This is a genomic window from Constrictibacter sp. MBR-5 (assembly GCF_040549485.1).
Lineage (GTDB): Bacteria > Pseudomonadota > Alphaproteobacteria > JAJUGE01 > JAJUGE01 > Constrictibacter.
Genome location: NZ_JBEPTK010000002.1, coordinates 56186 through 508821 on the forward strand (window position 1 = coordinate 56186; position 452636 = coordinate 508821).

Annotated in this window: 425 protein-coding genes, 3 tRNA genes, 7 pseudogenes, 1 riboswitch and 1 other annotated feature (2 of these 437 running past the window's edge); of the genes and pseudogenes, 254 read left to right on the forward strand and 181 right to left on the reverse strand. The window is 68.7% G+C overall.

Going from position 1 to position 452636, the window contains the following annotated elements; translation table 11 throughout:
* The 4 genes from putA to ABIE65_RS04265 all read left to right on the forward strand — a co-directional run.
* Positions 1-189, forward strand: the 3' portion of a protein-coding gene (gene putA / locus ABIE65_RS04250; RefSeq protein ID WP_354075801.1) for a bifunctional proline dehydrogenase/L-glutamate gamma-semialdehyde dehydrogenase PutA. The gene continues 2970 nt to the left of window position 1, outside the view; only the last 189 of its 3159 coding nucleotides appear in the window; the start codon falls outside the window, past its left edge; the stop codon is at positions 187-189.
* Between the two features lie 149 nt (positions 190-338).
* The gene (locus tag ABIE65_RS04255) at positions 339-1325 is read left to right on the forward strand and encodes a TRAP transporter substrate-binding protein (protein ID WP_354075802.1); all 987 of its coding nucleotides are present in this window, start codon (positions 339-341) and stop codon (positions 1323-1325) included.
* A 39-nt stretch (positions 1326-1364) separates the two neighbouring features.
* The gene (locus tag ABIE65_RS04260) at positions 1365-1880 is read left to right on the forward strand and encodes a TRAP transporter small permease (RefSeq protein ID WP_354075804.1); all 516 of its coding nucleotides are present in this window, start codon (positions 1365-1367) and stop codon (positions 1878-1880) included.
* Positions 1873-3195, forward strand: a complete 1323-nt coding sequence (locus ABIE65_RS04265) for a TRAP transporter large permease (protein ID WP_354075806.1) — start codon at positions 1873-1875, stop codon at positions 3193-3195. Before ABIE65_RS04260 ends, ABIE65_RS04265 begins: the two co-directional genes overlap by 8 nt.
* A 21-nt stretch (positions 3196-3216) precedes the next feature.
* Here ABIE65_RS04265 and ABIE65_RS04270 read toward each other — a convergent pair whose 3' ends face one another.
* The 3 genes from ABIE65_RS04270 to ABIE65_RS04280 all read right to left on the reverse strand — a co-directional run bounded on the left by ABIE65_RS04270 (position 3217) and on the right by ABIE65_RS04280 (position 4998).
* Entirely contained in the window at positions 3217-3576 is a 360-nt protein-coding gene (locus ABIE65_RS04270; protein ID WP_354075807.1) for a response regulator, read from the reverse strand.
* A 169-nt stretch (positions 3577-3745) separates the two neighbouring features.
* Complete coding sequence (locus ABIE65_RS04275) at positions 3746-4156, reverse strand: VOC family protein (protein WP_354075808.1); 411 nt, start codon at positions 4154-4156, stop codon at positions 3746-3748.
* A 17-nt stretch (positions 4157-4173) separates the two neighbouring features.
* The gene (locus ABIE65_RS04280) at positions 4174-4998 is read right to left on the reverse strand and encodes a sigma-70 family RNA polymerase sigma factor (RefSeq protein ID WP_354075810.1); all 825 of its coding nucleotides are present in this window, start codon (positions 4996-4998) and stop codon (positions 4174-4176) included.
* A 165-nt stretch (positions 4999-5163) separates the two neighbouring features.
* Between ABIE65_RS04280 and ABIE65_RS04285 the strand changes: the two genes are divergently transcribed.
* The 3 genes from ABIE65_RS04285 (at position 5164) to ABIE65_RS04295 (ending at position 6903) form a co-directional block, all read left to right on the forward strand.
* Positions 5164-5769: a TetR family transcriptional regulator gene (locus tag ABIE65_RS04285; RefSeq protein ID WP_354075811.1), complete on the forward strand. Its 606-nt coding sequence runs from the start codon at positions 5164-5166 to the stop codon at positions 5767-5769.
* A 115-nt stretch (positions 5770-5884) separates the two neighbouring features.
* Entirely contained in the window at positions 5885-6394 is a 510-nt protein-coding gene (locus ABIE65_RS04290) for a phasin family protein (RefSeq protein WP_354075813.1), read from the forward strand.
* 158 nt (positions 6395-6552) lie between these two features.
* Entirely contained in the window at positions 6553-6903 is a 351-nt protein-coding gene (locus ABIE65_RS04295) for a tRNA-binding protein (protein WP_354075814.1), read from the forward strand.
* A gap of 28 nt (positions 6904-6931) precedes the next feature.
* Here the strand turns inward: ABIE65_RS04295 and ABIE65_RS04300 are convergent, their stop codons facing one another.
* From ABIE65_RS04300 to ABIE65_RS04315, 4 genes are all read right to left on the reverse strand, one after another.
* Positions 6932-7336 (reverse strand): GcrA family cell cycle regulator, encoded by a 405-nt coding sequence (locus tag ABIE65_RS04300; protein WP_354075816.1) that lies wholly within the window; start codon positions 7334-7336, stop codon positions 6932-6934.
* An 87-nt stretch (positions 7337-7423) separates the two neighbouring features.
* A complete protein-coding gene (locus ABIE65_RS04305; protein ID WP_354075817.1) occupies positions 7424-8905 on the reverse strand; it encodes an ATP-binding protein in 1482 nt (493 codons plus the stop codon).
* A complete protein-coding gene (locus ABIE65_RS04310; protein ID WP_354075818.1) occupies positions 8906-9652 on the reverse strand; it encodes a response regulator in 747 nt (248 codons plus the stop codon). It abuts the gene before it with no gap.
* Positions 9649-10170: a MarR family winged helix-turn-helix transcriptional regulator gene (locus tag ABIE65_RS04315; protein ID WP_354075819.1), complete on the reverse strand. Its 522-nt coding sequence runs from the start codon at positions 10168-10170 to the stop codon at positions 9649-9651. Before ABIE65_RS04315 ends, ABIE65_RS04310 begins: the two co-directional genes overlap by 4 nt.
* 113 nt (positions 10171-10283) lie before the next feature.
* Here ABIE65_RS04315 and ABIE65_RS04320 point away from each other — a divergent pair, with 113 nt between their 5' ends.
* On the forward strand, positions 10284-11180 hold the full coding sequence (locus ABIE65_RS04320) for a branched-chain amino acid aminotransferase (RefSeq protein ID WP_354075821.1): 897 nt from the start codon (positions 10284-10286) through the stop codon (positions 11178-11180).
* A gap of 34 nt (positions 11181-11214) precedes the next feature.
* Here the strand turns inward: ABIE65_RS04320 and ABIE65_RS04325 are convergent, their stop codons facing one another.
* On the reverse strand, positions 11215-11631 hold the full coding sequence (locus ABIE65_RS04325) for a cupin domain-containing protein (RefSeq protein ID WP_354075823.1): 417 nt from the start codon (positions 11629-11631) through the stop codon (positions 11215-11217).
* A gap of 99 nt (positions 11632-11730) precedes the next feature.
* Here ABIE65_RS04325 and ABIE65_RS04330 point away from each other — a divergent pair, with 99 nt between their 5' ends.
* Complete coding sequence (locus tag ABIE65_RS04330; protein ID WP_354075825.1) at positions 11731-12264, forward strand: phosphonopyruvate decarboxylase; 534 nt, start codon at positions 11731-11733, stop codon at positions 12262-12264.
* Positions 12265-12274: 10 nt separating this feature from the next.
* On the forward strand, positions 12275-12904 hold the full coding sequence (locus ABIE65_RS04335) for a thiamine pyrophosphate-dependent enzyme (RefSeq protein ID WP_354075826.1): 630 nt from the start codon (positions 12275-12277) through the stop codon (positions 12902-12904).
* A 90-nt stretch (positions 12905-12994) separates the two neighbouring features.
* Here ABIE65_RS04335 and ABIE65_RS04340 read toward each other — a convergent pair whose 3' ends face one another.
* The 5 genes from ABIE65_RS04340 to ABIE65_RS04360 form a co-directional block, all read right to left on the reverse strand.
* The gene (locus tag ABIE65_RS04340; RefSeq protein ID WP_354075828.1) at positions 12995-14962 is read right to left on the reverse strand and encodes a lytic transglycosylase domain-containing protein; all 1968 of its coding nucleotides are present in this window, start codon (positions 14960-14962) and stop codon (positions 12995-12997) included.
* 147 nt (positions 14963-15109) lie between these two features.
* Positions 15110-15535: a PAS domain-containing protein gene (locus tag ABIE65_RS04345; RefSeq protein ID WP_354075829.1), complete on the reverse strand. Its 426-nt coding sequence runs from the start codon at positions 15533-15535 to the stop codon at positions 15110-15112.
* A 133-nt stretch (positions 15536-15668) separates the two neighbouring features.
* Complete coding sequence (gene rsmD / locus ABIE65_RS04350; RefSeq protein WP_354075831.1) at positions 15669-16235, reverse strand: 16S rRNA (guanine(966)-N(2))-methyltransferase RsmD; 567 nt, start codon at positions 16233-16235, stop codon at positions 15669-15671.
* On the reverse strand, positions 16232-17044 hold the full coding sequence (locus ABIE65_RS04355) for a pseudouridine synthase (protein ID WP_354075833.1): 813 nt from the start codon (positions 17042-17044) through the stop codon (positions 16232-16234). The genes rsmD and ABIE65_RS04355 overlap by 4 nt, the downstream gene beginning before the upstream one ends.
* Positions 17041-17754 (reverse strand): gamma-glutamyl-gamma-aminobutyrate hydrolase family protein, encoded by a 714-nt coding sequence (locus ABIE65_RS04360; RefSeq protein ID WP_354075835.1) that lies wholly within the window; start codon positions 17752-17754, stop codon positions 17041-17043. Before ABIE65_RS04360 ends, ABIE65_RS04355 begins: the two co-directional genes overlap by 4 nt.
* Positions 17755-17915: 161 nt before the next feature.
* On the opposite strand from ABIE65_RS04360, the gene ABIE65_RS04365 reads away from it, so the two are divergent.
* Both ABIE65_RS04365 and ABIE65_RS04370 read left to right on the forward strand, forming a co-directional pair.
* Positions 17916-18215 carry a type II toxin-antitoxin system RelB/DinJ family antitoxin gene (locus ABIE65_RS04365; protein WP_354075837.1) on the forward strand — a complete coding sequence of 100 codons (300 nt, stop codon included), beginning with the start codon at positions 17916-17918 and terminating at the stop codon, positions 18213-18215.
* Positions 18202-18324, forward strand: a pseudogene (locus ABIE65_RS04370) (type II toxin-antitoxin system RelE/ParE family toxin); the annotation flags it as partial. The gene ABIE65_RS04365 and the pseudogene ABIE65_RS04370, both read left to right, overlap by 14 nt.
* A 128-nt stretch (positions 18325-18452) precedes the next feature.
* Here ABIE65_RS04370 and ABIE65_RS04375 read toward each other — a convergent pair.
* A complete protein-coding gene (locus ABIE65_RS04375) occupies positions 18453-19298 on the reverse strand; it encodes a VOC family protein (RefSeq protein WP_354075839.1) in 846 nt (281 codons plus the stop codon).
* A complete protein-coding gene (locus tag ABIE65_RS04380) occupies positions 19295-19846 on the reverse strand; it encodes a carboxymuconolactone decarboxylase family protein (protein ID WP_354075841.1) in 552 nt (183 codons plus the stop codon). The genes ABIE65_RS04375 and ABIE65_RS04380 overlap by 4 nt, the downstream gene beginning before the upstream one ends.
* Before the next feature lie 149 nt (positions 19847-19995).
* Here ABIE65_RS04380 and apbC point away from each other — a divergent pair, with 149 nt between their 5' ends.
* The 4 genes from apbC (at position 19996) to mobA (ending at position 22770) form a co-directional block, all read left to right on the forward strand.
* A complete protein-coding gene (apbC, locus tag ABIE65_RS04385) occupies positions 19996-21219 on the forward strand; it encodes an iron-sulfur cluster carrier protein ApbC (protein ID WP_502918502.1) in 1224 nt (407 codons plus the stop codon).
* A gap of 3 nt (positions 21220-21222) precedes the next feature.
* Complete coding sequence (locus tag ABIE65_RS04390; RefSeq protein WP_354075843.1) at positions 21223-21492, forward strand: sulfurtransferase TusA family protein; 270 nt, start codon at positions 21223-21225, stop codon at positions 21490-21492.
* The gene (gene mobB, locus ABIE65_RS04395) at positions 21489-21986 is read left to right on the forward strand and encodes a molybdopterin-guanine dinucleotide biosynthesis protein B (protein ID WP_354075844.1); all 498 of its coding nucleotides are present in this window, start codon (positions 21489-21491) and stop codon (positions 21984-21986) included. Before ABIE65_RS04390 ends, mobB begins: the two co-directional genes overlap by 4 nt.
* Positions 21987-22158: 172 nt before the next feature.
* A complete protein-coding gene (gene mobA, locus ABIE65_RS04400; protein ID WP_354075845.1) occupies positions 22159-22770 on the forward strand; it encodes a molybdenum cofactor guanylyltransferase MobA in 612 nt (203 codons plus the stop codon).
* On the opposite strand, the gene ABIE65_RS04405 is transcribed toward mobA, so the two are convergent.
* Together ABIE65_RS04405 and ABIE65_RS04410 are read right to left on the reverse strand one after the other, a co-directional pair.
* On the reverse strand, positions 22759-23931 hold the full coding sequence (locus ABIE65_RS04405; RefSeq protein WP_354075847.1) for a GNAT family N-acetyltransferase: 1173 nt from the start codon (positions 23929-23931) through the stop codon (positions 22759-22761). The genes mobA and ABIE65_RS04405 overlap by 12 nt on opposite strands.
* 116 nt (positions 23932-24047) lie before the next feature.
* Positions 24048-24512: a RidA family protein gene (locus ABIE65_RS04410; protein ID WP_354075849.1), complete on the reverse strand. Its 465-nt coding sequence runs from the start codon at positions 24510-24512 to the stop codon at positions 24048-24050.
* 137 nt (positions 24513-24649) lie between these two features.
* Here ABIE65_RS04410 and ABIE65_RS04415 point away from each other — a divergent pair, with 137 nt between their 5' ends.
* Entirely contained in the window at positions 24650-25852 is a 1203-nt protein-coding gene (locus ABIE65_RS04415; RefSeq protein WP_354075850.1) for an aminotransferase class I/II-fold pyridoxal phosphate-dependent enzyme, read from the forward strand.
* 48 nt (positions 25853-25900) lie between these two features.
* On the opposite strand, the gene ABIE65_RS04420 is transcribed toward ABIE65_RS04415, so the two are convergent.
* Entirely contained in the window at positions 25901-26761 is an 861-nt protein-coding gene (locus ABIE65_RS04420) for an LLM class F420-dependent oxidoreductase (protein WP_354075852.1), read from the reverse strand.
* Positions 26762-27183: 422 nt separating this feature from the next.
* Here ABIE65_RS04420 and ABIE65_RS04425 point away from each other — a divergent pair, with 422 nt between their 5' ends.
* The 8 genes from ABIE65_RS04425 (at position 27184) to ABIE65_RS04460 (ending at position 42578) form a co-directional block, all read left to right on the forward strand.
* Complete coding sequence (locus ABIE65_RS04425) at positions 27184-28008, forward strand: WecB/TagA/CpsF family glycosyltransferase (RefSeq protein WP_354075853.1); 825 nt, start codon at positions 27184-27186, stop codon at positions 28006-28008.
* A gap of 171 nt (positions 28009-28179) precedes the next feature.
* The gene (locus tag ABIE65_RS04430; protein WP_354075855.1) at positions 28180-30315 is read left to right on the forward strand and encodes an acetate--CoA ligase family protein; all 2136 of its coding nucleotides are present in this window, start codon (positions 28180-28182) and stop codon (positions 30313-30315) included.
* A 265-nt stretch (positions 30316-30580) separates the two neighbouring features.
* Positions 30581-32335, forward strand: coding sequence for a class I SAM-dependent DNA methyltransferase (locus ABIE65_RS04435; RefSeq protein WP_354075857.1), 1755 nt, complete (start codon positions 30581-30583; stop codon positions 32333-32335).
* Positions 32332-33804, forward strand: a complete 1473-nt coding sequence (locus ABIE65_RS04440) for a restriction endonuclease subunit S (RefSeq protein ID WP_354075859.1) — start codon at positions 32332-32334, stop codon at positions 33802-33804. Before ABIE65_RS04435 ends, ABIE65_RS04440 begins: the two co-directional genes overlap by 4 nt.
* 528 nt (positions 33805-34332) lie before the next feature.
* Complete coding sequence (gene hsdR / locus ABIE65_RS04445) at positions 34333-36699, forward strand: EcoAI/FtnUII family type I restriction enzme subunit R (RefSeq protein ID WP_354075861.1); 2367 nt, start codon at positions 34333-34335, stop codon at positions 36697-36699.
* A gap of 623 nt (positions 36700-37322) precedes the next feature.
* Positions 37323-39641 carry a hybrid sensor histidine kinase/response regulator gene (locus ABIE65_RS04450; RefSeq protein WP_354075862.1) on the forward strand — a complete coding sequence of 773 codons (2319 nt, stop codon included), beginning with the start codon at positions 37323-37325 and terminating at the stop codon, positions 39639-39641.
* 97 nt (positions 39642-39738) lie between these two features.
* On the forward strand, positions 39739-41310 hold the full coding sequence (locus ABIE65_RS04455; protein WP_354075864.1) for a carboxylesterase/lipase family protein: 1572 nt from the start codon (positions 39739-39741) through the stop codon (positions 41308-41310).
* Positions 41311-41411: 101 nt separating this feature from the next.
* On the forward strand, positions 41412-42578 hold the full coding sequence (locus tag ABIE65_RS04460; protein ID WP_354075866.1) for a peptidoglycan-binding domain-containing protein: 1167 nt from the start codon (positions 41412-41414) through the stop codon (positions 42576-42578).
* Between the two features lie 7 nt (positions 42579-42585).
* On the opposite strand, the gene ABIE65_RS04465 is transcribed toward ABIE65_RS04460, so the two are convergent.
* The gene (locus tag ABIE65_RS04465) at positions 42586-42894 is read right to left on the reverse strand and encodes a MoaD/ThiS family protein (RefSeq protein ID WP_354075868.1); all 309 of its coding nucleotides are present in this window, start codon (positions 42892-42894) and stop codon (positions 42586-42588) included.
* Between the two features lie 4 nt (positions 42895-42898).
* Positions 42899-43978 (reverse strand): WD40/YVTN/BNR-like repeat-containing protein, encoded by a 1080-nt coding sequence (locus ABIE65_RS04470; RefSeq protein ID WP_354075869.1) that lies wholly within the window; start codon positions 43976-43978, stop codon positions 42899-42901.
* Between the two features lie 95 nt (positions 43979-44073).
* Here ABIE65_RS04470 and ABIE65_RS04475 point away from each other — a divergent pair, with 95 nt between their 5' ends.
* A complete protein-coding gene (locus tag ABIE65_RS04475; protein ID WP_354075871.1) occupies positions 44074-44517 on the forward strand; it encodes a MarR family winged helix-turn-helix transcriptional regulator in 444 nt (147 codons plus the stop codon).
* Positions 44518-44524: 7 nt separating this feature from the next.
* Here the strand turns inward: ABIE65_RS04475 and ABIE65_RS04480 are convergent, their stop codons facing one another.
* From ABIE65_RS04480 to ABIE65_RS04520, 9 genes are all read right to left on the reverse strand, one after another.
* Positions 44525-45442, reverse strand: coding sequence for an enoyl-CoA hydratase/isomerase family protein (locus tag ABIE65_RS04480; RefSeq protein WP_354075872.1), 918 nt, complete (start codon positions 45440-45442; stop codon positions 44525-44527).
* A 40-nt stretch (positions 45443-45482) separates the two neighbouring features.
* Positions 45483-46766 carry a phosphoribosylamine--glycine ligase gene (purD, locus tag ABIE65_RS04485; RefSeq protein ID WP_354075874.1) on the reverse strand — a complete coding sequence of 428 codons (1284 nt, stop codon included), beginning with the start codon at positions 46764-46766 and terminating at the stop codon, positions 45483-45485.
* Positions 46763-47800, reverse strand: a complete 1038-nt coding sequence (locus ABIE65_RS04490; protein WP_354076592.1) for an ABC transporter permease — start codon at positions 47798-47800, stop codon at positions 46763-46765. Before ABIE65_RS04490 ends, purD begins: the two co-directional genes overlap by 4 nt.
* A 62-nt stretch (positions 47801-47862) precedes the next feature.
* A complete protein-coding gene (locus ABIE65_RS04495; RefSeq protein ID WP_354075875.1) occupies positions 47863-48948 on the reverse strand; it encodes a microcin C ABC transporter permease YejB in 1086 nt (361 codons plus the stop codon).
* 18 nt (positions 48949-48966) lie between these two features.
* Entirely contained in the window at positions 48967-50970 is a 2004-nt protein-coding gene (locus tag ABIE65_RS04500; RefSeq protein ID WP_354075877.1) for an extracellular solute-binding protein, read from the reverse strand.
* Positions 50971-51036: 66 nt separating this feature from the next.
* Positions 51037-52005 carry an ABC transporter substrate-binding protein gene (locus tag ABIE65_RS04505; RefSeq protein ID WP_354075879.1) on the reverse strand — a complete coding sequence of 323 codons (969 nt, stop codon included), beginning with the start codon at positions 52003-52005 and terminating at the stop codon, positions 51037-51039.
* Between the two features lie 4 nt (positions 52006-52009).
* Positions 52010-52780: an ABC transporter permease gene (locus tag ABIE65_RS04510; RefSeq protein WP_354075880.1), complete on the reverse strand. Its 771-nt coding sequence runs from the start codon at positions 52778-52780 to the stop codon at positions 52010-52012.
* Positions 52777-53478, reverse strand: coding sequence for an ABC transporter ATP-binding protein (locus ABIE65_RS04515; protein WP_354075882.1), 702 nt, complete (start codon positions 53476-53478; stop codon positions 52777-52779). Before ABIE65_RS04515 ends, ABIE65_RS04510 begins: the two co-directional genes overlap by 4 nt.
* Positions 53479-53528: 50 nt before the next feature.
* A riboswitch (TPP riboswitch) is annotated at positions 53529-53635 on the reverse strand.
* 79 nt (positions 53636-53714) lie between these two features.
* Positions 53715-54482 (reverse strand): HpcH/HpaI aldolase family protein, encoded by a 768-nt coding sequence (locus ABIE65_RS04520; protein WP_354075884.1) that lies wholly within the window; start codon positions 54480-54482, stop codon positions 53715-53717.
* Positions 54483-54767: 285 nt separating this feature from the next.
* On the opposite strand from ABIE65_RS04520, the gene ABIE65_RS04525 reads away from it, so the two are divergent.
* The 3 genes from ABIE65_RS04525 to ABIE65_RS04535 all read left to right on the forward strand — a co-directional run bounded on the left by ABIE65_RS04525 (position 54768) and on the right by ABIE65_RS04535 (position 57445).
* Positions 54768-55256, forward strand: a complete 489-nt coding sequence (locus tag ABIE65_RS04525) for a DUF192 domain-containing protein (RefSeq protein ID WP_354075885.1) — start codon at positions 54768-54770, stop codon at positions 55254-55256.
* A 75-nt stretch (positions 55257-55331) separates the two neighbouring features.
* Positions 55332-56390 carry a hydroxyacid dehydrogenase gene (locus ABIE65_RS04530; protein ID WP_354075887.1) on the forward strand — a complete coding sequence of 353 codons (1059 nt, stop codon included), beginning with the start codon at positions 55332-55334 and terminating at the stop codon, positions 56388-56390.
* Positions 56387-57445 (forward strand): hydroxyacid dehydrogenase, encoded by a 1059-nt coding sequence (locus ABIE65_RS04535; RefSeq protein WP_354075889.1) that lies wholly within the window; start codon positions 56387-56389, stop codon positions 57443-57445. Before ABIE65_RS04530 ends, ABIE65_RS04535 begins: the two co-directional genes overlap by 4 nt.
* Positions 57446-57477: 32 nt before the next feature.
* Here the strand turns inward: ABIE65_RS04535 and ABIE65_RS04540 are convergent, their stop codons facing one another.
* The 4 genes from ABIE65_RS04540 to ABIE65_RS04555 all read right to left on the reverse strand — a co-directional run bounded on the left by ABIE65_RS04540 (position 57478) and on the right by ABIE65_RS04555 (position 64143).
* Positions 57478-58347, reverse strand: coding sequence for an LLM class F420-dependent oxidoreductase (locus ABIE65_RS04540; RefSeq protein WP_354075890.1), 870 nt, complete (start codon positions 58345-58347; stop codon positions 57478-57480).
* 74 nt (positions 58348-58421) lie between these two features.
* On the reverse strand, positions 58422-61394 hold the full coding sequence (locus tag ABIE65_RS04545; RefSeq protein ID WP_354075892.1) for an ATP-binding protein: 2973 nt from the start codon (positions 61392-61394) through the stop codon (positions 58422-58424).
* A gap of 217 nt (positions 61395-61611) precedes the next feature.
* Positions 61612-62760 carry a TAXI family TRAP transporter solute-binding subunit gene (locus ABIE65_RS04550; protein WP_354075893.1) on the reverse strand — a complete coding sequence of 383 codons (1149 nt, stop codon included), beginning with the start codon at positions 62758-62760 and terminating at the stop codon, positions 61612-61614.
* A 228-nt stretch (positions 62761-62988) separates the two neighbouring features.
* Positions 62989-64143 carry a TAXI family TRAP transporter solute-binding subunit gene (locus tag ABIE65_RS04555; RefSeq protein WP_354075894.1) on the reverse strand — a complete coding sequence of 385 codons (1155 nt, stop codon included), beginning with the start codon at positions 64141-64143 and terminating at the stop codon, positions 62989-62991.
* A gap of 163 nt (positions 64144-64306) precedes the next feature.
* Between ABIE65_RS04555 and ABIE65_RS04560 the strand changes: the two genes are divergently transcribed.
* Positions 64307-65239, forward strand: coding sequence for a 2-hydroxyacid dehydrogenase (locus tag ABIE65_RS04560; protein ID WP_354075895.1), 933 nt, complete (start codon positions 64307-64309; stop codon positions 65237-65239).
* Here the strand turns inward: ABIE65_RS04560 and ABIE65_RS04565 are convergent.
* A complete protein-coding gene (locus tag ABIE65_RS04565; RefSeq protein WP_354076593.1) occupies positions 65208-65894 on the reverse strand; it encodes a TetR/AcrR family transcriptional regulator in 687 nt (228 codons plus the stop codon). The two genes, ABIE65_RS04560 and ABIE65_RS04565, sit on opposite strands and share 32 nt — an antisense overlap.
* Before the next feature lie 95 nt (positions 65895-65989).
* Here ABIE65_RS04565 and ABIE65_RS04570 point away from each other — a divergent pair, with 95 nt between their 5' ends.
* Both ABIE65_RS04570 and ABIE65_RS04575 read left to right on the forward strand, forming a co-directional pair.
* Entirely contained in the window at positions 65990-67084 is a 1095-nt protein-coding gene (locus tag ABIE65_RS04570) for an efflux RND transporter periplasmic adaptor subunit (protein ID WP_354075896.1), read from the forward strand.
* 3 nt (positions 67085-67087) lie between these two features.
* Complete coding sequence (locus tag ABIE65_RS04575) at positions 67088-70204, forward strand: efflux RND transporter permease subunit (RefSeq protein WP_354075898.1); 3117 nt, start codon at positions 67088-67090, stop codon at positions 70202-70204.
* Positions 70205-70209: 5 nt separating this feature from the next.
* On the opposite strand, the gene ABIE65_RS04580 is transcribed toward ABIE65_RS04575, so the two are convergent.
* The gene (locus ABIE65_RS04580; protein WP_354075899.1) at positions 70210-70689 is read right to left on the reverse strand and encodes a CreA family protein; all 480 of its coding nucleotides are present in this window, start codon (positions 70687-70689) and stop codon (positions 70210-70212) included.
* A gap of 78 nt (positions 70690-70767) precedes the next feature.
* Positions 70768-71484, reverse strand: coding sequence for a Bax inhibitor-1/YccA family protein (locus ABIE65_RS04585; protein ID WP_354075900.1), 717 nt, complete (start codon positions 71482-71484; stop codon positions 70768-70770).
* A 189-nt stretch (positions 71485-71673) separates the two neighbouring features.
* On the opposite strand from ABIE65_RS04585, the gene ABIE65_RS04590 reads away from it, so the two are divergent.
* The 5 genes from ABIE65_RS04590 (at position 71674) to ABIE65_RS04610 (ending at position 78893) form a co-directional block, all read left to right on the forward strand.
* Positions 71674-72330, forward strand: a complete 657-nt coding sequence (locus tag ABIE65_RS04590) for a protein-L-isoaspartate O-methyltransferase family protein (RefSeq protein WP_354075901.1) — start codon at positions 71674-71676, stop codon at positions 72328-72330.
* 33 nt (positions 72331-72363) lie between these two features.
* Positions 72364-73767, forward strand: a complete 1404-nt coding sequence (locus ABIE65_RS04595) for a TolC family outer membrane protein (protein WP_354075902.1) — start codon at positions 72364-72366, stop codon at positions 73765-73767.
* Positions 73768-73815: 48 nt separating this feature from the next.
* The gene (locus ABIE65_RS04600) at positions 73816-74526 is read left to right on the forward strand and encodes a DUF2497 domain-containing protein (RefSeq protein WP_354075903.1); all 711 of its coding nucleotides are present in this window, start codon (positions 73816-73818) and stop codon (positions 74524-74526) included.
* Positions 74527-74689: 163 nt separating this feature from the next.
* Entirely contained in the window at positions 74690-77368 is a 2679-nt protein-coding gene (locus ABIE65_RS04605) for a valine--tRNA ligase (protein WP_354075904.1), read from the forward strand.
* Between the two features lie 283 nt (positions 77369-77651).
* A complete protein-coding gene (locus tag ABIE65_RS04610) occupies positions 77652-78893 on the forward strand; it encodes an MFS transporter (RefSeq protein ID WP_354075905.1) in 1242 nt (413 codons plus the stop codon).
* Between the two features lie 99 nt (positions 78894-78992).
* Here the strand turns inward: ABIE65_RS04610 and ABIE65_RS04615 are convergent, their stop codons facing one another.
* From ABIE65_RS04615 to ABIE65_RS04630, 4 genes are all read right to left on the reverse strand, one after another.
* Positions 78993-79283, reverse strand: a complete 291-nt coding sequence (locus ABIE65_RS04615; protein WP_354075906.1) for a PIN domain-containing protein — start codon at positions 79281-79283, stop codon at positions 78993-78995.
* Positions 79280-79594: an AbrB/MazE/SpoVT family DNA-binding domain-containing protein gene (locus ABIE65_RS04620; protein ID WP_354075908.1), complete on the reverse strand. Its 315-nt coding sequence runs from the start codon at positions 79592-79594 to the stop codon at positions 79280-79282. Before ABIE65_RS04620 ends, ABIE65_RS04615 begins: the two co-directional genes overlap by 4 nt.
* Positions 79595-79692: 98 nt before the next feature.
* The gene (gene pbpC, locus ABIE65_RS04625; RefSeq protein ID WP_354075909.1) at positions 79693-81837 is read right to left on the reverse strand and encodes a penicillin-binding protein 1C; all 2145 of its coding nucleotides are present in this window, start codon (positions 81835-81837) and stop codon (positions 79693-79695) included.
* Positions 81834-87146: an alpha-2-macroglobulin family protein gene (locus ABIE65_RS04630; protein WP_354075910.1), complete on the reverse strand. Its 5313-nt coding sequence runs from the start codon at positions 87144-87146 to the stop codon at positions 81834-81836. Before ABIE65_RS04630 ends, pbpC begins: the two co-directional genes overlap by 4 nt.
* 228 nt (positions 87147-87374) lie before the next feature.
* Between ABIE65_RS04630 and ABIE65_RS04635 the strand changes: the two genes are divergently transcribed.
* The gene (locus ABIE65_RS04635; protein WP_354075911.1) at positions 87375-88478 is read left to right on the forward strand and encodes a sensor histidine kinase; all 1104 of its coding nucleotides are present in this window, start codon (positions 87375-87377) and stop codon (positions 88476-88478) included.
* Between the two features lie 1139 nt (positions 88479-89617).
* Here ABIE65_RS04635 and ABIE65_RS04640 read toward each other — a convergent pair.
* Positions 89618-90229: a hypothetical protein gene (locus ABIE65_RS04640; RefSeq protein ID WP_354075913.1), complete on the reverse strand. Its 612-nt coding sequence runs from the start codon at positions 90227-90229 to the stop codon at positions 89618-89620.
* 237 nt (positions 90230-90466) lie between these two features.
* On the opposite strand from ABIE65_RS04640, the gene ABIE65_RS04645 reads away from it, so the two are divergent.
* A complete protein-coding gene (locus ABIE65_RS04645; protein WP_354075914.1) occupies positions 90467-91279 on the forward strand; it encodes a lytic transglycosylase domain-containing protein in 813 nt (270 codons plus the stop codon).
* A 2-nt stretch (positions 91280-91281) separates the two neighbouring features.
* Here ABIE65_RS04645 and ABIE65_RS04650 read toward each other — a convergent pair whose 3' ends face one another.
* A complete protein-coding gene (locus tag ABIE65_RS04650; protein WP_354075915.1) occupies positions 91282-92316 on the reverse strand; it encodes an HlyD family secretion protein in 1035 nt (344 codons plus the stop codon).
* A gap of 34 nt (positions 92317-92350) precedes the next feature.
* A complete protein-coding gene (locus ABIE65_RS04655; RefSeq protein ID WP_354075916.1) occupies positions 92351-93964 on the reverse strand; it encodes a DHA2 family efflux MFS transporter permease subunit in 1614 nt (537 codons plus the stop codon).
* A gap of 91 nt (positions 93965-94055) precedes the next feature.
* On the opposite strand from ABIE65_RS04655, the gene ABIE65_RS04660 reads away from it, so the two are divergent.
* The 4 genes from ABIE65_RS04660 (at position 94056) to ABIE65_RS04675 (ending at position 96650) form a co-directional block, all read left to right on the forward strand.
* Positions 94056-94955: an alpha/beta fold hydrolase gene (locus ABIE65_RS04660; RefSeq protein ID WP_354075918.1), complete on the forward strand. Its 900-nt coding sequence runs from the start codon at positions 94056-94058 to the stop codon at positions 94953-94955.
* Between the two features lie 135 nt (positions 94956-95090).
* On the forward strand, positions 95091-95477 hold the full coding sequence (locus ABIE65_RS04665) for a tetratricopeptide repeat protein (RefSeq protein ID WP_354075920.1): 387 nt from the start codon (positions 95091-95093) through the stop codon (positions 95475-95477).
* A 69-nt stretch (positions 95478-95546) separates the two neighbouring features.
* Complete coding sequence (locus tag ABIE65_RS04670) at positions 95547-96158, forward strand: pyridoxamine 5'-phosphate oxidase family protein (RefSeq protein WP_354075922.1); 612 nt, start codon at positions 95547-95549, stop codon at positions 96156-96158.
* A gap of 9 nt (positions 96159-96167) precedes the next feature.
* Positions 96168-96650, forward strand: coding sequence for a MaoC family dehydratase (locus ABIE65_RS04675; RefSeq protein ID WP_354075924.1), 483 nt, complete (start codon positions 96168-96170; stop codon positions 96648-96650).
* On the opposite strand, the gene ABIE65_RS04680 is transcribed toward ABIE65_RS04675, so the two are convergent.
* On the reverse strand, positions 96647-97390 hold the full coding sequence (locus tag ABIE65_RS04680; RefSeq protein WP_354075926.1) for an HD-GYP domain-containing protein: 744 nt from the start codon (positions 97388-97390) through the stop codon (positions 96647-96649). The genes ABIE65_RS04675 and ABIE65_RS04680 overlap by 4 nt on opposite strands.
* A 269-nt stretch (positions 97391-97659) precedes the next feature.
* Here ABIE65_RS04680 and ABIE65_RS04685 point away from each other — a divergent pair, with 269 nt between their 5' ends.
* Positions 97660-99177, forward strand: a complete 1518-nt coding sequence (locus ABIE65_RS04685; protein WP_354075927.1) for a UbiD family decarboxylase — start codon at positions 97660-97662, stop codon at positions 99175-99177.
* A complete protein-coding gene (locus tag ABIE65_RS04690) occupies positions 99167-99919 on the forward strand; it encodes a hypothetical protein (RefSeq protein WP_354075928.1) in 753 nt (250 codons plus the stop codon). The genes ABIE65_RS04685 and ABIE65_RS04690 overlap by 11 nt, the downstream gene beginning before the upstream one ends.
* On the opposite strand, the gene ABIE65_RS04695 is transcribed toward ABIE65_RS04690, so the two are convergent.
* Complete coding sequence (locus ABIE65_RS04695) at positions 99876-100508, reverse strand: Rossmann-fold NAD(P)-binding domain-containing protein (protein ID WP_354075929.1); 633 nt, start codon at positions 100506-100508, stop codon at positions 99876-99878. The genes ABIE65_RS04690 and ABIE65_RS04695 overlap by 44 nt on opposite strands.
* A gap of 130 nt (positions 100509-100638) precedes the next feature.
* Here ABIE65_RS04695 and ABIE65_RS04700 point away from each other — a divergent pair, with 130 nt between their 5' ends.
* From ABIE65_RS04700 to lpxK, 6 genes are all read left to right on the forward strand, one after another.
* The gene (locus ABIE65_RS04700; protein ID WP_354075930.1) at positions 100639-101985 is read left to right on the forward strand and encodes a TldD/PmbA family protein; all 1347 of its coding nucleotides are present in this window, start codon (positions 100639-100641) and stop codon (positions 101983-101985) included.
* Positions 101986-102170: 185 nt separating this feature from the next.
* A complete protein-coding gene (locus tag ABIE65_RS04705) occupies positions 102171-102959 on the forward strand; it encodes a UDP-2,3-diacylglucosamine diphosphatase (protein ID WP_354075931.1) in 789 nt (262 codons plus the stop codon).
* Positions 102956-103987: a glycosyltransferase family 4 protein gene (locus ABIE65_RS04710; protein ID WP_354075932.1), complete on the forward strand. Its 1032-nt coding sequence runs from the start codon at positions 102956-102958 to the stop codon at positions 103985-103987. Before ABIE65_RS04705 ends, ABIE65_RS04710 begins: the two co-directional genes overlap by 4 nt.
* An 81-nt stretch (positions 103988-104068) precedes the next feature.
* Positions 104069-105859 carry an ABC transporter ATP-binding protein gene (locus ABIE65_RS04715; protein WP_354075933.1) on the forward strand — a complete coding sequence of 597 codons (1791 nt, stop codon included), beginning with the start codon at positions 104069-104071 and terminating at the stop codon, positions 105857-105859.
* Complete coding sequence (locus tag ABIE65_RS04720) at positions 105856-107145, forward strand: 3-deoxy-D-manno-octulosonic acid transferase (protein ID WP_354075935.1); 1290 nt, start codon at positions 105856-105858, stop codon at positions 107143-107145. The genes ABIE65_RS04715 and ABIE65_RS04720 overlap by 4 nt, the downstream gene beginning before the upstream one ends.
* Position 107146: 1 nt before the next feature.
* Positions 107147-108121: a tetraacyldisaccharide 4'-kinase gene (gene lpxK / locus ABIE65_RS04725; protein ID WP_354075936.1), complete on the forward strand. Its 975-nt coding sequence runs from the start codon at positions 107147-107149 to the stop codon at positions 108119-108121.
* On the opposite strand, the gene xseA is transcribed toward lpxK, so the two are convergent.
* Positions 108103-109635, reverse strand: a complete 1533-nt coding sequence (gene xseA, locus ABIE65_RS04730; RefSeq protein WP_354075937.1) for an exodeoxyribonuclease VII large subunit — start codon at positions 109633-109635, stop codon at positions 108103-108105. The genes lpxK and xseA overlap by 19 nt on opposite strands.
* Before the next feature lie 107 nt (positions 109636-109742).
* Between xseA and ABIE65_RS04735 the strand changes: the two genes are divergently transcribed.
* Complete coding sequence (locus ABIE65_RS04735; protein ID WP_354075938.1) at positions 109743-110627, forward strand: MBL fold metallo-hydrolase; 885 nt, start codon at positions 109743-109745, stop codon at positions 110625-110627.
* Between the two features lie 29 nt (positions 110628-110656).
* Here the strand turns inward: ABIE65_RS04735 and ABIE65_RS04740 are convergent, their stop codons facing one another.
* The 3 genes from ABIE65_RS04740 to ABIE65_RS04750 form a co-directional block, all read right to left on the reverse strand.
* The gene (locus tag ABIE65_RS04740) at positions 110657-111193 is read right to left on the reverse strand and encodes a hypothetical protein (protein WP_354075939.1); all 537 of its coding nucleotides are present in this window, start codon (positions 111191-111193) and stop codon (positions 110657-110659) included.
* 92 nt (positions 111194-111285) lie between these two features.
* Positions 111286-112191: a terminase small subunit gene (locus ABIE65_RS04745; protein WP_354075940.1), complete on the reverse strand. Its 906-nt coding sequence runs from the start codon at positions 112189-112191 to the stop codon at positions 111286-111288.
* 96 nt (positions 112192-112287) lie between these two features.
* Positions 112288-112563, reverse strand: coding sequence for a GNAT family N-acetyltransferase (locus ABIE65_RS04750; RefSeq protein ID WP_354075941.1), 276 nt, complete (start codon positions 112561-112563; stop codon positions 112288-112290).
* Positions 112564-112689: 126 nt separating this feature from the next.
* Here ABIE65_RS04750 and ABIE65_RS04755 point away from each other — a divergent pair, with 126 nt between their 5' ends.
* On the forward strand, positions 112690-112941 hold the full coding sequence (locus tag ABIE65_RS04755; RefSeq protein WP_354075942.1) for a hypothetical protein: 252 nt from the start codon (positions 112690-112692) through the stop codon (positions 112939-112941).
* A 93-nt stretch (positions 112942-113034) separates the two neighbouring features.
* Here ABIE65_RS04755 and ABIE65_RS04760 read toward each other — a convergent pair whose 3' ends face one another.
* The 8 genes from ABIE65_RS04760 to ABIE65_RS04795 form a co-directional block, all read right to left on the reverse strand.
* The gene (locus ABIE65_RS04760; protein ID WP_354075943.1) at positions 113035-116076 is read right to left on the reverse strand and encodes a hypothetical protein; all 3042 of its coding nucleotides are present in this window, start codon (positions 116074-116076) and stop codon (positions 113035-113037) included.
* Between the two features lie 142 nt (positions 116077-116218).
* A complete protein-coding gene (gene tgt / locus ABIE65_RS04765; protein ID WP_354075945.1) occupies positions 116219-117331 on the reverse strand; it encodes a tRNA guanosine(34) transglycosylase Tgt in 1113 nt (370 codons plus the stop codon).
* Positions 117328-118383, reverse strand: coding sequence for a tRNA preQ1(34) S-adenosylmethionine ribosyltransferase-isomerase QueA (queA, locus tag ABIE65_RS04770; RefSeq protein WP_354075946.1), 1056 nt, complete (start codon positions 118381-118383; stop codon positions 117328-117330). The genes tgt and queA overlap by 4 nt, the downstream gene beginning before the upstream one ends.
* A 284-nt stretch (positions 118384-118667) precedes the next feature.
* Complete coding sequence (locus ABIE65_RS04775) at positions 118668-119555, reverse strand: hypothetical protein (RefSeq protein ID WP_354075947.1); 888 nt, start codon at positions 119553-119555, stop codon at positions 118668-118670.
* 301 nt (positions 119556-119856) lie between these two features.
* Positions 119857-120576 (reverse strand): haloacid dehalogenase type II, encoded by a 720-nt coding sequence (locus tag ABIE65_RS04780; protein ID WP_354075948.1) that lies wholly within the window; start codon positions 120574-120576, stop codon positions 119857-119859.
* Between the two features lie 91 nt (positions 120577-120667).
* On the reverse strand, positions 120668-121756 hold the full coding sequence (rutA, locus tag ABIE65_RS04785; RefSeq protein WP_354075949.1) for a pyrimidine utilization protein A: 1089 nt from the start codon (positions 121754-121756) through the stop codon (positions 120668-120670).
* Between the two features lie 90 nt (positions 121757-121846).
* Positions 121847-122095, reverse strand: coding sequence for a ParB N-terminal domain-containing protein (locus ABIE65_RS04790; RefSeq protein WP_354075951.1), 249 nt, complete (start codon positions 122093-122095; stop codon positions 121847-121849).
* 165 nt (positions 122096-122260) lie between these two features.
* A complete protein-coding gene (locus tag ABIE65_RS04795; RefSeq protein WP_354075952.1) occupies positions 122261-122428 on the reverse strand; it encodes a hypothetical protein in 168 nt (55 codons plus the stop codon).
* Between the two features lie 270 nt (positions 122429-122698).
* Between ABIE65_RS04795 and ABIE65_RS04800 the strand changes: the two genes are divergently transcribed.
* The 5 genes from ABIE65_RS04800 to ABIE65_RS04820 all read left to right on the forward strand — a co-directional run bounded on the left by ABIE65_RS04800 (position 122699) and on the right by ABIE65_RS04820 (position 127897).
* Positions 122699-123565, forward strand: coding sequence for a hypothetical protein (locus ABIE65_RS04800; protein ID WP_354075954.1), 867 nt, complete (start codon positions 122699-122701; stop codon positions 123563-123565).
* A gap of 10 nt (positions 123566-123575) precedes the next feature.
* Positions 123576-124412, forward strand: coding sequence for a sulfotransferase domain-containing protein (locus tag ABIE65_RS04805; RefSeq protein ID WP_354075955.1), 837 nt, complete (start codon positions 123576-123578; stop codon positions 124410-124412).
* A 63-nt stretch (positions 124413-124475) separates the two neighbouring features.
* Positions 124476-124742, forward strand: coding sequence for an HPr-rel-A system PqqD family peptide chaperone (locus ABIE65_RS04810; RefSeq protein ID WP_354075956.1), 267 nt, complete (start codon positions 124476-124478; stop codon positions 124740-124742).
* A 4-nt stretch (positions 124743-124746) separates the two neighbouring features.
* Positions 124747-126639 carry an asparagine synthase-related protein gene (locus ABIE65_RS04815; RefSeq protein ID WP_354075957.1) on the forward strand — a complete coding sequence of 631 codons (1893 nt, stop codon included), beginning with the start codon at positions 124747-124749 and terminating at the stop codon, positions 126637-126639.
* Positions 126640-126688: 49 nt separating this feature from the next.
* Positions 126689-127897, forward strand: coding sequence for a sugar-transfer associated ATP-grasp domain-containing protein (locus ABIE65_RS04820; protein WP_354075958.1), 1209 nt, complete (start codon positions 126689-126691; stop codon positions 127895-127897).
* A gap of 48 nt (positions 127898-127945) precedes the next feature.
* Here the strand turns inward: ABIE65_RS04820 and rutA (ABIE65_RS04825) are convergent, their stop codons facing one another.
* From rutA (ABIE65_RS04825) to ABIE65_RS04840, 4 genes are all read right to left on the reverse strand, one after another.
* Positions 127946-129031: a pyrimidine utilization protein A gene (gene rutA, locus ABIE65_RS04825; RefSeq protein WP_354075959.1), complete on the reverse strand. Its 1086-nt coding sequence runs from the start codon at positions 129029-129031 to the stop codon at positions 127946-127948.
* 100 nt (positions 129032-129131) lie between these two features.
* Positions 129132-129689, reverse strand: a complete 558-nt coding sequence (locus ABIE65_RS04830; protein WP_354075960.1) for a phage tail protein — start codon at positions 129687-129689, stop codon at positions 129132-129134.
* Between the two features lie 12 nt (positions 129690-129701).
* Positions 129702-130253: a phage tail protein gene (locus ABIE65_RS04835; RefSeq protein WP_354075961.1), complete on the reverse strand. Its 552-nt coding sequence runs from the start codon at positions 130251-130253 to the stop codon at positions 129702-129704.
* Between the two features lie 88 nt (positions 130254-130341).
* The gene (locus ABIE65_RS04840; RefSeq protein WP_354075962.1) at positions 130342-130899 is read right to left on the reverse strand and encodes a phage tail protein; all 558 of its coding nucleotides are present in this window, start codon (positions 130897-130899) and stop codon (positions 130342-130344) included.
* A 430-nt stretch (positions 130900-131329) separates the two neighbouring features.
* On the opposite strand from ABIE65_RS04840, the gene ABIE65_RS04845 reads away from it, so the two are divergent.
* Entirely contained in the window at positions 131330-131656 is a 327-nt protein-coding gene (locus ABIE65_RS04845; protein ID WP_354075963.1) for a DUF6916 family protein, read from the forward strand.
* Here ABIE65_RS04845 and ABIE65_RS04850 read toward each other — a convergent pair.
* Entirely contained in the window at positions 131649-132206 is a 558-nt protein-coding gene (locus ABIE65_RS04850; protein WP_354075964.1) for a GNAT family N-acetyltransferase, read from the reverse strand. The genes ABIE65_RS04845 and ABIE65_RS04850 overlap by 8 nt on opposite strands.
* 134 nt (positions 132207-132340) lie before the next feature.
* Here ABIE65_RS04850 and ABIE65_RS04855 point away from each other — a divergent pair, with 134 nt between their 5' ends.
* The gene (locus tag ABIE65_RS04855; RefSeq protein WP_354075965.1) at positions 132341-133126 is read left to right on the forward strand and encodes an enoyl-CoA hydratase/isomerase family protein; all 786 of its coding nucleotides are present in this window, start codon (positions 132341-132343) and stop codon (positions 133124-133126) included.
* Here the strand turns inward: ABIE65_RS04855 and ABIE65_RS04860 are convergent.
* Positions 133123-133620, reverse strand: coding sequence for an isoprenylcysteine carboxyl methyltransferase family protein (locus tag ABIE65_RS04860; RefSeq protein WP_354075966.1), 498 nt, complete (start codon positions 133618-133620; stop codon positions 133123-133125). The genes ABIE65_RS04855 and ABIE65_RS04860 overlap by 4 nt on opposite strands.
* A 2-nt stretch (positions 133621-133622) precedes the next feature.
* Complete coding sequence (locus tag ABIE65_RS04865; RefSeq protein ID WP_354075968.1) at positions 133623-134717, reverse strand: type III polyketide synthase; 1095 nt, start codon at positions 134715-134717, stop codon at positions 133623-133625.
* Positions 134718-134816: 99 nt separating this feature from the next.
* Between ABIE65_RS04865 and ABIE65_RS04870 the strand changes: the two genes are divergently transcribed.
* Together ABIE65_RS04870 and ABIE65_RS04875 are read left to right on the forward strand one after the other, a co-directional pair.
* Positions 134817-136541 (forward strand): glycoside hydrolase family 9 protein, encoded by a 1725-nt coding sequence (locus tag ABIE65_RS04870; RefSeq protein ID WP_354075969.1) that lies wholly within the window; start codon positions 134817-134819, stop codon positions 136539-136541.
* Between the two features lie 64 nt (positions 136542-136605).
* The gene (locus ABIE65_RS04875; RefSeq protein WP_354075970.1) at positions 136606-137448 is read left to right on the forward strand and encodes a DUF502 domain-containing protein; all 843 of its coding nucleotides are present in this window, start codon (positions 136606-136608) and stop codon (positions 137446-137448) included.
* A 3-nt stretch (positions 137449-137451) separates the two neighbouring features.
* On the opposite strand, the gene ABIE65_RS04880 is transcribed toward ABIE65_RS04875, so the two are convergent.
* Both ABIE65_RS04880 and ABIE65_RS04885 read right to left on the reverse strand, forming a co-directional pair.
* Positions 137452-138432, reverse strand: coding sequence for a phosphoribosylaminoimidazolesuccinocarboxamide synthase (locus ABIE65_RS04880; RefSeq protein WP_354075971.1), 981 nt, complete (start codon positions 138430-138432; stop codon positions 137452-137454).
* A gap of 108 nt (positions 138433-138540) precedes the next feature.
* Complete coding sequence (locus tag ABIE65_RS04885; RefSeq protein ID WP_354075972.1) at positions 138541-139314, reverse strand: SDR family NAD(P)-dependent oxidoreductase; 774 nt, start codon at positions 139312-139314, stop codon at positions 138541-138543.
* Positions 139315-139472: 158 nt separating this feature from the next.
* On the opposite strand from ABIE65_RS04885, the gene ABIE65_RS04890 reads away from it, so the two are divergent.
* From ABIE65_RS04890 to ABIE65_RS04935, 10 genes are all read left to right on the forward strand, one after another.
* Positions 139473-140510 carry a TIGR03617 family F420-dependent LLM class oxidoreductase gene (locus tag ABIE65_RS04890; protein WP_354075973.1) on the forward strand — a complete coding sequence of 346 codons (1038 nt, stop codon included), beginning with the start codon at positions 139473-139475 and terminating at the stop codon, positions 140508-140510.
* Between the two features lie 197 nt (positions 140511-140707).
* On the forward strand, positions 140708-141862 hold the full coding sequence (locus ABIE65_RS04895; RefSeq protein WP_354075975.1) for an ABC transporter ATP-binding protein: 1155 nt from the start codon (positions 140708-140710) through the stop codon (positions 141860-141862).
* Positions 141859-143157, forward strand: a complete 1299-nt coding sequence (locus ABIE65_RS04900; protein ID WP_354075976.1) for an ABC transporter substrate-binding protein — start codon at positions 141859-141861, stop codon at positions 143155-143157. The genes ABIE65_RS04895 and ABIE65_RS04900 overlap by 4 nt, the downstream gene beginning before the upstream one ends.
* 126 nt (positions 143158-143283) lie before the next feature.
* The gene (locus ABIE65_RS04905; RefSeq protein WP_354075977.1) at positions 143284-144135 is read left to right on the forward strand and encodes an ABC transporter permease; all 852 of its coding nucleotides are present in this window, start codon (positions 143284-143286) and stop codon (positions 144133-144135) included.
* Between the two features lies 1 nt (position 144136).
* Positions 144137-144973 (forward strand): ABC transporter permease, encoded by an 837-nt coding sequence (locus ABIE65_RS04910; RefSeq protein ID WP_354075979.1) that lies wholly within the window; start codon positions 144137-144139, stop codon positions 144971-144973.
* A 1-nt stretch (position 144974) separates the two neighbouring features.
* The gene (locus ABIE65_RS04915) at positions 144975-145709 is read left to right on the forward strand and encodes an aspartate/glutamate racemase family protein (protein WP_354075980.1); all 735 of its coding nucleotides are present in this window, start codon (positions 144975-144977) and stop codon (positions 145707-145709) included.
* 4 nt (positions 145710-145713) lie between these two features.
* Entirely contained in the window at positions 145714-146634 is a 921-nt protein-coding gene (gene puuE / locus ABIE65_RS04920; protein ID WP_354075981.1) for an allantoinase PuuE, read from the forward strand.
* A gap of 2 nt (positions 146635-146636) precedes the next feature.
* On the forward strand, positions 146637-147491 hold the full coding sequence (locus ABIE65_RS04925) for a GNAT family N-acetyltransferase (RefSeq protein WP_354075982.1): 855 nt from the start codon (positions 146637-146639) through the stop codon (positions 147489-147491).
* 14 nt (positions 147492-147505) lie between these two features.
* Entirely contained in the window at positions 147506-149593 is a 2088-nt protein-coding gene (locus ABIE65_RS04930; protein ID WP_354075984.1) for a hydantoinase/oxoprolinase family protein, read from the forward strand.
* Positions 149593-151380 carry a hydantoinase B/oxoprolinase family protein gene (locus ABIE65_RS04935; protein WP_354075985.1) on the forward strand — a complete coding sequence of 596 codons (1788 nt, stop codon included), beginning with the start codon at positions 149593-149595 and terminating at the stop codon, positions 151378-151380. Before ABIE65_RS04930 ends, ABIE65_RS04935 begins: the two co-directional genes overlap by 1 nt.
* Positions 151381-151413: 33 nt before the next feature.
* On the opposite strand, the gene ABIE65_RS04940 is transcribed toward ABIE65_RS04935, so the two are convergent.
* Positions 151414-152340: a hypothetical protein gene (locus ABIE65_RS04940; protein WP_354075986.1), complete on the reverse strand. Its 927-nt coding sequence runs from the start codon at positions 152338-152340 to the stop codon at positions 151414-151416.
* Between the two features lie 259 nt (positions 152341-152599).
* Between ABIE65_RS04940 and ABIE65_RS04945 the strand changes: the two genes are divergently transcribed.
* Positions 152600-153640 carry a hypothetical protein gene (locus tag ABIE65_RS04945; RefSeq protein WP_354075988.1) on the forward strand — a complete coding sequence of 347 codons (1041 nt, stop codon included), beginning with the start codon at positions 152600-152602 and terminating at the stop codon, positions 153638-153640.
* A 15-nt stretch (positions 153641-153655) separates the two neighbouring features.
* Here the strand turns inward: ABIE65_RS04945 and ABIE65_RS04950 are convergent, their stop codons facing one another.
* Positions 153656-155596: an AsmA family protein gene (locus ABIE65_RS04950; RefSeq protein WP_354075990.1), complete on the reverse strand. Its 1941-nt coding sequence runs from the start codon at positions 155594-155596 to the stop codon at positions 153656-153658.
* Between the two features lie 187 nt (positions 155597-155783).
* Here ABIE65_RS04950 and ABIE65_RS04955 point away from each other — a divergent pair, with 187 nt between their 5' ends.
* From ABIE65_RS04955 to ABIE65_RS04975, 5 genes are all read left to right on the forward strand, one after another.
* The gene (locus ABIE65_RS04955; RefSeq protein WP_354075992.1) at positions 155784-156893 is read left to right on the forward strand and encodes a DUF2336 domain-containing protein; all 1110 of its coding nucleotides are present in this window, start codon (positions 155784-155786) and stop codon (positions 156891-156893) included.
* Positions 156894-157021: 128 nt separating this feature from the next.
* Positions 157022-158461 (forward strand): PAS domain-containing sensor histidine kinase, encoded by a 1440-nt coding sequence (locus tag ABIE65_RS04960; RefSeq protein ID WP_354075993.1) that lies wholly within the window; start codon positions 157022-157024, stop codon positions 158459-158461.
* A 20-nt stretch (positions 158462-158481) separates the two neighbouring features.
* Entirely contained in the window at positions 158482-159144 is a 663-nt protein-coding gene (locus tag ABIE65_RS04965) for an HAD-IA family hydrolase (protein WP_354075994.1), read from the forward strand.
* Positions 159145-159208: 64 nt separating this feature from the next.
* Complete coding sequence (locus tag ABIE65_RS04970; protein WP_354075996.1) at positions 159209-160069, forward strand: SDR family oxidoreductase; 861 nt, start codon at positions 159209-159211, stop codon at positions 160067-160069.
* 236 nt (positions 160070-160305) lie between these two features.
* A complete protein-coding gene (locus ABIE65_RS04975) occupies positions 160306-160980 on the forward strand; it encodes a hypothetical protein (protein WP_354075998.1) in 675 nt (224 codons plus the stop codon).
* Positions 160981-161001: 21 nt separating this feature from the next.
* Here the strand turns inward: ABIE65_RS04975 and ABIE65_RS04980 are convergent, their stop codons facing one another.
* Complete coding sequence (locus ABIE65_RS04980) at positions 161002-162180, reverse strand: hypothetical protein (protein ID WP_354076000.1); 1179 nt, start codon at positions 162178-162180, stop codon at positions 161002-161004.
* Between the two features lie 168 nt (positions 162181-162348).
* On the opposite strand from ABIE65_RS04980, the gene ABIE65_RS04985 reads away from it, so the two are divergent.
* Genes ABIE65_RS04985 through cimA form a run of 3 tightly spaced genes read left to right on the forward strand, consistent with a single transcriptional unit; the run spans position 162349 to position 166967 of the window.
* Positions 162349-164394: a bifunctional aldolase/short-chain dehydrogenase gene (locus ABIE65_RS04985; RefSeq protein ID WP_354076002.1), complete on the forward strand. Its 2046-nt coding sequence runs from the start codon at positions 162349-162351 to the stop codon at positions 164392-164394.
* Between the two features lie 45 nt (positions 164395-164439).
* Positions 164440-165378, forward strand: a complete 939-nt coding sequence (locus ABIE65_RS04990) for a DMT family transporter (RefSeq protein ID WP_354076003.1) — start codon at positions 164440-164442, stop codon at positions 165376-165378.
* Positions 165375-166967 carry a citramalate synthase gene (gene cimA / locus ABIE65_RS04995; RefSeq protein WP_354076005.1) on the forward strand — a complete coding sequence of 531 codons (1593 nt, stop codon included), beginning with the start codon at positions 165375-165377 and terminating at the stop codon, positions 166965-166967. The genes ABIE65_RS04990 and cimA overlap by 4 nt, the downstream gene beginning before the upstream one ends.
* Positions 166968-166977: 10 nt before the next feature.
* Here the strand turns inward: cimA and lipP1 are convergent, their stop codons facing one another.
* Entirely contained in the window at positions 166978-167913 is a 936-nt protein-coding gene (lipP1, locus tag ABIE65_RS05000; protein WP_354076007.1) for a LipP1 family hormone-sensitive lipase, read from the reverse strand.
* Positions 167914-168039: 126 nt separating this feature from the next.
* Here lipP1 and ABIE65_RS05005 point away from each other — a divergent pair, with 126 nt between their 5' ends.
* Complete coding sequence (locus ABIE65_RS05005) at positions 168040-168726, forward strand: ABC transporter substrate-binding protein (protein WP_354076009.1); 687 nt, start codon at positions 168040-168042, stop codon at positions 168724-168726.
* Positions 168727-168753: 27 nt separating this feature from the next.
* On the opposite strand, the gene ABIE65_RS05010 is transcribed toward ABIE65_RS05005, so the two are convergent.
* The 3 genes from ABIE65_RS05010 to ABIE65_RS05020 all read right to left on the reverse strand — a co-directional run bounded on the left by ABIE65_RS05010 (position 168754) and on the right by ABIE65_RS05020 (position 171433).
* Positions 168754-168984, reverse strand: a complete 231-nt coding sequence (locus ABIE65_RS05010; protein WP_354076011.1) for a DUF4170 domain-containing protein — start codon at positions 168982-168984, stop codon at positions 168754-168756.
* A gap of 86 nt (positions 168985-169070) precedes the next feature.
* Positions 169071-169928, reverse strand: a complete 858-nt coding sequence (locus tag ABIE65_RS05015) for a universal stress protein (RefSeq protein WP_354076012.1) — start codon at positions 169926-169928, stop codon at positions 169071-169073.
* A 14-nt stretch (positions 169929-169942) separates the two neighbouring features.
* Entirely contained in the window at positions 169943-171433 is a 1491-nt protein-coding gene (locus tag ABIE65_RS05020) for a SulP family inorganic anion transporter (RefSeq protein ID WP_354076014.1), read from the reverse strand.
* A gap of 371 nt (positions 171434-171804) precedes the next feature.
* Between ABIE65_RS05020 and ABIE65_RS05025 the strand changes: the two genes are divergently transcribed.
* Entirely contained in the window at positions 171805-172179 is a 375-nt protein-coding gene (locus tag ABIE65_RS05025; RefSeq protein ID WP_354076015.1) for a TraR/DksA family transcriptional regulator, read from the forward strand.
* Positions 172149-173411, forward strand: a complete 1263-nt coding sequence (locus ABIE65_RS05030) for an MFS transporter (RefSeq protein ID WP_354076016.1) — start codon at positions 172149-172151, stop codon at positions 173409-173411. Before ABIE65_RS05025 ends, ABIE65_RS05030 begins: the two co-directional genes overlap by 31 nt.
* A gap of 69 nt (positions 173412-173480) precedes the next feature.
* Here the strand turns inward: ABIE65_RS05030 and ABIE65_RS05035 are convergent, their stop codons facing one another.
* The 3 genes from ABIE65_RS05035 to ABIE65_RS05045 all read right to left on the reverse strand — a co-directional run bounded on the left by ABIE65_RS05035 (position 173481) and on the right by ABIE65_RS05045 (position 174315).
* The gene (locus tag ABIE65_RS05035; RefSeq protein ID WP_354076018.1) at positions 173481-173807 is read right to left on the reverse strand and encodes a hypothetical protein; all 327 of its coding nucleotides are present in this window, start codon (positions 173805-173807) and stop codon (positions 173481-173483) included.
* 119 nt (positions 173808-173926) lie between these two features.
* On the reverse strand, positions 173927-174082 hold the full coding sequence (locus ABIE65_RS05040) for a hypothetical protein (RefSeq protein WP_354076019.1): 156 nt from the start codon (positions 174080-174082) through the stop codon (positions 173927-173929).
* A gap of 86 nt (positions 174083-174168) precedes the next feature.
* Positions 174169-174315, reverse strand: coding sequence for a hypothetical protein (locus ABIE65_RS05045; RefSeq protein ID WP_354076021.1), 147 nt, complete (start codon positions 174313-174315; stop codon positions 174169-174171).
* Positions 174316-174611: 296 nt separating this feature from the next.
* On the opposite strand from ABIE65_RS05045, the gene ABIE65_RS05050 reads away from it, so the two are divergent.
* The 11 genes and pseudogenes from ABIE65_RS05050 to ABIE65_RS05100 all read left to right on the forward strand — a co-directional run bounded on the left by ABIE65_RS05050 (position 174612) and on the right by ABIE65_RS05100 (position 183143).
* Positions 174612-176195 carry a tyrosine-type recombinase/integrase gene (locus ABIE65_RS05050; protein WP_354076022.1) on the forward strand — a complete coding sequence of 528 codons (1584 nt, stop codon included), beginning with the start codon at positions 174612-174614 and terminating at the stop codon, positions 176193-176195.
* 183 nt (positions 176196-176378) lie between these two features.
* Positions 176379-176621, forward strand: a complete 243-nt coding sequence (locus ABIE65_RS05055) for a helix-turn-helix transcriptional regulator (protein ID WP_354076023.1) — start codon at positions 176379-176381, stop codon at positions 176619-176621.
* A 7-nt stretch (positions 176622-176628) separates the two neighbouring features.
* Positions 176629-178233 (forward strand): DEAD/DEAH box helicase, encoded by a 1605-nt coding sequence (locus ABIE65_RS05060; RefSeq protein WP_354076594.1) that lies wholly within the window; start codon positions 176629-176631, stop codon positions 178231-178233.
* Positions 178230-178412 (forward strand): annotated as a pseudogene (locus ABIE65_RS05065) (primase-helicase zinc-binding domain-containing protein); the annotation flags it as partial. The gene ABIE65_RS05060 and the pseudogene ABIE65_RS05065, both read left to right, overlap by 4 nt.
* Positions 178413-178578: 166 nt before the next feature.
* Positions 178579-179157, forward strand: coding sequence for a toprim domain-containing protein (locus tag ABIE65_RS05070; RefSeq protein ID WP_354076024.1), 579 nt, complete (start codon positions 178579-178581; stop codon positions 179155-179157).
* Positions 179154-179495: a hypothetical protein gene (locus ABIE65_RS05075; RefSeq protein ID WP_354076025.1), complete on the forward strand. Its 342-nt coding sequence runs from the start codon at positions 179154-179156 to the stop codon at positions 179493-179495. The genes ABIE65_RS05070 and ABIE65_RS05075 overlap by 4 nt, the downstream gene beginning before the upstream one ends.
* A 449-nt stretch (positions 179496-179944) precedes the next feature.
* Complete coding sequence (locus tag ABIE65_RS05080; RefSeq protein WP_354076026.1) at positions 179945-180529, forward strand: hypothetical protein; 585 nt, start codon at positions 179945-179947, stop codon at positions 180527-180529.
* 4 nt (positions 180530-180533) lie between these two features.
* Positions 180534-181085 (forward strand): hypothetical protein, encoded by a 552-nt coding sequence (locus ABIE65_RS05085; RefSeq protein ID WP_354076027.1) that lies wholly within the window; start codon positions 180534-180536, stop codon positions 181083-181085.
* Between the two features lie 109 nt (positions 181086-181194).
* Positions 181195-181482, forward strand: a pseudogene (locus ABIE65_RS05090) (transposase); the annotation flags it as partial.
* Between the two features lie 114 nt (positions 181483-181596).
* Positions 181597-181777, forward strand: a pseudogene (locus tag ABIE65_RS05095) (transposase); the annotation flags it as partial.
* A gap of 232 nt (positions 181778-182009) precedes the next feature.
* Positions 182010-183143: an ISAs1 family transposase gene (locus ABIE65_RS05100; protein WP_354076029.1), complete on the forward strand. Its 1134-nt coding sequence runs from the start codon at positions 182010-182012 to the stop codon at positions 183141-183143.
* 84 nt (positions 183144-183227) lie between these two features.
* Here the strand turns inward: ABIE65_RS05100 and ABIE65_RS05105 are convergent, their stop codons facing one another.
* Complete coding sequence (locus ABIE65_RS05105; protein WP_354076031.1) at positions 183228-186635, reverse strand: pectate lyase; 3408 nt, start codon at positions 186633-186635, stop codon at positions 183228-183230.
* A 385-nt stretch (positions 186636-187020) separates the two neighbouring features.
* Here ABIE65_RS05105 and ABIE65_RS27845 point away from each other — a divergent pair, with 385 nt between their 5' ends.
* The 3 genes from ABIE65_RS27845 to ABIE65_RS27855 all read left to right on the forward strand — a co-directional run bounded on the left by ABIE65_RS27845 (position 187021) and on the right by ABIE65_RS27855 (position 188089).
* Positions 187021-187299 carry a hypothetical protein gene (locus ABIE65_RS27845; RefSeq protein WP_502918503.1) on the forward strand — a complete coding sequence of 93 codons (279 nt, stop codon included), beginning with the start codon at positions 187021-187023 and terminating at the stop codon, positions 187297-187299.
* Positions 187254-187370: a sequence feature (AL1L pseudoknot), on the forward strand. It overlaps the preceding gene by 46 nt.
* Complete coding sequence (locus tag ABIE65_RS27850) at positions 187296-187589, forward strand: hypothetical protein (protein WP_502918504.1); 294 nt, start codon at positions 187296-187298, stop codon at positions 187587-187589. Its footprint overlaps the feature before it by 75 nt. Before ABIE65_RS27845 ends, ABIE65_RS27850 begins: the two co-directional genes overlap by 4 nt.
* Before the next feature lie 257 nt (positions 187590-187846).
* Positions 187847-188089 (forward strand): DDE-type integrase/transposase/recombinase, encoded by a 243-nt coding sequence (locus tag ABIE65_RS27855; protein WP_502918511.1) that lies wholly within the window; start codon positions 187847-187849, stop codon positions 188087-188089.
* Positions 188090-188104: 15 nt separating this feature from the next.
* Here the strand turns inward: ABIE65_RS27855 and ABIE65_RS27860 are convergent, their stop codons facing one another.
* Entirely contained in the window at positions 188105-188416 is a 312-nt protein-coding gene (locus tag ABIE65_RS27860; protein WP_502918512.1) for a transposase, read from the reverse strand.
* A 74-nt stretch (positions 188417-188490) separates the two neighbouring features.
* Here ABIE65_RS27860 and ABIE65_RS27865 point away from each other — a divergent pair.
* The 7 genes and pseudogenes from ABIE65_RS27865 to ABIE65_RS05150 form a co-directional block, all read left to right on the forward strand.
* Positions 188491-188778 (forward strand): annotated as a pseudogene (locus ABIE65_RS27865) (transposase family protein); the annotation flags it as partial.
* A 110-nt stretch (positions 188779-188888) separates the two neighbouring features.
* Positions 188889-189788, forward strand: a complete 900-nt coding sequence (locus ABIE65_RS05125) for a transposase (RefSeq protein WP_354076032.1) — start codon at positions 188889-188891, stop codon at positions 189786-189788.
* Between the two features lie 42 nt (positions 189789-189830).
* Entirely contained in the window at positions 189831-190313 is a 483-nt protein-coding gene (locus tag ABIE65_RS05130; RefSeq protein WP_354076033.1) for a hypothetical protein, read from the forward strand.
* On the forward strand, positions 190310-190930 hold the full coding sequence (locus ABIE65_RS05135) for a hypothetical protein (protein ID WP_354076034.1): 621 nt from the start codon (positions 190310-190312) through the stop codon (positions 190928-190930). Before ABIE65_RS05130 ends, ABIE65_RS05135 begins: the two co-directional genes overlap by 4 nt.
* A 224-nt stretch (positions 190931-191154) precedes the next feature.
* Positions 191155-192975 (forward strand): putative phage tail protein, encoded by a 1821-nt coding sequence (locus ABIE65_RS05140; RefSeq protein ID WP_354076036.1) that lies wholly within the window; start codon positions 191155-191157, stop codon positions 192973-192975.
* 15 nt (positions 192976-192990) lie between these two features.
* On the forward strand, positions 192991-193188 hold the full coding sequence (locus ABIE65_RS05145; protein ID WP_354076037.1) for a hypothetical protein: 198 nt from the start codon (positions 192991-192993) through the stop codon (positions 193186-193188).
* A gap of 213 nt (positions 193189-193401) precedes the next feature.
* Entirely contained in the window at positions 193402-193575 is a 174-nt protein-coding gene (locus tag ABIE65_RS05150) for a hypothetical protein (protein WP_354076038.1), read from the forward strand.
* A gap of 144 nt (positions 193576-193719) precedes the next feature.
* Here ABIE65_RS05150 and ABIE65_RS05155 read toward each other — a convergent pair.
* The 4 genes from ABIE65_RS05155 to ssb all read right to left on the reverse strand — a co-directional run bounded on the left by ABIE65_RS05155 (position 193720) and on the right by ssb (position 198064).
* Positions 193720-193795 (reverse strand) — tRNA-Lys (locus ABIE65_RS05155).
* A gap of 76 nt (positions 193796-193871) precedes the next feature.
* Positions 193872-194417: a pantetheine-phosphate adenylyltransferase gene (gene coaD / locus ABIE65_RS05160; RefSeq protein ID WP_354076040.1), complete on the reverse strand. Its 546-nt coding sequence runs from the start codon at positions 194415-194417 to the stop codon at positions 193872-193874.
* Positions 194418-194467: 50 nt separating this feature from the next.
* Positions 194468-197233 carry a DNA gyrase subunit A gene (gene gyrA / locus ABIE65_RS05165; RefSeq protein ID WP_502918513.1) on the reverse strand — a complete coding sequence of 922 codons (2766 nt, stop codon included), beginning with the start codon at positions 197231-197233 and terminating at the stop codon, positions 194468-194470.
* A 294-nt stretch (positions 197234-197527) separates the two neighbouring features.
* On the reverse strand, positions 197528-198064 hold the full coding sequence (gene ssb, locus ABIE65_RS05170; protein ID WP_354076043.1) for a single-stranded DNA-binding protein: 537 nt from the start codon (positions 198062-198064) through the stop codon (positions 197528-197530).
* A 139-nt stretch (positions 198065-198203) separates the two neighbouring features.
* Between ssb and ABIE65_RS05175 the strand changes: the two genes are divergently transcribed.
* The 9 genes from ABIE65_RS05175 (at position 198204) to ABIE65_RS05215 (ending at position 204443) form a co-directional block, all read left to right on the forward strand.
* Positions 198204-198779, forward strand: coding sequence for a helix-turn-helix domain-containing protein (locus ABIE65_RS05175; protein ID WP_354076044.1), 576 nt, complete (start codon positions 198204-198206; stop codon positions 198777-198779).
* The gene (locus tag ABIE65_RS05180) at positions 198776-199321 is read left to right on the forward strand and encodes a GNAT family N-acetyltransferase (RefSeq protein ID WP_354076045.1); all 546 of its coding nucleotides are present in this window, start codon (positions 198776-198778) and stop codon (positions 199319-199321) included. Before ABIE65_RS05175 ends, ABIE65_RS05180 begins: the two co-directional genes overlap by 4 nt.
* 201 nt (positions 199322-199522) lie before the next feature.
* A complete protein-coding gene (locus tag ABIE65_RS05185) occupies positions 199523-199723 on the forward strand; it encodes a hypothetical protein (RefSeq protein ID WP_354076046.1) in 201 nt (66 codons plus the stop codon).
* Between the two features lie 125 nt (positions 199724-199848).
* On the forward strand, positions 199849-200121 hold the full coding sequence (gene rpsT, locus ABIE65_RS05190; RefSeq protein WP_354076047.1) for a 30S ribosomal protein S20: 273 nt from the start codon (positions 199849-199851) through the stop codon (positions 200119-200121).
* 403 nt (positions 200122-200524) lie between these two features.
* Entirely contained in the window at positions 200525-200944 is a 420-nt protein-coding gene (locus tag ABIE65_RS05195) for a rhodanese-like domain-containing protein (protein ID WP_354076049.1), read from the forward strand.
* A 4-nt stretch (positions 200945-200948) separates the two neighbouring features.
* Positions 200949-202400, forward strand: a complete 1452-nt coding sequence (dnaA, locus tag ABIE65_RS05200; RefSeq protein ID WP_354076050.1) for a chromosomal replication initiator protein DnaA — start codon at positions 200949-200951, stop codon at positions 202398-202400.
* A 23-nt stretch (positions 202401-202423) separates the two neighbouring features.
* Entirely contained in the window at positions 202424-203170 is a 747-nt protein-coding gene (gene queC, locus ABIE65_RS05205) for a 7-cyano-7-deazaguanine synthase QueC (RefSeq protein WP_354076051.1), read from the forward strand.
* Positions 203171-203230: 60 nt separating this feature from the next.
* Positions 203231-204073, forward strand: a complete 843-nt coding sequence (locus ABIE65_RS05210; protein WP_354076053.1) for an SDR family NAD(P)-dependent oxidoreductase — start codon at positions 203231-203233, stop codon at positions 204071-204073.
* Between the two features lie 16 nt (positions 204074-204089).
* The gene (locus ABIE65_RS05215; protein ID WP_354076054.1) at positions 204090-204443 is read left to right on the forward strand and encodes a VOC family protein; all 354 of its coding nucleotides are present in this window, start codon (positions 204090-204092) and stop codon (positions 204441-204443) included.
* An 18-nt stretch (positions 204444-204461) separates the two neighbouring features.
* On the opposite strand, the gene ABIE65_RS05220 is transcribed toward ABIE65_RS05215, so the two are convergent.
* The 3 genes from ABIE65_RS05220 to ABIE65_RS05230 form a co-directional block, all read right to left on the reverse strand.
* Positions 204462-205514 carry a serine hydrolase domain-containing protein gene (locus tag ABIE65_RS05220; RefSeq protein WP_354076055.1) on the reverse strand — a complete coding sequence of 351 codons (1053 nt, stop codon included), beginning with the start codon at positions 205512-205514 and terminating at the stop codon, positions 204462-204464.
* A gap of 49 nt (positions 205515-205563) precedes the next feature.
* Complete coding sequence (locus ABIE65_RS05225) at positions 205564-206262, reverse strand: NUDIX hydrolase (protein ID WP_354076056.1); 699 nt, start codon at positions 206260-206262, stop codon at positions 205564-205566.
* 60 nt (positions 206263-206322) lie between these two features.
* Positions 206323-206399, reverse strand: a tRNA-His gene (locus ABIE65_RS05230).
* Positions 206400-206517: 118 nt separating this feature from the next.
* On the opposite strand from ABIE65_RS05230, the gene ABIE65_RS05235 reads away from it, so the two are divergent.
* The 6 genes from ABIE65_RS05235 to dnaE all read left to right on the forward strand — a co-directional run bounded on the left by ABIE65_RS05235 (position 206518) and on the right by dnaE (position 215531).
* Entirely contained in the window at positions 206518-207687 is a 1170-nt protein-coding gene (locus ABIE65_RS05235) for a pyridoxal phosphate-dependent aminotransferase (RefSeq protein WP_354076057.1), read from the forward strand.
* Positions 207688-207861: 174 nt separating this feature from the next.
* The gene (locus ABIE65_RS05240) at positions 207862-208200 is read left to right on the forward strand and encodes a P-II family nitrogen regulator (RefSeq protein ID WP_354076059.1); all 339 of its coding nucleotides are present in this window, start codon (positions 207862-207864) and stop codon (positions 208198-208200) included.
* An 84-nt stretch (positions 208201-208284) separates the two neighbouring features.
* Entirely contained in the window at positions 208285-209673 is a 1389-nt protein-coding gene (gene glnA / locus ABIE65_RS05245; protein WP_502918514.1) for a type I glutamate--ammonia ligase, read from the forward strand.
* 201 nt (positions 209674-209874) lie between these two features.
* Complete coding sequence (locus ABIE65_RS05250) at positions 209875-211071, forward strand: nucleotidyltransferase domain-containing protein (RefSeq protein WP_354076061.1); 1197 nt, start codon at positions 209875-209877, stop codon at positions 211069-211071.
* 83 nt (positions 211072-211154) lie between these two features.
* Entirely contained in the window at positions 211155-211913 is a 759-nt protein-coding gene (locus ABIE65_RS05255) for a cysteine hydrolase family protein (protein WP_354076063.1), read from the forward strand.
* A gap of 144 nt (positions 211914-212057) precedes the next feature.
* Positions 212058-215531: a DNA polymerase III subunit alpha gene (gene dnaE, locus ABIE65_RS05260; RefSeq protein WP_354076064.1), complete on the forward strand. Its 3474-nt coding sequence runs from the start codon at positions 212058-212060 to the stop codon at positions 215529-215531.
* A 24-nt stretch (positions 215532-215555) separates the two neighbouring features.
* Here the strand turns inward: dnaE and ABIE65_RS05265 are convergent, their stop codons facing one another.
* Positions 215556-216740 (reverse strand): divergent polysaccharide deacetylase family protein, encoded by a 1185-nt coding sequence (locus ABIE65_RS05265; protein ID WP_354076066.1) that lies wholly within the window; start codon positions 216738-216740, stop codon positions 215556-215558.
* A 235-nt stretch (positions 216741-216975) separates the two neighbouring features.
* Here ABIE65_RS05265 and ABIE65_RS05270 point away from each other — a divergent pair, with 235 nt between their 5' ends.
* The 9 genes from ABIE65_RS05270 (at position 216976) to gyrB (ending at position 226430) form a co-directional block, all read left to right on the forward strand.
* Entirely contained in the window at positions 216976-217602 is a 627-nt protein-coding gene (locus ABIE65_RS05270; protein WP_354076067.1) for an anthranilate synthase component II, read from the forward strand.
* Positions 217599-218669 (forward strand): anthranilate phosphoribosyltransferase, encoded by a 1071-nt coding sequence (trpD, locus tag ABIE65_RS05275; protein WP_354076069.1) that lies wholly within the window; start codon positions 217599-217601, stop codon positions 218667-218669. The genes ABIE65_RS05270 and trpD overlap by 4 nt, the downstream gene beginning before the upstream one ends.
* Positions 218666-219472, forward strand: coding sequence for an indole-3-glycerol phosphate synthase TrpC (trpC, locus tag ABIE65_RS05280; protein ID WP_354076070.1), 807 nt, complete (start codon positions 218666-218668; stop codon positions 219470-219472). The genes trpD and trpC overlap by 4 nt, the downstream gene beginning before the upstream one ends.
* 4 nt (positions 219473-219476) lie before the next feature.
* Positions 219477-219950 carry a cyclic pyranopterin monophosphate synthase MoaC gene (gene moaC, locus ABIE65_RS05285; protein ID WP_354076072.1) on the forward strand — a complete coding sequence of 158 codons (474 nt, stop codon included), beginning with the start codon at positions 219477-219479 and terminating at the stop codon, positions 219948-219950.
* Positions 219947-221146 carry a molybdopterin molybdotransferase MoeA gene (locus ABIE65_RS05290; protein WP_354076073.1) on the forward strand — a complete coding sequence of 400 codons (1200 nt, stop codon included), beginning with the start codon at positions 219947-219949 and terminating at the stop codon, positions 221144-221146. Before moaC ends, ABIE65_RS05290 begins: the two co-directional genes overlap by 4 nt.
* Before the next feature lie 3 nt (positions 221147-221149).
* Positions 221150-221545 carry a hypothetical protein gene (locus tag ABIE65_RS05295; RefSeq protein WP_354076075.1) on the forward strand — a complete coding sequence of 132 codons (396 nt, stop codon included), beginning with the start codon at positions 221150-221152 and terminating at the stop codon, positions 221543-221545.
* Positions 221546-221645: 100 nt separating this feature from the next.
* Complete coding sequence (gene dnaN / locus ABIE65_RS05300; protein ID WP_354076077.1) at positions 221646-222764, forward strand: DNA polymerase III subunit beta; 1119 nt, start codon at positions 221646-221648, stop codon at positions 222762-222764.
* Complete coding sequence (gene recF, locus ABIE65_RS05305) at positions 222761-223945, forward strand: DNA replication/repair protein RecF (protein ID WP_354076079.1); 1185 nt, start codon at positions 222761-222763, stop codon at positions 223943-223945. The genes dnaN and recF overlap by 4 nt, the downstream gene beginning before the upstream one ends.
* 49 nt (positions 223946-223994) lie before the next feature.
* Positions 223995-226430, forward strand: coding sequence for a DNA topoisomerase (ATP-hydrolyzing) subunit B (gene gyrB, locus ABIE65_RS05310; protein ID WP_354076081.1), 2436 nt, complete (start codon positions 223995-223997; stop codon positions 226428-226430).
* Positions 226431-226463: 33 nt separating this feature from the next.
* On the opposite strand, the gene ABIE65_RS05315 is transcribed toward gyrB, so the two are convergent.
* On the reverse strand, positions 226464-227303 hold the full coding sequence (locus ABIE65_RS05315; protein WP_354076083.1) for a YihY/virulence factor BrkB family protein: 840 nt from the start codon (positions 227301-227303) through the stop codon (positions 226464-226466).
* A 3-nt stretch (positions 227304-227306) separates the two neighbouring features.
* Positions 227307-227558: a GlsB/YeaQ/YmgE family stress response membrane protein gene (locus ABIE65_RS05320; protein ID WP_354076084.1), complete on the reverse strand. Its 252-nt coding sequence runs from the start codon at positions 227556-227558 to the stop codon at positions 227307-227309.
* 93 nt (positions 227559-227651) lie between these two features.
* Between ABIE65_RS05320 and ABIE65_RS05325 the strand changes: the two genes are divergently transcribed.
* From ABIE65_RS05325 to ABIE65_RS05390, 14 genes are all read left to right on the forward strand, one after another.
* Complete coding sequence (locus tag ABIE65_RS05325; RefSeq protein WP_354076086.1) at positions 227652-228551, forward strand: arginase; 900 nt, start codon at positions 227652-227654, stop codon at positions 228549-228551.
* A 128-nt stretch (positions 228552-228679) separates the two neighbouring features.
* Positions 228680-229117 carry a GNAT family N-acetyltransferase gene (locus ABIE65_RS05330; RefSeq protein WP_354076087.1) on the forward strand — a complete coding sequence of 146 codons (438 nt, stop codon included), beginning with the start codon at positions 228680-228682 and terminating at the stop codon, positions 229115-229117.
* 82 nt (positions 229118-229199) lie between these two features.
* Positions 229200-230915, forward strand: coding sequence for an N-acyl-D-amino-acid deacylase family protein (locus ABIE65_RS05335; protein WP_354076088.1), 1716 nt, complete (start codon positions 229200-229202; stop codon positions 230913-230915).
* A gap of 137 nt (positions 230916-231052) precedes the next feature.
* Positions 231053-232180 carry a hypothetical protein gene (locus tag ABIE65_RS05340; RefSeq protein WP_354076089.1) on the forward strand — a complete coding sequence of 376 codons (1128 nt, stop codon included), beginning with the start codon at positions 231053-231055 and terminating at the stop codon, positions 232178-232180.
* Complete coding sequence (locus ABIE65_RS05345) at positions 232177-233181, forward strand: rhodanese-like domain-containing protein (protein WP_354076090.1); 1005 nt, start codon at positions 232177-232179, stop codon at positions 233179-233181. The genes ABIE65_RS05340 and ABIE65_RS05345 overlap by 4 nt, the downstream gene beginning before the upstream one ends.
* Positions 233182-233253: 72 nt before the next feature.
* Positions 233254-233793 carry a gamma carbonic anhydrase family protein gene (locus ABIE65_RS05350; RefSeq protein ID WP_502918505.1) on the forward strand — a complete coding sequence of 180 codons (540 nt, stop codon included), beginning with the start codon at positions 233254-233256 and terminating at the stop codon, positions 233791-233793.
* A 106-nt stretch (positions 233794-233899) separates the two neighbouring features.
* A complete protein-coding gene (locus ABIE65_RS05355; protein WP_354076091.1) occupies positions 233900-235039 on the forward strand; it encodes an alpha-D-ribose 1-methylphosphonate 5-triphosphate diphosphatase in 1140 nt (379 codons plus the stop codon).
* Between the two features lie 157 nt (positions 235040-235196).
* Entirely contained in the window at positions 235197-237875 is a 2679-nt protein-coding gene (locus tag ABIE65_RS05360) for a tetratricopeptide repeat protein (RefSeq protein WP_354076092.1), read from the forward strand.
* A 7-nt stretch (positions 237876-237882) separates the two neighbouring features.
* Positions 237883-238875 (forward strand): pyridoxal-phosphate dependent enzyme, encoded by a 993-nt coding sequence (locus ABIE65_RS05365; protein ID WP_354076094.1) that lies wholly within the window; start codon positions 237883-237885, stop codon positions 238873-238875.
* A gap of 104 nt (positions 238876-238979) precedes the next feature.
* The gene (locus ABIE65_RS05370; RefSeq protein ID WP_354076095.1) at positions 238980-239162 is read left to right on the forward strand and encodes a Flp family type IVb pilin; all 183 of its coding nucleotides are present in this window, start codon (positions 238980-238982) and stop codon (positions 239160-239162) included.
* 221 nt (positions 239163-239383) lie between these two features.
* Entirely contained in the window at positions 239384-239953 is a 570-nt protein-coding gene (locus ABIE65_RS05375) for a peptidoglycan-binding domain-containing protein (RefSeq protein ID WP_354076096.1), read from the forward strand.
* Between the two features lie 95 nt (positions 239954-240048).
* Entirely contained in the window at positions 240049-241014 is a 966-nt protein-coding gene (gene pip, locus ABIE65_RS05380) for a prolyl aminopeptidase (RefSeq protein WP_354076097.1), read from the forward strand.
* Between the two features lie 42 nt (positions 241015-241056).
* Positions 241057-241947 carry a hotdog family protein gene (locus ABIE65_RS05385; RefSeq protein WP_354076099.1) on the forward strand — a complete coding sequence of 297 codons (891 nt, stop codon included), beginning with the start codon at positions 241057-241059 and terminating at the stop codon, positions 241945-241947.
* A 330-nt stretch (positions 241948-242277) separates the two neighbouring features.
* The gene (locus ABIE65_RS05390; protein WP_354076599.1) at positions 242278-242895 is read left to right on the forward strand and encodes a phosphatase PAP2 family protein; all 618 of its coding nucleotides are present in this window, start codon (positions 242278-242280) and stop codon (positions 242893-242895) included.
* Between the two features lie 174 nt (positions 242896-243069).
* Here the strand turns inward: ABIE65_RS05390 and ABIE65_RS05395 are convergent.
* The 5 genes and pseudogenes from ABIE65_RS05395 to ABIE65_RS05415 all read right to left on the reverse strand — a co-directional run.
* Positions 243070-243549: pseudogene (locus ABIE65_RS05395) on the reverse strand (aldo/keto reductase); the annotation flags it as partial.
* Positions 243550-243625: 76 nt separating this feature from the next.
* A pseudogene (locus ABIE65_RS05400) lies at positions 243626-243994 on the reverse strand (aldo/keto reductase); the annotation flags it as partial.
* Complete coding sequence (locus ABIE65_RS05405; RefSeq protein ID WP_354076103.1) at positions 243966-244862, reverse strand: 23S rRNA (adenine(2030)-N(6))-methyltransferase RlmJ; 897 nt, start codon at positions 244860-244862, stop codon at positions 243966-243968. The gene ABIE65_RS05405 and the pseudogene ABIE65_RS05400, both read right to left, overlap by 29 nt.
* A gap of 99 nt (positions 244863-244961) precedes the next feature.
* Complete coding sequence (locus tag ABIE65_RS05410; protein ID WP_354076105.1) at positions 244962-245693, reverse strand: TorF family putative porin; 732 nt, start codon at positions 245691-245693, stop codon at positions 244962-244964.
* 111 nt (positions 245694-245804) lie between these two features.
* Entirely contained in the window at positions 245805-247631 is a 1827-nt protein-coding gene (locus ABIE65_RS05415; protein WP_354076106.1) for a cation:proton antiporter, read from the reverse strand.
* A gap of 136 nt (positions 247632-247767) precedes the next feature.
* Here ABIE65_RS05415 and ABIE65_RS05420 point away from each other — a divergent pair, with 136 nt between their 5' ends.
* The 4 genes from ABIE65_RS05420 to ABIE65_RS05435 all read left to right on the forward strand — a co-directional run bounded on the left by ABIE65_RS05420 (position 247768) and on the right by ABIE65_RS05435 (position 250250).
* A complete protein-coding gene (locus ABIE65_RS05420; RefSeq protein WP_354076108.1) occupies positions 247768-248136 on the forward strand; it encodes a hypothetical protein in 369 nt (122 codons plus the stop codon).
* A complete protein-coding gene (locus ABIE65_RS05425) occupies positions 248133-248987 on the forward strand; it encodes an alpha/beta fold hydrolase (protein WP_354076109.1) in 855 nt (284 codons plus the stop codon). Before ABIE65_RS05420 ends, ABIE65_RS05425 begins: the two co-directional genes overlap by 4 nt.
* A 38-nt stretch (positions 248988-249025) precedes the next feature.
* Positions 249026-249964, forward strand: coding sequence for a CAP domain-containing protein (locus ABIE65_RS05430; RefSeq protein ID WP_354076110.1), 939 nt, complete (start codon positions 249026-249028; stop codon positions 249962-249964).
* A 73-nt stretch (positions 249965-250037) separates the two neighbouring features.
* Entirely contained in the window at positions 250038-250250 is a 213-nt protein-coding gene (locus ABIE65_RS05435; protein ID WP_354076111.1) for a hypothetical protein, read from the forward strand.
* Between the two features lie 6 nt (positions 250251-250256).
* On the opposite strand, the gene ABIE65_RS05440 is transcribed toward ABIE65_RS05435, so the two are convergent.
* The gene (locus ABIE65_RS05440) at positions 250257-251867 is read right to left on the reverse strand and encodes a GMC family oxidoreductase (RefSeq protein ID WP_354076113.1); all 1611 of its coding nucleotides are present in this window, start codon (positions 251865-251867) and stop codon (positions 250257-250259) included.
* A 219-nt stretch (positions 251868-252086) separates the two neighbouring features.
* Between ABIE65_RS05440 and ABIE65_RS05445 the strand changes: the two genes are divergently transcribed.
* Positions 252087-253610: a capsule assembly Wzi family protein gene (locus tag ABIE65_RS05445; protein ID WP_354076115.1), complete on the forward strand. Its 1524-nt coding sequence runs from the start codon at positions 252087-252089 to the stop codon at positions 253608-253610.
* A 139-nt stretch (positions 253611-253749) separates the two neighbouring features.
* Positions 253750-254571, forward strand: a complete 822-nt coding sequence (gene dapB / locus ABIE65_RS05450) for a 4-hydroxy-tetrahydrodipicolinate reductase (RefSeq protein ID WP_354076117.1) — start codon at positions 253750-253752, stop codon at positions 254569-254571.
* Positions 254572-254586: 15 nt separating this feature from the next.
* Here the strand turns inward: dapB and panC are convergent, their stop codons facing one another.
* From panC to ABIE65_RS05470, 4 genes are all read right to left on the reverse strand, one after another.
* Positions 254587-255417 (reverse strand): pantoate--beta-alanine ligase, encoded by an 831-nt coding sequence (gene panC / locus ABIE65_RS05455; protein ID WP_354076119.1) that lies wholly within the window; start codon positions 255415-255417, stop codon positions 254587-254589.
* The gene (gene panB / locus ABIE65_RS05460; protein ID WP_502918506.1) at positions 255414-256244 is read right to left on the reverse strand and encodes a 3-methyl-2-oxobutanoate hydroxymethyltransferase; all 831 of its coding nucleotides are present in this window, start codon (positions 256242-256244) and stop codon (positions 255414-255416) included. The genes panC and panB overlap by 4 nt, the downstream gene beginning before the upstream one ends.
* Before the next feature lie 180 nt (positions 256245-256424).
* Positions 256425-256976: an alkylhydroperoxidase, AhpD family gene (gene ahpD / locus ABIE65_RS05465; RefSeq protein ID WP_354076121.1), complete on the reverse strand. Its 552-nt coding sequence runs from the start codon at positions 256974-256976 to the stop codon at positions 256425-256427.
* A gap of 73 nt (positions 256977-257049) precedes the next feature.
* A complete protein-coding gene (locus ABIE65_RS05470) occupies positions 257050-257589 on the reverse strand; it encodes a peroxiredoxin (RefSeq protein WP_354076123.1) in 540 nt (179 codons plus the stop codon).
* A gap of 112 nt (positions 257590-257701) precedes the next feature.
* Here ABIE65_RS05470 and ABIE65_RS05475 point away from each other — a divergent pair, with 112 nt between their 5' ends.
* Entirely contained in the window at positions 257702-258688 is a 987-nt protein-coding gene (locus tag ABIE65_RS05475) for a hydrogen peroxide-inducible genes activator (RefSeq protein WP_354076125.1), read from the forward strand.
* Here the strand turns inward: ABIE65_RS05475 and mepA are convergent.
* On the reverse strand, positions 258634-259437 hold the full coding sequence (gene mepA / locus ABIE65_RS05480) for a penicillin-insensitive murein endopeptidase (protein ID WP_354076127.1): 804 nt from the start codon (positions 259435-259437) through the stop codon (positions 258634-258636). The genes ABIE65_RS05475 and mepA overlap by 55 nt on opposite strands.
* Before the next feature lie 93 nt (positions 259438-259530).
* Between mepA and ABIE65_RS05485 the strand changes: the two genes are divergently transcribed.
* On the forward strand, positions 259531-260928 hold the full coding sequence (locus ABIE65_RS05485) for a M20 family metallopeptidase (protein ID WP_354076129.1): 1398 nt from the start codon (positions 259531-259533) through the stop codon (positions 260926-260928).
* 71 nt (positions 260929-260999) lie between these two features.
* On the opposite strand, the gene ABIE65_RS05490 is transcribed toward ABIE65_RS05485, so the two are convergent.
* Entirely contained in the window at positions 261000-261977 is a 978-nt protein-coding gene (locus tag ABIE65_RS05490) for an N-carbamoyl-D-amino-acid hydrolase (protein ID WP_354076131.1), read from the reverse strand.
* A 214-nt stretch (positions 261978-262191) separates the two neighbouring features.
* Between ABIE65_RS05490 and ABIE65_RS05495 the strand changes: the two genes are divergently transcribed.
* The 7 genes from ABIE65_RS05495 to ABIE65_RS05525 all read left to right on the forward strand — a co-directional run bounded on the left by ABIE65_RS05495 (position 262192) and on the right by ABIE65_RS05525 (position 269937).
* Positions 262192-262617 carry a hypothetical protein gene (locus tag ABIE65_RS05495; protein WP_354076133.1) on the forward strand — a complete coding sequence of 142 codons (426 nt, stop codon included), beginning with the start codon at positions 262192-262194 and terminating at the stop codon, positions 262615-262617.
* 37 nt (positions 262618-262654) lie between these two features.
* Entirely contained in the window at positions 262655-262915 is a 261-nt protein-coding gene (locus ABIE65_RS05500) for an ABC transporter permease family protein (protein ID WP_354076601.1), read from the forward strand.
* 231 nt (positions 262916-263146) lie between these two features.
* Positions 263147-264739 (forward strand): ABC transporter substrate-binding protein, encoded by a 1593-nt coding sequence (locus ABIE65_RS05505; RefSeq protein ID WP_354076134.1) that lies wholly within the window; start codon positions 263147-263149, stop codon positions 264737-264739.
* A gap of 87 nt (positions 264740-264826) precedes the next feature.
* Positions 264827-266395, forward strand: a complete 1569-nt coding sequence (locus ABIE65_RS05510) for an ABC transporter substrate-binding protein (RefSeq protein WP_354076136.1) — start codon at positions 264827-264829, stop codon at positions 266393-266395.
* Positions 266396-266457: 62 nt separating this feature from the next.
* Entirely contained in the window at positions 266458-267399 is a 942-nt protein-coding gene (locus ABIE65_RS05515; RefSeq protein ID WP_354076138.1) for an ABC transporter permease, read from the forward strand.
* A complete protein-coding gene (locus tag ABIE65_RS05520; protein ID WP_502918507.1) occupies positions 267396-268277 on the forward strand; it encodes an ABC transporter permease in 882 nt (293 codons plus the stop codon). Before ABIE65_RS05515 ends, ABIE65_RS05520 begins: the two co-directional genes overlap by 4 nt.
* A gap of 13 nt (positions 268278-268290) precedes the next feature.
* Positions 268291-269937 carry an ABC transporter ATP-binding protein gene (locus tag ABIE65_RS05525; RefSeq protein WP_354076139.1) on the forward strand — a complete coding sequence of 549 codons (1647 nt, stop codon included), beginning with the start codon at positions 268291-268293 and terminating at the stop codon, positions 269935-269937.
* 13 nt (positions 269938-269950) lie between these two features.
* On the opposite strand, the gene ABIE65_RS05530 is transcribed toward ABIE65_RS05525, so the two are convergent.
* Together ABIE65_RS05530 and ABIE65_RS05535 are read right to left on the reverse strand one after the other, a co-directional pair.
* Positions 269951-270505, reverse strand: coding sequence for a type 1 glutamine amidotransferase domain-containing protein (locus ABIE65_RS05530; protein WP_354076141.1), 555 nt, complete (start codon positions 270503-270505; stop codon positions 269951-269953).
* A gap of 110 nt (positions 270506-270615) precedes the next feature.
* Entirely contained in the window at positions 270616-271878 is a 1263-nt protein-coding gene (locus ABIE65_RS05535; protein ID WP_354076143.1) for a penicillin-binding protein activator, read from the reverse strand.
* 71 nt (positions 271879-271949) lie between these two features.
* On the opposite strand from ABIE65_RS05535, the gene rsmI reads away from it, so the two are divergent.
* The 4 genes from rsmI (at position 271950) to gshB (ending at position 275137) form a co-directional block, all read left to right on the forward strand.
* Positions 271950-272819, forward strand: a complete 870-nt coding sequence (gene rsmI / locus ABIE65_RS05540) for a 16S rRNA (cytidine(1402)-2'-O)-methyltransferase (RefSeq protein ID WP_354076145.1) — start codon at positions 271950-271952, stop codon at positions 272817-272819.
* Between the two features lie 2 nt (positions 272820-272821).
* Positions 272822-273211 (forward strand): YraN family protein, encoded by a 390-nt coding sequence (locus ABIE65_RS05545; RefSeq protein WP_354076146.1) that lies wholly within the window; start codon positions 272822-272824, stop codon positions 273209-273211.
* Positions 273099-274088, forward strand: a complete 990-nt coding sequence (locus ABIE65_RS05550) for a SirB1 family protein (protein WP_354076148.1) — start codon at positions 273099-273101, stop codon at positions 274086-274088. The genes ABIE65_RS05545 and ABIE65_RS05550 overlap by 113 nt, the downstream gene beginning before the upstream one ends.
* Positions 274089-274171: 83 nt before the next feature.
* Complete coding sequence (gene gshB, locus ABIE65_RS05555; protein WP_354076150.1) at positions 274172-275137, forward strand: glutathione synthase; 966 nt, start codon at positions 274172-274174, stop codon at positions 275135-275137.
* A gap of 15 nt (positions 275138-275152) precedes the next feature.
* Here the strand turns inward: gshB and ABIE65_RS05560 are convergent, their stop codons facing one another.
* Positions 275153-275803 (reverse strand): OmpW/AlkL family protein, encoded by a 651-nt coding sequence (locus tag ABIE65_RS05560; protein ID WP_354076152.1) that lies wholly within the window; start codon positions 275801-275803, stop codon positions 275153-275155.
* A gap of 208 nt (positions 275804-276011) precedes the next feature.
* On the opposite strand from ABIE65_RS05560, the gene ABIE65_RS05565 reads away from it, so the two are divergent.
* Positions 276012-277418, forward strand: a complete 1407-nt coding sequence (locus ABIE65_RS05565; protein ID WP_354076154.1) for an amidase family protein — start codon at positions 276012-276014, stop codon at positions 277416-277418.
* Between the two features lie 60 nt (positions 277419-277478).
* Here the strand turns inward: ABIE65_RS05565 and ABIE65_RS05570 are convergent, their stop codons facing one another.
* The 4 genes from ABIE65_RS05570 to ABIE65_RS05585 form a co-directional block, all read right to left on the reverse strand.
* The gene (locus ABIE65_RS05570) at positions 277479-277736 is read right to left on the reverse strand and encodes a GlsB/YeaQ/YmgE family stress response membrane protein (protein ID WP_354076155.1); all 258 of its coding nucleotides are present in this window, start codon (positions 277734-277736) and stop codon (positions 277479-277481) included.
* Positions 277737-277750: 14 nt separating this feature from the next.
* Positions 277751-278014 carry a hypothetical protein gene (locus ABIE65_RS05575; RefSeq protein ID WP_354076156.1) on the reverse strand — a complete coding sequence of 88 codons (264 nt, stop codon included), beginning with the start codon at positions 278012-278014 and terminating at the stop codon, positions 277751-277753.
* 90 nt (positions 278015-278104) lie between these two features.
* Positions 278105-278965, reverse strand: coding sequence for a crotonase/enoyl-CoA hydratase family protein (locus ABIE65_RS05580; protein ID WP_354076158.1), 861 nt, complete (start codon positions 278963-278965; stop codon positions 278105-278107).
* A 183-nt stretch (positions 278966-279148) separates the two neighbouring features.
* Complete coding sequence (locus ABIE65_RS05585; RefSeq protein ID WP_354076159.1) at positions 279149-280660, reverse strand: class I adenylate-forming enzyme family protein; 1512 nt, start codon at positions 280658-280660, stop codon at positions 279149-279151.
* Between the two features lie 645 nt (positions 280661-281305).
* On the opposite strand from ABIE65_RS05585, the gene ABIE65_RS05590 reads away from it, so the two are divergent.
* The 4 genes from ABIE65_RS05590 to ABIE65_RS05605 are packed head-to-tail and all read left to right on the forward strand — an operon-like array spanning position 281306 to position 283418.
* Entirely contained in the window at positions 281306-281572 is a 267-nt protein-coding gene (locus ABIE65_RS05590) for a metal-sensing transcriptional repressor (RefSeq protein ID WP_354076161.1), read from the forward strand.
* Positions 281573-281580: 8 nt separating this feature from the next.
* Positions 281581-281970, forward strand: coding sequence for a sulfite exporter TauE/SafE family protein (locus tag ABIE65_RS05595; RefSeq protein ID WP_354076162.1), 390 nt, complete (start codon positions 281581-281583; stop codon positions 281968-281970).
* A 34-nt stretch (positions 281971-282004) separates the two neighbouring features.
* Positions 282005-282703, forward strand: a complete 699-nt coding sequence (locus ABIE65_RS05600) for a HupE/UreJ family protein (protein WP_354076164.1) — start codon at positions 282005-282007, stop codon at positions 282701-282703.
* Positions 282704-282722: 19 nt separating this feature from the next.
* Complete coding sequence (locus ABIE65_RS05605) at positions 282723-283418, forward strand: transmembrane anchor protein (protein WP_354076166.1); 696 nt, start codon at positions 282723-282725, stop codon at positions 283416-283418.
* Between the two features lie 34 nt (positions 283419-283452).
* On the opposite strand, the gene chrA is transcribed toward ABIE65_RS05605, so the two are convergent.
* Together chrA and ABIE65_RS05615 are read right to left on the reverse strand one after the other, a co-directional pair.
* Positions 283453-284853, reverse strand: a complete 1401-nt coding sequence (chrA, locus tag ABIE65_RS05610; protein WP_354076168.1) for a chromate efflux transporter — start codon at positions 284851-284853, stop codon at positions 283453-283455.
* Positions 284850-285686, reverse strand: a complete 837-nt coding sequence (locus ABIE65_RS05615) for a chromate resistance protein ChrB domain-containing protein (RefSeq protein ID WP_354076169.1) — start codon at positions 285684-285686, stop codon at positions 284850-284852. The genes chrA and ABIE65_RS05615 overlap by 4 nt, the downstream gene beginning before the upstream one ends.
* Before the next feature lie 755 nt (positions 285687-286441).
* On the opposite strand from ABIE65_RS05615, the gene ABIE65_RS05620 reads away from it, so the two are divergent.
* The 3 genes from ABIE65_RS05620 to ABIE65_RS05630 all read left to right on the forward strand — a co-directional run bounded on the left by ABIE65_RS05620 (position 286442) and on the right by ABIE65_RS05630 (position 288854).
* The gene (locus ABIE65_RS05620) at positions 286442-287440 is read left to right on the forward strand and encodes a zinc-binding dehydrogenase (RefSeq protein ID WP_354076171.1); all 999 of its coding nucleotides are present in this window, start codon (positions 286442-286444) and stop codon (positions 287438-287440) included.
* A gap of 61 nt (positions 287441-287501) precedes the next feature.
* Positions 287502-288527: an LLM class flavin-dependent oxidoreductase gene (locus ABIE65_RS05625; RefSeq protein ID WP_354076173.1), complete on the forward strand. Its 1026-nt coding sequence runs from the start codon at positions 287502-287504 to the stop codon at positions 288525-288527.
* A 60-nt stretch (positions 288528-288587) separates the two neighbouring features.
* Positions 288588-288854 (forward strand): hypothetical protein, encoded by a 267-nt coding sequence (locus tag ABIE65_RS05630; protein WP_354076175.1) that lies wholly within the window; start codon positions 288588-288590, stop codon positions 288852-288854.
* 31 nt (positions 288855-288885) lie between these two features.
* On the opposite strand, the gene ABIE65_RS05635 is transcribed toward ABIE65_RS05630, so the two are convergent.
* Positions 288886-290271: a BON domain-containing protein gene (locus ABIE65_RS05635; RefSeq protein WP_354076177.1), complete on the reverse strand. Its 1386-nt coding sequence runs from the start codon at positions 290269-290271 to the stop codon at positions 288886-288888.
* Positions 290272-290348: 77 nt separating this feature from the next.
* Positions 290349-291596: an MFS transporter gene (locus tag ABIE65_RS05640; RefSeq protein ID WP_354076178.1), complete on the reverse strand. Its 1248-nt coding sequence runs from the start codon at positions 291594-291596 to the stop codon at positions 290349-290351.
* A gap of 128 nt (positions 291597-291724) precedes the next feature.
* On the opposite strand from ABIE65_RS05640, the gene ABIE65_RS05645 reads away from it, so the two are divergent.
* The 7 genes from ABIE65_RS05645 (at position 291725) to aqpZ (ending at position 299100) form a co-directional block, all read left to right on the forward strand.
* A complete protein-coding gene (locus ABIE65_RS05645) occupies positions 291725-292327 on the forward strand; it encodes a flavodoxin family protein (protein ID WP_354076180.1) in 603 nt (200 codons plus the stop codon).
* Positions 292328-292473: 146 nt separating this feature from the next.
* Entirely contained in the window at positions 292474-293706 is a 1233-nt protein-coding gene (locus ABIE65_RS05650) for a 3-methyl-2-oxobutanoate dehydrogenase (2-methylpropanoyl-transferring) subunit alpha (RefSeq protein ID WP_354076182.1), read from the forward strand.
* A 1-nt stretch (position 293707) separates the two neighbouring features.
* On the forward strand, positions 293708-294718 hold the full coding sequence (locus ABIE65_RS05655) for an alpha-ketoacid dehydrogenase subunit beta (protein ID WP_354076184.1): 1011 nt from the start codon (positions 293708-293710) through the stop codon (positions 294716-294718).
* 1 nt (position 294719) lies between these two features.
* On the forward strand, positions 294720-296048 hold the full coding sequence (locus ABIE65_RS05660; protein ID WP_354076186.1) for a dihydrolipoamide acetyltransferase family protein: 1329 nt from the start codon (positions 294720-294722) through the stop codon (positions 296046-296048).
* A 7-nt stretch (positions 296049-296055) separates the two neighbouring features.
* Positions 296056-297462, forward strand: coding sequence for a dihydrolipoyl dehydrogenase (gene lpdA / locus ABIE65_RS05665; RefSeq protein ID WP_354076188.1), 1407 nt, complete (start codon positions 296056-296058; stop codon positions 297460-297462).
* Positions 297463-297486: 24 nt separating this feature from the next.
* Positions 297487-298263: an exodeoxyribonuclease III gene (locus ABIE65_RS05670; RefSeq protein ID WP_354076189.1), complete on the forward strand. Its 777-nt coding sequence runs from the start codon at positions 297487-297489 to the stop codon at positions 298261-298263.
* A 90-nt stretch (positions 298264-298353) separates the two neighbouring features.
* Complete coding sequence (gene aqpZ / locus ABIE65_RS05675; protein WP_354076191.1) at positions 298354-299100, forward strand: aquaporin Z; 747 nt, start codon at positions 298354-298356, stop codon at positions 299098-299100.
* A 30-nt stretch (positions 299101-299130) separates the two neighbouring features.
* Here the strand turns inward: aqpZ and ABIE65_RS05680 are convergent, their stop codons facing one another.
* Positions 299131-300060 (reverse strand): LysR family transcriptional regulator, encoded by a 930-nt coding sequence (locus ABIE65_RS05680; RefSeq protein WP_354076193.1) that lies wholly within the window; start codon positions 300058-300060, stop codon positions 299131-299133.
* A 36-nt stretch (positions 300061-300096) separates the two neighbouring features.
* On the opposite strand from ABIE65_RS05680, the gene ABIE65_RS05685 reads away from it, so the two are divergent.
* From ABIE65_RS05685 to ABIE65_RS05705, 5 genes are all read left to right on the forward strand, one after another.
* Positions 300097-300726, forward strand: coding sequence for a phosphonopyruvate decarboxylase (locus ABIE65_RS05685; RefSeq protein ID WP_354076195.1), 630 nt, complete (start codon positions 300097-300099; stop codon positions 300724-300726).
* Positions 300726-301310, forward strand: a complete 585-nt coding sequence (locus tag ABIE65_RS05690; protein ID WP_354076197.1) for a thiamine pyrophosphate-dependent enzyme — start codon at positions 300726-300728, stop codon at positions 301308-301310. The genes ABIE65_RS05685 and ABIE65_RS05690 overlap by 1 nt, the downstream gene beginning before the upstream one ends.
* Positions 301311-301460: 150 nt before the next feature.
* On the forward strand, positions 301461-302222 hold the full coding sequence (locus ABIE65_RS05695; RefSeq protein ID WP_354076199.1) for a CPBP family intramembrane glutamic endopeptidase: 762 nt from the start codon (positions 301461-301463) through the stop codon (positions 302220-302222).
* Positions 302223-302329: 107 nt separating this feature from the next.
* Positions 302330-302623 carry a PqqD family protein gene (locus ABIE65_RS05700; RefSeq protein ID WP_354076201.1) on the forward strand — a complete coding sequence of 98 codons (294 nt, stop codon included), beginning with the start codon at positions 302330-302332 and terminating at the stop codon, positions 302621-302623.
* A complete protein-coding gene (locus ABIE65_RS05705; RefSeq protein ID WP_354076203.1) occupies positions 302620-303042 on the forward strand; it encodes a lasso peptide biosynthesis B2 protein in 423 nt (140 codons plus the stop codon). The genes ABIE65_RS05700 and ABIE65_RS05705 overlap by 4 nt, the downstream gene beginning before the upstream one ends.
* A 5-nt stretch (positions 303043-303047) precedes the next feature.
* Here ABIE65_RS05705 and ABIE65_RS05710 read toward each other — a convergent pair whose 3' ends face one another.
* From ABIE65_RS05710 to ABIE65_RS05730, 5 genes are all read right to left on the reverse strand, one after another.
* Positions 303048-303710 carry a DsbA family protein gene (locus ABIE65_RS05710; RefSeq protein ID WP_354076205.1) on the reverse strand — a complete coding sequence of 221 codons (663 nt, stop codon included), beginning with the start codon at positions 303708-303710 and terminating at the stop codon, positions 303048-303050.
* Entirely contained in the window at positions 303707-305515 is a 1809-nt protein-coding gene (locus ABIE65_RS05715; RefSeq protein WP_354076206.1) for an asparagine synthetase B family protein, read from the reverse strand. Before ABIE65_RS05715 ends, ABIE65_RS05710 begins: the two co-directional genes overlap by 4 nt.
* A gap of 274 nt (positions 305516-305789) precedes the next feature.
* The gene (locus tag ABIE65_RS05720) at positions 305790-305951 is read right to left on the reverse strand and encodes a hypothetical protein (RefSeq protein WP_354076207.1); all 162 of its coding nucleotides are present in this window, start codon (positions 305949-305951) and stop codon (positions 305790-305792) included.
* A 23-nt stretch (positions 305952-305974) separates the two neighbouring features.
* Positions 305975-306862 (reverse strand): sulfotransferase domain-containing protein, encoded by an 888-nt coding sequence (locus tag ABIE65_RS05725; protein ID WP_354076209.1) that lies wholly within the window; start codon positions 306860-306862, stop codon positions 305975-305977.
* Positions 306859-307836: a serine kinase gene (locus tag ABIE65_RS05730; protein WP_354076210.1), complete on the reverse strand. Its 978-nt coding sequence runs from the start codon at positions 307834-307836 to the stop codon at positions 306859-306861. Before ABIE65_RS05730 ends, ABIE65_RS05725 begins: the two co-directional genes overlap by 4 nt.
* 129 nt (positions 307837-307965) lie before the next feature.
* Between ABIE65_RS05730 and ABIE65_RS05735 the strand changes: the two genes are divergently transcribed.
* Positions 307966-309057, forward strand: coding sequence for an LLM class flavin-dependent oxidoreductase (locus ABIE65_RS05735; protein ID WP_354076212.1), 1092 nt, complete (start codon positions 307966-307968; stop codon positions 309055-309057).
* Positions 309058-309100: 43 nt separating this feature from the next.
* On the opposite strand, the gene ABIE65_RS05740 is transcribed toward ABIE65_RS05735, so the two are convergent.
* Both ABIE65_RS05740 and ABIE65_RS05745 read right to left on the reverse strand, forming a co-directional pair.
* Positions 309101-310996: a PAS domain S-box protein gene (locus ABIE65_RS05740; RefSeq protein ID WP_354076213.1), complete on the reverse strand. Its 1896-nt coding sequence runs from the start codon at positions 310994-310996 to the stop codon at positions 309101-309103.
* A 266-nt stretch (positions 310997-311262) separates the two neighbouring features.
* Entirely contained in the window at positions 311263-311910 is a 648-nt protein-coding gene (locus ABIE65_RS05745; protein ID WP_354076215.1) for a hydrolase, read from the reverse strand.
* 213 nt (positions 311911-312123) lie between these two features.
* On the opposite strand from ABIE65_RS05745, the gene ABIE65_RS05750 reads away from it, so the two are divergent.
* A complete protein-coding gene (locus tag ABIE65_RS05750) occupies positions 312124-313020 on the forward strand; it encodes a LysR family transcriptional regulator (protein ID WP_354076217.1) in 897 nt (298 codons plus the stop codon).
* Between the two features lie 1194 nt (positions 313021-314214).
* Here the strand turns inward: ABIE65_RS05750 and ABIE65_RS05755 are convergent.
* Positions 314215-315081: a caspase family protein gene (locus ABIE65_RS05755; RefSeq protein ID WP_354076218.1), complete on the reverse strand. Its 867-nt coding sequence runs from the start codon at positions 315079-315081 to the stop codon at positions 314215-314217.
* A 67-nt stretch (positions 315082-315148) separates the two neighbouring features.
* Positions 315149-315673, reverse strand: coding sequence for a hypothetical protein (locus ABIE65_RS05760; protein ID WP_354076219.1), 525 nt, complete (start codon positions 315671-315673; stop codon positions 315149-315151).
* 972 nt (positions 315674-316645) lie between these two features.
* On the opposite strand from ABIE65_RS05760, the gene ABIE65_RS05765 reads away from it, so the two are divergent.
* Positions 316646-318169 (forward strand): 3-hydroxyacyl-CoA dehydrogenase, encoded by a 1524-nt coding sequence (locus ABIE65_RS05765; RefSeq protein WP_354076220.1) that lies wholly within the window; start codon positions 316646-316648, stop codon positions 318167-318169.
* 237 nt (positions 318170-318406) lie between these two features.
* Entirely contained in the window at positions 318407-318778 is a 372-nt protein-coding gene (locus tag ABIE65_RS05770; RefSeq protein ID WP_354076221.1) for a VOC family protein, read from the forward strand.
* Between the two features lie 45 nt (positions 318779-318823).
* Here ABIE65_RS05770 and mlaD read toward each other — a convergent pair whose 3' ends face one another.
* Both mlaD and ABIE65_RS05780 read right to left on the reverse strand, forming a co-directional pair.
* Positions 318824-319303, reverse strand: a complete 480-nt coding sequence (gene mlaD / locus ABIE65_RS05775; RefSeq protein ID WP_354076223.1) for an outer membrane lipid asymmetry maintenance protein MlaD — start codon at positions 319301-319303, stop codon at positions 318824-318826.
* A 57-nt stretch (positions 319304-319360) separates the two neighbouring features.
* A complete protein-coding gene (locus tag ABIE65_RS05780; protein WP_354076225.1) occupies positions 319361-319720 on the reverse strand; it encodes an NADH:ubiquinone oxidoreductase subunit NDUFA12 in 360 nt (119 codons plus the stop codon).
* 376 nt (positions 319721-320096) lie between these two features.
* Between ABIE65_RS05780 and ABIE65_RS05785 the strand changes: the two genes are divergently transcribed.
* The 3 genes from ABIE65_RS05785 to ABIE65_RS05795 all read left to right on the forward strand — a co-directional run bounded on the left by ABIE65_RS05785 (position 320097) and on the right by ABIE65_RS05795 (position 326063).
* Positions 320097-323801, forward strand: coding sequence for a vitamin B12-dependent ribonucleotide reductase (locus ABIE65_RS05785; RefSeq protein WP_354076227.1), 3705 nt, complete (start codon positions 320097-320099; stop codon positions 323799-323801).
* Between the two features lie 405 nt (positions 323802-324206).
* Positions 324207-324500: a GIY-YIG nuclease family protein gene (locus ABIE65_RS05790; RefSeq protein ID WP_354076229.1), complete on the forward strand. Its 294-nt coding sequence runs from the start codon at positions 324207-324209 to the stop codon at positions 324498-324500.
* Between the two features lie 126 nt (positions 324501-324626).
* Entirely contained in the window at positions 324627-326063 is a 1437-nt protein-coding gene (locus ABIE65_RS05795; RefSeq protein WP_354076231.1) for a DUF6880 family protein, read from the forward strand.
* Between the two features lie 86 nt (positions 326064-326149).
* On the opposite strand, the gene ABIE65_RS05800 is transcribed toward ABIE65_RS05795, so the two are convergent.
* Both ABIE65_RS05800 and ABIE65_RS05805 read right to left on the reverse strand, forming a co-directional pair.
* Positions 326150-326623, reverse strand: coding sequence for a hypothetical protein (locus tag ABIE65_RS05800; protein WP_354076232.1), 474 nt, complete (start codon positions 326621-326623; stop codon positions 326150-326152).
* Positions 326624-326876: 253 nt separating this feature from the next.
* Positions 326877-328361 (reverse strand): lytic transglycosylase domain-containing protein, encoded by a 1485-nt coding sequence (locus ABIE65_RS05805; protein ID WP_354076234.1) that lies wholly within the window; start codon positions 328359-328361, stop codon positions 326877-326879.
* Positions 328362-328667: 306 nt separating this feature from the next.
* Here ABIE65_RS05805 and ABIE65_RS05810 point away from each other — a divergent pair, with 306 nt between their 5' ends.
* From ABIE65_RS05810 to ABIE65_RS05835, 6 genes are all read left to right on the forward strand, one after another.
* Positions 328668-329069, forward strand: coding sequence for a DUF2177 family protein (locus tag ABIE65_RS05810; RefSeq protein WP_354076235.1), 402 nt, complete (start codon positions 328668-328670; stop codon positions 329067-329069).
* A gap of 90 nt (positions 329070-329159) precedes the next feature.
* Positions 329160-330281, forward strand: coding sequence for an NAD(P)/FAD-dependent oxidoreductase (locus tag ABIE65_RS05815; RefSeq protein WP_354076237.1), 1122 nt, complete (start codon positions 329160-329162; stop codon positions 330279-330281).
* Positions 330262-330582, forward strand: coding sequence for a (2Fe-2S)-binding protein (locus ABIE65_RS05820; protein WP_354076239.1), 321 nt, complete (start codon positions 330262-330264; stop codon positions 330580-330582). Before ABIE65_RS05815 ends, ABIE65_RS05820 begins: the two co-directional genes overlap by 20 nt.
* 25 nt (positions 330583-330607) lie before the next feature.
* The gene (locus tag ABIE65_RS05825; protein ID WP_354076241.1) at positions 330608-331996 is read left to right on the forward strand and encodes an FAD-dependent oxidoreductase; all 1389 of its coding nucleotides are present in this window, start codon (positions 330608-330610) and stop codon (positions 331994-331996) included.
* Positions 331997-332120: 124 nt separating this feature from the next.
* Positions 332121-332336: a dodecin gene (locus tag ABIE65_RS05830; protein ID WP_354076243.1), complete on the forward strand. Its 216-nt coding sequence runs from the start codon at positions 332121-332123 to the stop codon at positions 332334-332336.
* 10 nt (positions 332337-332346) lie between these two features.
* Entirely contained in the window at positions 332347-332508 is a 162-nt protein-coding gene (locus tag ABIE65_RS05835; RefSeq protein WP_354076245.1) for a hypothetical protein, read from the forward strand.
* Between the two features lie 163 nt (positions 332509-332671).
* On the opposite strand, the gene ABIE65_RS05840 is transcribed toward ABIE65_RS05835, so the two are convergent.
* From ABIE65_RS05840 to ABIE65_RS05850, 3 genes are all read right to left on the reverse strand, one after another.
* Positions 332672-332746: transfer RNA gene (locus ABIE65_RS05840), tRNA-Val, on the reverse strand.
* A 98-nt stretch (positions 332747-332844) separates the two neighbouring features.
* Positions 332845-333201, reverse strand: coding sequence for a response regulator transcription factor (locus ABIE65_RS05845; RefSeq protein ID WP_354076247.1), 357 nt, complete (start codon positions 333199-333201; stop codon positions 332845-332847).
* A 127-nt stretch (positions 333202-333328) separates the two neighbouring features.
* Positions 333329-334528 carry an acyl-CoA dehydrogenase family protein gene (locus ABIE65_RS05850; protein WP_354076249.1) on the reverse strand — a complete coding sequence of 400 codons (1200 nt, stop codon included), beginning with the start codon at positions 334526-334528 and terminating at the stop codon, positions 333329-333331.
* Between the two features lie 207 nt (positions 334529-334735).
* Here ABIE65_RS05850 and purC point away from each other — a divergent pair, with 207 nt between their 5' ends.
* The 6 genes from purC to grxD all read left to right on the forward strand — a co-directional run bounded on the left by purC (position 334736) and on the right by grxD (position 339413).
* Positions 334736-335500, forward strand: a complete 765-nt coding sequence (purC, locus tag ABIE65_RS05855; protein WP_354076251.1) for a phosphoribosylaminoimidazolesuccinocarboxamide synthase — start codon at positions 334736-334738, stop codon at positions 335498-335500.
* A 30-nt stretch (positions 335501-335530) separates the two neighbouring features.
* A complete protein-coding gene (gene purS / locus ABIE65_RS05860; protein WP_354076252.1) occupies positions 335531-335773 on the forward strand; it encodes a phosphoribosylformylglycinamidine synthase subunit PurS in 243 nt (80 codons plus the stop codon).
* Positions 335770-336459 (forward strand): phosphoribosylformylglycinamidine synthase subunit PurQ, encoded by a 690-nt coding sequence (gene purQ, locus ABIE65_RS05865; RefSeq protein WP_354076253.1) that lies wholly within the window; start codon positions 335770-335772, stop codon positions 336457-336459. The genes purS and purQ overlap by 4 nt, the downstream gene beginning before the upstream one ends.
* 78 nt (positions 336460-336537) lie before the next feature.
* Positions 336538-338748, forward strand: coding sequence for a phosphoribosylformylglycinamidine synthase subunit PurL (purL, locus tag ABIE65_RS05870; RefSeq protein ID WP_502918508.1), 2211 nt, complete (start codon positions 336538-336540; stop codon positions 338746-338748).
* Positions 338749-338802: 54 nt separating this feature from the next.
* Positions 338803-339039: a BolA family protein gene (locus ABIE65_RS05875; protein WP_354076255.1), complete on the forward strand. Its 237-nt coding sequence runs from the start codon at positions 338803-338805 to the stop codon at positions 339037-339039.
* Between the two features lie 20 nt (positions 339040-339059).
* A complete protein-coding gene (gene grxD, locus ABIE65_RS05880; protein WP_354076257.1) occupies positions 339060-339413 on the forward strand; it encodes a Grx4 family monothiol glutaredoxin in 354 nt (117 codons plus the stop codon).
* Between the two features lie 352 nt (positions 339414-339765).
* Here grxD and ABIE65_RS05885 read toward each other — a convergent pair whose 3' ends face one another.
* The gene (locus tag ABIE65_RS05885; RefSeq protein WP_354076259.1) at positions 339766-340899 is read right to left on the reverse strand and encodes a zinc-dependent alcohol dehydrogenase family protein; all 1134 of its coding nucleotides are present in this window, start codon (positions 340897-340899) and stop codon (positions 339766-339768) included.
* Positions 340900-341057: 158 nt separating this feature from the next.
* Here ABIE65_RS05885 and ABIE65_RS05890 point away from each other — a divergent pair, with 158 nt between their 5' ends.
* The 5 genes from ABIE65_RS05890 to ABIE65_RS05910 all read left to right on the forward strand — a co-directional run bounded on the left by ABIE65_RS05890 (position 341058) and on the right by ABIE65_RS05910 (position 349870).
* Complete coding sequence (locus ABIE65_RS05890; RefSeq protein WP_354076260.1) at positions 341058-342572, forward strand: M81 family metallopeptidase; 1515 nt, start codon at positions 341058-341060, stop codon at positions 342570-342572.
* A gap of 329 nt (positions 342573-342901) precedes the next feature.
* Positions 342902-346081 (forward strand): PAS domain-containing sensor histidine kinase, encoded by a 3180-nt coding sequence (locus tag ABIE65_RS05895; protein ID WP_354076261.1) that lies wholly within the window; start codon positions 342902-342904, stop codon positions 346079-346081.
* 59 nt (positions 346082-346140) lie between these two features.
* On the forward strand, positions 346141-347148 hold the full coding sequence (locus ABIE65_RS05900; protein ID WP_354076263.1) for an LLM class flavin-dependent oxidoreductase: 1008 nt from the start codon (positions 346141-346143) through the stop codon (positions 347146-347148).
* A gap of 49 nt (positions 347149-347197) precedes the next feature.
* Complete coding sequence (locus ABIE65_RS05905; protein WP_354076264.1) at positions 347198-348493, forward strand: Zn-dependent hydrolase; 1296 nt, start codon at positions 347198-347200, stop codon at positions 348491-348493.
* Between the two features lie 246 nt (positions 348494-348739).
* Complete coding sequence (locus tag ABIE65_RS05910) at positions 348740-349870, forward strand: type III PLP-dependent enzyme (RefSeq protein WP_354076266.1); 1131 nt, start codon at positions 348740-348742, stop codon at positions 349868-349870.
* A gap of 75 nt (positions 349871-349945) precedes the next feature.
* Here the strand turns inward: ABIE65_RS05910 and ABIE65_RS05915 are convergent, their stop codons facing one another.
* The 3 genes from ABIE65_RS05915 to ABIE65_RS05925 are packed head-to-tail and all read right to left on the reverse strand — an operon-like array spanning position 349946 to position 352918.
* Positions 349946-351121 (reverse strand): CaiB/BaiF CoA transferase family protein, encoded by a 1176-nt coding sequence (locus ABIE65_RS05915; RefSeq protein ID WP_354076268.1) that lies wholly within the window; start codon positions 351119-351121, stop codon positions 349946-349948.
* Positions 351118-352137: an NADPH:quinone oxidoreductase family protein gene (locus tag ABIE65_RS05920; RefSeq protein ID WP_354076270.1), complete on the reverse strand. Its 1020-nt coding sequence runs from the start codon at positions 352135-352137 to the stop codon at positions 351118-351120. The genes ABIE65_RS05915 and ABIE65_RS05920 overlap by 4 nt, the downstream gene beginning before the upstream one ends.
* Position 352138: 1 nt before the next feature.
* Positions 352139-352918 carry a crotonase/enoyl-CoA hydratase family protein gene (locus ABIE65_RS05925; protein WP_354076271.1) on the reverse strand — a complete coding sequence of 260 codons (780 nt, stop codon included), beginning with the start codon at positions 352916-352918 and terminating at the stop codon, positions 352139-352141.
* A gap of 106 nt (positions 352919-353024) precedes the next feature.
* Here ABIE65_RS05925 and ABIE65_RS05930 point away from each other — a divergent pair, with 106 nt between their 5' ends.
* On the forward strand, positions 353025-353666 hold the full coding sequence (locus ABIE65_RS05930; protein ID WP_354076273.1) for a TetR-type transcription factor C-terminal domain-containing protein: 642 nt from the start codon (positions 353025-353027) through the stop codon (positions 353664-353666).
* A 60-nt stretch (positions 353667-353726) separates the two neighbouring features.
* On the opposite strand, the gene ABIE65_RS05935 is transcribed toward ABIE65_RS05930, so the two are convergent.
* The 3 genes from ABIE65_RS05935 to ABIE65_RS05945 all read right to left on the reverse strand — a co-directional run bounded on the left by ABIE65_RS05935 (position 353727) and on the right by ABIE65_RS05945 (position 356064).
* Positions 353727-354221 (reverse strand): cupin domain-containing protein, encoded by a 495-nt coding sequence (locus tag ABIE65_RS05935; RefSeq protein WP_354076275.1) that lies wholly within the window; start codon positions 354219-354221, stop codon positions 353727-353729.
* A 142-nt stretch (positions 354222-354363) separates the two neighbouring features.
* Complete coding sequence (locus tag ABIE65_RS05940) at positions 354364-355212, reverse strand: TauD/TfdA dioxygenase family protein (RefSeq protein WP_354076277.1); 849 nt, start codon at positions 355210-355212, stop codon at positions 354364-354366.
* A gap of 93 nt (positions 355213-355305) precedes the next feature.
* The gene (locus tag ABIE65_RS05945; RefSeq protein ID WP_354076279.1) at positions 355306-356064 is read right to left on the reverse strand and encodes a 2-keto-4-pentenoate hydratase; all 759 of its coding nucleotides are present in this window, start codon (positions 356062-356064) and stop codon (positions 355306-355308) included.
* A 171-nt stretch (positions 356065-356235) separates the two neighbouring features.
* On the opposite strand from ABIE65_RS05945, the gene ABIE65_RS05950 reads away from it, so the two are divergent.
* The 7 genes from ABIE65_RS05950 to ABIE65_RS05980 all read left to right on the forward strand — a co-directional run bounded on the left by ABIE65_RS05950 (position 356236) and on the right by ABIE65_RS05980 (position 363884).
* On the forward strand, positions 356236-357216 hold the full coding sequence (locus ABIE65_RS05950) for a D-2-hydroxyacid dehydrogenase (protein ID WP_354076280.1): 981 nt from the start codon (positions 356236-356238) through the stop codon (positions 357214-357216).
* A 1-nt stretch (position 357217) separates the two neighbouring features.
* Complete coding sequence (locus ABIE65_RS05955; protein WP_354076282.1) at positions 357218-358258, forward strand: phosphotransferase; 1041 nt, start codon at positions 357218-357220, stop codon at positions 358256-358258.
* Entirely contained in the window at positions 358255-359538 is a 1284-nt protein-coding gene (gene eno / locus ABIE65_RS05960) for a phosphopyruvate hydratase (RefSeq protein ID WP_502918509.1), read from the forward strand. Before ABIE65_RS05955 ends, eno begins: the two co-directional genes overlap by 4 nt.
* Positions 359539-359815: 277 nt before the next feature.
* Entirely contained in the window at positions 359816-360838 is a 1023-nt protein-coding gene (locus tag ABIE65_RS05965; RefSeq protein ID WP_354076284.1) for a C45 family peptidase, read from the forward strand.
* Between the two features lie 11 nt (positions 360839-360849).
* Positions 360850-361335: a GNAT family N-acetyltransferase gene (locus ABIE65_RS05970; protein ID WP_354076286.1), complete on the forward strand. Its 486-nt coding sequence runs from the start codon at positions 360850-360852 to the stop codon at positions 361333-361335.
* An 82-nt stretch (positions 361336-361417) separates the two neighbouring features.
* Positions 361418-363160, forward strand: a complete 1743-nt coding sequence (locus ABIE65_RS05975) for an IlvD/Edd family dehydratase (RefSeq protein ID WP_354076287.1) — start codon at positions 361418-361420, stop codon at positions 363158-363160.
* A 235-nt stretch (positions 363161-363395) separates the two neighbouring features.
* The gene (locus ABIE65_RS05980; protein ID WP_354076289.1) at positions 363396-363884 is read left to right on the forward strand and encodes a hypothetical protein; all 489 of its coding nucleotides are present in this window, start codon (positions 363396-363398) and stop codon (positions 363882-363884) included.
* Between the two features lie 63 nt (positions 363885-363947).
* On the opposite strand, the gene ABIE65_RS05985 is transcribed toward ABIE65_RS05980, so the two are convergent.
* The 5 genes from ABIE65_RS05985 to ABIE65_RS06005 all read right to left on the reverse strand — a co-directional run bounded on the left by ABIE65_RS05985 (position 363948) and on the right by ABIE65_RS06005 (position 369899).
* On the reverse strand, positions 363948-365474 hold the full coding sequence (locus ABIE65_RS05985; protein ID WP_354076290.1) for an ABC transporter substrate-binding protein: 1527 nt from the start codon (positions 365472-365474) through the stop codon (positions 363948-363950).
* A 379-nt stretch (positions 365475-365853) separates the two neighbouring features.
* On the reverse strand, positions 365854-367872 hold the full coding sequence (locus ABIE65_RS05990) for an alpha/beta hydrolase domain-containing protein (RefSeq protein WP_354076291.1): 2019 nt from the start codon (positions 367870-367872) through the stop codon (positions 365854-365856).
* Between the two features lie 16 nt (positions 367873-367888).
* Positions 367889-368650, reverse strand: coding sequence for an SDR family NAD(P)-dependent oxidoreductase (locus ABIE65_RS05995; RefSeq protein WP_354076292.1), 762 nt, complete (start codon positions 368648-368650; stop codon positions 367889-367891).
* A gap of 41 nt (positions 368651-368691) precedes the next feature.
* A complete protein-coding gene (locus ABIE65_RS06000; RefSeq protein ID WP_354076294.1) occupies positions 368692-369495 on the reverse strand; it encodes an SDR family NAD(P)-dependent oxidoreductase in 804 nt (267 codons plus the stop codon).
* Positions 369496-369566: 71 nt separating this feature from the next.
* Positions 369567-369899 (reverse strand): ArsR/SmtB family transcription factor, encoded by a 333-nt coding sequence (locus ABIE65_RS06005; RefSeq protein WP_354076295.1) that lies wholly within the window; start codon positions 369897-369899, stop codon positions 369567-369569.
* 158 nt (positions 369900-370057) lie between these two features.
* Between ABIE65_RS06005 and ABIE65_RS06010 the strand changes: the two genes are divergently transcribed.
* Positions 370058-371080, forward strand: coding sequence for an aldo/keto reductase (locus ABIE65_RS06010; RefSeq protein WP_354076297.1), 1023 nt, complete (start codon positions 370058-370060; stop codon positions 371078-371080).
* Positions 371081-371104: 24 nt separating this feature from the next.
* Here ABIE65_RS06010 and ABIE65_RS06015 read toward each other — a convergent pair whose 3' ends face one another.
* On the reverse strand, positions 371105-371653 hold the full coding sequence (locus ABIE65_RS06015) for a carboxymuconolactone decarboxylase family protein (RefSeq protein ID WP_354076298.1): 549 nt from the start codon (positions 371651-371653) through the stop codon (positions 371105-371107).
* Positions 371654-371791: 138 nt separating this feature from the next.
* On the opposite strand from ABIE65_RS06015, the gene ABIE65_RS06020 reads away from it, so the two are divergent.
* The 7 genes from ABIE65_RS06020 to ABIE65_RS06050 all read left to right on the forward strand — a co-directional run bounded on the left by ABIE65_RS06020 (position 371792) and on the right by ABIE65_RS06050 (position 377381).
* Positions 371792-372985: an acyl-CoA dehydrogenase family protein gene (locus tag ABIE65_RS06020; RefSeq protein WP_502918510.1), complete on the forward strand. Its 1194-nt coding sequence runs from the start codon at positions 371792-371794 to the stop codon at positions 372983-372985.
* A gap of 285 nt (positions 372986-373270) precedes the next feature.
* Positions 373271-374881, forward strand: a complete 1611-nt coding sequence (locus ABIE65_RS06025) for a class I SAM-dependent methyltransferase (RefSeq protein WP_354076300.1) — start codon at positions 373271-373273, stop codon at positions 374879-374881.
* A 151-nt stretch (positions 374882-375032) separates the two neighbouring features.
* A complete protein-coding gene (gene dapA / locus ABIE65_RS06030; RefSeq protein WP_354076604.1) occupies positions 375033-375905 on the forward strand; it encodes a 4-hydroxy-tetrahydrodipicolinate synthase in 873 nt (290 codons plus the stop codon).
* Positions 375906-375940: 35 nt separating this feature from the next.
* A complete protein-coding gene (smpB, locus tag ABIE65_RS06035; protein ID WP_354076302.1) occupies positions 375941-376417 on the forward strand; it encodes an SsrA-binding protein SmpB in 477 nt (158 codons plus the stop codon).
* Between the two features lie 188 nt (positions 376418-376605).
* Positions 376606-376815 carry a cold-shock protein gene (locus tag ABIE65_RS06040; RefSeq protein WP_354076304.1) on the forward strand — a complete coding sequence of 70 codons (210 nt, stop codon included), beginning with the start codon at positions 376606-376608 and terminating at the stop codon, positions 376813-376815.
* Between the two features lie 125 nt (positions 376816-376940).
* On the forward strand, positions 376941-377135 hold the full coding sequence (locus ABIE65_RS06045; protein ID WP_354076306.1) for a hypothetical protein: 195 nt from the start codon (positions 376941-376943) through the stop codon (positions 377133-377135).
* Positions 377136-377156: 21 nt separating this feature from the next.
* Positions 377157-377381 carry a hypothetical protein gene (locus ABIE65_RS06050; protein WP_354076308.1) on the forward strand — a complete coding sequence of 75 codons (225 nt, stop codon included), beginning with the start codon at positions 377157-377159 and terminating at the stop codon, positions 377379-377381.
* 19 nt (positions 377382-377400) lie between these two features.
* Here the strand turns inward: ABIE65_RS06050 and ABIE65_RS06055 are convergent, their stop codons facing one another.
* Positions 377401-377832, reverse strand: a complete 432-nt coding sequence (locus ABIE65_RS06055) for a cupin domain-containing protein (RefSeq protein WP_354076309.1) — start codon at positions 377830-377832, stop codon at positions 377401-377403.
* A 219-nt stretch (positions 377833-378051) separates the two neighbouring features.
* On the opposite strand from ABIE65_RS06055, the gene dctP (ABIE65_RS06060) reads away from it, so the two are divergent.
* Entirely contained in the window at positions 378052-379095 is a 1044-nt protein-coding gene (gene dctP, locus ABIE65_RS06060; protein WP_354076310.1) for a TRAP transporter substrate-binding protein DctP, read from the forward strand.
* Positions 379096-379136: 41 nt separating this feature from the next.
* Here dctP (ABIE65_RS06060) and ABIE65_RS06065 read toward each other — a convergent pair whose 3' ends face one another.
* From ABIE65_RS06065 to ABIE65_RS06085, 5 genes are all read right to left on the reverse strand, one after another.
* Positions 379137-380222, reverse strand: a complete 1086-nt coding sequence (locus tag ABIE65_RS06065; RefSeq protein ID WP_354076311.1) for a site-specific DNA-methyltransferase — start codon at positions 380220-380222, stop codon at positions 379137-379139.
* A complete protein-coding gene (gene rnhB, locus ABIE65_RS06070) occupies positions 380180-380899 on the reverse strand; it encodes a ribonuclease HII (RefSeq protein WP_354076313.1) in 720 nt (239 codons plus the stop codon). Before rnhB ends, ABIE65_RS06065 begins: the two co-directional genes overlap by 43 nt.
* A 17-nt stretch (positions 380900-380916) precedes the next feature.
* Positions 380917-382014, reverse strand: coding sequence for a PA0069 family radical SAM protein (locus tag ABIE65_RS06075; RefSeq protein ID WP_354076315.1), 1098 nt, complete (start codon positions 382012-382014; stop codon positions 380917-380919).
* A gap of 64 nt (positions 382015-382078) precedes the next feature.
* On the reverse strand, positions 382079-382570 hold the full coding sequence (locus ABIE65_RS06080; RefSeq protein WP_354076316.1) for a hypothetical protein: 492 nt from the start codon (positions 382568-382570) through the stop codon (positions 382079-382081).
* A 25-nt stretch (positions 382571-382595) separates the two neighbouring features.
* Positions 382596-382964 carry a DUF6152 family protein gene (locus tag ABIE65_RS06085; RefSeq protein ID WP_354076317.1) on the reverse strand — a complete coding sequence of 123 codons (369 nt, stop codon included), beginning with the start codon at positions 382962-382964 and terminating at the stop codon, positions 382596-382598.
* 175 nt (positions 382965-383139) lie between these two features.
* Here ABIE65_RS06085 and ABIE65_RS06090 point away from each other — a divergent pair, with 175 nt between their 5' ends.
* The gene (locus ABIE65_RS06090; protein WP_354076319.1) at positions 383140-384447 is read left to right on the forward strand and encodes a M16 family metallopeptidase; all 1308 of its coding nucleotides are present in this window, start codon (positions 383140-383142) and stop codon (positions 384445-384447) included.
* Between the two features lie 34 nt (positions 384448-384481).
* On the opposite strand, the gene ABIE65_RS06095 is transcribed toward ABIE65_RS06090, so the two are convergent.
* Complete coding sequence (locus ABIE65_RS06095) at positions 384482-385057, reverse strand: YqgE/AlgH family protein (RefSeq protein ID WP_354076320.1); 576 nt, start codon at positions 385055-385057, stop codon at positions 384482-384484.
* Between the two features lie 156 nt (positions 385058-385213).
* On the opposite strand from ABIE65_RS06095, the gene ABIE65_RS06100 reads away from it, so the two are divergent.
* Together ABIE65_RS06100 and ABIE65_RS06105 are read left to right on the forward strand one after the other, a co-directional pair.
* Positions 385214-385696: a peroxiredoxin gene (locus ABIE65_RS06100; RefSeq protein WP_354076322.1), complete on the forward strand. Its 483-nt coding sequence runs from the start codon at positions 385214-385216 to the stop codon at positions 385694-385696.
* Positions 385697-385895: 199 nt separating this feature from the next.
* Positions 385896-386777: a DMT family transporter gene (locus ABIE65_RS06105; protein WP_354076606.1), complete on the forward strand. Its 882-nt coding sequence runs from the start codon at positions 385896-385898 to the stop codon at positions 386775-386777.
* Between the two features lie 27 nt (positions 386778-386804).
* Here the strand turns inward: ABIE65_RS06105 and ABIE65_RS06110 are convergent, their stop codons facing one another.
* The gene (locus tag ABIE65_RS06110) at positions 386805-388667 is read right to left on the reverse strand and encodes an FG-GAP-like repeat-containing protein (protein WP_354076323.1); all 1863 of its coding nucleotides are present in this window, start codon (positions 388665-388667) and stop codon (positions 386805-386807) included.
* Between the two features lie 128 nt (positions 388668-388795).
* Between ABIE65_RS06110 and ABIE65_RS06115 the strand changes: the two genes are divergently transcribed.
* The 3 genes from ABIE65_RS06115 (at position 388796) to ABIE65_RS06125 (ending at position 392156) form a co-directional block, all read left to right on the forward strand.
* On the forward strand, positions 388796-390082 hold the full coding sequence (locus tag ABIE65_RS06115) for an NAD(P)/FAD-dependent oxidoreductase (protein WP_354076325.1): 1287 nt from the start codon (positions 388796-388798) through the stop codon (positions 390080-390082).
* A 19-nt stretch (positions 390083-390101) separates the two neighbouring features.
* Positions 390102-391109: an endonuclease/exonuclease/phosphatase family protein gene (locus tag ABIE65_RS06120; RefSeq protein ID WP_354076326.1), complete on the forward strand. Its 1008-nt coding sequence runs from the start codon at positions 390102-390104 to the stop codon at positions 391107-391109.
* Between the two features lie 69 nt (positions 391110-391178).
* Complete coding sequence (locus ABIE65_RS06125) at positions 391179-392156, forward strand: response regulator transcription factor (protein ID WP_354076327.1); 978 nt, start codon at positions 391179-391181, stop codon at positions 392154-392156.
* Here the strand turns inward: ABIE65_RS06125 and ABIE65_RS06130 are convergent.
* Together ABIE65_RS06130 and wrbA are read right to left on the reverse strand one after the other, a co-directional pair.
* Positions 392144-393130, reverse strand: coding sequence for a glutathione S-transferase family protein (locus ABIE65_RS06130; protein ID WP_354076329.1), 987 nt, complete (start codon positions 393128-393130; stop codon positions 392144-392146). The two genes, ABIE65_RS06125 and ABIE65_RS06130, sit on opposite strands and share 13 nt — an antisense overlap.
* Positions 393131-393242: 112 nt before the next feature.
* Positions 393243-393845 carry an NAD(P)H:quinone oxidoreductase gene (wrbA, locus tag ABIE65_RS06135; protein WP_354076330.1) on the reverse strand — a complete coding sequence of 201 codons (603 nt, stop codon included), beginning with the start codon at positions 393843-393845 and terminating at the stop codon, positions 393243-393245.
* A 135-nt stretch (positions 393846-393980) separates the two neighbouring features.
* Here wrbA and ABIE65_RS06140 point away from each other — a divergent pair, with 135 nt between their 5' ends.
* A complete protein-coding gene (locus tag ABIE65_RS06140) occupies positions 393981-394895 on the forward strand; it encodes a LysR family transcriptional regulator (RefSeq protein WP_354076332.1) in 915 nt (304 codons plus the stop codon).
* 42 nt (positions 394896-394937) lie between these two features.
* Here ABIE65_RS06140 and dctP (ABIE65_RS06145) read toward each other — a convergent pair whose 3' ends face one another.
* The 8 genes from dctP (ABIE65_RS06145) to ABIE65_RS06180 form a co-directional block, all read right to left on the reverse strand.
* Complete coding sequence (gene dctP / locus ABIE65_RS06145) at positions 394938-395969, reverse strand: TRAP transporter substrate-binding protein DctP (protein ID WP_354076334.1); 1032 nt, start codon at positions 395967-395969, stop codon at positions 394938-394940.
* Between the two features lie 75 nt (positions 395970-396044).
* Positions 396045-396641 (reverse strand): CatB-related O-acetyltransferase, encoded by a 597-nt coding sequence (locus ABIE65_RS06150; protein ID WP_354076336.1) that lies wholly within the window; start codon positions 396639-396641, stop codon positions 396045-396047.
* Between the two features lie 29 nt (positions 396642-396670).
* A complete protein-coding gene (locus tag ABIE65_RS06155; protein ID WP_354076338.1) occupies positions 396671-397465 on the reverse strand; it encodes an enoyl-CoA hydratase/isomerase family protein in 795 nt (264 codons plus the stop codon).
* A 39-nt stretch (positions 397466-397504) separates the two neighbouring features.
* Entirely contained in the window at positions 397505-398188 is a 684-nt protein-coding gene (locus ABIE65_RS06160; RefSeq protein ID WP_354076340.1) for an SDR family oxidoreductase, read from the reverse strand.
* Positions 398189-398256: 68 nt separating this feature from the next.
* Positions 398257-399222, reverse strand: coding sequence for an adenosylcobinamide-phosphate synthase CbiB (cbiB, locus tag ABIE65_RS06165; protein WP_354076341.1), 966 nt, complete (start codon positions 399220-399222; stop codon positions 398257-398259).
* Between the two features lie 2 nt (positions 399223-399224).
* The gene (locus ABIE65_RS06170; protein WP_354076343.1) at positions 399225-400046 is read right to left on the reverse strand and encodes an ABC transporter substrate-binding protein; all 822 of its coding nucleotides are present in this window, start codon (positions 400044-400046) and stop codon (positions 399225-399227) included.
* Between the two features lie 73 nt (positions 400047-400119).
* The gene (locus tag ABIE65_RS06175) at positions 400120-401781 is read right to left on the reverse strand and encodes an MFS transporter (RefSeq protein ID WP_354076345.1); all 1662 of its coding nucleotides are present in this window, start codon (positions 401779-401781) and stop codon (positions 400120-400122) included.
* 81 nt (positions 401782-401862) lie between these two features.
* A complete protein-coding gene (locus tag ABIE65_RS06180; protein ID WP_354076347.1) occupies positions 401863-403029 on the reverse strand; it encodes an MFS transporter in 1167 nt (388 codons plus the stop codon).
* Between the two features lie 190 nt (positions 403030-403219).
* On the opposite strand from ABIE65_RS06180, the gene ABIE65_RS06185 reads away from it, so the two are divergent.
* A complete protein-coding gene (locus ABIE65_RS06185) occupies positions 403220-403870 on the forward strand; it encodes a polysaccharide deacetylase family protein (protein ID WP_354076348.1) in 651 nt (216 codons plus the stop codon).
* A 33-nt stretch (positions 403871-403903) separates the two neighbouring features.
* Here ABIE65_RS06185 and ABIE65_RS06190 read toward each other — a convergent pair whose 3' ends face one another.
* From ABIE65_RS06190 to ABIE65_RS06205, 4 genes are all read right to left on the reverse strand, one after another.
* Entirely contained in the window at positions 403904-404224 is a 321-nt protein-coding gene (locus ABIE65_RS06190; RefSeq protein ID WP_354076350.1) for a hypothetical protein, read from the reverse strand.
* 129 nt (positions 404225-404353) lie between these two features.
* Complete coding sequence (locus ABIE65_RS06195; protein ID WP_354076351.1) at positions 404354-404941, reverse strand: DUF6692 family protein; 588 nt, start codon at positions 404939-404941, stop codon at positions 404354-404356.
* Positions 404941-405390 carry a DUF305 domain-containing protein gene (locus tag ABIE65_RS06200; protein WP_354076352.1) on the reverse strand — a complete coding sequence of 150 codons (450 nt, stop codon included), beginning with the start codon at positions 405388-405390 and terminating at the stop codon, positions 404941-404943. The genes ABIE65_RS06195 and ABIE65_RS06200 overlap by 1 nt, the downstream gene beginning before the upstream one ends.
* Before the next feature lie 24 nt (positions 405391-405414).
* A complete protein-coding gene (locus tag ABIE65_RS06205) occupies positions 405415-406044 on the reverse strand; it encodes a c-type cytochrome (RefSeq protein WP_354076353.1) in 630 nt (209 codons plus the stop codon).
* Positions 406045-406213: 169 nt separating this feature from the next.
* Here ABIE65_RS06205 and ABIE65_RS06210 point away from each other — a divergent pair, with 169 nt between their 5' ends.
* Entirely contained in the window at positions 406214-406732 is a 519-nt protein-coding gene (locus ABIE65_RS06210) for a MaoC family dehydratase (RefSeq protein WP_354076354.1), read from the forward strand.
* 195 nt (positions 406733-406927) lie between these two features.
* On the opposite strand, the gene ABIE65_RS06215 is transcribed toward ABIE65_RS06210, so the two are convergent.
* Entirely contained in the window at positions 406928-407758 is an 831-nt protein-coding gene (locus tag ABIE65_RS06215; protein WP_354076355.1) for an isocitrate lyase/PEP mutase family protein, read from the reverse strand.
* Positions 407759-407904: 146 nt separating this feature from the next.
* Between ABIE65_RS06215 and ABIE65_RS06220 the strand changes: the two genes are divergently transcribed.
* The 5 genes from ABIE65_RS06220 (at position 407905) to ABIE65_RS06240 (ending at position 411906) form a co-directional block, all read left to right on the forward strand.
* The gene (locus tag ABIE65_RS06220) at positions 407905-408561 is read left to right on the forward strand and encodes a glutathione S-transferase family protein (RefSeq protein WP_354076356.1); all 657 of its coding nucleotides are present in this window, start codon (positions 407905-407907) and stop codon (positions 408559-408561) included.
* Positions 408562-408598: 37 nt separating this feature from the next.
* Positions 408599-409498: an HNH endonuclease gene (locus tag ABIE65_RS06225; RefSeq protein ID WP_354076358.1), complete on the forward strand. Its 900-nt coding sequence runs from the start codon at positions 408599-408601 to the stop codon at positions 409496-409498.
* A 131-nt stretch (positions 409499-409629) separates the two neighbouring features.
* Complete coding sequence (locus ABIE65_RS06230) at positions 409630-410604, forward strand: fatty acid desaturase (RefSeq protein WP_354076359.1); 975 nt, start codon at positions 409630-409632, stop codon at positions 410602-410604.
* The gene (locus ABIE65_RS06235) at positions 410601-411614 is read left to right on the forward strand and encodes an alpha/beta fold hydrolase (RefSeq protein WP_354076360.1); all 1014 of its coding nucleotides are present in this window, start codon (positions 410601-410603) and stop codon (positions 411612-411614) included. The genes ABIE65_RS06230 and ABIE65_RS06235 overlap by 4 nt, the downstream gene beginning before the upstream one ends.
* Before the next feature lie 37 nt (positions 411615-411651).
* Positions 411652-411906 (forward strand): hypothetical protein, encoded by a 255-nt coding sequence (locus tag ABIE65_RS06240; RefSeq protein WP_354076361.1) that lies wholly within the window; start codon positions 411652-411654, stop codon positions 411904-411906.
* A 51-nt stretch (positions 411907-411957) separates the two neighbouring features.
* Here the strand turns inward: ABIE65_RS06240 and ABIE65_RS06245 are convergent, their stop codons facing one another.
* Both ABIE65_RS06245 and ABIE65_RS06250 read right to left on the reverse strand, forming a co-directional pair.
* Positions 411958-412731, reverse strand: a complete 774-nt coding sequence (locus ABIE65_RS06245; protein ID WP_354076362.1) for an SDR family oxidoreductase — start codon at positions 412729-412731, stop codon at positions 411958-411960.
* An 11-nt stretch (positions 412732-412742) separates the two neighbouring features.
* Positions 412743-413528, reverse strand: a complete 786-nt coding sequence (locus ABIE65_RS06250) for an SDR family NAD(P)-dependent oxidoreductase (RefSeq protein ID WP_354076363.1) — start codon at positions 413526-413528, stop codon at positions 412743-412745.
* 181 nt (positions 413529-413709) lie between these two features.
* On the opposite strand from ABIE65_RS06250, the gene ypfJ reads away from it, so the two are divergent.
* The 3 genes from ypfJ to ABIE65_RS06265 all read left to right on the forward strand — a co-directional run bounded on the left by ypfJ (position 413710) and on the right by ABIE65_RS06265 (position 416377).
* Entirely contained in the window at positions 413710-414615 is a 906-nt protein-coding gene (gene ypfJ / locus ABIE65_RS06255) for a KPN_02809 family neutral zinc metallopeptidase (RefSeq protein WP_354076365.1), read from the forward strand.
* A 90-nt stretch (positions 414616-414705) separates the two neighbouring features.
* Positions 414706-415197 carry a CinA family protein gene (locus tag ABIE65_RS06260; protein ID WP_354076366.1) on the forward strand — a complete coding sequence of 164 codons (492 nt, stop codon included), beginning with the start codon at positions 414706-414708 and terminating at the stop codon, positions 415195-415197.
* 91 nt (positions 415198-415288) lie between these two features.
* A complete protein-coding gene (locus ABIE65_RS06265; RefSeq protein WP_354076367.1) occupies positions 415289-416377 on the forward strand; it encodes an LLM class flavin-dependent oxidoreductase in 1089 nt (362 codons plus the stop codon).
* 62 nt (positions 416378-416439) lie between these two features.
* Here ABIE65_RS06265 and ABIE65_RS06270 read toward each other — a convergent pair whose 3' ends face one another.
* On the reverse strand, positions 416440-417165 hold the full coding sequence (locus tag ABIE65_RS06270; RefSeq protein WP_354076368.1) for a transporter substrate-binding domain-containing protein: 726 nt from the start codon (positions 417163-417165) through the stop codon (positions 416440-416442).
* Between the two features lie 188 nt (positions 417166-417353).
* On the opposite strand from ABIE65_RS06270, the gene ABIE65_RS06275 reads away from it, so the two are divergent.
* Positions 417354-418985 carry a GMC family oxidoreductase gene (locus ABIE65_RS06275; RefSeq protein WP_354076369.1) on the forward strand — a complete coding sequence of 544 codons (1632 nt, stop codon included), beginning with the start codon at positions 417354-417356 and terminating at the stop codon, positions 418983-418985.
* On the opposite strand, the gene ABIE65_RS06280 is transcribed toward ABIE65_RS06275, so the two are convergent.
* Entirely contained in the window at positions 418982-420181 is a 1200-nt protein-coding gene (locus ABIE65_RS06280; protein ID WP_354076370.1) for a CaiB/BaiF CoA transferase family protein, read from the reverse strand. The two genes, ABIE65_RS06275 and ABIE65_RS06280, sit on opposite strands and share 4 nt — an antisense overlap.
* 16 nt (positions 420182-420197) lie before the next feature.
* The gene (locus ABIE65_RS06285; protein ID WP_354076371.1) at positions 420198-421001 is read right to left on the reverse strand and encodes an enoyl-CoA hydratase/isomerase family protein; all 804 of its coding nucleotides are present in this window, start codon (positions 420999-421001) and stop codon (positions 420198-420200) included.
* A gap of 371 nt (positions 421002-421372) precedes the next feature.
* Between ABIE65_RS06285 and ABIE65_RS06290 the strand changes: the two genes are divergently transcribed.
* Positions 421373-423187, forward strand: coding sequence for a sensor histidine kinase (locus ABIE65_RS06290; RefSeq protein ID WP_354076372.1), 1815 nt, complete (start codon positions 421373-421375; stop codon positions 423185-423187).
* 130 nt (positions 423188-423317) lie between these two features.
* A complete protein-coding gene (locus ABIE65_RS06295; RefSeq protein ID WP_354076373.1) occupies positions 423318-424700 on the forward strand; it encodes a methyl-accepting chemotaxis protein in 1383 nt (460 codons plus the stop codon).
* A 15-nt stretch (positions 424701-424715) separates the two neighbouring features.
* On the opposite strand, the gene ABIE65_RS06300 is transcribed toward ABIE65_RS06295, so the two are convergent.
* From ABIE65_RS06300 to ABIE65_RS06310, 3 genes are all read right to left on the reverse strand, one after another.
* On the reverse strand, positions 424716-426245 hold the full coding sequence (locus ABIE65_RS06300) for a tetratricopeptide repeat protein (RefSeq protein ID WP_354076374.1): 1530 nt from the start codon (positions 426243-426245) through the stop codon (positions 424716-424718).
* Positions 426246-426350: 105 nt separating this feature from the next.
* Complete coding sequence (locus ABIE65_RS06305; protein WP_354076375.1) at positions 426351-426704, reverse strand: DUF5368 family protein; 354 nt, start codon at positions 426702-426704, stop codon at positions 426351-426353.
* A 28-nt stretch (positions 426705-426732) separates the two neighbouring features.
* A complete protein-coding gene (locus ABIE65_RS06310) occupies positions 426733-428049 on the reverse strand; it encodes an NAD(P)/FAD-dependent oxidoreductase (RefSeq protein WP_354076376.1) in 1317 nt (438 codons plus the stop codon).
* A gap of 213 nt (positions 428050-428262) precedes the next feature.
* Here ABIE65_RS06310 and ABIE65_RS06315 point away from each other — a divergent pair, with 213 nt between their 5' ends.
* Positions 428263-428445, forward strand: a complete 183-nt coding sequence (locus ABIE65_RS06315) for a YgaP family membrane protein (RefSeq protein ID WP_354076378.1) — start codon at positions 428263-428265, stop codon at positions 428443-428445.
* Positions 428446-428516: 71 nt separating this feature from the next.
* On the opposite strand, the gene ABIE65_RS06320 is transcribed toward ABIE65_RS06315, so the two are convergent.
* From ABIE65_RS06320 to ABIE65_RS06340, 5 genes are all read right to left on the reverse strand, one after another.
* Entirely contained in the window at positions 428517-429440 is a 924-nt protein-coding gene (locus tag ABIE65_RS06320) for a manganese catalase family protein (protein ID WP_354076379.1), read from the reverse strand.
* Between the two features lie 158 nt (positions 429441-429598).
* Positions 429599-430573, reverse strand: coding sequence for a signal recognition particle-docking protein FtsY (gene ftsY, locus ABIE65_RS06325; protein ID WP_354076381.1), 975 nt, complete (start codon positions 430571-430573; stop codon positions 429599-429601).
* The gene (gene mtaB / locus ABIE65_RS06330; protein ID WP_354076383.1) at positions 430570-431811 is read right to left on the reverse strand and encodes a tRNA (N(6)-L-threonylcarbamoyladenosine(37)-C(2))-methylthiotransferase MtaB; all 1242 of its coding nucleotides are present in this window, start codon (positions 431809-431811) and stop codon (positions 430570-430572) included. The genes ftsY and mtaB overlap by 4 nt, the downstream gene beginning before the upstream one ends.
* Positions 431812-431819: 8 nt before the next feature.
* The gene (gene dapF / locus ABIE65_RS06335) at positions 431820-432653 is read right to left on the reverse strand and encodes a diaminopimelate epimerase (RefSeq protein WP_354076384.1); all 834 of its coding nucleotides are present in this window, start codon (positions 432651-432653) and stop codon (positions 431820-431822) included.
* Positions 432654-432758: 105 nt separating this feature from the next.
* On the reverse strand, positions 432759-433655 hold the full coding sequence (locus ABIE65_RS06340) for a TauD/TfdA dioxygenase family protein (protein ID WP_354076386.1): 897 nt from the start codon (positions 433653-433655) through the stop codon (positions 432759-432761).
* 380 nt (positions 433656-434035) lie between these two features.
* Here ABIE65_RS06340 and ABIE65_RS06345 point away from each other — a divergent pair, with 380 nt between their 5' ends.
* Complete coding sequence (locus ABIE65_RS06345; protein WP_354076388.1) at positions 434036-436024, forward strand: autotransporter domain-containing protein; 1989 nt, start codon at positions 434036-434038, stop codon at positions 436022-436024.
* Between the two features lie 78 nt (positions 436025-436102).
* On the opposite strand, the gene ABIE65_RS06350 is transcribed toward ABIE65_RS06345, so the two are convergent.
* Together ABIE65_RS06350 and ABIE65_RS06355 are read right to left on the reverse strand one after the other, a co-directional pair.
* On the reverse strand, positions 436103-437092 hold the full coding sequence (locus ABIE65_RS06350; protein WP_354076389.1) for a D-2-hydroxyacid dehydrogenase family protein: 990 nt from the start codon (positions 437090-437092) through the stop codon (positions 436103-436105).
* A gap of 226 nt (positions 437093-437318) precedes the next feature.
* Positions 437319-439643 carry a molybdopterin guanine dinucleotide-containing S/N-oxide reductase gene (locus tag ABIE65_RS06355; protein ID WP_354076391.1) on the reverse strand — a complete coding sequence of 775 codons (2325 nt, stop codon included), beginning with the start codon at positions 439641-439643 and terminating at the stop codon, positions 437319-437321.
* 241 nt (positions 439644-439884) lie between these two features.
* On the opposite strand from ABIE65_RS06355, the gene dctP (ABIE65_RS06360) reads away from it, so the two are divergent.
* The 4 genes from dctP (ABIE65_RS06360) (at position 439885) to ABIE65_RS06375 (ending at position 443871) form a co-directional block, all read left to right on the forward strand.
* A complete protein-coding gene (gene dctP / locus ABIE65_RS06360) occupies positions 439885-441051 on the forward strand; it encodes a TRAP transporter substrate-binding protein DctP (protein WP_354076393.1) in 1167 nt (388 codons plus the stop codon).
* 200 nt (positions 441052-441251) lie between these two features.
* Positions 441252-441785, forward strand: a complete 534-nt coding sequence (locus ABIE65_RS06365; RefSeq protein ID WP_354076395.1) for a TRAP transporter small permease subunit — start codon at positions 441252-441254, stop codon at positions 441783-441785.
* A 140-nt stretch (positions 441786-441925) separates the two neighbouring features.
* The gene (locus tag ABIE65_RS06370; protein ID WP_354076397.1) at positions 441926-443245 is read left to right on the forward strand and encodes a TRAP transporter large permease; all 1320 of its coding nucleotides are present in this window, start codon (positions 441926-441928) and stop codon (positions 443243-443245) included.
* Positions 443246-443634: 389 nt separating this feature from the next.
* Entirely contained in the window at positions 443635-443871 is a 237-nt protein-coding gene (locus tag ABIE65_RS06375) for a hypothetical protein (protein WP_354076399.1), read from the forward strand.
* Between the two features lie 111 nt (positions 443872-443982).
* Here the strand turns inward: ABIE65_RS06375 and ABIE65_RS06380 are convergent, their stop codons facing one another.
* The gene (locus ABIE65_RS06380) at positions 443983-444684 is read right to left on the reverse strand and encodes a DUF2290 domain-containing protein (protein WP_354076401.1); all 702 of its coding nucleotides are present in this window, start codon (positions 444682-444684) and stop codon (positions 443983-443985) included.
* Positions 444681-446825 (reverse strand): DEAD/DEAH box helicase, encoded by a 2145-nt coding sequence (locus ABIE65_RS06385; protein ID WP_354076608.1) that lies wholly within the window; start codon positions 446823-446825, stop codon positions 444681-444683. The genes ABIE65_RS06380 and ABIE65_RS06385 overlap by 4 nt, the downstream gene beginning before the upstream one ends.
* Before the next feature lie 590 nt (positions 446826-447415).
* Between ABIE65_RS06385 and ABIE65_RS06390 the strand changes: the two genes are divergently transcribed.
* The 5 genes from ABIE65_RS06390 to ABIE65_RS06410 all read left to right on the forward strand — a co-directional run.
* The gene (locus ABIE65_RS06390) at positions 447416-448252 is read left to right on the forward strand and encodes a helix-turn-helix domain-containing protein (protein WP_354076403.1); all 837 of its coding nucleotides are present in this window, start codon (positions 447416-447418) and stop codon (positions 448250-448252) included.
* Positions 448253-448699: 447 nt separating this feature from the next.
* Positions 448700-449161, forward strand: a complete 462-nt coding sequence (locus ABIE65_RS06395; protein WP_354076404.1) for a glycine/sarcosine/betaine reductase selenoprotein B family protein — start codon at positions 448700-448702, stop codon at positions 449159-449161.
* Positions 449162-449179: 18 nt separating this feature from the next.
* Positions 449180-449968, forward strand: coding sequence for a hypothetical protein (locus ABIE65_RS06400; protein WP_354076406.1), 789 nt, complete (start codon positions 449180-449182; stop codon positions 449966-449968).
* A 131-nt stretch (positions 449969-450099) separates the two neighbouring features.
* A complete protein-coding gene (locus tag ABIE65_RS06405; RefSeq protein WP_354076407.1) occupies positions 450100-450804 on the forward strand; it encodes a chemotaxis protein CheB in 705 nt (234 codons plus the stop codon).
* Positions 450805-450807: 3 nt separating this feature from the next.
* Positions 450808-452636, forward strand: the 5' portion of a protein-coding gene (locus ABIE65_RS06410; protein WP_354076409.1) for a CheR family methyltransferase. Its footprint extends 127 nt past the window's final position; only the first 1829 of its 1956 coding nucleotides appear in the window; it begins with the start codon at positions 450808-450810; the stop codon falls past the right edge of the window.

The window sequence follows — 452636 nt, forward strand, 5'->3', positions numbered from 1 at the left end:
TACGTCAATCGCAACATGATCGGCGCCGTGGTCGGCGTTCAGCCCTTCGGCGGCGAGGGCCTCTCCGGCACCGGTCCGAAGGCCGGCGGCCCGCACTACCTGCCCCGCTTCGCGACCGAGCGGGTCGTGTCGGTCGACACGACGGCGGCCGGCGGCAACGCCTCGTTGATCGGCCTCAGTGACGTCTAAATAGACGTCTGATTTCGTCTCGCATCGTGGAAATAGAGGCCGAGTCTCCGCCGCGTCCGCAGGCTGGTTTACTGCTCCTCGAATCCCGTTAACATGCTCGAAGCCCGCCGCGAAGACGGTGGGGTCGAATAAGTCACGGGGAGGACATCATGCGGATCTCGGGAAGCGTCGCCGGCTGGGCGATTGCGGCGGCGATGACGGTCGGTCTGGCGGCGATGCCCGCCGCGGCGAAGGTCGTCATCAAGGCCGGAACGGAAGTGAACGAGAAGCACCCGGTCGGTGCCGGCATGCAGTGGTTCGCCAAGCGCGTCGACGAACTCTCCAAGGGCGACATCGAGGTGAAGCTGTTCCTCGGCGAGTCCCTCGGCAAGGCGCGCGAGATGGTCGAAGGGCTGCAGCTCGGCACCATCGACTATGTGACGGTGACGGCCGGCATCGTCGCGAACTTCGCGCCCTCGCACGACTTCTTCTCGCTGCCCTTCCTGTGGGACGACGGCGCGCACCTGCAGCGCGTGATGGACGGCCCCCTCTCCGAGGACCTCGCGAAGAGCCTGGACGAGGTCGACATCGTCGCCCTGGGCTACGGCACCAGCGGCGCGCGCCAGCTCTACAGCTCCAAGACCATTGGCGGCCTGGACGACATCAAGGGCATGAAGGTGCGCACCATGGAGGTGCCGCAGATCGTCGAGACCTGGAAGGCGCTCGGCGCCATTCCCGTCCCGGTCGCCTTCGCCGAGGTCTATCAGGCGCTGCAGACGGGCGTCGTCGACGGCGCGGAATCGAGCTTCCTCGGCTGGATCTCGATGAAGCACTACGAGCCGGCGCCCAAGGGTTACCGCATCAACTACATCGACTCCGGCCGTGCCTACATGCTCTCGAAGTCGAAGGCCCAGCAGATCGGTCCGGAGCGTGTCGCCATCCTGCGTCAGGCGACCCAGGAACTGATCAAGCGCGTCGCCGACGAGTATGAGCGCCAGGACAACGAGGCGGCCGAGAAGGTGAAGAGCCTCAACGCCGAGGTCATCGTTCTCGACACCAAGCCCTTCCGCGAAGCGGTGAAGCCCGTCTACGAGAAGTTCAAGCCCAGCCTCGGGCCGAAGGTCTTCGAACGCGTGGAAGCCGCGCGCCAGCCGTGACAGTGAGCCGGGTCGGCGTTCGGCGCCGAGGCTGAAGCGATGCCCTCGGGACTCCGCCGGGTCGTCGATCTGCTGCTCGACGCGATGTGTGCGCTGGTCATGGCGGCGATCGTCGCCATGACCGCCTTCCAGGTCGCGAACCGCTTCCTGATCCAGTATCCGATCACCTGGACCGAGGAGATCGCGCGGTTCATGGCGGTCTGGATCTGCCTGCTCGGCGCCGCGCGCTGCGTGCGCGAACGCTCGCACATCGAGATCGACCTCCTGGTGAACTTCCTGCCGGCGCGGGCGCAGTGGCTGCTGGCGCTGGTCGTGCACGCGCTGTTCCTGCTGCTGTGCGCCATACTGATCCAGCAGACGGTTTCGATCCTGCCGATCGTCGGGCGGCAGACCTCGCCGGCGGCGATGCTGCCGATGTCGTGGGTCTACCTCGCGACGCCGGTCAGTGCGGCGATCATGATCTTCTACCTGCTCGACAGCCTGATGGAGCTGCTGCGCGGCTGGCGGCGGCCGCGCTCCAAGCTCCGCCGCGGCGAGGATGCCGACATTGTTTGAGCCCATCCTCGACACGCTCGCCGGCCAGCCGCTGTTCATGATGGTCGGCCTGCTGCTCCTCATGATGGCCATCAAGGTGCCGATCGCGGTCGCGATGGGCATGGCCAGCATCGCCTATCTGCTCGTCACCGGCGCCAACCTGCGCCTCGTCGCGCAGACGACGATCAGCAACCTCAACTCGTTCACGCTGCTGGCGATCCCCTTCTTCGTGCTGGCCGGGGAGCTGATGAACGCCTCGGGCGTCAGCGAGCGCCTGATCGGTCTCGCCCAGGTGTTCGTCGGCCACGTCCGGGGCGGGCTCGCCCACGTCAACGTCGTCACCAGCACGCTCATGGCCGGCATGTCCGGTTCCGCCGCGGCGGACGCCGCCATGACGTCGCGCGTGCTCAACCCGGTCATGGTGAAGCGCGGCTACTCGCCCGAATATGCGGCAGCCGTCACCGCCGCCTCGGCGACGATCGGGCCGATCATCCCGCCCAGCATCCCGATGGTGCTCGTCGGCGTCGTGAACGAGCTGTCGGTCGGCCGCCTGTTCTTCGGCGGCGTCGTGCCCGGCCTGCTGATGACCGGCGGCATGATGGTGCTGATCTGGCTCCAGGCGAAGCGCCACGGCTTCGAGGCCAGTCCCCGCGCCACCTTCGCGCAGATCGTGACGGCGACGCGGCGCGCCATCCTGCCGATGTTCGCGCCGGTCATCATCCTCGGTGGCATGATGGGCGGCCTGTTCACGCCGACCGAGGCGGCCGTCGTGGCGGTCGTCTACATGGGCGGGCTCGGTGCCTTCGCCTACCGCACCATCGGCTGGGCGGCGCTCAACGCGGCGCTGCTGAACACGGTTAGCATCACCGCGCGCATCATGTTCATCGTCGCCATGGCCGGCCTGTTCGGCTGGGTGCTGACCGCCGAGCAGGTGGTCAACCGGATGGGCGACTTCCTCGGCGCCAACATCGGCAGCGGCGCCATGCTGCTGCTGTGGCTCAACGTCCTGTTCCTGCTGCTCGGCTGCCTGCTGAACCTCGTGACGCTGGTGATCCTGCTGTCGCCGGTGGTGTTCCCGCTCGTCTACAGCTTCGGGATCGACCCGATCCATTTCGGCGTGGTGATGGTGCTCAACCTGATGATCGGTCAGCTGACGCCGCCGGTCGGGCTGATGTCGTTCGTCGTGCTCGGCGTGACCGGCGTCGACCTCGCCGCCTTCATCCGTCAGGTCTGGCCGTTCATGGTGGTGCTGGTCGCGGTGCTGATGCTGATCACCTACGTCCCCGGCCTGGTGCTCTTCGTCCCCGATCTCCTGATGGGCCCGCGGCTCGACTAGGAAGCCGCGTGACCTGGCGCGTCAGTTGATCGGCCCGAACGCCTTCTCCAGGAGGGCGGCGAGCAGGTGCGGCTCGCACGGCTTCGTCAGGAATCCGACCGGATCGGCGTCCTTCATGCGCGAGACCGTCGCCGGGTCGGTGTGCGCGCTGATGAAGATCGAGCGGATGCCGAACCGCGCCAGGATCGTCTTCGCCGCCTCCACACCGTCGCTGCCCTGGGCGAGGCGCACGTCCATCAGCACGATGTCCGGCTGATGACGCGACGCGGCCGTGATTGCGGCGGGGCCGGTGGCCACGCAGTCGCACACGGCGAAGCCGAATTGCTGGACCATCTCCTCGATGCCCAGCGCCAGGATGAACTCGTCCTCGACTATCAGCACGCGCCTTACCGTCGGCGTCGAACCGGGCATGTCCGATGCGTCGCCGGGAACCGGCCGTTTGCGCGGCACGTCGTCGGAAAAGAGTCGACCGCTCGAAAACCGTGACAAACCGTTCTCCATGAGATGGTGGAGCAGTCGTTGTGACCCCAATTCACGCCGCTTCCCCCTGTCAAGAAGACCGCTGCTCCGCGGTCGCCGGCCGGGGCGGCCCCTTCAATTCGACCACGTTTCCTTCGGGGTCCTCGATATAGAGGGATGGGCCTTCGCCCTCGGCGCCGTAGCGGCTGCCGCTCTCGCCGACCTTAACGCCCGAATCCGCCAGATAGGTCCGCAAGGCCGTTTCGTCGTAAGGCTCGATCGTCAGCGCGAAATGATCGAGGTTCCGGTCGTCTCCGCTGCGGCCCGGCACCAGGTCGATCAGTGCCGTGCCGGCGCGAAGCTGCACCAGCCCGATCCGCTCGACCTCGCGTTCCTTACGGCAGCCGAGGACGCCGGTGTAGAAGCCGATCATCCGCTGCATGTCGCGCGTCCGCAGGACCACATGGTCGAGCGTCCGCAGCCGGAAGGGCGGGTTCTGCATAGCGGGTTCTCCCCTCATTATTCTTCTGCGGGCATGGCGGCGCCCCCCTGTTGAAGGAGGGCGGCCGACATCAGGCGGCGAAGCTCGTCCAGCGCGCGCGCTTCAAGCTGCCTGACGCGCTCCTTCGACAGGCCGACGTCGCGCGCCACGGCTTCCAGCGGGATCTTGCGGCCGTCCAGGTAGCGGCGGCTGATGATCCGCCGCTCGCGCTCCGGCAAGGCCGCGAGCGCGCGGTGCAGCTTATCGCTCCAGAAGCGGCCGTCGCGCAGCGCCGCCGTCTGGGCCTCGGGGTCGGGCCGGCTGTCCGGCACGCGGCCCAGCCAGTCGTCGCCGGCGCCGCTGCGGGCGATCGGCTGGTTCAGCGACTGGTCGCGGCCGGCGATGCGGCGTGCCAGGGTCTGGAGCTCCTCGGGCCGGATCCGCAGGCGCGTCGCCAGCCGCCGAAGGGCCTCCTCCATCGGGCCGTCGTCGCGGGACAGGTCGCTCGCCAGCTGGCGCAGGCGGAAGAAGAGGCGCTTCTGGGCCGACGTCGTCCCGATGCGGACCAGCGACCAGGACGACACCACATGCTCCTGGATGGCGACCCGCACCCACCAGCCGGCATAGGTCGACAGGCGGACGCCCGATTCCGGATTGAACTTGCGCACTGCGTGGATCAACCCGATCACGCCCTCCTGGACGAGATCGTTGACCGGGGCGCCATAGCGGCTGTAGCGCCGCGCCACCGCGCGCACGAAGGGCAGGTGGCTGCTGATGAGGCGGTCGGCCGCGGCGGCGTCGCCCTTGGCGGCGCGGGCTGCCAAGTCCGCCTCCTCGTCGCGGCTCAGAAAGGTCTCTGCCATCGGTCATACCTCCGGCGCGGCAGGCAGCGGTGGCATGCGACTGATGCACCCACCGATCTTCCGACAAGCTGCCGGTTGCGGCGAACCCCTGGAGACCGTCCGCTTCACCTCTAAGATAGAGCGGTGACGGCCGCAAGATTTTGCCAGATTATCGGGAGACAGACCATGGCGAAGACCGCCAGACCAGCACGCAAGCCGGCCGCGGCGTCCGTCGACATCGGCGCCCGGCGCGACGCCGTGGTCGATGCGGCGATGGCGCTCGCGGCGACGCGCGGCTGGCGGGGCATCGCCCTGGCCGACATCGCGGCCGAAGCGGGCCTCTCACTCTCCGAACTCTACGAGGCGTTTCACGGCAAGGGCGCCATCCTCGCTTACTTCGGGTCGCGCGTGGACGCGAAGGTTCTGGCGGGAACTGGAACCGACATGGCTGAGGAGAGCCGGCGCGACCGCCTGTTCGATGTCCTGATGCGCCGCTTCGACGCCGCTGCGCCCTACCGTGCCGGGGTGCGGGCGCTGCTCGCCGACGCCCGGCGCGATCCGTCGATGGCCCTGTGCGCCGCGCCGCGCCTGCTGCGCTCGATGACCTGGTCGCTCGAGGCGGCAGGAATCCGCACCGGTGGGATCGTCGGCACGGTGCGGGTCAAGGCGCTGGCGGCGGTCTACCTGTCGGTCATGCGGGTGTGGGTCGACGACGAGAGCCCCGACATGGCGGCGACCATGGCCGCGCTCGACGGACGCTTGCGGCGGGCGGAGCGATTCCTCGGCGCCTAGGCGTTTTGTGCAGTGCACAAGAAATTCTTGACTCTGCACCTCGCAGGTGCAATATGCCTCCTGCGTCCACGGCATGTACAGAAAACCGCCCCGGCGCAACAGGAGGGAAAGCAATATGAACAAGGGCACATACCCGTACTTCGATCTCGACATGTCCAAGTATCTTGGCCAGTTCAAGATGCCGACTCCGGACGTCGACGCGCTGTTTGCAGCGCACCGCAAGAATCTCGAGGTCCTGAGCGCCGCGAACCAGCGCGCGTTCGAGGGCTATGGCGCGGTCGTCCGTCGCCAGGGCGAAATCGCCCGCGAGGCAATCGAATCCTACACGGGCATCCTGTCGGACATGATGGCCGAGGGCTCGATCGAGGATAAGGCCGGCAAGCAGGCCGACGTGGCGAAGCAGGCCTACGAGAAGGCCATCGCCAACTCCCGCGAGCTGGGCGACATGGTCGCCAAGACCAACGAGGAGGCTTTCGGCCTCATCAACGACCGGATCCGCGAGGGTTTCGGTGAGGTGAAGGAGCTGGTCGTGACGAACGTCGCACGTGCCGGCGCCGCCGCCGATCAGGCCACCAACGGCATGGCGACGGCCGCGAAGGCGCCGAAGGCCGCCGCGAGCAAGTAAGCCCTTCCCTCCGAAGGTATCGGGCGCCGTAGGGCCGCTCCCGTCAGGGAGCGGCCCTTTGCGCGTCCGCAGCCCGAGTCGTGCCGATCTCCAGGGACCGTTTTCAGCGTGACGGCCAACCGCTAGGGTGCCGGACCGCCAAACCAGACGAACCGGCCATGACCAGCGAAACCCCGAAGATCGAATTTGCCGACTTCATGAAAGTCGACATCCGCGTCGGCACCATCGTCGACGCCCAGGCGTTCCCCGAGGCGCGCCGCCCGGCCTTCAAGCTCTGGGTCGACATGGGCCCCGAACTGGGCATCCGGAAGACGTCGGCGCAGATCACCCAGCGCTACCGGCTGGAGGAACTGGTCGGGCGGCAGGTCGCCGCGGTGGTGAATTTTCCGCCGAAGCAGATCGGGCCGTTCATGTCGGAGATGCTCGTCCTGGGCTTCCCGGACGCGGACGGCAACGTTGTGCTCGTCACGCCCAGCCTCGCCGTGCCGAACGGCGGCAGGCTCTACTGAGCCGCCGCCCGATCGGAGAGGGGCGCGGCTACGCGGCCTTCTCGGCGTTGCTGCCCGCGTTGGCGCCTGCATTCGCACCGGAATTGTTGCCGGCATTGCTGCTGCCGCCGCTGCTGCGGGTATAGGCGCTGGCGCAGTGGCTGCCGCAGTAGGGCTTGCCCGGAAGGGCGGCCTCGCCGCAGAAATGGAAGCCCGGCAGGCGGGGGTCTCCGATCGGCCACTGGCACACGGGGCCGGTGACGATCCGCCGGGCCGGACGGGCCTGGCGTGTTTCGCGCCGGATGGGCGAGGGACGGCCGCTGAGTCCCAGGCGGTGCGCCTTGCCGATCACCGCGTTCTTGGACATGCCCAGGCGCCGGCCGATCTCTGTCGTGGTCAACCCGTCGTTCCAGAGATTTTCCAGCGACGCGATCAGTTCGGGTGTCCAGCTCATGGTCCGCTCCCGCACGAGGTCTAGTATGTGACTGGGGGGGAACCCTACAAGATGCAGCGCACTCGCTGCAAGCTGAGTCGCATCGGGTTATTCACAGGGCAGCAGGACGCGCGCCCTCAATCCGCCGCGCGGCGAATCCTCCAGGCGGACGTCGCCGCCGTGTCCGCGCACGATGTCCCGGGCGATGCTCAGGCCCAGGCCGGTCCCGCCGGTGCCGGGATTGCGCGACGCTTCCAGCCTGTAGAAGGGCCTGAAGACATTCTCTCTTTCGCCGGCGGGAATGCCGGGACCGTCGTCGTCGACCCAGATCTCGATCTGCCGCCGCGCGCGCCGGGTGCCGAGCCAGACGCGGCCGCCGTGGCGCTGGCCGTTGCCGACCAGGTTGTCGAGGGCGCGGCGCATGGCGTTCGGCCGCAGCGGCACGGCCGTTTCCGCCGAGATCGTGTCGAGGGTCACGGTCCCGCCGGCACGCCGGGCCGACTCGGCGACTTCCGTCAGCAGCGCCGCGATGTCGACCGGCACCGTCGCCTCCTCGCCGTCGCCGCGGGCGAAGGCGAGGTAGCCGTTCAGCATCGTCTCCATCTCCTTCAGGTCGGCCTCCAGGTCGACCACCGCGGGAGACCGCCGCAGCAGGGCCAGCTGCAGCTTCATGCGGGTGATCGGCGTGCGCAGGTCGTGCGACACGCCGGCCAGCAGTTCCGTGCGCTGCTGGATCTGGCGGCGGATCCGCTCGCGCATGATCAGGAAGGCCGACGCCGCCTGCTTCACCTCGACCGCGCCGGTCACGCGGAAGCCGGTGACGTCGCGGCCCTTGCCGAAGGCGTCCGCCGCCGCGGCGAGTCGGATGATCGGGCGGATCTGCTTGCGCATGAAGATGCCGGCGACGGCGACGAGCACCAGCGACGATCCGACCATCCACAGGATGAAGATGTAGGTGGTCGTCGTGAACAGGCGCGAGCGCGGCACGATGACGTGCAGCACGCCGTGCGGCAGCTGCACGTCGATCATCACGAAGGTCTCGCTGGTCTCCGTGTCCAGGCGGAAGGGCCGCCGGACCTGGTCGTTCATCGCCCGGGTCAGCTTCTTGCCCAGATTGTGGTCCGGCCAGGGCTGCTCGCCGCCCGGCAGGATCGCGTCCTGCTCGATGGTCGCGTACAGGTTCGCCGACCGCGACAGGGTTTCCAGGATGGCCGCGACGGTCGGCTCGTCGGCGGCCCGGTCGATCATGTCGATCGCCACGGAGATGTCGCCCGCGACCGCCTGCGCCAGCCGTTTGCTGACGATGTCCCAATGCCGGTCGAAGAAGATCCAGGTCGCGATGACCTGCAGCAGCACCAGCGGCGTCACGATGATCAGCAGCGACCGGCCGAAGAGGGTGCGCGGCAGCGCGCGATTCATGGGGTGGAGCAGCTTGCGCCGGGGGGGCGGCCCCGCCGCGCCGTCGGCCTCGACCGGGAACGGCGGCTGCGGCGGAGGGGCGGCGTCCGGCGGCGGCAGCGTGGCGTCGGGATCGAGCGGGATCAGCTCGTCCTCGTCCTCCGGCGCGTCCGGTTGCTGCCGGGTGGCCATCTAGCCGCCCTCGATCGTGTCGGGCCTCAGCACGTAGCCGCGGCCCCAGACGGTCTGCAGCCAGCGCGGCTGCCCCGGGTCCGCCTCGATCTTGCGGCGCAGCCGCGTCACCTGGACGTCGACCGTGCGCGCGTTGCCCTCGATCCGGCTCGACTCGATCAGCTCCTCGCGCGACAGCGTGCGGCCCGCCTGGACGGCCAGGGCCTTCAGCAGACTCGCCTCGGCGGTCGTCAGGTGCACCGCTTCGTCGCGCTCCGTCAGCTGTTCGCGCTCCACGTCGAACGCGAAGGGGCCGAAGGTGACGCGGCGGACGCCGCCCGTCGCCTCCTCCTCGGCCGGCCGCCGGCGCAGGATGGTCCGCATCCGCAGCACCAGCTCGCGCGGCTCGAACGGCTTGACCACATAGTCCTCGGCGCCGGTCTCCAGGCCGCGGATGCGGTCTTCCGCCTCCGCCATGGCGGTGAGCAGCAGCACGGGCGTGCCCTCTGCGTTGCGCTGCAGGTGTCGGGCGAGGTCGAGGCCGCTCTCGCCCGGCATCATCACGTCCAGCAGGACGAGGTCGAAATGCATGGCGGCCAGCCGCGCCCTGGCCTCCGCCGCGTTCGGCGCCGTGGTGACGCGGAAGCCGTTCGCCGACAGGAACCGGCGCAGCAGGTCCAGCAGGCGCGGATCGTCGTCGACGATCAGCACGTGCGCCAGTGCCGCCTCGGGGTGTCCCGGCCGCTCGTCGAGGATGGCGCCGCTCATCCGCGCCGCACCCGCGGCAGCGGATCGGGCGCGGGCACGGCGGTCGCGACGCGGGCGCGGTCGCTCTCGCGGATCATCCCGACCAGCACCGTGCGGAAGCCTTCGACCGCCTCGGCGCCGGCGGCGCGATAGGCGCGCGCCAGGAAGGCCCGTTGCCGCGTGCCGATCTCTCCCTCCAGCGTCTCGCCCAGGGCGGTCAGCCGCAGCAGCCGCTGGCGGCGGTCGCGCGTGCCCGGGCGCTGGGTGATCAGCTTGCCCTCCTGGAGCCGCCCCAGCACGCGGCCCAGGCTCTGCTTGGTGACCCGCAGGATCGACAGCATCTCGCCGACGGTGATGTCCGGATGGCGCGCCACGAAATACAGGGCGCGATAGTCGGCCCGGCCCAGCCCGTGCTTCTCCAGCAGGACGTCCGTCTCCGCCATCAGGTCGCGGTTGGCGTAGAACAGCAGCTCGATCCCCTGGCGAAGATATTCTTCGCGCAGGAACAACGGGTTCACGCGCGTGCCGAGATCAGCCATGGCGCCACAATCGCGAAGGATATTGCGTGCCGCAAGTCGCGGACGACATACTGCGACCCCATATGGCGCCGCAACGCCGAAAGCTACAACCGAATCACCGAGAAAGCCGCCCAATGGAAACGATCCTGCCTTTCGACGACCGCGATGGTTCCATCTGGATGGACGGCCGCCTCGTGCCCTGGCGCGACGCCAAGCTGCACGTGCTGACGCACGGCCTCCACTATGCGAGCGCGGTGTTCGAGGGCGAGCGCGTCTATGCGGGCACGATCTTCCGGTCGCTCGACCACACCAGGCGCCTGTTCGCCTCCGCCAACGCCCTCGGCTTCGAGATCCCCTTCACGATCGAGGAGATCGAGCAGGCGAAGCGCGACACCGTTGCCGCGATGGGCTTCAACGAGGGCTATGTTCGGCCCATCGCGTGGCGCGGCTCGGAGATGATGGGCGTTTCGGCGCAGGCGAGCAAAATCCACGTCGCCATCGCCGCCTGGGAGTGGCCTGCCTACTTCTCGCCCGAGGCGAAGCTGCAGGGCATCCGCATGAAGACCGGCCGCTGGCGCCGCCCGGCGCCCGACACCGCGCCGGTGCATGCGAAGGCGACGGGCCTCTACATGATCTGCACCATGAACAAGCACGAGGTCGAGGCGCAGGGCTATCACGACGCCCTGATGCTGGACTATCGCGGCTTCGCCGTCGAAGGCACCGGCGCCAACCTGTTCATGGTGAAGGAGGGCAAGCTCTACACGCCGAAGCCCGACTGCTTCCTGAACGGCATCACGCGCCAGACCGTCATGGCGCTCGCCGACAAGCGCCAGATCCCGATCGTCGAGCAGCACATCACGCCGGAAGAGCTGATGAAGGGCGAGGAAGTCTTCGTCACGGGCACCGCCGCCGAGGTGACGCCGGTCGGCTCCATCGACGACCACGCCTTCACCGTCGGCCGCATCACCCAGACGCTGATGGAAGACTATTCGACCCTGGTGCGGAACCCGGCCGCCCAGAAGGCGGCCTGAGGCAGGCCGCTTCCCGAGTCCCGCGCGGCGGCGGCTACTTCGCCGCCGGCGTCGCGAGCGGTTTGTCCGCATCGACGATGTAGATCGCGATGACGCGTGCCGGCTTGTCGCCGACGGCGCGCGCATCGTGGATCGTACCGGCCGGGATGACGTAGCTCTCGCCGGCCTTGATCTCCTTCGGCGGTTCGCCGTCGAACTGCATGATCGAGGTGCCCTCGAGCATGTAGCCCATCTCGTATCCCGGATGGCTGTGCCGGCCGGCCGCGGTGCCGGGCTGGATCTCGGCGATGCCCATCACCGCCGTCTTGCCGGGCACGTCCGACAGTGCGACCCGCTGCAGCGGAATGCGCTTGATGCCCTGCTGCGCGTGCAGCGCCTCGCTCGCCGCCATACCGGCCGCGGCACCGACGACCAGTGCCGCGGCGGCGATCGCCGCGGTCCGCAATTCCATCCTCTTCATCCGATCCTCCGTGCGGCGTGCCCGTGCGGACTTCCGCGCGGCCGTCGCTCCTCCTAGTATCGCCGCGGAAACGAAGTCAGGGGAGCGAATATGCCAGCCGAAGCCGCGACCGCCGACGGTCCCGCCTGGACCCATCAGATCTACGACCTGCTGCGCAAGAAGGGCGTGACGCAGTTCGCCTACGTGCCCGATGCCGGGCACAAGGCCATCATCAACCTGTCGCTCGCCGATCCCGACGTGCACTCCATCCCGCTCACGACCGAGGAGGAGGGGGTCGGCATCATGGTCGGCGCCCATCTCGGCGGCGAGAAGGCCGTGCTGTGCATGCAGTCCAGCGGTGCCGGCAACTGCATCAACTTCCTCTCGTTCGTGAAGAACGGCCCGTTCCCGATGCTGATGCTGCTGTCGATGCGCGGCGAGTTCGGCGAGGGCAATCCCTGGCAGATGCCGATGGGCCAGGCGACGCAGCCGGTTCTGGAAGCCATGGGCGTCATCTGCCTGCGCGCCGAGCGCGCGGACGAGGTGCTCGACGTGGTCAACGCCGCCGCCGACATGGTCTGGAAGTCGGGGCAGGCGGTCGCCGTCCTGCTGACGCAGCGCCTGATCGGCGCCAAGGCATTCTGAGGAGACCCCGATGGCCGTACAGCAATCCCTCGACGAGCGCGCCAAGGCGATGAGCCCCGCCTTCGTCCTCGACCGCATCACCGCCGTGCCGAAGCTCATCGGCGACCCGAAGGACATCCTGTTCGTCGCCGGCCTCGCCGGCACGGCGAAGGACATCGCCGCGATCTGCGGCGACATGCCGAACTACTACGCCATGGCCGGCACGATGGGTGCCGCCGTCTCGGTCGGCATCGGCCTGGCCCTGGCGCAGCCGAAGAAGCGCGTCATCGTCGCGACGGGCGACGGCGAACTGCTGATGAACGTCGGCGCCCTGGCGACGGCGGCGATCATGAACCCGCCGAACCTCAGCATCCTCTGCGTCGACAACGGGCACTACGGCGAGACCGGCTACCAGAAGAGCCACACCAGCCTGGGCGTCGACCTGGAGAAGATGGCGATCGGCGCCGGCATCATGTCGACCCGCACCGTCTCGGAAGAGGGAGAGATCGAGAGCGCCGGCAAGCTCCTGCGCGAATCGAACGGCGTCTCCTTCGTGCTGCTGCGCGTCGCACCGACCGACGGCCCGAAGTTCAAGCGCTCCCTTGACGGCGGCCTCGCCATGCGCCGCTTCATCGACGGCCTGCAGGGCGCCTCGGCCTAGTCGCCGCCGCCCATCACAGCCGCCCCGTCGCGCGACGGGACCGGCGCAGGGAAGGGCGGGGCATGGCCTCGCCCTTTTCGCATCCGGCGGCTACTGCCGCATCGCGAACAGCTCCTGGCTGAGCGGGATCTTGCCGAGGCTCGGATCGAGCCGCCAGTTGTAGACGTGCATCGCCTCGAAGACGCGGTGGACGTAGTTCTGCGTCTCCTCGAACGGGATGCTCTCGATCCAGTCGATGACGTCGATCCCGCCGGTGCGCGGGTCGCCGTAGCGGTCGAGCCACTTGTCGACGTTGCCCGGCCCGGCATTGTAGGCGGCGACCGCGAGGATGGTGGAACCGTAGCGGTCCTGCATCTGCGCCAAATAGCTCTGGCCCAGCAGCATGTTGTAGGTGGGATCGGCGTTCAGCGATCCTGGCGCGTAGTCGACGCCGATGCGCCTCGAGACGTATTGCGCCGTGCCCGGCATCAGCTGCATCAGGCCGCGCGCTCCGGCGCGGCTGACGGCGCCCGTGTCGAAGCCGCTCTCCTGGCGGATGATCGCCAGCACCAGCGCCGGATCGATCATGTAGCTTCCCGGCACGTCCAGCACCGGGAACAGCCGGTCGGGCAGGACGATGTCGCGCGTGCGCAGCCGCCGCGCCGCCCACAGCGACAGGCTGGGATGGCCGATCTCGATCGCGAGGTCGGCGATCATCTGCCCGCGCGCCGGCGTTGCGGCGTCGGTGGCCAGCTGCGTGATGAACGGCGCCGCCCGCCGACGCTCGCCGATCGCTGCCAGCAGCCGCACCAGACGCACCTGCTCGTCCGCATCGAAGGCCGCCCGCTCCGCGGCGGTCGGCGGTGGCGGCGGGTTCAGGTTCGGCAGCAGTGCAGCGCCCGTGCGGCCCGCCGCCAATTGGCCGTAGAAGGTGGTGGCGTCGCTGGCGGCGATGGCGAACCACCGTTCCGCCGCGGCGGGGTCGCCGGCCCGCTCGGCGGCGCGGCCCGCCCAGTAGGCGCCGCGCGACTTGCTGACCGGGGTCTCCACGCCCTCGAAGAACCGTTCGAAATGCGCGCGCGCCCGGGCCGGATCAGCGAGCTGGCGCAGCGCGATCCAGCCGGCGAACCACTCGCCCTCGCGGAATCCGCGGCCCGACGTCCGGCCATGATTGGCGGCGAGACGATAGGCCAGCTGCTCGTTGCGGTCCGAGAGAGCCTGCTGCAGCGCCCATCGCCGCAACATCCACCAGGCGTCGGGGTCGCCGACCGGCGGTGTCGTCTCCAGGAGTTCGACCACGCCGCTGAACTGCCCGGCGACGCGGCGCCACAGGGCACGGTCGTAGAGCAGGCCCGGATCGTTCTGCAGCCGTCCCGGGACGGCCAGGACAGCGGTGTCGACGCCGGCTTCGCGCTGGAAGAGCTTGATGCGCGCCTCGGCCAGGAGCTGCCACGACCGGTCGAGCCGCGCCGCCTGGCGCCGGGCGGCGGCGGCCTGCCGGTCCCAGAGCAGCCGGTCCAGGCGGGCGACCTGATCGTCCTGCGTCAGGTGGCGGCCGTAGCGCGCCAGGATGTCCGCCTCCAGCACGCCGTCCAGCCGATCCGTGCGCCATGCGTCGCGCACCAGTGCCACCGCCCGATCGGCCTCGCCGGACGCCGCCAGGGCATCGGCGAAGCGCAGCTTGCCGTAGCCGCTCAGCGGCGGCAGGCTCGCGAAATAGGCGCGGACATAATCCGGCGGCAGGTCGGCCGGCATCGCGGCCTCGGCGTTGCGCCGGATCGCCGTCTGGCGCGGCCAGTCCGGCGCCTGGCGCATCAGGTCGATGGCGTCCTCGAACAAGACGGTCGCGTCGGGGCGTCCCGCCTCGACCCAGCGCACATACCGCTCCAGCAGCGGGTCGCCCAGGTTCCGCGCCATCAGGCGCGCGTTGACGTAGTCGTCGATCTCGACCAGCGAGATCACCGCGCGGTAGTTCGCCTCCGGCGCCACCAGCTGCTGCGCGGTGGCCGGCATCGTCGCAGCGGCACTGCCGGTGGCCAGCAGTCCTGCCATGGCCAGGGCGGCCAGTGAAGCTCGCACGTGAAGCACCCGTCGGTTGCGGTCGCGACGCAGGCGAGCGGCCGGGCCCTCTTCAAGGCGGGACCTGTCGTGCCCTCGCTCGGTGCCGCAACCATAGCAGAAGGCGGGGTGGGCGCGCACGCGGCGCGCGGCCCGTCGTCGTCGCGGCTATGCCGGATAGCAGCAGGTGAGCAGCATGTCGGTGCCGCGCCCGTCGCGGGACAGCGGCAGCACCAGTTCCGACAGCCGGATCGTGCGCCACGCCTCGTGCAGCGCCGGGGTGAAGGTGGCGGGCGCCCCGGACCGCGCGACTTCCACATAGCCGGGGCGCAGTCCGTCGCGCAGCCCGCCGTCGATCTCGGACAGGCGCCGACCTGTCAGTTCGCACCCGATCAGGCTGGCGATCCGGGTGCCGAAGATCCGGTAGCGGAAGTCGCGTCCCTGCTCCTCGATGTCGACCAGGCAGAGAAAACCCAGCCAGGGTCGCAGTTCGATGACGTCGAACGCCCGCCGCAACGGCACTGCCCCGCTGCCCCGCTTCGATAGCCACAGCGCGTGCAGGTCGCGCTGAAGCGTGGAGGGGGAGGGGGGCATCTAGGCGGGTTCCGTGACCGACGGTCTGGCGTGACGCGGCTGCATCATCCGTCCGGCGAGCGATCACCGCGAGTGACGGCCGTCACTACGCGCGGTAACATCCTACGAATATCGGAAACTTTTCCGCGGAAGATCAGGGCGCCCGGGCGATGAGCATGCGGGCCGCGCCGTACCGGCGCTCGCGCAGCGCGGTGAACCCCTCGGGCAGTTCGGGCAGCGGCCCCTTCGCGGTGCACTCGATGGCGACGATGGCGCCGGGCGCCAGCCAGCCGTGGCTGACCAGTGCGACCAGGGCCGGTACCGCCGCCCCGCTGTCATAGGGCGGGTCGAGGAAGACGAGGCTGTGTGCCCGCGGCGCCGGTCCCGGCGCCGTCGCGTCCTTCGCGGCGACCGCGACCCGGTCCGATTCGCCCAGCGTCCTGGCCGTGTCGCGCACCGCCTCCAGCGCTGCGGTGTTGAGATCGATCAGCGTCGCCGCCGCGGCGCCGCGCGACAGGGCCTCGAAGGCCAGCGCGCCCGTGCCGCAGAAGGCGTCCAGGACGGTCGCGCCCTCGACGATCGAGGCGCCGCCCGCCCCGAAGCCGCCATGCTCCAGCATGTTGAACAGGCCCTCGCGCGCCCGGTCCGAGGTCGGACGGATGTCGCGCCCGGCCGGCGGCTGCAGCAGCCGTCCGCGGTGCTTGCCGGCGACGATCCTCATCGGCGATCCGCGGCGGTCTTGGCCGTCCCCGCCTGGCGGCCGCGCGGCGGTGCGGGAATGCTCGCCTTCGTCAGGCCTAGCTGGTCGCGCAGCACGCGGCCGCGGACCTCCTCCACCATGCCCCGCTCGAGCTGGTTCAGCTGGAACGGGCCGTACGCCACGCGGATCAGCCGGCTCACCTCATAGCCCAGATGTTCCATGACCACGCGGATCTCGCGGTTGCGGCCCTCCTGCAGGCTGACGGTCAGCCAGGCGTTGTCGCCCTTCTGCTGGTCGAGCACCGCGGTGATCGGGCCGTATTTCTGGTCGCCGACCGTGACGCCGTTCGCCAGCTTGGCCAGCCGCGCCGGGTCGACCTGCCCGTGCACGCGCACGCGATAGCGCCGGATCCAGCCGCGCGCCGGCAATTCCAGGGTACGCGCCAGGCCGCCGTCGTTGGTCAGCAGCAGCAGCCCCTCGGAATTCATGTCGAGCCGTCCCACCGTCACGACCCGCGGCAGGTCCGGCGGCAGCACGTCGAACACGGTCTGTCGCCCCTCGGGATCCCGGTTCGTCGTCACCACGCCGCGCGGCTTGTGATAGCGCCACAGCCGCGTGTGCTCCGGCTCGGCCAGCGGCTTGCCGTCGATGGTGATGCGGCTCGCCTCGGTCACAAGGAACGCCGGCGTCTTCAGCACCGCCCCGTCCACCGCCACCTTGCCGGCCAGGATCAGCTTCTCGGCGTCGCGGCGCGAGCACACGCCGGCGCGCGCGATCCGCTTGGCGATCCGCTCCCCCACGGCCGGGATTTCTGTCGCAGTCTCGCTCATCGGGCGGCCGCCACCAGGGCGGCGAAGATCTTCGGGTCGGCGGCGCTGATCGCGTATTCGGGGTGCCACTGCACGCCCAGGCAGAAGCGGTGCGCCGGCGACTCGATCGCCTCGATCACCCCGTCCGGCGCGCGGCCGCTGACCACGATGCCCGCCGGCTCGTCCTTCGCCGCCTGATGGTGCGCCGAGTTGACCGGCAGTTCGGCCGCGCCCGCGATCTGCGCCAGCAGCGTGCCCGCCTTCACCGCCACCGTGTGGCCCGGCTCGGTGCGCGGGTTCGGCTGCTCGTGCGCCAGGGCGCCCGGCACCTCGTCCGGAATGTGCTGGATCAGCGTGCCGCCCAGTGCGACGTGCAGCAGCTGCTGGCCGCCGCAGATGCCCAGGATCGGCATGTCGCGCGCCAGCGCGCCGCGCGTCACGCCCAGCTCGAAGGCCGTGCGGTTCTCCTTCAGCGTGACCGTCGCATGCCGGCTCGAAGCACCGAACAGGGCAGGGTCGACGTCGAACGCGCCGCCGGTGACGACCAGCGCGTCGATCCGGTCCAGGAACGGCTCGACCAGATCCACCTCGTGCGGCAGCAGCATGGGCAACCCGCCCGCCCGCGCCACCGCCGAGGCGTAGTTCTGCCGCAGGGCATACCAAGGCAGCTTCGACCAGCCGCCGGCGGGTTCGGCGTCGACGGTGATGCCGACGATGGGGGTGCGTGTCATGCGTTGCATATAGGCGATTCGATGTGATCGTGCAGCGCCGTTTCTTCAGTCGCCGCCAACGTGCGACGAGCGCATCGTTGGACCTGTCCGCTTCTCGTGCGTGGGCTTGTGCGTATCTCATTTGAGATGCAGAATGGCCGCGTCGAAACGGGATCGGTGCGATGGCTGCAAAGACCTCGATGCTGCATATCCGCGTGGACGACCGGCTGAAGGCCGAAGCGTCGGAAACGCTCGCCAACCTGGGCCTGACCATCTCGGACGCCGTGCGCATCCTGCTCACCCGCGTGGCGAGGGAGGGGGCACTGCCGCCCGGCCTGACGGCGGACCCGGAAGCCTACGATGCCTGGTTCCGACAGAAGGTCCAGGACGCCCTGGCCGATACCGGCCCCGCGGTGCCGCACCGCGACGTCATGGATGAAGTTCAGGCCGTGATCGACAGGAAGCGCGGTGCCCGTCGTTGAGTGGCGCCAAGCCGCGCGTGCCGATCTGCTGGCGATCGTAGATTTCATCTCGGACCACAATCCCGACGCCGCGCAGCGTCTGAAAGACGAGATCGAGGTAAAGACGTTGAAGCTGCTGGAGCGTCCGAAACTTTACCGGCCGGGGCGTGTGCCGGGGACACGGGAGATGGTCGTCGCGCAGCCACGTCTCGACGGCGGCATCCGGCTCGATCGGTCCCTCGGCACAGCCTCGGCTCATCACGCCCGCTCCACGAAGTGCACCAGCAGCCCGCCCAGCGCGTCCGGGTGGACGAAGCCGATGCGGGCGCGGCGGGAGCCGGGGCGGCCGGTGCGGTCGATGAGCGGGAGACCCGCCTCGGCCAGTCTCGCCAGGGCGCCGTCGATGTCGCGCGTCCGGAAGGCGAGGTGGTGCAGGCCCGGGCCGCGCCGGGCGATGTAGCGGCCGACGGCGCTGCGGTCCTGGCGCGTGTTGCCGGCCTGGCCGCGGTCGAGGGACAGGTCGCCGGCCGGGTTCAGGTCCTGCAGGAACTCCAACTCGCAGTCGCCGACGGTCACGAACAGCACGTGCAGCCCGCCCACCACCTCGGGCGGCCGCGAATGATAGACCAGCCCGTATTTGTCCGACGTGAAGCTCTCGATTGCCGTGCGGATCTCCACGTCGCGCTGCTGGCTCTCCAGCGGAAAGCCGAGCCCGTCCACCAGCGCCGCGACCGCCGCGCCGTTGTCCGCGCTGGCGACCCCGATATGGTCGAAGCCGCTGATCATCCCGTCGCTCGGCCCCGGGGCCGGGGAGTCCGCGTAGACCCGCACGTTCATCCCCGTGCTCTCGTGCAGCATCGCCGCCGCCGCCGCGGTCATCCCGGCCGTCTCCACGAAACCCAGATGATCCACCCCGGCGCGCCCTTCCGCCGCGAGCGGGTCGTCGGCCGCCAGCAGCGCCAGTCCGGTCGCGCCGACCGCGAAGGCCGGTCGGCCGGGCAGGGATGCCACTTCCGTCCGCCGCAGCCCGAAATGTCGCTCCAGCACCGCCGCAACGGCGTCCGGGTCCGCCACCACCGCCGCGATGTATGCGAGCCGGTTCACCGCTCCACCTTGCGGAACGGGTCTTCGAGCAGGCCCGGCTCCTCGATCGGGATCTCGAAATTCTCCAGGAAGGCGCAGGTCATCTGGTAGTAGCCGATGGTCAGCACCAGTTCGGCCATCTCGCGGTTCGACAGATGCTCGTTGAGCGCGCGAAAAGTCTCGTCGCTGGCCTTCACGTTGCGCACCACCTCGTCGGTGAAGCGCAGCACCAGCTTCTCCAGGTCGTCGAAGACCGGCGACTCGGCGCCGTCCTTCAGTGCTTCGATCTTCTCCGCCGGCATGCCGACGCGCGCGCTGATCCGCTCGTGCTGGTAGACCTCGTAGCCGGCGCGGCAGAGATGGCCGACGCGCACGATCGCCATCTCGCGCAGCACCGGGTCCAGCGCCGACTTCTGCAGCAGCGCGTTGCCCAGCCGGTGCCAGTGTTCCGTCGCCGTCTCGGCCCAGGGCAGCATCCGGAACACGTTCACGTTATTGTCCACCCGGCTCATGAAGTCCTTGAGCTTCGGCGGAAGCGCGTCCAGATCGGGGTACGGGATGCGTGGCATGGGCTCGATCCTCGGAAGGCTGATCGGGGGAAGTATCGATGCGGCGCGGTTTGCCCCTCGTGGGCAGTTTGGTTTCCGCCATCAAACGCAGTTTCGGCGGGACGCACAACGCCCCCCATGGGCCGGCGGCGGGGGGCGCCGACGCGTCCGTGGCCCCCGCTCCGGCGGAGCCGGCTGCGCGCACCGCCGGTGCGGACCAGCCGACGTCCGAGCGGATCCTCGACGCCCTGCGCCGGGTGATCGACCCCGATGCCGGCCGCGACGTCGTCGACCTGGGCATGATCTCCGGCATCGTCGTCAAGAACGGCAACGTCCACTTTGTGATCGAGGTCACGCCGGAGGAGGGTGCGCGCAAGGAGCCGCTGCGCCGGGCATGCGAGCAGGCGGTCGAGGCGGTTCCGGGCGTCCTGTCGGTCACCGCCGTCCTGACCGCGGAGCGTGCCGGCTCGGCAGCCTCCGCTGCCCCGCCAGCGCCGCCGCGGACCGGCGGGCATAACCATGCGCACGGCGCCCACGGCCATGCGCACGGCGCCCCCGCCCAGGCCCCCAAGCAGCAGCGCCTCGACCTCCCCGGCGTGCGCGCCATCGTCGCCGTCGCCTCGGGCAAGGGCGGCGTCGGCAAGTCGACCACCGCCGTCAACATCGCCCTCGGTCTGGCCGCACTCGGCCGCAAGGTCGGCATCCTCGACGCCGACGTGTTCGGCCCGTCGATGCCGCGCATGCTCGGCGTCTCCGGCCGTCCCGACATGGCGGCGGACGGCAACCGGCTGAAGCCGATGCAGGCCTGGGGCATCAGCGCCATGTCGATCGGCTTCCTTGTCGCCGAGGAGACGCCGATGATCTGGCGCGGCCCGATGGTGATGGGTGCGCTGGAGCAGATGCTGCGCGACGTCGAATGGGGCGAACTCGACGTGCTGATCGTCGACATGCCGCCCGGCACCGGCGACGCCCAGCTCACCATGGCGCAGCGTGTGCCGCTCGCCGGCGCCGTCATCGTCTCGACGCCCCAGGACATCGCGCTGCTCGACGCGCGCAAGGGTCTCAATATGTTCCGCAAGGTCGAGGTGCCCGTCCTCGGCATCGTCGAGAACATGAGCTACTTCCTCTGCCCGCACTGCGGCGGCCGTTCGGACGTGTTCGGCCACGGCGGCGCCCGCGACGAGGCGGCCAAGCTCGGCTGCGATTTCCTGGGCGAGGTGCCGCTGCACATCGCCATCCGCGAGACCTCCGACGGTGGCCGGCCCATCGTCGCCAGCGCGCCGGACAGCGAGCACGCCAAGGCCTACATGGCGATCGCCCGCAAGGTCGACGCCAAGATCGCCCAGTCGCTCGGCGAGCAGGCGCGGCGGCGCCCGCGCATCGTGGTGGAGTAGGCGATGGGCGGGAGCGTTTCGGGACCTCGCGTCCTCGACATGCGTGGCCTGAAATGCCCGCTGCCGGTGCTGCGCACGCGAAAGGCGATGCGCGAGGTGCCGCCGGGGGAGGTCGTGCTGGTCCTGGCCGACGACCCGGCCTCGGTCATCGACTTCCCGGTCTTCTGCCATCAGGCCGGGCTGGAATTGGTCTCCGAGCGCCGCGACGGCGCCGAACTCACCTTCGAGATCCGCAAGCCCTCCGAGATCGACGCACCGGGCGAGCCGGCATGAAGATCTTCGGCCTCGCCGGCTGGAGCGGCAGCGGCAAGACGACCCTGCTGGTCCGGCTGCTGCCGGCGCTCGCCGCCCGCGGCCTGTCCGTGTCGACGGTGAAGCACGCCCACCACGATTTCGACATCGACCGCCCCGGCAAGGACAGCTTCCGCCACCGCGAGGCCGGTGCGACCGAGGTGATGGTCGCCTCCGGCTATCGCTGGGCCCTGATGCGCGAGCATCGCGGCGCGGAGGAGCCGACGTTGCCGGACCTGCTCGCCCGCATGGCGCCGGTCGACCTCGTCATCGTCGAAGGCTTCAAGTTCGACCCCCACCCGAAGCTCGAGGTCCACCGCCCGTCGCTCGGCAAGCCGCTGATCTGCCTGCAGGACCGCCACATCGTCGCTGTCGCCAGCGACGCCCCCCTGCCGGACGTGACCCTGCCGGTACTCGACCTCGACGACGCGGCCGGCATCGCCGGCTTCGTCGCCGACTGCTGCGGGTTGGGGTGATGGAGCGGCGCCGGGCCTTCGAGACGCCGGCTTCGCCGGCTCCTCAGGCCGAGGGACCTGTTCCGATCGGCGGCGCCCTTCCAGTAGCCCCTCTCCCTGAGGAGCGCCCCCAGGGCGCGTCTCGAAGGGCGAGGGGCGGGCCCAAAATCCGCGCCGCACGACCTTCGCCCCCATGACCACCCCCCTCGTCATCCTCGCCGGCGGCCGTGCCGCCCGCATGGGCGGCGGCGACAAATGCCTGCTCGCCGTCGGCGGCATCCCCATTCTTCGCCGCATCCTCGACCGGCTCGCCAGGCCCCACCGCCCGGTCGTGCTCAACGCCAACGGCGATCCCGGCCGCTTTGCCGCCTATGGCCTGCCGGTGGTACCGGACGGCATCGCGGAACAGCCCGGGCCGCTCGCCGGCATACTCGCCGGCATGCGCTGGGTGGCGGCCAACCTGCCGGATGCCCGCGACATCGTCACCGTCTCCGGCGACACGCCCTTCCTGCCCGCCGACCTGGTGGAGCGCCTCGTCGCCGCCCGCGCGGCGTCCGGTGCCGACATCGCCGTGGCGGCCAGCGCCGGCCGCACCCACCACACCGCGGCCCTCTGGCCCGTCGGTCTAGCCGACGCCCTGGAGCATGCGATCCGGGAAGAGGGGATCCGCCGGGTCGGCGCCTGGGCCGCCCGTCATCGCGTCGCCGTCGCCGACTTCGCCTGCGACCCCGTCGACCCGTTCCTCAACGTGAACGACCCGGCCGGCCTCGCCGAGGCCGAGCGCTTCGCCGCCTCAGCCGGCTGAGCCGTCTTCCCGGCGGAAGGGCGAGAACTCCGTCAGTTCCTCGATCCCCGCGGCGACGGCCGCCCGCTCGCGCTCCAGGAAGTCCGCCACCGCCCGGCGGAACCGCGAATCCTCGATCCAGTGCGCGCTGTAGGTCGGCACGGGCAGATAGCCGCGCTGGATCTTGTGCTGCCCCTGCGCCCCCGCCTCGACCCGCTTCAGCCCGTGCCGAATTGCATAGTCGATCGCCTGGTAGTAGCAGGCCTCGAAATGCAGGAACGGATAATGCGCGCTGCACCCCCAGTTCCGGCCGTAGAGCGTATCCGTGCCGCGCAGGTTCAGGGCACCCGCGACGATCTGGTTGCCCGCCTCGGCCACGACCAGAACGATCTTGTCGGCCATCGTCTCGGCGATGCGGCTGAAGAAGTCGCGGGTCAGGTAGGCCTGCCCCCACTTGCGGTCGCTGGTGTTGCGGTAGAAGCGCCAGAAGGCGTCCCAGTGCCGCTTCTCGATCTCGCCGCCGCTCAGCGCACGCAGGGTCACGCCGGCATCGACGACTTCGCGGCGCTCCTTGCGGATCGCCTTGCGCTTGCGCGAATTCAGGCTCTCCAGGAAGCCGTCGAAGCTCTCATAGCCGCGGTTTTCCCAGTGGAACTGCTGCCCCGTCCGCTGCAGCAGGCCCATCTCGCCCAGCCGCCGCCACTGGTCTTCCGGCAGGAAGTTGATGTGCACGGAGGAGGCGCCGATCTGCCGCCCGACCTCCACCATGGCCGCACCCAGCGCCTGCTCGATGCGTGCCGCGTCCGGTCCCGGCCGCACCAGCAGGCGCGGACCCGGCACCGGGGAGAACGGCACGCCGCACAGCAGCTTCGGATAGTATTCGCCGCCCGCCCGCTCCCACGCGTCGGCCCAGCCGTGGTCGAACACGTATTCGCCGTAGGAGTGGCTCTTCACGTAGAGCGGCGCGCAGCCGACGATGCCGCCGGCCGCGTCGTGCACGATCAGGTGCTGCGGCAGCCAGCCGGCCTCGGCATCGGCCGACCCGCTCTCCTCCAGCGCCGAGAGGAAGGCGTGGCCGACGAACGGATTGTCGGCGCCGGCGCACGCGTCCCAGTCCGCGGCGGACACGTCCGCCATGCGCTGGATCGTCCTGATCGTGATCTGGTCGTCGCTGTCCGGCATCACGAACGCCCATCTGGCCCGGAAATCCGGCCCTGCAAGGGCCGCGCCGCCCGCTCTCGCCGCCCCTGCCTGCCGCGCCTCTACGTGCCCCTCTACGTTCGAGGTGCCGCCGCGGTTCAGGCGATCTCGAACACCGCGTCGATCTCGACCGCGAAGCCCAGGGGCAGGGCGGGCACGCCGACGGCGAAGCGCGCATGCCGGCCGGCATGGCCCAGCACGTCGACCATCACGTCCGACGCGCCGTTGATGACCTTCGGATGATCCTTGAAGTCCGGGCCGCTGGCGACGAAACCGCCCAGCTTCACGCAGCGCTTCACCCGATCCAGGTCGCCGCCGCACGCCGCCTTCGCCTGCGCCAGGATGGTCAGCGCACACAGCTTCGCCGCCGCCTGTCCCTGCTCGACCGTCAGGTCCTTGCCGACCGTGCCCATCACCTTCTCGCTGCCCGCCATCGAGACCTGCCCCGAGACGAAGACGAGGTTGCCCGTGACGACATAGGGCACGTAGTTCGCCACCGGCGCATTCGGCGCCGGCAGTTCCAGTCCGAGTTCCTTCAGGCGCGCGTCGATCTTGCCGGCCATGGGCTCAGCTCCCTGTTCCGAAGTCAGCGCGCAGGATACGGGCATGCGCCGCCGAGGGCAAAGCCGGCGGCATCCCCACCTTGTGCCCCCGCCGCGGCGCTGTAGGATCGCGCGGTCTCACACCCGGAGCCCGCCCGATGATGCGCTACGCCGCCCGCACCCGCCGTTTCGACCGCAGCCCCAGCCAGATCGCCAGCGCCCGGGCGCGCGACCTGCGGGCGCAGGGGCGGGACATCGTCACCCTGACGGCGGGCGAGCCCGACTTCCCGACGCCGGACCACGTCAAGCGCGCCGTCATGGCGGCATTGGAGCGCAACGAGACGAAGTATACCGCGGTCGAAGGCACCCTGGCGCTGCGCGAGGCGGTCAGCGCCAAGTTCAAGCGCGACAACGGCCTGGACTATGCCCCCGACCAGATCCTCTGCGGCGCCGGCGCCAAGCAGGTGCTGTTCGACGCGCTGATGGCGACCGTTGAGGCGGGCGACGAGGTGATCGTGCCGCTGCCCTCCTGGGCCTCATATCCGGACATGGTGAAGTTCGCCGGCGGCACGCCGGTCTTCATCCACTGCTCGCAGAACGCCGGCTTCAAGATGCGGCCGGAGGAGCTCGAGGCGGCGATCACGCCGCAGACCAAGTGGGTGATGTTCTCGTCGCCCAACAACCCGACCGGCGCCACCTACAGCCGCGAGGAGCTGAAGGCGATCTCCGAGGTGCTGCTGCGCCACCCGCACGTCTGGGTGATCAGCGACGACGTCTACGAGCACATCCTGTTCGACGACCGCGAGTTCGCCACGCTCGCCCAGGTCGAGCCGCGCCTCTACGACCGCACGCTCACCGTGAACAGCTCGTCCAAGGCCTATTCGATGACCGGCTTCCGCCTGGGCTTCGCCGGCGGCCCGCGCGAGCTGATCCGCGAGATGGGTAAGATGCAGTCGCAGTCGACCTCCGGCCCGTCCTCGATCTCCCAGGCCGCGGCGCTGGAAGCGCTCAGCGGCCCGCAGGATTTCATCGCCGAGCGCCGCGCGAAGATGCAGGAACGCCGCGACGTCATCTGCGACCTGCTCGCCCAGTGCCCCGGCCTGATGCCGTCGAAGCCCGAGGGCGGCCTCTACGTCTACTGCTCGGTCGCCGGCACCCTCGGCAAGCGCACGCCCCAGGGCAAGGTCATCGAGAACGACCAGGACTTCACCCTCTACCTGCTGGAGCAGGCCGAGGTCGCGGTCGTCCAGGGCTCGGCCTATGGGATGTCGCCCTACATCCGCGTCTCCTTCCCGGTCGCCATCGAAACCCTCCAGGAAGCCGGCCGCCGCATCAAGAAGGCCTGCGAAGCGCTCACCTGAGCCGGCCGCCTCGAAACTCTCTGCCCCGTCATTGGCCGCCGGCGCCGCCTATCCCCCCGCCACCTCCCTGAACCGCTCCAGCAGCGCGATCTGGTCGTCGAACTTCGGTATCCGCCACATCGGATAGAGCGTCACGGTCTCGGCGCCGTGCGCACGCCAGCCGTCGGCGGCCGCGGCCCAGCGCTGCGGGTCGAAGTCGTGCATGCGCAGCCATGCGGCGACGCCGAAGTCGGCCGGGTTGCGCCCGGCCTCCTGCAGGTGGCCGTGCAGCGCGTCGAGCTTCGGACCGGCTTCGTCCGGCGGCATGATCGGGATCCAGCCGTCGCCCAGGCGGGCGGCGCGCTTCACCACGGCGTCCGACGACCCGCCGAACCAGATCGGGATCGGCCGCTGGACGGGCAGGGGGTTCAGGCCGGCCTCCTCGATCCTGTCCCACCGGCCTTCGAACGTGACCAGTTCCTCGGTCCACAGCCGGCGCAGCAGGCCCACCTGCTCGGCCTGGCGGCGCCCGCGCGTGTGCCAGTCGGTGCCGAGCGCCTCGTACTCGACCGGGTTCCAGCCGACGCCGATCGACAGGCGCAGCCGGCCGCCCGACAGCACGTCGACCTCCGCCGCCTGCTTCGCCACCAGAGCCGTCTGGCGCTGCGGCGCGATCAGCACGCCGCTGGCCAGCCCGATCGAGCGGGTGCAGGCGGCGAGGAAGCCCAACGTGACGAAGGTCTCGTGGAACGGGTCGGTATAGGCGTAGGTCGGCTTCCAGTCGGGCCGCGAGGCGGTGCCGGCGCCGAGCACATGGTCCGGCACCTCGATTCGCACGTAGCCCAGCGCCTCGGCCGCCTGCGCCCAGTCGCGGATCTTCGCCGGGTCATTGCCGATGTCGCGGGTCGGAAAAAAGGCCGAGAGCTTCATGACGGATGCTCCTGCGCTGGTGGCGCACCAGTGTCGGCGCGAATCGCGCCGATCGCCAGAGGGCCGGCCGCCAGAGGTCCCGGCCGGGCGGCACCCGAGTGTCGCCGGGGCGCTACACCCCCGCGGTTCGTGCGGCGCGCGCGGCCGGTCCGTGCCGATGCGCGCGAAAATTATCCGATGTTTGCGTAACGTCTGTCACACCGCTGCGAACACACTGCCGACAGCCCGCGTCGCCGGTAGTAAGCGGGCCGTCCCCCGGCGCGCGCCGGAGCGGCTAATCCGCAGTTCACGAGTTCGAAACTGTTGTGCTTTCACAGTGGCGTAGAGCGAAGGGCGCAGCTAGGGTGCCGGCGCGCCGGCCGAGGCCGGCCGGGTGCCGGGCGCTGCGTGTCGCGGAACGACCGGGAAGACGGAGCGCCTAGGTGTCGCAGCAGCGTGTATCGGCCCATCCCATGCTATCGGTGACGCCCGCGCCGGACAGGCACTATCCGCGCACGACGGTCTTCGGCGTCGACATCGACGTGACCACCTCCGCTTCCGCGGTCGAGCGCATCCTCTCCTGGTGCCGGCTCGGCTGGCGCCAGCTGGTCGTCACGCCGAATCTCGACCACGTCGTGGCGCTGCGCTCCAACCCGAAGCTCGCCGCCGCCTACGAGCGCGCCGGGCTGGTGCTCGCGGACGGCATGCCGCTGGTCTGGGCGAGCCGCCTGGGCGGACCGCCGCTGCCCGAGCGCGTCACCGGCGCCGACCTGATCCAGCCCTTGTGCCGCGCCGCGGCGCAGGAGGGCCTGTCGGTCTTCTTCCTCGGCAGCCGCATGCCGGTGCTGGAGGAGGCCGCCCGCCGCCTGTCCGCCATGGCACCCGGCCTGAAGGTCGCCGGCCTGTACGAGCCGCCGCACGGCGCCGACTTCGACGCTGCCGAGGACGACCGCATCGTCGAGCTGATCCGCGCGGCGAAGCCCGACATCCTGTTCCTCGCCCTCGGCATGCCGAAGCAGGAGATCTGGGCGGCGCGCAACATGGACCGCCTCGAGACGCACGCCGTGCTCTGCATCGGTGCCGGCCTCGACTACATCGCCGGCAAGGTGTCGCGCGCGCCGCGCATCCTGCAGCGTACCGGCCTGGAATGGGTCTGGCGCCTGCTCAGCGAGCCGGCCCGCCTCGGCCCACGCTACGGCCGCGACATCGCCTGGGTGCCGCGCCTGTTCCTCGAACAGCTCCTCCACGTCTGGCGCCGCCGCCCCTGACGCCCAGCGTCTCCCGCCGAAATTCATCCGGACAAATCGCGCCGTCGCCCCCCTGTCGCCGTTGACAGGCGGCGGCCCTCGGCTAGGTTGGCGCGGCGCTGCACGGTGCCGCGCCGATGTGCACGAACATGCCGCGCCCCGCACGTTCCGGAGGCAGGCCGAGGAGGATGGATGCCCCGTATCGCGGTCGACCAGCTGAAGCCGTTCTTCAGTCCCGAAGCCGTCGCCATCATCGGCGCTTCCTCCGACCGGACCAAGATCGGCGGCCGTCCCATCCACAACATGAAGATCGCCGGCTACAAGGGCGGCATCTACCCGATCAACCCGAACTATCCCGAGATCCAGGGCATCAAGGCCTACAAGTCCCTGGCCGACGTCGACGCGCCTGTCGACATGGCAATCGTCGTCGTGCCGCAGAAGCTGGTGAAGGGGGCCATTTCCGACTGCATCGCCAAGGGCGTAAAGGCGGCCATCGTCCTCTCCTCCGGCTTCGCCGAGATCGACGAGAAGGGTGCCGTCGAGCAGCGCGAGATCACCGCGATGGCGGCCAAGGCCGGCCTGCGCGTGCTCGGGCCCAACTGCATGGGCACGATGAACGCCTATAACGGCATGATCGCCACCTTCTCGTCGGGCATCATCGACAAGGGTCCCGACATGGGCGGGATCAGCATCGCCAGCCAGAGCGGCGCCTTCGGCGCGCACTGCTTCCTGCTGGCGCGCGAGCGCGGCTACGGCCTGAACCTGTGGGCGACCACCGGCAACCAGTCCGACGTCGAGTTCTCCGACTGCCTCGCCTACATGGCCCAGGACCCGAACACCAAGGTCGTGCTCGGCTACATGGAGGGCATCCAGGACCCGGCCAAGCTGGTCGAGAGCCTGGAGATCGCCCGCGCCCACAAGAAGCCCGTCGTCCTGATGAAGGTCGGCCGGTCGGACGTCGGCTCCGCCGCCGCCGCCTCGCACACCGCCTCGCTCACCGGCTCCGACGCCGTGTTCGACGCCGTGCTGCGCGAATACGACGTGCACCGCGCCCATTCCATCGACGAGCTGTTCGACGTGGCCTATGCCGCCTCCTTCGGCCGCTTCCCGCAGAAGGCCGAGCTCGGCATCATCACCGTGTCGGGCGGCGTCGGCGTCATCATGGCGGACGCCGCGGCCGATGCCGGCCTGGAACTGCCGCCGCTGCCCGAGGCGACGCAGAAGGCGCTGAAGGTGAAGGTGCCCTTCGCCGGCACGCGCAACCCGCTCGACGTGACGGCACAGCTCGTCAACGAACCCGGCCTGATGCAGCCGATGTTCGAGGCGCTGCTCGACGAGGGCGGCTATCCGGCGGCGATCTGCTTCATGGCCGGCGTCGGCCTGAACGACGCGATGATGGACAAGCTGATGCCCAGCTTCGAGAACATCGCGAAGAAATACACCGACCGCGTCATGGTCATGTCGATCATGGTCCGCCCGGAGCGCCGCCATCAGCTGGAGGCGATGGGCTACCTGATCTACGAGGACCCGACGCGCGGCATCAACGCAATGGCCGCCCTCACGCGCTACGGCAAGGCGTTCGCGGCGAAGGACGGCCGCCAGGCGCTGCCGGCCCTGCCGTCCGCCGCGACGCCGCTGGCATCGGGCAAGGCGCTGGACGAGGCCGAGGCCAAGGCGGCCCTCGCCGCCGCCGGCGTACCGGTCGTCGAGGAAGTCACCGTCCAGTCCGCCGCCGACGCCGCCAAGGCGGCCGAGCGGCTGGGCTTCCCCATCGCGATGAAGGTCCTGTCGCCCGACATCCTGCACAAGTCGGAGATCGGCGGCGTCGTCCTCAACGTCGCCGACGCGGCCGGTGCCGCCGAGGCGTTCGACACCATCATGGCCCGCGCGAAAAAGGCCGTGCCCGACGCGAAGATCGAAGGCGTCCTCGTCGCCCCGATGATCAAGGACGGCGTCGAGACCATCATGGGCGTCTCGCGCGATCCGGTCTTCGGCCCGGTCGTCATGTTCGGCCTCGGCGGCATCTTCGTCGAGATCATGAAGGACGTGACCTTCCGCATCGCGCCCTTCGGCGTCGACGTGGCGCGCGAGATGATCCGCGCGGTGAAGGGCTTCCCCCTCCTCGACGGCGCCCGCGGCCGTCCCAAGGCCGACGTCGAGGCCCTGGCCGACGCCCTGTCGCGCCTCTCCGTCTACGCCGCCGCCAACGCGGACACGCTGGAGAGCATCGACGTAAACCCCTTCCTCGTCCGCCCCGCCGGCAAGGGCGCCGTCGCCGTCGACGCCCTGATCGTCCCCCAGGGCGTGGAGACGAAGGGCCACCACTGACGGGGGCGGGGCGCACCCGCCCCAACGCACCAGCCACCACCCCACCTTCCCGGACGAGCGCATAGCGCTCGCGCCGGGACCCAGCGCCGGCGCCGCCCTGCTCGACACCCTCGAACGCGAAGCCCGCGCCCGCGGCCAGGAGCCGCGCTTCAAGGCGAACATCCGCTAGTCCGCTCGGCGAGCGCCCCTTCCGCCTGTCACCGCGCCCTCCCGCCGGGCTACACTCCGCGCGGCTGGGAATCCGGAGAGAGAACGGCGGGCAACGGTGGTACGCGAGGCACTGCGCGAGCGCTTTCTGGCGGCGCTGCGCGAGAAGGGGGGTTCGGCCGGCAACGGCCGGCTTCAGGCGGAACTCGGCTGGCAGGACGGCACCTATGCGGCCGTCCGCGACGAACTGCTCGAAGAGGGCCTGGTCGTCCGCGGCCGTGGCCGCGGCGGTTCCGTGGCGCTGACCGGCGAGGGCGGGGCAAGCCCCGCCCCTACGGCCGCCGGCCCCGAACAGCCACCCGACCCGGCACCTTCCCGTAGGGGCGGGGCTCGCCCCGCCCAGCGACCCAACGGCGGCTCCGGCTTCGAACAGACCTTCCGCGCCATCGACAACGTGCTGTGGAAGGAAGACGGGCCGACGACCGAGCTCGACTACACCGAGCAGACGTCCTGGATGCTCTTCCTCAAATATCTCGACGACGTGGAGGCCGAGCGCGAGGCGGCGGCGATGCTCGACGGCCGCCCCTACCGGCCCGTCCTCGACGCCGACTACCGCTGGGGCGCCTGGGCCGCCCCGCGCAAGGCGGACGGCAGCTTCGACCACGACACGGCGCTGACCGGCGACGACCTGATCGCCTACGTGAACGGCACCCTCTGGCCCTACCTCCAGTCGTTCAAGCGCAGCGCCGCCGGCCCGGACACGATCGAGTACAAGATCGGCGAGGTCTTTTCCGAGATCCGGTCGAAATTCCTGTCCGGCTATTCCCTGCGCGACGCGCTGGAACTGGTCGACGGGCTGCGCTTCCGCTCGCAGGTCGAGAAGCACGAGCTCTCGCACCTGTACGAGGCGAAGCTCCAGAACATGGGCAATGCCGGGCGCAACGGCGGCGAATACTACACGCCGCGCCCGCTCATCCGCGCCATGATCCGGGTGGTGCAGCCGCGCATCGGCGAGCGGATCTATGACGGCGCCTGCGGCTCGGCCGGCTTCCTGTGCGAGGCCTACGAGCACATGAAGCCCCAGGCGCGGAGCACCGCCGACCATGAAGCGCTCCAGCGCCGCACCTTCTTCGCCAAGGAGAAGAAGTCCCTTGCATACATTTTGGCGATCATGAACATGATCCTGCACGGGATCGAGGCGCCGAACGTCATTCGAACCAACACGCTCGCCGAGAACGTGATGGACCTGCAGGAGCGCGACCGCTTCGACGTGGTGTTGGCGAATCCGCCTTTCGGAGGTAATGAGCGCGCCGAGGTCCAGCAGAACTTCCCGATCCGCTCGGGCGAGACGGCCTATCTCTTCCTGCAGCATTTCATGCGCTCGCTGCGCGCCGGCGGCCGGGCGGCGATCGTCATCAAGAACACCTTCCTCTCCAACATGGACGGCGCCTCCACCGCGCTGCGCCGCGAACTGCTGGAGACCTGCGACCTGCACACGATCCTCGACATGCCGCAGGGCACGTTCCAGGGGGCGGGCGTGAAGACCGTCGTGCTGTTCTTCGAGAAGGGCCGGCCGACCCGGCGCATCTGGTACTACCGCCTCGACCCCGGCCGCAGCCTGGGCAAGACGACCGCGCTCGACGACGCCGACATGGCGGCGTTCGTCACGATGCAGGCCGGGTTCGAGGATGGCCCGCAGAGCTGGACCATCGCGGCCGACACGGTCGACCGCACCACCTGGGACCTCTCCGTCCGCAACCCGAACGCCCCCGAAGCCGCCCCGCTGCGGTCGCCGGAGGAGATCCTCGACGAGATCGCGGCGCTGGACGCGGAGAGCGCGCGCCTTCTGGAGCGGGTGAGGGCGCTACTGTGAGGGAGGGGTGGGAGGAACGACCACTGAGCGAGGTGTGTCAGTTCGATCCGCCAAAAGCTGAAGTTAGGGGAATATTGGGCGAGACCGATCTCGTCTCGTTCGTACCGATGGCTGAGTTGGGCATTCTGGAACGACAGACACGCTCTAACGAAGCGAGGCCTCTTCGAGATGTTTATAAGGGCTACACATATTTCGCCGACGGGGACGTCCTCCTCGCGAAGATCACCCCGTGTTTCGAGAACGGGAAGCTCGGCATTGCACGAGGGCTTCGGAATTGTGCCGGCTTCGGCTCGAGCGAATTTATGGTGCTCCGGCCGGGACCAGATATAACGGCTGAGTACCTGTTTTACTTTCTCTCCCGGGACGAGTTCCGAGAGGCCGGGATGCCGGTGATGACTGGCGCGGTGGGTCACAAACGCGTGCCTAAGGAGTGGGTGCAGTCCACGTCGATTCCACTCCCCCCGCTCGCCGAGCAGGAGCGCGTCGTCGCCATCCTGGACGAGGCCTTCGACGCGATCGCCGCCGCAACGGCCAACGCCGAGAAGAACGTCGACAACGCGAGAGAACTATTTGAGCAGGGACTCCGGATCGGCTTCACGAGTCTAACGGACTCAGAGCAGCTAACCCTTCAGGAAGTTGCAACGACTTTCGCCCGTGGAAAATCGAAGCATCGACCGAGAAACGATCCAAGTCTGTACGGCGGTCCCTACCCGTTCATTCAAACTGGCAATGTACGAGAGGCGGAGCGGTACATTGTCAGTTGCGATCAATCATACAACGAAAAAGGACTTTCTCAGAGTCGACTTTGGCCAACGGGAACTGTTTGCATAACGATCGCCGCAAATATCGCCGAAACCGCTATTCTGGGAATTGACGCCTGTTTCCCAGATAGCGTTATAGGCATAATCGTTGACCCGGGCCGAACAACAAGTGAATATGTAGAGTATGTTTTGAGGTTTTTTCGTGAGAGAATCCGGGCTATGGGGAAGGGCAGTGCCCAAGATAATATCAATCTGGGGACATTCGAGACGACAAAGCTACCGTTTCCGAGCTTGGAGGAGCAAGAAAAGCTGGTGAAGAGATTGGATTTGCTGGCGGCGTTTTCTAAAGAGCTAGAGAAGGGATTCGATGCGAAATTGATGGCCCTCGCCGAACTCAAGCAATCCCTCCTCGCCCGCGCCTTCTCGGGCGCGCTGACCGTCGGTCACGGCGACGATGCCCCCCACACCCCGTCATTGCGAGCCGAAGGCGAAGCAACCCAGGGCCGGCGCACCGGCGGTGGATCGCTTCGTCGCTCCGCGCCTCGCGATGACGGCGGGAAGGGGGCTCCTCGCGACGACGGCGGGAAGGGCGCGTCACGCGACGGCGCAGGCGAGGGCACCCCTCCCGAAAACCAGCCCCCAATCCCCACCATCCCGGCCGCAGCGAAGCGGAGCGCCGGGACCCAGGGCCCGCGCACCGATGGCTGATCGCCGCGGCCACCGGCCCGGCGCCGGCCGCATGGGTCCCGGATCTGCGCCGCCTGCGGCGGCTCGTCCGGGAAGGTGGGCGGAGCGGGTGTGGGCGGTGTGCGGTGGCGGTGCCCACCCCCCGATATTGCGACACACCTCTCTCATGCCGTCATTGCGAGCCGAAGGCGAAGCAACCCAGGGCCAGCGCGCCGGCTCTGGGTTGCTTCGTCGCTGCGCTCCTCGCAATGACGGAGAAGTGGGGCTCCTCGCGACGACGGCGGGAAGGGCGCGTCACGCGACGGCGCAGGCGGGGGCCCCTCTCCCGGAAACCAGCCCCCGATCCCAACCTTCCCGGCCCCCGGATCGTAGTCCGGGGCAGGCTCCGCGAAGCGGAGCGCCGGGACCCAGGGCCCGCGCACCGATGGGTGACCGCCGCGGCCACCGCCCCGGCGCCGGCCGCATGGGTCCCGGATCTGCGCCGCCTGCGGCGGCTCGTCCGGGAAGGTGGGTTGAGAGAGCGCGCGACCCGCAGGGAGCGCCCGCCGCATGAACGAGGCCGAGACCCGCGCTGAACTCGTCGATCCGGCGCTGAAGGCGGCCGGGTGGGGCGAGCGTGCCGAGAGCCGGGTCCGGCGCGAACTGATCGCCCCCGGCCGCATCCTGGGCGCCGGCCGGCGTGGTGAGCCGACTACGGCCGACTATGTGCTGGAGGCGCGCGGGCGGCGCCTCGCGGTGATCGAGGCGAAGGCCGCCGGCCGCGCCGTCACCGACGGCCTCGCCCAGGCCAAGATCTATGCGGCGAAGCTGGCGCTGCGCTGGGCCTACGCCACCAACGGGCGCGGCATCTGGCGCGCCGACATTGACACCGGCGCCGAAGGCCCCGTCGACGCGTGGCCGACGCCCGAGGCCCTGTGGGACGAGACCTTCGCCGAGGCGGCGGCCCAGGCCGGCACGCAAGCCGCCGCATGGCGCGAACGCTTCGCCGCCGTGCCGTTCGAGGATCGCAGCGGCAGCCAGGGTGCGCGCTACTATCAGGTCTCGGCGGTGGAGAAGGCGCTCGACGCCGTCGCCGACGGGCGCGACCGCATCCTGCTGACCCTGGCCACCGGCACCGGCAAGACCTTCATCGCCTTCCAGATCGCGTGGAAACTGTTCCACGCCCGATGGAGCCGGGGCGGCCATAAGACAGGTGAGCCGACGCGCCGGCCGCGCATCCTGTTCCTCGCCGACCGCAACATCCTCGCCGATCAGGCCTACAACGCCTTCTCCGCCTTTCCGGACGACGCGCTGGTGCGCATCCGCCCGGACGCGATCCGGAAGAAGGGCCGCGTGCCGAAGAACGGCAGCATCTTCTTCACGATCTTCCAGACCTTCACCAGCGGGAAGACGGACGAAGAAGGCCGGGAAGAGGCGTATTTCGGCGACTATCCGCCCGACTTCTTCGACTTCGTCGTGATCGACGAATGCCACCGCGGCGGCGCCAACGCCGAGAGCGAGTGGCGCGTCATCATGGAGCATTTCGCGCCCGCCGTGCAGCTCGGCCTGACCGCGACGCCGCTGCGCCGCGACGAGAACCGCGACACCTATGCCTGGTTCGGCCGGCCGGTCTACACCTACTCCCTGCGCGAGGGCATCGAGGACGGCTATCTCACGCCGTTCAAGGTGCGCCAGTACAAGACGACGCTCGACGACTATGTCTACACCTCGGACGACACCGTCCTGTCGGGGGCGGTGGAGGAGGGGCATCAGTACACCTCCGCGCAGTTCAACCGGACCATCGAGATCGAGGCGCGCGAGCGCTACCGCGTCGAGACGTGGATGGGCGAGATCGACCCGCGCCAGAAGACGCTCGTCTTCTGCGCTACTCAGAATCATGCCCGCCTGGTCCGCGACATCGTCAACCAGCTGAAGACCAGCACCGACCCGCATTACTGCGAGCGCGTGACGGCCGACGACGGTGCGATCGGCGAGCATTGGCTGCGCCAGTTCCAGGACAACGACCGGACGATCCCGACGATCCTGACCACCTCGCAGAAGCTCTCGACCGGCGTCGACGCGCGCAACGTCCGTCACATCGTGCTGATGCGGCCGGTGAACAGCATCATCGAGTTCAAGCAGATCATCGGCCGCGGCACGCGCCTCTACGACGGCAAGGACTATTTCACGATCCACGATTTCGAGGGCGCCTATCAGCACTTCCTCGATCCCGACTGGGACGGCGAGCCGGTCGACCCGGAGCCCGCCGCACCCGCCGGGCCACGGGAGCCCGCCCCCGGCGAGCCGCCCGGCGTGCGCGAGGAGCGGGAGCCCTACGAGCGGCCCGAGAAGGTCGTCGTCCGCCTCGCCGACGGCAAGGCGCGCGCCATCCGCCACATCGCCGCCACCAGCTTCTGGGGGCCGGACGGCCGCCCGCTTTCGGCCGCCGAGTTCATGCAGGCGCTGTTCGGCAAGCTGCCCGAACTGTTCCGCGACGAGGACGAACTGCGCAGGCTCTGGGGCGATCCGGAGACGCGCGCCGCCCTGCTGCACGAACTGGCAAGCCGCGGCTTCGGGCCGGAGCCGCTGGCCGAGATGGCGCGCATCATCGACGCGCCCGACAGCGACGTGTTCGACGTGCTGGCCTATGTCGCCTTCGCGCTGGCACCCGAGACGCGCGCCGGCCGGGTGGCGGGGCGCAAGGCGGCGGTGCTGGAGCGCTACGAGCCGAAGCTCCAGGCCTTCATCGACTTCGTCCTCGGCCAGTATGTGGCGCAGGGCGTCGAGGAACTCGACCGCGCCCGCCTCTCCAAGCTGCTCCACCTCCGCTACGGCTCGGTCGCCGAGGCGATGGCCGACCTCGGCGGCCCCGCCGCCATCGCCGGCGCCTTCGTCGGCTGCCAGCGCGACCTCTTCGCCCGCGACGAAAACCCGTAGGGGCGGGGCTCGCCCCGCCGGCCCTCGACGACGCTTCATAGGGGCGGGGCTTGCCCCGCCCTCGCGACCCAATTCCCGATCTTCGGTGCGCCGCACAGAGGGCGGGGCGCGCCCCGCCCCTACGAGGGACGTTGCCGTGGACGTTCGGAACAAATTCCTCTATGCTCGATCATCCCGCCCATCCGCCCGCTGTTGAACCCCGTGAACCCCACTCGACCCTGGCAATCGCCCGGGCCCGTACCGCGCGCCGCACCTCCACGAATCGCTATATTCCCCTATCCGCGCCCACCGCGACGGCCGTCGTGCAACATCCCGCGATTCATGTTTCACGACGTTTCACACGGGGCCGCGTACCCCCACGAAAGGGTATGAAAACCCACCGCCCGGCACCCACTCGGCCGTGCGACATCCCGCGAACCATGTTCCAGAACGTTTCACACGCGGCGGCCCGCCCCATGAAAGGGAATGAAACCCCATTCCGCGCCACCGGCCACGCTTGGCGCCGCCGGCCGCCGGTTCGGTAAATCTTTAACCCTCTGCGTCACTATGGCAGCGAAGTACCGCAGGGGAGCAGTGCAGCCGATGAAGTTTTCTGGCGCCGGCGCGGCCGACGGTGGTCGCGCGTGCCGACGGCCGCGCCGATCGGCATGACGCGGCTGCTGCACCTCCTGCCGTTCGGGCGGCGGCGGCGGACGCTGCAGTTCTGGCTGCGCTGGCTGGTCGTCGCCTGCATCGTGCCGGCGGCGCTCGCCGCGGCCTTCCTGATCCACCGGTCCTACCAGCGCGAGCGCACGGCGATCGAGCACCAGATGGTCGACACGGCGCGCGCCATGATGCAGGCGGTCGACGCCGACCTGAAGGGCATCCAGTCGACGCTCCACGTCCTCGCCGTATCGCGCCGGCTGGCGGACGGCGACCTCGCGGCCTTCTACGACGAGGCGCAGGCCGTCCTGCCCAGCCAGATCGGCAGCAACATTGTGCTGTTCGACACGACCGGCCAGCAGCTGTTCAACACGATCCGGCCGTTCGGGACGCCGCTGCCGCGCGGCGCCGACACGACGATGGTCGAGCGTGCCCTGCGGACGGACGGCCCCGTCGTCTCCGACCTGTTCGTCGGGCCGGCCACCGGACGCTGGGTCATCGGCACCGGGCTTCCCGTGCGGATCGACGGCCGCGTCACCTACATGCTCGGCATGGGGCTCTTCGCCGACCGGCTGGGCGAGGTGCTGCGCCAGCAGAAGATCCCGCGCGGCTGGATCGTCTCCATCCTCGACCGCTCGGGCACCATCGGCGCCCGGACCGAGGAGCCCGAGCGGTTCGTCGGCCGCCGCGCGACGGACGCCTTCCTGGAGCATGTCGCCGACGCCGCCGAAGGCACCTACGAGATGACCCGCGAGGACGGCACGGTGGTCTTCGGCGGCTTCAGCCGCTCGCCGCGCACCGGCTGGATGATCGCCTTCGCCGTCCCGACCAGCGTCGTGACCGGCCACCTGCGCCAGGCGCTGCTGGTCAACGTCGGGCTCACCGCGCTGCTGCTGCTGCTCGGCGTGCTGCTGGCGAACGCCGTCGGGCGGCGGGTCGTGCGCTCGCTCTGCGCGCTGGCGGAACCGGCGCTGGCCCTGGGCTCGGGTGCCGCGGTCGAGGTGCCGCGGGTCGAGATCGCCGAGGTCGACCAGCTCGGCCGGGCGCTCGCCAGGGCGTCGCACCTGATCGACGAGCGCGCCCGCGAGCGCGACGCCGCCGAGCGGCGCGAGCGGCGCATGCTGGTCGAGAAGGAGGCGGCCGACGACGCCAACCGTGCCAAGTCCGAGTTCCTGGCCCTGATGAGCCACGAGCTGCGCACGCCGATGAACGGCATCCTCGGCTTCGCCCAGCTGCTGGACGGCCACTATTTCGGGACCCTGACGCCGAAGCAGACGGAGTTCGTCGGCCACATCCTGGGCGCCGGCCATCACCTGCTCGAGCTGATCAACGACGTCCTCGACCTCAGTACGATCGAGGCGGGCCGGCTGCAGGTGACGCCGACGCGGGTCGACCTGGTGCCGCTGATGAAGTCGGTGGCGGCGACGCTGTCGGCGGCGGCGGCGAAGATGTCGGTGTCGATCGATCCCGGCAACATGGGCGTCGGCCTGCCGCCCGTGCTGGCCGACCGTGTCCGGCTGGCCCAGGTGCTCATCAACCTCGGCTCGAACGCGATCAAGTACAACCGGCCGGGCGGCTCCGTCCGCTTCTCGTGCACGCTGGCGTCGGAGCAGGTGGCGCGCATCGCCGTCGCCGACACCGGCCCCGGCATTCCGGTGGAGCGTCAGGCCGAACTGTTCCAGCCGTTCAACCGCCTGGGCGTGGAGCACAAGGGGATCGAGGGTACGGGCATCGGCCTCGCCCTCAGCCGCCGGCTGGTCGGCCTGATGGGCGGCAGCATCGGCTTCACCAGCACGCCGGGCGAGGGCAGCCGCTTCTGGGTCGACGTGCCGCTGCACGCGGGCGCCGACGACGCCGAGGCCGTCTCCGCCGAGCGCGCCGGCACGGCCTGCCCCGGCGGCTTCACGGTGCTCTACGTCGAGGACGACCCGGACAGCCTGGCGCTGATGCGGCACATCCTGGCGACCCTGCCGGACGTGACGCTGTACGAGGCGATCGACGGGGCCACGGGCTTCGCCGCGGCGCAGCAGCGTCGCCCGGACATCGTCGTCCTGGACATCGACCTGCCGGACATGGACGGCTACGCCCTGCTGGAGCGGATCCGCAGTCGGCCCGACCTCGCCGCGACGCCGGTCCTGGCGCTCAGCGCCGGTGCACTGCCCGACGACGTCGGCCGCGGCCGCGAGGCGGGCTTCGCGGCCTACCTGACCAAGCCGGTCGACGTGAACGCCGTCCTCGACGCCATCGCCGCGGCACTGCCGGAGAGACGCAGGTGCGAGCTCGCGGCGGCGCAGGCCTGACGGCGGCCCGCCTGACTGTGGCCCGCATCGGCGGGGGCATCTGGCCGGCCGGCCCGCACGGTGCCATGCTGGGCCGATCAACCGCGGGAGCCTCGCCATGCCGTCAGCCACCGACCATCCCGTCGTCGAGACCGCCGCCGGCCGGATCCGCGGCGCCACCGCCGGCGGCGTCCATGCCTTCAAGGGCGTGCCCTACGGCGCGGACACCGCGGGCGCCAACCGCTTCATGGCGCCGAAGCGGCCCGAGCCGTGGAGCGGCGTCCGCGACGCGTTGGTGCTGGCGGGCCGCTCGCCGCAGAACGGACCGGGACCGCGGCGGCCGGAACTGGCGACGGTCTGGGGGCCGGTCGACACGCTGACGCCGTCCGAGGACTGTCTGAAGCTGCATGTCTGGACCCCCGGCCTGGACGAGGCGAAGCGGCCGGTGATGGTCTGGCTGCACGGCGGCGCCTTCTCCTACGGCTCGGCCAACGTGCCGCGCTTCGACGGCACCAATCTGGCGAAGCGCCAGGACGTCGTCGTGGTGGCGGTCAACCACCGGCTCAACATCTTCGGCCACCTGCACCTGGGCGACATCGGCGGCGAGCGCTTCGCCCATTCCGGCAATGCCGGCGTGCTCGACCTGATCGCGGCGCTCGACTGGGTGCGCGAGCACGCCGCGCGCTTCGGCGGCGATCCCGGCCGGGTGACCGTCTTCGGCCAGTCGGGCGGGGGCGGCAAGATCAGCACGCTGCTCGCCATGCCGGCGGCGAAGGGCCTGTTCCACCGCGGCATCATCCAGAGCGGTGCGACCATCCGCGTCGCCGAGCGCGAGCGTGCCAACATGGTTGCCGAAGCGGTTCTGAAGCATCTCGGCATCGGCAAGGGGGAACTCGACCGGCTGCAGTCGCTCTCCATCGCGCAGCTTCAGGCCGCCATCGCGCCGGCCGAGAAGGCGCTGCCGCCGGCGCAGTATCCGCTGCTCGACCGCTACCCCTTCGGCCCGGTGGTCGACGGCACCGACCTGCCGCAGCAGCCCTTCGCGCCGGCCGCCGCACCCACCGGCGCCGGCGTGCCGATCATGATCGGCGACACGCGCGAGGAGACGGCGATTTTCCTGGCCGGCGACGACGCCGTCTGGTTCCGCACGCTGCCCGAGAGCGCGCTGCCGGGCCGGGTCGCCGCCGTGATGGGACAGGGCGACGACGCGGCCTCCGCCCTCATCGGCCGCTACCGGGCCCTGCACCCGGAGATGACGCCGGCCGACCTGCTGATCGCGATCCTGACCGACAGCAACTTCCGCGCCCGTTCCCTGATGCTGGCCGAGCGCAAGAGTGCGCAGGGCGGGCCCGTCTGGTTCTACTCGCTCGATTGGGGCTCACCCGCCCACGAAGGCCGCCTGAAGGCGTCCCACTCGATCGACACGCCGCTGGTCTTCGACACGGTCGACCGCTGCGGCCCCTCCACTGAAGGGCCGGAAGCGTCCGCGCTCGCCGCCGCCATGTCCGCGACCTGGGCCGCCTTCGCCCGGACGGGCGACCCGAACAGCCCGGCGATCCCGGCCTGGCCGGTCTTCTCGAAGGATGCTCCCGCGGTACTGCATTTCGACACGACGTGCCGCGTCGGATCGGTCGGCACGGACGACCCGCGCCGCACCTGGGCCCGCCTCGCCGAGGGCGCGTCGACCTGAGGCGATCGCTGCGGCGGCCGGGAACCGTGCACGCCGTTCCGCGGTTCCGACTTGGACTCTGGGGGTCAGGCCTTCGCGAAGGCGGAACGCACAGGACGGTCATGAACAGGCATTTGATGTTCGTCGCGATTCTCGCGGCCTCTGCGGCGCCGCTCGTCCCTGCATGGGGGCAGAGCGCGCCGTCCGGAACGCTGCAATATCGGGGCGGCAACGGCGGCACGCCGGCGATCAACCCTCTGCGCGACCGGTCGACGGTGCAGCGAATCCAGCAGGCGCTCGGCGCCCGGGGCTATGACGTCGGGCCGGTCGACGGAGTCTGGGGGCCGCGCACGGAATCGGCGCTCAGGAACTTCCAGCAGACACAGGGCCTGCGCGCCAGCGGTACACCGACGGCCGATACGCTGGCAGCGCTCGGCGTCGGCGGCATCCCTGCCGCCGACGTCGGTGGCACGGGAGCGGCCGCAACAGGATCGGTAGGCGGGGGCTTCGGCGGCGCACCGGGAGGCAGCGCGACGCGCACCGACTCTATCGCGGCCCCGCCCGCGACCAGCGGCGTCGTCTCGACGCCGCCGATCACCTCGCCCATCGCGTCTCCGCCGTCGAGGGCCGGCGCGGCCGCACCCGGAGCGACTGCTGGCGCGCCGTCGGCGGGCGGCGGCGGAACGGGGCAGCCGGGTGCGAAGCCAGCCCGGGGCACTTCCGGCGTCGACGTGATCCGCGGCGGAGACCGCAGCAGCGTGACGCCCGGCGGGATCAGCGCTGGTTCGCCCGGTGGCGCCTCCGGTATCGTCGGCGGCACGAGCGCCGGTGCGGCCGGGGGTGCATCGGGCATGGTCGGAGGGTCGGTGCCCGGCACAATCGGTCGAAGCACGACCCCGGGCGGAACCGCGATCGACCGCGGCACCACCGTCGACCCCCGTACCGGCATCGACACCAACACCGGCATCGCCCCGCCCACAGGAGTCGGTCGGCCCGATGCCGGCGGACCGGCTTTCAACACCGGCGGAACCGCGAACACGATGGGTGATACCGGCGCGCCTGCGACCGGGCCCACCGGCGCCGCAGGAACGACGGGCGGCAGCAGCGGTGTCACCACGGGCGCCGGCGCCAGCGGCACCGGGGGCGGTCCGGGCACCGGTGCACCCGGATCAGGCAACTTCGGCGCGGGATCCATCGGCGGTGCGACCAGCGGCGGCGCTGGCGGGGGTGCTACCGGCGCAGGCGGTGCCGGCGGTGGTGGCTCGGGCGGTGGTGGTTCGGGCGGCTGACGCCGCGTCAGCCGCCGCTGATCGCGGTCATCACCAGCATCTCTTCCCCCTCCGTGAGACGGGTCGCCAAGGCGGCCCGTTCCTCGTTCACGAAGACGTTGATGTGCCGTCGGATCGCCGGGCGCGAATCGCAGAGGCGGTCGCGCATGCCGGGCCAGCGTGCGTCCAGTGCCGCCATTGCCTCGGCCACCGTCCCGGCGCGCAGCCGCACGGTGCGCGAGGCGCCGGGGAACAGGTTCAGCAGGACCGCCGGCAGTCGCACCGTGATCAGCGGGGCATCCGGAAAAGGCTCGCGGAAGACCGGCCCGGCCGCCATCGCGTCAGGCCTCGACGACGAGCGTCTCGACCGACGAGATGGTCGGCAGATGCTGCGCGATGCAGGTCCAGCGGTCGCCTTCGTCGGCGCTGGCGAAGACCGACCCGGTCCCGGTTCCGAAATACACGCCGGCGGGATCGAGCTTGTCCGTGGCCATCGCCTGGCGCAGCACCCCGAAATAAGCGTTCTCCTGCGGCAGACCCTCGCGCAGGTCCTGCCAGGTGCCGCCGCCGTCCCGCGTCCGCCAGACGGCCGCCTTGGCGTCGGGCACGAAGCGTCCCTTCGTGTCGCCGTTCAGCGGCAGCAGGTACAGCGTGTCACGATCGCGCGGATGCGCCGCTGCCGGGAAGCCGAAGCTGGAGGGCAGGCCGCTCTCGATGCTCTCCCACTGCTGGCCGCCGTCGTCGCTGCGGTACATGCCGAAATGGTTCTGCTGGTAGAGCCGGTCCGGTGTGCCGGGTGCCATGACGATGCAGTGCACGCACTGGCCGATCTCGGGATAGGGTTCGCCCGGCACGTGCTCCGCGCGCGTGCCCCGGTTGCGCGGGGTCCAGGTCTCGCCGCCGTCGGCCGTATGGAAGACGCCGGCCGACGATATGCCGATCCACATCTGGCCGGGGTCGCGGTGATGCGGCACGATCGAGTGCAGGATCAGTCCGGCGCCGCCCGGCTCCCATTTCGGCCGGGTCGGGTGGTCGCGCAGCCCCTTCACCTGGCGCCAGGACAGACCGCCGTCGTCGCTGCGGAACAGGCCCGCCGGCTCGACTCCGGCATAGAGGGCGCCGTTCGTCGCGGCGAGGCTCCAGGCCGACTTGATCGGCTCCTCGCCCTCGGGATAGGCGAGCCCGTCGCTCGAATGGGTCCAGGTCGCGCCCAGGTCGGTCGACCGCCAGACGGCGGGTCCGAACCAGGCGTCGCCACCGGCGGCGTAGATCGTGCCGCTCGCGGGATCGGCGAGGCAGTGGTTGATCGGCCACGTTTCGCAGAACGGCCCGCGCAGCGACCAAGCGCCGCGGCCGGCGTCGCTCTCGAGGACGAAAACGCCCTTCTTGGTTCCGACCAGGACGAGGACCTTCTTCGCCATCCTTCCTCCTCGGGGCGAGTGCGCCCACATTGGCGGCTCCGCCCGGGCGAGCCAGTTTCGCTGGACAAATTCGTTGATATCAACATTAATGGGTCATGTCAAAGCGCGCCGTTCCGTTCACCACAACAATTGCAGTTCGCGACAGCTGCCTCTGCCTTCACGTCCAGCGTGCGGCGCGCGCGCTGGCGCGCCGCTACGACGATGCGCTGCGGCCGCTCGGGCTGACCAGCGGGCAGTTCTCGCTGCTCATGTCGCTGAACCGGCCCGAGCCGCCGACCATGAGCAGCGTCGCCAACCTGCTGGCCATGGACCGCACGACGCTGACCGCTGCGCTGAAGCCGCTGGAGCGGCGTGGCCTCGTCCAGGTGACCGTCGGCGAGAAGGACCGGCGCAGCCGCCTGATGACCCTCACGCCGGCCGGCCTCGACCTGCTCGCCGACGCCATGCCGGCCTGGCACGCGACCCAGGCGGAAACCGGCCTCCTGCTGGGCGAGACGGACCCGGCGACGCTAATCGAGGCGCTGCGCGCGCTGTCCTGACGTCGCGTTAGAACTCGCCGCTGCGGTAGACCTCGTCCAGGCGCGCCGCGTCTTCCTCCGACAGTTCCGGCCAGGCCTCGCCGCGGCGGCGGAGCGCGCCGGTGAAGTTCGGCTTCTCCTTGGCGTTGAAGGCGCGGCGACCTTCCTCGCCGTCGGTCGTCGTCTGGATCAGCAGGGCGTTGATCAGGTTCTGCACGTGCCAGGCTTGGTCGGTGGGCAGGTCGCCGAAGCGCACGACGAACTCCTTCATCATGCGCACGGCGACGGGCGGCATTTCGACGATGCGGCGAGCCGTGGCCTCGGCGCGCGCCATGAGGTCGGCATGTGGCACGACCTCGTTGATCAGGCCGATGCGCAGGGCCTCGGCAGCGTCGAACGGTTCGTCGGTCAGCAGGATCTTCATCGCGTCGATGTAGCGGAGCTGCTTGACCAGCAGGCTCGCCCCCGGTCCGTGTCCAAGCCAGCCCTGGGTGGTCAGCGCGAACTTGAAGCGCGCATGTTCGGCACTCGCGATGCGGATGTCGGTCGAGGCCAGCAGCATGTAGAGCCCGGCACCCGCCGCCCAGCCGTTGACCGCGGCGATGACCGGCTTCCAGACGCGCGGATAGTGGTCGCCCATGCGGCCGTCGACGCCGGTCTTCTGCCCGTGCACCGTGCCGGCCAGGGGCCAGTAGATGCGCTGGGTGCGCAGATATTCGCGCTCCTCCTCGGTCACGTCCGGACGCGGCGCCAGATTGTGGCCGCCGCAGAAGTGCCGCTCCCCCGCGCCCGTGACGATGGCGCAGCGGACCGTGCGGTCCTCCCACATGTCGATCCAGGCTTCGCCGATCTCGTCCGACATCCGCTTGTCGAGGATGTTGGCCTTCTCCGGATTGTTCAGCGTGATGTAGGCGACGCCGTCGCGCTTCTCGTAGTCGATGCCCAAGTCCGTTCCTCCCTGGCTCGCGGCCGGTTCGGACGTGAGCTTAGCCCCCGGCGGTCTCGCGCGCGACGGCCCGCCAGCCGATGTCGCGCCGGCAGAAGCCGTCGGGCCAGTCGATCCGGTCGACGGCGGCATAGGCGCGCGCCTGCGCCTCCGCGACGCTGGCGCCCAGCGCCGTCACCCCCAGCACCCGGCCGCCCGTCGCGAGGATGCGCTCGGCCTCGCGCTTGGTGCCGGCGTGGAAGACGGTCACGTCGTCGCTTGCCGCGGCGTCGAGCCCGCGGATCTCGGTGCCCTTGGCGTAGTCGCCGGGATAGCCGTTGGCGGCCATGACGACGCACAGCGCCGTCTCGGGATGCCAGCGCAGGTCGAGATGCGCCAGCGCGCCATCCGCCGACGCCACCAGCGCCGGCAGTAGGTCCGACCTCAGCCGCATCATCAGCGTCTGGCACTCGGGGTCGCCGAAGCGGACGTTGATCTCGATCAGCTTGGGGCCGGACTCGCCGATCATCAGGCCAGCGAAGACCACCCCCTTAAACGGGCAGCCCGCCTCGGTCATCGCGGCGACCAGCGGATGGACGATCTCGTCCAGGACACGCGCCTCCATCTCGGGTGTCATCACCGGGGCAGGGGAATAGGCGCCCATGCCGCCCGTGTTCGGCCCGGTGTCGCCGTCGCCGACCCGCTTGTGGTCCTGGGCCGACGCGAGCGGCAGCACGGTCTTCCCGTCGACCAGCGCGAAATAGCTGGCTTCCTCGCCCTCGAGGAACTCCTCGACCACCAGTTCCGCGCCGGCGTCGCCGAAGCGGTTGGCGACCAGCGCATCGTCGATGGCGGCCTCGGCCTCCGCCACGCTCTCCGCGACCACCACGCCCTTGCCGGCGGCGAGGCCGTCCGCCTTCACCACGATCGGCGCGCCGCGCTCCCGCACGAAGGCCTTTGCGGCCGCGGCGTCGGTGAAGCGTCCGTAGGCGGCGGTCGGAATGCCGTGCGCCGCGCACAGGTCCTTCATGAAGCCCTTCGAGCCCTCCAGGCGCGCGGCAGCGGCACTGGGCCCGAAGGCGCGGATGCCGGCATCGTTCAGCCGGTCGACCAGCCCCAGGACCAGCGGCCCTTCCGGCCCGACGACGACAAGATCGACGGCGTGCTCACGCGCGAAGGCGACGATGCCGTCGAGATCCTCGGCACCGATGGCGACGCATTCGGCGTCCTGTGCGATGCCGGCGTTGCCCGGCGCACACCACAGCTTCTCGCAGAGTGGCGACGCGGCGATCGCCCAGCACAGCGCATGCTCGCGCCCGCCCGATCCGACGACGAGGACCTTCATCGCCCGAATCCTCCCTGATGCTTGCGCGGATCGAAGGCGTCGCGCACCGCCTCGCCGACGAAGACCAGCAGCGTCAGCATGATCGCGATGGCGAAGAAGCCCGTGAGGCCCAGCCAGGGCGCCTGCAGGTTCGCCTTGCCCTGGGCCAGGAGTTCGCCGAGCGAGGCGGAGCCGGGCGGCAGGCCGAAGCCAAGGAAGTCCAGCGCCGTCAGCGTGGTGATCGAGCCGGAAAGCACGAAGGGCAGGAAAGTCAGGGTCGCGACCATGGCGTTGGGGAGCAGATGGCGGAACATGATCGTCCCGTCGCCGACGCCGAGCGCGCGGGCGGCGCGAACATAGTCGAAGTTCCGCGCCCGAAGGAACTCTGCACGTACCACGCCGACCAGGCTCATCCAGCTGAACAGCAGCATGATCCCCAGCAGCCACCAGAAGTTCGGCGTGATGATCGCGGCCAGGATGATCAGCAGGAAGAGCTGCGGCAGGCCCGACCAGATCTCCATGAAGCGCTGGAGCAGCAGGTCGGTCCAGCCGCCGAAATAGCCCTGCAGCGCCCCCGCCGCGACGCCGATGATGGTGGAGAGGATCGTCAGCGTCAGGCCGAACAGCACCGAGATACGGAAGCCGTAGACCAGCCGCGCCGTCACGTCGCGCGCCTGGTCGTCGGTGCCCAGCCAGTGCTGTGCGTCGGGCGGCGAGGGGGCCGGCTGCGGCAGGTCCCAGGCGACGCTCATGTGGTTGTAGCGAACCGGCGGCTTGACCATCCAGCCGCCGTCTTCGATCAGCCGCACGACGTAAGGGTCGTTGTAGTCGGTCTCGGTCGGCAGTTCGCCGCCGAACGTCGTCTCGGGGTACGCCTGGAAGATCGGCCAGTAGAAGGCGCCGTCGTAGGACACGACGATCGGCTTGGAGTTGGCGACGAACTCGGCGAACAGGCTGACGACGAACAGCAGCAGGAAGATCCACAGCGACCACCAGCCGCGCCGGTTGGCGCGGAAGCTGTCCAGCCGGCGCTTGGTCAGCGGTGCCACGGGCATGCCGAGGAAGCGGCTGCGCCGCATCGGCGGTCGCGGCGGGGCGGCGGTCGCGGCATCCATCGTCATGCGCGCCTCGCTTCGAAATCGATGCGCGGGTCGACCACCGTGTACATCAGGTCGCCGACGAGGTTCAGGATCAGGCCCAGCAGCGAGAAGATGAACAGCGTGCCGAACATCACCGGATAGTCCCGCCGCAGCGCCGCCTCGAAGCCCAGAAGTCCCAGCCCGTCGAGCGAGAAGATCACCTCGATCAGCACCGAGCCGGTGAACAGCACGCCGATGAAGGCTGACGGGAAGCCGGCGATGACCAGCAGCATGGCGTTGCGGAACACGTGGCCGTAGAGGATGCGGTTCTCGGTCAGGCCCTTGGCGCGCGCCGTCACGACGTATTGCTGGCGGATCTGGTCGAGAAAGGAGTTCTTCGTCAGCATCGTCAGCGTCGCAAAGCCGCCGACCACCATGGCGAGCACCGGCAGGGTGATGTGCCAGAGATAGTCGAGGATGCGGTCCGGCCAGGCCAGTTCCGCCCAGTTCTCCGATGTCAGCCCGCGCAGCGGAAACCAGGTCAGATAGCTGCCGCCGGCGAACACCACCAGCAGGAAGACGGCGAACAGGAAGCTCGGGATCGCATATCCCACGATGATCGCCGCACTGGTCCAGACGTCGAAGTGCGACCCGTCCCGCACCGCCTTCGCGATGCCGAGCGGGATCGAGATCAGGTAGACGATCAGCGTCGTCCACAGCCCGAGCGATATGGACACCGGCATCTTGTCGGCGATCAGGTCGATGACGCTGCGGTCGCGGAAGAAGCTGTTGCCGAAGTCGAGCGTCAGGTAGCTGCCCATCATCATCAGGAAGCGCTCGTGCAGCGGCCTGTCGAATCCGAAGCGCTTCTCCAGTTCGGCGATGAAGGCCGGGTCGAGCCCCTGGGCGCCGCGATAGGTGCCGCCGGACTCGCTCTGCACGGTCAGTTCGCCGCCGCCCTGGGTGACGCGCTCCGTGGCGCCGCCGCCGACCCCGGTCAGCTGCGCGATCACCTGTTCGACCGGGCCGCCGGGTGCGGCCTGGATGACGGCGAAGTTGATGATCATGATGCCGAGCAGCGTCGGCACGATCAGCAGCAGGCGCCGGATGATGTAGGCCAGCATGTCAGAGCCTCCGCCGCGTCATCGCATCGCCCGCCGCACGACGAACCAGCCCGCCAGCAGCAGGCCGCCGGCCGCGGCGAACCACAGCAGCAGCCCGTCGCGCGCCTCGGTCACCCCCGGATCCGCCGCGACGAGTTCCGGATTGTTGGCGAGGCCCTGGGCGATCCGTGCCGCCTTTGCCGGATCGAACCACCACCAGTCGGTGTTCGTGCCGTTGGCCGGCGGTGGCCTGTCCGGATAGCCGAACTTGTCCCAGAAGACGACCCGGTCGGTGCGGTTGTGCCAGTTCGGCACGACGTAGTGATGCCACAGCAGCACACGGTCCAGGGCCCGCGTCCGTGCCACCAGGCTCTCGCGCGACGGCGCGGCGATGATCAGGTCGACCAGTTCGTCGATCACCGGATCCTTGATGCCGGCGGTGTTGCGGCTGCCGGGCCGGTCGGCGGCGTCGGAGCCCCAGAATTCCGCCTGCTCGTTGCCGGGCGACCGGCTCTGTCCCCAGCCGCCGACGACGATGTCGAAGTCGTAGCTGCGGATCCGGTTGATGTACTGCGACTGGTCCACCAGCCGCACGTTCGCCTCGATCCCCAGCCGCGCCAGGTTGCGCACATAGGGCAGCACGATCCGCTCGAACGCCTGGCTGTACAGCAGGAACTCGAATCGCATCGGCTCGCCGGTCTTCTCGTTCACCAGCTTCATGTCGCGCACGACCCAGCCGGCTTCTTCCAGCAGGGCGAGCGCCGTCTTCAGGTTCTCGCGCGGCCAGCCGCTGCCGTCGGTCTTCGGCGCGAAATATGGCTCGGTGAAGACCTCCTCGGGCACCCGGCCGCGATACCGCTCCAGGATCTCCAACTCCTCGCCCTGCGGCAGGCCGGTCGCCGCCAGTTCCGAGTTGGAGAAATAGCTCTCGGTGCGCGTATAGGCACCGAAGAACAGGTTTCGGTTGGTCCATTCGAAGTCGAAGGCATAGGCCAGCGCACGCCGCACCCGCGGGTCCTGGAACTGGGCGCGCCGCGTGTTCATCACGAAGCCCTGCATGCCCGTGGGCCGCTGGTTCTCGAACGCCACCTTGCGCAGCAGGCCGCGCGCCACCGCCGGCGTGTCGTAGTCGACGGCCCAGGCCTTCGCCTGGTTCTCCAGGCGCCAGTCGACGTTGCCCGCCTTCACCGCCTGCCGGATCACGGCGTCGTCGCGGAAATAGTCGATGCGGATCCGGTCGAAATTGTTCTGCCCGACATTCACCGGTAGATCTTCGCCCCAGTAGTCCTCAACCCGCTGGAGTTCGACGAACCGCCCCGGCTCGAATTCGCCCACCCGGTAGGGGCCGCTGCCGAGCGGCGGCTCCAGGCTGGTTGCCGAGAAGTCGCGCCCCTCCCACCAGTGCTTCGGCAGGATCGGGAACTGGCCGGCGATCAGCGGCAATTCGCGGTTGTCGCCCGGCTTGAAGGTGAAGCGCACCGTCCGCTCCCCCGTCTTCTCCGCCTTGGTGATGCCGGCATAGTAGAATCGGTAGAAGGGCTGGCCTTGCGTGCGCAGCGTCTCCAGCGACCAGATCACGTCTTCGACGGTGACCGGCTTGCCGTCATGCCAGCGCGCCTCCGGTCGCAGGGTGAATTCCACCCAGGATCGGTCCTCCGGCATGGTGACGCTCTCGGCCAGCAGGCCGTATTCAGTGAACGCCTCGTCGGCGCTGGACACCAGCAGCGTCTCGTAGACTCCGCTGATCGCGGCAGGCGACCCCTTGGGGATGTTCGCGTTGAAGCTGTCGTAGGCACCCTCGGCGGCGAGCCGCAGGGTACCGCCCTTCGGCGCGTCCGGGTTCACATAGTCGAAGTGCGGGAAATCCGGCGGATATTTCGGCTCGCCGTGCATGGCGATCGCATGCACCGTCCGGGCGTCCGCGGCAGGCGCCGCTGCGGTTTCGGACTGGTGGCGTTCCGCCTCCGGCGCGGCTGAATCCTGTGCCGACGCGGCCGCCGGCAGCAGCAGGACGAGGAGGACGGCGGTCAGTGCGGCGCGCACGAGGTCTCCCGGATCAACGACGCAGGGATGATGGGAGACCAGGGCGCCCGGGGCAAGGACGCAGGTCTAAGGCAGCTGTACCGCGTAAGTCTCCACCGCCGGCACCGTCTCGATCAGCCCGCGCTCCTTCAGGAAGGCCGCAAACCGGTCATAGCGCCGCTGGTCGAGCGCCGCCGGGCGGAGGGCGAAGCGCGGAATCGTGTCTTTCCAAGCGCGCCGGTTCAATTCGTCGTCCAACTGGCCGCGATTCCGGATGAAAAGTCGCCAGCTCTCGTCCGGATGATTGATCAGATACTGGACCCCCCGCTCGAGTGCGTCGACGAAGGCGCGGTACGCCGGACGGTCGACCTTGGTCTTGTTTGCGATCAGGATTAATTCGTCGTAAGGCGGGATACCCTCCTCCTCGACGAAGAAGGCCCGGCCGGGATGGCCGGCGATGTCCATCTGGTTCATCTCGAAGTTCCGGTAGCCGCCGATCACCGCGTCGACCTGGCCCGCCGCCAGCGACGGCGACAGCGACCAGTTCACGTTGACCAGGGTGACGTCCTTCAGGGTCAGGCCGTGCGTCTTCAGCACGCCGCCCAGCATCGCCTCCTCCAGGCCGCCGACCGAGTAGCCGACCTTCTTGCCCTTCAGGTCGGCGATCGACTTGATCGGTCCGTCGCGGAGCACGATCACGGTGTTCAGCGGCGTCGCCACCAGCGTGCCCACCCGCATCAGCGGCAGGCCCTGCGCCACCTGCAGGTGCAGCTGCGGCTGGTACGAGACGCCCAGGTCGTACTTGCCGGCGGCCACCAGCTTCGGCGGGTCGTTCGGGTCGGCCGGCTCGTCGAACGTCACCTCCAGCCCGGCCTCCTTGAAGTAGCCGCGCTCGGCCGCCACGATCAGCGGCCCGTGGTCCGGGTTGATGAACCAGTCGAGGATCACCGACAGCCGCTCCGGCCCCTGCGCAGCGGCGGGCGTTGCGGACATCGGCCCGAGCGCCAGGGCGGCGAGGGCGAGGGCGGCGAGGGCGAGGCGGCCCGGCTGAATCATGTATTCAGATCCTCTCGTCGGCGGGAAGCGCGTCGGGTTGCCACGGAATCAGCCGCCGCAGCAGCATGTCCACGGTGAAATACAGCGTCACCGCCATGGCGGCGAGGACGAAGAGCGCGGCGAACATCAGGTCGACCTGCATGCGCGCGTTGGCGTGCAGCATCAGGTAGCCGAGCCCGCCGCGCGAGCCGACCCACTCGCCGACCACGGCGCCGATCGGCGCCACCGCCGTGGCGACCCGCATGCCGGAGGCGAGGGCGGGCAGGGCGGCCGGAATGCGGATGTGGCGCAGCACCGCCCACCGTCCGCCGTTCATGACCTGGGCGAGATCGAGCCAGCCCGGCTCCGTCCGGCGCAGCCCGTCGAAGAAGGCGGCGGTGACCGGGAAGTAGATGATCATCGCCGCCATCGCGACCTTCGACTGGATGCCGTAGCCCAGCCACAGCACCAGCAGCGGCGCGATGGCGAATACCGGGATCGCCTGGCTGACCACCAGCACCGGCAGCAGCCAGCGCCGGGCGGGTCGGAAATAGGCCATCGTCAGCGCCGTCCCGACGCCCAGCGCCAGCCCGAACACGAGGCCCAGCAGGATCTCGGCCAGGGTCGTGCCGGCGTGCGGCAGGATCAGGTCCCAGCGCTGGAACAGCGCGCGCCCGACCGAGAGCGGCGGCGGCAGGATGAAGAACTGCACCCCCGTCACCGTGACCAATGCCTGCCAGGCGGCCAGCAGGCCGGCCAGGATCACCAGCGGACGCAGCGGTCCCGGAACGGTCATGCCGCCTCGCGCGCTGCACCGAGCAGGCCGAGCAGCTCCGCCTGTTCGGCGAGCAGGCGTGGGTCGGCCACGTCGCGGGGGGCCTGCCCGGGCGGCACCGGCGCTTCCTGCAGCGTCGCCGGCCGCCCCGACAGCACCAGGATCCGATGGCCGAGGCGCAACGCCTCCAGCGGATCGTGCGTCACCAGCAGCACGGTGCGGCCGGCCAGCAGCCGCCCGGCCAGCGTCTGAAGCTCGTGCCGCGTCACCACGTCGACGGCGGAGAAGGGCTCGTCCATCAGCACGACCGGCCGGTCCTCGATCAGCGTGCGCACCAGCGCCGCGCGCTGGCGCATGCCGCCGGACAGCGATGCGGGGCGGTCTCCCAGGTTCCCGCCGAGGCCGACGACGGACAGCAGTTCGACCGCCCGGTCGCGGGGAGGGGCCTGCCCACGCAGCCGGCTTCCCAGCAACACGTTGTCGAGCACCGACAGCCACGGCAGCAGCAGGTCCTGCTGGCCCATCCAGGCCATCCGGCCGGCCAGCGGCCGGCCGTCGTCGCAGGCGACCGCCACGTCCGGCCCGTGCGCGACGAGCCCGGCGACCATGCGCAGCAGCGTCGTCTTGCCGACGCCGCTCGGTCCCAGCAGCACCGTCCAGCCGCCGGCGGCGAGCGTCACGTCCAGGTTCTCGAACAGCAGCATGTCGCCGAACGCCATGCGCCGGGCGCGCACGGTGACGGAGAAGGCGGCCTCGCCGCCGGGCGGTCTGCTGGAAATCGCACTGCTCCCTACACCGGTGCGAGCCGGATCAGGTTCCAGGGGTCGTCCGACATGGACCTCTCAGCCGGCACCGCCGGCTCCCCCGAGTGACGTTCGGAACGTGTGCGTCGAAGCAGGGCCGGTCAAGGCCGACGGGTAGAAGACGACTCTCCCACCGGCCGTCGCCGCCTCGCTCAGCCCGTTCCCTTCTTCAGCGTGTCGAGTTGCTGCCGCGCGCCGGCGATCATGCAGGCGACATCGGAGGTCAGCATGACCATGTCGAAGCCGCGCTTCACGGCGGCGGCGGCGAACTCGCCGCTCGCGCAGTGCATGGCGGCCTTGATGCCGTGCTTGTGCGCGGCGGCGAGGATCCTGTCGCAGGTCTCGAGGTGGAGCGGATCGGGATTGTCGGCGCGCGGGGCGAGGCCCAGGGCGAAGGACAGGTCGGCCGGCCCGATATACACGGCGTCGAGCCCGGGCGTGGCGCAGATGGCCTCCAGGTTCTCGATGCCCTCCTTGGTCTCGATCATGGCCATCACGACGATCTCGTCGTTGGCCTTGGTGCCGTAGTCGGCGCCGCCATAATGGGCGGCACGGATCGGGCCGGAGGACCGCATGCCGACGGGCGGGTAACGGCAAGCCGCGACCGCCATCGCCGCCTCTTCCGCCGTGTTCACCAGCGGCACGATGATGCCATAGGCGCCGAGGTCCAATGCCCGCATGATCGGCGCCGGGTCGTTCCAGGCGACGCGCACGACCGGGGCCGTGTCCGTCTGGGAGATCGCCTGCAGCATCGGCAGGACGTCGTTCATCTCCGAGGTCCCGTGCTGCAGGTCGACGCAGAGCGCGTCGAAACCCTGGCGCGCCATGACCTCGGCCGTGAACCCGTGCGAAACGGAGAGCCACCCCAGCGTCACGTATTTGCCGTCGCGCCACATCTGCTTGATCTTGTTCGGTCGCATCGGTGGTCCTCTCCTCCCGTGAATTGTGCGGCGATCGCACGATCGTCGCCGCCGGAACGCTTGGCTTCGGTGTGTCTGCTTCAGCCGGTGGGCGGCTGACGCGGGTCGAGTGCCGGAGACTAGCCGCCGTTCGGCTCCGCGCAAAGGCGACCCCGGCGCCGGTCGCCGCGCGCGGTGGCCGCGGCAGGATGTCCGGTGCGCCCGCCCCGGTGCCTTGCGCCACGCGCCCCCGCCGCTAAGATCCGGCTCCCGCCGGAATGGACGGGCCAGGGTGGACGGAGTGACATGCCGGGACGCGACTTTCTGCGAACGATGGGGCTGGCCGCGATGCTCGCGTTTGCTTCCGCGACGGGTGCGCTCGCCTGCGCGAACCCGCCCCAGCCGGAGCTGCCGCGCTCGGCGCTGCTGATCGAAACCGCGACGGGACAGGAGGGCTTCTCGGTCGAGGTGGCGCGCACGCCGGAGCAGAAATCCTGCGGCCTGATGCTGCGTCAGCGGCTGGGCCATGGCGAGGGCATGCTGTTCGTCCACCAGCCGCCGAGCGAGGCGTGGATGTGGATGCAGAACACGCCGATTCCGCTCGACATGATCTTCATCTCGCCCATGGGCCGCATCGTCCACATCATCCGCAACACGCGGCCCTTCTCGATGGAGACGATCGGCACCGCGGAGATCGTGTCCGGCGTGCTGGAGGTGCGCGCCGGCACAGTCGATCGGCTCGGCATCAAGCTCGGCGACAAGGTCCGCCACCAGGCCTTCGGCGTCGGCGGCTAGGGCGCCGCTTTTCGCGCCGGCCCACTTCGGTCACGATGCCGCGACGATCATAAGAGATCACCCGAGGGAATTCCCGTGACGCGCAAGAACAGCAAGCGGCTCGCCTACTTCGAGTCGTGGTTCCACCCGGTCGCCGACGAGATCCTGGCGCGCCGCCCGGACATCCAACCGGTCCGCCTGGAATATGCCGGCGACGCCGAGGCGAACTGGACCGCGATGGCCGAGGCGCACGGCTACCAGGTTTCGGCCCGGACCGAACTGCGCGCCCCCTGGTTCCCCGGGCGCTCGATGCTGGCGCGGTGTCCCAACCTGCTCGCCGTCTCGTCCACGGGGGCCGGCTACGACGTGGTCGACGTCGACGCCTGCACCGAGATGGGCATCATCGTCGTCAACCAGTCGGGCACCAACAAGGAGGCGGTCGCCGAACACGCCCTCGGCATGATGCTCTGCGTCTCCAAGCAGATGATCCAGTCGGACCGGGCGCTGCGCCGCGACCGCGACTGGGACCGCGGCGGCTTCACCGGCCGCGAGATGCGCGGCAAGACCGTCGGCGTCGTGGGTCTCGGCCAGATCGGCACGCGCACCGCCGAACTCTGCGGCGGCCTCTTCCGGATGCGCGTTCTGGCATACGACCCCTATCTCAGTGCCGAGGAGATCCGCGCGCGCGGCGCCGAGAAGGCCGAACTGGCCGACCTGCTGCGCGAGGCCGACTACGTCTCGGTCCATTGTCCGCGCACGGCGGAGACGCTCGGCATGTTCGGCGCCGCAGAGTTCGCGGCGATGAAGCCGACCGCCTATTTCGTCAACACGGCGCGTGGCGGCATCCACGACGAGCCGGCCCTGGCCGATGCGCTGAAGCGCGGGCTGATCGCCGGCGCCGGCATCGACGTCTTCCTCGACGAGCCGCCGCCCATGGACCATCCGCTGCTCGGCCTCGACAACGTGATCGTCTCCATGCACATCGCCGGCATCACCGAGGAGGCGCGCGAGGCGATGGCCGCCGCTGCCGCGGAGCAGTGGATCACGATCTTCGACGGCAAGCGCGCGCCGCGCATCGTCAATCCGGAAGCCTGGCCCGCCTATATCGCCAGGTTCGAAAAGATCCTGGGATTCAAGGTGGAGGACAACGCATGAACCCGAACGCCAAACGCATCTCCTATTTCGAGTACCTGCCGAACAACGAGGCCTTCAAGGAGGTCGTGGCACGCCGCGCCGACGTCGACCTGACGCGCATGGTCTATGCCGGGCCCGAGGCCGACAACTGGAAGCAGCTGGCGCAGACGCACGTCTATCAGGTGACGGCGGCGCGCGACGACCTGCCCCGCCAGTATTTCGCCGAAGCCGACCTTCTGGCGCGCTGCCCGAACCTGCTCGCCGTGTCGAGCAACGGCGCCGGCTACGACACGGTCGACGCCGACGCCTGCACCGCGGCCGGCGTCCTCGTCGTCAACCAGACGGGCGGCAACAAGGAAGCGGTCGCCGAGCATGTGCTCGGGCTGATGCTCTGCCTGTGCAAGCGCATCATGGAGACCGACCGCTACATGCGGCACACCGGCGGCATCAACCGCAACGCCTACATGGGCACCGAGATCCAGGGCAAGACGATCGGCATCGTCGGCCTCGGCAATGTCGGCTCGCGCGTGGCGCAGATCTGCCGCGCCGCCTTCGACATGCGCGTGCTGGCCTACGACCCGTACCTGACGGCCGAGCAGTGCCGCGAGCGCGGCGCCGAAAAGTCGGAGCTGCACGACCTGATGCGCCAGGCCGACTACGTCTCGATCAACTGCCCGCGCAACAAGGAGACGCTGAACCTGATCGACGAGCGCTGCTACGGCCTGATGAAGCCGACGGCGTTCTTCATCACCACGGCGCGCGGCGGCATCCACAACGAGGCGGCGCTCGCCAAGGCGCTGTCGGAGAAGCGCATCGCCGGCGCCGGCCTCGACGTCTGGGACGTCGAGCCGCCGAAGCCCGACGATCCGCTGATGAAGTTCGAGAACGTCGTCGCCAGCCCGCACACAGCCGGCGTGACCTACGAATCCCGCTGGAAGATGGCGACCTTCGCCGCCGAGCAGGCGATCCAGATCCTCGACGGCGAGCGCCCGCCGCGCCTGATCAATCCCGAGGTCTGGCCCGCCTATGCGCGCCGCTTCGAGGCGATCATGGGCCGCTCGGTCAAGGACGCCTGAGGCACGCCGGGCAGGGCTCCGGGGCGGGGGCGTCACACCCCCCGCATCGCCTCCCTAAATCTGCGCATCCGGTCGATGTGGGCGTCGATGCCCTGCAGGCCGGAGTTCATCGTATTGACCGACAGGTGCGTCGCGTCCAGGTCCTTCCAGGCCTTGGCGCGCGCCGCCCACTCGTCCGGCCCGTCCTGCCCGACGACGATCCAGCTCTCGATGCCGATCTCCGCCGGGTCGCGGCCATATTGCCGGGCATAGTTGCGCAGCCGCTCGATCATCGGTGCGGCCTTCTCCGGCGTCACGCGCACCGGGATCCAGCCGTCGCCCATCCGGGCGCAGCGCTGCAGCACCGGCTCGGCATGGCCGCCGAACCAGATCGGGATCGGCCGCTGGACGGGCAGGGGGTTCAGGCCGGCCTCCTCGATCTTGTCCCACCGCCCGTCGAAGGTGACGAGGTCCTCGGTCCAGAGCCGGCGCAGCAGCTCGACCTGCTCCTCGATCCGCTTGCCGCGCGTGTGGAAGTCCTGGCCCAGGCTCTCGAATTCGACCGGGTTCCAGCCGATGCCGACGCCGAGCCGCAGCCGGCCGCCCGACAGCACGTCGACCTCGGCCGCCTGCTTCGCCACCAGCGCCGTCTGGCGCTGCGGCAGGATGATGATGCCGGTCGAGAAGCCGATCCGTTTCGTGAAGCCCGCCATGAAGCCGAACAGCACGAACGGCTCGTGGAACAGATGCGTGTGGTTGTAGGGGCCCGGCCAATTCGGCCGGTTGGAAATGTCGGCGCCCAGCACGTGGTCGTAGGCCAGGACATAGTCGTAGCCGAGATCCTCCGCCGCCTCGGCCCAGGCACGCACCGGCCCCGGGTCCGCACCGATCTCGATCTGGGGAAACACCGCACCGATCTGCATCGTCTGCTCCCGCCGTTCATTGGTCTCGTGGGAGCTTAGCGCGCGCCGGCCGCCGCCGATATGCACCGGCTGGGCTACGCGTCGATCGCCTCGCGCACCTTTTGCGCCAGATCGGCGCGGCGGAACGGCTTGCTCAGCAGCATCACGCCCTCGTCCAGCCGCCCGTGATGGACGATGGCGTTCGCCGTATACCCGGACATAAAGAGGATCTTCAGCCCCGGAAGGCGCTTCCCCGCGGCCTCGGCCACGGCCTTGCCGGACATCGTGTCCGAGAGGACGACGTCGGTCAGAAGCAGGTCGAACGACGCACCGGCATCCAGCAGCGTCAGCGCCTCCGGCCCGTTGGCGCACGCCTCGACCGCGTAGCCCAGCGCGCGGAGGCTGGCGACGGTGTGGTGCCGCACCGGTTCGTCGTCCTCGACCACCAGGATCCGCTCCGTGCCGCGCGGCACGACCGCCGGTGCGGGCGGCGGCTCTTCGGCCACGGCATCCGCGGCGGCGCGCGGGATGTACAGCCGCACCGTCGTGCCCTGGCCCGGTTCGCTGTAGATCTTCACGTGCCCGCCCGTCTGGCGCGCGAAGCCGTAGACCATGGACAGGCCGAGGCCGGATCCCTTGCCCTGCGGCTTCGTGGTGAAGAAGGGGTCGAAGACGCGGCTCAGCGTCTCCGGCGACATGCCCGCTCCGGTGTCGGAGACGGCCAGCACGATGTAGGCGCCGGGATCGATCTGGTTCTCCGCCGCATAGGCCTCGTCGACGACGACGTTGGACGTCTCGATCGTCAGGCGGCCACCCTCCGGCATGGCGTCGCGCGCATTGATCGCGATGTTCAGCAGGGCGTTCTCCAACTCGCCCGGGTCGACCACCGCCTCCCACAGGTCGTCCGTGGCCATGATCTGGATGTTGATGTTCTCGCCCAGCGTCCGCCGCATCAGGCCTTCCATCCCGGCGACCAGTTCGTCGACGGCCGTGGTGCGCGGCCGCAGCGGCTGGCGCCGCGCAAAGGCAAGCAGGCGGTGCGTCAGCTCCGCCGCCCGCTCGCCGGCCGCCAGTATGGCTGCGGCCTCTTCCCGCACCTCCGGCGGGGCGGCGGCGAGATACTCGACCAGGTCCTCGGCGTGGCCCAGGATCACCGTCAAAAGGTTGTTGAAATCGTGCGCCACGCCGCCCGTCAGCTGTCCGATCACGTCCATCTTCTGCGACTGCCGCAGGCGCTCGTCGGTTTCGACGCGCCGGGTGATGTCGTGGAAATAGGCGGTCAGGCCCTGCTCGTGCGGGAAGCCGCGCACGGCGAACCACGCCTTCATCGGAGGATAGAAGAACTCGAAGCTGACCGGCTGTCCTTCGCGCCGTGCCCGGTGATACTCGCCGTAGATCGGGGTGTCCTCGATCCCGGCGAACTGGTCCCACAGCACCCGCCCCATCAACGTCTCGCGGGGCCGCTGCAACTGCCGTTCCGCCTCCTCGTTCATGTAGACGACGCGCCAGTCGTCATCGAGCGCATAGACCGCGTCCGAGATCGAGCTGAAGATCGTGTCGATCTCCGCCTTCCGCGCGCGGGTCTCCGCCAGCGCGGTCTGGAGCGCGGCGAACGCCTGCAGCCGTTCGATGACGGCGCCCGTCGTGGAGGCCAGCTGCAGGATTTCGCTGGCGTCGTCGGCCGTGAAGGCGCCGGCTTCCTTGTCGCACAGCTGGATGATGCCCAGCGTCGCGCCGTCGACGCTCATGATCGGTACGGCCAGGACGTTGTGCCGCGGGGGCGGTGCCTCGTCCCCGGTACCCGCATGGCCTTCCAGTTCGCTCTGCAGGTCTTTGGCCGTCAGGATAACCGGACGGCCGCGCTCCTCGGTCAGCCGCTGGATCGTCGCCTCGTCGCGCTCGTGCCGATAGTCGCGCCAGGCTGCATAGCCGTCGGCGGTTACCGTTGCGCGGACCTGCTCCATGTCGCCGGGCATGCGCGTGAGCCGCGTGACGACCCTGCGGGCCCCGGTAAGCCTGCGCGCCGCGGTCGCCAGCGCGTCGATGGCGGTCGTAGTGTCGCGCGCCTGCGCCAGACGCGCCGCCTCGCTCGCCAGCAGGGAAAGCCGCTCCGACTGACGCTCGCTCCATGCCCGCTGGCGCTGCGTGTGCCGCAGCACCAAGGCGGAGCCGCCGGCGAACAGCGCCATCGCCAGCAGACCGAGGGCGCCGCGGAACAGCAGGCGTGCGCGCCAGGGCGCCAGCACCTCGATCTCGCTGAGGCCGACATAGACCACCGCCCGGTCATTGGCGGCGCGCCGATAGGCAGTCAGGCGGACCCCGCCGTCCGTCGTGTAGGGCGCGGTGAAGCGGCCGCGGTCGCCTCCGGTATGGAGCCGGCCGAACAGGACGCCGCCGGACAGGTCGCGGCCGATGAACTGCTCGTCGAAGGGGCTGCGGGCGATCAGGATGCCGTCGGTGGTAAAGAGGCCGACGGCACCGCCCTTGCCGAGACGGAGCGCGTCGTAGAAGGCGAGCAGGTAGTCGATCGACAGCGCGGCGCCGGCGACGCCCCCGAAGCTGCCGTCGGGATTGTCGATCCGCCGGGTCACGTTCACGTACCAGCGATCGCGTCCGGCGCCGAGGCCCGACTGCCGCGGCGGCCCGATGATCAGCCGATCGCCGTCGCCGGTTTGGTGCTGTTCGAACTCGGGCAGGGCGCTCGGATCCGCGATGGCCGAGAGAAATTGGTCCGGATTGGCGAGGACCCGACCGTTCGGGTCGATGACGAAGATCGCCTTGGTGGTCGGCGACCGCGTCTGTCGGTTCGACAGGATTGCCCGGACGGCCTCGGGATCCGTCAGGTCCAGCCGGGCGAGCGGGACGATCGAGTCCGCAACCGTCCGCGTGGTGAGGTCGAGGGCGACGAGCGTCTGGCGCGTATGCTCGGCCAGTGCGTCGGTCAGGTTCTCGGCATCCGCATAGGCCGCTTCGACGACCTGCCGCCGGTCGGCGACGCTCTGGGCGGCGATGACGCCGGCCAGCAGGATCGCCACCAGCACGTTCGCGAGAATGATGATGCGGCGCAACCTACGGCCTCACTGCACAAGTGCGCCGTCCGCGGGAACGGTCCGGTCAGCCGAAAGAAGCTGGCGGTGACATGACAAGCTTTAAATACCGGCGATTGCGTCGCCGCTGCTTTGCCCCGCGCTGTTGTAAACATATCCCGGCCGCGTGCGCGGGGGCCAAAGGAAACGGGCGCCGACATGGTCGGCGCCCGCATCCTGCTCTACGTCCGGAGAGGCCCTACTTGAACTCTTTCCAGATCGGGTCCAGGCCGGCGGCCTTCATGCCCTCGTACCGGGCGGCGAGCCACGCGTCGTAGAATTCGCCGCTGGGGTTGCTCGCGACGAACTTCTTCCAGATATCCTGGAGGGCCTTCTGGCGCTGGAGCAGTTTCTCCTGGTTGGCCTGCTCGGCCTCGCCCCACTTGCCGGCTTCCTTGTAGTAGCGGATCGCACCTTCGTGGAAGGGCACCACCCACTTCAGCACCTGCCGGTCGAGCGCATAGCCGCTGGCGGCCGGTGCGGCGTCCTTGAAGTTCGGATACTGCTCGAACATCGCCTTGGTCATGGCGTAGCTCGCGTCGGCGGATCCGCTCGGATAGTTCATCACGACCGGATAGGGATAGCTCGCACCCTCCCAGGCCGGCATGTTGCCCGACGACTCCTTGCACATGTGCGGCGTGAAGTAGGGCGCCAGCGCCTGGACGCGCTTCCAGCCTTCCTTGTCGTCGTGCGGGAGCGGCGGGAAGAGCAGTCCGCGCGGCGAGTTCTGGACCTTCAGGATGTTGCCCGAATTCGTCGTCGAGAAGAACGAGTCGGCCTGGTTGTTCAGGACGGCGTCGAACGCGGCGTTGTTGCCGCCGACGTCGACCGGCTCGACGTCGTTCCAGGTCAGGTCGGCGAAGCGCAGATGCGCCAGCGTGTTGGTGTTCAGCGCCGGCGAGCCCTTCACGCGGGCGACCCGCTTGCCCTTCAGGTCCGCCAGCGTCTTCACGCCGACGTCGGCCGCCGCGAACTGGCCGAGGCAGTTGTCGCCCATCGACATCAGGAGGATGCGCGCTTCCTGCGGGCCCCAGTCCTTGGTGCCGAAGACGTCGACGCCTTCCTGCGAGTAGTAGGTGCCGATGCCGTTGAACGAGAAGTCGACCTTGCCTTCGCGCAGCGGAACCATGCGCGACACGTCGTTCTTGCCCGGCAGGACGCGCAGCGTCACGCCGTAGTTGTTCTTGAAGGCGGCGCCGACGGCGACGGCCTGGCTGTAGCCCGACGAGCCGACGTCATAGGCCGTGACCGCGATGCTCTTGGGCAGCTCCGGTCCGGCCGCGAAGGCACTGCCGGCCGCCGCGAGCACCGTGGTGGCCGCGAGCGTGGCGAAACTTTTCGATGTCATATGATGATCTCCCGTCCCTGGTACGACAGCGGTTCATGCCGCTGATATAGCGTTGCCGCGTTTTTGCCGTTTTTCCGCGCCCGTGTCAAATTTCGTGGCCGGATTCGACGGTGTCGTCGTGTCGAGGCGAACGTCGCTGCGCGCGGAAAACGCGCAGAAAAAGGCCGGCGCGGAGGTCGTCTCCGCGCCGGCGATGTCATCGGTCCTGCAGCCGAACGGCCGGCTGACCTACTTGAACTCTTTCCAGATCGGGTTCAGGCCGGCGGCCTTCATGCCCTCGTAGCGGGCGGCCATCCACGCGTCATAGAAATCGCCCTTCGGCTCGCTCTTGCTGAATTCGGCCCAGATTTTCTTCAGGGCGTCCTGGCGGGCCAGGAGCTCGTCCTGGTTGGCCTGCTCGGCCTCGCCCCACTTGCCGGCTTCCTTGTAGAAGCGGATCGCGCCCTCGTGGTACGGCACCACCCACTTCAGCACCTGGTTCTCGAGCGCATAGCCCGCGGCCGCCGGCGCGGCGTCCTTGTAGTTCGGATACTGCTCGAACATCGCCTTGGTGATGGCATAGGCGTCGTCGGCCGACTGCTTCGGATAGGTCATCAGCACCGGATACGGATAGCTGGCGCCCTCCCAGGCCGGCATGTTGCCGGCGGATTCCGTGCAGACGTGCTTGGTGTAGTAGGGCGCGACCTCGTGCACCCGCTTCCAGCCTTCTTCGTCGTTGTGCGGCAGCGGCGGGAAGAACACGCCGCGCGGCGAGTTCTGCGTCTTCAGGATGCTGCCCGAGTTCGTCGTCGACAGGAACGAGTCGGCCTGGTTGTTCAGGATCGCGTCGAAGGCGGCGCTGTTGCCGCCGACGTCGACCGGCGTCACGTCGTCCCAGGTCAGGCCGGCGAACCGCAGATGCGCCAGCGTGTTCGTGTTCAGCGCCGGCGAGCCCTTCACGCGGGCGACGCCCTTGCCCTTCAGGCCGGCCAGCGTCTTCACGCCGACATCCTCGGCCACGAACTGCGTGATGCAGTTGCCGCCCATCGACATCAGCAGGATGCGCGCTTCCTGCGGGCCCCAGCCCTTGGTGCCGAAGACGTCGACGCCTTCCTGGGCGAAATAGGTGCCGATGCCGTTGAATGAGAAGTCGACCTTGCCCTCGCGCAGCGGGACGGTGCGCGACACGTCGTTCTTGCCCGGCAGGACGCGCAGCGTCACGCCGTAGTTGTTCTTGAAGGCGGCGCCGACGGCGACGGCCTGGCTGTAGCCCGACGAGCCGACGTCATAGGCCGTGACCGCGATGCTCTTGGGCAGTTCGGGGGCGGCGAGCGCACCGCCGGCGGAGAGGAGGGCGGCCGTGGCGACGGCCGTGACGGACAGGGAGGAGGGTACGAACTTCATACGGTAGGGGACTCCATCGAGGGTTCCGTCGGGCTGGAGGTCCGAGCGAACCGGGAAAGTGCGAGCTATCTGGCGGGTACCACTTGCGATGTCAAACGACGGTCCGGACATTGCTAGGAACCACCTTAACGGCCGATGAAGGCCCGCCAGCGGAAAGGACGTCATGGCCATCCTGTTCAAGATCGGCGCCGGGGACCCGGAGCTCTGGAAGCGCGAGATCACGGCACGCGTGCCGGGGCAGGAGTTCCGGAGCTGGCCCGAGGTGGGTGATCCCGACGATATCGAGTTCGTTCTCCTGTTCCGCGCCGAGCCCGGCATGTTCGTGCCGCTGCGCAATCTGAAGGCGATCCTCTGCACTGGTGCCGGCGTCGACGGCATCCTCGCCGACCCGGAACTGCCACGCGACGTGCCGCTCGCGCGCATCGTCGATCCGTGGATGACGACCATGATGGCGCAGTGGGTGATCCACGCTGTGCTGCGGCTGGACCGCCGCATGGACGTCTACGCCGAGCAGCAGCGCCGGGGGGAGTGGCGCGAACTGGAGGAGTGGCGTCCCCAGGCGCCGCGCGTCGGCATCCTAGGCTGCGGCGAGATCGGCGGCTTTACCGGCAGGGCTCTGGCGGGTCTCGGCTTCGACGTCGCCGGCTGGACGCGCTCGCCGCGCGACCTGGGCGACGGCATCCAGGGATTCGCCGGCGCGGCAGGGATGGAGCCCTTCCTGCAGCGCACCGACTATCTGGTCTGCCTCCTGCCGCTGACGCCCCAGACCCAGGGCATCCTGAACGCGCGGACGCTGGCGTCGCTGCCGCAGGGCGCTGCGCTGATCAACGCCGGCCGGGGCGGGCACGTCGTGCAGGAGGACCTGTTGGCCGCGCTCGATTCGGGCCGGCTTTCCGCCGCCTTTCTCGACGTGACCGATCCCGAGCCGCTGCCCGCCGACCATCCGCTGTGGCGTCACCCGAAAGTGACCATCACGCCGCACGTCGCCGGCATCACCAATCCGGTGACCGCCGCCGAGCAGGTCGCGGAGAACATCCGCAGGGCCCTCGACGGCGAGCCGCTGCTCAACCGGGTCGATCCCCGCGGCGGCTATTGAGCGGCGGCTCGGAGTCCGATCCGTGTGCCGCGGCATGCGCCCGCAGGAACGTGCCGACGGCGCGATCGACGGCCCGTTCGCGTTCCTCGGGCGCGGGGTCGGCGTCGACGCAGAGCAGGGCGCGGAGCTGCATATGGCCGACCAGCATGCCGTAGAACTGTTCGGCCGCCGTCTCCGGCTCGGCGACCGACAGGGTACCCTTGCGCGTCTCGGTCTCGAGCCATGCCGCGAGCGTCCTCACGGCATGATCCGGTCCGGAGGAATAGAGTTCCCGGGCCAGATCGGGGAACCGCTCGGCGCCGGCGACAAGCATCCGGTGCAGCGCCAGCGAGGTCGGGCGGAGCATCAGGGACAGGAACTGCAGGCCGAGCTTGCGCAGCACGTCGGTGGGCGTGCCGCCGTGCGGCAGCGTCGCCAGCAGCTCGTCCGTCAGGCCCGCGACGATCGCCCGGAACAGGTCGTCCTTGCTGCCGAAATGATTGTAGATCGTCTGTTTGGCCACCCCGGCCTCGGCCGCGATCGTGTCCATCGCGGCTGCCTCGTAGCCGGCCTTCGAGAACACGTCGGCCGCGGCCGACAGGATGGCCGCGCGCTTCTGCTCGGACGGGCTGCTCCGGCACGGCTTGCTTGCGATTTCCCCGACTCCGTCGTAAATAGACTGATCAGTCTAAATACTAAGCCTTCGATCAACGAGGCAAGTGGACTTCGGTCGGGCAAAGCCGAAACGGGAGCATGCGTGGAGTTTCGATCATGAGGGTCGGGCTGGCGCTGGTGGTCGCGCTGCTCGTCGCGGGCGGGGCCTACTGGTATGCGTTCGAGCGTCCGGCCGGTGCCAGTACATCTGACCGTCCGGCTGCCGCTGCGCCTGCGCCGAAGGCGGAGTCGCCGCGTGCCACGGTCGTCGAGGTGGCGCGGGTCGAGCGGGGCGACGTCGTGCGCAGCATCGGCTCCGTCGGCACGCTCCAGTCGAACGAGTCCGTCGTCATCCGGCCGGAGATCGTCGGCCGCATCGCTTCGATCAATTTCAAGGAAGGCGACCGGGTTCAGAAGGGCAAGCTCCTGCTCAGCCTCGATGATTCGGTCTATCAGGCCGAGCTGGCCGAGGCCGAGTCGCGCGTCCAGCTGGCGCGCCGCAACAGCGAGCGCGCCTCCGAGCTGTTCGACCGCCGCGTCGGCACCGCCCGCACCCGGGACGAGGCGCTGGCCGCGCTGAGTTCGGGGCAGGCGGCCGTCGCCCTGGCCAAGGCACGCATCGACAAGACGCGGATCACCGCCCCGTTCGAGGGCGTGCTCGGCCTGCGGCAGGTCAGCGTCGGCGACTATGTGAATCCCGGACAGGACATCGTGAACCTGGAGGACATCGACCCGATAAAGGTCGACTTCCGCGTTCCGGAACCGTCCCTGCGCGACGTTCGCGAAGGGCAGCAGATCGAGGTCGCGCTCGACGCCTATCCGGGGGAGGCGTTTCCCGGCGAGGTGTTCGCCATCGATCCGCGCATCGACGTGGAGGGGCGGGCGGTCGTGCTTCGGGCGCGGCTGAACAATCCCGACGGCAGGCTCCGGCCGGGTCTCTTCGCCCGCGTGAACCTGATGGTCGAGCGCACGGCCGACGCCCTGCTGGTGCCCGAGCAGGCGATCGTGCCGGTCGAGGGCGGCAACGTCGTCTTCCGCGTCGTGGACGGGAAGGCCGTCCGCACCGCGGTCGAACTGGGCCAGCGGCGTATGGGGCAGGTACAAGTCACGAAGGGGCTCGGCCTCGGCGACACCGTCATCGTCGCCGGCCAGATGAAGGTGCGCGACGGCAGTGCGGTGACCGTCCGCCGCCTTGGAGAGGCGGGCTCCTGAGCCATGGTCATCTCCGACATCTCGATTAAGCGGCCGGTCTTCGCGACGGTTCTCAGCCTGATCCTGGTGCTCGTCGGCATCGTCTCCTACAACAGCCTGTCGGTCCGGGAATATCCGAAGATCGATCCGCCCATCGTCAGCGTCACGACGAAGTATCCGGGCGCCAGTCCCGAGATCATCGAGAGCCAAGTCACCCAGATTCTGGAAGAATCGCTCGCCGGCATCGAAGGCATCGAGCTGATGACTTCGATCAGCCGCCAGGAGCAGAGCCAGATCTCGATCCGCTTCCTGCTCGATCGCGATCCCGACGACGCGGCCAGCGACGTGCGCGACCGCACGGGCCGGGTACGCGGGCGGCTGCCGGACGAGATCGACGAGCCGATCATCCAGAAGACCGAGGCCGACGCCCAGCCGACGATCTACATCTCCTTCTTCAGCGACCGCTTCTCCCAGCTCGAGATCAGCGACTTCGCCGACCGCTATGTGAAGGAGGCCCTGCAGACACTGCCGGGCGTCGCCGAGGTCCGCATCTTCGGCGAGCGGCGCTACTCGATGCGCATCTGGCTCGATCCTGAGCGGATGGCGGCCTACCGGCTCACGACCCAGGACGTCGAGGCGGCGCTGCGTGCGCAGAACGTCGAGATCCCCTCCGGCCGCGTCGAGAGCCAGAACCGCGAATTCTCGGTGCTCTCCGAATCCGACCTGCGCACGCCGGCGCAGTTCAACGACATGATCCTGCGTCAGGCGGACGGCTATCTCGTCCGGCTGCAGGATGTCGGCCGGGCCGAACTCGGCGCAGTGGACGAGCGCCGCATCAACCGTTTCAATCGCCGTACCTCGATCACGGTGGGGGTCGTCAAGCAGTCGACGGCGAACCCGCTGGAGATATCGGATCTGGTCCAGCGGGAGCTGCCCAACGTCCTCGCGGCGCTGCCGGAGGGCATGGAGGCGGCGGTCGCCTACGACCGGGCGCTGTTCATCAAGACGTCGATCGAGAACGTCTACCACACGATCGCCGAGGCGGTCGTCCTGGTCATTCTGATCATCTTCCTGTTCCTGCGCTCGTTGCGCGCGACGCTGATTCCGCTGGTCACCATCCCGGTGTCGCTGATCGGCAGCTGCGCGATCATGCTGGCGCTCGGATTCAGCATCAACACGCTCACCCTGCTGGCGCTCGTGCTGGCGATCGGTCTCGTCGTCGACGATGCCATCGTCATGCTGGAGAACATCTACCGCCATGTGGAGGAGGGGATGTCGCCCGTGCGGGCGGCGTTCCAGGGCAGCCGCGAGATCGCCTTCGCGGTGATCGGCATGACGCTGACCCTGGCCGCGGTCTACGCGCCGATCGGCTTCATCACCGGCACCACCGGCAAGCTCTTCACGGAGTTTGCCTGGACCCTGGCGGGCAGCGTGCTGATCTCGGGCTTCGTCGCCCTGACCCTGTCGCCGATGATGTGCTCGGTGCTGCTCCGCCACCAGACGACGCACGGCTGGTTCTACAATGCCGTCGAGAACGTGCTGGAGGGGATGCGCAGGGGCTACCGGCGCCTGCTCTGGTCGGCGCTGCGGGCGCGGTGGCTCGTACTCGGCGTCGGCATCGCCGTGGCCGGGTTCGCGGTGCTGGTCTTCGGCCAGTTGAAGTCCGAGCTCGCGCCGATCGAGGACCAGGGCACCATCGCCGTGCTGGGCACCGCGCCGGAGGGCGCGACGCTGCAGTACACGGACACCTATGCCCGGCAGATCGAGGATATTCTGGGCTCCGTCCCGGAGATCGAGCGTTCCCTGGTGATCTCCGGTTCGCCCACCGTGCAGAACCTCATCAGCTTCAACCGCCTCGCCCTGTGGGACGACCGCGACCGCAAGCAGCAGGAGATCACCGCGTCGCTGGCGCCGAAGATGTCCCAGGTGGCGGGCCTGCGCGCCTTCGCCACCAATCCGGCGCCGCTCGGGCAGAGCATCCGGTCGCGGCCGGTCGAGATGGTCATCCAGACCAGCCAGTCCTATCGCGACCTGGAGACGATGGTCGAGGAGATCCTGCGGCGCGCCTCGCAGAACGCGCGTCTGCTGAACCTCGACACCGACCTGAAGCTGAACAGTCCGCAGATCCGCGTCGCCATCGACCGCGAGAAGGCCGCCGACCTCGGCATCCCCGTCGCGACCGTCGGCCGCACGCTGGAGACCATGCTGGGCAGCCGGCAGGTCACCCGCTTCAAGCGCGAGGGCAAGCAGTACGACGTGATCCTGCAGCTCGCCGACGTCGACCGGCGCAATCCCCAGGACCTGGCGCGCATCCACGTGCGCGCCGCGGGCGGCCAGATGGTGCCGCTGTCCAACCTCGTGCGCATCGAGGAGGGCATCGCGCCGCGCGAGCTGAACCATTTCGACCAGCGGCGTTCGGCGACGATCAGCGCCAACCTGGCCGACGGCTACGCGCTCGGCGAGGCGCTCGGCTTCCTCGAGGGGATCGCCCGCGACGTCCTGCCGGCGACGGCGGCGATCGACTACAACGGCCAGTCGCGCGAGTTCAAGCAGGCGAGTTCGAGCCTGGTCTTCGTGTTCGCGCTGGCGCTCGTCTTCATCTATCTGGTGCTCGCCGCCCAGTTCGAGAGTTTCCGGGACCCGCTCACCATCATGCTGACCGTGCCGCTCTCGATGGCGGGGGCGCTGGCGGCGCTCTGGTGGTTCGGCGGCACCCTCAACATCTACAGCCAGGTCGGGCTCGTCACGCTGATCGGGCTGATCACCAAGCACGGCATCCTGATCGTCGAGTTCGCCAACCAGATCCGCGCCTCGGGCCGCGAGATGTACGAGGCGGTGGTCGAGGCGGCGTCGCTGCGCCTGCGTCCCATCCTGATGACCACGGGTGCGATGGTGCTCGGCGCCCTGCCGCTCGCCATCGCGACCGGCGCCGGCGCCGAATCGCGCAGTCAGATCGGCATCGTCATCGTCGGCGGGCTGCTGGTCGGGACCTTCTTCACGCTCTTCGTCATCCCCGCCGCCTATACGCTGATCGCCAGCCGCACCGTTCGTGCCGACGTGCACGGCGACCATGCGGGCCACGATCATTCGGGGCATGCGGGGCAGGCGCATGACGCGCCGCACCCGCGGCCGGCCGAGTAGGCGGCCTACTCGGGGCGGGGCGCCCCCTGCGTCGGCCACGCGATGACCGGCACCGTCGAGATCGAGTTCTGCGGCGACCCCTCCACCAGCCGGTCGCTGTAGGAGAGGTAGACCAGCGTGTTGCGCGTCTCGTCGTAGAAGCGCACGACCTGCAGCTTCTTGAACAGGATCGAACGGCGCTCGCTGAACACTTGCTCGCCGTCCTCCATCTCGCCCACGAACCTGACCGGACCGGCCTGCCGGCAGGCGATCGAGGCGTCCGAGGTGTCCTCGGCGAGGCCGAGCGCGCCGCTGATGCCGCCGGTCTTCGAGCGCGCGATGTGACAGGCGACCCCTTCCACCTTCGGATCGTCGAAGGCCTCGATGACGATCTTGTGGTTGGGGCCCAGCAGCTTGAACACCGTGCTGACGCTGCCGACCTCCTCGGCCGCCGCCGGGATGCCCGCCGCCAGCAGCGCTGCGGCCGCGATCGTCCATTTGCGCATCGTCTCGCTCCAAAAGAAAAAGGCCCGGGCGAACCCGGGCCTCGAAGTCTGCCTTCGAAGGTTGGCCTCGGCCGCCGCTCAGTTGCGGTTGCCGAAGATCTGCAGCAGGTACATGAACATCGCGATGAAGGAGATGTAGAGCGCCATCGCGCCCATCACCGACTTCTTCGTGCGCACGTCGCTCTCTTCGTCCTCGACGTACATTTCCTTGATCATCTGCGTGTCGTAGGCCGTCAGGCCCGCGAAGATCAGCACGCCGATGACGGAGATCGCGAACTGCATCGCGTCGCTGCCGATGAACATGTTGACCACGGTGGCGATGATCAGTCCGAACATGCCCATGATCAGGAACGAGCCGATCGGCGAGAGGTCGCGCTTCGTGGTGTAGCCGTAGAGGCTGAGTGCCGCGAAGGCGCCGGCGCTGATGAAGAACACCCGCGCGATGCTCTCGCCCGTGAACACCAGGAAGATGCTGGCGAACGACAGGCCGTAGGCGACGCAAAGGCCCCAGAACATCGCCTGGATGGCGGTCGCGCTGAAGCGCTGCAGCCCGAAGTTCATCGCCAGCACGAAGGCGAGCGGCGACAGGATCACGACCCACTTCAGCGGCGTGCCGAAGATCAGCTGCAGCATCGTCGGCGACGACGCGACGAGCATGGCGACGACACCCGTGAGAAAGACGCCCGACGCCATGTAATTGTAGACGCCGAGCATGTACTTGCGGAGGCCGACGTCGACGGCAGCGCGATCTATCGTCCGCGCGCCGCCATAGGCTCCCCTCTGTTCGATTGCCATTCTGTTCCCCTGTCCGACACACGTTTGGGCCCGCGCAGGATATTGGTCATCCGGCCGCGCCGATCAATGCTTTCCGGGCGTTTACAGGGGCTCGGCGACACCCGCGGCGGCGGCCGTAGTTGTGCCGGCGCCGCGCGCTTTGTATAAGTCGGGCGTGCGTCGCACGCGTCCGACGGAGACAGGTTCGGGATGACCGACTACGCCGCGGCACGGCTCAACATGGTCGAGAGCCAGATCCGCGCCAACAATGTGACCGACCCGCCCGTGGTCGATGCCTTCATGTCCGTTCCGCGCGAGATGTTCGTGCCGAAGACGATGCGGGGCGTGGCCTATGTCGACGAGGATCTCTCCCTCGGCGACGGGCGCTACCTGATCGAGCCGATGGTCCTGGCGCGTCTCGTCCAGCTCGGGCAGGTGGGGCCGGAGGATCTGGTCCTCGACGTCGGCTCCGCCACCGGCTACTCGACCGCCGTCCTGGCGCGGCTCGCGGCCGCCGTCGTCGGCGTGGAGGCCGACGAGCAGATGGTCCAGGCAGCGACCGCGAATCTCGGCCAGCTCGGCATCGACAATGCGGTCTTCGTGCGCGGGCCGCTCGAAGCCGGCTACGCCAAGCAGGCGCCGTACAACGTGATCATCTTCCAGGGCGCCATCGACGAGGTGCCGCCGGCGATCGCCGACCAGCTCGCCGAGGGCGGACGCCTCGTCGCCGTGGTGCGCCAGCCGCGCGGCATGGGTCTCGGTACGCTGTTCATGCGCGAGCACGGCACGCTGTCCGGCCGTGCGGCCTTCGATGCGGCGACGCCGCTGCTGCCCGGCTTCGCCCGCAAGCCGGCCTTCGTGTTCTAGGTCATGACGACGCAACGTGCGGAGCGGGAACCCATGCAGCAGGCTCGGAGCGGCAGTCTGAAGCGCCTGCGGAGCATGGGCGTCGCCTCCGCGATCGCCATCGCCGCTTTCGCGGCGATGCCCGCCCACGCCGACAACCTGGTCGAGGCGTGGGTGCGGGCCTACCAGTCGAACCCGACCATCGATGCGCAGCGCGCCGCCCTGCGCGCCGCCGACGAGCGCGTCAGCCAGGCGCTCTCCGGCTGGCGGCCCTTCGTCACGGGCAGCGGCTCGGCCGGGATCGCCGACGTCGACAGCAATCTCGGCACGACCAGTACCGACAGCCAGCTCTACCCGTCGCGCGTGGCGCTCAGCCTTCAGCAGCCGGTCTATCGCGGCGGCCGTACCGTCGCCGGCACCGACCGCGCCGAGAGCGATGTCCAGGCACAGCGCGCCCAGCTGCTCGACACCGAGCAGCAAGTCTTCCTGGACGTCGGCACGGCCTACATGAACGTGCTGCGCGACCAGGCGGTCGTCGAGCTGAACGAGAACAACGTCCGGGTGCTCGACCGCCAGTACGACGCGACGAACGACCGTTTCTCGGTCGGCGAGGTGACCCGCACCGACGTGGCGCTCGCCCAGGCGGCGACCGCGCGCGCCCGTGCCGACCTGACCCGCGCCCAGGGCAACCTGGAGGTTAGCCGCGCGAACTACGAGCGGCTCGTCGGCGATCTGCCGGGCCGGCTGGAGCAGCCGCCGGCGATCCTCGACGTTCCCCGCACGAAGGCCGCCGCACTCGAGGCCGCCCAGGCCGACAATCCGACCGTGCTCGCCGCGACCTTCTCCGAACAGGCGGCGCTGGCGAACGTCCGCCTCGTCGAGGGTGAACTGCTGCCGACGGTGAACCTGACGGCATCCTTGTCCCGCGACTGGGATTCCCAGGCGCGCGACAGCCGTATCGACCAGGGCAGGATCGCCGGCGAGCTGACGGTGCCGCTCTACCAGGGCGGCGGCGTGGCGGCGCGTGTCCGCGAGGCCAAGCAGCTCGCCGGCCAGCAGCGGACCCGTGCCGAGGAGGCGCGCCGCGCGGTCGTCGAGGCCGCGACCCAGGCCTGGGAGAGCCTGGAGAGTGCCCGCGCCCGGATCCGCTCGCTCGAGGCCGAGATCGAGGCCTCGAAGATCGCCCTCGAAGGCACGCAGCAGGAGGCGCTGGTCGGAACCCGCACCGTCCTCGACGTGTTGGACGCCGAGCAGTCGCTGCTCGACGCGCGCGTCAACCTGGTGAGCTCGCAGCGCGATCTGGCGGTGGCCGCTTTCCAGCTGGCGTCGGCGAGCGGCCGGCTGACGGCAGAAAGACTTCGTTTACCAATCGCGTACTACGATCCTACCGAATATCACGAGGCGGCGCGCAACAAGTGGTGGGGAACCACACCGCCACCTGCCACTCCGACGCGCTGACCTCCGAAGGGCGGCCGGCGGTCGCCATAACGGAGCGAGTGTCGACCAATGAGCCAAGCGAAGGCGGCAGCCCAGTCAGAGCCGAGCATGGAGGAGATTCTCGCCTCCATCCGGCGGATCATCTCCGAAGAGGGCACCGATGCCGCCCCGGAGGGTGAGGCTGCCGGCGCCGGTGCCGCTTCGGCCGACGCCGCCGATCCGGCCGACGACGTCCTGGAACTGACCGAGGTCGTAGAGGAGCCGCCGCCCCCACCGGCGCCGAAGAAACCCGCTCCCGCACCGGCGCCCGCCGCGGCGTCGCAGGACGACATCGACGCCATCATGAACGGCATGTTCGACGAGCCGGCGGCGCCAGAAGCCGAGCCCGAAGCCGAGCCCGCCGACGAACCGGAACCCGAAGCCGCCTTCGAGCCGGAACCCGCGCCGGAGCCGGAGCCCGAACCCGTCGCCGCCGCGCCCGAGCCGACGCGTCCCGTGTTGCGCGCCGTCGAGAGCACGCCGGCGATGCCCGACATGGAGCGCATCGTCTCCGACGCCGCCGCCGGTGCCGCCTCCGCGGCCTTCGCCGGTCTCGCCGGCGTGCGCCGCAGCCATCCCGACGGCTGGCCGATCGGCATGGGCCACACGGTCGAAGACCTGGTGCGCGAACTGATGCGTCCCATGCTGAAGGAATGGCTCGACGCCAACCTGCCCGGCATCGTCGACCGCCTGGTCCGCCAGGAGATCGAGCGCATCGCCCGCAACGTCGACGCTGCCTGATTCGCTTTGCCGAACCGCACGGCCGCCCCGCGCTCGCGACGGCCGTCGTCGCTCCCCATATGACGCCGCGCCCGCAGGCTTGACCCGCGGCGCGGCTTCGTGCTTTCAGCCGGGGTTCCGCGCCCGCCGACCAGGCCCGCGGCCGTGGTCCAGGGGAAGCCGGATGTCCGACGCGCCGAACAAGCTAGACAAGACGTACAGCCCGCAGGAGATCGAAGCCCGCCAGTACGACCGGTGGGAGCGCTCCGGCGCCTTCGCGTCGGACGTGGGCTCGAACGCCGTCCCCTACACCGTCATGATGCCGCCGCCGAACGTCACCGGCAGCCTGCACATGGGCCACGCGCTCAACCATACGATCCAGGACATCCTCGTCCGCTGGGAGCGCATGCGCGGCCGCGACGCGCTCTGGCAGCCGGGCACCGACCATGCCGGCATCGCCACCCAGATGGTCGTCGAGCGCCAGCTCGGCGAGCAGGGCAAGTCGCGCAAGGATCTCGGCCGCGAGGCCTTCGTCGCGCGCGTCTGGGAGTGGAAGGCCGAGTCGGGCGGCATGATCACCCGCCAGCTGCGCCGCCTGGGCGATTCGACTGACTGGTCGCGCGAGCGCTTCACCATGGACGAGGGCCTGTCCGCCGCCGTTCTGAAGGTGTTCGTCGAACTCTACCGCCAGGGCCTGATCTACAAGGACAAGCGCCTCGTCAACTGGGACCTGAAGCTGGAGACGGCGATCTCCGACCTGGAGGTCCAGCCGCGCGAGACCAAGGGCAACCTGTGGTACTTCCGCTATCCGGTCGAGGGCGAGGCTGGCCGCTTCATCACCGTGGCGACCACCCGGCCGGAGACGATGCTGGGCGATACCGCCGTCGCCGTGCATCCCGAGGACCCGCGCTACATCGACCTCGTCGGCAGGTTCTGCGTCCTGCCGCTGGTCGGCCGCCGCATCGCCATCGTGGCCGACGAATACGCCGACCCGGCCCAGGGCTCGGGTGCCGTGAAAATCACCCCCGCCCACGACTTCAACGACTTCGAGGTCGGCCGCCGGCACGGGCTGGAGATGATCAGCGTCATCGACCTCCAGGGCCGCATCAACGAGAACGCGCCGGAGAAATATCGCGGCCTCGACCGGTTCGAGGCGCGCAAGCTGGTGGTCGCCGACATGGAAGCGGCCGAACTGCTGGAGAAGGTCGAGCCGCACACGCACATGGTGCCGTTCGGCGACCGCGGCGGCGTGCCGATCGAGCCGCTGCTGACCGAGCAGTGGTACGCCGACGCCGCGACCCTGGCGAAGCCGGCGATCGAGGCGGTGGAGACCGGCCGCACGCGCTTCGTGCCCGAGGCGGCGACCAAGACCTATTACGACTGGATGCGCAACATCCAGCCCTGGTGCATCTCGCGCCAGCTCTGGTGGGGGCATCGCATCCCCGCCTGGTACGGTCCAGACGGCGAGATCTTCGTCGCCTACGACGACGCCGAGGCCGCGGCCCTCGCCGAGAAGCACTACGGCAAGGCCGTGCCGCTGGAGCGCGACCCCGACGTGCTCGACACCTGGTTCTCCTCGGCGCTCTGGCCGTTCTCGACCCTCGGCTGGCCCGAGGATCGTCCCGAGGTCGCGCGCTACTATCCCGGCGACGTGCTCGTCACCGGCTGGGACATCCTGTTCTTCTGGGTCGCCCGCATGATGATGATGGGCATCCACTTCATGGGCGAGGTGCCGTTCCGCACCGTCTATCTGCACGGTCTGGTGCGCGACCAGCACGGCCAGAAGATGTCGAAGTCGAAGGGGAACGTCATGGACCCCCTCGACCTGATCGAGAAGTACGGCGCCGACGCGCTACGCTTCATGTTCGCTTCGGCGTCGGCCGTCGGCGGCCGCGACGTGAAGGTCTCCGACGCCCGCGTCGAAGGCTATCGCAACTTCGCCACCAAGCTCTGGAATGCCGCCCGCTTCTGCGAGATGAACGGCTGCGCGCCAAAGCCGGGCTTCGAGCCGCTGTTCGTCAAGCAGACGGTCAACCGCTGGATCGTCGGCAAGACGGCCGAGACTGGCCGCCAGGTCGATGCCGCCCTCGGCGAGTACCGCTTCAACGAGGCCGCCGCCGCCCTCTACCAGTTCACCTGGGGCACCTTCTGCGACTGGTACATCGAGTTCGCCAAGCCCGTCCTGCTCGGCGACGACGCGGCGGCCAAGGCGGAAACCCAGGCGACCGCGGCCTGGACGCTCGGCCGCATCCTCGTCCTGCTGCACCCCTTCATGCCCTTCGTCACCGAGGAACTGGCCGAGAAGCTCGGCTACGGCCATCCGCATGGCCTGATCCGCGCCGCGTGGCCGGAATGGGACGACGCGCTGGTCGACGCCGGTGCCGCGGCGGAAATGGACTGGGTCATCCGCTTCGTCAGCGAAATCCGCGGCGTGCGCTCGGAAATGAACGTGCCGCCGGGTGCGAAGATCGAGGCGCTGCTCCAGGGCGCCTCCGGCGAAACCCTGCGCCGCCTCGACACCAACCGCGACCTCGTCTCGCGCCTCGCGCGTCTCGAAACCGTGGCGCCGCTCGCCGGCGATCCGCCCAAGGGTGCGGTGCAGGTCGTGGTCGACGAATGCACGATCGTTCTGCCGCTCGCCGGCGTCATCGACATCGCCGCGGAACGTGCCCGCCTGGAGCGCGAGATCGGCAAGATCGACGGGGAGATCCGCAAGATCGACGGCAAACTCGGCAACGAGGCCTTCGTCGCCAAGGCGCCGCGCGAGGTGGTCGAGGAACAGCAGGAGCGCCGCGAAGACTTCACCGCCACCCGCGAACGGCTCCAGGCCGCGCTGGCGCGGTTGCTGACGGGCGACGATTGAGCATCGCGACCATTCCTACGACGGACCCCGTTCGAGGCTCACGCTCCCGAACGGGGCGGCGGCAGTCACCGACTGTCATTGCCGGGCTCGACCCGGCAACCAGGGGCTAGCGCCCAGGCATTGGCCCCCAGTTGACAGGCTGATGCCGCTGGCCAATCGTTCGCCGCGACGGCTCACCCGGCGTACAGGCGTGCGCGGGCAGGCCGCACCCGGTCCGGCGACGCGGCTGGCCGGCAACACCGAAAGCCCGTAAGGGCACACGACACCGGAAGCGCCCGTTTCCATGCGATACAGCGACAAGGCCGGGGCCCTGCACGGGTCGACGCGCCGCGATCTCTTCCTTCTCGCCTGCTGCCAGGCGGTGGGGCAGGCCTGCAACACGATGATGTTCGCGGCGACCGCGCTCTCCGTCGTCACCTTCTACGCCCACAAGGATCTGGCGACTCTGCCGATCACCATGCAGCACATCGGCGTGATGCTGTGGGTGTTTCCGGCCGCCCTGCTGATGCAGCGCAGGGGCCGGCGTTTCGGCTTCCGGGTCGGCTCGGTCTTCGGCATGGTCGGCGGCGCGACGGTCGCCTGGGGCCTGCACATCGCCAGCTTCCCGCTGATGTGCGTCGGCGGCCTGATCCTGGGCTATGCCGTCTCCTGCCTGCAGATGTATCGCTTCGCCGCCGCCGAACTGGTGCCGGTGTCGCAGCGGGCGAAGGGCATCGCCTGGGTGACGGCGGGCGGCGTCGCGGCCGGCTTCATCGGGCCCAGCCTCGTGCGCTGGACACACGACCAGTGGATGCCGCTCTATCAGGCCACCTTCATCGCCATGATCGGCATGCACTTCGTCGTCTTTGTGGTGATGTCCTTCATCCGCTTTCCCGCGCCGCGCGGCGCGGCGGCCATGCCCTATGCCGGCGCTCCGGGCAGCGACGACGAGCCGCCGCGGCCGCTGGCGCAGATCGCCGCCCAGCCGCGCTTCATCGCCGCCGTCGTCGCGGCGATGGTCGCCTTCGGCACCATGTCCTTCCTGATGGGCGCGTCGCCGCTCGCGATCGTCGCCTGCGGCCTGCCGCACACCGAGGCGCACTGGGTGATCTTCCTGCACGTCATGGGGATGTTCGTGCCGTCCTTCTTCTCCGGCAACCTGATCGTGCGCTATGGCATGGCCCAGGTGATGATGTGGGGAATCGTGCTCATGGTCCTCGGCGTCGCCGCCGGCCTGCACGGCCTGACCGACTGGCACTTCCGTATCGCGCTGATGCTCAACGGCGTCGGCTGGAACTTCCTCTTCGTCGGCGCCACCACCCTGGTCACCACCTGCTACCGCCCCAGCGAGCGCGGCAAGACCCAGGCGATGAACGACTTCCTCATCTTCGGCACCACCGCCGCCGCCAGCTTCCTCGCCGGCTATCTCCAGCAACATTTCGGCTGGCACCCGCTCAACTGGTTCTCGCTGGTCCTGCTGTCGGCCGCCGTGGTGTCAGTCGGCTGGCTCTGGATGCAGGGCGACGAGCGGAACGCGGCGGCCTGAGCTAACGGAGCAATGTGACGCGCAGCCCCGCCGAGTCGGCGACCCGCTGCCATGCGCGGTCAGCCGTCAGGACGTCGGCATCATTGATTTGCGCGAGCGCTAGGCACGACCGATCGCCGAGTGACAGACCGGCCTTCGGGTGACGCTGGCGAGCCTGCCTGCCGCTATCGCCTGTGGCTGGTCGAACGGCACGATCTCGATTCCCGTTTCCGCGAAGAAGGCGTCGATCGCCGCCGTCGCCATCTCTCTGATCGTCGCATAGGTATAGACCTCGGCGACGTTCACCGTACTGATCAGAGCGTCGTCCAATCTGTCGAATACGGCATCGCCGCCCGCCTCGCCGAGAATCGCGGCGAGGATGGCGGACGCATCCATCACGACGCTACTCACCGCTTTCGCGCCTTTGTCTCCTCATCTGCCCGTTCGGAGGCCCGCCAATCGACGAAGTCCGCGACGCTCGCTTTCTCGGCGAGGCCGCTGGATCGGGCGAGGGCGCGGATCCGCTCCTTGACCTCGGTCATGGTCCGGATCCGGATGGCGCCGTCGACGACCTCGATCGATACCGGGCCGCCGCGTTCGAGGCCCACCGCCCGCCGCAAGTCGGCTGGCAGGCTCAACCTGCCTGACTCGCTCACCTGCCCTCGGACGCTTCTGGCGGATGTTGTCGCGTCGGACGCGGGGCGCTTACGCAAGGCGGTCATCGGAACATCCCTCGTCGGCCGTTCGATCTGGAGAAGATAGGCATCGTTGGTGCGTATTCGCCAGTGGATCCGCCGTCGCGGTGGCAGCAGCGGTAATGCTACCGGACCGACGCTTCCGAGCCCTGGGGAATGAAAACGCCGTCGGGATCAGGGGCTACCATGATCAGTCCGATTCCGGCCACGCGAGAACCCTCGCGCTTCACCCGCACGTCCAGCGCCTCCGATCTCCCGTCGGCGTCGACCACGACGACCCGGTGGAAGCCCGGTCCGTCCGGGCGCCAGAGCGCGCCGCGGCGGTACGCCGCCGATTCGACCGGCCGTCCGTCCACCAGCCAGCGCAGCGGCCGCCGGCCGCCGGCGGCGCGCAGTGCGACCTCCTGGGCGCCCTCGGCGGACAGCGTCACCGTGGCGCCGTTCGCCGGCGCCAGCACCTGGAGCCGGTCCGGCCGCTCCACGGCACCGGGGGCGCGCAGGGCGTCGCCGACGCTGAAGCGGGCGAGGGCAGGGGGTGCCGCTCCCGTCAGCGCCGCGTTCTCGTGCCGAGCCGGCGGCGCCACTGGCAGCAGGTCGAACACGCGCATCAGGATCGGCGCCGCCGTCTCCAGGCCGTAGGTGCCGGGCATCGGCGTGCCGTCCGGCCGGCCGACCCAGACACCGACGGTGTGGTCCGCCGTGAACCCGACCGCCCAGGAATCGCGGAAGCCGAACGACGTCCCCGTCTTGAAGGCGATGCCGGCGGCGCGCGCGTCGGCGAGGCGCGGCGACCCCGTCGGCAGCGACGTGCCGCGCAGGATCTCCGCCACTTGCGCCGCCGCCGCGGACGACATCAGCCGGTAGGCAACGCCCGGCGCCTGATCCAGCCGCGTGCGCAACGGCCGTACCTCGCCGCCGGTCGCGAGGCCGGCGAACAGCGCCGTCACGTCGCTCAGGCTGATCGCCGCACCGCCCAGCACGATCGGCAGGTGCGCGCGGCCCGCCCCCGCCGGCAGGTGCAGCACCGCCCCGGACCGGCGCAGCGCGTCGGCGAACTTCAGCGTGCCGACCTCGCTCAGCACCGCCACCGCCGGAATGTTCAGCGAGCGCTGCAGTGCCTCGGCGACAGTCAGGTCGCCGCGGTGGCGATGGTCGAAGTTCGCCGGCTCGTAGGCGCCGAAGCGCGTCGGCACGTCGGCGACGATGGTCCGCGGATGCACGATCCGCGCATCGAACGCCATGCCGTAGACGAAGGGTTTCAGCACCGAGCCGGGCGACCGCGCCGCGTCCGCGAGGTTGACGAAGCCCGCCCGGCGCGCGTCGAGCAGGCCGAGCCCGCCGACATGGGCGACGACCGACCGGTCGCGATTGTCGACCACCAGGATCGCCGTCGAAACCGCATCGCCCAGCGGCTCGACCGCACGCTGCGCCAGGGCTTCGACCGCCGCCTGCAGCCGGCCGTCGATGGTGGTGCGGACGGTCCCCGCCGCCCCGCGCGCCAGGCCGGCCGCGACCCGCGGCGCCAGCATCGGCAGGCCACGCTCCGTCAGGCGCACCGGCTCGGCCAGCGCCTCGGCGGCGACCGTCGGCCCCAGCGCATCCGCCACGCGCGCCAGCACCTTGTCGCGTGCCGCCTGCGCCGCCGCGGAGTGCCGGTCGGGGCGCAGCCGCGTCGGCGACTGCGGCAATGCCACCAGCAGCGCCGCCTCGGCCGGGGTCAGCGCGCTCGCCGGCTTGCCGAAATAGACCAGCGCCGCCGCCCGCACCCCCTCCACCGGCCCGCCGAACGGCGCCAGCGTCAGGTACATGCCCAGGATCTCGTCCTTGGAATGGTGCAGTTCGAGCTGCACGGCGCGCAGTGCCTCGACCGCCTTGGCGCCGAGCGTCCGCGGTCGCGGCTCGAGCAGGCGCACCACCTGCTGCGTCAGGGTGGAGGCGCCCGACACGGTCCGCCCGGCCATCAGGTTCTGACCCGCCGCCCGCGCGATGGCGAGCGGGTCGACGCCCAGGTGCCGGTCGAACCGCCCGTCCTCGAAGCCCTTCAGCGCCGCCAGATAGTGCGGCGGCACGTCCGCCACCGTCGCCGGCAGCCGCCAGCGTCCCTCGCCGTTGGTGAACAGGCGCAGCAGCCTGCCCTCCCGGTCCTCCACCGCCACCGACACGTCGGTGAGCGCCGACAGGTCCGGCGGAAACGCCCGGTCGAGCGCGGCGAGCCCGCCTGCCGCGAGGGCGGCGAGGGCCGCGCCGATCGCGGCCGCTCTCGGCCTCACGGCAGCACGGCGATCCGCCCGGCGGCCTGGCGGGCGAAGAAGGTCGGCCGGTACATGTCGGCCATCGCGGCCCCCGGCAGTTCGTAGCGGCCCGGCGTCACCGCCCGCACCATGAAGGCGAGCCGCACCTTCGGGCTGTCGGGCGTCAGGTTCACCGCCGCCACGTACCGGTCGTCGCGCGCCTCCGCCGCCTCGGGCTCGGACAGGTCGCCCAGCCACTCGTAGCCCGTCGCCGGATCGCCGGAGAGGCGGATCGTCTCGATCTCCCACCCGGCCGGCAGGCCGTGCGTCAGCAGGGCGCGGTGCTCGACGCCCGTCTGCGCCTCGGCCTCCAGCAGGACGACGAACTTGTCGTTGCGGTGCACCGCGTCGAGGTTCGTCGGCAGGCCGTCCAGGTTCAGGAACTTGCGCGACACGCGCATGCCGTTGCGCTGGGCCGGTTGCGGCGTCGCGGGCACGCCGGTGAAGGTCGCCCCCTGCCACAGCGGCGTCGCTCCGGCGTTGCGCAGCGTCACCCGGTCCTGGGGCGTCGCTACCGCCGGCACGATCAGCGCCGGGTCGGGCAGGGTGCGCACCGTGCCGTCGACGGCGAGGCTGATCGCCGTTTGCCCGGCCCTTTCGCTCCTGGCCGCGCGCAGCATCCAGGCCTGTTCCTGGGTGCTGGTCTGGTCGGCGACGTTGGTGCCGACCGGCAGCAGGGCGATCAGCTCCGGCAGCCGCTCCGGCAGAACGCCCGCCTCGCGCATCAGCACGACAAGCGCCGCCGCGTCGCGCACCGTCGAGCCGTAGTCGACCGTCCAGTGCTCGCGCGCCGTCTTGTCGAGGGCGGAGGCGAAGGCGCTGCGCGCGCGGTCCATGTCGCCGCCGCGTGCCAGTGCGGCCCCCAGCTGGCCCTTGGCGAGCGGCGTCGGCATCCGCTCCAGCAGCGCGTCGTGATAGTAGCGCAGCGCCGGCATGCGCGCCGATCCGGACAGCGACAGCACGTAGAGCGCATAGGCGCGTACCGCGAGCGCCTCCGCCGGGCCGCCGCCCTCCTCGGTCTGCAGCCGTAGCCACGCCAGCCCGTCGCGCCACGGCGCTTCGGGGACGGGGTGGCCGGCATCGCGCGCCCGCGTCAGGAACTCCATCGCATAGGCGGTCGCCCAGGCGTCCTCGCTGCCGCGCGCGCTCCACAGGCCGAAGGCGCCGTCGTAGCGCTGCATGTCGAGCACCCGCCCGACCGCCTCGTCGACGTCCACATCGATGTCGAAGTCCTGCGACGCCAGCATCGGGAACGCCCGGCTGACCGTCTGCTCCAGGCATCCATAGGCCCAGCGGTCGAGCGCCCGCGACAGGCCCGCCACGTCGATGCGCGGCCCGTTGCCGTAGGTGAGCGACAGGCCGCCGGTGCCGGGGACGTAGCCCGCCAGCATCGATCCTTCCGCGCCGAACGTCTCGCCCGGATGCAGCTGCGACGTCTCCAGGCGCGTCTCCGCCGGCCGTGCCGGCCGCACAGTGATTTGCCAGTCGCGCGTGATGTCGAGCCCGCCCGGCCCCGTCGCGTGCAGCACGATCCGGCCGATCCCGGCACCCGTGCCGTTCAGGCCGAGTTCCACCGTCCGCCGCTCGTCCTTCGCCAGGTCCGCCGTCACCGGCAGCGTGCCCGGAAGCGTACCCGTCAGCGCCACCGGCCCCTCGGTCCGCATCTCGACCTTATACGACCTTGCCTCGCCCTCGACATTGTGCAGCGACAGGGTCAGGCGGCTCTCGTCGCCCGGCGCCAGGAAGCGCGGCATGCTCGCCTCGGCGACCAGCGGGTCGCGCACGATCGTCGCGGCCTCGCCGCCGCCGACCCCGGCCACCGACCACGCCACCGCGATCAGCCTGAGCCGGCCGTTGAAGTCCGGAATGTCGAGCGCCACCGTCGCGTTGCCGCCGGCATCCAGCTGCACCGGTCCGCTGAACAGCGCCACCGTGCGCGTCGGCACGGCGGGCAGCGAACGGCCCAGCCCGGCCTCGTCGCCGCCCTGGCGGATGTCGCCGACGGGCGCCCCGGTCCACTCGATCAGCCGGCCGTAATCGTCGCGGATGTCGAGGCCCAGGCTGCGCTTGCCGAAATAATGCGCCTGCGGCGCCGGCGTCTCGAAGTCGGTCAGCTGCAGGATGCCCTCGTCGACCGCGGCCAGCGTCACGAACGCCCTACCGTCGCCGATATCGCCCTTCACGGCGATCGGCACCTGCATCGGCCGGCGCGGACGCACCTGCTCGGGCGCGTTCACCGCCACCTCCAGCCGCCGCCCGCCGGGATCGACCCCGACCCAGGCGAGGCCGACGGCGCGCACCGGCGCCCGCGGCTGGTCCTTGACCAGCGGCCGGAAGATCGTCGCGGTCACGTAGGCGCCGGGCCCCCAGTCGGCCGACACCGGGATCTCCAGCGTCGCCCCCTCGGCCGGGATCGCCTGCTGCCGCACCAAGTGTACCGTGTCCGTCGCCACCGTGAGCAGCAGCTCGCCGGCGAAGGGCGGCTCGATCCGCACCGACGCCGTCTCGCCCGGCGCGTAGCGCTCGCGCTCGACGAAGACACCGGCGCGGTCCGGGCGCTCGGCGTCGTCGGGGCCGACGGCCCAGCCGGAGGCGAAGCGCACGCTCGTCGCCGCCTTGCCGGCACCGCCGAAGACCTCGACGCGATAGCGCCCCCACGGCAGCGTCCCGACCGCCACCTCCGCCGGCTCGGTGGCATTCACCGCCAGCGTCCCGCCGCGCAGCCGCTCGTCGCGCGTCACCGGCTGATAGCGCGCGGTGCCGTCGGAGGAGACGAGCTGCCATGAGGTCTTTTCCTCGTAGAGCTCCCATGTCAGCTCGGGTGCCGCGATGCGCGTGCCGCCGCCGTCGACGGCGATCACGTCGAACGCCGCTTCGCTGCCCTCGGCGATCCGCCCCTCGCGGAAGCGCGGCGCCACGCCGATTAGCATCGGCTGCAGCCGCACCGGCAGGCTCAGGGTCTGGCGCGTCGGCCGGCCGCCCGGCTCCGACACCTCGACCCGCACCGTGGCCTTCAGCGGCAGCGTCGTGTCCGGCGACCCGCTCAGCAGCACCGGGATCGACGATTTGCCCTCCGCATCGGTCGTCGGGAAGGGGAGGTCCTGCTGGCGTGCCGGGAAGCTCTCCTGCACCAGCCCGAATCGATAGTCCTCATGCTGCGGGAAGGGGGCCGGGTCCGGCTCGATCACCATCTCCGCCGCACCGTCCAGGTCGGCCGCCGGCGGACCGTAGAGGAACGTCGCCGTCGCCGTCACGGTCACCGCGCGGTCCGGCTCGATCGCCGCGGCCGGGGTCGCCAGTTCGACCTTCAGCCGCTCCGGCACGAAATCCTCGACGTGGAAGCCCAGCCGGCCCAGCGGCTCGCCCTCCGGGTCGATGCGCGCCTCGACCATCCACCCGCCCAGCGGCGCGGTGTCGGCCAGTTCGATTGCGGTCACGGCGCCGCCCGCCTGCCGGTCGTTCAGCACGATGCGGCGGAACAGGCTGCCGTTCGGCCGGCGCACGTCCAGCGTGACGGGCAGGTCCTCGACCGCCGCGACCGTCTCGTCGCGCAGCATGGTACCCAGGTGCACCGTCTCGCCGGGGCGGTAGACGCCGCGATCGCTCCACAGGAAGGCGTCCAGCGGCCCCGGTGCCGGCCGGCCCTCGACGCCGCGGTCACTCAGGTCGAAGGCGGCCCGCGTCAGGTCGAGCAGCATGAAGGCGCCGCCCGCGCCATAGGCCATGACGGCCGCCGGCGCGTTGCCGCGTTCGCCGCGCATCAGCGCGCCGGCGAATGCGGCCTTGCCCTCGGCGTCGGTCTTCGCCTCGCCCAGCACCTCGTTGTTGCGCGCGATCAGCCGCACGTCGATGTCGTCCAGCGGCTGCGCCGTCTCCAGCGAGCGCGCGAAGACATGCAGCGCGTCGCGCCCGGCCAGCGTCGTCAGCCCGATGTCGGACACCACGACCCACTGCGTCGCGACGTTCCACTGCTGCGTTCCCGGCACGCCGTCGGCCGGCTCCGCCGTGACGACGTAGATGCCGGGCCGCTTGCGGTCCAGCACCTGGCCCAGCGGGAAGGCGGTGCGTACCTGCCGGTTCCGCTCGGCGGCGGCCACCGCCATGCTGCCCTTCCAGACCAACTCGCCCTTGCCCTCGGCGATCTCCTCCGCCGACCAGCGCGACAGGTTGGTCAGGAAGTCGTTGGCGACGATCGGGTCGACGGCGCTCCGGTCGTTGATGCGATACACGGTCACGTCGACACGCTCGACGTTGACGGTCGCGACCGGGAGGCCGTCGCCGACCGGCGGCAGGATGAAGGTGCTGCCGGTGAACGCGACCGAGGGCGCCCGGTGGCCCATGCGCACCGTCTGCCGCTCGGCCGTCTTCAGTGTCAGGCCGTCGGCGGCGGGCAGGCCCTCGCGCAGTTCGACCCTGTAGGTCCGGCCGTGTTCGAACCCGGCGAGGCAGAGGCTCTCGCCGCTCGCCTCGGCCGACACGCGCGTCTCGGGCTCGATCCGCACGAAGTCCTCGAAGCGCACGTCGCGCGCCGTGCTCAGCGGATCGGCGAAGTCGAAGCAGGCGCGCGGCGGCGTGCTCTCCGGGTCGGTGCGCAACCCGCGCAGCTGCAGCCCGACCTGCCGGCGCAGCGTCAGCACCCGCGACGCCAGGTCCGCATCGCCCGGATCCTGCGCGAACGCCTCCTTGAAGGCGTCCAGCGCCTGCCCGGGCCGGTTCATCCGGTCCTGCAGCAGCGTGCCGATGCGCACCAGCGCGGCCGTGTTCGCCTCGACCGTCTCGGCATAGACATAGGCCAGCCACGAGGCCTGCAGCGCCTGCGCGGCGAGCGCCTCGGCGCCCTGCGCCTGGGTGGGGGCAGGGGCAGAAGGCTTCGCACCCGGCTTCGCCGCCGGCGGCTTGTCTCCGGGCACCGGTGCCGCGGCCTTCGCCAGCGCGTCGGCCAGCGCCGCCCAGGTCTCGCCGTCGCCCGCCCCGGCGCGGATCGCGTCGGCGAAGGCGGCGGCCGCCGCCTGCCAGTTGCCGGCCTTCGCCGCCGTCGCCGCCTTGGCCTTGGCCGCGGTCTGGGCCTGCACGCTCGGCTGCGGCGGTGCCTTCTCCAGGATCTGCCGTTCGTAGCGCTCGGCGTCCGCTGGCAGGCCGGGCAGGTCGAGCGCCGATGCTGACGTCGCCAGCAGCGGCACCAGCATCAGCCCCGCCGCGAGCGTCAGGCCGCGATGCCGCAGGCGATCGCCGGCCCGCAGCAGGAAAGCGTGAACGGCACCGGCGAGACTCGTGGCTGAACGCGGCATGGTCTGCTTCCCCTCGACGATCGCGGCAGTCTATCGCCGCGTCCGGGGCGAGGCACGCACCCCACGCACGCGCCGGCGGGCCGCGCGTGCAATTCCGTCCATTGTGTCCGCATCGCCGCTGGCCCGTTCGGCGGCGGTCGGATGCGGGCGCGATTATTAACATTAGTTGCTATAAATGCGGGCTCATTAACCGGCTGAAAGCGATTGGGCGCGTAAACAAGCAGGGAAATGATCGCGCACGCCACATTCTCGCCGCAGGATACCGTCGCCGACGACGCCAGGACGGCGCTCGCGGCTGAGCGCCCGACGCCGAAGTTCGGCCGGATCAATCGGTTCTTCGGCCGCTTGGGCATGGCGGGCGCGACGGCGCTGTTGACGGTCTCCGCGGTGGTCGCGGCGGAACTCCTGCATGCCGTGCTTGCGGCTGCGCGCGGCGTGACGCTCGACGTCGGTATGTTGCTGGAGGTCGCGTTCGTCGCGACCGGAGTGTCGCTGCCGGTCATCCTCTATGCGCAGTCGATCATCCGTAGGCTCGCCGCCGCTCGCCGCGGTGAGAAGGCGATGGTCCGGCGGCTCGCGCTGGCGCTCGATGCGGCCGAGCAGGCGAATCGCAGCAAGTCCGATTTCCTCGCCAACATGAGCCACGAGTTGCGCACGCCGCTCAACGCGGTCATCGGCTTCTCCGAGGTCATCCGCGACCAGCATCTCGGTGCGGTCGGGAATTCGCGCTACGTCGAGTATGCCGGCGACATCAACGACAGCGCCCAGCACCTGCTCTCGATCATCGACGACGTGCTGGACCTGTCGCGCATCCAGGCGGGGCACGGCCTCGCCCAGGCCGAGAACGAGTTCGCCGTCGCCGACCTCCTGTCGGCCGTCGGCCGGATGATCCGTCCGCTCGCCGCCCGCGAGGGTGTCAAGTTGGTGATCGACCCCTGTCCGCCGGACCTGCGTCTGGTCGCACCGGAGCGCATGGTGCGTCAGTCGCTGCTCAACATCATCGGCAACGCCGTGAAGTTTACCCCGCGTGGCGGCTGCGTGACGGTCGGCCTCGCCCTGCGCGACGGAACGCTGGAACTGTCGGTGTCCGACACGGGCATCGGCATGACGCCCGCGCAGATCGTCACCGCGCTCACGCCGTTCGGCCGGGTCGAGAATCCGCTCAGCGCACGCCACGCCGGCACCGGGCTCGGCTTGCCGCTCGCCAAGGCGATGATCGAGATGCAGGGCGGCACCCTCCGCATCGACAGCATTCCCGACAAGGGCACCACGGTCCTGTTGACCTTCCCGTCCATGCCCCTCGCCGGCGAGGGGCCGTCCGCCCCGCGCTGAGGCGCAGGCATCGTCCGGACCGGCGGCGACGGATCGCGGCGGGTCGGACGGCGACGACCGGCGGACGCGCCGATCGGATTACGCCGAACGGCCGCGATACGACCGTTTCGGCACGGCCAAATGTCCAGACGTGTCGCCGCCCTTCACTTGCACCTCCCTATTTTTGGGGTATCGACCGCCCGATGCCGCTCGGGTCAGATGTCCATGCGTCGTCGGCGCAGGAAGCGTCAGCGGCGCATGAAGCTCCCGTCTCCCACCCCTCCCCTGGCCCCCCGGGGGAGGGGCTCCCTTTTTGGGGCCCCGCCGCTGCCCGCGTCGTGCCACGCCGTCATTGCGAGCGCACCGAAGCAATCCAGGGCCCGCGCACCCACCTTCAAAGTCGCTTGCACTGTCGCCGCGGTCGCATTGGGCGTGATCGGATGCGTACCTTCGCCCCGGTCTGGGCGTTATCGATAGAGGATAGCGGCGTTCAATACTCAGGTGGCCGCAGGCTGCGGAGTTCACACTTCGCATATTCTCCGGCGTCACTCACATACTTCTTCAGCTCGTCCGCATACACGCGGGCGTCCTTGATGTATTCCCTGACCGCCTTCTTGAAGCTCGATATTACCCAAGCTTCGCATGTATGGGTTCGGTTCCGCTCGTCCACACATGACGGTATCGAGGGCTTCGACGGTTTGGACCGCGCAGACGGAGGGGACGGCTCCCTACAGTACGCCGCTGCGGGACCGGACGCCGCTATCGCGAGCGCGCATACAGCTAGTGCGAAGCAACCTTTACGCATGGTGTGTCGCCGCTGTCTTCATCATCGATGCTCCCTTCTCAACCGCACCCTGGGACCACCGCCGTTCTCCACGGTGAACGCGACGCCGGCGGATTCCAGGCGAGCGCCCCCGGCACCCTGACCCACGACGACAAGCGCCATGACACGACCCTGCTCGCCGCCCTGAACAGCCGGCCCTGGACGTGATCCGGGGCCTGGAGGGCATAAACCGTTGGGTTGTGACCACCAGCTCGCCGTCCCCTCCCTGGATATTCGGGACTGGAGCCGAAATCGCGCTTGGTGTGACTGCTACAACATTCCGTCTTTTCCCGCCGTTGGCCTGCGCTCTGACCGCAGGCCGTTCCGACGTATGCGATCAGATTTCCCGGCCGCCCGCAGCGAGGCAGTCGCCGCGGGTGCGCGACATGGCCAGGTCGCCCGTCTGACAGACCACGGCTTCGTCGGGATCGCCCGCGCTCGCTGCCGGTGCTGCCGCCGCAGCGGGCGTTGCCGTCGCAGCGGGCGTGGCCGGTGCCGAGGCGGGGGCGGCCGGATCGACCGGCACGACTGCCAGGGCGGGAGCCGCCGCCGCGGCGTCGGGGGCCGGCGCCGTCGCCTGCATCATCGGCGGTGGTGCGTTGCACTGCTTCACCGTGATGTTCTGCTCGAGTGCGTCGTGCTGCCCCTTCAGCTGGCCGAGTTCTTCCTTGCGGTCCTTGGTGGCCGCCAGGGCGATCAATGCCGGCCAGAAGACGATCGCGCCGATGGCCACCATCGCGGTGTCGGTATTGGCGTTCTCGCGCTGCAGGTCCGATACCCGCGTCACTTCCGAAGAAATGCGGGCCTTCTCGTCGAAGAGCTGCGGGCAGCTCCAGTTTCCATAGGTGTTCGGGCTGACGTACCGGGCCTCGATAGAGTCCGGAGAGGACGCACAGCTCACCTGCGCAAGAGCGAATGCTCCCGCGACGACGCGTGTCACGACTTTCATTGTACCCCCAAAGCAACCTGCACGCTGCAGGCACAACCAAAATTAAAGGGGAGGGGCGTTAAGCGGAAGTGAATGGGAGAGCCTCGACCGGCGCATCTTGGGTTGCGCGGCGGCCGTGGCGCCGCCGCCACACTCCTCTGCCTCTCTCGGATTTAGTGCCGATTATAGGTGAAAAATCCTTTATCTTGAGTCGCGGCATTTATAGGATCTCAGTCCCCTCATCCGAAGGAGATGAAGATGTCCCCGCTCGACGGCGCCGCAGCGCCCGACCCGTTCGTCCAGCACGCCATCGCCGTTTCGCCGCCCCGCCCATCCGGCGACGGCAGCCGGGTCGCCACGCCGGCTGCTTGGACCGAGGCCGCTATCAGGATCGCCCGCGGCGATACGCTTGTCTCCGTCGCCGATCGGCTCGGCTGCTCGCGCAGCACGCTCTGGCGGGTGCTGCAGCGGTCGGAGCGGCTCAGGACGCGCATCGCCGAGGAGCGGCGCTTCCTGGCGGTGGCGGCGGCGTCGCGCTTCAGGGGGCTGCACGCCGCGGCGGTCGACGCGATCGAGACGGCGGTGCGGCGCGGCGACCTGCGCGCCGCCTTCTGGGTGGCGGACCGGCTGGGGATCGCCAGGACCGACATCGGCGACGCGGACGCCGGCCTCGCGCTCGCCGCGGACGCGGCGGCATGGGGCGAGGGGCCGCCGGTGGACGCGGCGCTGTTCGCCCTGGACACACCGCTCGAACTGGAGCCCGGCGTCGAGGCCGAACCACCCGAGATCCCCGCACCGGCGCCGGAAGCCGTTGCCCCTCAAGCGGACGCTGCGGCGAACATCGCACCAGCGGCGGTCCCTGCCACGCCCCCTGCCACGCTCCGTGAAACATCGTCCCGCCGACGTTCCAAAACGTTTCACACGGCGCCGGCATCACCCTTCGAACGCGATCTCCTGCGACGCCTGCCACGCACCGCCGCGGCGTGGCCGGCCGCGACGCTGGCCGGCCCGTTGATGGCGGGTCCCATAATGGCCGAGCTCCTCGTGCCGGAGCGCAGGCGCGCCGGCTGAGGTCACGGCCCCCAGAGGTCGCCCAGGCTGCGTTCGCGTCCGGTGTCGATGCTGACCGTGGCGGTCATGCCGGCACGCAGCGGCGGGTCCCGGACCGGATCGAGGATGCGCAGCCGCACGGGCAGGCGCTGCACCACCTTCACCCAGTTGCCGGTGGCGTTCTGGGCGGGGAGCACGGCGAACTCGGCGCCCGTCGCCGGGCTGATGCTGTCGACCACCGCCTTCCAGGTGCGGCCGGGATAGGCGTCGACGGTGAAGGATGCCTCCTGGCCGATCCGGACGTGGGTCAGCTGCGTCTCCTTCAGGTTCGCCTCGACCCAGGGCCGCTCGCTGGCGATCAGGGTGAAGACGCGGTCGCCGGCTTCCAGATACTCGCCCGGCTGCAGATGCATGTTGCTGACGATGCCGGCGACCGAGGCGACGACCGCCGTGCGTTTCAGGTCGGAGGCGGCCTTGTTCCGCCGCGCGACCGCCTCGCGGTACATCGCCTGCTCGTCCGTCGGCAGGTCGAGACTGCCGCCGAGGCTGGTGAGGATCTGGTGCATGCGGGCGCGGATGACGGCGATGCGCTCGCGTGCCACGTCCAGCTCCAGCCGCGCCTCGTCGAGCTGCACCGTGGAGGCGGCGCCGCGCGACTGCAGGTTGCGGTAGCGGTCGACCTGACGCTGGTTGAAGGCGAGCCGCGCCTGCGCCTCGCCGATCTCGGCGGCGGCCGCGCGGTACTCGGCGCGCAGGCCGGCGATCTTCTCCGCGACGGTGCCCAGTTCGGCCTCGGCGCGGGCGAGCGCGATCTCGTAGGGCTCGGGGTCGATGCGGAACAGCGGCGCGCCCGCCGCGACGGCCTGGTGGTCCTCGACGGAGACCTCGACGACGCGGCCGTCGACCTCGGCGGCGATGTGGACGATGTCGTTCTTCACATAGGCGTTCTCGGTCGCGACGTAGCGGCCGGCCGAGAGCCAGACCGTCACGCCGGCGACGATCAGCACGGCCGGCAGGGCGATCAGCAGGACGAGGCGCAGCAGGCGGCGCCGCATCATGCGAGGCGGCTCCGGAGCCGGTCTGGACGGTGGATCACGTCGCTTCCGCTTCCTGTTCGGGTGGCCGTGCGGCACGCGCGGCGGCCGGGGGTGGTCGTGCAGGGGCTGGTGGTGCAGGGGGCGCCCGGCGAACGCGCACCAGCAGTATAAGCGGCAGTGCCGCGAGGCACGCCAGCGTGAACAGGGCGAAGGCGTTGAGATAGGCGATCATCGCCGCCTGCCGGTGGATCTCGCGGGCGAACCGCGCCAGCCCGTCGATGGTCTCCAGGCTCCAGCGGTCGTCGGCGATCCCGCGGGCGATCGGCTCGTGATAGGGCGAGGCGAATTCGGTCATGCGCTGGTAGTTCGCATTGCCGCTGCGCACGACGGTGGTGACGGAGAGCGAGATGAACAGGCTGCTGCCGAGATTGCGCATGAGGTGGAAGACGGAAGAGGTCTCGGCGAGATGGCGCGGGTCGAGCGTCGCATAGGTGGCGATGACCAGCGGCACCCAGATCAGGCCGATGGCCACGCCCTGGGTGGCGCTGACCACGGCGACGTCGTGCGGGGTGACGTTGGTGTCGAAGTTCATCATCAGCACGCCGGATCCGGCGAGCATCAGGAAGCCGACGCTCATGCCGATCCGCGGATCGAGCTTGCCGACATACATGGCGAGGAAGAAGCCCAGCACGGCGCCGGCGCCGCGCCAAGCGAGCAATTCGCCGATGATGGCGTCCGGGTAGCCCATCAGGTTCTGCAGCATCGGCGGCATCATCACCATCGGCGTGAAGTTCAGCATGCCGTAGACGGTGACGATGACGAGGCCGAGCGCGTAGTTGCGGTCGAGCAGCAGGCGGAGGTTCAGGAACGGCCGGTCGGCCATCAGGCTGTGGACGACGAAGACGTAGATCGAGAGCGCGGCGATGGCGGCCCAGGCGACGATCTCCATGGAGTCGAACCAGTCGGCCCGCTCGCCGCGGTCGAGCATCAGCTGGAAGCCGGCGACGGCGACGATCAGCGACAGGAAGCCGGTCCAGTCGAGCCGCGCCGACTGGCTGCGCCCCGCGTCGCGCAGGATGAAGGCCAGCCCGATCCAGGAGACGACGCCGACCGGGAAGATCATGAAGAAGGCCCAGCGCCAATTGTAGGCCTCGGCCAGGTAGCCGCCCATGATCGGGCCGATCACCGGCCCGACGACGACGCCCATGCCGAAGATCGAGGTGACGGTGCCGTGCTGGCGTTTCGGGAAGGTGTCGAGGATGACGGCCTGGGCCAGCGGGGTGAGGGGGGCGCCGAGCGCGCCCTGCGCCACGCGCCACAGCACCAGCTCCTCGAGCGAGGTCGCCGTGCCGCAGAGCAGCGTCGCGAGAGTAAAGCCGCCCAGGCCCCAGAGCATGACGCTGCGCCGCCCGAAGCGGGCGACCAGCCAGCCGGTCATCGGCGTGACCATGGCCGTGGCGAGGATGTTGAGCGTGACGACCCAGGAGATCTGGTCCTGGGTCGCGGACAGCGAGCCCTGCATCTGCGGCAGGATCACGCTGACGACCAGGACCGTGGTGGCGTAGAGGGTCGAGGCGAGGACGACGATGACGAGGAGCGTGATGCGGTAGGCGGCTGTGGTCTCCGGTGTGGAGTCCGGTGCGGCCGCCCCCGCTTCGGCGCTCGTCATCTGGCGTTGGACCGGCTAGAAAGTCTGGACATGCCCGGCAGCCTAGCGCGGCCGGGCGACAAAGGCCAAGGACGGAGCGGAGGAGAGCGGCATGGCGCAGGTTTCGGTGGACGGGCTCGACCTGGAATACGAGACGCGAGGGCCGGAGACCGGTCAGCCGCTCGTCCTGGTCGGCGGCCTCGGGACCCAGCTGATCTCCTGGCCGGACAGCCTGGTGGACGGCCTCGTCGACCGCGGCTTCCGGGTGATCATGTTCGACAACCGCGACGCGGGCCTCTCGACCGCCTTCGATTCGGCCGGGCCGGCCGACCTGAAGGCGGCCTTCGCCGCGGCCCGGGCGAAACAGAAGGTGGCGGCGCCCTACACGCTGGAGGACATGGCCGACGACGTCGCCCGCCTCCTCGACGGGCTCGGCATCCCGGCGGCCCACATCGTCGGCAGCTCGAACGGCGGCGCCATCGCCCAGCTCGTCGCGATCCGCCATCCGGAGCGGGTGCTCAGCCTCGTCTCGATCATGGCGACCTCGGGCCGCCGCGGCCTGCCGCGCCCGAGCGAGGCGGCGGGCGCCTGGCTCGGCAAGCAGCGCAAGCCGGAGCTGACCCGCGAGGAGTTCATGGACGAGGCCGTCGAGACGGCGCGGACGATCGGCAGCCCCGGTTTCCCACGGGACGAGGCCGCGATCCGCGATAAGGCGGGACGCCTCTACGACCGCTCCTACCGGCCGCTCGGCCACGGCCGGCACCTGCTGGCCAGCATCGCCTCGGGCGACGGCCGGGTCGAGCATCTGAGTTCGATCGGCGCCCCGACGCTCGTCGTCCACGGCGCCGACGACCCGCTGGTGCCGGTCGGCTGCGGCGAGGACGTCGCTAACACCGTCCGCGACGCCCGCATGCTCGTCATCCCCGGCATGGGGCACGACTATCCCGAGCCGGCGGTGCCGGAGATCGTCGACGCGATCGCCGACAACGCGGCGCGCGCCGGCCGCGCGTGAGGGACGGCGGCGGGATCGCTCCGGCCGCCGCCCGTTCATCCCCGGCTAACCTGCGCCGGCTATGTTGGCCGCTTGTCCCCGATGGCCGCACCCGATGGCGGCGCAGGCCCGCCGGGGACGCTGCGGGATGTAGCGATGCACACGATCATCATGCTCGTCGTCCTGGCCGTGATCCTGGTGGTCACCGGCCGGACCGACGATTTCGACAGAGGATACGAGGCCGGGCTGCAGGGCCGTCACGACGCGGCGGCGGCCTACTACACCAAGGCGCTGCGCGAAGGCGAGCTGTCGCGGGAGAACAAGGCGCGGGCCCTGAACAACCGGGCCATTGCCTATCTGCGGATGGGGCAGGTCGAGCGCGCGATGACCGACCTGGACGCTGCGGTGATGGTGGAGCCGACCGACATGGTCATCGCCCGCAACCGAACGACGGCGGTCTCGCGTGCCGACGAGGCGGCGGCCCGTACCGTGGCGAGTACGCTGCAGCCGCAGGAGCGGGTGCGCCTGTTCGGCATGCTCTGAGGCTCGCGCTCGAGGTTGCCCGACCGCCGTTCCGGCTGATAGCGTCTGCTATCGGCAGAGGAGGCTGGCATGGACGGCGGTATCGGCGGGGCTGACGACCTTCGTGCGCTCTACGGCGCGCCGAGCGACAAGGCGGTGCGCAAGCAGCTGGCGCGCATCGACACGCACGCCCGCAACTTCATCGCCCTGTCGCCCTTCCTCGTGCTCGGAACCTCGGGACCGGACGGCGCCGACTGCTCGCCCCGCGGCGACGCGCCGGGCTTCGTCGCGGTCATCGACGAGCACACGCTGCTGATCCCCGACCGGCTCGGCAACAACCGGATCGACTCGCTCACCAACGTGTCGGTCAACCCGAACGTCGGCCTGATCTTCTTCGTGCCGGGCATCAACGAGACGCTCCGGGTCAACGGCAAGGCGACGGTCACCGTCGATCAGGCGCTGCTCGCGCCGCTGGCCGTGCAGGAGCGGGCGCCGCGCTCCGGTCTGCTGGTCAAGGTCGAGCAGATGTACTTCCACTGCGCCAAGGCGCTGATCCGCTCGAAGCTCTGGGACTCCGACACGCGGGTCGAGCGCAAGAGCTTCCCGACCCTCGGCCGCATCCTCGCCGACCAGATCGCCGATTGCGACGCGGCCGAGTCCGAGGCCTTCATCGCCGAGTCGTACAAGACACGCCTTTACTGAGGACGAGCCGTGCGCCGCAGCAAGTTTGCCGAACCGCGCTACTTCGAGGACTTCGAAGTCGGCGAGGTCTTCTACAGTCCCTCCCGCACGCAGACGGATGCCCTGTTCGCCGCCTTCCAACTGGCCAGCGGCGACAATCATCCGATCCACTACGACGTCGAATACTGTCGGGCGCGGGGCTTTCCGAACCTGCTCGCACACGGCATGCAGGTGCTGATCCAGACCGCGCCGGGCGCCGGCGACTTCCCGCACATGGTGGGCGACGCGCTGGTCGCGGTCGTCGGTCTGTCTGCGCGCTTCCACAAGCCGGTCTTCTCGGGCGACACGACCTATCCGCAGCTCGAGGTGAAGGAGTTGCGTCCAGGCCGGACGACCGGCGTCGTCGTGCTGCGCTCGACCGTGCACAATCAGCGCGACGAGCTCTGCATGGAGGGCGAGATCGAAGCGCTGCTGCGCAAGCGCCATCCCGAGGCCGCAGTCAGGAGCGGCTAAGGCAGGTCCGGTCTGGCACCGTCCGCTCGCGCGGGCTTGCGGTCGACGAGATCCGTGTAGATCGCCGCGAACGACTCGTGGTGGGCCAGAAAGCAGGAGCGCACGGCCGGATCGAAATGCCCGTCGGCCGCGGCCAGCCGCTCCCGGACATCCTCGTGAGCCATGCCTTCCTTATAGGGTCGTGGTGAGCGCAGGGCGTCGTAAACATCGCAGAGGGCGACGATCCGTGCGGCGAGGGGGATGTCCTCGCCGGCGAGGCCTCTCGGATAGCCCTGGCCGTCCCAGCGCTCGTGATGGCAGCGTGCGATATCGGCGGCCATGCGCAGACGGTCGGACTGCCGCAGGATCTGCCAGCCATACTCGGTGTGCAGTTCCATCTCGCGCCGCTCGGCGGGCGTGAGGCTGCCACGCTTGCGCAGGAGGGCGGAGTCGATGCTCATCTTGCCGACGTCGTGCAGGGCGGCGCTGTAGCCGATCTCGCGGCAGAAGGCGGCGGGCAGCGCCATCCTCGTCGAGAGGTCGGCGGCATAGCGGTCGACGCGAAGAATGTGGTTGCCGGTCTCTTCGTCATGCAACTCTGCCGCTTTGGCAAGGAGCGTCACCGAGATCATGAACGCGCGTTCCGTCTCGTCGCGAAGGCCGGCGATCGTGGTCTGGGCTTCCCGGAGGCTCGCGAGGTCGCGCCGGAGCGTCGCGTTCTCCAGCCGCAGCCGATACAACTCGGCGTCCTTGGTCGGCATGCAATTCACTCCGGCCGACGTTTCAGCGCCGCTGCGCCGTGTGCACGATCTCGATGCCCGAGTATGCCCCAGCGACCTCCCGGCGAGCGAGCCGCACCCAAGCATTCAGGCGATCCGAGCAAATCATGACGGGCATACTCCCAGCGCCAGGTCCGCCGCCGCACGACCCGAGCAGCCTGCGAGCGGAACCTTGCAATACACACCCCCGGCCTTAAGAATCCCAGAACGCCGCCGACGCCTCCCGTTCCGCCTCAGCCGCAGGACTGCAAATGGCCTACAAGTCTCTGCGCGAGTTCATGCAACGGCTCGAACGCGAAGGCCGCCTCGTCAGGGTGTCGGCGCCGGTATCGACCCACCTGGAGATGACCGAGATCCAGACCCGGTTGCTCGCCGAAGGTGGGCCTGCCGTGCTTTTCGAGCGGCCCGTGGCGGAGGATGGATCCCCTCACCGGATGCCCGTCCTCGTCAACCTGTTCGGCACCGTCGAGCGGGTCGCATGGGGTATGAACCGCGAGCCGGCGCAACTCCGGGAGGTCGGCGAGACGCTGGCCTTTCTAAGGCAACCGGAGCCGCCGGGCGGATGGCGCGAGGCGATCGGCATGCTGCCTCTCCTGAAGACCGTGATGGCGATGAAGCCGCGCACGGTCGGAACAGCGCCATGCCAGGAGGTGGTGTGGACCGGCGATCAGATCGATCTGTCGCTCCTGCCGGTGCAAGGCTGTTGGCCCGGCGAACCCGCTCCCCTCATCACTTGGCCGCTGGTCGTGACGAAGGGACCCGGGAAGCGTCGCGAAGACGACTTCAATCTCGGTATCTACCGCATGCAGGTGACGGGGCGTGATACGACTCTCATGCGCTGGCTAAAGCATCGCGGCGGCGCCCAGCATCACGCACGCTGGAAGTCGGAGAAGCCAGAGCCCCTGCCGGCTGCGGTGGTTATCGGCGCCGATCCCGGAACGATACTCGCGGCTGTGACGCCCGTGCCCGATACCTTGTCGGAGTACCAGTTCGCGGGCTTGCTGCGCGGAGAGAAGGTTGAGCTGGTCGACTGCAAGACGGTGCCCCTGAAGGTACCGGCCCAGGCTGAGATCGTGATCGAGGGGCACGTCTCCCTCGATGAGTACGGCGATGAAGGGCCCTATGGGGACCACACGGGCTACTACAACGCAGTCGAGCCCTTTCCGGTGTTTCGGGTCAGCGCCATCACCATGCGACGCGATCCGATCTATCTCTCGACCTTCACCGGCAGGCCGCCGGACGAGCCGTCCGTCCTCGGCGAAGCTCTCAACGAGGTCTTCATTCCGTTATTGCGCCAGCAGTTTCCGGAGATCGTGGACTTTTGGCTGCCGCCCGAAGGCTGTTCCTATCGGATCGCCGTCGTCTCGATGCGGAAGGCCTATCCCGGGCATGCGAAGCGCGTTATGTTGGGTGTATGGTCCTATTTGCGTCAGTTCATGTACACGAAATGGGTCATTGTAGTTGACGATGATGTCGACGCGCGGAATTGGAAGGACGTGATGTGGGCTGTCTCGACCCGCATGGATCCGGCCCGCGACATCACGGTGGTCGAGAACACGCCCATCGATTACCTGGATTTCGCAAGCCCGGTATCTGGGTTGGGCAGCAAGATCGGCCTCGACGCTACCGACAAGTGGCCACCGGAGACCAATCGTGAATGGGGACGCAAGCTACGGATGAGCGACGATATCGCCGAGCGCGTGACGTCCCGCTGGCGTGATTACGGCCTTCCCGGATCCGGCAGGGCGATATGGAAGAATGAGCGGTAACCGACGCGACTCGACCCTGGACGTCGGGCGCGAAGCACTGTTCGCCGGAGGTTTCATCGGCGTCCTGTGGTTTGCCGCCTACCTCTACGAGTTGGGTTTTCTCGCTCGATTCGGCGTCCCACCCACACTTGCGGACGTGGGTTTTCCGAAGGCGCTGACCCTGGCGTTCCTTCTTGGTTCCGCTGGCGGGTTCCTCGGTTCGCTCTCCCTCATGCTGGCTGGGTTGATCGAGGGTGACCTGCGGACACCTTTTCTGGCAGCGGCGGTCGGTGCGGCTCTGCTGCTGGTGGCCTATGGGCTTGGCCTAGATGGTTGGGCGCTACCGCTCACGCTGTCGGCGGAGCCGCAATTGATGCCGCTTTGGCTTCGCGCGGTGCTCGTCATGTGTGTAATCGTGGTGGCCGCCCGGATCGCGTCCCTATGGTTCTCGCTTATTGGGGAAGGTCAGCCCGTTCAAGTATGCCAAGCCTCGTTCCTGGCTCTCACTCTGATGTTCGTCCCGATCGCGTTGGGCTGGTTCGGGGCTGTGCGGAAGGCAGAGTCGCGAAACACATTCCTCTACCTCGTCGATGACGCGAATTATGTGCTTGTCCGGCTCTACGACGATCTGGCCATATTTGTCCGATACGACGCGTCCAAGCAGGCATTTCAGAAGGACTACAGAGTGCTGCCGCTGGGACCCGGCAAGGAGGCGTTCGTCAGCTTTCGCCCGACCCGCCCCGCATCGCATCTTGAGCGTTAGCGACGGCAGGCCGCTCGTTCCATGGCCGCACAACGCCGACGACGAGGCCGTCGATATCGTTCTCCACCGCGTGGACCACGCCTGCGGCGATCTCGGCGTTGGTATTCCACCGCGAACCCGTCTCTTCTATGCGAAACCCAAGGATGATCTCGCGATACTGAAGACCCTCCATTGCGCGAAACCGGCTGCCATTGCCACTCCGATGCAATGCGGGATCCGCTGCCGCGCTACCGAGAATCCGGAAAAGACGGCATTTAGTCGCAGCGCCTTCACCAGCGCGCTCGTCCGCCATCCGCGCGATCGTGTCCAGGGCGCGCGGTGCACCGGGCCTAAGCCAGAGGATCGCGAGTGCCAGCGGGCCGACGCGATTGATTGCGTCGGCAAGGGATGCCGCAAGACCTTCATCGTCGGAGTAGTCGACGGCAATGGGATTTATGCGCGTCGGAGCGTCCCTTGCAAGGGCAGTCAAGCGCGCTGCATCGCGGGCAATTACGGAAACCACGTCGCCTTTCGCAGCGAGCCGTAGGACGACCTCTCTGAGCATTCCCGTGCCGCCGACGACGAGCGCGTGCGCAGATGTTGTCGACATCGTGCCTCGTCCTTGACCGTGTCAGTGCAATTCTGCGACGGATCCCCGTGCGCCCCGGGATCTTGACCGCCGCAGCCCACGGGCAATGTGTTACGCATGAAGCCCATGCCGCAACGGAAGCATAGCTGACATGACTGCCCCTGACGCCGATCTGCTGAACTTCCTCGCCGATGTCTTGGCGAAGGCAAAATCCGTTGGCGCGGATGCGGCGGATGTGCTGATGGCGGAGGGCCACTCCATCTCTGTCGCGCAGCGCCTCGGGCGCCCGGAGCGGCTGGAGAGAAGCGAGGGGTACGACCTTGGTCTTCGCGTCTTCATAGGCCGTAGGCAGGCGATCGTTTCTGGCAACGACCGCCGGCCTGAAGCAGTGTCCGAACTCGTTGAACGCGCCGTTGCAATGGCTCGCGTAGCGCCGGAGGACGCCTTCTGCGGGATCGCTGATCCAGATCAGATCACGCATCAGGTGCCTGACTTGGACATCTGCGATTGGACCGAGCCGGAGACGGCAACCCTCGTCGACAGGGCGCGCGCCGCCGAGGAGGCGGCCTTGGCCGTCTCGGGCGTGACGAACTCGGAGGGTGCTGAGGCCGGATGGGGCCTGACGCGAATCGCTTTGGCCGCAACGAACGGCTTCGCCGGTGCTTACGCGCGATCGAGCCACTCCGTCAGCGTGAGCGCTCTGGCGGGTTCCGGGACCGGCATGGAGCGCGACTATGACTACAGCAGCACCGTTCACGGAGCGGACCTAGACGATCCCGCAGCCGTCGGTCGCCGTGCCGGAGAACGGGCGGTCCGGCGGCTGAACCCGCGCAAGGCCGCCACCGCTAAAGTGCCCGTCATCATCGACCAGCGGCTGGCGGGGGGGCTATTGCGCAGTTTCGCCGGGGCGATCAACGGAAGCTCGATCGCTCGAGGCACCAGCTTCCTGAAGGACCGCATGGGGGATCGGATTTTTCCGCAAGGTATCAATATTGTGGACGATGCACTGCAGCCGCGCGGGCTAGCATCGAAGCCTTTTGACGCCGAAGGCCTCGCAAGCGGCCGGACCCTGCTGGTCCAGGACGGGGTCCTCAAGAGTTGGGTACTCGATCTCTATGCGGCTCGCAAACTCGGACTCTCGAGCACAGGCCATGCGTCCCGCGGAACCGGCGGCCCGCCGTCTCCGTCGACGACGAATCTCTACCTCGAGCCTGGTAGGCAATCTCCAGCCGAGTTGATCCGCGAAATAGGCCAAGGGCTTCTCGTGACGGAGATGATCGGTACAGGGGTGAACCTTCTGACGGGCGACTACAGCCGCGGTGCCGCAGGCTTCTGGATCGAGCGCGGTGAAATTGCGTATCCGGTGAGCGAGATTACCGTCGCTGGGAACCTAAAGGACATGTTCCTCGCGCTGACCGCCGCCGACGACCTCGTGTTCCGAGCGGCGGTTAACGCGCCGACCTTGATGATCGAGGGCATGACTGTCGCTGGGCGCTGAGTAGAGCCTCGCAGGCTGAAATTACAAAGCCTACCTCTTCGCAGATTGCGATTATGTTTCGGGTGCATGACGTTTCCGTTTGTAGGGATAATATATTTTGTTAGGTCGGCTGTCCGGGAAGTGAAGATGTCACATTAGTCCTGTAGACCGGCATCATTGTTTGGCATCCACAGGGGTGGGTGGTGATGCGGAAGCTTCGGTACAGGACAATCTGGATATCCGACGTTCATCTAGGGACGCGCGGATGCCAAGCAGCAATGCTTCTCGATTTCTTGCGCCGCACGGAATGCGAGAACCTCTATTTGGTCGGCGACATCGTCGATGGCTGGCGGCTTCAGCGCCGTGGCTACTGGGACGCTTTGCACCATGAGGTGATCCAGGCGCTTCTCGGCAAGGCGCTGTCTGGGACCCGGGTCGTCTATATTCCCGGAAACCATGACGAGTTGATGCGCGGCTACTTGGACACGGAACTCGGTGGCATCAGCATCGTCGGCGAGGCGATCCACGAGACTGCGGATGGTCGTCGCCTTCTGGTTGTGCATGGCGACGAGTTCGATGCGGTTGTCTGCTATGCTCGCTGGCTGGCTGTTCTCGGCGACCATGCCTACACGCTCACCCTAATGCTCAACACTTGGTTCAATCGGGGCAGACGTCTATTCGGCAAGCCCTATTGGTCGCTGTCGGCCTACCTGAAGCGGCAGGTAAAGAATGCGGTCCAGGTCGTCAGCAGGTTCGAGACGGAGGTCGCTGCCGCTGCCCGGCGGCGCGGCGTCGATGGCGTGATCTGCGGCCACATCCACACGGCCGCGATCCGCGACTTCGATGGGCTTCTCTACTGCAACGATGGTGACTGGGTAGAGAGCTGCACTGCGCTCGTAGAAGACGATCGCGGTCATCTGCACATCCTTCATTGGGCGGAGATGGCGCAGGTCGTCGATCGCACGGTGCCCGAACTGGTGGCGCAGGCAGCATGAAGATACTCCTCGTGACAGACGCCTGGGCGCCGCAGGTCAATGGTGTCGTCAGAACTTACGCGACGGTCATTCCGTTAATCGAGGCCGAGGGGCATACGGTTAGGGTGATCAGCCCCGAATCCTATCGCAGCGTCGCTTGTCCTACCTATGGGGAGATCCGGCTGGCTTTCCCGCCGGGCGGGCGGTTCGTCTGCGACATCGAGAGCTTCGCGCCAAACGCTATCCATATCGCGACCGAGGGACCGCTCGGCTGGCGCGCGCGTCGTTATTGCCTTGCGCGCGGCGTGCCGTTCACAACAGCGTTCCACACCCGCTTCCCGGAGTATGTTCATGCGCGCACCGGCATGCCGGTCGCACTGGGCTACCGGCTCCTGCGCCGTTTCCACGCCCCCGCCCGTGCGACGCTCGTCGCCACCGCCGGGCTCAAGGCGGATCTCGCAGATCGTGGCTTCGAGCATCTGGCGCTCTGGTCGCGTGGCGTCGATACCACGCTGTTCCGGCCTGATCCTGACGCCTGCCTAGAGGGGGCTGGCCCGATCTCTTTGTATGTCGGCCGCGTGGCCGTCGAAAAGAACGTCGAGGCGTTCCTGTCGCTCGACATCGCGGGCACCAAATACGTCGTCGGCGACGGCCCTCAACTGGCTGAACTGCGGAGCCGCTATCCGTCCGTGCGCTTCGTCGGCCCCAAGCATGGCGAGGAACTAGCCCGGTATTTTGCCGCCGCCGATGTATTCGTGTTTCCGAGCCGGACTGACACATTCGGGCTCGTGCTGCTCGAAGCGCTCGCGTCCGGTGTGCCGGTGGCCGCCTATCCGACGCGAGGGCCACTCGATGTCGTGGGCTCGTCTCCCGTTGGCGTGCTCTCGGAGAATCTCGGCGCGGCGGTGCGGGCGGCTCTCATGCTGGATCCGGCGGCCTGCCGACGACATGCTCTCGGCTTCACGTGGCAGGCATGTGCGCGCGCGTTGCTCGACCACGTTGCGCCGCTCGACCGACCGTTCGAGGTGATGGTGCCGCGCGCCGCCTGATGTCCTGATCGACCGTCGCGGCCGAGCGCCGCGGCGGCGCGACCATCGGGTACGATGTCGACCTGTGATATGACTGCCGCGATGTCGGCAACCTACGCAGCACCCGTCGCGGAGCGGAGCGCGGTCCTCGTGCGGCGGCTTCTGCGCGACCATGTTCGCCGCCATGGACGCCGCATAGCAATCGCCATGGCGGCAATGACCGTCGGGGGAGTGGCAACAGCCGGTCTGGCTTGGCTGATGCAGCCGGCGCTCGACCGGGTCTTCATCCAGCGTGATGTCGAGATGCTGGTCATCGTGCCGGTCGCCGTGGTGCTGCTGACCTGCTTCAAGGGCGGCGCCGCCTACCTTCAGGAAGTGCTTGTCGCCCTCGTCGGACAGCAGGTGGTCGCCGACCTTCAGAAGACGATGTACGCGCACCTCTTGCAGGCCGACCTCGCCTTCTATGCGGCCAACAGTACAGGCGCGCTGGTTTCGCGCTTCACCACCGACCTGCAGCTGTTGCGCGAGGCGCTCGCCCGGGGACTGGTCGGTGTGGCGCGAGACGCGGTGACGCTCGGCTGCCTCGTCGGCGTAATGTTCTGGCAGGATTGGCGGCTGGCCACTGTGGCGTTCTTCGTCTTTCCCGCCGCGGTCGTGCCGATCGTGAGGGTCGGTCGGCGCCTGCGTACGGCTTCTGCCCAAGCCCAGGAGCGGGCGGGCAGTCTGGCCGGCCTGATCGAGCAGGCCTTCCAAGGCGCCCGGCACGTAAAGGCTTACGGTCGGGAGGATCACGAGGCCGCGCGCGCCGGTCTGCGCGTCGATACCTTCACCGATGCACTGGCGAAGACAGCCCGGCTGCGCACGGCGACGCGTCCTGTCATGGAGGCGCTGACGGGCATTGCCGTCGCTTCGGTCGTCGTCTACGGCGGCGGCCGGGTGCTCGCCGGCACGACGACGCCGGGGACCTTCTTCTCCTTCGTCGCGGCCCTCATGATGGCGTATCAGCCGCTCAAGGGTCTCGCCAGCCTCAATGCCGTCCTTCAGGAGGGGCTCGCTGCGGCGCAGCGGGTCTTCGATCTGATCGACCTGCAGCCGCAGATCCAAGACCGCCACGATGCAAGCGATCTTCGCCTCGCCGGCGGCGAAGTCCGGTTCGAGAACGTCTGGTTCGGCTATGAGACGCAGCCGGCAGCGCTCCGCGGGGCCAACTTTGTCGCAGCCGGCGGGCGAACCACGGCCCTGGTCGGGCCGTCCGGTGCGGGCAAATCGACCATTCTCAATCTCGTTCCGCGTTTCTTCGACGTCGACGAGGGCAGGGTCACGATCGACGGTCAGGACGTCCGGGACGTCACACTGACCTCGCTTCGCGAAGCGATCGCTATCGTTACGCAAGAGCCGGCCCTCTTCGACGACACCGTCCGCGCCAACATCGCCTATGGTCGCGCCCACGCAACCGACGCCGACATCACAGCCGCCGCGGTCGCGGCCGGCGCCGACGACTTCATTCGGGCGATGCCGCTCGGCTATGAGACGATGGTCGGCGAACAGGGGCAGCGGCTGTCGGGCGGGCAGCGGCAGCGGATCGCGATCGCGCGTGCCATGCTGAAGGATGCGCCGATCCTGCTGCTCGACGAGGCCACGTCGGCGCTGGACAGCGAGTCTGAGGCTCAGGTGCAGGCCGCGTTGAGGCGCCTGATGGCTGGGCGGACCTGCATCGTGATCGCGCACCGGTTGTCGACCATCGCCGATGCCGACCTGATCCACGTCGTCGAGGATGGCCAGATCGTCGAATCCGGCAGTCACGGCGCCCTCGTGGCGAGCCAGGGCCTCTATGCCCGACTGCATGGTCTGCAGTTCCGCACTCCGGCCGCCCGATGCGAGGGCACGGCATGAGCGCGGGACTGGCCGCCTATCGCGCAGCGGCGGCACTTGCGGCTCCCGCCGTTGGACTCCTGCTGCGCCGCCGTCTCGCTGCCGGGCGGGAAGATGCCGGAAGGCTCGGCGAACGGCTCGGCGTGCCCGGCATGGCGCGGCCCGCCGGCGGGCTGGTCTGGGTCCACGCCGCGAGCATTGGCGAATCGGTGTCGGTACTGCCGCTGGTGCAGGCGATCTGCGACCGTCCGTCGGCACCGACCGTGCTCGTCACCAGCACGACCACCGCGTCGGCGTCGATGCTGTCGCGCCGGCTCCCGCCGGGTGCCATCCACCAGTATGCGCCCGTCGACACGCCTGGGGCGGTGCGCGGGTTCCTGCGGCACTGGCGGCCCGATCTCTCGCTTCTCGTCGAGTCGGAGCTGTGGCCGACCATGCTGACCGAGGTGCGGCGGTCGGGCATCCCGATCGTCCTGCTGAACGGCCGGATGTCGGACCGCTCGTATCGCCGCTGGTCGCGGGCGCCGTCGGCAGCCGCGAGTCTGCTCAGAGGCTTCGCCCTTTGTCTGGCACGCAGCCCGGAGCAGGCGGCGCGCCTGCGCTCGCTGGGAGCGCTGAAGGTTCGCTGCGTCGGCGACCTGAAGGACGCTGCTGATCCGCTGACGGCCGACGGCGAGGCGTTGGACCGGCTTCGGGCCGCTGTGGCGGGACGGCCGGTGTGGCTGGCGGCGAGCACGCATCCCGGAGAGGAAGAACTTGTCGGCGCTGCACATCGCATCGCGGCGCGGCGGCACGAAGCGTTGCTGACGATCATCGCGCCGCGCCATCCCGAACGGGGCGAGGCGGTCGCGGACCAACTGCGACGTGGGGGCCTCTCGGTCGCGCGCCGGTCGGCCGGTGATCGCATCGAGCCGCAGACCGAACTCTACATCGCCGACACGATCGACGAACTCGGCCTGTTCTATCGGCTGGCGCCGGTGGCATTCGTCGGCGGCTCGCTGGTGCCACACGGGGGCCACAACCTGCTGGAGCCGGCTAGGCTCGGCTGCGCGGTGCTTCATGGCCCGCACGTCGCGAACTTCGCCGAGACCGTATCGGGCATGACGAAAGCCGGCGCGGCCGCGCTGGTTGACGATGCGGCCGGCCTGGGTGCGACCGTCGACCGGCTGCTAGCGGACCCGGCGGAGCGACAGCGACTGGCCGATGCGGCGGCGGCGTTCGTCGCGGGGCGCGGCAGGGTGCTCGAAGCGGTTCTCGCGGAACTCGCACCCTTCCTCGACCCGATCCGGAAGCCGGCAGCTGACTGAGATGCGGCCGCCGCGCTTCTGGCAGGACGGGCGCGGCGCCTGGCCGCTGTTGCTCCAGCCGCTGACGCCGGTCGCCCGCTTGTGGGGCGCCGCCCGCTTCGTCGCGCGCCGGCCGCAACGGGTGGGCGTTCCGGTCGTCTGCATCGGCAACCTCGTCGCCGGCGGCGCCGGCAAGACGCCGGTCGTCCTGGCGTTGCTGCCGTTGCTGCGCGAGCGGTACGGCTGCGACGCGCACGTCCTGGCCCGCGGCTATGGTGGGCGCACCGCCGGCCCGTTGCGGATCGACCCCGACCTGCACGACGCTGCCGCCATGGGCGACGAGCCGCTGCTGCTGGCGCGGTCGGCGCCGACCTGGATGGCGCGCGACCGCCGAGCGGGAGCCAGGACCGCGGTCGCGGCAGGTGCGCGGCTCCTGCTGCTCGACGACGGCTTCCAGGACCCGTCGCTCGGCAAGGACTTGTCGCTCGTCGTCGTCGACGGCGGCTATGGCTTCGGCAACGGCCGTCTGATGCCCGCCGGGCCGCTGCGCGAGCCGGTGGCACGGGGCCTCGGCCGCGCGGATGCGGCGGTGCTCGTCGGGGCGGACCGGATCGGGATCGCCGACCGCCTCGCCGCGCGCCTGCCGGTACTGCGCGCCACGGCCGTTCCCGGTCCAGACATCCTGTCCCTGCCGACCGCGCGGGTGTTCGCCTTCGCCGGCATCGGCCGGCCCTCGAAGTTCTTCGACATGCTGACCGAATCGGGCCTCGACGTGGCCGGCAGCCGCAGCTTTCCCGACCATCACCGCTATCGTCCTGACGAGGTGATGCGGCTGTGCGACGCCGCCGCCGCCTTGCGGGCGATCCCGGTGACGACCGAGAAGGACCATGTCCGCCTGCCGCCCGAGGCGCGGGCGATGGTGCGGCCCATCTCGATGTCGCTGCACTGGGCCGACGCCGAGGCCGTGCGGGCGCTGCTCTACAGCAGGCTGCCCTGATCCGGTTCGTCGTCGCGTCGGCGGCGCGGCTTGCGCACCTGCGGCGCTGGTTCGGGCTCCGGTGGCGCTTCGGTGCCTGCGGCGGTCGCCCGGGCGTCGCCGTCGCGGAAGGTGAGCGTCAGCGGCATGCCCGGCCGCACCTCCGCCCGTGACGTGAGGGTGTGGTCGCCGTGCTTCACCAGGGCGAAGCCGCGGTCGAGGACCCGCTGGTAGGAGTAGCTCTCCAGCAGCGCCGACAGGTTGCCGAGACGGACTCGCTCGTCGGCGACCCGGCGCTCCATGCCGCGGACCAACCGTTGCTCGGCCGACAATCGCTCGAAGCCGTGGCGGGCGCGGGTCACCAGCGTCGCCGCCGTCTGGTCGAGGGCCCGGGCATGGCTGCGCAGTTCGCTCGCCTTGGCCTCGATCTGGTCGCGCGGGTGGCGCAGGCGCGCCGCGAGTTCGGACAGCCGGCCGGTGCGGCGCTCCAGCATGTTGGCCGCCGCGTTGGTGAGGCGCTCGCTCCGGTCGTCGAGGCGCTGGACCGCCGTCTGCAGGAGCGAGGCCGCGTCGGGCAGGCCGCGGGCCAGGCCTTCCAGCCGCGCCGCGCGATCTTCGATCGCCCGCCGGCCGCAGGAGACCAGCCGGCGCTCGCGGTCGAGCAGCTGGGCCAGCAGATCGGCCCGCACCGGCACCGCCATCTCCGCCGCGGCGGTCGGCGTCGGCGCGCGCCGGTCGGCGGCGAAGTCGATCAGCGTCGTGTCCGTCTCGTGGCCGATGGCCGAGATCAGCGGGATCGGGCTCTCCGCCGCGGCGCGGACGACGACCTCCTCGTTGAAGGCCCACAGGTCCTCCAGGCTGCCGCCCCCGCGCGCCACGATCAGCACGTCCGGCCGCGGCACCCGACCGTCGGCCGGAATGGCGCCGAAGCCGCGGATCGCCGCCGCCACCTGGGCCGCCGCCGTCTCGCCCTGGACCGCCACCGGCCAGAGCAGCACGTGGCGCGGGAAGCGGTCGCGCAGCCTGTGCATGATGTCGCGGATCACCGCACCGGTCGGCGAGGTGACGATGCCGATCACGTCGGGCAGGAAGGGCAGGGGCCGCTTGCGCGACTCGTCGAACAGGCCCTCGGCCGCGAGCGCCTTCCGCCGCTCCTCCAGCAGCTTGAGCAGGGCGCCTTCGCCGGCGAGCTCGATCGATTCGACGATCAACTGGTACTGCGAGCGGCCGACATAGGCCGAGACGCGGCCCGTGCAGATCACCTCCAGCCCGTCCTCGGGGCGGATGGCGAGGCGTGCGGCACTCTGGCGCCAGCAGCAGGCCTCGATCACCGCCTCGTCGTCCTTGAGCCGGAAGTAGAGGTGGCCCGATCCGTGCCGCTTGAAGTTGCTGATCTCGCCGCGGACGCGCACCCGACCGAACTCGCCCTCCAGGGTCGAGCGAATGGCGCGGCCGAGGTCGCCGACGCTGAACTCCGGAAGGTTGCTCGCAGCCGGCTTGGGCGGCGGAGGCGCATCGAAGGGAAGCTGAACCATATCTCCGTTTACCCCGCGACGCCGCTGCCGACCAAGGCCCGAATGACCGCCCCTACACGCCGGGTGCCGTCGCCGCTAGGCTGGCGCCCAACCAGCGGAGGAACCCCATGGACCAGATGCCGACCGGGCAGATTCCCGGCTTCTACCACCGCCGCATCGGCGACATCGCCGTGACGGCCCTGAGCGACGGCTACCTCGACGGATCGGTCGAGGTGCTGCGCGGCATCGGCGCGGACGACGCGCATGCGATTCTGGCGTCGAACTTCCGGCCGGTGCCGGGGCGGCGCACGTCGGTGAACTGCTTCATCGTGCGCTCCGGCGGCAAGACCGCGCTGATCGACACGGGCTCCGGCGACTATATGGGACCGACCGTCGGGCGGCTGCAGGCGCACCTCGCGGCGGCGGGCGTCGATCCGGCGGCCATCGATGCGGTGCTGCTGACGCACATGCACCCCGATCATTCGGCCGGCCTGACCGACATGAAGACCGGCAAACCCTTCTTTCCGAACGCCGAACTCGTCTTCCACGAGAACGAGGAGCGGCACTGGTTCGACGACGCGGCGATGGCCAAGGCCGACGAGCGGACCCGGCGAATGAACTTCCAGGCGGCGCGCGAGCAGTCCGCGCCCTATCGCGACCGCTGGCGCCTGTTCCGCGAGGGCGAAGTCTTTCCCGGCGTCACCGCGATCCCGGCGCCCGGCCACACGCCCGGCCACACCACCTATCTCCTCGCCTCCGGCGACCAGCAGCTGCTGATCTGGGGCGACACGGTGCACGTGCCGGAGGTCCAGACCGCGCGGCCGGAGGTCACCGTCGCCTACGACATCGACCCCGCTTCCGCCGAGGCGTCGCGGCGCCGCGTCTTCGACCGTGTCGCCACCGACCGCCTGTTGGTCACCGGGATGCATCTCCACTTCCCCGGCTTCAACCACCTCAAGCGCAGCGGCGACGGCTATGCGCTGGTGCCGGAAGCCTGGTCGCAGACCATGTGACGTCAGGAGGCGGTGTCCGCTAAGTGGCGTCAGCGCGCGGCGCAGCCCTTCTCCAGGTCGGAGATCGCGGCGCCCGAGCCCTTCGACGAGTAGGCGAAGACGACCGGCCCCTGGTCGATCAGGAAGGCGTGCGCCTTCTTGATCGCGTTCAGGATGTCGAGACCGCGTCCCTGGACCGAAACCAGATAGACCGTCGTGTGGATGGGGCCGCTGACGCTGGCGTATTTCGGCTGCTCGGTCATGGTGATCGGGATCGTCTGTCCTTCGAAACGCATCTGCGCCGAGAGGGGCTCCTTGCGCCCCGCAGTCGGCAGGGCGCCCTCGCTGTTGACCAGCACGACGATGCTGACCTTCGCCTCCTTGCACTGCACCTGGAAGAAGCCCGAGAGGTCGAGGACCGTCGCCTTGTGCAGGCCGTCCTGGGCGACGTAATTCCAGACACCCGGCGCCGGACGCGGACCGGCCTGCTGCTGGGCGGCGGCTGGCAGGCCGGCCAGTCCCGCACCGGCGGAGAGGATGGCCGCGACCAGGGCGGCGGCGAGGCGTCTCGTGCGGATCAGGGGCATGGTGCGGCTCGCGCATCGGATGGGGCCGGGATTCTATGGGAACCGGCCCGCTCCGGGTCAATGCGCGCGATCCGCGACGACCGCCACGACGCTCACGGCCGCTCCCAGGCGGGGTCCCAGCCGTGGCGCTCGGCTTCGAGGCCGCGCAGGAGCGGGTCGGGGTGGCGGGCCCAGGCCGGTGCGGCGGGATTGACCGCGACGGGCGGCGCCTGGCGGTACAGATGCTCCATCTCGGCGTCGCCGATCTGGCGCTGACGGTCGGCCCGGCCGGTGATGAAGCCCAGGCCGGCAGCGGCGGCTTCGTCCTCACCGTCGTCCTCACCGTCGTCGGCGAGGACCTCGGGCGGGACGTCCTCGTCCAGAGGTTCCTCTTCCGGCATCTCCTCTTCGAGAATCTCCGGCGGCACGTCGGATAGAGGTTCATAGCGTTTTCTGGGGGTGGGGTGGAAATCGGTGAACGGCGTGAACTCGTCGACCGGGCGGGGCTCGAAGCCCTCGTAGACGTGCGGCACCGTCCGCGGCTCGGGCTCCGGTTCCGGGACGTTGATCCCCTGGCGCCACGCGGCGGCCCAGGCCTCGGCGTCGGCCGCGGCCAGGTCCGGGTGGCGCGGGTCGATGCCGTCGAGCAGCGGGTCGGCGCCGGCGAAGCCGGCGGCGAGGCGGTCGGGATAGAGGCCGCAGAGCCGCGCCTCGGTCTCCAGGCAGCGCACGGCGGTGCGCAGGTCGCTCTTCTCGGCGGCGAGGGTGGCGAGGGCGCGCAACCGGTCGACGATCTCGGCGATCCCGGTCTGCCGCGCCGCCTCGCGCCGGACCCGCAGGTCCTCGATCCGATGCCGGATCTGCGGCTTGGTCAGCAGGTCGCCGGCATAGCGCGCGGCACTGTGCGGCGAGTAGCCGGCGGACCTCGCCGCGGCGGCCCCGCTCGCCCCGCGGGCGACGTGGCGGCAGAAAATCTCCTGACGGTCGGTGAGGGGCGTTGTTTTGACACCAAACGGCATGATCGGCCTCCATCCAAGGGAAGCGCGATCATGCGGCAAATGATCCTAGGAACACAAGCGCAATGTTCGCATTATGTTCTTGTCGGCGGCGACTGGTTACGCGACTTGGTCGGCGAACTCCGGGTGGCGGCGGAGCCAAGCGGCGGCGTAGCTGCAGAGAGGGGTGACCTTGGCGCCTTCCGCCCGAACCTGCTCCATCACGGCCTGCATCAGCCGTCCGGCGGCGCCGGTGCCGCGCAACGCGGGGGGCGCCTCGACGTGCGGGATGATGAGGTCGGTGCCGCGGCGGCGGTAGTCGGCGAAGACCACCTGGCCGTCGATCTCGAGTTCGAAGCGCGAGCGGGCGCGGTTGTCGATCAGTGTGTCGGTCATGCCGCCATCAACCTCCGAGGGATTCCCAGGTTCCCGATATTGGGGGGTATGCGCCGAAATTCACTTGCCATTAACCATTCGGCTGATACCCGTTAACTATTACCGGGGGGTAATGAAGGGGCCGACATGCACTACATCGCCATCCTGACTCTCGTCGGGTTCATCACCTTCGCCACTGGCGGGCACTCCCAGACGTTCGGAAAAGCTTACGATGCCGTGATGCGCGGCGACATGGACAACGCGGTGAACCTGTTCACGACGGCACTGCGCAGTACCCTCAAGGATGCCGACACCAGCGCGTCGTCATGCGACTCGGCCGGCAAGATCGTCCTCATTCCGACCGCCGACCTTCAGGCGCCGAGCGCGCGCTGCAACTGAACCGCCGCGACTTTGCGGGAGCGTTCCCGGGCCGGGAGCGTTCCGGGGCAGAGCAGCCGAGGGCGCCCCGTCTTTCCGACGGCTCGCCCGGGGTCAGAACTTGACCTCCGCATCGGCCGATCGGTTCGGCTGGGTCCGCCGCCTCGTATCGAGCAGCAGGGTATCGACGCTGCGCGCTGGCCTGTCCGGGCCCTCGGCACTGATGTCGTTGGTCAGGATGACGCCGCAGTCGATCGAAAACGGCCGAATTCCGTAAAGGGAGATCAGTCTGTCGTTCTGCCGGATGGACTGGACCCGCTTGCCGGTTTCGTCGGTCCATGACGCGTTGCCGCTGAGCACGACGCCGTAGGCGCAGCCGCGCGCATCGGTCGATCCGGGTATCCAGCCCGACTTGCGGTCGCGTCCCAACGTCGGCTCGCCATACTTCTCGTACAGGAGGGTGTTCAGGTCGCCGTAGGTGATCGACTTCCCTGCGAGATCGAGATGGCGGAAGACGCCGGCGACGGCGCCGTCGACGAGGTAAAGGCCGATCTGCTCGCCCGTCTCGGCCTGCACGAACAACCTGCCGTGGTCGAACTGCGTCTTGCTCGGGTCGCTGCCCATTTCGGGGTCGGCCAAGGCGACGACGTCTCCGAGATGCTCCCTGGCGATCTCTTCGGCGCGCTCCGGCGTCATGCCCAGCTTGATGCCGAGGATGTCGTAGCGCGCCCCCGCGGCTTCCGATGCTTCGGCCAGCGCACGCCGCTGCGCTTCCTGCTCCCGCTGACGTTCCTGTTCCTGCCGCACCGCCCGATCGCGCTTCTCCTGTTCCTGTTTCGCGGCGTCGGCCGCGGTGGCCTCTTCGGCCGCCTGCCGCTTCGCCTCGATCGCGGCGATTTCCGCTCTGCCCATCTCGATCGTCGCGAGGGCATCGCCCTCGGCGGTCGCGGCGACTACCCGAACAGGGCGCATTTCCAGCGTGCATTTGCCCTGGTCGAACTGGTAGCCGACGAGGTCGTACTCTCCTGTCAGCCGCAGCGCGGACGATCGCTGGCCGAGCTGCTGCTCCGTCAGATCGACGGTGAACAGACCGGCCTCCTTCGGCAAACGCATGACCGGCTTGCAGGGCGCGATCTGGCGACCCAGGGGCACGAGGATCTCGCCGGAGCGGGCCGCCTGGAAGACGGGGCTCGGCTTGCCGGCTTCGACGAACAGTTCCTGCCGGAGCCGGTAGCGGTCGGGCAGCCCGGCAGCCCTGGCGAGGGACCAGGACCGGAACGCGTCGCGGGTCTGCTGCGTAACCTCGCGTTGGCTGAAGGCGACCGGAAAGAACGGTCCCCACGGATCGTCCGAGGCATCGGCATCCGCACGACCGACGGTCTGCTCGACCTGGAGACGACGATTGAGCCAGGCCGTCCAGCGCTCCTCGTCCAATGCCTGCGGCGCATTCCGCAGTGTTAGCAGATCGAGGGTCTCGGGCGTGAGCGAAAGGGGGCCGTGCGGCTCCAGTCGATCCCCGTGACCGAGCATCGCCGGGCGTACATCATTGAAATCGTCGAACGACGCGACCGGGCGCGTGGTCTCGATATCGGCGAACAACGTCGCCCGCCGGATCCGTCCCGTCAGCAGATCGCCGTGCATGTGCGTCAGCAGGGCGTCGACCCGCAGGTAGACCGCCCGATTTCCGGCCGTGGCGAGCAGGGCCTCGGCCTGTGGGGGAGGCATCGGGAGATCGGCGGGCGGCGATCCCAGCAGCCCGATGCGTAGCTCGTGGTAGCCGAAGTTGCTCAGCCTGATCGTGGTCGTGAAGCCGCGGCCGTTGAACGAGAGCGGGAAACTGTCGCCGTCATAGGTGCCGAGTTGCATCGGCCAGAGAAACGACATCTCGACCGGCAGTTTCGGGGCCTGACCGATGACCGGCTGCACGACGTCCGTCTGGAAGCGCTGGCGCAGGCGTGCCAATTCCAACTCGTTGCGCGTGATCCACCGGCTCGAGGTATCGAAATACTGCTCGTACAGGGGTGCGGGTGCGAAGGCACGGGTGAAGGCGGCCTCGTTGTTGCCGCCCATCCGACCGCTGAAACCATTCTCCCGAATCGCCAGCATGGCCAGCATCTTCTGCGCGTTCGTGCCGTCTCCCGCGACGCCGATCGGCAGGACGAGGTTCCCCGCCGGCGGGATCTTGAAGGTCATGTCGGGCGGCGCCGGGGCGCCGACGGCGGCGACGAACCGGCCGTGCGCCTGATCCCGATAGAACGCCGCGTCGACTACTTCGCCCTTCATGCTCGGCCGGCCGTATCTGTCGGTGCCGATCCCGGTCATGCGGACGGCGGCGGACAGATACAGCCGACGGTTCCTGATCTCGGCGATCAGGGTCCTTGCGGACTGCTGGTCCATCGGGAGGAACTCCGGCATCCTGCCCGGCAGGTCCAGGATGACGGACTTGTTGAGGCCGGGTACGCCGATGCTCGTGTCGTAGTCGTTCTTCCTGGAGGTCGTGGCGGCGACCGGGAACCTGCTCCCGTCATACTCGCCGAGCGTGACCGGGTAGAGAATGGTCACCTCCAGCGGCGGCTTCCGTGCATGCCGGAGGCGCGGCTCGAGCACCTGCGCGAAGAATCGCTGCTGGACCGCGGCGCGGTCGAACTCGTTCTTTGCCGCCCAGCCGCCATAGGCATCGAGGTAGGCGGAGGTGTCTACGCCATGGGCCCGTCCGTAGCTCCGCACGAGGCTCGGTACCCTGATGAACTCCGCCTTCGTCTGTTCGATATCCATGCCAAGGAGCATGTCGGCGATCATGCGGATCGCTTCGCCCTCCTGCGCGTTCCGGCTCAGGTCGATCACCAGACTGCGGGGCGAATAAGCGGCTGCGCGCGGTCCGTCGAGACGGAGCGGTGCGGGAGGAGGGACCAGTGGGGAAGGAGCAAGCGCAGCGGGGGCCCGCGGCGGCTCGTGCCAGCGGATCTGACGCCGTGGCGGCGCAGGGTGCTGCGTCTCCTGTCGCAGCTGCGGTGCGACGTCCGCCCGCCGTTGCTCGCTGATCTGCTGGTATGGGCGCTGGTCGGCCGCGGCTCCCCGATTGTCGCTCGCCGCTGCCGCCGCGCTCCACAGTCCGGCCGTGACGGCGGCGGACATGATGATAGACAACCGTCCCATCGATGCCCCCATCTCTGGATGACGACCAGCGTAGGGGACCGATTTTCTTCGATCAACACTGTGCGATCGGGGAGAGGTATACTTTAGGCGTAAGTCGAATGCCGGATCTTGACTGGAATCATCAGCGTGGACGCGCCGCCGCCTATGCGGATGGCGGGCGCGCGGCGGCGAAATCGGTGGCGAACGTTTCGAGCGTTCCTGCGGCGATCGCATCGCGCAGGCCGCGCATCAGGTCCTGATAGTAGGTCAGGTTGTGCCAGGTCAGCAGCATGACGCCCAGGATCTCGCCCGCCTTGGTCAGGTGGTGGAGGTAGGCGCGGCTGTAGCTGCGGCAGGCGGGGCAGGTGCAGTCGGGATCGAGCGGCGCCTCGTCCTCGGCATGGCGGGCGTTGCGGATGTTCAGCGAGCCGGTGCGCGTCCAGGCCTGGGCGGTGCGGCCGGAGCGGGTCGGGATGACGCAGTCGAACATGTCGACGCCGCGCAGCACCGCACCGACGATGTCCTCGGGCTTGCCCACACCCATCAGATAGCGCGGCCGGTCGGACGGCAGCAGCGGCGTCGTCACGTCGAGGGTGGCGAACATCGCCTCCTGGCCTTCGCCGACCGCGAGGCCGCCGACGGCGTAGCCGTCGAAGCCGATCGCCTTCAGCGCCTCGGCCGACTCGGCCCGCAGGTCGCGGTGCACGCCGCCCTGGACGATGCCGAACAGGCCGTAGCCGTCGCGCGGCCGGAATGCGGCCTTGGAGCGTTCGGCCCAGCGCATCGAGAGGCGCATGGATTCCGCCGCCTGCGCCTCGGTGGCGGGGAAGGGGGTGCACTCGTCGAAGGCCATGGTGACGTTCGCGTCGAGCAGGTGCTGGATCTCGATCGAGCGCTCCGGCGTCAGGCGCTGATAGCTGCCGTCGACATGCGAGCGGAAGGTGACGCCGTCGGCGTCGAGCTTGCGCAGGCCGGCCAGCGACATGACCTGGAAGCCGCCGGAATCGGTCAGGATCGGACCCGGCCAGTTCATGAAGCGGTGCAGGCCGCCGAGTTTCGCCACGCGCTCGGCCCCCGGACGCAGCATCAGGTGGTAGGTGTTGCCGAGGAGGATCTGGGCGCCGGTCTCGGCGACGGATTCGGGCAGCATCGCCTTCACCGTGCCGGCGGTGCCGACCGGCATGAAGGCCGGCGTGTCGATGGCGCCGTGCGCGGTGACGAGGCGGCCGCGGCGCGCGGCGCCGTCGGTGGCGAGGACGTCGAAGCCGAGGGTCATGGGGTCGACGGCTCCACGGGGATGTCGGCGCGATGCAGCAGGCTGGAATCACCGAAGGAATAGAAGCGGTAGCCGGCCGCCACGGCATGGGCATAGGCGGACCGCATGCGCTCCAGCCCGGCGAAGGCGGCGACCAGCATGAACAGGGTCGAGCGCGGCAGGTGGAAGTTCGTCATCAGCAGGTCCACGCAGCGGAAGCGATAGCCGGGCAGGATGAAGATGTCGGTCTGCCCCGCAAAGGCGCCGACGCGGCCGTCCGGCGATGCGGCCGACTCGAGCAGGCGCAGGGCCGTGGTGCCGACCGCGACCAGCCGGCCGCCCGCGGCGCGGGCTGCGTTCAGCCGTTCCGCCGTGGCGGCGTCGATCACGCCGTACTCGGCGTGCATGCGATGTTCCCGCGCGTCCTCGACCTTCACCGGCAGGAAGGTGCCGGCGCCGACATGCAGGGTCAGTGTCTCGCGCTTGACGCCGCGTGCGTCCAGGGCGGCGAGCAGGTCGGGCGTGAAGTGCAGGGCGGCGGTCGGCGCCGCCACGGCACCGGGATGGGCGGCAAAGATCGTCTGATAGGAGTCGGCGTCGCCGGGCTCCGGCCCGTCCGGTCGACGGATGTAGGGCGGCAGCGGCATCTCGCCGTGGCGCTCCAGGGCTGCCAGCAGGTCCGGCCCGCCGCGGTCGAAGTCGAGCACCACCTCGCCGCCGTCGCGGCTGCGCACGGTCGCCGTGAAACCGTCGCCGAAGCGCACCGTCTCGCCCGGCCGGAGCCGCCGCGCCGGCCGCGCGAAGGTGCGCCAAGTCGACGGTCCCTCCTGCAGGTGCAGGGTCACCTCGACCTGCGCCGCGCCGCGCACGCCGCGCAGCCGGGCGGGAATGACCCGCGTGTCGTTGAACACCATCACGTCGCCCGGCCGCAGCAGGTCCGGCAAGTCGCGCACGATGCGGTCGGCGAGACCGTCGGACCGAACGTCGAGCAGACGCGCGGCATCGCGCGGGATCGCGGCGTGCTGCGCGATCAGGTCGGGCGGGAGGTCGAAGTCGAAGAGGTCGGTACGCATGAGCCGCCGGCGGGGAAGGGCGGAGGTTACATAGGCCGGCGGAGCGCGGTTCGCGAGCGGTCGGTTAGCCGGGTTTCAGTCCGCTGCCGGCCGGCCCCGGCTGACTGGGGCAGCCGGGGGCCGGCGCTGGCGATGGGACGGACGGGCCGGCGAACTTCGCGCGGCCCGTCCAGTGGCGCCTACAAGAGGATCGCGACGATGATGATGACGATCAGCGGCGCGCCGAGCAGCCAGGCGAGGAGGGCGGGCACCATGGGTTTTCTCCCGGTTCGGTTCGGATCGGCTCAGCGACGGCGGGTCGCCGCGACGTAGCGGAAGGCGACGTTGTTGTCGCGGTGGTTTCCGCCCATCACGGCGGCGAAATAGGCCGCGCCGGCACTGACCAGCATGGTGGCGGCGAGGACGAAGGCGGCGATGACGCCGGCGACCCGCGCACGCTCGGCGGCTTCGACGGCGGCCTGGCGGGCCTGCTCCAGGTCGGCGAGGACTTCGTCGATGCGGGCCTCGACTTGGGCGGGGTCGGTTCCGGTCTGGGACGCGGCGAGCTGGACCAGATAGGCGCGGTCCTCGGCGGAGACTTCGCCCTCGGCGACGCTGCGGGCGAGGATGGTCGCGACCTCGTCGCGGGTCTCGGGCGGGACGTCGACGCCGCGCAGCATGCGGTCGGTGAAATAGTCGCCGCTTTCGGCCATGACGCTGGCGGCACCGCCGGCGGCCGCACCCGTGGCGGAGGCGGTGATGCCGAGGGCGCTGCCGAGGCCGGCCGTCGCCATGAAGATGGCGAAGAGCGCGCCCGTCGCCCAGACCATGACGCCGTGTGCGCCGTCACGCGTGTCGGACTCGTCCTCCGTCGCGTCGCCGAAGCGGCGGCGCATGCGGCCGGCGAGATAGCCGCCGGCACTGAAGCTGGAGACGGTCACCCAGACGAACCAGATGCCGGCGGCGATGGTCAGCCAGCGCAGCGACACGCCTTCGTCGGCCTCGAGGGAGGTCATCGACAGGCCGATGCCGGAGCCGAAGGTGAACAGGACGAAGGAGATCGTCGAGGCGAGGACCGCGCCGGCGATGATCGCCGGCCAGTCGATGTAGGACCCGTCATGGGACGCGGCGGGCAGTGCGGCAGTGGCATTGCCGGTGGTCGGGCTGCCGGGGGTGGGGCTTACCGTGGCCATCAAGATCCTCCTCGAAAGGGGCAGGCGTTACGGCCGGGGATCAGGCCAGGCCGATGAACGACAGGATGAAGAGGACGACGACGACGACGCCGATGATGTAGAAGATGCTGCTCATATCGTTCCCCCATTCTTTCACGCGCCGGCCGCGGCGGGATGCGGCACCGGCGCGGCGCGGTGGTGCGGAAGCGGATCCTCCGCAGTCGTCCGCGATAAACCGGCGCGCGCACAAAGGTTCCGGAAGCATCCGCGAAGGAGCGCCCGGCGGCGAGGGGAATGGGGATGAGCGGGCGGTGCCGGCGGGCTACGAGACGGCCGCGCCCATCGCTGCGGCCAGCTCCCCGAAATCCTTCACGATCAGGTCGGGCTGGTGCGGGGTCTCGCCGAAGGGTCGACGGCGGCGGTCGATGAAGGCGGTCCGCATGCCGTAGGACTTGGCGCCGACGCAGTCGAAGGCGTGGTTGGCGACGAACAGGCAGGACGAGCGGTCGAGGCCGACGATCTCCTCGGCCTTGGCGTAGGTCTTCCAGTGCGGCTTGAAATAGCCGGCCTCCTGGACAGAGATGACGTGGTCGAAGGGGAAGCCGATATGCGGCCCCGCGGCCTCCAGCATGTCGCGGTCGCCGTTGGACAGGATGACGAGCCGGTAGCCCGCGCCGCGCAGGCGATGAAGCGCGTCGATAACGTCGGGAAAAGGCTTCAGCGTCTCGATCTGCGCCACCAGCCAGCGCACCTCGTCCTGGGTGTAGGCGAGGCCGGCCCGGTCCATGACGTGCGAGACGGCGCGGTGGCCGATCTGCCGGTAGGGCGTGTGGCCGCGGTCGCAGAGCGCGTCGATCATCGAGTTCTCGTAGTGGGTGCGGCGCCACCAGGTGACGAACTGGTGCGGATCGCCGTCCCAGCCCTTGTCTCGCAGGAAGGGCGTCACGGCCTCGGTGAGGCCGCCCTGCATGTCGACGATCGTGCCGTACTGGTCGAAGACGAGCGCCTTCACCTCGCGCTGCAGGACTTCGGGACGTTCCATCCGCCGCTCCTCCCTCGATTGTTCTCGGCCATCTTGGGGCGGCGGCCCGGTGGCGGCAATCGGGCCGCTACCGGCAACCGGAGGGACAGCGTCAGGCGGCCAGTGCCGCCAGCTTCGCCTTGCGCGACTGCATCAGGGGCTGGATGCGGGTGCCGAAGTTCTCGACGCCCGAGACGAACTCGTCGAAGGTCAGCATGACGCCCTGGACGCCGGGGACCGTGGCGACCTCGTCGAGCATGCGCGCGATGCTCTCGTAGGAGCCGACGAGGACACCCTGGTTGGTCGGGACGTTCGGGTTGCCGGTCAGCTTGCGCACGTTGACGGTGGCGAACGGGTCCTTGGTCGGGTCGGCGCCGGCCTGGGCGCTACGCCAGGCGAGGGCCTCCAGGTCGACGCCGGACTTGTAGAGCTCCCACTTGGCCCAGGCGGCCTCGTCGGTCTCATCGGCGATGACCATCATCATGACGAGGGCGCCGACGTTGCGGCCGGTGCGCTCGGTCTCGGCGACCAAGCGGCTGACGCTGGGCGCGAACTTGGTCGGCTCGTTGACGCCGTAGCTGGTCATGAAATTGTAGTCGCCGTATTCGGCGGCGAACCTCGTGCCCTTGTCGCTCTGCGCGGCACAGATGATCTCGACCGGCTTCTCCGGCTGCGGCAGCAGGCGGCAGTCGTCCATCTGGAAGTAGGTGCCCTTGAAGTCCGATTTTCCGGTCGCCCAGAGTTCGCGCATGATGTGCACGTATTCGGTGCAGTAGGCGTAGCGGTCGGCGAAGAAGACCTCGCCCGGCCAGATGCCCATCTGCTCGTACTCCGCCTTCTGCCAGCCGGAGACGATGTTGAGGCCGAAGCGGCCGTGCGAGATGGAGTCGATCGTCACCGCCATGCGCGCCGCGAAGGCTGGCGGCACGGTCAGCACAGCGACCGAGGCGAAGATCTTGATGCGGTTGGTGACGGCGGCGAGGCCGGCCATCAGCGTGAAGGATTCGAGGTTAAAGTCCCAGTAGCGAGACGGCCCGCCATAGCCGCGCAGCTTGATCATCGAGAGGGCGAAGTCGAAGCCGTAGCCCTCGGCCTTCTGGACGATCTCCTTGTTGAGATCGAAGGTCGGCAGGTATTGCGGCGACGTGGTGGAGATCAGCCAGCCGTTGTTGCCGATCGGGATGAAGACGCCGACGTCCATGGGATGAGGCCTCGCAGGGTGCGGGATGCGTGGCCGGTACGGAGCAATCGGCGTGCCAGGGGCGCCGGGGTTGGGGTCGGCGCCGTGCCGTCAGTGCTGGCGGGCGCGGATGAGGAGGCCGGTGATGGTCGTCTCGCCGAGGAGCTTGCAGGCTTCCAGGCGGTGCAGGCCCTCGATCAGGACGAACCGCTCGCCGTCGGCCCGGACCAGGATGGCCGACTGCTGGCCCTCCTCGAGGATGCTCTCGGCGAGCTTCTCGACCTTCGCCGGGTCGAGGGTGCCGCGCAGCTTCGCGGGCACGTAGATGTTCGCGATCGGAAAGGACCGCTCCTTCATCATCGGCGCCGTCTCCATGAAGCCGCGGGTCGACGCAGCGTGACACGAAGGCGGCGTGGCTGTCCATGCGCCGCCTTCGGCGCCGGAGACTTCATGCAGGGGATGAATGGCCGATGGAGTGATCCTCAGAGACCGTTCGACCGGATCATGTCCTGCCGCAACGCCCGGTCAGGACCCAGGCTTCAGAAAATTGGTTCCCTCCATGCCCGAGGTGCCAGCGCCCTCGGTGACGGCGCTGACGTCCGCATCCTCGATGGTCGGCGTCTGCCATGCCTTACGGGTGCTGGGCACCGGACCATCGCCGGAGACCGAGGTCGAAGCGGGAGACCTGTTCACGATTGCACTCCGGTTTCGGTAGAGCCGTACGAGCGCACTATTGCCGATGGTGGACGTCGCCAGCAAGACCCACGCGAGTTGTCTGCAGCCTAGGCTGCATGTAGACAGACCCGATCGCGCAGCTGCTCGCAACTGCCGTGTCTTGATGTCCCGAGGAAGATCCCATCCGGCTTCCCCGACCAGAAGGTATGCATGAGCGAGAGCGTACCCCGTCCGCCCCTTCAATATCGTATGTGCGGGTTGAAAGTGGCATCCGAGGTGGTTCTGCCGATGCGAACCCCCCTGGATCCGCATACGGACCGTTCCCCCGACGTCATCATGGCACTTGGCGAGGTTCCGCAGCGGATCGAGAACGCAAGACACCAGGCGGCGTTGTGGTCGGCGGATGAAACCCGCTTCCTGCTCACCTTGCCGGGGATCGGCGGCTTCATGGCGGAGGAGGGGCGTCGCTTGACGCTGCAGCCCGCCCCCGGCGTCGCCGTGGACGACATTCTGGTCTTCGCCACCGGGACGGCCCTGGCCGCGATCCTCTATCAGCGCGGGGCCCTGCTCCTGCACGCATCGGTCGTCGTCCACGAAGGACGTGCCTTCGCCTTCTGCGGATCCAGCGGCGCCGGAAAATCCACCCTCGCCGGCGCCCTCTGCCGAGCCGGCTGCCGGCTCCTGGCGGACGATCTGTGCTCGGTCGAACAGGCCGAGGGAGGCGCCCCGACGGTCCAGCCCGACGGGCGGGTACTGCGCCTCTATCCGGACAGCATCGAACAGGTGGGGCTGCAGCGAGCGGTCGGGTCCAAGGTGCGCCAGCAGGTCGAAAAGTTCCACGTGACCGCCCCGGCAAGCGACGCCGACGGTGACGCGGGCGTGCCTCTGGCGGCAGTCTATGTGCTCGCCGACGCCAACTCGGCGTACCCGGCCGGAATCACCCGCCTGTCGCCACTCGATGCGGTACACGTCCTCCTGCGCCAATCCTATCGGCGGCGGCTGGCCCTCGCCTACGCCCGGCAGGGTCGGCCGCCGGCGCGCATGGCGGCGCTCCTGTCGCATGCTCCGGTCTATCGCCTGCACCGGCCGCGGGACTTCGCGAAACTCGACGATACGGTGGCGCGGCTGACGGCCCATTGGGACGCTTCGACCTGAGGAGGAACGGGTGGCCTTCTTCCCTCCGGGCCTCGTCTGGCTCGCCTCCTACCCGAAGTCCGGCAATACCTGGATGCGGGTACTCCTCTCCAATCTGCTGGCGGACGCGGCGGAACCGGCCAGCATCAACAACCTCTCGGCAGAAACCACGCTCGGCAGCTGCTGGCGGTTCGGCGACGACATGCTCGTCGATGCCGACCTGTTCGACGGGGAGGAACTGGAGCGGATGCGGGCGCTCCACTGCGACTCCGTCGCGGCCGGCCTGACATCGCCCTTCTTCTGCAAGACGCACGAGCGGTTCGAGGGGCACGCCGGGACGCCTGTCCTGGGCACCGGTGCGCGTGCCGCCGTCTATATCGTCCGCGATCCCCGCGATGTCGCCATATCGCTGTCTCATCACGCCAGCGCGTCGCTGGACGAAGCGATCGCACTGATGGCCGATGAGAAGCGCGTGATCGGCGGCGGGTTGCAGGTCCTTCAACTGCTGGGCGATTGGCCGAGCCATGCCTCGGGATGGACCGAGCAGAGTCGCACGCCGATTAAGGTCGTTCGCTATGAAGACATGCACCGGGACGCATTCGGCACTTTCCAAAGTGTGATCGCCTTTCTGAACGGCCATGCGACGGAAGCGGAGATCCAGCGCGCCGTGGCCAACTCTCGACTGGAAGAACTGCAGCGACAGGAGACCGAGAAGGGCTTCCGCGAGCGCATGCAGGGCCAGGAGCGGTTCTTCCGGTCCGGCCGGACCGGGGAGTGGAAGGACGTGCTGACCCTTGGCCAGATCCGGACCATCGAGGAGCGTTTCGGGCCCGTCATGACGTGCTTCGGCTACCAGACGAACACCTGACGATCACTGCATAGGGTACCGGGGCCGAAAGAGGCTGCGGCAGGTTCCCGTCCAGGAGAAGAGATGCACCAGCTGCTGCGCCGGGCCGATGACGTCTTCGAGGCATCGGTCGATGACGTCACCTTGCTGCTGAACGCCGACACCGGGCGCTATCACAGCCTGAACCCCGTCGCGGCCCGGATCTGGGACCTGCTCGCCGAACCCGTCGACGAGGCGGGGATCGTCGCCGGGCTCCTGGCGGAATTCGACGTTGCGCCGGATGCCTGCCGACAGGCGGTGTCGACCTTTCTCACCGGCTTGCGCGAGCGTGGTCTCGTGACCGAAGCGTGATCCGATGCGCCTGATCTGCGGTCTGCTCCGCTTCGACGGCATCGCGGCGACCGAGACGGTCCTCGACGGCATGGCGGCTGCCATGATCGCGGGCGGGCTCTCCCCGACCGTCTCGAAGCGGCTGGAGGGACCTCTGGGGCTCGCCGTGCTGGACTTCGCGGGGGCCGGCGCGGGTCCAGTCGACCGGCAAGGCTGGGTCGTCGCCGCCGATGCGCGCCTGGACAGGTGCGCATCGAGCGCGGAAGCGGCCATGGTCGAGGCCCTCCAGCGGCACGGGCCAGATTTTCCGGATCACGTCGACGGCGATTTCGCCGTGGCGCTGTGGCGACGCGACACGGAAGAACTCTGGCTGGGCCGCGATTTCATCGGTGCCCGCCCGCTCGCCTGGACGTGGCGGCCGGGGCGATGGCTGGCCTTCGCCAGCCTGCCGAAGGGGCTGCACGGCAGCGGCCTGGCCTCTCCCGCCATCGATCCGGTCGCCCTCGGCGCCCACCTCTTCCAATCCTATTTCACCGGCGCGAACAGCGGGTTCGCCGAGATCTCGTATCTGCAGGCCGGGCACAGTCTGCACGTCAGCCTGCGAGACACGTCGTCGCCGCGACCGCACCGCGCCTACCGCCCCGATCCGTCCAGGGTCGGGCGCTGGCGCGGCACGCGCGAGCAGGCGGCGGCCACGCTGCGCGGCCTGGTGCAGGAGGCCGTGGCGGCCCGTCTGCCGGCGGAAGGACCCGTCGCCTGCGACCTCAGCGGGGGGCTAGACAGTTCCGCCGTCACCGTGCTGGCCGCCCGCGCGGCGCGCCGCCGCGGCGGGCGGGTGCTGGCACTCAGCAAGACGATGCCAACGGCGCTAGGGCCGGCCGAGTTGAACGAGCGTCCCCTGATCGCCGATGTGCTGGAGCAGGAGAAGGATGTGGCCCATCTCCTGGTCCATGACGTTCTGCCCATGCCGGGGCTGGCGGAGGATCCGGACTGGCCCGGAAGCATCATCGACGGTGCGGACGACCGGATGCTGGCCGGCGCCGCGGCCAACGGGGCGGATCGTGTGCTCAGCGGGGTCGGCGGGGACGAGGGGGCGACCTACAATGGCGCCAAGCTGTATGCGACGCTGTTGCGGAACGGGCGCCTGATCGCCCTGACGCGCGAACTCAAGGCGCGGGCGCGCACCGACGGGATGTCTCTGGCCCGCGCGATCCGCAGCCGATTGATCGGCCCGTTGCTGCCCTGGCCCCTGCGGCAGGCTCTTCGCCGGATTCCACGAATGGCCGACAAGCGGGACGGTGTCGCCGCCTACCTCAGCGCCGATATCGTGGATCGGGTGCTCGCGCGGCGCCTGCCGACCGTGCTGCAGACGAACACGCCCGCCGAGCGAACCCTGGCCTTCGCCGACCACCATATCCCGTCGCGCTGCACCTATTATTCCATCATGGCGGCCCGGCATGGGGTGGCAGTCAGCTTCCCCCTGCTGGATCGACGCGTCGTCGATTTCATCCTGTCGCTTCCCGTGCAGATGTTCCTGCACGACGGGCAGAGCCGGCAGCCCTTTCGAGCGGCCATGCACGGCATCCTCCCGGACTCCGTCAGGCTCGCGCGGCACAAGGTCGGGCTCTTCGACGACCGGTTCACGCGGTATGCCGAGTGCCGAGCCGAACTTCTGAAGAAGATCGCGGCGTTGCGTGCCACGCCCTCGCCCGTCGCGACGGAAATGTTCGACCTCGGCGCGATTCAGGCGGGGTTGGAGAAGCTGCCCGGACCGGAGCGGGCGCATCTCTTCGTCCGCGCCAGCCCCAGCACGCTCGCCGGGGGCATGCCGGTCTGGTCGCCCCTCATGGCGGTGCTGTTCCTGAGAGCGGCATGGCGGCTTTCCACCGTGCCGCCAGGGGAAGGGGCGCGAGGTTGACGGCAGTGCGGTCTCCGCGCGGGCGGCCGGTTTCGCGCCGGACGGGCGGATGCTGACGCGGCTCTGGCGGCGCCTTCCCTGGGACGGTCTCGGATGGTCGGACGGGCCGGACCCCGTGTTCGCGGAACTGCGGCAGTGGGCCGCCTCGGAGTGGCGGCATACGGTTCCTCGGCCCCTGCGTGGGCTGGTCGGGCCGGCAGTGCGTGTGGTCTGGCCGGTGGCGGCCCTGGTGCGGAGCCGGGCCTTCGCCGCACGCCTGGGCCTGGATCGCGCGGCGGGACGGCGGCTGTTCCGGGACTGCCTGCTGTCCGGCGGCGATCCGCTCGACGTTCACGTCTGGCGGACCCTGCATGGCGGGCGTCACCCGCTGCCGTCGCGCTCCGCCAGCCTCCTGCTCAGGCGACTGGGCGATCCGGCGGGACATGCGCTGCTGGCCGACAAGCTGGCGGCCGCCGAGCGGCTGGCGCCGGCCGGGGTCGTCTTTCCGTCGCTGCACGGCGTGTACCGCCGGGGTGAGCCGGTCGACCTGTCTGCGGCATCGGCCGCCGGGGGCGACCTGTTCGTGAAGCCGCGCAAGGGGCGGGGTGGCCATGGAGCCTTCGCCCTCAACTGCGCCGGCGGCGTCTGGCGGGTCGGTGGCCGGTCGGTCGATCCGTCGATGCTGTGCCGTCGCCTGGAACGGCTGTCGCGCGGCGACGACCTGCTTTTGCAGGAATGGCAGCATGCGCGATCGGACATGACGGATCTGGTCGCGGACGGTCGCGCGCCCGTCCTGCGCCTGGCGACGGCCCGCCGGCCCGGGCAACCGCCGTTCCTGCACGCGGCCCTGTTGACCATCGCCGTCCCCGGGCGGGATCCGCGCCATTTCCTCAAAGGCGCCGTCCATGTGCCGGTCGATCCGGACGGCGCGCGGCTCGGGCGCGGCCTGTCTCTCGGGGCGCCGAAGGACAGGTTGGCGAGCCTGAAGTGGAACCGCGCACCGCTCGCCGGACGCCCCGTGCCGGACTTCGAGGCGGCTGCCGCCATGGCGTTGCGTGCGATGGCGGCCCTGCCGTCGCTGCCGCTGGTTCATTGGGACGTCATCCTGACCGACGCCGGTCCGGTCGTGCTGGAGGGCAACAGCGGCGGCAACTGGATCATCGCCAGTCTGCCCGGCCTGGACGGGCTCGATGCATGCCCGCTTCACACGTTGCTGGCCGCGTGGTTGCCCCCCACCAAAGGCGCCGGCCGGATCGGGCGGCACACTGTCGGGCGGTAGCTCCGAACGACGTCCGGTCGCCGGTGAAGTCGGCCGTCGGACCTCGGGTCAGGCCGCCGCGAGGGTGTCGCGGCCCTGGCGGCACTTCATCAGCGGCTGGATGCGGCGGCCGAACTGCTCCATGCCGATCACGAAGTCGTCGAAGGTCAGCATGACGCCGCGCACGCCCGGGACGGCCGCCACCTCGTCCAGCATCGCCGCCACCTTGGCGTAGGAGCCGACGAGGACCGCCTGATTCGTGGGCGATCCGGGGCCCTGGAGCTTGTGGCGGTTGGGCGTGGCGTAGGGGTCGGGGTTGGGATCGGCGCCGGCCTGGGCGTCGCGCCAGGCGAGCGCCTCGTGGTCGGCGCCGGCGCGGTAGTGCTCCCACTTGGCCATAGCGGCGTCGTCCGTCTCGTCGGCGACGACCATCATGAGGACGAGCGCGCCGACGTCGCGTCCGGTGCGCTCGGTCTCGGCGACGAGGCGGGTGACGCTGGGCGCGAAGCGCGTCGGCTGGTTCACGCCGGAACTGGTGCAGAAATTATAGTCGCCGTATTCGGCGGCGAACTTCGTGCCCTTGTCGCTCTGTGCGGCGCAGATGATCTCGATCGGGGCGGAGGGCTGCGGCAGCATGCGGCAGTCGTCCATCTGGAAGAAGCGGCCTTTGAAGTCGGACCGGCCGGTCTCCCACAGCTCGCGCATGATCTTCACGTATTCGCCGCAATATTCGTAGCGGTGCTCGTAGAATTCCTGGCCCGGCCAGATGCCCATCTGGTCGTACTCGGCCTTCTGCCAGCCGGAGACGATGTTGAGGCCGAAGCGACCGTGCGAGATGGAGTCGATGGTGGAGACCATGCGCGCGGCGAAGGGCGGCGGCATGGTCAGCACGGCGACCGAGGCGAACAGCTTGATGCGCTTGGTGACGGCGGCGAGGCCGGCCATCAGCGTGAAGGATTCCAGATTGTAGTCCCAGAACTGCGACGGGCCGCCGAAGCCGCGCAGCTTGATCATCGACAGTGCGAAATCGAAGCCGAACGCTTCGGCCTTTTCCACGACCGTGCGGTTGAGGTCGAAGGACGGCCGGTACTGCGGCGAGGTGGTGGAGATCAGCCAGCCGTTGCTGCCGATCGGAATGAAGACGCCGACGTCCATGGGATGAGGCCTCGCGGGTGCGGAACTGCGTGGCCGTATCGCAGCAATCGGCGTGCCAGGGCCGCCGGGAGACCTCTTTTGATGGTTCGGGCGGTCGCCGTCAGGGCCGGACCGGGAACACCTCGCCATAGACACAGATGCAGAAGTTCAGCGTGAGCGCAGGCTGCCGGTTCTCGTGGGCTTGGTTGCCGCCGGTCTGGGTGAGGCTGCGCAAGTCCATCATCACTACCGGCGAGGGAGACGGCAGCGGGTTCGGGTACGGCTGATAGGGGGTGGCGCCCAGCGCCCGACCCAGCATGGCGTCGCTCGACGGCGTCAGTGTCGCATCGGTCACGACCGTCTCGTTGAGCGCCTGTGCCGTGTGCGTGTGCGGCGGGATCTGGGAAATCGACAGCGTCACGGTTTCGCTGCCGAGTTGCTGCGCGACGGTACGGGGCGTGAGACCCGGCCCGGTGCCGGATCCGACCGCGACCTGTCCCTGCAGGTTCGGCAGGTTGAACCTGTATTGAGCGATGTTACCGCCGTACATGGTGCCGATAACGGCGAACAAGGCCTGATTCTGCTGTACGGATACTTCCTGGCCGTTGCAGTAGGCCCAGTTGACGGGCGCGAAGGGGAAGGCGAACGCGCGGATCTCACCGTAGAACGGATCGGCCATGATCGCTTCTCCTCAGGGACGGGTCGGGTAGTTGCCCTTGAGGGCGATGATGAAGCTGATCACCAGCCCCGGCATGACGTTGGCGTGCGCCCCGCCGAGACCGGTCGATCCTATGGCCTGAGACGCCATGGGGCCGACATTGCTCGGTGTGGGGGCCGTGGTCCTGTAGATGCCCGCGAAGGTGGGCGCCGCGGCGCTCGGAACGTTCGTCGCGAGCATGGTTGCGGCAGGCGCTTCGGTCGTCGACGGCTGCGGATACGTCTCCCAGCCGTGGCTGTGCGGCGGAATGGTCTCCTGCGTCAGCGTCGCGGTTTCGGTGCCGAAGGTCTGCCCGAGGGGATGCACGAACGGCATGCCCAGCCCCTGTCCGGCGTGTACCGCCAGTCGGCCGCGCAGGTCCGGCAACGCGAAGTTCGTGATTCCGTCACCGCCGTATTTGACGCCGAGTATCGAATATAGCGCCTCGTTACCCGGGATCGGCAGGAGCGTGCCGTCGCAGATCGCCCAGTCCTCCGGCGCATAGTTGCCGGCGAACATCCTGATCTCGCCCAGAAATCCGTCCATCGTGGCTCACCCTGTCGACAATTTCGCTTTCGCCCGGCGCGGCATCTTCGGGTGGCGGCGGTCCACCCGGCGATGAGACGCGCGCCGTTCAGTCCCGCGGCGGCCAGAGCCCGGTGGTGGCGATGCAGTAGTAGACCGCGAGGCTGGGCTGCTCGTTCGGATGAGCCTGACCGCCACCGGTCGCCGCCACCGCTTCCGGGCGGAGCGGAGTGAGGGTCGTGGTCGGCGGCGGGGCGGCATAGATCTCCGGCCCGTCCGGCTGCACCTTGCTGCCGCCGCTGTCGGCGAGCATCCCGCTGATCCCGGTGGTCGTCGTCGGGACCGTGAGCGTGCCCTCGGTGCTCAGGGCGAGCATCGTATGGGTGTGCTGCGGCAGCTGGGCCGGCGTCAGCGTGACCGTCTGGCTGCCCACGGCGTTGCCCATGGCGTAGCTGTAGCCGTTGTGCTGGCCCTGTCCCATCGGGGACCGGCCGCGCAGATCGGGCAGCTTGAACGTGGTCGGCCAGTTTCCGCCATAGGTGTTGCCGAGCAGCGCCGCCAGCGCCTGGTTTTGGCTGACCTGCAGTTCCTGACCCTCGCAGGGTGCCCAGCCGCTCGGCGCGAAGCCGAACGGGAAGATGCGGATCTCACCAATGAAGGGGTCCATCGTGCGTCATCCTCGCGGGGATCGGACGTTGCGGGCAAAGGGTCGAGCGCAGCCTCAAAGGCGCCCGCTGTCTGGGACTCACCCAGACTGCCGGGGCTGGGCGGTGGTCGACCCGGAACCCTCAAGAACCATCGAGACCGTCGCTTGTGTAGGAATCAGAGCCTAGCGTCACGCCTCCGACCTCTACGATCGTGAGGCTGGGGGTGCGCCAAGTCTTGCGCGCGCTGGCCTTCCCGGAGGCGTCGGGTACAGAGGCGGGGAGATCGAAAAGGCGGTCTTCCATCATTACCCTCATACGTTCGCATCGTCTGCCCGCTGAACGCGCAACGGGGCTGCCGACGCGCTGCTTCTTATGGTGTCGTCTGTCTACCGTTCTACACCTAAAGATGCTAGTCGAACGGCTATCCATTAGGCAACGGGGAATACAGGCATGAAGGGAGTTCCCCTCAGGTCCCTCGCGGATCTCACCGCCGGTGATTTCGAAGCCGTGGTCGGCAGCCCCTTCGACGTGCCTTCGGGCGAGGAGGGGGCTCCGGTCGAACGGCTGACCCTGCGCAAGGTCAGCCGGAAGCCCGCTCTGACGGGATTTGAGGGCGAACGGTTTAGCCTGTTTCTGGACGGCAGCCGCACGGACATTGCCATCGACGGCCAGGAGGTCCTGCTGTCTCACGAGACGATGGGCCAGATGCGCCTGTTCATGGGGCCGCTCGGCAGGAACCCGGACGGTACCGTCCGCTACCAGATCGTCTTCAGCTGAGGGCGTCGGATGCGGCATCGGCGTCGCCGCCGAAGTCGCCCCAGGTCATGTACCGGTAGGGCCCCTCCGGCCGGCGGTCGCGGAAGCCGAGCCGCAGGTAGAGCCGGCGTGCCGGGTTGTCGCTCTCGACATGCAGCCCGACGAAGCGGCCGGTGCGGGCGGCTTCGTCGAGCAGGGCGCGGACGATCGCCGACCCGATGCCCTGGCCGGTCAGCGTCGGGACCAGGATGATGTCCACCAGCCGGATCTCGCGCACCCCGCCCCGGTCGATGTAGAGCCGGCCGACGGGAGCCCCGTCCCGGGTGATGATCAGGAAGGCGGCGGCAGCGGTGTAGTGGTTGGTGTAGTGGTGGTCCTGCAGGTGGAACTGATCGGCGAGGAAGGCGCGCCGCGTCGCCTCGGGCCAGCCCGCCGCCTCCAGTTCCGCCCAGCGGAACGAGATGTAGAGCTCACGCAGGAAGTCGGTGTCCTCGGGTCCGCGCGGACGGACGGCGAAGCCGCGGGCGACGAGGTTCCGCGGCATCGCGAAGCCGACGTCTGTCTCGGTCATGGTTTCGGACACGGCGGCATGACACCGGCATGATGCAGCGTCTGCGACGGCGGTGCCAGCTGCAAAGGCGCCCGCCGCTCCATGACAGACCGCGACCGAACCGCTAGGCTCCGCCCGAAGCAACGGAGGACGAGATGGAAGCGGCTGCGGAAGGTACGGGACCGATCTGTGCGATCGACGGCGGGCGGGCGACGATCCGGCTGAACCGGCCGCGCCAGCACAACCGGATCGAGCCGGCGGACCTGCTGGCGATCCACGATTTCCTGGCGACGGTCGAGGAGGACCCCGCGGTGCGCGTGCTGGTGTTCACCGGCACGGGCAAGACCTTCAGTTCCGGCTATCACCTGGGCGCCCTGTCGGATCGGCAGAAGACCGAGACCGACGACGGCGACAGCCTGTTCTCGCGGGTCGTCGACCAGCTGGAGGCGCTGCGCGTGCCGACCATCGCGGCGCTGAACGGCGGCGTCTACGGCGGGTCGACCGACATGGCGCTGGCCTGCGACTTCCGCATCGGCACGACCGGCATGCGCATGTTCATGCCGGCGGCGCGCCTGGGGCTGCACTATTACGAGAGCGGCCTGCGACGCTATGCGACGCGGCTCGGCCTGTCGACGGCCAAGCGGCTGTTCCTGACGGCGCAGCCGGTCGAGGCGGACGAACTGCTGAAGATCGGCTTCGTCGACGAACTGGTGGCGCCGGAAGAGCTGGCGGCGCGGGTGGATGCGCTGGCCGGCATTCTCGCGGCGAATGCGCCCCTGGCGGTGCAGGGGATGAAGCGGGCGCTGAACGCCATCGCGGCGGGCACGGCCGATTCGGCGACGATCAACGAGAGCCGCAAGGCCTGCGCCGAGTCCGACGACATCAAGGAAGGCCTCGCCTCCTGGGCGGAGAAGCGGACGCCGGTGTTCCAGGGGCGCTAGGGCGGGGTGCCCGCCCCGCTCCACGCCGCCTCCTCGGCGCGGATTCGCCAGAGGGTCAGCGGCAGGTTGAGGAGGGTGAAGACCAGCGCGACCGGCCAGGCGCCGAAGATCAGCGGGACGACGGCGATCTCGGCGGCGACGACCGCGTAGTTCGGGTGGCGCAGGAAGCGGTAGGGGCCGCGGCGGACCGGCGCCTCGCCCGGCACGACGAGGATGCGGGTGGTCCAGCGGCGGCCGAGCGCCAGCATCACCCAGGCGCGGAAGGCGAGAATGAGGACGTAGAGCCCGAGGAACGCACCGTTTACCTCGGCGCCCGCCGCGATCCAGGCGGCTATCGCGGCCAGCCAGCCGCCGTGCACGACGAAGAACAGCGGATAGTGGCCGGCGGCGACCTCGCGGCCTCCCTGTTCGAGGAGGCGGGTCGCGTTTCGGCGGGCGATTACCAGCTCCGATAGGCGCTGGGCCACGACGAAGCCGAGGACGAGCCAAGCCACGGTCAGCAGTCCAGCAGGACGAAGCCGGCGGTGAAACCGGGCCCGAGCGCGGTCGCGAGATGGCGTCCGCGCAGCCCGCGGCGCAGCTTTCGCGCCAGGACATGGAGGATGGTGACCGACGACATGTTGCCGTGGTCGCGCAGGACGGCGCGTTCCTCCGCCAGGGTGCCGGGCGCGAGGTCGAAGGCGCGCTCCAGCGCTGCCACCACCTTGGTGCCGCCGGGGTGGCAGACGAGGCCGTCGAGGTCGGCGCCGCGCAGGCCGCTGCGGGCGAGGAAGGCGTCGGCGACCGGGCGCAGGTCGCGCTCGACCAGCGTCGGAATATCGCGCGAGAAGATCACGCCGAGCCCGTCGTCGGCGACGTCCCAGCCCATCACGTCCAGGGAGGCCGGCCAGGTATGCTCGCCGCTGGCCGCGATCGCCGGCCCGTCGCCGCCGGCGTCCAGCAGGACTGCCGCCGCACCGTCGCCGAAGAGCGCGGTCGCGATGACGTTGCTCTTCGAGGCGTCGTCCGGCCGGAAGGTGAGGGTGCAGAGTTCGACCGCGAGGAACAGCACCTTGCCGCCGGGCAGGGCGCGGGTGAGGTCGGCGGCGCGGGCGAGGCCGAGGACGCCGCCGGCGCAGCCGAGGCCGAAGATCGGCAGGCGCACCACGTCGCGGCGCAGCCCTAGCCGGTCGAGCAGGCGGGCGTCCAGGCTGGGGGTGGCGATACCCGTGGTGCAGACGGTGACGACGGCGTCGACCTCCTCGGGCAGCACGTAGGCCTCGGCGAGACAGCGCCGGGCGGCCTCCTCGAGCAGGGCGAGGGCGCTGTCGACGAAGAGAGCCGACCGTTCGGCCCAGCCGTGCGGCGTGTCGTGCCAGTCCAGCGGCACGCAGCTGTAGCGCGTGTCGATGCCGGCGTTCACATAGGCCGGCCTGTAGCGGTCGAACTCCGGCAGCCGCCCGCCGAACATCCCGGCCGCCATGGCCGCCACGTCCTCCTGGCGGATCATGTGGCGCGGCGATGCGGTCGCCATCGCGGCGATGCGGGCCGGAGGTGCGCCGGTCTTGCCAACCGGCCTGCCGTCCACGACTTGTTCAGCACTGGTCTGCATGCTCTCCGCCATGATCGGAACTGCGACGGAATGGAACGGGACATCCGCCGTGATGGGCGCTCTATGTTGCGCTGCGCCGGTGCCGGGGCGAGCGGCGTGATGACGCGCCGCGGTTTCGCACGCACCGCAGGCCTGCTCGCGGCCGGGGCGACCCTGCTGCCCGGGCTCGGGGGCGGATTCGGACGCGCCGCGGCCGCGGTTCGACCGATGATCGCCGTCAATCAGGCCGGCTATCTGCCGAGGCATCCGAAACAGGCCTTCCTTGCGGGTCCGGCCGCAGCCGGTGACGTATCGGTCGTCGAAGAAGCGAGCGGCAGGACCGTCGCTTCCGTACCGGTCGGGGGGTCGCGCCGCGACCCCGATACCGGGCTTCAGGTGGCGACGGTGGATTTCAGTGCGGTCCGTCGCCCAGGTCGATATTGGCTGCAAGCGGACGGCGTCCAGTCGCATGGGTTCGTCGTCGACGACTTGGCCTTCGACCTCGCCTTTGTGGCTATGCTCCGGACCTATTGGCTGCAGCGCTGCGGGACGGCGGTGCGCGACCCGGCGACGGGCGTCGCGCATGCCGCCTGCCACCAGGACGACGGCGTGATCCTGCACGGCGACCGCTTCAATCCCGCCGGCACGCGGATCGATGCGCGCGGCGGCTGGCACGACGCCGGCGACTTTGGGAAGTACGTGGCGACTGCGACGACGACGATCGGCCGGCTGCTGTCGCTCTACGAGATGCAGCCCGCCCTCTTCGGCGACGGGCAGCTGTCGATCCCGGAAAGCGGCAACGGAGCCGTCGACCTGCTGGACGAGATGGCGTGGGGCCTCGACTGGCTGCTGCGGATGCAGCGGGCCGACGGTGCGGTGTATCGCAAGCTGTCCGGCGCGCAGTGGCCGGGCGACGTCCTGCCCGAATCCGACCGGCAGACCCGCTACGTCTACGGGGTCGCGTCGCCCGAGACGGCCAAGTTCGCGGCGGTGATGGCGATGGCGGCGCGGATCTGGGGACCGGCCGGCGCGGTCTACCTGGATGCGGCGCGGCGGGCCTGGGCGTGGCTCGAGACGGTGCCGGAGCAGCAGGTCGACTGGCGCGCCGGCGACGACGCCGGGTCGGGCATGTATCTCTACAATCCGCCGCTCGACGGTGAGGAGACGCTGCGCCACGACCGCGACGACCGGACCTGGGCGGCGGCCGAGCTATACGTCACAACCGGGGAGGCGCCGTTCCAGCGCGCGTTCGCGGCACTCATGCCCCGCACGGACTTCACCCTGTTCGAGTGGAAGGACCCGTCGTCGCTCGGCCTGACCAGCTACCTGTTCGCGCCGCGGCTCGACGACCGGGCGGGACTGCGCCCGGCGATCCGCCAAAAGCTGCTGGCGCGGGCCGACCAGCTGCTGCGCCGCGCCGCGTCGGCACCCTGGGGGCTCGCCATCGAGCGGCTGAAATGGGGCTCCAACAAGATGGTGGCGGAGGAGGGGATCGCACTCGTCCTGGCGCATCGTCTGACCGGCCGGGCCGACTATCTGGCGGCGGCGGTCGGACAGCTCGACTATCTGCTCGGCCGCAACCCGTTCGAGCGCAGCTTCGTCACCGGTGTCGGCGCCGATCCGGTGCGCCACATCCATCACCGGGTGCTGCAGGCACAGGGCATCTACGTGCCGGGCTATCTCGCCGGGGGGCCGTTTCCCGGCGCGACGGACCCCGTGGCGCCCAAGGGGCGGGGCCTGCTGAGCTGGGTCGACGACGCGCGGTCCTATGCCACGAACGAGAACGCCATCGACTACAATGCCTCGATGATCGGGCTCGTCGGTCTTCTCATGTCGACGCCCTGAGCATCTGCATGGGCGGCAGTTCACGCGGATCGGTTTCACCCATGGGCGGCAGGTTGGGCACGGGATGAGCGACAGCAGCGACGGTGAGGCGGCGGTGCCGAGGCCCAGGCGGGAGTCGCGCATCGGCCGCCGGATACGCGCGATCCGCAATATCTTCCGGGCGCGGCTGCGCGCCTATTTCTTCACCGGCGTCCTGGTCACGGCGCCGGCGGCGATCACGATCTGGCTCGCCTGGGAGGTGATCGGCTTCTTCGACAATCAGGTCCGCGGTCTGATCCCGCCGCATTACGACATCGCCGACTGGGTACCGTTCCGCGTGCCGGGCTTCGGCCTGCTGCTCTTCATCCTCGCGATGATGCTGATCGGCGCCTTCACCGCGAACCTCGCCGGCCGCTACATCGTGTCGCTGGGCGAGCGCATCCTGGCGGCGATGCCGGTGGTGCGCAGCGTCTATGGCGCGATGAAGCAGATCTTCGAGACGGTGCTGGCACAGAAGTCGGACGCGTTCCGCCAGGTCGTCCTGATCGAGTATCCGCGTCGCGGCATGTGGGCGCTGGGCTTCGTCAGCGGCGTCACCGAGGGCGAGATCCAGAATCTGACCGAGGACGAGGTGCTGAACGTCTTCCTGCCGACGACGCCGAACCCGACGTCCGGCTACCTGCTGTTCGTGCCGCGCCGCGACGTGATCGTGCTGGGCATGACGGTCGAGGAGGGGATCAAGATGGTCGTCTCCGGCGGCATCGTGACGCCGCCCGACCGCCGGCCGAAGGATGTCCAGGCGATCCCGCTGACCGGCAGCCGGGACACGCTGGAGCGGAGCCTGGAGGACGAGCAGGCGGCGCGCCATCGCCGGGAGCAGACGGAGCGGATGCTGGAAGAGGATCGGGCGGACAGCGAGGTTCGGTAGGGCTTACCCCGGCATGTAGGGCGCCAGATTGGCGCGGATGCGGTCCAGCACCGGCCTGCGGTCGGCGGGCACTTCGAAGGTGCGGCCGGTGATGCGCTCGAAGGCCTGGATGTAGGCGAGGGCGGCGCCGATGACCACGTCGTCCGGAATCGTCGGGATCGGGTCCTTGTAGGGGTTGCAGCGGGCGGAGACCCAGCTGCGCACATAGTCCTTGTCGAAGCTGTCGGGCCGCTCGCCGGCGGCGAAACGCGCATCGTAGGTTTCCAGGAACCACCAGCGGCTGCTGTCCGGCGTGTGGATCTCGTCGGCGATCATGATGCGGCCGGCCTCGTCGACGCCGAACTCGTATTTCGTATCGACCAGGATGAGACCGCGGTCGCGCGCCATCTCGCGGCCGCGGGCGAAGAGCGCCAGCGCCTTGGTGCAGACCTCGTCCCACTGGGCGGCGGAAAGCAGGCCGCGCGACAGGATCTGGGATGCGGTCAGCGGCTCGTCGTGGCCGCCGTGGAAGGCCTTGGTGGTTGGGGTGATCAGCGTCTCGGGCAGCTTCTGGTTGGGACGGAGGCCGTCGGGGAGGCGCGTGCCGTACATCTCGCGCGCGCCCGCCCTGTACATCGACAGGATCGAGGTCGACGTGGTGCCGGCGAGATAGTCGCGCACGACGATCTCGACCGGCAGGATCGTCAGCCGCTTGCAGACCAGGACGTTCGGGTCCGGATACTCGATGACGTGGTTGGGGCAGATGTCGGCCGTCTGGTCGAACCAGTGGCGCGCCGTCTGCGTCAGCACCTCGCCCTTGAAGGGCAGGGCGGTCAGGTTGATGTCGAAGGCGCTCAGGCGGTCGGTGGCGATAATGATGCGGCGGCCGTCGGGCAGGTCGTAATTCTCGCGCACCTTGCCCTGATAGTGGCCCGGCAGTTCCGGAATGGTCGCGTCGCGAAGTACGTGGTTGAGCCAGGGCCGCAGGGCCGCCGCGTCGATCATGGTCCCACTCGCTTTTCGAGGGCCCCGGCCGGCAGCCGGGACCGATGGCGCGCAAGGTAGGACAGATCGCGGCGGTTGTCCGCCGCGACCGCAATGGATGACGTCCGCTCAGCTCACCGAGGCGCCGCCGCAGACGTTGAGGACCTGACCGGTGACGTAGCCGCCGGCCTGAGTGGAGAGGTAGACGGCCATGCCGGCGATTTCGTCCGGGTCGCCGATACGGCGCAGCGGCAGCGTGTTGTTGATCTTGTCGAGGCGCGCCGGGTCGGTCCACAGCGCCTTGGCGAAGTCTGTCTTGATCAGGCCGGGTGCGATGGCGTTCGCGCGGATGCCGTGCGGCCCGTACTCGACCGCGATGTTGCGGGCGATCTGGTGCTCGGCGACCTTCGATACCGCATAGGCACCGAGCGCCACGTTGCCCTTCAGGCCGGCGATGCTGGCGATGATGGTGATCGTGCCGCCCTTGTTCTCGACCATGTTGGGCAGGACCATCTGGCACAGCCAGAAGGTGCTGCGCACGTTCGTCTCCATGATCTTGTCCCAGGCCTCGTCGGGAATGCCGGCGGAGGGGCCGTGATAGGGATTCACGGCGGCGTTGGGCACGCAGATCGAGACCTTGCCCCACTTCTGCAGCGTCGTGTCGACCAGCTGCCGCAGCTGCTCCTTGTAATAGACGTGGCAGGGGACGGCCATCGCCTCGCCGCCGTTCTTCGCCCACTTCTCGTTGATCTCGGCCGCGACCGCGTCGCAGACGTCGGCCTTGCGGCTGGAGACGACGACCTTGGCGCCGGCCTCGGCCATGCGCGACGCGATCGCCTTGCCGATGCCCTTGGTCGAGCCGGTGACGATGGCGACCTGCCCGGTCAGATCGAAAAAGCCCATTTTCTGTTCGCTCCCTTGGCGTTCCGAAACATGCCGGACACCCTACAGGAGCCGGCGGCGGCGGCAAGATTGCCCCGGATGCGCCGGCACGTTCGGGGCTGGCGGATGGGCGCGGTCCGGACTAATCCGTAGCGCAGACGCGACGAGGAGGGACGGAGATGCGCATCAGCACGGGGCTGCCGCAGGGCGACCTGCGCAAGACGGTGGAAGCGGCGAAGCGGATCGAGGCGGCCGGTTACGACGCCGTCGCGACCCAGGAGAACCGGCACGATCCCTTCCTGCCGCTCGCCGCGGCCGCCGTCTCGACCGAAAGGCTCGGCCTCGCCACCAGCGTCGCCATCGCCTTTCCGCGCAGCCCGATGGTCGTCGCCAACGCCTGCTGGGACCTGCAGGAGACCAGCCGGGGCCGGTTCACGCTCGGCCTCGGCAGCCAGGTGAAAGGCCACAACGAGCGCCGCTTCGGCATCCCCTGGTCGCCCCCTGCGCCGCGCATGAAGGAATATGTCGAGGCGCTGCGCGCGATCTGGACCTGCTGGCGCACCGGCGGCGAGCTGAACTACCAGGGCGAGCATTATCGCTTCTCGCTGATGACGCCGGGCTTCGTGCCGCCGGGCAGCGGCCAGCCGCCGATCCCGGTGACCATCGCGGCGGTCAACCCGGCGATGCTGCGCGTCGCAGGACACGTCTGCGACGGCGTGCGCCTGCACCCCTTCTGCACCCGGCGCTATGCCGAGGAGGTGGTGATGCCGCAGATCGCCGAGGGCATGCGCCGCGGCAGCCGCGAGCGGAAGAACTTCGAGGTGTCGGGCGGCGGCTACATCGTGACCGGGCCGGACGAGGCGAGCCTGCGCGCGGGCATCGAGTTCGTGCGCTACCGCATCGCCTTCTACGGCTCGACGCGGCTCTACTGGCCGGTGCTCGAACTGCACGGCTTCCACGACCTCTGCCGCACGCTCAACCGCATGGTGGCGGCCGGCCAGTGGGACAGGATCGCGGCCGAGGTGCCGGACGAGGCGGTCGAACTGTTCGCCGCGATCGGCACCTACGACGGCATCGTTTCGGCGATCGAGAAGCGCTTCGGCGGGATCTGCGACGTGGTCTCCAGCAACGTGCCCGACGAGACGCCGATGCCGCCGGGCCTGCTCCAGGACGTCCGCAGGATCGCGACCCCGTTCGAGGGGTTTGCGGCGGGGTGAGGGACGCCTCGCGCTCGTTGCACGGTAAATAGACGATCGCGCGATTACTTGGCGATTAAATGGTCTGTTGCGCGTTTCGACGCCGCGACGCTGCCCGTTAACAGTGCCGCCGCCGACCCTCCCCTCCTTGGCACGGCGATTGCTGCCCTGATCGGCAAACGCGGTTTCGCAGCCGCCGCAGCGCCGGTCGGGGGGCGATGGCTACAGGGGCACAGGTCGAGCTGATCTCGGTCGCCAAGCGATACGGTACGACGCTCGCCGTCGACCATATCGATCTGAAGGTGCCCGCGGGCAGCTATTGCTGCCTGCTCGGGCCGTCCGGCTGCGGCAAGACGTCGACGCTGCGGATGATCGCCGGCCACGAGGAGGCCAGCGACGGCGACATCCTGATCGGCAGCCAGCAGGTGAACGACCTGCCGCCGGCCAGGCGCCAGACGGCGATGATGTTCCAGAGCTATGCGCTCTTCCCGCACCTCGACTGCATCGACAACGTCGCCTTCAGCCTGAAGATGCGCGGCGTCTCGAAGGTCGAGCGGCGCGAGAAGGCGGCCGAGCAGCTGAAGCTGGTCCACATGGACGCCTACGGCGCGCGCCTGCCGGCGCAGCTGTCGGGCGGGCAGCAGCAGCGCGTGGCGCTCGCCCGCGCATTGGTCACCAGCCCCGGCGTGCTGCTGCTCGACGAGCCACTGTCGGCGCTCGATCCCTTCCTGCGCGGCCGCATGCGCGAGGAGCTGAAGCGGCTCCAGACCGAACTCGGCATCACCTTCATCCACGTCACCCACAGCCAGGAGGAGGCGATGGCGCTCGCCGACCTCGCCGTGGTGATGAAGGACGGCCGGATCGAGCAGCAGGGCCATCCGCGCCACCTGTTCGACCGCCCGGCGACGGCGTTCGTCGCCCGCTTCATCGGCGGCCACAACGTCATGGCGGGCACGGTCGAGGGCGCGCAGGGCGCGGGACTGGTGGCGCGGTCGCCGGCCGGCCGGTTCGTGCTGCCGCTGACGGCGGCGTCGGGCGCGGGATCGGTGGCGGCCTTCTCGGTGCGACGCGACCGGATCTCCGTAGGCCCGGCGACGCGGCTTCGCCCGGTCGGCGGCACCGCCCAGGAGGGCCGCTCGGAGATCGCCGGGACGGTCGCCTCGGTGCAGTACCAGGGGACCTATGTCGAGGTGCGGCTCGACTGTCCCGGCGTGGACGAGTTCATCGCGGTCGTCCCGGACGGCGCCTTCTACGCCCGGCCGCTGACGCCGGGACAGGAGGCGGTCGCGTCGTGGGCGATCGAGGACGTGTGCGTGCTGGGACAATCCGGCGACGCGGAAACGAGCATGCGGAAAGGGAGCGCAGCACTATGACCGACGATACCAAGAAGACCCCCGGCACCTACAGCCGGCGCAGCCTGCTGAAGACGGCGGCGACGGCCGCCGCCGCGGGTGCCGTGGCGCCCTATGTCGTGACCGGTTTCCCGGCGGTGCATGCGGCCGATCCGGTGACGCTGCGCATCGCCGGCACCGGCGTGAACGCCTTCAACGAGCTGGCGCAGAAGGCCAAGGAGGACCTGGGCTTCAACATCCAGTACATCACGCTGACCTCGGACGACGTGGTGAAGCGCGCGGTCACGCAGCCCAACTCGTTCGACATGCTCGACAGCGAGTACTGGATGCTCGCCAAGATCGTGCCCAGCGGCAACCTGCTCGGCATGGACGTCAAGAAGATCAAGGCCTACGACAAGATCGTGCCGATCTTCACGAAGGGGACGCTGCCGAACGGCAAGGCGATGAGCCGCCAGGGCACGGCACCGATCAAGGTCGCCTACCTGGAGGAGCAGAAGTCGAAGAAGTTCGCGGCCGAGCCGAGCCAGTGGATGACGGTGATTCCGACCGTCTACAACGCCGACACGCTCGGCATCCGGCCCGACCTGATCAAGCGGCCGATCACCACCTGGGCCGACCTGCTGAGCTCCGAGTTCAAGGGCAAGTCGGCGATCCTCAACATCCCGTCGATCGGCATCATGGACGCCGCCATGGTCTGCGAGGCGATGGGCGAGGTGACGTACGGCGACAAGGGCAACATGACGAAGGAGGAGATCGACAAGACGATCGCCGTCCTGACCCAGGCCAAGAAGGACGGCCAGTTCCGCGCCTTCTGGAAGGAGTTCAACGAGAGCGTCAACCTGATGACCTCGGGCGAGGTGGTGATCCAGTCGATGTGGTCGCCGGCCGTCACCGCCGTGCGGCAGCGCGGCGTGCCCTGCGTCTACCAGCCGCTGAAGGAGGGCTATCGCGCCTGGGCGTCCGGTCTCGGCCTGCCGTCGCACCTCTCCGGCAAGCAGCTCGACGCCGCCTACGAGTTCATCAACTGGTACCTGTCCGGCTGGGCCGGCGCCTTCCTGAACCGCCAGGGCTACTACACCGCGGTGCTCGAGACGGCGCAGGCGAACATGTCGGCGAACGAGTGGAACTACTGGATGGAGGGCAAGCCGGCGGCGGAGGCCATCGTCAGCCCGACCGGCCAGAAGATCGAGGATCCGGGCGCGGTCCGCGACGGCGGTTCCTACTGGGACCGGATGGGCAACGTCACGGTCTGGAACGCGGTGATGGACGAGGACCGCTACATGGTCCGCAAGTGGAACGAGTTCATCGCGGCGTAGGGCTGCTCCCTCATCCTCCCTGTCATGCCCGGGCTCGACCCGGGCACCCAGGGCCCCAGCACCAGTGCGACCGCCCTGGGTTGCCGAGTCAAGCCCGGCAATGACAGTCTCAGGTGATCAACCGGCATGACCCGCACCGCGACCTCCTACCTGCAGGCGCTGCCGCTGGCGGCGACGTTCCTGCTGTTCTTCGTCCTGCCGATCGGGCTGGTCGCGGTGGTCAGCTTCTTCGACTACCAGACCTACGACATCCTGATCCCGGACTTTACGTTCCAGAACTATCAGGACGTCTTCTCGTCGGCGGTCACCTACAACACCTATGTCATCACGCTGCGCTTCTGCCTCGTCGTCTGGGCGATAACCCTCTGTCTCGGCTTCACGATCGCCTATTTCCTCGCGTTCCACGTGAGGTCGACGACGTGGCAGATCGTGCTGTTCCTGCTGTGCACGATCCCGTTCTGGACGTCGAACGTGATCCGCATGATCGCGTGGATCCCGCTGCTCGGCCGCAACGGCCTGGTCAATGACGGGCTGCTGGCGCTGGGGCTCGTCGAGGAGCGGCAGGAATGGCTGCTCTACTCCGAGTTCGCCGTCATCCTGGGCTATGTGCACCTCTACACGCTGTTCATGATCGTGCCGATCTTCAATTCGATGATGCGCATCGACCGCCGGCTGCTGGAGGCGGCGCGCGACGCCGGCGCCACCGGGTTCCAGACGCTGGTCAACATCGTCCTGCCGCTGTGCAAGCCGGGCATCGCCATCGGCTCGATCTTCGTTGTGGCCATCGTCATGGGCGACTTCATCACGGTGAACGTGCTGGGCGGCGGCCAGATCGCGTCGGTGGGCAAGGCGATCGCGACCGAACTGTCCTACCTGCAGTTCCCGCCGGCGGCCGCCAGCGCGGTGGTGCTGGTGGCGATCACGATCGTGATGATCATCGGCCTGATGCGGATCGTCGACATCCGCAAGGAGCTCTGAGATGGGCGCGCGTCCGCGATCCTTTTACGTGCTGGCGGCGGTCTTCGGCCTGTTCGTGCTGTTCCTCTACGGGCCGGTGCTGACCATCCTGATCCTGTCGTTCCAGGGACCCGGCGGCGGCCTGACCTTCCCGATGCGCGGCGTGTCGCTGCACTGGTTCCGCGACCTGTTCGGGCCGCAGTCGATCGGCGACATCTGGGGCGCGTTCGACCGGTCGCTCTATCTGGGCCTGATGGTCATGGTGCTGACCGTCGCCTTCGCCTTCCTGGCGGGGCTCGCCTTCCGGCGGCGGTTCAAGGGGGCGACGCTGCTGTTCTACATCGCCGTCGCCAGCCTGATCATGCCGTCGGTGGTGGTCAGCCTGGGCATCGGCGCCGGCTTCGAGCTGCTCGGCATCGAGCGCACCTGGTACACCTCGGCGCTGGGGGCGCACCTGACCTGGACGCTGCCGTTCGGCCTGTTGATCATGTTCGCCGTCTTCAACCGTTTCGATCCCAGCTACGAGGAGGCGGCGCGCGACCTGGGCGCGTCGGACTACCAGACGATCCGCAGCGTGGTGATCCCGATCGTCGCCCCCAGCCTGATCGGCGTGGCGCTGTTCGGCTTCACCCTGTCCTACGACGAGCTGGCGCGGACGTCGCAGGCGTCGGGCAGCCTGAACACGCTGCCGCTGGAACTCCAGGCGCTGCAGACCAACGCGTCGACGCCGAACATCTACGCGCTCGGCACCCTGACCACAGCTCTGTCCTTCTCGGTGATCGCAATCGCGCTTACCGTCTTCCTGATACTGCAGCGGCGCCGGGCGCGGCTCGGCTCCGACGCCGGCAAGGGAGTGTGAGATGCGCCTGCTCGTCATCAATCCGAACACCACCGCCTCGATGACCCGCAAGATCGGCGAGGCGGCGAAGGCCGTCGCGTCGCCGTCGACCGAGGTCACGGCGGTCAACCCGGCGCACGGCCCGGTCAGCATCGAGGGCTTCTACGACGAGGCCTTCTGCGTGCCGGGCCTGCTGGAGGAGGTCCGCAAGGGCGTCGACGAAGGCTATGACGGATTTCTGGTCGCCTGCTTCGGCGATCCCGGCCTGGACGCCTGCCGCGAGATCTCGACAGCGCCGGTGATCGGCATCTGCGAGGCGGCGATGCACGTGGCCTCGCTGGTCGCGCACCGCTTCACCGTGGTGACGACGAACCACCGTTCGGTGCCGCGCATCGGCGAACTGGCGCACCGCTACGGCGTCGAGCGGCGCTGCCATCTCCAGGCCGCCGGCGTGACCGTGCTGTCGCTCGAGGAGCCGGGTTCCGAAGCCCAGACGAAGGTCGAGGCGATGGCCCGCCGGGCGGTGCAGGAGGAGGGGGCCGAGGCGGTGCTGCTGGGCTGTGCCGGCATGGCCGACCTGTCGGCGCGCCTGTCCGAGCGGCTCGGCGTGCCCTGCATCGACGGTGTCGCCGCCGGGACGAAACTGCTGGAGGCGCTGGTCGGCCTCGGCGTGAAGACGAGCAAGGCGCTGGCCTATTCGCCGCCCTTCGCCAAGCCCTATGCCGGCATGTTCGCGCCCTACGCGCCGAAGGGGTGATCCCATGACCGAGAAGACCTATCCGCGCGACATGCGCGGCTACGGCGCCGTACCGCCCGATCCGAAATGGCCGGGCGGCGCGCGCATCGCGGTGCAGTTCGTCATGAACTACGAGGAGGGCGGCGAGAACACGATCCTGCACGGCGATCCGGCCTCCGAGGCGTTCCTGTCGGAGATCGTCGGCGCCGCGGCCCTGCCGGGCGTGCGGCACATGAACATGGAGTCGATCTACGAATATGGCAGCCGCGTCGGCTTCTGGCGGCTGCACCGCATGTTCACCGAGCGCAGGCTGCCGCTGACCGTGTTCGCCGTCGGCATGGCGATGCTGCGCAACCCCGAGGCTGCGGCGGCGATGGTCGCGGCCGGCTGGGAGGTGGCGAGCCACGGCTGGCGCTGGATCGACTATCAGCATGTCGGCGAGGCGGCCGAGCGCGAGCACATGCAGCTCGCCATCGATGCCATCGTGAAGACGACCGGTGCGGCGCCGGTCGGCTGGTACACCGGCCGGAGCAGCCCGAACACGCGGCGCCTCGTCGTGGAGAACGGAAGTTTTCTTTATGAAGCTGACTCTTACGCGGACGAGTTACCATACTGGTCGAGCGAATACGGCAGGCCGCAGCTGATCGTGCCCTACACGCTGGACGCCAACGACATGCGCTTCGCGGTGGCCCAGGGGTTCAACAGCGGCGACCAGTTCTTCGCCTACCTGCAGGACACGTTCGACGTGCTCTACGCCGAGGGAGCGACGGCGCCGAAGATGATGTCGGTCGGACTGCACTGCCGGCTCGTCGGGCGGCCGGGGCGGGCCGCGGCGCTGGCGCGGTTCCTCGACTATATCGCCCAGCACGACCGGGTGTGGGTGGCGACGCGGGCGGACATCGCGCGGCACTGGATCGCCACGCACCCGCACGGCGCGGGGGGCTGATCGTGGCGGCGCTCGACATCGGACCGATGCGGCCGGACGAGGTGGCGCTGGCCGTCGAGTGGGCGGCGGCCGAGGGCTGGAATCCGGGCCTGCACGACGCCGAATGCTTCACGACCGTCGATCCCGCCGGCTTTCTCGCCGCGCGGCTGGACGGCGAGATGGTCGCCGCGATCTCCATCGCGAACTACGACGAGGCCTTCGCCTTCCTGGGATTCTACATCGTGCCGCCGGCGCATCGCGGCCGCGGCTACGGCTATGCACTGTGGCAGGCCGGGATGGCGCATGCGGGCGAGCGGATCGTCGGCCTGGACGGGGTGCCGGCGCAGCAGGACAACTACCGCAGGTCGGGCTTCGATCTCGCTTGGCGCAACATCCGCTACGGCGGGACCGTCGCGGGTGCGCCGCTGCGCCACCACTCCGTCGCCGATGCGGGCGACCTGCCGTTCGCGATGCTGGAGGCCTATGACCGGCCGCTGTTTCCGGCGGCCCGCACGGCGTTTCTGCGCTGCTGGCTGAGCCGGCCTGGACACACGGCACACGTCCTGATGCGCGGCAGCGAGATCGGCGGCTACGGCGTCATCCGCGCCTGCCGCGAGGGCCATAAGGTCGGGCCGCTGTTCGCCGACGACGCGGCGGGTGCCGAGATCCTGTTCGACGGCCTCGTCGGCGCCGCCGACAGTGCAGGGGGCGGCTGCACCGTCTTCCTCGACGTGCCGGAGCCGAACGCCGCCGCGCGTGCGCTGGCCGAGGCCCGCGGCATGGTGCCGTCCTTCGAGACTGCGCGGATGTATGCGCGCGGCAGGCCGGATCTGCCGGTTGGGCGGATGTTCGGCGTCACCAGTTTCGAGCTCGGCTAGCAGGGAACGTCCGTATGTATCTGATCGGCGTCGACGTCGGCGGCACCTTCACCGACATCGTGCTCGCGGACACGGGCGACGGTTCCGGGAGCGGCCGCACCATCATCCACAAGACGCCGACGACGCCCGACGATCCGTCGCGCGGCGTGGTCCGCGGCATCGCCGAACTGTGCGAGCGCTTCGGCGTGCCGCGGGACGCCATCGACCATGTGCTGCACGGCACGACGATCGCGACCAACGCGGCGCTGGAATATGACGGCGCCGTCACGGGGATGATCACGACCGAGGGCTATCGCGACATCCTGCACATCGGCCGCCACCAGCGGCCGCAGCATTATTCGATCCGCCAGGAGATCCCGTGGCAGGACCGGCCGCTGGTCCGGCGCCGCCACCGGCTGACGGTGGAGGAGCGGCTGGTGCCGCCGCGCGGCGAGGTGCGGGTGCCGCTCGACGAAGAGGGCGTGCGCGCCGCGGCGCGGGAACTGAAGGCGGCGGGGGTCGAGGCGATCGCCGTCTGTTTCCTCTTCTCCTACCTGAACCCGGCGCACGAGGAGCGGGCCCGCGCCATCGTGCAGGAGGAGTATCCGGACTGCTTCGTCTGCACCTCGGCCGGCGTGTCGCCGCAGTTCCGCGAGTTCGAGCGCTTCACCACCGCGGCGCTGAACGCCTTCATCGGGCCCAAGGTGCGCACCTACGTGAACCGGCTGGAGCAGACGCTCGCCGAGGAGGGCTTCCGCGCCGACCTTCACGTGATGGGATCGAACGGCGGCGTCGCCACGGCGGCGATGGTGGCGGACCACCCGATCCTGACGCTCCTGTCGGGGCCGGCGGCGGGCGTGCTGGGCGGGGCGTGGTGCGGCGCGCTCGCCGGGCGGACGCGGCTGATCACCTTCGATGTCGGCGGCACGTCCGCCGACATCGGCATCACCATCGACGGCCGCTTCGCCGAGGCGACGGCGCGCGACACCTGGATCGGCGGCTATCCCGTCATGGCGCCGATGATCGACATCCACACGATCGGCGCCGGCGGCGGCTCGATCGCCCTCGTCGACGAGGCCGGCGCCTTCAAGGTCGGACCGCGCAGCGCCGGCGCGCAGCCCGGACCGGCGGCCTATGGCCGGGGCGGCACGCTGCCGACGGTGACCGACGCCAACGTCGTGCTCGGCCGCCTGGACCCCGACAACTTCCTGGGCGGCGAGATGGGGCTCGACGTGGCCGCGGCGCGGCGGGTGATCGACGACCTCGCGGCCCGGCTCGGCATGAGCGCCGAGGCGGCGGCGGAGGGCGTGCTGACGATCATCAACGCCAACATGGCCAACGCCATCCGCTCGCGCACCGTGCAGAAGGGCCTCGATCCGCGCGACTTCGCACTGGTCGCCTTCGGCGGCGCGGGGCCGCTGCACGGCGCCGACGTGGCGCGGGCGCTCGGCATCCCGGAGGTGATCGTGCCGCCCTATCCGGGCATCACGTCGGCGGTCGGCCTGTTGACCACCGACCTGCGCTACGACGCGATCCGCACGGAATTCCAGGTCAGCGGTGCCTTGGACCTGGAGCGCCTGCGGACGGACTTCGCCGCGATGCGCGACGACCTCGCCGCCCGCTTCCGCGCCGACGGCGTCGATCCCGCCGAGGTGACGTTCGAGCGGGCGGGCGACCTGCGCTATGTCGGCCAGGGCTACGAGCTGCGCGTGCCGTTCCCGGAGGGCGACATGACGGAGGCGGCCGCGGCGCAGGTCCTGGCCGACTTCGCCGCCGCGCACCGCAAGGAGTACGGCCACGTCTTCGAGCAGAGCCCGGTCGAGATCGTCAACATCCGCGTCACCGGCGTCGGCCACATGCCGAAGATCGGCGCACCCGAGCCCGAGGGCGGCGCCAGCGTCGCAGAAGCCAGGGTGAAGACAGGACGCTGCGTCTTCCGCACCGCGTCCGGGTTGGAGACGCTCGACACGCCGTTCTACCGGCGCGAGGCGCTGCCGCTGGGCGAGGCGATCCACGGGCCGGCGATCGTCTTGCAGAAGGATTCGACCACCGTCGTGCCGCCCGACGCGACCTTCACTTCCGACCCGTCCGGCAACCTGATCCTCCGCCTGGAGACCCTGTGATGGCCCCCGACACCGCAGCGCTGCCCCCAGTCTACCCCGAGGTCGACAGCGTCACCGCCAGCGTCGTCCAGGGCGCGCTGGAGAACATCGCGGTCGAGATGGGCTGGAAGCTCATGCGCATGTCCTACTCGTCGATCATCCGCGAGTCGGAGGACTTCGGCGCCGGTCTGGTCGACGCCGAGGGCAGGGGGCTGGCGGAATCGGCGCAGTCCACGCCGCTGCAGTCCGGGCCGATCCCGGGCTACATCCGCGGCGTGCTGAAGATCATGAAACAGCGCGGCCAGACCATCCGGCCGGGCGACGTGATCATGCACAACGACGCCTATTCCGGCGCCAGCCACGGGCCCGACGTCGCCTTCATCGTGCCGGTCTTCCATGAGGGCGAACTGGTCGCCTTCGCCGCCAACACGGCGCACCATCTCGACATCGGCGCGCTCAGCCCCGGCAGCTGCGGCATCGTCGACGCCATGGACGCCTATGCCGAGGGGCTGCAGTTCAAGGCGATCAAGGTCTACGACCAGGGCGTGCGCAACGAGGCGGTCTGGCAGATCCTGCGCGACAACATCCGCGTCTCCGACCTCGTCGTCGGCGACATGGAGGCGCAGATCGCCTCGGCGCGGATCGGCGCCGACCGCCTGTCCGACCTGATCGCCCAATACGGCTACCCGACCTTCAAGGCCGCCTGCGCATCGGTCATGGACTATGCCGAGCGCGTGATGCGCGGCGCCATCGCCAAGCTGCCGGATGGCGACTACACGGCGACGACGCATATCGACGGCTTCCTCGACAGTCCCGATCCAAAGAAGAGCCGGCTGCCGCTGGTGGTGACGATCCGCGTGCGCGGCGAAGAGATGGAGGTCGACCTGACCGGCACCGCCGACCAGGTGCCGGACCGGCCGATCAACATGCCGTTCGAGGGCACCGTCGACATCGCGGTCTGGCTGACGGTGCGCTCGGTCCTGCTCGATACGGCAACGCTCGGACACATCCCGGTGAACGAGGGACTGGTGCGGCCGATCAAGATCAAGGCGCCGCTCGGCTGCCTCGCCAACCCGATCTTCCCCGCGCCGACCATCGCGCGCTTCGCGCCCGGCAATCAGCTGGCGGACACGGTGATGAAGGCGCTGGCCCAGGCGGTGCCGGGACAGGTCTCGGCCGGCATCGGCAATCTGAAGGTCATCGCCTTCTCCGGCATTCAGGCCGGGAAGCAGTGGGTCCACATGGAGATCTTCGAGGGCAGCTACGGCGGCCGACAGGGCATGGACGGCATGGACGCCGTCGACACGCTCTACGCCAACACCCGCAACAACCCGATCGAGGACATCGAGAGCCACCTGCCTCTGCGCGTCAGCCGCTACGAACTGCGTGAGGACGTGGCGGGGCCTGGCCGCTGGCGCGGCGGCCTGGGCTCGATCCGCGAGTTCGAATATCTGTCGGACGGCGGCGCCTCGGTCGAGGGCGAGGGGCACGGCTTCCGGCCCTGGGGCCATGACGGCGGTGGCGAGGGGCGGCCGGCGGAGCTGCGGCTGGTTTGCGCCGACGGCGCCGTCCGGGAACTGCCCTCCAAGGCGCCACACATGACGATCCGCGAGGGCGAGCGCTTCGTCTGTGTGGGACCAGCCGGCGGCGGCTACGGTGATCCCTTCGCGCGCGATCCGGCGCGGGTTCTGGACGACGTGCTCGACGGTTTCATCTCGGCCGAGGCGGCGCGCCGCGACTACGGCGTGGCGATCGGACCGGATGGACGCGTGGACGAGGCGGAAACACGGGCGTTGCGCGGGCGCTAGAGCGGAATTGCACGCCGGAGAGCCGGCGCGCCGTCACTTGCTGGAGACGAGCCGCGGCTTGTTGTCGTTGGCCAGGGATTCCCGTTCGGTCGACAGCATGACGACCGTGCTCGTGACGATGATCCCGTCCTGGCCGTGCCGCCAGGGTAGAAGCATCCGCTCGTAGGAGATCCGCCGCTGGCCGCCGCCGGGCTTGGCGACCGTGGCGCCGATCACGTCGAGGCGCGACGTGCCCGCCTGCACCGCCTCGTCGTAGTGCGGTGCAATCCAGTTGGCGAACTCCTTGTCCGGCTGATCGAGGATCGGCCGGCCGACCAGGGTGTTCTTCGTCGGCGCGTCGAACAATTTGACTTCATCGCTGACGAACTGGAAGCAGAGGGGCGACGAGCGCGTCTTCGCCGCCACGATGGTCAGACGCAGCGACAGCCCGTAGCGCATCACGAAGGGCAGCGTCGTGTCGTCGAACTTGCCGCTGGAGATGCGCCATTTCTGGAAGATCGGCTTCATCGGATTGCCGAAATCGCCCGTGGCCGTCTCGATGGCCAGCGGCGTGACCTCGAAACGCTGGCGACTGCGGTTCTGGGTCGCGGGCGGTGCAGCGCAGAGCTGGTAGATGCGCTGCGCGGCTGTGTGATCGTTGGGGTGGATCTCCGATCGCCAGCTGTCCGTGAACACCTCGAGCTCGATCGTCCGCGCGTCGCGGACAGCGATAAAGCGCGTCATCGCTTCGACGGCCTTGCCCGACAGGAGTTCGGGCCGGAAGCGGAGCTTGTAGACGTCGGTGCCGATGCGCGAGACGGCGACGAAGCCCATGTTGCGCACGGCGTAGTCGCCGATGTCGAAATCCGGGTTCTGGTATCCGATGCGTTCGTTGAACGTGGCCGACCCCGGCACCAGCAGATCGCCAGCCGGCGAGATGCAGAGGATCATGGTACTGGCCGGGTGCTGAATCACGTCCATCGGCGACAACACTTCGTATCAGGCATGCAAGAGCGCGGCGACAGCGACCAATCTGGCCCTCTCGGCCTAACACCCGGTTAAGAGCTTCCTGCTTGCAAACGGCCTGGAGACTGGTAAGTCCGTGCCGGGGGCTTCGTTGTACAAGGGCCGCCCCATGCGGAGACGTCGCGGTGCCGAAGCGCCCGCCAGCGATCACGTCGCGCCTCGTATCCTCTTCAATGCCTTGCCGAGAGCCGTCGTCAGGCCTCTCGTCGCCGCGATGGCGGCAGCCGCCGTTTCGGCGTGCACGGCGCTCGGCCCCTCGGTCGTGCAGCGGGACCAGCCGCACTATGCGGATGCGTTGAGCGAGGCGTCGAAGCAGCAGCTGCTGCTGAATATTGTCAAGCTGCGCTACCTCGATGCACCGGCGCTGATCTCGGTCAGCCAGATCGTCGCCGGCTACAGCCGGTCGGGAAGCGTCACCCTGGGCAGCCAGGTGCTGAGCGACAATCTAAATCTGGCCGACGACATCGCCGTCGGCGGAAGCGCCAGCTTCCTGGAGAGTCCGACCGCCACCTATGTCCCGATCAAGGGCGCGGACTATGCGCGCGTGCTGCTGACGCCGGTGTCGCCGAGCGACCTGTTCGCACTGGTCGATGGCGGCGCACCGGCCGAGGTCGCGCTGACGCTGGCGTTGGGAACGATCAACGGGCTGGTCAACCGGCAGGTCGGGGCCAACAACGCGGTGCGCGACGTCGAGCCGGAGTTCAGCGAAGCGATGGGCCTGCTGGCGGGCTTGATCGCCGAACGCGAGATCGGCTTCCGTTTCGATCCCGGCGGGGAAGGCCTGCGCAGCGTGACGCTGCTGATCCGCGACGATCCGACAAGTGCCACGGTACCGCGGATCCAGCGGTTGCTGAAGCTCTTGAGGCTGAAGCCGGAATCGCGCGTCGTGCCGGTGCGCTACGGCTTCGGCCGCGGGGCCGGCGAGGAGATCGTCGTCGACACCCGCTCGTTCCTGCAGATCCTGTCGAACCTCTCGGCCGACGTGCAGCCGCCGGAGGGACATATCGAAGCGGGTCTGACGGTGGCCGTCGATACCGCGCCCACCATCGGATCGATCCGGATCCTCTCCTCGTTCCGGCCGCTCGTGCCGCCGTCGGAGAGCTACGTATCGGCGGCCTATCGCGGCAACTGGTTCTGGATCGCCGAGGACGACCTGCGGTCGAAGCGCGTTTTCTCGGTGCTGCTGATGCTGCTGAGCCTGTTCGAGCGCACCGGGCCGGCCGCTACGCCGGTGATCGCCATTCCGACGCGGTGAGAGCGGCCCTGCCGGTCATTCGCCCTTCCGGCCGGCCCGCGCGAGCAACCCGCCGCAATCGCTGTCTTCCCCGAGGCCGAGTTCGAGGAAAGGGATGATCGCGGCGAGCGGCGTGAGCAGAACCCCCAGGGCGACCGCCGCCGCACCGCGCGCGATGAGGCCGGAGGGGTCGATGCCGACCGACGGATCGGCGAAGGTGCCGCCCACGGTGATGGGCGTGCGTCCGGCGAAGGGGCTGGGGTCCTTCGGGTGCGCCAGCGCCCTCACGTTCAGCGCCTCCGTCTTGAGATCGATGGTGGCGTCCGCCTCGACGAGCGTGTCGCTGGTGTCGATCACGAAGGCCCTGGAGGTCAGCGTGCCGTCCTTCGCCGCGAAGTCCGCAACGATGCAGCGGATCTCGACGGCATTGTCGGAGCCGAACAGCGGCACCGCTTCCGCCACGTCGATGCCTGCGAGTTCCATGAACAGCCGGCTGAACCGTCCGCCGGCCATGGTGGCCACCACCTCGCCGTCCGCGTTGCCGAGGATCTGGGCGACTGACCTGCCGGAGCCGGCGAGGTCGATCCTGCCGGCGAACCGGCCACCGGTGACCGCCGCGCTCTCTCCGGAGAAGAATTGCTTGAGGTCGAGCTTCTTGAGCGTGAGCCTGGTCGCGACGTGCGGCATGTCCTTGCGGCCGTCGAGGACGACGCTGCCGGCGGCGCTGCCCCTGGCGATGCCGAACTGCAGCGGCTCGACCGTCAGGCGGCCGTCCCGCAGCTTGACCTGCATGTCGAGGCTGTCGATCGGCAGGGCGGGATAGCGGATCCGCTTGCCGCGGAAGCGCACGTCCATGTCGGCGGCCCGCAGGCGGGCGAGATCGACGGGGGTGTCGGGCAGCACCCGGCCCGGCTTCGCACGCCGCGCCTGCTTCGCCGGCTTCTTCCTGTCGGCTTCGGGATCGGCACCGACAAAGCCCGCCAGATCCGCGAAGTCGAGTCGTTCGGAGACGACGTTCGCTTCGATGTACGGACGCTTCTCGCGCGGCGTATAGGCGAGCGTCCCCGACAGGTCGCTGTCGCCCATCTTCCCTTTGAAGTCCTCGAAGCGCCAAGTGTCCTCGGGCTTCACGAGGTGACCGGAAATCGCATAGGCCGGCGTCTCGGGCAGGGGGATCCGGAAGATCGGGAAAAGGTCGGCCATGTCGGCTCCCTCCACCGAAAGGCGGAAGTCCGGCCCGGCGAGCGTCAGTGGATCTGCGGCCGTGCCGACGGCCTTGATCGTCGTCCGGCCGATCTTTGCATACAAGTCAATGAGATATGGGCTATTGCTCTCACGCAGCGCGAGGAGGGAGCCGGCGCGGAGGCGGAGCTTGAACGGCGCCTTGGCGAAGGAACCGTCGCCTTCCAGTCGAACCTCCTCGCTGCCTTCGCCACCCTCGCCGATCGCCGTCGCAACCCTCGCTTCCAGCGCGATCTGATCGGCGGGCGCGGCATATCCGAGGGTGCCGTCGTCGATGCGCAGCCGCCCGATGACCGGAAACTCGGTGCGGTCGTCCGGCACGGTCGCCTCCACCGCCGCCGCACCCGTGGACGGGCCCATCTCCCAGTTGGCCGTTCCGTCCTCGGCGCGTTCCAGACGGATCTCAGGCTTCGTCAGCCGGAGGTGCGGCAGGACGACGCGGCCGCGCAGCAATTCGCTGATCTCGATGTCGAAATCCACCGCCGCGATGCGGACCACGTCGGGATCCTTGGCCCAGTCCGCGTTCGACAGGCGGATGCCTTCGACGCGCACGCTGCTGGTCCAGCCGAGGTCCACCGAGATGTCGCCGTCGATGGCGAAGTTTCGGCCCGTCGCCTCGCTTCCGGCCGCTGCGACGCGGTCCTTGAACCAGTTCCAGTCCCAGACCAGAACGACCACGACGATCGCCGCGGCCAGACAGGCGAAGACGATACCGACCCACTTCACGATACGCATACCGCACCTCGCACCTGCCGTGCCTGAATGCCGGCGGGAGCGGCGCAGTTCCAGAAGCGAGGCCGCACCGGAAAGCCGCAAGCTCTCTGTGACTTAGGTCTTGCGGATTAACCAGTAGTTCAAAGATCGGGCGGAGAGTGCATCCACGTTCGAAGACTCTCGTCCCAACGGCAGGAAGCCGGCGGCCATGTCAGAAGAAAGGATCGACCTGCGCGCGCTGATCGCGCTTGCTGCGGACAGTTCCAAGGAGAGTCGGCAATCCCTCGTGGCCGTCATCGCCGATCTGTTCGCCGAAAGGGGTGCAACCCTGTCGGACCGCGAGCGCTCCCTGATGACCGAGATCCTGGCGCGGCTGATCGAGGACTTCGAGCGCGAGATCCGGCGCGACCTCGCCCAGCGCTTCGCGGACAACCCGCACGTGCCGAACGACCTGATCGTCATGCTCGCGAACGACGAGATCATCGTCGCCGAGCCCATTCTCCGGCGTTCCTCCGTGCTGCGCGACGAAGAGCTGATCGGCATCATCCGCCATCGGACGGTCGAGCATCAGATTGCGATCGCACAGCGCGGGACGGTGAGCGCGCGGGTATCCGCGGCGCTCGCCGAGACGGCCAACGAGGACGTCGTCCGGGTGTTGCTGGAAAATGCCGACGCCGAGATCTCGGCGTCGACCCTGCAGTTCCTGGTGGAGGAGTCGCAGCGCGTCGACTCGTTCCAGGAGCCGCTTCTGAAGCGCCAGGAACTGCCGGTCGAACTGGCGAAACGGATGTATTTCTGGGTTTCCGCGGCGCTGCGCGAGCATGTGATCCGCAACTTCGACATCGATCCCGCCGCCCTGGACGACAAGCTCGAGGCCGTCGTGCGCGCCCGCGCCGAGCAGCAGGTGCATCGGCATCGCACCGCCGGGCAGAACCTGGCGTCACGGCTCGCGCAGACCGGCATGGTCGATCCCGAGATGCTGGAACGAACGCTTCGGCAGGGACAGGTGGCGCTTTTCGAGACGCTGCTCGCCCGGTTGGCGGCATTGCCCGAGACACGCATCCGCGCCGTGGTTCTTGACCCGAGTGGGCGCATGCTCGCCATCGTTTGCCGTGCGGTCGACATGGCCAAGGACAAGTTCGCCTCGATCTACCTTTTGATGCGTCAGGCCGGCGGCACAGGTATCCGCAATCCCACCGATCTGAGCCGTATACTCAAATTTTATGATTCAATAGATCATAAGGATGCGCTAAAGGTGATAGTGCTGTGGCGACGCAGCCCGGATTACCTGAACGCCATCGAGCGGCTGGGGGCCTAGTGGTCGACGGTATCGGGAGCGTGGCGCGTGGCCCCGGGGGGGTGCCTCGCAAAGCGTTCCGCTCAAACGCCGGTACGCCGGCGACCGAAGGGCTGTTTGAGCATGACGGCATTCTGCCGCCGCAAGTCGTGAGCGGGCTCTGGCAGGCCGAGACCGATGGAAATGCTCCGGTCTATCTCGCCGACGGTGCCGGTCAACTCATCTACGCCAACGATGCCTACAGCCGCATAGCGCCCTTTCTGGAGCGAGCGGGGCGTCACCCGACGGTAGACGAGGTCGCGACGGCCGTCGAAGCCCTGCGCCGGCCGCTCCGCCAGGACCACATACTCGAGATCGACGGGCGGTTCGAGTGCTACGTCTCCGAACGCATGGTCGTGCAGGATCCGCAGGGCCGTCCGTTCGCCGTGCTCGGTCGCTTCGTCGCGTCCGACGAGATCAAGCGGCTCGAGGGCGCGCTCACCCTCGCCGAGGATCGTCTGGACGACATTACCCGGCTCGTCTCCGACTGGGTGTGGGAGACGGATGCCGATCTCAAGCTGACCTTCGTCTCGCACCGGGTGATCGAGCGCCTCGGCCTGCACCCGCGTGAGTTCGTCGGCCGGCCGCTGTTCGATATCGCGACCGACGCGCCGGCGAACCGGACGAGAGCCGATGCGGTGAGCCGCCGCCGGCCTTTCCGGGATGCGCCGGTCGAGATGCGGCACCGGGACGCCAGCCGCCGCAGCTTCCTGCTCAGCGCCGTCCCGGTCTTCGAAAGCGACACCGGCAAGTTCACCGGCTATCGCGGCACGGCGCACGACGTCACCGAGCGCGAGGCGCGCAAGGCGGCGCTGATCCAGGCGGTCGTGGACGCCGAGGCGGCCAACCGTGCCAAGACCGAGTTCCTAGCCAATATGAGCCACGAGCTCCGGACCCCGCTGAACGCCATCATGGGCTTCTCGGAGGTCATGTCGCTCGAGGTGCTGGGTCCCATCGGCCAGCCGCGCTATCGCGAGTATGCCGAGGACATCCTGACGAGTTCGCGGCATCTGCTGCGGCTGATCAACGACATCCTCGACATCGCGAAGATCGAGGCCGGCAAGCTCGACGTCGACGAAACCGCGATCGATGTCGGCGAACTGCTCGCGGACGCCCATCGCTTCGTGGAGAAGACCGGGGAACGCGCCGGACTGACCGTGGTCGTGACGACCCCGGACGTGCCGAAGGTGCGGGCCGACGAACGCCGGCTGAAGCAGATCCTGCTGAACCTGCTGTCGAACGCGATCAAGTTCACCCCATCGGGCGGCATGGTCGGGCTCGCCGCCAACGAGACGGACGACGGTGGCATCGCCTTCGTCGTGACCGATACCGGTATCGGCATCGCACCCGACGAGATCGAGCGGGCCATGGCGCCGTTCAGCCAGGTGGAGACGGGGTTGGCGCGGCGCTACGACGGTACCGGCCTGGGACTGCCCCTGTCCAAGGCCCTGGCCGAACTGCACGGCGGATCGCTGACGCTCGAGAGCCAGCCCGGCGTCGGCACCACGGTCACGGTGCGCCTGCCGCCGGAGCGCGTTCTGCGCCGTTGAGCGACCTTCCGGGCCGACGCATGCAACCCCTTCGCGGCGACGTGATCGACGCGCGCGGTCTTCTGTTCGACATGGACGGCACGCTGGTCGATTCCGTCGCAGCCGTGGAGCGCACATGGCGTGGCTGGGCGGCCCTGCACTGCCTCGACCCCGCGCCCATCCTGGCGGTGGCGCACGGCCGGCGGGGGATCGATACCGTGCACATGTTCGCACCCGAAGGTGTCGACTTCGAGGTCGAGGCGTCGCGGCTCGCCGAGGTCGAACGGGAGCAGACTGAGGGCATTCGCGCGGTGCCCGGCGCCGGGCCGCTGCTGCGCTCGCTGCCGCCCGGCAGTTGGGCCGTGGTGACCTCGGCCGATCGCGCGCTGGCGGTATCGCGCCTCACGCTGGCGGGCCTGCCGATACCGGACCTCCTGATCACCGCCGAGGATGTGACGGCGGGCAAGCCGGACCCGCAGGGCTATCGCCTCGCCGCGCGGCGGCTCGGTCTGGCCGCAGGAGACTGCATCGTGTTCGAAGACGCGCCGGCGGGGATCGCCGCGGGCCGCGCCAGCGGCGCCAGGCTGGTGGTCGTCGCGACGACGCTGCCGAAGGCGCAACTGGTGGACGCGGCGTGGATCGGCGACTTCTCGGGGGTTTCGGTCTCCCTACACGCCGGGAGGCTGCGCGTCCACTTCACATGAGCGCGCGGTTTGGCCGAGCGCAGCGCCGCCCTATCTTCGTCGGCGACGCAGAGGGAGGTGCGCGGTGCAGGACAAGATCGTGATGGTGACCGGCGGTACCGCCGGCATCGGCCTGGTGACGGCACGCGAGCTGGCCGCCCAGGGAGCGACGGTCATCCTCGTCGGTCGCGACGAGGCCCGGGGCGAGCGCGCCGCCGGCGAGATCCGCCGCGCCACGTCGAACAGCCGGGTCGGCTTCAAGCGGGCGGACCTGTCTCGACAGTCCGAGGTTCGCCGGCTGGCGCGCGACTTCGCCGAGGCGCATCCGCGGCTGGACGTCCTGGTCAACAATGCCGGCGCCATCTTCAACGAGCGCCGCGTTTCCGCCGACGGCATCGAGATGACGCTGGCGCTCAACCACCTGAACTATTTCCTGCTGACGCACCTGATGCTCGACCGGCTGCAGGCGGCGCCGGCCGGACGGATCGTCAACGTCGCGTCGCGGGCGCACCAAGGCGCATCGATCGACTTCGCCGACCTGCAGATGGAAAGCGGCTACAGCGGATGGCGCGCCTATCAGCGCTCCAAGCTGATGAACATCATGTTCACCTACGAGCTGGCGCGCCGGCTCGGCCCTGGGGGCGTGACGGTGAACGCGCTGCATCCCGGGTTCGTGGCCTCGAGCTTTGGCATGAACAACGGCCTGCTTTTCCGGGCGGCTCTGCGCTTGGCGATGACGGTCAGCGCCATCGACGTCGACAAGGGCGCCGAGACCTCGGTCTACCTCGCGCAGTCGCCCGACGTGGCGGGCGTTACCGGGCGATACTTCGTGAAGCGGCGCGAGGCCCATTCGTCGGCAGCGTCGCAGGACCAGGCGGCGCAGGCGAGGCTCTGGGAGGAGAGCCTGCGGCTGTGCGGAATGAGCGAAGGGACTGCCACGCTGTAGAGCAGCCGCCGGATCGGCGTGGAACGTCTGCCAGTCCGACCCTGAAGCGCACGATATTACCGTCTTGTTCGCTTTTTCGGATCAGATCTGGCAATGCGTTCAAGACGGCCCCCATAGACTTCAAGCGGCGGTACGCGGGCCGCTTACGGCGGCGGCAGGAGCGACCCCATTGTCGCGCGCCAGGCCGCTGCGCTCTGGCGCGACCATGGTTCTCCGCCGCTTTCAACCTGCTGGTCGTGATCGCTGCGGCGCTGGTGCTGCACGGAAACGTGGCAGGTCCGGTGCTGTTCGGCTGGCTGGGCGTCGCCGGCGCGGTCTTCCTCGCGCGGGTCACCTCCTGGGTGGTCATGGCGCGTTGCCGCGCGAGCCCGCGCACGCGGCTGCACGTACTCGCGGTGGGCTTCTCCATGGCCGGCGGAGCCTGGGGCCTCTTGCCGGTACTGATGATCGGCGAGGCAGGTCAGGAGCAGTTCATCTTCGTCGGCTTCGTCATCGCGGGCCTCACCGCGGCGGCGTTGGCGTCGCTCTGCTGGCATCTGCCGGCGTTCTTCGGATTTCTGGCGGGTGCGACCCTGCCGCTGGCAGGCGCCCGCCTTCTCGTCGGGGGCAGCGACTTCCTCGCCATGGGCACGACGATCCTGCTCTATTTCATCCTGCTCTGCCTGACGGGCTACCGATACGCGGCGACGATCCTGGAGACGCTGGATCTGCAGTCCGCCGTTCGAGACGCCCTGCACAGGCTCGACGAAACGCGGGCCGAACTGGAGCGGGCCAAGCGGCACAAGTGGAGGGTGACACCGATCCTGCCCTTGGCGGCCGAACCTGCCCGGCCGGCGGAGCCGGACAGCGGAGAAACGGCCGTCGGATTCGAGGCGGCAGGCCGCGCGGCGACCTCGCCGTCGCGGCGATAGGCTGCCGACAGGCGGGGCGGCCTAGGGGTTGATCCGGTAGTCCAGGGCGGTCTGGCTGTTCAGGACGGTGTCCATGTTGGACAGGAGCTGGCCGAACTGGGCGAAGCTGAGCATGCCGTGATTGCTGCGCGACAGCGACCTGTCGAAGATGTTGCGGCAGTGGTTCATGCACATGCAGCAGTAGCCGAGCACCCAGTAGCGGGCGTTCGCCGTGACGAGGAAGTCGCGGAACGGCAGCGGGTCGTTGCCGTCGACCAGGGTGCGGTAGGCGAAGTCGTAATTGTGCAGCACCTGCTTCACCTTGGACACCGCGTTGCGGAGCTTGCGCTCCACGGTGGCCTTGAACATCTCGTGCTGGTCACGGTGGATCATGTGCAGGTGCATGTCGTAGGGCACCGCTTCCCGGGTCCCGAGCCAATGCAGGATGTCGCGGATCTTCTCCAGGCCGCGCTCGAACTGCATCTGGTAGAAGGTGATGCCCTTCCAGGCGATGAAGACCGGACCGGCCTGCCGCCGCTCCAGCCGCAGGGCCTCGGTGAAGAGCGAGGCCTCGGGCAGGCCCGGGTTCCAGATGGCCTGGACGAACTTCTCGCACTTGTCGCGGATCTCGGTGGGGCCGAGGTCGAGGGCGCGGCCGACGACCGGCATGATCCGCTGGGTGATCATGGTCTTGATGATCACCTCCTCCTCGCGCGCCAGGCGCAGGAAGACGGGCGGGATCGCGATCTTGTACTGGTCGAAGGTGGCCTTGAGCAGGAAGGGATCCAGCGACGGGATCTCGTCGATGATCTTCAGCTTCACGATGTCGGCGTTGCTCGGCGAGAGCACGTCGTCGATCTCGATGCCGATATGCTCGCGGATCAGGTCGGGATAATTCCGCTGACGCATGTAGATGGCGTAGCCGCCGCGCTCGGGCGCCTCCAGCATCTGCGGCACGTAGATCGCCGTCTCGATCGGACGGCAGATCGACAGCCACTTGTTCTGGGTCGCGTAGTCGACCTCGCTGTCGTTCTCCAGTTCGTACTCGAAGCGCGGGTACTTGAAGATGACCGACTGGTTGAGCGCGCTGTTGTCGAAGAACTGCGCGCCGTCGTCCCGCGCGCCATGCCGCAGCAGGTTCAATGCGACGCCGCCCCCACCATGCAGGATCTGGTGGAGCAGGGGCGAGCGATAGGTTCGCTTGTCCAGCGCGGCCGGCATCCAGTCCTTACCTCCGGTGGGCGTAAAGCCTGATAGATCGCGCGAAATGGTTGAGATTGCATTGACCCGCGCCGGTATCTGCACGAGCCTGCGCCCGCCCGCTTGCCATGGCCGCCCGGACCCATCATCTGCGGGCGGACTTCCGGGCGGATGGATCGGGAACTTGCGATGAAGAGTCAGTGGTCGGACGATGCGGCGCGTGCCGCGACGGACCGGTGGGTGCAGCAGGGCTGGAACGAGGACGTGGCGCTGCGCGTCTACACGACGCGGCTGCTCGGCGGCGATCCGCGGCTGGTACTGCACGGCGGCGGCAACACCTCGGTGAAGACCCGGGTCGACGACATCACCGGCGAATCGGTCGACGTGCTCTGCGTGAAGGGCTCCGGCTGGGACATGGCGGTGATCGAGCCGCCGGGCCTGCCGGCCGTGAAGCTCGACCCGCTGAAGCGGCTGATCGAACTGCCGGCGCTGCCCGACGAGGAGATGGTGGCGCTGCAGCGCCGCAACCTGCTCGATCCCGGCGCGCCGAACCCGTCGGTCGAGACGCTGCTGCATGCCTTCCTGCCGCACAAGTTCATCGACCACACGCATGCGAATGCCGTGCTGGCCCTGACCGACCAGGCGAACGGCGAGGAGCTGGCGCGCGAGGTCTATGGCGACCGCGTCGCCATCGTGCCCTACGTCATGCCCGGCTTCGACATGGCGAAGCAGGCCTCGGCGATCTTCGCGGAGACGCCGGACGTCGACGGCCTCGTGCTGCTGAAGCACGGCATCTTCTCGTTCGGACCGGATGCGCGGCATGCCTATGAACTGATGATCGAGCTGGTATCGCTCGCCGAGGCGCGGCTGGCGAAGGGTGAGCGGCACAGCGTGCGGGTCGGTGCACTGCCGGCGAATATCGCGTCGCCCGCCGAGGTCGCTCCGATCCTGCGCGGCTTGCTGGCGCGGCCCGTGGACACGCGCGAAGGCCTGTGGAAGCGCTTCGTGCTGGAGCACCGGACGACCGACGCCATTCGCGACTATACGGACGGCCTCGACCTCGACCGCTATTCCCAGGCCGGCACGATCACGCCCGACCACGTCATTCGCACCAAGGCCTGGCCGCTGCTACTGCCGACGCCCGAGGCGGGCAGGCTGGACGAATTCGCCGCCCAGGCGAAGGCCGGGTTCGCCGCGTTCGAGGCGAAGTGCGCCGATTATTTCGAGCGCAACAACCGCCGCTTCGGCGGCGCCAAGACCGAGCTGGACCGGGCGCCGCGCGTCATCCTGATCCCGGGCCTGGGGGCCTTTGTGGCCGGCGAGAGCGCCAAGGCGGCGGCCATCGCCGGCGACCTGACCGAGGCGGCGGCCGAGGTGATCCCGACCGCCGAGGCGATCGGCCGCTTCGAAAGCATTTCCGAGGCCGACCTGTTCGACGTCGAATACTGGTCGCTGGAGCAGGCGAAGCTGGGCAAGGGAGTCGAGAAGCCGCTCGCCCGCCACATCGTGGCGATCACCGGCGGCGCCGGCGGCATCGGCCGCGCCACGGCGGCGGCCTTCAAGGCGCAGGGCGCCGAGGTGGCGCTGCTCGACATCGACCCAGCCGAGGCCGCGCGGGCGCTCGGTGCCTTCGGCGTCGCCTGCGACGTGACCGACCCGGCGGCGGTGCAGACGGCGTTCGACGCGGTCTGCGCACGCTTCGGCGGCGTCGACATCCTGGTGTCGAACGCGGGGGCGGCATGGCAGGGCCGGATGGGCGACGTGTCCGACGCCGACCTGCGCGCCAGCTTCGAGCTGAACTTCTTCGCCCACCAGCACGTCGCCAAGGCGGCGGTTGCGGTCATGCTGAAGCAGGGCACCGGCGGGATGCTGCTGTTCAACGCTTCCAAGCAGGCGCTGAACCCGGGGCCGAACTTCGGCCCCTACGGCCTGCCCAAGGCGGCGACGTTGGCGCTGATGCGGCAGTATGCGCTGGACTACGGTGCCGACGGGATCACGGCCAATGCGGTCAATGCCGACCGCATCCGCAGCGGCCTGCTGACCGACGAGATGATCGCCAGCCGGTCGAAGGCGCGCGGCCTGTCCGAGACGGACTATATGAGCGGCAACCTGCTCGGACGCGAGGTGACGGCCAGGGACGTCGGCGAGGCGTTCGTCGCGCTGGCGCTCGCGCGCAAGACGACCGGTGCGGTGCTGACCGTCGACGGCGGCAACATTGCGGCGGCGGTGAGATAGACCATGTCCGCCTCCGCCGCTCCGGCCGGGGCGGGGAGGGCGGAAATGAACAGAGACGGCAAGAATGCCGCCTGGTTGCTGCTGAGCCTCGCGGCGCTGTGCTGGGCCGGCAATTACGTGGTCGGGCGCGGTTCGCGCGGCGAGATCGGCCCGGTGACCCTGGCCTTCTGGCGCGACGGGCTGGCGTTCCTGTGCGCGCTGCCGTTCGCGTGGCGGGAGCTGGTCCGCCACCGCGGCACGCTGCTGCGTGAATGGCCGCGCATCCTGCTGCTCGGCGCGATCGGGGTCGGCGGCTATCACATCTGCGTCTACAAGGGGCTCGCCGGGACCGAGGCGCTGAACGCCGCGGTGATGCTGTCGGCCATGCCGATCACCATCGCCATCGGCTCGTGGCTCTTCCTGGGCCAGAGGATCGCGGCGCTGCAGGGCTTCGGCATGGCGCTGTCGCTGATCGGCGTCGGCGCCGTCGTGCTGCGCGGCGACCCGATGGCGCTGCTGACGCTGAGCTTCAACGAGGGCGACCTCTGGATGCTGCTCGCGGTGCCGCTCTGGGCGGCCTACACGGTGATCCTGCAGCATCGGCCGATCCGCGTGCCGTCCTTCGCGCTGCTGACGGCGACGCTGGGTGCCGGCGTGCTCGCCATCTCACCGATCTATGCCTGGGCGGCGTGGTCGGGCGAGCCGATGGCCGGCAGCCCGTCGGCCTTCGCGGCGCTCGCCTATGTGGCGATCTTCGCGACGCTGGTGGGCTATTGGTGCTGGAACCTGGGCCTGGAGCGGATGGATGCGGCGCGCGCCGGATCTTTCATCCACCTGACGCCGGTGTTCGCGGCTATCCTGGCGATCCTCCTGCTGGGCGAGCGGCTGGAGGCCTATCATCTGGTTGCGGCCGTCCTCGTTTTCGGGGGCGTGCTGCTGGCGGGGCGTGCGAAACGGGTGCCGAGCGGCACGGCCACCGCCGCGAAACGGGAAGCGGTTTCATGAGTGAACGGATCTGGCTCTTCGATACGACCCTGCGCGACGGCAATCAGACGCAGGGGGTGGACTTCAGCGTCGGCGACAAGACGGCGATCGCCCACGAACTGGACAAGCTCGGCATCGACTATGTCGAGGGCGGCTGGCCGGGCGCCAATCCGACCGACGACGGCTTCTTCGCCGATCCGCCGTCGCTGCCGCGGGCGAAGCTGACGGCGTTCGGCATGACGCGGCGATCGGGCCGCAGCGCCTCGAACGATCCCGGCCTCGCGGTCACGCTGCGTTCCAAGGTCGAGACGATCTGCCTGGTCGGCAAGACGCACGACTATCACGCCGAGGTGGCGCTGGGCGTCAGCCTGGACGAGAACGTCGCGATGATCGCCGACAGCATCGGCGAGGTGGTACGCCGCGGGAAGGAGGCGATCTTCGACTGCGAGCACTTCTTCGACGGCTATCGCGCCAATCCGGACTATGCGCTGCAATGCGCCAAGGCCGCCTTCGACGCCGGCGCGCGCTGGGTGGTGCTGTGCGACACCAACGGCGGCGCCCTGCCGGACGAGGTGGAGCGCGTGGTGTCGACGGTGATCGAGCACATTCCCGGCGACCGGCTCGGCATCCACACGCACAACGATACGGAGAACGCCGTCGCCAACACGCTGGCCGCGGTGCGCGCCGGCGTCCGCCACGTCCAGGGCACCCTGAACGGCCTTGGCGAGCGCTGCGGCAACGCCAATCTCGTGTCGATCATCCCGACGCTGATGCTGAAGATGGGGTTCGAGACCGGCGTGACGCGGGAGGGGCTGAAGCGCCTCGTGCATGTCAGCCGCGCGCTCGACGAGCGGCTCAACCGACCGTCGAACCGCCATGCCGCCTATGTCGGCGCCTCGGCCTTCGCCCACAAGGCGGGCCTGCATGTCTCCGCGGTGGAGAAGGACCCGGCCTGCTACGAGCACATCGAGCCCGGCCTCGTCGGCAACCGGCGCCTGATCCTGGTGTCGGACCAGTCGGGCCGCTCGAACATCCTGGCGCAGTTCCGCGAGATCGGCATCGAGGTCGACGGCGACGACGACAAGGTCCGCCGCCTCGTCGACATCGTGAAGGAGCGCGAGTTCCAGGGCTATGCCTATGACGGCGCCGAGGCGTCGTTCGAACTGCTGGCGCGGCGGACGCTGGGCACGGTGCCGGAGTATTTCCGGCTGAACAGCTTCCGCGTCATCGACGAGCGCCGCTACAACGCGGCTGGCGAACTGGTCACCATGTCCGAGGCGACGGTGAAGGTCGAGGTCGGCGGCGAGCAGGTGATGACGGTGGCCGAGGGCAACGGCCCGGTGAACGCGCTCGACTTCGCGCTACGCAAGGCGCTCGAGCCGGCCTATCCGGCGCTCGTCGGCGTCAAGCTGACGGACTACAAGGTCCGCATTCTGACGCCGGGCGACGGCACGGCGGCGTTGACGCGGGTGATGATCGAGAGCGCCGACCCGGCGGGCGAGCGGTGGGTCACCGTCGGCGTCTCCGGCAACATCATCAACGCCAGCTACGAGGCCCTGCACGACGCGCTGGTGCACCGGCTGCACAGCACGGCGCGCGCCGCGGCCTGATGCTGCGCCGCTAGAGGTTCGTGCGCAGCCACTTCGCGGCGGCGTCCAGGGCCTCGGCCGACTGGGCAATGATGCGGCCCATAGTCAGGAAGCCGTGGATCTGGCCGGTGTAGCGTCGGGTCGTGACCGGCACGCCCGCCTCGACCAAGCGCCTGGCATAGGTCTCGCCCTCGTCGCGCAACGGGTCGAAGCCGGCGGTGATCACGTAGGCCGTCGGCAGGCCGGCGAGATCGTCCGCCCGGAGCGGCGAGGCGCGCCAGTCGGCCTCGTCGCCGGCCGTCAGGTACTGCGCCTGGAACCAGCGCATCGCGGCGTGGGTCAGCAGGTGCCCCTCGCCGAACAGCCGGTGGGACTCGGTGTCCATCGCGAAGTCGGTGGCCGGGTAGAACAGCATCTGCGCGCCGACGGCGACGCCGCCCGCGTCCCGCTCGTGCAGCGTTACCACGGCCGCGAGATTGCCCCCGGCGCTGTCGCCGGCGACGGCGAGACGGGCCGGATCGATGCCGAGTTCGGCGGCGTTGCCGGCGACCCAGCGCGTGGCGGCGACCGCGTCGTCGACGGCGGCCGGAAACTTGTGCTCCGGCCCCATCCGGTAGTCCACCGACACCACGGCACAGCCCGAGCGTGCCGCGAGGTGACGGCAGACGCCGTCATGGCTGTCGATGTCGCCGAGCACCCAGCCGCCGCCGTGGAAATAGATCAGGACGGGCAGGCTTTCTCCCGCCGTGGCGCCGTCGGGACGGTAGAGGCGCAGGGGCACGGTGCCGCCCGGGCGGGGCGCCGAAAGGTCGCGGGTCTCGGCGACGGCCAACGGCTCCGGCTGCAATGCGCGCCGACCCTCGCGGTAGAGCTGTCGGGCGGTGTCGGCGTCCACGGTCTCGTATGGGGGCTTGCCGGCCTTTCGGGCCATTTCCAACAGGCGCGCCGCGTCCGGGTCCAGCGTCATCTCTCGGTCTCCGCATCGTCGATGCCGCCACCATAGGATCGATGGGCGGGGGCGGTCCATGACCCGACGGGGGCACGCTCCAGGGTCGAGACGGCGCTCCGGGGGTGCCTTGACCGGTGCAGCGATATGGCTGGACCATGGCGGCGGCCGCCGACGCGTCCGCGCCGAGGGCTGCCCCCCGACGGCTTCTACCACACGACCCAGGTCGCGCTGGTCGCGATCGCCTACAACACCAAGCTGGTGAAGCCGGAGGATGCGCCGAAGAACTGGTCCGACCTGCTCGACCCGAAATGGAAGAACCAGGTCTCGGTCAGCCATCCGGGCTTCAGCGGTCGCGTCGGCAACTGGGTCGTGGCCATGCGCAAGCTCTACGGCTGGGCGTATTTCGAGAAGCTGGAGAAGAACAAGCCGCAGATCGGCCGCTCGATCGTCGACACGGTCACCATGCTCAACGCGGGCGAGCGCATGGTTTCCGCCAGCTCGGTCAACAGCGTCCGGCCGAGCATCGCGCGCGGCAACCCGCTGGCGATCGTCTACCCGACCGACGGCGCGCTGCTGATGGAGGATCCGTCGGCCATACTGGCGAACACGAAGAACCCGAACGCCGCGAAGCTCTTCATGGAGTTCCTCCTGGGCGTCGAGAAGTCGCGCATCGCGGTCGCGGCGGCCAGCGAGACGATGCGTCCCGAGGTCGAACTGCCGGCCGACCAGCCGCGGATCGGCGAGGTGAAGACGTTCAAGCTGCCCCTGCAGGAGGTCGTGGACGGCATTCCCGAGGTGACGGAGACGTGCCGGGACCTATCCGGGGTTTGATTGCGCACAGGCCCCACCGCAGGCCCGCTACTCCTGCGGTTCGAGCAGCCGGTGCAGGTGGACGATGAAGTAACGCATGTGCGCATTGTCCACCGTCGCCTGCGCCTTGGCACGCCAGGCCGCTTCGGCCGTCGCATAGTTCGGGAAGACCCCGACGATATCGAGGTTCTTCAGGTCCGCGAACTCCACCTTGTCGGCCGACTTCAGCTCGCCACCGAATACCAGGTGGAGAAGCTGTGCCTTGGGCGAACCCTCCATTACGTCCTCCTTCGCAGCCGTTGCACCATGCCGCGGGCGCGCACGATCCGTGCCCGCTCCGCCAATCCTCGGCCCCTGGTGGCCATTTAGCGATAGAGCAGCACAGGCACCAGACAGGAGCGCACCATTTCCGTCGTCGTGCTGCCGATGATGAGGCTGCGGATCCGGGAATGGCCGTAGGCGCCCATGACCAGCAGGTCCGCGGACCCGTTTTCCACGGCCTCCGCGATTACCGCGTCCGGTTGCCCGGGGCGCAACTCCGCATCGACGGAGAAGCCGCCGTCGGTCAGCCGCGCGGCGGCCGCATCCAGTCGCTGGCGCGCGGTCCCGTCGTCGGTCTCGCCCGCCATGAGCAGGCGGCATTCCAGCCCGGCGAACAGGCCGCTGCCGACCACGTGGTCGATGGCGCGGGTGATGCTCGGGCCGCCGTCGAAGGCGATGAGGAACCTGCGGATCGGCTTGAAGGCACGCGACGCGACGAGCACCGGCTTGCGGCAGGCCCTCACGACCCGTTCCAGGTTGGAGCCGAGATGCATCTTCGCGAAGTCGGCGGCTTCGCCGCGCTTGCCGATGACGACGAGATCGGCCTGCATCTCGAACTCGTGGACGGCGTCGAGCAGGTCGCCGTGCCGCAGGCGCGTCGCGACGTCCGCCACCCCGGCGTCGATGAGGCGGCGCTTCGCATCCTCCAGCATCAGCCGTCCGCGCCGCTGTGCCAGCCGCGAACGCTGCGCGTCGAGATCCGCCAGTTCCGCCAGCAGCGTGTCGCGGGCATCGACCCCGATGCTGCCGCTGAAATCCGCCGGTGCTCCCGGCACGTCCCGCCGGCCGAGGACGTGCATCAACTCGATGCTGGCGCCGATGCGGGGGGCCGCCCAGCCCGCGTGGTCGCACACGCTCTGCGCGTAGGTCGATCCGTCGATCAGCGCGATCAGTCGGGTCATGGCCCGCTCCCTCCTCAGTGCCCCATGAGGCGTTCGAGCGCCCCGGGCTTATCGTGCACGCCGAGCCTGTCGACGATGGTTTCGCTCGCCTGGTTCATCCCCACGATAGCGACTTCCGCGCCCTCGCGCCGGAACTTCAGCACGGCCATGTCCAGGGCGGCGACGCTGGAGATGTCCCAGATGTGGGCGCGGCTCACGTCGATGGTGACCCTGTCCAGCGCCTCCTTGAAGTCGAACGCGGCGGTGAAGTCGTCGGCGGATGCGAAGAAGAGCTGGCCTTCGACGATATAGGTCCGTTCGGTGCCGTCTTCGGACAGCGACGACGTGACCCGGAAGATCTGCGAGATCTTCCAGGCGAAGAAGATGCCGGACAGCAGCACGCCGACGAGAACCCCGATGGCGAGGTTGTGGCTGACGACCACGACGACGACGGTGGCCAGCATCACGACGCTGGAACTGCGCGGGTGGGTGCGCAGGTTGGCGAGCGACGCCCAGCTGAACGTGCCGATCGAGACCATGATCATGATGGCGACCAGGGCCGCCATCGGGATCAGCTTCACCCATTCGCCGACGACGACGATCAGGAACAGCAGGAACACGCCGGCGCAGAAGCAGGAGAGCCGCCCGCGGCCGCCCGACTTCACGTTGATGATCGACTGGCCGATCATGGCGCAGCCCGCCATGCCGCCGATGAAGCCGGTGCCGATGTTGGCGAGGCCCTGGCCCACGCACTCGCGGTTCTTGTCGCTCGGCGTGTCCGTGAGGTCGTCGACGATGGAGGCCGTCATCAGCGATTCGAGCAGGCCCACCGCCGCCACCGCGGCGGAATAGGGCAGGACGATCAGGAAGGTTTCCAGGTTCAGAGGGATATCGGGCAGCAGGAAGACCGGCAGGGTCGAGGGCAGCTCGCCCATGTCGCCGACGGTCCGCAGGTCGAAGCCGAAGCCGAGGGACAGCGCCGTGAGCACGACGATGCAGACGAGCGGTGACGGCACCGCGGTCGTCAGCCGGGGGAATAGGTAGATGATCGCGAGTCCGCCCGCGACCATGGCGTAGGTCAGCCAGGGCACGCCGATCAGTTCCGGCAGCTGCGCCATGAAGATCAGGATGGCGAGCGCGTTGACGAAACCCGTCATGACCGAGCGGGAGACGAAGCGCATCACGTAGCCGAGGCGCAGCAGCCCGGCCCCGACCTGGAGCACGCCGGCGAGGACCGTGGCGGCGAGGAGATATTGCAGGCCGTGGTCGCGCACGAGCGTGACCATCAGCACGGCGGTGGCCGCGGTCGCTGCGGAGATCATGCCGGGCCGACCGCCCGCGATGGCGACGATCACCGCGATGGAGAAGGAGGCGTAGAGGCCGACCTTGGGGTCGACGCCGGCGATGATCGAGAAGGCGATCGCCTCGGGAATGAGCGCGAGCGCCACGACGAGCCCGGCGAGGACGTCACCGCGGATGTTGCCCAGCCATTCGGACCGCAGGCGCGAAAGAAAATCGGTGTTCAATCGATGGCTCCAATTCGAGGCACTCGCTGAAAAGGCGAGGAAATGCCGTAATGCTCTTCGGAAACGGCTGTGGCGCGAACCGCAACCGGCCTCGTCCGCACGCTCGGCGTGGGCGCGGCGATCGGGACGAACCGTCTCGCCGCCGCCGATGGCGGTCGGGCCGTGCCGGCAACAAGCGTGCCGTTCCGGCGCACAGCAGGAAAATGCTGCATCGCAGCACCCTCCTTCTAGCCTGTCCTTCCGGGCCGGGGCAACCCCTCCGCCGCCCGCCTTTGCCGGCCCCCTCTGGCGATCGCGGGGGCGCCGCGGGACCGGTGGCGGCAGCCGCGTCGATGGCCTAGCCTCGGCGACGGCGTCGGCCGTGCCGGCCGGTGCCCGATCCCGGAACGGTCGAGGCGATGATGACCCCTGAGGAACTGCTGACCTTCAAGCGGGCGCTGGAGGAGCGGCGCGCGGCGCTCCGGGAGCTCTCGACCGGCTCGGCCGACGCCCGGAAGGAGGTCGAACTCGATCAGCAGCGTGTCGGCCGCCTCTCGCGCATGGACGCCATGCAGCAGCAGGCGATGGCCCAGGAGACGCAGCGCCGGCGCGAGGGCGAACTGTCGCGTATCGACGCGGCACTGGGCCGCCTGGAAAGCGGCGACTACGGCTATTGCGTCTCGTGCGACGAGCCGATCGATCCGAAGCGGCTGAGGCTGGATCCTTCGATCCCGGTGTGCCTGAACTGTGCCGGAGCCGGACGATAGTCTCCGGGCGGAACGGCGCCCTGGCCGGATATGCCGCGTTCGTCGTCCGGAATGCCCGCCTGCTCGGGTTCGGCTTCCTGCTCGCCTTCTGCTCGAGCTTTGGCCAGACCTTCTATATCGGCCTGTTCAGCGGCGAGATCCGCGGCGCGTTCGGCCTGACCAACAGCACCTTCGGCGCCCTGTATTCCGCGGCCACGCTGTGCAGCGCGCTCCTGCTGCCGGTGGCTGGCGGCTGGGTCGACAGAATGCCGCTGCGGCGCTACAGCCTCGCGGTCTGCGGCGGACTGGCGGTCGGAACGCTGCTCATGGCGGGGGCGGGCGGCGGTGCGATGCTGTTTCTCGCGCTGCTCGTCCTGCGGCTCTGCGGCCAGGGGCTGATGAGCAACACGGCACTTACCACGATGGCTCGCGCCTTCCGCTATGGCCGCGGCAAGGCCTTGAGCTTCGCCGCACTCGGCTTCGCGGCGGGCGAGGCGGTCTTCCCTGCGGCGGCGATCGCGGCGCTGGCGTCGGCGGAGTGGCGAACGGTCTGGGGAGCGAGCGGCGCACTCCTGTTCGTCCTCCTTCTCCCGGCGGTGGCCTGGCTGCTCTCCGGCGGTCGTTCCACCGCCGGAGAGACGGAGCAGACGGCGACGCGACCGGCGGGAGGCGGCTGGGATCGCAGGGCGGTGCTGACGGATCCCTTCTTCTATCCCTTGCTCCTGGTCCTGCTGGCGCCGTCCTTCTTCATCACCGGCTTCTTCTTCCATCAGGCAGCGGTGGCGGCCGCGAAAGGGTGGAGTCTGGGGCTGGTCGCGACGGGGTTCATGCTCTACGCCGCGACCAAGGTCGTCGTCGCCTTCGCTGCAGGGGCGGCGGTCGACCGCTTCGGCGCATTGGCCTGTGCCGTTCCGGTGACGCCGCTGCTGGGGTTGGCCTACCTGCTGCTCGCGGCGGGGGACGCCGACGCGGTCGTGCTGGGCTACATGGGGCTCATAGCCGCAGGTCACGGGGTGTCGGTTCCCGTGGCGAGCGCGCTCTGGGTGGAGATCTACGGCACGGCCCACATCGGCGCCGTTCGTGCGATGGTCGCGGCGCTCGGCGTGTTCGCGAGTGCCCTGTCGCCCGTCGCCATGGGCCTGCTGATCGACATCGGCGTCAGCGTGCCGGCGATGGCCTTCGGGAGTGCAGCCTACTGCGCCGCCGCCGGCCTGCTCATGACGCTGCTCGCCCGTCTGTTGCGCCGGCGCTGACGTTGGCCCGCCCCCCGGACGCCGGCGCGGAGATGGACCGTCAGTTGAAGCCCGTCGGTTTCGCCTCGTTCAGTCGATGCATTGATTGACCTGAGGCGAACAGGCCTGGGCACGCAGCAGGTCCGGGGAGGTGCGGTACTCGGCCGTGGCGGGCCGTCCGTCGACTAGCACGACGACCGTCTCGCACCGGTCGTCCGACGCCGCCGCGGCTGCGCCGGCCGGCAGAATGTCTGTGGCGACCGGGGCGCTGTAGTAGAAATACTCGACCGCGCCGCGCCGCTCGGCGTGCTCCGGCGCGCCAGCGCAGGAAAGAAGCTCCGCCCTGGAGTGGACGTCCTGACCGGCCTGGACCGGGAATGCGATCGCCATGACGGCGATGGCCGGCAGTATCAGCATGCGTAGCATTGATGCCTCTGATGGTCGCGTCCGGGAAAGCACTGTCCGCTTAACGTCCGGCGCGGCTGAGGGTTCAATGCGCATCACCGCACGCGGCGAATGACGGTGTTGCGGTGAGATTACCGTCCGGCCGGGGGGGTGCCGGGCTTGCCCGTCTCGAAACCGGGCGGCCGGTCCGGCGCCGCCTGCTGCGGGCCGCCCGCTCGACCGGCAAGATAGGCGAGTCCGAGACAGACGAGGATCGCCGCGACGATGATCGTGGGCTTCAGGTGCATGTTTGCATGGATGCGGGGGCGCGCGACGCCTGTCAACTCAACAGAACGGTGGCCCGAACGGCGTGCGGCGGCAGGGTTCGACGCCGCTACGGCCTCTCGCCCGGGGTCCCGGTCCGATAGCCGGCCGGCCGATCCGGTTCCGCCGGCTGCGGCCCGGGCTCCTGCCAAGCCATGTATCCGAGGAGGATGGCGAGCAGGGCCCCGACGATGATGATCGCGGGAGGTGCCTTCATGCCGCCTATCAGGTGGGAGGCCGGCCGGTTTTCAAGCCGGAGCGTCCTTCACCGCGCCTACGAAACGCGGCGAACGCCCGTGCCGTCGGACTGGACACCGATCATGTGGTGAGCGCGCTGGGACTCGAACCCAGGACCCACGGATTAAAAGTCGCTTTCCATCACCATGCGCCAGCCATCCGGGGCAGGCAAAACCGCAGAAATCCGCCATTCTGCGGCAGCGCGACCATGCGTAACCTTGCATTGACATGCGCCACGGTGGTACCAATGTGGTGCTGGTACCACGGGAGGCGGGCATGCCGAAGCTGACGAAACGACTTGTCGAGAGCATCGAACCGGAGGCGACCGAGGTCGTCGTCTGGGATACCGAGATCAGCGGGTTCGGCGTGCGCGTGAGCCCGGCCGGCCGTCGGTCGTACATCTTGAAGTATCGGGCCGGGCACGGACGCTCCGCCCCGATCCGGAAGCCGACCATCGGCGTGCACGGCAACATCACCCTGGAACAGGCCCGCGCCATCGCCCGCGACATGATGGGGCAGGTGGCCGCCGGACGCGACCCGTCTGCCGAGCGGAAGGCAGAGGCGGAACTACCGACCATGAAGGACCTCGCCGCGGCCTATCTCGATGCGTTCAAGGCGAAGCGCACGATTGACGAGGACAAGGCGAAGTTCGCCCGCCTGGAAAAGCTGGCACCCTCGCTGATGCGGAAGCGGGTGCGGGATGTGACGCATGCCGATGTCGCCGCGGTCAAGGCGAAGCTGGCGGATACCCCCATCCAGGCCAACAGGTTCCTGGCGCTGCTGTCCGCCGCGTTCTCCTACGCCAGCGGCCCTGAAAAGCGGTGGTGCACCGAGAACCCCGCGAAGGGTATCAAGCGCAACCCGGAGGAGCGCCGGGAACGCTACCTGAGCCCCGCCGAACTATTACGACTGTCCGAGGCCCTTAACGCCTATTCCGAGCCCGGCACCGCCAACGCCGTCCGACTGTTGATGCTGACCGGCGCCCGCCGCGGCGAGGTGCTTCAAGCGCGGTGGGAGCAGTTCGACCTGGACGCAGGCGTCTGGACCAAGCCGAGCGCGCACACGAAACAGAAGAAGCTGCACCGCGTGCCCCTGAGCCCGCCGGCCCTGCTGCTGCTACAGGCGCAGCGGAAGCTGGCCGGGACAAGCGAATGGGTGTTCCCCGGCCGCAGGAACGGCGAACGGCTGATGGACGTGAAAAAGGCATGGGCGACCGTCTGCACCGCCGCCGGCATCGAGGATGCCCGGCTTCACGACCTGCGCCACACGTTCGCGTCGATCCTGGCGGGTTCCGGTATGTCGCTGCCGATCATCGGCGCGCTGCTGGGACACACGCAGCCGGCGACGACCGCGAGATATTCGCATTTGGCCGACGACCCGCTCCGCGAGGCCACCGGCCGCGTCGGCGCACTGTTTCAAACTGGCGGCGCTGATGTGATCCCGCTGCGGGGGGCAAAGGATGGCGAAGAAGTACGAGGGCGTCCTGGCGGAGAAGCTGCCGCCGGGGCTGGACGGCCTGCCCATGCTCCCCGAGCGATGGGTGGCGCTGTATCAGCACTACGGGCTGGACCACACGAACCGCGATCACGACGCCCGGCTCATTCTGGCGATGGCCTGCAGCCACGTTCCCGGATTCCAGAGCGAAACGCAGGCGAAGGGCAAACAGTACCAGGGAGGGCAGTGGGGGAATCGCGCGCTGATGGCTCACATGGTCTTGACCATCACAACCGATGTCGCGAACGGCAAGCCGGTGGATGTCAGCCGCGCGGCTCGCCGGGCATCGCGGACCAGATGGGCGGTAGGTCCGGAAGGTCGACGGCTCACCGTCGAAACGTTGCGGTGGCGTTTCTACCAGTATAAGCGGAACCCGGACCCGGCTGTCGGGCGAATGGTGGTCGACTTCATCCGGAAGAACTGTCAACCGTGATGACATAGGGTTGTTTCCTATCCCAACAGCTTTCTTTGTGTTGGGATAGGCAAGGCCAATTCGACCCAACAGGCTGGGGCATTCTCTGTAGACCGTCACCAATCGGAGACGGTCAAATGCACGCAGTCACGACCCCCACCGCTCACACTCCCGACTATCTCGACCAACTACTCGACGCAGACGAGGCGGGCCGCTTCGTCGGCATGACGGGGCCGGCGCTCCAGACGCTGCGCACCCGCGGCGGCGGGCCGGCATATGTCAAGCTGGGCCGGCGCGTCAGGTACCGCCGTGGCGACTTGATTGCCTGGATCCAGGCGCATCGCCGCACGTCGACTTCCGTCGGCGCAGAGGCGGCCTGATCGAATGATGCTCAACGAAAACCCCCGCGGCCGGGCAGGCGACGCGGGGGTCTCGGATAGTGTCGCAGCGGGCAAGCTCGACAGTCCGGAACATAGGGCATCGCGGAACCTCCGGCAATACCAGCGCGACGTGCTGGACCAGTTGCACGCGGCCTTCGCGGAGGGCAAGCGGGCTCCGCTGATTGTCGCCGCGACGGGCAGCGGGAAAACCGTGATGGCCGCCGCAGCAATCGACCATGCCGTCGACCGTGGCCATCGCGTCCTGTTCCTCGCGCACCGCCGTGAACTGATCCACCAAGCGCACCGCAAGCTGTACGACCAGGGTATCGACGCTGGCGTGATCCTTGCCGGACACCCGGCGCGGCAGGGTGCGCCCGTACAGGTGGCCAGCGTGCAGACGCTTCACGCGCGTGCCGTCCGCGGCTCCGCGATGGACCTGCCGCCGGCCGACATGGTTGTGATCGACGAGGCGCACCACGCCACCGCCCGCACCTATCAGGCCATCGTCGCAGCCTATCCCGATGCGGTCGTCGTCGGTCTCACGGCCACCCCATGCCGCGGCGACGGTCGCGGGCTGGGCGGCATCTTCGACTGCATCATCGAGGCGCCGTCGGTTGCCGACCTGATCGCCGGGGGCTTCCTCGTGCCGACCAGGGTCTACGCGCCCGACCAGCCGGACCTGATCGGCGTGCGGACCGAGCGCGGCGACTATGTCGAATCCCAGCTCGCCGAACGGATGGACAAGCCGAAGCTGATCGGCTCCATCATCGAGCACTGGCACCGCCTCGCCGACCAGCGCCGCACCGTCGTATTCGCAACCGGCGTGCTGCACTCCGTCCACCTTCGGGACGAGTTCCGCCGGTCCGGTGTGGCCGCGGAGCATTTGGACGGGTCGACCCCCATCGCGGAGCGGGAGGCCGTCCTGGCGGGTCTTGCGCGCGGTAGCGTCGATGTCGTGTGCAACGCGATGATCTTGACCGAGGGCTGGGATCGTCCCGATGCCGCCGCCCTGATCCTGGCACGGCCGACCAAGTCTCTGGGGCTCTACAGGCAGATGGTGGGCCGTGTCCTGCGGCCGGCGCCGGGCAAGGTCGACGCGCTGATCCTGGACCATGCCGGTGCCGTCTATGAGCATGGTCTTCCCGAGGAGCCCATCGAGTGGACCCTGGCACCGGACAAGCGGGCTGAGACGTCTGCGCAGAAGTCGCGGGCGGCCGGGGCGGCACCGACCCTCACGACGTGCCCCGAGTGCTCCGCGGTCCGGATGGGCGGCTCGGCATGTACGGCATGCGGGTGGCGGCCGACGCCGCGGGGGCAGTCGTTCGAGGTGATCGACGGCACGCTCGGCAGGGTCGACGCGACCGGCGCCACGCAGGGGGACGGCTTCACCGCTGCCGACCGTCTGCGCTGGCATAGCATGCTCGCCGGCATCGCGTCGTCCAAAGGCTATAATTCCGGATGGGCGGCGCACAAGTATAAGGAGAAGTTCGGACAGTGGCCGCCTAATAGAACCGTAGTAACGGAACCGCCGTCACCCGAAGTCCTGGCGTGGGTGCGGTCCCGTCAGATCGCCTACGCCAAGGCGATGGAGAAGAAGGGGGCCGCGCGATGACCTACAGCACGATAGACCGTGCCCGTGGCCGCTGGCGTGAGATCCTGCCGCGGCTCGGTATCGCCGACAGGTTCCTCGTCAACCGGCATGGTCCCTGTCCCCTGTGCGGGGGCAAGGATCGCTTCCGGTTCGATGACCGGGACGGCAGCGGCTCCTACTACTGCGGGCAGTGCGGCCCCGGCCCCGGAATGCTGTTGCTGCGCAAGCTGCATGGCTGGGACCATCGGACCGCCTGCACCGCGGTAGACGAGATCATCGGGACCGGCGCACCGTTGGCGCAGGTGCCGACGCAGGCGAAGGACGACACCGTCGAACGGCTGGCCAAGGTCGAGCGCACCCTGGCCAGTGCCGACGACGCAGGGGTCGTGCACCGCTACCTGCACGGCCGCGGCCTGTCCGTCGTTCCTGGCGTGCTGCGGGGGGCATCGCGCCCTTCCCTACGTCGACGGCGACGGCGTCTATGTGGGGCGGCTACAGGCCGTCCTGGCGCCCATCCTGGCACCCGACGGCACCCTCGTCTCTGCGCAGCGGATCTATGCCGACCGCAGTCTGGCGGAGCGCAAGAAAGTCCTGCCGCCGGCCGGCACGATCAAGGGGGGTGCCATCCGCCTGTTCGACGTGTCCGACGAGATCGGCGTGGGCGAGGGGGTCGAGACGTGCATCGCCGCACATGAACTATTCGGCCTGCCGACATGGGCGACGATCAGCGCAGACAACCTCGTCCTGTTCGACCCGCCGGCCGGTGTGACCCGCGTCACGGTGTTCGGCGACAATGACGAGAACTTCGTCGGGCAGGCGTCCGCCTACGCCCTGGCACGGCGGCTCGCGCTGAAAGGCTACGACGTCGCCGTCGAGATCCCGACGACCCCCGGAACCGATTGGCTGGACGCTCTCGCCGACCGCCGACTGAGAGGTGCGGCATGAGCAAGGGCTTTATCCGGCTGGACAGGGACCTTGCGCAGGGGGAGAGGTGGCGCAGCCTCTCCGCCAACGCCCGCGCCCTGCTGATCGACATCTGGGGCTGGTACAACGGCCACAACAACGGACGCATCCGGTACTCGATACAACAGGCGCAGGACGCCCTGCGATGTTCCCGGATGACCGCTATCCGCACCCTCGCCGAGTTGCGCACGGCGGGCATGATCGAGGAAACCGAACGCGGGGGCTTCCGATACAAGGTCGGCGCCCGCATCGGCGTGTCGTCTTCGTGGCGGATTACCTTGCTCCCGGACGCTCCGGCGCCGGGGTCAAAATCCAAATGACGGGTTTCGTAGTGGTACCTTCGGCCCTTCCGAACGTATCTGATTTGGTACCTTCGCGGGGCCGAACGTATCTCGTTTGGTACCTTCGCTCGGTTTCGTGGTGGTACCCTTCTAAAGAAAGTCTTCGGTACCAGGGAAAGAGAGACCAGCGTCGGCCGGGCGGCACGCAGGACGTCGGACACGCGCCGGAACGACGTGGTCGATACGGGGGATTTGGGCAGGACACACACACGCCCGCTCGCGGCGCCCTGACCGGTTCCTTTCCTGGAATGCGACTAGAAATCGGCTCTCGCACGACCCTGACAGGCCCCGGTGCCTCCCGATTGCGAGCGCCACGGATTATTTATCCCTGGCAAAGCCCGTTCAAAGTGCGGAAAAGATTGAGTTTTGAAACGGCATGCGCTAGGGTTTGTACCACATTGGTACCACGAAACCGGCGGAGGCCGGATTTGAGCACGCCAGCGGCAGCGAAACAGGTGATCGATGGCGAGGTCGTCGTCTCCCTGGAAAAGCGCCGGGGCGGCAGGCCGAAGGGGTTGCCGAAGACCGGCGGCCGGACGAAGGGCACGCCGAACAAGTTCACGGTCGATCAACGCCAGCGCATCGCGAAGATGGCGGACCCGTTCGAGTTCCTGGCGCAGGTGGTCAACGGCCGGGGCAGGCGGGTGCGAGGCATGGTGCTTAGCCCCGAAATGCGCCTCGCCGCCGCCCTGAAATTGGCCGAAAAGCTGCTGCCCAACGCGAAGGAGCCCGACGGCCCGACCGCCCCCGACGTGACGCTCAACACCCTCGCCGCACGCAGCGGATCCGACCCGCGCATCGAGCTAGCGAGGCGCGCCGTATTCATGCTGACGCAGGGTGCGCGGGCGATGGACGAGCAGGCCGACCCCTACCAGTCCCGCGGCGCCCTGCCGCCGGAGCCGGACGAGCCCGACGAGCCGGAGCCCGTGGCCGCACCCGAGCCGGCACCCGCACCGCGGCCATATCGCTACTACCCCGGCTTGAACGGACCGAGCGCGTTCTATGATGACTGACCCCATGCACACCGACCTGATGGACCGTCGCCAGTCTGCGGAGGCCCGTATCGAGGCGGAGAGGCGCGTCCGCGGTGCTGCGGTGCTGGACGGCCGGGACCATGACGACGCGGGTCTGCGTGCGGCGGAGGGCGACCTACAGGCCCTTGAAGACGCCGCTGCGGAGGCATGGCGCCGGAAGCAGGCTGCGGCCCGTGACGAGGCTGCCGCGGCCCGCAAGGTGGCCCGTGCTCCCCTGGAACAGAACGAAGCGGACCGCATCACGGCGCTGGCCAAGGCCGACCGCGCCTTCCGCGATGCGTTCGAGGCCATTGGGGAGGTCCGCCGCTTGATGGCGAGGGTAGTCTCCGATGCGCTGGCCCTGGGCGCGAACGTCACGGAACTGAGCCTCCCCGCGACCGATGCGCGGCTCGTCTCCTACATCGCGAGCCGGATCAAGACATGCGGCCTGCGCAGTCCGAGTTGGGACAGGAGCATGTTCGGCGCTGCCGAAGAATGGGCCGCCGTCGAGGCCCGCATCATCACCCGCCATATCGCCGCCTTAACAGCCCGTTGACGAAGTCGTCGCCGTCGGATTCGCTCTGTTTGCAGGACAGCGGAGGGGCGAGATGGCGCTGGGTCGGGAGCGGGAGCGTCAGGCGGATCTGATGGTAGGGTGGGCGGAGATGCCGCGCTCGCCGGGGCATCCCTTCTACGACCGTCTGCAGGACGTGCTGATCGAGGCGGGGTTCGACGGCTTCGCCGAGTCGGCGTGCGCGCCGTATTACGCGGCGCGGCAGGGTCGGCCGTCGATCCCGCCGGGACGATACTTCCGCATGCATCTGGTCGGGTATTTCGAGGGGATCGGCAGCGAGCGCGGGATCGAGTGGCGCTGCGCCGACAGCCTGTCGCTGCGTGACTTCCTGCGGATCGGCACGACGGCGCGTGTCCCGGATCATTCCTGGCTGAGCAGGACGCGCGCCCGCCTGCCGGTGGAAGTGCACGCGGCGGTTTTCGGCTGGGTTCTGGAGAGTCTGTCGGAGCACGGGCTGGTGCGCGGGGGGCGGATCGGCGTCGACGCCTCGACCATCGACGACACCGGGGTTCCGAAGAAGGGCCGACATTCGGTGGGGTGACGCGACAGTACTGCGGGAAATTCGGCAAGCAGGACAACTGCCAAGTGGCGGTGCCGCTGTCGGTGGCCAACCGGACCGGCAGCCTGCCGGGGCGTATCGGCTGTATCTGCCGCAGGACTGGGCGGCGGATCCGGTTCCACTCGGGCACGGTCCGCGGCACTTACCTCGACGGTGATACCTTCGCGCATCCGCCGAGACTCGCACGGAACGATCCTACAGGAAATCGTCCGTCAGGTTCGAACCACTACCTCATGCTGTCAATGTTTTACGCGTCCGAGCTCAGGGCAATCGGGTGAACGAGTAGGTGACAAGGGAGTGAAGTTCTGAATCGATCTGTGGCCTCCGGTTCGGCAAGGGAGGGGGCGATGGAGCGTTGTGGGGCTTTCGGGGAAGCGGTCGTCTTTCTGGAGCATTTCGAGGGGCTCACGGACCCGCGCCAGCGGGGCAAGGTGCGCTACACCCTGGACGAGGTTCTGCTGCTGTGCCTTCTGGCGGTGCTGGCGGGTGCGGAGACCATCTGCGACATCGCGCGCTTCGGCGACAGGAAGCTCGCCCTGTTGCGCCGGTTCCGGGCCTTCGCCCACGGCACGCCGTCGCACGACCAACTCGGCACCATTCTCGCCAGCCTGGACGGCGAGCGGTTCCAGCAGTGTTTCGTCGCCTGGGTCGCGGCGATCACCGGCGCCTCGGCGGAGGTGATCGCGATCGACGGAAAGAGCCTGCGCCGAAGCGCCCACAGGAAGGGCGGGAAGGCGGCGGTCCACATGGTCTCGGCGTTCGCCGCCCGCCAGCGGCTGGTGCTCGGCCAGGTCGAGGTGGCGGACAAGTCCAACGAGATCGTGGCGATCCCGCGCCTGCTCGACATGCTGGCCATCGAGGGGGCCGTCATCACGACCGATGCCAGCGGCTGCCAGCGCGCCATCGCGGCCAGGATCCGCGACAGGAAGGCCGACTACATCCTCGCCCTCAAGGGCAACCAGACCAGCCTGTACGAGGACGTCACACTGTTCGTCGCCGAGCAGAAGGCCAACGGCTTCCGGCACACCGCCGCCACACGGCACCAGAGCGTCGATGGCGACCATGGCCGCATCGAGACCCGCACCACCACCGTGATCCACGACGTCGAATGGCTTCGCAAGCGCCACGATTGGCCGGGGCTCGACGCCATCGTCATCGTCGAGAGCACCCGCGAGATCGGGGTCAGCACCGAGCACGAGACCCGCCTCTACATCTCCTCCCTCGCCTTACCGGCCGACAGGATCGGCTCCATCGTCCGGTCGCACTGGGCCATCGAGAACAGTCTGCACTGGGTCATGGACATGGTCTTCCGCGACGATGAATGCCGCCTCAGAACCGATCACGCGCCCGCCAACTTCACCACCATCAAGCACATGGCACAGAACCTGCTCCGACGTCCCACCACCAAGGATTCCCTGCGCATGCGACGCAAGGTCGCCGCATGGAACGACGACTTCCTCGCATCACTCATCGCATCTTGAACGTTCACCCCGATTCCCCCAGATCCCGCACCAGCACCTCTGGACCTACGACGGCCCCCCGCCACGCAGTCTGGCGGGAACGGATCAGGATCCGAAATAGAAGTCGTCGGCGTGAAGCTGCGCCGTCGTCACACCGCTCAGCAGCAAACGGTCCCCGACATCCAGATCGATCGCGAGCGTTGTGCCCAATTGCGTGGCGCGGTTGAGCACATCCTGGAACGAGGAGATTCCGGCGTACTGCGCCAGATCGATCACATCCGGAGTGCCCACCCCGGGCGTGAAATCTATCAGTTGGTCTATGCCGGACCCGTTCGCAAACACGAACCGGTCGTTCCCCGCTCCGCCTTCCAGCCGGTCCGCCCCCGCACCGCCGATCAGGATGTCATCCCCTTCCCGGCCATAGAGGCGATCGTCGCCATCTTCTCCTGAGAGGGTATTCGCGGCGCTGTTACCCGTCAGTGTGTTGTTGAGGGCATTTCCTGTTCCGGAGAGGGGGCCGGATCCCTGCAGCGTAACGTTTTCCACGTTGAGGAAAGCAGAAAGCGAGAAGGAGATCGTGGCAAAGACCGAGTCGGTGCCCTCGCTCGGCTTTTCGAGGACGGTGTCGCCCGGGTTGTCGACGTAGTAGAGGTCGTCGCCGAGCCCCCCTTCCATCCGGTCCGCTCCGGCATCTCCGAAGAGCCGGTCGTTACCGGCACTTCCCAGGAGGCGATCGTCTCCGCCTCCTCCGTAGAGCCGGTCGTCGCCTCCGGCGCCGATCAGGGTGTTCTTGCTCGCGTTCCCGGTAATGATGTTGTCGAGGCCGTTCCCCGTGCCCCAGAGATCTCCTGCGCCGTTGATCGTAATGTTTTCGACATTGTCGAAGGGAACGAGCGAAAAGGAGATAGTCGTGAAGACCGAGTCGGTGCCCTCGTTCGGCTTTTCGAGGACGGTGTCGCCCGGGTCGTCGACATAGTAGAGGTCATCGCCGAGCCCCCCTTCCATCCGGTCCGCTCCGGCATCTCCGAAGAGCCGGTCGTTACCGGCACTTCCCAGGAGGCGATCGTCTCCGCCTCCTCCGTAGAGCCGGTCGTCGCCTCCGGCGCCGATCAGGGTGTTCTTGCCCGCGTTGCCGGTAATGATGTTGTCGAGGCCGTTCCCCGTGCCCCAGAGATCTCCTGCGCCGTTGATCGTAATGTTTTCGACATTGTCGAAGGGAACGAGCGAAAAGGAGATAGTCGTGAAGACCGAGTCGGTGCCCTCGTTCGGCTTTTCGAGGACGGTGTCGCCCGGGTCGTCGACGTAGTAGAGGTCGTCGCCGAGCCCCCCTTCCATCCGGTCCGCTCCGGCATCTCCGAAGAGCCGGTCGTTACCGGCACTTCCCAGGAGGCGATCGTCTCCGCCTCCTCCGTAGAGCCGGTCGTCGCCTCCGGCGCCGATCAGGGTGTTCTTGCCCGCGTTGCCGGTAATGATGTTGTCGAGGCCGTTCCCCGTGCCCCAGAGATCTCCTGCGCCGTTGATCGTAATGTTTTCGACACTGTCGAAGGGAATGAGCGAAAAGGAGATAGTCGTGAAGACCGAGTCGGTGCCCTCGTTCGGCTTTTCGAGGGCGGTGTCGCCCGGGTCGTCGACATAGTAGAGATCGTCGCCGAGCCCCCCTTCCATCCGGTCTGCGCCTTCGTCGCCGAAGAGGCGATCAGCACCAAGCCCTCCGACGAGGTGGTCATCTCCGGCCCGGCCGTACAGGCGGTCATCGCCTCCTTCGCCGTTCAGCGTATTGTTTCCGGTGTTCCCGAAGATCAGGTTGGCGAGCCCGTTCCCAGTGACCTGGATCGGGCGCGACCCGAACAGCTGGGCGTTCTCGACGTTGGCCGGAAGCAGCACGTCGAGGGTGCTGCTGAAGATCGTGTCCGTGCCTGCATTGGCGAGCTCGACCACAAGATCGCCCGGATCGTCGACGTTGTAGAAGTCGTCGCCCAGTCCGCCCTCCATCCGGTCGGCGCCGCGGCCTCCGCTCAGCTTGTCGCTACCGCCTCCGCCGATCAGGACGTCCGCCAGTGAACCGCCGAGGAGTGCATCGTCCGCGTCCGTTCCGGTCAGGTTGTACTGCTTCGCTCCGATGCTGGCCGGGTCGGCCGCGGCCGCCGCGGCGACCGCGGCGTTCCATTCCCCCAGCCGGCCCTGTTCGTCCAGCGAGAGCCGCGCTGCCTTTAGGTAGCGCTGCAGGGCGAGGCTGTTGCTGTCGTAATCGGCACTGAGGAGAAATTCGTCTGTCGTGTTTGCCGGGTCCAGATAGCCGGTCGTCTTCCAGCCCTTCAGGTCCCATTGGTCGCCGACGTCGTCGGCCCGGTTCTGCAGGACTTCAAGACTCTCATTCAGCCGGAGCGGGTCGGAGTCGCCAAAGTTCTGAACATAGGCTTCGGGATCGGCAACGAAGATGTCAAAATGCGTAATTGCGCGCTGCACCTCCAGTGAGACAAGCCAGCCGTACTCAACAAGTTCGCCCGCGGCCTTCGCGGCCTCCATCTCGGCCACGGTGTGCAGAATGGTGCCGTCGGTCTTTACGAATATCGGCGTGCCGGTTCCGATCTCGCTCAGACGGTACCATTCGTGGGAGGGTAGCTCGGTCTGCTTCAGCCAGTTCACGGCCGCTTGCGCAGCATCCACGTACCGCTGGTCGGCGTTGTGCTGGTAAGCCGCAATCAGCGTCCGGATGTTGTGTGCCGTCACGAGACTATCGACGGCCTCCGGCTCGAAGAATCGGCCTGACGCGGGCTGCAGGTTAGAATCGTAAAACTGAGCCCAACCCGCCTGCGGCGCTGATAGCTGGGTCTGGAGAATGAACTCCACACCCTTCATGGTGCTCTGCAGATGAACCGGATCGGCGTACTGCGTGTGGGCCTGCCATAGAACATCAATGGCGTTGTTGATGACCGAGTCCGCAAACGTGAAGTGGTCTCGGTAGTCCCCCTTCGCCGGGTAGGAGTGTGCCCAGCCGCCGGAAACGCCCTGGTTCTGAACGAGAAAATCAAGCGCCTCGCCGATACTGTCGGTCAGCCACTGCGCATCGTAGTGGACATCGAGCTTCATCAGGAAGCCGAGGTTACCTTGGGTGACATTGTCGTCCAGGCTTACGCCTGTGGTCCGGTCGCCAAGGAGCCAGTCGGCATCCCGGTCCGTCATCCGGTTGGTGTAACTCCACCCCCCGTTGTCTTTCTGTGCGAAGGCGATGGCCTGGCCGACCTGGATCGCTGCATCGAGGTACTGCTGATCGTTCAGAACAGTGTATGACCGGAGATAGCCTTCCCCGATCCGAGGCGTCCCGGGCGGCTGCAGCCAGACTTCGCCGCTGCCGAGCGGCTGGCTCGGAGCTTCGCCGAACTGCCGCCCATCGGCAAAAGAGTAGGCTCCGGCATAGCCGCCCTCGAACGCGAGGCCGGCGAAGGTCTGCGTCGACTGGTAGAGGCTCCTGAGCGCCTGTTCCACGATCTGCATGTCGAGATCGGCGGCCATCTTTTCCTCCAACAGGAGTGGCGGGCACTGTGCAGTACGAGCGGCTACGCCGCCCAGTGGCGGCTCAAGCGCCGGCTACTGCGCCCGCGCACGTGAACCTATACCACACCGGCGATAGCTACGGCCGGAAACCTTAACTCGGGGTTATGGCCCCGGGGGCAGCACTGGATGGTCCGTCCCGATGGCGCAGAGAGCCCCTCGGCGGCTCGCATGGAGATGCGATCCGGATGTTGCAGTGGGGCTTCCCGCATGAACGTGGTTCCGAGGCCGGCTTCGAAACGGTAGTGAACCGCCCTGGGTTTGCCGGAGGCTCCAACTCCTGAGAAGGTGGAGCCATCATGAGCAAGACGACGAACAGGTTTTCCCGGAGGTGCGCCAGCGAGCCGTGCGGCTGGTGCTGGATCACGAACATGAACATCCCTCGCGCTGGGCGGCGATCGTGTCGATCTCTGCCAAGATCGGCTGCACGGGCCAGACGCTGAACGAGTGGGTGAAGAAGGCTGAGGTCGATGCCGGCCAGCGGGCCGGCGTGCCGACGGACATGGCAGCGAAGCTGAAGGTCCTGGAGCGGGAGAACCGGGAACTTCGGCAGGCCAACGAGATCCTGCGCAAGGCTTCCGCTTATTTTGCCCAGGCGGAGCTCGACCGCCCATTCAAACGATGATCGCGTTCATCGACGATCACCGCGAGGTCCACGGGGTCAAGCCTATCTGCAGGGTGCTGCCGATCGCCCCGTCGACCTACCGTGATCATCTCGCCAAGCGCGTCGATCCCGAGAAGCTCTCGGCGCGGGCGAAGCGTGACTTGACGCTGAAGCCCGAGATCGAAGGTGTCTTCGCCGAGAACTTCGAGGTGTATGGCACGCGCAAGAGCTTGCCCTCGACTGGATCGGGGGTCTGGCGTCAGATGCTGCGCGAAGCTTCGGTGTCGCGCGCGGCACGGTCGAGCGGCTGATGGCCGACCTCGGCCTTCGCGGCGTCATTCGCGGCAAGCCTGTCCGCACCACCGTGCAGGACAAGGCCGCGTCGTTCCGCGCGACCATGTGAACCGGGTCTTCCATTCCACGGCGCCGAACAGGCTCTGGCTCTCGGGCTTCACCTACGTCAGCACCTGGTCGGGCTTCGTCTACGTGGCCTTCGTCATCGATGCCTATGCCCGCCGCATCCCCCGGGTCCGGCTTCGCCGGCCCGAGGACAGGCTCTGGCTGGCGGGTGAGCAGGACCGCCCATGCGAGCTTCGTCCTCGATGCTCTCGAACAGGCCCTGCACGAACGAAGGCCCATCCATCGCGGCGGCCTCGTGCATCACTCCGACAGGGGCTCTCAATGTGTCAGCATCCGCTACACTGAGCGCCTGGCCGAAGCGGGCATCGAGCCCTCTGTCGGCAGCGTCGGAGATCCTTATGACGATGCTCTCGCCGAGACAATCAACGACCTCGACAAAGCAGTGAGGTGATACCAACGGCCGAAATTAATGACCTGTATGAGCCCAGTCTCTCATACCGATCGAAATGATGGTCTGGGGGTGGGTGACGAGCTTGTTCCAAGCGTCGCAGCCTGCGTCGAGAAGGGCGTCGTGGTCTTGGAAGACGCGGTTGGAGAGCCAGTTCTGCCGAAGATACTGCCAGACGTTCTCGACCGGGTTGAGTTCCGGTGAGCGGGGCGGCAGCAGGATGATGGTGAGGTTCTTCGGGACGTCGAGCTTGTCCGTTCCGTGCCAACCGGCCCGGTCCATGACAGCCCGTTGACGAAGTCGTCGCCGTCGGATTCGCTGTGTTTGCAGGACAGCGGAGGGGCGAGATGGCGCTGGGTTGGGAGCGGGAGCGTCAGGCGGATCTGATGGTGGGCTGGTCGGAGATGCCGCGCTCGCCGGGACATGCCTTCTACGACCGTCTGCAGGACGTGCTGATCGCGGCCGGGTTCGACGGCTTCGCCGAGGCGGCGTGCGCGCCGTATTACGCGGCGCGGCAGGGTCGGCCGTCGATCCCGCCGGGACGATACTTCCGCATGCATCTGGTCGGGTATTTCGAGGGGATCGGCAGCGAGCGCGGGATCGAGTGGCGCTGCGCCGACAGCCTGTCGCTGCGCGACTTCCTGCGGATCGGCACGACGGCGCGGGTGCCGGATCATTCCTGGCTGAGCAGGACGCGCGCACGGCTGCCGGTCGAGGTGCACGCGGCCGTGTTCTCCTGGGTTCTGGAGCGCCTGTCGGAACATGGGCTGGTGCGCGGCGGATCGGCGTCGACGCCTCGACCATGGAGGCCAATGCCGCCCTGCGCACGATCGTGCGCCGGGAGAGCGGCGAGACCTACCGCGAGATGCTGGAGCACATGGCGGCGCAGAGCGGCATCGCGACGCCGAGCACCGACGACCTCGTCCGCCTGGACCGCAAGCGCAAGGGCAAGAAGCTCTCCAACGAAGACTGGGAGAGCCCGACCGATCCGGACGCGCGGATCGCGCGCATGAAGGACGGCACGACGCACCTCGCCTACAAGCCGGAACACGCGGTCGATCTGGACACGGGTGCGATCGTCGCGGCGGAGCTTCACCCGGCCGACCGGGGCGACCCGGCGACACTGTCCGACACGCTGAGCGCCGCCGAGACGACCCTGACGGCGCTCGGCGTGCAGCCGACGCCGGACGACCCGGCGGAACTGGTGGCCGACAAGGGGTATCACTCGCGTGGGGGCCTGAAGGCACTCGACGCCAGTCCCTGGAAGACGCGTATCGCCGAGAAGAAGAGGCCGGGCGTCCTGCGCTGGCACGGCGACGAGGCGGCAAGGCGGGCGGTCTACAACAATCGCGCCCGCCTCCTGCTCTCCGGGGTGGCGCGGGCCGCCTTCAAGCTGCGCGCCGAACTGTGCGAGCGCAGCTTCGCGCTCGTGCTCGACCGGGGCGGCATGCGACGGACATGGCTGCGCGGACGCGAGAACGTACACAAGCGCTACCTGCTGCACGTCGCCGGCTACAATCTCGGCCTCCTGATGCGGCTGACGATCGGCTTCGGCACCCCACGCGGGGCGGCGGAACGCCTCTATGCCGTCCTCGTCGCCCTGAGCACGCCGGACGAGGGATTCATCGTCGCCATCGTCGTCACCGACGGTACCCGACCCGTGGCTGCGGTCATCGTCGACAACACATACCGGACAGGCTGAAACGCCACTTCGTCAACGGGCTGTTAACGCAGGAGCCCGACTATGAATAGCGTGACCCCCGACACCTTCCCGGCCGCTTGGGAGATCCAGACCGGTGCCATCGAGGAGGCGCAATTCCCCAGCCGCCGCTGGCACATCGTCGCGCCGGCCGACATGCCGCTGGCGGCCCTTGCGGAGGGTGGTGCGTGGCGGCGGGTGGCGGACAAGTTGACCCTCCATGACCGTGTCGAGGTGGTCGCCCGCGATTCCTCGTGGTGGTGCGAACTGCTGGTGGTCGAGTCCGGTCCGAACCACGCGCTGCTGCGGCCCCTGGCGAAGGTCGAGTTTCCACGCGAGATGCAGGACGCCGACGACCTGCCGCCGAACATCCAGGTTTTCTGGCAAGGCGACCGGCAGCGCGGCGCCTACAAGCTCAAGAACCTGAGCACGGGGCAGGTGTACCCGAGCGCCTACGCGAGCCGGGCCGCTGCGAAGATCGCCGCGTGCGAAATGTTCTCGCACCAGATGAACGGGGCCGCGGCATGACCGAGGAGGCCCCCGCCGCCGCTCCCGCCGTCGCTGCTGCGTCCGAGAGGGTGCAGATCGAGCGGCTGATCGGCGACAGCGGTTCGCCCTACTGGCGTGGCCCGGATGCGCCGGTTCTGCAACAGCGATACCGCGAGATCATCGGCGTCGACGACGGCGGCACGAAGGCGCCGGCCATGAAGGGCAGCGACCGCGAGATTGCGGCCCTTGAAGCCGACATGCGCCGCGATATCCATGCTTGGCACCGTGACGACGCCAAGCGCGCCCGGCTGCTGGCGCTGTATGAGGCCGGCGAGAACGGCGGCACCGCGAACTATGAGGGCGGACCTGCCGACGATGCCGAGCGGCACGCGGCGATCACGTACGACATTCCGCAGTTGTCGTCCGGTCTCCAGGTGGCCGACTTCGCGGAGATCGTCGACATGCCGTTTGCGCCGATCCTGGCAACGGCATGGGGCGACCGTTTCCCGGTGCAGATCGCAGCGGCGCAGCGCGAGGCGGTTTCGATCCTGTCGAACATGCCGCCCGATCAGCAGGCCCAAATGATCGACGTGTTCGACGGACTGCCGGTGCGGGCACAAGCCGCGATCCTGCGGAAGCTGGCGCGTAGCCGATGAACGTGATCCCGCTTTGCCGCGCGGTTCCTACATCATCACGGGCGGCCTCCTCGTCTCTTTAGCGCTGCTGCGAGGCTTCCAGCCGGGTAGCGACCTCGGTCCCAGACGCTCAGCGGTAAACTGGATCATCAGACAGCCGAGCTACGGGAGTTGAAGAGCGCACTTGAGCGGAGGATGCGCGTTCCGGTAATCGACTATCCTCCGTCGAACTGGAGTTTACGCCCGTGATCACCCGCCGCAACATGCTCGCCGGCTTCGGTGCCAGTGGGGCCGCCACCGTTTCCGCCTGCGCGACGCTGGGGGCAGTTGATGGCCTGATATCCGCTGCCTATGCAGCGCAAGCTGGACTCGCCACACCCGCGCTGCTCGCCTCCATAGGGGCCTTGCGGGCGGTTGCTGAGCCGATCGGCTCGGCTGCCAATCTGGCAGGATACGCGGGCGTCAATGATGGCGGCGGCGGACTGTTCGTCGCCGACCTTGCCGACGCCATAAGTTCAGACGATGGCGGCACCGTCATTGTGGATGCGGCGGGCACCCGCTGGAAGCGCGCAGATACGCGGCGGATTACAGCCAAAATGTTCGGCGCTAAGGCTAATGGTCTAGATGACGACACGGCGGCTATCCAAGCTGCCTGCAACACAACCGGTCTGGTCGTCCAGTTGGAGCCGGGCCGTTATCTCATTTCTGACCTAATCGACATTCCGAACGGGGTGCAACTGGTCGGCGTGGGCGAGGCTACGATCATCGAGCAGACGAGCAGCGACAAGACGCGCTGTTTCGAACTCCTCGGGCGGCGCGACAGCAAAATTAAGGGAATGCGTCTTGTGTCGCCAGTGCTGGGCAGCGGCCGTTCTGCGATTAAGCTCACATCCTGCACGAATGTGCATGTCGAGGAAGTGTGGCTCACCGTCACGCAGGGCGACGGTACCTTGTTGCTGCGGATGGAAGACTGCGACGACTGCACAGCGACGCGATTGTACTTCGACGGCGGCCCCAACCGGCGCGGCTACGCTGCCCATCTGAACGGGTGCCGCGGGTGCCGGATCACTAACAGCACCGCGATCAATCCCGACATGGGGTTCGTCATCATCGGCGGCGCGATCGGCGGGAACATCCGGCCGCCGGACGAGAGCTTCGGCAACATCATCGACCACTGCCACGTTCGGGGCCATAACGCGCACGCCTTCGACATTAACGAGGCGTGCGGCAACGTCGTTTCGAACTGCACCGCTGCGGACTATGGCGGATCGCTCACACACTCTGCCTTCCAGGCCAAGCACTCGTCTGTGGGCAATGAGGTACGCGGCAATGTCTTCGTCGGCTGCACTGCCACCAATGTTCCGGGCGCCTTCGGATGCCAGCAGGCAAACAAGACCGCGTTCATCGGCTGCACCGGCATCAATATCGACAGGCTGATCTCCGGCAACGCCATGGATGAGAGCCAGATCATAGGCTGCGTCGGGTACAATGTAACGGTGGCCGGCATCCTTCTGCGGAGCGGCTCGCGGCGGAACAACATTTCTGGCGTTACGATGGAGTCCGGCGATGCGGCGCTGATCGGCATTTCGTTCGACAGCAGCTGCAACGAGAACACCGTCGATCAGGTGCAGATGATCGGCACCATGGCGAAGGCCATAGAGATCCATGCCAGCGCGAGCAACAACCGATTCGGTCCGCTGGTCCGCGTCAACAGCGGCGTGATCGACGACGCTTCCGCTTCAACGATCTGGCCGGTGATCCTGACGACGCCGGTCATCGACCTGAGCGAGACCGAAACCGCCTACGGCCCCTACATGGTCCGCGGCATGACGGTGGCAAAGGCGCGGTTCGTGGTGGTCGAGGCAATCACCGGTACGCCGCAGGTGCGCTGCGGCTGGATTGAGGATGACGACGGCATCTGCGCCGATCAGATCGTTGCAGCGACCACCGTTCTTACGCAGGTAGCCCAGTCCGGCAACGTGCCCATGACGATGATGGGGAAATGCACCACGGCGGGATCGGCCGGCAAGGGCTTCTTTCAGTATGAAGGGCTCGCGCGGTTGTGATGGAAGTTCGGTCGCATGCGCCCGTCGCACACGCCATTCTGTGGCGCCGGCCGGCGGGCATTCCCTCGACGCCTCGACGGCATCCTCATCGCCATGCGCGCCCTCGCCGAGAAGGTGGACGGGTGCGACGAGACGACCTCGCTGATCGTGCTCCTCGACCTCGCGACTGAGGTAGTGCGGGAGGCATATCCGTCGGAGGCGTCTGCCGGCTGATCGTCCCGTCGCTCCGGGAACCTGTTGTCGCCTGACCGGTTCTCGGAAGGACGCGCCTGCCCGTCGGTGCGTCATGCTCCGTTTAAACTGGCCGCCCGGTGCATCCCCTCGCCGGGCGGTCCTTTTTTCCGGCCCCGCTGGCACTGCTGGCGGGGCTTTCATGCGTCCGCGTGTGAGGCATCGTGCGGCCACAACCGCATGGAGGGGTGCGACATGGCCGACGATTTTGACGACGCTGCGAGAAACGACGCCGCGCACGTGAACGCGCTGGCAGCCGTGGAGGCGTTCGGGAGAATGAGCCCGGAGGAACAACGGCAGTTCGAGGCGGAGCTAGTCGCGAGGGCGCGGGCGGAAGGATGGTACCCCGGATCGCGCACAACCCACTGACGCCGGAGCCGATGCGAGCCCCGCTGCCGTGACAGGTGGCGGGGTTTTTTCGTGTCGCACGTCATGTTGCAGGCGAGGGGTACCGCGGTGGTACCTGAGAGGTTTTTGTCTGCTGCCAGATATGCCCTAAGTGCTTGATTTACTTGGTGAGCGCGCTGGGACTCGAACCCAGGACCCACGGATTAAAAGTCCGTTGCTCTACCGACTGAGCTACGCGCTCGCCCTGTGGGCGGGGCGGACAATAGGGGGGGGGGCGGCTCGGGTCAACTTCGGGGTCGCGTGCGGCGTCCCGGCAGTCAGTAAGCCTTGGAGGCGGCGCCGGCGAGGACCTTTTCGCCCTGGGCGTAGCGGGCGAGGAGCCGCTTGGCGACGCCTTCGGATACGAAGTGGGAGATGTCGCCGCCGAGCGCGCCGATCTCCTTCACGAAGCGCGACGAGATGAAGTGGTACTTGTCCGACGCCATCAGGAAGGCGATTTCGATCGACGGGTCGAGCTTGCGATTCATGCTCGCCATCTGGAACTCGTATTCGAAGTCCGACACGGCGCGCAGGCCGCGCACGATGGCCGTGACGCCGTTGCGCTTGGCATAGTCGATCAGCAGGCCGTCGAAGGTGCGGACCACGACGCGCTTGGCCGTCTCGGCGTCGGTCGCCGAGTCGACCTCCTCGCGGACCATCGCCATCCGGTCCTCGATGGGAAAGAGCGGCCCCTTGCCGGCATTGACCGCGACGCCGACGATCAGCGTGTCGACGATGCGGGTGCCGCGCAGGATGATGTCCATGTGGCCGTTGGTGATCGGGTCGAACGTGCCCGGATAGAGGCCTACGCGCTCCTTGCTCATCGACTTCCTTCCCTCGTTTCTTCTCCGCCCGGACCGTTGCCGGCCGGTGCTCAGGTTTCGCCGCTCTCCGGCGCCTCGTCCTCGCCGGCCCCGCCGTCCATCGGCAGCTGGGTCGGGGCGGCGGCTTCGCCCGCCGCCGCGGCCGCCGCGGCATCCTCGGCCGCCGCCTCGGCGTCCTCGGCGAGCCGCGTGACCGACACGACCTTCTCGCCCTCGGCGACATGGAAGATGCGCACGCCGCGCGTGCTGCGCCGGGCGATGCGGATGTCGCCGACGCCGACGCGGATCAACTGGCCGCCGTTGGTGACCAGGACGAGTTCGTCGCGCTCGCCGACCGGGAAGGCGGCGGCGACGCTGTTGTCCTCGGAGCCCAGGTCCATCAGGACGATGCCCTTCCCGCCGCGGCGCGTCACCCGGTAATCGTACGCCGACGTCCGCTTGCCGAGGCCGTTGGCGGCGATGGTGAGGATGATGTCTTCGCTCGCTGCCATCTCGGCATAGCGCTCTTCGGTGAGCAGCAGCGGGGCGCCGCTCTCCTCGCCCGGCTCTTCGCCCGGTGCCTCGACCGCTCCCTCGGCCGTGCCCTCCGGCGCATCGGCGGCGCGGCGGCGGGCCGCCGCCATCCGAATGAAGGCGTCGCGCTCCTCGGGGGCGAATTCGGCCGACTGCAGGATGGTCATCGAGATCACCCGGTCGCCCTCTTCCAGGGCGATGCCCCGGATTCCGCTCGACGTGCGGCCCATGAAGACCCGGACCTCGTCGACGGGGAAGCGGATGCAGCGCGCTTTCGCCGTGGCGAGCAGCACGTGGTCCGCCTCGCTGCAGGTCGCGACGCCGACGAGGCTGTCGCCCTCGTCGAGCTTCATCGCGATCTTGCCGTTCACGTTGATGCTGACGAAGTCGGAGAGCTTGTTGCGGCGAACGTTGCCGTTCGCCGTGGCGAACATGACGTGCCAGTCGCCCCAGCGTTCCTCGTCCTCCGGCATCGGCATGATGGTGGTGATCGTCTCGCCGGGCGAGAGCGGCAGCAGGTTCACCATCGCCTTGCCGCGCGCCGTCGGCGTGCCGATCGGCAGGCGGTAGACCTTCAGCTTGTAGGCGATGCCGTTCGAGGAGAAGAACAGTATCGGCGTATGCGTGTTGGCGACGAAGACCTGGCGGACGAAATCCTCCTCGCGGGTCGCCATGCCGGCGCGGCCCTTGCCGCCGCGGCGCTGGGCCCGGTAGGTCGACAGCGGCACGCGCTTCACATAGCCGGTCTGGCTGACCGTGACGACCATGTCCTCCGAGGCGATAAGGTCCTCGATGTCCTGGTTGAAGTCGCCGTCCTCGATGACCGTGCGGCGGGGATCGGCGAAGCGGTCGCGAACCGCCACGAGTTCCTCGCGCAGGACCTTGTACAGCGTTTCCCGCGAGCGGAGGATCTCGAGCAGGCCCTCGATCGTGTCGACCGTCTCCTTCAGGTCCTGGGCGATCTTCTCGCGCTCGAGGCCGGTGAGGCGGTGCAGGCGCAGGTCGAGGATGGCGCGGGCCTGCTCCTCGGACATGGTGTAGTCGTTGCCGTCGAAGGCGCCGCCAGGCTCGCCGACCAGGGCGATCAGGGGCGCCAGGTCGAGGGCGGGCCAGCTGCGGCCGGTCAGGGCGGCACGCGCCTCCGCGGGGTCGCCGGCGCGCCGGATGGTGGCGATCACCTCGTCCAGGTTGGCGACCGCGACGGCGAGGCCGATCAGGGTATGCGCCCGCGCCCGCGCCTTGCCGAGACGGAAGACGGTGCGTCGGGTGATCACCTCCTCGCGGAAGGCGACGAACGCCGCCAGCATGTCGCGGAGCGGCAGCATCTCGGGGCGGCCGCCGTTGAGGGCGAGGGCGTTGACGCCGAAGCTCGTCTGCAGCGGCGTGAAACGGTAGAGCTGGTTCAGCACCACGTCGGACTGGGCGTCGCGCTTCAGCTCGATCACGACGCGGATGCCGTGCCGGTCGGACTCGTCGCGCAGCTCCGAGATGCCGTCGATCAGCTTCAGCGCCACCACTTCGGCGATGCGCTCGACCATCCGGGCCTTGTTGACCTGATACGGCACCTCCGTGACGATGATCGCCTCGCGGTCGCGCGCCATCGTCTCGATCGCCGTCTTGGCGCGCATCATGATGCTGCCGCGGCCGGTCGCGTAGGCCTGCCGGATGCCGCCGCGGCCGACGATGATGCCGCCCGTCGGGAAGTCCGGGCCGGGCACGATCTCCAGCAGTTCCTCGACCGTGATGCCCGGGTTGTCAATATAGGCCAGCGTGGCGTCGACCACCTCGCCGAGATTGTGCGGCGGGATGTTCGTCGCCATGCCGACGGCGATGCCGCCGGCGCCGTTGACCAGCAGGTTCGGGAACTGCGCCGGAAGAACCGTCGGCTCGCTCTCGGACTCGTCGTAGTTCGGCTGGAAGTCGACGGTGTTCTCGTCGATGCCGGCGAGCAACGCCTCGGCGGACCGCGCGAGGCGCGCCTCGGTGTAGCGCATGGCCGCCGGCCGGTCGCCGTCCATCGAGCCGAAATTGCCCTGGCCGGTGACCAGGGGCAGGCGCATGGAGAAATCCTGCGCCATGCGGACCATGGCGTCGTAGATCGCCGAATCGCCGTGCGGATGATACTTGCCCATCACGTCGCCGACGACGCGGGCCGACTTGCGGAAGGGCTTCGCCCAGTCGTAGCCGCCCTCCAGCATCGCGTAGAGGATGCGGCGATGTACAGGCTTCAGACCGTCGCGGACGTCGGGCAGCGCGCGGGACACGATCACGCTCATCGCGTAATCGAGGTAGGAGCGCTGCATCTCCTCCTCGATCGTGACCGGCTTGATGTCCTGCGGATCGATGGGGGTAGGGGGCGTCTCGCTCAAGCTCTGTGTCCCGGCCCTGCTGCGGTCGCCTCCGTTACGGGCGGCGTGGTCCGCAGTCCGGCCCAATTGTTTCGGTGTCGGTGCCGCGACGGCCCGTCAGATGGCGACCATGGCCGGCCCGGCAGCGCCGGACAATAAGGTGGTGCGTCTAGTAGCAGATATCACGCCTCCGGGAAACGCCGCTCCGGGGCGGCGCGGTACCCGTGCCGGCTCGGAACGCCACCCGGCTCAGAACGGGATGTCGTCGTCCAGGTCGGCCGGCGGGGGCGTGCGGCCGCTGGCGGGACGGCTGCCGCCGCCGAAGGAGGACTCGCCGCCGAAGCCACCACCGCCACCACCGCCGCCGCCACTGTATCCGCCACGGTCGGGCTCGTAGCCGGACCCGCCTTCGCCGGCGCCGCCAGGGCCGCCGGCGCGGCTGTCGAGGATGGTCAGTTCGCCGCGGAAGCGGGAGAGCACCACCTCGGTGGTGAACTTCTCGACGCCCGACTGGTCCTGCCACTTCCGGGTCTGAAGCTGGCCTTCGACATAAACCTTGGAGCCCTTCTTCAGGAAGCGCTCGGCGATGTCGGCGAGGTTCGGGTTGAAGATCACCACCCGGTGCCACTCCGTCCGCTCGCGCCGCTCGCCGGAGGCCTTGTCGCGCCAGTTCTCCGACGTCGCGAGGTTCAGCTGGGCGACCTTCTCGCCGCTCTGCAGGTGCCGGATCTCGGGATCGCGCCCGAGATTGCCGACGAGAATGACCTTGTTGACGCTGCCTGCCATGGGAACCCGCGAGAGGAGATGTGATGGGAGCGAGGCAGGTTACACCGCCGCGGCTGCGCTGGCCATGACGGGTTTCCCACAAGGGGCGCAGGCGCCGGCTTGATTCCATTATAGTGGAATATATGATGCAGATATGAGTATGGATGCCTTGGACATCGACGACCGGCTGGGCGCGCGCATTCGGGCGCTGCGGGCGGAGCGCGGACTGACGCTCGACGCGCTCTCGGCTGCCGCCGAGGTGAGCCGGGCGATGCTCTCCCGGATCGAGCGGGGCGAGTCGAGCCCCACGGCGCAACTGCTCAACAGGATCTGCGGCGGTCTCGGGGTGACGCTGTCGGCCCTGTTCGCGGCGGCGGAGGCGGCCGGCCGGCCGCTCGTCAGGCGGGCGGAGCAGCAGGTGTGGCGGGATCCCGGTTCGGGGTACGTGCGGCGCAACGTCTCGCCGCCTGGTACCGGCTCCGCCGCGGAGCTCGCCGAGATAGAGCTTCCGCCGGGCGCCTGCGTCGGTTTCGAGAACCGACGCGTCGCCGGCACGGACCAGCACGTCTGGGCGCTCGACGGCGCGCTGGAGGTGGAACTCGGTTCCGACGCCTACAGGCTGGAAAGCGGCGATTGTCTTTTCATGCGCTTCGACCGTCCCGTCCTTTTCCGCAATCCGACGCGGCGGCCCGTGCGCTATGCCGTCGTCATCAGCCATGGAGCCGTGCGGCCATGACTCTTTCGTCCGACATCACCATCCGCACCCTCAATGCCGTGGAGGCCGAGGCGCGCCTCGGCGAGCTTGCCGACATCCTGGTGGACGCGGTGGTGCACGGTGCGTCGGTCAACTTCATGGCCGGGTTCGCGCACGACGAAGGCCGCGCCTTCTGGGCGAGGCAGCTGCCGTCGATCGCCGAAGGCATGACGCACCTCCACGTCGGCGAGGCCGAAGGCCGGCTGATCGGCACGGCGCTGCTGATGTATGCGCATCAGCCCAACGCGCCGCACCGGGCCGACGTGGGCAAGATGCTGGTGCATTCGTCGGCGCGCCGCCGCGGCCTCGGCCGCCGGCTCCTCAGCGCGGTGGAGGCCGCCGCCGCGGCGGCCGGCCGGACCCTGCTGCTGCTCGACACCGAGAGCGGCAGTGCCGGCGACAGGCTGTACCGCAGCTGCGGCTGGATCGAGGTGGGCCGCGTGCCCGACCATGCCTTCCGGCCCGACGGCCGGTTGGCGGAGACCACGATGTTCTACAAGCGGGTGGGGGCGGCGGCAGGCTGACGTCGCGGCCGGCGGAGAGCCCCGCGATGCTCGTGCAGTCTGCCAAATACGCAATTTTAGCAATAATCAAAACAGTCTTTATCGAAAATATTCGTAAATGTAAATCTAAGTAATTCGACCTGTTTACTCTCGTTTAAGATTTTTCGATCAATATTCGTCTCGACGCGGCTGATGAACCCGGCCGGAACGAGGAGACGAGACATGCACTACGTCGCGATGATGTTCACCGTCGCCGCCCTGTCCCTGGGCATGAGCGGCAAGTTCGACAGCGCCTACGACGCGGCGTCGCGCGGCGAGTTCGGGACGGCGGCGGTCGAACTCGCGTCCTCGGTTCATCGTGCCTTCGAGGAACAGGACACCACGAAGCAGGAGCGCCTGGCCTACGAACGTTCCTGGCGCTGACCGGCGGGGTGACGCGAGGCCGCGGTGCGGCCGTCGCGGGGCATGCCGGCGCGCTCCATCCTTGACTGCGCGCTCGGGCATACCTATACACCACGCCTCGCTTTTGTGATCGAGGCATCTGACTCATGGCCCATTCAAGGTCGGCGAAAAAGCGCATCCGCCAGACGGAGCGCCGGACCATCGCCAACCGTTCCCGCACCAGCCGTATCCGCACCTATATGAAGAGGGTGGAGACGGCTATCGCCGGCGCCGACAAGGGCGCCGCACAGGAAGCTTTCGCTGCAGTCCAGCCGGAGCTGATGCGCGGCGTGTCGCGCGGCATCGTCCACCGGAACATGGTTGCGCGTAAGCTCTCGCGGCTTTCCAAGCGAATCAAGGAGATGGGCGCCAGCAGCTGAGGCGCTCATCCGGTAGGGCTTACCGAAGCGCCGCGCCCCACCTGGGCGCGGCGCTTTCGTTTCTCTGGTAATGCCTTGATTTCATTGGATGCTTGAAGATTTTGCCGGTGTTCACGAAGTGATCTATTGCCCCTCCCTCGCGACCCGCATTAAAGTCGGGCGTCCGTTGGGGAGACGGAAATGACAAAGAATAAAGTCACGTTGAGACTTCGGGAGCACTAGCCGGGCACACGCTGTCGGCTGGGAATACTTCCTGGATTCAGCCGAATCCACGCTCGTCTCATCGGCATGGCGATCTTTAGTCCATTCGCTTTGGGATAGCCGCCGGCGGAACTTTCGTTTCGCCGCGACGCTCACCCTTTGTCTGCGCGCCGGAACCGGCGCTGCGCGGGAGGTGCAAAACATGGCTGACTACGCGGGAGACGTGTCACCCGAGAAGGCCTGGCAGGGGCTGGGCGCGGAGAGCGGCGCCGTTCTGGTCGACGTGCGAACGCGGCCGGAATGGCAGTTCGTCGGTCTGCCCGACCTGTCTCCGCTCGGCAAGCAGGTGGCCGCGGTCAGCTGGCAGGTCTATCCGACGATGGAGCGCAACCCGCAATTCGAGGAGGCGGTTCGTTCCGTGGCGCCGTCCCCGGACGTGCCGGTGTATTTTCTCTGCCGGTCCGGCGTGCGTTCGCGTGCCGCCGCGATCGCGATGACGGCCGCAGGCTACGGCCGATGCTACAATGTCGCCGGCGGGTTCGAAGGCGGCCTGGATGAAACGCGCCATCGTGGCGCGCGCGAGGGATGGAAGGCCAGCGGCCTCCCCTGGGTCCAGGAATAGACAGATGGAGCGATCGGAAGTTCGAAGCGCGCAGTGGGCGCGCGTGCGCGGGCGTTTGCGCGCCGAGTTCGGCGACGGCGTCTTCCGCAGCTGGATAAAGCCGATGACGTTCGTCGGCTGCGATGCCGGAACGGTCCGGATCGGCGTTCCCACCCGATTCCTCCGCGACCGGGTCAGCGCGCAGTACGGCGACAGGCTGAGATGCCTGTGGACCGAGGAAGACGACGGCGTCCAGGAGATCGACCTCGTCGTCATCAGCGCGATGGCGCAGCGTGCCGCCGAAGAGGAGGCGCGGAAGGCGACCCACGCGGCCGAGGCCAACGGCGAGGCCAGTGCCGCCGGCGAGCCGGCGGCGCCCGCCGGAACGAACGGCCATGCCGCGGCGCGGCCGTCGATCCGTGTCGTCCAGAACGAGGACGACTGGATCGACACGCTGAGCGCGCCGCTCGACCAGCGGCTGACCTTCGACAATTTCGTCTCGGGCAAGCCCAACGAGTTCGCCCATGCGGCGTGCCGCCGGGCCGCGGAGGCGGAGCGCCCGCCGTTCAATCCGCTGTTCCTCTACGGCGGCGTGGGGCTGGGCAAGACGCACCTGATGCACGCCATCGCGTGGCACATCCGCGAGCGCGACCCGCACAGGCGCGTCGTCTACCTGTCCGCCGAAAAATTCATGTACCAGTTCATCCGCGCCGTGCGCTTCCGCGACACGATGGCCTTCAAGGAGCAGTTCCGCTCCGTGCATGTGCTGATGGTGGACGACGTCCAGTTCATCTGCGGGCGGGAGAGCACGCAGGAAGAATTTTTTCACACGTTCAACGCGCTGATCGACCAGAACCGCCAGATCGTCATCTCGGCCGACAAGTCGCCGGCTGACCTGGAGGGGCTGGAGGAGCGCATGCGCTCGCGGCTCGGCTGGGGCCTCGTCGCCGACATCCATCCGACGACCTATGAGCTGCGGCATTCGATCCTGGAGGCGAAGGCCGACCAGATGGGCGCGAAGGTGCCGGTGCAGGTGCTCGAGTTCCTGGCGGCGAAGATCACCTCCAACGTGCGCGAGCTCGAGGGGGCGCTGCTCCGCCTGACCGCTCATGCCGACCTGGTCGGCCGGCCGATTTCGGTCGATACGGCGCAGGAGGTCCTGCGCGACGTGCTGCGGGCGAACGACCGCAAGGTGACGATCGAGGAAATCCAGAAGCGGGTCGCCGAGCACTACAATATCCGCCTCGCCGACATGCACTCGCCGCGCCGCGCCCGCGCCGTCGCCCGGCCGCGGCAGGTGGCGATGTATCTCTCCAAGCAGCTGACCTCGCGGTCGCTGCCGGAGATCGGGCGCAAGTTCGGCGGCCGCGACCACACCACCGTGATGCACGCGGTGCGCAAGATCGAGGAGCTGCGGGCCGGCGACAACGGCCTGTCCGAAGACATCGACCTGCTGCGCCGCATGCTGGAGAATTGATCGCTCAGGCCGGGGAGGTGGCGATGGCGGGTCCGGTTCCGAACGCGGAGAGGGCCCTCGTGCTCTTCTCGGGAGGACAGGATTCGACGGTCTGCCTCGCCTGGGCGCTGCAGCGGTTCGAGCGGGTCGAGACGATCGGCTTCGACTACGGCCAGCGGCACCGCGTCGAACTCGACTGCCGCGCCGCCGTTAGGGCGCGGCTGGTCAGGGCCTTTTCCGGTTGGGCCGGCCGGCTCGGCGACGACCATCTGCTCGACCTGGGGGTGCTCGGCCGGATCAGCGACACCGCGCTTACCGGCGATGCCGAGATCCGTTTCGCCGAGAGCGGCCTGCCGACGACCTTCGTGCCGGCGCGGAACCTGCTGTTCTTCACCTTCGCCGCCGCCGTCGCCTATCGCCGCGGCCTGCGCCACATGGTGGGCGGCATGTGCGAGACCGACTATTCCGGCTATCCCGACTGCCGCGACGACACGCTCAAGGCGCTGCAGGTCGCGATCAACCTGGGCACCGACAGCCGCTTCGTCCTGCACACGCCGCTGATGTGGATCGACAAGGCGGGCACGTGGGACATGGCCGAAGACATCGGCGGAAGCGCGCTCGTCGATCTCGTCGTGCAGGAGACGCATTCCTGCTATCGCGGCGACCGCAGCCAGCTTCACGCCTGGGGCTATGGCTGCGGCAGTTGCCCGGCCTGCGAATTGCGCGCAGCCGGCCATGCGCGTTGGGCGGCCGGACGGAATCTCGCCCCGGAGGGATCCCAGCCCGGCTGACCGTCCGTTTCCCTCCGTCGCGCTTCGGCGTAGCGTCGTGCAAAACGATGGAGGAACACGATGGCCCGGCAGATCGATGGACGTGTGGTGCTGATCTCCGGCGCCGGTGGCGGGTTGGGATCGGCTATGGCCCGCGGTCTGGCCGAAGTCGGGGCGCGTCTCGCCCTCCACGATCTGCGACATCCCGCCGTCGCGGCGTTGGCCGGGTCCATCGGCGCCGACCGTACACTGGCCCTTTCCGGCGACATCGGCGACGAGGCGGAATGCCGCCGGGCGGTCGCGGCGACCTGCGAGCGGTTCGGCCGGATCGATGTCGTGATCAACAATGCCGGCGTCGGCATCGGCACGATCAGGCCGGACTACTACCGCCGACGGATCGACAGCTTTACCGACGTGTCGGCCGACGACTGGCGGCGCTTCTTCCGGGTGAACGTCGACGGCGCCTTCCACCTGACGCGGGCCGCCATGCCGCATCTGCGCCGCCAGGGCTGGGGGCGGGTCATCAACGTGACGACGACGCTCGGCACCATGTTGAGGCCCGGCTATGTCCCCTACGGCTGTTCGAAGGCGGCCCTGGAATCGCTCTCGTCGATCTGGGCGCAGGAGCTGGAGGGCAGCGGGGTCACGGTGAACGTCGTGGTGCCCGGCGGGCCGACCGACACGGGCATGGTGACGGCCGAGAACGGTCTGGACCGATCCGCCCTGCTGCGGCCCGAGGTCATGGTGCCGCCGGTGCGCTGGCTCTGCTCGTCCGCCGCCGACAGGGTGAACGGCCGCCGGTTCACCGGCAGCCTCTGGGACGCGACCGGCGGCGAAGAGGCGGCCGCCGTCGCCGCTGGCATGCCGATCGGCTGGCCGGGCGTCGGCCCGAACTGGTCGACCCCGCCGTCCGCGCCGGCATAAGGAGGGCAGGGAGGCCATGACGGTGAAGCGGATCGTGGCGAACATCGCCGTCGCCGATATCGCGCCGGCACGCGATTTCTACGAAGGGGTCCTCGGGCTTCGGCTGGTCATGGACCATGGCTGGCTGCAGACGTTTGCGACAGACGGCTCGGCCCGACCGCAGGTCAGCATCGCCACCGAGGGTGGCTCCGGAGCGCCCGTTCCGGATCTGTCGATCGAGGTCGACGACGTCGACGGCGTATATGCCGTGGTACGCGCCCGCGGCATCGCGGTCGAATACGGTCCGGCCGACGAACCCTGGGGCGTACGCCGCTTCTTCGTTCGCGATCCCTTCGGTCGCCTGCTCAACATTCTGGAGCACGCCCGATAGCCGGAGCCGCCTGTAGCCTCACGGCCGGTCCAGGTTCGCCAGGACGATCTCGCGCCAGACCCGCGTCGGGGTGACGGCGGCATCCGGCGCATTGTAGCGGCCCGACAGCGTCACCACCGTCAGGTCGGCCCCGGGCATCACCCACAGCCGTTGGCCGCCGTTGCCGAAACCGGCCATCCATGCTTGCGGACCGGCAAAGGCGGGTACGGGCGCGTCGCCGATGTACCAGAGCCGGCTGTAGTGCAGTCCGTCGCCCGTCGGAACCGCCGGCGTTCGCGAGGCCGCGATCCAGTCGGCCGGGACGATGGCGCGGCCGTTCCAGCGCCCGCCGTCCAGAACCATCCGGCCCAGCCGCAGGAGATCGCGCGGCCGCAGCCGCAGGCCCGAGGCGGCCGACGCGATGCCGTCGCGGCCGCGCGCCCACTCGAAGGTTCGGATGCCCATAGGCTCGAACAGCGCCGCGCGGGCGAAGTCGGGCAGGATGGTCCCGGCACCTCTGGCGATAAGCGATCCGAGCAGTGCGACCGCACCGCCAGAATAGATCCAGCGCAGGCCGGGCGCGGCGACGATCGGCCGGTCGAGGGCGAAGCGCGTGCGGTCGGGCGCCGCTTCCATCGCGATCTCGCTGTTCAGCGGGTCGGTGTAGGGGCGCTGCTCGTCCCAGGCGAGGCCCATGGTCATGGTGAGCGCATGCGCCACCGTCAGGCGCGACCGCCGCGGATCGGTGGCGAGATCGGCGAGGTCGGGAAAGGATGCGAGCAGGGGCGCCTCAGGCGGCGGGACCAGGCCGCGATCCAGGGCGATGCCGTAGAGCAGTCCCACGACGCTCTTCGTCACGGAGCGGATGTCGTGCAGGGTCGCGGCGTCGAAGGCGACGCGGCCGAGCGGACGGCCCCAACTCTCGTCCTGCCCGGCGAAATAACGTTCGAGCACGATGCGACCGGAGCGTGCGACGAGAACGGCGTGGAGGTGGCGCAGGAGGCCGGAGCGCACGCCGGCATCGAGCTTATCGCCCAGGTCGGCGGCGAACCCCGCGTCTTGCGGTGGGAGAGATGCCCAGTCGTCCGTCATGTCTCTGAGGGCTACGGCCGCGCCATCGCCATCTCCCCGGAGACGACTTCTACTCGTAGACGACGTTACGCCGTCCCTGACGGACCGTGAAGGCCGGCGCGGGGCGTTCGGGAGCGTGGAGGGAGTCTTCCGCCAGGCGCGCTTCGATCTCCGCCAGCACCAGTTCGGTGATCGGGCGGATCTTGAGCTTGCGCGCCTCGGGCAGGGTGAACCACCGCACCTTCAGCAATTCGCTGGAGTCGGTTTCCTCGCCGGTGATCGCGTCGGCGTCGACGACGAAGAAGCGGGCGTTGAAGCGGCGCGGCCGACCGGTCGGCGTCACGGCACGGGCGACGTAGGTCAGGCCGCCCAGGGCGGGGGCCATACCGGTCGACAGGAAATGCTGCCAGCCCTTCGGGGCGCGTCCGGGCTTCGCGGCGGCTTCGGTCCGGCCGCCGACGATCAGGCCCGTTTCCTCGAACGTCTCGCGGACGGCGGCCATGGCGAGCGCCAGGGCGCGGCGTGGGGTCGCGGTCTTCTGCAGGCGCTCCAGCACCTCCGGGCGCAGCGGCGTAGCCGGCTGGACGAAGGCGTCGGAGCGGTCGACGCGGCCGCCCGGAAACACGAAGTTCTCCGGCACGAAGACGTGGGCGGCACTGCGCTCGCCCATCAGGACCTCGCCGCCGTTCTTGCCCTTGCGCACGATGATCAGGGTCGACGCGTCGCGCGGCCGAAGGAGCTTAGGGGAACCCTCGGAAGCGTCGGACATGGCAGTGACCCTTTCGACGCCCCGGTCGGGGCGGCGCAGCGTTGACCGGAAAGGAAGGGATGGGGTGTCCAGACGGATTTGAACCGACGGCCTCCGGGACCACAACCCGGCGCTCTAACCAACTGAGCTATGGACACCATCGCTCGAAGCGGCGCACTAGGTGCCACCCGGGGCGGGTTTCGTCAAGCATGCCCTTTGCGGCCGAAGGCTCTATCCGGCATATAGGGGCCAGAAAACGATTAGGGAGAAGCCCTCATGGCCGACCTGCGCCTCGCCGAAAACCTGTCCCGCCTGGGCACGGAGACCGCTTTCGAGGTCCTGGCCCGAGCCGCGGCGCTGGCGGCCGAAGGCAAAGACATCATCAATCTCGGCATCGGCCAGCCGGACTTCAAGACGCCCGAGCACATCGTCGAGGCGGCGGTGAAGGCGCTGCGCGACGGCCATCACGGCTACACGCCGGCGAACGGCATCCCGGCCCTGCGCGAGGCGGTGGCGGCGGACATCCTGCTGCGCCGCAAGGTCGCAGTCGATCCCGCGGACATCCTGATCGTGCCCGGCGGCAAGGTGACGATGTTCTTCGCCATCCTGATGTTCGGCGAGCCAGGGGCGGAGATCATCTACCCGAACCCGGGATTCCCGATCTACGAGTCGGTCATCCGCTACTCCGGTGCCAAGGGTGTGCCGATGCGGCTGCGCGAGGAGAACGGGTTCGCGTTCGACGCCGACGAGGTGCTGGCGCAGATCACGCCGGCGACGCGCCTGCTGATCGTGAACAGCCCCGCCAACCCGACCGGCGGCGTCACGCCGAAGGCCGAGATCGACAAGCTGGTCGCCGGCCTGGACCGGCACCCACACGTCGCGGTGATGAGCGACGAGATCTATGGCCGCATGACCTATGGCGGGCGCGAGCATGTCAGCCTGCTCGGTTACGAATCGATCCGCGACCGCCTGATCCTGCTCGACGGCTGGAGCAAGACCTATGCGATGACCGGCTGGCGCCTGGGCTATGGCGTGTGGCCGAAGAGCATCGTGCGCCAGGCCGAGCGGCTGGCGGTGAACTGCCATTCCTGCGTCAGCACGGCCGCCCAGTTCGCAGGCATCGCCGCACTGAACGGCCCTCAAGATGCCGTGGACCGGATGGTGGCGGCCTTCGACGAGCGGCGCAGGCTGATCGTCCCGGCGCTAAATCAGCTGCCGGGCTTCCGCTGCGTCGATCCCGGCGGCGCCTTCTATGCCTTCCCGAACATCGAAGGCACGGGCATGACGGCGCGCGATCTCCAGAAGCGGATGCTGGAGGAGGCGGGCGTCGCCACGGTCGCCGGCACCAGCTTCGGCGCACAGGGCGAAGGCTTCGTCCGCTTCTCCTATGCCGCCTCGGCCGAGCAGATCAGCGAGGCGATCCGCCGGATCGGCGCGGTTCTCTGATTGCCTAAACATCGGGCGCCAAATTTTGTGCAATGTTCTAGAATGTGCGCAATGGGCGCCGCCGCCTGCTCCGTGCGCCGCGGGATACACCGCGCGGTTGGTTGGCACGGGGCGTGCTTCACGCTGGCTGGATGACGTGCACTCTGTGCGACATCCGGGGATCGACGGGCAGTCATGAAAAAGATCGAAGCGATCATCAAGCCGTTCAAACTCGACGACGTTAAGGACGCTCTGCACGAGGTCGGCATCAAGGGCCTGACCGTGACGGAGGCCAAGGGCTTCGGCCGGCAGAAGGGGCACACCGAACTCTACCGCGGCGCGGAGTATGTCGTGGACTTCCTGCCGAAGGTGAAGATCGAGGTCGTCATGGAAGACGGCATGGTCGAACGTGCGATCGAGGCGATCATGCAGGCGGCCCGCACCGGCCGCATCGGCGACGGCAAGATCTTCGTCTCCACGGTCGACGACGTCATCCGCATCCGGACCGGAGAGACCGGCGGCGACGCCGTCTGATTCCGGCCGATCACACAACGCACACCCAATTACCCGCAGAGGAGCGAGGGGATGTCACTGAAGTTCAAGACGCCCGCGGACGTCATGAAGTACCTGAAAGACAACGACGTGAAGCACGTCGACTTCCGCTTCACCGACCCGCGCGGCAAGTGGCAGCACACCACGCAGTGGCACGAGACCGTCGACGAGGACATGCTGACCGACGGCCTGATGTTCGACGGTTCGTCGATCGCCGGCTGGAAGGCGATCAACGAGTCGGACATGATCCTGTCGCCCGACATCTCGACGGCGGTCATGGATCCGTTCTGCGCGGATCCGATGATGATCATCTTCTGCGACATCACCGAGCCGTCCACCGGCCAGTTCTACAGCCGCGACCCGCGTTCCACGGCGAAGAAGGCCGAGGCGTGGGTGAAGTCGTCGGGCATCGGCGACACGGTGTTCTTCGGCCCGGAAGCTGAGTTCTTCGTCTTCGACGACGTCCGCTTCAAGGTCGACATGAACCACTGCTTCTACGAGGTCGACTCGATCGAAGGTCCGTACGTCACCGGCAAGGCCTTCGAGACGGGCAACTACGCGCACCGGCCGGCGATCAAGGGCGGCTACTTCCCGGTTCCGCCGATCGACTCCGCCCACGACATGCGCGCCGAGATGGTGCAGGTCCTGTCGCAGATGGGTCTCGCCATGGAGAAGCATCACCACGAGGTGGCGCCCTCCCAGCACGAGCTCGGCGTGAAGTTCAACACGCTCCTCGGCGCGGCCGACTGGATGCAGATCTACAAGTACGGCATCCACATGGTCGCCCATCAGTACGGCAAGACCGCGACCTTCATGCCCAAGCCGATCTTCGGCGACAACGGCTCCGGGATGCACTGCCACCAGTCGATCTGGAAGGACGGCAAGCCGCTGTTCGCGGGCACCGGCTATGCAGATCTGTCCGAGACGGCGCTGTTCTACATCGGCGGCATCATCAAGCACGCCAAGGCGCTGAACGCCTTCACCAACCCGTCGACGAACAGCTACAAGCGGCTCGTCCCGGGCTACGAGGCGCCGGTGCTGCTGGCCTATTCCAGCCGCAACCGCTCGGCGTCCTGCCGCATCCCCTACGTCTCCAGCCCGAAGGGCAAGCGCGTCGAGGTCCGGTTCCCGGATCCGGCGGCGAATCCCTATCTCGCCTACTCGGCCATGCTGATGGCGGGCCTCGACGGCATCGAGAACAAGATCCATCCGGGCGACCCGATGGACAAGAATCTCTACGACCTGCCGCCCGAGGAGCTGAAGGACATCCCGACCGTCTGCGGCTCGCTCCGCGAGGCGCTGGTCGCACTCGAAGCCGACCACGAGTTCCTGATGAAGGGCGACGTCTTCGGCAAGGATCAGATCGATGCCTATATCGAACTGAAGTACGAGGAAGTCCTCGCCTTCGAGACCTCGCCGCATCCGATCGAGTACAAGATGTACTACAGCGTCTGATCTGCGCACGGCGGGAGCGGCGGCGACGCTCCTCCCGCTATGGTCTGTCTTCGCGAGAAGGGCGTCCCGGACGGGGCGCCCTTTCGTCGTTTCGGCGGTGAGGCTTTGCCCCGTTGAGTGGTGCCGGCGGTTTCTCTACAAGGGCGGCGAGGCCGGCGCGGGCGGGCTGCAACGGTTTCGGGACAGTGGATGAAGTGGCCGGTGCCAAGGGCCGATCTGCCGCCGGCATTGCGGTTCGTCGCGACGTGTCTCGCCTGTGCGGCGGGCGGCCCGGTGGCGCCCGTCCGGCGTGCGCTGCCGCATGTCGCCGAAGACTGGCCGGCCGTCCTGGCCGCGGCCGGCCGGCATCGCGTCGATGTCGCGGTCGCAGTCGCATTGCGGCGGGCCGACTGGACCTTCGTTCCGGCGGCGATCCGCGAGGCGCTGACCCGCACGGAGCGTGCCGCCAGTCTCCGCGCATTGTCGCAGACCGCCGAGACCGAACGCCTGTCGCAGGCGCTCGAGGCTGCCGCCATTCCATTCTTCACGGTGAAGGGGCCGCCGCTCGGCCTGCTACTGTTCGACAGCGCCACCGTGCGCCAGTCGAAGGACATCGACATCGTCGTCGACCCAGACGCGGTCGACGCGGCCACTGCCGTGCTGCGCGCCCTGCGCTACGAGCCTACCGACCAGGAGGCCCATTTCACGCCGCGCCAGCGGCGGGCCTTTCGCAGCATCGAGCGCCACAGCACGTTCCGCTCCCTGAATCGCGGGGCGCCGGTGGAACTGCACTGGCAACTGAACGCCGACAACTTGTTCGACTTCGACGTGAAGGCGGCATGGAAGCTCAGAACCCCGGTGCGCATCGGAAACGGCGCAGTGCCCGTGCTGCCGCCGGAGACGCTGCTGCTCTACCTCGCCTGCCACGGCGCCGGCCATGCCTGGTTCAGGCTGAAATGGCTGATCGACATCGCGGCGATCCTGCGGCGCTGGGACGATGCGGCCATTCGGGCCGGCTGGGATATGGCGGTGGCGGAAGGCCTCCAATCGGTATTGGGATCGGCCTTCCTGCTGGCGCGGGACGTCCTCGATGCTCCGGTCCCGCCGGATATCGAGGCGTACGCCGAAGCCGATCCGGCGGGACGCAGGCTGACCGCGGTCGCCTGCCGGGCCATGGTCGAGGACGACATGCGCCGCCTGTCGCCGCATTTCTGGTGGAGCAGCTTTCATCTCCGGCCGGACTGGAGCTACCGCACGCGCCATGCGCTCAGGTCGCTTTATGCGCCGAACGACTGGACGCGCTTCCCGTTGCCGGATGCCCTCTTCCCGCTCTACTTCCTCATGCGGCCGTTCACTTGGCTCGGGCGCGGAGGGCTGGGCGAGCCGGTGGTCCGTCGCGCCGGCAACGCCGAGGGCTGACGCGCTGCGGGCGCAGGCGCGATTTGACAAGCCGACGCCAGCGGGGATGATCGGCAGCCGTACCGGAGACGGAAGTGCAGCCGATGACGTCCTCGTCCGACCAGCCGGCATCCCGAGAAATCCCAGCCCCGGAGCGCCCATCCTGGAAGACGGGCTGGCGCAGCTTCTATTACGAAGGCGCGCCCGAGGCGCCGGACCCTGTGCTGCTGCCGGGCAAGGTCGCGCTGCTCGTGATCGACGTCCAGAACGCCTATCTCGACAGACCCGACCCGGCGACGTTGGCGCCCGCCGAGCGGGCGCGGCAGGAGGCGTGGCAGCCGTTCCACCGGCGGATGGACGAGGTCGTCGTGCCGACGATCGCCCGACTGATCGAGCGGTTCCGCGCCGACGGCAACCACGTCATGTTCGCGCGAATCGCCGCGCGCCTGCCGGACGGTGCCGACCGGTCGCTCAGCCAGAAGAAGCCGGGGTGGAATAATATCCTGCTGCCACGCGACGCCCATGAATCGCAGGTCGTGCCGGCGCTGGCGCCGCGTGCCGACGAGATTGTCGTGACCAAGACGACCGACTCGGCGCTGACCGGTACCAACCTCCGCCTCCTGCTGACCAACATCGGCATCACCCACGTCGTCGCCGTCGGCGTCTTCACCGACCAGTGCGTGTCGTCGACGGTCCGCAGCCTCGCCGACGAGAGCTTCGAGGTGATCGTGATCGAGGACGCCTGCGCCGCGGGAACGATGGACCTGCACGACCAGGAACTGCGCATCATCAACCGCATCTACTGCGAGGTCATGCGCGCCGACGACCTGATCCGCTATCTGCCGGAGCGGCCGGTCGCGTAGGCTTTCCAGCGCGCTGGGGTACACTGTCCACAAGATGCTGTGAGTAAATCCGCGGCCGACCGCCAGTTCTTGGGCCGGTTCGGCTGACAGAACGCCGCCGTTCGTGCGATCTTCGGCCGGCGCCGCAGTTCCGGAATTTGCCTGATGCCTCACGCCGAGTTCGTCCACCTCCGGCTCCACACGGCTTACTCCCTCTCCCAGGGCGCGGTCCGGATCGGCGAGCTGGTCGAGCTCTGCCGCAAGCACGCCATGCCTGCCGTCGGTATCAGCGACACGGGCAACCTGTTCGGCGCCCTGGAATTCGCACTGGCCGCCTCCAAGGCCGGCGTACAGCCGATCGTGGGCACCATTCTGGGCCTGCGGCGGCCGGTGCAGACCGGGCGCAACGGCCAGCTCCAGCAGGCCGACCCGGACCAGTTGCTGCTGATCGCACAGAGTGAGCGCGGCTACCGCAACCTGATGGCGCTGGTCAGCAAGGCGTTCCTGGAGACCCAGGGCGGCGAGCCGGCGCAGGTCGGCTGGGACGCGCTCGACGGGGCGACCGACGGCGTGATCGCCCTGACCGGCGGTCCCGCCGGTACCGTGGGGCGCCTGTTGCTGGAGAACCAGGGCCCGGCGGCGGAGGAGGCTCTGCTGCGGCTGGCGGCGCTGTTTCCGGGGCGGCTCTACGTCGAACTCATGCGCCACGGGATGCGCGAGCAGGACGCGATCGAGGCCGGCTTGGTCGATCTCGCCTACAGGCACGACCTGCCGCTGGTGGCGACGAACGACGTGCACTTCGCCGATGCCGGAATGTTCGAGGCGCACGACGCGCTGATGTGCATCGCGCAGGGGCGGCGGGTCGAGGAGGAGAACCGCCCACGCCTCACGCCGGATCATCGCTTCAAGTCGGCGGCCGAGATGCGGACGCTGTTCGCCGACCTGCCGGAGGCGGTGGAAAACACGCTGGTGATCGCGCGGCGCTGCGCGTTCATGCCGCTGCCGCACAAGCCGATCCTGCCCAATTTCCCGACCGTCGCCGGCCGTACCGAGGCGGAGGAGCTGATCGCCCAGGCCCAGGCGGGGCTCGATCAGCGGCTCGAAACCCACGTGTTCACGGCGGAGATGAGCGCCCAGGAGCGCGAAGCGGTCGCGAAGCCCTACCGCGAGCGCCTGGCCTACGAGGCCCAGGTCATCGAGAATATGGGCTTCCCTGGCTACTTCCTGATCGTCTCCGACTTCATCAAGTGGGCGAAGGACAGGGACATTCCCGTCGGACCCGGCCGCGGCTCCGGCGCGGGCTCGGTCGTCGCCTGGGCGCTGACCATCACCGACCTGGATCCGCTGCGCTTTGGCCTGCTGTTCGAGCGGTTCCTGAACCCGGAACGCGTGTCGATGCCCGACTTCGACATCGACTTCTGCCAGGACCGGCGCGACGAGGTGATCCGCTACGTCCAGGACAAGTACGGCCACGACAAGGTCGCCCAGATCATCACCTTCGGTAAGCTCCAGGCGCGGGCGGTGCTGCGCGACGTCGGCCGCGTGCTCGGGATGCCCTACGGACAGACCGACCGCATCTGCAAGCTGGTGCCGAACAACCCGGCCAACCCGGTGACGCTGCAGCAGGCGATCGACGGCGAGCCGCAGCTCCAGGAGATGCGGCGCAAGGACGAGGCGGTGAAGCGCCTGATCGACATCGCGCTGAAGCTGGAGGGGCTGTACAGGCACGCCTCGACACACGCCGCCGGCATCGTCATCGGCGACCGGCCGCTCCAGGAACTGGTGCCGCTCTACCGCGATCCGAAGTCGGACATGCCGGTCACCCAGTTCAACATGAAGTATGTCGAGACGGCCGGGCTGGTGAAGTTCGACTTCCTCGGCCTGAAGACGCTGACGGTGCTGCAGCATGCGGTCCGCCTGCTGCACGAGCGCGGCCTGCCTATCGAGCTGGAGACGCTGCCGCTCGACGACGCGGCCAGCTACGAGCTGCTGGGCCGCGGGCACACGGTGGCGGTGTTCCAGCTCGAAGGTGCGGGCATGCGCGACATGCTGAAGCGCCTGCGCCCCAACCGGATCGAGGACATCATCGCGGTCGTGGCGCTTTACCGGCCCGGTCCGATGGAGAACATCCCGAGCTACATCAACCGCAAGCATGGGCTGGAGGAGCCCGACTATCTCTACCCGACGCTCGAGCCGATCCTGAAGGAGACCTACGGGATCATCATCTATCAGGAACAGGTGATGCAGATCGCCCAGGAGCTGTCGGGCTACAGCCTGGGCGCCGCCGACCTGCTCCGCCGGGCGATGGGCAAGAAGATCAAGGCGGAGATGGCCGCGCAGCGCGTCGCCTTCGTCGACGGCGCCAAGGCGCGCGGGGTCGAGGAGAAGAAGGCCTCGGAGATCTTCGACCTCGTCGACAAGTTCGCCGGCTACGGCTTCAACAAGTCGCATGCGGCGGCCTATGCGCTGGTCGCCTATCACACGGCCTACCTGAAGGCGAACCACACGGTCGAGTTCATGGCGGCGACCATGACCTACGACATGCACAATACGGACAAGCTGAACGCCTACCGGCAGGACCTGAAGCGCTTCGGCCTCGACCTGCTGCCGCCGGACATCAACCGCTCCGGCGATCTCTTTACGGTCGAGGATCTGCCGGAGGGCGGCAAGGCGGTGCGCCATGCGCTGGCCGCGATCAAGAATGTCGGTCGCCAGGCGATGGCGGCGATCGTCGCGGAGCGCGGCAGGAACGGGCCGTTCAAGGACCTGTTCGACTTCGCCCGCCGCCTGGACATGAGTTTGCTGAACAAGCGTCAGCTGGAGAATCTGGCGCGCGCCGGCGCCTTCGACTGTTTCGGCATGCATCGCGCCGGCGTGGTCGCGGCGATCGACACGGTGGTTCGCTATGCCGTAGCCGCAGCGGACGAGCGCGCCTCGCAGCAGGTCAGCCTGTTCGGCGGCGCGTCGGGGCCGGAGGTGCCGCGCCTGCCCGAGGTCGACCGCTGGAGCGAGACGGAGAAGCTCCAGTACGAGCTCGATGCCATCGGTTTCTACCTGTCAGCGCACCCGGTCGATGCCTATCGTACGGTTCTGGAACGGGCGGGAGCGGTACCGATTTCCGAGTTGCAGCGCCGGGTCGGCGCCGGCACGGCACGGCTTCTGGTCGGCGGCACCGTCGTCGCCAAGACCGAAAAGATGTCGCAGCGCGGCTCGCGCTACGCCTTCATCCAGCTTTCCGACAGCAGCGGCATCGTCGAGATGTCGATGTTCTCCGAGGTCCTGAGCGCGTCGCGCGAGATTCTCGAGGCCGGGAAGCCGATCCTGTGCACGGTCGAGGCGAAGGTCGACGGCGAAACGCTGCGTGTCGGCGTGCAGAAGGTCGAGGATCTGGATCGGATGGCGGCCAACAGCGCCGCCGGCCTGCGGATCGCCCTGCACGATCCCCGTCCGATCGAGCGGTTGAAGGCACTTCTCGAGCCGTCGCGGCGCGGCCGCGGCAAGGTGGTCGTCGTCGTCGGTATCGACGACGGCCGCGAAGTCGAACTCGAGCTGCCGGGGACCTACTCGGTGTCGCCTTCCGTCTCGGCCACCTTGCGTGCGCTGCCGGGCGTCATCGACGTGACCGAGGCCGCGCTGTAGACGCCTCGGAAAGCCGGAGCGGGATCAGCCGCGCGGCGGCGGGATGGCGGCCTCGTTGCGGCCTGCGGCGGGCTCGTGCAGGCGCTTCACGATCGCGGTGAGCGGGACGAGGGTGTAGCCGCGGGATTGCAGCGTCGGAAGCCATGCCTGGAGCACGTCGATGGTCGCCGGGTGCGGGTGCCCGATGCCGACGGCGTAGCCCTGGGCGCGCGCCTTGCGCTCCAGCTGTTCCAGGCTCTGCCGCACGGCTGCGGCGTCCTGGACGTGATCCAGGAACACGTCGCGTCGGGCGAAAGGCACGCCGTAGCGTGCCGCGACGGCCGATCCGACGGTCCTGCCGGTCGTCACCGAATCGAGAAAGAGCAGGCCGCGCCGCTGCAACTCCGAGAGGACGACCGACATCCCGTCGGCGTCCTGGGTGAAGCGGCTGCCCATATGGTTGTTGATGCCGACGAAGCCGGTGAACCGGCCTAGGCCCCAGTTCAGGCGCCGCTGCAGTTCCGTTTCGTTCGCTGCCACGGTCAGTGCCTCCGGCCCGGGCGAGACCGAGGACTCCATCGGTTCCATCGGGACGTGCAGCATCAGCTCGTGGCCGGCGGCGCGGGCCGATGCGGTCTGCTGGGGCAGGTCCTCGGCGTAGGTCAGGAAGGACAGCGTGATCGGGCCGGGCAGGGCGATCGCGCGCCGGCTCTGCGGCCGGTTGAGGCCGACATCGTCCAGCACGATCGCGATCATCGGCCGGCCGCTCGTCGGCGGTGCGGCGACGGCATAGCGCTGCCATGCCGGTTGTCCCGATGCCGCGGGCGGCGGCGTCGCCGGAGGCGGCACCGTCGGGATCGCGGCGAGAGTGGTGGGCTCGGCGACCGTGGGTTCGGGGTCGGGGTCATAGACCGCCGCCGGCGGCGGTGGAGGCGATTTGGCGGCGGGTGCCGCGACCGGCGCCGTCACGGGCGCTGCGGGCGCCGCGGCCGGTGCGGGCTTCGGCGCGTCCTCGCGCTTCGGCGGCGGAGCGATCCGCGCCGTCTCCCGTGGCACGTCGCGCACGACCGGGGCGCTGCGCGGCGGCGGCGCCGGAGGTGCCGCCGGCGCCTCGGATCGTGCGGCGACGGTCCGCGGCTTCTCGGCGGGCCAGAGGAGCGCCGCGGCGGCACCGGCGATGAACAGTCCCGCGAGGAGACCGAGCAGCAGTGCCGAGGAGCGGCCGGACACCTTCGCTCTCCGCCGGCCGGCCGTCTTCGCCGACGATCTCGGCTTTCGTGTCGCAGCCGAGGGGGCGGCCCGGCGCCGGGAAGTCCTGCGTGCCATATTGCGCCGTCGATCCCAGATATACCGGTAAGGAGAAGCGGCGGGTCGGCTTCCGCCGCCTCGGGCCGCTTGTTATAACGCAGACCTTATAGCATCGGTGCCGCCCTGCGGCAGCCGTCGCGTCCGGAAGGTTCGAACGATGTTCCTGCTGATCGATAACTACGACAGCTTCGTCTACAACCTGATGCACTTTCTAGGCGAGTTGGGCGCCGAGATCGAGGTGCGGCGCAACGATGCGCTGACTGTCGACCAGGCGCTGGCGATGGAGCCCCAGGGCATCATCATCTCGCCCGGCCCGTGCGATCCCGACAAGGCGGGCATCTGCCTCGACCTGATCCGGGAGGGCGCGGGCAAGGTGCCGATCCTCGGCGTCTGCCTCGGCCATCAGGCGATCGGGCAGGCGTTCGGCGGCAAGGTGATCCGCGCCCCGGCGCCGATGCACGGCAAGCTGAGCCGCATCGACCATACCGACCGGGGCCTGTTCGCCGGCCTGCCGGACCGGTTCGAGGCGACGCGCTATCACTCGCTGCTGGTCGACCGCGACGGCCTTCCCGACGAACTCGAGGTGACGGCGCAGACCGACGACGGCCTGATCATGGGGCTCGCCCACCGGGAGCACACGATCCACGGCGTGCAGTTCCACCCCGAGAGCATCGCCTCCGAGCACGGCCACAGGCTGCTCGGCAACTTCCTGTCGATGACGACCCAGGGCCGTCTGCCGAACCGGACGCCGGCGCCGATGCCGGAGCGCCGGGTGCGCGCATGAGCGGGGCCGCCATAAGTGGGACGGCGGGAGCCGCCGACGCGCGGGACTTCAAGGCGATCCTGGCGCAGGTCGCGGCCGGCGGCAGCTTGGCGCGCGCCCAGGCCGAAGCCGCGTTCGAGGTGATGATGTCGGGCGAGGCGACGCCCGCGCAGATCGGCGCCTTCCTGATGGGCCTGCGCGTCCGCGGCGAGACGGTCGAGGAGATCACCGGCGCGGCGACCGTCATGCGCGCCAAGGCCGTGCGTGTCGAGGCGCCGGCCGGTACCATCGATACCTGCGGCACGGGCGGCGACGCGTCGGGAACGTTCAACGTGTCGACGGGCGCGGCGATCGTCGTCGCGGCCTGCGGCGTTCCCGTCGCCAAGCACGGCAACCGTGCGGCGTCCTCCAAGTCCGGCAGCTCGGACGTGCTGGCCGCGCTGGGCGTGAACATCGACGCCGACATGTCCCTGGTGGCCCGTGCCCTCAGCGACGCCGGCATCTGCTTCATGATGGCGCCGCGCCATCACGGCGCCATGCGGCACGTGGCGGGTGCGCGCGTCGAACTCGGAACGCGGACGATCTTCAATATTCTTGGGCCCTTGTCGAACCCGGCGGACGCGAAGCGTCAGCTGCTCGGCGTGTTCTCGCGCCAGTGGCTGGAGCCGATGGCGCGCGTCCTGGGCAATCTCGGCTCGCAGCGGGCCTGGCTGGTGCACGGCTCCGACGGCCTGGACGAACTGACGACGACCGGCCCGTCCTATGTGGCGGAACTGCGGGACGGCGACGTGCGGACCTTCGAGGTGACGCCGGAGCAGGCGGGCCTGGAGACGGCGCGGCCGGACGACCTGAAGGGCGGCGATGCGGCGACTAATGCCGCGGCGATGCGCGCCATGCTGGGCGGCGAGCGCGGTCCGTATCGCGACATCGTGCTGCTCAACAGCGCTGCCGCCCTCATGGTCGCCGATCGCGCGGGCGATCTGCGCGAGGGGGCCGATATGGCGCGGGCGGCCATCGACGGCGGCACGGCCAAGGACGTTCTGGACCGGCTGATCCGGATCACCAACGAGACGGGAACGGCGGCATGAGCGATACGCTGCGCCGGATCATCGACGACAAGCGGACGCTCGTCGCGCAACGGAAGGCGGAGCGTTCGGTCGAGGATCTTCGCCGGGCGTGCGCCGGGATGGAGCCGCCGCGCGGCTTCGCACGCGCGCTGCAGGCGCGGGCCGCCACCGGCTTCGGCCTGATCGCCGAGATCAAGAAGGCGTCGCCGAGCAAGGGCCTGATCCGCGCCGATTTCGATCCGCCGGCGCTGGCGCGGGCCTATCGCGCGGGCGGTGCCAACTGCCTCTCGGTGCTGACCGACGAACCCTATTTCCAGGGCTGCGACGACTTCCTGATCGCGGCGCGGGCTGCGGTCGACCTTCCAGCGCTGCGTAAGGATTTCATGATAGATCCTTGGCAGATAACGGAAAGCCGGTCGATCGGGGCCGATTGCGTCCTGCTGATCATGGCGGCGGTGGACGATATGTTGGCCGCCGAGATCGAAGCGACGGCGGTCGAACTCGGCATGGACGTGCTGATCGAGGTGCACGACGAGGCCGAACTCGACCGTGCGCTGAAGCTGCGCTCGCCGCTGCTCGGCATCAACAACCGCAACCTGCGCACCCTGGCGGTCGACCTCGCGACGACCGAGCGCCTGGCGCCGCGCGTCGGCGGTGATCGGATCCTGGTCTGCGAGAGCGGCATCCGCACCCACGGCGACCTGGAGCGGATGGCGAAGGTGGGTGCGCGCTGCTTCCTGGTCGGCGAGCACCTGATGAGCCAGCAGGACGTGACGGCGGCGACGCGCGCGCTGCTCGGGACCGCCACCGCCGAAGCGAGCTGACGCCATGTCCGACCTGACGCATTTCGATGCCGAGGGGCGCGCCGTGATGGTCGACGTGTCGGCGAAGGACGTGACCGACCGCACCGCGACCGCCTTCGCGCGCATCCGCATGGAGCCGGCGACTCTGGCGCGGGTGCAGGAGGGGTCGATCGGCAAGGGCGACGTGCTCGCCGTGGCGCGCCTCGCCGGCATCATGGCGGCGAAGCGAACCCCCGACCTGATACCGCTCTGCCACCCGCTGCCACTGGCTTCGGTGAAGGTCGACCTCGCCTGCAATGCCGATGAGTCGGCCGTCGACATCACCGCCACCTGCAAGGTGACGGGGCGCACCGGCGTCGAGATGGAGGCGCTGACGGCCGCGACCGTGGCGGCGCTCACGGTCTACGACATGTGCAAGGCCATCGACCGCGGCATGGCGATCACCGAAGCGCGTCTGCTGCACAAGGCCGGGGGCAAGTCCGGGGAGTACCGGGCATGATACCGGTCGCCGAGGCGCTGGATCGCATTCTGCGGGACGTCGAGCCTCTACCGGTGCAGCAGGTGCCGCTGCTCGACGGTCTCGGCCGGGTGCTGGCCGGGGACATTGCGGCGCGGCGGACGCAGCCGCCGATGGCGGTGTCGGCCATGGACGGCTACGCGGTGCGCGCCGCCGACGTCGCCACGGTGCCGGCGACGCTCCGCCTGATCGGCGCGGTGCCGGCGGGTCGCATCTTCGACGGGCAGATAGGGCCGGGCGAGACGGTGCGGATCTTCACCGGTGCGGCACTGCCCGCCGGCGCCGATGCGGTGGTCATCCAGGAAGACACGACGGCCGACCGCGACCGGATTATCGCGACGGAGTCGGTGGTGGCCGGCCGCCACGTGCGCCGGGCCGGTATCGACTTCCGAGAGGGGGAGGTCGGACTGCGCGCCGGGCGGCGGCTGACGGCGCGGGACATCGGCTTCGCCGCGGCGATGAACGTGCCGTGGCTGACGGTCCGCCAGCGGCCGCGCGTCGCCATCCTGGCGACTGGCGACGAGATCGCGCTGCCCGGCGATCCCCTGGCACCCGGACAGATCGTCAGTTCGAACGGCCCTGCGCTGCACGCTTTCGTCCGGGCCTGCGGCGGCGAACCGATCGATCTCGGCATCGCCGCGGACACCGAGGAGGCGATCGTCGAGCGGGCGCTGGGGGCCGTGGGGGCGCAGGTGCTGGTCACGACGGGCGGTGCGTCGGTCGGCGACCACGACCTGGTGCAGCCGGCGCTGACCCGCATGGGGATGACGCTCGACTTCTGGAAGATCGCCATGCGGCCGGGCAAGCCGCTGATGGTCGGGCGGCTGGGCGACATGCGCGTGCTGGGGCTGCCGGGAAATCCGGTCTCCTCCATGGTGTGCGCGATCCTGTTCCTGCGGCCGCTGCTGGCGCGGCTCGCCGGGAGCGAGGATCCCGCGGGCGAGGGGCGAGGGACGGCACGGCTCGGACGCGCTCTGCCGGAGAACGACAGGCGCGAGGACTATCTGCGGGCGACGCTGACGACCGAGGCCGACGGCACGCTGGTCGCCCATCCCTTCGAGGTCCAGGACAGCTCGCTGCTCGGCGCCCTGGCGCGGGCCGACGCGCTGGTGATCCGGCCGCCGCATGCGCCGCCAGCGGCGGCAGGTGCGCAGGTCGAGATCCTGCGCCTGACCTGACGCATGGGACGGGGTCCCGCACAGGGCGAAAGGCGCGACCGCCTGATCGCGCTCTATGCCGAGATGGCCGTGCTGACCGAGCCGGAGTGCCTGGCCTTCTGCCCACGGCCGATGACCTGCTGCGAGGAGCGCTACTGCACCATCGCGATGGAGTTCGCCGCCGAGCATTGGGATGTCGAGCTGGTGCCGACATGGCACAGAGTGCTGCCGATGATGGGCCCCGACGGCTGCACTGTGGCGCCGCATCTGCGCCCCATCTGCACGGCGCACACCTGCGATATCTGCGAGCACGGCGCGAAGCGCGGCGACCCCGTCTGGACCGAGCGCTACTACGCGCTGAAGGACGCCATCGCCGCCCTGGAGGCGGAGATCCTGGGCGACGTGTTCATCTCCGGCTAGCGTCTTCTTTCCCCGTTGGCGCACGCTTTTCTGCTATAGTCTTCGGCCCGGTGCGGTGAGTTTCGTCGCACCGCGAGTCTTTTGGCCAGTCGGGACGGACATGAAGCTCACGATCGAACGCAGCGCTCTCCTCAAGTCGCTCGCTCATGCCCAGAGCGTCGTCGAGCGCCGGAACACGATCCCGATCCTCGCGAACATCATGCTGCAGGTCGACAAGGGGCGGCTCAGCCTCGCGGCGACCGACATGGATATCGGCGTGATCGAGACCCTGGAGGTCGAGGCCAGCGTTTCGGGCGCCACGACGGCGCCGGCGCACACGCTCTACGAGATCGCGCGCAAGCTGCCGGAAGGGTCGCAGGTTCAGATCGACGCCACCGGCGAGCATGGACAGATCAAGCTCCGCTCCGGCCGCTCGACCTTCACGCTGTCGACCCTGCCGACCGAGGACTTCCCGGTGATCTCCGGCGGCGACCTGCCCTACCGCTTCCGGATCGCGGCCAAGGAACTGCGCGGCCTGATCGACCGGACGCGCTTCGCGATCTCGACCGAGGAGACGCGCTACTACCTGAACGGCGTGTACCTGCATCCGGCCGAGACCGACGGGGTGCCGCTGCTGCGTGCCGTGGCGACCGACGGGCACCGGCTGGCGCGCTGCGAGATTCCGCTGCCGGACGGCGCGTCGGGCATGCCGGGCGTCATCGTGCCGCGCAAGGCGGTGACCGAGATCCGCAAGCTGCTGGAGGATGAGGGCGGCGAGGTCGAGGTCGCGCTGTCCGAATCGAAGATCCGCTTCGTCGTCGGCGACCTCGTCCTGATCTCCAAGCTGATCGACGGGACCTTCCCGGACTATGAGCGCGTCATCCCGGTCGGCAACGACAAGACGCTGGACATCGACTGCAAGGCCTTCCGCGAAGCCGTCGACCGCGTGTCGACCATCTCCTCGGAAAAGTCGCGCGCGGTGAAGCTGAGCTTCAAGGACGGCACCCTCGTCCTGTCGGCGACGAGCGCCGACAACGGCATCGCCACCGAGGAGTTGGAGATCCGTTACGACGGTCCGCCGATGGATATCGGCTTCAACTCGCGCTACCTGCTGGACATCGCCGCGCAGATCGACGGCGATACCATCGAACTGGTCCTCGCCGATTCGACGGCACCAACGGTGCTGCGCGATCTCGCCGATACCAGCGCGCTCTACGTCCTCATGCCGATGCGAGTGTGATCGCCGTCGAGAGACAGTATCCGGAGGCACCGGCCCAGGCTTCTCCCCTGGCCGTTTCGCGCCTGACGCTCACCGCCTTCCGCAGCTACCGCGAGGCGCGCATCGAGACCGATGCGCGGCCCGTCGCGCTACTCGGTCCGAACGGCGCCGGCAAGACGAACCTGCTGGAGGCCATATCCTTCCTGGTGCCGGGACGGGGTCTGCGCGGCGCGCGCCTGTCGGAAGTGGCCCGCCACGTGCCCGGCGAGACGGCGGATACCGCCGCCTGGGCCGTCGCTGCGCGCCTGGACACGCCGCTGGGCCGAGTCGAGATCGGCACGGGCCGGGATCCGGCCGGCGATTCCGAAAGCGAGCGCCGGGTGGTGCGAATCGACGGCGTGCCGGCGCGCAGTCAGGCGGCACTGGCCGCTCATGCGGCCGCGGTCTGGCTGACGCCGCAGATGGACCGCCTGTTTACGGAGAGCGCATCGGGGCGCCGCCGCTTTCTCGACCGTCTGGTCTTCGGCTTCGACCAGGGTCATGCGGGGCGGGTCGCCGGCTATGAGAACGCGATGCGCCAGCGCGCCCGCCTGCTGCGCGAAGGCCGCCGCGACGCAGCGTGGCTCGCGGCCCTGGAGGAGGCGATGGCGACGCGCGGCGTGGCCGTCGCCGCCGCCCGATGCGATCTGGTGGGCCGGCTCAACCTGGCGGCATCGGAGGCGCCGGGGCTGTTTCCGCAGGCGCGCTCGGCCGTTGCCGGGGATGTCGAGACCTGGCTGGGCGAGATGCCGGCGCTGGCGGCCGAGGACAGGCTGCGCGACATGCTGGCCGCGTCGCGCGGTCGCGACGCTGAGGCGGGCGGTGCCGGTGTCGGCACGCATCGCAGCGACCTAGTGGTGCACGAGGTCGCGCGGGACATGCCGGCGGCACGCTGCTCCACCGGCGAGCAGAAGGCGCTGCTGGTGTCGATCGTGCTCGCCCATGCGCGCCTCGTCGCGGCCGCGCACGGCGCGCCGCCGCTGCTGCTCCTCGACGAGGTGGCGGCCCATCTGGACAGTGCCAGGCGGACCGCGTTGTTCGATGCCATATGCGCGGTCGGCGCCCAGGCATGGATGACGGGAACCGACCTCGAACCGTTTCGCGCCCTGGGCGATCGTGCCCAGTTTCTGAGCGTGCAGAACTCGACCGTCGGCCCCATATGACGGCCTGCGATTTCTGCGCCGGATCACGAACTTATCGGCAGTCCCGAGCATGAACGAACCGCTCCAGCCCGCGCACGACCAGACCGAGTACGAGGCGGACGCCATTCAGGTCCTCCGGGGGCTCGATGCCGTCCGAAAGCGGCCGGGCATGTATATCGGCGACACGGACGACGGCACCGGCCTGCACCACATGATCTACGAGGTGGTGGACAACGCCGTCGACGAGGCGCTGCAGGGGTTCTGCGACCGCATCGACGTGACGCTGAACGCCGACGGGTCGGTGACGGTACGCGACAACGGGCGCGGCATTCCGGTCGGCATCCACGAGGAGGAAGGTATCTCCGCGGCCGAGGTCATCATGACCAAGCTGCATGCCGGCGGTAAGTTCAACCAAAAGAACTATAAGGTGTCGGGCGGCCTGCACGGCGTCGGCGTATCGGTCGTGAACGCCCTGTCCGAGCGCCTGGACCTGCGCATCTGGCGCAACGGCAACGAATACACGATGCGCTTCCGCCACGGCGACGCCGAGGCGCCCCTGGCGATGGTTGGCGAGGCGCCGGGCCTGTCGGGTACGGAAGTGACGTTCCTGCCGTCGAAGCAGACCTTCACCATGACGGAGTTCGACTTCGCGACGATCGAGCGCCGGCTGCGCGAACTCGCGTTCCTGAATTCCGGCGTGCGCGTCGTGTTCACGGACGCGCGCGGCGTCGACGAGAAGAGCGTCGAGTTCCTCTATGAGGGCGGGCTGGTCGCCTTCGTCGCGTGGGTGGACCGCGCGTCGGTCGCGCTCCACACGCCCGCCGTGACCGGAAGCGCCGAGCGCGACGGCGTCACGGTCGAATTCGCGCTGCAGTGGAACGACAGCTATCACGAGAAGATGCTGTGCTTCACCAACAACATCCCACAGCGCGACGGCGGCACGCACTTGGCGGGTTTCCGTGCGGCGCTCACGCGGCAGGTGATGCGCTACGCCGAATCCTCCGGCATCAGCAAGCGCGAGAAGGTGACCATCAGCGGCGAGGACGCACGCGAGGGACTGAGCTGCGTCCTTTCGGTGAAGGTCCCGGATCCGAAATTCTCGTCGCAGACGAAGGACAAACTCGTCTCCTCCGAGGTGCGGCCGATCGTCGAGGGCATCGTCGGCGACGTGCTGAGCCGGTGGTTCGAGGAGCATCCGAGCGAAGCCAAGAAGATCATTTCCAAGGCGGCTGAAGCGGCCGCTGCGCGTGAGGCGGCGCGGCGCGCCCGCGAACTGACCCGGCGCAAGAGCCCGCTCGACATCGCCAGCCTGCCCGGCAAGCTGGCCGACTGCCAGGAACGCGACCCGGCGAAGTCGGAACTGTTCCTGGTCGAGGGCGACTCGGCCGGCGGCTCGGCGAAGCAGGGCAGGGATCGCGGCTTCCAGGCGATCCTGCCGCTGCGCGGCAAGATCCTGAACGTCGAGCGCGCGCGCTTCGACAAGATGCTGGGTTCGGCGGAGATCGGCACGCTGATCGCCGCGCTCGGCACCGGCATCGGCCACGACGAGTTCGACGCCGGCAAGGTGCGCTACCACAAGATCGTCATCATGACGGACGCCGACGTGGACGGCAGCCACATCCGCGCGCTCCTGCTGACCTTCTTCTATCGCCAGATGCCCGACCTGATCGAGCGCGGCTTCCTCTACATCGCCCAGCCGCCGCTCTATCGCGTTCAGCGCGGCAAGGCCGTCCGCTACCTGAAGGACGACCGCGAGATGGAGGCGTATCTGACCGAGACGGCGCTGGAAGGTGCGGTGCTGACGCTGCAGTCGGGCCAGCAGCGCGCCGGGCAGGATCTGCGCGATCTGGTGGACGACGCGCGCCGGGTGAAGCTTCGCGTGAAGCCGCTGGCGGACAAGGTCGGCAGCGAACGGGTGGTGGAACAGGCGGCGATCGCCGGCGCGCTGAACGCCGACCGGATCCGCGATCCGAACCAGGCGCTCGAGGTCGTGGCCCAGGTCGCCCAGCGCCTCGATGCCCTCGAGGAGGAAAGCGACCGCGGCTGGATCGGCGAAGTAGGCGACGAGGGAAGCTTCGTCTTCACGCATCGCGTCCGGGGCGTCACGCATCGCTACGTGATCGAAGGCCGGCTTCTGCGCAGTCAGGAAGCCCTGCGGCTGGATGCACGCAGCGAGTCGCTGCGCGAAGTCTATCTGCAGCCGGCGACCCTGGAGGCCAAGGACGGCGGGCATCGGATCATTGGGCCGTTGGGCCTGATCGAGGCCATCGGCGAGGTCGGCCGCAAGGGGCTCTCGATGCAGCGCTACAAGGGCCTGGGCGAGATGAACCCCGAGCAGCTCTGGGAGACGACGCTCGATCCGGAGGCGCGCACCCTGTTCCAGGTCCGCGTCAGCCACGCCGAGGAGGCGGGCGAGATCTTCTCCACCCTCATGGGCGATCAGGTCGAGCCGCGCCGCGACTTCATCCAGACGAACGCCTTGAAGGTCGCGAACCTGGACGTCTGACCCGTCGCCGGAAGCGGCGGCTACCGCCCGCCGCTATCGGATGGCGGCGTAGGACCGCGTGATCTCGGCGCCGAACAGGAATATCTGCGCCGAGTAGTATACCCAGAGCAGCACAACGATCAGCGATCCGGCGGCGCCGTAGGTGGAGGCGGCGCCGGTATGGCCGAGATACAGGCTGACCAGCTGTCGTCCGATGACGAACAGCAGCGCCGTGACCGCGCCACCGAACCACACGTCGCGCCACTGGATGTGCGTGTCGGGCAGCAGCCGGTAGACCAGCGCGAACAGCGCCGTGAGAATGCCGAACGAGATCAGGAAGTTCACGATCTGCAGGATCGTGCCCATGAAGGGAATGCGATCGTTCAGCGTGTCGCTGAAGCCCGCCAGCAGGGCATTGATGATCAGCGACGCCAGCAGGAGAAGCCCCAGGCAGAAGATGAGCATGAGGCTCATCAGGCGCGTGTGGAGCAGCGACCATGCCCCGGAACGGCTCGGTTCGGCTTTCCAGATGACGTTGAGCGCGTCCTGGATCTGGCCGAACACGGTGGTCGCGGCCACCATCATCGTCAGCAGGCCGAGGGCGGTGGCGATGAGGCCGGTGCCGAGATTCCCGGCATTCTCGACCATCGCCTGCACCGCCTTGGCGCTGTCGGCGCCGACGATGCCGATCAACTGGTCGTCGACGGCGCCTCGGGCTGCGGCATCGCCGTAGACGAAGCCGGCCACGGCGATGATCAGCACGAGAAGGGGGGCGAGCGAGAACAGCGTGTAGAACGCGATCGCCGCGCCCATGGTGCCGGCCCTGTCGTTGCCGAACGCGACCACTGCCTGCTTCAGCACCCGCCAGTACAGGCGAAGGTACGGAAGAAGCATCCCCTAGGCCCTTCTGCCCACGACGAGCCGGTAGATCAGAAGCAGGATGATGGCGCCCACGACGCCGGCGATGAACGCGCCCCAGCCCGATGCGAGTTCGAGGCCTGCGATGTCGGCGAGCCATGTGCCGACGAAGGATCCGGCTATGCCGAGCAGAATGGTGACGATGATGCCGCCGGGATCGCGGCCGGGCATGAGCAGCTTCGCCACGATGCCGATGATCAGGCCGGTGACGATGGTAACGATGATTCCCATTGAATCCCCCCGAGAAAGCTTGACGCAGGAACGAGGCGGCCACCCGGCCGGTTCCGAAGGTCGGCCCGCGCGCGGCGGAAGGAAGGCACGAGGATGACAATAGTGCAGCGGTCGTCGCCTGCGTCGCTTCGTACGGCGCTCATCGCGGCTGCCTTCGGTCGAGGTGCGAGCGACCCCGGTTGCGCGGCAGGCCCGGCGCGCCTGCGGGATGCCGACCTCGCCGGCCGCCTCGCGGCAGCCGGCGTGGCGGCCGAATGGCTGGCGGACATCGGCGACCCGGTCGGGGAGCCATCTCCCATGGCGGCCGCGGCCGATGTGGCGGCGCAGCTGGCGACTGCGTGCGGTGCCGCGCTTGCGGTCGGCCGCCGGCCGGTGGTGATCGGCGGCGACCATTCCTGCGCGGTCGGCACGTGGAGCGGCGTCGCCCGCGGCCTGCGCGGCGAGGGCCGGCTGGGCCTGATCTGGATCGACGCTCATCTGGACAGCCATACGCCGGCCACGAGCCATACCGGCATGATCCACGGCATGCCGGTGGCGGCGCTGCTCGGGCACGGCGACCCGCGGCTGACCGGCATCGCCGGTGGCATGCCCGCCCTCCGGCCGGAGGATCTGTGCATCGTCGGCGCCCGGGACTACGAGCCGGAGGAGCCGGAATTCCTCGCCGGCCAGGGCGTGCGCGTCTTCTTCGCCGAGGAGGTGCGTGCGCGCGGCCTTCCCGCCGTGATGGACGAGGCGCTGACACGCGTCCGCGCCGGAACCGCGGCGTTCGGCGTCTCTCTGGATCTCGACGCCGTCGATCCCGGGGAAGCGCCAGGCGTCGGCTGCCGGGTCGCCGACGGCCTGACCGCCGCGGATCTCGTCGCAGCCGTGGAGCAGGTGCGCAGCGTCGCCGAGCCGATCGCGTGGGAGTTGGTCGAGTTCAACCCGCGGCGCGACATCGACGGTCGGACGGCGGCGCTCGCGATGCGGCTTCTCGAATCGGCGCTGCGGTAGCGAAGCGGGTCGCGCGGCCGCCGCCATGCGGATTGGCCCCCGTCGATGCCGCGGAAGCGGCCCTTCGGTGCCGCGCCGATGCATCCTAGGGTCCGGCCGGCAATAGAGGACGCTGGGGAGGACGCTGGATGATCGAGATCGGCAAGCTGCAGCCCGACGACCGGGCGGCCTGGGAGACGCTGTTCCGCGGCTATATCGACTTCTACGAGCGGACGCTGCGCCAGGAAGACTATGATCGGGCCTGGGCGCTGTTCCAGGAAGACGAACGCCTGCACGCGCTGGGTGCGCGCGTCGACGGGGCGCTGGTGGGGATCACCCATTTCTTCATCCACGCCAACACGTCGGGCCCGGACGTCTGCTATCTGCAGGACCTGTTCACCGCGCGCGACCTGCGCGGCAAGGGTGTCGGCCGGGCGCTGATCCAGGCGGTCGCCGACTGGGCGCGCGAGCGCGGTTGTTGCCGGCTCTACTGGATGACGCACGAGAGCAACGCCACCGCCCGGCGCCTCTACGACAAGGTCGCCGAGAATCGCGGCTTCATCCGCTATCAGATCGAGCTGGGATAGCGCCGCCCGGTTGCGCCGCCGGGGTCGACGGCCGCGCGCCGATGCGCGTAGAATGTCCGGACACAAACGAGAGGGCGGAAATATGCCGGGCAAGCTGGACCTCGTCATCCGCGGCGGCACGATCGTCGACGGCACCGGAAATGGCACCTTCGAGGGCGATGTCGGCATCGCCGACGGTGCGATCGTCGCGGTCGGCAAGGTCGAGGGCCGCGGTACCGAAGAGATCGACGCCCGCGGGATGCTGGTCACGCCCGGCTTCGTCGACATCCACACGCATTACGACGGCCAGGCCGTGTGGGATTCCCAGATGACGCCGTCCTGCTGGCACGGCGTCACCACAGCCGTGATGGGCAATTGCGGCGTCGGCTTCGCGCCCTGCAAGCCGGCGGACCGCGAGAAGCTCGTCGAGCTGATGGAAGGCGTGGAGGACATTCCGGGCCCCGTCATGCACGAGGGGCTGAAGTGGGAGTGGGAATCCTTCGCCGAGTATCTCGACGCGCTCGACCGGCGTCGCCGCGACATCGACCTTTGCGCGATGCTGCCGCACGCGGCGGTGCGGGTGTACGTCATGGGCGACCGCGCGATCGCTCTGGAGCCGGCCAATCAGGCGGACGTCGCCCAGATGCGCGCCATCGTGGCGGATGCGGTGCGTGCCGGCGCCTTCGGCGTCTCGACGTCGCGGACGACCAGTCACAAGAGCCTGAAGGGCGACTACACGCCGACGCTGCGGGCGCTGGAGGCTGAACTCACCGGCCTCACGCTGGGCATGAAGGATGCCGGGTCGGGCTTCCTGGAGATCGTCTCCGAGTGGACCCAGCCGGACGTGAAGGAAGAGTTCGCCATGCTGCGGCGCGCGGTCGCCGCCTCGGGCCATCCTTGCGTCTTCTCGCTGGCCCAGCGCAACAACGGCCCGGTGATCTGGAAGGACCTGCTGAAGTTCAGCGCCGACGCGGTGAAGGACGGCGTCAACATCCGCCCCGTGGTGCCGCCGCGGGCGATCGGTCTCCTGCTCGGCCTCGAGGGCAGCCAGAACCCGTTCTCGGGCTGCGCGTCCTATCGGAAGATCGCCCACCTGCCGGTCGCCGAGCGCGTGAAGATCATGCGCGATCCCGCGTTCCGCGGGCAGCTGCTGTCCGAGGACCCGAAGGAATTCAGCACCTTCCCGCTGTTCCACCGGATGTCCTATTCGCAGATGTACCGCTTCGGCAATCCGCCGAACTATGAGCCGAAGCGCGAGGATTCGATCGAGTCGATCGCCGCGCGCGAAGGCCGTACGCCGGAGGAAGTCGCCTACGACGTCATGCTCGAGGACGAGGGCATGGGCTTCATCTACGCACCGATCACCAATTACGCGACGCACGACCTCAGCATCGCCGAGGCGATGCTCGACGACCGCAACGCGATTATGGGTCTGGGCGACGGCGGCGCGCATGTCGGCTTCATCCTGGACGCCGGTTATCCGACGTATCTGCTGTCCCACTGGGGCAAGGCGCGCGAGCGCTGGGACGTGGCGGAACTGGTGCGGCGCCTGACGTCGGATACCGCGGATGCCGCCGGACTGTCCGATCGCGGCCGGATCGCCGTCGGCAAGAAGGGTGACATCAACATCATCGACTGGAGCAAGATCGGCTTCGGCTCGCCCTACGTCGCCTACGACCTGCCGGCCGGCGGCAAGCGCCTGCTCCAGAAGGGCAGCGGCTACGTCGCGACGATCGTCTCCGGCGAAGTCACCTATCGCGACGGCGAGGCGACCGGTGCCCTGCCGGGCCGCCTCGTTCGGGGCCAGCGGGCGGCCTGATCGACCCGCCGGGGCGGCCGAGCGGTCGTCCCGGCTTTTCGAAGCCGAACGGTGTGACGCGTGCCGCACGGCACGCGTTTGCCGTTCGTGGCGATCGCACCCTTTGCTACACTTCGTTGGGGTAGGGGGGCGACTGGATGGCACGACGGTCGGTTCGATTGGTCCGGGGCACGGCCGCGATCGTGCTGGCGATCTGCGCTTCGTGCGTCTGGCAAGCCGACCGGGCACGAGCAGCCGGCGCCGGCCAGCGTTTCCAGCAAGTCGAAATCGTCGACTTTACCGGTTTCGAACGGCCCATACCGGCGATGCGAGGTCTCATTCCCGCCGGCTGGGCGGCGAGGGGCGGGGTCTTCTGGAGCCCGCAGGCGCAGTGCGGCGCGGACGGCGTGCAGATCCAGTGGGGCGCCTGGGACCCGGTCAGCGGCGCCGCGGTGGAGACGCTCCCGGCGATCGCCTGGCAGGCGAACAACCTGCCGATCCAGATGCCGCCGAACACCAGCGGCGCCCATTGTCTGCACGCGCCGATCACGACGGTGCGCGCCTATCTCGAGGCGCTGGTGCAGATCGTGCGGCCCGGAGCGCAGGTGCTGGATTTCCGCCCGCAGCCGGAACTCCTGAAGATCGCAGGGATGGAGCCGAGGCGCGACATGCTGCCGGGGGGCGAGATGCGGAACTGGGCCGAAGCCGGCGACCTGCTCATCGGCTACGATGCCCAGGGACGGAACTTCCGCGAGGTAATCCGCGGCATCGCCGTCTTCTTCACGTCGACGATGCAAGGCGTGATGCCTGGGGAGATCCGTCGTTTTCTGACCGGGAACTCGCTGCCGGCTTTCGCCATGCGGGCGCCCGACGGTTCCCTGGATTTCCGGCTGTTCGACTCCGTACACAAGTCGTTTCGCATGGACCCGGAATGGGGGGCGCGCATGGCGAAACACAATGCCGAGATGTCGAGGATCAACACGAAGGGGGCCGCGGACCGTCATGCGATGCGCATGCAGACGAACCGCGAGATCAGCGACGTGATGAACAAGAGCGGGGCCAACCGGCAGGCGAGCCAGGACCGGACGCAGGAGAAGTTCGTCCGCGCCATCCGCGGCGTCGAACTCTATGCCGATCCCGCAGCGGGGCGGCCGGTCGAGCTACCGAACACCTACGACCACGCGTGGCGGCTTCAGGACGGTACATACATGATGACCGACAATCCCAACTTCGATCCGAACGTCGAGTTCGGCGTGAACGGCACGCGCCTGCAGGTGATCCGATGAGCCGTCGCCAGAACGCCGGGTTGGTCGCTCTCGCCGCTTCCGCGGCCGTGGCGCTCGCGGTATCGGCCGCTTCCGCGCAGCAGAGTTTCCCGACCCAGGGACAGGCGCCGAGCTATGGCGGCCAGCCTAGTTACGGCCAGCAGCCGCAGCAGGGTGGCTATGGCCAGCCGCAGCCGGACTATGGCCAGCAACAGCCCGGCTACGGGCAGCAGCCCGGCGGCTATGGCCAGCAACAGCCGGGTTATGGCCAGCCGCCCGGCGGCTACGGCCAGCAGCAGCAGCCGGGCTACGGGCAGGCGCCCGGCGGCTACGGGCAGCAGCAGCCGGGATATGGCCAACAGCCCGGAGGCTATGGCCAACAGCCCGGAGGCTATGGCCGGCAGCAGCCGGGATACGGGCAGCAGCCCGGTGGGCCGGGACAGCAGCCCGGCGGCTACGGCCAACAGCCGCCAGGAGGGCAGCAGCCGCAGTTCGGCGGTGGCCCCGGCGGCATGCCGGGGCAGCCGGGCAGCGGCAACCTCGACGCCATGATGGCGATGGAGCGTCAGGATTTCGGCGTGCCGCCGCAGCGCGAACTGCACGGCGGCGCCATGCACGGCCCGACGCCCACGGAGATTCCCGGCGGCAAGCTCATCACCACAAAGGGGCTGGTCGACCTGCTCCAGAACCAGCAGCAGCTGCGCCCGGTGGTTTTCGACGTGCTCGGCGGGCCGCAGACCCTGCCCCAGGCGCGCCCCGCCGTCCCGGCCTCGCAGCCGGGCAGCTTCGAAGACCCGGTGCAGCGCGAGTTCGGCGCCTATCTGCAGCAGGCGACCGGCGGGAATCGCGAGACCCCGATCGTCTTCTATTGCCTCAATCCGCAATGCTGGATGTCCTACAACGCCGCACTTCGGGCGATCAACCTGGGGTACGGCAACGTCCTCTGGTACCGCGGCGGCATCGAGGCGTGGCAGCAGGCGGGCCTGCCGGTGCAGGGGCAGGGACAGCGGTTCGGTCAATAGCACGGGACCGGCCGCGCCCGCCCGGTCTTCCGTGGCCGCGTCCGGCCATGCTAGGTACGAACGAGGCAAGGCTTGAGCGAGGCTGAGATGAAGTACGCCCTGGGCGACGTGCGGGTGCAGACGCACGGCGACGACTACTGGATCGCGCCGACGGCTTCGGTCATGGGCAACGTGAAGCTCGAGAAGGATGTCAGCATCTGGTGGGGCGCCGTTCTGCGCGGCGACAACGAGCTGATGACCATCGGCGAGGGATCGAACATCCAGGACGGATCCGTCTGCCACTCCGACCCCGGCTCCCCGCTGACCATCGGCAAGCACGTCACGGTCGGGCACATGGTCATGCTGCACGGCTGCACGATCGGCGACAACAGCCTGATCGGCATCGGCTCGGTGGTCCTGAACCGCGCGAAGATCGGCAAGTACTGCATCATCGGGTCGAAGGCGCTGATCACCGAGGGCAAGGAGATCCCCGACTATTCGATGGTGATGGGGGCGCCGGGCAAGGTGGTGCGGACCCTGACCCACGAGGAGGCGGAGAAGTACCTCCGCGGCGCGGCGAACTATGTGCGCAACTACAAGCGCTACAAGGCGGAACTGACGCCGCAGGACTGACGGCGAGTCCGGCCGCCACCGTCATGCCCGTGTCACATGTGAAGGCTAGGGTGCAGCGCCTCGGCCTTGAGCATGGCGGCAACGGGGCGGCAGCAACGGGATGACGATGAGCCACCAGCAGATTTTCACGAATGCCCGCATCGTGACGGCCGATGCGGTGGTCGACGGAACCTTGGTTGCCGCCGATGGCATCATCGTCGCGATCGATGAGGGGCCGTCGGCTGTGGCGTCGGCCATCGACCTGGGCGGGGAATATCTCCTGCCCGGCCTTGTGGAACTGCACACCGACAACCTCGAGAAGCATTTCGTGCCGCGACCCGGCGTCGACTGGCCCGGCCATGTCGCCGCTGCGGCGCACGACGCGCAGATCGCCTCCGCCGGCATCACCACCGTCTTCGATGCGCTGGCACTCGGCGAAATCTACGGCCGCGGCGATCGCGTCAAGCACCTCTACGGCATGGCCGAGGCGCTGCGCTGGGGCAGGGAAGAGGGCCTGTTCCGCGCCGACCACCGCCTGCACCTGCGCTGCGAGATCACCGCGTCCGACGTGATCGGCATGTTCGAGCGACTGGCGGGCGATCCCGCCGTCGGTCTGGTGTCGCTGATGGATCACACGCCGGGCCAGCGGCAGTTCGTCAACATCGACAAGTATCGCGTCTACTATCAGGGCCGCTGGGGCTTCAGCGATGCTGAGATGGAGCGGTTCATCGTCGCGCGCATCGACGAGCAGAAGAAATACGGCGTCGCCCATCGGGCGATCCTGGCGGCGCAGTGCCGCGAGCGCGGCCTCGCCGTCGCCAGCCACGACGACGCCTGCCCGGCGCATGTCGACGAGGCCGTCGCCGACGGTGCCGTCATCGCCGAGTTCCCGACCACCGTCGACGCGGCGCAGGCGGCGCGTGCGGCGGGGCTGTCCATCCTGATGGGCGCTCCGAACATCGTGCTCGGCGGGTCGCATTCCGGCAACGTGTCGGCGGCCGACCTGGCCGACGAGGACCTGCTCGACGTGCTGTCCTCGGACTACGTGCCGACGAGCCTGATGCACGGCATCTTCCTGCTCGCCGACCGCGGCATGCCGCTGAACAAGGCGGCGGCGAAGGCGAGCCTGGAGCCGGCACGCCGCGTCGGGCTCGACGACCGCGGCGAACTCGCGCCGGGCAAGCGCGCCGACATCGTGCGGGTGCGCCAGACGGTCGGCGGACCCGTCGTACGGGCCGTCTGGCGCGAAGGCGATCGCGTCGCCTGAGCCACGCGCCGGCACGATAAATCCCTCACAGTCGTTCGGGTAGAGCCAGAACCGATGCAACCGTGGCCTTTCCTGTTGTATTAAGAACTTGGCGTGCCTGCAGGCGCCAGGCGTCTCGGGAGGGGCGCCCCGAAACGACATTGGGACGGGGCAGATAATGGGCGGTTTCAGAAGGTTCGGCGCGGTCGCTGTGGCGTGCTCGGTCGGGCTGCTGCTGAGCGGGGTTTCCGCGGTCGCGCTGGCGGCGCCGTCCGTGCAGCTCGCGCAGAGCGCGGAGCAGACGGCGCAGAACTATTTCTATGCCGGCTTCGAGGCTTTGCAGCAGAACCGTCTCGATCAGGCCGTCAGCATGTTCGAGGGCGGGCTCCAATACTCGCCGAACAACGCGGTCGCCATCTATTACCTGGCAATGACCTACGACCGCATGGGCGCGTACGAAAAGGCGGCGCCGCTCTATCAGCGCGCGGCGACGCTGGCGCCGGGGACGGAGGAGGGCCGCGCTGCGCAGGAGCGGCTCCGTACCGTCGCCGCGACCGTGCCCGGCATGCGCCCCTATGGGGAGGCGCAGCGGGAGCCCCAGCGGCGGTCCATCCGCGAGGTCTTCGAACAGAGTGCGGCGGGACAGGCGTCTCCATCGGCGGAGTCGCAGCGCAACGTGCCGCTGCCGCCACCGCCCATCGCCCGCGCGGCTCCGGCACCGCTCGCCAGCCGCGCCGGACCGATCGCGACGCCGCCCTACGTTCCCGCCCCCATCGCCGCTCCGGCAGCGCCGGTGCGTGCCCCGGAGCCGCCGCGTGCGACGGCGTACGGGCAGCCGGCGTCGGATCCGGCGACGCGCTTCTCAATGCTCGACACCAGCGGCGGCGGCGCCGGTCGGGTCCCGTCGCGGCTCGGCGTGGACCGTCCGCTGCCGGAGCCCGAGACCTCCTCGGTGCGCAGCGCGCTGCCGGAGCCTTCGGCTGCTGCCGCCCCGCAACCGATGACGGCACCGGGCTACCCGGCGCCACAGGCCATGGGCGAGGGCCCGGGCACGCCCACGCCGGATATCATCTGGTCGACCGGTGGAGAGGCGCCCCCGCCTGCGGCCACGACGTCGGCGTCCGCACCTGAACCCGCGTCGGCGCCCGAGCCGACTTCCGCGGCGCTGCCTGCACCAGCGCCGGCATCCACTGCCGCCCCGGCTCCGCGGCCCCTCGGAACGCTGCTGTCGGAACTCCCGCAGCGCAGCAGCACGGCAGATCTCAATGCCCGCGCGCTGCAGTTCGTCGCGTCGCGCGACGGTATCGTCACGGCACCCGCGGCGGCCGCGCGGCCGGGACCTGCCGCTGCGCCGGACACCTCGGACGCCGCGCGCGCGGCTGCCGCGCCGTCGCCGCGCGGTTCTGCGGCGACGGCGTCCGAGGCGCCGGCCGCTTCGCTCAACCAGCAGGTCCTCGACCGTCTGGCGGAAGGTGCGCCGCCACCGCCACGGCCGGCTGGCATGTCGTCGACGCGGGATACGGCTCCTTCAGCCGAGGCGGTGGCCCCAGCGCGGAATGAAGGCGCTTCGTCGTCGCCATCGCAGACGATCGATCTGCGGTCGCCGACGGCCAGGGATAGCGAGGCCTCGCCATCTCCGCGGCCGGCACCTGCTGCGCCGACGTCGCGGCCTGCAATACCGGAGCCCGCCACCGCGGGAGCACCCGCCTCGAAAACGGCCGCTTCCGAGACGCCCGCGCCCGCGGATTCGGTGCGCGCTTCGACCCAGCGCGGCACTGCCCGTCCAAGCCGGGCGCCGCTTCCCGCGCCGGATCGGTCGAAGCCCGACGCGGCACGAGCGTCGACGGCGGCGCCGGCGCCGGCGGCCGGAGGCGCGGATGCGCTGCCGACCGGAAGCACGACCGCCCGCCTGAATGCCCTGATGCTGAACCGGATGGCCGCTCCCGAGCGGACTGCCGTCCCGACACGGGGCGCTACGGTGCCGGCACCCGCGGAGAAGCCCGCCGCACCGCCCACCGAACCCGTCCAAGCCCAGCCTACGGCAGTCCGTCCTTCGGATACCGTCGTGCAATGGGACGACGCGGCGAAGGCGGCGGCGCCAACCGTTCCGGAGCCGAAGCCCGCGGCCGAAGCGGCTCCCGTCGCCGCAGCGGTGGATCCGGCGCCAGCCGCCACACCGCCGGTACCGGCAGAATCGGCGGCTGCACCGCAGGCCATGCCGACGCCGTCGGCGGAACCTTCGGTGCCCGAGCGGCCGGCCGAGGCCGGTGCGCCCGCCCCGGCAGGCGCGTCGCAGTCGCTGAACGAGCGGTCCCTCGCCGCGTTGTCGCCGAAGCCGGCGGGCGAGGCGGCGCCAGCCGCGCGGATGCCCAACTTCCGCGAGGAGCTCTCGTCGCGCGGCGGCATGATCGCCGCTCTTCCACTGCCGAAGGACCCAAAGAGCCTGACCCTGCCCGATGGGACGGTCTACTACGGCGACTTGCGGGACGACCTGCCGCACGGCACCGGCCGGCTCGTCTACAAGGACGGCAGCATCTACGTCGGCAGCTTCCGCGAGGGAAGGCGCTCCGGCCACGGCGTGCTGGAGATGTCCGGCGGCTGGCGCTATGAGGGCGAGTTCGAGAACAATCGTTACGGCGGCCTCGGCGAGATGACCTGGCCGGACGGCGCGACCTATGTCGGCGAGTTCCGGGACGGCGCCCGCACCGGTCGCGGCGTCTACTGGTGGCCGAACGGTGCCAAGTATGAAGGCAATTTCGTTGCCGGCGAGCCGGACGGCGTCGGCACCTATTTCTACCCGGACGGCCGTGCCGAGACGGGAACCTGGAAGAAGGGAGAGCTCGTTTCTTCGAGCTGATCGGCCCATGCCTCTCGACAAGCCCGCCGCAGATCTGATCACCCTGGACGATATCGAGCGCACCCGCGCCGGATTGCCCGACGTCGTTCGCCGCACGCCGATTCTGCCGCTGGCACGCGATTCGGCCGAAGTCGGCAACGAGGCGCTGTTCCTGAAGTGTGAGAATCTTCAGGTCACCGGCGCCTACAAGGTCCGGGCGGCGTTCGCGGTGATGAACGCACTGACGCCGGAGCAGCGCGCGAAGGGGTTGGTGCTGGCCTCTTCGGGCAACTTCGCCCAGGCCTTCGCCTATGCCGGCGCGCTGACGGGGACGCCCATCGTTATCGTCATGCTCGATCGCGCCAGTCCCTACAAGGTCGAGGCGACGCGCGGCTACGGCGCGGAGGTCGTCTTCTGCGGCAACGATGCGCTGTCGCGGCAGCCGACGGTCGAGAAGATCGGCCGGGAACGCGGTATGACCGCGATCGACACCTGGGAGGAGCGGCCGATCGCCATGGGGCACGGCAGCATCGGCCTGGAAATCGTCGAGGACATGCCTTTGGTCGAGACCGTCCTCGTTCCCGTCAGCAGCGGTGGCGTGGCGGCCGGTATCGCCGCGGCGGTGAAGCTGCGCCGGCCCGATGTGAGGGTCGTCGGTGTGCAGCCGGAGAATGCCAACGCGGCCTATGTCTCGATGCAGCGGGGCGAACCCACCACCATCAACCACTGGGACTCGATCGCCGACGGCCTCTCCGCCGTACGGCCGGGCGCGTTTCCCTTCCGGCACCTGCAGACGTTCATGGACGAGATCGTCCTGGTGTCCGAACGCGACATCGCCGTCGCCTTCCGCACCCTGCTGTTCCGGTCGAAGATCCTCGCCGAACCGGCGGGTGCGGTCGCGGCGGCCGCCTTCCTGAGCGGGCGCGTCCCCCAGGACCGGCGGACTGTGGCTGCGGTTACCGGCGGAAACGTGACCGAGGCAATGGTGGCGCAGATGCTGGAGATGGCCGCCGAAGATTAACCATTCCGTTTAGCGCTTCGTTCACGCCGATAGGTCAGAGTTGTGATGATTTTCCGGCGTATCGGCGCTAGCCCCGTGCCGGCGGCGGAAAGTGGGGAGCAGGCATGAAGTGGAACGTCGTCCAGCGCGTAGCCTCGTCCGAAGATGGGGCGACGGCCATCGAGTACGGGCTGATGGCGGCGATCATCGGGGTCGCACTCGCGCTGTTGCTGCCGGCGCTGTTCGGCGGGGTGGACGGACTTTACTCGCCCGTCATTACCTTCTTCTCTCAGACCTTCACCATCTGAGGGGCGCGTTCCGCAGCGAATCGTCTCTAACGTACCGCATCCCGTCGCCGCGCCTGCAGACCCTCGATAGGACCGATCCGCGACTTTTGCCCATGTATGTGGACAGTCGAATCCGTTATAGAAGGCGCCGTTTAGTCAACGGTCGAGGGTCGCAGGAAGTGTCCAAAGAGAAGTCGCCGACCAAGTCATACCTCGCTACCGCCATACTTGCGGGAACCCTCATGGGCGGTCTGTCCGGGGCACACGCAGCCTCCCCCGGCTTCTTCGATCAGTCGCTGGCGTCGCAGCTGGTTCAGTCGATGACGCAGCGCCGGATCCTGCAGAACGACGATGCCACCGACGCAGCGTGCAAGTCGCGAACCTTCACCCAGGCGATGGTGGTGCAGCAGCCGGTGGTCCAGAACCACGGCGGCTACAGCTCGAAGAGCTGGCAGGAGGACTGGACGCTGAGCCGTTGCGGCAGCGACGTGTTCTACCGCGTCTTCTACAGCGAGGTCGGCGCCGGCGGGATCACCTTCTCCGTCGCGCAGCTCGATTCGGCAGGCATGGCGGTGGTGCAGCCGACGATCGTCCAGCCCGAGGCGCCGCTTCTGCGCCTCACGAAGCCCTATATGCGCGGCGACGACGTGAAGACGGTTCAGGCGGCGCTGAAGAAGGCGGGCGTCAGCGTCTCCGTCGACGGCGTGTTCGGCCCGGGCACGCACAAGGCGGTGATGGCTTTCCAGAAGGAGAAGGGGCTTCAGACCGACGGCGAGGTCGGGAAGACCACCCGCGACGCCCTCGGTCTGTAACCTGAGCAGACTCTGACGCAAACGAGGTCGGCCGACCGGCGGTATTGCCGGTCGGCCGACAGCGGCTAGACTGGGCTCCCACGCGGGGGACCCCGATGCCCGAACGGCAGCTCTTTCCGGCGATCGATCCGAATCGCAGCGGCATGCTGCGACTCGACGCCGTGCATACGATGTACTGGGAGGAGTGCGGCAATCCGCACGGGGTTCCCATCGTCTTCCTGCATGGCGGTCCGGGCGCGGGATGCACGCCGATCTACCGCCGATTCTTCGATCCCGATCATTATCGTATCGTTCTGTTCGATCAGCGCGGCGCCGGCCGCTCGGTCCCTGGCGCGGAGCTGCGCGACAACACCACCGCGCACCTGGTTTCCGATATCGAGCGGTTGCGAGAGCATCTGGCGATCCAGCGCTGGCTAGTGTTCGGCGGTTCATGGGGCTCGACGCTTGCGCTGGCCTACGGGCAGGCGCATCCGCGGCGCTGTCTCGGTTTCGTGCTGCGCGGGGTCTTTCTCGGGAGCAGGCGCGAGGTCGACTGGTTCCTGCACAGCATGGGCGCGATCTTCCCGGAAGCGCTGCGCGATCTGCGCGATGCGCTGCCGGCCGGGGAGAGGGGCGACCTGTTGCGCGCCTATCACCGGCGGCTGACCAGCCCAGATCCTGCCGTCCATCTGCCGGCGGCGCGGGCGTGGAGCCGCTACGAGAGCGCATGCTCGATGCTGCGGCCGGTGCCGCCCGGTGGGACGCGACCCGGCGGCGATGCCAGCGCCCTCGCCATCTCGCGCATAGAGGCGCACTACTTCGTCAATGAGATGTTTCTGCGCGAGGGGCAGCTGATGCAGGGGCTGGAGCGTATCCGCCACCTGCCGGCGACCATCGTGCAGGGCCGCTACGACATGATCTGTCCTATCGCGACGGCCGACGCACTTGCCCGGGCCTGGCCGGAGGCGCGCTATATCATCGTGCCGGATGCCGGCCACTCGGCACTGGAACCCGGCATCCGCTCTGCGCTGATCGAGGCCACGGACGACATGCGAAGCCGCCTCGTCATCGCGGCGCCCTGATCCGCAGAGGTGCCGGCAAATACAAGAAGATGGAGGAATGCAGTGGGTGTATCGGCCGAGGACTCTCATGGATCGACCGCAGCGGAACGGCAGCCGGGCGCTTCGGGGCACGAGGTGCGCGCCGGCTATAGGTTCCCGACCGACAGGCTGATCGTCGATGCTGACGAGCAGGGCAGAATGCACGGCCACTGCGCGATTCCCGCCGAGCGGTGGGGCGACCGCGTGGACCCCACCTTCCTGGCCCGCTATCCGATCCGGGTGATCGGCGATGCGCTGTTCTCGTGCCATCCGGACCGCGGCTATGTCCACATGGTCCATCGGATCCGGCAGTTGCAGCCCGTGGCGCTCGGCGAGCCGATCACGGTCGACGGCATGTTCGTCGCGGTCGACCCCGTTCCGCGGGGGTGGATGATGAAGGGCCGCTTCGAGTACCGCCGTGGCGACGGCACGCTGGTGATGGTGGTGGAGCCTGAGGCCCTGATGGCCGACAGGTCCCGGATGCCGCCGCCGAAAAGCGCCGGCGCCGGCCCTGCGATCTCGACGGCGGTTCCGGCGGATGCCGCCGCGGCACGCGCCGAGGAGGGCTTCGAGACGGTGACCGAGAAGCGCTTCACGCCAGAGAACGTCGTGGGTTACAGCGGCAAGGGCCGCAACCCGATCCATGACGATCCGGATCACGCGCGTATCATGGGTTTCCGCGCACCCATCGTCGCCGGCAATCAACTCATCAATCTCCTGCTGGAGCCGCTGGCGATGGGCGGCCGCCCGGAGCGGTTCGAGGTCGACGTGCGGCTGCGCCGGCCCGTCTTCTGGGACGAAGCGGTGACGGTCGAGGGACGCAAGGGGGCCGATGGGCGGTGGGCCCATACCCGCGTCGTCAAGCCGGACGGACGCGTGGCGAGCGACTGCACGGTGATCGCGATCGAGGGCTGATCGGGCGTTCCTGAAGCGTAACCCGACGGTGCATGGCGTCGTTCACCGCCGTGACCGCCTGGAGTAACGATCCTGCCCGACCTCTCTCTCCCCTGGCTGCTGCTCGCCGTCGGCATTCTCACCTTCGTCGCCCTGGACCTGCTGGCGTGGCACCTCTCGCGCCTCGCGATCGGGTCAGCCACGACAGCCCTGAAAGGCGCGACGGGGCAGGGCCTGCTGCGCCGGGCGCATCCGATCCTGCACGTCGCGAACGAGCGATACCCGCGGCTTTCGGCGGTGGTCCGGGCGCGGACGCGTCCGGACCGTTTCAGCGGACTGCCGTTGACGCTTGTGATCGCGGCGGCGGTCTATGTGGTGGCGCTGCTCGGCGGCGTGGTCGAGGAGGTGATCGAGGCGGAGGAGATCGTCGTCCTCGATACGGCGATCAGCGACTTCCTGGCGCCGGTACGCGAGGTGCCGCTGGTGCCGTTCTTCCTCTGGATCACGCGGTTCGGCAACACCGAGACGCTCGTCGCGGTGACGCTGGTGTCGACCGGCTTCCTCTGGGCGGACCGCCGGCCGGCCTACATTCTGCCGCTTTGGATCGCGGTGCTGGGGTCGCAGGCTACGACATGGTCGGGAAAGTTCGGCTTTGCGCGCCCGCGACCGGAGTTCGTGACCAGCGAGACGGCGTTGTCGCCGGCTTTCCCGAGCGCTCATGCGACCGGTGCTGCGGCGGTCTACGGGTTCGTCGCCTATGCCATCATTCGCGACGCGCTCAGCGCGCGCCAGCGCTTCGAGGTCGCGTACTGGAGCATGGTGCTGATCGCGCTGGTCAGCTTCAGCCGGATCTTTCTGGGCGTGCATTTCGCCAGCGACGTCGCTGCCGGCCTGCTGGTCGGCAGCTTCTGGCTGCTCGTCGCCTTCACGCTGGCGGAGTATCTGCGCCAGCGCGGCACCCCCGGCTGAGACCGCCCGCGCGCCGGCGGCCTCGGCCAGATCGCATCAGGTGCGGGCGATGCGGCCTTCGATCGGGTAGGCGGGATCGTTGTAGCCCGGCGTCGACGGATGGCCGGGGGACACGAGCGAGTCGACGAGTGCCTCGTCCTCGGCGGTGAAGCGATAGGCGAGGGCGCCGAGATAATCCTCGAGATGCGCGTCCGTGCGCGGGCCGGCGATCGTTCCGGTGATCAGTCTGTTGTTCAGCACCCAGGCCGTGGCGAACTGGCTGGAACTGATGCCGCGGCTCTCGGCGTGCGCCTTGATGCGGTCGGCGACGGCCATGGATTCGGGGCGCCACTCCGTCTGCATCATCCGCTTGTCCTGACGGGCCGCACGGCTGCCTTCCGGCGGCGGCGCATCGGCCTTGTACTTGCCGGAGAGGATGCCGCGCGCCACCGGGCTGTAGGGGAAGACGCCCAGGCCGAAATGCGCGCAGGCAGGAATGTGTTCGGTCTCCGGCATGCGGTTGACCGCGTTGTAGTAGGGCTGGCTGACGACCGGGCGGTCGATGCCGAGTTCGTCGCAGATGCGGCAGATCTCGGCGACGCGCCAGGAGCGGTAGTTCGAAACGCCGAAGTAGCGGATTTTGCCCTGGCGCACGAGGTCGCCCAGGGCGTGCACGGTCTCCGCCAGCGGCGTGCACGGTCTCCGCCAGCGGCGTGTCGTGATCTTCCTTGTGCAGGTAGTAGACGTCGATATGGTCGGTCGCGAGGCGGCGCAGGCTGTGCTCGACCGCCTGCATCACCCATTTGCGCGACAGGCCGCCGCCGTTGGGGCCCTTGCCGACCGGGTTGGCGAGCTTGGTCGCAATCACCCACTGGTCGCGCTCGGCCGCGACCACCCGACCGATGATCTCCTCGGACCGGCCGCCATTGTAGGCGTCGGCCGTATCAATGAAGTTGATGCCGGCGTCGCGCGCCTTGCCGATGATCCGGGCCGAATCGGCTTCGTCAGTGGGGCCGCCGAAGTTCATGGCGCCGAGGCAGAGCGGCGACACCTTCAGGCCGCTTCGGCCGAGCTTTCGATAGTCCATGGGCTCACTCCTCGCGGTGGGCGGTCGGGTCATCGTCGGCAGTCTGCCCGCTCGGCCGCTCCCCGACCAGCCATTCGAGCCGATGGCCGGCGCCCGGTCCTCGCGCCAAGACTCGCTGCAGCCAGGGCAGAAGGCGGCGCAGATCCTCGTCGAGCCGCCAGGGCGGATTGACGATCACGAGCCCGCAAGCCGACAGCTTTTCACCCGGAACGACGGCCGCGACGCCGAGTTCGACCAGAAGGGTTTGCGGAATGGCCAACCGCCGTGCGGCCTCGGTGAACGCATCCGCGTCCTCGCGGCTCTTGATTGGATACCAGAACATCAGGATGCCCGTCGCCCAGCGACGGTGCGCCTCCTTCAGCCCGTGAAGCAGCCGGTCGAACTCGCCCGGCCGTTCAAACGGCGGATCGACGAGGACGAGGCCGCGGCGCTCCTTCGGCGGGAGGAAGGACTTGAGCGCCAGCCAGCCGTCGAGCGTGTGTACGGTGGCGCGGCGATCTCCCCCGAACTCGGATGTCAGGATCGCCGCGTCGCGCGGGTGAAGCTCGACCGCGACCAGCCGGTCCGCGGGCCGCAGCAGATCGCGCGCCAGACGGGGCGATCCGGGATACCAGCGCAGGGTGGATGCTTCGGCTCGATTGAGCCCGCGCACGATCTCGAGATAGGGCGCGAGCAATTCGGGAGGCTGGGGTGCGGCCGCGACGGCGACGATGCCCTGCGCCGCTTCTCCGGTCCGCGACGCCTCGTCGGCAGTCAGGTCGTAGGACCCGGGGCCGGCGTGCGTGTCGATGACGACGAACGGCTTGTCCTTGCGCTTCAGATGCGCAATCGCGAGCGCGAGGACAGCGTGTTTGAGAACGTCGGCGAAGTTGCCGGCGTGGAAGGCGTGCCGGTAGTTCATTGCCCCTGTCTAAGGCGCTTTGGACCGGCACGCCACTCCGCTGCTTGAACAGACCCGGTTCGGCGACCCGTTAAGGCTATGCCTCGCAGGTAACTCCGGTCAGAAGGACCGGGAGACTGAGAACACCGCGCGAGCGTCGCAGATGTCGTTGCACTCGGAGTTCTTCAGGTCGGTGTCGGTGTAGGCCAGCTTGAAATCGGCCACGCCGTCCAGCGCGTAGGTCACGCTGATCGCCCAGTCGAGATAATCGGGCGTTCCGAAGCCGGTGTTGTCCGAGATCCATTGGTGGCCGAGATGACCACCCAGCGAGAAGCTGTAGGGCAGCGGGACCGCGACGTCGCCGGAAAGGTAGAAAGCGTCGTCTCCGCCACCGAAGAAGTTCGGCGAATAGAACATCGTGACGCCGGCCTCGGCGACTTCGAAGTCGTAGCTCGCACCGAGCTTCGCTTCGACATAATCGTAGTTGAGGTCGTTGTCGGCGCCCGGATAGGCGTAGTAGATGCCGCCGATGTCGAAGGTGAACCCGCCGAACGTGGGCTTCCAGCCGCCATAGATGTCGGCTTCGATATGGGCTTCGTCGCCGTCGTTGAAGTCGACATTGGACGCCCAGATCCCGAGATAGACCCCGGAATCGTGCGACCAGTCGAGTCCGCCCTGGATGGTCGGGTCTTCGTCGGTCTGCGAGATGCCGCGGAACACGTAGTCGGTACCCAGCGAAACATTAGCCGAGAATTCGCCCGGAATGGGCGATTCCGCCAGGGCCGGTCCGCCGATGCATGCCGCCATTACCGCCGCGGCAAGAGCGGCCCGCCCTGTGAAACTGTTGGTCATGCGCCCCTCGTCATGGGTCTGTCATATGTGCTCAACACTTACGCAAGCCATGTACCAGTTCGGCATGCTGCGACTGCCCTCGCGCTCTCGCAGTCGATGCCCGGCAGATGCTCAGGAACTGGGCGAAGACGAGCGGCGATCGCCCTTACAGTCCTCAATTGATGCGGAATCAGGCGCTTCGAAGATCACCACCTGTGCGTTCGCGGGCTCCGTGGCGGTCGTTTCCTCAGATGCGATCGTCAGGTCGCCATTCGGCAACAGCCTCAGGATCGCGATGGCCCGGTCGGTGTCACCTTGTGGCCACACGTCGTCCGGCGCGCAGACACGGAATCGCCATCCGGCCTTCAGCCGCTGGAGGAGGCTCTCCCGGGTAAACCCAGCGCCGAACGCGACCCGGCCGCGCCACTCCGGGCCGAAGTCCAGATGGTCCGCGTAGGGCAGCTGGAACACGCGCTGCTGCCCGATGCTCGACGCGAACCGCGTGCAGATCAGGGCATTGAAGGCGTCGTCGTCGGTCGCCGCCAGCAGATACTCCAGATCCTTCAGCTCCTCCGGCGCGTCCTCCGTCGGGGCCAGGATGTGGCCGTGGTGGACCGATATGTCGTCCGCCTCCGCCGCCTGCAGGGCTTCGGCCGAATGGTCGGTGATCAATACCGGCGTTCCCAGGCGGCGCAGTGTCTGTGCCAATGCAGCCGTCCAGGGGTTCGAGCCGACGATGACGAGGCTGGGCCTCGTGGTCGAGGCGAGACCCAGGGCGCGCGCCAGAGGCCCGATCAGGAAGCCCTGCAGGGATACCGTCAGGATGATGGCGCCGAAGACCACGGGCAGCACCCGGTCCGCGCCTTCGAGGTCGGCCTGGCTCAGGCGCGAGCCGACCAGCGTCGCGAGGGCGGCTACCACGATCCCGCGCGGGGCGATCAGGCCGACGAAGAGCCGCTCGCGCCAGTCCATGTCGCTGCGCATCGTCGCCACCGTCGTCGCGACGGGCCGGACGACCAGTACCAACGCGGCGAGGAAGAGGACCTCGCGCCAGCCGATCTCGCTGAATGCTTCGGGCTCGAGCGTCGCCGCGATGATGACGAAGAGGCCCGATACAAGGAGCACCGTCAGGCTGTCGTTGAACCGTCGCAGGTCCTCGATTTCCGGAAGGTCGCGGTTGGCGAGGGTGATGCCGAACAGGGCCACGGCGATCAGGCCGGACTCATGCTGGATGAGGTGGGCGCCGGCATAGATGCACACGACGACGGTCACGACGAACGGCGCCTTCAGAAACTCCGGAACCCGATCGGCCCGCATCAGCATGGCGGCGAGGAAGCCGGCGCCGAGGCCGAGGAATGCTGCGATGGCGGTGCCGCGCGCGAGGTCGACGAGCGTATCGATCAACGGGGCGGTCAGGTCCCGCGTTGCTACCGTCGACAGAATGAACTCCAGCACGAGGACCGTCAGCACGGCGCCGATCGCATCGTTCAGCACGCCCTCCCACTTCAGGAAGGCGGCGGCGCGCATGCCGACCTTGGCTTGGCGCAGGAGCGGCTGAATGACGGTCGGTCCGGTGATCAGCAGCATGCTCGCCAGGAGGATTGAGACCTCCCAGGTAAAGCCGCCGATGTAGTAGGCGGCGATGTAGGTCAGTCCTGCGGACAGCGGGATGCCGAGCCCGACCAGCCGCCGGATGCCCTGGCCGGAGCGGCGGAGTTCGGAGAAGTTCAGACCGAGGCCCCCCTCGAACACGATGATGCCGACCGCGAGGCCGATCATCGGGTCGAGCATCGCGCCGAAATCCTGTTCCGGGACCACGAGGCGGCTCAGGGGTCCGATGGCCAAGCCCAGGCACAGAAGGACGAAGATTGCCGGAAGGCCGAGCCGCCACGCGATCCATTGCCCCATCATCCCGGCCGCTGCGACGACGACGAGGACGACCAGCAACTGCTCTTCCATCCGAAACGGCTCCGATCCTCGGCTGCGGCGGCTTTCCCGCGTGTGTCCAACGCGGCAAGATGGCGGCGGTTCACCGGGCGCCGCCGCCTTCGATGTCGCGGCCGGCCGGACGAGAAACTGCAGGGATGCATTCGCCATGATCGAAACATTGCCGGCGCTCGCCGCGGCGGACCCCTGGTTCGCCCGCCGCGGACGTCATGTGGATGCGGACTTCGTCATCGGGGTCGGCGCGCAGGACTGGCTCGTCCGGGTGCGGGAAGGGCGCGTCGAGCGTGTGGAGCGCGGACCGTTCCTCGGGCGGAACTGGGCCTTCGCGATCCGCGGCGGGAGCGACGCCTGGCACGACTTCTGGCAGCCGGTGCCGCCGCCGCGCCGGCAGGACATCCTGGGCCTGGTGCGCCACCGTCTCGTCACGATCGAGGGCGATCTTCGACCCTTCTTCGCCAACCTGCTCTGGTTCAAGGCGCTGCTCGAACTGCCGCGCGGCAAGGGAGATCGGGCATGACCGCCACCGTGTTCGAGCCGATCGTCGGCCGCTACCTGAACTGCGAGATCGGCGGCCGCCCGCACAGGCTCTATGTCGAGGAGGCGGGCAGCGGGATCCCGCTGCTGTGCCTGCATACCGCGGGCGCGGACGGCCGACAGTTCCGCGCCGTGCTCAACGACGCCGCCGTTACCGAGCACTTCCGCGTCATCGCTTTCGACATGCCGTGGCACGGCAAGTCGTCCCCGCCCGCCGGGTGGGAGCGGGAGGAGTACAAGCTGACGACCGATGCGTATGTCGGACTGGTGCGCGACGTCGCCCGCGCCCTCGATCTCGACCGGCCCGTGGTGATGGGCTGCTCGATCGGCGGTCGCATCGTCCTGCATCTGGCACTCGACCATCCAGACGAGTTCCGGGCCCTGATCGGCCTGCAGGCGGGGGCGCATGTCGAGCGCTATCTGGATCTGGACTGGCTGCACCGCGGCGACGTTCACGGCGGCGAGGTCGCGGCCGGCTGGGTGTCCGGCCTGATGGGTCCCGAAAGTCCCTCCGTGGAGCGATGGGAGACGCTCTGGCACTACATGCAGGGCGGGCCCGGCGTGTTCAAAGGCGACCTCTTCTTCTATGCGATCGACGGTGACATTCGGGACCGGCTGCACGGCATCGACACGTCGCGCTGTCCGCTCTACATGCTCAACGGCGAGTACGATTATTCGGCGCGTCCCGAGGACGCCGAGGCCATCGCGGCCGCGGTGCCGGGTACGCATCTGAAGGTGATGCCGGGCCTCGGGCACTTTCCGATGAGTGAGGATCCGGCCAGCTTCCGCCAACATCTGCTGCCGGTACTCGAGCGGATCAGAGAGAGCGGCTGACGGTGATGCCGCTTCGGCGAAGATTCCCCGTCGCCGCCGTGGCCGGAGCGGTCCTGCTCGTCGCCGGTGGGCTCGACACCGCGACAGCGTCGGCCAGGGCGACGACCCTCGCCACGCTGCGCCAGGAGGCGTTGAATTTGGTGAACCGCGATCGGGCAGCGAACGGACTGGCGCCGCTCAGTCTTGACGCCCGTCTCGATGCCGCGGCCCAGCGCCATGCCGAGGACATGCTGCAGCGAAACTATGTCGAGCACGTCTCGCCCGAGGGACGGACGCCGATGGACCGCTACGTCGCGGCCGGAGGCAAGACGACCCAGGCCGTCGCCGAGAACATCGCCGGGTGCGAGCGCTGCCCTCCACCGGATGCGGATCAGCTGGCGCGGCTGCAGACGGGGTGGATGGACAGTCCGGGCCACCGGCACAACCTGCTCGGCGGCGGCTTCGAGCGATTCGGCTTCGGCGCCGTCGCCGATGGCGGAGGGCGCCTCTATGCCGTTCAGATGTTCGCCGGGCCGGGAGAGCCGCGGCGGGCCGAGGGTGCGCCGCAGCCGAGACCGATCGACGCCGAGGCGCAACTCGACCTGCTCGTCGTCCTCGCCAACCAGCGGCGGAGCACGCTGGGTCTGCCGCCGCTGCAGGCGAGCCCGTCGTTGAGCATAGCGGCGGGGACGCTCGTCCTGCGGCGGACCGGCGAGGATCTGGCGGGGGTGGGGGAGATCCCGCCCGACGAGGTGCTCGGTGCCGTTCCGCGTGACGACAGGGGGCGCTGGCGCGCAATGTCGCTGCTCGTCGGCGAATGCGGCGGCTGCGGCCGCCTGCCGACCGATGCGGATCTGCGCTTCTTCGCCGAGCGTTGGCTGGGCGGCGGCCGCCCGGGCGGCCTCGTCGATCCGGAGGCGACTCATCTCGGCTTCGCCCTCAGCAGCGACGGCGACGGCAAGAAGACCGCACTCGCGGTCATCGGGATCGGCCGTTAACCAACCCTTTGCAGCTACCCCGTTAGGCTTAATCCCATCGACCCCGAGTGAGGGTGCCGATGGGAGGCAGGCTATGCACTATGTTTTCATGATGGCGATCGCAGCCGTGATCTCGATCGCCGGCATGCAGAGTTCCGAAGATTTCGGGCGGGCCTATTCCGCAGCGGCGGCCGGCGAGGTCACAGACGCAGCCGCCTACGCGATCCGGGGTGTCCGCCGGACGCTCCGCGAGGCCGACAATCGGCAGGTCCCTGAGCATCTGAAGCCGTTCACCCGGCAGATCTGATCAGGGTCAGGCCACCGCGACACCGGCACGCGCCGCCGCCTTGATCATGTCGGCGGCCTTCTCGGCGATCATGATCGTCGGGGCGTTGGTGTTGCCGGAGACGAGGCGCGGCATGATCGACGCATCGACGACCCGCAGGCCGGCGATGCCGCGCACCCGCAGCTCGTTGTCGACGACCGCCATCGGATCGGTGCCCATCTTACAGGTGCCCACCGGGTGATAGACGGTGGCTCCCGTCGTCCGGGCATAGTGCAGCAGTTCGTTGTCGGTCTGTATGTCCGCACCTGGCCGCACTTCCTCGCCACGATAGGCGTCCAGCGCCGGTGCATGCAGGATCTTGCGTGCCCAGCGCATCCCGGCGACGGTCGTCTGCTGGTCGAGCGGATCGGAAAGGAAGTTCGGCCGGATCGCGGGCGCCGCCAGCGGGTCGGCGATCTTGGCGTGCACGCTGCCGCGGCTCTCCGGGCGCAGCTGGCACGGCGCGCAGGAGATGCCGGGGAAGCTGTCCAGGATCCGCTTCACCGGATCGGCGAAACTCGCGGGCGTGATGTGATACTGCACGTCCGGCGACTCCAGTTCGGGACGCGTGCGCACGAAGGCGACGACGCTGGCCGCCGGCAGGGTGAGGAGCCCCTTCCTGAACAGGGCGTATCGGACGACCTCGCGCATCAGCGGCAGGCCGCGCGACAGTTCGTTGAAGGTGACCCGCTGGGTCGCCTTCCACTGCATGCGGATGATGTAGTGGTCCTGCAGGTTCTCGCCGACGCCGGGCAGGTCGTGCACGACGTCCAGCCCCAGCTGCTTCACGCGCTCGCTCTGACCGATACCCGACAGTTCGAGGATCTGCGGTGAGCCGATGGCGCCGGCGGCCAGGATGACCTCGCGTCCGGCGCGCGCCGTCTTCACCGCGCCCCGCACCTGATACTCGACACCGGTGGCACGCCGGCCTTCGGTCAGCACGCGGCGCGTGTGCGCTCCCAGTTCGACGCGAAGGTTGGGGCGCTTCATGGCAGGCTTCAGGAACGCCCGCGCGGTGCTGGCGCGGCGCCCGTCGCGGAGCGTCACCTGGCTGTGGAAGATGCCCTCCTGGTCCCAGCCGTTATAGTCGTCGTTTCCCGGCAGCCCGATCTGTTGCGCGGCCGCAACGAAGGCGTTGCAGACAGGATTGCGCATCGTCAGTTCGGATACCCGAAGCGGCCCGCCGGTCCCGCGCAGGTCCGAGCCGCCGCGCTCGCAGTCCTCGGACTTCTTGAAATAGGGCAGCACGTCCTCGAACGACCAGCCGCGGCAGCCGAGTTGCGCCCACATGTCGTAGTCCTGACGTTGACCGCGAACGTAGAGCATCCCGTTGATCGAGCTGGAGCCGCCGATCACCTTGCCGCGCGGGATGGGGATCGGGCGGTTGCCGGTCGTTTCCTCGGGTTCGGAATAGAAGCGCCAGTTGACGTTCGGGTTGTCGAGCGTCCGGACATAGCCGACCGGAACGTGGATCCAGGGGTTGCTGTCGCGCCCGCCGGCTTCCAGCAGGAGAACCGTGACCCGCGCATCCTCGGTCAACCGGTTCGCCAGAACGCACCCGGCCGACCCGCCGCCGACGATGATGTAGTCATAGTCCATGAACGCCCGCTCCCCTCGGATGACGCGTGATCTTAGCGATGGTCTTCCGCCACGTCTGCACGCGCACGACCGGCGCAGCATGGCCGCCGACGTTGATTCGGGGTTCTCCGGCAACGACGGCAGCGCGGCTTCGCTCGGCGAGCTGGATGGAGCGGAGATTGCCGGGAGCGCTGCTCCCGTGCTAGTGGCAAGAGAGTGCCGCAGGCTTCCAAGGGATACATGAACATCGCGACTTGGTGGCGTACCGCCCGGACTTCGGTGCAGCGAGCCCTCATCGGTGGATTGGCGCTGAGCGTTATCCCGGTGGCCGTGTCCGCATCTCCCTGGGTCGAGGTCGGCGACGATGTGGTTCGTCGCGACGTCGAGATGCTCGCCGGTTTCGGCTTGATGGATGGGCTGACGACCACTTGGCCGATTCCGTGGAAGCAAGTGTCCAAGGCGTTCGAACGTGCCGAGGGTAAGAAGCTTCCGCAGTCTGTGCGCAACGCTCTGATGAGGCTGCGGAGCCGATATTCCTACGAGGCCAAGATCGGTACCCCGCGCGTCGAAGGACGCGCGCAGATCTCGAACGAGCCACGGCTCGTCCGAGGATTCAGGGACACCGGGCGCGACGAGATCGATCTCGAGTTCGGGCTCGAGTACATGTGGGAGTCGACGGCCATCAGGCTGAACGCCGGAATCCTGAGCGATTTCAAGTTCGACGACGCTTCGGTCAATCTCGATCGAAGCTATATCGCGCAGGAACTCGGAGGCTGGTTGCTGTATGCCGGTACGATCGAGGAATGGTGGGGATCGGGCAACGTCAGCAGTCTGATTCGATCGAACAATGCGCGACCGCATCCGCGCGTCGGCATCATGCGCAACGACACCAGCGCCTTCGATACGCCGTGGCTCAGCTGGATCGGTCCGTGGCAGCTCGGAACTTCCGTCGGCTGGCTTGACGACGACCGGACGGTGGAAAACGCGCTCCTGTGGGACATGCATCTCAGCCTGCAGCCCGTGCAGGGGCTGCAGTTCTCCTTCTACCGGTCGATCATGCTCTGCGGCGAGGATCAGTCCTGTTCGCTCGGTACCTGGAGCGATGCCTTCCGTGGCTTGGCCGTCGGCGAGGACCCGAACCAGCTGGGAGGCGGCAACGGCATCAACCAGCTCGCTGGCGCAGACGTCCGCTTCGCGATGCCCATTGGCGAGAACCTCGCCGCGATCTACGGACAGTATGTCGCCGAGGACAAGATCGATGGCTGGCCCGGCAAGGCGGGTTGGCTCGGCGGAGCGTCGCTCGCCGGCTACAGTCAGACGATGCTGTGGGATTGGCAGATCGCGGGAGAAGCTTCAGATACCCGCGCACGGCTCAACGGCGGCAATCCACCTTACGAAAATACGTTCTACAATCACGGCGTGTATAGAAATGGGTACAGATATCGTGGACGTACCCTGGGCCACTCGCTCGATAACGACGCCATGCTCTACTCCATCGTCGGGCAGATCGTGGACGCTTCGAACTGGCGGTGGCGCGGCGCGCTGCACTTGGCAGACCTCAATCGGGACGGTTCCGTCCGTGCCACTGGGAACACTGTTTCCGGCAGCGACGAGACGATTCACGTCGTCGAGGCCGGCGTCGAGGTGCCGATCGGTCCCTCGCTGGTCTCGCTCGATTTCACGGTCCAGGACGATCGGCCCGATACACCCGGCGACAAAGAGTGGCTCGTCACCGCTTACGGAAGCTGGCGCCTCCGCTTCTGAACCCACATCGACCTGTGGATCGACCGGTCCGACCGCATCCCGCGAGCAGCCGTACCATCCCACCCGGCGCGCCCCATCGCTCGCGCGGTCGGGCGGTCGCGTGTAAGACGATGTTGTGAACAGCGTCAGGGAGGCAGCGATGGGTGAGCTTGGGATCGGCGTGGTCGGGGCTTCCGGCCGGATGGGGCAGATGCTGATCCGGACCGTGACCGAGACGGTGGGCGTGCGTCTGGTCGCGGCGACCGAGCGGCCGGGCAGTGCGGCGCTGGGGCGCGATGCGGGCGAGGTGGCCGGGCTCGGCAGTCTGGGCGTGTCGATCGGCGACAACCCGGCAGCCCTGTTTCACACCGCAGATGCCGTGCTGGAGTTCTCGGCCCCTGCGGCGACGACGGCGCACGCGGCGCTGGCGTCGCAGAACGGCAAGATCCACGTCATCGGGACGACCGGCCTGACCGCGCAGGACGAGGCGGCGCTCGCCGAGTCCGCGAAGCGAACGCAGATCGTCTACGCGCCGAACATGAGCGTGATCGTCACGCTGGCGATGGCGCTTGTCGAGCAGGTGGCGGGAATCCTCGGTCCGGACTACGACATCGAGGTGCTCGAGATGCACCACAAGCACAAGGTCGACGCGCCGTCCGGTACCGCCATCGGCCTGGGCAAGGCGGCGGCGCGCGGCCGCGGCGTCGACCTGGACCAAGTGGCGCAGTGGAGCCGGGAGGGTCACACCGGTCCCCGCAGGGCCGGGGACATCGGCTTCGCCACGCTGCGCGGCGGCGATGTGGTCGGCGACCATACGGTCGTCTTCGCCGGCGAGGCGGAGCGGCTGGAGATCACCCATCGCGCCACCAGCCGGCAGATCTACGCGCGCGGCGCAGTGCGCTCGGCGCTCTGGGCGCGCGACAAGGCGCCCGGCCTGTACGGCATGCGTGACGTGCTGGGGCTCGGGCCGCAGGCCCGCTGAGGCGTCTGGGCTGCGTCAGCCCGGAATGTTGTCGATCAGCCGGACCCCGCCCAGCCATGCGGCAGCGAGGACGCGGCGCGGGCCGGCGCCCGGCGGGCCCAGCGTCGTGCCGTCGCGAACCTCGACATAGTCGATCGGATCGAAGCCGCCGGCCGCGAGTTCGCGCCGGGCACCCTGGACGGCCTCTACGGGATCGGCGCCCGCCCGCACGGCCACCGCGACACGCTGCAGGACGGCGTGGAGAAGCGGCGCCTTGCTGCGATTGGCGGGCATCAGGCGCACATTGCGCGACGACAGCGCCAATCCGTCCGCGTCGCGAACCGTCGGGGCGCCTTCGATCGTTACGGGAATGTTCAGATCGGCGGCGAACCGCTTTATCACCTGGAGCTGCTGCCAATCCTTCTCGCCGAAGATCGCGACGTCGGGAAGTGCCTGCAGCAGCAGCTTGCTGACCACGGTGGCGACGCCGTCGAAATGCCCCGGCCTGGCTGCACCCTCCAATTCGTCGCCGATGCCGCGTACCGACACGTTGGTAGCGAAGCCGGGCGGGTACATCTCTGCCGCGTCCGGTGCGAACAGCAGGTCGCAGCCGATGGACGTCAGCTTCTCGGCATCGGACTCTTCGGTGCGCGGGTAGGCGGCGAGATCGCTCGCCTGATTGAACTGCTTCGGGTTTACGAACAGCGTCGCCACGGTGCGCCGGCAACGATCCCGGCCGAGGCGGACGAGCGACAGGTGGCCCTCGTGCAGGGCGCCCATGGTCGGAATCAGCGCCACCGTCTCGCCGGCGGCGCGCCAGCCGCCGATCGTCTCGCGCAGGTCGGCGACCGTGCGGACGATCCTCACTTGCGGCCTGCCGTCGCGCTGAAGACTTGGTCGGGGCCGGGGAAGCGGCGGGCACGCACGTCGGCGGCGTAGCCGCGCACCGCCTCGGCATAAGCGTCGCCCAGCATGGCGTAGCGCTTGACGAACTTCGGGCGGAAATCGGGGAACATGCCGACAACGTCGTCGGTCACCAGGATCTGCCCGTCGCAGGTAACCGACGCGCCGATGCCGATGGTGGGTATCGGCACGCGCCGCGTTATCTCGCCCGAGAGTTCTTCCATGGTCTTCTCGATGACGATGCCGAAGGCACCGGCCTCCGCCACCGCGACCGCATCCGCCATGATCCCTTCGGCCTCGGCCTCGCTGCGCCCGCGCACGCCGTAGCCGCCGAGGGCGTTGATCGACTGCGGCGTGAGGCCGACATGGCCGAGCACCGGCACGCCGCGGCGGGTGAGGAAGCGGATCGTCTCCGCCATCTCGACCCCACCCTCGAGTTTGACCGCGGCACAGCCCGTCTCCGCCATCACGCGCGCAGCCGACCGGAACGCCTGTGCCGGGGACTCCTCGTAGGCGCCGAAGGGCAGATCGACGACGACGCAGGCACGGGTGCTGCCGCGCATCACGGCCTGCCCGTGGGCGATCATCATGTCGAGGGTGACGCCGACCGTGCTCGACATGCCGTAGATCACCATGCCGAGCGAATCGCCGACCAGGATCAGGTCGACCTCCCCGTCCATCAGTCTGGCGGTCGGTGTCGTGTAGGCGGTCAGGCAGACGATGGGTTCACCACCCTTGCGCGCACGAATGGCGCTGGGGGTGAGGGCGCGGACTGGTGCGGACTTGCTCACGGGAGCGATTCCTCGGCGATCGGCGGAATCCGAGCCGGCACTTCTAGTCCGCCGCGGTTCGGCTTGCAAATGTCCCGACATACGGCTGCCGGCGAATCATGCAGGTGCGGCGTGCATGGGCATAAAACAAGGGCCGGACGCCCGACGGCGACCGGCCCTTCTCTGGAATCGGCGCGCCGATCAGGCGGCGGCGCGGGCCGCGCCGGTGGTCGCCTCCTCGGCATCGAGAACGGTGGCGACAGCATGCACCACGGACGCGATGCGGACGGCGGCCTGGATTGCCTCGGTGGGCATCCCGCCCTTGCGCAGTTCATGCTCGTGCGAATCGACGCACATGCCGCAGCCATTCACGGCGGAGACGGCGAGCGACCAGAGCTCGAAGTCGACCTTCTCGACGCCGGGCTTGCCGATGACGTTCATCCGCAGGCGCGCCGGCAGCTTGCCGTAGTCCTCGTTCGAGGAGAGATGCACGAAGCGGTAGTAGATGTTGTTCATCGCCATGATCGCGGCGGCGGCCTTCGCCGCTTCCAGCGCCTCGGGCGTCAGGCGGGATTCCGTCTCGGCGAGAATCGCAGCCGTGACGGTCGCGTTGCGCGACGCGATGGCCGAAGCCAGGAAGGCGCCGTCGCGCTGCTGCTGGGTCAGGGCCGCCTCGGTGGACAGGCTCGACAGGTTCAGCTTCAGGTCCTTGGCGTAGCCGGGGAGCTTCTGCTTCAGCGACTCGATCGACATTTCGGACTCCGGAGTAGGGCAGGGGGACGGTGACCCCCGCGCGCCCGGACGGGCACGCGGGGTGGAGTCGGAATCAGGCGGCCTGGAGGGTCGCCTCGCCCTTGTTCCAGTTGCAGGGGCACAGCTCGTCCGTCTGCAGGGCATCGAGAACGCGCAGCACCTCAGCCGGGTTGCGGCCGACGCTGAGGTCGTTGACCGACACGAAGCGGATGATGTTGTCCGGGTCGACGATGAAGGTGGCGCGCAGGCAGACGCCTTCGGCCTTGTCGAGGATGCCGAGGGATTCGGACAACTCGCGCTTGATGTCGGCGAGCATCGCGAACGGCAGTTCGCGGAGGTCCTCGTGATCCTTCCGCCAGGCGAGGTGAACGAACTCGCTGTCGGTGCTGACGCCGTAGACGACGGCGTCACGATCGTCGAATTCGCTGTTCATGCGACCGAATGCCGCGATCTCGGTCGGGCAAACAAAGGTGAAATCCTTCGGCCAGAAGAAGACGATCTTCCACTTGCCGGCATCGGACTCCGACGTGATCTGGGAGAACGCCTTTGCCATGTCGGTCGAAACGACGGCTTTGAGGTCGAATGCGGGGAACTTGTCGCCAACGGTCAGCAAGGGGAACCTCCTTGTGCGGGTGCGCTGTGGACGCATATGGACGGCATGCATATGCTGCATCGCAACACTTCGGTCCAACGGGATCTCCCGCTTACGGTAATCGCCTAAGCCGATGAAAGCGCTGCCGAGCCTCCGCCAGCTCCGGTATCTCGACGCGCTCGCGCGCGAGCGGCATTTCGGCCGTGCGGCAGAGCGCTGCGCCGTGACGCAGTCGAGCCTGAGCGGCGGCATCCAGGAGCTGGAGGCGCTGCTCGAGGCACAGCTCGTCGAGCGCACGAAGCGCCGTGTCGCCCTGACGCCGCTGGGCGAGGAGATCGTGCAGCGTGCACGGCGCGTGCTGGTCGAGGCGGAGCATCTGGCGGATCTGGCCGCCGCCGCGCGCGAGCCCCTGACCGGGCGGCTGCGCATGGGCGTCATTCCGACGATTGCGCCTTTCCTGCTGCCGCGCCTGCTGCCGGAATTGCGGCGGGCCTATCCGCGCCTGCAGCTCTTCCTGAAGGAGGACCTGACGGCGCGCCTGGTGGACGATCTTCGGGCCGGCGTTCTGGACGTGCTGCTGATCGCGCTGCCCTACGACTGCGGCGAGGTCGAGACATCCATCCTGTTCGACGACGCGTTCCAACTCGCCTGCCACAAGGACCATCCGCTCGCGCGGTCGGAGCAGGTTCCGCTCGATGCCGTGCCGGCGGATTCCCTCTTTCTCCTGCAGGATGGCCATTGCCTGCGCGAGCATGCGCTGTCCGCGTGCGACATGGGCGGGGACAGGCACCAGCAGTCGTTCGAGGCGACCAGCCTGCACACGCTCGTGCAGATGGTCGACAATCGCCTCGGCATCACGCTGCTCCCGCAACTCGCCATCGACGCCGGCATCCTGGACGGCACCGACACCGTGGTGCGGGCAATCGCGGGCGAGCCTCAGCAGCGCCAGATCGGTCTCGTCTGGCGGTCACAGAGCGGTCGCAACCGCGAGCTTCGGATGCTGGCAGACTTCCTGACCGAGGCGCATGCCGCGCTCGTCGGCGGAGTGAGTGTGGGCGGTACGGCTCAGGGGGCTGCGAGTATCCCGGTGCAGGCTGGCGGCAAAGGCGGCGGCACGTAAGCCGGCTTTGGCTTCGACGGCCCCTCGGCCGGGGGTTCGAACCAGGACGCGAGTTCCGCGCCGCAGCCGTCGCCTTCCGGCGGCGGCTCCTGCGGCTCGCAGGACGGGCTGTCGACCGGGCAGTTGAGCCGAACGTGGAAATGCGCCGCATGCGCGTACCACGGGCGGATGACCCGCAGCCAGTCGCGGTTCGCCCAACTGCGATCGCACAGGGCCTGCTTCACCCCCGGATTGACGAAAATGCGCGCGACGCGCGGGTCGGTTGCGGCGAGGCGCAGCATCTCCGCCTGTCGGTCGGTCCAGACGCGCCGGTCCACGTCGCGGAAGCCGGCCGGCACCATGTACCACTGGTCTGCTTCGGTCGGCCTGGGCGGCGCGTCAAGCCTGTACCAGATGTCGGCGTCCAGCCCCATCTGGTGGCTGCGATGGCCCGACGGCATCGGCCCGCCGCGCGGCTGCGACACGTCCTCGACCGTCATGCGGCCCAACCCGGCTTCCTCCATACGAAGCCCGAGGTCGAGGATGTAGGCCACCATGTCGGGATGCGCGTAGCGCCGGTCCCGGTCAATCTCCGTCAGCTGGAAGCCGGGGCCGGTCTGCGGAATGGTTGAGCCCCCGGCCAGGCACCCGGCATTGTATTTTCCGATCGCCTCGGCCGGATGCTGCGACGGTAGTGCTACGCTCGACCAGCCGGCGCCGGGCTGGCCGGCGGCATTCGACGGAACCGCCAGGGCGGCCACTGCCGCCACGGCCGCGACGCGGATCGAAGGCTGGACGCGGCGGAGCGTGCTGCGCCACCATGCGCCTCTCGATTCCTTTCGCTTTCCAGCACGGAGCAGTTCATGTCGCGCGACGCGGCCATCGATCGGGCCATGCGGCTCTTCGACGACGGTACATTCCTGGAGATCCTCGGGCGCCGCGTGGCGATCCCGACGGAGAGCCAGAATCCCGACCGTCTGCCGGACCTCAAGCGCTATCTCGACGACGAGATCGGGCCATCCTTCGCGGCGATGGGCCACTCCAGCCGGGTGTACGCTAACCCGATCGCGGGCGCCGGCCCGGTCCTGCTGGCGGAGCGGATCGAGAATGAGTCGCTTCCGACGGTGCTGGGCTATGGCCATGGCGATGTCGTCCTGGGTGACGATGCGAACTGGCGTGAGGGCCTATCGCCCTGGAAGATACAGCGCGACGGCGAGAAGCTCTACGGCCGCGGCACGGCCGACAACAAGGGCCAGCATACGATCAACATGCTGGCTCTCGAAACGGTCCTCGCCGAGCGGGGCCATCTCGGCTTCAACTCCAAGTTCATGGTGGAGACGGGCGAGGAGAACGGTTCCGCCGGCGTGCGGGAGGTGATCGAGGCCAACAAGGCCGATTTCAGCGCCAACGTTTTCATCGCGTCCGACGGACCCCGCGTCGCCGCCGACCGGCCGACCATCACGCTCGGCAACCGCGGCGCGCGCAACTTCGACCTAGTGGTCGATATGCGCGAGGGTGGCCATCATTCCGGCAATTGGGGCGGCCTGCTGTCCAACCCCGGAATCATTCTTGCGCATGCGCTGGCGACCATCGTCTCGCCGAAGGGCAGGGTGCTGGTGCCCGGCCTGCTGCCGACACCCATCCCGAATTCGGTGCGCGCCGCACTGCGCGACGTCATCCTCGACGCCGGGCCGGGCGCGCCGGCGATCGATCCGGACTGGGGTGAGCCGGGCTTGACGCCGGTCGAGCGGCTCTATGCCTGGAATACCTTCGAGGTGCTTGCCTTCACCACGGGCACGCCCGGCAAGCCGGTCAACGCGGTGCCGCCGAAGGCGCGCGCCAACTGCCAGATCCGCTTCGTCGTTGGCTCCAAGCCTGACGAGTTCGTGCCCGTGCTGCGTAAGCATCTCGACGAGCACGGCTTCGGCATGGTGAAGATCGAGCCGCCGCCGGCGAGCAATGCCGGCGAGTTCGCCGCGACCAGAACCGATCCCGACAGCCCTTGGGCGAAGTGGGCGGCGGAGACGATCGCGTCGGTCAGCGGCAAGAAGACCGCCGTCGTGCCGAACAGCGCCGGGTCGATCTGCAACGACCTCTTCTCCGACTTGCTCGGCATGCCGACGATCTGGGTGCCCCACTCCTACAGCGCCTGTTCGCAGCACGCACCGAACGAGCACATCCTGCTCGCCGAGGCGCGCGAGGCCCTGGCGATCATGACGGGACTGTACTGGGACCTGGGCGAGAATCCGCCGCGAATGTGAGGGGAAGGCGGAACCGGACCGCGTCCCGGTCCCGCCTCGAAAGCCGAGTGGGCTGAGCGACCCGCGGCCGCTCAGCCCTTCGCCTGGGGGCGGATGATGTCGCGCGCTTCGGCCGGGCTCACGACGCCCTTGGTCTCGACGATCAGGCGGTAGCTCGCCGGCTCGCGGTGCTTCGCGAAGTTGAAGACGTTCGCCTTATAGGAGTTACAGAGGTCGAGGTCGCAGCGGGCAAAGATCAGTTCGTCGCCCTGGGTCGCGGCCTGTGCGACGGTCTGGCCCGAGGGCGCGATGATCTGGGTGCCGGCGATCATCGGCACGCCCTCCTCCGGCCCGGCCTTGGCGACGCCCACCACCCATGTGCCGTTCTGGTAGGCGCCCGACTGCATGACCAGCTGGTTGTGGAAGAGCGACAGGTCGTCGTGCTCGGGGGTGGGCGGGTTGTGCACCGGCGTGTTGTAGCCGAGGAGGATCATCTCCACGCCCTGCAGGCCCATCACGCGATAGGTTTCCGGCCAGCGGCGGTCGTTGCAGATGCACATGCCCAGCCGGCCGCCGAATACCTCCCAAACGCCGAATCCAAGGTCGCCGGGTTCGAAATAGCGCTTCTCCAGGTGCTGGAACGGCCGATAGCTTTCGTGTTCAGCATGACCCGGAAGGTGGATCTTACGGTACTTCGCGACGAGGGCACCTGACTTGTCGACGATGATCGAGGTGTTGAAGTGGTGGCGGACGCCCGCTGCGTCGGGCGGCGTCAGTTCGGCATAGCCGAACGAGAAACCGATGCCGAGGCGCTTCGCCTCGTCGAACAGCGGCTGCGTCTCCGGCCCCGGCATCTCGGTCTCGAAAAAGCGGTCCATCTTGGCCCGATCCTCCGCGAACCAGCGGGGGAAGAAGGTGGTCAGCGCGAGTTCCGGATAGACGACGAGATCGCAGCCGGCATCGCGCGCCTGCCGCATCAGCGCGATCAGGCGAACGACGACGTCGGCGCGGCTCTCCTTCAGCGCGATCGGCCCCAGCTGGGCGGCGCCTACGGTCACGATACGGGGCATTCGACGATCCTCGGGCGGCGTGCGGTGGCGGTGAGCCCACTGTAGGGGCGCGTGCGGCCGGCTGCCAAGCGCGTCCCTGGCGCGGCTCCCCGCCGAGCACGAGTCATGCCGTGACGGACCAAGCCCCTATTTGGCCCTCGTATGGCTGGCATGCAATTCGCAGGGGCTACCGCGAACGGCCTTGGGCCTCGGACGCGATAGGGGGAAGATCGCGATGTCGTTTCTCAGCAGGATGAGCCTCACCCTCGCCGGTACCACGGTATTCGCCGCCGTCGCGTTGACAGGAGCTGCGCCCGCACAGGCGGAGAAGGTGCTTCGTGCGAAGATGCACTCGGACCTGACAGTGCTCGATCCGATCGCCACGACTGCCTACCAAGGCTTCTCCGGCGGTTGCCAGGATAGCGCCTGGTTCGGCTGGCCCTGCGACGAGACCATCGAGAAGCTCCGCAGCGACTTCGCTTCCGAGAGCGATCCGGAGAAGAAGAATGAACTCGCCGCGCGGGTCCAGGAGCGCGCCTACGAGATCGTCACGCACCTGCCGCTCGGCCAGTATTTCTCGCCGATCGCGTACAGCGACAAGTTGAAGGGCGTCTGGCCGTCGGTCGCGCCCGTCTTCTGGGGCCTCGATTTCGAATCCTGATCCTGCGAGCGGGCGGAACGGGCGATGTTCCTTTTTTCTGGTCCGGCGAATACTGTCGACCGTCCCGGTCCTGCTGACGGTCGCGGTATTCGTCTTCCTGATCCTTCGGATCGGGCCCGGCGACCTGGCCGCCGTGCTGGCAGGCGATACGGCTTCCCTCCAGCAGATCGAGGAGATCCGCACCCGGCTGGGGCTCAACGAACCGCTCTACAAGCAGTTCGCGATCTGGATGGGGCAGCTGGCGACCGGCGACCTGGACGAGAGCTTCTTCTTCAAGATGCCGGGGAAGGCAGGCTGACATGACCTTCAGGTCATTGCGGGTCGTTTCGACCGTCCAGTTCGATAAACCGGCTCTACTCGACAAATCGGATTGTTCGATTGCCGGCAGACTTCTAAGCTTTCATCCCACGATAGTATCGCGGCGCAGCCGGAGGGACCTGCGCAAATGCGTGGAAGCCGACCGCAGAGTCGGCTGCCACAGCCGAACTGATGGTTCGGTGGCTTCAAAATCCATAACAAGGAGGCATTCGTGAAGGGTATCAACACCAAGGTGGCAGGACTCCTCGCGGCGACGGCGCTCGCCGTTCCCGCCGCGCTCCTCTCGGGCGCCAGCAGCGCGGAGACGGTTCTTAAGGTCATTCCGCACGCCGACCTGAAGAACACCGACCCGATCTGGACCACCGCCTACATCACGCGCAACCACGGCTACATGGTCTACGACACGCTGTTCGCGCTCGACGAGGACTTGAAGCCGCAGCCGCAGATGGCGGAGGGCTATACCGTCTCCGACGATAAGCTGACCTGGAAGGTCACCTTGCGCGACGGCCTCAAGTTCCACGACGGCGCACCGGTGAAGGCCGAGGACGCGGTGGCCTCGCTGCAGCGCTGGGGCAAGCGCGACGGTATGGGCCAGAAGCTGTTCGAGGCGATCGAGAGCATCGCGCCGGTCGACGACAAGAGCTTCGAGATCAAGCTCAAATACCCCTACGGCCTGGTCATCGATTCGATCGGCAAGATCAGCTCGAACGTGCCGTTCATCATGCCGAAGCGGCTGGCCGAGACCGATCCCTTCACCCAGGTCCCGGAGATCGTCGGCTCGGGACCGTTCAAGTTCGAGAAGGAGCAGTGGGTCCCGGGCAGCAAGGTCGTCTACACGAAGTTCGCCGACTACGTGCCGCGGAAGGAGCCCGTGAGCGCCGCCGCCGGCGGCAAAGTCGCAAAGGTCGACAAGGTCGAGTGGCTGTACATTCCCGACCCGAACACCGCGATGAACGCGCTCATCAGCGGCGAGGTCGACTATTACGAGCAGCCGCCGATCGATCTCCTGCCGATCCTGCAGCAGGCGGATGGCGTGAAGGTCGATCGCCTCGACCCGCTGGGCAGCCAGGGCATGCTGCGGATGAACCACCTGCATCCGCCGTTCGACAAGCTGAAGGCGCGCCAAGCGGTGCTGAAGGCGATGGACCAGCGCGAGTACATGCAGGCGGCGATCGGCAATCCGGATTACTGGAAGGTCTGCCAATCCTACTACTCCTGCGGCACTCCCATGGAGACGACCGTCGGCTCCGAGCCCTATCAGGGGAAGGACATCGAGGGGGCCAAGAAGCTGCTCGCCGAGTCCGGCTACAAGGGCGAAAAGGTGGTCATCCTGCACATGACCGACATTCCGGTGACGAACGCGGCGACGCTCGTGACGGCGCAGAACCTGCGTGAGGTGGGCTTCAATGTCGAGATGCAGGCGATGGACTGGAGCACCGTCACGTCGCGCCGCGCCGTGAAGGAACCGCCGGAAAAGGGCGGCTGGAACATCTTCCACACCTGGTGGATCGGCGGGGACATTGCGAACCCGGTGATCCATTCCGGCATTGGCGCCGGCTGCGAAAAGGCGTGGTTCGGCTGGCCGTGCGACGCCAAGCTGGAGGAGATGCGGACCGCCTTCGCCAAGGAGACAGATCCGGAGAAGCAGAAGGCGATCGCCGAAGCCATTCAGAAGAGGAACTACGAGGAAGTCGTCACCCACGGCAACTTCGGCACCTTCTTCACGCCGGTCGCCTATCGGGAGAACGTCTCTGGCATGATCAGGTCGCCGGTCCAGTTCTTCTGGAACATGGCTAAGAACTAGAAGGACGAGCGTTGGACGGGGGCCGTTCGGCTCCCGTCCGGGGAGGCGCGCCGAAACTTTCGGAGAGGAGTCTGGGGTATGGGGTCGATGTTCAGAACAGTCCTGCGTACGGCGGCGGCATTGTTGCCGCTTGCGCTCCACGTGTCGTCTTCGGCATCCGCGGAGACGACGCTCCGGGTCGTGCCGCATGCGGATTTGAAGAACATCGATCCGATCTGGACGACCGCCTACATCACACGCAACCACGCCTATCTCGTCTGGGACACGCTGTTCTCCCTCGACGAGAACTTCCAGCCGCAGCCGCAGATGGTCGACGGCTGGAAGACCAGCGACGACAAGATGGAGTGGACGTTCACTCTCCGTGAGGGGCTGAAGTTTCACGACGGCACGCCGGTTACGTCGGCGGACGTCATCACCTCGCTGGAGCGCTGGGGCAAGCGCGACGGGATGGGCCAGCAGCTTTTTGCTGCGACGGAGACTCTCGAGGCGGTCGACGACAAGACCTTTCGTCTGAAGCTGAAGTCGCCGTTCGGACTCGTGTTGGAGTCGTTCGCCAAGCTGAGCTCGAACGTGCCGTTCATTATGCCGAAGCGGCTGGCGGAGACGGACCCGTTCAAGCAGGTGCCGGAAGTCGTCGGTTCCGGCCCCTTCCGCTTCATGAAGGAGCAGTGGGTGCCCGGCAGCAAGGTCGTCTACGCCAAGTTCGCCGACTATGTGCCGCGCAAGGAGCCTCCCAGCAACGCATCGGGGGGCAAGGTCGCCAAGGTCGATCGCATCGAATGGCTCTACATCCCCGACCCGAACACCGCGATGAACGCGCTCATCAGCGGCGAGGTCGACTACTATGAGAACGCGCCTGCCGATCTCGTCCCGATCCTGCGCCAGGCCGAGGGCGTGAAGGTCGAAACGCTCGATCCTCTGGGCAACCAGGGCATGCTGCGGTTCAACCATCTCCATCCGCCGTTCGACAAGCCGGAGCTGCGCAAGGCCGTCTCCTATGTCTTCGACCAGGAGCAGTTTCTGCAGGCGGGCGTGGGCGATCCCGCCTTCTGGCAGAAGTGCTATTCCTACTCCGCCTGCAATGCGCCGGTCGGTACCGACGCCGGCGCGGTCAAGCAGCCCGACATGGCTAAGGCGAAGGAACTGATGAAGACCGGTGGCTATGACGGCACGCCGGTGACGATCCTGCAGGCGACCGATATTCCGGTGCTGAACGCTGCGGCGCTGGTGACTGCGCAGGGCCTGCGCGAGGCGGGCTTCACGGTCGACCTACAGGCGATGGACTGGGCGACGGTGACATCGCGGCGCGCAGTCAAGGAGCCGCCGGGGAAGGGCGGCTGGAACATCTTCTTCACCTGGACGCTGGCCGCAGACCTGCTGACGCCGCTGGCCACGAACATGAGCGCGGGATGCGACAAGGCTTGGTTCGGCTGGCCGTGCGACGAGAAGATCGAGACGTGGCGCGCCGCCTACCCGCGGGCGACGGACGATGCGACGCGCAAAGACCTGGTCGAGAAAATCCAGGAGCGGAACTATACCGAGGTGCTGACGCACCTGCCGATCGGCGCTTGGTTCAGTCCCGTCGCCTACCGCAGCAACCTGTCCGGCGTCGTGAAGTCGCCGGTGTCGCTCTACTGGAACATCGAGAAGAAGTGACGGTGGACCTGCGGTGCGTTCGCGCCGCCGGATCTTCCCCGAAGCCATAACCAGAGAACTGAATGTTCCGCTTCATCCTGCAGCGCATCTTCGCCACAATCCCCGTGATGTTCGTGGTGGCGGTCTTCATCTTCCTGATGCTCCGCCTCAGTCCCGGCGATCCGGCGACCGTGATCGCCGGCGACTATGCGACACCGGAGGCGATAGCGCGGATCCGCGCCAATCTGGGTCTCGATGAACCGCTTCCGGTGCAGTTCGTCGCCTGGATCGGCAACCTCCTCACCGGCGACCTGGGCATATCGATCTTCTCAAACCTGCCGGTGACGACCCTGATCGCCCAGCGCGTCGAGCCCACGGTGGCGCTGGCGTGCACCACGCTGATCCTGATCCTGGTCGTCGCCGTTCCCCTCGGCACGATCGCGGCGTGGAAGGCGAACACCTGGATCGACCGCACGATCATGATCGGGGCGGTGCTGGGCTTCTCGATCCCGGTCTTCGTGCTCGCCTACATCTTCATCTACATCTTCGCGATCCGCTTCGGCTGGCTGCCGGTGCAGGGCTATGTCAGCCCATCCGTGGACGTGGTGAAGTTCGTGCGGCACATGGTGTTGCCGACGGTGGCGCTCAGCGGGTTCCTGATCGCATTGATCGCGCGCATGACCCGCGCCAGCGTCCGCGAGGTCCTGGACGAGGACTATATCCGCACCGCCCACGCGAAGGGCCTTACGGAGCGGGCGGTCCTGATGCGGCACGCGCTTCGCAATGCGGCCGTTCCGATCGTCACGATGATCGGCATCGCCGTAGCCATCCTCCTGAGCGGCGTGGTCGTGACCGAGACCGTCTTCAACATTCCCGGTCTCGGACGGCTCGTCGTCGATGCGATCCTGAAGCGCGACTACCCGATTATCCAGGGCCTGATCATCGTGTTCTCGTTCGTCTACATCCTGATCAACCTGATCGTGGACATCATCTACACAGCCCTCGACCCGAGGATCAGATATTGAGCCAGCAGGCGAGCGCAACAGTGATGGGCGGCGCGAAACGGCCCGGTCTGGCGGTCATGGACCTGTTCCGCCGACATCCGACGATGATGCTCGGCGGCGCTATCCTCCTGGTGATGGTGCTGGGGGCGCTCCTTGCTCCCTGGATGTTCACCGTCGACCCGATCAAGTTCAATCCGATCAACCGCCTCAAGGTGCCGTCGGAGACGTTTTGGTTCGGGACGGACATGTACGGGCGCGACGTCTACAGCCGCGCGGTCTACGGCACGCGCATCTCGCTGGCAGTCGGCGTTGCCGTCGCGATTCTCAGCGTGGTCATCGGGCTCGCGATCGGCCTCGTCTCTGGCTACATGCGCACGCTCGACCACATCATCATGCGGGTGATGGATGGCCTGATGGCGATCCCGGCCATCCTGCTCGCTGTGGCGCTCGTCTCGCTGTCCGGGGCCAGCATCGTCACTGTCGTCATCGCGATCACCATCCCGGAGGTACCGCGCGTCGTGCGGCTGGTGCGAAGCGTGGTGCTGTCGGTGCGTGAGGAACCCTACGTCGAGGCCGCCGTGGCGGCGGGGACGCCTCTGCCGCTCATCCTGATCCGCCATGTGCTGCCGAACACGGTCCCGCCGCTCATCGTCCAGGCGACCTACATCTGCGCCTCCGCGATGATCACGGAGGCGATCCTCAGCTTCCTCGGTGCCGGCACCCCGCCGGAAATCCCGAGCTGGGGCAACATGATGGCCGAGGGCCGGACGTTCTTCCAGCTGGCACCCTGGATCATCTTTTTCCCAGGGGTAGCCCTGGCACTGATCGTGCTTGCCGTGAACGTCCTCGGCGACGGGCTGCGCGACACCCTCGATCCCCGCATCGCCAAGCGTGTTTAAGGAGCGCCCGCCCGTGACCGCATCGAACGGACCCTCCATCGAGCCGGTTCTGCGAATCGATGGCCTGACCGTGGCGCTGCCCGGCAACGCCGATCGCAAGAATGCCGTCCAGGACGTCAGCTTCGACGTGAAGCCGCAGGAAATCCTATGCGTGGTCGGCGAGTCCGGCTCGGGTAAGTCGGTCACCGCATACACCGTTATGGGCCTACTTCCGAAGCGCCAGCTGACGCCGACAGCGGGCCGCCTGCTGCTGCAGGGGGAGGATCTGCTGAAGGCGACGCCCGCGCGCATGCGCGAACTGCGCGGTAGCCGCATGTCGATGATCTTCCAGGAGCCGATGACGGCATTGAACCCGGTGATGCGGGTCGGCGATCAGATCGAGGAGGTCCTGAAGGTCCACAGCACGATGTCGCCGCAGGAGAGGAGCGAGCGCGTCCTGGGCATCCTGCGCGACGTGCACATGCCGGATCCGGCGAGTATCCGGAACGCCTATCCGCACCAGCTCTCGGGCGGCCAGCGCCAGCGCGTGATGATCGCCATGGCGCTGGTGATGGAGCCGGCCCTGCTGGTCGCCGACGAGCCGACCACCGCGCTCGACGTGACGACGCAGGCGCAGATTCTGCGATTGATGAAGGATCTGCAGCGCGATCACAATACCGGCGTCCTGTTCATCACCCACGATTTCGGCGTGGTGGCGGAGATCGCCGATCGCGTCGTCGTCATGCAGAACGGCCTCGTCGTCGAGACGGGCGACGCGCGGAAGGTGCTGCGCAATCCGCAGCACCCGTACACGCGCATGCTCATCTCCTCGGTTCCGAGCATGACGCCGCGCGCGCGTCGACCCGATCCGACGTCGGCGACGGTTCTGAAGACGCACAATCTGGAGATGGTGTACGGCGGCAAGTCGTTCTTCCAGAAGTCACGGATCGTGCGCGCCGCGCATGAGGTGAACATCGACGTGAAGCGCGGCGAGACGCTGGGGATCGTCGGCGAGTCGGGGTCCGGAAAATCGACGGTAGCCCGCTGCATCGTGCGTCTGATCGAGCCGACCGGCGGCAACATCTATCTGGACGACGCGGATATCGCGCACCTGCCGACCAGCTCGCTCCGCCGGCATCGCAAGCGCGTGCAGATCGTCTTCCAGGATCCCTATCGGTCGCTTAATCCGCGCCGCAGCGTCGGCGACTCGATCGCCGAGGGGCCGATGAACTTCGGCCTGTCGAAGGCCAAGGCCTGGGACCGCGCGAAGGACCTGATGACACTCGTCGGACTCGATCCCAGGGCCGTCGACCGCTACCCCTACCAGTTCTCGGGCGGGCAGCGGCAGCGCATCTGCATCGCGCGCGCGCTGGCCATGGAGCCCGAACTGCTGATCGCCGACGAGGCCGTGTCCGCCCTGGATGTCTCCGTGCAGGCGCAGGTCCTGGAACTGCTCGACGACGTGCGCAAGAAATTCGACCTCGCCATGCTGTTCATCACGCACGACCTGCGCGTGGCCGCTCAGGTCTGCGACCGCGTGGCGGTGATGCACAAGGGCGAGGTGGTGGAGTACGGTACGGCGACGGAGGTTTTCGCCGCACCTCGTCACGCCTATACCCGTTCCCTGTTCGACGCGGCACCGGGGAAGGACTGGGAGTTCGGAAAGTTCGAGGCTGCCTGAGGCCTCCGCGGCGTCAGTCGGCCCTGCCGGAAGCCGCAAAAACCTCGACGAGGCGGGGGCACATCTGTTCGAGGTCGCCGGGGTTTCGACTGGTGATCAGGTTACCGTCTACCACGACGGGCTCGTCACGAACGGTGGCGCCAGCGTTTTTTAAGTCGACCTGGATCGCCTTCCAGCCGGTCATCGTCCGCCCGCTCGCAAGGCCGGCGGTGATCAGGACCTGTGGGCCGTGGCAGATCGAACCGACAGGCTTGCCGCTGCGGAAGAAGTGCGTAACGAAATCGATCATCCCCTGGTCGCTGCGCAGCGCGTCGGGGTTGTAGAGACCGCCGGGAATGAAGAGCGCGTCATAGTCGTCGGCGCGCCCAGCCGTCAGCGGGACGTCCACATCCACCGTCTCTCCAGGCTCCAGGTGACGATAGCCGCGCACTGTCCCAGGCTTCAGCCCGACGATATGGACCGTCGCTCCCGCCTGCTGCAGCGCCGCGCGCGGCTCCGACAGTTCGACCTCTTCAAATCCGTCCGCCGCGATGATCGCAACCTTCTTTCCCGTCAGTTCGCCCGACATTCTGCGATTCCTGTTCCAAATGGCGCCGGCCAATGCCAGCGCCGGAGGAACATTCATCAAGCGCTACAGTTCCGGCGGCCGGAACACGCTGCAAGCAGCCGAAGTGATCGTCAGGAGGATAGGTCCTCGGCCCGCGTCGGCGCCGGGTCGACGATGCGAAGGCCGCCGGGCACGACCTCCATAATGGCGAGACCGCGGTCGGCCGTACCGTCCGGCCGGAAGCGGAAATAGCCGTCGGCGCCGGCGAAGCCACGCGGATTGGTAATGGCCTGCTGGTCGAAGCGCGCGTTCGGCGACTTGGCGATGAGTGCAGTCAGTGCCGTCGCATCATAGGCGAGAGTCGCGATGCGCGGAGGCTTGCCGCCATAGTTGCTGGCGTAACGCCGCTCGAATTCGGCGCGCTTTTCAGGTGGCACGAGGGCGAACCATCCGCCGTTCAGCAACGGCTCCTGGTAGAGGGTGTTGCTGGGATGGTCCCACTGGCTGGTCCCGAGGAACTTCGTGCGCGACGGCTCGATGCCGGCCGATTGAAGCTGCCGAGCCACGTCATTGAGAGCAGGGCCGCTGAAGGGCAGCAGGATCGCGTCGTAGCTGTCACCTTGCGCGAATTCCCTGGCACCGCTGGCCACGGAAGCCGGATTCTCCGGTACGATGATGGTTCGTGCCACGGTGCCGCCATAGCGGCTGGCGCTCGACTGCAGCGCCCCTACGGCGAGGCGGCCATAGGGGCTGTCCGGCGCGAACGCGCCCATGCGGCGCAGGCCGCGGCTGCTGGCATAGGCGACAGCGCGCTGCACCTCCTGGCCCGGGAGGAAGCCCATCAAGTAGACGCCGTTGCCGGCGACCATCTGGTCGTTGGAGAAGGCGATGATGTTAACGCCGGTGCCGCGGGTCGCGTTGGATGCCGCGCGCACCGAAGTACTCAGCAGCGGGCCCAGGATCAGCTTCACGTTCTGGCGCAGCGCGGTGCGGGTCGCTTCCGCGGCGCCGTCGGGAGTGCCCTGGGTGTCCAGCGGGACCAGCGTGAAATTATCGTCCGCCACATCGAACACCGCCATCTGCGATGCCTTCAGGAGGGCCTCGCCAATGGCGGCATGTTGCCCGGACAGCGGCAGCAGCAGCGCCACCTTCACCTTCTCGGCAGGCTTGCTGGTGTCGGTCAGCAGGTCCTTCGGGAGGTAGGGCGGCACCTGGCTGGTATCGTAGCGGGGGGCCGGCTGTTGTACGTTGCCGCCGCTGGTGCCGCTGCTGCCGCATCCGGCGAGGAGTGCCGCGGCGCAGACCAGCGCCGCAGCGGCAATACCGCGGCTCCTCGCCTTGACTGCAGCGGCGACCGGTGCCGGTCGGTTGGCGGGGCAGGGGGGTGTGTTCACAATCTTCCTCCACGAACCGACGGCCGAACGGGATCAAACCTAGCTAACGGGTCCGGCGGGAGCAAACGGCAATGGACAGCAGGGGTTCCGAATCCCCGAGCGATGCAGCTTCGATCACGCCCGGCCTCTATCTGGTCGCGACGCCGATTGGAAACGCGGACGACATCACGCTACGCGCGCTGCAGGTCCTGCGCGGTGCTGACGTTGTCGCGTGCGAGGATACGCGTCATACGGGCCGGCTGATGCAGCGCTACGGCATCGCCGCGCGACTGATCCCCTATCATGATCACAACGCGGACGAGGCTCGGCCCCGCCTGCTGTCGCGTCTTGCGGAGGGCGGCAGAGTGGCGCTCGTCAGCGACGCGGGGACGCCCCTCGTCTCCGATCCCGGGTTCAAGCTGGTGCGCGAGGCGCGGGCGCAAGGAAGTGCCGTGACCGCGATCCCCGGTGCGTGCGCCGCAGTGACGGGACTTCAGCTGTCGGGGCTGCCGCCGGACAGGTTCATGTTCGCGGGGTTTCTGCCGCCGCGCCAGTCGGCGCGCAGGACCGCCCTGGGGGAGCTGCGCGCCGTTCCGGCCACTCTCCTGTTCTACGAGAGCCCCAACCGCTTGGCGGATGCGCTTGCCGACATGGCTGAGGTCCTGGGGGACCGGCCGGCCGCGGTCACACGCGAACTGACGAAGCTGTTCGAAGAGGTGGTGGAGGGTCGCCTATCGGAACTGGCGACTCGCTACCGGAACGAACCTCCCAAAGGCGAGATCGTCGTCGTGGTCGGCGGTCCGGAGGCGCCGGCTGTCGATGCGGTGGACGTGGACGGGATGCTGACGGCGGCTCTCGCCACCTCGGGCGTGCGCGATGCGGCCGCCGCCGTGGCCGAGGTCACCGGCCTCCCCAAGCGTGAACTTTATGCCCGCGCCCTGGCGCTCGGACGTCGCGAGTAGTCATGGACGACCCCGCGCGCGCCCTGCGGTCGGCGCGGCGCCGCGACCGGGAATCCGCCGGGCGCCGCGCGGAGACGGTCGCCGCGCTCTATCTGCGCTGCAAGGGCTATTGTATCGAGGGTCGGCGCGTCCGCACGCCGGCCGGCGAGATCGACATCGTCGCTCGCCGCGGATTGCTGCTGATCTTCGTGGAGGTGAAGGCTCGCGTCGCCCACAAGGCCGCGCTCGAGGCGGTCACTCCGCGGCAGCAGCGACGCATCGAGCGGGCAGCCGCATGGTATGCCGCAAGGCGCAACCATCTCGCGGCACCGACGATGCGCTTCGACGTTGTCGTCATTCGGCCTTGGCGTCTTCCATCGCACCTACGCGACGCATGGCGGCCGCCGGGCTGAACCGAAGGGGCTTGAACGCGGCGCTGTCCGCGAGGAACCTGTGACGATGGATCTGGATATCGATGCCGAGACTTACCTGCGCGGCCTCGCGCAGCAGCCCGACGCCGAGATCGATATCGGCGAAGCTGCGCTGGTTCTCGCCGCCTGCGACCGGCAGCGCGTGGCGCTCGATCGCTATCGCGACCACCTCGGGACCCTGACCGAGGAGGTCGGCGCGGCCGCGATGGCCGTCGACGGCTTGGAGGGGCGCGTTGCGGCGTTACGTGCCGTCTTCGTGGAGCGGCACGGCTATGCCGGCGACACGCTGACCTACGACGACCTGCAGAACGCAAACCTGTTGCGCGTGATCGATCGGCGGAAGGGGTTGCCTGTAGCCCTCGGCATTCTCTTGCTGGCGGTGGCGCAACGCCTCGACTGGGACATGGTCGGTCTGAACTTCCCCGGTCACTTCCTGCTCAGGCTCGACTGCGGCGGTGCCCGAGCGATTCTCGACCCGTTTGAAGGCTGCCGAGAACGCTCGGTGCCGGACCTGCGCGAACTGCTGAAGGCCGGCGGCAGGCCCGATGCCGAGCTGCTGCCGAGCCATTATGCGCCGGTCGGGCGACGCGACGTGCTGCTGCGCCTGCAGAACAACATCAAGCTGCGGCTACTGCAGTCCAAGGATGCCGCGCGTGCCCTTCGCGTCGTCGAACGGATGCTGTGGATCGCTCCGGGCGTACCGGAGCTAATGCGCGAGGCGGCGTTGCTGAACGTTCATCTCGGCCGCCTGCAAACCGCGATCGCCCAGCTGGAGGCTTATCTGGAGGTCGAGCGCGGACAGCAGGCGCGGCACCGCATGGCGACCCTGCTCCAGGATCTGCGCAATCGCCTGAACTAGGATGGTGCTCTCGATTGAGGCCGGCCCGTTCGGCGGGCTATAACCGCGGTCGCCCAACCCGCGTGCGAAGGGACGTATCCGCGATGAGCCTTGCCGTCGCCATCCAGATGGATCCGATCGAGACGATCGACATCGACGCCGACAGTACCTTCGCGCTCGCGCTCGAGGCGCAGAAGCGGGGATACGGTCTGTTCCATTACCTGCCGCAGAACCTGGTTTTCAAGAGCGGCAGGCTCTATGCCCGGGTCAGGCCGCTGCGGGTGAAGCGCGAGCGGGGTCGGCATTTCGAGTTCGGCGACTCGTCGGTCGTGGACTTGGCGACTATGGACGTGATCCTGATGCGCCAAGATCCGCCATTCGACATGGCTTATATCACCGCCACCCACCTGCTCGAGCACGTCCATCCGCAAACCCTGGTGGTGAACGATCCCGCGAGCGTGCGCAACGCACCGGAGAAGCTGTTCGTCACGCATTTCGAGGGCGTCATGCCGCCGACGCTGATCACCGCCGACCGGCAGGAGATCATCGCGTTCCGCGAGGAGCACGAAGACATCATCATCAAGCCGCTGTTCGGCAATGGCGGCGCCGGCGTCTTCCACATCACGCCGGGCGACGAGAACCTGACGGCGCTGCTGGAACTGTTTACGACGCTGTATCGCGAGCCTGTAATCGTCCAGCGCTATGTCCCGGAGGTGCGCGCCGGGGACAAGCGGATCATCCTTGTCGATGGCGAGCCGGCCGGCGCGGTGCTGCGGGTTCCGGCCAGGGGCGAGGCGAGGGCGAACCTGCATGTGGGGGGCAAGGCGGTAAAGACGACGCTGACGCCGCGCGAGGTCGAACTCTGCCACGCCATCGGACCGACGCTACGCGACCAGGGCCTCGTGTTCGTCGGCATCGATGTCCTTGGCGACTGGCTCACCGAGATCAATGTGACTTCGCCGACCGGCATCCAGGAGATCGAGCGGTTCGACGGAACGAACGTCGCCGGTCTGATATGGGACGCGATCGAGCGCCGCTACCAGGAGCAGCGCTCGTCGCAGTCCGCGTAGGAGGGCGGCGGAGCGTCAGAAGCGGTAGCGGATACCTGCACCGACGATCCACGGGTCGAGGCGGGTCGTCGCGTTGATGGCGCCGTCGTTGACGCGGACGTCCGGGCGCAGCCAGAGGTGCTTCACGTCGAAGTTTGCCACCCAGTTCGGCGCGATCTCAATATCGAGACCGGCATTCAGGGCCACGCCGAACGCATTCTTCACGTCGACGTCGGTCACCGGCGCACTGCGGCCGCCGCCCTCGGCATAGAAGACCGTGTAATTCACGCCCACCCCGATATACGGGCTGAAGCGCTCCCGGGGCAGTGGGTGATACTGCAGCGTCAGTGTCGGCGGCAGGGCCCAGACGCGGCCCAGGTCGACGTCGCCGAGCGCGGAATCCTTCACGTCGAGCTCATGTCGCGTCGTGGCGGCGATCAGGTTGAGCGACAGGGTGTCCATGAGGAAGTAGGTGAAGTCGATCTGTCCGGTCCAGGAATCGGACGCGTCGGGCTCGCCGCCGATCGTTTCGACATGGCCACCGGAATGCGGCAGCACGCCGATCACGCTGGCGCCGATCAGGAAATCGCCCGCATGCTTGCCGCGGACAGCCTCCTGGGCGTGCGCGGGAACGGCGGCGGCAGCGATCATGGCGGCACCGGCCATAAGGCCGAAAAGGCGGTTCATTGTCTCGGTTCCAGTCTCCAGGGTAGGTGGCCGCACGCTAGGCGGACGGCCGACGCACCGGCTTGATCCGGATCAAATTTCCAAGGTGCCCTCGGGCGAATGCCGAAATGTCGCAGGCAAGCCGCGCGCTGGCACGGCAGTCGCATCCCTTGGCCGACATGCCGCTTCGCGCCTACGATCGCGGTGGTGCTTGAAAAGGATGAATGTGATGGGCGATACCGAACTCTGCTTCACGCCGGCGGCGACCCTGGCGGCGATGATCCGAAGCAAGGAGGTATCGCCGGTCGAGACGACGCGGGCCGTGCTGGATCGCATCGCCGCGGTCGACGGCAAGGTGAATGCCTTCGCAGCACTGGATGCCGAGGGCGCGATGGCGGCGGCGCGCGCCGCGGAGGCGGCAGTGATGGGGGGCGGCGCTCTTGGCCCGCTGCACGGTGTCGTCGCGACGGTGAAGGATCTGGCGGACGTGGCCGGCCTGCCGACCGAACGCGGATCCTACACCGCCAAAGGCAAGATCGCCGACGTCGACACGCCGTTCGCGGCGCGGCTGAAAGCCGCCGGCGCAGTCATCCTAGGCAAGACGACGACATCCGAACTCGGCTGGACCGGCGTGAGCCGCAGCCCGCTGACCGGGATCACACACAATCCCTGGCGGCACGGACACAATGCCGGCGCTTCCTCCGCAGGGGCGGGCGCCGCCGCGGCGGCCGGCTTCGGGCCGCTGCACCAGGGGTCGGACGGTGCCGGCTCGATCCGCATGCCAGCCCACTTCTGCGGCGTCTTCGGCCTGAAGCCGACGTTCGGGCGGGTGCCGAACTGGCCGGTCCCGAACAACGACCAGACGTCGCACAACGGGCCGCTGACCCGCACTGTGGCCGACGCCGCTCTGATGATGAAGGTGATGGCCGGCCCCGCGCCGCTGGACCACTGGACGCTGGAGGCGCCGCCAGCCGACTACAGCGCCCGCCTCCGTGAAGGGATCTCTGGCCTCAGGGTCGCCTACAGCCCTGATCTAGGTCACGCGCGCGTCGATCACGAGATCGCCACCCTCGTCGCGGACGCCGTGAAGGCGTTCGCCGGGCTGGGCGTGACGGTCGAGGAGGTGACGCCGCACTTCGAGACGGACGGGCCTGAGCTCGTTCGTTTCATGTGGTCGACGCAGATGGGGACCTACGCGCCGTTCCTGGCCGAGTATCGCGACCGCATGGATCCGGGGCTGGTCGCCTGCATGGAGGAGGCGGAGGGACGCAGTGCCGCGGAGTATCTGGCGGTTCGCGGACGCAAGCTGCGCTACATCGAGAGCGTGAACCGCTTCTTCCAAGACTGGGATCTGCTGCTGACGCCGGCCGTGTCCGTTGCGGCCTTTCCGGCGGAGCGCCTTCAGCCGGCGCATTGGCCGGAGCATCCCTGGGATTGGATCAGTTGGGCCGAGTTCTCCTGGCCGTTCAACTTCTCCGGCACCCCAGCTGCCAGCGTTCCGTGCGGCTTCACCAAAGACGGCCTACCCGTCGGCCTCCAGATCGCCGGCCGCCGCTTCGCCGACCTGACCGTGCTGCAGGCAGCCGCAGCGTTCGAGCAGGCTCGTCCGTGGGCGGACAAGCGACCGCCGCTTTGAAGCGAAACGGCCGCCCCGATCCCGGCGCGGCCCGCAGTGCCTGACGGCCGCGTGCCGCCGTTACGAGCGCTTGCGGCCGGTAATCGCGCCGAAGATCAGGAGCACGATGACGGATCCGACCACGGCGCCGATGAGGCCGGCGCCGTCGGCCGGGCCGTACCAGCCGATCGCGCGGCCGAGGAAGGTCGCGACGAAGGCGCCGACGATGCCCAGCACGATGGTCAGAATGATCCCGCCCGGATGCTTGTCGCCGGGAATGAGGAAGCGCGCCAGGGCACCCGCGATGCCACCGATGATGATCATCCAGAGTATCGACATGTCTTTATCCCCCCTCAGATGGCGCCGGGCGCGATCTCGCCGCGGCTGTCGTCGACGATGCCGCTGTCGGCGATGGCGGCCTTGAGCGGGCAGTAGCCGGCCGCGCCGCGATAGGCGAGATAGGAGCCGGCCGCGACGGCGAGCGCGCTCAGGAACATGTTGGGGCGCGGCTGCGTGCCGGCCGCCGCCAGCATCAGTCCGCCGACCACGCTCACCGCCCGTTCGCCCATCGAGAGCTCGGGGCCGCTGTTCAGATAGTCCGTGATGCTGGAGTTCATGCGTTCATCCTTGGCTGGTCGACACGGACAAACGCATCTCCCCCGGCATCGTTCCGATCGGACGGACTGCCCGGCCGCCGATGCCGCCGCCTATTCGAACGTCCGCTCCTTCCAGAACGGGTACCAGTCGGGCATCTCGCTGCTCGGCTTCATCGCGAACTTCGCCGGGCGCTTCTCCAGGAAGGACTGGATGCCTTCGCGGGCGTCGGCGTTGGCGCCCATGTAGCGGATGCCGCGGCTGTCGATCTTGTGCGCCTCCATCGGGTGGTCGGCGCCGGCCATCTTCCAGAGCATCTGCCGGCAGAGCGCCACCGAGACCCCGGACGTGTTGTCGGCGATCTCGCGCGCCAGCGCCCGGGCCGCCGGCAGCAGGTCGTCCGGCTCGTGGATCGAGCGGACGAGGCCGCCCGCCTTCGCCTCCTCGGCGTCGAAGATGCGGCCCGTGAGCACCCACTCCTGCGCCTGCCCCATGCCGACGAGGCGCGTCAGGAACCAGCTCGAGCAGGCCTCCATGACCAGGCCGCGGCGGCTGAAGACGAAGCCGAAGCGCGCCTTGGTCGAGGCGAGGCGGATGTCCATGGCCAGCTGCATGGTGACGCCGATGCCGACCGCCGGGCCGTTGATGGCGCCGATGATCGGCTTCTTCATGTCGTACATGCGCAGCGTCATGCGCCCGCCGCCGTCGCGCAGCCGGTCCTCGCCGTCGACGAAGTCCTTCTTCGCCGCGTCGAACGTCTCGCCGCCGGCCGACAGGTCGGCACCGGCGCAGAAGGCGCGGCCGGCGCCGGTGACGACGATGGCCCGCACCGCGTCGTCCCTGTCCGCCCGGTCGAGTGCCGCGATCGACTCCTCGCGCATCGTGGCGTTGTAGGCGTTCAGCTTGTCCGGCCGGTTCATCGTGAGGGTGAGGATGCCGTCCTCCACCTCGTACAGCAGCGTCTCGTAGCTCATGGTCGCGCTCCGTTCAGGGATCGCAGCGAGTAGTGCCGCAGGCCGAAGCGGCGTGCAATGCGGGTGCGGCGCCATCTTCACCGCCGTCATTGCGAGGAGCGCAGCGACGAAGCAATCCAGAGTCGGTGCGCCGGACTGGATTGCTTCGCCTTCGGCTCGCAATGACGGAAGGGGTTGGCGGCCCTACGCCTCCCACTTCCGCGCCATCTCCGTCAGCAGCTTCCTGTCGATCTTGTTGGTGCTGGCCAGCGGCAGTTCGTCCATGAACTCGACGTGGCGGGGGTGCTGGTAGGGTGGGGCGTTGGCGAGGGCGTAGTCCTTCACGTCGCGCTCCGTGATCTCCGCACCCTTGGCTGGCACGATGAAGGCGGCGGGCTTCTGGCCGCGGATCTCGTCGGCGACGGGCACGACGCAGGCCTGCTCGATCGCCGGGTGGCGCTCCAGCATCTTCTCCACCTCGCCCGGATAGATGTTCTCGCCGCCGCAGACGAACATGTCGTCCGCCCGCCCGACGAAATAGTAGAAGCCGTGCTCGTCGCGCCGGAACACGTCGCCGGTGATGTAGTAGCCGTCGGGCGTGATCGCCTCGGCGGTCTTCTCGGGCATGTTGTGGTAGCCCGGCATGCGCGCCGGGTTGTCCTGGTGCAGCACGCCCTGGTCGGCGTCGTAGTTATCGCCGTCGACGAGGCGGACGCGCACCTCCGGGTCGGCGAGCGGGTAGCCCACGCACAGGTCCGGCGTCGGGATGCCCTCCGGGTGCGGGCCGAAGCTGGTCGGCCCCGCCTCGGTCGTGCCGTAGCCGTAGGCGATGCGGCTGCCGGCGAAGGTCGCCCGGACGCTGTCGATCAGCGCCTGGGTCGCCGGCGCCGAGCCCATCGCGACCACCTTCACCGAGGAGAGGTCGAGGGTCGCCAGCAGCTCCTTCTCCTGGAGGATCAGCGCCAGCATGGTCGGCACCGAGGTCAGCCACGTCGCCCGGTGGTCGGCGATGGCGCGCAGATAGGCGGGCGCCTTGAACTGCGGCATCAGCACGATGGTGGCGTGCGACCACAGGGCGTACTTGCTGATCGCCAGCGCGTTCATGTGATAGAGCGGAGCCGCCACCAGGAAGCGGTGGGCGCTGGCGTCGGCGCCGCGGCCGCGGGTGCGGATCACCCAGAGATGGCCGTAGTGGGTGAGGGGCACGCCCTTCGGCCGGCCCGTCGAGCCGGAGGTGTAAAGGAACATCGCCACCTCGTCGTCCGCCGGCCGCACAATTTCGAATGGGCCGGGGTCGAGGAAGGCGCGGTAGCCGGCGGGACCCTCGTCGTCGAACGAGACCGTGGTCAGGTGCGTCGGCACCATCGGCGCCCGCTCGGCGTCGGCGAACACCAGCTTCGCGTCGCAGTCGGCCAGGATGAAGCCGATCGTCTCGCGCGGGAACTTGTGGTTCACCGGCACGGCGACCATGCCGGCGCGCATGATGCCGAGATACGTCGCCAGGAATTCGGTGCGGTTGATCGCCAGGATCCCGACCCGCTCGCCGCGCCGGATGCCGCGCCCCACGAGCCCCCGCGCCACGGCGTCCGCCTCGGCGTCGAGCTCGCGATAGGTGAGGCGCCGCGGCCGCGCCTCGTCGAGCAGATCGATCAGCGCCAGCTTGTCGAGGTCCCTGCTGCGGTCGATCAGGTCGCCGAGATTGCCGGTGTGCGCCATGCGCCAGTCCTGTGTGCGGTCGGAGGGAAACGGACGCGCATCAGAATGCAGGACCCGCGCCATGCGCAAGGGGCTGGATGCCGGACGGGGCACGAACGGCGAGCGTCCCGGTCGCCGCGGCGGGGGCCGGTGGGGGCGAAGCCGGGACCAGACGAGGGCCAATTCGGGCCAATTGGAGCCAATTGGAGCCAAGTGGCGCTTGTTCCGGCCCGTGGAGGCCGATCCCGCGCGTGACGAGAATCGGTCAGTATTTTGATTTAATTGAGAAATCGCGGATGCGGCGGTCGCGGTGCGCAATTTTCTGCTCGATGCGTCAGGCGGAACGGGTGCGAGCGGTGACCCTTCCGTTCCGGCAGGGCCGTGTGCCGACCCATGTTCCCTTTCATTCCCTTTCCTTCCTTTTCGTGGGGCGAGCGCGGGCCCGGCGGATGCAAGGCGACCGCCTGTCGGCGGGGGAGCCCTCCCGATGTCTTCACGGCGTGCAACAGCGATCCCCGCCCAGACGGGGTTATCCATGTAAGGAGTAACTTCCTGCGGACAATGCGGGCTGGAAGCGTCCGCCGGCCGGGACCGTCGGATTGCGGCCAGCCATCCATACCGAGCGAAAGGGATTGCCTATCCTATCCCCCTGGGTAGGATAGCCTTATGAAACACACGTCGCACCCGGACATCGTCAAACGGCTGAAGCGCGCCACCGGACACCTGACCTCGGTCATCGCGATGATCGAGAACGAGCGCCCCTGCCTCGATCTGGCGCAGCAGCTTCATGCCGTCGAGCACGCCATCGGCAATGCGAAGCGTGAGCTGATCCACGACCATATTGACCACTGCCTGGTCGATGCGACGGAGGGTACGGGACGAGCGGCCCGAGAGGCGCTGTCCGAGTTCAAGGCCCTCACGAAGTATCTCTAGGAGGCCGGGTGGCTTCGTTCACCGATCTTCCGCAGCAGGGTGCCGGGCACGCGTGGCTCTTCATTCCGAGCGCCATCCTGCTCGGCGTGCTGCATGGTCTGGAGCCGGGGCACTCCACCGTGCCCAGCGGCGATCACCGTCCTGCTGCTCTGCCTGCAACTGAAAGAACTCGCCCTCGGCGCGACCATGGTGATGGCGTTCTCGGTCGAGTGGCCATTACCCTGGTCGCGGTGGGAAGCATGACCGCCCTGAGCGTGCGTCACGCAACGCGCCGCTGGACGTGGCTCGCCACCGCCGCACGGCGTGCGCCCTACGCCTTCGGAGCCCTCATCATCCTCGTCGGCGTCTATGTCGGCGTGCAGGGCTGGCTGCACTTGTCCGCCGCCCCTTTTTCCTGAGCCGCGGCTCGGTACCGCTCGAACGGAGTAACCAATGGTTCCGCATGGCCCGCGATGGTCCCTTCTCCTCGGTCTGCTCGCCGCGCTGTGGGTGCTCCCGACGGCCGTGGCGGCGCATGCCGTCGCCGAAGGCGACAAGGGCTACATCCAGGAAATAACCGGCGTCCACCTGATGCCCTTCGTGTATCTGGGCGCAAAGCACATGGTCACCGGCTACGACCACATCCTCTTCCTGCTGGGCGTCATCTTCTTCCTCTACCGGATGAAGCATATCGCGGTCTATGTGAGCCTGTTCGCGATCGGGCACTCGACCACGATGCTGCTCGGCGTCTATTTCGACATCGGGATCAACAGCTACCTCATCGACGCCATCATCGGCCTGTCCGTCGTCTACAAGGCGCTCGACAATATCGGCGCATTCCAGCGCTGGTTCGGTTTCCAACCGGACACGAAGGCCGCGACGCTGATCTTCGGCCTGTTTCACGGCTTCGGCCTCGCCAGCAAGATCATCGACTACGACATCGCCAGCGACGGGCTGGTCCCGAACCTCCTCGCCTTCAATGTCGGCGTCGAGATCGGCCAGCTTCTGGCCCTGGGCGCGATCCTGATCGCGATGGGCTTCTGGCGGCGGCACCCCAGCTTCTGGCGCCACGCCTATACCGCAAACGTCGCGATGATGACGGCCGGCTTCATGCTGATCGGCTATCAGCTCACCGGCTATGCCGTCTCCTGAACGATCGAGAGGAACCCTCATGTACAACACCGATATGCCCACCCGCGCCGAACTGCCCACGTCCCGGCAGCTCCTGCGATCGACCGGCATCGCGATCGTGACCGCGGCGGTGCTGCTCGTCACTGTCGTGCTGCCGTCCGAGTACGGCATCGATCCCACCGGCATCGGGGGGGCGCTCGGCCTGACGGAAATGGGCGAGATCAAGTCGCAGCTCGCCGACGAGGCCGAAGCCGACCGCCTGCGCGACCTGCAGAACGCTCCCGCGACAGCCCCGAACCCGGATCGGCGCTCCGGTACCATCGGTAGTGTCTTCGCGTCACTGCTGATCCGTCCGGCGGCGGCGCATGGCCCCGGCGCGATGCACGGCCACGATGCGAGCACCGTCCAGAATGCCTCGGCGGCCCGGTCCGACGAGATGTCGGTCACCCTGAAACCCGGTGAGGGCACCGAGGTGAAGCTCGAGATGACGAAGGGCAGCGAGGCGACCTATTTGTGGCGGGCCTCCAGCGGTGTCGTGAATTTCGACCTGCACGGCGACGGCCCGGGGAACGCCGTCAGCTATGAGAAAGGGCGGGGCGTCAAGGGCGACGAAGGTGTCCTGAAGGCGGCCTTCGACGGCAATCACGGCTGGTTCTGGCGCAACCGCACCAAGGCCGACGTCACCGTCACGCTGCAGGTGCAGGGGGAGTATTCCAGCCTCAAGCGCATGGATTGAGAACGCGGGCCGGCGGTGAAGCCCCGGCCGACGTTCAAATGCCAAGGGCGAACCGCACTACCAGCCCCAGCGCCGCCGTGATGCCCAGCGTGCGCAACACCCCGAGCCTGAAGGCGAACAGGCAGGCGGCGGCGGCGATCGTCAGCGCGAGCGCCGCGGCATCGAGGGTCGCCCCGATTGGCAGATCGAAAGCCAGCGGCCCTGCCTCTACCCGGTGTTGTTCGCGAAACAGCACGCGCAGGCCGAACCAAACGGCAAGATTGGCGACGACGCCGACAACGGCGGCCGTGATCGCCGCCAGTGCGCCGGCGAGGGCCTGGTTTGCCTGCAAGCGTTCGATCAGTGGCGCGCCTAGAAAGACGAACACGAAACAGGGCGCGAAGGTCACCCACACCGTGAGGATCGAGCCGACGATGCCGCCCGGCACGCCGCTCAAGGCTTCCGGGGCACGGTAGCCCGCCAGGAAGCCGACGAACTGCAGGACGAGGATGAGCGGCCCGGGGGTCGTTTCGGCGAGGCCGAGCCCTGCCAGCATCTCCGGCGCGGTCAGCCATCCATAGGCCTGCACCGCGTCCTGCGCGACATAAGCGAGCACCGCGTAGGCGCCGCCAACGGTCACCACGGCCATCTTGGAGAAGAACCAGGCGATGTCGGCATAGGTACCGCCGACCACCAGCATGAGCAGCGCGACCGGCACCAGCCATAGCACCAATCCGATCCAGCCGGCCCGGCGGGCGCGGGAGGCCTGCCGGTCCAACCGACCTGGATCGGTGGCGAGCACCGCGTCGATTAGCGCCGGGGCATCATCCTTCGCGTCGCCATGGCCGCCGGCCGTGAACGCTTCGGGCCGGAGATAGCCGACGACGCCGGCCCCCAACACCACCAGCGGAAACGGCAGACCGAGAAAGAACAGGGCGATGAAGGCGGCCCCAGCCAGTGCCCAGCCTGCCGTGCCTCTGAGGGCGCGGCGGGCGATCCGCAGCAGCGCCTCGACCACGATCACCAGCACGGCGCATTTGAGGCCGAAGAACAGGGCGTCGACCACCGGCACATCGCCGAGGGTAGCGTAGATCAGGGACAAGGCGAGCATGACGAGCGCGCCGGGAATGACGAACAGCAAACCAGCGACGAGGCCGCCGCGCACGCCATGCATGGTCCAGCCCAGATAGGTCGCCAGTTGCTGCGCCTCGGGTCCAGGCAAGAGGGTGCAGAAGTTCAAGGCATGCAGGAAACGGCGCTCGCCGATCCATCGGCGTTCGCTCACCACCTCTCGGTGCATCAGGGCGATCTGTCCCGCCGGGCCGCCGAAGGAGAGCAGTCCGATTTTAAGCCAGACATGGAAGGCTTCGCCGAAGCTCGGCAAACGTGCTTCCGCCGCGACATGCGCCGGTATCGAGGCCACGCCGCCAGTCGCTTCCAGGGCGCCGTCGCTCATGTGCCTGCCCCTGCGGCCGGGCGTATCGGCGGCGACGGCCAGTTGTGGGTTTCCGCTGTCGCATCGCGCGCCCAACGGTAGAAGGCATCATAGACGATCATTGCCGCATCGAGCTGGGCGAGGTCGTCGCGATAGAGGCGTGACAAGCCCAGAGACACGGCCAACAGCCCAGCAGCCTGGGGAGCGAGATCAAGCCGGTCCGTATCGGCGCCGCGCACGATCAGCGCGAGGCGGTCCAACGCCTTCGAGCGCAGCCCGAAGCTGTCGACCATCACGTCAAAGGTGCATTGCTCACCGCGATGGCTCCAGAACACCCCCTCGATATCGAAGGGTGTAGCGCCGAAACGCTCCGCCACTGGCTGCACCTCGGGCGCGGCAACGAACAGGAACATGGCGGAGGGGTCGATGAACCGGCGGATCAGCCAAGGGCAGGCGATACGGTCGATCTTGGGTCGCGCACGCGTCACCCACAGAGTGGACCCCTCGGCATCGCGCGACGGCAGATGCTCGGGCCGGACGAGAAGGCTGCCGGTGGCGGCCCACGCCTCGAACCCGCCTTCCAGCGTTTCCGCCTGGGCGCCGCTCTGGCGCAGCCACGCGGCCACCCCTTGGCTCAGCTTCTGTCCCCGCTGGCAGACGACGACGGCCGATTTCCCGGCATAGGCGGACGCCCATGCCGCAACGGCGCGATAGTCACGGCGGATGGCGCCGGGAAGTTCGCGGGGATCGGCCGCATGGTCTTCCTTGGTGCGCACGTCGATGATGACCGGCGCTTCGGGCGTACCGACCAGCCGAGATAATTGTGCAGGCGTAATGACATCCGGGGCGGCCATAGGCGTCCACTCCTGAAGCTGGAGATTGGACGCGATGCTTCGGCCGAAGCCTCACGGGGTGATCGCGGATGCCCCCTTAGAGAAGAGGATCGCACGGTTCTGACGGGCGTCAAGATGCAATCTTGTGGACCGTCCGGCAGCGGCACTGCTGCGTCCAGCACCACGCTGAACCTTTCGCGAATCAGGCGGGGATTGGCCCGCTTCACGTTGACCGACAAGCGCCGGTGCGGTCGCGGCGTCAGCGGCCGGAGATGTCCTGCTCCATCAGCCTGCGGATATAGCGGGTGTAGCGTATGCCGCTCTCGCGGGCGCCTCCGAGCCGTTGGCCCGGAACGCCTCGTCCTTCGAGACGCGGCCTTGGGGCCGCTCCTCAGGATGAGGCGTTCCTACTGGGGCGTTTGGTCCTGGTGTGACGGTGCGGTAGGCCCTCGTGCTGAGGAGGGCAGGCCGGAGGCCCGTCCTTCGACGGGCTCAGGACAGGTTCTGGAAGCGGGGTGGGCACGATCCCATCGATGCCTCCGTGCCGACGTCTTTGCCCCTGGGCCCGCGGGTCAAGCCCGCGGGCGACAATGGAAGAGAGGGGCGACAATGGAGAGAGGGGCGATAGTGGAGAGGGGGCGGCGGTGCGAAACGACTGCGCGCCGCGGCGCGCGGTGCGCGGTGCTCCGCCCCCTGCGGCTTGCCGCTTGCATCGCTTGCTGCTACCCAAGCCCCATCCTCTCGTCTGACATTTCTGCGCGCCAAGGAGATCAGGTATGAAGGCCGTCGTCCTCCACCAGCACGGCTCGGTGGACAATCTCACATTCGAGCCGTCCTACCGCGACCCGCAGGTCACCGAGGGCCATGTCGTCCTCAAGGTCGGGGCGACCTCGATCAATTATCACGACGTGTTCACCTGCCGCGGCATGCCGGGCATCAAGGTGCCGCTGCCGATCATCCCGGGGCTGGACGTCGCCGGCGAGGTGGTCGAGGTCGGGCCGGGGGTCGATGGCTGGAAGGCCGGCGACCGGGTGCTGGTCAATCCGATCCATCCGCAGAAGGGCCTGATGGGCGAGATGCTGGACGGCGGCATGGCGGAATACTGCCTGGCGTCGGGCAAGCAGCTGATCCGCATCCCCGAGGGCGTCACCTTCGAGCAGGCGGCGTCGCTGCCGGTGGCATACGGCACGGCGCACCGCATGATGTTCACCAACGGCCACATCAAGGCCGGCGAGAAGGTGCTGATCCTGGGCGCCAGCGGCGGCGTCGGCACCTGCTGCCTGTTCCTGGCCAAGATGGCGGGCTGCGAGGTGATCGTCGCGTCGCAGGCGCAGGACAAGCTCGACAAGCTGAAGGACCTGGGTGCCGACCACGGCATCTTCTACGACGGCTTCGAGAAGAAGATCTGGGAGATGTACGGCAAGCCGCACCGCCGCACCTTCGACGGCGGCGTCGACGTGGTCGTCAACTTCACCGGCGGCGACAGCTGGGTGCCCTCGATGCGGTCGCTGAAGCGCGGCGGGCGGATGCTGACCTGCGGTGCGACCGCCGGCTACGACCCGAAGACCGACATCCGCTTCATCTGGACGTTCGAGCTGAAGATCCTGGGATCCAACAGCTGGACCGTGCAGGACCTGGAGACGCTGATGGAGATGATCGCCGACGGGCGGCTGACGCCGGCCATCGACCGGGTGCTGCCGCTGGAGCAGGGCCGCGAGGCGGTGAAGATCCTCGAGGACCGCGCCGTCCTGGGCAAGGTGATCGTGCGGCCGTAAGGCTGACCGTAAGGATCGGGGCCGGCAACCCGTCGCGCCGAGGCATGACCATGGTCGTCCGATGAAGCTGAGCGTCCTGGACCAGTCGCCGATCCGGGTCGGTGCCACCGCCGTCGATGCGCTGCGCGAGAGCGTGGCGCTGGCGGTGGCGGCGGACGGGCTGGGCTATCACCGCTACTGGGTGGCCGAGCATCACGGCAGCGGCGGCCTGGCGGGCTCCGCCCCGGAGATCCTGATCGGGCAGATCGCCTCGGCGACGACGCGGCTGCGCGTCGGCTCCGGCGGCGTGATGATGAACCATTACAGCGCGCTGAAGGTGGCCGAGACGTTCCGCGTGCTCGACGCCTTCCATCCCGGCCGCATCGACCTGGGCCTGGGGCGGGCGCCGGGCAGCGACCAGATCACGGCGGTGGCGCTGTCGCCGGCCTACCAGCCGATTTCGATCGAGCATTATCCGCGGCAGATCCGCGACCTGCTCGACTTCCTGCACGGCAGCGTGCCGGGCGACCACCCGTTCGCGCGGATCAAGGTCATCCCGGACGGCGCCACGGTGCCGGAGGTGTGGCTGCTGGGCTCCAGCGACCAGAGCGGCATCCTGGCGGGCTTCCTGGGGCAGCCCTTCTCCTTCGCGCACTTCATCAACGGCGAGGGCGGCACCGACGTGATGGAGGCCTATCGCCGCAACTTCCGCCCGTCGCCGCAGCTGGCGGCACCGAAGGGCAGCATCGGCGTGCACGTCGTCTGCGCCGAGACGATGGAGGAGGCGGACCGCCAGGCGAAGCCGCGCGACCTGTGGCGGGTGCGCGCCGACTACGGCAACCGCGGCTCGATCCCGACGCTGGACGAGGCGCTCGCCCACGACTACGCGCCGCACGAGATCGAACGGATCGCCTTCAACCGGAAGCGGCAGGTGATCGGCGATCCCGCCTTCGTGCGCGCACGCCTGGAGGCGCTGGCGGCGGAATACGGCGTCGACGAGGTGGTGGTCGTGACGATCACCGGCAGCTGGGAGGCGCGGCTGCGCTCCTACGAGCTGCTCGCCGCGGCGTTCGACCTGCCGGCGGCGGCGGTGCGCGGGGCGGCGTAGCAATTCCGTCGCGGAAGCGTAAAGTCTCCTGGGGGAATACAACCCGCCAAGGAGGGAGAGATGCTCGCCGGCTTGCAGGACTGCATCTCGCAATCGGAACTGACCGAGGAAGAAATCGAGGCGATCGCCGAGCACGAACACCTGCCGGAGATGGCCGCCCTCGAATACGGCAACTATCTGCTGCACCGGCCGGACGGTCCGCCGGCGATCAAGAAGATCATCTTCGAGGACATCGAGGCGGCGAAGCGGCGCGGCGACCGCGACCATGCCCTGGCGCTGAAGCTGGTGCTGCGGCGGTTCGTCCAGGAGCATCCGGACGCGCAGTAGCGGCAGCGCCCTTGGCCGCGGAAGGGGCCCGCTATTCCTTCTTCGCCGCCGGGTCGAGCAGGTCCTCGCTGTCCGTCTGCGACCGCTCGCGCGCGATCTCGGCGTCGAGATGGGTGTCGGGCGTCAGGTCGACCCCGGCCGCGGCGGCCGTGCCTGCAGGTTTCGGGGCGGGCTTTGGCGGGCGCGCGGGCGGCCGGGCCGCATCGCCGGCCGTCGCCAGCGCAGAGGTCAGGTTGACGCGGTAGATCGGCTCCGGCGTCTCGATGCCGGCGGCGCCGAAACGCGCCAGCACCTGGCGGATCGCCTCGCTGCGCACCTTGGGGAAGGCGTGCCGGCGCTGGTCGACCCAGGCGATGATGTAGAGGGAGAGGCTGGAATCGCCGACGGCCGAGATCCAGGCGTCGGGCGCCGGGTTCTGCAGGACGCCTTCGACCGCGCCGACGGTCTCGATCGCCAGCGCCTGCGCCGCGGCGAGGTCGGTGTCGGTGGCGAGGCCCAGGGTGAAGTCGAAGCGCCGCTCCGGATTGCGCGTGAAGTTCACGATCACGCCCTTGAAGACCAGGGCATTCGGCAGCCGCACATGGTTGCCCTCGGGCGTCAGCAGGATGGTGGCGCGCGAGGTCAGGCGGACCACATGCCCCTCGCGTCCGTCGATCTGCACCAGGTCGTGCGGGCTGAACGGCTGGCGCAGGCTGAGCAGGACGCCGGCGACGTAGTTCTCGACCATCTCCTTCAGCGCGAAGCCGACGACGAGGCCGGTGACGCCGGCCGCACCCATGACCGCGCCGATCAGCGCCGTCGCCTCCAGGATCTCCAGCGCGAAGACCAGGCCGACGATGACGACGACGGAGCGCACGACCTGGGCGACCAGCTGGCGCACGAAGCGGTTCGGGCTGACCCGCCGGTAGAGCGCCTCGCGCGCCGAGAGCCAGCGCGCGACGAACCAGAACAGGACGAAGACGGCCAGCGCCAGCGCCAGCACGGGCATGTAGACCAGATAGTCCTCGGCGCGCGCGGCGATGCGGTGCCAGGCGCGGCCGGCCTGGCGGGCGACGTCCTCGCTGACGCGCAGGTCGTTGCGCACGTCGAGCACGCCGTCGATCCGGCCGGCGAGGGTGGCGGCGCGCTCGCGCTCGCCGGGCGACGGCACCTCGCCGCTCAGCCGTGCGACGCCGCCCTGCACCGACACCTGGACCTGCTCGAACGTGTCGTAGTTGCCGAGCGTCGCGCCGATGCGGCCGGCGATGGTCGCGTCGGTCGGCGGCGCCGCCGGTTCCGCGGGGGCTTCGACGGCGGGCGGGGAGGGCGCCGGCGTCTGGGCATCCGCCGCCGTGCCGCCGACGGCCAGGAGGACGGCCAGCAGCGCCACGCGCAGCAGCCGGCCGGCCTCGTTCGTTCGCAGATGTCCCGAGATCACCCCGTCAGCCCCCGCATGCGCACCGCTTCGTCGTCGTCCATATAACCGCCGCGGCGCGAAAGGGCAGGGCGGGCCGCCTATCCCCGGCCGCCCGCCAGCTTCGCCGCGTCGGGGCTGCGCCGCAGCCGCCACATCGCGATGCAGCCGAGCAGCGGCCCGACGGCGAGCGGCGCGAAGGCCCAGCGCCAGCCGACGGCCTCGACCAGGCCCGGCATCATGTGGATCGTCGGCAGGGTCAGCAGGAAGCCCAGGCAGGTCTGCAGCGTCAGCATCGTGCCCACCCGCGCCGGGTCGGACAGTTCGGCGACGCTCGCCGAGAACTGCGCGGAATCGCCGACGATGGTCACACCCCAGACGAGGCAGAGCGCGGTCAGCAGCAGCGGATGCGCGCCGAACAGCAGCCCGGCGGCGATGCAGCAGGCGCCGCTGACCGCCATCGCGCCGATGGTGAGCGTCGTGCGCCCGATCCGGTCGGCGATCAGCCCGCCGCCGACGCCGCCGATGCTGCCGGCGCCGATCATGGCGAAGGTGGCGAGGCCGGCCCATACGGCGGTGCCGGTCGTGGCGCCGCCGGCCGCCTCGGCGAAGCTCGCCGCCAGGAAGACGCCGATCCAGGCCCAGACGGCGTAGAGCTCCCACATGTGGCCGAGATAGCCCAGGGTGGCGAGGCGCGCGCCGCGGTTGCGCCAGATCTCCAGCACGGCCGCCGGGTCGAAGCGCGGCGCCGGCCGGTGGTTCGGGCCGAGGCGGAACAGGCGGATCAGCAGCGCCGCGACACCGGCCGACAGGGACGCCGCACCGATCGTCAGGCGCCAGTCGACGCCGCCGAGCGCGTTGAACAGATGCGGCACCGCCGATCCCACGGTCAGCGCACCGACGAGCAGCCCGACCATCAGGCCGAGGTCGCCCTTCGCCCATCCCGCCGCCAGCTTCATGCCGACGGGATAGACGCCGGCCATGGCGATGCCGGTGACGAAGCGCAGTGCGACGACCGACGCCCCGTCCGGCGGGACCACGAGGATCAGCGCGTTGGCGGCGGCGCCCACCAGGGCGGCCCACATGAACAGCGCGCGCGGGTCCCAGCGGTCGGGCAGGCCGAGCACGGCGCTGACCAGCGTGCCGGCGACGAAGCCCACCTGCACGGCGCTGGTGAACAGCGACTGGGCGAACGGGCTCAGCGCCGCCTCGGCCTTCAGGGCGGGGACGATCGCGGTGCCGGAGAACCACAGCGCCAGGGCCAGCACCTGAACGGCGGCGAGAAGGGCGAGGTTCGGCCACTTGGCCGCCTCGTCCGGAGTGCCCGCCGGTTCCGCATCCCGAGACATCGTCGCTCCCCCGTCCGCCGGTGGTGGCGGCGGGCCAGTCTGCTGCGGGACGCGGCGCGCGTAAACGCGTCGGAACCGGTGCCGCCGCCGCGGGTTGGGCGTGCTGGACAGCCATACGGAGCCTCGACATGAAAGCCATCGCTCTGAACGCGACGCTGAAATCGTCGGACAAGCCGTCCTCGACCGAGCGGCTGCTCGGCGACGTGCTGGCCGAGATGCGCCAGCTCGGCGTGACGGGGGAGATCGTCCGGCTGGCCGACCTGAACATCAAGCCGGGCGTCACCTCGGACGAAGGCGAAGGGGACGAATGGCCGGCGCTGCGCAGGCGGATCCTGGATGCCGACATCCTGGTGATGGGCACGCCGATCTGGCTCGGCCAGCCGTCGAGCGTCTGCAAGCGGGCGCTGGAGCGCATGGACGCCTTCCTTGGCGAGACCGACGACAGGGAGCGCATGCCGTCCTTCGGCCGCGTCGCGACCGTCGCCGTGGTCGGCAACGAGGACGGCGCGCACCATGTGACCGCGGAGCTCTACCAGGCTCTGTCCGACGTCGGCTTCACGATCCCCGCCAACGGCGTGACCTACTGGGTCGGCGAGGCGATGGGATCGGTCGACTACAAGGACCTCGGTGCGCCGCCGGAGAGCGTCGCCGCGGCGACGAAGATGCTGGCGATCAACGCGGTGCACCTGGCGCGGCTGCTGAAGCAGACTCCGTATCCCGGGAAAGGCTGACCGCACGGCTGACTGGGCGGGCCGATACTCGACATGACCGTGCGCCGGGATACTGTCGTCTCTCGGCACGTGCCGTCCGCCGTCTCTCGGCACATGCCGCCTGCCGGCGGGACGGCGGCAGTATCTTCGGCCGGAGGACGCGCGGCATGAGCGAGTATTCACCCCTCAGCCTGAAGGTGCCGGAGCCGGAGGTGCGGCCGGGCGGCAAGCCCGACTTCAGCGGCGTCGCCATCCCGCGCGCCGGTTCGGTGCGGCGGCCGGCGGTCGACGTGGCGCCCAGGGACATCCGCGACCTGGGCTACACCATCATCCGCGTGCTCAACCGCGACGGCGAGGCGGTTGGGCCATGGGCCGGCGGGCTCTCGGACGAGGCGGCGCTGCAGGGGCTGCGCGACATGATGAAGGTGCGCGCCTTCGACGCGCGCATGCTGATGGCGCAGCGCCAGGGCAAGACGTCCTTCTACATGCAGTGCCTGGGCGAGGAGGCCATCGCCTGCGCCTTCCAGCACGCGCTGTCGCCGGGCGACATGAACTTCCCGACCTATCGCCAGCAGGGGCTGCTGGTCGCCGGCGGCTACCCGCTGGTCGACATGATGTGCCAGATCTACTCGAACGAGCGCGACCCGCTGCACGGCCGGCAGCTGCCGGTCATGTACTCGTCGAAGGCGCACGGATTCTTCTCGATCTCCGGCAATCTCGGCACCCAGTACATCCAGGCTGTGGGCTGGGCGATGGCGTCGGCGATCAAGGGCGACACGCGCATCGCCGCCGGCTGGATCGGCGACGGCTCGACGGCGGAGTCCGACTTTCACGCCGCGCTGGTGTTCGCCTCGACCTACAAGGCGCCGGTGGTGCTCAACATCGTCAACAACCAGTGGGCGATCTCGACCTTTCAGGGCATCGCCAAGGGCGGCTCCGGCACCTTCGCCGCGCGCGGCCACGGCTTCGGCATCCCGTCGCTGCGGGTCGACGGCAACGACTATCTCGCCGTGCATGCCGTGGCGCAGTGGGCGATCGAGCGGGCGCGGCGCAACCTGGGGCCGACGCTGGTCGAGTACGTGACCTACCGCGCGGCGGCGCATTCGACCTCCGACGATCCCTCGGCCTACCGGCCGAAGGAGGAGTCCGACGCCTGGCCGCTGGGCGATCCGATCGAGCGGCTGAAGAACCACCTGGTCGTGCGCGGCGTCTGGTCCGACCAGCGGCACGCCCAGTATGCCGCCGAGGTCGAGGCCGAGGTGATCGCCGCCCAGAAGGAGGCCGAGCGCCACGGCACGCTCCACTCCGGCGGCAAGCCGTCGGCGCGCGACATGTTCGAGGGCGTCTACAAGGAGATGCCGCCGCACCTGCGGCGCCAGCGGCAGCAGGCCGGGGTCTGACATGCCGCGCATGACGATGATCGAGGCGATCCGCGACGCGATGCACGTGTCGATGGAGGCCGATCCGAACGTGGTCGTGTTCGGCGAGGACGTGGGCTATTTCGGCGGCGTCTTCCGCTGCACCCAGGGACTGCAGCAGCGGTTCGGCGCCGCGCGCTGCTTCGACACGCCGATCAACGAGAGCGGCATCATCGGTGCCGCCATCGGCATGGCGGCGTACGGGCTGAGGCCGTGCGTCGAGATCCAGTTCGCCGACTATGTCTATCCCGGCTACGACCAGATCGTCTCCGAGGCGGCGCGCCTGCGCTATCGCTCGAACGGCGACTTCACGGCGCCGCTGACCATCCGGATGCCGACCGGCGGCGGCATCTTCGGCGGCCAGACCCACAGCCAGAGCCCGGAGGCGCTGTTCACCCACGTCGCCGGCATCAAGACGGTCGTGCCGTCCAATCCCTACGACGCGAAGGGCCTGCTGATCGCCGCGATCGAGGACGACGATCCGGTGATCTTCCTGGAGCCGAAGCGCCTCTACAACGGGCCGTTCGACGGCCATCACGAGCGGCCGGTGACGCCCTGGGCGAAGCATCCGCTGGGCGAGGTGCCGGAGGGCCGCTACACGGTGCCGCTCGGCAAGGCGGCGGTGCGCCGGCCGGGCGCGGCGGTGACGGTGCTCGCCTACGGCACGATGGTCTTCGTCGCCGAGGCGGTGGCCGAGACCGGCATCGACGCCGAGATCATCGACCTGCGCACCCTCGTGCCGCTCGACCTCGACATCATCGTCGCGTCCGTGAACAAGACCGGGCGCTGCGTCGTCGTGCACGAGGCGACGCTGACCTCCGGCTTCGGCGCCGAACTCTGCGCGCTGGTGCAGGAGCACTGCTTCTATGCGCTGGAGCGGCCGGTCGTCCGGGTGGCCGGCTGGGACACGCCCTATCCGCACGCCCAGGAGTGGGACTATTTCCCCGGTCCGAAGCGGGTGGCCGAAGGGCTGCGCCTGGCGCTGGAGGACTGAGATGGGCGAGCGCATCGTCAAGCTTCCGGACGTCGGCGAAGGCGTCGCCGAGGCGGAACTGGTGGAATGGGGCGTGGCGGTCGGCGACATGGTGCGCGAGGACGCCGTCCTCGCCAGCGTCATGACCGACAAGGCGACAGTGGAGATCCCCTCGCCGGCCGACGGCAAGGTGGTCTGGCTGGCCGGCGAGATTGGCGAGAAGCTGGCGGTGGGATCGCCGCTGGTGCGGATCGAGGTGGCGGGAGAGGGTGACGCGCCTGAGGCCGAGGTCGAGGAAGGGGATTCGAAGACAGCCGCCGCCGAGCCCGGCGCGCCGGAAAAGCCCGGCCCTTCGAGACGGCCGTCCGGGCCTCCTCAGGACGAGGTTTTTCCACCCCAAGAACAGATCAGGAGTCGGCCCCGTGCTGAGGAGGCCGCGCCAGCGGCCGTCTCGAAGCGCGAGGCCGGCCCCGCACGCCGCACGGGCGGGCGGCCGCTGGCGTCCCCCGCGGTGCGCCAGCGGGCGCGTGACGCCGGCATCGACCTGCGCCAGGTCCAGGGCAGCGGCCCGGCCGGCCGGATCGGCCACGGCGACCTCGACGCCTTCCTGGAAGCCGGACCGGAGGCGGCCGTAGCGCCGGGCCTGCGACCGGACCATTCGGTGCGCGAGGTGAAGATCGTCGGGCTGCGCCGGCGCATCGCCGAGCGGATGGCGGTGGCCAAGAGCCGCATCCTGCACATCACCTATGTCGAGGAGGTCGACGTCACGGCGCTGGAGGAACTGCGCGACCGCCTCAACGCATCGCGCGGCGATCGCGGACCGAAGCTGACCGTGCTGCCCTTCCTGATGCGCGCCATGGTCCGGGCGATCGGCGAGCAGCCGATGGTGAACGCGCATTTCGACGACGAGGCCGGCATCGTCCACCAGTATGGCGGCGTCCATGTCGGCGTCGCGACCCAGACGCCGCGCGGCCTCGTGGTGCCGGTGGTGCGCCATGCCGAGGCACGCGACCTGTGGGGCTGCGCCGCCGAGATCGCGCGCCTCGCCGAGGCGGCCCGCGCCGGGACGGCGTCGGGAGAGGAGCTGGCGGGCTCGACCATCACGATCACCTCGCTGGGGGCGCTCGGCGGGTTGGTGACGACCCCGATCATCAACCGTCCCGAGGTCGCCATCGTCGGCGTGAACAAGATCCAGGTGCGGCCGATGTGGGACGGGCATGCCTTCCAGCCGCGCAAGATGATGAACCTGTCCTCGGGCTTCGATCATCGCGTGGTCGACGGCTGGGACGCCGCGGTCTTCGTCCAGCGCGTGAAGGCGCTGCTCGAGACGCCGGCGATGATCTTCGTGTGAGGCGGCGATGAAGGACATCATCTGCACCGTCCTGGTGATCGGCGCCGGCCCTGGCGGCTATGTCGCCGCGATCCGTGCCGGTCAGCGCGGCCTCGACACCGTCCTGGTCGAAGCGGCGAAGCCCGGCGGGACCTGCCTCAACGTCGGTTGCATCCCGTCGAAGGCGCTGATCCACGCCGCCGACGAATTCCACCGCATCGGACAGATCGCCGCCGGCCGTCGTACGCCCGGCATCGGCGTGGCCGCGCCGACCTTCGACCTGGCGGCGCACCGCGACTGGCGCGGCGGCGTGGTGAACCGGCTGACCAACGGCGTCGCCGGCCTTTTGAAGCGGGCGGGGGTGAAGACCGTCGAGGGCCGGGCGCGCTTCCGCGACGGCAAGACGGTGGCGGTCGAGACCGGCCTGGGGACCCAGACCGTCCGGGCCGAGCACGTGATCATCGCGACCGGCTCCGAGCCGGTGGCGCTGCCGTCGCTGCCCTTCGGCGGCCGCGTCGTCTCGTCCACCGAGGCGCTCGCCCTCGACGACCTGCCGGGGCGGCTCGTCGTCGTCGGGGCCGGCTATATCGGCCTGGAGATCGGGACCGCCTACGCCAAGCTCGGTGCCGAGGTCACCGTCGTCGAGGCGGCGGATCGCATCCTGCCGGCCTACGACGCCGAGCTGACCGCCCCGGTCGCCGCGCGGCTGCGCGCACTGGGCGTCGCCGTCCATCTGGGCGCGAAGGCGCGCGGCATGGCGGGTGGGGAGGCGGGCGGAGAGGCGCTCCTGGTCGAGACGGCCGACGGCACGGAGCTGCGCCTGCCGGCCGACCGGGTGCTGGTTGCCGCCGGCCGCCGGCCGCGCACCGAAGGCTGGGGCCGCGAGGAACTGGTGCTCGACATGGACGGCCCGTTCGTCGCGATCGACGACCGCTGCCGCACCTCGATGCGCGGCGTCTACGCCGTCGGCGACGTGACCGGCGAGCCGATGCTGGCGCACCGGGCGATGGCGCAGGGCGAGATGGTGGCCGAACTCATCGCCGGCACGAAGCGCGCCTGGGACAAGGTCGCCGTCCCCGCCATCTGCTTCACCGACCCCGAGATCGTCACCGCCGGCCTGTCGCCCGATGCGGCGCGCGCCGCCGGCATCGAGATCCGCACCGGCCTCTTCCCGTTCCAGGCGAACGGGCGTGCCATGACGATGGAAGCGGAGGAAGGCTTCGTCCGCGTCGTCGCGCGCGCCGACGACCATGTCGTGCTCGGGATCTCGGCGGTGGGATCGGGCGTGTCGGAACTGTCGGCGTCCTTCGCGCTGGCGCTGGAGATGGGCTGCCGGCTGGAGGACGTGGCCGCGACGATCCATGCCCATCCGACCCTGGGTGAAGCGATCCCCGAAGCCGCCCTGAAGGCGCTCGGCCATCCGCTGCACGTCTGAGCCGGCGGGGCAGGGCGCGCACGCATGAAGATCGCCACCTTCAACATCAACAACGTCGTGCGCCGCCTGCCCAACCTGCTCGACTGGCTGGAGGAGGCGCGGCCGGATGCGGTCTGCCTGCAGGAACTGAAGGCGGAGGACGGGCGCTTTCCGGCGGCGGCGCTGGAGCGGGCCGGCTACGGCGCGGTGTGGTGCGGACAGCGGACCTGGAACGGCGTCGCGATCCTGGCGCGCGGTGCCGAGCCGGTGCCGACCCGGCACGACCTGCCGGGCGATCCCGCGGATGCCCAGGCGCGCTACATCGAGGCGGCGGTGAACGGCGTGCTGATCGCGTCGCTCTACCTGCCGAACGGCAACCCGCAGCCGGGCCCGAAGTTCGACTACAAGCTCGCCTGGTTCGAGCGGCTGATCGCCCATGCGGCGGAGCTGATCGCCGCCGACGTGCCGGCGGTGCTGGCCGGCGACTACAACGTCGTGCCGACCGACCGCGACATCTATCCGACGACATCCTGGGCCGACGACGCTCTGCTTCAGCCCGAACCCCGCGCCGCGTTCCGCCGGCTGCTCGACCAGGGCTGGACGGATGCGCTGCGCGCGCTGCACCCCGACGCGCCGCTCTACACCTTCTGGGACTATAAGCGGAACCGCTGGCCGCGCGACGCCGGGCTGCGCCTCGACCACCTGCTGCTGAGCCCGCTGCTGGCGCCGCGGCTTACGGCCGCCGGCGTCGACCGCCATGTCCGCGGGGCGGACGGCGCCAGCGATCATGCCCCGGCGTGGATTGTGATCGCCGATACCTGAACGCGGCTTTCCTGGATTCGCCCGAAGAGCCGACTGTATTTTCAGAAAATCGGGCCTACGGTGGTGCCGCGGCTTCAGTGGAGACCGATCATGACCAAGGATACGCAGCGCAGGGTGACGGCGGAGTTCATCGGGACGTTCTGGCTCACCTTCGGCGGATGCGGCGCCGCCGTGCTGGCCGCCGCCTTTCCGGACCTCGGCATCGGCTTCGTCGGCGTGTCGCTCGCCTTCGGGCTCACTGTCCTCACCATGGCCTATGCGGTCGGCCACATCTCCGGCGGCCACTTCAATCCCGCCGTCACGATCGGCCTGTGGTCGGCGGGGCGCTGCGCCAATCACCACGTCGGCCCGTACCTGGCGGCACAGGTGCTGGGTGCCGTCGTGGCGGCCGGGCTGCTGTACCTGATCGCGTCGGGACAGGCGGGATGGGTGCCGGGCGGCTTCGCGTCCAACGGCTATGGCGACCTCAGTCCCGGCAAGTACAGCCTCGCCGCCTGCTTCACGGCCGAGGTGGTGCTGACCTTCTTCTTCGTCTTCATCATCATCGGCACGACGTCGAAGGGTGCCGCCGTCGGCTTCGCCGGCATCCCGATCGGCTTCGCGCTGGTGCTGATCCACCTGATCTCGATTCCGATCACCAACACCTCGGTCAATCCGGCGCGCAGCACCGGACCGGCGCTGTTCGCTGGGGCGGAGTATGTCGGCCAGCTCTGGCTGTTCTGGGCGGCCCCGCTGCTCGGTGCGGCGATGGGCGGCATCCTCGGCCGCTGGATGTACGAGCCGGCCGACGTGGTGGAGACGGAGGTCGTGGAGACACCCCAGGCGCCGCAGACCTGAGTTTCCTCGCGCGGGAATTGCGGGGCGGCGTCAGCGCAGCAGCAGTTCGCCCTGCCAGACGCCGTCGCGGACCATGTCCGTGGCCTCGGCCTTGAGCGTGTCGGTGAAGCAGCGCACGGCGTTCGATGCCGGCGTCACCAGCGAGCGCGCCAGCACCAGCCGGCGCGTCAGCGCGGGCCGGGCGATCGGCGCGGCGCAGAGCGATCCGGCCTGCAGTTCGGCGTGGATGACGGCGAAGGGCAGGACGGTGAAGCCCAGGCCGCGCAGCACCAGGTCCTTCAGCGTCTGCAGCGCGTCGGCCTCGACCGCGACGCGGAGTGCGATGCCCGCACGCCGCGCCTCGCCCTCGACCAGCCGCCGCAGGCCCTGGCGCGGCCCCGGCAGGATCAGGGCGCGGTCGGCGAGGCCGGCGAACGGCACCGGCCGCTCCATCGCGAGGCCGGCGCCGCGCGCCCCCACCAGGAACAGCTCCTCGACGATCAGCGGCTCGACGCGGATCTGCGGCGTGACCGGCGTCTCGTACATCACGGCGAGGTCGACCTCGCCGCGCTGCAGCAGGTCGTGCAGGTAGCCGCTGAACGCCGGGACGATCCGCACGGTGACGGCCGGATGCTGCTTCACGAAGCGCTCGACGAGCCGCCCCGCCAGCACCTCGCCGACGGTGGGCGGGACGCCCAGGCTGACCGTGCCCTTCACCGCGTCGCGCTCGGCGATCAGTTCGGCGCGGGTGTCCGCCACCAGCCGCAGGATCGCCGATGCGCGGTCGGCCAGGATGCGGCCCGCCGCGGTCGGCACCATGCCGCGCCCGTGCCGCGCGAACAGGGCGACGCCCAGTTCCTCCTCCAGCAGCTTCATCTGCCGGCCGAGCGCCGGCTGGGCGACGCGCAGCCGCTCCGCCGCCTTGCTGAGGCTGCCGAGTTCGGCGACGTGCAGGAAGGTCCTGAGCTGGCGGAGGTCCATGAACCCATACAATCAGGGCATAGCTGAAAGAGAAACATGCTTTTCCGCGATGGCGGCACTTTCCGCTATCTCATGGCCAGTCGGCCGGCCATCGGTGCCGGCGGCCGCGACAAAGGCGAGGGGACGACGCGCATGACGGAGACCGAGGACACCATCCGGGACTGGCGGCACGAGGTGCTGCCGATCCTGAAGAGCTTCGACGTGAAGCACGTCGTCTACGTGCCCGATGCGGGCCATGCCGTCGCGATCCGCGCGGCCGAGCAGGACAACGACCTGGTCACGCTGGCGCTGACGACCGAGGAGGAGGGCATCGGCTACCTCGCCGGCTGCTGGCTCGGCGGCGAGCGCGGCGCGCTGCTGATGCAGTCGAGCGGTGTCGGCAACTGCATCAACACGCTGGCGCTGCAGACGATGACGCGCTTTCCGCTGCTGATGCTGGTGACGATGCGCGGCGACTGGGCCGAGTTCAACCCGTGGCAGAACCCGATGGGCCAGGCGACCGAGGCGTCGCTGAAGCTGATGGGCGTGCGCACCTGGCGCGCCGACAGGGGCGAGGACGTCGGCCCGCTGCTGCGCGGTGCGGCCACCATGGCCTTCAACGGCGACGAGGCGTGCGCGCTGCTGCTGGGGCAGCGCCTGATCGGCGAAAAGAAGTGGGTGAAGTGATGAACCAGGGAACCCTCGACCGCCGCGCCGCCGTCGCGACCCTGCTCAAGGACCGCGGCGACCTTCTGGTGGTGACCGGCCTCGGCTCGCCGTCCTACGACTGCTTCGCCGCCGGCGACGATCCGCTGAACTACTATCTCTGGGCGGCGATGGGCAGCGCCTGCACCGTGGGCTTCGGCCTCGCCATGACCCAGCGCGAGCGGCCGGTGCTGGTGGTCACCGGCGACGGCGAGATGCTGATGGGCCTGGGCGCCATCGCCAGCATCGCGCAGAAGCGGCCGCCGAACCTGACCATCGCGGTCATCGACAACGGCCATTACGGCGAGACCGGCATGCAGCTCAGCCATTCCGGCCGCGGCATCGAGCTCAGCCGCATCGCCGGCGCCTGCGACTTCCCGTGGAGCGGGGCGATCACCGACATGGCCGGCGTCGAGGCCCTGCGCGGCCGCATCCACGCGAAGAGCGGGACGGCGTTCGCGACCATCAAGGTGGGATCGGACGAACTGCCGCGTGCCCTCCCGTCCCGCGACGGCGTGGCGATCAAGAACCGCTTCCGCGCCGCACTGGGTCTGCAGACGATCTGATGTGGGGCTCCGGCCGCGGGGCGCATGGACCCCCGCGGCCGGCATACGGCATATGCAACCATTAGATGTTATTGATATGAATTCAGCCTATGGCGCCGTTTCCTTGGCCGTGGCAGGATGCCCGGGCTGCGAAGGGCGGGAGGGGCGTCTGTGCGTGCGTATCGGATTTCCGTGGCGCTGGCGGCACTTGCGGTCTGGGCGGCGATATACGCCTCGGAGTTGTGGCTTCCGATCGAGGCGATCGATGGCGGCCTCAACGGAATAATCCTTCGGGCTGGCGCGGCGGCGGCGTTCCTGCTCATCCTCGCCGGCATCATGGGATGGCGCGACCTCGGCCTGACGCCGCCCCGGCCGTGGACGTCGCTGTGGGTGTTTCTGCCGCCGTCCATCCCTCTGCTGGTCATGGGATGGCTCCTCGTTCAGCACGGGCTGCCCGAGCCGCAGATCCTCCGCACGCTCGCCGCCTGCATGCTGGCCGTCGGCGTGTCGGAGGAGTTGATGTTCCGCGGCGTCCTCTTCCGGGCGCTCCGCACGCGGCTGTCGCCGTGGCCTGCGGTGTGGATCACGTCGCTTCTCTTCGGCTCCGTACATCTTTCGAATGGGCTCTATCTGGGCGACCTGGCCATCGGCGTGGCCCACGTCGCCGCCGCCACGGTGATCGGCCTGTTCCTCCTCGCCGCGACACTGCGCACGGGCTCGATCCTGCCCAGCATGCTCTTTCACGGTTGCTGGAACACACTGGTGATGGCGTTCCTCGTCAGCGCACCGCCGTCCGAGTGGCAGACGACCTTGGAAGCCGAGACATCCCTGTCCCTGCTTCTGCTGTTGGCGCCGCTGTTCCTCTACAGCCTCTTCCTGCTCCGCGGCGTCGACCGGCCTCTCGCCGCCGCACCGGGCGTGCAGACGACCTGACGCGGGATCGTGGCCGTGGACGCGGGCTCGGCGAGCGTTCGCTTGTGGGCGCCCGCAGCCGATGCTACAGCCGCAGTTGCAGGCAAATCGTCACGCGGGGCGGCGGCATGAATGCAGTGCGTGAGGTGGGGCTGTCGTCGATCGTCGTGCAGAACCGTGAGCCGCTTTCCGCCGACCTGGACGGCGGCGTGCTGCTCATGAGTGCCGAGAAGGGCCGCTTCTTCGGGCTCGACGCCGTCGGCGGCGAGGTGTGGCGCCGCCTGGAAGTGCCGGCCCGCGTGTCGGATCTCTGCGCCGGTCTCGCGGCCGACTATGACGGTCCGCCCGACGCGATCACGCAGGACGTCCTCGCCCTGCTCGGCCGGATGGCGGAGCGGGAGCTCATCGAGATCCTCGCGTGAGACGCACCGCCCATCGCCTGCGCGTGGTGGAAGCGGCGGCGATGCTCTCTTTCGCGATGCTGCTCCTCTGGATCCTGCCGTTCCGGCGGGTGGCGCGGCTGGTCGGACGGGTCGAGGCCGCCGGCGAGACGTCCCTGCCGCCCCCGGCCGATGCGCCGGTGCGGGCGGTGGGACGGGCGGTCGAGGCGGCGGCGCGCCGTCTGCCCTGGCGGCCGCTCTGCCTGCCGCAGGCGCTGGCGGCGAGCCTGATGCTGCGTCGCCGGGGCGTGCCGTCGGCACTGCATATCGGGGTCGCGATGGGCGAAGGGCGCAAGTTCCAGGCGCATGCCTGGCTGGTCGCCGCCGGCGGGGTGGTCTGCGGTGGTCCGGCCGCCGTCGGCATGACGCCGATCGCGGCGATCCGCGCGCGCGGCGGCTGAGCGGCTCAAGGCCGCAGGGACGCTTCGATCTCGTCGCCGCTGCGCACGCCGCGCTGGAGCGCTCCGGCCGCGATCATCGTCGGCGTGCTGCGGATACGCAGGTTCCAGGCCATGTCCAGGTCCGCGTCGAGGAGCGCTTCGACGTCCGGCGCCGCGGCATCGGCGCGGAGCTTCTCCGGGTCGAGCCCGGCCGCCGCGGCCAGCGCCGGAAGGTCGGCGGGACCGATCCGCGCCTCTGCCGCCATCATCACGCGATGCAGGGCCGCCGCCCCGTCCTGCCTGCGGGCGGCCAGCATGGCCTGCGCCAGGGCGATGGACTCTTCGGAATGCGGCAGGTGGCGCAGGATGACGCGCGGCATCCGTCCCTCGGCTTCCATGAGATCCAGGATGCGCGCCTGCCGGCGGCAGTAGACGCAGTTGTAATCGACGAAAATGACGATCGTGGACGCCTCGTCGGCGGTCGCCGGACCGATCACGACGGCCGTGGCGGGATCGAACAGCCGGGCGTGCAGATCCTCCACCGTCTGCGGCGGATCGACGACGTCGCGTGCCATCGACACGACCCGTCCGGCGGCTTTCGACGCGAAGGTGCGGGCGGTGGGCTGGAGCGCCACCAGCAGGCCGACCGCCGCCAGCGCGACCACCGCGTAGAGGACGGGGCGCCTCATCGATTTCCCCCTTCGAGCCAGCGCAGGAACTGCCCGACGTGAAGGCCGCGATACAGCACCGCGCCGTACTCTCCGGCGCCCGCTTCGGCGGGATGGGCCGGCCAGTCGGCGGCGAGCCGCTTCATCCGGGCTACATCCAGGATCCGCGCGGTCAGCGGCGAGCGCTCCAATGCCTCCACGCCTTCCACGATCGCGTCGCGCTGCAGCGTCATGCGATGCATGAATTCCGGGCACTGAATGCCGCGCCGCGTCTCGTTCAGAACCGCTGCCGGCAGGCGGTCGGCGAGGACCCGCCGGGCGAGCCAGCGAGTCGTGCCGTTCCGCAGATACTGGGCGTCGGGGACGGCGAAGCAGTAGTCCAGAAGGTCCAGGTCGGCGGTCGGATCGCGCAGTTCGACACCGAACACCTCGCCCATCGGGCCCATTACGGGCGGCAGGGTCTGGATGCGGCTCAGCCAGCGGCGGCGCATGGTGACGGTGTCGCCGAGCCAGTCGTGGCCGCCCTCCAGCCGCCGCTCGCCGATGCGGGTGGCGCGGGCGAAGTCCGGGTGTATGGCGCTGAAGCGCTCGGACTCGGGTGGAAGCTGACGGCGCCGATCGTCGAGCCAGCGCTGCGCGCGCGGCGGCAGCAGCGGCTTCAGCGCATGCCGCCGCAGCACCGTGCCGGTCGAGCGCCCCTCCGTCCGCGCCAGTGCCGACGCCTCCCGCCACAACCGGGCCCAGCGGCCGCTCCGCGCCATGCCGGCGAGGCCGGACCGCCCGTCCCAGCTGAGGGTCATGTTGCCGAAGAAGCCGCCGAGCACGGCCCGCGCGCCCAGCGCGCGCGCCCGATCCATCGACGGGGCGAACCAACCCAGGTTCATCACGTTGCGCGCCGGCATGCCCAGCGACAGGAACAGCCTCTGCGGGTTCTCGTCGAGGGCATGGATCGTGGACGAGCAAACCGCCTGCCATGCCATGTTCGGGTAGAGGCTCGCGACAGCGGCGGCGCCGGGCCGCTCGTCGCTGATGGCGGAGGTGTGCTCCCGGCGGGGCACGCCATCGGGCGGCGCGACCGTCAGCGCATGCACGACGGCGGGGGCGCACAGCCGCGCGGCGGTCGCGGCCACCGCAGCCGAGTCGAGGCCGCCGCTCAGCTGGCAGACCACGGGGCCGGGGCCGTACATCTGGCGCCGCACGGCCTGGTCCAGCAGCGCCCGGGCCTCTTCCACATAGGTCTCGTCGCGCCGGTGGCGGATACGCCGGCCCCAGTCCGGATGCCAGTATTGGTGGACCGACACGGCGTCGTCGCGGCCGAAACTCAGGATGCTGGCCGCCGGCACCCGCCGGATAGCGGCGTAGAGGGTAGCGTCGGGTTCCGGCACGACGTCGGACAGGAAGGCGGCGAGATAGGCCTCGTCCAGGTCGCGCGGCATGCCGGGCAGCGCCAGCAGCGAGCGGAGGTCGGTCGCGAAGAGTAGCATGCCCTGGACGCGTGCATGGAACACGGTGCGCTGGCCGAGCGCCTCGCCGGCGAGCAGCAGCTGTTCCGTCCGGGCGTCCCAGGCGGCGAACGCGAAGCTTCCCCGGAGACGGGCCGGCGCGTCCGGCCCCCAGCGGCGCAATGCGTGCAGCACCAGGGCCGCATCGTCGTCGGCGGGGCCGTGGAGGTCGGCGAGGCTGCGCCGCAGGTCTTGGGCGTTGTCGATCCGGCCTTGCAGGGAGAGGATGGAGCCGTCGGCATCGTCGTGCACGGCGCCGGCGACCATGCGGACCGGCCCCGAACGCATCTGCTTCCCCGGAATGGCGGAGAGGGTGCGGGCCATCTCGGCATCGGCCGTATGAGCGAGAAGGCCAACGATAGGCCGGCCCCGTTCGGCGGACGCCGGCGTTCGGATGACGCCCCTCAAGGAAAGGTGAGGGGCGGCATCGCGGCCGCGCGTGTCCTTCGGACGTGCCGCGGCTTCAGCGAGCGGATACGGTGGATCGCGCCGACGTCGCCGGAACCGTGGCCGATCCGCGCCGCTGCCAACATGGCGAAGCCGTCACCGGCGTGGGCACGAGGCGGGTTTTGGCGGAACGGCAGCGTCGAGCGACATCTCACGAATCGGCGTTGCAGATGACTCCGTCGCTGCCGGAGCCGCAGTTGGTGATCGCGGTGTTGCCGGCGATGTCGTAGTCGCTCAGGGTCGGACGGACCCAGATCGGCCGGGGCACCGTGTCTGACGGAACGGCCTGATCTCGCATCACATCGCTGTCCATGGCGTATCTCCAGTATGCCCGCATTACTTACCTACCGCAGCAGCCGTGAGCCAACAAGGCCGTTCGCCGGCCTCCGCCAGGTAACCGAGCGCTTCCATGGCCGGACCATGTGCGGCGACGATGCGCGCCTCCAGGTCGGGCGGCAGGGCGGTCCGCCAGCCGCCCGCCCGTCCGGACCGGAAGAAGGCGGAGCCGGGCGACTGGCCGCCGTCGAAACCCTGCCGCGCCTCGTGCGCACGCAACGCGTCGAAGCGGGTGGCCGCCACGGCACGGTCGAGCGTTTCCGCGGTCGCGGCGATGCCCGCATGGGCCGCGGCGCGGCCCAGGATCGCGGCGGGATCGGCCACCATGTCCTCATAGCGCAGCAGGCAGCAGCGGCGGCCCGGCGCGTCCAGCCAGCTGCGCACATGGCCGCTCCAGCACAGCAGGCGCTGCGGCAGGTCGAGGGGCGGGCGGCCCGCCGCCGGACGCAGCGTGGCGCCCGCGTCGCAGAGGAAGCGTACCGCCTCCTCCAGGCCGATGCCCGCGAAATGAGCCCAGGAGACGGCCACGTCGCGCGGGTCGCGGACCATGTAGAGGGTGGCGAGCGTCGCGTCCGGTGGGAACAGCGGCGTGCCCGCGACGGCATCGATGCAGGCGTCGTGCACCTTGCGGAACAGGGGCCGCCGCGACAGTGCGGCCAGGGTGCGGTAGGCGACCGGGCGCAGTGCCTCCATCTCCGCCGGCGTCAGGTCCCCGGTCTCGACGTCCAGCGCCTCCTCGATGTCGCTGCGCTGGCTGGCGTTCGGCGCGAAGCGAGCATGGGCGTCCCCGGCGTGCGCCTGTCCCGGGTCGAGCAGGGCGCCCAGTGCGAGCCGCAGCCAGGTGTTTCCGGATCTGGGATAGGAGGCGATCCAGACGAAGCCCGTCATGCCGCCATCCGCTCCAGGATCGCCGCGACCGAGCGATCGAGACAGCCGGCGTCGTGCGGATGGGTGATCGTCCAGATCCCGTCCGGGATTCCCGTCAGGGCGACCGCTGCCGAAAGCAGCCGTTTCGACTGGCCGAGCCGCACCATCATGCCGTTGCGGTAGAGGTCGCGCCCGATCCCGGCCGCCGCCTCCGGCCCGTGCAGGCGCCGCGTCGTACCGCCCTCGTGCCCCGGCCCGACGGTGAGGTGAAACACCGCCCTGAGCGGGACGGACTGGCGGGAGAACCGGGTCTCGACCGGCAGGTGGAACTTCTCCAGTTCCGGCCGGCTGCGTTCCAGCCCGTCGACGGCGAACCCCATCCGCGCCATCGCGTCGCCCCACAGCTTCAGGCGCGGAAAGGCGGGGAGCACGCGCGGACCGTCGGGGGAGGCGAGGTCGATGACGGTCACGTCGTCCGACAGCACCGGACAACCGCGTCGCAGCAGCGCCGCGGCGAGAGTCGACTTGCCCATGCCGGACGCGCCGGCCATCGCCACGGCCCCGCCGCCGATCCGCACGCAGCTGGCGTGCAGCGGTACGAGCCCGCGGCGATAGCAGAGGAGGCCGAGGACCGTGCCGTAGAGGAATACCCGGATGTCCGGCGCGTCCGGCGCCATCGCCGGTTCGACGACGACGCGACGGGCGTCGGCGTCGATGAGATATGCCGCGACCCCCGGCACCTGGAACCGGCAGGTGCCGTCGGCGGCGACCTGCAGCAGCGGCTGGTCGAACACCGTATCGGTCAGCCGCTCGGGCACCGGGCCCACCTCGATGCGCAGGTCCGCCGGCCCGTCGCCGCCCGTCCAGGGCAGGAGGTCCGGCAGGGGAAGGGCGCTCGCCACGCGCCAGCCGCAGAGGAAGCGGTCGTCCGTCGGGATCGTGCCGCGGGGAGGCGCACCGCCGATCGTCATGCTGGCGAACACGGGAGAATCCATCGTCGAGACCATATCCGACACTAATCCCGAGGGTGCCGCGACGGCTATGCCCTCGAACGTCTTCGGGGGGACCTGTCGCGCCCCGGCCGGTACTGCTAGCGTTCCCGCAGAACAGCATCCGGAGGCCCCATGCCCGTCCGTATCGTCGGCATGATCGGCGTTTCGCCGCCGCAGAGCGACACGAGCCTCGTCATCATCGAGGGCGCCATCACGCCCGATTTCATCGCCGATTTCGCGCGGGCGCACGAGGCGGCCGGCTACGACATGGCGCTGGTGGGATATTCCTCCTCCTCGGCCGAGGGTTTCCTGGTGGCGCTGCACGCCGCCCAGCGGACCGAGCGGCTGTCGTTCCTGATCGCGCACCGGCCGGGCTTCGTCTCGCCGACGCTGTTTGCGCGCAAGGTGGCGACCTTCGACCACCTGACCGGCGGGCGCGTGGCGCTGCATATCATCACCGGCAAGACCGACGCCGAGCAGGAGGGCGACGGCGACTTCACGCCGAAGGACGAGCGCTACCGCCGCGCCCGGGAGTATCTGCACCTGGTCAAGCGCACCTGGACGACGCAGGAGCCGTTCGATTTCGCCGGCGATTTCTACCGCGTGCGCGGCGCCAGTTCGGACGTGCATCCGCTCCAGCAGCCGCACCCGACCATCATGTTCGGCGGCGCCTCGGAGGGCGCACTGGAGATGGGGGCGGCGGAGTGCGACGTGTTCGCCATCTATGCCGAGCCGCGCGCCACCACGGCGGAGCGCATCGCGGCGTTCCGCGCCCGCGCCGCCGCCCACGGCCGCACCGTCGGATTCAACATGTCGGTCCGCCCGATCATCGCGCCGACCGAGGGCGAGGCCTGGGACAAGGCGCAACGCATCCTCGCCGGCATGGGCGGCAAGCTCGGCTGGGCGCGGCAGGAGAGCGAGGGCGTGCGCGCCCCCGTCGACAATGCCGGCCGGCGCCAGTTCGCCTTCGCCCAGGAGAAGGACATCCACGACGAGCGCCTGTGGATGGGCATCACCCGCGCCACCGGGGCGCTCGGCAACACCTCCTGCCTGGTGGGCACGCCGGAGCAGGTGGCGGACGCGATCCTCGCCTACTACCGCCTCGGCATCGGCTCCTTCTTGATGCGCGGCTTCGACCCCGTCGCCGACACCACCGAATTCGGCCGCGAACTGATCCCGCGCATCAAGGCGGGTGCGGCGGCGATCGACGCGGAGACGGCGTAGGGGCGGGCGCGCCCGCTCTCGCCGATGGTGCGCGCCGCGCCGGTCAGGCGGCCTCGGCGTCGGCGGGAACGACGAAGCGTGCGCCCAGCCTGATCGCCGCCGCCTTTTCCGAGACGGGGACATTGGTGGCGATGAGATGGGTCTGGGCCGCCCGCAGGGCCGTCAGGAACGTCTGCATCTGGTCCGGAACCTGGGCGGAGTAGGCGAGCAGCATGCCGTAGTCGACATCCACCATCGAGACGCCGCAGTCGCGCAGCGGCAGGCTGGCCTGCTGGATGCGGCGCAGTTCGAGGATCCGGACGCGCGACAGCGCCCGTAGCGGCGAGAGCAGTTCGGTCACCCGTGCCGGCAGGATGTCGGCCGGCAGGTTCACGATCCGCAAGATGAGTGCGCGGCGATAGGTCTCCGGCATCTGGCGGCAGACGCCGTACAGGCGGTCGCGCAGGTAGCGATACTGCAGGGTCGAGGCGTTCAGGGTCACGACGATCAGCATGTCCGGACGGCGCGTCAGGAGGTCGGGCATCGCGATCGCCACGCGGCCGAGCAGCGTCAGGTCGATCTCGGCGATCAGCCGCGGCTCGTTGCCGACCGCCAGCCGCAGGCGGTCCAGCGTCATCCGGCTCCCGTCGTCGAGGGTCGCGACCAGTACCGGCGAGCGGCCGGTTTCGGTCAGGATGGCGCGCATTTCCAACCGCGCCTGATGGAACGTCTCGGCGAGGATGCGCGTCTGCTCGAGCCGCAGGCGCTCGGCCTCGCGGGTCAGCTTCATGCTGATCAGGCCGGCGATGTCGTCGGTGGCGGCCTCCTCGGGGGAGATGTCGACCTGGTGGGTCTCCACGACGATCTCGCCCATGTCCTGGTCGCGGGCCTCGCCGAACAGCTGGCGGGCGATCTCCTGCTGCAGCGCCTTGGCCTTGAGCCAGGCGCTCTGCGCATCCAGATGCGCGAAGCAGACGATGAAGGCGCCGTCCTTGTCGCGCACGATCACGTCCTGCGGCGACAGCCGCTTGCGGATCGTCTGGTCGGCCAGGTCGTACACCCGCTCCGCCCACCGCTCCCATCGCTCGCCGAACGCCTCGCGGATCTCCGCCAGACAGACGATCTGGATCTTGCCGGCGTTCAGCCGCGTCGGATCCCCGCCGACGAGGTCGGCGAGGTTGGGGCCCGGCTCGGCGGCCTGCGCTGCGGGAGGGTTCTGCTCCGGGACGAAGGCCCAGACGACGACCGCTCTCTCCTCCATGGGGGGCGTGGTGCGGCGGATGGAGGCGACCACCTCGAATCCGCTGCGATGGCGCAGCGCGCAGGGCCCCACCGGCGGATCCTGCGGATCGCCGACGCCGTCCAGCAGATCCCGGCCCAGCACCCGTCCGGTCGCCTCGGCCGCCGTCCAGCCGAACAGCCTGGTGAAGGCGTGGTTGACGATGACGAGGCTGCCGTTCTCGTTCGAGAGCGCCATCGGCGTCGCCGAGAGTTCGAACGCGGCGGAGAGCAGCACCTCGACGTCGCGGCGCTGGTCCGACAGGCGCCGCATCCGCGCCCTCATCGCCCGCCGTTCGACCGCATAGCTGAAGATGCGCGGCAGTGCGGCGACAGTGCCCGGCTGGTCGACCAGATAGTCCTCGGCACCCGCCCGGATGACGCTCAGGGCGGCGGCGGGGTCGCAGGGCGGCCCCATCACCAGGATCACCGCCGACGGCACGGCGGCGGCGTATCGCTGGACATCCTCGACGACTGCGGCCGGGTTCGCGGCATGGACGAGAATGGCCTGCGCCCCGGCATGGCGGCCGACGTCGTCGCCGCTCACGCGCGCCACCGTGAAGCGTGCGTGCTCCGTCCGCGCGAGCAGCCGGACGATCGCGTCGTACGTGCCCTGCGGCAGGCCGACGAGCAGAACGGATATCGCCGATATGGTTTCGCTTGGATGTGCGCGGGTGTTCACTGGGGCTCACGAAGGCGTGACGACTCGCCGAGGATCGATGGCCGCAGTAACCTAAAGATTAACAATTCAATTTGGCAAAATATGTTGCTATGCGGCGCGATGAACGCGCCCCGCTCGATCGCGTCGAGCCCGGCCCTGATCTGCGTGCGGAGCAGTTCGAGCTTCAGCTCGTCGTTCTCGAGCCGATGCTGCAGGCCGCGCGGTTGGTGAACGACCACGGAAGGGGAGGGACGGCGGCACCCACCGCCGCCGCCCCCCCGCTCCCGTCACGCCGTCGGCACCGGCGTGTTCAGCAGCTGCTGCTCCCACAGATAGGCGATGCCGCTGCCGGCGGCGTGCTGCTTGATCACCTCGGTCAGGGCCACTGCCGTGTCCATCCGCGCCCAGTCGCGCTGCCATTCGGCCGCGAGCGCCAGCCACGTCATCATGTTGGCGCCGGCCGCGATCATGCGCTGGATGGCCACCTGATGGGCCTCGACGGAGACGGCGCCGGACGCGTCCGTGATCACCGTGACGTCCCAGCCTTCGCCGAGCGCCTGGATCACCGGCATCGCCACGCAGACCTCGGTCCACAGGCCCGCGACGACCAGCTGCTTGCGGCCCGTCGCCGCGACCGCGTCGACGACCGTCCGGTCTTCCCAGGTGTTGATGAGCGTCCGGTCGATCACCTCCTGGCCGGGGAACACGTCGGTGATCTGGGGAAAGATCAGGCCGCCGCGGTCCGCGACGACGCTGGTCAGGATGGTGGGCACGCCGAACGCCTTGGCGGCCTTCGCCAGCGCCGTCGCGTTGTTGACCACCATGTGAGGCTCGTGGCTGTTCAGGTTCGCGAGCTGATAGGGCTGGTGGTCGATCAGGACGAGCACCGAATCCTCGGGGCGAAGAAGCGAGGAGAGTCCGTTACGAAAGGTCATCGTCACATCCTTTGATGTCGCCGCGCAGTGGCGATGGGCGGCGTCGGTTTCCGCGAGACACGCCCCGGGACAGTGCCGGGAAGGCATCGGGGGCGTTGCCCGGCCGGACAGTCGCCGTTCCCATGCGGGTTGCGGTAGTCGCCTCGGGCGGCATGCTGTGTCGCGCAGCGGGGAACGCCCTCAGGGGAGGGGGCCCGCCGCCGGGAGTGGCCGATGGACATCGAGGAACTCCGGACCTTCGTCGACGTCGCCGATGCCGGGGGCGTGTCCGCCGCCGCACTCCGCCTCGGCGTCGCCAAGTCGATCGTCAGCCGCCGGCTCGCCCGGCTGGAGGCGGAACTGGGCGTCCAGCTGCTCGTGCGCACCACCCGCGGCGCCGCCCTGACCGAGGCCGGCGTCGCGTTCCGCGACCATGCCGCCAGGGTCTGCGCCGAGATCGACGCGGCGCGCGAGGCGATCGTGCCGGCCGGCGACCTCCGCGGCCGCCTGCGCGTCGCCGTGCCGTTGACCTTCGGGCCGACCTATTTCGTCCCGATCCTGGCGGAAATGGCGCGGCGCCACCCGCGGCTCCAGATCCACACCTTCTGCAGCGACCGCTTCGTCGACCTGATCGCCGAGGGGTACGACTGCGCGATCCGGGTGGGATACCTGCCGGACTCCGACCTGATCGCGCGGCGCGTCGGGCCGATCCACGGCAGGCTGGTCGCCAGCCCGGCCTACATCGCGGCGCACGGCGCGCCCGAGACGCCGGACGAACTGCTCGCCCACGAGGCCCTGATGCAGGGCAACGAAGCCTGGCAGTTCCTGGACGGCGACAGGGTCGTCACGGTCCGTCCGCAGGGCCGCTTCAAGGCCGACAGCGGCGCCGCCCTGCTCGCCGCCGCGGCGGCCGGCATCGGCCTCGGCTACCTCCCGGACGCGCTCACCCACGACCATCTGGCGTCCGGCGCGCTTGTGCCGGTGATGACCCGCTTTCCGCCGCCCCCGGCCGGCGCCTACGTCGTCCGCCCGCCGGGCCGGCATCCCGCGCGGAAGATCCGGGTGCTCACCGACCTGCTGATCGAACACTGCTGTCCAGGCGAAACGCTACCGGAACCAGCCGCCGTCTGAGTCTGGCAGTCTGAACCCGCCGGCTTGGCATAGCCCTGGGCATCTTAACCATGGTGCGCACCACCGAACAGCGTTCAAGATAAGCCGGCGAGAAGGGAGAAGAGTGGAGATCTACCCCAAATTGTCTGTGAGCAGCGTTCGCAACGTGTTTAAAAAGGACATCTGGCCCGACATCGCGATGATGGCCGCGCGTTCTCCGACCAAGCGACGGGCGGAAGTTTTTTTGTTACAGATTAGCTTTTATACTCTTCCGCCGCAACGCGTGTGACGGAATTCCAAAAAGGAGATACCCTAATGCTTGATTCAGGGTATAAATGACGCATTGTGACGATTGATTTTGTTGATCATAAAGAAGTCATGGACCGGCTAGCCATGCTTCCAGAGTACCCTTCCTGACGCGACGTTCAAATCCAGGTACATACTTAGAGAAAAAATGTGTGGATCCAGCCAGGGAAAGTGTGCTCGCGATTTGGGCAGCCAAGTCGGCGTCCTCGCGGAAAAAATACCGAACCTCGGATAGGCGAGGTGAAATTGCTCCAACAACTTCCACGCCGGACGCAACTGATATCCCTCGAAAAGCGGTACGTATCACGCTGGCTCCACTTTCCGCCTCGGGTCGCTGCTCTGGGCGAGCTACATGAAAAAAAAGCCTACCGCGGACTAAAGAGGCATCCACAGCATTGCAAACAAAGGCGGATATATAGTTTGGAAGCGAAGATAAGTTACTTTTAGAAATAGTTGTCCGGCGTATTCCAATCTTTACTATAGAATCTACAATAAAGCGTGCGCGTTCCTCACTGCTATCGAATCGAATGAGAACGGTATCTCTGGCGGACGCCAACTCGTCAGGGGTGGCGTTTGCAGCAAATGTGTCGAAATCGATTGGCCGAGTCCGTACCTCTCCTAATAAAGAGTGCCCGGTAGTAGAAAGGCTAGCGGCAGCATAAACGCCAGCAAGCGAGGATGCATCTAACGCACGTCCTGCAGCATAATTATCACCAGAACACCAGAACACGTCAAGGGTCACTAAATGCGCGGAAGAATTATCACTATATTGACTGCGATAAACAACCCTCGGCCGCTCGTCGATTTCCGCGACACGGATTTCGGCTCTGACAGAGTCAGAATAGTGTGAATTAAACATGAAAAGTATCGCGCAGCATAGCGCGCGACGAAACAAATTCGCAGTATTAGTCATTTGGCGGCTCCACAGTAGGTTAAACACGCTTCTGGCGGGGGTGGATTAAGCGCGCCAATCGCGTCGGGGATCTGCCGTATCTTGGCATCTTGTGTATCATCGGATACCGCCTTAACAACGCGACTAATTAGAAGCTCAACTCGGCCTTCTTCTTTTAGATGGGTCTCTAATGCGACGGCGAACGGGCTACCAGACCCGGAGCCGTCACTGGCAAGCGCCCCATAAGCCGTCGAAAACATTAGACGGACGCCAACTGCAGATCGAGGATGCGCATATCTTAGTTTTGCATAGTCCTTCACAAGTGAACCGTCCTTGCGAATATACCGATCAATAGGTGTTTCACGGCAGGCGTCAATCACGATGAAAATACTTCCTGATCCGGCGTCTCCTACTTGCGAGATGATGTCGCCGAACAAACGCAAGCCTCCCGGTAGGACACTGCCTCCGGGATGTCGAAGCAGTGCCTCCGCAGCTGCCTTTGCATTCACCGCAGCATCTATTCCGAAAAGATAGGTGTCGTTACCTACCTGCATTCCATGGCCTGCATAGAAAATGAATCCAAAAGACTTCGCATCCGATAGGTATGCATGTACAAATCGGTCCAGTTTATCACGTATCTCAGACTTTGTTGCATTGCAAGTTGACAAGATTTCTGTTTCGGGATTCCAACCGGCGAGTTCCAACTGAGCGGAGATCCGGGTGATATCGTTGCAGGGATTATTTAAAGGCCTGAACGCGCTGTATCCTGGCTGTAGATTTTCTTGTACATAAGAGTCATTGCCGACGAGTAAGGCAATTCGGTTTTGGGAGACTTGTTTATGCAATCCAGCTTGCTGAGCGCCTGCTTGCGATGTGGTGATCATAATTATCAATATAATCGATATAGTACTTATTATGTGTCCGATTTTATTTATGATCATTTAACTGCACCTAGTCAGTGGTCACGCCAGAAAAAAAGGTGTCCATTTGCGAATTCCAGGATAATTCGCGTTCTAGTTCGAAAAGCAGTTCTTGATCGATTGCGCCGCGGGTGGCGTCGGGCATATCGTTTTCAATGGCTCCGCGAATCGATGCAGATCGCCGGGCTATTGCACTACTGTAAGACCATGCGTCGGGTGAGTGCATAGAGCCAGAATTCAGAAGTGCACTGTTGTTCGATTTAATTACACCGCAATCGCGCTGCTGAATGGCAGAAGATGGTGGGCAGTATGGGTTGAAGAACGCGTTTCTGAAACCGAAACCGGCGTCTGGCCGATTTTTGCCTTGTGCGGAAAAATACCGGAACCCCACTACGTCGGCAGAATAAACCTCAGTTGGTTGGAGGTTTTTTCCAATAAACGAAATGAATACCACCGCATGCCCGCTCCTGTTGATCCTATTAAAATTTATGAAATCGCCTGGCTTGAGACTGGAGAACTGTTTTTTTTTTGCCAAGTCCAAATTCTTGAAGCGCATGCGCGGTGCCCCGTGAGCCGGTGCCGGCGTACATAAAAATATTCGCTCTTAGTGAGTTCAATGTGCCTCTGTTCCATGTCGACGCCGGTAATTTTTGAAACATAGAGAAATCGGAATTTCGCTCGGCCCATATTTTAATCGCGTATATTATTACTTCGGCGACAGCCGCTACACACATTGTCTGTGGCGGCGAGGTTGCTTTTATGAAGTATTCGGAACCATATTCAATTTTATGGGAAAAAGCTTTATTTATATCGTACCCTCCACGCGCGTGGTTTTTCTCTAAGTGATCAACCGCAGCTAGGATGTACTCGTTAAAGGTGGCCGCCTTTGCGGGTATCGTACAAAAAAATGCTAACAGGGTAAGCGCTACCGCATGGTATGAAGCACGCATGAATTTTCCCCTTCTATGCGTGTTGCGCCATCAAACAGACCGCGAACAGGCAATTTTGTGCTTTTAGCAGATTTGTGCGTGTTCGTGCTACAGGGATATACCTTCTGTGACGTACTACCGTTCTCGCGGAGCCAGCCGCTGACCGGCAGCCAATCGTCCCATTCGTCGCCGATAGAAACATCTTAGTGGAAGCGGTTGGGCCACTTCAACATCTCGGCACCTATCCCGTCCTGGCTTTTGCGTTCCCTTCAGCAGCAGTGCTGGTTGAACGGCTGGAGCGACGAACAGAGGTGGTCAAATGGTCACCTCTTCTCTGCCGATGCGGAAGCGGCGGTTGTATTGAGCGGTAGGGCGCGGTTGGTCGGGTTGGCTGGACTTTTTTGCCCTACCGGCCGTGTATAGCGGCCGCGGCCGGGCGCTAGAGGCGGTACAGCATCCGGTAAGATTTGGTTCGCGGAAGAGAGTATATTTTTTTGGCTGCCTCTCGCTTGGCATTGTCCCTCCCAATTGCCTCCGCCCCCCGCTCCCCCTAGTCTCCCGGCCCAATGCGAACTCCCGCGTATGAGGAAGGTGAGACCATGCCGTTCAATCCCAGGAAGCCCGACCTGAAGGTCGGTGTCGTCGGTTCCGGTGCCATGGGCCGGGGCATCGTGCAGGTGACGGTCGAGGGGGGCATGGTCTGCAAGGTGTTCGACGCCGCCCCCGGGGCGGCGGCGAAGGCGAAGGAGTTCATTTCCGGCATGCTGGGCCGCGCCGCCGAGAAGGGGCGCATGACGCAGGAGGCGATGCAGGCCGCCGTCGCCAACGTCCAGGTGGTCGACACGATCGAGGACCTGGCCGACTGCGACGTGGTGGTCGAGGCGATCGTCGAGAAGCTGGACGTCAAGAAGAAGGTCTTCGCCCAGCTCGACGCGCTGTGCGGGCCCGACACCATCCTGGCCAGCAACACCTCGTCGCTCTCGGTCACCGAGATCGCGGCGGCGTGCCAGAACAAGGGCCGCGTCGCCGGCCTGCACTATTTCAACCCGGTGCCGCTGATGAAGCTGGTCGAGGTCATCGACGCGGTCGCGACCGAACAATGGGTCGGCGACGCGCTGATGGTGCTGGGCGAGCGCCAGGGGCGGGTGCCGGTGCGCTGCGGCGACACGCCGGGCTTCATCGTCAACCATTGCGGCCGCGGCTTCGGCGAGGCGATGCGCATCCTCAGCGAGGGCGTCGCCAAGCCGGAGGACATCGACCGCGTCATGCGTGACGTCGGCCAGTTCCGCATGGGGCCGTTCCAGCTCTCCGACCTCACCGGCATGGACGTGAACTTCCCGGCCGGCTTCGCGATCTACGAGCAGTATTTCCAGGAGCCGCGCTTTCGCCCGGCGGTGCCGCACAAGCAGCGCCTGGACGCCGGACTGCTCGGCCGCAAGACGGGTGCCGGCTGGTACACCTACACGGAAGGCCAGAAGTGGCACGAGCCGGAGGAGGCGCCGGCGCCCTCGACGCGCCCCGGCCGCGTCTGGGTGAGTGCCGCCGAGCCGCAAGGCCACCGCGCCCTGATCGAGCTGTTCGGCAAGCTGGGCGCCGACATCGACAGCGGTGCGCAGCCGGGCACCGGCTCGCTCTGCTTCGTGACGCCGGTCGGCCAGGACTGCACCACGGCGGCGGTGGAGCAGGGGCTCGACCCGCGGCGCACGGTGGCGGTCGACACGGTGTTCCCGCTCGACGTGCGACGCACGCTGATGTCGAACCCGCTGACCGACAAGGAAGCCCTGGAGGCGGCGCACGGCCTCCTCGGCAGCGACGGCGTGCCGGTCACGGTGATCAAGGATTCGCCCGGCTTCATCGCCCAGCGCATCATCGGCCACATCGTCAACATCGGCTGCGACGCCGCCCAGCAGCGCGTGGCGGCCCCGGCCGACATCGATACGGCGGTGACCCTCGGCCTCAACTATCCCTACGGCCCGCTGGCCTATGGCGACCGCGTCGGCGGCGCCACGGTGCTCCGCATCCTGCGCACCATGTGCGACTACACGGCCGACATGCGCTACCGCCCCAGCCTCTGGCTCGCCCGCCGCGCCGCGCTCGGCGTGTCGCTGCTGACCGAGGATTGAGGTCGGCCGCTCCGTGATGCCGCTCCGCCTCCTCGGGGGCGGGTGGCGTTTCCCGGACAATTCCAGGCCGCAAAGCCGCCGCTCGTTTCGCTACGGGCGGCGGCTTTCTGCGAGGCGATGCGTTCGCCGCAATCCGCCCGGCGAAATCCGCCCGGCGGAATCCGCCCGGTGAAATCCGCTTGTCACCGGCGGGCGATAGGGTATCGTTCGTCGGGTGTGGAACATAAGGAGAACATCATGATCGGTTACGTCACGCTGGGCACGAACGACCTGCCGCGGGCGGCGGCGTTCTACGATGCGTTGTGCGCCGAGTTCGGGGTGGGGCGGTTCATGGAGACCGAGCAGTTCATCGCCTGGGGCAAGGCCGACGGCGGCTGCGGGATCGGCCTGACCAAGCCGTTCGACGGCAAGCCGGCGACCGTCGGCAACGGCGTCATGGCGGCCTTCCAGGCGGACAGCCCGGCGATGGTCGACCGGGTTTACAAGAAGGCTCTCGAACTGGGGGCGACGGACGAGGGCGCTGCCGGGCCGCGCGGCGACGGCGGCTTCTATGCCGGCTATTTCCGCGATCCGGACGGCAACAAGCTCAACGTCTTCTGCATGAGCTGAGGCGGCAGCGCCGAAGCCCGGAAGATGGGTGGCGGCGGCGGCCCGTCAGTTCGGCTTCGATGCGCCGCCGCCCTGGCCGTTCTTGTCGTCGCTGCTGAACATGAACTTGCCGATCAGCTGCTCGAGGCTCACGGCCGACTGGGTGAAGCGGATGCGTCCGCCGGCGTCGAGCATGCGGTCCGAGCCGCCCGGCACCAGGGCGATGTAGCGGCTGCCGAGCAGGCCGGCGCTGGCGATTTCGGCCGAGCTGTCCTCGGGCAGCTTGATGCGCGGGTCGACCTCCATGGTGACTACGGCGAGGTAGGTGGCCGGATCGAGATCCTGGCCGGTGACGGTGCCGATCTTGATGCCCGACATGCGCACGTCGGTCCCCAGCTCGATGCCGTCGATTCGGTCGAACTGCGCCGTTACCGTATAGCCGCCGATGTCGCGCACGCCGGAGCGCGTATAGGAGAAATAGAGGAACCAGGCGGCGACGACGAGAACGAGCGCGCCGATCACCGTCTCGAAGATGTTGCGGCGCATGTCACTTCCTTGGGGGCACCGGTGTCAGGTCGTCGGGCAGCATGGGCGAAACGGCGGTCAGCCGGGCGTCCAGGGTTCGTAGTCGCCGGTCGCGCGGGCCCGCTTGCCGCCGCTGTATTCGTGGCCGGCGGGGCGATAGGCGAGGGCGGTACCCGTCATGTTCGCCTGATGCGGCTTCTGCCACGGCCGGCGCGGACGGTCCGCCTTCGGCACCTCGTCGCTGGTGTAGTGCAGCCAGGCGTGCCATTCGGCCGGCACGCGCGACGCCTCGACCTCGCCGTCGTAGACGACCCAGCGGCGTCGGCGCCAGCTGCGATACTGCTTGCCCCGCTCCGTATAGTAGCGGTTGCCGAATTCGTCCGTGCCGACATGCTCACCCTTCCACCAGGTGAGCAGCCGGGTGCCGATCGATGCCATCGACTGGTGCCTTCATGCCTTCGCGAAAAGCGGGCCGGACTATCGCAAACCCCTCCCGCCGCGTCCAGCCTGCTCGCCGTCGCACCCCGCGCTGGGGGTGCGGACCCTGGCGCGGAGGACGTATGCGGGGGCGACGCACAGGCCTGTCCCCGGCTTATCCACCGCCGCGGGCGGCGGATTCGCTGCATCCGTGCATCCTTATCCACGCTACGGGCGACGCTAGCCCTGGCGGGACGGTGATCCGGAAAACACAAAATCTGGTAACGCAAGGCTTGATCGACCCGGCGAATGGGAGCACCATTCGCACATCTGGAGACGGCCTGGGGCCGCCCCACCAGATCTAGATTCACCGAGATACAGAGACAGGAGCCACGGCATGCGGATCGACCGCCGCTTCACGCGTGAGGGACAGGACGCCTATGAAGGCATCGCGTTCCGCACCGCAGCCAGCGAGATCCGCAACCCGGACGGTTCGACGGTGTTCAAGGCCGAGGCGATCGAGGTGCCGGCCTCGTGGAGCCAGGTCGCCTGCGACGTGCTGGCCCAGAAGTATTTCCGCAAGGCCGGCCTGCCGGCGAAGCTGAAGCGCGCCGCCGAGAAGGGCGTGCCGAAGTGGCTGCAGCGCCATGTGCCGGACGAGGCGGCGCTGGCCCGTCTGCCCGAATCGGACCGCGAGGTCGGCGAGACGAGCGCCAAGCAGGTGTTCGACCGGCTGGCCGGCACCTGGACCTATTGGGGCTGGAAGGGCGGCTATTTCGACGCCGAGTCGGACGCGCGCGCCTTCTTCGACGAGCACCGCTACATGCTGGCCGCGCAGATGGCGGCACCCAACTCGCCGCAATGGTTCAACACCGGCCTGCACTGGGCCTACGGCATCGACGGCCCGAGCCAGGGCCACTACTACGTCGACTACAGGACCGGCGAGCTGACCAAGTCGGCCAGCGCCTACGAGCACCCGCAGCCGCACGCCTGCTTCATCCAGTCCGTCGCCGACGACCTGGTGAACGACGGCGGCATCATGGACCTGTGGGTCCGCGAGGCGCGGCTGTTCAAGTACGGCTCCGGCACCGGCTCCAACTTCTCCAAGCTGCGCGGCGAGGGCGAGCGCCTGTCGGGCGGCGGCAAGTCGTCCGGCCTGATGAGCTTCCTGAAGATCGGCGACCGCGCGGCGGGCGCCATCAAGTCGGGCGGCACGACCCGGCGCGCCGCCAAGATGGTGACGGTGGACGTCGACCATCCGGACATCGAGGCCTACATCGACTGGAAGGTGAAGGAGGAGCAGAAGGTCGCCGCCCTCGTCACCGGCTCCAAGACGATTCGCAAGCACCTCGCCGCGATCATGGCGGCCTGCAGCGCCGCTGAAGCGCCGGCCGGCGACGACCGGTTCGACCCGAAGGCGAATCCCGTCCTGAAGGAGGCGGTGCGCGCGGCGCAGAAGGCGTCCGTCCCGGCGAATTTCGTCCAGCGCGTCATCCAGTTCGCGCGCCAGGGCTACACCGAGATGACCTTCGACGCCTACGACACCGACTGGGATTCCGAGGCCTATCTGACCGTCTCGGGCCAGAACTCCAACAATTCGGTGCGGCTGACCAACGACTTCCTCGACCGCGTGCTGCGCGACGACGAGTGGCCGCTGACGTGGCGCAAGAACGGCAAGGTGGCGAAGACCCTGCGCGCCAAGGAGCTGATGGACAAGATCAGCTACGCCGCCTGGGCCTGCGCCGACCCCGGCCTGCAGTTCGACACCACCATCAACGAGTGGCACACCTGCCCGGCCTCGGGGCGGATCAACGCGTCGAATCCGTGCTCGGAATACATGTTCCTCGACGATACGGCCTGCAATCTGGCGTCGATGAACCTGCTGACCTTCCGCGGGCCCGACGGCCAGGGCTTCGACACCGAGGCCTACAGCCACGCCGTCCGCCTGTGGACGGTGGTGCTCGAGATCTCCGTGATGATGGCGCAGTTCCCGTCGAAGGAGATCGCGGAACTGTCCTACCGCTTCCGCACCCTCGGCCTGGGCTACGCCAACATCGGCGGCCTGCTGATGGCGGCCGGCCTGCCCTACGACAGCGACGAGGGCAGGGGCGCCTGTGCCGCCATTACCGCGCTGATGACCGGCGTCGCCTATGCGACCTCGGCCGAGATGGCGAAGGAACTGGGGCCGTTCCCCGGCTATGCCGAGAACCGCGAGCACATGCTGCGCGTCATCCGCAACCATCGCCGCGCCGCGCATGCCAAGCGCAGCGGCTATGAGGGCCTGTCGATCCTGCCGGTGCCGCTCGACCCGGCCGACGTGCCGTTCCCCGGCCTCGCCGACGCGGCGGCCGCGGCGTGGGACGAGGCGTTGGCGCAGGGCCAGAGCCACGGCTATCGCAACGCCCAGGCCAGCGTCATCGCGCCGACCGGCACGATCGGCCTGGTCATGGACTGCGACACCACCGGCATCGAGCCGGACTTCGCCCTGGTGAAGTTCAAGAAGCTCGCCGGCGGCGGCTACTTCAAGATCGTCAACCGCCTGGTGCCGGAGGCGCTCACGGCGCTCGGCTATGCGCCGGACCAGATCGAGGAGATCGTCCGCTACGCCGTCGGCCACGCCACGCTGTTCGAGGCACCGGGCGTGAACCACAGCCGCCTCGCCGCCGCCGGCTTCGGCAAGGCCGAGATCGAGAAGGTCGAGCAGGCGCTGCTCGCCGCCTTCGACATCAAGTTCGTCTTCAACAAGTGGACGCTGGGCGAGGAATTCTGCACCAAGGTCCTGAAGCTCTCGAAGGCGCAGCTCGACGACCTGTCGTTCGACCTGCTGGCCGCCATCGGCTTCACGAAGCAGGAGATCGAGGCCGCCAACACCTATTGCTGCGGCGCCATGACCCTGGAGGGCGCGCCGCACCTGAAGGCGGAGCACCTGCCGGTCTTCGACTGCGCCAACCCGTGCGGCCGCATCGGCACGCGCTACCTTTCGGCGGAGAGCCACATCCGCATGATGGCGGCGGCCCAGCCGTTCATCTCCGGCGCCATCTCCAAGACCATCAACATGCCGAATGCGGCGACGGTCGAGGATTGCGCGACGGCCTACATGCAGTCCTGGCGCCTGGGCATCAAGGCGAACGCCCTCTACCGCGACGGCTCGAAGCTGTCGCAGCCGCTGGCCTCCGCCCTGATCGACGATGTCGAGGACGTGGCCGAGGAGATCGCGACCAAGCCCGCCGCCGCGGCGACGCCGATGGTGGTGGAGAAGATCGTCGAGCGCTGGATGCACGACCGCCGGCGCCTGCCGCACCGGCGCAAGGGCTATACCCAGAAGGCCGTCGTCGGCGGCCACAAGGTGTACCTGCGCACCGGCGAGTACGAGGACGGTACGATCGGCGAGATCTTCGTCGACATGCACAAGGAGGGTGCGGCCTTCCGCAGCCTCATGAACAACTTCGCCATCGCCGTCTCGATCGGCCTGCAGTACGGCGTGCCGCTGGAGGAGTTCGTCGAGGCCTTCACCTTCACCCGCTTCGAGCCGTCGGGACCGGTGCAGGGCAACGACGCCATCAAGATGGCGACGTCGATCATCGACTACGTCTTCCGCGAACTGGCCGTGTCCTATCTGGGCCGCGCCGACCTCAGCCACGCCGAGCCGGCCGACCTGATGCCCGACACGGTGGGCCGCGGCGAGCAGGAAGGCGACCTGGGTGAATGGGAGGACCGGCCCGATCCGGCGCGCGAGGCCGGCATCCGCCGCGTCGCCTCGGCCGGCTTCCTGCGCGACAATCTCTACGTCGTGAAGGGCGGCAAGAACGGCGGCAGCGGCCACAGCCACGGCCAGGGGCACGGGGGCAAGACCGCGGCGACGGCCCAGTCGGTGCACACGACCGAGACCCTGCTGCGCACCGCCGGCACCACCGCCCTGATGACCGAGACGGTGGCCGTCGGCGCCACGGTCGTCCAGGACGACAAGGCCGACCTGATCCGCAACGCCCGCCTGAAGGGCTACCAGGGCGACGCGTGCGGCGAGTGCGGCAACTTCACCCTGGTGCGCAACGGCACCTGTCTGAAGTGCGACACCTGCGGCAGCACGACTGGGTGCAGCTGAGGGCGGCCGCCCTGTGGGCGCGCGGGTCGAGCCCGCGGGCGACCCTGACCTGACCGTGTGAGGTGAAGTAGGAGTGTCGTTGCCGGGCTCGACCCGGCAATCCAGGGCGGGCGCCGAGCGCCCTCGTGACGGCCGAGGCGGTCGCTGCCCGCACCGTATTGTCCGCAGGACCCCTGAGATCGGAGGACGGTGGTGCAGGAAGGCTGCCGAGGCGGTGCCTGAGCGGTGGCACTGGACCCGCGGGTCAAGCCCGCGGGCGACAGTCGGGGGGCGGCAACACTTCCTTACAGTGTCGTTGCCGGGCTCGACCCGGCAATCCAGGGCGGGGGCCGGGGCCGCTCAGTTGGCGGAGAGGGGTAGACATTAGCCTTCTGCGCGGCCGCTGCCGTGTGGCATCATCTGCGCATGAATAGTTACTTCGTCTACATCATGGCGAGCCGGCGCAACGGCACGCTGTATGTCGGCGTCACGAACAATCTGGTCCGGCGTGCCTGGGAGCACCGCGAGGGCCACGGTGACGGTTTCACCAGTCGATACGGCGTCAAGCTGCTGGTGTGGTACGAGATGCACGGCTGGATCGAGGCGGCGATCCAGCGGGAGAAGACGATCAAGCACTGGCCGCGGCGGTGGAAGACCGACCTCATCGAGAGATCGAATCCGAACTGGGCGGACCTCTTCCCTCGGATCGCCGCCGGCTGAAGGCGGCCCTGGACCCGCGGGTCGAGCCCGCGGGCGACACTAAAGGGTGGGCGCAGCGCCGGGCACCGGAGATGACAAGGCCGGTCCGCTCCCCCACCATGCGCCCCTGAGCCGACGGGAGCGCGGATGCCGCCCAAAACCACCCTCAACGCGAAGAACCTGGAAGCCCTCGGCGCGGAGCGGTTGGCGGCGTTGCTGATGGAGGTCAGTGCCGGCGATGCGGCGGCGAAGCGGAAGCTGCGGATGGCGCTGGTCGGGCTGCAGGCGCCGGGCGATGTGTCGCGCGAGATCCGCAAGCGCCTGACCGCGGTCGCCAATGCGCGCAGCCGGGTGGGATGGCGCAGCCGCAAGGCGCTGGTCGACGACCTGGACGGCCTGCGCCGCGCCGTCGCGGAGCAGGTGGCCGGCACCGATCCCGTCGAGGCGCTCGACCTGATGTGGCGCTTCCTGGAATTGGGCGCCCCGGTTTTCGCGCGCTGCGAGGACCGCACGGGGACGGTCATGGCGGTGTTCGAGGCGGCCGTGGCCGACCTTGCGAGCCTCGCCGCGGCGGCGAAGGCCGATCCCATGGCATTGGCGGAGCGCGCCTGCCGCGCCCTCTGCGACAACGGCGACGGCCAGTATGACGGGCTGATCGTGGCGCTGGCGCCGGTGCTCGGGGCGGACGGCCTGGAGCATCTGAAGGCGCTGCTTCTGGACCTGGCGAAGACGCCGCCGCCGAAGCCGCCGCAGAAGGAGCGTGTGATCTTCGGCTGGAGCACGGCGGGGCCGATCTATGCGGACGACGTCGAGAGATCCGCCCGGGCGAGCGCCGTGAGGCTCGCCCTGCAAGCCATCGCCGACCTGCAGGGCGACGTCGACGCCTTCATCGCCCAGCAGAGCGGGAAGGCGCGGACCGCGCCGGGCGTCGCCGTGGAGATCGCCCGCCGCCTGCTCGCGGCGGGCCGTGCGGCGGAGGCCCTGCAGGCGCTCGATGCCGTCGATACGGAGGCGCGCGGCTGGATCCCGCTGGAATGGGAGCAGGCGCGCGCGGACACGCTGGAGGCGCTCGGCCGCCGCGAGGCGGCGCAGGCGTTCCGCTGGTCCTGCTTCGAGCGGAGCCTGGAGCCCGCGCACCTGCGCGCCTTCCTGAAGCGGCTGCCGGATTTCGACGACATGGAGGCCGAGGAGCGGGCGATGGCCTATGCGCTGGGGTTTCCGGCGGTGCATCAGGCGCTGGCCTTCTTCCTGGAGTGGCCGGCGCCGGACAAGGCGGCGCGCCTGGTGACGGCCCGCGCCGGCGAGATCGACGGCGACCACTACCAGATCCTGACGCCGGCCGCCGAGGTCCTGGAAGCGGACCATCCGCTGGCGGCGACGATCCTGCGGCGCGCGATGATAGATTTCACGCTCGGCCACGGCCGGTCGAGCCGCTATCGCCATGCGGCGCGCGACCTCCAGGCCTGCGCCGTCCTGGCGGGGCGAATCGACGATGCCGGCGGGATCGAGGCGCACGACGCGTATGTGGCCGGCCTGCGGATGGCGCACGGCCGGAAGAGCGGCTTCTGGCGGCGCGTCTCCTGACGGTCCGCGCACGAAAACGCCCCGCCGGAGGGCCCGGCGGGGCGTTCGCGCGTCAGTCTATGGCCGTCGCGGACGACGGCGTGGCGTCAGCGCTTCGGCGTGCCTTCGGCGCTGCCGCCGCCGGTGGCACTGCCTTCCGTGGCAGCGGAACCGGTGCGTGCCGGCGAAGCGCCGGTCGTCGGGGTCGTGACGCTACGCGGCATCGGCGAGGTCCCCTCGGGGCTGGGCCGGGCCGCCGCGCTGCCGCCGCCGGTGGCACTGCCTCCGGTCGCGGCCGAGCCGGTCCGTGCCGGCGCGGCGCCGGTGCTTGGGGTCGTCACACCGCGCGGCATCGGCGAGGTGCCCTTCCCATCGGGCTTGGCTTCGGCGCTGCCGCCGCCGGTGGCGCTGCCTTCGGTTGCGGCCGAGCCGGTGCGCATCGCATCCGCACCGGTCGGCGGTGTGCCGGCGGTGGACGGGGTCGCGGTGGGCCCGCTGCCGGTCGTCGTGCCGGAGGCCGCAATGGCCGGGGCGGCCAGGAGAATGGTGGCGAGGGCGGCGGTCGTGGTTAGCAGTCGCATCAGCGTTCCTTCGGGATCCCGAGGATCCTCTTCAGCGGGTCTTGCCTGGATTGGCGTGCGAAGCAGGTGCCCCAGTAAGAAACGCCGAAGCAAAAGGTTCCCGAGAAGGAAGACGTCGGACCGCTGGCCCGACCGGCGCCGCGGTCGCAGGCAATGAACGACCGGCCGATCCGCTGTCACCGCCGCCCTGGTGGGCCGTCGGAAAACAGTCGGCAGCGGATCGCCGGCCGTCGATGCCTCGCGGGGGGCCGGCTCAGGCCATCCGGTCGCCGGACAGCACCATGCAGGCGACGCCCTGACGGGAGAGGGTGTCGCAGGCCGCACCGGCATGATCGGCGGAGAGGCCGACGAGCCATGCACGGTAGAGAACGGAGCCGTCGCCGCGGGTGACCGGGCTGACCACCGGGCGGCCGGCGCTCAGCAGCGCGCCGGCCTTGCCGCGCGCCGTCTCGGCGGCCGCCTCGGCCAGGGCCGGGCTGGAGAAGGCACCGACCTGAATGCCGGGACCGCCGTTCGACGGTGCGGCGCTGGCCGTCCGCGTCGGTGCCGCCGGCGCGGCGAGTGCGGCGGAGAGCTGCGTCGCCGACATCGCGGTGACGGAACGGGCCGAGACGGGCGTGGCCGGCGCGCCGGTGGGCAGGAAGCTGGCCGTGACGATCGTGCCCTTCGCCGCCGCGCGCGGGCTCTCGGCCGGCGCCGAGGCGACCAGGGTCGGCGCCGGCGTTGCGGGCGGCGTGCGGACTGGCGCGGGAGCGGGCGCCGGGGCGGCCGTCACGATCGGTGCGGGTGCGGGTGCGGGGGCCGGACGCGGCGCGGGGGCCGGGGTCGACGGGGCCGGGGCCGCGGACGCCAGCACGACCGGCGCGCGCTGCGGCGTATCGCCGGCGGCGGAGCGGCGGTTGAGGTCCGCGGTCGTGGCACTGCCCGATCCGCCGGCCGATCCGCCTGAACGACGCGCCGGTGCGGTATAGGCACGGTCGGCGCTCGCGACCTGGACGGCCGCCGGCGTCGCCCGGGCCGGCGTGGCGCGCGCGACCGTCGTCCGCGGCGCCGCGGCGCCGGGCAGGGCGGCCAGCGCCTTGCGGTTCAGGTCGTCGGCGGAACGCTCGGGCGTCAGGCTCGCATAGTTCGAGAGGGGGCCCCAGGCCTCCGCCGATCCGGCGAGGCGCGGTGCCACCGACGCGAGATAGTTCGTCGTCTCTGCCGGCAGGGGGGTGCCGTCGAACAGATGCCGCTCTAGCCGGCCGGGACCGGCATTGTAGGCGGCGAGGAAGGCCGGATAGCCGTAGAGGTCGTACATCTCGCGGATGTAGGCGGTGCCGGCGAGGATGTTGTTGCGCGGATCGTAGCGGTCGTCGCCGAGATCGTACTTGTAGCGCAGCTCGGCATAGGTCGCCGGCATGACCTGCATCAGGCCAGCGGCGCCCTTGGGCGAGGTGGTCGGCTTGCCGTTGATGAACTGGCGCCCGCCGGACTCCTGGCGCATCACTTCGCGGATCCAGAGTTCGGGAACGTTGAAACGCTCCGACGCTTCCTGGATATATGGTCCCCACGGATCGTCGGAGGATCCCGGAACCCGGTAGTCGCGGGCGGCGACGTCGAGCGACGGCACGTTGCCCACCTGGGCGCTCTGCCGCGGCGACGAGGAACAGGCCGACAGGCCGCAGGCGAGGGCGATGCCCACACAAGCCACGCGCAGTTGGTGCGCTTCGCGTCGCGCCGCTCGTCCGGATGCCATCTAGCCCCCCGACCCCTGTTTGAGTAAGCCGCAGCGTAACAAATTGTAGGAATCACCGCAATCTAGACGCGGCGGATAATGTGGAACTTCAATCCGCTGTAACATGATAGTGCGGACCTTGCCCGCCAGGGAAAATGATCCCATTGCGGCGCTCGCCCGCCCCATCCACGGCAATCCTCGCCGTCGAAGCGTTTAAAGATCGATAACGAATCGTGCCGTGGCGCGGGTGCGGCGGGCGTCGCCTGTCATCTGCACGGCCGTGCCGGGCGTAGCAGAGGCCATGCAACGTCATGCCGGATGCCGCCGATGATCGCCTACGCCGCCGCCTACCTCGCCAGCGCCGTCACCTTCTTCGGGCTCGACATGCTGTGGCTCGGCCTCGTCGCCCGCGATTTCTATCGCCGCGGCTATGGCGACCTGCTGCTCGAGCAGCCGCTCTACGCGCCCGCCGCCGGATTTTACGTCTTCTATATCGTCGGCATCGTCTTCTTCGCCGTCATGCCGGCGCTGCAGGCCGGCAGCTGGCTGACCGCGCTCGGCTACGGCGCGCTCCTCGGGCTGCTCTGCTACGGCACCTACGACATGACCAACCTGGCGACGCTGAAGGGCTGGCCGGTGTCGGTCGCGATGGTCGACATGGCCTGGGGGACGGCGCTGACCGGCACGGCGGCGCTCGTCGGCTTCCTGGTCGCCCGGCATCTGGCGTGACGGCCGGCACGGTACCCGGCTCTTCGGTTTGACACGGGCGCGCCGCGGGCACATCGTTCCCCATACCCTTTGGGCAACGCGGCGGACGACATGCAAACGGCGGACATCGTCGTCATCGGTGGCGGCATGGTCGGTGCGGCGATCGGCTACGGGCTCGCCATGCGTGGCGCCTCGGTCATCATCCTGGACGAGGGCGATTCCGCCTTCCGCGCGGCGCGGGGCAATTTCGGCTTGGTCTGGGTCCAGACCAAGGGCCTCGGCATGCAGCGCTATGCCGACTGGACCCGTCAGTCGGCCGACCTCTATCCGGAGTTCGCGGCGGAACTCCAGGAGACCGGCGGCATCGACATCGCCTACGAGAAGCCCGGCGGCCTGACGCTGTGCCTCGGCGACGCCGAGTTCGAGCGGCAGAGCCGCACCATCGGCAGCCTGCACCAGCAGGCCGGGCCCGGCCGCTACGACGCCGAGATGGTCAGCCGGCGCGACCTCGAATCGGCACTGCCGCACGTGACCCTGGGGCGGGAGGTGACCGGCGGCTCCTGGTCGCCGCACGACGGCCACACGACGCCGTTGCGGCTGCTGCGCGCCATGCATGCCGGCTTCGCGCGCTTCGGCGGGCGCTATCTGAGCGAGCATCGCGTCGAGTCGATCGAGCCGGGGCCGGGCGGCTTCACCCTGCGCACCGCCGGCGGCGACGTCTCGGCCGGCAAGGTGGTGCTCGCCGCGGGGCACGGCATTCCGCGGCTCGCCGGGATGGTCGGCCTCTCGGTGCCGACGCGGCCCGAGCGGGGACAGGTCCTGGTGACCGAGCGCGTCCAGCGGTTCCTGCCGATGCCGATCTCCAGCGTGCGCCAGACGGTCGAGGGCTCGGTGATGATCGGCAACTCCAACGAGGATGTCGGTTTCGACGACGGCACGACGCTCGACGTCGGCCGCGACATGGCGGCGCGCGCCGTGCGGATCTTCCCGGCACTGGCGCGGCTGCGCATCGTGCGCACCTGGGGCGCGTTGCGCGTGCTGCCCCCGGACAAGTTCCCGATCTACGAGGAGTCCGCCACCTGTCCCGGCGCCTTCGTCGCGACGATGCACAGCGGCGTCACCCTGGCCGCGGTGCATGCCCGGCGCCTGCCGGAGTGGATCCTCGACGGCAGGGTGGAGGACGGGTTCGAGCAGTTCCGGGCGGCGAGGTTCGATGTTCAGGCGGCGGCATAGGGCGGCGCGCGACTCGGTCACGATCGTGATCGAGGACGAGCCGGTGATGGTGGCGGAGGGTGATACCGTCGCGGCGGCCCTGTTCGCCGCCGGCCTGCCCTGGTTCCGGACGACGCCGATCGGCGCGCGGCCGCGCGCGCCCTGGTGCATGATGGGCGTGTGCTTCGACTGCCTGGTCGAGATCGACGGCGAGCCGAACCGCCAAGCCTGCCTCGTCCAGGTGCGCGAGGGAATGACGGTGCGGCGCCAGCGGGGTGCGCGTGCCTTCGAGCCGGAGCTCGGGCGTGAGTACACGCCGTGAGGCGGGCGCAGCGAGGGCGCAGCCAATGAACCGTCTTCTCGACCTGATCGTGATCGGCGCCGGACCGGCCGGGATGGCGGCCGCCGCGACGGGCGCGGAGTGCGGCCTGTCGACCCTGCTGATCGACGAGCAGGCCGAGCCGGGCGGCCAGATCTATCGCAGCATCGAGAGCATCGGCGAGCGCCGGCCGGACGACGTGGCGCTGTTCGGCGACGACTATGCGCACGGTGCCCATCTGGCGCGCGAGCTGCGCCGCTCGGCCGCACTCTATCTGCCCTCGGCGTCCGTGTTCGAGGTGACGCCGGAGGCCGACGAGGTGGCAGTCGCGGTGACCGTGGACGGCGCGGCCGAGCGGCTCGCCGCCCGGCGGGTGATCGTCGCGACCGGTGCGATGGAGCGCCCGGTGCCGGTCCCCGGCTGGACCATGCCGGGCGTGATGGGAGCAGGTGCCGCGCAGCTGCTGCTGAAGTCGGCCGGCCTGGTGCCGGAGGGGCGGGTGGTGCTGGCCGGTGCCGGGCCGCTCCTGCTGCTGGCGGCGGTGCAGCTGGTCGATGCGGGTGCCGAGGTGGTGGCGGTGCTCGAGCGCACGCGGTTCGCGGATTATCTGGGGGCCGCGCGCCACCTGTTCCGGGCGCGCCGGGCGCCCGGCTACATCGCCAAGGGCCGGGCGCTGCGCCGGCGGCTGAAGGCTGCGGGCGTGCCGATCCGCTCGGGCGTGACCGGGCTGCGCATCGAAGGTCTCGACCGGCCGGAGCGGGTGCTCTGGGACGGCGGCGCCGTCGATGCGGACGTGGTGCTGCTGCACGAGGGCGTTGTGCCGCACGTGCAGATCACGCGGCAGATCGGTGCCGACCACATCTGGGACCCGGCGCAGCGCTGCTGGCGGCCGGTGCTCGACGAATGGGGCGGCAGCTCGGTTGCCAACGTCATTGTCGCGGGGGATTCCGGCGGAATCGGCGGTGCGCGCGTCGCCGAGGCGACGGGCCGGCTGGCCGCGCTGCAGGCGGCGCATCTGCTCGGCCGCCTGTCGCAGCGCGAGCGCAACCGGCGTGCCGCCGCGCCGCGCGGCCTGCGCCGCCGGCACCTCGCGATCCGGCCCCTGCTGGATGCCCTGTTTCCGCCGTCCGCCGAGATCCTGGCGCCGCCCGACGATGCGACCATCGTCTGCCGCTGCGAGGAAGTGACGGCCGGCGAGATACGCGCCGCGGTCGCCCTCGGCGCCGCGGGCCCGAACCAGCTGAAGGCCTTCACCCGCTGCGGCATGGGCCCCTGCCAGGGCCGCCTCTGCGGCCTGACCGTCGCCGAGACCATCGCGGCGGCCCGCAGCCTGCCCGTCGCGCAGATCGGCTACTACCGCATCCGTCCGCCGATCAAGCCGGTCACTCTCGGCGAACTGGCCGCCCTCGACGGCTGAGCCGCGCCTCCCGCGGCAGGGCTCCGACCCGTCGCGTCGTTTCGCAAATCAGTCGCCTCGCAGGAACCGCTCGGCGCGTGCGGTGTTGGGGTATGCGAAACCGATGAATGAGAAGGAGGCCGACGTGTCGGACAATGTGTATGGAATTACCCATGTCGTGGGTAGTTCGGCCGACGGTATGTCCCAGGCGATCGAGAATGCCGTCTCGACGGCGGCGAAGACGGTGAAGAACCTGGAGTGGTTCGAGGTCTCCGAGACCCGCGGTCACATCGAAGGCGGCAAGGTGGCGCACTATCAGGTCGTGCTGAAGCTCGGCTTCCGCTATGAGGCGAAGCACTGAGGAGCGGCGCATGGCCGATCAGAACGACCCCTATCCGAAGGACCACGGTCCCGTCCGCTCCACCGAAGAGGCGCGTGGCGGCCGGACCAAGGGCATGGTCCGCTACGTGCTCGGCGTGGGCATCGCGCTCGTCGTCGTCGCCTTTCTGGCGTCCTACATCTTCGCGGTGTAGCGCAGATACGGGCGCGTCGCGAACCGGAGCCCGGTGCAGAGCCCTGCGCCGGGCTTTTTCGCGTGGTGGTGCCTCCGGTCGCGCGCTACCGACCGCCCCAAGCCGGGGCTCGGGAAGCTTCGGCCGACACTTCTGGGCCGGCGATCTATCGATGGAGGGAGGATGGTGGGCGGTACTGGGATTGAACCAGTGACCCCTGCGATGTCAACACAGTGCTCTACCGCTGAGCTAACCGCCCACTGTGGCCGCCGCGACGCGAGGCGTCGTCGAACTGCGGGCCGGGATGTAGCAGTTGGATGACGAGGCATCAAGAGGCGGTGTTGCGAAAACGCCGCCTCAGGCGAGAACCTCTTCCACCCTGTCCACAAGCTCGCGCAGGTGCATGGGCTTCGCCATCACCTTGGCGCGGCCGATGCCGGCGCTCTGCGCCCGCACGACCATGGCCGCGAACCCGGTTATGAGCATGATCCGCAGGTCCGGTGAGCCGGCGCCGGCGCGGCGGGCGACCTCGATTCCGTCGGTGCCGGGCATCACGATGTCGGCGACCAGCAGGTCGTACTCGTTCTCGTCGAGCGCGGCGAGGGCGGCGTCGCCGTCGCCCACGGCGCAGACCTGGTGCCCGGCGCGGCCGAGCGCGCGCGCCAGGAAGCCGCGGAGCGAGTCGTCGTCTTCTGCGAGAAGGATGCGAGCCATGGCCCCGATGCTGTTCCGAACGCCGTGCCGCGTCCACTGCCCTTAAGACTGAAGCCTACATCTTTCGCAAAAGTGAACCGAGGCGGCCGTAAGCGCACGGCCGCCTCGGTTGCGGTCAGGGCACGGCTCAGAGACCCAGCACCGCCTTGGAGATGATGTTGCGCTGCACCTCGTTGGTGCCGCCGTAGATGGTGGCGGCGCGGCGCAGCAGGTGTTCGGTCATCAGGCCGACGCCGTAGTCCGGCACCGCCGATTCGGCGTTCGAATCGGCGCGCAACGTGTCGAGCTCGTAGGGCATGCCGTACCAGCCCATCGCATCGACCATCATCTCGTTCAGCGCCTGCTCGATCTCGGTGCCGCGGATCTTCAGGAACGAGGCCTTGGCGCCGGTCGACTGGCCGGCCTCCTCCTCGGAGAGCAGGCGGAGCTGGGAGTATTCGAGCGCCGTGAGGCGGATTTCCAACTCGGTCATCTTCGCGCTGAAGTCGGGATCCTGGATCAGCGCCGTCTCGCCGGAGCGCTCCTGGCGGGCGATGTTCTTCAGCCGCTGCAGCTTGGACTTGGACTTGGCGACGCCGGCGATGCCGGTCCGCTCCTTGCCGAGCAGGAACTTGGCATAGGTCCAGCCCTTGCCTTCCTCGCCGATGCGGTTGGAGACCGGCACGCGCACGTCGGTGAAGAACACCTCGTTCAGATAGTGGTGGCCGTCGATCGAGATGATCGGCCGCACCTCGAGGCCCGGCGTCTTCATGTCGATGAGCAGGAAGGTGATGCCCTCCTGCTTCTTCGCCTCCTGGCTGGTGCGGACCAGGGCGAAGATCCAGTCGGCGTGGTGCGCGTGGCTGGTCCAGATCTTCTGGCCATTGACGACATACTCGTCGCCCTGGCGCTCGGCGCGCGTGCGCAGGGAGGCGAGGTCGGAGCCGGAGCCGGGCTCGGAATAGCCCTGGCACCACAGGATGTCGCCGCTAAGGATCGACGGCAGGTGCTGCTTCTTCTGCTCCGGCGTGCCGAAGGTGTAGATCACCGGGCCGACCATGGTCAGGCCGAAGGAGGAGAGGCGGGGGCAGTGCGCCGCCTGATACTCCTCGTCGTAGATGTATTTCTGCGTCGGCGTCCAGCCGGTGCCGCCATACTCCTTCGGCCAGTTCGGCGCGATCCAGCCCTTCTCCCCCAGCATCTTGTTCCAGAGCTTCGTGTCGGACTTCGACACGTAGGAGGGGGCGCGCTCCACCTGCTCGCGGATGTGCGTCGGCAGGTTCTCGCGCAGCCAGCTTCGCACTTCCTGGCGGAACGCCTGTTCCTCGGGCGTGAACTGGAGCTGCATTCTCGCTTCCTCTCGATCTGATGGGCCTTCGGCCCGCTTGGCGCGCATCATCGCCCCTCCCGGTAGGCGCCCGCAAGCGGTGGGCGGACGCGGACCGGCAGGTGGGCGGGCGGGAACGTTGTCTTGCCAGCGGTCGATTGTTATATGATGCCCCTCCGGTGGCATCCGCCTCCGGAAGCCACCGCCAATGTCACGCGGGGAGCCAGAATGTCCCGGCGACGACGGATCTACGAAGGCAAGGCGAAGGTTCTCTTCGAGGGACCGGAGCCGGGCACGCTGATCCAGTATTTCAAAGACGACGCCAGCGCCTTCAACAATCAGAAGAAGGGCACGATCACCGGCAAGGGCGTGCTCAACAACCGCATCTCGGAGTATCTGATGATGCGGCTGGAAGGCATGGGCATTCCGACGCATTTCGTGCGCCGCCTGAACATGCGCGAGCAGCTGGTCCGCGAGGTCGAGATCATCCCGGTCGAGGTGGTCATCCGCAACGTCGCCGCGGGCAGCTTCGCCAAGCGCTTCGGCATGGCCGAGGGCGCGGCGCTGCCGCGCTCGATCTGCGAGTACTATTACAAGTCGGACGAGCTCGGCGATCCTCTGGTCACCGAGGAGCACATCACCGCGTTCGGCTGGGCGTCGCCGCAGGACCTGGACGACATGTTCAACCTGGCGCTGCGCATAAACGACTATCTCAGCGGCCTCTTCCTCGGCGCCGGCATCCGGCTCGTCGACTTCAAGGTCGAGTTCGGCCGTCTCTACACCCAGGACGACATGCGCATCGTCCTGGCCGACGAGATCAGCCCCGACAATTGCCGGCTCTGGGATACGAAGACCAACGAGATCATGGACAAGGACCGGTTCCGCCGCGATCTGGGCGGCGTGGCCGAGGCCTACCAGGAAGTGGCGCGCCGCCTCGGCATCCTGCCCGAAAGCGGCCCGCAGGAAGTCCCCAGCGCGAAGATGACGGCTTGATGGAACTCTCGATATGAAGGCCCGTCTGTTATGAAGGCTCGCGTCCACGTCACCCTGAAGCGTGCCGTGCTCGATCCCCAGGGGCAGGCGATCGGCCGTGCTCTCTCCGGGCTCGGCTTCGACGGCGTCGAGAACGTCCGGCAGGGCAAGGTCATCGAGATCGACCTGGCGGAGACCGACAGGGGCAAGGCGCAGGAGCGGGTGCGCGCGATGTGCGACCGCCTGCTCGCCAACCCCGTGATCGAGGACTACACGGTCGAGCTGATCGGATGAAGACGGCGGTCGTTCTCTTCCCCGGATCCAACCGGGAAGGCGATGTCGAGGACGCGCTGGAACTGGTCACCGGCCGGCGGCCGCAGACGGTCTGGCACCGCGACAGCGACCTGCCCGAGGCCGACCTGATCGTCGTACCGGGCGGCTTCTCCTACGGCGACTATCTGCGCGCCGGCGCCATGGCGGCCCAGTCGCCGATCATGCGCGAGGTGAAGGCGGCGGCCGATCGCGGCGTGCCGGTGCTCGGCATCTGCAACGGCTTCCAGATCCTCACGGAATGCGGGCTGCTGCCGGGTGCGCTGCTGCGCAACGCGCACCTGAAGTTCGTCTGCCGCTTCGTGCATCTGCGCGTCGAGACGAGCGACAGCGTGTTCACCCGCGGCTACAACGCCGGCGACGTGATCCGCGTGCCGGTGGCGCATCACGACGGCAACTACGTCGCCGACGTCGAGACTCTCGCGCGCCTGCGTGGCGAGGGGCTGATCGCCTTCCGCTACTGCGCGCCGGACGGCGACGAGGTCGGCGACTTCAACCCGAACGGTTCGGCCGGCAGCATCGCCGGCATCCTGAACGAGCGCCGCAACGTGCTCGGGCTCATGCCGCATCCCGAGGATGCCGTCGATCCGCGCCTGGGCAACACCGACGGCCGCAGGATGTTCGAAGGGCTGGCGGCCGCGCTCGGGTGAGGGCGCGACCGTCCGTTCAATCATGCGGCGCTGACCATGCGCGCCGTCCACCCTGGCTCACGGCTTGACCGACCTGCAATGATCACGCCCGAAATCGTCGCCGAGCACGGCCTGAAGCCCGACGAGTACGAGCGGCTGCTCGGCATCCTCGGCCGCGAACCGAACCTCGTCGAACTCGGCATCTTCTCGGTGATGTGGAGCGAGCACTGCTCCTACAAATCGTCGAAGCGCTGGCTGAAGACCCTGCCGACGACGGCGCCGTGGGTCATCTGCGGCCCCGGCGAGAATGCCGGCGTGGTCGACATCGGCGACGGCCTCGCCGCCGTGTTCAAGATGGAGAGCCACAATCACCCGTCCTTCATCGAGCCCTACCAGGGCGCGGCGACGGGCGTCGGCGGCATCCTGCGCGACGTCTTCACTATGGGCGCGCGGCCGGTGGCCAACCTGAACGCGCTGCGCTTCGGCGATCCGTCCCACCCGAAGACGCGCCACCTGATCGCCGGCGTCGTGGCCGGCATCGGCGGCTACGGCAACTGCGTCGGCGTGCCGACGGTTGGCGGCGAGTGCGAGTTCCACCCGGCCTACAACGGCAACATCCTGGTCAACGCCATGACCGTCGGCATCGCGCCGGCGGACCGCATCTTCTATTCGGCCGCCGCCGGGCCCGGCAATCCGGTGGTCTATGTCGGCGCCAAGACCGGGCGCGACGGCATCCACGGCGCCACCATGGCGTCCGCCGAGTTCGGCGAGGGCTCCGAGGAGAAGCGCCCGACGGTGCAGGTGGGCGACCCGTTCACCGAGAAGCTGCTGATCGAGGCCTGCATGGAGCTGATGGCGACCGACGCCATCGTCGCCATCCAGGACATGGGCGCGGCCGGCCTGACCTCCTCCTCCTTCGAGATGGCGCACAAGGGCGGCGTCGGCGTCGAACTCGACCTGGACAGCGTGCCGGTGCGCGAGACGGGCATGATCCCCTACGAGATCATGCTGTCGGAGAGCCAGGAGCGCATGCTCATGGTGCTGAAGCCGGGCCGCGAGGACGTGGCGCGGGCGATCTTCGACAAGTGGGAACTGGACTTCGCGATCATCGGCCGGCTGACCGAGACGGGGCACATGGTCCTGCGCTTCGGCGGCGAGGTGGTGGCGGACCTGCCGATCGCGGCGGTCGCCGACGGCGCGCCGGAGTACGACCGGCCGCACGTGAAGACGCCGCCGCGCACCGCGATCGACCATGACGACATTCCGGCGCGGATGGATCCGGGCGAGACGCTGAAGCGGCTCATGGGTGGTCCTAATTTCGCCAGCCGACGCTGGATCTGGGAACAGTATGACAGCCTCGTGCGCGGCCACACGCTGCGCGGCTCCGGCGGCGACGCTGCGGTCGTGCGGCTGCCGGGCACGACGCGCGGGCTGGCCCTCTCCAGCGACTGCACGCCGCGCTACTGCTTCGCCGATCCGGTGCAGGGCGGCGCACAGGCCGTCGCCGAATCCTGGCGCAACCTGACCGCCGTCGGTGCGCGCCCGCTCGCCTTCACCGACAACCTGAACTTCGGCAACCCCGAGCGGCCCGAGATCATGGGCCAGATCGTCGGCTGCATCGAAGGCATGCGCGCCGCCGGCCTCGCCCTCGACTATCCCGTCGTCTCCGGCAACGTGTCGCTCTACAACGAGACGAGCGGTACCGGCATCCTGCCGACCCCGACCATCGGCGGCCTCGGCGTCGTCGACGACCTGTCGACGGTGCCGTCGACGGGCTTCACCGCCGACGGCGAGGTGATCGTCCTGATCGGCGACACCGCCGGGCACCTGGGCGCCTCCGCCTATCTGCGCGACATCGAAGGCAGGGAGGACGGCCCGCCGCCCGCCGTCGACCTGGAGGTCGAACGGCGCAACGGCGACCTCGTCCGCCGGCTCATCGCCGACCGGCTGGTCACCGCCTGCCACGACGTCTCCGACGGCGGCCTATTCGTCACGGTGGCGGAGATGGCGCTGGCCGGAAATGTCGGCGCGGCGATCGAGGCAGAGCATCTCGGCATTCCGATCTATGCTTGGCTCTTCGGCGAGGATCAGGCGCGCTACGTCCTGGCGACGACGACGCCCGAGCGGGTGCTGGCCGCGGCTGCGGCCGCCGGCGTTCCCGCCCGCCGCATCGGCTTCGCCGGGGGCGACGCGTTGACTGTAAACGGCGACTATCCCATATCCTTGGCCGAGTTGCGCAGGCTGCACGAGTCGTGGATGCCGTCCTACATGGACGGACCCGAAGCGACCGCCGCGGCGGCTGCCCATTGACACCCGCTCGCCGCCGATAGAGGCGGACGTCCGCACCGGATTTGGAGAGATCGCATGGCGATGGACCCGCACGAGATCGAGACCCTGATCAGGGCGGCGCTGCCCGACGCCAAGGTCGCGATCGAGGATCTGGCGGGCGACGGCGATCACTACGCGGCGCACGTCACCTCGTCGGCCTTCAAGGGCAAGACCCGCGTCCAGCAGCACCAGATCGTCTATCAGGCGCTGCAGGGCCGCATGGGCAACGAACTGCACGCCCTCGCTTTGCAGACCTCCGTCCCGGACGCCTGAACCCTCCTGGAGACATCGCCATGAACGCCACCGCCACCGAGAGCCCGGTCTTCGACCGTATCCGCCAGGACATCGCCGCCAACGACGTGGTGCTCTACATGAAGGGCAGCCCGGTCTTCCCGCAGTGCGGCTTCTCGTCGGCCGTGGTGCAGGTGCTCAGCCACCTGGGCGTCCGCTTCAAGGGCATCGACATCCTGCAGGACCAGGCGCTGCGCCAGGGCATCAAGGAGTTCAGCTCCTGGCCGACGATCCCGCAGCTCTACGTGAAGGGCGAGTTCATCGGCGGCTGCGACATCGTCCGCGAGATGTACGAGAGCGGCGAACTGACCGAGGTGCTGAAGAGCAAGGGCGTCGAGGTCCGCGACGACGCTTGAGGACCTGTCCGGAACGCGGGCGTCCCGCCCGCCTTCGGCTCGGCGCTGTCGTGCAACACGCTGCGAATTGCGTTGCACGACGTTTCACAGGCGCCGTCTGCCCCCGTGAATCGGCGCTGGATGCCCGGGTCTTCGCCCGGGCATGACAGTACAATTCGGCCGGGCAGGACAGCATAAGATGTGCGGGGCGCTCGACTTTTACGTCGTGCAACATGACGAAGACCATGTTGCACGACGTTTCACGAACCGCCGCCGACACCCATGGAACTGTAAAGAGCACCATCCCCACTGTCGTTGCCGGGCGGAGACCCGGCAACCCAGAGGAGCGCTCCGCGGCCGCAGGTGCCGGAAACTACGCCATGTGCGGCACGACGATCTGGCGCACGGTAGCGACCGAGGCCAGCTTGTCGAAGCCGGCGTTGATCTGGTCCAGCGGGATGGTGCGGTCGATGAGCCTGTCGACCGGCAGCCGGCCCTGGCGGTAGAGGTCGATGAAGCGCGGGATGTCCCGCACCGGCACGCAGCTGCCCATGTAGCTGCCCTTGATCGACTTCTCCTGGCTGACGAGGTCGCTCTGGTTCAGCGCGAACTCGGCGCCGGCCGGCGACAGGCCGGCGGTCACGACCGTGCCGCCGTAGCGGATCATCGCGTAGGCCGTCTTCATCGCGGGAACGGTGCCGGCCAATTCCATCGCATAGTCGACGCCGCCGTTGGTGATGTCGCGCAGTTCCTGGATGGCGTTCGGGTCGGTCGGGTTGATCGTGTGCGTGGCACCCAGCTGGCGCGCGAGGCCGAGCTTCGCGTCGTTGATGTCGACCGCGATGATCTGCGCCGCACCGGCGAGCTTGGCGCCGAGCAGTCCGTTCAGGCCGACGCCGCCCAGGCCGATCACCGCGACGCTGTCGCCCGGCAGGATGCGCGCCGTGTTGATGACGGCGCCGACGCCGGTCATCACCGCGCAGCCGAACAGCGCGGCTTCGTGCAGCGGCAGGTCCTTGTCGATCACGACGACCGAGCCGCGGTCGACGACGGCATATTCGGCGAAGCAGGAGACGCCGGTGTGGTGTGCCACGCTCTGGCCGTTCCAGTGGATGCGCCGGCCGCCGCCCATCAGGTCGCCGCCGGCCTTGGCCACCGCGCCGACTTCGCAGACCTGCGGACGGCCCTCAAGGCAGCGCCGGCAGCGGCCGCAGCTCGGGCTGAACTGGAAGACGACATGGTCGCCGACCTTCACGTCGTGGACGCCCGGCCCGACCTCGACCACCTCGCCGGCGCCCTCGTGGCCCATCGCCAGCGGCACGGGGCGCGGCCGGTCGCCGTTGATGACCGACAGGTCTGAATGGCAGATGCCGCCGCCGCCGATCTTGACCAGCATCTCGTTCTCGCGCGGCGGATCGAGTTCGACCTCCTCGATCTTCAGCGGCTTGGTCTCGGCATAGGGGCCCTTCATGCCGCATTCGAGAAGCAGTGCCGCCTTCATCTTCATTGTCGTCCTCCGCCTCGGGCGTTTCGTCGCTGCATGTCAGCACTTCGCGCCGCGTGGGACAAGGCGGAGCGGGCCGCCGCCGTGCTACGCTTGAACGCGCCGGTGCTGCACCGCAAACTCGCGGTCATGGCCCGCGGGAGTCCATCAGGAGTGTCGGCATGCGCATCGCCATCGGCGGCTTCCACCACGAGACGAACACCTTCGCACCGACCAAGGCGGGGTACGAGGATTTCGCCAGGGCGGCGGGCTGGCCGGGGCTGTCGCGGGGCGCGGAGCTGATCCCGGCGATCACCGGCATCAACATCCCGAGCGACGGCTTCGTGAAGGTGGCGCGCGCCGCGGGGCACGACCTGGTGCCGCTGGTCTGGTGCAACGCCAGCCCGTCGGCGCACGTCACCGAGGACGCTTACGAGCGCATCGCCGGCATGATGCTCCAGGATCTGGCCGCGGCGGGCCGGGTCGACGCCGTCTATCTCGACCTGCACGGCGCGATGGTGCCGGAGCATCTGGAGGACGGCGAGGGTGAACTGATCCGGCGGGTGCGGGGGCTGGTCGGGCCCGACGTGATCATCGTCGGCTCGCTCGATCTGCACGCCAACGTGACGCCGCAGATGATCGACGGTGCGGACCTGCTGGACGCCTATCGCACCTACCCCCACATCGACATGTCCGAGACGGGCGCCCGTGTCGCGCACATCCTGGAGCGCATCTTCGCCGAGGGCCGGCCGGCGAAGTCCTTCCGCCAGCTCGATTTCCTCATTCCGATCAACTGGCAGTGCACGATGATCGAGCCGGCGGCGTCGCTGTACCGGCGGCTGGCGTCGCTGGCCACGGGCAAGGTGTTCGGCGTGTCCTTCACGCCCGGCTTTCCGCCCGCCGACATCCATCACTGCGGGCCCGCGGTCTTCGCCTACGGTGCCGACCAGGCCGCCGCCGACTCCGCCGCGAACACGCTGGCGAGCGCGGTCGAGGGCCGCGAGGGCGACTTCGCCGGCCGGTGCTGGCAGCCGGACGAAGCGGTCGCCGAAGCCCGTAGCCGTGCCGCGACGGCGACGCGGCCGGTCATTCTCGCGGACACCCAGGACAATCCCGGCGGCGGCGGCGACGGCGACACCACCGGTGTCCTGGCGGCGCTCGTCCGTGCCGGGGCGGAGGGCGCCGTGCTGGGCCTGCTGGTCGACCCGGCCGTCGCCGAGCAGGCCCACGCGGCGGGCGAGGGCGCCACCATCGAGGCGAGCCTCGGCGGCAAGTCGGGCGTCGCCGGCGACGCGCCGCTGGTCGGCCGCTACCGCGTCGAGAAGCTCGGCAGCGGGCAGTTCACCGGCACCGGGCCGTTCTACGGCGGCAGTCGCATGAATCTCGGGCCGATGGCGCTGCTCCGCTGCGAGGCCGCACCCGGCGTCCGCGTCGTCCTGTGCTGTCGGAAGGTGCAGGCGGCGGACCAGGCGATGTTCCGCCACCTGGGCGTCGAACCGGCGGCGACGAAGATCCTGGCGCTGAAGAGTTCGGTCCATTTCCGGGCCGACTTCGAGCCGATCGCCGAGGACATTCTCGTGGTTCTGGCGCCGGGGCCAGTCGTCGCATTGCCTGCCGATCTGCCCTACGTCAACCTGCGTCCGGGCGTCCGCCTGGGTCCGCTGGGGGTGCCGTTCGCGCCACGGCAAGGGGCTTAGGTCTTTAGGGTTTCGCAACCTGTTCCTACGATTCTGGGGTGAGGAACCATATGCTGGAACGTCTAAGTGCCGGGAGCCGGGCCACACGAACACGGATCGGATGAGGCTGCAGCCCCGGCGCGCGCACCGGTGTCGTGGGGCGGGGTCGTGGGATTGCCGTGACACCTGATGCTTCGCTCTCCGAGTGGGGGATGACAGACCGACCGCCTCCCGGCGACGTTGCCGACGGGCAGCCGCTTCTATGCGTCCTCGATGAAGATCTGAGATTCGGCGCCGATGCGGGCCGGGTTGCCGCCTTGTTCGGCAGGGTGCCGGCAGCGGGATCGTCCGTGGCCGATATCGCCGGCCGCCTCTACCGCGGCACGCTTCCCGGGACCGAAGCACCTGACGGCCGGCCCTGGGTGACACTGGACCGCGTCGAGGCCCGCACCCGGTCCGGCCGCATCCGCCGAGTCGCCATGACCTTCACGCGGCTGGCGGGCGGATGGTTGCTGGAATGCCGGGATGTCACCGTCGAAGAGGCGCTCATACGCGTCGACACCTACATGGGCGTGGCGTCGACCGGGGCCGAAGCGGAGGCCATCGCGGCGGCGCTTCGCGACGCGCTGCGGCTCCAGTCTGCGGAACTCAAGCATCTCGCACGCGGTGCAGACGGGGCGGAGGTCCCGCCTGTTCCAGCGGCGACCGCGGGCGATCGCCGGGACATCGTCCTGCGGGATTCACTCGGCTCGAGCTGGCTGCTGTCGGTCGAGGCGCGGTCTGACCGAGCCGCCGCCGACCTGGACGTCTGGCTCAATGCCCTCGGTCCCCGTCTCGCCGGCAGCCTGCGCCAGGCCCGTCTCAGCCTCGACCTCCAGGCCGAGCGCGCATGGACCCGTGGGGTCCTCGAGACGGCGAGCGAGGCCGTCGTGTCGCTCGATGCGGCGGGGTGCATCGAGGGATTCAGCCCGGCAGCCGAGCGGATGTTCGGCGGGCTCTCCGCCGGTCGCGCCTTCGAGACGCTGCTGGCGGACGAGCCGTCTTCGGACCGGCATACTGCCTTAGCCGACCTCATCGCCGCGGCGACGGCCTCCGGCGATGCCGGCGCCGTCTTCGGCGACGCTGCCATCGGCCCGGTCGAAGCCCGCGCGAAGGGGGGCGACGGCCACCCCTTCGAGGTTCGGCTGCGGGTCGCGGGCGCCGGAGCGGCGCGCACGGTCATCTTCGAGGATGTCAGCGCGCGGCACCGCGCGGAAGCGGCGCTGGAGCGGAACCGCAGCCAGATCGTGGCGATCCTGGACAGCCTGCGCGACGCGGTGCTCGCCGTCGACCAGGAACTGACACTGGTCTATGCGAACGATGCGGCGGCAGCGCTGCTCGGATGCGACCCGTCGGAGATCGTCGGCGTGCCGATCTGGGACGGCGCCGATGCCCTGTGGGATCTGCTCGGCCCCGAGCTGTTCCGCTGCATCCGGCAGCGCGAGAAGCAGGAACTGGAGATCCCCTGGACGTCCGGCCAACGCTGGTTCGACGCGCGAATCCTGCCCACCGAAGGGGGCGCGTCGGTCTTCCTGCTGGACGTGACGGCCCGCCGCCGGGCTTCCGACCTGCAGCGCGAGAGCGCCGAACGCTACCGTGCCGTATCCGATCTCACCACGGATCTCGTGTTCTGCTATCGCGTCGATTCGGCGGGCATGCTGGTGCGCGAGTGGAAGGTGGGCCGGGCCGGCGACATCCTGGGGCGCGAACTGCCGGAGCAGGTGAGGGCGGCGGGCCTGCTGGCACTCGTCCATCCGCACGACAGGACTGCCGGCGCGACCTTCACGCAGCGCCTCCTGGCCGGTGCCGACATGTCCGTGGAATTGCGGATGATCGGCCCTGCCGGCGGCGTCCGATGGGTCGAGGTGCACGGCAAGCCGCAGCGCGACACTGCGGATGCACCGGTCACCAGGATCCTGTGCGCCATCCGCGACATCAGTGCGCGGAAGCGCACGGAGACGGCGCTGCGCGAGAGCGAGGAGCGCTTCGGGCTCGCCGTGGAGGGGGCGGCGGAAGGCCTCTGGGACTGGGATATCCGGCGCGGGACCGTCTTCCGTTCGGAGCGCCTGCGCGGCATGCTCGGCGTGCCTGCCGGCGAGGACATCCAGCGGTGGAACTGGTGGGCGGAACAGATCCATCCCGACGATTTCGACGGATATCGCGCCGCCCTGAAGCGCTACCGTGCCAGCCGCGAGAAGCTGTTCGCAGCGGAATATCGCGTCCGGCATCGCGACGGGGGGTGGCGCTGGCTGCTCGACCGGGCCGTCAGCCGGCGCGGCGCCGACGGCAGGGTGGCCCGGATCGTCGGCGCGGTCAGCGACATCTCCGACCGCAAGAACATGGAACTGCAGCTCAAGGCGGCCAATGCGGCGATCGAGGAGAAGAACCGGCAGATCAGGGTAGCCCTCGACAATATCAGCCAGGGCCTGGCGCTGTTCGATGCCGAGGACCGTCTGACGCTCTTCAACAGGCGGTATGTCGAGCTCTACCGTTTGGGTGACCGGGCTCGCGTCGGCGTGACCCGCAAGGCGCTGCTCGAGGGGTGTATCGATGCCGGGATCTACGCTTCCGACGAGGTCGCGGCCGTTCTGAGGAAGACGCTGGGGACCGTTGGGGGGATCGGCTCGCGCCACATGGTCCAACGTCTGGCGGACGGCAACGTCATCGAGGTCACCACGACGCCGCTGCCCGACGGCGGTACCGTCGCGACCTATACCAACGTCACGCCCCGGGAGAAGCGCGAGCAGGAGATGCGCGCCGCCCGCGACGCCGCGGAGGCGGCGAACCGCGCCAAGTCGGCGTTTCTGGCCAACATGAGCCACGAGCTGCGCACGCCGCTGAACGCCGTGATCGGCTTCTCGGACGTGATGAAGGCGGAGATGTTCGGGCCGCTCGGAAACGCGGTCTATCTGAGCTACGCCTCCGACATCCATGCGAGCGGGCAGTTGCTGCTCGACCTCATCAACGACATCCTCGACATCTCGAAAATCGAAGCCGGGAAAGCCGAAGTCGCCGAGGAGGTCTTCGACCTGCACGAGGTCGTCGAGGCGTCGATCCTGCTGTGCCGCGAGCAGGCCGCGGCATCGTCGCTCGCCCTGCGCGCGCGCGTCGCCGCCGACCTGCCCCGGGTGCGCGGCGATGCCCGCTATATCCGGCAGATCCTGCTCAATCTCGTGTCCAACGCGGTCAAGTTCACGCCGTCGGGCGGCCGTGTCACCGTGTGCGTCTGGCGTCAGGCCGGTGGCGGTATCGTCCTCACCGTGGCGGACACGGGCATCGGCATTCCCGAGCAGATGCAGGCGCGCGTCTTCGAGCCCTTCTTCCAGGTGCAGAGCGACCTCGCCCGCCAATACCAGGGGACGGGCCTGGGCCTGTCCCTGGTGAAGGGGCTGACGGAGCTGCACGGCGGCCGGGTGGAGATCGAGGCGCGCCGTCGTCAGGGAACGATCTTTCGGGTTCGCTTGCCGGCATACCGGAACGTCAGCCCCTAGGGCTCGCCGTGGCATGCCGATTGCTGCGCTCGCATGTCGGCGGATGAGGCGGTGCAAAAGTGAACGGCAAGAAGATCGGCTTCGGATTTCTCGACCGGCCCGGCGTCCGCGAGCAGCTGCGCCTGGCACAGAAGGCCGAGGCGCTGGGCTATCATTCCCTCTGGGTGACGGAGACGCGGCTCGCCCGGGACGCGCCGTCGGTCCTCGGCGCGATGGCGGCGACGACCGAGCGGATCCGGCTGGGAAGCGGCATCGTCAACAGCTGGACCCGAGGGCCCGCGCTCATGGCGATGACCTTCGCCACGCTCGACAATCTGGCGCCGGGGCGCATGTCGGTGGGGCTCGGCGCCTACTGGGACCCGCTCGCCTGGAAGCAGGGGATCGACCGGCGCAAGCCGCTGACGCAGATGCGCGAATATGTGGGCGTGCTGCGCCGGCTGCTCGCCCTGGAGGCAGGCGTCACCTTCGAGGGCGAGTTCGTGAAGGTGCGCGACCTCACCCTCGACCTCGGCTACGGCGATGCGCGCGTGCCCCCGGACGTGAAGATCTATCTGGGGCCGACGGGGCCGAAGATGATGCAGCTGTCCGGGGAGGTCGCGGACGGCGTGCTGATGAACGGCATCCTGCCGCCGGACTACACCGTCGAGGCGCTCGGCCTGCTGGCAGAGGGCGCGGCACGGTCCGGCCGGACGCTCGCCGACCTCGACAAGGTTCAGCTGGTCAACGTCTCGATGAACGCCGACCCGGAGAAAGCGAGGTTCGACGCCAAGCGGCTGGTGACCCAGTATCTCGGGCAGCAGCCGCATTTCGCGGAGGCGCTGAAATTTCCCGAGGAGCGGCTGGCCGAGATCAAGCGCGTCATGGGCGGCTGGCCGCCGCGGCCGGGCGGCATCGAGGATGCGATGTCGCTGGTCGACGACGCCCTGGTCGATGATTTGATCGCGCACGGTACGCCCGAGCAGTGCGTGGCGAGCGCACGGCGCTGGCTCGACGCCGGCCTGGACGAGATCGTCCTGATCCCGCTCAGCCGCAATTACGACGAGATCCTGGAAGCCTTCGCGCCCTGATACTCTCGACGCCCCAGGCTGCCTGAACGACGAACCGAGGAACCACGCCGTGAGAAACAGTCCCGATCCCGCCGCGATCGCCGAGGCGGCGCTCGCTAGGCTGCCGATGGCCGATGCCCTGTTCGAGCAGATCCGCGCGGCCACCGCCGACACCGCCGGGGTGACGCGCCCGGCCTGGAGCCCGCAGGACAGGATGGCGGCCGACATGGCCACTGCCGTCGCCCGCGATCTCGGGCTGGAGATCCGCACCGACGCCGCCGGGAATTACTTCTACACGCTGCCCGGCCGCGACCGCAGCGCCCCCGCGATCATGACCGGCTCCCACTTCGACTCGGTGCCGAAGGGCGGCAATTATGACGGCCTTGCGGGCATCGTCGCGGGGCTCGTCGGCCTCGCCGCGCTGAAGGACACGGGCTTCGAGCCGGCCTGCGACGTCACGGTCATCGGCATGACCGGCGAGGAGAGCGTCTGGTACGGCATCGCCTATGTCGGCAGCAGGCTCGCGACGGGGGTGCTGCCGCCGGCGCAGCTCGATACGCTGCTGCGCGACGACAGCGGGCGTTCGCTGGCATCTCACATGGCGGACGTCGGCATCGACATTGCCGCACTGCGTGCGTCGGGGCCCAGCGTCACGCCGGCCAACACCCGCGCCTTCCTCGAGCTGCATATCGAGCAGGGGCCGGTCCTGATCGGCGAGGACGTCGCGGTCGCGATCCCGACCACGATCCGGGGCAACGTGCGCTTCCCCTACGCCTGTTGCATGGGCAGCTACGACCATTCCGGCGCCACGCCGCGCGCCTATCGCTCGGACGCCGCCCTCGCGGTTGTGGAACTGCTGGCACGGCTGGAGGCCTGGTGGGTGGAGCAGGAGGCCTCGGGCGTACCCGATACGGTGTTCACCGTTGGCAAGCTGTTCACCGATCGCGCCGAGCACACCATGACCAAGGTGCCGGGGCGGATCGACTTCACGCTGAACATCGGCGGCACGACCCAGCCGTTCCTCGACCAGGGGCGCGACCTGACCTACGCCCTGGCGAAGGAGATCGCAGCGGCGCGGCGGGTGACCTTCGAACTGGGCGAATGTGTCGGCTCCAGCCCGACGCCGCTCGACCCGGACTTGCGCCGACTCCTGGTGGAGACGGCGGGCGGCCTGAGCCTTCCGGTCCGCGAATTCGCCACCGTCGGTCACGATGCGTCGATCTTCGCGCGCGCCGGCATTCCGGCGGCGATGCTGCTCGTCCGCAACGAGAACGGCAGCCACAATCCGCACGAGGCCATGACGATCGCGGATTTCGGCGAGGGAGCGAGGCTGCTCGCCGCGACCATCGCCACGCTCGCCGGCTGACCGGCGGCGCACATCGGCAACCCCCACGCTTTTCATGGGGCGGGGGTCAATTTTTCCTTTGCGTCACAGGGGGGGGGCCTATATACGCCCCCACTCGCACCACGCACACCCACGTGCCCGCTGGTACTCGATCCCCCGAAGGGGAACGGGAATTGGTAACGAGGTAACGGTGCGGTCACCGGCGGTCAGGCTCTCGGGCAGGACCGCCACCCATGGGCTAATTCTGGCTTTGGGGAGGGATGTGCGATGACTGCACGCATCCGCCGATATATAGCGGAGAAGGCACCCGCGACTCCGTGCCTGATCATGGACCTCGACGTCGTCGAGCAGAAATACGAAGAACTGCGCCGCGCCCTGCCGTTCGCCACCATCTACTATGCGATGAAGGCGAATCCGGCTCCGGAGATCCTGCAGCTTCTGTCCGGTCTCGGCTCCAGCTTCGACGCTGCGAGCATATACGAGATTCGTGACGTTCTTATGAATGGTGCTTCGCCCGAGCGCGTGTCGTTCGGCAACACCATCAAGAAGAAGGCCGACATCGCCGCCGCCTACGAACTCGGCGTGCGTCTGTTCGCCTTCGACAGCGAGTGCGAACTCGACAAGCTGGCCGAGGCGGCTCCCGGTGCGCGCGTCTTCTGCCGCATCGTGATGACCGGCGAAGGCTCGGACTGGCCGCTCGGACGCAAGTTCGGCTGCGAGGCCGAGATGGCACGCGACCTGCTGATCGCGGCCCGTGACAAGGGTCTGGAGCCTTACGGGGTTTCCTTCCATGTCGGGTCGCAGCAGCGGGACGTCGGCCAGTGGGACCTGGCGGTCGGCCGCACGGCGATGCTGTTCACCGAGCTGAGCGAGCGCGGCATCAACCTGCGCATGGTCAATGTCGGCGGGGGCTTCCCGGCGCGCTACACGACCGATGCGCCGGAGACCGAAGACCACGCCGAGGCGATCATGGCGGCGTTGACGAAGCACTTCGGCAACCACCTTCCCGAGGTGGTGGTCGAGCCCGGCCGCTCGATGGTCGGCGATGCCGGCATGATCCACAGCGAGGTCGTGCTGGTCTCGCACAAGAGCTACGACGACGACGAGCGCTGGGTCTATCTGGACATCGGCAAGTTCGGCGGTCTCGCCGAGACGATGGACGAGGCGATCAAGTACCGGATCTCGACCTCGCGTGACGGGGGCCCGACCTCGCGCGTGATCCTGGCCGGACCGACCTGCGACGAAGTGGACGTCATGTACCGCAAGACGCCCTACGAGTTGCCGGTCGACCTGCGGCCCGGCGACAAGGTCGATTTCATGTCGGCCGGTGCCTACACCTCGACCTACTGCTCGGTCGGCTTCAACGGCCTGCCGCCGCTGCGGACCGTCTTCGCCTGATCGGGCGGGTCGGCGGATGAGACTGAGGGGCCGCTCCGGCGACGGGGCGGCCCCTTCTTCTTTGGTGCAGTACCGTCAGTCGGCGACGGCACCGGCGGCGATCAGCCCCTCGATCTCCGCCTCGCTCCAGCCGGCCGCGGCGAGAACGCTGCGGCTGTGCTGCCCGAGGCCAGGGGCGAGGCCGATCGTGTCGTCGCTGGCCCGCTCAGCACCGGGCGTGCGCGGCACGTGCACGGTCCCGACGCCGGGATGCTCGGTCGACACGGCCGCACCGACGGCCTGGACATGGCCGTCCTTCAGCCAGTCGCCGAAATCATTGATGCGGTCGCAGATCAGGTCGGCGGCGCGCAGCTTCGCCAGCCATGCATCGGTTGTATCCGCCAGGAGCAGGTCGCGGATGATCGGCACCAGGCGGTCGATATGGTCCGCGCGCTGGGCGAAGGTGGCGAACAGCGGGTCTTCGGCGAGGGCAGGCTGGCCCAGGATCGCGCACAGCTTGCGGAACTGATCCTCGCGCACGAGGGTGATCATGATCCAGCCGTCCGCGGTCTTGTAGACCCCCGCGGGGGCGTTGAGCAGGCGCGGCGCCCCGCCTTCCAGCATCGCCTCCGCCAGCTTGTGGCCGAGCAGGGCCGCCGAGCCGGTCATCAGGCTGACGTCGATCCAGCGCCCCTCCGCGGCGTCGCGCCGGGCATAGAGAGCGGTCGCGACTGCCTGGTAGGCGTAGAGACCGGTCGAGACGTCCGAGAGGATGGCGGTGCTCTTGTGCGGCGTCCCGTCCGGTCCGCGGGCGGCGTGGATCAGGCCGGAGAAGGCCTGGGCGGCTGAATCCGAGCAGGGGCGGGCGGCGTACGGACCGCTCTGCCCGAAGCCGCTCACCGAGACGTAGAGCAGGCGGGGGTTCTCCGTCTTCAGGCTCTCGTAGCCGAGGCCCAGCCGCGCTGCGACCCCCGGCCGGAAGCCCTCGATCAGCACGTCCGCTTGGACCGCGAGCCGGCGCGCCACGGCGCGGGCCTCCTCCTTGCGCAGGTCGAGGACGAGGCTCTTCTTGCCGCGGTTGAAGACCGCCGAAACGGCGGACTGGCGGCCGGCATAGGTGGTGCCTAGGCTGCGGCCCCAGTCGCCTTCCGGCGGCTCCACCTTGATCACCTCGGCGCCGTAGATGGCGAGGAGCTGCGCGCAGTAGGGGGCGGCCACGCCCTGGCCGAGGTCGAGCACCCGCAGGCCGCGATAGGGATGGGCATAGCTCATGGCTGGGCCTCCGACGCATAGGGAACGAGGACGATCTTGCCCATGACGCTGCGGTTCTCGACGAGGCGCAGCGCTTCCGCGAACCGGTCGAGCGGCAGGCTCCGGTAGGTGAGGGGGGCGAGCTTGCCCTGTTCGAACAGGGCGAACATTTCCGCATAGAGCTCGCGGACGCGGGCGCGCTTCGCGGCACTCGCCCGCGTCTTGCCCCAGGCCATGTAGTAGCCCCAATAGACGCCGATCACGTCGATGTTCTTGACCAGCAGCAGGTTGGCTGGCACCTGCGGGATGCGCCCGCCCGCGAAGCCCATGGGAATGATGCGCCCTTCGGGGGCGATGCAGCGCAGCGACTTGTCGAAGACGTCGCCGCCGACAGGATCGAAGATCACGTCGGCACCGAGGCCGCCCGTCAGCTCCAGAACGGCATCGCGGAAGTCGGTCTTGCCGTAGTCGATGCAGTGGTAGGCACCGTGCGCGCGGGCAACCGCCAGCTTCTCGTCGCTGCCGGCGGTGGCGATGACGGTCGCGCCGAGCGCCTTGCCGACCTCGACCGCGGCGAGGCCGCTGGCGCCGGCCGCCCCGTGCACCAGCAGCACCTCGCCCGGCTGCAGGCGGGCCCGCCAGGTGAGCGCGCCGTAGGCGGTGGCGTAGATTGTCGGAAACTGGGTTGCGGCGTCGTAGCCGAGACCCGCCGGAATGCGGAAGACGTTGTCGCCGTCGACCACCGCCTCCTCGGCGAAGCCGCCCCAGGGAAGGCCGGCGCAGACGCGGTCGCCCGGCTGTACGTGGCCGACGCCTTCGGCCACCTCGATCACGATGCCGGCGATCTCCGTGCCCGGCACGAAGGGATTGGGCGGCTTGTTCTGGTGGCGCCCGGCGATGACCAGCAGGTTGGCGAAGCTCACCCCGGCCGCCTCGACGGCGATGCGGACGCCGCCGGCGATCATGTCGGGGGCGGCGACTTCCTCGACCTTCAGGCTGTCGATGCCGCCGGCGTCCCGGCAGAGAACGGCGCGCATGTCAGTTCCCCCCGACCTTGCCGTGGCGGCCCGCACCTTCGGCGAAGCGTGCCGCACCGGCCTGCGCCTCGATCCGTCTGGCCTCCGCGGCCAGTTCCATCTCCTGGCGGATCGCATCGGCACGCGGCAGGTCGAACTGTCGGATCGTCGACATCCGGTCCGACCGCATCGCGATCTGGGGGAAGGCGGCGATCTGGTGCGCCAGTTCTCTTGCCACTTCCAACGCCTTGCCGGCGGGGGCGAGTCGGTCGGCAAGGCCCATCGCCACCGCTTCGGCGGCGCCGACGTGACGTGCCGTCAGCAGCATGTCGAGCGACCGGCCGAGCCCGACGATCCGCGGCAGCTGCACGGTCGTCCCGTCGCTCATCGGTACGCCCCAGCGGCGCGAGAGCACGGCGAAGGTGGCACCCTCCTCGGCGACGCGCAGGTCGCAGCGCAGCGCCATGCCGAGTCCGCCGGCGCAGGCATAGCCAGCGACCGCCGCGATCATCGGCTTCGACAGCAGGTCGTGGCAGGGGCCGTCGGGGTGGCCCGCCCAGGGCTCGTAATCGTCCCCGCCGGCGAGCGCCTTGAGGTCGGCGCCGGAACAGAAGGTGCCGCCGGCGCCGGTCAGGATGGCGACGCGTGCCGTGTCGTCGGCATCGAACGCGTGGAACGCGGCGGTCAGCGCGGCTGCCGTCTCGTTGTCGATCGCGTTGCGGACGTGCGGGCGATTGATGGTGATGATCGTGACATGCCCGTCCTTCTCGACGAGCACCTTGTCGGTCTGCGGCGCGTTCATCCCGGACCTCTTTCGTCTCCGGCGGTGCGCCGGCATTGCTGGTTTGATAATTAAGCTACTGATCAGTATTTTTATCGTCAAGCGAGCGCCGGAGAGGGGGCATCGGATGGGAAGAGCCGTCGGTCGGCCGAGACAGGACGAAGCGGATCTCGCCGTCAGGCAGGCGGAGATCCTGGATGCCGCCGCGCACGCCTTCATGGACCAGGGCTTTGCGGCGACCACGCTCGACCGGGTCGCCGATCGCCTCGGCGCGACCAAGGGCGCGGTCTACTACTATTATCGCAGCAAGTCGGACCTGTTCTTCGCCGTCCACCGCCGCGCCATGGAACTGACGCGCGACGCGCTGGAGCCGGCCGCGACGGGCGCGGGCGGGCCGCTGGAGCGGCTGCGCCGGATGGCGCACGCGCACGCGCTGCTGATGATGGAACAGCTTCCCTATCTGCGCGTCGCCGCCCAGGGGCTGGAGCTGCACCTGCTCGGCCGGACGACGGAGGGCGAGCGGGCCGGCCTGCGGGAGATCGCGGCCCTGCGCGACGCCAACGAGCGGTTCTATGTGGGGGTGATCGAGGAGGGGGCGGCCGCGGGCCTGTTTCGGACGGTCGATGCGCGCCTGCTCGCGAAGCCTGTGCTCGGCGCGCTGAACTGGACGTCGCGGTGGTATCAGCCGCGGCCCGGGGAGACGCCGGAGGATCGCAACCGCATTGCCGTGGAGCTCGCGGAGTTCGTGGTGCGGGCGCTCGTGCGATAGCTCATGGGGGCGCGGTTCCCGGACCGGCGCGTTCGCCGGATCCGGGGACTGCGGGTGACGTCAGGCGTTGCCCTTGTGGATCGGGTCGACCCACGCGACGTTCTCCGGCTTCTCGACCGGCTCGATGTCCAGATTGACGACGACAGCTTCATTGTCGCTGCGCACCAGGACGCATTCCAGCGTCTCGTCGGAGGAGGCGTTGATCTCCTGGTGCGGAACGTAGGGCGGCACGTAGATGAAGTCGCCGGGACCCGCTTCGGCCACATATTCCAGCTTCTCGCCCCAGCGCATCCGCGCCTTGCCGCGGATCACGTAGATCACGCTCTCCAGCGGGCCGTGATGGTGCGCGCCGGTCTTGGCGTTGGCGTGGATGTGGACGGTGCCGGCCCAGATCTTCTGGGCGCCGACGCGGGCCAGATTGATCGCGGCGGCCCGATTCATGCCCGGCGTGCTGGCCGTGTTCGTGTCCAGGCTGTCGGCGGGAATGACTCGTACGCCGCTGTGCTTCCAGCCGTCCTCGGGTGCGTGACTATGCTCGTGCCCATCGTGGGGCATCGCAGGCTCCTGTCGATCCGTAACGTGAGGGCCGAGAGGTCGCCGCGAAAGCCCGTGCTGTCAAGGCCGATTGCTGCGGGTGCGAAGACGTGCCGCGTCGGCGTGGCCTATCTAACCGTGGCCGATATCAGCGTGGCGTGCCTCAGCGTGGCGCGTCACCCGCGACCTGGACGCGGCGCATGACGCGGCGGTACTGACCGGCGTCGTTGATCGCGAGGTGCTTGCACGCGCGGTTGTCCCAGAAGGCGACCGAGCCCTGGCGCCAGCGGAAGCGGCAGGTCATCTCCGGCTGGTTGCCGTGCTCCATCAGGAAGTCGAGCAGCGGCCGGCTCTCGGCTTCGGTCATGTCCTCGAAGCCGACCGTGTAGGAGCGGTTGACGAAGAGCAGCTTTCGGCCGGTCTCCGGGTGCGTCCGCACGACGGGATGTGCGGTGATCGTCTCGCGCCACTCGCTGTCGTCGCGGGTCTTGGTCGAGCGACCGGCGTTGATCTTCGCTGCCGCGGCGGGGCCGGTCACCAGCCGGTCGCTGTGCAGCGCCCGCATGCCTTCCAGCATGCGCTTCATGCCGTCCGACAACGTCTCGTAGGCGAGATACTGGTTGGCGAAGAGCGTGTCGCCGCCATAGGGCGGAACTTCGACGCCATAGAGGATGGCGCCCATCGGCGGCTCCGGCATCATCGTGGTGTCGGCGTGCCAGTCCTCGCCGACGATGCGCGTATCGCCGGGCTCGCGCGTGATCTCGACGATTTCCGGGTCGGTGCTTTTCGACCGCAGGAAAGGGTGGACGAAGATCGGGCCGAAGCGCCTGGCGAACGCCTTGTGCCGCTCCGGCTCCAGATTCTGGTCGCGGAAGAAGACGACGCAGTGATCGAGCAGTGCCTGGCGGATCGCGCCAATCGTGCCGTCGTCCAGATCGTCGGCGATGTCGACGCCGTGGATCTCGGCGCCGATCGACCCCGTCAGCGGCCGCACCTCGAGGCTGTTGCGCATCCTTCCCTCCTTGCCGGGTGCGGACGGGCCGCACCTGTTGTCCGGTCATTTGGTGGAGTATCGTGCCGGCGGCCAGGAGCGGCAAGAAGGGCCCTACCGCTCCAGCCGCACCTCGACCTCGCCGATGCCGCGCAGCGCGACGCGGATGTGGCTGCCGGCGTCGGCGAAGCTCATGCCGGTGCAGGACCCCGTCGTCACCACGTCCCCGACCTTCAGGCCGGCGCCCCGCTTCGAGGCGTGATTGGCGAGCCAGACCATCAGGCGTACCGGATCGCCCGCCGCGTTGCCGCCGATGGCGTCCGCCGCCGGCTGGCCCTCGATCTCCAGTCTGATCGGCTGGATCGACAGGTCGATCTCGTGCCATGCGCTGAGGCCGGTCCCGTGGATCAGGGCGCCGTTCGCCGACAGGTCGGCGACCGCCCAGCCCGGCGCCACCTGCGGCCAGGCGCGCCAGCGGCTGTCGACCACCTCGATCGCGGCGCAGACCGCGCCGACCGCCGCCATGACCTCGCTGCGGCTGTAGGGCTTCTCGCGCGGCGGCAGGTCGGTGGTCACGCGGAAGGCGACCTCCGCCTCTATGCCCAGGCGTCCGTACTCCGACGCGGGCAGTCGTGCCGGGCCGCGGAAGATCAGGCCTGCCGGCAGCGGTGCGCAGCGGGGCTCGGCGGTGGGCGACGCGGCGCCGACCTTCCAGCCGCCGTTGCCGCCCAGCGCCGCCACGACCTTGTCCTGGACGGCGTAGGCTTCTTCCAGGCTGGGTTCGGCCATGCCCGCGGGGATGTCGAGCGGCTGCCGCTCGCGCCGCGCCTTCAGCAGCAGTTCCGCCAGCGTCTCCACAAGATCCGCACGCATTCCAGACGACTCCCAACGCAGACGTGTCATTACGCTTCGATCTTACACCGCCGCGCCTCATCCTCCAGCGATGCCGGGCGTATGACACGTCTCCCGCCGGCTTTCGTTGACATGTCAGTGGGCCGGTTGGATGCTGCCGGGTAAGAAATGATAAAGCCGCAGGAGGGCCCCATGGGACACCCCCGCATCGTCGTGCTCGAAGGCGGATCCCTGCCGGCGCCGATCTCCCTCCGTCGTCCCGAACCGCCGCACGACTGGGTCGAGTACGAGAGTTCGCACGAGTGCGACTTGGCCGAGCGCCTCGCGGGCGCGCAGGTCGCCGTGGTGAACAAGGTTCCGATGCGCCGGGCGACGCTCGATCGGCTGCCGGACCTGCGCATGATCGCCGTCTCCGCCACGGGCACCGACTGCGTCGACCTCGAGACCTGCCGCGCCCGCGGCATCACCGTCTCTAATGTCCGCGGCTATGCGGCACACACGGTACCGGAACACACGATGGCGCTGATCCTGGCGCTGCGGCGCAGCCTGATCGGCTTCGTCGACGACGTGCGCGCCGGCCAGTGGCAGAAGGCGTCGCAGTTCTGCCTCTTCACGCATCCCGTCCGCGACCTGCACGGCAGCAATATCGGCATCGTCGGCGCCGGGACGATCGGCCGGTCCGTGGCGCGCATGGCCGAGGCGTTCGGTATGCGCGTCATGTTCGCGGGGCGGAAGGGCGATCCGTCGCCCGGCGCGGACCGCACGCCGTTCGAGGAGATGCTGGCGACCGCCGACGTGATCACCCTGCATTGCCCATTGACTGCGGCGACACGCGACCTGATCGCGATGCCCGAGTTCCGCGCCATGCGGCGCCGGCCGGTCCTGGTCAACACCGCGCGCGGCGGGCTGGTGAACGAGGCCGACCTGATCCGCGCTCTCGACGAGGGCCTGATCGCCGGTGCCGGCTTCGATGTTGCGTCGCCCGAGCCGCCGCCGCCCGACTACCCGCTACTCGGTCTCGTCGACCGGCCGAACTTCATCCTGACGCCGCACGTCGCCTGGGCCAGCCAGGAGGCGGCGCAGATCGTCGCCGACCAGACCACGGCCAATATCGAAGCCTTCCTGCGCGGCCGTCCGGTCAACGACGTGGCGGGCGTCGCCGCCGGTGGGTGACGTGACGTCGCTCGCCCGATCGGCGCAGGAGGCGCCGGAGGATCTGCGCCGTGCCCTGATCCGCCTCGGCCTGCTGCAGTCCGATGCCCGGGTCCCCTTCGTCCCGCTGACCGGCGGCGTGTCGTCGGATATCTGGCGTGTCGACCTTCCCACCGGTCCGGTCTGCATCAAGCGCGCGCTGTCGCGCCTGAAGGTCGCCGCCGAATGGAACGCGCCGGTCGAGCGCAACGCCTTCGAGGCGGACTATTTTCGCGTCGCGGGGGCGGCCGCTCCGGGATCGGTGCCGACACTGTTCGGCCAGGACGAGGAAAGCGGTTCGCTCGTCATGGCGTTTCTCGATCCGGCCGGTCACCCGGTCTGGAAGGCGGAACTGCACGCCGGCCGTGCCGATCCGGTCTTCGCGGCGATGGTGGCGGACCGCCTGGTGCGGATCCACGCCGCCACCGCCGACGATCCGATGATCGCGGCGCGCTTCCCGACCGATGCCATCTTCCATGCCATCCGGCTCGAGCCCTATCTGCTCGCCACCGCGCGTGCCCATCCCGACAGGGCCGACGTGCTGCAGGCGGTGGCGGCGGAGACTGCGGCGACCCGTCGCGTCCTGGTGCATGGCGACGTCAGCCCAAAGAACATCCTGGTCGGCCCGGACGGACCGGTGATCCTCGACGCCGAATGCGCCTGGTACGGTGACCCCGCTTTCGACCTCGCTTTCTGCCTCAACCACCTGCTGCTGAAATGCCTGTGGACGCCGGCCGCCGCTTCCGGCTTCCTCGCCTGCTTCGACACCCTCGCCACGCTTTATCTCGGCGGCGTCGCCTGGGAAGCACCGGCCGAACTCGAGCGTCGCGCCGCCCGCCTGTTGCCGGGTCTGCTCCTGGCACGCGTGGACGGGAAGTCGCCGGTCGAGTATCTCACCGCCGAGGCCGACAGGGACCGCGTGCGCGGCGTAGCCCGCGCGCTCCTCGGCGCCCCTGTGGGCCGGCTGGGCGCGGTGCGTGCCGCCTGGTCCGACATGCTGACGCGGGAAGGATGGACGCTTTGAGTGAAGACACGATCGTTTCCGTCGTCGGAAGGCGGGTCTGGGATTCGCGCGGACGGCCTACGGTCGAGGCGGAGGTCGTGCTGGAGGGCGGGGCGGTGGGCCGCGCCATCGCGCCGGCCGGTGCCTCGACCGGGTCCGGCGAGGCGCTCGACCTGCGCGACGGCGGCGAGGCGTTCGGCGGCTACGACGTGCGGCGCGCCGTCGCCAGCGTGAACGGCGAGATCGCGGCAGCCCTGCGCGGCCGCGACGTGCGCGACCAGGCCGGTGCCGACGCGGCGCTCGTCGCGCTCGACGGCACGCCCGCCAAGTCGCGCCTCGGCGGCAACGCGATCATCGCCGCGTCGATGGCGATCCTGCAGGCCGCCGCGGCGGCGGCGCGGGTGCCGCTCTGGCGCTACATCGGCGGCGACGCGGCGTGCCTCATGCCACTGCCGGAGATCCAGATCTTCGGCGGCGGCGCCCATGCCGGCCGCCGCGTCGACGTGCAGGACTTCCTGCTCGTCTGCCCCGGTGCGGAGAGCTTCGCCCAGGCGCTCGACTGGACGGCCGAGGTCTACCGGCACGCCGGGCGCCTGATGGCGGAGAGCGGGCGGCTGCAGGGGGTCGCCGACGAAGGCGGCTGGTGGCCCGCCTTCCAGTCGAACGAGGAGGCGATCGAGACCCTGCTGCGCGCGATCGAACGCGCCGGCTATCGGCCGATGGAGCAGGTGGCGATCGCGCTCGACGTGGCCGCGTCGGAGTTCGGAAAGGACGGCCGCTACACGCTGGGGCTGGAGAGCCGCGTTCTGGACAGCGGCGGGATGATTGACCTCCTCGGCGGCTGGCTCGACCGCTATCCGATCGTCTCGGTCGAGGATCCGCTGGCAGAGGACGATGCCGAAGGCTTCGCGGCCTTCACGGCGCGCTTCGGCGACCGGATCCAGGTCGTCGGCGACGATTTCCTGGTTACCGACGCGGCGCGCGTGCAGCGTACTGCGGCGGACGGTGCCGCGAACGCCGTCCTGCTGAAGCCGAACCAGCGCGGGACCATCACCGAGACCCTTGCCGCCTGGGACGCCGCCAAGGCGGCCGGCTATGGCGGCATCGTGTCCGCACGCTCCGGCGAGACCGAGGACACGACGATCATCCACCTCGCCGTCGGCTGGGACGTGCCGCAGTTCAAGGTCGGCTCGTTCACCCGGTCCGAACGCATGGCGAAGTGGAACGAGGCGCTACGCATCGAGGAGGCGCTCGGCGACCGGGCCCGGTTCGCCGGCTGGTCGCCTTACCCGCGCCGCTGACCCGGTTCGCCGGGAGCAGCGGCGCGGGCGGTTTCTGTGTCGGATCCGTGCTGGCAATAATGGCACAGGTGCCGCCGCCTCGGGTTCGAGGGCAGTGTCTTTGTCGATTCGCGACCGACCCGCTGTGATATTCTCGCATAGGTTCTCGGCGATGATCATTGGGACCGCCCGTGCGGCGGCGCCAGCGAAGCAGGTCGGTGCCGCGCCGGCGGCGGCCGTGATGACCGCCTCGAACTAGCGGTCGACCGGTCTCGGGGAAGGGGTCTCGGGGAAAGGCATGGACGACGCACTGCCCGGGGCGACCGCATTCGCCATGCCCGACGTGCCCTTCATCGATGCTGGGGCCGGCGGTGCGCCCGCAGTTTTCGATGCCGCGCCGGACCGGGCCATCCGCCTTCTCGAATGGGGGGAGCGGAAATATGGCCTCGCCGCCATGCGGATGGCCGACAGGCGCTCGCGCGGCTGGCTGATCCGGGCCGGCAACCCATACGTGGCCGAGATCGATGCGATCGCGGCGCGCATCGGACGCCCCGGCGCGTTCATGCTCAACCTCAGCTTCGAATGGAACTGCACTGCCGCCGTCGGTCCGGACCCGGAGCGGGGCGGCGCGCGGCTTCTGCGCACGCTCGACTGGCCTCTGCCGGGGCTCGGCGAGAATCTCGTGGTCGTGCGCCACGAGGGGCCGCACGGATCGTGGCTCAGCGCGACCTGGCCCGGCTTCGTCGGGTCTCTCACGATCATGGCCCCCGGACGCTTCGCCGTGTCGATCAACCAGCCGCCGGCGCGCCTGACCAAGATCGGACCATTCGGCGTGCCGCGCGTCGTCGACTGGTTCATCAGCCGCCGGAAGGTCGCACGCAGCAACGGGCTTCCCCCGGCGCATCTCCTGCGCAAGGTGTGCGAGGAGGCAGCCGACTATGCCGAAGCGAAGCGCATGCTGAGCGACGCGGCGGTCTGCATACCGGTCTTCTTCACCGTCGCCGGCCTCGCGCCGACCGAGGGATGCCTGATCGAGCGCATGGAGACACGCGCCTTCACCTTCGAGGCGCCGGTCTGCGCGGCGAACCATTGGCTGACGCCCGGCCAGTACGGGCGCATGCGCACCGCCACCAGTCCGCAGCGGCTGGACAGCCTGCGCGCCCGCATGGAAACTGCGGTCGAAATGGAATGGTTGGTGGAGCCCGTGCTCAATCACGCGACCCGACTGGCGGCCGTGGCCAATCCGGGCGCGGGCCATCTCGTCGTCCAGGGCTTCGAGGCGGGTGGCGCCGTCACGGTGCCCACGCAATTCGTCGCCTGAGCGCCCGCCCCGTGACGCAGCTGCTGGAAGCCATCGTAAGCGACCGCCTTCGCCTCCGGCCGATCGAGCGCCGCGACGCGCGGGTCTTCGCGGCCCTCGGCAGCGACCCGCTGGTCTTCCGCTACATTCCGGAGATCGACCATCCGTTCGACGCCGACGCATGGATCCGCGAGATCACGGGCAATCCGGAATGCTATATCCGGCATGCGGTGGAACTGATCGACCGGGGCGAGATCATCGGCGCGATCCAGCTGAACCGCCGATCGAACATGCTGCTCCAGGTCGGCTACTGGTTCGGCCGACCCTATTGGGGCCACGGCTACGCGACCGAGACGCTGGAGGCGCTGCTCGCCTTTCTCGACGAGCGCACGCGCGAGCCGATCCACGCGGCCGTGCACCCCGAGAACGCCGCTTCCCGTTCGGTGCTGGAGAACAACGGCTTCATCTGCCTGAACCGCTGGCTCTCCGACATGATGGAGTATCGCCGCCAGCGTTAGGCCGCCTGCGTCGCTCCGGCGTCGGTGGTTGCGACCGGCGGCCATGGGCCTCACAATCCGCCCCGCAACCAGGGAGGCAGCGATGGCGGAAGACGGGAAGACCGGAATGAGGGCAGGCCTCGCCAACTATGGCGACGCCGGGTTCTCGCTCTTCCTGCGCAAGGCGATGATCAAGGGGATGGGTTACTCCGACGACGCCCTGGAGCGGCCGATCGTCGGCATCACCGACACGTTCAGCGGCTACAACGCCTGCCATCGCACCGTGCCCGACCTGATCCACGCCATCGAGCGTGGCGTCCTGCTGGCCGGCGGGCTGCCGGTCCGCTTCCCGACGGTCTCGGTGCACGAGGCGTTCAGCCATCCGACCTCGATGTTCCTGCGCAACCTGATGGCGATGGACACCGAGGAGATGGTCCGCGCCCAGCCGATGGACGCGGTCGTCCTGATCGGCGGCTGCGACAAGACCGTGCCGGCGCAGCTCATGGGTGCGGCGAGCGCCGGCAAGCCGGCGATCATGGTCGTCACCGGGCCGATGATGACCGGCGACTACAAGGGCGAGCGGCTGGGGGCCTGTACCGACTGCCGCCGCCTCTGGGGCATGCACCGTAGCGGCGAGATCGGCGCCGACGAGATCGACGTGATCGGCGGCCGGCTGATGCCGACCGCGGGCACCTGCATGGTCATGGGCACCGCCAGCACCATGGCGCTGATGACCGAGGCGCTCGGCATGATGCTGCCGGGTGGCGCCTCGATCCCGGCCGTCCACGCCGACCGACTGCGCCATGCCGAGGCGAGCGGCGCGCGGGCCGTGGCATTGGCGAAAGACAATGTGACGCCCGACAAGATTATGACGCCGGCGGCGTTCGAGAATGCGCTGCGCATGCTGCTCGCCATCGGCGGTTCGACCAACGGCATCGTCCACATCGCCGCCGTCGCCGGCCGCCTCGGCATCAAGATCGACCTGGATGCCTTCGACCGGCTGGGCGAGGAGACGCCCGTGGTCGTCGACCTGAAGCCGACCGGTCAGCACTATATGGAAGACCTGTTCAAGGCCGGCGGTGCCGCGCCGATCCTGCGCGCGCTGAAGCCGCTGCTGAACCTCGGCGAACTGACCGTCAGCGGAAAGACCCTCGGCGAGGACATCGACGCCGCGCCCGCCGACTGGGGCCAGACGGTCGTGCGCCCGCTGCACGACCCGATCTATCCGAAGGGCGGCATCGCGGTGCTGCGCGGCAACCTGGCGCCGGAGGGCGCAATCGTTAAGCAGTCGGCGGCGAAGCAGGAACTGCTGGTGCACGAGGGCAGGGCGGTCGTGTTCGATTCGCTGGAGGACATGGCGAACCGGCTGGACGATCCGGATCTCGACGTGCGCGCCGATGACATTCTCGTCCTGCGCAACTCGGGGCCGAAGGGCGCGCCCGGCATGCCGGAGTCCGGCTATATCCCGATCCCGAAGAAGCTGGCGGCGCAAGGCGTGAAGGACATGGTGCGCATGTCCGATGCGCGGATGAGCGGTACTGCCTTCGGCACCATCGTGCTGCACATCTCGCCGGAGGCGGCGGCCGGCGGGCCGCTCGCCTTCGTGCGCAGCGGCGACCGCATCCGGCTCGACGTGCCGAACCGCAGCCTGGAGCTGCTCGTCGCCGACAGCGAACTGGCGGAGCGGCGCAAGGGCTGGGCGCCGCCGCATCACGAGGGATCGGAGCGCGGCTACCTGAAGCTCTACCTCGACCAGGTCAACCAGGCCGAGGACGGCTGCGATTTCGACTTCCTTACCAAGCGCCCGGTGGTCGCCTCCGTCCCGGCAGGATCACGGACGCGTTAACGGGTCGTAAACCTCCGCGGGTGCACGATCGGATCGTCTGGCGTAGCCAGGTCCGGGCGGTTGCCCGGCGGGCGCATGCGGCGTGTGCCCATCCGACGGGAGCAGCGAGATGTCGATCACGGCAGCGACACCGGCCGGCTTGGTCTCACTGGAGAGCCAGCAGCAGGCGGCGCCAGCGTGGCCGGCGCGCAGTATCGACCAGAGCCAAGCGAATCGTATCGGGTTCGGCGACCCCGTGGCGCTGCGCCTCTCCGCCGAAGCCCGCGTGAACAGCATGAGCAATGCCGAGGACACGTCCGCAGACCGGACGGCCTCGCTCGGCGCTCTCGAGGATCGCCTGCGGGACTTTCGCGAGGAGGTCGAGAAGATGCTCGTCCAGCGCGGCATGCCGATGGGCGAGGCTGCGGACGCTGCGGGCATTCTCGCCGCGGCCGTGGGCGAAGCCGCCGCGAAGCCCGATATTCGGGACCAACTCGCCAGCCTGTCCGAGCGTCTGCCGGATCTGGCCGCTCGCGCGTCCCTGGTCGTCGAGGAGGCGGTGGTCCGCTGGGACCCGGTTTCTCAGACCTTCGTTTCGAGCGTGCAACGAGTCGCCGTGTCCGTCGATCTGCAGAACGGCTACGTGGTGCCGCGCGGAGGCGAGGCCGATGCGAGCGATCCCTCGCGCAGGATCGCCGTCTTCAAGGTCGATGCGGTATTGCCGCTGAACGCCGCTCTCGGCTGATCCCGGCGCCGGACGCGCGAAAGGCGCGAAGCACCAAGGTGCTCCGCGCCCTCCACAACTCTTCTACTTGTCGAGCCACACGTTCTCGTAGCGATAGCCATTGTACGAGCTGTTCGCCATCGTGGTCAGATTCTTGACGTAGGGCTGCCAGCAGGTGGCCGCCTTGGCGTGGAAGATGACCGGTCGTGCCGCATCTTCCTGCAGCTTCTTGTCGATCTCCCAGACGAGCTGCTTGCGCTTCTCGACGTCGGATTCCATCGACTGCTCGTCGAATTTCTTCTCGAGCTCCGGGTTGCAGTATTTCGTGTAGTTCCGCTCGGACTCGCAGGCGAAGTTTTCGTAGAAGGTGACGTCGGGGTCGTCGACGCCGATGCCGGTCAGGTTCATGCCGACGGCATAGTCCTTCCGCGCGACCTTGGCATGCCAGAGGCTGGTTTCGACCACCTCCAGTTCGCCGTCGATGAAGATGTCACTGAGCTGGTCGATCAGGATGACGGCCGGATCGCGATAGATCGCGATATTGCGCGTCGAGACCTTCACCGGCAGCCGCTTGTCGGGACCGTACCCGGCCTCCTTCATCAGCTTGCGCGCTTCCTCCCGGTTCTTCTCGATCTCCGGACCATAGCCGACCACCGTCTTGAGGACGTTCTCGGGCATGCCCCAGACCCCGTCGGGCGGCGGCAGCATGATTCCGCCGATGTCGTCCTGGCCTTCGCTCAGGATGTCGACGAACGCCTGGCGGTCGAGCGCCAGCATCATCGCGCGCCGGACCCGCTCGTCGTCGAACGGCGCCTGCTCGCGGTTCACGATCAGGTTGCGATTGACGTTGGTCGACCGCAGCTCGCAGATCGCGTTCGGCGCCTGCGCCTTGACGTCTTTCAGCATCGGAATGGAGATGTCGACCGGATATGTCATGTCGAAGTCGCCGGCGATGAAGGCCAGCATCCGCGTCGATCGGTTCCGGATGATGTTGAACTCGATCCCGTCGAGGTAGGGCTTTCCCTTTTCCCAATAGTCCTCGTTCTTCGTCAGCTTGATGTATTCGTTCTGCCTGAACTGGGAGAACTTGAACGGGCCGGTGCCGATCGGCTTCGTCCGCATCTCCGCCGGGGTGACGTGGCACGGGTAGACCGGCGAATATCCCGAAGCCAAGAGCGCGAGGAATGCGGGCTGCCGCCGGCCCAGGTTGAAGGTCACCTCGTAGTCGCCGTTCGTCGTGACCTCGTTCAGGTTGTGGTACCAGACGCGGCGCGGATTCTTGCGGAACTTCTGCTCGCTCTTCCCCTGCAGCATGTCCCAGGTGCATTTCACGTCGGCGGACGTGAAGGGCTTGCCGTCGTGCCACTTCACCCCTTCGCGCAGCTTGAACGTCAGCTTCGTTCCGTCCTCGCTCCACGACCAGCTCTTGCCCAGGTCGGGCACGATCGTGTCGAGGCTGTTCACCGGCTTCGACTGGTCGAAGATGACCAGGTTGTTCATGACGCTCATGATCGGGATGACGGTGGAGTTCGTTGCCTCCTCGTGGATCGACATCGAGGGCGGCGAGTCACGGTGGTAGATCTTGAAGATCCCCCCGGCCTTCTGTGCCATCGCGGGCTGCGCGAGGCAGGCTATGGCCAATGTCGATCCGACAAAGGCCAAGTATCTGGTACCTCTTGTCATGAAGCTTATCCTCCCACGGATTCTTGCTTTCGAGGTGATTCACCCGCACAGGCGCAACGCGCGGCGGTGATCAAACCCTCGATATTGGCGGACCTTCTCGCTTAAGGACGAGTATTGCCGCTCGCCGATCATGTTGACGGTCACGACTGCGACGGTCAACGCCAAATTCTCGCCGCAATCCAGCCGCGAGCCGCGGTCGTCACGGCGCGACTGCTCATGCCGAACGCATGACTTCGATACGTCTGGACAAATGGCGCGCTGCCGCGCGGGGCCGAGCAGGTGGGCGGGGACGCGGATCCGCCGCCGATCAGCCCTTCAGCGAAAGCTCGTGCCGCGGCCGGCCCCAGTTGCGCGCCGCCGCCTCGACCCGCGGCAGATCCTCCTCGAGCATCAACCCGTCGGCCACCAGCCGCCGGGCAGCTTTGACGATGGCCGCGATGTAGCCGGCGGCATCGCCGTATCGGCCGATCACCGACGCACGGGGGTCGCCCGTCACCGCCTGTTCGCCGTCGGTGTCGGGGAAGGGGATGTAGCTGCCCGTGAACTCTTGCATCGCGCCGTGCCCGAGGCCGCGGGCGCGCAGGTTCCAGCCGGTGTAGGTGCCGAGCGGTGCCTGCACCATCGGCGCACGCACGCCGGGGATGTCGTTCCCGTCCGCGTCGACCGCCGGCACCATCACGGGATAGCCGTCGCGCGACACCATCTGCGGCGGCTCGCGCAGGATGCCCTGCTCGAAATCCGGGCCGAAATCCATCAGCGGCAGGCGGGCCGGTTCGGTCGGCTTCGCCACGCCCGGGATGTCGGGAAACCGGCTGCGCCAGGTCTCGGCATCCACCAGCGTGCCGTCGGCGCGCAGCGGCACCCGGCTGGCCGGCGGGGCCGTGCCGTCGGTCGCCCACCGGTCCATCGCGTCCAGCATCGCGCGGAAGAACATCGACGTGGAGACGGTGTTGTTGAGGTTCTGGCAGACGCCGCGGGCCGGCGGCTTCGAATTCGGGTCGGCGAAGTGTTGCGAACTCGCCCACAGGAAGACGCGCACCCCCTCGGGCTGGGGCAGATCATTGCCGCGCGTGTCGGTGTGCACCAGCGAACCGCGCCGCTGCCAGTATTCGGTCGCCGTCTGGGTGTGGATGACGAGCGGGTCGGTCGCCGGCCGCTTCAGGATCGCGTCCGTTCTGCCGGTCAGGTGGTCCGTCGTCTTCGCGTAGGAGAAGGGGAAGCGGTCGGCGCAGTTGAAATGGTCCTCGTACTGCTGGCCGGCCGGGTTCACGCCGTTGGCGAAACGATGGTTGAGCCACATCCGCCCGGCGCCCGAAACGTGCGGCAGCACGCCGTCCAGCACGCGCCGTCCCTGGGCGTCGGCGTTGAAGCCCAGATAGGTAAAGTCGCGGATGGCGCGTCCGGTCTGGGAGCGGCCCCAGCCATAGGCCTTCTCGATCGTGCCGACGGGGTTGGCCTGTCCCGCGTCGTCCTCGCCGCGATACTTCAGGAAGCTGACCAGATCTCGCACCACGACGTGGCCCAGCCCCATGACCAGCGGTTCGCGGCCGATATAGACGATCTCGTAGATCCAGCCCGGCTCGAACCCGTCCTTGATGTAGAGGTGGGTGTCCGACGGGATCAGCGCCTGTTCGGCGCCCTGCATGTCGAGGCCCACGCCGCTCTCGACGCGCGCGAAGGCCCAAGCGTCGGACGGCAGGCGCTCGGGCTTGTCGTAAGGGTAGCGCCGGCGCGTCAGCAGCGCCTCGCGCGTGTCCAGCGACACGGTCGGGTGGCTGCGTGTCGAAACGCGCCCGCTCAGCGGCATGCTCTTCACGCCGGGGCCGTTGGCGATGAACTCCGTGCGGACCTGCCCCGTGACCGGTCCGTCGGCTTCCCGCGCCACAGGCAGGTCGAGGATCATCCGGCCGCTGCCGGGCAGCAGGTCGCCCTGCCATGCGGCGTGGACGACGGTATAGCCGCGGCGGAAGAAGAAGCCGTTGCCGGCATGCGCGGCCGTGCGGATCTCGTTCGACGCCGGCGCGTCGCAGAAGAACTGGACCGCCCGATTGTTGCCGCGGTTGCCCCAGTCGAAGAAGACCCGCCGGTTGCCGCGCGCCGGGTCGACGGGCTTCAGGATCAGCAGGTCCGAGGCGAACTCGACCAGCCCGTCGGCATTGCGCGGCGCCTTGCCGATGTCGACGATGCCGGCCTGCGCCGGCGCCTCCGGATCGACCGCGAAATGCGCGCGGCCCCACAGCCGTTCGTAGGGTCCGACGTCGCCGAACGCCATACCGTCGGCGAAGGGGGCGCGTTCGGCGATGCGCAGTTCGATCCGGTTGGTCATCGTCCGCCTCTGTCTCCTAGAACTGCACCCGGCGCGTCATCGCGCCGTCGACGACCAGGTTGGCGCCGCTGACGAAGCCGGCGCGCGGGCTGCACAGGAAGACGACGGCGTTCGCGACCTCCTGCGGCGACCCCATCCGGCCCATCGGGTTGGCGGCCAGCATCTTCTCGTAGAGGGCGGTGTCCTCGCGCTTGCGCCGGCCCCAGACGCCGTCGTCGAAATAGATCGTGCCAGGCGAAACGGTGTTCGCGCGGATGCCCTTCGGCGCCACCTCGTTGGCGAGGCCGCTGACGAAGTTGATGATCGCCGCCTTCACCGCGCCGTAGGGGCGGGGACCCTGCGCGGTCTCGACGCCGGCGGTGGACGCGATGAAGACGATCGACCCCTGGCCCGAGGCCTCCAGCAGCGGAACGGCCGTCTCGATGCCCATCGCGGTGCTGAGGATGTCGAGGTCGAACCCGGCCTTCCAGCCCTCGACGGTGCGCGCGCTGTTCATCGCGCTGACGTTGGAGACGAAGGCGTCGAGCCCGCCGAGCTGGCCGGCCGCCGCCTTGATCCAGTCCATGTAGGCCTGCACGTCGGCGACGTCGATCGCCGTGCCGTAGGCCTTCACGCCCTTCGCCTCCAGAGCCTTCGCGGTCGCCGCGACCTGCTCGGGGTTGCGCGCGCAGAAGGCGACGTCGGCGCCTTCGTCGGCGAACTGCTCGGCGATGGCGCGGCCGATGCCGCGCGTGCCGCCGGTGACGATCGCCTTCTTGCCCTTCAGTCCCAGATCCATCGTCCGTTCTCCCGTCCTTGGTTCGGCAGTCACTGATGCTTTCAGGCGCCGCTGATCTTCGCCGTGGCGCCGCCGTCGACCGGGAAGACGACACCGGTCACGAACGACGCCTCGTCCGAGGCGAGGTAGAGCGAGGCGTAGCCGATGTCCCAGCCGGTGCCCATGTGCCCCATGGGCACGCGTGCGCTGCGCTCGGCGGAGATCTGTTCGCGCGTCTTGCCCGTCGCACGGACGCGCGTATCGACGGCCATCGGCGTGTCGATCAGGCCCGGCAGGATGACATTGGCGCGAACGCCGTAGGGTGCGTTGTCGATCGCCAGCTGGCGGGTGAAGGCGATCATCGCCGACTTCGTCGCCTTGTAGGCCACCAGCGGGTAGTTGCCCACGGCGGCGACCGACGAGATGTTGACGACAGATCCCGACCTCTGCTCGCGCATGATCGGCACCGCATGCTTGCAGGCCAGCATGGTGCCGAGCAGGTTGATCTGGGTGATGCGCAGGAACACGTCCGGGGTCAGGCTCTCCAGCGGCTGGTCGCCGCCCGCAATGCTGACGCCGACATTGTTGTGGAGCACGTGCAGGGCGCCCCAGCGCTTCACCGCGTCCTGGACCATGGCCATCAGGTCGGATTCGATCGTCACGTCCGCCTGGAAGGGCTCCGCCGTGCCGCCCTCGTTGCGGATCGCCTGCACCGTCTCGTCGGCCGAAGCCATCGCGCGGTCGACGACCAGCACCTTGGCGCCCTCGCGCGCGTAGAGCATCGCCGCCGCCCGGCCGTTGCCAACGCCCTGGCCGGGGCTCTGCCCGCCGCCGACGACCACCGCCACCTTGTTCTCGAGCCGCATCCGTCCCTCGTCCGTCTTTTCTTCGCCGGCGGGCATGGTCGTCCGCGGGCGGGACGGGTGCAAGGGGCGGCTCAGTCCGCGGGCGATCCCTCCGGCGCCGCGGCACCGGCGGCGGCCAGGACGGCGGACAGCAGGCCGGGGAACCGTGCGTCCAACTCTTCGCGCCGCAGTGCGTTCATGTGGGCGGTGCCGTCGTTGCGCGTGCGGATGACGCCGCTGTCGCGCAGGACCCGGAAGTGATGCGACATGCTCGACTTGGCGCGGCCGCAGTCGATCGCGTTGCAGCTGCATTCGCCTTCGCGCGCGATCTGCCGGACGATTTCCAGCCGGACGGGGTCGCTGAGGGCGTGCAGCACATGCTCGACGCTGACGTCGCGGAGGTGGGGATGCTTGAGGGCGCGCATGTCCGCACTTTACCACGCGGAGATTCGGCTTGCTATTGTTCGTTAAATACCGAACTATCGAATAAGAGGCCGGCCGCGGAGATGGTGCGGCCGGGAGGAGTCTCGCCGGGTGTCCGGGCGCAACCGTCCGCAGCGACCTTCTGCAGAGGAATGTCACGATGGAATACCGCACACTCGGCGGCACGGGTCTGAAGATCCCTGCGCTGATCCTCGGCACCGCCACTTTCGGCGGCGGGAACGAGTTCTTCAAGAAATGGGGCGACACGGACGTGAAGGAGGCCACGGCGCTCGTCGACGTGGCGCTCGAAGCCGGCTCGAACATGTTCGACACGGCCGACGTCTATTCGCGCGGCCTGTCGGAGGAGATCCTCGGCAAGGCGATCGCGGGGCGCCGCGACGACGTGCTGATCGCGACCAAGGTCGGCATCCCGATGGGCGAGGGGCCGAACGATGCCGGCACCTCGCGCGACCGGATCGTCCGCGGCGCCGAAGCGAGTCTGAAGCGGCTCGGCACCGACCGCATCGACCTCTACCAGCTGCACGCCTTCGACGCGCTGACGCCGGTCGAGGAGATGCTGCAGGCGATGGACGTGTTGATCCGCTCCGGCAAGGTCCGCTATTTCGGCGTCTCGAACTATTCGGGCTGGCACCTGATGAAGATGCTGGCGGCGGCCGATCGCTACGGCCTGCCGAAGCCGGCGATCCATCAGGCCTACTATTCGCTCGCCGTGCGCGATTTCGAGTGGGAGCTGATGCCGCTCGGCCTCGACCAGAACGTCGGGACGCTGGTCTGGAGCCCGCTGTCCGGCGCCAAGCTGAGCGGCAAGATCGGCCGCAACAAGCGCCCGCCCGAGGGCAGCCGTGCCGCCACCGACGCCAGCTGGGACGTCCCGGAGGACCGTCTGTTCGCGATCACCGACGTGCTCGAAGCCGTCTCGGCCGAGACCGGTCGCTCGATCCCGCAGGTGTCGCTCGCCTGGCTCCTGGCACGGCCGACGGTGTCCGGCCTGATCATCGGTGCCCGCAACGCCGACCAGCTCCGCGACAATCTCGCGGCGGCCGACCTGAAGCTGACGCCGGAGCAGACCGCCCGCCTCGACGCGGCGAGCGCGGTGACGCCGGCCTATCCCTACTGGCACCAGCAGCAGTCGGTGCCGATGCGGATCCCGCTGCCGGTCTGAACGGCAGCGGTCGGCGCGCCGGCGCTATTTCGGGAACGGGAAGGCGTCGAGATACGGCTGATAGTCGGGCTCGACGTCGATCCCCAGCGTGTTCAGCACGCGCACCACGGCGCAGTAGAAGCCGATCACCAGGGTGAGTTCGACCATCAGTTCCTCGCCGAGCTCCGCCTTCAGTTCGGCGAAGGTCGCCTCCTTCATGCCGGGGCCCTCGGCCATCTCGCGCGCGGCGTGCAGCACCGCCCTGTCGAGCGCGGGAAGGCCGCTGTCCTTGCCGTCCGTCTCGGCGATGATCGCGCGGACGTCGTCGTCGGTGACGCCGAAATCCCTGCCGATCTTGACGTGGTGGCTCCACTCGTAGTCGCTGCGCGCCAGCCAGCCGACCTGCAGGATCGCCATCTCGCGCAGCCGCGGGTCGAGCTTCGCCTTGAAGCGGATCCACTGGCCGAGGCCGGAGAAGGCGCGGGTCCCGCCGACGCTGTTGGACAGGGCGCGGTGCAGGTTGATCCGCCGCTTCAGGATCTCGCGGTCGGCTTCGGGCAGGTCTTCAGGGTCGTTGTAGCGGACGCGGGCCATGCGGCTCTCCTGCGGGGGCATTTCCGGAGAGGATCGTGCGCCGGCCGCCACTCCCTGTCCATGGCGGCTCGGTTGCCATGGGGGGCCGCCGGCGCTAAGTCCTGCGACAGTTCCTGCACATGCTTCGGAGTGAAACCCGTGACAGATTCCGCGTCGCCGGCCGGCCCGGTCACCATGCAGCTCGGCGAGACCTATCCGGAGATCCGCGAGTCGGTCCGCAAGCTCTGCGCCCAGTATCCGGGCGAATACTGGCGCGAGAAGGATCGGGAGCGCGCCTATCCGACGGAATTCGTCAACGCGCTGACCGAGTCCGGCTTCCTCGCTGTGCTGATCCCGGAAGAGTATGGCGGCGCCGGGCTGCCGATCTCGGCGGGCTGCGCCATCCTGGAGGAGATCCACGCCGCCGGCTGCAACGGTGCGGCATGCCACGCCCAGATGTACACGATGGGCACCGTGCTGCGACACGGCTCCGAGGAGCAGAAGCGGGAATACCTGCCGAAGATCGCCACCGGCGAACTGCGCCTGCAGGCGTTCGGCGTGACCGAGCCGACCAGCGGCACCGACACGCTGTCGCTGCGCACGACGGCGGTGCGCGAGGGCGACGAATACGTCGTCAACGGACAGAAGGTGTGGACCTCGCGCGCGCTGCAGTCGGACCTGATGCTGCTGCTCGCCCGCACGACGCCGAAGGACAAAGTGGCGAAGCGCACCGACGGCCTGTCGGTCTTCCTGGTCGACATGCGCAAGGTGCTGGGCAACGGCCTGGAGATCCGGCCGATCCGCGCGATGATCAACCACAACACCACCGAGGTGTTCTTCGACAACATGCGCATCCCGGCCTCCAGCCTGATCGGCGAGGAGGGGAAGGGCTTCCGCTACATTCTCGACGGCATGAACGCCGAGCGCATCCTGATCGCGCATGAGAGCCTGGGCGACTGCCGCTGGTTCATCGAGAAGTCCAGCAAGTACGCCTGCGAGCGCAACGTCTTCGGCCGCCCCATCGGACAGAACCAGGCGATCCAGTTCCCGATCGCGGAATCCTACGCCGCCAGCCAGGCTGCCGCGCTGATGGCGCGCAAGGCGGCGACGCTATCGGAGGAAAACCTGCCCTGCGGCGCCGAAGCCAACATGGCGAAGTACCTGGCGGCTGAGGCGGCCTGGAAGGCGGCCGACGTCTGCATGCAGACGTTCGGCGGCTTCGCCTATGCCGAGGAGTACGACGTCGAGCGCAAGTTCCGGGAGGCGCGGCTCTACCGGACGGCACCGATCTCGTCGAACCTGATCCTGGGCTTCATCGGCGAGCACGTGCTCGGCATGCCGCGCTCCTACTGAGCGACTGCGGCTTACGGCGGGTGGCAACCCGATAGTCTACCCCAAACAAATATCATTTTGAAGGTTAAAAATAGAGCGTAAATCGCGTTTCCTCTGAGTCTGAAATCAAGCCGTATTGGCGGGTCGGGCGGCAGTCGCCTCCCCGGCCGCGCCGAGCGTGTGCGGCGTGCGCGATCGCTCCGGTCAAACTCCCGATGTCAACGGGATCATTGCGACCTCTCCGGGCCTCCATCTCGTCTTGAGACGGCCGCGCGACGCATGCGTATTACCTGCGAGGGGACCTTCATGACTGACGCAAGCGTCAACGATCGATACCGCAACGAATACAGCCGCGAATTCGTGAAGCGGTGGGACGATCTGATCGGCTGGGACGGCCGTGCCGCCGGCGAAGCCGACTTCTTTCCGCGTCTGCTGGCTGCGCATGGCGCGCGCCAAGTCGTGGACATCGCCGCCGGCACCGGTTTCCATTCCGTGATGCTGGCCAACGCCGGGTTCGAGGTCACCGCGAGCGACGGCTCGCAGAACATGATCGAGCAGACCAAGGAGAATGCCAAGCGGCATGGCGTCAAGCTGGCCGACACGCGTTCCTGCGACTGGCGAAACCTCCACGAGGCGTTCGGCGAGGACAAGTTCGACGCGCTGGTGTGTCTCGGCAATTCGTTTACGCACCTTCAGGATCATGAGGCGCGACGCGACGCCCTGGAATCGATGTTCAGGGTCCTGAAGCCCGGCGGGATGCTGGTGATCGATCACCGCAACTACGACCGGATGCTCGACCAGGGCTTCAGTTCGAAGCATTCGTTTTACTACACCGGCGCCGGCGTCGACGCGCGCCCCGTCGAGCTCACGCGGACGAGGGCGAAGTTCCAGTATTCCTTCGCCGACGGTCAGAACTACCACCTGACCATGTACCCGCTGAAGGAGGGCTACATCGCGCATCTGCTCGAGGATTGCGGCTTCGTCGGCAACATGCGCTACGGCGATTTCGAGCGGCCGTTCGACCAGGGCGATGTCGACTTCATCCAGCAGATTGCGTTCAAGCCGCGCAAGGCGACCAACGGCGGCGGCGGCAAGCCCACGTCGCGCTCGGACATCGTCCGCGACACCCAGGCCTACTATGACGGTGCGGCGGACGAGATCTACCGCGAGATCTGGGGGGAGAACATCCACCTCGGCGTCTTCGACCGCGCGGACGAGGGGCTGCCCGAGGCGATGGTCCGCTCCAACGAGAAGCTCTCGGCGGAGCTCGGTCTGAAGAAGAGCGACTACGTGCTCGACGTCGGCTGCGGCTACGGCGCCGCCGCCCGCTTCCTCGCCGAGCGGTTCGGCTGCCGGGTGCTGGCGACGAACATCTCCGACCGCGAGCTGGCGCATGCCCGCGACCTGACCAAGGCACGCGGCCTCGACGACCGCGTGGATTACCAGTGGGCGGACTTCCACGACCTGCCGTTCCTGGCGGACAGCTTCGACTGCTACCTGTCGCAGGAGGCATTCCTCCACGCTGTCGACAAGGACGCGGTGCTGCGCGAGGCCCAGCGCGTGCTGAAGCCGGGTGGACGCCTGGTCTTCACCGACATCCTCGTTCGCCGCGGCACCTCGGACGAGGATCGCGCGAAGATCTCCGAGCGCGTCGGCTCGCCGGTCATGTGGGATGCGCCGGACTATGCCGAGGCCCTGCAGAAACTGGGCCTCACGATCGAGCGGCAGGAGGACATGTCCCAGCACGTCGCCCCGACCTACGGGTGGGTGCGCCGCGAGCTGGAGCGCCGCCGGCCCGAATTCGAGAAGCGGATCGGCAAGGAGCTGGTCGACAAGACGTCCGCCGCCCTGCAGTTCTGGGTGGATTCCGCCGAGGCCGGCCGGATCGGCTGGGGCTGGTTCGTCGCCCGCAAGTAGGTCCAGCCGGGCCCATTGCCCGTCCAGGTGCGTTTCGCGCGTTCCGCCGCTCGGCGGGGCGCGCGAACTTGCTCAGTACCGGTGGCGGCTGTAAGGTCCGCGACACATATAACGCCCGAAGCCGTCACTATTGCCGGGGAGAAGATTCATGATGCTCAAGGGCTCGCTCGTTGCGCTCATCACCCCCTTCAAGGACGGCAGGGTCGACGAGAAAGCGTTCCAGGACTTCGTCGAGTGGCAGATCGCGGAAGGCACCCACGGTCTGGTGCCGTGCGGTACGACCGGCGAATCGCCGACGCTGACCCACGACGAGCACAATCGCGTGGTCGAACTCTGCGTCGAGGTGGCGCGCGGACGCGTGCCGGTGGTCGCGGGGGCCGGGTCCAACTCGACCCAGGAGGCGATCTCCCTGGCGAAGCACGCCAAGGCCGCCGGTGCCGATGCGACGCTGGTCGTCACCCCCTACTACAACAAGCCGAGCCAGGAAGGGATGTACCGCCACTACAAGGCGATCCACGACGCCGTGGACATTCCGATGATCATCTACAACATCCCCGGCCGGTCGATCGTCGACATGACCGTGGAGACGATGGCGCGGCTCGCGGAACTTCCGAACGTCGTCGGCGTCAAGGACGCGACCAACGATCTGGCGCGTCCGACCCGGACGAAGATCGCCTGCGGCCCCGATTTCGTTCAGCTGTCCGGCGAGGATGGGACGTCGCTGGGCTATCTGGCCCAGGGGGGCATCGGCTGCATTTCGGTCACGGCGAACGTGGCGCCGAAGCTCTGCTCGATGATGCACGAGGCCTGGATGCAGAACGCCGTCCAGACAGCGCAGTCGATCAACGAGAAGCTGATGCCGCTGCACGAGGCGATGTTCTGCGAACCCTCTCCGGCGCCCGCCAAGTACGGCGCCAGTCTGCTCGGCAAGGCGAGCCCGGAGGTGCGGCTGCCGCTCGTATCGGCCACGCCGGCGGCGCAGGACCGCATTCGAAACGCGATGGCTCACGCGGGGCTCGTGTGAGCGCCATTCACCCTATGGGAGACTGAGACACCGCCATGGCACAGCAGCAGCCATCCGGTGCGCACCGGGTGGTCGCTCAGAACCGCCGGGCGCGCTTCGAATATACGATCGAGGAGACCTTCGAGGCCGGCATCATGCTGACCGGCAGCGAGGTCAAGTCGCTGCGCGGCGGACGCGCCAGCATCGCCGAATCCCACGCTGGAGATCGCGACGGGGAGATCTGGCTGCTCAACGCCCACATCCCGGAGTATCGCGGCGCCGGCGTCTTCGGCCATGAGACGCGGCGGCCGCGCAAGCTTCTGCTCCACAAGCGCGAGATCGCCAAGCTTCTCGGGGCCGTCCGGCGCGAGGGCGCGACGCTCGTACCGCTGTCGGTCTATTTCAACGACCGGGGGATGGCCAAGGTGCAGCTGGCGCTCGTCACCGGCCGCAAGAAAGCCGACAAGCGAGCGGCGGTGAAGGAGCGGGATTGGCAGCGCGACAAGGCCCGGCTACTCCGCGACCGGGGCTGACGCGCGGAGGCCGCCCGCTTTGGCCACCTACCTCTTGCGGTTGGCCGGGATGCGCCCATCTTAATCTCGTCATTCTGCTTGGGACTGCCGGCCTGCTAAGCCCATCGGGCCTCGATTGCTGCCGTTTCCACCTACAGTTTGATGCGTCGGACATCTGTACGGCGCCACTCGAATATCGGAGGACAGCAATGCCTGTCGGAACCGTGAAGTGGTTCAACAGCACCAAGGGTTACGGCTTCATTCAGCCGGACAACGGCGGCCCGGATGTGTTCGTGCACATCTCGGCGGTGGAGCGGGCCGGCCTGCGTGGCCTCAACGAGGGTCAGAAGGTCAACTTCGAGGAGCAGCGTGATCCCAAGCGCGGCAAGACCTCGGCGGAGAACCTGAAGGCGATCTGATTCGCCTCTGGTAAAGTCGCGGAAGGGGGTGCCGGGCAGCTGGTGCCCCCTTTCGCTTGATGTATGAAGCGTCCGCCTCACCCCGTGGGCAGGCCCGTGCGGGTGAGTGTTGAGGAGGCGGTGCCATGGCCTTCAAGCCGAACTACAAGCAGCAACGCAACGAGCGCGCCCGCAGCAAGGAAGAGAAGAAGAAGGAGAAGGCGGCGCGGAAGGCCGCGCGGACGACGGCCGACAATCCGGAAGGGCTCGAACTCCCGGAGGACGGTGAGACGGAGGACGACGGTGAGTCCGCGAACGGCGCGACGTCCGAAGAGCGCTGAGCCTTTCCAGGAGTAGCAACGATGGCACGCAAGAAGCAGCCGGTGGACAAGGGCTTCGTGCTCTTCGACGTCGTCTATCAGGACGGTACCCGGACCTCGAACAGGAAGGTGCCCAGTTCCGAGGTGGGGGGCCTCGACGGTGACGTGCCCGCCAAGGCTTTCATCGAGGCGCAGGACCGCAAGATCGCCGAGATGTCCAACAATCCGCGCGGTCCGATCAAGACGATGACGCGGTCGCCCGGCTGATCCCGACGGACCAGCCGGCTCAGGTCGCCTTCCGTCCGGGCGCCCACCCGGGCGGAGCCATTTCGAAGCCGGCGAACTCGAACGCCGGCGCCACGACACACCCGACCAGCGTCCACCGGCCGAGCGACCGCGCCGACTGCCAGGCGCCCTGCGGCACGACGACCTGCGGCTGGTCGCCGCGTCCGACATCCGCGCCGATGATGCGGCGGTCGAGCGTCTCGGCGTCCGTGGAGATGGCCAGTTCCAGCGGGTCGCCGCCGTGAAAGCACCAGATTTCATCGGCGTCGACGCGATGCCAGTGCGAGCGTTCTCCCGCCGCGAGCAGGTAGTAGATCGATGTCGCCGCGGCGCGCACGCCGGGCGGCGATGCCGCGCGGAAGATTTCCCGGAAATGGCCCCCTTCGGGGTGCGGCATCAGCCCGAGGGCGGCGATCATCTCATCGGCAGTCATCGACACTCACCTTCGGGCGACCGGGGGCCATACTAAGGTACTGCGATCGTATGTCCAACCGACCTCCCTGCAGCGAAACGGGGGGTGGTCGACGCCATGCGCGAAGTTGGGCATTCTGCGGGCAAGCGGCGCTCCGCCGCGCGGACGAGGCACACTCTGCCGGTCCGATTCCTCTAAACGGTCGTTGCGGTTCATGCAGGAACCGCTTGGGAGACAGGAATGCTCGATGTGAGAAAGCTCGCGCTCGCGGCGGTCGCGGGCGCAGCGCTCGTTGCCGGTGGCGCTTCGGCTCAGACGGTCGACGGGCCGAAGGTTAACTGGAAGTTCTCGACGTGGGGACCGCCGCGCGCCCAGACGGCGGGGATCGAGAAGGTCGCCGAGATCGTGAAGGAGCGGACCAACGGCAACTTCACCATCGACATCGGATTCGCCGAGCAGTACGCGCCGGCACGCGAGGGCCTGGACAGCATCAAGATCGGCGTTATCGACGGCGCGCAGATATCGGGCTCCTACCACCCCGGCAAGAACCCGGCCCTGAACGGACTCGAGATGCCGTTCCTGCCGCTGGGCGACCACGACGTCCGCATCGCGGTCCAGGAAGCCTACATGCAGCACCCCGTGCTGGTGAAGGAGATGGCCCGCTGGAACGCTGTCTTCTACGCGTCGGCGATTCTGCCCGCCTATGAGTTCTTCGGCGTCGGCGAGCCGCCGAAGGCACTGGAGGACTGGAAGGGACGCCGCGTGCGTGCGTTGGGCGGCATGGGCGATGCGATGCGCACGCTCGGCGCGGTGCCGACCACGGTGCCGGCCCCCGAAGTCTACAATGGTCTGGAGCGCGGGATCTTCGACGCAGCCTCGTTCCCGTACACCTACGCGCACATCTCCTATCGCCTGCACGAAGTGTCCAAGTGGTACACGTCGAATATGGCGCTGGGTGCCGCCAACGTGGTCGAGGTGCTGTCGAAATCCTCGTGGGACGCGCTGCCGAAGCAGTATCAGGATCTCCTGATCGAGGTGAAGGGGCCCCACTACGACACCCTGAAGGCGGCCTTCAAGAAGGCGGACGAAGCCAACCTGCCGATGCTCAAGGAGCGCGGCCTGATCGAGGTCCGCTACACCGACGAGCAGCGGGCGAAGCTGATCGAGATGGGCGCACAGCCGGTCTGGGATAAGTGGGTCGCCGAGGCGACGCCGAAGGGCGTGCCGGCTCAGGAACTGCTGGATCTCATCTTCGAGACGGCGAAGAAGGCGTCCAAGTCCTGACGAGAGGCCGGGGAGGGCGGGCGACCGCTCTCCCCGAAGCGTCACTGCATCTCTGACCTGACCTGCTGCCGCAGGGTGTCGATCGGCTCCAGCCTCCCGTCCTGGTGCTCGACGCACCAGAAGGACCAACCGTTGCAGGCGGGCGCGCCCTGGACCAGGGCACCGACCTGATGGATGGAGCCGCGGTGTTCGGCCGCGATCAGAGAACCGTCCGCGCGTACCTTCGCCGTCCAGCGCCGCGCCGGATCGGTCAGCACGGTGCCGGCGCGGATCAGCCCGCGCTCCAGCAGCGAACCGAACGGCACGCGGGGGGCATCGCGTTTGGACGGGCTCGACAGCAGGCTCAACTCGGCATCGGGCTCGATGTCGCGGATCCGCTCTTCGGCGATCGCCGCGTAGGTGGCGTCGCGCTCGATGCCGATGCAGCGCCGACCCAGTCGCCTGGCGACCGCCCCGGTCGTTCCGGAGCCGAAGAACGGATCGAGGATGACGTCGCCGGGCTGCGTCGCCGCGAGAATGGTTCGATAGAGGAGCGATTCGGGCTTCTGCGTCGGGTGGGCCTTGCGCCCGTCGACCTTCAGGCGCTCGCCGCCGGAGCAGATCGGCAGCAGCCAGTCGCTGCGCATCTGCAGCTCCTCGTTCAGCGCTTTCATTGCCGCATAGTTGAACGTATGGCGGCTGCCCGCGTCGCGCGCCGACCAGATCAGCGTCTCATGGGCATTGGTGAAGCGCCGGCCGCGGAAGTTCGGCATCGGGTTGGTCTTGCGCCACACGATCTCGTTCAGGATCCAGTAGCCGAGATCCTGAAGCGTGGCACCAACGCGGTAAATGTTGTGGTACGTCCCGATCACCCAGATGGTGCCGTTCGGCTTGAGCACCCGCCGCGCCGCCGTCAGCCAGGCCCGGCTGAACCGGTCGTAGGTCTCGAAGTCCGGAAACCGGTCCCAGGCGTCGTCGACGCCGTCGACGACCGTATGATTCGGCCGGCGCAGTTCGCCCCGCAGCTGAAGGTTGTACGGCGGATCGGCGAAGATCATGTCGACCGATCCGGGCGGCAGGCCGTCCATCGCCGCGACGCAGTCGCCTACGATGATCCGGCAGTCGTGAGTGTCTCGAGTTCCCCCCATGGGAAGGCATCCTGAGTCACCCGAGTCGCCACGTCAATCTCATTCGGATTCAGCGCGTTACGAACGGGGGCGAACGAGCGCCGGTGATGCGCCGTGACACCCAGGCGGACGAGGGCCGCGCAATGCTCGGCCGTGCCGTACCCGACGTTGGTTTCCCAGCCGTATCCGGGGTGCTCCATCGCCAGTGCGGTCATCAGGCGGTCGCGCGTGACCTTCGCGACGATCGACGCGGCGGCGATCGAGATGCACAGGCGGTCGCCGCCGATCACCGTCTCCGCGGCACAGGGCAGCGGCGGCGCCATGTTGCCGTCAACGAGCACGAGCACCGGGCAAGGTGCGAGCGCCGCCACGGCCCGGTGCATCGCCATGAAGGTCGCGCGCAGGATGTTGTGCCGGTCGATCTCCGCGACGTCGGCGATGCCGACGCCCACGTCGGCGGTGCCGCAGCCGCGCATGTCCTGGATGGCGTCGAACATCGCCTCGCGCCGCTCGCGCGTCAGCCGCTTCGAATCGTCAATCCCGTCGCGCACCGCCTTCGGCAGGCGCACGCTGCGGAAGGCGACCGCCGCGGCGACGACGGGGCCGGCCAGCGGGCCGCGGCCGGCTTCGTCGATTCCCGCGACGGGGCCGCCGGCAAAGCGGCGAGACAGGCGGCGTTGCAGGGCAAAGTCGGGCATTCTGCCGTGGTTGCGCGTCAGAAGGGCAGGGCGATCTGATCCCCGGGAGCGGGGGGACGTCGGAAGCGCGAAGTGTCGAGAACATAGTCGCGCTTGTCCAGCCCGAGCCTGGCGCAGGCGATCCGGAAGCGTCGTTCGATCAGGTCGGCGATCGGCCCTTCGCCGCGCATCCGCTCGCCGAACCTGTCCTTGTAGAGTGCGCCGCCGCGCGTCTGGCGGACAAGGCTGAGCACGCGCGCCGCCCGGTCCGGGACATGCGTCTCCAGCCATTCACGGAAGAGGTCGCGAATCTCCAGCGGCAGCCGCAGCAGGATGTAGCCGGCCTTGCTCGCACCGGCGCCGGCCGCCGCTGCCAGGACGGATTCGAGTTCGTGGTCGTTCAGGCCCGGGATCATCGGTGCCACGTTGACGCTGGTCGGGATGCCGGCCGCCGCCAGGGCGCGCACCGCGTCGATCCGCCGCGCGGGCGTCGCTGCGCGCGGCTCGAGCCGGCGCGCCAGGTGCCGGTCGAGGGTCGTCACCGAAAGTGTGACGTGCACCAGGCGGCGTGCCGCCATGTCCGCCAGGATGTCGATGTCGCGGGTCACGAGCGTCGACTTGGTGATCAGCGCAACCGGATGCTCGAAGCGCGACAGCACTTCCAGGATGCCGCGCGTGATCTTCAGGTCCCGTTCGATCGGCTGGTAGGCGTCGGTGTTCACGCCGAGCGCGATGACCTTGCAGCGATAGGACGGCGCGCGCAATTCCGCCTCGAGCAGCGCCGCGGCATCGTGCTTGGCGAACAGCTTCGTCTCGAAGTCGAGGCCGGCGGAGAGCCCGAGCCAGGCATGGGTCGGGCGGGCGAAGCAGTAGGCGCAGCCGTGCTCGCAGCCGCGATAGGGGTTGATCGACTGGTCGAAGCCGACGTCGGGCGAATCGTTGGTGGTGATCGCCTTCCGTGCCCGGTCGCGGCCGACCGTCGTGCGCAGTGGCGGCAGTTCCTCCTCGACCGTGCCCCAGCCGTCGTCGACCTGCTCGCGTGCCGCGGGCTCGTAGCGGCCGCTCCGGTTCGTGACGCTGCCGCGTCCCTTCACCGGCCGCGCCGGTACCCGGTCGTTGGTATCGGTTCCTGCCATGTCGCACCCCGTTTCCGCGCGAGCATACGGGCAGAACGAGAACAAAGAAAGAACATCGTGACGATCAAACGTAGGCGATCAGTCTCCCGCAGCTCAGCACGCCGAGCCAGATTGCGATCGAGAAGACCGACTGCGCGCGCGCGACGGGCGGGGCGCCGGCGTCCCAGCGGGCGAGCCGGCGGTGCCAGAGCAGATGGAAGGCGACGGCGTTCGCGAGGCCGAGCACCAGGAGCCCAGCCTTCACCTGCATCAGCAGGTGTCCCGTCAGCGGCACCGCATCCGGCAGGTAGAGCAGGATGCCGCTCGGTACCGCCAGGATCGCCCCGACGACGGCGACCGGCACCAGCAGATCCACGGCACCCGCCGCCGGCAGGGAGCGACGGAAGGCCCCCAGCAGCCGCAGGTCCAGCGCCATGATCGCGCCGACCAGAAGCGACACGCCGAGCACATGCACGAGATTGGCCGCCGGATAGATCCATGGCTGCATCCGCACGGCCGCCGCCAGAGCCGACGTCTCGGCAGCACCCGCCCAGGCGAAGACCGTCTCCGCGATCACCCGGCCGCCGTCCTCGCCGCCGTCCTCAGCGAATCTCTACCGTCTTCCCGCCCGCGGTGATTCGTTCGGCGCGCATCTCCTTGTCGCCGTTGCGCGCCGGATAGCCCTCGACCGTTACCGTCTCGCCGGGCGCGATGGCGTCGGGCGTCAGACCGCGGTTCGTCATGCGCGACGGCGGCGCCAGGATAACCAGCCAGCGCGCTCCGTCGGATTCGATCGTGAGCGAACCGTGCGGATGGCCGTAGTCGGATTCGACCACCGGCGCCGTCACCGTCATCGCCTTGCCCGAATCGTAGTTGCTCCAGCCGTGATGGGCGGCTGCCGGCGTGGGTGCGGCGAACACGGTGCCGAGAGCCGCGGTGGCGGCGAGGGTCGTGGAGAAGGCGAGACGCATGGTCCGGTCCTTTTCGCGAAGAGAATGAAGGCGGCCCCGAAAGCGATGTGGGGCGGCAGGCGCGGGCGACCAGCCCCATTGCCGCACGCCGCGGATTAAGCGGCGCCACCGCTTGGACCCGGCACCGTGCACTCCGATATGCTGTTCCAGACCATGCGCATACGAAGGTTGAATGATGAGGTCAGAATCCGCGACCGTCCTGCACGCCGACAATCCCGAAGCGGGGGAGGGGCCGCGCATCACCGTGCTGCCGAACGGCCTGCGCGTCGTCAGCGATCCGATGGGCGCGGTGGAGTCCGTCGCGCTCGGCATCTGGGTCGGCGTCGGCACGCGGCACGAGGCGGAGCCCGTGAACGGTGTCTCGCACCTGCTGGAGCACATGGCGTTCAAGGGCACGGCGCGCCGCTCCGCCGCCGACATCGCGTCGGAGATCGAGGCGGTCGGCGGGCATCTCAACGCCTACACGTCCCGTGAGAACACCGCCTATTACGCCAAGGTCCTGAAGGAGGACGTGGCGCTCGGCGTCGACATCGTCGCGGACATCCTGCAGAACTCGACCTTCGATCCCGAGGAACTGGAGCGCGAGCGTTCGGTCATCCTCCAGGAGATCGGCCAGGCGCAGGACAGCCCCGAGGACGTCGTCTTCGACGCCTTCCAGGCCATCGCCTATCCGCGCCAGCCGATGGGCCGGCCGGTGCTGGGCACGCCGGAGGTGATCCGAACCCTGCCGCGCGCCGATCTCGTGCGCTACATGACCGACTGGTACAAGGCGCCGCGCATGGTGTTGGCGGCGGCGGGCCGGATCGAGCACGACCAACTCGTCGATCTCGCTGCCGAGAAGTTCGGCGGGCTGCCGTCGGAGATGTTCGGCGAGGCTGATCCGGCGCGCTACGAGGGCGGCGACGTGCGCGAGGAGGACGACCTCGAACAGGTCCATCTCGTGATGGGTTTCGAAGGCGTCGCCTACGACGACCCCGACTTCTACCCGCTACAGGTGCTGTCGACGCTCTACGGCGGCGGCATGTCCTCGCGCCTGTTCCAGGAGGTGCGCGAGAAACGTGGCCTCGTCTACTCGATCTATTCTTTCGCGTCCGCCCTGCACGACGGTGGCATCCTCGGCGTCTATGCCGGTACCGGCGAGGCGGAGGCGGGCGAGGTGGTCCGCATCGTCTGCGACGAGCTGTCCGCCTTGTCGGTCCGCGTCGGTTCCGACGAAGTGCATCGGGCGCGCGCGCAGCTGAAGGCGAGCACCCTGATGGCGCGCGAGAGCACAGCGGCCCGCTGCGAGCAGGTCGCGCAGCAGATGCTGATCTTCGGACGGCCGCATTCGGTGGCGGAAATCGTCGAGCGGATCGAGGCCGTGGACGAGCTGGCGGTGATGCGTGCGGCAGCGCGCGTCGCGGAAACGCCGCTCACGTTCGCCGCCCTCGGTCCCGTGAAGAAGATCGAGCCCTACGACGCGATCCGCGCCCGCCTGCGGTGAGGCGCCGGGCTGGTAGATGCAGGGCGGGTGCGCCTCAGGCGTGCCCGCCCGAGGTGGACAGCATGCGCGCGTCGACGCCGATCTTGGCCATGGCGCGCTCCCACTTCTCGTCGAGCGCGGGGTCGAACACCAGATCGGCGTCCGCGGCGACGTTGAGCCAGCCGTTGGCGCGGATCTCGGCCTCGAGCTGTCCCGGCGACCAGCCGGCATAGCCGAGCGCCAGAATGCGGCGGCGCGGCCCTTCGCCCTGGGCGATGGCGCGCAGGATATCGACCGTCGCCGTGAGCGCCACGTCCTCGCCGACGACGAGCGTGCCCTCGTGGCGATAGTCGACGGAGTGCAGGACGAAGCCGCGCCCCGTCTCGACCGGTCCGCCCGCCTGCACCGGCAGGTCGACCCTGGTGCCGCCCGGCTTCAGGTCGAGCTGCTCGATCAACTCCTCGAAGGTGAGAGACTCGAGCTCGCGATTGATGACGATTCCCATGGCACCCTCCTCGCTGTGCGCGCAGAGGAAGACCACGGAACGGGCGAAGCGCTCGTCCGACATGCCGGGCATCGCCACCAGGAGATGTCCAGTCAGATATCCGTCGCGTCGAATGGAAAGATCCATGGCGACTAAGTTAGGCAAGCCATGGGGGGTGCGCAAGTTGACGCGCGGTGCGCGCGTCCCTGCCGGCCTTCCCTTTTGCCTGAAGCCGGGCATACTCCAGCGCGACGGGCTGCCGCATCCGGTGGCCCAGGGCTCAGAATCCCAAGGGAGACGCGCATGACGATCAAGGCTGGCGACCGCATCCCGTCCATGAACCTGCGCCAGATGACCGCCGACGGTCCGAAGGAAGTCAGCACGGACGAGTATTTCGGCGGAAAGAAGGTGGTGCTGTTCGCGGTGCCGGGTGCTTTCACGCCCACCTGCTCCGTCCGTCATCTGCCCGGCTTCGTCGAGAAGTCGGACGCGCTGAAGGCGAAGGGCGTCGACAAGATCGCCTGCGTCGCCGTCAACGACGTCTTCGTCATGGACGCCTGGGGTAAGTCGCAGAACTGCGACGGCAAGGTCGAGATGCTCTCCGACGGCAATGCCGACTTCGCCAAGGCGCTCGGCCTCGAACTCGACGCCACCAAGGGCGGCCTCGGCATCCGCTCGAAGCGCTATGCGATGGTCGTCGAGGACGGGGTCGTGAAGAAGGTCGATGTCGAAGCTCCCGGCGCCTTCGAGGTCTCCAGCGCCGAAGCGGTCCTCGGCGCGCTCTGACCTTCGTCCGGGCCGGGCACGGTACCTCCGGCCCGGGATCGCCGGAATGGACGTTTGAAGTCCGGCGCGGCGGCTGCCGCGCCGGACCGACTGCGTCGTCCTGTTCGGACTTCCCGATGGTTTCGGGCGAGGGTGGGGAAGCGTGGTCGGACGGGCGGCGGTGTTCTTCGGAGGGGCCAGTGGCACCCTCCGCGGCATGATGTGGATGTCCGTCTCGGGCATCCTCTTCTCGCTGATGAACGTCTGGATGAAGTGGATGTCGCAGGACCTGGACCCTTGGGTCGTCGGGTGCCTGCGCTACAGTTTCGGTTTCGCCGTGCTTCTGCCCGTCGTCTGGCGCATCGGGCTGCGCGCCTGCATGACGCGTGCGCCGGTTCTCCAGCTCTGGCGCGGCGGGCTGCACGCCGGCGGGATGCTGCTCTGGTTCGCGGCGCTGCCCGCGGTCAGCATGGCGGAACTCACCGCCATCGGCTTCACCGGCCCGATCTTCATCTGCCTGGGCGCGGTCCTCTTCCTGCGTGAGCGCATGACGCTGGCGCGGATCGCCGCGGTCGCCACCGGCTTCGCCGGGGTCCTGCTCGTCGTCCAGCCATGGTCGCAGACCGGGTTCGACGGGGTGACGGTCGGCAACCTGCTGCTGCTGGCCGCGGCGCCGATGTTCGCCGGCTCGTTCCTGGTCGCCAAGGTACTGACGCGCCACGACAATCCCGAAGTCGTGGTGCTGTGGCAGCACCTGACCGTAGGGCTGATGCTGCTGCCGTTCGCGGTGGCGTGGTGGACGCCGCCGACACCCGCCCTTTGGGTGGCGCTGGCCTTCTGCGGCGGTCTCGGCACCCTCGGCCACTACTGCATGACCCGCGCCTTCCGCGCCGCCGACATTTCCAGCATCCAGACGGTCAGCTTCCTGAACCTCGTCTGGGCGTCGATCCTGGGCTATCTGGTCTTTTCGTCGATTCCCGGCGTCTGGACGGTGGTCGGCGCCGCCGTAATCTTCGCCGCGACCCTTCTCCTCGCCCGGCACGAGGCCCGGGCCGCGCGGGCGGCCCGGGGTGCGTCGGTCACGCCCCAGGCTCCTGCATAGAAGCGGGGGCGTTCCCGCCCTTCAGCCTCAGGCGACGATCTGCCAGTCCAGGTCCTGAACCCAGGCGACGCTGCCGCCGCCGGTGATCGACGTGCCGTCCATCTCCCAGATCTCGACATGGCCGTCGGCATTGCGCCAGACGATGTCGGCGTTGCCGTCGCCGTTGTAGTCGCCGGTGGTGATCGGCTCCCACACCGTGGGGTCGACCTTGCCGATGCTGCCGCCGCCGGTGATCGCCGCACCGTCCATCAGCCACAGTTCCAGGTCGCCGTCCTCGCTGAACCACAGGACGTCGGTGTTGCCGTCGCCGTCGAAGTCGCCGGTCGTGGCGCTGGTCCAGATGTCGCTGGAGAGGGCACCGACGACGCTGTCGGCGACGATCGTGCCGCCGTCCATCTGCCAGAGCTGCAGGCTGCCGTCGTCATTGAACCAGAGGATGTCGTCGTTGCCGTCGCCGTCGAAATCGCCGGTGCCGAGAACGTCCCAGCCGGTGCCGATCGCGGCGACCGCCGTGGTTCCGGTGACCGTCGCCCCGTCCATCTGCAGGATCGAGACTTGGCCGTTCGGCGCGCCCCAGAGGAGTTCGTCGCGGCCGTCGCCGTTGAAGTCGCCGCCGCCGAGCAGGGTGCCCTCGGAAGGACCCGCGATGGACCCGCCGCCGGTGATGGTCGTGCCGTCCATCTGCCAGAGTTCGAGCGCGCCGGCGGCCGACTGCCAGAGAATGTCGGCGTTGCCGTCGCCGTTGAAGTCGCCGGTGCCCTGGACGGTCCAGACACCCGCCGTGGCACTGCCGACCACACCGCCGCCGGCGATGGCGGTGCCGTCCATCTCCCAGGTATCGACCTCGCCGGTCAGCGCGTGATGCCACAGCAGGTCCGACTTGCCGTCACCGTCGAAATCGTTCGCGACTCGGTCGGTCGTGCCGCCACCGCCGCCGTCCGGGATGTTGGCCGTGGCGTAGGTGCCGTCGGTGAAGTCGAGCGCCTCGATCCCGGTGAGGGTGTCGGTGCCCTGGTTGATCGCGGCATCGGCGCGCAGGTCGGTCACCGTGACGATGTTGCCGGAGCGCGTGATCTCGTAGTCGGCGTAGGCGCCGCTGTAGCCCGCGGCGTCGCTGCCGTCGCCGCCTGTCAGGCTGTCGTTGCCGAGGCCGCCGATCAGCACGTCGTTGCCGCCGTTGCCCTGCAGGACGTCGTCGCCGCTGCTGCCGTCGAGGACGTTCGCCGAGTCGTTTCCGATCAGCGTGTCGGCGGCGAAGCTGCCACGCAGGTTCTGAATGTTCTGGAGCCAGTCGTTGCCGGCGCCCGTCTGCTGGTAGGTGCCGATACGCAGGTCGACGGTGACCGCGATGTCGCCGGCGAAGTTGGCGGTGTCGTTGCCGGCGCCGCCGTCGATGATGTCGTCGCCCAGCCCGCCGTTGATCAGGTCGTCGCCGATCTCGCCGCGGATGACGTCGTTGCCGGAGTCGCCGTTGATCGCATCGTTGCCGTCGCCGCCGTAGATCTCGTCGTCGTCGGCGCCGCCGTAGATCTCGTCGTCGCCCTGGTCGCCGTTGATGAAGTCGAAGCCGGCGCCGCCGAACACGCGATCGTTGTCGGCACCCGCGAACAGGCGGTCGTTGTCGTCCTCGCCGAAGAGAGAGTCGGCGCCGTCGTTGCCATTGATCTGGTCTTCGCCGAGGCCGCCGGTGATGTAGTCGTTGCCCGCGTCGCCGTTCAGCTGGTCGTTGCCGTCGTTCCCCTCGATCGAATCGGCGCCGGTGCCGCCGTTGATGACGTCGTTAGCCGCCAGGCCGATGAGTTCGTCGTCGCCGTCCACACCATTGATGCTGTCGGCTTCGGACGTCCCGACGATCCGGTCGTTGCCGTTCGTACCCGTAAAATCGGCCATGTTGCTGCGCCTCGGCGATATGAGGATGATTGGCAGCCGAGAACCTATAGCAACGGTCGCATTCGCGAAATCGCCCTGGGTGGCGCAAGTTCACGAATAGGTGACGCCAGTGTCCGGGGAGCCACCCAATGCATACCGCCGACCAGCGCAGCGTCCTTTGGTCGCATACGGCCGTAGCGCCGCCGCAGTCGCATCGGCTTCAGGGCGAGACACGGGCGGATCTGGTGGTGGTCGGTGGCGGCTTCACCGGCCTGTCCGCGGCGCTGCATGCCGCAGAGGCTGGTGCGGACGTCGTGCTGCTCGAGGCGCAGGATGCCGGGTTCGGCGCGTCCGGCCGCAACAACGGGCAGGTCATCCCGACCTACGCCCGGCACAGACCCGACGACATCGTCCGGCTCTACGGCGAAGAGCGCGGCGAGCGGATGAACGCTTGGGTCGCCGGCAGCGCCGACCTGGTCTTCGACCTGATCCGGCGTCACGGCATCGAGTGCGAGGCGGAACAGCACGGCTGGCTGCAGCCCGCGCATGCGGCGAGTCGCATGGCCGGCGTGCGCGCCAAGCACGACCAGTGGGCGCGGCGCGGGGCGCCGGTGGAGATGCTGGACGGCAGCCAGACGGCCTCCATGACCGGCAGCGACTACTACCGGCACGGCGGCTGGATGCACCGTTCGGGCGGCCACATCCAGCCGCTGGGCTATGCCCGCGGCCTCGCGCATGCGGCGATCCGGGCCGGCGTGCGCCTGCATGACCGCTCCCCGGCGGAGGCGCTGGAGCGGACAGGGACGGCCTGGCGCGTCCGCACCCCCGGCGGCACGGTCACCGCCGGCAAGATCATCCTCGCCACGAACGCCTATACCGGCGACCTGTGGCCCGGGCTGCGGCAGACGATCGTTCCGGTGCGCACGTTCCACGCGGCGACCCGTCCGCTGGGCGACAATGTGCGGGCCACGATCCTGCCGGGCGGGCACGGCCTGTCGGACACGCGCCAGGCCTTGTGGGCCTTTCGTCTCGACCGGTCGGGGCGCCTGATCACCACGGCCGCCCCCCTGTTCACCATCGGCGCGCGCACCGTCCTGAACCGTTCGACGGCGGCCCGTATCGCCCAGGTCTTTCCGCAGGTCGACGACGCGGCGCCCGAGCATATCTGGGAGGGCAACATCGCCATGACCGTCGACCGCCTGCCGCGCTACCACGAACTGGCGGACGGCCTGTTCGCGGGCCTGGGCTACAGCGGTCGCGGCATCGCGATCGGCACGGCGATGGGCAAGCTGATGGCGGGCCGCGCGACCGGACTGCCGCGCGAGGAACTGCCGGTGCCCGAGGCACCGCTGCGGCGGCTGCCGGCGCATGGCCTGATCGTACCGCTCAGCCGCGCCATGCTGCTGCTGTACCGCTGGCGCGACGGCCGCGCCTGAGCCGAGGGACGAGTGGGCGATGCGCGTCGCGACCTTCAACCTGGAGAATCTGGACGACCCGGTCGACGATCCGGCGCTGCTCGAACGTCGCGTCGCGGTGCTGCGCCCGCAGCTGCTGCGCCTAGCTGCCGACGTGCTCTGCCTCCAGGAGGTGAACGCTCAGCCGTCCGGCCATCACGGGCCGCGTCGTCTGGCGGCGCTCGACAGGCTGCTCGAAGACACGCCCTATGCCGGCTTCCACCGTGCGACCTCGGAGCGCGAGCCGGGAGGCGGTCCGGCCGACGTGCACAACCTGGTCACGCTCAGCCGCTATCCGATCGTCGCCCGCAGGCAGGTCCGGCACGACCTGGTGTCGGCGCCGTCCTACCGGCTGGCGACGGCCGAACCCCGTGCCGAGCAGCCGCAGGCGGTGGAGTGGGACAGGCCGCTCCTGCTGGCGGAACTGGATGTCGAGGGCACGCACGTCCATGTCCTCAACCTCCATCTGCGCGCGCCCCTCGCCGGCTTCGTGCCGGGTCAGAAGCTGGCGCCGTTCCGGTGGCGGACCATCGGCGGCTGGGCCGAAGGCTTCTTTCTGGCGACGGTGAAGCGTGCCGGCCAGGCGTTCGAGGCGCGGCTCCTGGTCGAGCAGCTTTTCGAGGACGATCCGGACGCGATGATCGTGGTCGCCGGCGACTGCAACGCCGGCGAGACCGAGATGCCGTTGCGCATCCTGCTGGGGGAGGCGGCGGATACCGGCAACGACGCGCTGGCCGCGCGCAGCCTCGTATCGGTCGAAAGGGGCACTCCTTCCGAACGCCGCTTCTCGGTCCGCCATGCCGGCCGCGCCGTAATGCTCGACCATCTTCTGGTGTCGCGCCGCCTCTTCACCAGCCTTCGATCCGTGGCCATCCACAACGAGGAACTCGCCGACGAGGTGTTCGCAGCGGCAGAGGGGACGGCGCGCGAAGGCTCGTTCCACGCCCCGTTGGTCGCGGCGTTCGCGATCGATGTGCGCCGAGACGGCCCGCCGTTCACCGCAGATTAATCCGGCCAGCCGCATAAAGCAGCATTGCCGCCTACAGGATGTGCGCGGCGGAGCCTTAGACGGGACAAGATGCTCGGTCCGATCGGCAAGACGCATGGAATAGACCCCAAGCGCCGGCAAGACATCAAGATCATCTACGGCGAGCCGCAACCCGGCCTCGCGAACCTTCTGCGCGCCTGCCTGAAGCGCGAGGGATTCACCGACATCGTCGGCTTCACGACGTTCTCGCCGCTCCTGAAGGCGCTGCGCGAGTTCAACCCGGACATCCTGATCGTCGATTCAGCCATGCCCGGAGGCGACACGCTCGAATTGATCCGCGACATTCGCGAAGGCCGCCTCGGGCACAACCCGTTCCTGCCGACGATCATGACCGCCTGGAACCCGTCCCTCGCATTCACGGCGGCCGTGTCGGACAGCGGCTGCGACGACCTGCTCGTAAAGCCGATCTCGCCGGACCAGATCCTCGAGCGGATCAGCGTGCTCGTCTATCAGCGCAAGCCGTTCATCGTGACGGGAGACTATATCGGGCCGGAACGCCATCCCGACGATGAGCCCGGCGCACGGCGCGTCGCCGTTCCCAACACGCTGAAGGCGAAGGTCGAAGGCCGGCCGGCGCGGTCGGCGGCGATGGACGACGCCTTCGACGGGGCATTGCGCACGGTCAACGAGCAGCGGCTGCGCAGCCAGGGAGACTCCATCATGCGGCTCGTCCGCGAGATTCTCCCCTCCTATACGAGCGGCCGGGCGACGCCGGCGACGGAACGGGCGATGGAACGCCTGCTGGCACGCGCCGACGACGCGCACGACCGCCTGGCCGGTACTGCCTATGCGCCGATCGGCGATCTGTGCGTCACGCTGCGTGAAGTGGTGCGCGCCATCCTGCGCGCCCACCCCGATCCAGCGCGCAAGGACCTCGACATCCTGCCGCGCCTGGCAGAGGCGATCGTGGTCGGCTTCAGCGATGCCCGCGAGGCAGAGGCGATCGGCGGTCAGATCGCCACGTCTGTCGGCAGCTACCTCGGCGGCCGAAGCGTTCAGGCGCGCTGAGCCGTCGCCATCCGCATGCCGCGGTCGCGTGCATGGGGCGCCGCGAAGTCGATCTCCGGCCCCTTCGGCACGATTCCCGTCGGATTGATCGTCTTGTGGCTGGCGTAATAGTGCGTCTTGATGTGGTGCATGTTCACCGTGGCGGCGACGCCGGGGACGGCATACAGATCCCGCAGGTAGCCCCATAGGTTCGGATAATCGGCGATCCGCCGCCTGTTGCACTTGAAGTGGCCGTAGTAGACGGCGTCGAAGCGCACCAGTGTCGTGAACAGCCGCCAGTCCGCTTCGGTGATGGCGTCACCCGTCAGGTAACGCCGGGTCGACAGGCGCTTCTCCAGTCCGTCCAGCGTATCGAACAGCGCATCGAACGCCGCCTCGTAGGGTGCCTGTTCCGTGGCGAAGCCCGCCTTGTACACGCCGTTGTTCACGGTGTCGTAGATCTCGGCGTTGAGCGCGTCGATCTCGCCGCGCAGCGCTGCGGGGTAGAAGTCCAGCGAGGCGTCACCCCAGGCGTCGAACGCACTGTTGAACATGCGGATGATCTCGGCGGATTCGTTGTTCACGATCGTGCCGGTCCGCTTGTCCCAGAGCACGGGAACGGTCACCCGCCCCGTATAGTCAGGCTTGGCCGCCGTATAGACCTCGTGCAGCCGTTTCGCGCCGTGCACCTCGTCCGCGATCGCGCCGGGCGCCGGGTCGAAGGTCCAGCCGTCGGCGCCCATGAACGGCTCGACGACCGACAGCGAGATCACGTCGTCGAGCTTCTTCAGGGCTCGGAAGATCAGCGTCCGGTGCGCCCATGGGCAGGCCAGCGAGACGTAGAGGTGGTAGCGGCCCGGCTCGGCCGCGAAGCCGGACGAGCCGTCGGCCGTGACGGTGTCGCGGAAGCTGCTGTCCTGCCGCTTGAACGCACCGCCGGTCTTCGACGTATCGTACCACTGGTCGTGCCATGTCCCGTCGATCAGCAGACCCATCGTTCGCTCTCCTCGCTCGTCTCGGGTGACAATGCGGTGGAGCCGGCCGACCTTCCCCGCAGGCGTGTGCCCAACGCCGGGCAAGGACGGTCGGCGGACGCCTGCTCGGGGCTCAGGCCCCCAGCTTCGCGGCGATCTGCGCCACGTGCTTGCCCTGGGCGCGTGCCAGGGTGAGCTCGTTCTCGCTCGGCTGGCGGCTGCCGTCGGCGCCCGCCAGAGTCGTGGCGCCGTAGGGGGTGCCGCCGCTGATCTCGTCCATCTTGGTCAGGCCCGGCTCGCTGTAGGGCAGGCCGACGATGACCATGCCGTGGTGCAGCAACGTCGTGTGAAAGGACGTGATCGTCGTCTCCTGGCCGCCGTGCTGGCTGGCGGTGGAGGCGAACACGCTGCCGACCTTGCCGATCAGGGCACCCTTGGCCCACAGGCCGCCGGTCTGGTCGAGGAAGTTGCGCATCTGCGAGGCCATGTTGCCGAAGCGCGTCGGCGTGCCGAAGATGATCGCGTCGTACTGCGGCAGCTCGTCGACGGTCGCGATCGGCGCCGTCTGGTCGAGCTTGACGCCCGCCTTCTCGGCGACCTCGCGCGGCATGAGCTCGGGCACGCGCTTCAGGGTCACCTCGGTGCCCGCCACACTTTCGGCGCCCTCGGCGACCGCGCTCGCCATCGTCTCCACATGGCCGTAGCTGCTGTAGTACAGGACCAGGACCTTCGCCATCGTAGCCTCCTATCGTCGAACACGTTGCGGCGTCGTCGCCGCTCGCTGCAGAAGGTGGATCCGCGTCGGACCGTATCAAACCGGTGACGATCGCATGATATTCTTTCCATAACGGAAGTAATGGATGGCGGAGCCATGGATCGTCTGGCGGCGATGGCGGTGTTTCGGCGGGTGGTCGAGCAGGACGGGTTCGCTGCCGCGGCGCGCGACCTGCGCCTATCGGGCGCGGCTGTGAGCAAGCATGTCGGCCGCCTTGAGGAGGCTCTGGGCGTCAGGCTGCTCAACCGCACGACACGGCGGCTCAGCCTGACCGAGGCCGGCCGCACCTATTTCGAGCGCTGCGTGCGGATCCTCGACGACATCGCGGAGGCCGAGCAGCTCGTCACCAGCGATGCCGCCTCGCCGCGCGGGCAGCTGCGGGTGAATGCGCCGATGTCCTTCGGCTTCCGTCATCTCGGGCCGGTGCTGCCGGCGTTTCTCGCGCGCTATCCCGACATCACCGTCGACCTCGCGCTCAACGACCGCATGGTCGACCTGTTCGACGAGGGCTGGGACGTCGCCGTTCGCATCGCCGACCTTCCGGATTCCAGCCTGATCGCGCGACGGGTCGGCACGACGCGCGCCGTCCTCGCCGCCTCGCCGGACTATCTGGCGCGTCGCGGCGAGCCCGCCACGCCGGCCGACCTCGCCGCGCACGACTGCCTGATCTACGCCCTGACCACGCGCGGCCAGGGATGGAATTTCACCGGCCCGGGCGGGCAGCAGGCGAGTGTCCAGGTGAAGGGGCCGCTCCGCGCGAACAATGGCGACGTGCTCGCCGCCGCCGCGGAGGCCGGCCTCGGCATCGTCCTCATGCCGACCTTCATCGTCTGCGACCAGCTCCGCGCGGGCAGCCTGCGCGCCCTGATGCCGGATTGGACACCGCCCACCACCGGCATCCACTGCGTCTATCCGCACGGTCGCCACCTTTCCGGCAAGGTGCGCGCCTTCTTCGAGTTCCTGACGGCCCGTTTCGGCACGGGCACGCCGCCCTGGGAGGAGGGGCTGTGAAGCTGCGGCTCCCTGCGCGCGTGCCCGCGTCCGGGATGCGGCTCAGGCGCCGCCCTTCGCCGTGTCGAAGATCAGCTTCAGGAGTTCTTCCCCTGGGACCCCCTTCGCCTTCATGTCCGCGACCCACTTATCCCAGATGGGCTGGGCAGCGTTCTGGCGGAAAGCTGTCACCTGCTCGTCGGAATAGCGGATCGATTCGAGCCCCATCTTCTCCAGCAGGGCGAGGTTCGTCACGTCCACTTCCTTGTAGGCGTTCTTCAGCAAGGCGTAGCCGGCGGGATAGGCGGCTTCCAGGATCTGGCGGTATTCGGCGGGCAGCGCGTTCAGGGCGCTGATGCTCACCACGGTGGGACAGTTGCTGCTGCCCGGCGCCATGTTCACCGTGTACCACTTCGAAATCTCATGCAGCCGCATGGCGATGTGGTTGTAGGTGAAGGGCAGCGAGGCGGCGTTCACCATGCCGCGCTCCAGCGAGGTGTAGACCTCCGGCGCCGGCACCGAGGTGGGTACGGCGCCAAGGACGCGCATGGCCTCGCCGATGCCGCCGATCGCCCGCACCCGCTTGCCCTTCCAGTCCTCCAGGGTCTTCGGCGGCGTGCCGACGCCGATGAATTCAGACTGGGGGAGGAGGTTCGAGAAGACGGCGACCGCATTCCACCGCTTCATCTCGTCGACCACGGCGGGGTGCTTGTAGTAGGTCTCGTGGACCCTCTGCTGCACGTCCAGGTCGGCGAAGGGCAGGAACGGCAGGTCGAGGCCCGTCATCGCGGGGTTCTTTCCCGGATGATAGGCCGTGCAGATCATCGCGATCTCGACGGAGCCGATCTTAATGCTGTCGAGGTTCTCCTTCGAGGGCGACACCGCCTCGCCATAGTGCAGCTTCATCGTGAAGTTGCCGCCGGTCTTCTCCTCGACCGTCTTCGCGAAGTAGTCCGCCGCCGCCGTCGCCGCCCGCGGCGGTCCCCACAGCGAGAAGTTCCACACGACCTTTTCGGCCGCCTGCGCCGGAGCGCCGAGGCCGGCCAAAGCCATCGCCGCCCCCGCCAGGGCGGCGTGCCAGTTCGTTCCACTCATTGTAGCGATCTCCCGGTGTTTTCTCGTTATCGACCTTGCGATGCTAGCAGAGCCTCCGCGCTCACGCTCGCGGTCTCAACCGTCGCGTCGGTCACCGGCAGGATCAAATGCGAGTTCGGGATTATCCACTACCAGGCGTCGGAGATCGTCCGGCGTTCCGTCCCACCAGCGGGTGGCCTCGATGCGGGCGATCGTGTCGGGATCGAACCGCAGGCGGGCCACTTTGGCGGGAACGCCGGTAACGATGGCATAGTCGGGCACGTCGCGGGTCACGACCGCACCGGCTCCGATCACCGCACCCCGGCCGATGCTGCGGACCGACGCCAGGATGACGGCGTTGTGGCCGATCCAGACGTCGTCGGACACCGTGCAGCGGGTGCGTGGGACCGTTTCGCGGTCCACCACGCCGAGATGCGGCATGTAGAAATACGGAGTCAGGCCGAGAAAGCCGACACCGTGATTGGCGTTCAGGATGACCGCATTCGGGGCGATGGAGCAGTAGCGTCCGATGACGGTGCCTGCGGGAATCCGCATCGGGTCGAAGCAGCCGTAGGAGTACAGCCCGACCTCGATCCCGTAGCGCGCGGCGAAGTGTCGGCGCAGCGCGAGGCTGTCCATTTCGCGGCGGCGCAGCAGGCGGAGCCGCACCTTTTCGACGAGACGCGACAGCATGGGCCGTCAGCCGCCCGACGCGAACGCGCTCAGCCCGTGGCGCCGCTGTTGGCCTGACTGGTTCGGGTGTGGCTGCGGCGGGCGACGAAGGCCTGTGCCGCCGCCTGGGGTTCGCCGGTGCCGAAGGCTTCGCGCTGGATGACGACGGCGGCCTCGATCGCCGCGTCGTAGGCCGGCTGGGTGAGTTCGCGCAGCCAGGCGCGGCTCAGCCGCATGGCGGTCGGCGGCTTGGCGCCCAGTTCGCGCGCCCGCTCGATCGCGCGCGGCAGGACCTGTTCCGGCGGTACGATCTCGTTGATCAGTCCGTAGCTCAGCGCTTCGTCGGCGCCGACGAAGCGGCAGGACAACGCCATCTCGGCCGTGCGTGCCAGCCCGATCACCTCGCGCATGATCATCGAGCCGACGATGCTCGGAATGCCGGCGTTCACCTCGGGCTGCGACATGCGCACGCCGGGATGGGCGATCCGCAAATCGCTGTGCAGCGAGATCTGGAAGCCAGCGCCCGCCGCGACGCCGTTCAGCGCCACGACGACGGGCTTCGTCATGTCGCGCACCGCGCCATAGAAGAGCTTCAGCTTCCTGAACCAGTCCCCGACATTGTCGGCGGTCAGGGTCAGCGCCATGTCGAGATCCTGGCCGGCCGAGAAGGCCCGGTTTCCGGCGGCCGTGATGACGACGGCGCGGACGCCGGCATCGGCGTCGAGCGCCTGCATGGTGTCGATGAAGCGGGCCCGGAGTTCCTCGTCGACCGCGTTCAGCACCTCCGGGCGGTTGAACATGACGATCGCCACTTCGGCGTCGCGGCTGATCTCTATGACGGCCATGGTCTCTTCCGGCAGAGGTTCGAGGGCAGGGGGCGGCGCCTACCAGGGAATGGGCGATCCGTCGTAGTTGCGGAAGGCGCCGCTATCGGCGACGTCGAACCCGGCGACGACCTTGCGCATGCCCGCCGCGCTCTCTTCCGGCGTCACGGGTGCGGAGGGACCGCCCATGTCGGTGCGCACATGGCCCGGGTGCAGCAGGATGATGGAAATCCCGCGGTCCTTGAGGTCGACCGACAGGCTCTTCGCCGCCATGTTCAACGCCGCCTTGCTGGAGTTGTAGCCGTAGCGGCCGCCCATCGTATTGAGTTCGATGCTGCCGAGCCGGCTGGTGACGAAGGCCATCTTCTTCTGCGCGCTGGCGGCGACGTGATCGGCGAAGGCCTCGGCCAGCTTGATCGGCGCCACGGTGTTGATCCGCAGCGTCTGCATCCAGACTTCGCTGTCGATGCTGCCGAGCGTACCCGCTTCGCGGCCGGCCACTCCGGCATTGTTGAAGAGGACGTCGATCGCCTCGTGGCGCATTTCGCGGGCCAGCGACGCCACGGCTGCGTCGTCGGTGACTTCCAGTCCCAGGGTATGCACGTCGCCGTCGATCGCATTGAGCGCCGAGGCGCCCGCCGGGTCGCGGCAGGTGGCGATGACCTTCCAACCGTCCGCCGCATACTGTTTTGCCAGGTGCAGGCCGATTCCGCGGTTGGCGCCGGTAAGGAGGACTGTGGGCAAGGCGGGCTCCTGGGCTGGGCGTTTCCAGTTGCCACTATAGGCGTTTCGTCCGGCGCGGTCTTCCCCGCTCAGGACGAGGCCGCCACCGCCGCGACCAGGGTCGCCTGCACCGCGCAAGCACCGAGGAACAGGCGCAGCGCCGCCGCGATGTCGGCCGGGGTCGCTGCGGTCCGGCCGCCGTCGTTCATCCAGCCGTCGTCGACGACGTGGCCCGCATAGGCGCGCGGTCCGGCGAGTGCTACGCCCAGCGCCCCGGCCATCGCCGCCTCGGGCCAGCCGGCGTTCGGCGAGCGGTGCCGGCCCGCATCCCGCCGCACCGCCGCCAGTGCGGCACGGAAGCCGCCGCGCGGGATGGCCGCCACCGCGATGAACAGCGCCGTCAGGCGCGAGGCCGGCAGGTTGACCAGATCGTCCAGCCGCGCCGCCGCCCAGCCGAAGTCGCGGTGCCGCTCGGTCCTGTGGCCGATCATCGAGTCCGCCGTGTTGATCGCCTTGTAGGCCAGCATGCCCGGCAGTCCGGCGACCGCGAACCAGAAGGCCGGCGCCACGATGCCGTCGGAGAAATTCTCGGCGAGCGACTCGATCGCCGCGCGGCACACGCCGGGCTCGTCGAGCCGTTCCGGATCGCGCCCGACGATCATCGACACCGCCCGCCGCGCACCGGGCAAGCCCGCGTCGCGGAAGCCCGCCGCCACCGCCGCCACATGCTCGTACAGGCTGCGCTGCGCCAGCAGCACCGCCGCCACGACGATCTCGCCGAGCCAGCCGAACGGCACCTGCGCCAGGATTGCGTGCAGGGCCGCACCCGCCGTCGCCGCACCCCCGGCGATCAGCGCGATGGCGGCGACGCCCAGCGCCCTCCGCCTGCCCGCCGCATGCGTTGGCCTGTTCATCCGCCCGTCGAGCCACGCGATGCCGTTGCCGATCCAGACCACCGGATGCGGCAGCCGCCGCCACAGCCACGCCGGATCGCCGACCACGGCGTCCAGCGCCAGCGCCGCCAGCAGCAGCCACCAACCGTCGGGCGCCGCCATCCCTAGTGTGCGGCGACGGCGTGGCGCAGGGTCGCGACCGCCGTCGCCGTCATCGGCCCGCCGCAGATCACCAGCGCCTGGGGCATGGCGATCCGCCGCTCCGGCGGCACCGCCGCGGCCAGCGCCGGGTGGCGCAGCATGTAGGTCCCCTGGTCCTCCAGCCGCGGCGTCAGGCTGTCGACCAGCAGGATGTCCGGCCGCGTCATGACGACCGCCTCCAGGTCGACGCGGCCGGTGCGCTGCAGGCCCATCGCCGCCGCCGCGTTGCGCAGGCCGGCCGTCGCCATGATCTCGGACACCAGGCTGCTCGCCCCGTTGGCGAAGCCGCGCCGCTGATAGTAGAGGGCCGTCGCGCCGCTTTCGGCGGGGACGCCCGCCGCGATCTCACGGTCGAGCTCGGCCACCAGCCGCTCGCCGCGCTCGGGATGGCCCAGCAGCGCCGCCAGCTCGCGCGTCGTCCTGCGCACGGCCTCGAACGTCTCGGCCGAGGCCACGTCGACCACGCGATAGCCCATCCGCCGCAGCAGGCTGCGCGTCTCGCGCCGGGTGAAGGTGCCGCCCAGCACGAGGTCGGGCTGCAGGCGGATCACCTCCTCGGCGGCGCCGCGGATCTGCGGGATTCCCTCGGCCTGCGCCGCCGCAGCCGACATGGTCGGGTCGCCGACGAAATTGGTCAGGGCGGCGATCTGCGCCCGGTCGGCGAGCGCCAGCAGATACTGGTCGACGCACAGGTTCAGCGACACGACGCGCTGCGGCGCCGCCGCTGCCGGGGCGGCGGCGAGCATCATCACGGCGGCGAGGAGCATGGTCAGGCGGCGCGGCATGGCGCACCCATCGCGCGAAGCGGCCTCCGGCGCAAGCGCCGGATGCGCTCGCCTGCCGCTGGAAGCCGCCGGCTCAGCCCTCGTGCAGGTGATTGTGATGATGCGACGCCGTGGCGTGCGCGCCCGGCCGCGTCGGCCGCTCGATCATCCGGTGCACGCGCGGCGGCCCGTCGCCGCGATGCAGGGCGCGCGCATGGTCGGTGAGCGCGACGTCCGACTGCGTCGTGCGCTGGTTGTGGCGCACATAGTCCAGCCAAGTCGGCACGTGGTAGCGCTCGATCCACAGCCGCGGATCGGCGAGGTCGCGCATCAGCGTCCAGTGGCGCGCGCCGTCGCGGCGGTGGATGCGCCGCCGGTCGGCCATCGCCTCCAGGAACTCGTCGATGTCGGCCTCGTCGATCAGATACTCGATCTGGATCACGATCGGGCCGCTGCGCTGCTGGATGTCGACCGCCAGGTCCGGCGCCGTCCAGCGGCTGACCGGCTCCAGGTTGAGACCGGAGGTCGAGGGCAGGGGCAGCAGCAGCCCGATCGCGGCGCAGACCAGCTGAACCGCGCCCGCGATGCAGAGCGCGGTTAGCAGGTCGTGACTGCCGGCGACGACGCCCCAGACCCAGCTGCCCAGCGCCATGCCGCCGAACGCGGCCACCTGGTAGAGCGCCAGCATCCGCGCGACCACCCAGCGCGGCGTCGACAGCTGCACCGTCACGTTGAAGGTCGACAGGGCCAGAACCCAGCCCGCGCCCGCCAGGGCCAGCGCCGCCATGCTGGCGAGCAGCCACGGGCTCACGCCCACGACGATGGTGGCGAGGCCGAAGCCGACGCAGGACAGCCGCACCATCATCTCGTTCGACAGCCGCGCGCGCAGCCGCGTGCTCGCCATGGCACCACCCACCGCACCCGCGCCGAAGGCGCCGAGCAGCAGGCCGAAGGTCAGCGGCCCGCCGTCGATGCCGTGCTTGGCCACCAGCGGCAGCAGCGCCTGCACCGCGCTCGCCGCGAAGCCGAAGACGAGCGCGCGCAGCAGCACCGTCCCGACCCGCCCCGACATGGCGGCGAAGCGCAACCCGGCACCCATCGCCACGCGCAGGCTCTCGCGCGGCAGGGTGCGTGCCTCGGCCGCCGGCTTCCAGCGCAGCAGCACGAAGATCAGGCCGAGATAGCTGAAGGCGTTGACGGTGAAGGCGGCCGCGGCCCCGGCGGTCGCGACGATCATGCCGCCCACCGCCGGTCCGACGCTGCGCGCCAGGTTGAAGCCCATCGAGTTGAGGACCACGGCGCCGGGCAGGTCCACCTTCGGCACCATCTCGCCGACCGACGCCTGCCAGGCCGGACCGTTGAGCGCGGTGCCGCAGCCGATCAGGAAGGTGAAGGTCAGCAGCAGCCAGGGCGTGATCACGCCGGCCCAGGCGCAGGCGGTCAGCAGGATCGAGGCGGCCAGCATGAAGGCCTGCGCCGCCAGCATCATCGTGCGCCGGTCCAGCGTGTCGGCGAGCGCGCCCGCCGGCAGCGACAGCAGCATGATCGGCAGCGTCACCGACGCCTGCACCAGCGCCACCGTCTCGGCCGTGCCGATCGACGTCATCATCCACGACGCGCCCACGGCCTGGATCAGCCCGCCGAAATTCGACGCCAGGCTGGCGATCCACACCGCCCGGAATACCGGACTGTTGAGGGGGGCGAAGAGGGAAGGGGTGGCCGGCTTGGCGGCGCGAGCCGGGTCTGCTGAATCCAATGGTCTCACACCAACCTGATGTCGTCGGGCGCAAGGCTAGCAGCTTGCCGCGCCGGCTCCGAGCGTCGATCCGCACCTCGACTATCTCTGCCGCACCGCGATGCGGCGCAGCATCAGGGCCGCGCCGGCAAGGAGGGCCGCTGCGACCGCGGCGCTGGTGGTGTAGCTGGAGTCCGCCGCGTAGAGCCAGGCGCTGGCCATGCCGCCGGCGGCGGCACCGGTCTGGAACAGGGCGTTCAGCACGGCATTCAGGCTGGCGCGCTCGGTCGGTGCCACGAGCAGCATGGCGCCGCCCAGCATCAGCGCTAGCATCAGGTCACGGCCGAAGGCGAAGCCGCCATAGAGCAGCGCCTGCCCGACCAGCCCCTGTCCGGCGAGCGGCGCCAGCAGCGCGACGGCCGCCGTGGCGCCGGCGGCGACGGCGCACAGGCCGAGCGGATGCCGGAAGCCCCGTGCCAGCCGGCCGGCCAGTAGCGCCCCGGCGACGCCGCCCAGCCCGCCGACGAACAGCATCGTCCCCACCGTCGCCGGCGTGGCGCCGCCACCCTCCAGGATCCAGGCGGGATAGAGCCCGAGGAACAGGAAGATGGCCGCGCTGTAGGCGAGATAGGCGAGCAGCACGCGCCGCGTGTCCGGCCCGCCGGAGAAGGAGAGCAGCCGCGCGCGATAGGTCGCCGGCCCGATCGGCAGCGTCGCCCGCAGGGCGAGCGGCGTCGGCGGCAGCAGCATCGCCGCGACGGCGAGCAGGGCGGCGAACGCCGCCAGCCCGGCCAGCGCCACGCGCCAGTCGAGCAGGCCGCCCGACACCACCCCCAGCGACAGCGACAGCAGCATCGCCACCGGTGCCGCCGAGGTGACGTAGCCGGTGATCCGCGCGCGAGCCTCGGCGGGGTAATAGTCCGAGACGGCCGCGAACACCGACGCGCCGACCATCGGCATGAACAGGCCCGTCGCCGCCCGCAGCGCGATGACCGTCGCCGCGTCGGGCGCGAAGGCCGTCGCCAGCAGGGTCACCGCCGCACCGCAGCCGCCGGCCGCGATGAACCGCTTGCGCCCGTAACGGTCGATGAACGGCCCCAGCACCAGATTGCCGACCAGCGCCGCCACCGGGAACGCCGCCAGGATGGCACCCGCCTCGACGCTGCCAAGGTCGAGATCCCGCCGCATGAAGGGCAGCAGCGGGATGATGACCGCGACGTTGACGTTGATCAGGAAGAACCCGCCCCAGACGACGGCGACGATCGGCACGCGGGTCTCCGGGGTGGCGGGAAGGAGGGGAAGGCGGCGGCGCTTCGGTGGCGGAAACGCTAGAGCAGGGATCGTGCCGGCACGATGCGACCCGCCCGCGACGGCCGCGCATTCGGCGCGCGCCTGGCCTACACTGCACCCTTTACACTGCACCCTTTACGTTGCACCGGCCCCGTATCCGCGAGCGCCCATGCCCGACCTGACCCTGAGCTTCGACAACGGCCCCGATCCGGCGACGACGCCGCGCGTGCTCGACATCCTGGCGGCGCGCGGCCTGCGCACGACCTTCTTCCTCGTCGGCTCAAAGCTGGGCGATCCCGCTTGCCGCGACCTCGCCGTCCGCGCCCGTGCCGAAGGCCACCGGCTCGGCAACCATACGTTCACCCACGAGACGCCGCTCGGCGCGGATCCCGACCCCGGCGTCGTGGAACGCGAACTGGTGCCGACGGCACGCCTCCTCGCCGACCTGGGGGAGGAGGGCAGGCTGTTCCGGCCGTTCGGCGGCGGCGGCAATCTGGACCGCCGCCTGCTGAAGCCGTCCGTCGTGCGCTGGCTGGAGCGGGAGCGTTATGACTGCGTCCTGTGGAACGCCATCCCGCGCGACTGGGCCGACCCGGACGGCTGGGTCGACCGCGCCCTGGCGCAGATCGAGGAGCGATCCTGGACACTCATGGTCCTGCACGACCTGCCGACGGGCGCCATGGATCACCTGGAGCGCTTCCTCGACCAAGCGGCCGCCCGCGGCGCCCGCTTCCGCCAGGACTTCCCGCCCGACTGCGTGCCGATCCGCCAGGGCAGGGCCGTCCTGCCGATCGACGGCTACGTCTCGGACCTGGACTGAGTGGGACGGTAGAGCCTCAGCGCGCCATCTGCCTCAGCGTACGGTCTGGCCCAGCGCGTCGCACCGCACCCACCACTGCTGGGCCGCTGCGACATCGCGCAGCTGCTGCAGCACCCCGTCCTGCGACGACGACAGGTCGACGACGCACAGGCGGCCACGGTCCGTGTCGACCGGCGTGACCTTCAGCACCCGGCAGTCGTCCGGCATCAGCTTGCTGTCGCTGCTGATCACCTGTTCGAGGCTACGCTGCGACTGGCAGCCGGTCAGCGTCTCCTGCGCGGCGGCCGGCATCGCGAGCACGCCGAGAACAACCAGGAACGGCGGAAGGGCGGCGAGCGGTCTGGAAAGGCGCATGCGATGGTTCTCCTGCCGGGGGCACGGGTTCGGTTGGTCCATGTCTCCAACCGACCAGGGCCGCCGACGGTTCCACCGCCGCGGATCCCAGCCGATGCGCCGGTCGCCCGGATCATCCTGCCTGATGCCTCACCCCGCCCGCGCACGCTCCCGTTCACACCGGTAGTAGCCGCGGTATCCCGCGCGCAGTTCGTCGCCGACCTCGAAGACCAGGTCCGCCTCGGTCTGCATCTCGCCGCCGGCCTCCGCCGCGGCTCCCGCGAGCGGCGTGAGGGTCAGGCGGATGCGGCCGGCTTCCAGCAGCAGGCCGTCGTCGGCCGGCGTGGCGCCGGCCCGGATCAGGTTGCCGTTCAGCTTGACGATCCCCTCGTGCGCGGCGGCGGCCAGCATTCGCGCGGCCAGGACCGGCTTGCCGCTGCTGGTGTAGCGGAAGGTGCAGCGCGGGCCGTCGCCCAGGGCGGCGCGGATCTCGGCCTCCTGCATCGGCGCCGGATCGAGCGTCGCCACCTGCGCACCGGCGATCGCCTCCTCGGCCGGGAGGATCCGCGCCGGCTCCGGTGCGCGGATCCCGGCGAGGTCGTCGTCCGGGGCGCCGCCTTCGCCGCAGCCCGCCGCGGCTAAGAGAACGAGGATGAGGGCGTGCCGTGCCGCCCGGTGCTTCGATCGACCGGCCCGCCCGCATGGACGGCCGGATCGGCTGGTAAAGGTCTCGAGCATCAGTCTCGGGCCTCCAGGTCCGCGATCAGATACTTCATCTCGGCGATCTCGCGCTCCTGCGCCTCGATGATCTCGTCGGCCAGCTTGCGCACCCGCGGGTCGCTGATCTGCGCGCGTTCGCTGGTCATGATCGCGATCGAGTGGTGCGGGATCATCGCCCGCATATATTCGCCGTCGTCCACCGTCACCTGCGCGCGCACGAGCCACAGCGACAGCGCGAAGACGGCGACGGCGCCGACGTAGATGCCGATGTTCAGCCTGCGGTTGCCGTACATGCCGAGCATGAAGGACAGCATGATCACCGCCATGGTGGCGCCCATGAGCAGCGCCATCCAGGCGCGCGTCTCGCTCCAGAACACGTGCTCGAAGGCATAGGTGTTCAGGTACATCAGCCCGAACATCACGACCGTCGAGGTCGCGATCATCGCGGCGAAGCGCCAGTAGGACATCTGGATCCCTTCCGGTTCTCGTCTTCAGCGGGTTCCGCCGCCGGGCGTCGCACCCTGCGGCCCATGCTCGTGGCCGGCCCCACCGCCGCCGTGCGCGGCGCCGTGCCCACCTTCCGATGCGCCCGTCGCCGCGTAGTCGTCGGGCGTCATGCCGGGCAGTTCCTTGACGAAGGCGGCGATCCCCCAGAGCGTGGCGTCGTCGTGCGTCGGTCCGAAGGCGGGCATGCCGGTCATTCTGGCGCCGTGCTTCGCCAGCCAGAAGACCTGCGGCAGGGTCCAGTGCGCGGCCGCTTCGGCCAGATGTGGCGGCCTCGGCCGCATCCCGGCCGCCCATTCGGCCCGCTCCGCGCCGGGCCCGGCGTGACAGTGTTCGCACATCGCCTTGTAGTGACCCGCCCCGCTCTCCAGCATCGCCGGCGTGATCGCCTCCGGCGGCACGGCATCCGCGGCGTGCCGCTCGATGGAGTTGTGGAAGGTCGTGTCGAAGGCCCACCGCACGACCGAGGTATGCTCCTCGGTCGCCGCGATGTTGTAGGCGCCGGTATAGGCGACCGTGACGCCGATGCCCGCCAGGAGCACCAGCGTCCCGAACACCCCGGTCGCCACGCCGCCTGCGAAACGGCCGGCTCGCGACGATTCTCCACGTTTGCTCATGCTGCACCTCCCGTCGCCGCAACCATGTCGGCGGACATTGGTTCCCGGGGGCGTAGGGTCCCTCCGGCCGGCGTGAAGCGCGGCTGATGCCGCCTCGCGTTGTGCGTCGGCGGCCGCGGACCTATCGTCCCGCGAACCGAACGACGCCCAACCGAGGAACGCCCGCGCAATGACCCAGAACTGGAAGCAGGTCGGCCCGAACCGCTACCGCGAGACCTATGGCCGCTACTACGAGGACTTCACCGTCGGCGACGTCTACGAGCACCGCCCCGGCCGGACGATCACCGAATACGACAACACGGCCTTCACCCTGCTGACGATGAACACCCACCCGCTGCACTTCGACCGCGAGTACGCCAAGCACAGCGAGTTTGGCCAGCCGCTGGTCAACAGCACGCTCACGCTCTCGATCGTCGTGGGCATGACGGTCAGCGACACCAGCCAGAAGGCCATCGCCAATCTCGGCTGGACCGACATCAAGCTGACGGCCCCGGTCTTCGCCGGCGACACGCTCTATGCGGAGTCCGAGGTGCTGGAGAAACGCGAATCCGCCTCGCGCCCGACCCAGGGCATCGTGAAGATCCGCACGATCGGCAAGAAGGCCGACGGCACCGTCGTCATGAGCTTCGACCGCTCGATGCTGATCCCCAAGCGCGGCCACGCCGTGGAGGACAAGGCGAACTATTGAGGACCCCGGGGGGGGGGGGGGGGGGGGGCCCCCCCCCCCGCCCCCCCCCCCCCCGCGGGGGGGGCGCACCGCCGCCGCCCGCCCGGTTCCCCCCTCCCCCCTCTCAGTCACTCCGCGGCGCGCGCCCCCCCCCCCCCCCCCCCCCCCCCGCCGGCCCGCGGGGGGGGGCCCCCCCCCCGCCCCCAGGCCGACGCGTCACCCCCGCGGGTCGTTGCGCATAAAGTCGTTCATCGCCCGCGTCGCCGTCTCGACATAGCCGAAGGTGCCCTTGTCCTTCACCTCGCGCGCGGCGTCGAGCAGGCCGGTCATCGCGGCGCGCCAGAGCGAGGTGGCGAGGCTGATGCGGCGCACGCCGGCCGCCTGCAGGTCGGCGACGCTGAACGATTTGCCGGGGATGCCGACCATGAAGTTGACCGGCTTGCCGACCGCGGCGCAGACGGCGCGCACCGCCTCCAGGGTCGGCAGGCCGGGCGCCATCAGCACGTCGGCCCCGGCCTGTTCGAACGCCTGCAGCCGGCGGATCGTGTCGTCCAGGTCGGGATTGCCGCGCAGGAAGTTCTCGGTGCGCGCGGTCAACGTAAAGGCGAAGGGCAGGGAGCGCGCCGCTGCGACCGACGCCTCCATCCGGGCGACCGCCTCCTCAAGGGGATAGAGCGGCCGGTCCGGGTCGCCGGTCGCGTCCTCGATCGAGCAGCCGACGAGGCCCGTGCCGGCGGCCAGCCGCACCGTCTCGGCGGCGAAGTCCGGTGCGTGGCCGAAGCCGTTCTCCAGGTCGGCCGAGACCGGCACGTCGACCGCCTCGACGACCAGCCGCGCATGGGTCAGCGCCTCGTCGCGCGTCACGCGCCCGTCGCGCCGCCCGAGCGTCCCGGCGAAGCCGCCGCTCGACGTCGCCAGCGCGGCGAAGCCCAGGCCCTCCAGCACGCGGGCCGATCCGGCGTCGAACGGGTTGGCGATGACGAAGGCCTCCGGTCCCGCATGCAGGGCGCGGAAGCGGTCGGCCTTCTCGGACTGGCTGCTGGGCATCGGGCGTCTCCGTCTGTTTCGGCGACCATCGCGCCGCCGCGGCCGGACTGTCCAGTGCCACTGCACCGCGGGGCGGCGGTGCCACTGGTGCCGGCCCCGCGATTGCGCTTAGCATCCACCGCACGAACTGGAAGGAACGGCCCCGCATGCTCAAGCTCTACGGCGTCTACCGCTCGCGCGCCTCGCGCAACATCTGGCTTCTGGACGAGCTGGGCGTGCCGTTCGAACTCGTGCCCGTCGTCCAGGCGAACCGGCTCGCGAACCCCGGCGCACCGGACGCGCCGCTGAACTCGCGCTCGCCGGCCTTCCTGAAGGTGAACCCGAATGGCCACATCCCGTCGATCGACGACGACGGCTTGATTCTGCACGAATCGCTGGCGATCAACCTCTATCTCGCCCGCAAGCACGGCGGCCCGCTGGCGCCGGCTAGCATGGCGGAGGAGGGGCTGATGACGTCGTGGACGCTGTGGGCCGCGACCGAGGTCGAACCGCACTCGATCCAGGTCCTCTACCACATGGTCGCCAAGCCCGAGGCCGAGCGCGACGCCGCCGTCGCCAAGGCGGCGATCGAGGCGCTGCGCGCGCCCTTCGCCGTGCTCGACGCCGCGCTTGCGGAGACCGGCCATGTGGTCGGCGGCCGCTTCACCGTCGCCGACATCAACCTCGCCGAAGTCGTCCGCTACGCCGTCCCGGCCAAGGAACTCTTCGAGGCCGCACCCCGCGTGAAGGCCTGGCTCGCCGCCTGCCAATCCCGCCCCGCCTACGTCGCCATGATGAAGAAGCGCGACGCCGAGCCGGCATAGTCGGGCGCTCGTCAGGCCTGGGTCGGAAAGCGGGAGCGTGTCCTACGGTGTCTTCATTCACCGCGCCGACTCGATCTATGACGACAGCCCGGCCGAACGGTACCAGTTTCCGGCGCAATATCTGAAGCGGGTGCAGGCCTGCGTCGGTGATTGGATCATCTACTACGAGCCCCGCAAGGTTCTCGCGACCCGCGGCTACTTTGCCGTCGCGAAGGTCGAATCCGTTGTTCCGGATCCGACCGCGCCGGGCATGCACCTCGCGCTGATCGCGCCGGGAAGCTATCTCGATTTTGCGACCCCCGTGCCGTTCAGCGGCACCGACGGGGTCATCGAGCGCGGCGTGCTCAATGAGGAGGGCCGGATCTCGGGCCGTGCGCAGGCCGCGGTCCGGCCCATTTCCGGCTCGGACTTTCGACGGATCATTGAAGTGGGGCTCTCGGATCGCAACGACGTGCTGCCGCGCGTCGACGATGCCGTCGGGGACGCCGGATTCCATGAGAACATCCTGCCGTTCGAATACGAGGGCGAAAGAACCCGGGTCGCCTATCTCGGCTCGCGCATCGTCCGAGACCGTGTCTTTCGGCGCGTGGTCCTGCGCGCCTACGACGCCCGTTGCGCAATCACCGGGCTCAGGCTGATCAATGGCGGCGGCCGAGCCGAGGTCGAGGCGGCGCACATTCGACCGGTCGAGGCCAGCGGGCCCGATATCGTCACGAACGGACTGGCCCTGACGGGAACTGCGCACTGGATGTTCGGCAGGGGCCTGATCAGCGTCGCCGACGATCTGACGATCCTGGTGTCGCGGCAGGTCAACGATCCCCAGGGGATCCAGGCGATGATCAACGAGAGCGGTCGCGTGTTGGCGCCGCTGCGTCCGGCCGACCGTCCGCATCCGCACTTCCTGCAGTGGCACAGGGAGCATTGCTTCAAACACTGACTTCGACCATCACCGAAGGGCGCACGCCGGAGGACGCCGTGGCTGCCCAGGCGTCTGGAGGCTGATCCGCGGGCGCGTTTCTTGCTAGACTGAGGTCGGCTCTGGGCTCCGGCGACGGCGGGAGGTTTGCGATGGCTGCGATCGGGACGGCAGAAAGCGGGCGGGCGCGGCGCCCGCGCTCGGCGGCGGCGGAGGCCAAGCGGGTCATCCGCCCGGAGGACCTGCGCAGCCTCAGCGAACGCTCGGACCTGCCGGGGCTCGCGCGGCTCGCGGCGCATCTTGCCATCATGGCGGCGACGGCTGCGCTCGTCTGGCTGGCGCTGGGAACGTGGTGGCTGCTCGTGCCGGCGATGGTGCTGCACGGCATCGTGCTGGTCGCCTGCTTCGCGCCGTTCCACGAAGGCTCGCACTACACGGCCTTCCGCTCGCGCTGGCTCAACGACGTCGTCGGCTGGCTGGCCGGCGCCGTCTTCTTCAACAATGTCGACTTCTACCGCGAATTCCACGCGGCCCATCACAAGTACACCCAGGACCCCGAGCGCGACCCCGAGCGCGACCTGAACCCGCCGAAGAGCCGCGGCCACTATCTCTGGCTGCTGTCGGGGCTGCCCTACTGGCGCTCGCGCCTCGGCTTCCTCTGGCGCATCGCGACCGGCCGGTTCGAGCGCATGCCCTATGTCGCGCCGGCCAAGGCGCCGCGGGTCGTCGCCTCGGCCCGGCTGCAGATCGCGCTCTACGCCGCGATCGCCGTGGCGTCCATCGCCGCCGGGTCGCCCGCCGCGCTGGTCTGGTGGATCGGGCCGGTGTTCCTCGCCATGCCCTTCCTGCGCGCCTACCTGATCGCCGAGCACACCGGCTGCAGCGAGGACGACAACGGCCTGACCAACACGCGCACGACGCGCACCCTCTGGCCGGTTCGCCTGCTGATGTGGAACATGCCGTTCCACGCCGAGCATCACCTCTACCCGTCGATCCCGTTCCACCGCCTGCCGGAGGCGCATGCGATGGTCCGCGACCGGCTCGCCCATCTCGGCGACGGCTATGTCGCCGTGAACCGCGAGGTCTATGCCCAGCTTCCCGACAAGCCGCTGGAGAAGGCCGCATGAACGAGCCCACCACCTTCCGCCTCGGCGACTTCCGCCTGCAGCGGGGCATGACCCTCAAGGACGCGCGGATCGTCTACAAGACCTACGGCCGGCTGAACGCCAACAAGTCGAACGCCATCCTCTACCCCACCTCCTACGGCGCCCATCACACCGACATCGAGTGGCTGATCGGCGAGGACCGGGTGCTCGACCCGACGCGCTGGTTCATCGTCATACCCAACATGTTCGGCAACGGCCTCAGCTCGTCGCCCAGCAACACGCCGTTCCCCTACGACCGCGGCCGCTATCCGCACGTGACGACCTGGGACAATGTCATGGCCCAGCGCCGGCTGCTGACCGAGGTGTTCGGCATCGACCGGCTGGCGCTCGTCTACGGCTGGTCGATGGGCGGCCAGCAGGCCTATCAGTGGGGAGCGGCCTTCCCCGACAAGGTCGACCGTGTGGCGGCCGTCTGCACCTCGGCGCGCACCTCGCCGCACAACAGGCTGTTCATCGACGGCGTGCGCGCCGCGCTCACCGCGGATCCCGCATGGCGCGACGGCTGGTTCGCCGAGCCGCCGCTGCGCGGGCTGCGCGCCATGGGGCGGCTCTATGCCGGCTGGGCGATGAGCCAGACCTTCTACCGCAAGGAGCTCTGGCGCGGCCTGGGCTACGCCTCGATGGAGGATTTCATCGTCGCCGCCTGGGAGGGCAATTTCCGCCGCCGCGACGCCAACGACCTGCTCGCCCAGTTCTGGACCTGGGAGCACAACGACATCTCGGACAACGAGATGTACCGCGGCGACCTCGCCGCCGCACTCGGCGCCATCGAAGCGCGCACCTTCGTCATGCCCGGCGAGACCGACCTCTACTTCCAGGTCGACGACAACCGCGCCGAGATGCCCCACCTGCGCAATGCCGAACTCCGCCCCATCCCCTCCGTCTGGGGCCACCGCGCCGGCAACCCCGTCCAGAACCGCGAGGACGAGCGCTTCCTCATCCAGGCGGTGCGGGACCTTCTGGCGGATTAGGATCGGCCGCTGCGTAGCAGCGTGTGGAGGCCCGATCGTGAAACAGGCGAGTCTGACAGTTCAGCTGGAGCCGGCACTTCTGGAGGAGGCGCGGAAGGCTGCCGAGTCGGAGGGGATCGCACTCGACAGTCTGGTCAATGTCGCGATCGCCGAAAAACTCTCCGCACTGAAGGCCGACAGCTATTTTCGCGCTCGGGCCGCGAAGGCGAATCTCGCGGAAGCCTACGCTATCCTCGACCGGGCCGGCAGAAGCCGGCCCGCCGAAGCGGGTGACGAACTCCCGCCGCGGTGAACGGCAGGATCGCCGCCCGGGTGCGAGGATCGCCGCCCGGCGACGCCGGCCTCACATCGCCGAGATGCCGCCGTCGACCAGCAGTTCCGAGCCGGTCATGTAGCTCGATTCCTCCGAGGCCAGGAACAGGATCGGGTAGGCCACCTCGAGCGGCTTGCCGACGCGGCCGATCGGCACCTGCCGGCCGAGCTTCTGCAGGGCCAACTCGGCGCCGAACCTCTCCTTGTGCCGGTCGAGGATCGGCGTGTCGACGAAGGTCGGGTGCACCGTGTTGACGCGGATGTCCCAGCCCTGTCGGCAGCAGTGCAGCGCCGCCGACTTCGACACGTGGCGTACCGCCGCCTTGGCCGAGTTGTAGGCCGCCATGTTGTGGCCGGCGATGTTGCCGGCGATCGACGAGATGTTGACGATCGAGCAGGGCTCGCCCGACTTCACCATGGCGGGAATGCCGTGCTTCATGCCCAGGAAGACGCCGTCCAGGTCGATGGCGTGGACGTGCCGCCACTCCTCCATGGTGATCTCGGTGATCGGCTTGCCGAGGCCGACGCCGGCACTCTGCAGCATGATGTTCAGCTTGCCGAAATGCGCGAGCGTCTCCTCCATCGCGGCGATCCACTGCGCCTCGTCGGTGACGTCGAGCTTCACGAAATGCCCGGCGTCGCCCAGCGAGGCGGCGACCTCCCGGCCCATCGCCTCGTTGATGTCGGCCACGACGACCCGGCCGCCCTCGCGCACGAACAGCTCGGCCGTCGCCTTGCCCAGGCCCGACGCGCCGCCGGTGATGAAGGCGACCTTGCCCTCGATGCGTCCCTGTCTCTCGGACATGTCCTTCTCCCTCAGCGCGCGCGCAGCGGCACGGCGCCCAGATGGCCGCCGCCGTCGACCATCATGAACTCGCCGGTGACCAGGTCGGCATTCTCCAGGAATCCGACGATCGCCTGCGCCACGGTCTCCGGCGTCGCCACGTTGGCGAGCGCGTTGTTCTTCTTCAGGTTGGCCAGCGTGTTGTCGTAGCGCTCGGCGCCCAGCCCCTGGCGCAGCCAGTCGCCGGCGACGAAGCCGGGGCACACCGTGTTGATCCGGATCTCCGGCCCCAGCGCGCGCGCCAGCGACAGCGTCATGGTGTTCAAGGCACCCTTCGAGGCCGCATAGGCGATCGAGCTGCCGGTGCCCATGACGCCGGCGATCGACGAGACGTTGACCACGCCGCCGCGACCGCCCGCCTTCATGTGCGGCGCCACGGCGCGGATCATCTGGTAGGGCCCGACCAGATTCACCCGGTAGATGCCGAGGAAATCGTCGGCGCTCAGGCCGTCCAGGTCCGTATGGTCGACGAACTTGGTCGTGCCGGCATTGTTCACCAGGCCGTCGATGCGGCCCCACTTGTCCATCGTCTCCCGGGCGAGCCGCTTGCAGTCGGCATCGTCCGAAACGTCGGCGCGGCAGACGAGCACCTCGGCGCCCATCGCCTCGCACTCCTCGGCCACCTTGCGCGCCGGCCCTTCGCTGCGGCTGTAGTTGACGACGACGTTGCCGCCCTTCGAGGCGAGCCGGCGGACGGTGGCCGCCCCGATCCCGCTCGACGAGCCGGTGACGATCGTGACCGTTCCCTTGATGTCCACGCCGTTCCTCCCTCTGCGATTGCCCCTCACCGAAGCTGCCGCATTCGACACGGCGGCGGGGTAGGGGTCAAGGCGGCGCCGCCTTGAAGTCGGCCAGATTGGATGGTCTACGAATGGCCGCCCGGCTGCGGCGTTGATGCCGCGCGGAACGGATCCAACACGCCGCGCCGACGGAGGAAACATGCGTCTCGGCGGTCGTCGTGAGAGCGGGAACATCGAAGACAGGCGCGGTCAGCGTGGCGCGATGGGCGGCGGGATGGGCGGCGGCTTCCGCATGGGCCGCGGCGCGGGCCGCGGCGGGATGCGCCGCGGCGGCGGCATCGGCATCGTCGGCCTGCTCGTCGTTCTGGGCCTGTCCTACGCCCTCGGCATCGATCCGCGCGTCCTGCTCGACGACGGCACCGGCTACGAGCAGGCGGCACCGACCCCGCCGCCCGAACTCGACGACGCGTCGCGGCAGTTCGTGTCGCAGGTCCTGGCCGATACCGAGGACACATGGGGCGCCATCTTCCGGGCCCAGGGCCGCACCTACGAGGAGCCGAAACTGGTCCTCTACACCGGCGGCACGCAGTCGGGCTGTGGCTTCGCCCAGAGCGCCGTCGGCCCCTTCTACTGCCCGGCCGATCGCAAGGTCTATCTGGACGTGCGCTTCTTCGACGAGCTCGACAGCCGCTTCGACGCACCGGGCGACTTCGCCCGCGCCTACGTCATCGCGCACGAGGTCGGCCATCACGTCCAGACGCTTCTCGGGGTATCGGACCGTGTGCGCGGCCTGCAGCAGTCGATGTCGCAGTCGGACGCCAACGCGCTGTCGGTGCGCATGGAACTGCAGGCCGACTGCTTCGCCGGCATCTGGGCCAACCACGCCGACCGCAGCCGCGCGATCCTGGAGCAAGGCGACCTCGAGGAGGGGCTGAACGCCGCCGCCGCGATCGGCGACGACACCCTGCAGCGCGAGGCCGGCGGCCGCGTCGCACCCGACAGCTTCACCCACGGCAGCTCCGCCCAGCGCGTCCGCTGGTTCCGCCGCGGCTTCAACAGCGGCGAACTGCGCGCCTGCGACACCTTCGGCGTCGGCACGCTCTAGAGGGACGCGCCGCGCGCAACGCGTCCCCCCGTTTCGCGCCCGTGCGGGGGCTGGCATGATCCCGGTCCTGTGCAAGGAGAGGGAACGGCGATGACGAAACTGACCGAAATGGCGACGGCCCTGGGCGAGAAGCTCAAGGCGCAGGGACAGACCGTGGGGGTGTTCGAATCCTCGACCGGCGGTCTCGTGTCGGCGTCGCTGCTCGCCGTACCGGGGGCCTCCGCCTACTATCAGGGCGGCGCCGTCATCTATACCGCGACCGCCCGCGCGGCCCTGACCGGCATCCCGAAGGAGGCGATGCGCGGCGTCCGGTCCAGCTCCGAGCCCTATGCGCTGATGCTGGCGAAGGCGGCGCGCGAGACCTTCGGCACCGACTGGGGCGTCGGCGAGACCGGTGCCGCGGGTCCGACCGGCAACCGCTACGGCGACGATGCCGGCCACACCTGCATCGCGATCAGCGGACCGGTCGAGCACGTCATCACCCTGGAGACCGGCGACAGCGACCGCGAGCGCAACATGTGGGCGTTCGCCGAGGCCGTGCTCGACCTGCTCGGCAAGGGCGTCTCCGCCACCGGCCGCTGACCGTCTTCCGGCCGCGCGGGGTGGGGGACTGGCGTCCTCCGTCCGAGTCGCTACCGTATGCGGCAACAAGCCGACAACGGGAGAGACGCCGATGAAGAAGGGCCTCAAATGGGGCGTGTTCAGCCTCAGCCAGTATCCCGACCAGTCCTTCCGTGTGGAGGGGCTGGAGTCGGACATGAAGCTGTTCGAACTCGCCGAGGCGCTCGGCTACGACACCGCCTGGGTGGCCGAACATCTGTTCTCGACCTACGGCATCGTCACCTCGACCCAGGTCATCGCCGCCGCCGTCGCGCAACGGATCAAGCGCATGCGCATCGGCACGGCGGTCGTGGTGGTGCCGTTCAACCATCCGCTGCGCACTGCCGCCGACTTCGCCCTCGTCGACTGCCTGTCGCGCGGCCGGCTGAACTTCGGCATCGGCCGCGCCTACCAGCCGCACGAGTTCGTCGGCCTCGGCGTGCCGATGGACCAGAGCCGCGAGATGTTCGACGAGGGCGTCGAACTGATCCTGCGCGCCTGGGGCGAGGGCAAAATCACCTTCGACGGCACATACTGGAAGGTGCCGGAGCCCATCGACGTGCTGCCCAAGCCCGTCCAGCTGCCGCATCCGCCGATCTACCAGGCGTCGATCTCGACCGAGAGCTTCGCGAACGCGGCGAAGCACGGCTGGTCGGTGCAGCTTGCGGCACCCTTCACCTACCGCACCTATCGCGAGGAATGGATCCCGCGCCTGGGCGACGAACTGCGCCGCTACGAAAAGGCGCTGGTCGAGCACGGTCACGATCCGGCGAAGCTGGAGCGGATGATCCTGCTGCCCTTCTACTGCGACACCGACGGCGCGCGGGCGCGCGAGACCATGCGCGGGCCGGTCGAGTGGTTCTACGAGAAGGTCGCCTCGCACCAGCAGACCAGCGCCGGGGGTGTCGTCCGCGGCTACGAGACCACGATGATCGAGGGCCGGAAGGCGCGCGAGATGGGCTATCTCGCCTTCGACAAGCTCATCGAGCACGGCGCCTGCATCGCCGGCGACCCTCAGGAATGCATCGACCGCCTGAAGCGGCTGAAGGAGGAACTCGGCATCACCGAGTTCGTCCTCTGGTCGAACATGGGCGGCATGCCACCGGTCCGCGCCGAGAACTCGATCCGCTTGGCCTGGGAGCAGGTCGCCCCCTTCGTCTGACGCTTCGCCGGCCGGTCCCGCTCGGACGGGACCGGTCCGACCTTTCGGGCTTCAGGATCCGTTCAGGCCTTCGGCGCCACGGAGAGCCCGCGGACCTTGTGCTTCTCGATCAGGCTGGCGACGAAGCCCGAGGCCTTCGCCTCCTCGACGAACTGGGCGATGAAGGCGGCACCCGCGGTGTTGGCGCGGGCCGTGCCGATCGCCTGCTGCACGGCCGCGAATTGGCCGTCGATGATCCGGGCGCCCGGCAGCTTTTCCAGGTCGGCCAGCAGCCGCGGCTTCAGGCCGGCCAGCGCCTCCAGCTTCTCGCCGGTGAACTTGGCGAAGGCCTCGTCCATGCTGTTCGTGCGCAGCAGTTCGGCGTTCTTGATGTTGCGCTCGAGCCAGAGGTCGTAGGCGGCACGTGCGGTCGAGACGATGCGCACGCCCTTGACGTCGACGTCGGCGATTGTCTTCAGCGGCGAGCCGGGCGGCACGAGGTAGGTCGACTCGATCTCCACGTAGGCGGCGCTGAAGGCGATCTTCTCGGCGCGCTGCGGCTCGGCGCCGATCAGGCCGATGTCCCAGACATTGTTGCCGGCCTGGTCCGCCAGTTCGCCCGGCTTGGCGAACGGCACATACTGCACCGGCACGCCCAGCCTGTCGGCGATGGCGCGTGCCATGTCCGGCGACACGCCCTCGGGGTCGCCCGAGGCGCTCTTGCCGGTGACGAGCAGGAAGTTTCCGAGGTTGATTCCCGCGCGCAGCACGCCGGTCGGGGCGAGTTCCTTGACGACTTCTGGTGACATTGTTCCGGTCCGGCAGGTGAAAGCAGCCGTCATCCTAGCCCGCCCGGCGCGAGTTCGTAAGGCTTGCACGGCTGCCGCTTCATGCCTGGCCGTTGCACGCTTCGGCCGGCGGCCTCACGATCGCATCCGTCTCGTCAGAAGACGCGGCCGGCCCCTGCCGGCACGGAAGAAACGCATCGGAGGGACCCATGGCAGGCGAGGGCGAAGACGGCAGCGACGCCTACGACTTCATCGTGACCGGCGCCGGTTCCGCCGGCTGTGCGGTCGCCGCGCGGCTGAGCGAGAGCGGCCGCCACCGCGTCCTGCTGCTGGAGGCGGGCGACCGCGACACCTATCCCTGGATCCACGTGCCCCTCGGCTACCACAAGACCTTCGTCAATCCGAAGGTCAACTGGATGTTCGAAAGCGAGCCGGAGGCCGAGCTCAACGGCCGCGTCCTGTACCAGCCGCGCGGCAAGGTGCTGGGGGGCACCAGTTCGATCAACGGCATGGTCTACATGCGCGGCACGCCGGCCGACTATGACGGCTGGCGCCAGTCCGGCTGCGAGGGCTGGGACTGGGATTCCGTCCTGCCGTTCTTCCGCAAGGCCCAGGACCAGGCGCGCGGCGAGAGCGAGCATCACGGCGTCGGCGGCCCGCTGCGCGTCACCGACCACCGCTGGAAGCCGCCGCTCGCCGAGGCGCTGGTCGAGGCCTCGATCCAGGCCGGCATCCCTGCCAATCCGGACTTCAACGGCCCGCGCCAGGAGGGGGTCGGCTACTACCAGACCACCATCGGCGACGGCCGCCGCTGGAGTGCGGCGCGCGCCTATCTGCGCGACGCCCGCGGCCGCAGGAACCTCACCGTCGCCACCGGCGCGCACGCGACGAGGCTGCTGATCGAGCAGGGCAGAGCGGTCGGCGTCGAGTACCGGCAGAAGGGCGCCGTCCGCACGGCGCGCGCCCGGCGCGAGATCGTCGTCTCCGGCGGCGTCTACGGCTCCCCGCAACTGCTGCTGCTGTCCGGCATCGGCCCGGCCGACCACCTGCGCGACAAGGGGGTTGCGGTGCTGCACGACCTGCCCGGGGTCGGCGCCAACCTGCACGACCACTTCAACACCTACGTCTCGTTCCGCTGCGCCACGCCGGTGACGATGAACGACCTGGCGCTCAGCCTGCCGAAGCGGATCGCGGCGGCGGCGCAGTACGCCATCGGCCGCACCGGCCCGCTGGCCAGCATGGGCCTGTTCGTCGGCGCCATGGTGCGCAGCGATCCGCGCTTCGAATGGCCGGACCTGCAGATCAACATGTTCGCCTGGAGCACCAAGGAGCGGCTGCGCACCGGCATCGTGCCGCACCCCTTCTCCGCCTTCAGCATCAGCCCGGTCCACCTCCGGCCCGACGGCCGCGGCACAGTGCGGCTGAAGAGCCCGGATCCCACGGCGCCGCCGGAGATCCGCTTCAACTTCCTGAAGAGCGAGGAGGATTTCCGCGCGCTCACCTACGGCATCCGCCTCAGCCGCGAGATCGCCCGCCAGCCGGCGCTGAAGGACTATGTGGTGGAGGAGGTCGCCCCCGGTCCGGCGGTGGAAACCGACGCGCAGCTACGCGACGACATCCGCGCCCGCGCCATCTCCAACTACCACCCGGTCGGTACCTGCCGGATGGGTCGCGGCACCGACGCGGTGGTCGACCCGCAGCTGCGCGTCCACGGCATCGCCGGCCTCCGCGTCGCCGACGCTTCGATCATGCCTTCCATCGTCGCCGGCAACACCAACGCCCCCGCCATCATGATCGGCGAGAAGGCTGCCGACATGATCCTCCGGGCGGCGGCGAGCTAGACCACGCCCTTCTCCCTCAACGCCTTCAGCTCCGCCTCGCTCACCCCCACAGTCCCGAACACCGCGGCGTTGTGTTCGCCCAGCTTCGGGGCGACCGTGCGGACCTTGATGTCTTCGTCCATGCGGATCGGCGTGCGGATGTGCGGGACCTCGCCCAGTTCGGGGTCGCTGGCGTGCTGGACCATCTGCCGGTGCACGACCTGCGGGTCGGCGAACATCTGGCCGTAGTCGTAGACCGGCCCACAGGGCACGCCGGCCCCCTCCAGCACCTCCACCCAATGCTCGGTCGAGCCGCCGGCCAGTACCGCCTCCATCTCCGCCTCCAGCGCCGGCCGGTTCGCCATCCGGTCGCGGCCCGTGCGGAAGCGCGGATCCTCGATCCATTCCGGCTTGCCCATCGCCGTGGCGCAGCGCTCCCAGATCGACTGGCCGGCGGCGCCGATCATCATGTAGCCGTCGGCGGTGGCGAAGCGCTGGTAGGGCGCGTTCTGCCGGTGCCGCGAGCCCTGGCGCGTCGGCTCCGTATGGTCGACCAGCCAGCCTGCGCTGGTCCACGAACTGAAGCCGATCGCCGTCTCCAGCAGCGAGCATTCGACCAGCCGCCCGCGGCCTGTCTGCACGCGCTCGTAGAGGGCCGCCAGGATTCCCTGCACGGCCCACATGCCGGTGCCGAGGTCGCAGATCGGCAGCCCGACCGAGGTCGGCGGCCCGTCGGGCTCGCCCGTCACATGCATGATGCCGCCCATGCCCTGGGCGATCAGGTCGAAGCCGCCGCGCGCCGCCAGTGGGCCGTCATATCCGAGCCCGGAAAGCTGGGCGTAGATCAGGCGCGGGTTGACCTCGCGCAGCGCCTCCCAGCCGAGTCCGGCGCGCGGCATCACCGTCGGCCGGTAGTTCTCGACCAGCACGTCGACGCCCTCGACCAGCTTCAGGAAGATCGCGCGCCCCTCGGGCTGCTTGTAGTCGAGGGTGACGCCCTTCTTGTTGCGGTTGATGTAGCGGAAATAGGGGTTGCGCTCGCTGCCGTCGCCCATGGCGCGCGAGCTGTCGCCCTTGCCCGGCCGCTCCAGCTTCACGACCTCGGCCCCCATGTCGGCCAGGATCATGGTGCAGAAGGGGCCCGCCATGTGCTCGGTCATGTCGAGCACTTTCAAGCCGCTCAGGGGCCCGCGCCCAGCGGTTCCGATCTCGGTCATCGCCGGTGCTCCCGCGTCAGTCCTGGAAGTCAGACAGCTTCGGCATGCGATAACGATCCTGCGGGTCCTTCCAGCCCTTGAAGACCGGCTTGCGCTTCTCGGCGAAGGCGGCGCGGGATTCCATCCGGTCGTCCGTGTCGCCGTGCAGGTGCAGCGCCTCGGCGAGCTTGAGATGCGCCGGGCTCGGCTTCGGCCGCATCTGCCGCATCATGTGCACCGTGTTGACGCGCGCCGCCGGCGGCAGGGTCAGCATGTGCTCGGCCATCGCCATCGCCTCGGGCATCAGCTTGTCGGCGTCCACCAGCCGGTTGACGAAGCCGATCTCGTGGAAGCGCTGGGCGGTGAAGCGGAAGCCCAGCGCCATCTCCATCGCGACCGGGTAGGGCAGGTTGGCGACGTGGCCGTGGTCGTAGCCGCCGAGCAGCCAGCGCTTGGCCTCCGACACCTCGAACACCGCCTCGCGCGCCGCGACGCGCAGGTCGGTCCGCTCGACCAGCATGAAGCCGCCGCCCATGGCGTAGCCGTTGATCGCGCCGATCACCGGCTTCTCCAGCGTGCCCGCCCAGAACGGATCCTCACGGTCCGGGCCGCGGCCGCCGGGTTCGCCGTCCTTGAGCGATTCCTTCATGTCCTCGCCGGCGCAGAAGGCGCGGCCGGCGCCGGTGAAGATCGCCACCTCCAGGTCTTTGCTCTCGCGGAAGTCGTTCCAGACCTCGGACAGCATGTTGGTCATCTCGTAGTTCAGCGCGTTGAGCCGCTCCGGGCGGTTCATCCGCACCACGAGAATCTGCCCGTGCGTTTCGGTCTCGACGACGGCCATGTGACTACCCTTTCGCATTTTTTCCGCGCGGCTCGGCGGCGGCCCGAACCGTCCATGCGCACACCATGCAGCGACCGCGCCGCACCGTCCAGTCAGCCGGAACCGCGGCCTCCGATCGGCAGGAGAGGCGGCCGCAGGCCGTGAAAGTCATCGGCGTCACCGTTCACATTAATCCGGTGTAAATACCGACCCCATTATGGACGGTCATGACGACTTCAGATTGTCGGACCCGGCGTCCATGGCGGTTCAGTCGCCGAACGGATTGCGGCCCCCGCGCACGTCCGCGGTCCGCGGCCACGATCGGCGCCTTGGAGGGCATCGCACCCTTGTGCCATCCGCACGCCCTAGTCGCATCCTGATCGCGGGTCCCGATGTTGCGCTCCCTGCATCGACTGGACTGCAAGGCGCTCGTCGTGCTGATGGCCGTCGCCGCGGCCTTCCTCGGCCTGAGCGCGCTGGTGCTGAATTTCGTCGTGCTTCCGGCCTTCGAACAGCTCGAGGAGCATGAGGCAAAGGACAATCTGGAGCGCGTGCGGCACGCCGTGGCCACGGAACTGGGGCACCTTTCCGCCACTGCCGCCGACTGGGCCTTCTGGGACGAGACCCGGGACTTCGTTCAGGGCGAGCGGGCCGCGTACGCGGCCGAAAACCTGACGGATTCCTCGCTGCAGACGCTGAAGCTCGATCTCGTCTATCTCTACGACCGCGCCGGCGCCCTGCGTTGGGGTAAGGCCTTCGATCGGGAGCGGTCGCCGCTCGCTCTCGACGCCTTCGCGGCCGATCCGCTGTCGCCCGATCATCCGCTCCTCGCCGGGGGCGACGACCCGGCCGGCCGGCGCGGCGTCCTGACCACCGACCATGGCCCCTATCTGGTCGTGGCCAAGCCGCTGATCGGCTCGGAGCGCGACAAGCCGAGCGGCGGAACGCTGATCTTCGGCCGGGCGCTCGACGAGACGACGGTCGCCGCGATGCGCGAGCAGACACGTGTCGATTTCGATCTGTGGCTCTCCGATGAGGTGCCCGCGCCGTATCGCACGGTGGCGGGCCGGCTGCGCGGTGCCGAGCCCGCCGTCTGGCTGCCGCCTGACAGCAGCGACGTGCTCTGGAGCTTCGGCACGATGCCGGACTATCGGGGAGCGCCCGCACTGACCGTCGGCGTCCGTACGCCGCGCACCGTCACGGCCGCCGGCGCGCGCGTCATCGAGGTCTCGATGATCTTCATGGTGATCGCCGCGGCCATCGACCTCGCGGTCGTGTGGCTCCTGATGCGGCGCTTGATCCTGCGTCCCATCGGCGCGCTGAAGGACCACATCGCCCGCTCCGGCCCAGGCGAGACCCCGCCGCCGCTCGGCTGGACCCGGAAGGACGAGATCGGTGTGCTGGCGCGCGCCTTCGATCGGCTGCAGGAGGACGTACGCCGCCACAGCCAGGCGCTGGCGGCGGCGATGGAGCATGTCATCGCGGCCGGGCAGGCGAAGTCTAGTTTCCTGGCGTCGATGAGCCACGAGCTGCGCACGCCGCTGAACGCGATCATCGGCTTCTCCGACGTCATGGTTCGCGAACTGTTCGGGCCGCTGCAGAACCCCCGCTACCGGGAATATGCCAACGACATCAACACGAGCGGCGAGCATCTGCTGCAGCTCATCAACCAGGTGCTCGACATGTCGAAGGCGGAGAGCGGACGCCTGGACCTCGAAGAGGAGGCGATCGACGTCGAGGCCATGGCGCTGTCGGCCTGCCGCATGGTGACGCCGCAGGCCGAAAAGGCGGGTGTGGTGCTGGATCTCGACATCGAACCGGGTCTGCCCGCGCTGTCGGGGGACCGCCTGCGCCTGACCGAGGTGTTGCTGAACCTGCTGTCGAACGCGGTGAAGTTCACCGACGCCGGGGGGCGGGTGACGGTGACCGCCGGCTGCATCGATAACGGCGAACTCGCGGTCAGTGTTTCCGACACGGGCATCGGCATGACCGCGGAGGACATCCCGCGGGCGATGGCGCCCTTCGTGCAACTCGACAACAATCGCGGCCGCAATCTGACGGGCACGGGCCTCGGTCTGCCGCTCGCGCGCAAGATGACCGAACTGCACGGCGGGCGCTTCGAGATGACGAGCGCGCCGGGCCACGGCACGACCGTCACCCTCCGGTTCCCGGCGGCCCGCGTGCAGCGCGCCCGGCTTACCGCCTGACTGCCCCCGCATCTGCGCTGCTGCGCGCCTGAGTCGATCCAAGGAAAATTAATCACTTACCGCTAAACATCGAGACGGAGCTTCCCCGCCGCCGATCGGGCGCGGCGTGACATCGCGAATGAGGTCGTCCGTGTTCCAATCCCGCTTCGCCAAGACGTCGCCCCTCGCCGACCTCGAACGCGCTGTCGATGATCTCCTGGCGGGCGATCCTGCGCGGATGGTGACCCGGGGCGATGCGATCGGCGAGAAGCTGCTGCGTCTCGCGACCGCGGCACCGCGCGACGGCGCCCCGGCGCCGAAGCGTGCCGAAGAGCCGGACCGCGTGGACGAGTTGAAGCGCTGGGTCGCCATGTCGATGACCGCCAACGAGGCGTCGCGCCAGATGGCCCAGATGGTGCGTAACGTGCAGGAGGCGGACCGTCGTACCCAGGGGATCGCCGCCGCCGCCGAGGAGATGACGACCACGGTCGCCGAGGTCTCGGCGATCTCGAAAGCCGCCGCCGATGCCGCGGCCGAAGCGCGTCGGGCGACCGGCTCCGGCCGCGCTTCCGCCGGCGAGGCCGTCAACGCCATGGCGCGCATCGTCAGCGCCGTCGACGACGCGACCGGCAAGGTGAAGGGCCTGGGTCACGCGTCGGCGCAGATCGGCGAACTCGTTCAGGAGATCGAACGCATCGCGGAGCAGACCAATCTGCTGGCGCTGAACGCCACCATCGAGGCGGCGCGCGCCGGCGAGGCCGGCAAGGGCTTCGCCGTCGTGGCGCGCGAGGTGAAGACCCTGGCGGCGCAGACCGCGAAGGCCACCGATCTCATCCGGACCCGCATCGCCGCGCTGCAGCGCGAGACGGACGGCATCGTCCAGGCCATGAGCGAGAGCGCCGGCCGGGTCGAAGCCGGCCGCTCCGCCATCCAGTCGACCGGCGACGGGCTCGACGCACTTGAGGAGCAGGTGGCGGGTGTCAGCACGCGCATGTCGGACATCGCCCGCATCCTGGAGCAGCAGGAAGAGGCGTCGCGCGACATCGCCGCCGGAATCGGCACCATCTCGACCATGAGCACGCGGAATCTCGAAGCGATTGAGGCCGTGCTGGATACGCTCGAGGCGAGCGAGGCTCCCATCGTCCAGAGCATCAACGGACTGGTCCAGGCGGGCGTCGTCAATGCGACGATCCATGCCGCCAAGTCGGACCACCTCATCTGGATGCGCAAGCTGGCACAGATGGCGGCGGGTCGTGCCACGCTGAAGCCGACCGAGCTCGCCGATCACCATACCTGCCGCCTCGGCCGCTGGTTCGATGCCCAGCCCGCCGGAGAATTGACTGCGCATCCGGCGTGGCAGGCCCTGAAGAAGCCCCATGAGCTGGTGCATTCCGCCGGCATCAAGGCGGCCCGCGCCTACGCCGCCGGACGACTCGACGAGGCCATCGCGCATATCGCCGAGGCCGGCGATGCGTCCCGCGACGTCCTCAGCCTGCTCGACGAACTGTCGCGGGTGGAACCGGGCCCGCGATGACCGCGCCGCAGGGCGTCACCCCTGCGACCCGCGCTGCCCGAACAGCATCGTCACGTTGATGCGGTGGTTCTCGTAGCCGGGCTTGAAGGTCACCGGCCCGGACTCGTGGAACAGATTGGAGTTGAAGACGATCATCCGGTTGCGCCGGTAGGGAACGTCGATGCGCTTCGCCCCCGACTCGCGCAGGAAGTCGCGGCTCTTCTCCTTGCCGGCGTTGAAGGCGGCGAAGTCCCAGTCGAGCGGCGCCTCCTTGTCCCAGATCTCCAGCCCGGCACCCGTGGGCTCCAGGTTGGCGCTGTCCGGCGTGATCCAGAAGTTGGAGTTCACGGCGGCGAAGTCGGCGTGCAGGCCGACCGCGGCGGGGGTGGAATAGTCGCACTTCTTGAAGCTCCACACCTTGCGCAGGGGATGCGGCGCCAGCAGGGCGGGCATGCTGGTGCGCAGCGCCTCGCCAATCTGGATCAGCAGCGGCGCGGTGAAGCCCGCCTCGATCGACGTGCCGAGATAGCCGTTCCGATAGTAGAAATTGAACCAGAAGGTCGACAGCTGGCAGTAGCGCCAGAGCGCGTCGAGCGCCGGCTCGGTCAGGAAGTCGTCGATCACGATCCAGCCGGGGCCGTTCGCGGCATAGTCGCGTTCGATGCGTGCCCAGTCGATCTCCGGATTGACGATCGGTGCGTCCATCCGCTCCGCCGGATGGACGTAATGCATGCGATTGTAGACCGCCGCCATCCGGTCGCGCGTCGCAGCGGGCAGGGGGGCCGGCTCCGTGGCACCGAGGTCCGCCGGCATGGCCTCCAGGGCCTCGGCATAGAGCGCCTCCAGTGCGTCCATGCCGTCGAAATCCACGCCCTGCTGCCGCATGAAGCCGACCTGATCGATGTCGTGGCGCAGCTTCGCCTTGGTCGTCTTCTCGAACAGGTCCGGGTTCCAGCGCGTCTCCGAGCCCACCCGGCGCCGGACGTGGCTGGCCGCCGCATAATGGGTCGCGGCCTCCCCGGCGCGGCCCTGGTCGAGCAGCAGGTTGCCGAGATTGTGATGTGCTTCCGCGAGGTCCGGGGCCAGCGTCGCGGCCCGCCGCAGGGCCGCTTCGGCGCCCGCCAGATCGCCGGCGTTCTTCAGCGCGGTGCCCAGATTGTAGTGGATCTGCGGATGGTCGACCTTAGCTGCGAGGCTGCGCAGCAGGGCGACGCCCTCGTCCGTGGCGCCCAGCCGCAGCGCCGTCAGTGCCGCCTGCACCAGCAGGCCGACCTCGTTCGTCCGCTGCGGCAGGATCGCGAGCAGGCGCCGGATGCCCGCGGCGTCGCCGGTGTCGCCGACCAGCTTGACCGCGTGGGCGGCGGCCGGGCCGTCGATCCGGCCGGCGCCAAGCGCATTCACCAGGTGGTCGCGCTGTGCCTCGCGCCGCCCCTGGCGCGCCGCGATCTCCGCCAGCAGCAGCTGTGCCGGCTGGTAGTCCGGCTGTCGTTCCCCGATCTCGCACGCGAAGCGCACGGCCTCCGCCACGCGCCCCTGACGGAAGGCCCGCACCGCGTCCTGGTACATCGTCCTGTCCCGAAGAAGATGGACGGCGCTGCCGTCAGCGCCGCCCCTGCGGGACGATACGCCGGTCCTGAGAGGAAATCATGGGGGTTCGCCGCGACGGCGCGCTCACGCCCGCCGTCCTGGCCCCGTCGCCGCGCCCAACAGCGCAAACACCGTCGCCGTACAGCCGAGGAAGGCCGCGAGACCGATCGCAGCCAGCAGGCCCCAGTCGAGGAGACCGTGCAGGTTGGCGAACTCCGACTGGGTCAGGGCAGGGGCGGCGAGCATGGCGGCTGCCGCCGCGACGGCGCCCGCGGCCAGCCCGATCCGGGCAGCCCGGCCGTGGAATCCGTGCTGACGGACCAGCGCCGCGACCAGCAGGAGTGCGACGGCGACGGCCGCCGCGGCGGCCGGCCAGAACAGTCCGCCCAGCATCTCCTGGAGAATCGCCAGCATCGACAGGATCGTGAAGTCCTTCATATCGGGCGCGCCTCCTCTTGCGCAGGCCCTACGCGCGACCGCGCAGCATCGCGGTGTAGTTCGCCTTGAGGCCCTTTTCCTTGATGATCCACGACAGCCAGTGCTCCTCGAGCGGCGGCACGAAGGGGAAGGACGGGGTGAGGTTGTTGTCGTAGTCGAACTCGACCAGCATCGCCTCGCCGGCGCGGGTGATCAGCGGACAGGAGGTGTAGCCGTTGTAGCGCTGGGTGCCGCCCTTGCCGGTGATCGTGCCGAGCAGATGGTCGACCGCCACCGGCGCCTGCCACTTCACGCTCGCCGCTGTCTTGCCCTTCGGCACGCCGTTGACGTCGCCCACGCCGAAGACGTTCGGATAGCGCAGGTGCCGCAGCGTCGCCTTGTCCACCTCGATCCAGCCGTCCGCGGCGAAGGGGCCGGCCTGCCAGGGCAGCGGGCTGTTGCGCACCGCGTCCGGCGCCCGCATCGGCGGGATGACGTTGATGAAGTCCCATGCGCGTTCGACCGGTCCGGCCGGAGTCGCATAGGTGGCGACGTGCCTGCCGGGATCGATGGCGATCAGCACATGGTCCCAGTTCACCGCGAACGCCTGGCGCGCGAACAGTTCGCGCAGCCGCGCGTCCACCAGCGGAACGCTGAACAGGGTGCGGTTGTGCGCGTTGTAGACGATCTCGCTGCGGCCGCGCGTCCCGGCCCGGCGCAGGGTGTCGTCGGCCAGGAAGGTCTGCTTCAGCGGCGCGCCGGCGCATTTCATCTCGGTCGCCGGCCGGCCGAACAGGCCGACGCCGCCTGTCTCCGCGAAGCGGGCGAGGGCGTCCCAGGACCGCGCGGCCGCATCGGGGCCGGCATAGACGCTGGCGATCCCCTCCCGTCCGATCAGGCCCGTGTCCATGCCCGCGATCGCCGCGTAGTCGAGCCGCAGCCCGGTGGCGACGACCAGGAAGTCGTAGGGGAGCCGGCTGCCGCTGCCCGTGACGACCATGTTCGCGTCGGGGTCGAAGGTCGACGCCGTGTCGGCCACCCAGCGTATGTCCGGCGTCAGGAAGTCCGCGGTCTTCAGCTGCGCATATCCGGCCGGCTTCAGCCCCGCGCCGATCAGGGTGAACCCCGGCTGGTAGAAGTGGTCGGTCCGAGGCTCCAGCAGGACGATGTCGGCACCGTCGAGCGCGCGCCGCAATCGCGACGCGACGGTGAGGCCGGCCGCCCCGCCGCCGGCGATGACGATGCGCGCCTTCGTCCGCACGGGTGTGCCGCGGCCTGCGCCGGGCGCGACCGCCAGCGCGGCCAAGCCACCCGCCGCGGCCAATATGGCGCGTCGCGAGATGCGGCCTCGTTCGGCTACCGGCATGCGCCCGCCCTCCCGCTCCGGTGGATCGTTGAGGTGCGGTGCCGATGGCCCCTGTGGCGCCCGGCACCGCCCTCGATCGAAGCCTAGCGGCAGCGGGGCGCGTCACATTGATCTGCGTCAACCTTCGGCGGCGGCGTGCGGCGTTGATCCATCTCAAGGCTGCGCCCCTCGGCGCGGCCTATTGATCGTGCCGGGAACCCTCAGGAGGCCTTCATGACCAGGAACGTCGGAACCGTCGACCGTATCGCGCGCGTGGTGATCGGGCTCGCGCTCCTGTCCATGCTCTTCCTCGTCGAGGGGGAGATGCGCTGGTTCGGCCTGCTCGGGCTGGTCGCCATCGGTACCGCGGCCATCGGCTGGTGCCCGGCCTATCGTCTGCTCGGCATCCGCACTTAGTCACCAAGGCTGCGAGGCCGCGTCACGGCTCCCCCGCACCGGGCGCGGAGCCGTGACGCCAGAAACCCCGCCTACTTCTTCACCGACCGCTTCGCCGGCTTGCCGACGTCCTTGGTCTTGCCGGCGCCGGGGCCGGCACCCAGGTCGGCTCCGGTCGTCGGGTCGCCGTCGGGCATCGACATCGTACGCTCGGCCAGTTGGGTCACGGCCTTCGACTCGATCCGGTCCAGCTTGACCGAGGCGCCGCCGTCGCCACCGTCGACCGCCGCCTGCTCGTCGCGGCCGTCGACATACTCCCACTGGTCGCCCTGGTTCCAGGGGCCGCGCATGTCCCCGTCGCCCTGGCTCATATTGTAGTATTTGTCGGCGAACTCCGGCATGCCGGGAAGCTTGCCGGCCGGGAAGTTGTTCTCGATCGAATAGAGCGCCTTCTCGAACGACTTCTGGTGCGCGATCTCGCGGGTCATCAGGAAGCCGAGCGCATCCTTGATCCCGGGATCGGTCGTGATGTTGATCAGGCGTTCGTAGACGATCTTCGCCCGCGCCTCGGCGGCGATGTTCGAGCGCAGGTCGCAGGTCGGATCGCCGATCGAATCCACATAGCCCGCCGTCCAGGGCGCACCGCCGGAATTGATCAGCGCGGGCCCGCCGCCATAGAGCAGGTTGAGCGTGTGGCTCTCGCCGCCGGCGGTCATGCCGGTCAGCGCCTCCGCCGCCTCCTCGGCGCCCTCGGCCAGCTTGCCCTTGGCGCCCTTGGTCAGCATCGCGACGATGGTGCCGATCACCTCCAGGTGGCTCAGTTCCTCGGTCGCGATGTCGATCAGCAGGTCCTTCCGACCCGCATCCTCCTCCGCGATCCCCTGCGTGAAGTAGCGCATCGCCGCCGCCAGTTCGCCCTGAGGCCCGCCGAACTGCTCCAGCATCAGGCTGGCGAGCTTCGGATTGGTCTCCGATACCCGTACGGTGTACATCAACCGTTTGTTGTGCATGAACATGGGCGATCTCCGGCTGTCTGGCGAGGGGACGCGGCCCTCCGCGAGCCGCACCCAACAATGCGGGCGTGCCGGAGCGGTTCCGTAAGATGAACAGGATGCCGGACGATTGCGCGCCGTCCCGATGGGCGCGCGCCGCACTCAGGGGATCGACCGACCGCTCAGTGCGGCGACAGGCCCATCAGGCCGCGGGCGAAGTCGGTGGCGTCGAACGGCCTCAGATCGTCGATCTTCTCGCCGACCCCGACTGCATGCACCGGCAGGCCGAACTTCTCGGCGAGGCCGACCAGCACGCCGCCCTTCGCCGTGCCGTCCAGCTTGGTGACGATCAGGCCGGTGACATTGACCATGTCGAGAAACGTCTCGACCTGGGCGTGCGCATTTTGGCCGGTGGTGGCGTCGAGGACGAGCAGGGTCTCGTGCGGCGCGGTCGGGTCCTGCTTCTTGATGACCCGCACGACCTTCTGCAGCTCGGACATCAGGTTCGCCTTGTTGTGCAGGCGCCCGGCGGTGTCGATCATCAGGATGTCGGCGCCCTCGGCCTTGGCCTTCGTCATGGCGTCGAAGGCGAGGCCGGCGGCGTCGGCGCCGGTCGGCCGCGACAGGACCTCGGCACCGGTGCGCTCGCCCCAGACCTTCAGCTGCTCGACCGCGGCGGCGCGGAAGGTGTCGCCCGCGGCCAGCAGCACCTTCTTGCCCTCGTCGCCCAGGAAGTAGGCGTATTTGCCGATGGTCGTGGTCTTGCCGGCGCCGTTGACGCCGACGACCAGGAAGACGTGCGGCTTGTGCCCGCGCTCGATGTCGATCGGATGCGCGACCGGCTCCAGCATCGCGGCGATCTGCTCGGCCAGCGCGGTGCGGATCTCCTCGGGCGTCACGTCGCGGTTCAGCTTGGATCGCGCCAGCTCGGCGGTCAGTTTCGCCGCCGTGGACGGGCCGATGTCGGCCAGGATCAGCAGTTCCTCGAGTTCCTCCAGCGCCTTCTCGTCCAGGCGCCGGCGCACGAAGATCCGGTCGATGCCGCTGGTAAGCCGCTCGGACGAGCGGGCGAGGCCGGCACGCAGCCGCTGGAACCATCCCTGGCGCTCGCCCTCCGCCTTTTGGGCGTCCGTGCCGTCGTCCATGTCGTCGCTCATGCGGCGATCCTTGCCTGAAGGCGGGTGCCGTCGCTGCCGGTCAGGTCGGCCGTGACGAGGCTGCCGGGCGGCACCTCGCGGTCCAGTTCGACCATGGCGAACTGCTCGGTGTGGCCCTGGCGGCCGCGCTCGACCAGCACCTGTGCCGTGCCGCCGACGCGCGTCGCCAGGAAGCGGCTGACCGCGTCGCTCCCGGCGGCACGCAGGCGCGCGGCGCGCTCGCGGCGCAGGTCGCCGGGCACCTGCGGCATGCGCGCGGCGGGCGTGCCCTTGCGCGCGGAATAGGGAAAGACGTGCAGCCAGGTCAGGTCGCACTCCGCCACCAGCGCCAGGCTGTTCTCGAACATGGCGTCGGTCTCGGTCGGGAATCCGGCGATCAGGTCGGCGCCGAAGGTGACGTCCGGGCGCAGGTCGCGGGCACGCGCGCAGCAGGCGATGGCGTCGGCGCGCAGGTGACGCCGCTTCATCCGCTTCAGCACCATGTCGTCGCCGGCCTGGATGCTGAGATGCAGATGCGGCATCAGCCGCGGCTCCTCGGCGATCAGGCGCCAGAGGTCGTCGTCGATCTCGACCGGGTCGAGCGACGACAGGCGCAGCCGCGGCAGCTCGGGCACCGCCGCCAGCACCCGGCGCACCATCTGGCCCAGCGTCGGGCTTCCCGGCAGGTCGGGGCCGTACGACGTGATGTCGACGCCGGTCAGCACGACCTCGTTGTAGCCGGTCTCCACCAGGGTGCGGACCTGCTGGGCGATCCGGCCGATCGCGACGCTGCGGCTGTTGCCGCGCCCGTAGGGAATGATGCAGAAGGTGCAGCGGTGGTCGCAGCCCTGCTGCACCTGCACGAAGGCGCGGGCGCGGCCCTCCAGCCCCTCGACCAGATGCGGCGCCGTCTCGCGCACCGACATGATGTCGTTCACCAGGACGGGTGCCGCATCGGCCAGGAAGCTGCGCGCCTCCAGCTTCTCCTCGTTGCCCAGGACGCGGTCGACCTCCGGCATCGCCGCGAATCCGGCCGGGTCGATCTGCACGGCGCAGCCGGTGACGATGATGGTAGCGTCCGGGTGCTCGCGCCGGGCGCGGCGGATCGCCTGCCGCGCCTGCCGCTCCGCCTCGGCGGTCACGGCGCAGGTGTTGAAGACGATCGCGTTCTCCAGCCCGGCCGTCCGGGCATGCTCGCGCATCACCTCGGATTCGTAGGTGTTCAGGCGGCAGCCGAAGGTGACGATCTCTGGTGGCATGGTGACCGTCAGCCGAGCAGCGAGGCGTCGAGGAAGCCGCTGAAGCTGGTCGCGATGGCGCCGGTCATCATGACGTGGCCGTCGGCCCGCCATTCCATCTCCAGCGGTCCGCCGTCGAGCACGATCGTGGCGCGCCGGCCGGTCAGGCCGCGGCGGACCGCCGCCACCATCGCGGCGCAGGCACCGGTGCCGCAGGCCTGGGTGATGCCGACGCCGCGCTCCCAGACGCGCAGGCGCAGGCCGCCCTCGGGTGTGACGTGCGCGACGCCGATATTGGCGCGCTGCGGAAAGATCGGATGATGCTCAAGCTGCGGCCCCAGGGTCGCCAGGTCGATCTCGTCGACGTTCGCGACGAAGAAGGTCGCGTGCGGGTTGCCGATATTGGTCGCCACCGGATCGCCGAGCGGCCCGAGCGAGAGTGGCACGTGCAGCGTGTCGCACGCCTCGCGCAGCGGGATCTCCGCCCAGCCGGTGCGGGCCACGCCCATGTCGACGGTCACCCGGCCGCCCGCGGCGGCGCTGCCGCCGAGAAGGCCGGCGACCGTCTGGACGATCGCCGCGTCGCGGCCGCTCTCGCCCATCAGCATGCCGGCGACGCAGCGCGTGGCGTTGCCGCAGGCCTCGACCTCGCCGCCGTCGGCGTTGCGGATCTCCATGAAGGCGTCGGCGCCCGCGTCGCGCGCCGGTCGCACCACGATCAGCTGGTCGCAGCCGACGCCGGTGCGCCGGTCGGCGATGGCGCGCACCTGCGCGTCGGTCAGGTCGAGCGCGCGCGTCCGCGCATCGAGGACGACGAAATCGTTCCCGAGCCCGTGCATCTTGACGAAGGGCGCACCGCGCATGGCCGGACTGTCCAACATGACGCGCCTAATATGGCGATGCGCGGGGATGTGTCCAGCAAAGGCGGTACCGGAGCGCGGGCGTCCCGCCCGCCCCCTTCTGCCAAATTACGCCGCGACCTGCTGCTGCACCGTCGGCGCGTCGCCGGCGACGGTGGTCCGGCGCATGTCGCGCACCTCGGTCGTCTCGGCATAGCGGCGGGCGCGGTGCATGGTCTGGCGGTTGTCCCACATCACCAGGTCGTACTGCTTCCAGCGGTGCGAGTAGACGAATTCGCGCTGGGTGGCGTGCTCGACCAGGTCGCGGATGAAGGCGCGCGCCTCGGGCATCGGCCAGCCGACGATCGTGCCGATGTGCGAGGAGAGATAGAGCGACTTGCGGCCCGAGACCGGATGCGTGCGGACGAGGCGCTGCAGCACCGGCTTGAACGCCGCCTTCTCCTCCTCGGTCAGGTCGGTGAAGCCCAGCAGGCCGCGCGAATAGATCAGCGAATGCTCGCAGATCAGGTCCTCGACTTCGGCCTTGGTCGCATCGTCAAGCGCGTCGTAGGCGGCGCGCATGTCGGCGAACTCGGTGTTGCCGCCGGTCGACGGGATCTGGCGTCCCGACAGCAGCGAGTATTTCGCCGGCGTCGCCTTGAACGAGCTGTCCGAGTGCCAGAGCTGGTTGCCCAGGTTGAACATCCGCTGCCGGGCGTCGCGCGCCAGCAGCTTGTTGTCCTTGTCCAGGTTGGAAATGTCGGCGATCTCGGCATTGCCCAGGCGCCGGTCGGCGGCCTTGGTGATGTTGCTGCTGGAACCCGGCGTCTCGAGCGGCCCGAAATTGCGGCTGAACGCCGTCTGCTGCTCGTCGGTGATGTCCTGCCCGTGGAAGACCAGCACGGCATACTGGTCCATGCCGGCCTCGACCGCCGCGACCTCGTCGCGGGTGAGGGGGCGGCGCATGTCGATCCCGTCGACTTCGCCGACGAAGACGGGGTGCAGCGGACGGATGGTGACGGTCACGGGACGTCTCCTCTTCTGGATACCGGAGTCTGCGGCCTGCGCGGGCCGAGATGCTTTCCCAGAGGATATGTCCGGACGTGGCTGCTGTCACGCCGAACCGACTCGGCGGCAGAAAGTTGCAAAAATATCGCATGGTCCGTGATTTCGCCGTTCGCGACAGTGATAAAAATGTCGTGAAGGGACATGCCCTGAGATGCGTTCTCAGTAAATTGATGTGTGATGTCAGTCGCTTGCGGTTTACGATTTCCCGCGCTACCAGAGGTCCGACACGCGGTGCCGCCATGGCCTTGATGCAGATCAAGTTGCGCGCGTCGCTGCGATGGCAACAATCGACTTGCGGATCATACGGGGCCGGCGCTTTCGGCCGACCGGGGGGAACCATGAACAGAACACGCTATCTCAGAGCCCTTTCTGCGGGCGCCGCGATCGGGCTCGTGCTCGCCTCCGTCGAGGCGAGCGCCCAGGCGATCGACTTCGTCACGATCATGGACGAATCGGGTTCGATGGGCGGTGAGCAGGACTTCATCCGCCAGTTGGTCCCGGACCTCGATGCAGCGTTGGCCGGTCGCGGCCGGGCCGACAATCAGTACGGTCTCGTCGGCTATGGTGCCGGCAATCCGGCGCCGCGCAAGTTCCCGATCGGCGGGAACGACCTCGGCAGCGTCGCGGACTTCGTCGCGGCGTCGAATGCGCTGCAAACGTCGGGCGGCTTCGAAGACGGCTACGACGGCATCGACTTCGCGCTCAACAACATCGCCTACCGCCAGGGCTCGGACAGATTCCTGCTTCTGGTCACGGACGAGGACCGCGACAACGGCAAGCCGGCGCTGACCTTCGCTTCGATCCAGACGGCGCTGCAGGCCAGCAACGCCCGGCTCTTCGGTATCGTGAATCAGCAGATCACGACGCCGCAGGGCCAGGAGGCCATGCTGACCGACGGCACCAACGCCTATGTCGCGGACGGGCAGGGCGGCTTCGTCAAGGTCGCCGGCGTCACCCTGGTTCAGGGCTTCGACACCACCCAGGCCGACTATGTCGACCTGATCCTGCAGCAGCAGGGCGGCGGCTGCGTCGCCGACCTCAACGTCCTGCGCCAGGGCGGCCTGTTCGCCACCTCCTTCGCCGCCGCGCTGCAGGACTGCCTGGGCGATGCGATCGCCCAGGGCGACGATGCGCGCCCCCTCGTGTCGATCGTCGGCAGCATGACCTCGATGGCGATGTTCGCCATCCGCACCCACACCAACCACATCGGTCTGCGTCTGACCGGCCGCCGCGATGGCTACGACCGGCTCGTCACGCCCGCCCAGCAGACGGCACGTGCCAACCCGGAGGCGAACGCGCCGGCGGTACGGACGGCGATGGCCGGCGACAACAGCTTCGTGCAGATCGGCTCGACCGACCCCGTCGGTTTCTCGGCGATGCAGGGTGCGTCGGCGAACGACATGGCGACCATCGCCTCGGCGCTCCAGGTCGCCCAGGCGGCCACAGGCGGCGAGATGATCCCGCTCTTCTCGACCAGCAACTGGCTCGGCTACGCCTCGGTCTCGCTGGACGTCGGCGACCGCAGCACCACGGCCAACCAGTTCGGCTACGATTTCCGCGCGATCAACGCCACCGTCGGCGTCGACCGAACCTTCGGCAACTTCCTGGTCGGCGCGGCCGTCGGCTACTCGAACTTCAGCAGCGACTACAAGAACCTCAACGGCGAAATGGACACCGACTCCTACCTCGCCATGGTCTACGGCTCTTACGCCTTCGCCGGGACGGGCTATCTCGACGCCACCCTGGGTGCCGCCTACAACGAGTACGACTACAACCGCGGTACTGCCGCCGGCGCGCCGGCCACGCTGTCGGGCGATACGGACGGCTGGCAGTGGGGCGGTTCGCTGCGCGGCGGCTACGACTTCATGTTCGCCGACAACGCGCTCGCCCTCGGGCCGTTCGCCGAGGCGCGCTACACCGATGTAACGGTGAAGGGCTATACCGAAGGCGGCGGCGCCGGTGCCCTCAACGTCGACAAGGACAGCGTCGACTCGCTGACCGGCCAGATCGGCGTCCGCGCGGCCTATTCGATCCAGACCGATTTCGGCATGTTCGTGCCGCGTGCGTCTCTCGCCTACGAGCACGAGTTCCTCGACGATTCGCGCTCGATCTCGGCGCGGCTCGCCGGTGGCGGCGCGCCGTTCAGCGGCAGCACCGACGACGAGGACGACAACTATTACCTCGCCAGCGTCGGCGTCTCGACCCAGCTCGGTCCCGACATGACCGCCGCACTCGACTATACGGCGCTCCTCGGCCACAGCGAGTTCGACAACCACAACTTCATGTTCCGCCTGCGCTGGGCGTTCGGCAGCGAATACCACAACTGAGCGCATCCGTCCGGGCCACGCGCCCGGGCGACTCTGTAGGGACGGCGCGGATCCGGAAGGGTCCGCGCCGTCCGCCGTTCAGGCCGTCTGCCGCGCCGTCTCCAGCGCCTCAGGGTTGATGACGTTGATCGGGGCGCCTGCCGCATAGGCGTTGATCTGGTCGAAGATGTCGGTGAATTGGATGTCGTATTCCTCGCGCGTCACATAGCCGATGTGCGGCGTGCAGATGACGTTGTCCATCGCCAGCAGTGGGTTCGCCGTGTCGGTCATCGGCTCGCTCTCGTAGACGTCGACCGCGGCCATGCCGGGGCGGCCGGTCCGCAGCGCCTCGACCAGGGCGCCCGGCGCGATCAGGCCGGCGCGGCTGGTGTTCACCAGCAGGGCCGTCGGCTTCATCCGCTTCAGGTCGTCGGCTGTCACGATGCCGCGGGTCGCGTCGACTAGGCGCATGTGCAGCGACACCACGTCGGCCTCGGCCAGGAAGGCCGCCTTGCTCTCCGCCGCGGCCAATCCGTCGGCCCGCGCCCGCTCGCGCGACGCCTCGCGCGCCCAGACCAGCACATCCATGCCGAACGCCTGCGCATAGCCGGCCACCGCCCTGGCGATGCGGCCGTAGCCCCACAGGCCGACCGTGTGGCCGCGCAGCGTGGTGCCGACGCTCACCTGCCACCGGCCTTCGCGCATGCCGGCCAGCTGCTGCGGGATCTGGCGGAACGACGCCAGGATCAGCCCCCAGGTCAGCTCCGCCGTCGCCCAGGACGGCGTGTCTGGATGCTGGCTGGAGCAGAGCAGCACGCCGAGCCGCGTGCAGCTGTCCAGGTCGATGTGCGGATAGACGCTGCGCTGGCTGATCAGCCGCAGCTTCGGCAGCCGCTCCAGCAGGGCGGTACGGATCTGCGTGCGCTCGCGAAACAGCACGAGCGCCTCCGTGTCCTGCAGCCGCTCGGCGAGCGCGTCGACGTCCTGGACATGGTCGTTCCAGACCGTGACCTCGTGCCCCTCGAGCTTTCGGAAGCTCGGCAGCCCGCGCAGCGTGTCGTGCCAGTCGTCGAGGATGGTGACCTTCATGCGCGGGTGTTCCTCCGGATGGTGTTCGTCTCAATGCCACCTTCCCGGACGAGCGCGCAGCGCGCAGATCCGGGACCCAGGGGCGGGCGCACAATTCTATCCGCCGCCCGGCCGCGAGGTCGCACTCGCCGTTCCACCGGTGCGCTCGCTCTAGGTCCCGGCTCTCCGGGGCTTCGCCCCTGCGGCCGGGAAGGTGCCCCGAACCAATAAGGTGAGACTGAGGCTCCTACACCGTAACCGGCTGCCGGAACGCCGTCACCTCGGGCAGGGCGTCGAGCCACGGCTCCACGTCGACCAGGCACGAGTGCGCGATCGGCCCCTGCGCCAGCCGCGACGTGCCCTTGTCGAGGGTCAGCACGTTGGGGTTGCCGTGCTTCTCGACGCCGGCGCCCGGCTGCGCGGTGTTGGCCGGGTCGTACCAGGCGCCGGTGGCGAGTTGGATGACGCCGGGCATCACCTCCTCGGTCACCACGGCGCCGGCCAGGACTTGGCCGCGGCCGTTGAACACGCGCACCACCATGCCGTCTGTGATGCCGCGGGCGAGCGCGTCGGCCGGGTTGATCCACACCGGCTCGCGCCCCTGGATCTTGGCTTTGCGGCTGACCCCGCCATTGTCCATCTGCGAATGCAGGCGGGTGCGCGGCTGGTTCGACATCATGTGCAGCGGATAGTCCTTCGCGACCTCGCTGCCGACCCACTCCACCGGCTCCAGCCACACCGCGTGGCCGGGGCAGTCGTCGTAGCCGAAGCTGGCGATCTTCTCCGAATAGAGCTCGATCCTGCCCGACGGCGTGTTGAGCGGCCGCTCGGCCGGATCGGCGCGGAAGTCGCCCATCATCACGAAGGGCTCGGCCGGTGCCGGTATCTCCACATGGCCTTCCTCCCAGAAGGCGTCGAAGGACGGCACCTCCACCTTGCGCCGCGCCGCCAGCTGGCGCCACACGTCGTAGATGTGGCGCAGCCAGCCCATCTCGTCGCGCCCCTCGGTGAAGCGCTCGGCGAAGCCCAGCCGCCCGGCCATGGCGGAGAAGATGTCGAAGTCGTTGCGCGCGCCGCCCACCGGCTCGACCGCCTTGCGCATGCCCATGACGAAGCGGTCGCGCGGGCTGGCGCCCAGGTCGTTGCGCTCCAGCGTCGTCGTCGCCGGCAGCACGATGTCGGCGTGGCGCGCCGTCGCCGTCCACCACGGCTCGTGCACGATCACCGTGTCCGGCCGCCGGAACGCCTCGACCAGCCGGTTCAGGTCCTGGTGGTGGTGGAACGGGTTGCCGCCGCACCAGTAGACGATCTTCGTGTCCGGATAGGTGCGCACCTGGCCGTTGAAGTCGTAGGTGCCGCCGGGGTTCAGCAGCATGTCGGCGATGCGCGCGACCGGGATGTAGCTGTCCACCGGGTTCACGCCCGCGGCCAGCCCCGGCGTCGGGATGCGCACGCGCGGCGCGCCCATGCCCGCCTCGCAGCCATAGCCGAAGCCGTAGCCGCCGCCGGGCAGGCCGATCTGCCCTAGCATCGCCGCGAGCGTGATCGTCATCCAGAAGGGCTGCTCGCCATGGTCGCCGCGCTGCAGCGCCCAGGCGGTGGAGATCATCGTGCGGCTGCCGGCCATGCGCCGGGCGAGGGCGCGGATCGTCTCCGCCGGCAGGCGGCAGATGGCGGCCGCCCAGTCGGCGTCCTTCGCCACCCCGTCGGCCTCGCCGGTCAGGTACGGCAGGAACTTCTCGAACCCGACGCAGTGGCTCGCCAGGAACGCCTGGTCGTGCAGCCCCTCGGCATGGAGCGTGTGCGCCAGGCCCAGCATCAGCGCGGTGTCGGTGTTCGGCGGCACGGCCAGCGATTCAGCGTTCGCGAAGTCCGGCATGTCGTCGCGCAGCGGGCTGACGTTGACGAACTTCACGCCCGCCTCGGCCGCGCGGCGCAGCCAGGGGCCGGCCGTGTGCTCGGCCGGGCCGCCGCTGTCGACCTGCGCGTTCTTCAGCGGCACGCCGCCGAAGCAGACCATCAGCTCGGTGTCGCGCGCGATGCCGTCCCAGGAGGAGAGGGGGCCCTGCACGCTGTCGATCGACCCCACCACGTGCGGCAGCAGCGAGATCGCGGCGGCATAGCTGTAGTTCTGCACCTGGCCCGTGAAACCGCCGAAGCCGTTCAGGAAGCGGTGCAGCTGCGTGCGCGCATGGTGGAACCGCCCGGCGCTCGACCAGCCGTAGGATCCGGCGAAGATCGCCGCGTTGCCGTGGCGGTCGCGGACTCGCGCCAGCTCGCCCGTGACCAGCTCGATCGCCCGTTCCCACGACACCGGCACGAAGGCATCCGCGCCGCGCAGCTCGCGCGCGCCGCCCGTATCATCCCCCGCCGGCCCGTGCTCCAGCCACCCGCGCCGCACCATCGGCTGCGCCACCCGGCTCTCGTCGTAGAGCATCTCGGGGATGGCGTGGATGATCGGCGACGGATCCGGATCCTTGGCGAACGGCGTCACCCCAACCAGCCGCCCGTCGCGCACCTCGGCGGTGAACGCACCCCAGTGCGAGGTGTGGGGAATGGGCTTCGACGACATGCGGCAGGCTCCGGGTGCGTGCGCGGAAGCAAAAAAATAGCACGGCCCGGCAAGCGGTGCACTGTCGTCCCGTGGGCGGCCGCGCGCGCGGCCGGGCGGCGCGATTGCGTTGAAACAAGACGGCGAGGCCCGCTCCGGCCGGTGACCGTCGGGCTCGATTCCGATTGTCCGCCCGTTGACAACCGGAACGGCCGTATCGGATAAAAACCGACAAGAAGAAAATATAGAGGGGAGAAACGCTATGTCTGACGAAGACCGTAAGGCCACCGGCGCGTCCGCGCCCGCCGCGGACGCAACGACTTCCGGGGAAGTCACCGGCAAGAAGACGGCGCTCAACCGTCGCGACTATCTGAAAGGCGCAGCCCTGGGCGTGGCGGGCGTCGGTGCTGCTGCGACGCTCGGCATGCCGGCGATCGCCAAGGCGCAGAACAAGACCTGGAAGCTCAAGCTCCAGAGCAACTGGACCGGCATCGGCATCGAATCGCAGGACCGTGCGGCGAAGCTCTATGTCGAGCGCGTCAACAAACTGTCCAACGGCCGCATCGAGATGACGAACTTCGATGCCGAGGTGCTGCTCGGCATCGGCGAGACCTTCCGCGGCGTCGGCTCCGGCGTGGCGGACGTGGCGGTCACGTCGTCCGTCTACCATCGCGGTATCGTGCCGGTCGGCGAGTATCTCTGGGCCGTGCCGTTCTTCCCGTTCACCAACCTCGAATTCTACGAGTACATCTATCAGTTCATGGGCATCAAGGAACTGTGGCGCGAGGCGTACGCACCGCACGGCGTGATGCACCTGACCTACCAGTGCTCGGACGAATGGGGCGCCATGGTCTCGACGAAGGAGATCAGGAAGTACGCCGATTTCAAGGGGTTGAAGGTCCGCGCGTTCGGCCTCTGGGCCGACTGGCTCGTCCACAACGGTGCGTCCATCGTCACCGTCCCGGGCGGCGAGGTCTACACCGCGATCCAGACCAAGATCCTCGACGCGGCCGCCTTCGGCTCGCCCGACGCCTGGGCCGGCATGAAGATGCACGAGATCTGCAAGTACTACATCAATCCTTCGGTGGTGCCGTACGACGTCTGCGAGGTCATCATGAACCTGAAGACCTTCAACGAGATGCCGCCGGACCTTCAGGAGGTGATGCTGTCCGCCTCGCGCGTGCAGAACCTCGACATCTCGGCGCTGACCATTCCGACCGACGCCCGCGGCCGCAAGGTCCTCGAGGAGGGCGGCATGGAAACGATCATGATGTCCGACGAGGATCTGAAGCAGGCGGCCGACTGGTGCTGGGAGCGCCTGCTCAGCAAGAAGGGGCAGGTTCCCCACATCGACAAGATGATCGACATCTACACCGAGGCCAAGAAACTGCACAAAGCCTATTACGGGCCGAAGCGGCTTCCGACCTGACGATCGCTTGCGCCGTCGCCGCGCACCGGTGACCGGCCGGACATGAGACGGGGCGGCGCACCGCGCATGGTGCGTCGCCCCGTGCGGGCCTGTCTCGTGCGGGGCCGTCCTGTGCGGCCGTGTTCCGTGTGGCCTTGGGCGCTCGCAATGGGCGGTTTCGGACGGACGAGCCGTCGAGTTGGCCAGAAGTGGGTTGTACCGTGAAAGTAATCGAAGGCTACGTGCGCTTTACGGACTGGTTGAACGCGAAGTTCGCCTGGATCGTCGCATTCCTGATCTGCCCGATGCTCGCAGTCATGATCTGGGAGATCGTGCTCAGGTACTTCTTCAATTCGCCGTCGTTGTGGGCCTACGACATCTCGCTGTTCATCTACGGCGGTTACATCGCGCTCGGCGGCGCCTATACGCTGTTGGCCGGCGGCCACGTCAACGTCGACATCGTCTGGGGCCAGTTCGGGCCGCGCGGCAGGGCCGTGCTCGACATCCTGACCTGCGGCTTCGCCTTCCTCTTCATCGGCGTGCTGTTCTGGGTATCGCTGGAGATCACGATCAACTCGTGGAAGATCGGCGAGACCACGATGTCGCATTGGCAGCCGATCTACTATCCGCTGCGGACGACGCTGCCGGTCGGCTGCTTCCTCTTCCTGATGCAGCTTCTCGCCAAACTCATCCGCGACGTGTTCATCGTCATCGACGGCGAGGACAGGTTCCCCGTGCAGGTGCCGGTTCCGTAGCCGGCTGCGGCCGCGGCCCGCGCCCAGTGCCACCGCCCAAGCCCAGCGCCACGACCAGCGTCACCCAGGCGGCCATGGTCACCGGTGCGCCGACGGCCCGGCCGCCGCAGGGCACCGACCAGATCCCCAGGAGTATGTGAATGCTCGACCTTGGCCCGGAATGGCTGACGATCGTCCTGTTCGGCAGTCTCGTCGTCCTCCTGCTGCTGGGACTGCCGCTGGTCTTCGCGATCGGCGGCACCGCGACGATCTTCATCATCCTGCTGTGGGGGCCGCACGCGCTGCCGGTCCTCGCGAACCGCACCTACATGGCCATGGACATGTTCATGCTCGTGGCCGTGCCCATGTTCATATTCATGGGGGCGATGCTCCAACGATGCGGCATCGCCGAGGACATGTACGAGCTGATGTACCACTGGATGGGCGGCCTGCGCGGCGGCCTCGCCGCCGGCACGGTGCTCATCTGCACGATGTTCGCCGCCATGGTCGGCATCAGCGGTGCGGCGACCACCTCGATGGGCCTGATCGCGCTCCCCTCCATGCTGAAGCGCGGCTACAAGAAGGACATCGCGATCGGCTGCATCTCGGCGGGCGGCTCGCTCGGCATCCTGATCCCGCCCAGCATCCTGATGATCATCCTGGCGCTCACCTCGCGCCAGTCGATCGGCCAGATGTTCATCGCCGGCATCCTGCCGGGCCTCCTGCTCAGCGGCCTGATGGTCGCCTACATCCTCATCCGCTGCGCCGTGCAGAAGGACATGGGCCCCGCCGTGCCGCCGGCCGACAGGCTGCCGCGGCGCGAGCGGATCCGGCTGCTGGCCGGGCTGGCGCTGCCGATCTGCCTCATCATCGCGGTGATGGGATCGATGTTCTTCGGCCTCGCCACGCCCAGCGAGGCGTCGGCGGTCGGCGCCTTCGGGGCCATCCTCAGCGCGGTGATCAAGCGCACCTTCAACCGCGAGACCTTCTCCTCGGCGCTGTTCGTCACCCTGCGGCTCAGCACCATGGTGATCTGGATCGTGTTCGCCGCCTCGGCCTTCACGGCGCTCTACGCCGTGACGGGGGCCTCGTCGCTCATCGGCGACCTGATCAGGGGCGTGGGCGAGCCCTGGATGGTGATCATCACCATGCAACTCATCCTGTTCGTGCTGGGCATGTTCTTCGATCCCACCGGCATCGTGCTGCTGGCCGCGCCGATCTTCTTCCCGATCGTCATGTCGCTGGGCTTCGATCCCCTGTGGTTCGCCATCCTGTTCGTGGTCAACATGGAGATCGCCTACCTGACGCCGCCCTTCGGCTTCAACCTGTTCTACATGAAGGCCGTCGTGCCGCCGGGCGTCACGATGTTCGACATCTACAAGTCGGCGATCCCGTTCGTCCTGCTCATGATCTTCGGCCTCGCCCTCTGCATGATCTTCCCCGGCATCATCACCTGGCTGCCGAGCCTGATGCAGACGTGAGGGTGGCGATGACGGCTCGGCCGGAGAAGCCGTAGCGGCGGGATCGTCCGGAGGGTCCTCCGGCCCGAACCCGCTGCCCCGGCCGCAGCCCCCTTGCACACTGTCCCGGCCGCAGGGGCGCAGCCCTCCCTCTTCCACTTTCCCGGCCGCAGGGGCGCAGCCCTCCCTTCTTCACTTTCCCGGACAAGCGCGTAGCGCGCAGATCCGGGACCCACCACGCCGCCTGGGAACCCGCCGGCGGCATCGCACGCCGACCGGTGGCGTCCACCGCCGCTCCCGCCTAGCATTGCCGCATGGCGGCGACGGGACTGGACGGACGGGCAGAACGACGCGATCGTCGCGGACCATTTCGCGATGCTCGCCGACGACATCGCCGGCCGGAGGCACCCATGTCGTCCCGAACCCGCGAGATGGTCGAAACCCAGCTCGACGCGGAACGGCTCTCCGCCGTCCGCACGCTCGCCCGCATCGAGGGTCTCGACCTGCCGGCGCTGATGGACGAGGCGCTCGCCGAACTAATGGAAAAGCGCCGGCAGGTCCACCCGCGGACGCACGTCATGGACGCCATGAGGCGAGCCACGGGACGTTCGCCCCACTCTACAATGAACTCGCCGAGTGGCGAGTAGCCCACCACCTCGGACGGTCCATTGACAGGCCGCGCCGTTTCCTGGCGACCACTGCGACCCGAAATCCATCGGCAAACAATATCCGTCGCGGTGCGAATTAATTGTAGCTGTCTATGACCACGAAAAATGCCTATCCTCAGTGGCGGTAAATAAGGTATCGGGCAATATGCGGCATCTTGATTTCTCGGACGTCAAAAATTCGTTAGGGACGCCTTCGATTCCAAATAGTTTCATCGATCGCGCCCCAAACCAAGTATCGGCGTAAAAGTGTCGAAGGCAGATCAGACCGAAGGCGAATGCTGTAAGTTCACGGCGAACGGCCCAGCGGTTCTCTGAATGATATCCAAAATGGAAATGAGAGCAAGGATGCGATATTTCAACGTACTGGGCGGGTGAATTCTCATATCTCAGCAGCGGTGGGTGGCCCGGCCGTCGGAGTTCAGAAGCGCGGTGAAGGTATTCTTCGAAATCAATAACGCCTTCGTCCTGAAATTCACGCAGTTCCTGAAGTTCTCGAACGTGGTCGGCTTGCGCTCCCAAGAACGGGTTGGGATAAAACGCGAACCGAACGTGGGAATCCTCCGACCAGCTAAATTGAAAATAAGAAAAATCATATAGGATTATATTATAGTCGCTGTACTTCAACCCTTCTAAATACAGAGACTCATAGTCCAGCTGAGCGGACCGGGCCGCGCCTATGAAAGCCTCGGAGGCCACTAAGGGTGAAGGGTTAGAAAACGATTGCGCGATACCCAGTGACTCAGAAACCTGCCAGGTTTTGAGGATGCCGCTTACTACGTCCTTTTTATTCATTTTTCGCCGCCCGCAGAAAGCTCCTCTTCTATCTCTTCCTCCGTCAAGCCGGCGAGCTTGAGCTTCCGAATATACTCATCTCGGGCAGCCTTAGCTCTCGCCTGCTTGCGACTGAGCCCGCGCTGAATAGTCTCTATTTTTTCCAAGTCCGGCATGACGAATTTGATTTCAGGAGCAAGAGCGGTCGCCTTTTTAAGTTCTCCGATGATAGTGCGGGCGTCATCGCCGGTGCCACTGATTCGCAGCCATGCCTTAGATCGGCTAAACGCTGTAAATAGCTTATTCCGACCATCTCGCGACGCAGTGTCGACCGCGTCCACGCCAACCGCAAATACCACGGCGGCTTCGTTGCCTTTCGCGCGATAAACTGTAGATAATGTAACCTTGCCTGGAATGTTGAAGGGCGGCTCGTTGTAGGGGTCTGCTATTATGTTATTTGTCGAAATCTCGGCGAGCGCTAAGTCGCTTGATATGCGCTTCAGGTATCCACGTGCATTGCGATCATCAAGCGCTATGACAATGATATCTTCCGCACCGACACCTCGATCTATAAATTCCTTAATAGAATCGACTACCCAGTCCACTTCAGAAGGTAAGTTATCCGCGCGATACCAGTCGACCAGCGGGAAGCCATCTGTCGTCTGAATTGTTACCGGGCTATTGTAATCAGGCCGAACTATATGGACATTCTCCCCAGTTGTCAGCGGGCCGGACAAAACATCATAGCCAACATCTTGCCAGTGCTCTTTGCTTTCCAGAAGCTGCACTATGTTGCCGTACACGCCAAAACCGAGGGCATGTGCTGTCACGAGTACATCGCGCTGATTTCTGTAACACTTGCTTAATATGGCGTCATTGGTGGCGCCGGGCGGTAAATGCGATGCTGACCGATCTAGAGATATGCGGGGTTTGTGATCCGCATCAATCCCGAATAGTTCATCGGGTTGCCGAATCTTGATCTTCATAATATCTTGAAGTTCATCGTATGCCCATATTATGTTCTTCCGGTCCCTCTCGCCTTTTGTTAAAAAAAAGCACAGCCTGTAAAAGCTTGGCGGGAAATCCTGCCCCTCATCTATTAACGTATAGTCGTAAAAAGGAGTAACGTTAGCTTTTGATAGAAGATCCGCGCACGCGGCCGCAAATGCGTTTTGGTGGCCCGCCGCGGCTCTCTGGGCTTCCTGTAGATTTAGGGCTGGAACGTTTTGTCTTTTGCATGCATCAGAATAAACACCAGGCGAAGTTCGTCCCCCCCAGCCGTGCCGAATGTGGATGTATGACCAATCTGGATCACTTTCTGCGTAATGACGGTAGAATCTTGTGATCAACGTCTTGATCGTGGCGCGCAAACTTCTTGTAAAGAATGTTATCAGAATGCGCGACTGCGGTTTATTCAGATGAAGATGAGCAACCTTCATTGCGAGTATAACGGTTTTGCCGGATCCAGCTAGCCCCCGTATTCGGGTTGGCCCACCCGCGTCGACAAGGGCAACGTGACGCTGTTTTTGATCGAAGTTTGCGATCTCAGACTCTAGCTTGGCAAGCGCGGCAGCGAGCGGGTGCCGGTCAGGATCAGGCGTTATCCGCTTTTGAGAACGTGTCAGCGCCTTCGCACCTTCGACGACTGATCGAGCTTCCTGAATTAACTTATCGGCGAGAGGTTCAATCTTAAATCCCCGAATAGTGCTCAAAAAGCCTTCTGTGCTACTGCAGAAAGCGCTCTCCGCCTCAAATGCCGTGGCATCTGCTCGTTTTGACCGGAGATCGTATATCACTGGATTTACATCAATCATAGACTTCGTGCGGGACAAGCGTAGGTCGCGGCTTTTCAGGAGTCGCGCATATAAGTTGCTCGTAAAGTCGGAAAGCGAATCATCGATAGATTCAATAGCGAAGTTCGGTGCTTGCGCCTCACCATCGCTAACAATTTTTATTGCAATAAAACCGTGCGTGGGGCTTAATATTAAAATGTCTGGGCGTATTATTTCTGAGTCATAATCTGTATAGGACGGAAAATCATAGTATAAAGTAGCATCTTCTAGAAGAAGCTGCCTATCATTCTTTCGAATAAAATCTATTATCGTCCGCGCGCCCGGATCGGATTGATAGCGATCCGTGGTTACAACTATCTCGATGGGCATGTAGCTCACTGCTTACTTGCTGCGAGGGTACCCGGCCGCACCTCCGCGAGGGCGCGGCGGCCGGGCGCATTAGAGACGCTATCATCTGGTTTCCGAAAAGGGGAGAGGCTAGCGACCTCCGACGCCGTTGGGCACTGAGCCGTCGGCGCTGCTCGCTTGTGAGGTGGCTGGCCTTCAGCCCGTGCGTTTCCGGCGGCGGGAGCGGATGTCCCGGCGGGACGTCGAGGTGCACCGGAACGTATCGATGTGCCGCTCGCGTTGGTCAGCAAAGTGATTGCTCGAGCTCTTGGGTGAGGGTCACCCTTCGGACCGCGGTCGCCCGCGTCGGGGCCGGGAGAGCGTCGCCCAGAGATGCGGCGGTCTCGATAGCGATACAACTCCCGGTCATGCGCCAGCCTCGGTTGCCGGTAGCGGTAGGCGCCATTCTACCGTCGGCGCCGGTCGGTGTCGCCGACGCGGCGCGTCCTGGATCCTGGCCCGCAGGGTGCGTTCCCACCGAAGCCAGACGACTCATCTAGGATTTTTATCATTGAAATCCGCCAATTGTCCTGTAGGATGAAAGTCCCCTTGTTGGCTTGCAGGAGACGATCATGCCCCTCCAGTCCGCACTCGCTCCGTCGGGGACCCCGACCGGTCCCGATACCGTGTCTCCACCCGCATCCCGGTCCGGCCCCGGCGCCCGCGTCGCCACCCCCGAAGCCTGGAACCTTGCCGCGCTGATGATCGCCCGCGGCGATGCGTTGAAGGACGTGGCGGCGCAGGTGGGGTGTTCGCGGAGCACGCTGTGGCGGGTGCTGCAGCGGTCGGAGCGGTTGCGGGCGCGGGTGGCGGAGGAGCAGCGGTTCCTGGCGGTCGAGGCGGCCGGGCGGTTCCGGGGGTTGCAGGCGGCGGCGGTGGACGCGATCGAGGCGGCGGTGCGGCAGGGCAACCTGCGCGCTGCCTTCTGGGTGGCGGACCGGCTGGGCCTCGCGCGGATCGACATCGGCGAGGCCCGCGCCGGGCTCGATCTCGCCGAGGACGCGGCCGCCTGGGGCGAGGCGCCGCCTCCCGACCCGGCGGTCTATGCGGTGGGCGCGCCGCTGGAGCTGGAGCCCGATCCGGAGCCGGAGCCGGAGGCCGCGCCGTCCCGCGACGCCGGTGGGGCGGGGGGCCAGCCCGCCGACGCGGTCGGAGCGACCGAGGCGGCCGCGCCGCCCGCGGCGGCCGCGCCGCCCGTGCCGCCCCGGCGCCGTGCGACGTTTTCCGAGGCGTGTTTCACGACGTTTCATACTGCGGCCAAGACGCGGGCGCATAAGACGGGGCATGCGGCGGGCGCGTGGCCGATCCCCGACCTGCTGAAGACCCTACCGCGCACCGCCGCCGCCTGGCCGCAGATGCCGCCCTCTCTCACTGTCATCACCGGACGGAGCGCAGCGGAGATCCGGTGATCCATGGCCGCCTGATGCGGCGGCAGGGAGCGCCACGCGGTGCCTGTGCGCCTGCCGTGGATCCTCGGGTCTGCGCTGCGCTCCGCCCGAGGATGACAATGGAGGGGGGCGAGGGAGGGAAGTGCGGGAGAGTACGGTCGCCTGCCACCTTCCTCGCTCTCGCCGCCCTCACTCACTGTCATCACCGGACGGAGCGAAGCGGAGATCCGGTGATCCATGGCCGCCTGACGCGGCGGCAGGGAGCGCCGCGCGGTGCCTGTGCGCCTGCCGTGGATCCTCGGGTCTGCGCTGCGCTCCGCCCGAGGATGACAATCGAGAGGGGCGAGGGGGCGGCGGTCGTTGGGAGAAGGCGCCGTGCTCCGGGCCCGTCCGCCACCCCCTCGCAATCCTTCCACCCCCGCCCGCTATCGCGCTACCGTGGCGCCACCCTCACCGGAAGGAGCCGCCATGGCCCGTCTGTCCGACCTGCCCCCGGCGCTGGCGCGCCATATCGCGGGGCTGCCCTGTCCGACGTTCGACACGACGCCGCGCGCCGACGGGCCGCCCTTGTCCGAGAGGCGGGTGGCGCTGGTCACCACGGCCGGGCTGATGCGGCGCGGCGACCGGCCGTTCGGGCCGGGGTCCGGCGACTACCGGGTGATTCCGGGCGACACGGCCGGCGGCGACCTGGTCATGACGCACGTGTCGGTCAACTACGACCGCACCGGCTTCCAGCAGGACCTGAACGTCGTCCTGCCGCTCGACCGGTTGAACGAGATGGCGGCGGACGGCGCGATCGGTTCGGTCGCCGCCTTCCACTACAGCGTCATGGGGGCGACCGACCCGGAGGCGATGCGGGCCGACGCGGCCGACATCGTGGGCCTGCTGAAGGCGGACGGCGTCGACGCCGTCGTCTTCGCCCCCGTCTGACCGAACTGCACGCGCGCCGTGTGCGCGCTGGCACATTGGTTCGAGGCGGCGGGGCTGCCGACCGTGGCGATCGCGCTGATCCGCGAGCATGCCGAGGCGATGCGGCCGCCGCGCGCTTTGTGGGTGCCGTTCGAACTCGGCCGGCCGCTGGGCACGCCGAACGACCCGGCCTTCCAGCGCCGGGTGCTGGCCGCGGCGCTGGCGCTGTTCGACGAGCCGGACGGTCCGGCCGGGCCGGGCGTCCCGGTGCTGGTGGACTTCCCGGACGAGGCGCCGCCCGCGGCGGTGACGGCGGAGGCGGACGACGGCCTGTTCTGCCCGGTGTCGTTCCCGTCTCCCGAGGATGCGCGGGCGCCGACGCTGGTCGAGCGGGTGAACGACGAGATCGGCCGGCTGCAGCCCTGGCACGACCTGGCGCTGGCCCGCGGCCGGCGCAGCACGGTGGGCGCCAGCGGGCTGGAGCCGCTCGCCATCGCCGAATTCCTCGACGCGGTGGCGAACGAGGGGGCCGAGGCCGGGAGCCCGGTGGCGGGCGTCTCGGTGGCGCAGCTGCTGAAGCTGGCCGGCGACGACCTGACCGCCTTCTACCACGAGGCGGCCGCCGCCCGGCCGGACGTCCGCCACACCCCGGCCGAGGCGCTGCGCTGGTTCTGGACCGAGACCCAGGCCGGCGCCCTGCTCCTGGCCGTCCAGGCGGCGGGGGCGGCCTCGGACGACGCGGCGCTGAAGACGGTGGCCACCCGCCTGCTGGTGCCGCGCGCGGCGGAGGCGATCCTGGCGGAGCGGGGCGGCGCCGCGCCGGGGTAAGCCGGGTGTGCTATCGGCGTAGCGGAACCGCCCCGCTGCCGCGGTGGTTCATGGCGTAAGCCACAAGGTTTAAGGTGACATCGGATCGGCGATAGACATCCGGTCGACCATCCAGCGGGGATAGACCTAGCATGAGCGAGTCCGCCGATTTCCCGATCGTCGGTGTCGGGGCGTCCGCGGGCGGCGTCGAGGCTTTCGAGAAGTTCTTTCGCCACCTGCCGGCCGAACCCGGCATGGCGTTCGTCGTCGTCACGCACCTGTCGCCCGACCGCGTGAGCAGCCTGCCGGAGGTCATCGGCTACTCCGCGCCGATGCCGGTCGTGCTGGCGACGGACGGCGAGGCGATCGCGCCGAACCGCATCTACGTCATCCCGGCCAACACGATCCTGACGGTCAAGCGTCGGACGATCCGCCTGCGGCCGCCCAACGCCACTCAGCGCGAGCGCCACCCGATCGACATCTTCTTCGGCTCGCTGGCCGAGGATCTCGGCGATCAGGCGATCTGCGTGGTCATGTCCGGCGGCGGCAGCGACGGCGCGCTGGGCGTGAAGGCGATCAAGGAGGCCGGCGGCCTGGCCGTGGCCCAGGGCAGCGACGGGTCGCGGCCGGCCTATCCGGAGATGCCCGACAGCGCCGTCGCGACCGGCTTCGTCGACATCGTCCTGCCGGTCGAGCAGATCGGACCCAAACTGATAGAATACGTCAACAGCCGGCTGTCGCTGGAGACGGTCCTGGAGGCCGAACGGCAGTCGAACGCGCGTCAGGTGCTGCGCGAGGCGCAGGAGCGGATCTACGGCCTGCTGCGCCACCAGACCGGGCACGACTTCAGCGGCTAGAAGGTGAAGACCTTCATGCGCCGGGTCGAGCGGCGCATGAAGGTGCTGCAGGTCACCGACGTCGAGGCGTATGTCGACCTGCTGCAGAAGGATGAGGGGGAGATCATCAACCTCTTCCGCGACCTGCTGATCGGCGTGACCAGCTTCTTCCGCGACGAGGACGCGTTCGAGGCGCTGGCGAAGCTGGTCGTGCCGAAGCTGTTCGAGGGGAAGGGGGCCTCCGACACGCTGCGCGTCTGGGTGCCGGGCTGCTCGACGGGCGAGGAGGCCTATTCGATCGCCATCCTGCTGCGCGAGCACATGGACACGCTGAAGGTGGTGCCGCGGGTGCAGGTGTTCGCGACCGACATCGACGAGGCGGCGCTGGCGGTCGCGCGCAGCGGGCGCTATCCGGAGGCGATGATGGGCGGCGTGTCGCCGACGCGGCGCGACCGGTTCTTCACCGGCGACGGCATCTTCACGCCGGTCAAGGAGATCCGCGACCTCTGCGTCTTCTCGGCGCACAGTCTGATCCGCGATCCGCCCTTCTCGCGCATCGACCTGATCTCCTGCCGCAACCTGCTGATCTATCTGGGCGGCGGGCTGCACGACCAGGTCTTCCCGGTCTTCCACTACGCGCTGCGGCCCGGCGGCTATCTGTTCCTCGGCAACTCGGAGAACATCAGCCACAACTCGCAGCTCTTCGCCCCGGTTGACCAGGCCCAGCGCGTGTTCCGGCGCCGCGACGGCGCCACCGCCTATCCCGGCGCGATGCTCGCCGCATCGACAGGTCGCCTGCAACGTCCGCGCGCCGGCAACCGTGCGGTCGAGGCGACATCGCAGCTGTCGACACGGCTGATCGAGCGGCGGGTGCTCGACCGGTTCGCGCCGCCGCACGTCGTGGTCGACGGCGACGGCGACGTGGTCAGCTTCTCGTCGCGCACCGGCAAGTTCCTGGAGCCCCCGGTCGGCGCGCCGAACCGGCAGCTCGTGACCATGGCGCGGCGCGGCCTGCGGCTGGAGCTGCGGGCGGCCCTCGCGGATGCGATCGAAACCCAGCGCACCGTCACCAAGCCCGACCTGGAGGTCGAGTTCGAGGGCGGCGTCCAGCACATCCGGCTGACCGTCGAGCCGCTGCACGAGATCGAGACCGACCCGCTCTACCTGGTGGTCTTCGAGGAGGTCGGGCCACCCGCGCCGCGGAACCAGGGCGAGGCGAGGGCCGAGGAGAGCGTCGACCAGTGCGACCCGGTTGCCGCACTCGAGCGGGAGCTGCGCGCCACGCGCGAGCGCCTGCAGACGACGATCGAGGAATACGAGACGTCGCTGGAGGAGCTGAAGTCGGCGAACGAGGAACTCCTGTCGGTCAACGAGGAGGTCCAGTCGACCAACGAGGAGATGGAGACTTCGAAGGAGGAGTTGCAGTCCCTCAACGAGGAACTGCACACCGTCAATCTCGAGCTGGCGCAGAAGGTCGATGCGCTCGACACGGCCAACGCCGACCTGCGCAACCTGTTCGAGAGCACGCGGATCGCGACCATCTTCCTCGACCGCAACATGCTGATCCGCAGCTTCACGCCCGCCGTGACGGAGGTGTTCCGGCTGATCCCGTCCGACCGCGGCCGGCCGATCACCGACATCGCCAGCCGCCTCGACTACGAGCAGCTGCGCCGCGACATCCGCGAGGTGCTGGACACGGTGCAGCCGGTCGAGCGGGACGTGCGGCGGATCGACGGCGACGCGCACTACCTCATGCGCATCCTGCCCTACCGGAACGGCGACGATGTCGTCGACGGCGTGCTCGTCACCTTCCTGAACGTGACCAGTGTCATCGAGGCGGAGGAGCAGCAGCG

Bases quoted from the DNA above. Each gene is read 5' to 3' on its own strand.
- ABIE65_RS04430 (WP_354075855.1), top strand. From the start codon at position 28,180: ATGCCCCGTATCGCGGTCGACCAGCTGAAGCCGTTCTTCAGTCCCGAA.
- ABIE65_RS04640 (WP_354075913.1), bottom strand. From the start codon at position 90,229: ATGAAAGTCGTGACACGCGTCGTCGCGGGAGCATTCGCTCTTGCGCAG.
- ABIE65_RS05825 (WP_354076241.1), top strand. From the start codon at position 330,608: ATGAACCGTCTTCTCGACCTGATCGTGATCGGCGCCGGACCGGCCGGG.
- dnaA (WP_354076050.1), top strand. From the start codon at position 200,949: ATGGAGCGATCGGAAGTTCGAAGCGCGCAGTGGGCGCGCGTGCGCGGG.
- ABIE65_RS04515 (WP_354075882.1), bottom strand. From the start codon at position 53,478: ATGGCGTTCGGCGACATGCTGCTGTTCGAGAACCTGGACGTGACGCTC.
- ABIE65_RS04345 (WP_354075829.1), bottom strand. From the start codon at position 15,535: ATGCCCCCCTCCCCCTCCACGCTTCAGCGCGACCTGCACGCGCTGTGG.
- ABIE65_RS04535 (WP_354075889.1), top strand. From the start codon at position 56,387: ATGAACCCGAACGCCAAACGCATCTCCTATTTCGAGTACCTGCCGAAC.
- ABIE65_RS05425 (WP_354076109.1), top strand. From the start codon at position 248,133: ATGACCGCCACCGTGTTCGAGCCGATCGTCGGCCGCTACCTGAACTGC.
- ABIE65_RS04810 (WP_354075956.1), top strand. From the start codon at position 124,476: ATGCACCAGCTGCTGCGCCGGGCCGATGACGTCTTCGAGGCATCGGTC.
- purL (WP_502918508.1), top strand. From the start codon at position 336,538: ATGATCACGCCCGAAATCGTCGCCGAGCACGGCCTGAAGCCCGACGAG.
- ABIE65_RS05335 (WP_354076088.1), top strand. From the start codon at position 229,200: ATGCCGGGCAAGCTGGACCTCGTCATCCGCGGCGGCACGATCGTCGAC.
- ABIE65_RS04940 (WP_354075986.1), bottom strand. From the start codon at position 152,340: ATGGACGTGATTCAGCACCCGGCCAGTACCATGATCCTCTGCATCTCG.
- ABIE65_RS05255 (WP_354076063.1), top strand. From the start codon at position 211,155: ATGACGTCCTCGTCCGACCAGCCGGCATCCCGAGAAATCCCAGCCCCG.
- ABIE65_RS05405 (WP_354076103.1), bottom strand. From the start codon at position 244,862: ATGAACTACCGGCACGCCTTCCACGCCGGCAACTTCGCCGACGTTCTC.
- tgt (WP_354075945.1), bottom strand. From the start codon at position 117,331: ATGACCCTCGGCTTCGACGTCCTCGCCACCGACGGCGCCGCGCGCCGC.
- ABIE65_RS05235 (WP_354076057.1), top strand. From the start codon at position 206,518: ATGGCCGACCTGCGCCTCGCCGAAAACCTGTCCCGCCTGGGCACGGAG.
- ABIE65_RS06245 (WP_354076362.1), bottom strand. From the start codon at position 412,731: ATGTCCGAGAGACAGGGACGCATCGAGGGCAAGGTCGCCTTCATCACC.
- dctP (WP_354076310.1), top strand. From the start codon at position 378,052: ATGCTCGATGTGAGAAAGCTCGCGCTCGCGGCGGTCGCGGGCGCAGCG.
- ABIE65_RS04820 (WP_354075958.1), top strand. From the start codon at position 126,689: ATGCTGACGCGGCTCTGGCGGCGCCTTCCCTGGGACGGTCTCGGATGG.
- ABIE65_RS04365 (WP_354075837.1), top strand. From the start codon at position 17,916: ATGGCTGCAAAGACCTCGATGCTGCATATCCGCGTGGACGACCGGCTG.
- ABIE65_RS04475 (WP_354075871.1), top strand. From the start codon at position 44,074: ATGTCAAAGCGCGCCGTTCCGTTCACCACAACAATTGCAGTTCGCGAC.
- dctP (WP_354076393.1), top strand. From the start codon at position 439,885: ATGTCTGACGAAGACCGTAAGGCCACCGGCGCGTCCGCGCCCGCCGCG.
- ABIE65_RS04320 (WP_354075821.1), top strand. From the start codon at position 10,284: ATGGAAACGATCCTGCCTTTCGACGACCGCGATGGTTCCATCTGGATG.
- ABIE65_RS04285 (WP_354075811.1), top strand. From the start codon at position 5,164: ATGGCGAAGACCGCCAGACCAGCACGCAAGCCGGCCGCGGCGTCCGTC.
- ABIE65_RS05725 (WP_354076209.1), bottom strand. From the start codon at position 306,862: ATGACGGGCTTCGTCTGGATCGCCTCCTATCCCAGATCCGGAAACACC.
- ABIE65_RS04900 (WP_354075976.1), top strand. From the start codon at position 141,859: ATGACCGACGATACCAAGAAGACCCCCGGCACCTACAGCCGGCGCAGC.
- ABIE65_RS04635 (WP_354075911.1), top strand. From the start codon at position 87,375: ATGATCGCGCACGCCACATTCTCGCCGCAGGATACCGTCGCCGACGAC.
- ABIE65_RS05645 (WP_354076180.1), top strand. From the start codon at position 291,725: ATGAAAGCCATCGCTCTGAACGCGACGCTGAAATCGTCGGACAAGCCG.
- ABIE65_RS04600 (WP_354075903.1), top strand. From the start codon at position 73,816: ATGAGCCAAGCGAAGGCGGCAGCCCAGTCAGAGCCGAGCATGGAGGAG.
- ABIE65_RS04410 (WP_354075849.1), bottom strand. From the start codon at position 24,512: ATGGCCGGCAAGATCGACGCGCGCCTGAAGGAACTCGGACTGGAACTG.
- ABIE65_RS05885 (WP_354076259.1), bottom strand. From the start codon at position 340,899: ATGAAGATGAAGGCGGCACTGCTTCTCGAATGCGGCATGAAGGGCCCC.
- ABIE65_RS05670 (WP_354076189.1), top strand. From the start codon at position 297,487: ATGAAGATCGCCACCTTCAACATCAACAACGTCGTGCGCCGCCTGCCC.
- ABIE65_RS05340 (WP_354076089.1), top strand. From the start codon at position 231,053: ATGGCACGACGGTCGGTTCGATTGGTCCGGGGCACGGCCGCGATCGTG.
- ABIE65_RS04555 (WP_354075894.1), bottom strand. From the start codon at position 64,143: ATGAAGTTCGTACCCTCCTCCCTGTCCGTCACGGCCGTCGCCACGGCC.
- ABIE65_RS05135 (WP_354076034.1), top strand. From the start codon at position 190,310: ATGACCGAGGAGGCCCCCGCCGCCGCTCCCGCCGTCGCTGCTGCGTCC.
- ABIE65_RS04260 (WP_354075804.1), top strand. From the start codon at position 1,365: ATGCCCTCGGGACTCCGCCGGGTCGTCGATCTGCTGCTCGACGCGATG.
- ABIE65_RS05640 (WP_354076178.1), bottom strand. From the start codon at position 291,596: ATGTCTCGGGATGCGGAACCGGCGGGCACTCCGGACGAGGCGGCCAAG.
- ABIE65_RS05915 (WP_354076268.1), bottom strand. From the start codon at position 351,121: ATGAGCTATGCCCATCCCTATCGCGGCCTGCGGGTGCTCGACCTCGGC.
- ABIE65_RS04610 (WP_354075905.1), top strand. From the start codon at position 77,652: ATGCGATACAGCGACAAGGCCGGGGCCCTGCACGGGTCGACGCGCCGC.
- ABIE65_RS04505 (WP_354075879.1), bottom strand. From the start codon at position 52,005: ATGATTCAGCCGGGCCGCCTCGCCCTCGCCGCCCTCGCCCTCGCCGCC.
- ABIE65_RS05835 (WP_354076245.1), top strand. From the start codon at position 332,347: ATGGCCGATCAGAACGACCCCTATCCGAAGGACCACGGTCCCGTCCGC.
- ABIE65_RS04965 (WP_354075994.1), top strand. From the start codon at position 158,482: ATGCAACCCCTTCGCGGCGACGTGATCGACGCGCGCGGTCTTCTGTTC.
- ABIE65_RS06055 (WP_354076309.1), bottom strand. From the start codon at position 377,832: ATGACTGCCGATGAGATGATCGCCGCCCTCGGGCTGATGCCGCACCCC.
- ABIE65_RS06370 (WP_354076397.1), top strand. From the start codon at position 441,926: ATGCTCGACCTTGGCCCGGAATGGCTGACGATCGTCCTGTTCGGCAGT.
- ABIE65_RS05990 (WP_354076291.1), bottom strand. From the start codon at position 367,872: ATGACCAACCGGATCGAACTGCGCATCGCCGAACGCGCCCCCTTCGCC.
- ABIE65_RS05295 (WP_354076075.1), top strand. From the start codon at position 221,150: ATGGGACGGGGTCCCGCACAGGGCGAAAGGCGCGACCGCCTGATCGCG.
- ABIE65_RS06085 (WP_354076317.1), bottom strand. From the start codon at position 382,964: ATGCGTCTCGCCTTCTCCACGACCCTCGCCGCCACCGCGGCTCTCGGC.
- xseA (WP_354075937.1), bottom strand. From the start codon at position 109,635: ATGGTTCAGCTTCCCTTCGATGCGCCTCCGCCGCCCAAGCCGGCTGCG.
- mobA (WP_354075845.1), top strand. From the start codon at position 22,159: ATGACCACCCCCCTCGTCATCCTCGCCGGCGGCCGTGCCGCCCGCATG.
- rnhB (WP_354076313.1), bottom strand. From the start codon at position 380,899: ATGCCCGACTTTGCCCTGCAACGCCGCCTGTCTCGCCGCTTTGCCGGC.
- ABIE65_RS05100 (WP_354076029.1), top strand. From the start codon at position 182,010: ATGGAGCGTTGTGGGGCTTTCGGGGAAGCGGTCGTCTTTCTGGAGCAT.
- ABIE65_RS06115 (WP_354076325.1), top strand. From the start codon at position 388,796: ATGCATACCGCCGACCAGCGCAGCGTCCTTTGGTCGCATACGGCCGTA.
- ABIE65_RS04590 (WP_354075901.1), top strand. From the start codon at position 71,674: ATGACCGACTACGCCGCGGCACGGCTCAACATGGTCGAGAGCCAGATC.
- ABIE65_RS06375 (WP_354076399.1), top strand. From the start codon at position 443,635: ATGTCGTCCCGAACCCGCGAGATGGTCGAAACCCAGCTCGACGCGGAA.
- ABIE65_RS05565 (WP_354076154.1), top strand. From the start codon at position 276,012: ATGGGCGATACCGAACTCTGCTTCACGCCGGCGGCGACCCTGGCGGCG.
- ABIE65_RS04405 (WP_354075847.1), bottom strand. From the start codon at position 23,931: ATGCCGGACAGCGACGACCAGATCACGATCAGGACGATCCAGCGCATG.
- ABIE65_RS05615 (WP_354076169.1), bottom strand. From the start codon at position 285,686: ATGGCCGCCCCGGATGTCATTACGCCTGCACAATTATCTCGGCTGGTC.
- ABIE65_RS05005 (WP_354076009.1), top strand. From the start codon at position 168,040: ATGGCTGGACCATGGCGGCGGCCGCCGACGCGTCCGCGCCGAGGGCTG.
- ABIE65_RS05815 (WP_354076237.1), top strand. From the start codon at position 329,160: ATGCAAACGGCGGACATCGTCGTCATCGGTGGCGGCATGGTCGGTGCG.
- rsmI (WP_354076145.1), top strand. From the start codon at position 271,950: ATGGACAGCAGGGGTTCCGAATCCCCGAGCGATGCAGCTTCGATCACG.
- ABIE65_RS05920 (WP_354076270.1), bottom strand. From the start codon at position 352,137: ATGCGCGCCGTTCTCTGCCGGGACGCCGGCGGCATCGACAGCCTGAAG.
- ABIE65_RS05105 (WP_354076031.1), bottom strand. From the start codon at position 186,635: ATGGCCGCCGATCTCGACATGCAGATCGTGGAACAGGCGCTCAGGAGC.
- ABIE65_RS06270 (WP_354076368.1), bottom strand. From the start codon at position 417,165: ATGTCACCAGAAGTCGTCAAGGAACTCGCCCCGACCGGCGTGCTGCGC.
- ABIE65_RS06200 (WP_354076352.1), bottom strand. From the start codon at position 405,390: ATGTCCTACTGGCGCTTCGCCGCGATGATCGCGACCTCGACGGTCGTG.
- ABIE65_RS06075 (WP_354076315.1), bottom strand. From the start codon at position 382,014: ATGGCAGGAACCGATACCAACGACCGGGTACCGGCGCGGCCGGTGAAG.
- ABIE65_RS06315 (WP_354076378.1), top strand. From the start codon at position 428,263: ATGACCAGGAACGTCGGAACCGTCGACCGTATCGCGCGCGTGGTGATC.
- ABIE65_RS06155 (WP_354076338.1), bottom strand. From the start codon at position 397,465: ATGGCCGTCATAGAGATCAGCCGCGACGCCGAAGTGGCGATCGTCATG.
- ABIE65_RS04870 (WP_354075969.1), top strand. From the start codon at position 134,817: ATGACGCGCCGCGGTTTCGCACGCACCGCAGGCCTGCTCGCGGCCGGG.
- ABIE65_RS04465 (WP_354075868.1), bottom strand. From the start codon at position 42,894: ATGGCGGCCGGGCCGGTCTTCCGCGAGCCTTTTCCGGATGCCCCGCTG.
- ABIE65_RS05225 (WP_354076056.1), bottom strand. From the start codon at position 206,262: ATGTCCGACGCTTCCGAGGGTTCCCCTAAGCTCCTTCGGCCGCGCGAC.
- ypfJ (WP_354076365.1), top strand. From the start codon at position 413,710: ATGCGTCTCGGCGGTCGTCGTGAGAGCGGGAACATCGAAGACAGGCGC.
- ABIE65_RS05625 (WP_354076173.1), top strand. From the start codon at position 287,502: ATGAAGCTGAGCGTCCTGGACCAGTCGCCGATCCGGGTCGGTGCCACC.
- ABIE65_RS05685 (WP_354076195.1), top strand. From the start codon at position 300,097: ATGCTTTTCCGCGATGGCGGCACTTTCCGCTATCTCATGGCCAGTCGG.
- ABIE65_RS05720 (WP_354076207.1), bottom strand. From the start codon at position 305,951: ATGGACAGCGATGTGATGCGAGATCAGGCCGTTCCGTCAGACACGGTG.
- ABIE65_RS05755 (WP_354076218.1), bottom strand. From the start codon at position 315,081: ATGATCACCACATCGCAAGCAGGCGCTCAGCAAGCTGGATTGCATAAA.
- ABIE65_RS05550 (WP_354076148.1), top strand. From the start codon at position 273,099: ATGCCGCAAGGCGCAACCATCTCGCGGCACCGACGATGCGCTTCGACG.
- puuE (WP_354075981.1), top strand. From the start codon at position 145,714: ATGACCGAGAAGACCTATCCGCGCGACATGCGCGGCTACGGCGCCGTA.
- rutA (WP_354075959.1), bottom strand. From the start codon at position 129,031: ATGGACGTCGGCGTCTTCATTCCGATCGGCAGCAACGGCTGGCTGATC.
- ABIE65_RS06195 (WP_354076351.1), bottom strand. From the start codon at position 404,941: ATGCTCGAGACCTTTACCAGCCGATCCGGCCGTCCATGCGGGCGGGCC.
- ABIE65_RS06280 (WP_354076370.1), bottom strand. From the start codon at position 420,181: ATGACCGAGATCGGAACCGCTGGGCGCGGGCCCCTGAGCGGCTTGAAA.
- ABIE65_RS04715 (WP_354075933.1), top strand. From the start codon at position 104,069: ATGTCGGCAACCTACGCAGCACCCGTCGCGGAGCGGAGCGCGGTCCTC.
- ABIE65_RS05510 (WP_354076136.1), top strand. From the start codon at position 264,827: ATGTTCAGAACAGTCCTGCGTACGGCGGCGGCATTGTTGCCGCTTGCG.
- ABIE65_RS05420 (WP_354076108.1), top strand. From the start codon at position 247,768: ATGATCGAAACATTGCCGGCGCTCGCCGCGGCGGACCCCTGGTTCGCC.
- ABIE65_RS04325 (WP_354075823.1), bottom strand. From the start codon at position 11,631: ATGGAATTGCGGACCGCGGCGATCGCCGCCGCGGCACTGGTCGTCGGT.
- rutA (WP_354075949.1), bottom strand. From the start codon at position 121,756: ATGGACGTCGGCGTCTTCATCCCGATCGGCAACAACGGCTGGCTGATC.
- mlaD (WP_354076223.1), bottom strand. From the start codon at position 319,303: ATGCGCCGCAACATCTTCGAGACGGTGATCGGCGCGCTCGTTCTCGTC.
- ABIE65_RS05630 (WP_354076175.1), top strand. From the start codon at position 288,588: ATGCTCGCCGGCTTGCAGGACTGCATCTCGCAATCGGAACTGACCGAG.
- ABIE65_RS06385 (WP_354076608.1), bottom strand. From the start codon at position 446,825: ATGCCCATCGAGATAGTTGTAACCACGGATCGCTATCAATCCGATCCG.
- ABIE65_RS05620 (WP_354076171.1), top strand. From the start codon at position 286,442: ATGAAGGCCGTCGTCCTCCACCAGCACGGCTCGGTGGACAATCTCACA.
- ABIE65_RS06405 (WP_354076407.1), top strand. From the start codon at position 450,100: ATGAGCGAGTCCGCCGATTTCCCGATCGTCGGTGTCGGGGCGTCCGCG.
- ABIE65_RS05790 (WP_354076229.1), top strand. From the start codon at position 324,207: ATGAATAGTTACTTCGTCTACATCATGGCGAGCCGGCGCAACGGCACG.
- mtaB (WP_354076383.1), bottom strand. From the start codon at position 431,811: ATGCCACCAGAGATCGTCACCTTCGGCTGCCGCCTGAACACCTACGAA.
- ABIE65_RS05820 (WP_354076239.1), top strand. From the start codon at position 330,262: ATGTTCAGGCGGCGGCATAGGGCGGCGCGCGACTCGGTCACGATCGTG.
- ABIE65_RS04735 (WP_354075938.1), top strand. From the start codon at position 109,743: ATGGACCAGATGCCGACCGGGCAGATTCCCGGCTTCTACCACCGCCGC.
- ABIE65_RS05075 (WP_354076025.1), top strand. From the start codon at position 179,154: ATGAGCAAGGGCTTTATCCGGCTGGACAGGGACCTTGCGCAGGGGGAG.
- ABIE65_RS05810 (WP_354076235.1), top strand. From the start codon at position 328,668: ATGATCGCCTACGCCGCCGCCTACCTCGCCAGCGCCGTCACCTTCTTC.
- ABIE65_RS04585 (WP_354075900.1), bottom strand. From the start codon at position 71,484: ATGGCAATCGAACAGAGGGGAGCCTATGGCGGCGCGCGGACGATAGAT.
- ABIE65_RS05345 (WP_354076090.1), top strand. From the start codon at position 232,177: ATGAGCCGTCGCCAGAACGCCGGGTTGGTCGCTCTCGCCGCTTCCGCG.
- ABIE65_RS04595 (WP_354075902.1), top strand. From the start codon at position 72,364: ATGCAGCAGGCTCGGAGCGGCAGTCTGAAGCGCCTGCGGAGCATGGGC.
- ABIE65_RS04655 (WP_354075916.1), bottom strand. From the start codon at position 93,964: ATGACGAGCGCCGAAGCGGGGGCGGCCGCACCGGACTCCACACCGGAG.
- ABIE65_RS05355 (WP_354076091.1), top strand. From the start codon at position 233,900: ATGAGCCACCAGCAGATTTTCACGAATGCCCGCATCGTGACGGCCGAT.
- ABIE65_RS04865 (WP_354075968.1), bottom strand. From the start codon at position 134,717: ATGCAGACCAGTGCTGAACAAGTCGTGGACGGCAGGCCGGTTGGCAAG.
- ABIE65_RS05750 (WP_354076217.1), top strand. From the start codon at position 312,124: ATGGACATCGAGGAACTCCGGACCTTCGTCGACGTCGCCGATGCCGGG.
- ABIE65_RS04990 (WP_354076003.1), top strand. From the start codon at position 164,440: ATGAACAGAGACGGCAAGAATGCCGCCTGGTTGCTGCTGAGCCTCGCG.
- queC (WP_354076051.1), top strand. From the start codon at position 202,424: ATGGCGGGTCCGGTTCCGAACGCGGAGAGGGCCCTCGTGCTCTTCTCG.
- ABIE65_RS04315 (WP_354075819.1), bottom strand. From the start codon at position 10,170: ATGGCTGATCTCGGCACGCGCGTGAACCCGTTGTTCCTGCGCGAAGAA.
- ABIE65_RS04415 (WP_354075850.1), top strand. From the start codon at position 24,650: ATGATGCGCTACGCCGCCCGCACCCGCCGTTTCGACCGCAGCCCCAGC.
- ABIE65_RS05325 (WP_354076086.1), top strand. From the start codon at position 227,652: ATGACAATAGTGCAGCGGTCGTCGCCTGCGTCGCTTCGTACGGCGCTC.
- ABIE65_RS06170 (WP_354076343.1), bottom strand. From the start codon at position 400,046: ATGCCGCGCCGCCTGACCATGCTCCTCGCCGCCGTGATGATGCTCGCC.
- ABIE65_RS04495 (WP_354075875.1), bottom strand. From the start codon at position 48,948: ATGCTGGCCTACATCATCCGGCGCCTGCTGCTGATCGTGCCGACGCTG.
- ABIE65_RS04520 (WP_354075884.1), bottom strand. From the start codon at position 54,482: ATGCGACCGAACAAGATCAAGCAGATGTGGCGCGACGGCAAATACGTG.
- ABIE65_RS05220 (WP_354076055.1), bottom strand. From the start codon at position 205,514: ATGACGGACGACTGGGCATCTCTCCCACCGCAAGACGCGGGGTTCGCC.
- chrA (WP_354076168.1), bottom strand. From the start codon at position 284,853: ATGAGCGACGGCGCCCTGGAAGCGACTGGCGGCGTGGCCTCGATACCG.
- ABIE65_RS04790 (WP_354075951.1), bottom strand. From the start codon at position 122,095: ATGATGAAGGAGCGGTCCTTTCCGATCGCGAACATCTACGTGCCCGCG.
- ABIE65_RS06150 (WP_354076336.1), bottom strand. From the start codon at position 396,641: ATGCTGTCGCGTCTCGTCGAAAAGGTGCGGCTCCGCCTGCTGCGCCGC.
- ABIE65_RS06230 (WP_354076359.1), top strand. From the start codon at position 409,630: ATGGCTGCGATCGGGACGGCAGAAAGCGGGCGGGCGCGGCGCCCGCGC.
- trpC (WP_354076070.1), top strand. From the start codon at position 218,666: ATGAGCGATACGCTGCGCCGGATCATCGACGACAAGCGGACGCTCGTC.
- ABIE65_RS05965 (WP_354076284.1), top strand. From the start codon at position 359,816: ATGGACGACGCACTGCCCGGGGCGACCGCATTCGCCATGCCCGACGTG.
- ABIE65_RS04685 (WP_354075927.1), top strand. From the start codon at position 97,660: ATGGCCTACAAGTCTCTGCGCGAGTTCATGCAACGGCTCGAACGCGAA.
- ABIE65_RS05875 (WP_354076255.1), top strand. From the start codon at position 338,803: ATGGCGATGGACCCGCACGAGATCGAGACCCTGATCAGGGCGGCGCTG.
- ABIE65_RS06095 (WP_354076320.1), bottom strand. From the start codon at position 385,057: ATGGATCTTTCCATTCGACGCGACGGATATCTGACTGGACATCTCCTG.
- ABIE65_RS06345 (WP_354076388.1), top strand. From the start codon at position 434,036: ATGAACAGAACACGCTATCTCAGAGCCCTTTCTGCGGGCGCCGCGATC.
- ABIE65_RS04295 (WP_354075814.1), top strand. From the start codon at position 6,553: ATGACCAGCGAAACCCCGAAGATCGAATTTGCCGACTTCATGAAAGTC.
- ABIE65_RS05935 (WP_354076275.1), bottom strand. From the start codon at position 354,221: ATGCCCCACGATGGGCACGAGCATAGTCACGCACCCGAGGACGGCTGG.
- ABIE65_RS05185 (WP_354076046.1), top strand. From the start codon at position 199,523: ATGCACTACGTCGCGATGATGTTCACCGTCGCCGCCCTGTCCCTGGGC.
- ABIE65_RS05240 (WP_354076059.1), top strand. From the start codon at position 207,862: ATGAAAAAGATCGAAGCGATCATCAAGCCGTTCAAACTCGACGACGTT.
- ABIE65_RS05320 (WP_354076084.1), bottom strand. From the start codon at position 227,558: ATGGGAATCATCGTTACCATCGTCACCGGCCTGATCATCGGCATCGTG.
- ABIE65_RS05660 (WP_354076186.1), top strand. From the start codon at position 294,720: ATGGGCGAGCGCATCGTCAAGCTTCCGGACGTCGGCGAAGGCGTCGCC.
- ABIE65_RS05545 (WP_354076146.1), top strand. From the start codon at position 272,822: ATGGACGACCCCGCGCGCGCCCTGCGGTCGGCGCGGCGCCGCGACCGG.
- ABIE65_RS05315 (WP_354076083.1), bottom strand. From the start codon at position 227,303: ATGCTTCTTCCGTACCTTCGCCTGTACTGGCGGGTGCTGAAGCAGGCA.
- lipP1 (WP_354076007.1), bottom strand. From the start codon at position 167,913: ATGACGCTGGACCCGGACGCGGCGCGCCTGTTGGAAATGGCCCGAAAG.
- ABIE65_RS06185 (WP_354076348.1), top strand. From the start codon at position 403,220: ATGCCCGACCTGACCCTGAGCTTCGACAACGGCCCCGATCCGGCGACG.
- ABIE65_RS04280 (WP_354075810.1), bottom strand. From the start codon at position 4,998: ATGGCAGAGACCTTTCTGAGCCGCGACGAGGAGGCGGACTTGGCAGCC.
- moaC (WP_354076072.1), top strand. From the start codon at position 219,477: ATGTCCGACCTGACGCATTTCGATGCCGAGGGGCGCGCCGTGATGGTC.
- ABIE65_RS05785 (WP_354076227.1), top strand. From the start codon at position 320,097: ATGCGGATCGACCGCCGCTTCACGCGTGAGGGACAGGACGCCTATGAA.
- gyrA (WP_502918513.1), bottom strand. From the start codon at position 197,233: ATGCAGCGCTCCTACCTCGATTACGCGATGAGCGTGATCGTGTCCCGC.
- ABIE65_RS06005 (WP_354076295.1), bottom strand. From the start codon at position 369,899: ATGCGCGCCCTCAAGCATCCCCACCTCCGCGACGTCAGCGTCGAGCAT.
- wrbA (WP_354076330.1), bottom strand. From the start codon at position 393,845: ATGGCGAAGGTCCTGGTCCTGTACTACAGCAGCTACGGCCATGTGGAG.
- ABIE65_RS04885 (WP_354075972.1), bottom strand. From the start codon at position 139,314: ATGGGCTTTTTCGATCTGACCGGGCAGGTCGCCATCGTCACCGGCTCG.
- purS (WP_354076252.1), top strand. From the start codon at position 335,531: ATGAAGGCTCGCGTCCACGTCACCCTGAAGCGTGCCGTGCTCGATCCC.
- ABIE65_RS04800 (WP_354075954.1), top strand. From the start codon at position 122,699: ATGCGAACCCCCCTGGATCCGCATACGGACCGTTCCCCCGACGTCATC.
- ABIE65_RS05650 (WP_354076182.1), top strand. From the start codon at position 292,474: ATGAGCGAGTATTCACCCCTCAGCCTGAAGGTGCCGGAGCCGGAGGTG.
- ABIE65_RS04460 (WP_354075866.1), top strand. From the start codon at position 41,412: ATGAACAGGCATTTGATGTTCGTCGCGATTCTCGCGGCCTCTGCGGCG.
- ABIE65_RS06220 (WP_354076356.1), top strand. From the start codon at position 407,905: ATGCTCAAGCTCTACGGCGTCTACCGCTCGCGCGCCTCGCGCAACATC.
- ABIE65_RS05360 (WP_354076092.1), top strand. From the start codon at position 235,197: ATGGGCGGTTTCAGAAGGTTCGGCGCGGTCGCTGTGGCGTGCTCGGTC.
- ABIE65_RS05795 (WP_354076231.1), top strand. From the start codon at position 324,627: ATGCCGCCCAAAACCACCCTCAACGCGAAGAACCTGGAAGCCCTCGGC.
- ABIE65_RS06305 (WP_354076375.1), bottom strand. From the start codon at position 426,704: ATGAAGGACTTCACGATCCTGTCGATGCTGGCGATTCTCCAGGAGATG.
- ABIE65_RS04705 (WP_354075931.1), top strand. From the start codon at position 102,171: ATGCGGAAGCTTCGGTACAGGACAATCTGGATATCCGACGTTCATCTA.
- ABIE65_RS05330 (WP_354076087.1), top strand. From the start codon at position 228,680: ATGATCGAGATCGGCAAGCTGCAGCCCGACGACCGGGCGGCCTGGGAG.
- ABIE65_RS05910 (WP_354076266.1), top strand. From the start codon at position 348,740: ATGACTGCACGCATCCGCCGATATATAGCGGAGAAGGCACCCGCGACT.
- dctP (WP_354076334.1), bottom strand. From the start codon at position 395,969: ATGAGTGGAACGAACTGGCACGCCGCCCTGGCGGGGGCGGCGATGGCT.
- ABIE65_RS05490 (WP_354076131.1), bottom strand. From the start codon at position 261,977: ATGCCCCGTATCGTGACCGTAGGCGCCGCCCAGCTGGGGCCGATCGCG.
- ABIE65_RS06260 (WP_354076366.1), top strand. From the start codon at position 414,706: ATGACGAAACTGACCGAAATGGCGACGGCCCTGGGCGAGAAGCTCAAG.
- ABIE65_RS06040 (WP_354076304.1), top strand. From the start codon at position 376,606: ATGCCTGTCGGAACCGTGAAGTGGTTCAACAGCACCAAGGGTTACGGC.
- ABIE65_RS06015 (WP_354076298.1), bottom strand. From the start codon at position 371,653: ATGGCCCGCGTCCGCTACAACGACCCTGAAGACCTGCCCGAAGCCGAC.
- lpxK (WP_354075936.1), top strand. From the start codon at position 107,147: ATGCGGCCGCCGCGCTTCTGGCAGGACGGGCGCGGCGCCTGGCCGCTG.
- ABIE65_RS06290 (WP_354076372.1), top strand. From the start codon at position 421,373: ATGTTGCGCTCCCTGCATCGACTGGACTGCAAGGCGCTCGTCGTGCTG.
- ABIE65_RS04760 (WP_354075943.1), bottom strand. From the start codon at position 116,076: ATGGGACGGTTGTCTATCATCATGTCCGCCGCCGTCACGGCCGGACTG.
- lpdA (WP_354076188.1), top strand. From the start codon at position 296,056: ATGAAGGACATCATCTGCACCGTCCTGGTGATCGGCGCCGGCCCTGGC.
- ABIE65_RS04910 (WP_354075979.1), top strand. From the start codon at position 144,137: ATGGGCGCGCGTCCGCGATCCTTTTACGTGCTGGCGGCGGTCTTCGGC.
- ABIE65_RS05975 (WP_354076287.1), top strand. From the start codon at position 361,418: ATGGCGGAAGACGGGAAGACCGGAATGAGGGCAGGCCTCGCCAACTAT.
- ABIE65_RS06390 (WP_354076403.1), top strand. From the start codon at position 447,416: ATGCCCCTCCAGTCCGCACTCGCTCCGTCGGGGACCCCGACCGGTCCC.
- ABIE65_RS05150 (WP_354076038.1), top strand. From the start codon at position 193,402: ATGGCCGACGATTTTGACGACGCTGCGAGAAACGACGCCGCGCACGTG.
- dnaN (WP_354076077.1), top strand. From the start codon at position 221,646: ATGAAGCTCACGATCGAACGCAGCGCTCTCCTCAAGTCGCTCGCTCAT.
- ABIE65_RS04980 (WP_354076000.1), bottom strand. From the start codon at position 162,180: ATGCCGGCCGCGCTGGACAAGCGAACCTATCGCTCGCCCCTGCTCCAC.
- ABIE65_RS06190 (WP_354076350.1), bottom strand. From the start codon at position 404,224: ATGCGCCTTTCCAGACCGCTCGCCGCCCTTCCGCCGTTCCTGGTTGTT.
- ABIE65_RS05690 (WP_354076197.1), top strand. From the start codon at position 300,726: ATGAACCAGGGAACCCTCGACCGCCGCGCCGCCGTCGCGACCCTGCTC.
- ABIE65_RS05010 (WP_354076011.1), bottom strand. From the start codon at position 168,984: ATGGAGGGTTCGCCCAAGGCACAGCTTCTCCACCTGGTATTCGGTGGC.
- ABIE65_RS06395 (WP_354076404.1), top strand. From the start codon at position 448,700: ATGGCCCGTCTGTCCGACCTGCCCCCGGCGCTGGCGCGCCATATCGCG.
- ABIE65_RS06350 (WP_354076389.1), bottom strand. From the start codon at position 437,092: ATGAAGGTCACCATCCTCGACGACTGGCACGACACGCTGCGCGGGCTG.
- ABIE65_RS04950 (WP_354075990.1), bottom strand. From the start codon at position 155,596: ATGCGTATCGTGAAGTGGGTCGGTATCGTCTTCGCCTGTCTGGCCGCG.
- ABIE65_RS04255 (WP_354075802.1), top strand. From the start codon at position 339: ATGCGGATCTCGGGAAGCGTCGCCGGCTGGGCGATTGCGGCGGCGATG.
- ABIE65_RS05475 (WP_354076125.1), top strand. From the start codon at position 257,702: ATGAAAGCGCTGCCGAGCCTCCGCCAGCTCCGGTATCTCGACGCGCTC.
- ABIE65_RS05440 (WP_354076113.1), bottom strand. From the start codon at position 251,867: ATGGACTATGACTACATCATCGTCGGCGGCGGGTCGGCCGGGTGCGTT.
- ABIE65_RS05495 (WP_354076133.1), top strand. From the start codon at position 262,192: ATGTCGTTTCTCAGCAGGATGAGCCTCACCCTCGCCGGTACCACGGTA.
- ABIE65_RS04930 (WP_354075984.1), top strand. From the start codon at position 147,506: ATGTATCTGATCGGCGTCGACGTCGGCGGCACCTTCACCGACATCGTG.
- glnA (WP_502918514.1), top strand. From the start codon at position 208,285: ATGAAGTACCTGAAAGACAACGACGTGAAGCACGTCGACTTCCGCTTC.
- ABIE65_RS05945 (WP_354076279.1), bottom strand. From the start codon at position 356,064: ATGCGTGCGGATCTTGTGGAGACGCTGGCGGAACTGCTGCTGAAGGCG.
- ABIE65_RS06090 (WP_354076319.1), top strand. From the start codon at position 383,140: ATGAGGTCAGAATCCGCGACCGTCCTGCACGCCGACAATCCCGAAGCG.
- ABIE65_RS04670 (WP_354075922.1), top strand. From the start codon at position 95,547: ATGGACGGCGGTATCGGCGGGGCTGACGACCTTCGTGCGCTCTACGGC.
- ABIE65_RS06140 (WP_354076332.1), top strand. From the start codon at position 393,981: ATGGATCGTCTGGCGGCGATGGCGGTGTTTCGGCGGGTGGTCGAGCAG.
- ABIE65_RS04665 (WP_354075920.1), top strand. From the start codon at position 95,091: ATGCACACGATCATCATGCTCGTCGTCCTGGCCGTGATCCTGGTGGTC.
- ABIE65_RS05605 (WP_354076166.1), top strand. From the start codon at position 282,723: ATGTACAACACCGATATGCCCACCCGCGCCGAACTGCCCACGTCCCGG.
- coaD (WP_354076040.1), bottom strand. From the start codon at position 194,417: ATGAGCAAGGAGCGCGTAGGCCTCTATCCGGGCACGTTCGACCCGATC.
- ABIE65_RS05040 (WP_354076019.1), bottom strand. From the start codon at position 174,082: ATGCACCTGAAGCCCACGATCATCGTCGCGGCGATCCTCGTCTGTCTC.
- ABIE65_RS04850 (WP_354075964.1), bottom strand. From the start codon at position 132,206: ATGACCGAGACAGACGTCGGCTTCGCGATGCCGCGGAACCTCGTCGCC.
- ABIE65_RS05715 (WP_354076206.1), bottom strand. From the start codon at position 305,515: ATGGCCCGCACCCTCTCCGCCATTCCGGGGAAGCAGATGCGTTCGGGG.
- ahpD (WP_354076121.1), bottom strand. From the start codon at position 256,976: ATGTCGATCGAGTCGCTGAAGCAGAAGCTCCCCGGCTACGCCAAGGAC.
- ABIE65_RS04755 (WP_354075942.1), top strand. From the start codon at position 112,690: ATGCACTACATCGCCATCCTGACTCTCGTCGGGTTCATCACCTTCGCC.
- ABIE65_RS05845 (WP_354076247.1), bottom strand. From the start codon at position 333,201: ATGGCTCGCATCCTTCTCGCAGAAGACGACGACTCGCTCCGCGGCTTC.
- ABIE65_RS05210 (WP_354076053.1), top strand. From the start codon at position 203,231: ATGGCCCGGCAGATCGATGGACGTGTGGTGCTGATCTCCGGCGCCGGT.
- ABIE65_RS05580 (WP_354076158.1), bottom strand. From the start codon at position 278,965: ATGAGCTACGAGACGCTGCTGTACGAGGTGGAGGACGGCATCCTCACC.
- ABIE65_RS05890 (WP_354076260.1), top strand. From the start codon at position 341,058: ATGCGCATCGCCATCGGCGGCTTCCACCACGAGACGAACACCTTCGCA.
- ABIE65_RS04855 (WP_354075965.1), top strand. From the start codon at position 132,341: ATGGAAGCGGCTGCGGAAGGTACGGGACCGATCTGTGCGATCGACGGC.
- ABIE65_RS06355 (WP_354076391.1), bottom strand. From the start codon at position 439,643: ATGTCGTCGAAGCCCATTCCCCACACCTCGCACTGGGGTGCGTTCACC.
- ABIE65_RS05950 (WP_354076280.1), top strand. From the start codon at position 356,236: ATGGGACACCCCCGCATCGTCGTGCTCGAAGGCGGATCCCTGCCGGCG.
- ABIE65_RS05735 (WP_354076212.1), top strand. From the start codon at position 307,966: ATGCCCGTCCGTATCGTCGGCATGATCGGCGTTTCGCCGCCGCAGAGC.
- ABIE65_RS05445 (WP_354076115.1), top strand. From the start codon at position 252,087: ATGAACATCGCGACTTGGTGGCGTACCGCCCGGACTTCGGTGCAGCGA.
- ABIE65_RS05435 (WP_354076111.1), top strand. From the start codon at position 250,038: ATGCACTATGTTTTCATGATGGCGATCGCAGCCGTGATCTCGATCGCC.
- ABIE65_RS04550 (WP_354075893.1), bottom strand. From the start codon at position 62,760: ATGACATCGAAAAGTTTCGCCACGCTCGCGGCCACCACGGTGCTCGCG.
- ABIE65_RS05560 (WP_354076152.1), bottom strand. From the start codon at position 275,803: ATGAACCGCCTTTTCGGCCTTATGGCCGGTGCCGCCATGATCGCTGCC.
- ABIE65_RS04620 (WP_354075908.1), bottom strand. From the start codon at position 79,594: ATGACCGCCTTGCGTAAGCGCCCCGCGTCCGACGCGACAACATCCGCC.
- ABIE65_RS05765 (WP_354076220.1), top strand. From the start codon at position 316,646: ATGCCGTTCAATCCCAGGAAGCCCGACCTGAAGGTCGGTGTCGTCGGT.
- gyrB (WP_354076081.1), top strand. From the start codon at position 223,995: ATGAACGAACCGCTCCAGCCCGCGCACGACCAGACCGAGTACGAGGCG.
- cbiB (WP_354076341.1), bottom strand. From the start codon at position 399,222: ATGGCGGCGCCCGACGGTTGGTGGCTGCTGCTGGCGGCGCTGGCGCTG.
- ABIE65_RS04915 (WP_354075980.1), top strand. From the start codon at position 144,975: ATGCGCCTGCTCGTCATCAATCCGAACACCACCGCCTCGATGACCCGC.
- ABIE65_RS04780 (WP_354075948.1), bottom strand. From the start codon at position 120,576: ATGGAACGTCCCGAAGTCCTGCAGCGCGAGGTGAAGGCGCTCGTCTTC.
- ABIE65_RS05365 (WP_354076094.1), top strand. From the start codon at position 237,883: ATGCCTCTCGACAAGCCCGCCGCAGATCTGATCACCCTGGACGATATC.
- ABIE65_RS06100 (WP_354076322.1), top strand. From the start codon at position 385,214: ATGACGATCAAGGCTGGCGACCGCATCCCGTCCATGAACCTGCGCCAG.
- ABIE65_RS05015 (WP_354076012.1), bottom strand. From the start codon at position 169,928: ATGACCCGACTGATCGCGCTGATCGACGGATCGACCTACGCGCAGAGC.
- ABIE65_RS06110 (WP_354076323.1), bottom strand. From the start codon at position 388,667: ATGGCCGATTTTACGGGTACGAACGGCAACGACCGGATCGTCGGGACG.
- ABIE65_RS04650 (WP_354075915.1), bottom strand. From the start codon at position 92,316: ATGATGCGGCGCCGCCTGCTGCGCCTCGTCCTGCTGATCGCCCTGCCG.
- ABIE65_RS06210 (WP_354076354.1), top strand. From the start codon at position 406,214: ATGACCCAGAACTGGAAGCAGGTCGGCCCGAACCGCTACCGCGAGACC.
- pip (WP_354076097.1), top strand. From the start codon at position 240,049: ATGCCCGAACGGCAGCTCTTTCCGGCGATCGATCCGAATCGCAGCGGC.
- ABIE65_RS04575 (WP_354075898.1), top strand. From the start codon at position 67,088: ATGGTCATCTCCGACATCTCGATTAAGCGGCCGGTCTTCGCGACGGTT.
- ABIE65_RS06285 (WP_354076371.1), bottom strand. From the start codon at position 421,001: ATGGCCGTCGTCGAGACCGAAACGCACGGGCAGATTCTCGTGGTGCGG.
- ABIE65_RS05925 (WP_354076271.1), bottom strand. From the start codon at position 352,918: ATGAACGCGCCGCAGACCGACAAGGTGCTCGTCGAGAAGGACGGGCAT.
- ABIE65_RS04390 (WP_354075843.1), top strand. From the start codon at position 21,223: ATGGGCGGGAGCGTTTCGGGACCTCGCGTCCTCGACATGCGTGGCCTG.
- ABIE65_RS04305 (WP_354075817.1), bottom strand. From the start codon at position 8,905: ATGGCCACCCGGCAGCAACCGGACGCGCCGGAGGACGAGGACGAGCTG.
- ABIE65_RS05045 (WP_354076021.1), bottom strand. From the start codon at position 174,315: ATGAAGGCACCTCCCGCGATCATCATCGTCGGGGCCCTGCTCGCCATC.
- ABIE65_RS04845 (WP_354075963.1), top strand. From the start codon at position 131,330: ATGAAGGGAGTTCCCCTCAGGTCCCTCGCGGATCTCACCGCCGGTGAT.
- ABIE65_RS05195 (WP_354076049.1), top strand. From the start codon at position 200,525: ATGGCTGACTACGCGGGAGACGTGTCACCCGAGAAGGCCTGGCAGGGG.
- mobB (WP_354075844.1), top strand. From the start codon at position 21,489: ATGAAGATCTTCGGCCTCGCCGGCTGGAGCGGCAGCGGCAAGACGACC.
- ABIE65_RS06275 (WP_354076369.1), top strand. From the start codon at position 417,354: ATGGCAGGCGAGGGCGAAGACGGCAGCGACGCCTACGACTTCATCGTG.
- ABIE65_RS04830 (WP_354075960.1), bottom strand. From the start codon at position 129,689: ATGGCCGATCCGTTCTACGGTGAGATCCGCGCGTTCGCCTTCCCCTTC.
- ABIE65_RS05515 (WP_354076138.1), top strand. From the start codon at position 266,458: ATGTTCCGCTTCATCCTGCAGCGCATCTTCGCCACAATCCCCGTGATG.
- ABIE65_RS05050 (WP_354076022.1), top strand. From the start codon at position 174,612: ATGCCGAAGCTGACGAAACGACTTGTCGAGAGCATCGAACCGGAGGCG.
- ABIE65_RS04525 (WP_354075885.1), top strand. From the start codon at position 54,768: ATGCCGGGACGCGACTTTCTGCGAACGATGGGGCTGGCCGCGATGCTC.
- purD (WP_354075874.1), bottom strand. From the start codon at position 46,766: ATGAAGGTCCTCGTCGTCGGATCGGGCGGGCGCGAGCATGCGCTGTGC.
- hsdR (WP_354075861.1), top strand. From the start codon at position 34,333: ATGAACGAGGCCGAGACCCGCGCTGAACTCGTCGATCCGGCGCTGAAG.
- ABIE65_RS04835 (WP_354075961.1), bottom strand. From the start codon at position 130,253: ATGGACGGATTTCTGGGCGAGATCAGGATGTTCGCCGGCAACTATGCG.
- ABIE65_RS04690 (WP_354075928.1), top strand. From the start codon at position 99,167: ATGAGCGGTAACCGACGCGACTCGACCCTGGACGTCGGGCGCGAAGCA.
- ABIE65_RS04750 (WP_354075941.1), bottom strand. From the start codon at position 112,563: ATGACCGACACACTGATCGACAACCGCGCCCGCTCGCGCTTCGAACTC.
- ABIE65_RS04745 (WP_354075940.1), bottom strand. From the start codon at position 112,191: ATGCCGTTTGGTGTCAAAACAACGCCCCTCACCGACCGTCAGGAGATT.
- ABIE65_RS04660 (WP_354075918.1), top strand. From the start codon at position 94,056: ATGGCGCAGGTTTCGGTGGACGGGCTCGACCTGGAATACGAGACGCGA.
- ABIE65_RS05035 (WP_354076018.1), bottom strand. From the start codon at position 173,807: ATGCTGATACTGCCGGCCATCGCCGTCATGGCGATCGCATTCCCGGTC.
- purC (WP_354076251.1), top strand. From the start codon at position 334,736: ATGTCCCGGCGACGACGGATCTACGAAGGCAAGGCGAAGGTTCTCTTC.
- ABIE65_RS05680 (WP_354076193.1), bottom strand. From the start codon at position 300,060: ATGGACCTCCGCCAGCTCAGGACCTTCCTGCACGTCGCCGAACTCGGC.
- ABIE65_RS05270 (WP_354076067.1), top strand. From the start codon at position 216,976: ATGTTCCTGCTGATCGATAACTACGACAGCTTCGTCTACAACCTGATG.
- ABIE65_RS05600 (WP_354076164.1), top strand. From the start codon at position 282,005: ATGGTTCCGCATGGCCCGCGATGGTCCCTTCTCCTCGGTCTGCTCGCC.
- ABIE65_RS04875 (WP_354075970.1), top strand. From the start codon at position 136,606: ATGAGCGACAGCAGCGACGGTGAGGCGGCGGTGCCGAGGCCCAGGCGG.
- ABIE65_RS05290 (WP_354076073.1), top strand. From the start codon at position 219,947: ATGATACCGGTCGCCGAGGCGCTGGATCGCATTCTGCGGGACGTCGAG.
- dapF (WP_354076384.1), bottom strand. From the start codon at position 432,653: ATGCGCGGTGCGCCCTTCGTCAAGATGCACGGGCTCGGGAACGATTTC.
- ABIE65_RS04720 (WP_354075935.1), top strand. From the start codon at position 105,856: ATGAGCGCGGGACTGGCCGCCTATCGCGCAGCGGCGGCACTTGCGGCT.
- ABIE65_RS04540 (WP_354075890.1), bottom strand. From the start codon at position 58,347: ATGCAGATCGGTGCGGTGTTTCCCCAGATCGAGATCGGTGCGGACCCG.
- queA (WP_354075946.1), bottom strand. From the start codon at position 118,383: ATGCGTACCGACCTCTTCGACTTCGACCTCCCGCCCGACCTGATCGCG.
- dapA (WP_354076604.1), top strand. From the start codon at position 375,033: ATGCTCAAGGGCTCGCTCGTTGCGCTCATCACCCCCTTCAAGGACGGC.
- ABIE65_RS04455 (WP_354075864.1), top strand. From the start codon at position 39,739: ATGCCGTCAGCCACCGACCATCCCGTCGTCGAGACCGCCGCCGGCCGG.
- gshB (WP_354076150.1), top strand. From the start codon at position 274,172: ATGAGCCTTGCCGTCGCCATCCAGATGGATCCGATCGAGACGATCGAC.
- ABIE65_RS06025 (WP_354076300.1), top strand. From the start codon at position 373,271: ATGACTGACGCAAGCGTCAACGATCGATACCGCAACGAATACAGCCGC.
- ABIE65_RS04290 (WP_354075813.1), top strand. From the start codon at position 5,885: ATGAACAAGGGCACATACCCGTACTTCGATCTCGACATGTCCAAGTAT.
- aqpZ (WP_354076191.1), top strand. From the start codon at position 298,354: ATGACCAAGGATACGCAGCGCAGGGTGACGGCGGAGTTCATCGGGACG.
- ABIE65_RS05800 (WP_354076232.1), bottom strand. From the start codon at position 326,623: ATGCGACTGCTAACCACGACCGCCGCCCTCGCCACCATTCTCCTGGCC.
- ABIE65_RS06065 (WP_354076311.1), bottom strand. From the start codon at position 380,222: ATGGGGGGAACTCGAGACACTCACGACTGCCGGATCATCGTAGGCGAC.
- ABIE65_RS04470 (WP_354075869.1), bottom strand. From the start codon at position 43,978: ATGGCGAAGAAGGTCCTCGTCCTGGTCGGAACCAAGAAGGGCGTTTTC.
- ABIE65_RS05585 (WP_354076159.1), bottom strand. From the start codon at position 280,660: ATGGCGCACACCGGCAATCTCGGCGACCTGATCGACCGCAGCAGGGAC.
- ABIE65_RS05130 (WP_354076033.1), top strand. From the start codon at position 189,831: ATGAATAGCGTGACCCCCGACACCTTCCCGGCCGCTTGGGAGATCCAG.
- ABIE65_RS05085 (WP_354076027.1), top strand. From the start codon at position 180,534: ATGCACACCGACCTGATGGACCGTCGCCAGTCTGCGGAGGCCCGTATC.
- ABIE65_RS04510 (WP_354075880.1), bottom strand. From the start codon at position 52,780: ATGACCGTTCCGGGACCGCTGCGTCCGCTGGTGATCCTGGCCGGCCTG.
- ABIE65_RS04275 (WP_354075808.1), bottom strand. From the start codon at position 4,156: ATGCAGAACCCGCCCTTCCGGCTGCGGACGCTCGACCATGTGGTCCTG.
- ABIE65_RS04840 (WP_354075962.1), bottom strand. From the start codon at position 130,899: ATGGACCCCTTCATTGGTGAGATCCGCATCTTCCCGTTCGGCTTCGCG.
- ABIE65_RS04700 (WP_354075930.1), top strand. From the start codon at position 100,639: ATGACTGCCCCTGACGCCGATCTGCTGAACTTCCTCGCCGATGTCTTG.
- ABIE65_RS04490 (WP_354076592.1), bottom strand. From the start codon at position 47,800: ATGCCCGTGGCACCGCTGACCAAGCGCCGGCTGGACAGCTTCCGCGCC.
- ABIE65_RS04935 (WP_354075985.1), top strand. From the start codon at position 149,593: ATGGCCCCCGACACCGCAGCGCTGCCCCCAGTCTACCCCGAGGTCGAC.
- ABIE65_RS06265 (WP_354076367.1), top strand. From the start codon at position 415,289: ATGAAGAAGGGCCTCAAATGGGGCGTGTTCAGCCTCAGCCAGTATCCC.
- ssb (WP_354076043.1), bottom strand. From the start codon at position 198,064: ATGGCAGGCAGCGTCAACAAGGTCATTCTCGTCGGCAATCTCGGGCGC.
- ABIE65_RS04420 (WP_354075852.1), bottom strand. From the start codon at position 26,761: ATGAAGCTCTCGGCCTTTTTTCCGACCCGCGACATCGGCAATGACCCG.
- ABIE65_RS05770 (WP_354076221.1), top strand. From the start codon at position 318,407: ATGATCGGTTACGTCACGCTGGGCACGAACGACCTGCCGCGGGCGGCG.
- ABIE65_RS04740 (WP_354075939.1), bottom strand. From the start codon at position 111,193: ATGCCCCTGATCCGCACGAGACGCCTCGCCGCCGCCCTGGTCGCGGCC.
- ABIE65_RS04355 (WP_354075833.1), bottom strand. From the start codon at position 17,044: ATGAGCGAGACTGCGACAGAAATCCCGGCCGTGGGGGAGCGGATCGCC.
- smpB (WP_354076302.1), top strand. From the start codon at position 375,941: ATGGCACAGCAGCAGCCATCCGGTGCGCACCGGGTGGTCGCTCAGAAC.
- ABIE65_RS04680 (WP_354075926.1), bottom strand. From the start codon at position 97,390: ATGCCGACCAAGGACGCCGAGTTGTATCGGCTGCGGCTGGAGAACGCG.
- dnaE (WP_354076064.1), top strand. From the start codon at position 212,058: ATGCCTCACGCCGAGTTCGTCCACCTCCGGCTCCACACGGCTTACTCC.
- ABIE65_RS06125 (WP_354076327.1), top strand. From the start codon at position 391,179: ATGCTCGGTCCGATCGGCAAGACGCATGGAATAGACCCCAAGCGCCGG.
- ABIE65_RS04880 (WP_354075971.1), bottom strand. From the start codon at position 138,432: ATGATCGACGCGGCGGCCCTGCGGCCCTGGCTCAACCACGTACTTCGC.
- ABIE65_RS05410 (WP_354076105.1), bottom strand. From the start codon at position 245,693: ATGACCAACAGTTTCACAGGGCGGGCCGCTCTTGCCGCGGCGGTAATG.
- ABIE65_RS04890 (WP_354075973.1), top strand. From the start codon at position 139,473: ATGCGCATCAGCACGGGGCTGCCGCAGGGCGACCTGCGCAAGACGGTG.
- ABIE65_RS04985 (WP_354076002.1), top strand. From the start codon at position 162,349: ATGAAGAGTCAGTGGTCGGACGATGCGGCGCGTGCCGCGACGGACCGG.
- ABIE65_RS05850 (WP_354076249.1), bottom strand. From the start codon at position 334,528: ATGCAGCTCCAGTTCACGCCCGAGGAACAGGCGTTCCGCCAGGAAGTG.
- ABIE65_RS05125 (WP_354076032.1), top strand. From the start codon at position 188,889: ATGGAGGCCAATGCCGCCCTGCGCACGATCGTGCGCCGGGAGAGCGGC.
- ABIE65_RS05930 (WP_354076273.1), top strand. From the start codon at position 353,025: ATGGGAAGAGCCGTCGGTCGGCCGAGACAGGACGAAGCGGATCTCGCC.
- ABIE65_RS05655 (WP_354076184.1), top strand. From the start codon at position 293,708: ATGCCGCGCATGACGATGATCGAGGCGATCCGCGACGCGATGCACGTG.
- ABIE65_RS05180 (WP_354076045.1), top strand. From the start codon at position 198,776: ATGACTCTTTCGTCCGACATCACCATCCGCACCCTCAATGCCGTGGAG.
- ABIE65_RS06205 (WP_354076353.1), bottom strand. From the start codon at position 406,044: ATGAGCAAACGTGGAGAATCGTCGCGAGCCGGCCGTTTCGCAGGCGGC.
- ABIE65_RS04775 (WP_354075947.1), bottom strand. From the start codon at position 119,555: ATGGCCACGGTAAGCCCCACCCCCGGCAGCCCGACCACCGGCAATGCC.
- ABIE65_RS04955 (WP_354075992.1), top strand. From the start codon at position 155,784: ATGTCAGAAGAAAGGATCGACCTGCGCGCGCTGATCGCGCTTGCTGCG.
- ftsY (WP_354076381.1), bottom strand. From the start codon at position 430,573: ATGAGCGACGACATGGACGACGGCACGGACGCCCAAAAGGCGGAGGGC.
- ABIE65_RS04380 (WP_354075841.1), bottom strand. From the start codon at position 19,846: ATGCCACGCATCCCGTACCCCGATCTGGACGCGCTTCCGCCGAAGCTC.
- ABIE65_RS05940 (WP_354076277.1), bottom strand. From the start codon at position 355,212: ATGCGCAACAGCCTCGAGGTGCGGCCGCTGACGGGGTCGATCGGCGCC.
- ABIE65_RS27850 (WP_502918504.1), top strand. From the start codon at position 187,296: ATGATCGCGTTCATCGACGATCACCGCGAGGTCCACGGGGTCAAGCCT.
- ABIE65_RS06300 (WP_354076374.1), bottom strand. From the start codon at position 426,245: ATGTACCAGGACGCGGTGCGGGCCTTCCGTCAGGGGCGCGTGGCGGAG.
- ABIE65_RS05745 (WP_354076215.1), bottom strand. From the start codon at position 311,910: ATGACCTTTCGTAACGGACTCTCCTCGCTTCTTCGCCCCGAGGATTCG.
- rpsT (WP_354076047.1), top strand. From the start codon at position 199,849: ATGGCCCATTCAAGGTCGGCGAAAAAGCGCATCCGCCAGACGGAGCGC.
- dapB (WP_354076117.1), top strand. From the start codon at position 253,750: ATGGGTGAGCTTGGGATCGGCGTGGTCGGGGCTTCCGGCCGGATGGGG.
- ABIE65_RS04630 (WP_354075910.1), bottom strand. From the start codon at position 87,146: ATGCCGCGTTCAGCCACGAGTCTCGCCGGTGCCGTTCACGCTTTCCTG.
- ABIE65_RS05700 (WP_354076201.1), top strand. From the start codon at position 302,330: ATGAATGCAGTGCGTGAGGTGGGGCTGTCGTCGATCGTCGTGCAGAAC.
- ABIE65_RS04360 (WP_354075835.1), bottom strand. From the start codon at position 17,754: ATGACACGCACCCCCATCGTCGGCATCACCGTCGACGCCGAACCCGCC.
- ABIE65_RS04815 (WP_354075957.1), top strand. From the start codon at position 124,747: ATGCGCCTGATCTGCGGTCTGCTCCGCTTCGACGGCATCGCGGCGACC.
- ABIE65_RS04895 (WP_354075975.1), top strand. From the start codon at position 140,708: ATGGCTACAGGGGCACAGGTCGAGCTGATCTCGGTCGCCAAGCGATAC.
- ABIE65_RS05175 (WP_354076044.1), top strand. From the start codon at position 198,204: ATGGATGCCTTGGACATCGACGACCGGCTGGGCGCGCGCATTCGGGCG.
- ABIE65_RS05570 (WP_354076155.1), bottom strand. From the start codon at position 277,736: ATGTCGATACTCTGGATGATCATCATCGGTGGCATCGCGGGTGCCCTG.
- ABIE65_RS05415 (WP_354076106.1), bottom strand. From the start codon at position 247,631: ATGGAAGAGCAGTTGCTGGTCGTCCTCGTCGTCGTCGCAGCGGCCGGG.
- ABIE65_RS06000 (WP_354076294.1), bottom strand. From the start codon at position 369,495: ATGCGGCTCGAGAACAAGGTGGCGGTGGTCGTCGGCGGCGGGCAGAGC.
- ABIE65_RS05590 (WP_354076161.1), top strand. From the start codon at position 281,306: ATGAAACACACGTCGCACCCGGACATCGTCAAACGGCTGAAGCGCGCC.
- ABIE65_RS04605 (WP_354075904.1), top strand. From the start codon at position 74,690: ATGTCCGACGCGCCGAACAAGCTAGACAAGACGTACAGCCCGCAGGAG.
- ABIE65_RS05060 (WP_354076594.1), top strand. From the start codon at position 176,629: ATGCTCAACGAAAACCCCCGCGGCCGGGCAGGCGACGCGGGGGTCTCG.
- ABIE65_RS06235 (WP_354076360.1), top strand. From the start codon at position 410,601: ATGAACGAGCCCACCACCTTCCGCCTCGGCGACTTCCGCCTGCAGCGG.
- ABIE65_RS04645 (WP_354075914.1), top strand. From the start codon at position 90,467: ATGTCCCCGCTCGACGGCGCCGCAGCGCCCGACCCGTTCGTCCAGCAC.
- ABIE65_RS04570 (WP_354075896.1), top strand. From the start codon at position 65,990: ATGAGGGTCGGGCTGGCGCTGGTGGTCGCGCTGCTCGTCGCGGGCGGG.
- ABIE65_RS04335 (WP_354075826.1), top strand. From the start codon at position 12,275: ATGGCCGTACAGCAATCCCTCGACGAGCGCGCCAAGGCGATGAGCCCC.
- ABIE65_RS06010 (WP_354076297.1), top strand. From the start codon at position 370,058: ATGGAATACCGCACACTCGGCGGCACGGGTCTGAAGATCCCTGCGCTG.
- ABIE65_RS06050 (WP_354076308.1), top strand. From the start codon at position 377,157: ATGGCACGCAAGAAGCAGCCGGTGGACAAGGGCTTCGTGCTCTTCGAC.
- ABIE65_RS04695 (WP_354075929.1), bottom strand. From the start codon at position 100,508: ATGTCGACAACATCTGCGCACGCGCTCGTCGTCGGCGGCACGGGAATG.
- ABIE65_RS05710 (WP_354076205.1), bottom strand. From the start codon at position 303,710: ATGAGGCGCCCCGTCCTCTACGCGGTGGTCGCGCTGGCGGCGGTCGGC.
- ABIE65_RS05985 (WP_354076290.1), bottom strand. From the start codon at position 365,474: ATGGCACAGAAGGCCGGGGGGATCTTCAAGATCTACCACCGTGACTCG.
- ABIE65_RS04560 (WP_354075895.1), top strand. From the start codon at position 64,307: ATGGCCATCCTGTTCAAGATCGGCGCCGGGGACCCGGAGCTCTGGAAG.
- cimA (WP_354076005.1), top strand. From the start codon at position 165,375: ATGAGTGAACGGATCTGGCTCTTCGATACGACCCTGCGCGACGGCAAT.
- ABIE65_RS05485 (WP_354076129.1), top strand. From the start codon at position 259,531: ATGTCGCGCGACGCGGCCATCGATCGGGCCATGCGGCTCTTCGACGAC.
- ABIE65_RS05730 (WP_354076210.1), bottom strand. From the start codon at position 307,836: ATGGATTCTCCCGTGTTCGCCAGCATGACGATCGGCGGTGCGCCTCCC.
- ABIE65_RS04945 (WP_354075988.1), top strand. From the start codon at position 152,600: ATGGCGGCAGCCGCCGTTTCGGCGTGCACGGCGCTCGGCCCCTCGGTC.
- ABIE65_RS06105 (WP_354076606.1), top strand. From the start codon at position 385,896: ATGTGGATGTCCGTCTCGGGCATCCTCTTCTCGCTGATGAACGTCTGG.
- ABIE65_RS05995 (WP_354076292.1), bottom strand. From the start codon at position 368,650: ATGGATCTGGGACTGAAGGGCAAGAAGGCGATCGTCACCGGCGGCACG.
- purQ (WP_354076253.1), top strand. From the start codon at position 335,770: ATGAAGACGGCGGTCGTTCTCTTCCCCGGATCCAACCGGGAAGGCGAT.
- ABIE65_RS05530 (WP_354076141.1), bottom strand. From the start codon at position 270,505: ATGTCGGGCGAACTGACGGGAAAGAAGGTTGCGATCATCGCGGCGGAC.
- ABIE65_RS05575 (WP_354076156.1), bottom strand. From the start codon at position 278,014: ATGAACTCCAGCATCACGGACTATCTGAACAGCGGCCCCGAGCTCTCG.
- ABIE65_RS05805 (WP_354076234.1), bottom strand. From the start codon at position 328,361: ATGGCATCCGGACGAGCGGCGCGACGCGAAGCGCACCAACTGCGCGTG.
- ABIE65_RS06320 (WP_354076379.1), bottom strand. From the start codon at position 429,440: ATGTTCATGCACAACAAACGGTTGATGTACACCGTACGGGTATCGGAG.
- ABIE65_RS04310 (WP_354075818.1), bottom strand. From the start codon at position 9,652: ATGAGCGGCGCCATCCTCGACGAGCGGCCGGGACACCCCGAGGCGGCA.
- ABIE65_RS06045 (WP_354076306.1), top strand. From the start codon at position 376,941: ATGGCCTTCAAGCCGAACTACAAGCAGCAACGCAACGAGCGCGCCCGC.
- ABIE65_RS05780 (WP_354076225.1), bottom strand. From the start codon at position 319,720: ATGGCATCGATCGGCACCCGGCTGCTCACCTGGTGGAAGGGTGAGCAT.
- ABIE65_RS04905 (WP_354075977.1), top strand. From the start codon at position 143,284: ATGACCCGCACCGCGACCTCCTACCTGCAGGCGCTGCCGCTGGCGGCG.
- ABIE65_RS06310 (WP_354076376.1), bottom strand. From the start codon at position 428,049: ATGCCGGTAGCCGAACGAGGCCGCATCTCGCGACGCGCCATATTGGCC.
- ABIE65_RS05375 (WP_354076096.1), top strand. From the start codon at position 239,384: ATGGGCGGTCTGTCCGGGGCACACGCAGCCTCCCCCGGCTTCTTCGAT.
- rsmD (WP_354075831.1), bottom strand. From the start codon at position 16,235: ATGAGGATCGTCGCCGGCAAGCACCGCGGACGGCTGCTGCAGCCGCCG.
- trpD (WP_354076069.1), top strand. From the start codon at position 217,599: ATGAGCGGGGCCGCCATAAGTGGGACGGCGGGAGCCGCCGACGCGCGG.
- ABIE65_RS04710 (WP_354075932.1), top strand. From the start codon at position 102,956: ATGAAGATACTCCTCGTGACAGACGCCTGGGCGCCGCAGGTCAATGGT.
- ABIE65_RS05760 (WP_354076219.1), bottom strand. From the start codon at position 315,673: ATGCGCTTCAAGAATTTGGACTTGGCAAAAAAAAAACAGTTCTCCAGT.
- ABIE65_RS04300 (WP_354075816.1), bottom strand. From the start codon at position 7,336: ATGAGCTGGACACCCGAACTGATCGCGTCGCTGGAAAATCTCTGGAAC.
- ABIE65_RS05215 (WP_354076054.1), top strand. From the start codon at position 204,090: ATGACGGTGAAGCGGATCGTGGCGAACATCGCCGTCGCCGATATCGCG.
- grxD (WP_354076257.1), top strand. From the start codon at position 339,060: ATGAACGCCACCGCCACCGAGAGCCCGGTCTTCGACCGTATCCGCCAG.
- ABIE65_RS06130 (WP_354076329.1), bottom strand. From the start codon at position 393,130: ATGGGTCTGCTGATCGACGGGACATGGCACGACCAGTGGTACGATACG.
- ABIE65_RS06380 (WP_354076401.1), bottom strand. From the start codon at position 444,684: ATGAATAAAAAGGACGTAGTAAGCGGCATCCTCAAAACCTGGCAGGTT.
- ABIE65_RS05055 (WP_354076023.1), top strand. From the start codon at position 176,379: ATGCACGCAGTCACGACCCCCACCGCTCACACTCCCGACTATCTCGAC.
- ABIE65_RS05145 (WP_354076037.1), top strand. From the start codon at position 192,991: ATGCGCCCGTCGCACACGCCATTCTGTGGCGCCGGCCGGCGGGCATTC.
- ABIE65_RS04580 (WP_354075899.1), bottom strand. From the start codon at position 70,689: ATGCGCAAATGGACGATCGCGGCCGCAGCGCTGCTGGCGGCGGGCATC.
- ABIE65_RS06120 (WP_354076326.1), top strand. From the start codon at position 390,102: ATGCGCGTCGCGACCTTCAACCTGGAGAATCTGGACGACCCGGTCGAC.
- ABIE65_RS04330 (WP_354075825.1), top strand. From the start codon at position 11,731: ATGCCAGCCGAAGCCGCGACCGCCGACGGTCCCGCCTGGACCCATCAG.
- ABIE65_RS05370 (WP_354076095.1), top strand. From the start codon at position 238,980: ATGAAGTGGAACGTCGTCCAGCGCGTAGCCTCGTCCGAAGATGGGGCG.
- ABIE65_RS06215 (WP_354076355.1), bottom strand. From the start codon at position 407,758: ATGCCCAGCAGCCAGTCCGAGAAGGCCGACCGCTTCCGCGCCCTGCAT.